The organism is Nitratireductor alexandrii, from assembly GCF_004000215.1.
GTDB lineage: Bacteria > Pseudomonadota > Alphaproteobacteria > Rhizobiales > Rhizobiaceae > Mangrovimarina > Mangrovimarina alexandrii.
Genome location: NZ_RBVY01000004.1, coordinates 219,970 through 547,451, shown reverse-complemented (window position 1 = coordinate 547,451; position 327,482 = coordinate 219,970). Strand labels below are relative to the sequence as shown.

Genomic DNA, 327,482 nt, shown 5'->3' with positions numbered 1-327,482 from the left:
CGGCAATCCCGCCGCACCCCGCCAAACAAGGACACTATCCATGAACGGACAAAATATCCGAATTCGCCTCAAAGCGTTCGACCACCGTGTGCTCGACGCCTCGACCCGGGAGATCGTGTCGACGGCCAAGCGTACCGGGGCGAATGTGCGCGGGCCGGTTCCGCTGCCGACGCGGATCGAGAAGTTCACCGTGAACCGCTCGCCGCATATCGACAAGAAGAGCCGCGAACAGTTCGAGATGCGCACGCATAAGCGTCTGCTCGACATCGTGGATCCGACGCCGCAGACGGTCGATGCGCTGATGAAGCTCGACCTGGCCGCCGGCGTCGACGTTGAGATCAAGCTCTAACGAGCTGAGAAGAGGCGCGGTGGGGCGCTCGAGCCCCGCCCGGGAACTCTTGAGAAGGAAATCGAACCGATGCGTTCAGGTGTTATCGCACAGAAGGTGGGGATGACGCGCATCTACAACGAAGCGGGCGAACACGTGCCCGTGACGGTTCTGCGGATGGAGAACTGTCAGGTTGTTGCGCAGCGCACCCAGGAAAAGAACGGCTACACGGCTGTCCAGCTCGGCGTAGGGCTTGCCCGCGTCAAGAACACGACCAAGGCGCTGCGGGGCCATTTCGCCACCGCGTCCGTCGAGCCCAAGTCGAAGCTGGCCGAATTCCGCGTATCCCCGGAATGCCTGCTCGACGTGGGCGCCGAGATCACGGCCGACCATTTCGTCGCGGGGCAGAAGGTGGACGTGACCGGCACCTCGATCGGCAAGGGGTTCCAGGGCGTGATGAAGCGTCACAATTTCGGTGGCGGTCGCGCGACCCACGGTAACTCGATCTCGCACCGCACGCACGGCTCGACCGGCCAGAACCAGAACCCCGGCAAGGTGTTCAAGGGCAAGAAAATGGCCGGCCACATGGGCCAGACGCGGGTCACCACCCAGAACGTGGAAGTGGTGTCGACCGATGTCGACCGCGGCCTGATTTTGGTGCGCGGCGCGGTTCCCGGTTCCAAGGGCGCCTGGATCCTGGTGCGCGACGCCGTCAAGGCTTCGCTGCCGGACAATGCGCCGAAGCCGGCCGCGTTCCGGGCTGCTGCCGCGAACGATGCCGGCGCAAGTCAAGCCGCCGCTCAGGAAGGTGCCGAGTGATGGATATCAAGATCACAACGCTGGCCGGCAAGGACGCGGGCAAGGCGTCGCTGTCGGACAAGATTTTCGGGCTCGACCCGCGTGAGGACCTGTTGCAGCGCGTCGTGCGCTGGCAGCTGGCCAAGAAGCAGCAGGGCACCCACAAGACCAAGGGGCGCTCGGAGATTTCGCGCACCGGTGCCAAGATGTACCGGCAGAAGGGGACGGGCCGCGCCCGTCACTCGTCGGCGCGGGTTCCGCAGTTCCGCGGCGGCGGCCGGGCCCACGGGCCGGTGGTGCGCAGCCATGAGCACGAACTGCCCAAGAAGGTGCGCGCGCTCGGCCTGAAACACGCCCTGTCGGCGAAGGCCAAGGCGTCGAACCTGATCGTGATCGACGATCTGGCGCTGCCCGAGGCCAAGACCAAGGCCTTGGTCGCCAGCTTCCAGAAGCTCGGTCTCGACAACGCGCTGATGATCGGCGGCGCGGAGATCGACGCCAACTTCAAGCAGGCGGCGGCGAACATCCCCAATATCGACGTGCTGCCCATCCAGGGCATCAATGTGTACGACATTTTGCGCCGCGGTACGCTGGTTCTGTCGAAATCGGCCATCGAGGCGCTCGAGGAGCGTTTCAAATGACGGATCTGCGCCATTACGACGTGATCGTCAGCCCGGTGATCACCGAAAAGTCGACCATGGCCTCGGAAGTCAACCAGGTGGTCTTCAAGGTCGCCCGCAAGGCGTCGAAGCCGGAGATCAAGGCTGCCGTGGAGGCGCTGTTCGGCGTCAAGGTCATGGCCGTCAACACGCTCGTTCGCAAGGGCAAGGTGAAGCGGTTCCGCGGCACTATCGGCCAGCAGAGCGATGTCAAGAAAGCCGTCGTGACGCTGGCCGAGGGCCAGTCGATCGATATCGCGACGGGTCTTTGAGAGGCTTGAGGTAGGGTTATGGCACTCAAGAAGTACAATCCGATCACGCCGAGTCAGCGTCAGCTGATCATCGTCGATCGCTCCGGCCTCTACAAAGGCAAGCCGGTCAAGGGCCTGACGCAGGGTCTGACGAAATCCGGCGGCCGCAACAATGCCGGCCGGGTGACGGCGCGCTTCATCGGCGGCGGCCACAAGCGGACCTATCGCGTGGTCGACTTCAAGCGGCGCAAGGTCGACGTGTCGGCGACGGTCGAGCGGCTGGAATACGATCCGAACCGTTCGGCGTTCATCGCGCTGGTGCGCTACGACGACGGCGAGTTGTCCTACATTCTGGCGCCGCAGCGCCTGGCGGTCGGCGACAAGGTGATCGCCGGCGCGTCGGTGGACGTGAAGCCGGGCAATGCGATGCCGCTGTCGGCGATGCCGATCGGCTCGATCGTGCACAATGTCGAGCTGAAGCCCGGCAAGGGTGGCCAGGTGGCGCGGTCGGCGGGCGCTTATGTGCAGCTGGTCGGTCGCGACCAGGGCATGGCGATCCTGCGACTGAATTCCGGCGAGCAGCGCCTGGTGCACGGTTCGTGCATGGCCACGATCGGCGCGGTCTCCAATCCCGACCACGCCAATATCAATGACGGCAAGGCCGGTCGCACGCGCTGGCGCGGCAAGCGTCCGCACAATCGCGGCGTGACCATGAACCCGGTCGACCATCCGCACGGCGGCGGCGAAGGCCGCACGTCGGGCGGTCGCCATCCGGTGTCGCCTTGGGGCAAGCCCACCAAGGGCAAGCGCACGCGCTCCAACAAGTCGACCGACAAGTTCATCATGCGCTCGCGTCATGCGCGCAAGTCATAAGAGGTAACGCGAAGTGACCCGCTCAGTCTGGAAAGGCCCTTTCATCGACGGCTACATGCTGAAGAAGGCCGAGAAGGTGCGCGAGAGCGGCCGCAACGAGGTGATCAAGATCTGGAGCCGTCGCTCCACCGTTCTGCCTCAGTTCGTCGGCCTGACCTTTGGCGTTTACAACGGCCAGAAGCACGTGCCGGTTTCCGTGTCGGAAGACATGGTCGGGCATAAATTCGGTGAATTCGCGCCGACCCGGACCTATTACGGCCACGGGGCGGACAAGAAGGCGAAGAGGAAATAACCATGGGCAAGGCCAAAGCTCCGCGCCGGCTTGCTGACAACGAGGCGCGCGCCGTGTTGCGCACGATCCGCGTCAGCCCTCAGAAGCTCAACCTGGTGGCCGCGATGATCCGCGGCAAGAAGGTGGCGAGCGCGCTCGCGGATCTCGAATTCTCGCGCAAGCGCATCGCCGGCACGGTCAGAAAGACACTGGAATCCGCGATCGCAAATGCGGAAAACAACCACGATCTCGATGTTGATTCGCTGGTCGTGGCGGAAGCCTTCGTTGGCAAGTCGATCACCATGAAGCGGTTTCATGCGCGCGGCCGTGGTCGCGCCAGCCGCATCGAGAAGCCATTCTCGAACCTGACGATCGTGGTTCGCGAAGTAGAAGACAACGTGGAGGCCGCCTGATGGGCCAGAAAGTCAATCCGGTCGGGCTTCGTCTCGGCATCAACCGGACCTGGGACTCGCGCTGGTACGCCAATACCGGCGAATACGGCAAGCTGCTGCACGAGGACATCAAGATCCGTAAATATCTGATGTCCGAACTCAAGCAGGCCGCGATTTCCAAGGTGGTGATCGAGCGTCCGCACAAGAAGTGCCGCGTGACGATCCATGCCGCGCGCCCGGGCCTGATCATCGGCAAGAAGGGCGCCGACATCGAGAAGCTGCGTCGCAAGCTGACCGAGATGACCCAGTCGGAGACGCATCTCAATATCGTCGAGGTGCGCAAGCCCGAGATCGACGCGACGCTGATCGCGCAGTCGATCGCCCAGCAGCTCGAGCGCCGTGTCGCGTTCCGGCGCGCCATGAAGCGCGCGGTGCAGTCGGCCATGCGGTTGGGCGCGGAAGGCATCCGCATCAACTGTTCCGGCCGTCTCGGCGGGGCCGAGATCGCCCGTATGGAATGGTATCGCGAGGGCCGCGTGCCGCTGCATACGCTGCGCGCCGACGTCGACTACGGGACCGCCGAGGCGCAGACCGCCTACGGCATCTGCGGCGTCAAGGTGTGGGTGTTCAAGGGCGAGATCCTCGAGCACGACCCGATGGCGTCCGAACGCCGCGTGGCCGAGAGCGAGAATCAGGGCGGCGGTGGCCGTCGTCGCGAAAACGCCTGATCGGTTGCCGCGGGCAAAACGGAATTTGGAGTAGAAAACGATGCTGCAGCCGAAGCGCACGAAGTTCCGCAAGCAGTTCAAGGGTCGGATCCATGGCGCGGCCAAGGGCGGCACCAATCTCGATTTCGGGTCCTTCGGCCTGAAGGCACTCGAGCCGGAGCGCGTGACCGCGCGCCAGATCGAGGCCGCACGCCGCGCGATCACCCGCGAGATGAAGCGCCAGGGCCGGGTGTGGATCCGTATCTTCCCTGACGTGCCGGTGACGTCGAAGCCGACCGAAGTCCGCATGGGCAAGGGCAAGGGCTCGGTGGATTACTGGGTCTGCCGGGTCAAGCCAGGCCGGATCATGTTCGAGCTCGACGGCGTCAACGAGACGATCGCGCGCGAGGCGCTGCGGCTCGGCGCTGCCAAGCTCCCCGTCAAGACGCGCTTCGTGCAGCGCATCGTCGAATAGAAAGGGCTGACAGATGAAAGCCTCGGATATCAGGGCCAAGACCCTCGACCAGCTTACCGACGATCTCGCCGGCCTGAAGAAGGAGCAGTTCAACCTGCGCTTCCAGCAGGCCACCGGTCAGATCGAGAAGACCGCGCGCGTCAAGCAGGTCCGTCGGGACATTGCGCGTATCAAGACCATCGTCGCCGAGAAGTCGGCGGACAAGAAGGCGTAAGGACAAACACATGCCAAAGCGCATCCTGCAGGGCACGGTCGTGTCTGACAAGAACGACAAGACCGTCGTCGTCAAGGTCGAGCGTCGCTTCACCCATCCGGTGATGAAGAAGACCGTGCGTACGTCGAAGAACTACAAGGCGCATGACGAGGCCAACAGCTTGAAGGTCGGCGATACCGTGCTCATCCAGGAATCGCGGCCGATTTCGAAGGACAAGCGCTGGGTCGTGGTGACGACCGAAGCGCAGGCCGAATAGCAACGATCAAGGAAGCCGGGGAGGGCGTTGGCCTGTCCCCCTGAACAAGAAGAAGGCGGCCAGTCATGATTCAGATGCAAACAAACCTCGACGTCGCGGATAATTCCGGCGCCCGTCGTGTCATGTGCATCAAGGTGCTGGGCGGCTCGAAGCGGAAATACGCTTCCGTCGGCGACATCATCGTGGTGTCGGTCAAGGAAGCCATCCCGCGCGGCCGCGTGAAGAAGGGCGATGTGATGAGGGCGGTCGTGGTTCGCACGGCCAAGGATATCCGTCGTCCGGACGGCAGCGTCATTCGTTTCGACAAGAATGCCGCCGTCTTGGTGGATAACAAGAAAGAGCCGATCGGCACGCGTATCTTCGGACCGGTGCCGCGCGAACTGCGCGCGAAGAGCCACATGAAGATCATCTCGCTCGCGCCGGAAGTGCTTTAAGGAGCCGGACTGATGCAGAAGATCCGTAAGGGCGACAAAGTCGTCGTGCTCGCCGGCAAGGACAAGGGCCGCACCGGTGAAGTTTTGAAGGTCATGCCGAAGGACGACAAGGCGGTCGTGCGCGGCATCAACGTTGTACGCCGCCACCAGCGGCAGACGCAGACCCAGGAAGGCGGCATCGTCGCGATCGACGCGCCGATCCACCTGTCCAACCTCGCGCTGGCCGATCCCAAGGACGGCAAGCCGACCCGCGTCGGCTTCGAGGTCAAGGACGGCAAGAAGGTGCGCGTCGCCAAGCGCTCGGGAGTAACGATCGATGTCTGAGAAGGCTTACGAACCCCGCCTGAAGACGCTCTACAGGGAGACGATCCGCAAGGCGCTTCGCGACCAGTTCAGCTACGCCAACGAGATGCAGGTTCCACGTCTCGACAAGGTCGTCATCAATATGGGTGTCGGCGAGGCCACGGCGGATTCCAAGAAGCCGACCACGGCGGCGGAAGACCTGGCGCTGATCGCCGGCCAGAAGGCGGTCGTGACCCGCGCCCGCAACTCGATCGCCGGCTTCAAGGTTCGCGAGGGCATGCCGATCGGCGCCAAGGTGACGCTGCGCAAGGATCGCATGTACGACTTCATCGATCGTCTGGTGACGATCGCGCTGCCGCGCGTGCGTGACTTCCGCGGGCTGAATGCGAAGAGCTTCGATGGCCGCGGCAATTTCGCCATGGGCATCAAGGAACATATCGTGTTTCCCGAGATCAATTACGACAAGGTCGATCAGATCTGGGGAATGGACATCATCGTTTGTACGACTGCCCCGACCGACGACGAGGCTCGGGCCTTGCTGAAGGCCCTGAACTTCCCGTTCAGGCAGTAACGGCAGCGAGAAAGGACAATCTGAAATGGCAAAGACCAGCTCAGTCGAAAAGAACAAGCGCCGCCGCCAGCTCGTTGCGCGCCATGCCGCCAAGCGCGCCGCGCTCAAGGCGATCGTGATGGACCGCAGCCTGCCGATGGAAGACCGCTTCCGCGCCCAGCTCAAGCTTGCCGCGATGCCGCGCAACTCCTCGAAGGTGCGTATCCGCAACCGCTGCGAGGTGACCGGTCGCCCGCGTGCCTATTATCGCAAGCTGAACATGTCTCGTGTGGCGCTGCGCGAACTGGGCTCGCTGGGAATGATCCCGGGCCTTGTGAAGTCGAGCTGGTAAGGAGGGCGTGCGATGTCCATGAGTGATCCTCTCGGCGATATGCTGACCCGCATCCGCAACGCCTATGGCCGCAAGAAGAACACGGTATCGACGCCGGCGTCCAAGCTGCGTGCCCGCGTTCTGGAAGTGATGAAGTCGGAAGGTTATATCCGCGACTACAGCCAGACGGATTTCGACAACGGCAAGTCGGAAATCGAGATCGAACTGAAATATTTCGACGGCGTGCCGGTGATCCGCGAGATCGCCCGCGTGTCGAAGCCCGGTCGGCGCGTCTACGTATCGGCCAAGTCGATCCCGCAGGTTTCCAACGGCCTCGGCATCTCGATCCTGTCCACGCCCAAGGGCGTGATGGCGGACCACGAGGCGCGCGAGAACAATGTCGGTGGCGAGGTCCTGTGCCAGATCTTCTGATCGGGCTGGGAAACGGAACAGGAAGACGAGGACGGGAAAATGTCTCGTATTGGTAAGAAACCCGTGCCGGTGCCCGAGGGCGTCACGGCCAGCGTCGACGGCCAGACCGTCAGGGCCAAGGGCCCGAAGGGCGAGCTCACCTTCGTCGTCAATGACGAAGTTCTGGTCAAGCTCGACGATGACGGCATCAAGGTCGACCCGCGCGACCAGTCCAAGGACGCGCGCTCCAAGTGGGGCATGTCGCGCACGATGATCGGCAACATTCTCGACGGCGTGAAGAGCGGCTTTGAAAAGCGGCTCGAGATCACTGGCGTCGGTTATCGCGCCGCGATGCAGGGCAAGAAGCTACAGCTTTCGCTGGGCTTCAGCCACGAGGTCGTCTACGAGGCTCCGGAAGGCATCGAGATCGCGGTGCCGAAGCCGACCGAAATCGTGGTCAGCGGCATCGACAATCAGAAGGTCGGCCAGGTCGCCGCGGAAATCCGCAAATATCGCGGCCCCGAACCCTACAAGGGCAAGGGCGTGCGTTATGCCGACGAGCGCATCGTGCGCAAAGAAGGCAAGAAGAAGTAAGGAAAGCAGGCCATGGCTTCGAAGCATCCCGCTCAGCGCCGCGCCGCCCGCGTTCGCCGTCAGTTGAAGGCGGTGTCGGGCGATCGCCTTCGGCTTTCGGTTCACCGGTCGTCGAAGAATATCTACGCCCAGATCATCGACGATCAGAAGGGCCATACCGTCGCCGCCGCGTCGACGCTCGAGAAGGACCTCAAGGGGTCGCTCAAGACCGGTGCGGACGCGGACGCGGCAGCCGCCGTCGGCAAGTTGCTTGCCGAACGCGCCGTCAAGGCCGGCGTCAAGGACGTGGTTTTCGACCGCGGCGCCTATCTCTATCACGGCCGCGTCAAGGCGCTGGCCGAGGCAGCCCGCGAGGGCGGCCTGAGCTTCTAATCGCCGCCCGCACGGCCTTGTGACGCCGTGCGGGTTCTCAACACCAACCGTGCTTCCGGAAAAGAACAAGGAACAGGATAATGGCACAGGATCGCAGGGACGGTCGCAATCGTGACCGCGACGAGCGCGACAGCGAATTTGTCGACAAGCTCGTTCACATCAACCGCGTCGCCAAGGTCGTCAAGGGCGGCCGGCGGTTCGGCTTCGCCGCACTTGTCGTCGTGGGCGACCAGAAGGGCCGCGTCGGCTTCGGTCACGGCAAGGCGCGCGAAGTGCCGGAGGCGATCCGCAAGGCGACCGAGAGCGCCAAGCGCGAGATGATCTTCGTGCCGTTGCGTTCGGGCCGTACGCTGCATCACGATGTGGCCGGCCGCCACGGCGCCGGCAAAGTGCTTCTGCGCGCCGCCAAGGCCGGTACCGGCATCATCGCCGGCGGTCCGATGCGCGCCGTGTTCGAGACGCTCGGCGTGCACGATGTGGTCGCCAAGTCGATGGGAACGTCCAATCCCTACAACATGGTGCGCGCCACGTTCGACGCTCTCAAGCAGCAGATGCACCCCAAGGACATCGCCGCCCAGCGCGGCATCAAATATTCGTCGCTTCAGGCGCGCCGCGGCTCCGCCGCCGCCGAAGAATAGGCCGTCGATCGGCTGACTGAGGAGCAGGACAATGGCTGAGAAAAAGAGCGGCAAGACCGTTACGGTCGAGCAGACCGGCAGTCCCATCCGTCGCCCGGGCGTGCAACGCGCGACGCTGATCGGGTTGGGACTCAACAAGATGCATCGCCGGCGCACGCTGGAGGACACGCCTTCCGTGCGCGGCATGATCGCGAAAGTGCAACATCTCGTCCGCGTCGTGGACGAGGCCTGAGCGACGCTGGAGTATCGACATGAAACTCAACGAACTGAGTGACAAGGACGGCGCGACCCATTCGCGCAAGCGTGTCGGGCGCGGCATCGGCTCCGGTCTGGGCAAGACCGGCGGTCGTGGCGTTAAGGGCCAGAAATCGCGTTCGGGCGTGTCCATCAACGGCTTCGAGGGCGGCCAGATGCCGATTTACCGGCGTCTGCCCAAGCGCGGCTTCAAGGTTCCTTTCCCGAAGGAATTCAACGTCGTGTCGCTGGCCCGCATCCAGACCGCGATCGATGCCAAAAAGCTCGACGCCAAGGAGACGGTGACGGCTGAGGCGCTCGTCAAGGCCGGCGTGATTCGCCGCGTCAAGGACGGTGTGCGCCTGGTTTCGGACGGCGAGCTGAAAGCCAAGCTGACCTTCGACATTGCCGGCGCCTCGAAGGCTGCCGTGGAAAAGGTCGAAAAGGCAGGCGGTTCCGTCAAAGTGCCGGAAAAGCCCGCCGCGGAATAGACCGGCACCCGGTGCGACCGATAGCGGCGGCCCAAGGCCGCCGCTTGCATCTTGGCTGGCCGGAGCCTATCTCGGGGCTTCGGCGACGCGCGCCGTTCGGAACGAACGGACCAGCGGCGTGACGAAGCGGAGAATTTTCCATGGCATCTGCTGCTGAGCAACTAGCATCCAATCTCAATTTCGCCGCCTTCGCCAAGGCGGAGGATCTCAAAAAGAGAATCTGGTTCACGCTCGGCGCGCTGCTTGTCTACCGGCTCGGCACCTATATCCCCATTCCCGGCATCAATCCGGAAGCCTTCGCCCAGGCGTTCGAACAGCAGTCGGGCGGCGTGCTCGGCATGTTCAACATGTTTGCCGGCGGCGCGGTCGAGCGTATGGCGATCTTCGCGCTCGGCATCATGCCCTACATCTCCGCCTCCATCATCATGCAGTTGATGACGTCGGTGATCCCGACGCTGGAACAGCTCAAGAAGGAAGGCGAGCAGGGCCGCAAGGTCATCAACCAGTATACGCGCTACGGCACGGTGCTGCTCGCAACCGTCCAAGCCTACGGCATCACGGTCGGATTGGAGAGCGGGACCAACATCGTCGCCGATCCGGGCTGGTTCTTCCGGATTTCGGCCGTCATCACGCTTGTCGGCGGCACCATGTTCCTGATGTGGCTGGGCGAGCAGATCACCGCGCGCGGTATCGGCAACGGCATTTCGCTGATCATCTTTGCCGGCATTGTCGCCGGCCTGCCTTCCGCGCTCGGCGGCACGCTGGAACTCGGCCGCACCGGGGCCCTGTCGACCGGCATCATCCTGGCGATTATCGTGCTGGCGATCGCGCTCATCGCGCTGATCGTGTTTTTCGAACGCGCCCAGCGCCGGCTGCTGATCCAATATCCGAAGCGCCAGGTCGGCAACCGCATGTTCCAGGGCGACACCTCGCACCTGCCGCTCAAGCTCAACACGGCCGGCGTCATTCCGCCGATCTTCGCCTCCTCGCTGCTTCTGCTGCCGGCGACGCTCGCGGGCTTTTCCGACACGTCGACCTTGCCGGGCTGGGCCAATTCGATACTGGCCACGCTGGGTCACGGTCAGCCGCTCTACATGATCCTGTACGCGGCGATGATCGCCTTCTTCGCCTTCTTCTACACCGCGATCGTGTTCAATCCGAAGGACACGGCCGACCAGCTGAAGAAGCATTCCGGCTTCATTCCCGGCTATCGCCCGGGCGAGCGGACGGCCGAATATATCGATTACGTGCTCACGCGCATCACCGTGGTCGGCGCGATCTATCTCGTTCTGGTCTGTTTGGTGCCCGAGTTCCTGATTTCGGCCACCGGCGTTCCCTTCTACCTTGGTGGTACTTCCCTCCTGATCGTGGTCAGCGTAACACTCGATACCGTTTCGCAGGTCCAGGGACATCTGATCGCGCATCAGTATGAGGGGCTGATCAAGAAATCGAAGCTTCGCGGAGGAAAGAGGGGTCGATGAGGCTGATACTGCTCGGTCCGCCGGGAGCGGGGAAGGGGACGCAGGCGCAAAGGCTGGTCGAAAAACACGGTATTCCGCAGCTGTCGACGGGCGACATGTTGCGGGCCGCCGTCAAGGCCGAAACCGATGTCGGGCTCCGGGCCAAGGCGGTCATGGACGCAGGCGAACTGGTTTCGGACGCGATCGTCAACGCCATCGTTGGCGAAAGGATCGACCAGCCGGACTGCGCGCGTGGTTTCATCCTCGACGGATATCCACGCACGCTGGCCCAGGCCGACGCGGTCGAAGCGATGCTGTGTGAACGTGGCCTGGGTCTCGATGCGGTGATCGAACTCGTCGTCGACGACAAGGCCTTGGTCGGACGCATCGTCAAGCGGGCCGAGGAGGCCCAGGCAGCCGGGCAGCCGCCGCGCAAGGACGACAACCCGGAAGTGTTCGACGAGCGTCTGCGCGAATATTACAAGAAGACGGCGCCATTGATCGGCTATTACCATGCCAAGGGCAAGCTGGTCGGGGTCGACGGCATGGCCTCGATCGACGCGGTCACCGAGGCGGTCGAGGCCGTTCTCCAGGAAATCGCGCCGGTACGCTGAATGACCGGTTGACGGGACGGGCTGCTTGGACTATAGCGGCGCGTCTCCCATCAGACAGACAGTCGGCTGGGCCGGTTCGGCTCGGCTTTGTCGTTGCATCTGAAGGGAACCTTCGCAAGGGCCGGGCTCCACCGGACGCGAAGCGGTTTTGGATAAGCGCCGGCATGGCCGGCCCACATGGAGATACAGATGGCTCGTATAGCCGGCGTCAACATTCCGACCAACAAGCGCGTCGTCATCGCGCTGCAGTACATTCACGGCATTGGCCCGAAGTTCGCGGCCGAGATCGTCGCCAAGGCGAATATCCCCGCCGACCGCCGGGTGAGCCAGCTGACCGATGCCGAAATCATGCATATCCGCGAATCGATCGATCGCGACTATCAGGTCGAGGGCGATCTGCGTCGCGAAGTGTCGATGAACATCAAGCGTCTGATGGATCTGGGCTGCTATCGCGGTCTGCGCCATCGCCGGTCGCTGCCGGTTCGCGGTCAGCGCACCCATACCAATGCGCGCACCCGCAAGGGGCCGGCCAAGGCGATCGCCGGCAAGAAGAAGTAAGAGCGGGCAGGCGGAGGCCGTCGGGCCGGTTGATCCGGTCCGGGGGTGAGACCCGCCACTCCGTCAAGGTGTAGCCGCTGGCATTACGGCGGCGTCGATATCGAACGAAAGGAATAATATGGCCAAGGAAGCCGCGCGTGTTCGCCGCCGCGAGCGCAAGAATATTTCGTCGGGCGTGGCGCATGTCAGCTCGACCTTCAACAACACCATGATCACCATCACCGACGCGCAGGGCAATACCATCGCCTGGTCGTCGGCCGGTGCCCAGGGCTTCAAGGGATCGCGCAAATCGACCCCGTTCGCGGCGCAGATCGCGGCCGAGGATTGCGCGCGCAAGGCCCAGGAACACGGCATGCGCCAGCTCGACGTCGAAGTGAGCGGACCGGGGTCGGGCCGCGAATCGGCGCTGCGCGCGCTGCAGGCGGCCGGCTTCACGATCTCCTCGATCCGCGACGTCACGGCGATCCCGCACAATGGTTGCCGCCCGCGCAAGAAGCGCCGGGTCTGACGCAGGTCGATACCACGCCGCACGAGCGCCGGGTGCGCTCCCCCGCGGTTTCCAGCTCGCCCGCCACGATTGGATGGTGGCGGGGTACCGGAAGGACAAACACATGATCCAGAAGAACTGGCAGGAACTGATCAAGCCCAACAAGATCGAGTTCTCGTCCAAGAGCAAGACGGTGACGACACTCGTCGCCGAACCGCTGGAACGCGGTTTCGGGCTGACGCTCGGCAATGCGCTTCGTCGCGTGCTGTTGTCGTCGTTGCGCGGTGCAGCAGTCACCGCCGTCCAGATCGACGGCGTCCTGCACGAATTCTCCTCCATCGCCGGTGTGCGCGAGGACGTTACCGACATCATCCTCAACATCAAGGAAATCGCGATCCGCATGGAGAGCGACGGTCCCAAGCGCATGGTCGTGCGCAAGCAGGGGCCGGGTGTCGTGGTGGCCGGCGACATTCAGACGGTCGGCGACATCGAGGTGCTCAACCCCGATCACGCCATCTGCACGCTCGACGAGGGTGCGGAAATCCGCATGGAGTTCACCGTCGACACCGGCAAAGGTTACGTGCCGGCCGAGCGCAACCGTGCCGAGGACGCGCCGATCGGGTTGATCCCCGTCGACAGCCTGTACTCGCCGGTCAAGAAAGTGTCCTACAAGGTGGAAAACACCCGCGAGGGCCAGGTTCTCGACTATGACAAGCTGTCGATGACGCTGGAGACCGACGGGTCGATCACCGGCGAGGACGCGGTGGCGTTTGCCGCGCGCATCCTGCAGGACCAGCTCGGCCTGTTCGTCAATTTCGAGGAGCCGCAGAAGGAGGTCGCCCAGGAACAGGTGACCGAACTGGCCTTCAACCCGGCTCTGTTGAAGAAGGTCGACGAACTGGAATTGTCGGTGCGTTCGGCCAATTGCCTGAAGAACGACAACATCGTCTATATCGGCGACCTTATCCAGAAGACGGAAGCCGAGATGCTGCGCACGCCGAATTTCGGGCGCAAATCCTTGAACGAGATCAAGGAAGTCCTGGCCGCCATGGGCCTTCATCTGGGCATGGAAGTGCCGGACTGGCCGCCGGACAATATCGAAGATCTCGCCAAGCGCTACGAAGATCAGTATTGAGAGCCGGCTGGTCCGGACAGTTTGGATTTGAAGGAGAAGGCTCATGCGACACGGACGTTCCGGCCGCCGGCTGAACCGCACCGCAAGCCACCGCAAGGCCCTGTTCACCAACATGGCCGCATCGCTCATCGAGCATGAGCAGATCACCACCACCTTGCCGAAGGCCAAGGAGCTGCGTCCGATCGTGGAAAAGCTCGTCACGCTCGGCAAGCGCGGCGATCTGCACGCACGCCGGCAGGCGATCTCGCGCGTGGGCAGCGACAAGCTGGTTCAGCGTCTGTTCGACACCATCGCGCCGCGCTACGCCGAGCGCAATGGCGGCTATCTGCGCATCATGAAGGCGGGTTTCCGCCACGGTGACAACGCGCCGATGGCGGTGATCGAGTTCGTCGACCGCGACGTTTCGGCCAAGGGCGCTGCCGATCGCGCCCGCGTCGAGGCCGAGGACAAGGTCGAGGAGACCGAGGCCGCGTAAGCGACCCAAGGTCAGTATCGGAAGAGCTGGAAGGGGCCGGACGGCCCCTTCTTTGCGTGCGCGGCATTTTTTCAGGCACGCAAGAGCCAGCCGCATCACCGCGATCGGGCCGCGGGCGACGCCGCCTGGTCGACCGGGACAACGGCTGCGCACAAACATGCCCGATGCGGCCGTTACGGCCTTGGGCCGCCTTCCAATTTGCACAATCGGGGTGACAATGGGACGAGTGCCGCCTTGGAGGATTCGTTGATGCGCAAATTGCTGGCCGTCGCGCTGGTCTCGTTGGCAATCGCAGCCCTGATGCCGCTCGGCACCGCGGTGCCTTTGCATGCGCAGGAAGATGCCGGCGGGCTGCGCGGCCTTTTGAACGAACTCCTGCCTGGCCGGAACGGGCAGGACGACACCCAACCCGCAGAAACCGGGGCCACGCAGAGCGGTCCCGAGCGCAGGGTGCCGTTTGCCCGCAAGGACATTCAATTGTCGTTCGCGCCGCTGGTGCGCGAGACCGCGCCGGCCGTCGTCAATGTCTATGCCAAGCAAGTGGTGGCGGCGCGTTCGCCCTTTGCCGGCGACCCGTTTTTCGAACAGTTTTTCGGCCGGCGCATGCCGCCCCGGGTGCAGTCCTCGCTCGGCTCGGGCGTGATCGTCGATCCCTCGGGCCTGATCGTGACCAATTATCACGTCATCGGCGAGGCGGACGACATCAAGGTGGCGCTGTCGGATGGGCGCGAATATGAAAGCGCGATCCTGCTCAAGGATGAATCGCTCGACCTTGCGGTTCTGAAGATCGAGGCTGATGCGGATTTCCCGACCATCGCCATCGGCGATTCCGATGCGCTGGAGGTCGGCGATCTGGTGTTGGCGATCGGCAACCCGTTCGGCGTTGGCCAAACGACGACCAGCGGCATCGTGTCGGCGCTGGCGCGCAACCATATCGGCATCGTCGATTTCGGCTTTTTCATCCAGACGGACGCCGCGATCAATCCGGGCAACTCGGGCGGCGCGCTGATCGACATGGCCGGCCGCCTGGTCGGCATCAATACCGCGATCTACAGCCGTACCGGCGGTTCGATCGGCATCGGTTTCGCCATTCCCTCAAACATGGTGCGCGCCGTCGTGGAAGCCGCTCGGCAGGGCGAGGACCATTTCGAACGGCCGTTCGTGGGGGCGCAGTTCGAGCCCGTCACCGCGCAGATCGCCGAGGCGCTCGGCATGGAGCGACCGGCCGGCGCGCTGGTGGCGGCGGTCGACGCCGAGGGCCCCGCGGCGACCGCGGGGCTCAAGCCCGGCGACGTGGTGCTGGCGCTCAACGGCGCGTCGATCGAGCATGTCGACGCGCTTGGCTACCGTCTGGCCACGCAGCCAATGGGCAGCGCGGTCGCGTTCGACATACTGAGCCAGGGGGCCAGGCGCCAGATCTCGGTGACGCTGGCGCGGGCGCCCGAAGGCAGGGGCGGCGGTCCTGTCGAAATCGACGGCGAGAGCCCGTTTGCCGGCGCCAGGGTGGCCACGCTGTCGCCACGTCTCGCCCAGCGCCTGCGCCTGCCGGCGCGCACGACGGGCGTGGCGATGGTCGAGGTGCCGCGCGGATCGCCTGCGGCCGGGTTCGGGTTCAGGCCGCGCGACATCGTGCGCGAGGTCAACGGTGTGCCGATCGACACGGTCGAGGCTCTCGTCTCCGCGGCGTCTGAAAACACGCGCTGGTGGCGCTTCACCGTCGAACGCGACGGCCAGTTGCTGCGCCAGATGCTGCGTTACTGACGGGTGGTGCGTACCGCATGGGGGATCTGTTCCAGGCCGACGAGGCACCGAAACGCGAGCCGGCCCGCCCGCTCGCTGACCGGCTGCGGCCGCAGAAACTTGCCGATGTCGTCGGTCAGGAGCACCTGACCGGTCCGGACGGCGCGCTGACGCGGTTGATCCGCTCGGGCTCGCTGGGGTCGATGATCTTCTGGGGGCCGCCCGGAACCGGCAAGACCACCGTGGCGCGCCTGCTTGCGGGCGAGACCGGTCTCGCCTTCGAGCAGATATCGGCGATCTTTTCCGGCGTCGCCGATCTCAAGAAGGTGTTCGAGGCGGCGCGGCTGCGGCGTGCCAATGGTCATCAGACCTTGTTGTTCGTCGACGAAATCCACCGCTTCAACCGCGCCCAGCAGGATTCCTTCCTGCCGGTGATGGAGGACGGCACGGTGATCCTCGTTGGCGCGACGACGGAAAACCCGTCCTTCGAACTCAACGCCGCGTTGTTGTCGCGGGCAAGGGTTCTGGTTTTCAAGGCGCTCGACGCCCAGGCTCTGGAGCTTCTTCTGACACGAGCCGAGGAGACCGAGGGACGACCGTTGCCGCTCGATGAGGAGGCGCGCGCCGTGCTGACGCGGATGGCCGACGGCGATGGCCGTGCGGTGCTGACGCTTGCCGAGGAGATCTGGCGCGCGGCGGGCACGGACGAGGTGTTCGACGCGACTGCCTTGCAGGAGATCGTCCAGCGCCGCGCTCCGATCTACGACAAAGGCCAGGACGGGCATTACAATCTGATTTCCGCCCTGCATAAATCGGTGCGCGGCTCCGATCCCGACGCCTCCCTTTATTATCTCGCGCGCATGTTCGATGCCGGCGAGGACCCGCTTTATATCGGCCGGCGGCTGGTGCGTATGGCAAGCGAGGATATCGGCCTGGCCGACCCCCAAGCGCTCGTCGTCGCCAATGCCGCAAAGGACGCCTATGATTATCTCGGTTCGCCCGAGGGCGAACTGGCCTTGGCCGAGGCCTGCGTCTATCTGGCCACCGCGCCGAAATCGAACGCCGTCTATACCGCCTTCAAGGCGGCGATGCGCGACGCCAGGCAGCACGGCTCGCTGATGCCGCCCAAGCATATCTTGAACGCGCCGACCAAGCTGATGAAGGCGGAGAGCTATGGCGGCGGCTATCTCTACGACCATGACCAGGACGACGCGTTCTCCGGCCAGGACTATTTTCCCGAACGTATGGGGCGCCAGACCTATTACGACCCGCCCGAGCGCGGCTTCGAGCGCGATATCCGCAAACGGCTCGACTACTGGGCCAAGCTGCGTCGGGACCGTTCGGGCGGATGAACGGACGCGACGCCGACACCGCCGGATCCGGTCGCCGCGGCGACAAGATCGGCGATGTCGACCTCGTGCTGATCGATTCCATCACCCAGATCGTGCCCGAGGACGCCGGCAAGGTGGTGGTGACCGGCTCGCATGGCGGCGTCAGCGCGGCCCGCTTCGCGGCGGCGGTCGCAGCCAGGCTCTACGTCTTCAACGATGCCGGCATCGGCAAGCAGCGGGCCGGCATTGCCGGGCTCGACCGGCTGGCGCGCGCAGGTATTGCCGCCTGCGCGGTCGCCCACGATACGGCGCGCATCGGCGAGGCAGACGATAGTCTGGCCGGCGGCGTCGTCTCGGCCGTCAATCGGCCGGCCGCCGCGCTCGGTCTGCAAGTCGGCGCTCGGCTGCGCGACCAGCTGGCGGCGCTCCGTCGGTAAGGGGCTTGCGGGCCGCTTGACCGGGATCAAGGACCGAAGCCGCGAAGGCTGCGAATATGACGCGGTTTTCGGAGAACGTGCCTTGGCCTACCGAACGTTGATCACCGCCCTGCCTGTCGTCGGCGCGCTGGCGCTGCCTGCGGCGGCCCAATCCACCGATCCGGCGTGGCTGGACGAGATCACGCGTGCCATCGCCGCCGAAAAGCAGTGCGAAGTCGCCTATTTCATTGCCGCGCGCGAATACGAGCTCGGTGGCCGGCAGGTCTTCGAGGCGCGTGTCCAGTGCGTCGACGGCCGTCAGTTCGATGCCTCGCGCACCGGGCCTGACACCGACTTCACCTTCGAGGCTTGCGCGGTGCGGGTCTGCTGACCCTTTCGAGACAAGGAAAGGAACAGTCGCATGCATGTCATCGTCATTTACGGAACCGTCGAGGGCCATACGCGCAAGATCGCGCGCACCGTCTCGGCGACGATCCAGAGCCTCGGTCATCAGGTCACCGTGTTCGATGCCGGCGATCTTGGCGACGCCGATCTTGATCTTGCCGATGCGGTCATCGTCTGCGCGCCGGTCCATATGGGGCAGTTTCCAAGCGCGATCGCGCATTGGCTGAGCGCACACGATACCGCGCTCGCCGGTCTGCCCGGGGCCTTCATTTCGGTCTCGCTTGCCTCCGCGTCGCCGTTTCCGGAGGAACATGCCGAGATTCAGAAGATCACCCAGACGTTTTTCGATCAGACCGGCTGGCATCCGGGGCTGGTGCACCAGGCGGCCGGTGCGCTGCGCTATCCGCGCTACGATTTCCTCAAGCGGCTGTTGATGAAACATATCGCCTATCGCGAGGGCGGGCCCACCGACGTGACCAAGGATCACGAATTCACCAACTGGAACGCGCTCGCCGCCTTCGTGACCGGTTTCATCGAGCACTGCGCCGACGGTCGGGCCGCCGCCAAGCGGCAGGCGGGCTGAGAACGCCGGAGGCGGGGCGTCAGGCGCCCCGCACCGGAGGTCTGGCGGTGCAACAGGTCGTGCGGCCCGATTGACTCCGGGCCGGCGATGGCCAAGGTGTGGCCGCATGAAGGATATCGCCATCATCGCGGCCGGCGGCGCCATCGGCGCGTCGTTGCGCCATTTGACCGGGTTGTTGTTTCTGCGCCTGCTGGGGCCCGGCTTTCCCTGGGCAACGCTGAGCGTCAACATAGTCGGCGGTTTCGCGATGGGGCTGTTCGTCGAACTGCTCGCCCGCCGCGTCGGCGCGCCGCCGGAACTGCGCCTGTTCGTGGCCACCGGGCTTTTGGGTGGCTTCACCACCTTTTCGGCGTTTTCGCTCGAGGTGGCGCTTTTGTGGGAGCGTGGCGCCGTCGGCCTGGCCGCATTCTACATGGCCGCCAGCGTGATTGGCGCGGTGGGGGCTCTGTTTTGCGGATTGTGGCTCGCAAGAGCTCTTGCCGGATGATAAGTGCGCGGCTTGAAACGGACATGACCGGCGACAGGCGATGGCGGGCGTAGAGCAGATCACGGTGGAGAGCGGCGAGGCCGGCATGCGGCTCGACCGCTGGTTCAAGGCGCATTTTCCCGGCCTCGGCTTCGGGCAGTTGCAAAAGCTGCTGCGTTCGGGCCAGATCCGCGTCGATGGCGGCCGCGCGAAATCGGACACGCGCGTGGAGCCGGGGCAGGTGGTGCGGGTTCCCCCGCTTGCCGTCGACCGCAAGGGGGAGGCGCCCTTGACGCAGCGCACCATGCGCGACCGCAGCGACGCCGACCTGCTGTCGAAAATGCTTCTCTACGAGGATCCGCAGGTGTTCGTCTTCGACAAGCCGTCCGGCCTGGCGGTGCAGGGCGGCTCGGGCGTGTCGCGCCATCTCGACCAGATGCTGGAGGCCTGGCGCAACAAGAAGGGCGAAAAGCCCAGGCTGGTGCATCGCCTCGATCGCGACACGTCGGGCGCGCTGGTGGTGGCGCGCACGCGCCAGGCCGCGATGCGGCTGGCCGAGGCCTTTCGCGGGCGCGACGCCAAAAAGACCTATTGGGCGCTGGTCAAGGGCGTGCCGCGCAAGCGCGAGGACCGGGTATCGTCCTGGCTTGTCAAGGAACAGACACCGGATGGCGACCGCATGCGGGTTGCCCGGCATGGCGAGGCGGGAGCCGATCACGCGATCTCCCACTACCGGGTCATCGAGCAGGCGGGTATGGCGCTGTCATGGCTGCAGATGGAACCGTTTACGGGTCGAACCCATCAGTTGCGCGTCCATGCCGCCGCGATCGGCTGCCCGATCATCGGCGATCCGAAATATTTCGAGGCCGACCAGAACTGGGAAATGCCGGGCGGTATCCAGAACCGGCTGCACCTGCATGCGCGCCGGATCGTGATCCCGCATCCGCGCGGTGGCACGATCGACGTAACCGCGCCGCTGCCGCCGCACATGGTGCAGAGCTTCAACCTGCTTGGTTTCGACGAAAACGAGGCGCCGGAGCGATGAGCGGCACCGCGCAGCCCGTCGAACGGTACGGCGCGATCGATGGCTTCGCGGCCGCATTGATGGTCGTGCTCACCTTTTCGTGGGGGCTGAACGGGGTTGCCGCCAAGTTGGCGGGGGTTGGCTACAGCCCGGTCTTGCTGACGATCCTGCGCTCGGCGATCGGGGCCGCCTGCGTTTACGGCTGGTGTCGTTGGCGCGGCGTGGCGTTGTTCGAACGCGACGGCACGATGTGGCCGGGCATTTTGGCGGGGCTGCTTTTCGGCGGCGAGTTCGTGCTTTTGTTCTGGGGGCTGGACTATACCAGCGTCGCCCGCAGCGCGCTGATGCTCAACACCATGCCGTTCTGGGTGCTGGTCGGCGCGCATTTCCTGCTCGGCGAACGCATGTCGATCATGAAACTGGTTGGCACGGTGCTGGCTTTCGGCGGGGTCGCGCTGGTCTTTTCCGACAAGCTCAGCCTGCCCGGTCCGACCGCGATCCGTGGCGACATCATGTGCCTGGTGGCCGGCGCGTTATGGGGGGCGACGGTGCTGGTGATCCGCAAAAGTAGGCTGGCGACGGCGAGCCCCGAAAAAGTGCTGCTTTACCAGCTTGTCGTGTCGGCGGTGCTGGCGTTACCGCTGCTGGCGGTCTCCGGTCCCGCCCTGCGCGAGGTCACGGCGCTGGCCAGCGCGGCGATGCTGTTCCAGGCGATCTACGTCGTTGCGTTCACCTATCTGGTCTTCTTCTGGCTGGTGCGGCGCTATCCGGCGGGCGGGTTGACCAGTTTTGCCTTCCTGACGCCGGCTTTTGGCGTCATGTTGGGCGGGCTGCTGCTCGACGAGCCGCTGTCGGCGCGCATCGTGGCCGCGCTTGCGCTGATCGCGGTCGGCATCGTGCTTGCCAACCGGCCGCCGCGGGGCTGAACCGCCGCCATTCTTCCCTTTCTGCCGATGGACAACCTCATGCGCGACATACTCAACGATCTGAACGACCAACGTGGGCTGGCCGGCCCCGATCCGATGAAGCGGGCGCAGGAAAAGATGCGCCAGCCCTTGCCGAAACGCTTCTACAAGCAGGCCACCGCTTCGGTCGGCGAGAGTGGCCATGAGGTGCGGCTCGACGGCAAGCCGGTACGCACGCCGGGTCGGGCGCTGCTTGCGCTGCCCAATGCGGCGGCGGCCGAACTGGTGGCCGGCGAATTTGCCGCCCAGGGCGAGATCATCGACCCGATGACGATGCCGGTGACGCGTATCGCCAATACGGTGATCGACGGCGTGGCGCACGATACGCAGGCGGTGCTCGAGGATATTCTGCGTTTCGCCGCCTCGGATCTGGTGTGTTACCGCGCCGACACCCCGGAACGGCTGGCCGCGTTGCAGGCCGAGGCCTGGGACCCGGTGCTCGACTGGGCGCTGACGCGGCTGGGCGCGCGTTTCGTGCTTGCCGAGGGGGTGATGCATGTCGAGCAGCCGCGCGAGTCGATCGCCGCGGTCGGCGTCCATCTGCGCGCACGCAGCGACCCCTTCCGGCTCGCCTGCCTGCACGTGATGACCACGCTGACCGGATCGGCGCTGATCGCCCTCGCGCTGGAGGACGGTGCTGTCGATCTCGATCGGGCCTGGGCAAGCGCGCATGTCGACGAGGACTGGAACATCGCCCAGTGGGGCGAGGATGCCGAGGCGGCGCGCAAGCGCACGATGCGCTTTGCCGACATCGTTGCCGCCCACGCGCTTATGGCGACACTCGACTGAACGGGCGGCGACGCCCTTCTTCAGCCGCCGCCGCCGCCGAACATGCGGTAGAGCGCCTGCGCGATTTCCCCTTCCAGCGGGAAAGACAGCATGCCCATGACCGAATAGCCCAAAAGCCACGGCATCAGGTAGAAGCGGATCATGTAGAAGAACCAGGCGACGAACACCGGCACCAGCGGATCAAGCAGAAAAGACGGCGTGATCGGGCGGAACAGGCGCAAGATCGGGTTGGTCGCCCGCACGAAGAATTTCATGAAAAAGAAATCGGAATCCTCGGGCAAAAAGACGCTCATCGCCGCCCGCCCGATCAGCGTCCACATGACGATGCCGAGCAGGTAGTCGATCACGATCACCCAGAGGGGAAAGGCCGCGAATGTGTGGTCCATGCCGGGAGGGTCCGTTGCGCGAAAACGCGGGGACGGGATTGACGCCCGTCCCCGCGCGCAGTGTGCTCCAAGTCAATGCTTGGCCGCAAGAATGGCCGGTCCGGTCGGCACCCGGGTTTCGTCCACCATGCGTTGGGTTTCCTCGTCCGGCGCCGGCGTCAGCAAGGTGACGACGACCATGGCGACGAGGCTGGTCGCCATGCCGACGATGCCGAAACGCAGATGGTCGAGCCCCATCCACGGCGTGCCGCCGGTATAGACGTAGTAGAGATAGGCCGAGCCGGCGGTGAAGCCGAAGACCATACCTGCGATCGCGCCGGCCGTGTTGGCCCGTTTCCACCATACGCCGAGCGCCAGTGGGAAAAACAGGCCCGAGGCCGCGAAGCAGAACGCCCAGGCCACGGCTCCCAGAATGCCGGTCAACTGCAGCGAGGCGATCAAGGCCGCCGCGGCGCCGATGACGAGCAGGAGCACGCGTGCCACGATCAGCCGGACGGCGGTGTCCGCTTTCGGGTCGATGATCTTGTAGTAAAGATCGTGGCTGAGCGCGTTGGCGATCGCCAGAAGCAGGCCGTCGGCGGTCGACATCGCGGCTGCCATGCCGCCGGCCGCGACGAGGCCGGAAATGACATAGGGCAGGCCGGCAATTTCCGGAGTCGCCAAGACGACGATGTCGGGTCGCATGAAGAACTCGTTCAATTGCAGGATGCCGTCGCCGTTCTGATCGACGACGGCCAGGAAGCCGACATCGGACCAGTTCTGGATCCAGGCCAGGTTCTGCACCTCCTCGATCGACTTGCCGATGATCGCGGTCGGCAGGCTGGGATCGAGCAATTGCAGCTTTGTCAGCGTGGCGAGGGCCGGTGCGGTGAAGTAGAGCAGAAAGATGAACAGCAGCGACCAGGCCACCGACTTGCGCGCCGCCCGCACGGACGGCGTCGTGAAGTAACGCATGAGGATGTGCGGCAGCGACGCGGTACCGGCCATCATGCACAAGGCCAGCGTGACGAATTTCCACTGCGCCAGATCGCCGACCGGTCCGGTATGGGGCGTGGTCAGCACCGACAGGCCAGGTATGGCCTCAGCCGGCGGATTGAGACCGTATTGCGCTTCGAACTGGGCCATGCCGGCCGCCGCCTCGCCATAGGTGAAGTGCGGAATGATGCCGAAACCCTGCGCGTTCGACATCCAGATCACCGGCACCAGATAGGCGATGATGAGCACGATGTATTGCGCCACCTGCGTCCAGGTCACGGCGCGCATGCCGCCGAGCATGGAGCACAGGAGAATACCGAGCAGGCCGAACCACACGCCGTAGGAGAACGGGATGTGCAGGGCGCGCGCGGCGATCGTGCCGGTGGCGTTGATCTGTGCCGTGACATAGGTGAACGACGCCACCACGAGCACCACGACCGCGCAGAAGCGGGCGAGATTGCCGCCGTAGCGCGTGCCGACGAAGTCGGGCACGGTGTAGCAGCCGAATTTGCGCAGATAAGGCGCCATCAGCGAGTTGACGAGCACGTAGCCGCCGGTCCAGCCGACGATGAAGGCCATATAGCCGTAGCCGCCGAAATAGACGCCGCCGGCCAGCGCCACGAAGGACGCGCCCGACATCCAGTCGGCCGCCGTGGCCATGCCGTTATAGACCGCCGGAACCTGACGGCCTGCGACGTAATAGGCGTCGACTTCCATCGTGCGCGACAGCCAGCCGATCAGCGCGTAGATGGCGATGGTGAAGGCGACGAACAGGATGCCGATCGTGTCGGCGCCAACGCCCATTTGCTCGAGGATCGCCATCAGGATGATGAAGGCGATGAAGCCGCCGGTGTAGATCCCGTAGACGCGCCCGATATTGTCGAGAAAAGCCCCTTTGATCATGGCCATGATACGTCTCCTAGTCGTCGGCAACGCCGAATTCTTCGTCGATCTGGTCCTGGCGCCAGTTCTGGAAGAAGATGAGAACAACGAAGGCGATCAGCGAGCCTTGGGCGATCATGTAGTAGCCAAGTGGAAAGCCCAGGAAGGTGACGCTGTTGAGCGAGCTGACGAACCAGGGGATCACCAGTGAGAAGAAAAACCAGAGCACGAGAACGACGATCGTCAGGCTTCTGGTTTTCGACCAATAGCGATCCCGGGCTTCGTCGCTCAATTGAGCGTGTTCGCCGGACATGGTTATTTCCCTCCCTACATTGTGCTGGAAGCATTTGCCGCCAGCGGCCACATCACCGATTCCTGGTAGGGAATCGCACTGATGATCGGACAGGATCATCTATCGGCCCGACAATGGGAATTGAGACATTGGTCGTATCAAGAGGTTGCAAGGGGTGGTTTTGTTGAGCGCTAAACTAGTATCCGGCCTGGCGCTTCTGCGCCAATTCGCGTCACGCCTGACGGTGCGGCGCGACACGGCGCCGATCGACAGCGTCGAGGCGCTGTACGGCTTCGTCAGCACGCGCGCCGCCTTCGTCGCGCAGAAGAAGCTCTACGGCTATCTCAAGGCGCGTATGGGCACGCGTTATCCGTCGATGTTCGAGGATGAGGCGTTCGTGGCCTCGGTCAATATCGCCAAGATGCACGTGTTTGCCGCGGCGCTTTCCGATCTCGCCGTGCATGCGGTTGCACGCGTCGGCGCGGGATCGGCCTTGGACGATGCGTGCAGGCACGGCCTGGCCCAGCGCTGCTTTCGCGCCGGCCTGGCCGACAACGCCGCCGAAATGCGCGACGAAGCGACCCTGGCCGCATGGCTGACGGCATTCGATGCACGGCTCGAGGGCGTACAGTGGGCGAACCTGGTGGCCGGCGGCGATGCGTTTAGCGAAAGCCCCAGGGCGCTGCTGCACTGGGCGCCGATCGCCGACCGGCTCAAGCGCTACGATGCCGAGATCGTCGAAAATTCGATCCGGTTCGCCTGGATCGAGATCCGGCGCGACCTGGCACGGCGTCTCGACGCCCGCGCCGTTGCGGCGGACGCCGCGCTAGAGAGTGGTTAGAAACCCTTCCGCCTCGGCTTCGGCGCGGCCCAATTCGAGATTGACGCTGTTCTGTGAGCCGTAGAGAAAGCCGATGTCGCGGTCGAGCTGGCTGATCTGTGCGCGGATCGCCGCGTCTTTGGCGGGATCCTTGCCGAGCGAGGCCGTCAGTTCGCGGCGTTCGTTTTCCTTGCGGGAAATGTCGCTCTGGATGCTGTCGCGCCGGGCACGCGCCTCGTGGACACGTTTTCCGAGCTGATAGCCCTGTGTGAACAGCCCGTCCAGTTGTGGCGGGCAGACATTGGCGTAGCTCTTGCCCTCGGACCCCACCCGGACGGCGTTTTGCGGCGTGCAGTAGCGGATCAGGCCGGCTTCGCGCCCTGCCAGCCAGGCCGACTGGTCGGGTTCGATGCCGATGCGCTGGCAGGCCTTGGCGTGTTTGAGAATGTAGTCGGTGGTGCGGCCGGCTGCCCCGTCGGTCTCACCGACGATGCGCCAGTCGGCGACGGCGCATTCCTCTTTGCTCATCGTCTGACACGAGGCGACGACAATCGCCAGCACGCCCAAGACCGATCCGCTCACCGCCAAGCGCGCTGTCGCCCTCATGTCCGTCCCCCTCGCGGATGTTCAAGACGCCCAGTTAGAGAGTTTGTGCCCATGCCGACAATGCGCCGCCCCGTTTTATGTCGTGTTTCCACAACGCAGAAAGCCCCGCGGCGTGGCCGCGGGGCTTTCGCGATGTCGGCAATCGCGCTGTTCGGGCCGATCAGACCGAATAATACATATCGAACTCGACCGGATGCGGCGTCATCTCGTAGCGCAGCACCTCGTGCATCTTGAGTTCGATATAGGCGTCGATCTGGTCGTCGTCGAACACGCCGCCGGCCTTCAGGAAGGCGCGGTCCTTGTCGAGGCTGGCAAGCGCCTCGCGCAGCGACGTGGCGACCGTCGGCACGCGCTTCAATTCCTTCGGCGGCAGATCGTAGAGATCCTTGTCCATGGCCTGGCCGGGATGGATCTTGTTCTTGATGCCGTCGAGCCCGGCCATCAGCATGGCAGCGAAGGACAGGTAGGGGTTGGCGGCCGGATCGGGGAACCGGACCTCGACGCGCTTTGCCTTCGGCGAGGTGCTGAAGGGGATTCGGCAAGAGGCGGAGCGGTTGCGGGCCGAATAGGCCAAGAGCACCGGTGCCTCGAAGCCGGGAACCAGGCGCTTGTAGGAGTTGGTCGAGGGGTTGGCGAAGGCGTTGATCGCCTTGGCGTGCTTGATGATGCCGCCAATGTAGAACAGGCAGCTTTCGGACAGGCCGGCATATTCGTTGCCGGCGAAGGTCGGCTTGCCGTCCTTCCAGATCGACTGGTGCACATGCATGCCCGAGCCGTTGTCGCCATAGACGGGCTTGGGCATGAAGGTTGCGGTCTTGCCATAGGCGTTGGCGACCTGGTGAATGACGTATTTATAGATCTGCAACTTGTCGGCGTTGCGGGTCAGCGTGTCGAACTTGATGCCGAGCTCGTGCTGGGCGGCGCCGACCTCGTGGTGGTGCTTTTCGACCACGACGCCCATTTCGGCCATCACGGTCAGCATTTCCGAGCGCATGTCCTGCAGCGAATCGACCGGCGGCACCGGGAAATAGCCGCCCTTGACGCGCGGGCGGTGGCCGAGATTGCCGGTTTCGTAATGGGTGTCGTCGTTGGACGGCAGTTCGGTCGAATCGAGCACGAAACCGGTATTGTAGGGGTCGGCCTTGTACTTGACGTCGTCGAAGACGAAGAACTCGGCTTCCGGGCCGACATAGCAGGTGTCGCCGACGCCCTCGGACTTCAGATAGGCTTCCGCCTTCTTGGCCGTGGTGCGCGGATCGCGATTATAGGCCTCGCCCGACACAGGATCGAGGATGTCGCACAGAAGCACCATCGTGGACTGGGCGAAGAAGGGGTCCATATGGGCGGTTTCGGTGTCCGGCATCAGCACCATGTCGGATTCGTTGATCGCCTTCCAGCCGCCGATGGAGGAGCCGTCGAACATGACGCCGTCGGCGAACATGTCCTCGTCGACCGCCGCCACGTCCATCGTGACGTGCTGCATCTTGCCCTTGGGGTCGCTGAAGCGCAGATCGACGAACTTCACGTCGTTGTCCTTGATCTGCTTAAGGATTTCATTGGCTGTCGTCATGGTCTCTCTTTCCCTGTCTGACGTGTGACATGCCTTGCGGGCAATTTGTGATGAGCGGTCGGCGTTCTTTCGCAAACGGAGACAGCGCCCGATTTCTTGTCAAAGCCGCTTTGCCTGAAAAATCGGCCTGAACCCGGTGCGGCCGCTCTAGATCGCCTCGACGCCGGTTTCGCCGGTGCGGATGCGCACGACTTCCTCGACGCTGGAGACGAAAATCTTGCCGTCTCCGATCCGTCCGGTCTGCGCGGCCTTGCGAATCGCCTCGATCGCCGCCTCGACCGCATCGTCGGACAGCACGATCTCGACCTTCACCTTCGGCAGGAAGTCGACGACGTATTCGGCGCCGCGATAGAGCTCGGTATGGCCTTTCTGGCGTCCGAAACCCTTGGCTTCGGTGACGGTGATGCCTTGCAGGCCCACGTCCTGAAGCGCTTCCTTCACCTCGTCGAGTTTGAACGGCTTGATGATCGCCTCGATCTTTTTCATCTAGGTTTCGGCCTCCGCTGGCATCGATGTCGGGTGATTTTCCCGCGCTGCGACCTCATAAGCATGAACCGTGCCAGTTCGGTTCATGGCCGAGAGGCAGACCTCGCCATCGTCCCGGTCGCCCAAAATCGGGGATTTGCGCGGCTCGGGTACCGGTTTGGCGAGGCACAGGGCGGCGGGCTGTGCGCGGGCATCATGCGGCGTGATTAATTCGTGTGCAACCGGCACAAAAAAACGGCAGACGATGCCGTGGCGGGGGCACGCTCCGCCGGATAATGTGGCCGCGAACAGGGAGGTGCGCGGTGAGCGACGAATTGCTGACACCGGGCCAGATGGCCGAAGCAGACCGCCTGGCGATCGAAGGCGGACCGCTCGACGGCTACGGGCTTATGCTCAATGCCGGGCGCGCGGTGGCCGCCGCGGTGCTGGCGCGTTTTCCGCAGGCCCGCCATGCCCATATTCTGTGCGGGCCCGGCAATAATGGCGGCGACGGGCTGGTGGCGGCGCGGTTTCTGCGCGCGGCGGGAATGGCGGTCTCTGCCTATCTCGGGCCGCCGCCGCGCGAGGGCGGCGATGCGGCGCGCGCACTTGCCGATTTTTGCGATACGGTGCGGCCGCTGGAGGCGTTTTGCGCCACGTCGGACGATGTCGTCGTGGACGCGCTGTTCGGCGCCGGCCTCGCCCGGCCGCTCGATGGCATTTTTGCCGCGCTGGTCGACAGGGTGCGGCAGTCGGAGGCGCCGGTGGTGGCCGTAGATCTGCCTTCGGGCGTATCCGGGCAAAGCGGAGCCGTGCTGGGTGCGGCGGTGGCCGCGCGGCACACCGTCACCTTTTTCCGGCGCAAGCCCGGCCATCTGCTTTTTCCCGGTCGCGGGCTCTGCGGTACCGTCGAACTCGTCGATATCGGCATTCCGCGCCGGGTGCTGGCCGAGATCGGCGTCGACCTGTTCGAAAACACGCCGCGCCTGTGGCTGGACGCCTTGCCGGTCCCGGATCCGCAGCGGCACAAATACAGGCGCGGCCATGCCGGCGTCTTTTCCGGTGGCCCGTCGGCAACCGGTGCGGCCAGGCTTGCGGCGATGGCGGCGGCACGATCGGGCGCCGGTGCGGTCACGCTTCTGTCGCCGGCCTCGGCCCTGCAGGTCAATGCCGCGCATCTGACGTCGATCATGCTGCGGCGCGCCGACGATCCCGACGATGTCGCCGCCTTCATCGCCGCACGCAAATTGTCGGCGCTAGCGATCGGGCCAGCCTTCGGGGTCGGCGAAAAATGCCGCGTTTTCGTGGCCATGGCGGCAGGACTGCGACGCGAAAGCGGGCTGGGCCTTGTTCTCGACGCGGATGCGCTGACCTCGTTTGAGGACGAACCGGAAACGCTGTTTGCCGGTTTGCATACCGACGGCGGCGGGCAGGCGGGGCCCGTGGTGCTGACGCCTCACGAAGGCGAGTTCGCCCGCCTGTTTCCCGATCTCGGCGCGGATGGCGGCCTTTCGAAGGTGGAGCGCGCCCGCCGGGCGGCCGCGCGCGCCGGCGCGACCGTGGTGCTGAAGGGGGCCGACAGCGTGATCGCCGCGCGGGGCGGGCGGGCGGCAATCAGCGTGCATGCCAGTCCCTATCTCGCCACCGCCGGGTCCGGCGACGTGCTGACCGGCCTGATTGCGGGCCTGCTTGCCCAGGGCGTGCCCGGGTTCGAGGCCGCGGCGGCGGCCGTGTGGCTGCATGGCGACGCCGGCCTGCGCCTGGGAGCGGGGCTGGTGGCCGAGGATCTGCCGGGCACGATCCCCGCCGTGCTGGCAGGCTTGTCGGCGGCCGATGACAGCGTTTCGTGAGGGGCGGCGAGCCGCTCCCCAAACGCGCAAATCATTGACGCCCCTTCGCCTTCGACCGTTGCGCCGCTGCGCGATATGGGCGCCGCCGTCAGCGGCCGGCCCGGTAAAAGACCGTCGGTTCGATGCCGGCCTCGCGCGCGATCGCATAGGCGAGATAGCTCGCGTCGGGATCGTCGCCCATGCCGAGCGAGCCCTGGGGCATGCCGGGCACGGCTATGCCGGCGATTTCCGGCTTTTCGGTCAGGAGTTTGTCCACGGCTTCCAGCGGCACGTGACCTTCGATAAAATAGCCGTCGATGGCGGCGGTGTGGCAGGCCTGCATCGTGTCGGGCACCCCGGCCTGTTTCTTGACCTGATCGAGATCCTCGACGTCGTGCATCCTTATTTCAAAGCCGGCTTTTTCGACCGCGTCGGCCCAGGCCTGGCAACAGCCGCACCAAGGGGATTTCCATACGGTGATGGTGCCGCGCTCGGCCGCGACGGCCGCGTGCGACGTCAGGGCCAGAACAAGCGTCGAAGCAAACATGAAGGTTCGGGGCAGGGGCAAAGGCGGTCTCCTCGAATGGGGCGGTTGGCGCATACCGGGTCGGTGGCGTGCGACGATGACATGAATCCTGAGGCTTCCGGTAGCTGGAAGGTCAACCCCGGTCTTGTGTGGGATGGCGCCAAACCAGCGGCCTGACGCGCGCGTGGTGGGTCCAATGCCATACTGGACTTTGCCTGCCGGCCCGCCCATGATCCGATTTTGGGCCAAACAGCGGGAGGCAGGATGCTGAGGGTAGAGAAGGTCGCGATCGCGTCGATCTACGTGCCGACCGCGCGGCGCAAGACCCTGCATCCCGATACGGTGCGCCATCTTGCCGAGGATATTCTGGAAAACGGCATGAAAGTGCCGATCCAGGTCCGCCACGACGGCAAGCGCCACGTGCTGGTCGAGGGGCTGCACCGGTTGGAAGCGGCGAAATGGCTCGGCGAAATCGAGATCGACGCTTATTTCGTCCAGGCGCGCAAGCACTGACGCACCGCCGGTGATGCCGTCAACTGCACGATGGGGCGAAAACCGGGAGGCGGGATGACGATGAACGGCACCGCACGCATGGAGCAGCGGGAGGTCGAGGGGCTTGCCGAGCGGATCTGCGTCGCGCTGGAGACCGGCCGGCAGATCGCGCCGGTGTCGGAAACCCGGCCCGACCTGGAACTTGAGGACGCCTATCGCGTCTCGGGCGCGATCGCGGCACGGCGGGCAAGGCGCGGGGAACGCATTGCCGGCTGGAAGATCGGTTTCACCAACCGCACGATCTGGTCCGAATATGGCATCTTCGCCCCGATCTGGGGCCCGGTCTATGACTGCACGCTCGGTCCGGCCGGGACGCCGAGGGCGCCAACCGAGGCCGCGGCGATGACCATGCCCGAACCGCGCATCGAACCCGAGATCGTTTTTCGGCTGAAAAGCGGGCCGCGCAAGGGCATGGATGAGGCAGTGCTGTTTTCGTGCATCGAGGCGGTCGGGCACGGTTTCGAGATCGTGCAGTCGGTCTTTCCCGGCTGGCGGTTTCGCCCGGCCGATACGGTCGCGGCCTGCGCGCTGCACGGGCGTCTCCTTGTTGGGCCGATGCTGCCGGTCAGTGCGCGGCCGGTCGGCGAATGGCTGCAAGGACTGCGCGATTTCACCCTCTCCCTGATGCGCGACGGCGAGGTGGTGGAGCGTGGCGAGGGCGAAAACGTGCTTGGCGGGCCGGTCTCGGCGCTCAGGCATTTTGTCGAGGGTTTTGACCCGCAGCCGTTTGGCCGCAAGCTTGAGGCCGGTGACGTGGTCGCGACCGGCACGGTCACGCGCGCTGTGCCGATCGCCGCCGGCCAGCATTGGAGCACCTCCGTACTCGGCCTGCCGATCGCCGGTCTCGGCGTGACGATCGCCTGAGCGTTAAGCAATGTGACGGCGATGTCTTTGCCCGGCCACCGGTTCGTCACCAATCGGACATTGGGCCGTCACCTTGGCCGCCTAGACGATGGGCGCGGGCTTGAAGATTCGGAGACGGACATGCTGCAGGACGAAGCTACACTCGATGAATTGCTGAACGATCCGATCATCCTGATGATGATGAGAAGCGACGGCGTCTCGCCCGGCGAGATCAGGCGCCTGGCCGACAAGGTGCATATGCGCGCCCACAAGTCCGGCCGGACCGCGCGGACCTTTGCCGACGGGGCTGTCAGCGCGGTGGGTGCGGGCCCGCTGCGGCTTTGCGCCTGAGGCGCGGCCGCGGCCTTGTCGGCAATCCGCTTCGCGTCGAGGCGCGGACATGGTAAAAATTCGATTCAAACTTTCTTGGTTTTTTTGAACGAGGATCGACGCTGGTTTGGTCAAACGGCGCGCGATGCGCCGTCACCCTGTTTTGTCCCGCGTACAGGTCTCCATGCGTTCGCCCGCCATCGCCGCCCTTGTTTTCGTTTGTCTCGCGCTTGCCGCCTGCACGACCGGTCCCGGCCTCGACGCCTTGAACAGCGTCGGCCCGTCGCCGGAAACGACGAGTTCCATCGTCAGGCCGTCGGCCGTCGTGCCGGAAGGCGATGGCGACGGACTGGTCGTCGAGCAGGGTGATGTCGGCGTGACGGCGCTTGCCGAGCCCGACATCGTCACCGCGGCGGCGGCCGAGAAGGTGGCCCTGATCGCGCCAGCCAAACCGGCCAGCCGGCCCACGCCCCCGGCCGCCGGCCGCAAGGTGATGCGCCAGCGTTTCGGCGACGCCCATCCGATCAATTTCGGCAAGGTCACGCCCGACGACCATGCCGTGCACGGTGTCGACGTATCGCGCTGGCAGGGCGATATCGACTGGGTCAAGCTGCGCGGGCAGGGGGCCAATTTCGCCTGGATCAAGGCCACGGATGGCGGTGACCATCTCGATCCGCTGTTCAAGAAGAATTGGCGTGCGGCCAAGGCCGCCGGCATCCCGCGCGGGGCATACCATTTTTTCTATTGGTGCCGTTCCGCCTCCTCGCAGGCCGATTGGTTCATCCGCAACGTGCCGAAGGAAAAGGGCGCGTTGCCGCCGGTCCTGGACGTGGAGTGGAACCATCTGTCGGCCTGCAAGAAGCGCCCGTCCCGAGAAATCGTGCTCGAAAAAATGCGGGTCTTTCTCGATCGGCTCGAGAAACATTACGGCCAGCGGCCGGTGATCTATACCGCACCCGATTTTTACGCCGACAATTTGAAGGGTGCTTTCCCCGACCACCCGTTCTGGCTGCGCTCAGTAGCGGCCCATCCCTCAAAGGTCTATCCGGGCCGCAAATGGCTGTTTTGGCAGTATTCGGGCTCGGGCCTGTCGCAGGGTGTCGACGGCCGCATCGACCTGAACGTGTTTCGCGGCGATGCCGGCGAATGGCGCAAATGGCTGGGGCGCGCGGCCGGATAGGCCCGGCCGGCGTATCCCGCACGGGTTTTGCCGGTCTTCATTCGAGCGTGCGCGCAACGCTACCCCATGTGGTAAAGCGGCGTCAGGCGAACACAATATTGTGTGGACCAACGGTTGTTTATGGCGTTCGGTGAACGATCGACCTATCTCAGCCGCAGACCTTGCAACCAATTCCAGGAGCCAACGCATGTCGGACACCACCGCCTACACCCCGCCGAAAGTCTGGACGTGGGACAAGGAAAACGGCGGCACGTTCGCCTCGATCAACAGGCCGATCGCCGGTGCGACGCACGACAAGGACTTGCCGGTCGGCAAGCACCCGCTGCAGCTCTATTCGCTGGCCACGCCCAACGGCGTGAAAGTAACGATCATGCTCGAGGAACTTTTGGCGCTCGGCCACGCCGGCGCGGAATACGACGCCTGGCTGATTCGCATCGGCGAAGGCGACCAATTCGGCTCGGGTTTCGTGGAGGTCAATCCGAACTCCAAAATTCCCGCGCTGATGGATCGCAGCGGCGCGGAGCCGGTGCGGGTGTTCGAATCCGGCTCGATCCTGTTTTACCTAGCCGAAAAGTTCGGCGCGTTCCTGCCGAGCGCGCAGCCGGCGCGCACCGAATGTCTGAACTGGCTGTTCTGGCAGATGGGCTCGGCGCCGTATCTCGGCGGCGGTTTCGGCCATTTTTTCGCCTACGCGCCGGAAAAATGGGAGTACCCGATCAATCGCTTCGCCATGGAGGTCAAGCGCCAGCTCGACGTGCTTGACCGGCGGCTGGCGGAGGCCGACTATCTGGCCGGCGACACCTACACGATTGCCGACATGGCGGTCTGGCCCTGGTATGGCGGGCTGGTGAAGGGCTGGAACTACGGTGCGGGCGAGTTTCTGGCGGTGCACGAATACAAGAACGTCATCCGCTGGGCCGACCAGATCCATGCGCGCGAGGCGGTCAAGCGCGGGCGCATGGTCAACCGCACGTCCGGCGACCCGGCCGGACAGCTGCACGAGCGGCACGACGCGTCCGATTTCGACACGATGACGCAGGACAAGCAAGCCGCCGAATAGCCGCTTTGCCGGCGGGCCGGGGTGCCTCGATCGCGCCGCCCGGCGCCGTTTTCATGCGGGCGGCTATCTTCTCCACATGACGGTCGTGGCAATGCGCGCGCCGTTAGCCGGCGTCGCGCGGGCGCCGACATGGTATGGCGGCGGACGCTGCGTCGCGTCTTCTCCTCGTCCTCCTTGGCTTCACCGGGGCGCTTGGCCCGGGCCGCAAGTCGGGGACCGGTCATAGCGGGCCGGTCTGCAACCAGAGCCGGTTCTCGACGCACCGGCGCCGTGTCACCTTCGGAAAATAAACAAAATGAAATTTCAAGTTTGCGCATTTGGGATATACAACCCGAAATGTATTGTCTGCAATTTCTGATCGTGAATAGTGGTGTGTGCACCTATAAATTATGCTGTCATGCACACGTCCAGAAAACCCGATGAGCGCGACAAGCAGATGGGACGGGTTCTCGCGCACCATCGCAAGGCCGCAGGCCAGTCCCAGGCCGAACTTGCGCGGCAGCTTGGCCTGTCCGGACAGCAGGTCGGAAAATATGAACGCGGGGAAAGCCGGATACCGGCCGGCCGATTCGAGGAGGCGATGGCGATTCTCGGAGCCCAAGAGGCCGCGCCGGACGGTTTTGGCGAGGAAGGGCGACCTTATAGAGTGTCGGACAACGCCAGGGCCGACGTGCTGAGGTTGCTCGACCGGCTTCGTTCCGATCTCGAGACGTGCATCGAACAGGTAAAACGGCTTTGACCCGGCCGGCTGCGCGGGCTTCGCTCGCGGGGCGCGCCGATGGGACAGCGTTGCCGCCCGTCGCCGGTCCCGTGTCGCGACGGGACGGTTGAAGGCGACCAGGGACACCCGCGCTTCAACCGCCGCTCCCTCAGGCATGCCATTTCAGGGCTTGCTCCGACGGTCTTTACCCGACCGGCCACGCCCGATTAGGCGCACCACCCCGGCTGCCGGCCATTCCAGCGCCGGGCAAGGCCTTCGGCGACCAGAATGTCGCCGAGCGAGCGGCCGTCACGGTAGACGGTACGTAGGAGCCGGCCGTAGCGGTCGCGATTTCGGCCGCCGGCGCGGCGCAATTCCACCGGCCCGGCATTCATCAATTGATGCAGACGCCGTTTGGCCTGTTCGCTGAGTATGCCTTCGCGCCGGCAGGCCGGCTCGCCGATCTCCGGCGTGTCGATATCGGCGATGCGCACTTTTTCGCCGGCGATCCAGAAGGTGTCGCCGTCGACGATGCAGTCGACCCGTGCACCGGAGCCGCAGATCGGGAAATGGCGGCGGATGGCGGTCGCCCTTTCTTCCGGCGGCTGCCACAGCGCGACCAGGCTGTCGAGCGGGTCGCGGGTGACTTTGTGTAACGCGGGCAGGGCGCCGCTTGCGCTGACGCCAAACGCAACGATTGCCGCGAGTGCGACAAGGCCGTTGAAGTGGCCGAGCATGCGCCTGATGCCGCCGCGCCGGCGGCTCGGCCGTGACGGGCGATGCCGCGCTCTGCGCGTTTTTTTCCGCCAGGGAACAATCTGCGCCATCCGTTCGCACTCCGCTTTTGGGCGGAGTTTGGGATGCGGTGTGCTACCGGCGGGTTAAGGAAGGAAGGCGGCAACCTTTCCGTTCCTGCGCCGTCCCGCGAGACGGCTGCGTTCAGGCATCGCTTGCAGGGTCTCTGCGACGCCGCTTCGCGGCGGCTCCGCCCAGGGACGACGAAGGTGGAAGGGAGTGCGGCAAATCGCCAGCGACGCACGCGCTGGCGCGATCTGACAGCCTCGGCTTCCGAATCAAATCGGCCCGGTCTCGCGACCGGGCCGATTTGCTTTCTCTGTCACCGATTCCGGTCGTGGTGCGTCACGAACACCCGGACGTCGACCCGCAGGTGTCGCATTTTTCGCAGGTGCCGTTGCGGACCATGGTGAAATTCTGGCATTCCGAGCACATATTGCCGGTATAGCCCTGCATGATCGCCTTCTGGCGCCGTTCGGCGGTGAGCGCCTTGGCTTCGCCCGCCTGCTTGTGCGCGGCGTCGGAAAAAGCCACGCCGCCCGCGGCCTCTTCCTGCGCACTTTCTTCGATCGCGACCTCGTCGGCGAGTTCCTTGGCGCGCTCCTCATAGTCGCGCTTGAAGGCGGTCGCCTGGTTCTGCAGTTCCGATACGGCCGGCTTGAGTGCCGCCGCCGTGGCGGCCGAGGCGATGGCACGCACATTGGTGCCCTGGGCGGTGGGCTGACGCATCGGCCTGTCGCCGCCGCCGGCCTGGCCCTTGGGTTCGCCCGAGCCCGACACCACCTGGAAGGCGGCGCCGCGGGTCAGCCCTTTGGACACTGGCAGCGACCGGCCCTCGGAAATACCCTTGCCGAGCGAGGTGTTGGAAAAGTCCGACGTGTCGACATGGGCAAGGTCGTGGCGGCCGATATAGGACACCGCCAGTTCCCGGAACACGTAGTCGAGGATCGAGGTGGCGTTCTTGATGGCGTCGTTGCCCTGGACCATGCCGGCCGGCTCGAACTTGGTGAAGGTGAAGGCCTCGACATACTCTTCGAGCGGCACGCCATATTGCAGGCCGAGCGAGATGGCGATGGCGAAATTGTTCATCATCGCCCGGAAGGCGGCGCCCTCCTTGTGCATGTCGATGAAGATCTCGCCGAGCCGGCCGTCGTCGAACTCGCCAGTCCTGAGATAGACCTTATGGCCGCCGATCACCGCCTTCTGGGTGTAGCCCTTGCGCCGGTTGGGCAGTTTTTCACGCTCGCGCACCACTTTCTCGACAATGCGCTCGACGATCTTTTCGGTGACGGCGGCAGCGCGCGCGGCGGCCGGATGCGCCACCAGGGTCTCGATCGCGTCGTCCTCGTCGTCCTCTTCTTCGGCGATCAGCGAGGCATTGAGCGGCTGCGACAGTTTGGAGCCGTCGCGGTAGAGCGCGTTGGCCTTGAGTGCCAGCTTCCATGACAGCATGTAGGCGGCCTTGCAGTCGTCCACCGTCGCGTCGTTGGGCATGTTGATCGTCTTGGAGATCGCGCCCGAGATGAACGGCTGGGCGGCCGCCATCATGCGGATATGGCTTTCCACCGAAAGGTAGCGCTTGCCGACCTTGCCGCACGGATTGGCGCAGTCGAACACCGGCAGGTGCTCGTCCTTGAGATGCGGCGCGCCCTCCAGCGTCATCGCTCCGCAGACATGGATGTTGGCGGCTTCGATCTCCTTCTTGGAAAAGCCGAGCGCCGGCAGCATCTCGAAGGAGAAGTCGTCGAGCTGCGCGTCGGTGAGGCCGAGCCCCTCCTTGCAGAAGGTTTCGCCGAGCGTCCACTTGTTGAACACGAACTTGATGTCGAAGGCGCTCTTGAGCGCGGCATTGAGCGTGGCGATCTGCTCGTCGCCGAAGCCCTTGGCCTTGAGCGTGCCGGGATTGACGCCGGGCGCCTGGTTCAGATTGCCGTGGCCGACCGCATAGGCCTCGATCTCGGCGATCTGCGCCTCGGAATAGCCGAGCGTGCGCAGCGCCTCCGGCACGGCGCGGTTGATGATCTTGAAATAGCCGCCGCCGGCCAGCTTCTTGAACTTCACCAGGGCGAAATCGGGCTCGATGCCGGTGGTGTCGCAATCCATGACGAGACCGATCGTGCCGGTCGGCGCGATCACGGTTGCCTGGGCGTTGCGGTAGCCGTGCTTTTCGCCGAGCTCGAGCGCGCGGTCCCACGCAGCGCGGGCATGCTCCATCAGCGCCGGGTCGGGGCAGTCCTCGGCGACCAGCGGCACCGGGTTGACGGCGAGCTTTTCATAGCCGTCGGCCTCGCCATGCGCTGCGCGGCGATGGTTGCGCATCACGCGCAGCATGGTGTCGGCATTGCGTTCGTAGTCGGGAAAGGCGCCGAGCTCGGCCGCCATCTCGGCCGAGGTGGCATAGGCCACACCGGTCATGATCGCCGTCAGCGCGCCGCAGATGGCGCGGCCTTCCTTGGAATCGTAGGGAATGCCCGAGGTCATCAGCAACCCGCCAATATTGGCGTAGCCGAGGCCGAGCGTGCGGTACTGGTAGGAAAGCCGCGCAATCTCCTTCGACGGGAACTGCGCCATCATCACCGAGATCTCGAGCACCATGGTCCACAGCCGGACCGAATGCTCGTAGGCGGCGATGTCGAACACGCCGTCCTTGCCGCGATAGGCGAGTAGGTTGAGCGAGGCCAGATTGCAGGCCGTGTCGTCGAGGAACATATATTCCGAACACGGGTTCGACGCGCGGATCGGACCGGCCGCCAGCGAGGTGTGCCAGTCGTTCATGGTGGTGTTGAAATGCAGGCCCGGATCGGCCGAGGCCCAGGCGGCGTGGCCGATCTTTTCCCACAGCTCGCCGGCCTTGACGGTGCGGGCGACCTTGCCGTCGGTGCGGCGGATCAGGTCCCAGTCTCCGTCAGCCTCGACCGCACGCAGGAAGTCGTCCTTGAGCGAGACCGAATTGTTGGAATTCTGCCCCGATACCGTCAGGTAGGCTTCCGAATCCCAGTCCGTGTCGTAGGTCGCGAAATCGAGCGCGGTGTAGCCCTGGCGCGCGAACTGGATGACGCGGCGGATATAGTTTTCCGGCACGGCGCTTTTCTTGGCCGCGCGCACCTCGCGCTTGAGCGCGGGGTTCTTGGCCGGGTCGAAGCAGTCGCCATTGTCGGCTTCGCAGTTCACGCAGGCCTTCATGATGGCATCGAGATGTTTTTTGACGATCTTGGAGCCGGTGACGAGCGAGGCGACTTTCTGCTCCTCCTTCACCTTCCAGTCGATATAGGCCTCGATGTCGGGATGGTCGACGTCGACAACCACCATCTTGGCCGCGCGTCGGGTTGTGCCGCCCGACTTGATCGCGCCAGCGGCGCGGTCGCCGATCTTCAGGAAGCTCATCAGGCCCGACGACTTGCCGCCGCCCGACAGGCTTTCGCCTTCCGAGCGCAGTTGCGAGAAGTTGGAGCCGGTGCCGGAGCCGTATTTGAACAGGCGCGCCTCGCGCACCCACAGATCCATGATGCCGCCCTCGTTGACGAGGTCGTCGCGGACCGACTGGATGAAGCAGGCATGCGGCTGGGGATGCTCGTAGGCGGATTTCGACCGGGTCAGCTTGCCGGTGAAGGGATCGACGTAATGATGGCCCTGGCCGGGGCCGTCGATGCCGTAGGCCCAGTAGAGGCCGGTGTTGAACCATTGCGGCGAGTTGGGCGCCACGCGCTGGGTGGCGAGCATGTAGCACAGCTCGTCCATGAAGGTCCGGGCGTCGTCCTCGTTGTCGAAATAGCCGCCCTTCCAGCCCCAGTAGGTCCAAGTGCCGGCAAGACGGGTGAAGACCTGGCGCGCGTCGGTCTCGGAGCCGTAGCGCTCGTCTTCGGGCAGCTCGGCCAAGGCCGCCTCGTCGGCGACCGAGCGCCACAGGAAGGACGGCACGTCGTTTTCCTCGACCCGCTTCAGCCGGGCGGGCACTCCGGCCTTGCGGAAATATTTTTGGGCCAGGATGTCGGCCGCGACCTGGCTGAACTGCGTCGGCACGTCGATGTCGGCGAGCCTGAAGACGACCGAGCCGTCCGGGTTCTTGATCTCGCTCGTGGCCTTGCGAAATTCGATCTCCGCGTAGGCCGAGAGGCTCTGCTTTGTGAAACGACGCTCGATGCGCATCTTGGTCCCTCTAGTCCCTAAATATAGCGCCTTTGTCCACAAGCGTCATGCGCTCGTCCAAAAGGCACAGGTCCGCCTTTCCCGTACGCCCTGTCTTGCGCGCCCGGGTCTCCTTTTGCCGATCCTTGTCCAAGGCCGAGAAGGTGTTCGAAAAGCACCTTCGTGATGGCTCGCAAGGCCGGCGGGTTCCTCGTACTGCCGCTGATCGCGATTCCCCGTCCCAGGGGATTTATACGCTATCTAGTGCCGAGGTTGGGCGCAAACACTAAATATAGTGTTAACAAACAATTTTTGCCACCCCAGCCCGTCGCTTTCAGGTCCCCCTCGGCACGGTTTTTTCACAGCGTCCACCAGCCCCAAGACCGGGCGGACAGCGGCTCAAACGCACAAAAATCTGGAAAAAGACCGGGCTCGGAACTCTCCGGCCGCGCTCTCAACAAGAGCACATGGCCAATAAAAAGCGACTCGTCCCGCAGCGTCAAGGGTTCGTTCTTGGAAGTTTTATGACCGCAACATCTTGTGTGTCGCAAATGTGGATAGTGGGGATGGCGGGCCTGTCCCGGTGGCGCTTCCAGGAACGCAGCAATTCCGGCCTTCAGGCCGGAAGGCGTCAGGACAGGAAGGCCAGCCCGTGGAAAATCAGCGCCGCGATCAGCGCGGTGGAGGGCACGGTGACCACCCAGGCGGTGACGATGGTGGAGAAATGGGCCCGGCGCACGAGCTTGCGCCTTTTGGCTTCCTCACGCGAAAACGTCTGTGGTCCGATGTCGGCCTCGTCCTCGTCGTCGTCGAAAACCAGAGGACCGTCGTCGGTCGCCCGCAGTCGACGTTCTGCGCGCAGGCGTACGCCTTTGCGTTCCAGATAGGCGCGCCGGCGCGACGAGTTCTGCGTATACCATTCCCGGAAAAACCCGACCCCGAACACGGCGCCGACCGCGATGTGGGTGGAACTGACTGGCAGGCCGAACCAGGAGGCGACGATGACGGTGATCGCGGCCGAAAGCGCGACGCAGAATGCACGCATCGGATTGAGCTTGGTGATCTGCTCGCCGACCATGCGCACAAGCTTGGGGCCGAACAGAAGCAGGCCGAGCGAAATGCCGAACGCGCCGATCAGCATCACCCAAAACGGTATCGAAACCTTGGCCGTCAGCGCGCCGCCGCCGGCCGCCTGGACGATCGCGGCGAGCGGTCCGACGGCGTTGGCGACGTCGTTGGCGCCGTGCGCGAAGGACAGCAACGCCGCCGAGATGATCAATGGCAGCGCGAACAGCCGGCGCAGGGACTGGTTGCGGTTTTCCATGCCGCGCGACTGGCGCGCCACGCCGACATGGGCCAGGCCCCAGGCGAACAGGAAGGTTCCGACCCCGATCAGCGCGATATGGGTGACGGGCAGGTGGACGATCTTCTTCAGCCCCTTTGTGGCAAGGTAGGCGGAGAACGCGCCGGCCATAATGCCGATCAACACCGGCACCCAGAGGCGCGCGGCGGCGATCTTGTCGTCCTGGTAGATGATGCGCGATTTCACGAAGGCCAGAAACAGCGCCGCGATCACGCCGCCGAGCAGAGGCGAGATCACCCAGCTCGCCGCGATACCGCCCATCACCGGCCAGTTGACGGCGGCGAAGCCGGCCGAGGCGATGCCGGCGCCCATCACGCCGCCGACGACGGAATGGGTGGTCGACACCGGTGCGCCGATTGCGGTCGCCAGGTTGACCCAGACGGCCGAGGCGAGCAGGGCCGCCATCATGGCGCTGACGAAAACGCCCGGACCGGCGACTGCGCCGGTGTCGATAATGCCCTTGGAGATGGTGTCGACGACATCGCCGCCGGCGATCAGAGCCCCGGCGGTTTCGCAAAGCGCGGCCATGACCAGAGCGCCGCCCATCGTGAGCGCGCGCGCGCCGACGGCCGGGGCGACATTGTTGGCGACATCGTTGGCGCCGATATTGAGCGCCATATAGGCGCCGATCGCGGCGGCGGCGATGATGGCGATGGCGCCCGGTTCGCCGGCCACGAAGACGGCGACGGCGATGGCGACGAACGCCATGAAGAAGAGCGCGAGTCCGGGCGCGGCCAAGCCGCGGGCGAGAAAGCTGGTCGCTTCCTCTACCTGGGCAAGCTTTTCCAGATCCTTGTCGAGCGTCGCCTTGCGCGCCGTCTCGCTGGCCTCGGTCATCGCGATCCCGCTCCCATCTCGGCCCCTGCGGTAGAGGAGGCGGCGTGCGGGCTCAAGGCCGCATCACGGCAGTTGATGAAAGGCATGATGAATAGTCGTGGAAAACCGTCGCTGCCCTGATCGGCGCGCCGTTCAGGTCGGAATCGCGAAATCGCCGATCAGCTCCGCGAGATCCCGCTCGCGTACCCGCAGCGCGGCTTCGCCGACGGGAAACCACTTGCGCAGACGCTGGCCCTTTTCCGGCCAGTCCTTGTCGATCCGCTCGACCTTCAGGGGAAAGACGAGAACCTCGCAGCGGGCCTCAAGGCCGGTTTTCAGGTTTTTGCCGTAGAGATAGTGCCCGATATCCTCCGAGCAGATCGCGCCGTGCAGGCCGGCTTCCTCGGTCGCCTCGCGGGCGGCCGATTCGTGCAGCAGCTCGCCTTTTTCCGGCCAGCCCTTCGGCAACACCCAGCGGCCGGTATCGCGGCTGGTGATCAGCATCACCTCAAGCCCGCGCCCGGTCTGGCGCCAGGGCAGCGCGGCGACCTGAACGCGCGGCGGCACGCCGCCAAGCAGGCGCCGAACCCTGTCGACCGAATGTTGCCATGAGCGCTGACTGATCAGCATGGGTGGACCGAACCTCCGCGTAACGAATCGCCAGCTTAGCCGATGGCATGAAACATGCCAGTCGGCGATGAATATTCCATGTCGCCTGGCTGGTGGCTTGCATGTCGATAAGCCGACTATGCAAATCAAATACGGCTTTATCGTGAAAATTCAAGACCCTGACCAGTCGGTCGCGAGATCTTTTGCGCCGTTTGCTTGCCGCTGCCTACGTCGCGTGGCGCGCTGGTCTCAGTTGCGGTCGTCTTCGGAAATCGGACGCTGATAGGTGAAGCCCATGTCCCAGGGGAAATAGATCCAGGTGTCCTGGGACACTTCGGTGACGAAGCTGTCGACCAGCGGGCGGCCCTTCGGCTTGGCGTAAACGGTGGCGAAATGGGCCTTTGGCATCATCGCCCGCACCACGGCGGCGGTCTTGCCGGTGTCGGTCAGGTCATCGACGATCAGCACATCGGCGCCGTCGTTTTCCAACAGCACCGGGCTCACCTCCTTCAGCACCTTCAGTTCACCCTGGGCAGCATAGTCGTGATAGGAGGCGATCGATACCGTCTCGATGACCCGAATGCCGAGTTCGCGCGCGATGATTGCCGCCGGTACCAGACCGCCGCGGGTGATGCACACGATCGCCTTCCACGTGCCGCCATTGCCGGTAAGCCGCCAGGCGAGGGCACGCGCATCGCGGTGGAACTGATCCCAGGAGACGGGAAAGGCTTTTTCTGGGAGCGACATCGCGACCGTCTCTTTTTCAGCATCTCGATGCGGCAGAGCCTTATGCGCAGTTGGAGCAAAAAGGCAAGCGTTGCTTGGCCGGGGTATGTGGCGGCGCGTCAGTCGCGGCCGGGCCGGGCATCGCGCGAAAACAGATAGATGACGAAAGCCACGCCGAGTGTCACGGCATAAAAGGCAAACAGGGCAACATAGGCGGTGGCCGGTCTTTCCGGGCTCGCCGCCGCGCTGACGACACCGCCGCTGGCGAATTGCATCAGGCCGACGCCGCCGATTGCGAAAAAGTTCATCAGCGTCACGCCGCGCCCGGTCAGGTGGCCGGGAAAGAAGGCCCGCGCATGCGCCATCAGCATGCCGTAACTCGCACCGGCGATGCCGACCACCACCAGCGCCGCGGCTGCGGTGACGATCGAGGCGGCCGGAAACAGCATCAGGAAGACGAGTGCGGCAAGACAGATCGCGTTGCCGGCGACCACGACCCATTTGCGGGTGCGAAACACGGTGTCGAGCGGCCCGTAGACAAACGAGCCGGCCACCATGCCGAGTGCCATGAACAGCGTGACGTTGCCGATCATCAAGGCGTCGGCGCCGTGCATGTCGGTCAGGAACGGGCCGGCCCACAATCCGCGAATGCCGATCGGCGGTGCGTAATTGATGGCCATCAGCGGAATGATCGGCCACAACACTTTCAGCCGCATCAATTCGAAATAGCCCGAAAAGCCGCTCGAGGTGCCGGCAGAATCCCGATCCGGCGGCGGATCGCGCACGACCAGATGCAGCGCGACGGCGACCGCGAGCGTGATGACGCCGAGCCCGACCATCACCGCACGCCAGCCGAACAGCTCGGCCGAGGCGGCGAGCGGCGCCGCGCCCAGCACGTTTCCGAGCGTGCCGATGCCGACGAACCACGATGTCAGCACGGCAAAGCGCATCGGCGAATAGGTCTTAGCGAAGATGAAAAGCGGCGCCATCAGCACCGGCGAGCAGCCGATGCCGATCAGCGTCATGGCTAGGACGATCATCCAGGGCGCGTTGGCCAGGGAAAACAGCACGGCGCCGCCGCCGGCGCCGACAGCCAGCAGAACCGAGGCCGTGCGGCGCGGTCCGAAGCGGTCGAGCGAGACGCCGACGATGAACTGCATCAGCGCGAAGGCGATGAACCAGGCGCCGGAGGCGAGCGACAGTTCCGCCTTGCTGGCGCCGAGTTCTCCGGCCAGCGCCGGCGTCAGAACGGCGAGGAAGGAGCGATAGAACTGCGATAGAATATAAGCGAAGGCGAATGCGACGATGCCGGCCATCTTGTCCCGCGTGTGCTGGAGCTCACGGCGCGATCCGTCGCGCCATGGCCAGCCACGGCCGGCCCTGACGCACAGCTTACAAAATCGGGACGGCCCCGCACAATTGCCGCGGGGCCGTCAAATATTGGACCAGTGTCGCTCAGGCCGCCTTGGCGAAGCGGGCGCGTTGCGGCCGGCGGCGGCGGCGCTGCGGCCGAGGCTTGGCGGCGGCGCCGGCGTCCTGGGCACCGGCGGGCCGGGGCTTTTTCTTGCCGTCGTGGCCGTGGGCCGGCTTGGCGGGTTTTGCCCGCGGGCGGTTCCTCTCGGCCTCGTCGACGCCCCGTGCCGAGCGGGGCTGCGGGGCGGGATCGGGTTCGCCGGTATGGTCGGCCATCACTTCGAGGCGGGTGCGCGTGATCCTTTCGACGGCGCGCAGCTTGGCGCGTTCATCGGGCGCGCACAACGTGATGGCCGTGCCGTCGGCTCCGTTGCGGCCGGTGCGGCCGATCCGGTGCACATAGGTCTCGGCCTCGTCCGGCAGATCGTAATTGACCACGTGGGTAATGCCGGGCACGTCGATGCCGCGCGCGGCGATGTCGGTGGCCACGAGCACGCGCACGTCACCGGCGCGGAAGCCGTTGAGCGCCTTCTGGCGCGCGTTCTGCGACTTGTTGCCGTGAATCACGGCGGCCGAAATGCCGTCCTGCTCGAGCTGGCGCGTCACTTTGTCGGCGCCGTGCTTGGTGCGGGAAAACACGATCACGGTTTTCATCGCCGGGTCGGCGAGCAGCCCCGCCAGCACGACGCGTTTTTGCTTGGTGCGGGCAAGCACCAGGTGCTGGCCGATTTCGGCCACGGTCGTCGATTGCGGGGCGACCGACACCGAAACCGGATCCTTGAGCAGCTCCATGGCGAGCTTTTCGATTTCGGCCGGCATGGTCGCTGAAAACAGCGCGACCTGGCGCTTGGGATGGGTCGCGCGCGCCAGGCGCCGCACATCGTTGATGAAGCCCATGTCGAGCATGCGGTCGGCCTCGTCCAGCACCAGCCAGCGGGTCTCGGAGAGCCGGACGTCGCCGGCGCGCACCAGGTCGGTCAGCCGGCCGGGCGTCGCGACGAGCACGTCGACGCCGTCGCGCAGCCTTTTGGTCTGGCTGTTGCGTGACACGCCGCCGAGCACCAGTGCGGTGGTGATATGGGCGCCGCGCGAAAACAGCCGGAAGGCTTCCTCGATCTGGACGGCAAGCTCGCGCGTCGGCGCCAGCACCAGCGCGTGCGCGGTCTTGGGCTGCCGGCGTGCGCCAAGCGCCATGATCGCCGACAGAACCGGCAGTGCGAAGGCGGCCGTCTTGCCCGAGCCGGTCTGGGCGATGCCGAGCACGTCGCGACCCTCAAGCATATGCGGGATGGCCTGGGTCTGGATCGGCTTGGGGTCTGAGAACCCGGCCTTGACCAGCGCTTTCAAAAGCGCGCCGGCGATGCCGAGATCGGCGAAGCCGCTTTGCGGGTTCGCGGTGTTGATATGCGTCAAAATTCTTCTCTTTCGGCAGTTTGGCACTGCGTCTCGCGCGGCAGGGCGCAACCTGCCGGTACAATGATGTCAAAAACGACGAGGCGGCGGGCCCGAGGGCGCGCGCGGCTGCGCTGTCGTTCCGCGCGAGAATGCCGCGCGGGTGATCGTTCACACCTGCCAATGAGGGGAGGGGGAACCAGACGCAGCAAAGGCCAGTTCAGGCGGGCCGGTCGATGCCGGCCCTTGCGTCTGGTCGCCATATGGGGGAGTTCGGTCGGGAAAGCAAACGAATTCTCGCCGGCCGGCTTACGCTTCCTTGGCCGCCGCGCGTGCCAGACCGGCCAGTCTGGCGACCGTGTTCCAGTTGCGCGCGGTGTTGGAAACCTTGATGCCCCTGTCGAATTTGTCCGCCAGTTTCGAACGCCCGAAGCCGTGCGGGGTATGCAGATAGGCGACCCGGTCGACGACAACGATGCCTTCGCCGTCGACGGCGTGAGCGCGCAAGGCCGTCACGTCGGCGTCGTCGGGCTTTGCGGCCAGGATGGCGGCGTGTAGGACTTTTCCCGTCTCGGCCGCCTCGGGGAAGGGGTTGTGCGCGATCAGCCGTTCCCATTCGGCCAGCGAGCGCAAATAGATGTCCTTTTCGAAGCCGAATTCGCGCGCGCAAAGTTTGGCGATCGCCGCGTGCGCATCTTCGCGCGGCCGGTCGCTCGCCACTATGGCATTGCCGCTGTTGATATAGGTCGCGACCCGGTGAAAGCCGGCCTGCGAGAGCTTTTCGCGCAATGGCTTGACCGGCAGTTGCGTCTTGCCGCCGACGCCGCGGAACAGGGCGATCCAGACTGTGTCGCTCATATGATGAAACCCGCCAGCACCTCGTTGTCGGTAATGTCCTGATAGGACCAGCCGGCCTGGTCGAAGCGTTTTTGCAGCGCAGCGAAGTTCCTTTTCTGCCTGGTCTCGATGCCGATCAGTACCGAGCCGAAATTGCGTGCCGATTTTTTCAGATATTCGAACCGCACGATGTCGTCTTCGGGGCCGAGCAGGTCGAGGAAATCGCGCAGCGCGCCCGGACGCTGGGGGAAGCGGAAGACAAAATATTTCTTCAGTCCCTCGAATCGCAGCGCGCGCTCCTTGACGTCGGGCAGGCGCTCGAAGTCGAAATTGCCGCCCGAGACGACCGCGACCACGGTCTTGCCCTTCAGATCCTGGTGCGAAAAATCCTTCAGCGCATCGATGGCGAGCGCGCCGGCCGGCTCCAGCACCACGCCCTCGACATTGAGCATTTCGACCATGGTGGCACAGAGCCGGTTTTCAGGAACGAGATGCACGTCCGCGGCGGCGAAACCCTTTAAGTGGCGCAGCGGCTCGCGCCCGATCTCGGCGACGGCCGCGCCGTCGACGAAATTGTCGACCTGGGCAAGTTTTGTGCGGCGTCCGGCTTCGAGGCTTCGCCGCAGGCTGGGAGCGCCGTCCGGCTCGGCGAAGACGAAACGCGTCGCCCAGCCGCTTGCGGCGCCGTATCGCGTCACGCCGGCGGCAAGCCCGCCGCCGCCGACCGGCAGGATCATCATGTCGGGCGCTCCGGCCGGCATCTGGTGCGCGATTTCATGCGCAACGCTCGCCTGACCCTCGATGATGTCGACATGATCGAAGGGCGGCACCATCAGCGCTCCGGTCTCGTCGGCGTGGGCCAGTGCCGCGGCTAGGCATTCGTCGAAAAAGTCGCCGGTCAGGCGAATGTCGACGAAATCGCCGCCAAACGTCGCCGTCTTGTCGATCTTCTGGCGCGGCGTGGTGACCGGCATGAAAATCACGCCGGTCTTGCGCATCTGGCGGCAGACATGGGCGAAGCCCTGGGCGTGATTGCCGGCCGACGCGCACACGAAGGACTGCGGCGCGTCGGGGCGCGCCAGCGCCTTGCGGAAGAAATTGTAGGCGCCGCGGATCTTGTAGGACCGCACCGGGGTCAGGTCTTCGCGCTTCAGGAAGACGCGCGCGCCCGTCTTGCGCGACAGGTGCTCGTTTTCCTGCAGCGGCGTTTCGGCAAACAGCGTGCGCAGGGCCTCCGCGGCCTTGTCCACGCGGGTCGCGAAACCGGCGAGCCCAGACTTGTCGACCACGATCCCTTCCACCTCCCGGTTGCACCTTCGCGCCCTATTGCATAAAAGGCCGCGTCCCGCCACTGTCGGCGCGCCAAGATGGCGGGGCCGGGAGGAGTCCGGCAGCCGCTCAGATCGGGGTTTGCTTTTCGTGCAGAGCTTCGCCTTCCGCGCCGCGATCCACATAGCCGCGATTTTTGGGATCTACCTGTCGCTGGCGATGCTGATCCCCGCTTTCGTCGACCTCTATCAGGGCAATCCGGACTGGCGGGTGTTCGCGCTGTCGGCGTTCTTCACCGGCGGGCTCTCGCTTGCCGTCGCGCTCGCCACCCAAGGCCGGCCGCCGCCGGTCTCCTCGCGTTTCGGCTTTCTGATGGTCAATCTGCTTTGGGCGACGACGGCGATGGTCGGCGCGGTGCCGTTCCTGGCCTCGTCGCTGGAGATGTCGCTTGCTGACGCCGTATTCGAATCGGTCTCGGCGACGACCACCACCGGCAGCACCGTGCTGAGCGGTCTCGACTTCCTGCCGCCGGGCCTGCTGTTGTGGCGCTCGATTCTGCAATGGATGGGCGGGCTCGGCGTGATCGCGCTCGGCCTGTTCATCCTGCCGTTCCTCAATGTCGGCGGCGTGTCCTATTTCAAGATCGAATCGACCGATATCGAGGACCGCCCGTTCGAGCGGCTGTCGACCTTCACCATCAGTCTGATCAGCATCTATTCGGCGCTGACGCTGGCCTGCGGCATCGCCTATGCGGCCGCCGGCATGAGCGGCTTCGACGCGCTCAACCACGCGCTGACGACCATCTCCACGGCAGGCTTCTCTACCCATGACGCCTCGTTCGGCTATTTCGCCCACAACTCGGCGATCCTGTGGATCGCGATCGTGTTCATGTTCATCGGCGCTCTGCCGTTCTCGATCCTGATCCTGTTCATGGTACGTGGACGGCTCGACGCGTTGCGCGACCCGCAGATCCGCGTGTTCGCCGGCTACGTGGTGTTTTTCGCGGTGGCGACCGCCATCTATACGCGCATCACCACCGGGGCGCCGTTTTTCGAGACCCTGACGCACACCACCTTCAACTTCATGTCGCTGATCACCACCACCGGCTACTCGACGCACGATTACACGTCGTGGGGGCCGTTCGTGGTCGCCTGCGCCTTCGTTGCCACCTTTCTCGGCGGCTGTTCCGGCTCGACCTGTGGCGGCATCAAGGCCTATCGCTTCATCATCCTGTTCGAACTGATGGCCAACGGCCTGCGCCGTTTCGTCTATCCGAGTTCGGTCCAGACGGTGCGCTACGGCGACCGGCCGGTCGACGACGACATGCAGCGCGCGGTGGTGTTGTTCATTTCTTCGTTTTTCGTGCTGTGGGCGATCGCCACCGTGCTGTTGTCGGCCACCGGCCTCGACCTGATCACCGCCATGACCGGGGCGCTGACCGCGCTCACCAATGTCGGTCCAGGCCTCGGCGACTATATCGGACCGTCGGGCAATTTCGCACCGCTGCCGGATGTGGCGAAATGGATATTGTCGCTCGCCATGATGCTCGGGCGTCTGGAAATCCTGGCCGTCCTGGTGATCTTCACGCCGGTGTTTTGGGCTCGCTGAGCGGCCGGCTGCCACCTCAGGCATCTGCGATTCCGGACAAAACCGTGACAGCGCGCAAGACAATGTGTTCGCCGGCGCCGCATTCTTGCCGTCATGACGGGTAGACGCCGTCGGGTCAATCTGCTTATCGAAGGGCACAGGCATGGAGGTCTGATCCTGTCGCGCGCGACGAAATTCCTGAAATTTCTGGCTTTGGGCATGCTGGTCGCCTCGCTCGCGGGCTGCGCCAACAAGGGCGCGCATCTGCTGGTGGGGAGCGAAACCGTGTCGGCGACCACGGCCGAGATCGTCGGCGAACACCGCCTGTTCGTGGCCACCACCCGCCGGCGCTCGACCGAGCCGCGCGAGGTCTTTGACGGCGAGCGCTCGCTGGCGCTGAACTTTGCCGTGACCGACGTGACGGTGCCGGCGATCCACAAGACCGGCGCGCTGGAGCGGCCGAAGAACAGCACCCGCGACCCGGCCAAATATTTCACCGCAACCGGGGTCGGCGGCTACGAGGACGAGGCGGCCTTCCAGGCCGGGCTCGCCAAGGCGATCGCCGCGCGTGGGGGCAGGGCGCTGGTCTTCATCCACGGTTACAACACCCGTTTCGACGAGGCCGTCTACCGGCTGACGCAGATCGTGCACGATGCCGGCTATGACGGCGCGCCGGTGCTTTTCACCTGGGCCTCGCGCGGGCGCACCGTCGATTATGTCTACGATCGCGATTCGGCCACCACCGCGCGCGACGGGCTGGAGCGCACGCTGCGGCTGGTGCGTCGCGCGGGTGCGCAACGCATCGACATCATCGCCCATTCGATGGGCAACTGGCTGACGCTGGAGGCCTTGCGCCAACTCGCCATTTCCGGGGATCGCGATGTCGGCGGCAAGCTCGGCGACGTCGTTCTGGCCTCGCCGGATGTCGATGTCGACGTGTTCAAGAGCCAGATGAAGCGTTACGGCAAACCGGACAAGCCGTTTTTCGTGATGCTGTCGCAAAACGACCGAGCGCTGAACCTGTCCGGCCTGATCGCCGGCAATCGGCCCAGGCTCGGCGAATATTCCGATGCCGACGACATCGCCAGTTACGGCATCGTCGTCGTCAATGTCACCGACGTCGAGGCGGGCGACCGGCTCAACCACACCAAGTTCGCTGACAACCCTGTGCTGGTGAAGCTGATCGGTGACCGACTGAAGGCCGGCGACACGTTCGTGCAGCGCCGCACCGACCTTGCCGGCAATATTGAGAACCTTGCCAAGGGGCTCGGCCAAACCGCGGTTTCGGCGGCCAGCATCGTCATCACCACGCCGGCCGAGGTTCTTTCGACGGTCGGGGTGGAGTGATGCCGCAGGCTATGCGCGGTGCAGCCCACGTGCTTGCCGTGCCGGATGCCCGGGTCACCGCCCGCTGGTGGGTCGAGGTGATGGGGTTCGAGATCGTTGGCGAACCCGACGGTTGGGTGTTCGTGCGCTCGGGAAAGGTCACGATCATGCTTGGAAGCTGCCCGGACGCTATCCATCCGCGCGATCTGGGCGATCATCAATATTTCGGCTATCTCGAGGTGACCGACGTCGATGCCTGGTTCGAGGCGGTGTCGGGCTGCGGCGCCGACATTTTGTTTCCGCCCGCCGACCGGCCCTGGGGCATGCGCGAATTCGCCGTGCGCAGCCCCGACGGCCACCGTTTCATGATCGCCGCCGCTTTCGGCTGATCAAACGAACAGATCCACCTTCTGGAACCTGGTCACGTCGATGATGCCGAGATCGGAAATTCTCAGTTCCGGAATGACGACCAGCGCCAGCAGCGAGTGCTGCATATAGGCGTTGTTGAGCGAGCAGCCCATGTCGCGCATCGCCGCCGACAGTTTTTCGGCCTTGGCGGCGACGATCTCGGCGCGCTCGTCCGACATCAGCCCGGCGATCGGCATTTCCACCAGGGCCAGCTCCTTGCCCTTCGAGACCATCACCACCCCGCCGCCGACTTGGCCGAGCCGGTTGGCCGCGCGCGCCATGTCGTCCTTGTTGGTGCCGACGACGATCATGTGATGCGAATCATGCGCGACGGTGGAGGCCATCGCGCAGTCCTCGGTATAGCCGAAGCCAGACACGAAGCCGTTGACGACGGCGCCGCTGCCCTTGTGCCGTTCGACCAGAGCGATCTGGCAGACATCGTTGCGCCGGTCCATGGCCACGATGCCGTCCTCGACTGGAAGATCGGCTTCCAGCGCCCTGGTCGGCGCCTGGTTCTCGATCACGCCTATCACGCGGGCGCGCACTTCGGCGCTGTTGTCGGGGGCGGGGATGTCGAAATCGGCCGCGGCGAGCGTCTTGCCGAGCCGGACCGTGTCGCGCGCGTTTGCCGGATAGGGGTAGGGCGGGATCTCGACTTCGAGCCGGCCGGCCTTGGCCAGCCTGACGCCGCGCGCGAACACCTCGTCGATCTCGAGCGTGGCGAGATCGGAGACGATCAGCAGGTCGGCGAGCCGGCCGGGCGCGATCGAACCGAGCTCGCGTTCGAGCCGAAAATGCTGGGCGGTGTTGATGGTCGCCATCTGGATCGCCGTCACCGGCTTCAGGCCCTGGGCGATCGCATGGCGTACGACGCGGTCCATGTGGCCCTCGTTGACCAGCGTGCCGGAATGGCTGTCGTCGGTGCACAAGATGAAATTGCGTGGGTCGAGCCCCTTTTCTGTCACCGCCTTGATCTGTTCGGCGACGTCGTACCAGGCCGAACCCAGCCTCAGCATTGCCTTCATGCCCTGGCGCACGCGGGCGATGGCGTCCTCGGCGCGTGTGCCTTCGTGGTCGTCTTCCGGCCCGCCGGCGACATAGCCGTGAAAGGCGCGTCCGAGGTCGGGCGAGGCGTAGTGGCCGCCGACCGTGCGCCCTGCGGCCACCGTGGCGGCGATCTCGCCGGTCATGGTGGGGTCGTTGGCCGCGACGCCGGGAAAATTCATCACCTCGCCGAGCCCGATGATGTTTTCCCATCCCATCGCTTCGGCGATCTCGGTGGGACCGAGTTGCGCGCCGGCGTTTTCCAGGCCCGGTGCCGAGGGCACGCAGGAGGGCATCTGCACAAAGACGTTGATCGCCTGGGCCGCCGCCTCGTCGTGCATCAGCCTGACCCCGTCGAGCCCCAGCACGTTGGCGATCTCGTGCGGGTCGACGAACATCGATGTGGTGCCGTGCGGAATGACGGCGCGGCAGAATTCGGTCACCGTCACCATGCCGCTTTCGACATGCATATGCGCGTCGCACAGGCCCGGTACCAGATAGCGTCCGGCCGCGTCGACGACCTTGGTGCCTTCGCCGATGGCGTGGCTGGCGTCGGGACCGCAATAAGCGAAGCGGCCGGCCACGATCGCCAGGTCGGTGGCCGGGATTACCTCGCCGGAATGCACGTTGACCCAGCGCCCGTTGCGGATCACCAGATCGGCAGCGCGCCGGCCCATGGCGACGTCGACCAGGAGTGGCGCGACCTCGGTCCAGGGATGCGGCTTGCGGTTTGCGGGCAAGATCGGTGCGGCCATGATCGGGTCTCCTTATCGGCGCACTGTGCCAAGAGCGGCGCGCGAGCGCCAGTCGCAAGCGGGCGAAAACGCGAAAAGAAACGGGCAGGCCGCGTCGTCGGAACGCCTCGGTCGCGTGGGGGCTGACCGGCAGCGTGGAACCGGTGCTCGGCCGCTCGCGTTCTTCCGTCAAAGGAAAGGATGTTTCGATGCGCACGCGCACTTACATGGCGGGCATGATCGGCCTGATGGTCAATGCGGTATTGTTCGGGGTCGGCGCGGTCACGGTGCTGTCGGTGCCGGCGTTGCGGGCCTGGGCGCCTTATCTGATCCCGGCCGTAGTTGTTGTCAGTCTCGCGCTGACGCCGATCATCGCCTGGCGGATGGCGCCGATGTTGCGTTTGCGACACGCCGGGCGGGCGAAAGAAACTGCAGATACGCGCTGAGGCCGCGGCCTTGAGGAAAAAACGGCCAGTCCCGTTGGGACCGGCCGTTTTTCGTGGTTTGCCGTGCGATGTCAGCCCGATTTCACCAGCTTGATGATCACCAGGAGAATGACCGCGCCGATGGTGGCGTGGATGATGGCGGCGAGGATGCCGCCGCCAAGCGAGATGCCGATCGCGGGAAACAGGAACCCGGCGATGAAGGCGCCGACAATACCCACGACGATGTTTCCAAGCAGGCCGAAGCCGAAACCCTTGACGATCAGCCCGGCAAGCCAGCCGGCGATCGCACCGATGATGATGAAAACGATCAGACTTTCGATGCCCATATTCAGTTCCCTCCAATGGCCGTGCGATGGAAGCAGAAAGCAGGCCGCATGTCGATCACCCGCATGCACTCCAATGCGGTTCCCGCGGTCGCGCACCGCTTTTCCGGCCGGTCCGCACCTCGCCGGCGCTCGTGTCTTCTACACTTTCGCGTGCCGGAACCCGATGGCGTGTTCGGACATCGTCCAGGCAGGTCAATATGGGAAAGGACGATGCATACCAGTGTTCGGGAAGCGCGATGGCTGATTGGCCCGGTATTCGCGCTGGCCGGGTTTATGGCCGTCCTCGGCATGGTTGCCGGCTGAAACTCGTCAGGACTTGGCAGGTTTCTAAAGGAGCGATGTTGCGATGGAAAAAGATCCGCGCGACGCACGACGATCGTCACATCGGGCGGCGGTGGAGCCGGCTGGTTTATCGCCGGCGCCTGGTGGTGGCGCTTCTGGTCGTCGTCATTCTGTTTGCCGGCGGATTTTTCGATGGATCGAAGACGGCCAGCATCGAAGTGCCCGACAAGGTGATGGTTGATGTGTCCGACGTTGAGGCGCGGGCGCCGGCCGACGATGGGGCCGGATCGGAACAATAAACGACAGATACGGTAAGGAATTGAGCCCGGTCACCCGTTCTGCTAGCAGGAATGGCCACGCGGACGTGGTGGAATCGGTAGACACAAGGGACTTGAAGAAATCTGAGTGCATCGGGGGAAACCCCGGCTGTAGAACTGCTCAAATTCGGGGAACCCTGTCAGATGGCGATCCCGAGCCAAGCCCGGCGGCCTTGATGGTTCGGGAAGGTGTAGAGACTAGACGGGCAGCACCTAAGGCCGTGGCTAGGGTGAAGGTATAGTCCAGACCACAAACGCCCCTGCGGGGCGGCGGCGAAAGCCGTAGCTGGTACGAAAATCCCTCGGCTTCGGCCATGCGGGTTCGAGTCCCGCCGTCCGCACCATCCGGCCGGGAAAGTTTCCCGGCGTCAACTGCTTGAAAAACGACTTCAGCTTGCCCGAGCCGGGCGCTTTGCCGGATGCGGGCGATGGTCGCGCCTTGGTTCGGCGCGGTCTTCAGCGGGCAATGACGGCTTCGAGCCGAATTTGACAATTGCTGCGCAGGAAACGAATGTCGACAAAAGAAAGGTCACGCTAGAGGCTGGTCGACAAGGTGATTGTTCAAGCGTGTATAAACGGAGCCCACCCTGAGGCTTACCACCCATCTCTGCCCCTTACACACGAAGCAATGGTAGCTGACGCAGCAGAATGCATTGCGGCAGGCGCGGGCGAATTGCACATCCACCCTCGCGACTCGGACGGTAAAGAGAGTCTGGCCCATGTGGATGAGCTTGTTCGTGGCATCCGAAGCGTCTGCCCAGGCACGCTGGTAGGGGTATCGACAGGCGCATGGATCGAAAATGACATTACGCTCACCAGACACCGTATCAACGAATGGTCATCGCTGCCGGATTACGCTTCGGTGAACTTGTCGGAACCGGACGCACCAGCCATTTTTTCGCTCCTTGAAGCAAAGGGTGTTGGTATCGAAGCTGGGATAGCCACAGTTGAGGACGCGGAGCGTTTTGTATCTTTGCGACAACGAGACAAGGTCTTTCGTGTGTTGTTTGAAATCGAACAACAAGACCTCCGACAGGCGCGGGCGACGCTAGCAGGCATCCAAACTGTTTTGAATGAGGCCGGTGTTCAGCGGCCCATTCTATTACATGGATTTGATGCTACGGTATGGCATTTCGTACGTGAGGCTCGGGTGAAGCGATGGTCTACCCGTATTGGCCTCGAGGATGGTTGCAGGTTGGAAGACCAGTCTGTCGCATCGTCGAACGCACAACTCGTTGCTAAGGCTATCGCCCTCTTTCAAGAGCAGAGCGTTGCATAGCAGACCGTCGCGCAGCCTCAGCGGAATGACGTTCCGTTCTCACCGCCGACATTCCAGGTGACGAGGCCTGAGCGGGTTTCCGCCGGAGCGTCTCCCGATCGAAGCCTTGCTGTGCGGTGAAGCACCAGCGCTGCTTAAACACATCCGGCAAGGGTTTCGGCAGCCCTGGCGGCGCGTCGCGAGGGGTACGCGAGGCCGGCCCGTCTCGCCTTCCTTCGCCTCAGGCGAGCTCGATCACAACCGGCACGTGATCGGACGGTTTTTCCCAGGCGCGGACATGTTTTTCCACCGAGGCGCTGGCCAGCCGGTCGGCGGCCTCCGGAGATAGCATCACATGGTCGATGCGGATGCCGTTGTTCTTCTGCCACGCGCCGGCCTGATAGTCCCAGAACGTGTAGAGCACGTTGTCGCTGACGGCGCGGACCGCGTCCGTGTAGCCCAGATGGCACAGACGGCGGAAAGCGCCGCGGCTTTCGGGCTGGAACAGAGCATCGTCCACCCAGGCGCCGGGGTTCTTGGCGTCTTCGGGTTGCGGGATGACGTTGTAGTCGCCGGCCAGCACCAGCGGCTCCTCCAGGTCCAGCCGCTCGCGGGCCCATCTTTCCAGCCGCTCCATCCAGCCGAGCTTGTAGGGAAACTTTTCCGAACCGAGCGGATTGCCGTTCGGCAGATAGAGCGACACCACGCGCACCACGCCCGTACCGGTCGAAAACACCCCCTCGATGAACCGCGCCTGCTGGTCGTCATCGTCGCCGGGCAGGCCACGATTGACCTCGTCAAAGCGCAGCTTGGACAGGATCGCTACACCGTTGAAGCCTTTCTGGCCATGGGTTTCGACGTGGTAGCCGAGCGCTTCGATGTCGGCGCGCGGAAACAGCTCGTCGACCGATTTGATCTCCTGGAGACAGGCGATGTCGGGCTGGCTGTCCTTGAGCCAGACGAGCAGATTGTCGATGCGCGCCTTGACGCCGTTGATGTTCCAGGTTGCGATTTTCATGGATAAAGTGCCGATCTTTCAAATTTTACTTGATGGTCAGCGACGCCATTGTCGGAAATTGTCGTTCATTGCCCGAAAAACCATCTCAAAACAAAGGGGCGTTGAGAAGAGGGGACAACGACCATGACTGACACAACGACCACCGACCCGGCAAGTGCCGCGGGGCTCAGGCAACGACTTCGCGATCCCGACTACACGCCGCCGATCACACAGGCCGTGCCACTCGGCATCCAGCACGTGCTGGCCATGTTCGTCTCGAACGTGACGCCGGCGATCATCGTGGCCGGGGCGGCGGGCTTCGGCTTCGGATCCAATTCGCCCGACTTTCCGAACCTGATCTACATGATCCAGATGTCGATGCTGTTTGCCGGTATCGCTACCTTGTTCCAGACGATCGGCATGGGGCCGGTCGGTGGGCGCCTGCCGATCGTACAGGGCACGAGCTTCGCCTTCCTGCCGGTGATGATACCGATCGTGGCCAGCGGCGGCGTCGCGGCGATGGGCGCGCTGATGGGCGGCGTCTTGATCGGCGGCATTTTCCACTTCTTTCTCGGCACCTTCATCGGCCGGCTGCGTTTCGCGCTGCCGCCGCTTGTCACCGGCCTGATCGTGCTGATGATCGGGCTCGCCCTGATCAAGGTCGGTATCCAGTACGCGGCCGGCGGCGTGCCGCTGATCGGCAAACCCGAATATGGCAGCCTGGCCAATTGGAGCGTCGCCCTGGTGGTAGTCGTGGTGACGCTGCTCTTGAAATTTTTCGCCAAGGGCATGTGGTCGATCGCGGCGGTGCTGCTCGGCCTGATCGCCGGTTACGTCGTGGCGCTGATGATGGGCATGGTCAATTTCAACAATGTCGGCACGGCCGGCTGGGTCGCCGTGCCGGTGCCGTTCAAATGGGGTTTTGAACTGTCGGCCGCGGCCATCATCGGCATGTGCTTCATGGCTGTGATCTCGGCCATCGAGACGGTCGGCGACGTGTCGGGCATCACCAAGGGCGGTGCCGGCCGCGAGGCGACCGACCGCGAGATCTCCGGCGCCACCTATGCCGATGGGCTGGGAACGGCAATCGCGGGCATTTTCGGCGGCCTGCCCAACACGTCCTTCAGCCAGAATGTCGGCCTGATCTCGATGACCGGGGTGATGAGCCGTCACGTCGTTACCTACGGCGCGATCTTCCTGATCCTGTGCGGCTTGATCCCCAAGGTCGGGGCGGTGATTTCCACCATTCCCATCACCGTGCTCGGCGGCGGCGTGATCGTCATGTTCGGCATGGTGGCCGCGGCCGGCATCAACATGCTGTCCGACGTCACCTGGAACCGGCGCAACATGGTGATCTTCGCCGTGTCGCTGTCGGTCGGGCTCGGCCTTCAGCTCGAGCCGGGAGCGCTCCAGCATCTGCCCAAGACCGCGCAGATCCTGTTGACCTCGGGCCTGCTGCCGTCGGCGTTCCTGGCGGTTGTGCTCAATCTCGTATTGCCGGAAGAACTCGACTGACGGCGAAGGATACGAGCCCGGCCGCGTGATGCGTTCGCGGCCGGTTCGCGGGGCGCAAAGCCTTATCGCGGGCGAGGGTTCAGATTGAGAAGCTGGTTCCGCAGCCGCAGGAAGCGACGGCATTGGGGTTTTTGATCTGGAAGGACTGGCCCATCAAATCGTCGACGAAGTCGATCACCGAGCCGCCGAGATAGACCAGCGAAATCTCGTCGATCAACACCGTCGCGCCATCCTTCTCGATGGCCACGTCGTCGTCGTTGCGCGCCTCGACCAGGTCGAACGTGTAGGAAAAGCCCGAGCAGCCGCCGCCTTCGACCGCGACCCGCAGGGCCGTCTTGCCCGGTTCGCCGGCCATGATCTTGGCGATCCGCTTCGCCGCGGCGTCGGTCAGTTCGACGCCCTTCTTGCCTGTTAATGCGTCCGCGCCCATGGCGTCACCTTGTGTTCGCACTCCCTCCATAGGTATGAAGCGCCATACCGCAAGTCAACCGGCGCTTCATGTCCGATCACGCATCACAATTTTCACATATCGGCTTTGGCTACAGGCCGCGGGCGGCCTATGCCTGCGACCCGGACGCGACGCGCGGCCGGTTTTACCCCGAACAGGAAAGCCGTACCCGCACGCCCTTCCAGCGCGATCGCGACCGCATCATCCATTCGACCGCTTTTCGCCGGCTGAAACATAAGACCCAGGTCTTCATCGCCCACGAGGCCGATCACTATCGCACGCGGCTGACCCATTCGATCGAGGTCGCCCAGATTGCGCGCGGCCTAGCGCGCGCCTTGTTCCTCGACGAGGATCTCGCCGAGGCGGTCGCGCTGGTGCACGATTTCGGCCATACCCCGTTCGGCCATACCGGCGAGGACGCGCTCAACGCCGTGATGGGGTTCGCCGGCGGCTTCGACCACAACGCCCAGTCGCTGCGCGTCGTCACCCGGCTGGAAAGCCGCTATGCGGATTTCGACGGCCTCAATCTGAGCTGGGAGACGCTGGAAGGGCTGGTCAAGCACAACGGTCCGCTGACCGACGCCGAGGGCAAGGGGCTCGACGGTCCGCTGCCGCGCACGATCGCGGATTTCGACGTGCTGTTTCCGCTCGATCTCGCCTCGCACGCCTCGCTGGAGGCGCAAGCAGCCGCGATCGCCGACGACATCGCCTATGACGCACACGACATCGACGACGGCCTGCGCTCGGGGCTGCTGACGCTCGACATGCTGGAGGAGGTTCCTTTCGCGGCCGCCATCCTGGCGGAGGTGCGCGCTCTTTATCCAGGGCTCGACCCGGTGCGCACGGGCCACGAACTGATGCGCCGCCAGATTACGCGCATGGTCGAGGATGTCATCGTGACCGCCCGCGACCGGCTCGCCGCGCTGAAACCGGCAAGTAGCGGCGACGTGCGCGCGGCAGGCGATACGATCGTCCGCTTTTCGGCGGCGATGCGCGACGACGAGAAGGCGCTGAAGGCGTTTTTATACGCCAATCTCTACCGTCATCCCGACGTGATGGCTGTGCGCGCCGATGCCGAGCGCATCGTGCGCGACCTGTTTGGCGCCTACCTCGCCGACCCGGCCGCGATGCCGGAGGGCTGGCGCGGGATTCTTGAGCGCGCCGACGAGGCGGTCAAAGCCCGCCATGTCGCCGATTTCCTGGCCGGCATGACCGATACCTACGCGATCAAGGAGCATCGGCGTCTGTTTGACCATACGCCCGAGATCGGATAGGGCCTCGCGCAGCCCAAGCCGGCCCCGTTTTTACCCGGACGTTGACCCATGAACATTTTTGCCGATTTCCGCGATCGGATCACGAAGGCGATCGCTTCGCTCGACCTTCAGCCCGTTTCGGGCGGTCCCCTGGACTATTCGCGCCTGACGGTCGAGCCGCCACGTGACGCCGCGCACGGCGATATCGCCACGAATGCGGCGATGGTGCTGTCGAAAGCGGTCGGCGAGAATCCGCGCGCGCTCGCAGGGCGGATCGCCCAACGGCTCGCTGCCGATCCCGAGGTCGCCGCCGTCGACGTGGCGGGGCCCGGCTTCATCAACCTGACGCTCGGCCACGGATTCTGGCAGGCGCGGCTGCGCGAAATGCTGGCCGCCGGCCGCGATTACGGCCGCTCGACCGTCGGGGCGGGGCGCAAGGTCAATGTCGAATATGTTTCGGCCAATCCGACCGGGCCGATGCATGTCGGCCATTGCCGCGGCGCCGTCGTCGGCGACACGCTGGCCAATCTGATGGGTTTTGCCGGCTTCGAGGTTACCAAGGAATATTACATCAACGACGCTGGCGCGCAGATCGACGTTCTGGCCCGCTCGGCGCTGCTGCGCTACCGCGAGGCGCTCGGCGAGAAGATCGGCGAGATTCCCGCGGGTCTCTATCCGGGCGACTATCTCAAGCCGGTCGGCAAGGCGCTGGCCGACGAATACGGCCAGTCTCTGCTCGGCATGGCCGAGGACAAGGCGCTCGGCCTGGTCAAGGAGCGCACCATCGACGCGATGATGGACATGATCCGCGACGATCTCGCCGCGCTCAACGTGTGTCACGACGTGTTCTTTTCCGAACGCGGCCTGCATGCCGACGGCGCGCGCGCCATTCGCACCGCGATCGCCGATCTGACGATGAAGGGCCATGTCTACAAGGGCAAGCTGCCGCCACCGAAGGGGCAGAAGCCGGAGGATTGGGAAGACCGCGAACAGACCCTGTTCCGCTCGACCGAGGTCGGCGACGATATCGACCGTCCGCTGGTCAAGTCGGACGGGGCGTTCACCTATTTCGCCGCCGACGTCGCCTATATGAAGGACAAATACGCCCGCGGCTTCGAAGAACTGATCTTCGTGCTCGGCGCCGATCACGGCGGCTACGTCAAGCGGCTCGAGGCGCTGGCGCGCGCGATTTCTGGCGGCGACATCAAGCTGACGGTGCTTTTGTGCCAGCTGGTCAAGCTTTACCGGGGCGGGGAGCCGGTGCGCATGTCCAAGCGCGCGGGCGAATTCGTGACGCTGCGCGAGGTGGTCGACGAGGTCGGACGCGACGCGATCCGCTTCATGATGCTTTATCGCAAGAGCGACGCGCCGCTTGATTTCGACTTTGCCAAGGTGACGGAGCAGACCAAGGACAATCCCGTCTTCTACGTCCAGTACGCCTCCGCGCGCTCGCATTCGGTGTTCCGGCAGGCGGCCGAGCAAATCGGCGCGGACGGGCTCGACCGGCAGAGCCTGTCGCGGGCTTCGGAACGGCTGACCGACGACGCCGAGATCGCGCTGGTCAGAAAGGTGGCCGAATATCCGCGCATGATCGAAGCCGCGGCGCTCGCACACGAGCCGCACCGGATCGCATTTTACCTCTATGACCTCGCCAGCCAGTTCCATGCCTTGTGGAACCGCGGCACCGACAATGAAGACTTACGGTTTATTAAGGTTAATGACCCAGTCTTGACCCAGGCTAGACTGGGATTGGTGCAGGTGGTCTCTGATGTCTTGACGTCGGGACTGGGTCTGTTGGGAGCCGACGCGCCGGAAGAAATGCGCTAGGCGACACGGTAAAACCTGTCACCTTTTGCCCACAATGGGCTGGTAACGGCCAGAAACTCGCGGCGTTTTCGGCGCCCGGGCGAGTGTGAGTGCGGAAATGGGTATGGCAGACCTCAAGCAGTTGAAGGTGAAGCGCGACGATGACTTCGCCGAAAACGATCCCCTGGCGGAACTGACCCGGATCATGGGCGGTATGCCGGAAACGTCCGGCGCGAGCGATGCCGACGATTTCGGCATCGATCTCGAACGCGAATTGATGGGGGAGTTGGAACAGGACCTTGATCCGCCCGCCCGGCATCCACGCCAGCCGGAAGAGCCGGCGGCCGACGCGCAATCCCTTCCCGAACTCGGTCAGGCCTTCGAGGACGAGCTGGCAGCGGAGTTTTCGGCTTCGCTGGAGACATTCGGCGGCGATACGGGCGCATCCGACAATGAAGGCCAGCAGGCCCAAGACGAAGGGGCAAGGGCGCCTTCCTATCTGGACGCTGGCCCCGCAGCGGCGGCTGCCGCGCCGCCGCCTGTCGATTTCGGCCAGGCCGACGACGCGGCCGCGTTCGTGGATTTGAATTTTTCGCGGGCCGATCCGCAACCGGCGACCGATCCGGTTCACGACGGCGGCGAAGGGGCCGGTTTTTCGACCGCGCCGCGGCACGAGACTGCCGAGCCAGTTGGCATGGCGGCGCCGGCGGATGCGTGGGAGCCCGCGGAGCGCGCCGACCAGGCCGCGGCTGCCGACGAACCGGTTTTCGATCCATTCGCAGAACTTGCAGCGATGGCGTCGCCGCCGGCACCGGAACCGGTGCGGGGTGTCGAAACGCTGCCGCAGGCGCGCGAAGAGGGGCAGGGCCCGGCTATCGAAGCGCGCGACCATGCGGTCGCGACACCGGCTGCGCCCGATCCATTCATGCAGGCCGATTTCCGGGATGACGCCCCCGAAACCGAAACCAGCCCGTTTTATGCTGACGAGCGTGCGAGCGCCTCGGTCGCCGACGATTTCCAGGACGATGTTCTGGCGCATATGGACCAGGGCTTCGAGCCGGCCGCGCCGCACCCCGACGAGGGCGATCGGCCTTTCGTGTTCGACCGAGCAACCCCGGTCGCGCCGCAGCCGGTGCAACCGGAGGCCACGCAGGTCGCCATGCCGGACGACGACGTGTCCGCGCCTATCGACGACGCGCCGGCCGCGCCCGACGAGCAGGCGGGTGCCCAGCTCGTCACCGGCGAGGAAGCGTGGAGGCAGGCGCAGTTCGAGCGGAGCGAGCCGGATATGGCCGGCTGGACCGAAACCCAGCCTGTCGAGGCGGCGACGCCGGTCGGCTTCGACGCGCCGGCACAGCAGGCTGAGGCGCCGCCGACCGCGCCTATCGCCGCGGAGAGTGCCGCAATCGGCGCCGGTGCGGCAGCGGCTGCCCTGGGTGGGGCGCGCGCCGGTTTCGCCCGCGCTGCCGAGGCGCCCGCGATCGAGACGGTCGACGTGCCGGAAGCCGGTGTCGAGATCGCCGACGAAACCGGCATCCCGGAATTCGTGCAGGAAGAGGAGCCCCGGCTCGACCTCGCCGACGAGCTCGACATGGAGTTCGCCTCGGCTTTCGACGAGTTGAATCGCGACAGTTCCGGCGCCTCCCAGCCGCAGGGCTGGCCGCGCGCCACCGACGCGGCGTCGCTTGCCGCCGAGCGGCGGGTTTCGCAGGAAGCCGCGCCGGAGGATTTCGCGCTCGGGCTCGACGAGGCAGACCTCGCCCTCGACGATACGTTCGATTTCGCAGCCCCCGAGCAGGGCGACGACGGTGCAGCCTGGCAGCCTCACGGTTTCGACGAAGCGGCCGGCCAGGAACAGGCCATGGCGGCCGGGTGGCCGGACGAGGCCTTTCAGCAGTTGCATGCGCCCGACGATGGCGAGCTTGCCGCCGCCTTTCACGGGGCGGCTCCGCACGCGGAGGCGGCCGACGAGGCACAGCCTTCAGGCCGTCGCGGGCTGATGATTGCGGCGCTGGTTGCCGGCGTTGCCGTCGTCGGGGGCATATCGGCCTTCGCGCTGTCGTTCGGATCTGGCGACCCCGAAGCCGCGCCTGCAATGGTCAAGGCCGATCCGTCGCCGGTCAAGGTGCGACCGGAAACGCCTGGCGGCGTGACCGTGCCGAACGAGGACAAGATCGTCTATGAACGGGTCGCCGGTGGCGACGAGCCGGCCGCGCCGACACAGGAAAAACTGCTGTCGGCCGCCGAAGAGCCGGTCGATCTCGCCGTGCGCGATGTCACCCCGGGCGCGCCCGACGCGGCGGGTGCGGCAGCGGGCAAGTCCGAAGACAGGGTCGCGCCCGAGACGTCCAACCTGCCGGGCGTCGCCGGCGAAGAGCCGGCGCTGGTCGCACCGCGCAGGGTACGCACCATGATTGTCAAGCCGGACGGCACGCTGGTGCCGCGCGAGGAACCGCTCGAGGTCGCGACGGCGGCGGAGGTCGAACCCGCGCCGGCGCCTCTCGAGCCCGCCGCCCCCGCGCCCGAACCGGTTGCCGCGACGCCTGCACCGGAACCGGTCGCCGCGGACGCGCCGGATGCCCGGAACGGCGCTGCGGATGTCGGCGGTGCCGGAACGTCCGACGAGGTTGCCGCACCGGCCCAGGCCGAGGCAGACAACGCGCCGGTTCGCGTGGTCGAAACCACCACGATCCGGCAATCCGGCACACAGAAGGTTCCCGATCGCGGTCCGGTCGCGCCGACCCGCCCGTCCGACCAGCCGGTGGAGATCGTCGGCAACACCGCGCAGGCCAATCGCCAGACCGAGGTCGCGGCCCTCGACACCAGGGCGCCGAAGCCGGGCGAATGGTCGATGCAGATCGCCTCGCAGCCCTCGCCGGAAGGCGCCCAGAAAAGCTATGCCAATCTGTCGGCGCGTTACGGCTCGATCCTGAACGGGCGCGGCGTCAATATCGTCAAGGCCGACATCGCCGGCAAGGGCACGTTCTGGCGGGTGCGGATCCCGGCGGGAAGCCGCGCCGAGGCGACCAGGCTGTGCGAGCAGTACAAGGCCGCCGGCGGAAGCTGTTTCGTCGCCAAATAATGCCGGCCGTCGGGCCGATGACCACTCTGCATCGAAACGTCGGGCCGCTGCGAAGCGGCCCGAACCGTTTCCGGATGAGGCTCGGCTGTGGTCAGTGCGCGGCAAGCCAAGACGGGCTAATCTGTCGCAATGAGCGAATCAAAAGCAATGATCCTCGGCTGTGTCGGGGCCGAACTCACCGCTGAGGAAGAGGCCTTCTTTCGCCGGGAAAAACCCTGGGGCTTCATTCTTTTTGCCCGCAACGTCGCCGACACGCCGCAGGTGCTGCGCCTGGTTTCCGACCTGCGCGAGAGCGTCGGCCGGCCGGATGCGCCGGTCTTCGTCGACCAGGAGGGCGGCCGGGTGCAGCGGCTGCGCCCGCCGCTGGCGCCCGACTATCCCTCGGCCGGCGCGCTTGGCGCGATCCATGCCGCCGACCCGGCGGCTGGGCTGCGCGCGGCCTGGCTGATGTCGCGCCTGCACGCTTTCGACCTCGCCCGTCACGGTATCGACGCCGACTGCCTGCCGGTGCTCGACGTGCCGGTGGATGGCGCCGACGATGTCATCGGCAAGCGCGCCTATGCCGGCGACCCGGCCGTGGTCGCGGCGATGGGGCGCGCGGCGGCCGATGGGCTTTTGGCCGGCGGCGTGCTGCCGGTGATGAAACACATGCCCGGACACGGACGAGCGCGCTGCGACAGCCACAAGGCGCTTCCGGTGGTCGAAGCCTCGCTGGACGTCCTGCGCGCGGTCGATTTCGCACCGTTCGCCGCACTCGCCGACCTGCCGATGGCGATGACGGCGCACATTGTCTACCAGGAGATCGACCCCGACAATCCCGCCACCACCTCTGCGCGCGTGATCGGCGACATTATCCGTGGCGAGATCGGTTTCGACGGTTTGTTGATGAGCGACGACGTCTCCATGAAGGCGCTTTCTGGGGATTTCTCGCAAAAAGCCCGGGCGATTCTTGCGGCCGGCTGCGATGTGGTTCTTCACTGCAACGGCGTCATGGACGAGATGGCGGCGGTCGCGGCCGCGACCCCCGCGCTCGCCGGTCGGGCGCTGGAGCGGGCGCGGCGGGCCCTCGATTTGCGGGCGGGCGCGTCGAGCGAGAGCGAAATGCTGGCCAGGGCGGAATTCGACGCGTTGGCCCGGTCGGTGGCGTAAGCCCCGGCCTTTGAACAGGGTAAGGATTTGGGAGCGATCCAGAAGAATTCAGGCCAGGACAAGGCGCCGATGGAGCGCCTGTGGACGGAAAGCGAGGAGCGGCGCGATCCGGCCGCGCCGGCGCTCGTCGTCGACGTCGCCGGTTTCGAGGGACCGCTCGACCTGCTCCTGCACCTGGCGCGTACCCAGAAGGTGGATCTTGCCCGCATCTCGATCCTGGCGCTTGCCGAGCAATATCTGGCTTTCGTCGACGAGGCTCGCAAGCTGCGCCTCGAGATTGCCGCCGACTATCTGGTGATGGCCGCCTGGCTCGCCTTTTTGAAGTCGAAGCTGCTGATCCCCAAGCAGGACAGCGACGAGGGCGAAAGCGGCGAGGAACTGGCCGCGATCCTGCAATTCCGCCTCAAGCGGCTGGAGGCGATGCGCGATGCCGCCGCGCGCCTGGTGAACCGCAACCGGCTCGGTCGCGACGTGATGGCCCGCGGCATGCCCGAAGCGGTGATCCTGGAACGCCGGACCGAATATAGCGCCTCGCTCTACGATCTGCTGACCGCCTATGCCGGACAGCGCCAGCGTCAGGCGGTCACCAATGTGCGGATCGCCAAGCGCACGGTGTGGTCGCTCCAGGACGCGCGCGCGGTGCTGTCGCGCCTGGTCGGCAGGATCAAGGACTGGACCGCGCTCGACCGGTTCCTGATCGAGTATCTGACCGTACCGGAAGAGCGCGCCACCGCGCTCGCCAGCTCGTTTGCCGCCTCGCTCGAAATGGTGCGCGAAGGCGCGATCGAAATTCGCCAGACCGAGCCGTTCGCGCCGCTTTTCATGCGCGCCCGGCCGCCGGAACACGTGCCCAGCGAGGGAAGCCATGTCTGAAAGCAGCCGGGCGAACGCGCTGTCCATGCCGGACGACGGGAATGCCCTCGACGCCGATCCGCTGAACGACAACCCGGCCGAGCGGCTGCACCTGGTGGAGGCCATGCGCATGGCCGAGGCGATCGTGTTCGCGTCGGCCGAGCCGGTCAGCGAAAAGGCGCTGGCCATGCGCATGCCCGAAGGCGTCGACATTTCCGCGATCATGGCGTCGCTGCAGAAGTTTTACGAAAAGCGCGGCGTCAACCTGGTCAGGATCGAGGAGTCCTGGGCATTCCGCACCGCGGGCGATCTGTCCTTCCTGATGAGCCGCGACGCCGTGCAGCAGAAGAAATTGTCGCGTGCGGCACTCGAGGTGCTGGCCATCATCGCCTATCACCAGCCGGTGACGCGCGCCGAGATCGAGGAAATCCGCGGCGTCGAAACCTCCAAGGGCACGCTGGACACGCTGATGGAAACCGGCTGGGTGAAAATGCGCGGCCGGCGGCGCACGCCCGGCCGCCCGGTCACCTATGGCACCACCTTGACCTTTCTCGACCATTTCGGGCTCGGCGAGCTGCGCGACCTGCCGGGCATCGACGAATTGAAGGGCGCGGGCCTGTTGTCGGCGCGCATGCCGGCCAATTTCTCCGTGCCGCTGCCGCCGACCGATCCCGACGAGCTTACCGAGGACGAAGAGCCGCTGACCGACATCGACCTGGAGGAGCTCGGCCTGTTGACACCCCGCGGCGGGGATGATTGACGGAGGCGCCGCGTGTCGTCGCGGCGCATATCCGTGACAGGCGAAATGGCGCAGGCAGAAAAGACAAGGCGGAAGCCGGGTGAACGGGCAGGGCGCCTTCCCGCCGGTGTGTCCTTTGCCGCGCGCCTGTCCTTCGACAATGTGTGGCATTCCTTCGACAATCGGAACGAAACGCTGCGCGGCGTCTCGCTGAGCGCCGAACCGGGCGAGGTGCTTTGTTTGCTCGGTCCCTCCGGCTCGGGCAAGACGACGCTTCTGAGGATCGCCGCCGGCATCGAGACGCAGACGCGCGGGCGTGTGCTGCTCAACGATCGCGAAATTTCCGGACCGTCGGTGTTCGTGCCGCCGGAGCGGCGCTCGATCGGCCTGGTGTTCCAGGATTTCGCCCTGTTTCCGCATCTGTCGATCCTCGACAATGTGCGCTTCGGCCTGACCGCGCTGTCGTCGGGAGAAGCCAGGCGCGAGGCGATGGCAGCGCTGGTGCGCGTCGGCTTGGAGCATCATGCCCAGTCCTTCCCGCATATTCTCTCCGGCGGCGAACAGCAGCGCGTGGCGCTTGCGAGGGCGCTTGCGCCACGCCCGGCGGTGCTGTTGCTGGACGAGCCGTTCTCCGGGCTCGATTCGCGCCTGAAGGACACCGTGCGCGCCGAAACGCTGGCGATCCTGCGCGAGAGCCGGGCGACGGCGATCGTGGTCACCCACGACGCCGAGGAGGCGATGCGCATGAGCGATCGAATCGCGCTCTTGAAAAACGGGCGGCTGGTGCAGATGGGGCCGGCGCAGGCCCTGTTCGAAAAACCGGCCGACCTGTTCGTCGCCGGTTTCTTTTCCGAGCTCAACCTGTTCGAGGCCAGGGCGGGCGCGGGCCGGGTCGATACGCCGCTCGGCCAGTTCGCGGCACCCGGCATCGGCGATGGCGCGCCCGTCACCGTTGCCGTGCGGCTCTCCGGCATAGAGCCGTGCGAAAAGGATGGCGGGACGGCGGCAAGAGTGATATCCCGGCGCTTCCTGGGCGAGGCGGAGGCGCTGGAACTTGCGGTTCCGGGCGCCGAAACCTCGATTCGGGCACGCATTCGATGCGGCGTTTTGCCTGCCGGTGCACGCGATATCTGGCTTACGGTGCGAAAGTCTGATGTGCTTGTGTTTGAAAGCGGGACCGAAAACGCCTAAATCTGGGAACGAAACGCGTTCATAAAAGGGTTTGTAATGGGAACCTTCTCGATCTGGCACTGGCTTATCGTGCTCGTGGTCGTGCTGCTGCTGTTCGGGCGCGGCAAGATTCCAGAGTTGATGGGCGACATGGCCAAGGGAATCAAAAGCTTCAAGAAAGGCATGTCGGACGAGGACGAGGCGGCCAACGCCAAGACCGTCGAGCACCGCGACGACGAAAGCGCGCCCGCCTCCTCGACCAAGGAAAAGGCAACCAAGTCCTGACGGGGCGCGAGCCCCGGTCGCAGGCTGCCGGAAGCTGAGCCATGTTCGACATCGGTTGGCCGGAAATGCTCGTGGTCGCGGTCGTTCTGATCGTGATCGTGGGGCCGAAGGACTTGCCGCGCATGCTGCGCGCGTTCGGGCGCACGACGTCCAAGATGCGCTCGATGGCGGGCGATTTCCGCAAGCAGTTCGACGAGGCGCTGAAGGAGGCCGAGCTTGACGACGTCAAGTCGACCCTCGACAGCGCGCGCAAGCTCAATCCAACCTCGGAAATCAAGAAAGCGCTCAATCCGATGGAAAAGGCGGCCGCGGATGTGCGCGCCGGCCTCGACGATATGATGAAGCCGAAACCGGCCAAGACCGCGGCGCCCGACGCCGAAGCGGCGCCGGCCGAGCCGGCTAAGGCCGGGCCGACGGCGATGCCGGGGGCCGCAGCGGCAAAACCGGCGGCGACCGTGCCTGGCAAGAGGAAGACCGCGGCCAAATCCACTGCCGCAACCGGCGCCGCGGCCAAGGCCAAGCCGGCCGGCAAGGCTGCCGCGTCGCCGGCGAAGAAAACGGCTGCGGGCGCGCGCGCCAAGCCGGCTGCCAAGACCTCCAAACCCAGACCGGCAACGCGCAAGGCGCCGGCCAAGAAGACCGGGGCATCCTCGTGAACGTCCACGACGACGACATCGACAAATCGTCGGCCCCGCTGATGGATCATTTGATCGAGCTGCGTACGCGGCTGATGTGGTCGATCGGCGGTTTTTTCGTCGCCTTCCTGGTCTGCTTCTTTTTTGCCAAGGACATTTTCAACCTGCTGGTGATCCCGTTTCAGTGGGCGACCGCCTGGGCCGGTCTCGACGCCGACAAGGTCGACCTGATCTACACCGCGCCGCAGGAGTTCTTTTTCACCCAGATCAAGCTCGCCATGTTCGGCGGGCTGGTGATCGCCTTTCCGGTGATCGCCGGCCAGATCTACAAATTCGTCGCGCCCGGCCTCTACCGCAACGAGCGTCGCGCGTTCCTGCCGTTTCTGATCGCTTCGCCGATCCTGTTCCTGATCGGCGGCGCGCTGGTCTATTTCTTCTTCACGCCGATGGTGATGTGGTTCTTCCTGTCGATGCAGCAGGTGTCGCCCGATCAGGAAATCCAGATCTCGCTGTTGCCGAAAGTGTCGGAATATCTCAGCCTGATCATGACGCTGATCTTTTCCTTCGGCCTGGTGTTCCAGCTTCCGGTCGTCACCACGCTGATGACGCGGGTCGAGCTTTTGAGTTCGGCGGGGCTGGCCGACAAGCGCAAATACGCCATCGTCATCGCCTTTATCGTCGCCGCGGTGCTGACCCCGCCCGATCCCGTCAGCCAGCTCGGCCTCGCCCTGCCGACGATCCTTCTCTACGAGGTCTCGATCTGGCTGGCGCGCATGGTCGAGAAGAAGCGCGCGGAAGAGCGCGCAGCCCGGGACGAGGCGCAAACGGATGGTGACGAACCCGATCCAGCCCAAGCGGAGCCCGCGGCTTCCGAAGCCGGCGACGAGGACGCGAGGCGTCCCTCGTAAGGCGCTCGCGGTGCGGCGCGGCCTTGCGCCATTCCGATTTGCGGTTTAGGCCGTTCGGCGGTCTTGCGCGCGTTGTGCGGCGCGTGGCGGACATTCATATGCCGTTTCGGCAACACCAACCGTATGGGAACCGATTTTCGCCATGCTCGACATAAGATGGATTCGCGACAACCCCGAGGCCCTGGCCGAAGCGCTTGAAAAGCGCGGCTGGTCGTCGGCGGATGCGCGCGCCGAGGTCGACGCCGTGGTGGCCGCGGACGAGGCGCGGCGCGCCCATCTGACCGAGTTGCAGGCCAAGCAGGAACGCCGCAACGCCGCCTCCAAGGAGATCGGCAAGGCGATGGCGCAAAAGGACCTGGCGCTGGCCGAAAAGCTCAAGGCCGAGGTCGCCGATATCAAGCGTTTCGTTCAGGACGGCGAGGCAGAGGAGCGCACGCTCGACAAGGCGCTGTTCGACCGGCTGGCGGCGCTGCCCAACCTGCCGCACGACGACGTGCCCGTCGGCGCCGACGAGGCCGACAATGTCGAGATCCGCCGCGTCGGCGAGCCGAAACGCGCCAATGCGGCGAAGGAGCATTTCGAGATCGGCGAGGCGCTCGGCCTGATGGATTTCGAGACGGCGGCGAAATTGTCGGGCTCGCGTTTCACCGTGCTCAAGGGTCAGCTTGCCCGGCTCGAGCGCGCGCTCGGCCAGTTCATGCTCGACCTGCACACCACCGAGCACGGCTATCTGGAGGTCCAGCCGCCGCTTCTGGTACGCGACGGGCCGATGTTCGGCACCGGGCAATTGCCGAAATTCACCGACGATCTTTTCCAGACCTCGCGAGAAGCAACGAATCAAGAACAGATCGTTAGGGCAATACTCAATATTGATAGTAGCCCGTTGGAAGTGGAGGCGGAGAAAAAGAGCGAAGATACGCGGTCGGTAGTTGAGAAAATCGTTGAAGCGTTAGTGGCTGAGAAGGGGCGCGCGAGTTCCGCTCCTGAGCGCCAGTCTCTCTGGCTTATCCCCACCGCCGAGGTCCCGCTCACCAACCTGGTGCGCGAGGAAATCCTCGACGCCAAATCGCTGCCGCTGCGCTTCACCGCGCTGACGCCGTGTTTCCGCTCCGAGGCCGGCTCGGCCGGCAAGGACACGCGCGGCATGCTGCGCCAGCACCAGTTCTACAAGGTCGAGCTGGTCTCGATCACCGACGAAACGTCCTCACTCGATGAGCACGAGCGCATGACGGGCTGCGCGGAAGAGGTGCTCAAACGCCTTGACCTGCCTTACCGCACGGTGGTGCTGTGTTCGGGCGACATGGGGTTCGGGGCCAGAAAGACCTACGACATCGAGGTCTGGCTGCCGGGCCAGAACGCGTATCGTGAGATTTCGTCCTGTTCGGTGTGCGGCGACTTTCAGGCCCGGCGCATGGAGGCCCGCTACCGGCCGGAGGGCGAGAAGCAGACCCGCTTCGTGCACACGCTCAACGGCTCGGGCACGGCGGTCGGTCGCGCGCTGATCGCGGTGATGGAAAACTACCAGAACGCCGACGGCTCGGTCACCATTCCTGAAGTTTTGCGTCCCTATATGGGCGGTCTGGAAAGGATCGGCTGAGTATGCGCATTCTTCTGACCAACGATGACGGCATCCACGCCGAGGGACTGCAGGTGCTGGAGCGGATCGCGCGCACCCTGTCCGACGATGTGTGGGTGGTGGCGCCGGAAACCGACCAGTCGGGTTTCGCCCATTCGCTTTCCCTGTCCGAGCCGCTGAGGATGCGCAAGCTCGACGAGCGCCATTTCGCCCTGCGCGGCACACCGACCGATTGTGTCATCATGGGTGTGCGCAAGGTCATGCCCGAGCCGCCGGACCTGGTGCTGTCGGGCGTCAATTCGGGCGGCAACGTCGCCGACGACGTCACTTATTCGGGCACGGTGGCCGGCGCCATGGAGGGGACGCTGGTCGGCGTGCGCTCGATCGCGCTGTCGCAGGCCTACAGTTTTCGCGACGACGACCGCTTCGTGCCGTGGCACGTCGCGGAGACGCTGGCGCCGGCACTGCTGAAGAAGCTGATCGCCATGGACCTGCCGGCAGGCGCGTTCCTCAACGTGAATTTCCCCAATTGCGAGCCCGAGCAGGTGCGGGGCACGAAAGTGACCGCGCAGGGCAAGCTTTTGCACGGCCTGTGGATCGACGAGCGTCGCGACGGGCGTAATTTTCCCTATTACTGGCTGCGTTTCGGCCGCCAGCCCTCGGAAGTGCGCGAGGGCACCGATCTTGCCGCCATGCGCGACAATTTCGTCTCCGTCACACCGCTTCAGCTCGACCTGACCGCGCACGAACTCAAAGACAGGGTGGCGAAGGGGCTCGCATGACCCGTGCCGGCGACGATCGCGAGGGTTTCGCCGCCTTCCTGCTGCGCGCCCGCGCCAAGGGCGTCGACGACAAGCGGCTGATCGCCGCGATCGAGGCGGTGCCGCGGCGCGGTTTCGTGTCCGGCCAGTGGCAGTCCGTCGTGTGGTGCGACCGGATGATCCCGATCGAATGCGGGGAAACGCTGGAAGGGATCGACCTGCAGGCCCAGATCGTGCATGCGCTCGGTCTGGAGCCGAAGCACCGCGTTCTGGAGATCGGCACCGGGTCGGGCTACACGGCCGCGCTGATGGCGCAGCTTGCCGGCCGCGTCGTCACCGTCGATCACTACAAGACGCTGGTCGACCAGGCCCGTCACCGCCTCGACGCGCTCGGTATCGCCAATGTGGTCGTGCGCCAGGCCGATGCGGCCAACGGGCTCGCCGGCGAAGGGGCGTTCGACCGCATCGTGTGTTGGGCCGCGTTCTCGGCCCTGCCGCGCAATTTCGTCGATCAATTGTCGACGAACGGGCTGATGATCGCACCGATCGGGCCGGGCGAGGGCGAGCAGGCGCTGGTCCATCTGCAAAAGGTGGGGAGCCGTTTCGACCGGAGCGATATCGGCGTCGTGCGTTTCCAGCCCTTGCTCGAAGGCGTGGCCGCGGCGATCTGAAGCCGGCCTTTTCACGCAATTCGCGAAATCGCGCCGCGCGTCGCGCCATCTTAACGCGGCAGTAAGATTAACGCGCTTTAATTTTGGGTGAGTGACGTTCCGTAACCGGTGTTCGCGAGTATTGCGATGCGTATCAAAGTCTTGGGCATAGCCGGGCGCGATTTCGCCCGCATGACGGCCATTCTGGCCGCCGGCAGCTTTCTGGCCGGCTGCAGTTCCGGCGCGATGCGTTTCGATGAAGAGATTTTCACCGCGTCCACGGCCAATCAGCGCGCCATTCTCGGCAACGTGATCGATCAGCCCTTTCCCGGCGATGTGAGCCCACGGCCGGCCCCGGTCGACCAGACCTATACCGGCTCGGTCAATCGGCGCGCCGTCGAACCCGTCGAAGTCCGCACCGGGAGCGTTCAGCGCCAGACGCTGCCGGCGCCCGTCCGCCAGCCAATGCCGGCACGGCCGGTCGAGGTGGCGCGGGCCGAGCCGGTTGCTCCTGAGCCGGTGGCCCCGGCCGCGCCGCGCCAGGTTGTTGCCGCGGCTCCCGCCCCGGCGCCGGCCGGCGCTGATGCGGATGGCGAGGGCTGGACGCGGGCCGGCGGAACCCAGGTGACGGTCCGCGAAGGCGAAACGCTCTACAATCTCTCGCGTCGCTTCGGCGTGCCGGTCAAGGCGATCATGAAGGTCAACGACATGGAGTCGGCCGGGGAATTGTCTGCGGGCCAAAAGGTAGTGATCCCGACTTATGTCTATTCGCGCAAGGCGCCGATTTCGGCGCCCGACGCCAATCCCAACGTGATGGAGGCGAAGTCCTCGCGCGGTTCACGCTACGACGTCCCGGCCGACAAGGTGCCGCTGCCGAGCCGTTCGCCGGACCGCAGCGTGGCAATCCTGCCGCAGACGCCGAAGCCCAAGCAGCGCGTCGCTTCCGCCGAGACCAGCGACGTCGCCACGCAAAAGGCATCCGCCACGCCTTCGCCCGCCAAGGACGGGACCTACACGGTCGTGGCCGGCGATACGCTTTATGGCATCGCGCGCCAGCGCGGCACCACCGCCGCTGCGATCAAGCAGGCCAACGGCCTGAGTGACGGCCATTTGCGCATCGGACAGAAGTTGCGCATTCCCGCGTCCGGCCAGGTGCTCGTGCGGGCGGACGAGCCCGTCGACCCGATCAAGACCGCCGGCACGGGCGAAAAACGCGCATCCGATGCAACGAAAAGCCCGGTAACGGCCTACACGCCGCCGGAAGCCGACAAGACCGCGCGCGGTTCCTCCGACAAGGCGATCGCCGAAACCGTCACCAAAAGCGCAGCCGTCGCGCCGGAAGCGACCGGCGTGGAGCGCATGCGCTGGCCGGTGCGCGGCCGGGTCATCGCCGGCTACGGCCGCAAGACCGGCTCCAAGCCGAATGACGGCATCGACATCGCCGTGCCGGAAGGCACGCCGGTCAAGGCGGCCGAGAACGGCGTCGTGATCTATGCGGGCGACGGGCTGAAGGAATTCGGCAATACGGTTCTGGTGCGTCACGAGGACGGCTTGGTTACCGTTTACGGCCATGCCAGCCAGTTGAAGGTGGCGCGCGGCGACAAGGTGCGGCGCGGCCAGGAGATCGCACGCTCGGGCATGAGCGGTTCGGCTGACCTGCCGAAACTCCATTTCGAGGTGCGCAAGGATTCCGTGCCGGTCGATCCGACCGGTTATCTCGAATAGGGCGCCCTAAACAGTAGGCAGCGGGTCATCGCCTCCAGTCGGGCCCGCCAGCTTCGCCCGTCCCGCAAGGGGCGGGCGATTTCGTTGTGCGCAGCCGCTCAGCCCAGCCTGCGGCCGAGCCGTCCGGCCAGATCCTGGACGAACTGCCAGGCGACGCGGCCCGAGCGCGAACCGCGCGTGGTCGCCCATTCCAGCGCCTGCGCGCGCAGGGTCTCGGCGTCGATCGCCAAGCCGTAGTGGGAGACGTAGCCGTCGACCATGGCGAGATAGTCGTCCTGGGAGCATTTGTGGAAACCGAGCCACAGGCCGAACCGGTCCGACAGCGAGACTTTTTCCTCCACCGCCTCGGACGGGTTGATGGCGGTGGAGCGCTCGTTTTCGATCATGTCGCGCGGCAGGAGATGCCGGCGGTTCGAGGTGGCGTAGAAGATGACGTTGTCGGGCCGGCCCTCCACACCGCCCTCCAGAGCCGCCTTCAGCGACTTATAGGAGGTGTCGTCGTGGTCGAAGGACAGATCGTCGCAAAACAGGATGAAGCGATGCGCGACGCCCTTGAGCAGGGCCAGCAGGGCGGGCAGCGTGTCGATGTCCTCGCGGTGGATTTCGATCAGGCGCAGCCGGGCCGCGTGGCTCGCGTTGACGGCGGCGTGCGCCGCCTTGACCAGAGACGACTTGCCCATGCCGCGCGCGCCCCACAAAAGCACGTTGTTGGCCGGGTAGCCGTCGGCGAAACGCTGCGTGTTGTCGACCAGGATGTCGCGCACACGGTCGACGCCCTTGATCAGATCGATCTCCACCCGGTTGACCCGCTCCACCGGGGTGAGCATGCCGGTTTCGGCTTCCCACACGAAGCAGTCGGCGGCGTCGAAATCGGGCGCTGCCGGCGGCGGCGGGGCCAGGCGCGACACCGCCGCGATCAGCCGGTCGAGTTTTTCACCAAGGGTTTCGCTGCGGGCTTCTGTCATTTCCGTCCGTCCTGAATTATGTCTGCGCGCTCTACCACGCGCGTGCCGCCGGCAAAAGCGGGCCGAAACCCGGTCCATCCGGTTGCAATGAAGGCGCGAGAGACTATATTCCGCCCACCTTCGGCCGGGGCCTTTTGCGCACGGCGGCGTTCTCAGGAGAATTCTATGTTCGTAACACCGGCTTATGCGCAAACAGGGGCTGCTGGCGGCTCCGACATGCTGATCAGCATCCTGCCGTTCGTGCTGATCTTCGTGATCATGTATTTTCTCATCATTCGGCCGCAGCGCCAGACGATGAAAAAACGCCAGGAAATGCTGGCGGCGATCCGCAGGGGCGATTCGGTGATCACCGGCGGCGGTCTGGTCGGCAAGGTCACCAAGGTCATCAACGACCACGAATTGGAAATCGATCTCGGCGGCGGCATGAAGGTGACGGCGATGCGCGCCACGATCGCGGAAGTGCGGGTCAAGGGCGAGCCGGTCGCCAACCAGAACGCCAAAAAATAACCCAGAACAGGGTGAAATGATCTCGTTTTCGCCCCGACGGACAGGCTGATGCTGTATTTCACCCGCTGGAAGACGACTCTGATCTGGCTGGCCGTTCTGGCCGGGATCGTGTTCGCCGCGCCCAACCTTTTTTCCCAGGCGACTGTTGCCAGTCTGCCGGACTGGTTGCCGAAGCGCCAGATGACGCTCGGCCTCGACCTGCAGGGCGGCTCGCACATCCTGTTGCAGATCGAAAGGCGGGACCTGATCGAGGAGCGCCTCGAATCGACCCGCGACGACGTGCGCCGCCTGCTGCGCGACGCCCGCATCGGCTATACTGGGCTTTCCGGTTCGAGCCGCACCGTCCAGGTGCGCGTGCGCGACGCCGGCGATGTCGAGCGCGCCAAGGAGGCACTGGCGCAGTTGACCGAGCCGGTCTCTGCCGGCCTGTTCGCCGGCGGCACGGTGACCGAACTCGCGCTCGAAGAGCCGGAGCCGGGCCTGCTGCGCTTCACGCTGACCGATGAGGGCATCACCTATCGCCTCGCTTCCGCGCTGTCGCAGTCGATCGAAGTCGTCGGCCGGCGCGTCAACGAACTCGGCACCACCGAACCGATCATCCAGAGACAGGGCGACGACCGAATCCTGGTTCAGGTGCCCGGGCTGCAGGACCCGCAGCGCCTGAAGGACATTCTCGGCCAGACCGCGAAGCTGACCTTCCAGATGGTCGACACCTCGGTGCCGGTGCAGGAGGCGATCGAAAGCCGCCCGCCGCCGGGCACGACGGTGCTTTATTCCACCGACGATCCGCCGGTGCCCTATCTGATCGAAAACCGCGTCATCGTGTCGGGCGAAAACCTGGTCGACGCGCAGGCGACGTTCGACCAGCGCACCAACGAGCCGGTCGTTTCGTTCCGCTTCGACACCAAGGGCGCGACCCGGTTCGGCCAGGCGACCCAGGAAAATGTCGGTCGGCTGTTTGCCATCGTGCTCGACGAGCAGGTGATCTCGGCGCCGCAGATCCGCGAGCCGATCCTCGGCGGCACGGGCCAGATCTCGGGCAATTTCGACGTTCAGAGCGCCAACGACCTGGCGGTGCTGCTGCGCGCCGGCGCGCTGCCGGCAACCCTGACCATCATCGAGGAGCGCACGGTCGGGCCGGGGCTCGGCCAGGATTCCATCGACGCGGGCAAGCTTGCCGGCCTGATCGGCGCCGTGCTGGTAGTGGTGTTCATGATCGCCGCCTACGGCACGCTCGGCGTGCTGGCCAATCTGGCGCTGCTGGCCAATATCGGGATGATCGTGGCGATCCTGTCGGTGCTCGGGGCCACGTTGACCTTGCCCGGCATCGCCGGCATCGTGCTGACCATGGGCATGGCGGTCGATTCCAACGTGCTGATCTATGAGCGTATCCGCGAGGAACGGCGCAACGGGCGCTCGCTGATTCAGGCGATCGATACCGGTTTCTCACGCGCCTTCGCCACCATCGTCGATGCCAACGTGACGACGCTGATCGCGGCCGTCGTGCTGTTTTATCTGGGCAGCGGGCCGGTGCGCGGTTTTGCCGTGACCCTGGCGATCGGCATCGTGACGACGGTCTTCACCGCCTTTACCTTCAGCCGCTGGATGCTGGCCGAATGGGTCCGCCGCCGCCGGCCGAAGGAGCTGCCGCGCTCGTTCGTGTCGCTGATCCGGCCCGGCACGAAAATCGCATTCATGAGCTTCCGGCGCATCACCTTCGCGTTTTCCGCCTTTTTGTCGGTGGCTTCCGTCGTGCTGTTCATCGGCGTGGGCATGAATTACGGCATCGACTTCAAGGGCGGATCGCTGATCGAGGTGCAGACGCGCGACGGTCAGGCCGCCGATATCGGCGAAATCCGCGGCCGGCTCTCCGATCTTAATATCGGGGATATCCAGGTCCAGCAGTTCGGTACCGAAACCGATGTGCTGATCCGCGTCGCCTCGCAGGAGGCCGGCGACAACGCCGAACAGAGCGTCGTGGTCAAGGTTCGCGGCGAGCTCGAGCAGGACTACGATATCCGCCGTGTGGAAACCGTCGGACCGACGGTCTCGTCCGAACTCGCGATGCAGGGCACGATCGGCGTTCTGGCGGCCTTCGCCCTGATCATGGTCTATATCTGGCTGCGCTTCGAATGGCAGTTCGCGGTCGGAGCGATCATCGCCACCGTGCATGATATCGTCATCACGGTCGGCTTTTTCGTGATTTCCGGCATCGAGTTCAATCAGTCCTCGATCGCGGCCATTTTGACCATTGTCGGCTATTCGCTGAACGACACGGTGGTCGTCTATGACCGGGTGCGCGAGGAGTTGCGGCGTTACAAGAAGATGCCCTTGCCGCAATTGCTCAACAACGCCATCAACCTGACCTTGTCGCGCACCTTGATGACATCGGTCACCACCTTGCTCGCCTTGACGGCGCTGTTCCTGTTCGGCGGCGAGGTGATCCGTTCGTTCACGGCCGCAATGCTGTTCGGCGTGGTGTTCGGCACCTATTCGTCGATCTTCATCGCCGCGCCGATCCTGATCCTGTTCAAGCTTCGGCCGGGCGCGCTTTCGGCCAGCAAGGACGAGGCGAAGGAGGACGATCAGGACGCGCCGGCCGAAACGTCGAAAGCCTGAGGCGGCCATGGCCGGCGGTATCATCATGCGCGAGGCCCATTTTCCGGGCCGGGCGCCGATCGACGCCTACGGCAATGGCGGTTTCCGGTTTGCCGAGATGTCGCATCGCGGCTCCATCCTGTGCGTGCCGTCGGGCATTCACGGCTGGCAGCCGGCCGATGCGACTGCGCTCGGCGAAACCGATTTCGGCCGTGTCTTCGACGAGGCAGCCGAGATCGAACTTTTGCTGGTCGGAACCGGCACGGCGCTGAAGCCGCTGCCCAAGGCGGTGCGCGAGGCCGTCCGCGCGGCCGGGTTGACGGTGGAGGCGATGTCGACGGGAGCGGCCGTGCGCACCTACAACGTGCTTCTGGCCGAGGATCGGGCCGTGGCGGCGGCCCTGGTCGCCGTGTCCTGAAATGGCGGCCGATGCGCATGTGCGCGAGATCGTGCGCGCCGGCGATCCCGACCGTTATCTGGCGACCCTTTACGCGCCCGAAGACAAGCGGCCGGCACTGTTTGCGCTTTATGCCTTTCACGTCGAGACGGCCAGGGTGCGGGATCTGGTTCGCGAACCGCTGCCCGGCGAAATCCGGCTGCAATGGTGGCGCGATGCGATCGCCGCCGGCCAGCCGACCGGCAGTCCCGTCGCCGACGCGCTGATTGCGGCGATCGACGCCTATCGCCTGCCGGTAGCCGCGTTCGAGGCCATGCTGGAGGCGCGTGTCTTCGACCTCTACGACGATCCGATGCCCGACAGGACGACGCTGGAAGGTTATTGCGGGGAAACTGGCGCGGCGCTGATCCAGCTTGCCGCGCTGGTGCTCGACGCCGAGACGGCCGCCGGCCAGGCCGACTTGGCCGGCCATGCCGGGTGCGCGCAGACCATGACCGGCCTGTTGCAGGACCTGTCGCGGCACCGCGCGCGCGGCCAATGCTACGTGCCGGCCGATCTGCTCGCCGCCGTGGGGACGGATCGTGAGGCTTTTCTCAGCAACGACGACGATGACGGGGTAGGGCGGGCTGTTGCGGCCATGCTGGCGCTGGCCCGTGATCATTTCGGTGCTTTTTTGCGCGACGCGCCGAGCCTGCCGGCCAGCCTGCGTCCGGCATTCCTGCCACTGGCCGTAATCGAGGCAAGCCTCGACCGAATCGAGAGCAAAGGCGTCGACGCGCCCGCGCCCTCGGCGCTGCGCAGGCACTGGCTGATCTTGCGCCGCGCGACCGGCGGCTGGTGACGACTCTCTTTTACGTTTACGTCAAAAATGCTACAGCGTGCCGGGCGCAAGGAGCGCCGACGGGAGAGAGCCGGCATGAGCCTGACGGTCCTGGTCGCCATCGTCGTGATCGGCATAGCGGCCGTCCTCGTCGCGGTGCATGCGAGCGGGGGAACGCGTGCGGCCGAACTGGCGAACGCGGATCGGGCGCGCCGGCGGTTTGCCGAGGATTTTCCCAATGAGACGATTGCCGAGGTGCTTCTGACGACACCGCCCACGGCGGCGTTTCTGCTGCTCGACGGCACCCGCACGGGGATCGTCCAGGCGGTGGGAATGCACTTTCTGACCCGTATCGTGCGGCCGCCCGACCTGGCCGCGGTCGACGCCGACGGCGCCACGCTTTGCCTGAAAACCAGGGATTTCACCTGGGCGGGCGGATGTTTCCGGTTCGCAAGCGCCGGGGAGGTGCAGCGCCTGTCGCAACGGCTTTCGCCGGCCAACCGCAACGAGCAACGAAAGAGCGCCTGATGGACGGCTACGATTTTCCAAAAGTCACGGAACTGGCGATCCCGTTTTTCGTCGCCGCGATCCTGCTGGAGCTGTGGCTGGTGCGCTCGGGTCGCGCCAGGGGGGCGTTCGAGACCCGTGACACCTTTACCAGTCTGATGATGGGCACGGGCAATGTGGTGGCCGGCATATTGCTCGGTTTCGTCGCCTATTGGGCGCTGTCCTGGGTTTGGCAGTTCCGCCTGTTCGATCTCGGCCTGCATTGGTGGGTGTTCGTCGTCGCCTTCCTGCTCGATGACCTGCGCTATTACTGGTATCATCGCATCGCCCATCGCTGCCGGTGGGTATGGGCCGAGCACGTCAACCACCATTCCAGCCAGCACTATAATTTGTCGACCGCGCTCAGGCAGTCGTGGACGGGCACGTTCACCGGCATGTTCGTGTTGCAGGCGCCGATCGTGCTGCTGGGCGTCCATCCGGCGGTGATCGCCTTCGTCTTCGGCTTCAATCTGGTCTGGCAGTTCTGGATCCATACCGAGACGATCGGCAAGATGTGGGGCTGGTTCGAGGCGATTTTCAACACGCCGTCGCATCACCGCGTCCACCACGCCACCAATCCGCGCTATCTCGATGCCAACTATGCCGGCACGCTGATCATATGGGACCGCATGTTCGGTACCTTCGTGGAGGAGTTGGAAGAGGAGCGGCCACGATACGGCATCGTCAAGAACCTGGGTACCTTCAACCCGTTCAAGGTCGCCTTCCACGAATGGATCGGCATGTTCAAGGACGCCGCCGCGCCCGGTCTGACGCTGCGACAGCGTCTGGGCTACCTGTTCATGCCGCCGGGCTGGAGCCATGACGGTTCGCGCGAGACCTCGCAAAGCCTGAAAGCCGATTTCGTGCGCCGCAATCCGGCCGAAGCGGGCAAGCCGGGCCTGCCAACGGCGGACGGTGCCGGCCTGGCGTCGACCAAGTAGGCGCAAGGCGCGCAATCGGCCGCTGCCGGCCGGCGATTGATCCACGCCGAGATCTAACTGTCCATAACTCGGTAGCGCGATGGACATCGCGGTTCGAGCGTCGTAGGGGCGTGCCCGCTGGGAGGGAAATACGGCGCGCCTGCGTGCCAAACGGAAAGGTCGTTCTATGGCTGCCATGCCGCTTCCCCCGCGCTGGGCCTCCTGGCCCGTTCTTCTTCTTTGCCTCGTCATGCTTGCCGGCGGCGGCTATCTCCTGATCGGCGGAGTTCAGCTCATCTCGCTCGGCGGCTCCTGGTACTTCGCCGTCGCCGGCGCGGGCTTGCTGTTGTCGGCCTGGTTTCTGGCCCGCAGCCACGTTCTGGGCCTGCACATTTTCGTCGTGGTGTTCGTCGGTACGGTGATCTGGGCGATCTGGGAGGTCGGCTTCCAGTTCTGGCCGCTGGTCTCGCGCCTGGTCGCGCCGGCGGTGCTGGGCGTGTTGATCTTCCTGGCCGCGCCGTTGCTGAAGCGTGGCAGCGGTCGACCGGCGCGTCTGCCGGCCTTTGCCATGGCTGCGCTCTTGGTTGTGGCGCTTGCTGCAACCGGTTACCGCGCGTTCCAGCCCGTGCCCTACGTCGCAGCCAGCGGGGCGCCGGAAACGCTGGCCGAGACGGCCGAAGTCGCGCAAAGCTGGCAGCATTACGGGCGCACGCCGGCCGGCACGCGTTATGCGCCGTCCGCTCAAATCACGCCCGAAAATGTCGGCCAGCTCGAGGTGGCCTGGGAATTCCGCCACGGCGACGTGCCCATCAACGAGACCGGCACGGGTGCCGAAGACCAGAACACGCCGCTTCAGGTCGGCGACACCGTTTATGTGTGCACGGTGCGCAACGTGGTCCACGCGCTGGACGCCGATACCGGCGAGAAGCGCTGGAGCTTCGACCCCGAAGCGTCTTCGCCGCTGTGGCAGCGGTGCCGCAGCGTCGGCTATTACGAATCGACCGGTCGCATCTCCGCCGGGCTGCAGGCGGTTCGCGCCTCCGAAGCGGAAGCAGCACAGGCAGCGGTGGCTGCGGCCGTCGAGGACGATGGCGCGCAAGGTGAGGCGCTCGTCCCGGCCGAGCCCGAACAGACGCGTCCCGCCGAGCAGGCGGGCATCTGTCAGCGCCGCATCGTCTTGACCACGATCGATGCCCGCCTGATCCAGCTCGATGCCGATACTGGCGCGCCGTGCCCGCAATTCGGTGAAAACGGCACGGTCAACCTGACGGTCGGCATGGGCGAGGTACGCCCCGGCTTCTATTTCCAGACGTCGGCGCCGACGGTGGCGCAGGGCATCATCATTATCGGCGGCTGGGTCGTCGACAATGTCGCCATCGGTCTTCCTTCGGGCGTCGTACGCGGTTTCGACGCTGAGACGGGCGAACTCGTCTGGGCCTGGGACCTCGGCAATCCGGACATCACACGCTTCCCCCCGGAAGGCGGAACCTATACGCGCGGCACGCCGAATGTGTGGAGCACGCCGGCCTTCGATCCGGAGCTCGGTCTGGTCTACCTGCCGACCGGCAACGCGACTCCGGATTTCTTCGGCGCGCATCGTTCACAGCGGGCGGAGGAATACACCGCCGCCGTCGTCGCGCTCGACATCCAGACGGGACGCGAACGCTGGCACTTCCGCACCGTCAACCACGATCTGTGGGACTATGACGTGCCTTCGCAACCCGCCCTCTACGATATTCCGGACGGGCAGGGCGGCACGCACGCGGCGTTGATCCAAACGACCAAGCGCGGCCAGATCTTCGTGCTCGACCGCGCAACCGGCGAACCGGTCTTCGCGGTCGAGGACCGCGCGGTGCCGCAGGGGGCGGTCGAAGGGGATTGGACGGCCGCGACGCAACCCTATTCGGTGGGCATGCCCAGCATCGGCGCCGACCCGCTGACGGAAGCGCGGATGTGGGGCACCACGCCGTTCGATCAGCTTTATTGCCGCATCGAGTTTCGCAAGATGCGCTATGAGGGCGAATTCACTCCGCCGGGGCTGGAGCCGACGCTGCAATGGCCGGGTTTCTTCGGCGGTATGAATTGGGGCAGTTCGTCGATCCACGAGCCGACCGGCTATCTGGTGTTCAACGATACGCGCTCGCCGCACCGCATCCAGCTCGTTGCCCGCGGTGAGGCCGACAAGGCGGACGCGCGCAACTCCCATGAAGGGCTCTCGGGTCAGCTCGGCACGCCCTATGGCGCGGCCAAGGTGACCTTCATGTCACCGCTCGGCATTCCGTGTCAGGAGCCGCCTTACGGCACGCTGACGGCGATCGATCTGAAAAGCCAGACCATCGCCTGGCAGGTGCCGCTCGGCACGGTCGAGGACAACGGTCCCCTCGGCATCAAGATGCATGTGCCGATGCCGACCGGGATGCCGACGGTGGGCGGCCCGGTGACGACGGCTTCGGGCCTGGTCTTCTATGCCGGCACGCTTGACCACAATATCCGCGCCTTCGACCTGGCGACCGGCAAGGAAGTGTGGAAGCACCGGCTGCCGGTGGGCGCGCAGACGACCCCGCTGGTCTACACATCTCCCGAGACGGGCCGGCAATATGTCGTGGTGTCGGCGGGCGGCGCGCGCACCTCGCCCGAGCGCGGCGACTACGTGATCGCCTTCGCGCTGCCGGAGCCGGCGGCCGAGTAGGACGGGGACCGCGGCGGCGCAGGAACGAATGCGCCGCCGGCCTGCCAGCGGGACCTCCGCCGACCGGCCGGTCGCGGCTTTCAGGCTTCGCTTTGCAACAGATCGGCAAACTGGGCTTCGCGCTTGGCCATCTTCGCCTGCACCGCCGCCATCAGGTCCTGCGGCCGCAACATGCCGGCGTTCCAGGTCGCGATATAGTCGAGGCCGTCGGCGACCGAGTGGTCGCGTGCATAGGCGAGGTTGCGCTTGATGCCGGTGATCGCCAGCGGCGACTTGCGCGCGATCGCGTGCGCCAACTCGAGGGCGCCCGCAACCAGCGTCTCGCGCTCGTCATATACCGTGGAGACCAGACCGAACCCTTTCGCCTCCTCGGCGGAGAACCGGCGCCCGGTATAGGCGAGTTCGGCCGCCACGGACGGCGCGATCAGCTTGGGCAGTCTTTGCAGCGTGCCGACATCGGCGGCCATGCCGATATGGATTTCCTCGACGGCGAAGGCGGCATCGGCGGCGGCGAGCCGCATGTCGCAGGCGGTGATCAGGTCGACGCCTGCGCCAACGCAGGCGCCGTGCACGGCTGCGATCACCGGAAATCGCGCCCGTTCCAGCGCGGTGAAGGCGTCCTGCAGCGTCAGGATCAGATCGCGCATGGCCAGCGCCGCCCGTCCCGGTTCGGCCTCGAACAGTTTTGCGATGTCGGCGAAGGCGGCAAGATCCATGCCGCCGGTGAAATTTTTGCCCGCGCCCGAGATCACCGCGCAGCGCACGGTCTGGTCGCGGCCGAGGGCGGCGATCAGGCGCGGCAGGTCGGTCCAGAAATCGGAGCTCATGGCATTGGCCCGGTCGGGTCGGTTCATCACCAGATGAACGACGGCGCCATGGCGCTCGACGTGGAAGAAGGTGCTTTCGAACGCGGTCATGGCGGCGAGTCCCCGGTTGCGTCGGACACGGCTGCCGACTGGGCCCGACTATTCCGCGGCTTCGGCGCGCGGCGCAAGCCCCAGCCAGGCCCGGCAGTCGGCGAGCGCGCGGCCGGTCAAAGCCTTCTTGCGGGCGATCGCCTTTTCCTTGCCACGAAAGCGCCGGCCCTCCGGCTTTTCGATCGCGCCGGGCTCGAGCGGCTCAAACAGGCCGAAATTGACGTTCATGGGCTGGAAGGAGCGTTTGCCCGGCTCGTCGTCGGAGACGATGTGGCCGCCGGTGATGTGGGAAAGCAAGGCGCCGAAGGCGGTGGTAACGGGCGGCGGCGGTGCGGCGCGGCCGAGCCGCTCGGCGGCGGCGAAGCGTCCGGCAAGCAGACCCATCGCGGCGCTTTCGACATATCCCTCGCACCCGGTGATCTGGCCGGCAAAGCGCAGGCCTGGTCGCGATTTCAGTTGCAGCGCGCCGTCGAGCAGGACGGGTGAGTTGATATAGGTGTTGCGGTGCACGCCGCCGAGCCGGGCGAATTCGGCCCGTTCAAGCCCGGGGATCATGTGCAACACGCGCGCCTGCTCGCCATATTTCAGCTTCGTCTGAAAGCCGACCATGTTGTAGAGCGTGCCCAGCGCGTTGTCCTGGCGCAGCTGCACGACGGCGTAGGGCTTGATGTCGGGGGCGTGGGCGTTGGTCAGGCCCATCGGCTTCATCGGTCCGTGGCGCAGCGTCTCCGGCCCGCGCTCGGCCATCACCTCGACCGGCAGGCAGCCGTCGAAATAAGGCGTGCCTTCCCACTGCTTGAACTCGGTCTTGTCGCTGTCAATAAGCGCCTGGACGAAGGCCGCGTACTGGGCCTTGTCCATCGGGCAGTTGATGTAGTCCTTGCCGGTGCCGCCTGGACCGACCTTGTCGTAGCGCGACTGGAACCAGCAAATATCCATGTTGATCGTATCGAAATGCACGATAGGGGCGATCGCGTCGAAAAAAGCCAGTGCGTCGGCGCCGGTTTCGGCGCGAATGGCCTCGGCCAGCGACGGCGCGGTCAGCGGGCCTGTGGCGATGATCGCCTGGTCCCAGTCCGCCGGCGGCAGGCCGCGGACTTCCTCGCGCACCACCGTGATCAGTTCGTGCGTCTCGACTTTCTCCGTCACGGCGGCAGAAAAGCCTTCGCGGTCGACGGCCAGCGCGCCGCCGGCCGGAACCTGGTGGGCGTCGCCGCAGGCCATGATCAGCGAGCCGGCAAGCCGCATCTCCGCATGCAGCAGGCCGACCGCGTTGGTTTCGGCATCGTCGGAGCGGAAGGAATTCGAGCAGACCAGTTCGGCGAGCCCGTCGGTCTTATGGGCGTCGGTGCCGCGCACGCCGCGCATTTCGTGAAGGATGACGGGAACGCCGGCCTCGGCGATCTGCCAGGCGGCTTCGCTGCCGGCAAGACCGCCGCCGATGACGTGGATGGGTTTTGTGTTCATGGGGTCGAGATAGTCCCCGCGCGGGCCGAATGCAATCGGCCGGTGGGCGGTTGCACGGCACGGCGTTTTTCGATTTGCCGGGCCGCGCGTCGTTTTCTATGATCGCACGATGGTGGGTGGCGGGTCATTCGGGCGAATCATCGTGGGCTTCGGGCTGGTTGCCGCGGCCGGCTGCACGTCGGTATCGAGCAACTATACCGGCGAGATCACCAAGACCACAACCAAGCGGCTTTATGTCTGCCACGGCTATAATTGTTCCTACAAGACCAGGCTGACCCTGACCGCCCGCGATGGCGAAACCTTCGGCGGCATGTTCGCTTATGCCGAAACGGCGGCGGACGAACGCGGCGCGATCTCCAAGGCGGTGCAATATTTTGAGGATCGTGCTGGCGGCGTGATCGGCGTGCGCGACGCTGCCAAATCCAATCTCGCCGGCTCCCGGGTCAAGGGCCAGATGGATTGCATCGACGAATCGACCAATACCCGCTCGCTGCTGCTTTATCTGCAGGAACGGGGTCTCCTGAAGCACCATACGGTGGAGTGGAATCGCTCGCGGGGCCTGTTCGTCGACGGCCGCTATCCGCATTCCACGGCGATGATCCGCGAGCGCGGCGGCACGCTGTGGGCGGTCGATAGCTGGTACGAGCCGATGGGCGGCGCGCCCGACATCATGCTTTACAGCGAATGGCGCTCGCGCGGGGTGATGGGTGCGCGCTGAGCGGGTGTTCGCGCCCGAAATCGGATATGGATGATCGTGGCAGAATGGTCGTTGGAGACCGGGGCATGGCTTGCGCTGCCCGCAAAAAAACAACACCCGCCGGGGGAGGAGGTCCGGCGGGTGTCGTTTTGGCGGCCGGCATCCGGGAGGAGGTGAATGCCGGCCTTATCCGACAGGACCTGGGAGGAGGATGGTCCTGGCGAAATTCGTGTTCTGTGTTAGATCGAGCGGCGGGCGACGAAGGGGATATCGCCGCGGCTGATGCCCAGATCGTTGAGTTCGCGGTTCGAAAGGCGGCTCAGCTCGTTGACGGTTTCCCGGTAGCGGCGCCAGTTGCGATAATTGCGGATCAGGTTCATGGTCGTTCTCTTTCGTAAATCTTCGTTTCGGCTGTTCTCGTTGACAATTGGAAGATAGGGGCGTTCGGGGCCGATTTGAAGCGCATATATTGCATAGCAGCAATGCATTTTGTGCGGCGCAACATCAGCGGATCGTCACATAAACGCCGCACTCCGCTTTGCCTCGTGTCGAGGCGCGGGCGCGGTCGTATGGTGCAGCGCGGCAATTCCGGTAAAACCGGCTTCTATCCGCGCTCGCCAAAACCGCTAGGATAGAGCGATTCCGGACGGTACACAGCGAGCGACCATGGCTTCCTATGCGACACGATTGAAAACCGATATCGAGCGCTGGCGGGCTGCGGGGCTGGTCGACGCGACGACGGCGCGCCGGCTGCTCGAGGATGTCGAAAACACCGGTCGCAGAGGCATTTCGTTCGGCGCCATCGTGGCGATGCTGGCCGCGCTGTTGCTCGGCGCTGCAATTCTGATCTTCGTGGCGGCGAATTGGCAGGCGCTGCCGCGGCTTGCCCGGGTCGGCATGCTGTTTGCGGTGATTCTCTCCGGCTATCTCGGCGGGGCGGGGCTGCGCGCGCGCGGCCAGAACGGGGCCGGCGAGGCTGCCTATATGGTGGCCGCCGCCGCCTTCGGCGCCTCGATCGCGCTGATCGGCCAGATGTATCACCTGTCGGGCGACGAGGCGGCCGCGCTGCTCACCTGGTGCCTGGGCGTGGGGCTGGCCGCGATCCTGCTGCGGTCGCCCGCCCTGACGGCGGCTGCGGTCGCCTTGTCCGTCGCCTGGTTGTGGACGGATAGCTGGGATTTTTGGCGCCAGTCCCCCTTGCCTTGGCAATGGCTGGTGCTGGCGGCCGGCTTGTGGGCGGTGTCGTTGTGGACCGCCAGCCGTGCGGCCAGGCATTTGCTGTTGCTCGCTTTCGTCGGTTATGTCTGCTTGATCTATCTGCATGGCGAACGCCTGGCGGTTCCGGTCGCGCTTGCCGTGGCATCGGCCTTGTTTCTGGCGGTGAGCGCCGCGCGCGAGGCGGCCAGTGAGCGGATCCTGCGTTTGGGCGGCGGCGCGCCCGTGCACGGGCTGATCGGCTTTGCCGTGGCGATGATGCTCATCCAGGCGGAAATCGTCGACGATCCGGTCTTCATGCTGGCGGCGCTGGTGACGTTTGGCGGCTGCGTGGCCGCCTTGATGCTGGCTGGCCGCGACAGCCGCGCCCTGCGCTGGTGCGCCTATGCGCTGTTCACGCTCGAATTGGGCGTGGTCTATGTCGCCACTGTCGGAACCATGCTCGGCACGGCCGGTTTCCTGCTCGCGGCCGGACTGATCCTGGCGGCGATGGCCGCCGTCATCATTCGCCTCGAAAAAAGACTGCTCGCGCCCGCGACCGGTCGGGGAGCGCCCTCATGAAAGCCAGGACCGGGCTTTTCTTCGCTGCCGCCCTTGCCGCGGCGCTGCTGCAGATCGGCTTTTTGGCATGGATGATCCAGGCCCGCGCCGATATTTTGCGCCATGGCTGGGAGGTGCGCCTCAAGGTCGAGCCGGTCGATCCGCGCGATCTGCTGCGCGGTGACTATGTGCGGCTCGGGTATGGCATCTCCGTCCTGCCCAAAACGCTGTTTTCGACGCCGCCCGCGGGGACGCTGGCCGAGGGCGCGATCGTTCTGGTCGATGTCCAGGCCGACGAAAAAGGGCTTTTCCAGCCGGTGGCGATGCATTTACCGCAGGGGGCTCCGCCGCCGGACGAAAAAAGCGTGCGCCTGCGCGGCGCGCTCCGATCCGGCCTGTCGCCGGCGACCGACCGGGTCAGGCTGCGCTACGGCATCGAGCGTTTCTATCTGCCGGAAGGCGAGGGCAGGGCGATCGAGGCCGACATGCGCAAGCGCAGCTTTTATGTGATCGCCGCCGTCAGCGCCGCCGGGCAGGCGCAGATCAAGGCGTTTCAGGACGGCGACACCACGCTCTATCAAGAGCCGCTTTATTAGCCGCGCAGCCATTCGAATCGGTAGGCTGAAGCCGACCGCTTGAAAAAACCTAGCATGACGGAAAAAAAGCCGCATTTTTGCGGCCTTTTTCCTTTGAAGCCACAAAGGCTGATGATATAGAACGCCGCGCTTTCGGGGGTCAAAAAGCCTCCGGAGCGGGTGTGGTGGAACTGGTAGACACGCAGGATTTAGGTTCCTGTGGCGCAAGCCGTGGGGGTTCAAGTCCCTCCACCCGCACCACGAAGCCACTCCCGGCAAGAGAATCCGGCTCACGAAACGGCAGGCGCCGGATCGCCGGCATTCGCGAAGACAAAGGTTTGATGATGCAGGTAACCGAAACGCTGAATGAAGGGCTGAAGCGGGAAATCCAGGTGGTGGTTCCCGCCAAGGACCTGGAAGCCCGGCTGATGGAGCGGCTCGAGGACGCCAAGGGCAAGGTGCGCATCAACGGCTTCCGGCCGGGCAAGGTGCCGATGCAGCACATGCGCAAGATGTACGGCAAGGCGGTGATGGCGGAGGTCGTCAACGACATTCTGTCGAATTCCACCGGCTCGATCATCTCCGAACGTGGCGAGAAGGCCGCCATGCAGCCCGAAGTCACGATGACCGAGGACGAGAAGGAAGCCGAGAAGGTGCTGGCCGGCGAGGCCGATTTCAGCTTCCAGATCGCCTACGAGGTGATTCCACCGATCGAGATCCAGGCCGTCGACACCATCAAGGTGACGCGCGAGGTCTACGACGTCGAAGACGCCGAGATCGAGGAGCAGATGCTGCGGATCGCCGAATCGGCACGCAGCTTCACGCCGAAGAAGGGCAAGGCCGAAGACGGCGACCGGGTCACGCTGGATTATGTCGGCAAGATCGACGGCGAACCCTTCGAGGGCGGCGCGGACGACGGCGCCAATCTGGTGATCGGCTCCAAGCAGTTCATTCCCGGCTTCGAGGAACAGTTGGTCGGCGCCAAGGCGGGCGATGAAAAGACCATCACCGTCACGTTCCCGGCCGAGTACCAGGCGGCGCATCTGGCCGGCAAGGAAGCGACGTTCGATGTCAAGATTTCCGAAGTCTCCAAGCCGGAGGCGTTGGAACTCAACGACGAACTGGCCAAGAATCTCGGGCTCGATTCGATCGACAAGCTGCGCGAAATCGTCAAGGGTCAAATCGAAAGCCAGTACGGCGCGCTGACCCGTCAGAAGGTCAAGCGCCAGCTTCTCGACGCGCTCGACGGAGCCTATTCGTTCGAGGCGCCGTCCAAGTTGGTCGAGGCGGAATTCCAGAATATCTGGAACCAGGTGACGAACGATCTCGAAAAGGCCGGCCGCGGCTTCGAGGACGAGGACACGACCGAGGACGAGGCGCGTGCGGAATATCAGCGTCTCGCCGAGCGTCGCGTGCGGCTCGGCCTGGTGCTGGCCGAAATCGGCGAGCAGGCCGGCGTCCAGATCACGGACGAGGAGATGCAGCGCGCCCTGATCGAGACCGTGCGCCATTATCCCGGCCAGGAAAAGGAAATCTACGACTATTACCGCAGCAATCCGCAGGCGCTTGCCACGCTGCGCGCGCCGCTGTTCGAGGAGAAGGTCGTCGACCATCTGCTCGGCCAGGTCGAGGTGACCGACAAGAAGGTTTCCAAGGAAGAGCTGCTGGCCGACGACGAGGACGAGACGGCCGAAAAGCCGGCCAAGAAGGCGCCGGCGAAGAAAAAGGCCGCACCGAAGAAAAAGGCCGCGGCCAAGGACGCAGAAGAGAGCGCCGACTAGAAGACGGCCTCCCTTTCAACCGAGTCATGTGAAAACGGCCGCCCGATCCGGGCGGCCGTTTTGCGTTTCGCGCTGTGCGGCTGCGGTCAGCAGCGGTCGCGGATCGCGATTATCGATTTGTTCAGACCGAACGCTTTCTCGTGCACGATCGCGGCATCGGGAAACAGCCCCGCCATCTCACGCGTCGACAGGAGCCGATGATGGTGGATGATGTCGCGCGCCTCCTCCAGCGAGCCGATGCGCTGGAAAAAGCCGAGTGCGAAGCGCGTCAGCAGGGCGGCGCGGACGCGTTTGGGAAGGTACTGGAAGCCTGGGAAGCGGAAATGCGGCTCGTAGGCAAACCAGTAGTTCGGCGTCTGGACGTAATAGCGCGGCGCCAGGCGGCGCGCATTGGCGGCGAACGCCTCCATGTTCGACCAGTCGCCGACATGCTCGATCACCGAATTGGAGTGAACAAGGTCGAACTGCCGGCCGTCAAACAGCGCCGGATCCGAGGCGCTCTCGGCGACGAAACTGAACAAGGAAGGGTCCTCGACCTGCTGGTCTTCGGTATTGACCATGGTGAAGGACAGCCGGCCGCGATTTTCGCGGATGAAATCGGCGCCGATCTTCCAATAGGTCTCCGTCCCGCCCAGATCGAGGATCTCGGCGCGGCCGCGTTCGGCGATGATCGCCTCGATCAGGCGGCGGATATGGACGAAGCGGCGGGCCCGGAACCCGAATTCCAGGCTGTTCGAATTCTCGTACGGATTGGCCCGGCGCGGGCCGAGCATGTCGAGACCGCCGCTGTCGGCTGTCTGGCGAATAAGCATGATAAACTCCCACGGTCACCCGCTGAGAGTGTTAAACGAAAGTTAATCGACTTGCTTAACAATTGACAAATTTGGTTAATTGCCTTTTCGAGATGGGATTCTCGAAAAACCTTATTTATTTAAAATATTATTCAAATTTGAATGAATATATATTGAAAAATTACATAAATTTTAGATCAATTGCAGACCCTTCAGGCTGGCGTGGCCGTTCTTGCCGACGATAATGTGATCGTGGACGGCGATGCCGAGCGGTTTGGCCGACTCGACGACCATCCGCGTCATCTCAATGTCGGCGCGCGAGGGCGTGGGATCGCCTGAGGGGTGGTTGTGGACCAGGATCAGGGCCGTCGCCGACAATTCGAGCGCACGCTTGACGACCTCGCGCGGATAGACCGGCGTGTGATCGATCGTTCCCTGCTGTTGGACCTCGTCGGCGATCAGCGCGTTCTTCTTGTCGAGAAACAGGATGCGGAACTGTTCGCGCGGTTCGAACGCCATCGCGGCGCGGCAATAGTCGATAACGTCGCTCCAGGAGGTCAGGACCTGGCGTCCGCGAATGCGACCCTTGAGCATCCGTTCGGCCGCGGCGGCGACCAGTTTCAGGTCGAAGGCAACCGCCGGGCCGACGCCCTGCACCTCGCGCAGCAGGTGTTCCGGTGCGCCCAATACTTCGGCGAACGATCCGAAGCGGGCGATCAGCGTCTTGGCAACCGGCTTGGTGTCGGCGCGCGGAATCGAGCGAAACAGAAGCAATTCAAGAAGCTCGTATTCGGCGAGCGCGGCCTGGCCTCCGTCGCGCAACCGCTCGCGCAGCCGCTCGCGATGGCCCGAATAATGCGGCTTGCCGGCGCGGGGCACGGGGTTTTCGGCAAAAAAGCCGCGTTCGTCGTCATCCTCCGGCGCCATCCACCCTCCCGCTTGCAGGACGCACATTCCATGACCCACCCGGCGGCAAGCCTAGACCGTTTCGTGGCCGGAGGGAATCGCCGTGCGGAATGGGGCGGAACGCTGCGTTTTCAGTCGCGCAGGCCCGGCCGGTCGAGCTCGGCCGGCGACAGGGTGAAAATCTCGCAGCCGGTTTCGGTGACGCCGATACTGTGCTCGTACTGCGCCGACAGCGAGCGGTCGCGCGTGACCGCCGTCCAGCCGTCCGACAGCACTTTGACATGCGGCCGACCGAGATTGATCATCGGCTCGACGGTGAAGATCATGCCCGGTTTCAGCTCCACCCCTTCGTTCGGGCTGCCGTAGTGCAGGATGTTGGGCGCGTCGTGAAACAGAAGGCCGACGCCGTGGCCGCAAAAATCGCGCACTACCGAACAGCGCTCGCCTTCGGCATAGGTTTGGATTGCCGCGCCGATCGCGCCGGTGCGTGCGCCCGGCCGGATCGCCGCGATGCCGCGCATCAGGCTTTCATGGGTCACCTCCAACAGCCTTTCGGCCGCCCGCTTGATCTGCCCGACCGGGTACATGCGCGAGGAATCGCCGTGCCAGCCGTCGAGGATGTAGGTGACGTCGATATTGACGATGTCGCCCTCGCGCAAAGGCTTGCGGTCGGGAATGCCGTGGCAGACCACGTGGTTGATCGAGGTGCAGGACGATTTGGTGTAGCCGCGATAGTTGAGCGTCGCCGGGATGGCCTCGTGGTCCATGCCGAATTCGAAGATGAAGCGATCGAGCGTTTCGGTGGTGACGCCGGGTTCGACCATCGGAACAAGCTCGTCGAGGCAGCGCGCGGTCAACTGGCAGGCGCGGCGCATGCCTTCGAAGCCGGTCTCGTCGTAGAGGCGAATCTGACCGGTGTTTTTGAGTGGCGCGGTTGCCGCGTCCTGATAGGTGACCATGGGCTCGTCTTTCGGGCGTGCGTTGGCAACGGGAGCGGGCGCGGCCGTCGGTGGCGGCACCTTCATACGCAGATTTGGCATCGAAGCGCGCCGGCATCAAGCCCGCAGCGCTGCCATTGCCGCGAAGGGCGCATGCCTGGGTCGACCGGCATGGCCAAAAGCCCCGCCTCGATGGGGCGGGTCGCGCTGCATTCAATGGGATCACTGGAAAGATTGGCACGCCCAACGGGACTCGAACCCGTGTTTCCGCCGTGAAAGGGCGGCGTCCTAGACCGCTAGACGATGGGCGCGCGGGGAACGTGCGGCCTTATAGTCAGCTTCCTGTTGGGCGACAACCCGCAAAACAGATCGGGCGGAAGATTTTTTGCCGGGCTGCATAAATCACACGCCAATGCCTGTCGTCGCGCTGCAGCGATCGCGAAAACCGGCGAGTGGGAAGGCGGGAACGGCGGGGCTCAGCGCCGGCGACGACAGCGCCAGTTCCAGTCCCGCTCGGGACCGACATCGATATGCACCGATTTGGTGTGGCAATAGGTGCCGACACCGCCGCGACCGGGCATGGCGCGGACAAAGCGGGCCAGTTGCGCCTTGGATACGCCCGGCACCTGCACATCGGCGGCCGCGCAATACATGTGCAAGGAGTTGCGCGCGCCGCGCGCGCGTCGATTGCGCGCCGGGCTGCGATAGCCGGAGGTGACGATAAGCTTCTTGCCGAAATGCTGCTCGACCCGGCGCAGCACGCGCACGAGCGACGGTTTGAGGCAACCGACATCGACCCTGTCGGTCTGCTTGATCAAGCCGTTGGGGGCAAGACGGGCCAGACCCGCCGCCGAGGCCACGCGTACCGGCTCGCCGGCCTCGTGCACGTCGATGTCGTCGTCTTCGTCGAGCCCGGATTTTCTGGTGATCTCGAACAGCGCCGATTGGCGCACGCCGGGCAGGGCATCTCCGGAACCGGTCGGCGAGACCGGATCGATGATCGGCTTGGCCGGTCCGGTCGAGGCAAGCGCGACCACCGGCTCGCGGCGCGGCGTGGTTCTTGCGGCAGGCCGCTCGGCCGTGTCGGCCGAGCGCACGTCGTTGGAAAACAGGCTTGCCAGAAAACCGCGCTTTTGAACCGGCGCGGGCGCGGGCCCGGGGCCGCTCTCGATGAAGGCGGTGGGTTCGGGGGCGACGGGCTGCGTTGCGTCGTCGGTCGATGCGGCGGTTTCTTCGGCGGCGTTCGCCGGCGCGGGCAGGGGAGGTGTTGCGGTTTCTGGCTTGTCGGCCGGTATGGCGGCGGCAACGGTCGTTTCGGGCGTTGCGATGCGATTCTGGCGCGGCGCGCGGCCGCGCTCGGTCTCGGCGGTTCGTGGCGCGGGACTGTTGAACAGGCTGGCGAAGAAACCGCGTTTTTTCGGCGGTTCGGCCGGCGGTGCCGGGGCGGGTTGCAATGTCGCGGCGGCGGTTGCCCCGCCCGACTCGTCGCCGGTCTCGACCGCTCGGTCCTGTCCGTTAGGCGTTGCGGCAAGGGCCTCGGCGCTCTCCTCGCCGGGCATCGGCGCGCCCGTGCCGGGCTTGTCGGCGGGCAGGTAGGCGACCTCGGTGGGTAGCACCGTGTCGCCTTCTTCTATCACGGAAGGCGGGGGCGCTTCGTCGATCGTGGCGAGATCGCTCTCTTCGATCGCGTCCAGAACGACCGGGCCGGTCGTGGTGCCGCTGGTGCCGTTAAAGGACGGGGAGGCGACATCGAACATCGATCCGCCGGTCGTGCAGGCGCTGAGCAGAACCGACAACGCCGCTGTCGCGAGTATGCGGCGGTTCCTGCTGCCAACGAGCGCTTGCGTTGTTTTCAACGGATTCCCCTCTTACCGTTCCCAATTCGGAACGCAGCCCTTCCAACCCCGTGCCCACCGGAGCCGGACAATCGCGGAATCGATCATTCGAGCCCTAACGAAGTCACGCTCAAAGTGCAATCCCGGCCGCCACCCCGCGCTAGGAGTGAAATGCGGCAGCACCGTGTTGCACAGGCGGTTGCGCGGCGTTTGCGCCGTCGCGCGCCATCACAGACCATTACCGTTCGTTACCCGACTTGTACCGTTCTACTGCCCACCTGCCGCGCTTCGCTATACCCTGACGGTGACGTAGTCGCCGGGCGCGTCGCCCAAAATCGGCACTTTTTCGTCTTCAGGCCGCCGCGCGGACACGCGTTTGCGATCCTGTTTTTCGATCCATTTTTGCCAGTGCGGCCACCAGGAGCCGGGATTTTCCTTGGCCGACTTGACCCAGTCGTCGAAGGCGCCCAGCGGTGGCCCGCCGGTCCAGTGCTGGTATTTGTTCGATTGCGGCGGGTTGACGACGCCGGCGATATGGCCCGAGCCCGCCATCACGAACTCCACGTCGCCGCCGAAGAACTGGCAGCCGACGAAGACCGAGCGGGCCGGCGCGATATGATCCTCGCGCGCGGCCAGATTGTAGACGGGGATGGTGACGTCCTTCAGCGACAGCGTCTCGCCGCCGAGCACCATCCGCCCGCGCGACAGATTGTTCTCCATGTAGCAGTTGCGCAGATAGAAGGAGTGGTTGGCGGCGGCCATGCGCGTGGAATCGGAGTTCCAGTACAAGAGGTCGAACGGCATCGGCTCCTTGCCGCGCATGTAATTGTTGACGACGTAGGGCCAGATCAGGTCGCCGGCGCGCAGCATGTTGAAGGCGGTGGCCATCTTGGTGCCGTCGAGATAGCCCTTTTCGTTCATGGCCCGTTCGAGCGCGGCGACCTGGTCCTCGTCGACGAACACTTTCAGGTCGCCGGCATGGGTGAAATCGACCTGGGTGGTGAAGAAGGTGACGGAGCCGATGCGCCGGTCGCCACGCTTGGCCATCAGGGCGAGGGCGGCGGCCAGCAGCGTGCCACCGACGCAATAGCCGATCGCGTTGACGGTGCGCTCGCCGGTCGCTTTCTCGATCGTGTCGAGGCAAAAGCCGATGCCTTCCTCGATATAGGCGTCCCAGCCCTTCCTGCCGTGGCGCCCGTCGGGATTGACCCAGGAAATCACGAACACGGTGTGGCCCTGTTCGACGGCCCAGCGGATGAAGGATTTTTCCGGGTTCAGGTCGAGAATGTAGAATTTGTTGATCCACGGCGGGCAGATCATCAGCGGCCGTTTCAGCGCCTTGGGGGTGGTCGGCTCGTACTGGATGATTTCGGCCAGCTCGCTACGCGCGACGACCTTGCCCGGGCTGGTGGCGATGTTTTTGCCGACCGCGAATTTGGAGTAGTCGGCCTGGCGCAGTTTTAGATCGCCCTTGCCGGCGGCGATGTCCTCGGCCAGCATTTTCATGCCGCGCACCAGGTTTTCGCCGTTGGTGGCCACCGTCTCGCGGAACAGTTCGGGATTGGTGAGGATGAAGTTCGACGGCGAGATCGCCTGGGTGATCTGGCGGACGTAGAAATTGGCCTTATGGCGGGTGTGTTCGTCCAGGCCGTCGGCATGTTCGACAAGCTCGCCCGCCCAGCGCGAGGTCACCAGATAGGCTTGTTTGAGGAAATCGAAAAACGCATTGCGGCCCCATTCGGGATCCTGGAATCGCTTGTCGCCGCGCTCGGGCTCGACGCCGCCTTCGCCGCGCTGCTCGCCCGACATCCTGCCGACCGCGTTCGACCACACGTTCATGTAGCCGGCGAACAGCTTGGTCTGGGCCTCGAGCGCGCGCGCGGGGTCCGACAGCCAGTATTCGGATAGTTTGGAAAAGGTCTTGACCATGTCGGCCATCGGCTCGGCGACGCTGTCGCGCACCTCGCCACGTTCGCGCGGCGTCACCCAGGCCGAGGCCGCCTTGCCGGCCTGCTCGATCATGTGGGCGAGATTGCGGGCGAACTGCTCCGGATCCTTGACGATATATTGTTCGACCGACGAGGCGCTGGCGTCCGTATTGGTCTTGTCGTCCTGGCTGGCCATTGCGGCGCTGCTCCTCCCGGGCCTTTTGTTGACACAATATCATGTGACGGCCATAGCGGTCCATTGAACCGGCGGCCGGGATTTGCCTAGCCGACGTTCGGGAACGCAATATGTCGAAACCATCTCGATCGTTTCTTTCCCGTGCCGTTTTGCGCGGACTGATCGTCGCAGCGCCTGTTGCGGTGGCGGCCTGTGCTGGCGTTCCGATCGAGGACGCAGTTCCGGCCGGCGCGCTCGACAACGGCCCGACCGCCCCCATCGACGGTGTGTCGCCGCCGGCGTTGCGCAATACCGGCCGTTATCCGAATCTGAATGTGCCGCGCCAGGGCGCGGTCAACCAGCTCAGCCCCGGGGAGGCCAGCGCCAAGAAGGGCGAGGTGCGCCGCTCGGCCAGCGGTCAGGCCGAGGTCGCCCAGCAACCGGGTATCGCGCCGTCCGAACTGGAAAGGTTGCGCAAGCTCGGCGAGACGCACGGCGAGGAGACGCTCAAGAAGATCGAGGGCGAGTGACGCTATCGACCGACTGCCGGATTGGGTGTATACGCGCGCCCAGATCGCTCCATTCCCGTCGAGACCGTCATGGAAGAGTTTCACAAAACCCGCCGGCTGCCGCCTTACGTGTTCGAACAGGTTAACCGCCTGAAGGCCAGCGCGCGGTCCAGGGGCGCCGACATCGTCGATCTCGGCATGGGCAATCCCGATTTGCCGACCCCCAAGTCGATCGTCGACAAATTATGTGACGTGGTCCGCGATCCGCGTACCCACCGCTACTCCGCTTCGCGCGGCATCCCCGGATTGCGGCGTGCGCAGGCCGCCTATTACGCCCGTCGTTTCGGCGTCAAGCTCGATCCCGAAAGCCAGGTCGTCGCCACGCTCGGCTCCAAGGAGGGGTTCGCCAACATGGCCCAGGCGATCACCGCGCCGGGCGACGTGGTGTTGTGCCCCAACCCGACCTATCCAATCCATGCTTTTGGCTTCATCATGTCGGGCGGCGTCATCCGTTCGATCCCCGCCGAGCCGGATTCAGGTTTCATTCCGGCGCTGGAACGCGCGGTCAAGCATTCGATCCCGCGGCCGCTGGCGCTGATCCTCAACTATCCGTCCAATCCGACGGCCTATGTCGCCACGCTCGATTTCTACAAGGATGTGGTCGCGTTTGCCAAACGGCACGACCTCATCATCCTGTCCGATCTCGCCTATGCCGAGATCTATTTCGACGACAATCCGCCGCCCTCGGTGCTGCAGGTGCCGGGCGCCATCGACGTCACGGTCGAATTCACCTCGATGTCGAAGACCTTTTCCATGCCGGGCTGGCGCATGGGGTTCGCGGTCGGCAATGACCGGCTGATCGCCGCGCTGTCGCGGGTCAAATCCTATCTCGACTATGGCGCGTTCACGCCGATCCAGGTGGCGGCCGCCGCGGCGCTCAACAGCGACGGGTCGGATATCGAGGAGGTGCGCGAGACCTATCGCCGCCGTCGCGACGTGCTGGTCGAATCGTTCGACCGTGCCGGCTGGACCGTACCGGCGCCGGCGGCGACCATGTTCGCCTGGGCACCGATCCCCGAGCCGTTCCGTGAGGCCGGTTCTTTGGAGTTTTCCAAACTGCTGGTGGAAAAAGCTGACGTCGCGGTGGCGCCGGGCATCGGTTTCGGCGAACATGGCGACGATTTCGTGCGCATCGCCTTGGTCGAGAACGAACATCGCATCCGCCAGGCGGCGCGTTCCATCAAGCGTTTTCTTGCCGGCAGCGTCCGGCCGGACGGCGAGACCAATGTGGTCGCGCTCGGCGCGCGCCGCTGAACCAGCACATGATTTTTTGAACGAAAGGGGCTGACGGCCATGGGCGAAGCATTGCGTGTCGGAATTGCCGGTCTTGGCACGGTCGGCGCCTCCGTCGTGCGCGTGCTGACCGACAAGGCCGCCGAACTGACGCGCCAATGCGGGCGCGAGGTCGCCGTGGTTGCGGTGTCGGCGCGCGATCGCCACAAGGATCGCGGCATCGCGCTTGCCGATGCGGCATGGTTCGACGATCCGGTCGCGCTCGCCAAAAAGGCCGAGATCGACGTTTTCGTCGAACTGATCGGCGGCGAGACGGGCATCGCCAAGGACTGTGTCGAAGCCGCGCTTGCGGCCGGCCGCCATGTCGTGACCGCCAACAAGGCGCTGTTGGCGGCCAGCGGCGTCGGGTTGGCCGAAAAGGCGGAAAAACGCGGTGTCCTTCTCAATTACGAGGCGGCGGTGGCCGGCGGCATCCCGGTCATCAAGACCATGCGCGAGGCGATGGCCGGCAACACGATCAGCCGTGTCTTCGGCATCCTCAACGGCACCTGCAACTATATTTTGACGCGCATGGAAGAGGAGGGGCTGTCGTTCGCCGACTGCCTGGCCGACGCTCAGCGCCTCGGTTATGCGGAAGCCGATCCGACTTTCGACATCGAGGGCCACGACACGGCCCACAAGCTGTCGCTTTTGACCAGCCTTGCCTTCGGCACCCGCATTTCGGCCGGCGACATCTATATGGAAGGCATTTCCAACATCACCCAGGCCGATATCCGCGCGGCCGGTGAGTTGGGCTACCGGATCAAGCTGTTGGGCGTTGCCCAGCGCACCGAAAGCGGCATCGAGCAGCGCGTGCACCCGACCATGGTGCCGACGGCCTCGGTGATCGCCCAGGTCGACGGTGTCACCAACGCGGTGGCGATCGAGACCGACATTTTGGGCGAATTGCTTTTGTCGGGGCCGGGTGCCGGCGGCAACGCCACCGCGTCGGCCGTGGTCGGCGACATCGCCGACATCGCCAAGGCGAGCCCCGGCTTCCAGCACGGGCCGGTCTTCGGCCGGCCGGCGCGCGAACTCGCGCCCTATAAGCGCGCCCGCATGCGCGCCCATGCCGGCGGCTACTTCATCCGGTTGACGGTGATCGATCGCGCAGGCGCCTTCGCTGCGATCGCCAAGCGCATGGCCGCCAACGATATTTCGCTGGAATCGATCGTCCAGCACGCCAACGGCGAAAACGGCGCCGACCACAAGACGGTGATCCTGGTCACGCACGAGACCACCGAGGCTGCGGTGCGCAAGGCCGTCGAGGGCATCACCCGGGACGGCCATGTCGTCGACACGCCACAGGTGATCCGCATCGAGCGCGCCGAGTAGGCCGTGGCGGTGCTTTTTAATCGATTGTTATGATTGGCGATTAGGGGAAAGCCCTCAGCCGTCCCTTGCCGTCGCCGAGCCCGTTTGACAAAAGAGGCGACCGACTATCCGCCCCGGCTCGCCGGCGCCCCGTTTCAGGATACAAAAATGGCCAAACTCGCTTCCGACGGTCTCGATCGCATCCTTACCCTCGAGCTGGTCCGTGTGACCGAGCGCGCCGCCGTGGCGGCGGCCAGGCTGCGCGGGCGCGGCGACGAGAAGGCTGCCGACCAGGTGGCCGTGGATGCGATGCGCTCGGAACTCAACCGTCTGCCGATTACCGGTACCGTGGTGATCGGCGAAGGCGAGCGCGACGAGGCGCCGATGCTTTATATCGGCGAGGAAGTGGGCACCAAGGACGGGCCGGAGGTCGACATCGCGCTCGACCCGCTCGAAGGCACGACGATCTGCGCCAAGAACCTGCCGAACTCGCTCGCCGTCATCGCTATCGCCGAAAAGGGCAGCCTGCTTTACGCACCGGACGTCTACATGGACAAGATCGCGATCGGGCCCGGCTATCCGGCCGGCATCATCGACATCGACGCGCCGGCGGCCGAAAATCTCGACAGGCTCGCCAAGGCCAAGGGTGTGCCGGTCGGCGAGATCACCGCCTGCATCCTCGACCGTCCGCGCCATGCCCGGCTGATCGAGGAGGTGCGCGCCACCGGGGCCGCGATCCGCCTGATCGGCGACGGGGACGTGGCCGGCGTCATCCACACCACCGATCCCGACGAGACCGGCATCGACATCTATATCGGTATCGGCGGGGCGCCGGAGGGTGTGCTCGCGGCGGCGGCGTTGCGCTGCATCGGCGGCCAGATGCAGGGGCGCCTGCAGCTTAACACCGAGGACAAGATCGCGCGCGCCAGGAAAATGGGTATCGACGATCCCGACAAGATCTACCAGATGGACGAGATGGCGCGCGGCGACGTGTTGTTCGCGGCCACTGGCGTGACCGACGGTAATCTGTTGGCCGGCGTCAAGTTCGCCCGCGATTTCGTGCAGACCCACACGATCGTGATGCGCTCGTCCTCGCGCACCGTGCGCGAAATCAAGGCCAAGCACCAGGATCTGGACAAGTTTTGACGCCGCGCTCGGCCGCACGACGCGCCTGTCACGACCCCAAAACGGGACGATGGCATGAGTGAGGCGCGGCTGTTCCTCGACGTCAGGACCTCGGCGACCGGACAGGCCTGGATCCACCGCCTGTCGGCGCGTGGCGAGAACGACGCGCTCCAGATCGCCCAGACCCACGGCCTGCCCGACATCATCGCCCGCGTCCTGGCCGGGCGCGGCATCGATGCGGCAGGGACCGAACGGTTTCTCGACCCGACGATCCGCGATCTGCTGCCCGATCCGGCCTCGCTGACCGATATGGACAAGGCCGCGGCGCGGCTGGCCGCCGCCGTCCTGAAGCGCGAGCGCGTGGCGATCTTCGGCGATTACGACGTCGACGGTGCCGCTTCCTCGGCGCTGATGAAGCGCTTTCTGCGCCATTTCGGCATCGACGCGGAAATCTATATTCCCGACCGGATCTTCGAAGGGTACGGGCCCAATCCCGACGCCATGCGCGACCTCGTCGCGCGCGGCGCCACGCTGATCGTCACCGTCGATTGCGGCACCAACAGCGCGTCCTCGGTCACCGCCGCCAACGCCGCCGGCGCCGACGTCGTCGTGCTCGACCACCACCAGGTCGGCGGCGCGCTGCCCGACGCGCTCGCCGTCGTCAATCCCAATCGCGAGGACGATTTGTCGGGGCAGGGGCATCTATGCGCCGCCGGGGTCACTTTTCTAGCTCTGGTGCAGACCGTCAAGCACCTGCGCGCCAGCGGCAAATCCGGCGCCTTGCCCGACCTGTTGGAGTTGCTCGACCTGGTCGCGCTTGCGACCGTGTGCGATGTCGTGCCGCTCGTTGGCGTCAACCGCGCCTTCGTGGTCAAGGGACTGGTCGCGGCCCGGCACCAGAACAACCCCGGCCTGGCGGCGCTGCAGCGCGTGGCGCGTATCGGCGAGCCGACCAACACGTTTCATCTCGGCTTTCTGATCGGCCCGCGCATCAATGCCGGCGGGCGCATCGGCGACGCGGCGCTGGGCGCGCGGCTTTTGGCCGAGACCGACCCGGTCGCCGCGCGCGCGATCGCCGAGCAACTCGACCGGCTCAACCAGGAGCGTCAGGCGATGGAACGCACGATGCTGGAAGAGGCGCGCGCGGAGGCCGAGGCCGAACTCGCAAACGGGCGGGGCCCGGCGGTGTTCCTAACCCAGAGCACGACATGGCACCCGGGCATTGTGGGGCTGATCGCGTCGCGGCTGAAGGAGCAATTGCGCCGGCCGGTCTTCGCGGTCGCCTTCAACGCCAATGGCGAGGGCACGGGCTCGGGCCGCTCGATCGCCGGCTTCGATCTCGGGCGGCTGGTGCGCGAAGCTGCCGAACGCGGGTTGATCGTCAAGGGCGGCGGACACGCCATGGCTGCCGGCATCACGGTGGAACGCGCCAAACTGGGCGCCTTGCGGGCGTTTTTCGAGGGGCAGGCGGCCGAGGCCGTGTTTCGCCTGCGTGAGGAGCAGGCCTTGAAGATCGACGCAGCACTCGCCGCCGACGGCGCCACGCTCGAGCTTCTCGACCTGCTCGAACGCGCCGGGCCCTTTGGCACCGGCCATCCACAGCCCGTCTTTGTCCTGCCGCGACACCAGATATCGGACGTGCGCCCGGTCGGGCAGGGCCATTTGCGAATCGCGCTGCGCTCCGGCGCCGGCGGCCGACTGCAGGCGATGGCTTTTCGCAGCGCCGACACCGATCTCGGCCGTTTTCTCATGGCCAGTCGCGGCCGGCTGATCCATGCGGCGGGATCGCTGTCGGCCAATTACTGGAACGGCACCAAATCGGTGCAGTTCCGACTGAGCGACGCTGCGGCCGCCGATTGAGCGTCTGTCGGCAGCGGCCTGCCGGTCAGGCCAGCACGGTCTGCAGGCGCTTGAGTTCGTTGATGTTGGCAAGGGTGGCGTCGTAACCGAGGCGGATCGCCTCGTCGGCGCGGTGGAACTCGGTCAGCCCGATCTGACCGAGCTTGGGCTGCAAGGACAAATCGGGCGGATCGCCGGCCAGTCGCGCCCGCGAAATCCGATCCTGGATGATGTTGAAGGCTTCCACCATCACCCCGGTGATACCGAGACGGGTCTCGGCGTCGCGGGGGTTGTGGCCGGTGACGTCGGCGGCGCGTTTCGGCTTTTCGACCACCAGTTCGCCGGCGCTGTGCTTGATGACGGCGGCGCGGCCGAACAGGTCGTAGTGCAGATTGACCGCCACCACCAGCGGCTGCTCGTAGGCGCGGCATACCGAAACCGGCACCGGGTTGACCAGTGCGCCGTCGACCAGCACGCGATTGTTGGCGCTGACCGGCTCGAACACGCCCGGCAGCGCGTAGGAGGCGCGCATGGCGGTGATCAAATTGCCGCTCGACAGCCAGATTTCGTGGCCGGTGCGGATTTCGGCCGCGACGCAGACGAAGGGTTTTTCCAGATCCTCGAACGTAACCCCGCGCATATGCTGCTGCATGCGCGCCGTCAGCCGCATGCCGCCGAACAGGCCGCTGCCGCCCAGATGCAGGTCGAGCAGCCCGAAGATGCGGCGCTTGGTCAGGCTGCGGGCGAATTCTTCCAACTCGTCCAGCTTGCCGGCCAGATAGCAGCCGCCGACCAGGGCGCCGATCGAGGTGCCGGCGATCATGTTGATCCTGATGCCGGCCTCGTCGAGCGCACGCAGCACCCCGATATGGGCCCAGCCGCGCGCCGCGCCGCCGCCGAGCGCCAGTGCGATTCCGGTCTTGGGCTGGGGCAGTGGGCCGGGCGCATCGGTCTCCGGGGGCGGCGCGCGGTCGTCCCTGGTTTCCTGTTTCGTGCGAAGGGATGCCCATTCGAGCATCGTCATCTCCCTTGCGTCCCTGTCTCCACCTTACCCGCAATGGGTATCAAAACCATGAATCCGGCGTTCATGGTCCGTTTATGACCGGTTCGCGTCTTTGTAGACGGCGGCGGCATCGAATTTCGGCGCCGCGTCGTCCTTGGCAAGGCGCGCGGCACCGTCGGCTGCGACGACGGTCCGGTAGAAGCAGGAACGCCGTCCCGTGTGGCAGGTTGCGTCGTGACCGGCCACGCGCACGCGCAGCCAGACCGCGTCCTGGTCGCAATCGGTGCGCATTTCGATGACGTGCTGGAGATTGCCGGAGGTTTCGCCCTTTTTCCAAAGGCTGCCGCGCGAGCGCGACCAGTAATGCGCGATCCCGGTTTGCAGCGTCATGGCAAGCGCTTCGGCGTTCATATGCGCCAGCATCAGCACCATGCCGTCCTCGGCATCGGTGACCACGGCCGTCACCAGCCCGCTGGCGTCGAAACGCGGCGTGAAGGCCGCGCCTTCCTCCAGTTCGCTCTTGGAAGTCGGCGGGGCGGGAAAATCGGATCGGGTCATGCCGGGTCCTGTGTTGAGCCATGCGTCTTTGACATAAAGCCGCTCGCGCCGTGCGATACCGGCGGGCGGCCGGGCCCGTCTCGCGACGAAGGACTGCGGACCGCCGGCGGCCGGCGCAAGGTCAGGCTTTCGCGCCGGCCCGCAACAGGGTGAAGAAACGCGCCTGTTCTTCGGGCCCGTCCTTGAAGACGCCGGTGAAGGTGGAGGTCAGCGTGGTTGCGCCCTGCTTGCGGATGCCGCGCATGGCCATGCACATATGCTCGGCCTCCACGATGACGGCGACGCCGCGCGGATTGAGCACGTCCTGGATGGTGGAGGCGATCTGCGCCGTCATCGCCTCCTGCGTCTGCAGGCGCTGGGCGAAGATGTCGACCACGCGGGCGAGCTTGGACAGGCCGACGACCCGGCCGTCCGGCAGATAGCCGATATGCGCCTTGCCGATGATCGGCACCATGTGGTGCTCGCAATGGGAATGGAAATAGATGTCGCGCTCGATGACCATATCGTCGAACCCGGCGACTTCCTCGAAGGTGCGGCCGAGCTCGTCGGCCGGATCGCGCTCGTAGCCGGAAAACATTTCGCGATAGGCTTTTGCGACGCGCTGGGGCGTGTCGAGCAGGCCCTCGCGGCCCGGATCTTCGCCGATCCAGCGCAACAGCGTGCGCACGGCCTCTTCGGCCTCGGTCTGGCTGGGCCTGTCGGCCTGGGTAACGACAGCGGTGGATGTAGCGAATGGTTTCACGATTGCGTCCATGAAAAGCGTCTCCCGTAGTTCCCCTCTACGGGGGAACGAGTTGAACGGACCACGGCCTTTTCAGGGATTGCGGGAACGAAATTCCGAAACTGCCCGAAAATGGCGTCGTGTTTTCCGTTGCGCCAAAACCGTACGTCTTGCTGCAACGGCAACCCAGGCATTATATATGAGCGGATACAACAATTGAAAGGCGGCAGACGGAAACGGATTGTCGCAATTTCAACGGGCGTGCGAAAATCATGATCAACGACGTCTACAACGCGAAAATTCTCGGGTTCGCCGGCAATATTCCGCGCATCGGGCGGCTTGACGATGCCGACGCCAGCGCCAAGGCGCATTCCAAGCTGTGTGGCTCCACCGTTGTCGTGGACCTGAAGATGAAGGACGGCGTCGTCACCGACTTCGCCCACGAGGTCAAGGCGTGTGCGCTCGGCCAGGCCTCGTCGTCGATCATGGCCAGCCATGTCGTCGGCGCCTCGGCGGAGGAGTTGCGGGCCGTGCGCGAAACCATGCGCACAATGCTGAAGGAAGACGGCGCACCGCCGCAGGGCCGGTTCGAGGACCTGAAATATCTGGAGCCGGTGCGCGACTACAAGGCCCGCCACGCCTCCACGCTCTTGACCTTCGATGCGGTTGTCGACGCGATCGGCCAGATCGAGAAAAAGCAGGCCGGGCAGGCGGCCTGACCGGCGTGGATCCGACCGGCCCTTGGCAACGCCGCATCCGCGGCCGGCATCGCTGCGCTAATTCAATGAGCCGGACATGACCGCTCGCTCGCGCAATTTTTCCGGAGATTGGCCGAAGACGCCAGGACGGCTGTTCGGGACAGGCTTCGTGCGGCTCTACCAGCTCACCCTGTCGGGTTTCATCGGCAATTCGTGCCGGCATTTTCCGACCTGTTCGGAATATGCCTATGAGGCGATCGCCCGCCACGGGCTGTGGTCGGGCGGCTGGATGGCTCTGTTTCGAGTCGCGCGCTGCGGCCCGGGCGGCACGCACGGCATCGACAACGTGCCCGAGGCGCTCGACGCCCGGCTGCGCTGGTATATGCCGTGGCGCTATTGGCGTGTGGGGCGGCGCTCGCATGCCGCGTGAGAGCAAAGGCGGTGCGCGACGCCTGTCCGGCGTCGCCGCACGGGGGGCGGTCGGCCCACAGATTGGGGCATAACCGCACATAAGGCGATATCCAGCGCTTGTTCCCGGGCGCGGGCACTGGCAGTTTGCGAATCGCATCGTTCCGAATACGCAGAGGGAGGCCGCACATGGCTCACAAGTTCGAGATCTATAAGGACAAGAAGGGCGAGTTCCGGGTCCGTTTCAAATATAACAGCGAGATCATGTTCTCGACCGAAGGCTACACCTCGAAGTCGAGCGCCCAGAACGCGATCGATTCCATCAAGAAGAACGGACCGGACGCGCCGGTCGAAGACAACAGCTGACGGAGCGGCGGGCGCGTCCAGCTCCGCCTAAGCCTCGCAAATCCAGTCCGCGCCCGGCGTCTCCGCCTCGCGCGGGCTTTACGTGCGCGGGTACGGTGCCTATGTAGCGTGCCGACCGGCGTGCGCGTGTTGCCGTGCGCGCCTGCCAATCAAGACGATACCACCCGCGTTCGTGTGCGGGACTGGATAGGAGAAGACGATGTCGCAGATTTCCCTAAAATTTCCCGATGGATCGGTGCGCGAGCATGACGCGGCGACGACCGGCGCGCAGCTTGCCGAATCGATTTCGAAATCGCTGGCCAAGAAGGCGGTCGCCTATGCGCTCGACGGCACGGTGCGCGACCTCGCCGATCCGGTCGGCGCCTCCGGCGCGGTCGAGATCATCACCCGCGACGATCCGCGCGCGCTCGAACTGATCCGCCACGACGCCGCCCATGTGCTGGCCGAGGCGGTGCAGGAATTGTGGCCCGGGACCCAGGTCACCATCGGGCCGGTGATCGAAAACGGGTTCTATTACGATTTCGCGCGCAACGAGCCGTTCACGCCGGAGGATTTTCCCGCCATCGAGAAAAAGATGCGCGAGATCATCGGCCGCAACATGCCGTTCACCAAGCAGGTCTGGGATCGCGACAAGGCCAGGCAGGTGTTTCGCGACAAGGGCGAGACCTACAAGGTCGAGTTGATCGATGCGATCCCGGAAGACCAGGACCTGAAGATCTATTTCCAGGGCGACTGGTTCGACCTGTGCCGGGGCCCGCATATGGCCTCGACCGGGCAGATCGGCAACGCCTTCAAGCTGATGAAGGTGGCGGGCGCCTATTGGCGCGGCGATGCCAACAATCCCATGCTGACGCGCATCTACGGCACGGCCTGGGCCGATCAGAAACAGCTCGACGCCTATATGCACATGCTCGCGGAAGCCGAGAAACGCGACCACCGACGCCTCGGCCGCGAAATGGACCTGTTCCATTTCCAGGAAGAGGGACCGGGCGTCGTCTTCTGGCATTCCAAGGGCTGGCGGATGTTCCAGAACCTGGTCGCCTATATGCGCCGGCGCCTCGACCAGGAAGGCTACGAGGAGGTTAACGCCCCGCAGGTGCTCGACAAGGGCCTGTGGGAGACGTCCGGCCACTGGGGCTGGTATCGCGAGAACATGTTCAAGGTGCAGGTCGCCGGCGATGACGCCGAGGACGATCGGGTGTTCGCGTTGAAGCCGATGAACTGCCCCGGCCACGTGCAGATCTTCAAGCACGGCCTGAAATCCTATCGCGACCTGCCGATCCGGCTGGCCGAGTTCGGCAATGTCCACCGCTACGAGCCGTCCGGGGCCCTGCACGGTCTGATGCGCGTGCGCGGCTTCACCCAGGACGACGCGCATATCTTCTGCACCGAGGACCAGCTCGCGGCCGAATGTCTGAAGATCAACGACCTGATCCTGTCGACCTATGCCGATTTCGGCTTCGAGGAGATCACGGTGTTTTTCTCCACCCGGCCGGAAAAGCGCGTCGGTTCCGATGCGCTCTGGGACCATGCCGAGGAGATCATGGGCCGTGTGCTGACCCAGATCCAGCAGTCGGACGACCGCATCAAGACCGCGATCAATCCCGGCGACGGCGCGTTTTACGGTCCGAAATTCGACTATGTGCTGAAGGACGCGATCGGCCGCGAATGGCAGTGCGGCACCACCCAGGTCGACTTCAACCTGCCGGAGCGGTTCGGCGCCTTCTATATCGGCGCGGATTCGGAAAAGAAGCAGCCGGTGATGGTGCATCGTGCCATCTGCGGGTCGATGGAGCGGTTCCTGGGCATTCTGATCGAAAACTATGCCGGCCACTTTCCGCTCTGGTTCGCACCGCTGCAGGTCGTGGTCGCCACCATCACCTCGGACGCCGACGAGTACGCCCAGGATGTGGCGCGCACGCTGAAGGATCGGGGACTGATCGTGGAAACCGATCTGCGCAACGAAAAGATCAATTACAAGGTGCGCGAACATTCCCTGACCAAGGTGCCGGTGCTTTTGGTATGCGGCCGGCGCGAGGCGGAAGAAGGCACGGTCAATCTGCGCCGGCTCGGGTCGCGCGATCAGCAGTCGCTGGCGCTCGCCGACGCGGTTGCCATGCTTGCCGAGGAGGCGACGCCGCCCGATTTGCGCCGCCGGCGCGCCAAGGCGGCCTGAGCGGCCTGTCGACTGAGAGGAAGCGCGCGGCGATGGTGCCGCGCGGCTCAGGCTGAGGCGGGCGTTTTGCCGTTGTCCAATTCGGGGTTGGCGTGCCGCGGCGGTCTATTGTCGGCGTCCGCCAGCAGCCAGGCGATCACCCGTGGCCACAAGGAAGCGTTTTTCTGGCGGAAAAAACCGAGATGGCCGAGCCGGGCCGCTCCCGCATCGGCAGGGTGAACGTCGAGCGCCGTCCAGCGGGCGGCGGAAAATTCTCCGATCAGCGCGGCGGTGGCGCGTTCGGTCGACCAGCGGTCGTCGCTGGCGCGCACCGACAGCAGCGGATACCCAATCGATTTGAAGCCGGCATGGGCGGCGAGCCTCGGATCGTCGAACAGGAAGCCGGGCCGGCGGCACCAGCGCGCCCAGTCGCGAAAGACCGGGCCCGGCAGCGTTTCACCGATTCCCAGCCAGGCCGGCGCGACGCCGAGCAGCCGGCTTATCGGCACGCCGATCAGGTTCATCGCCAGCAACAGTCTCAGCCTCTCGTCGGTGAGGCCGAGATAACCGCTCGCCGAGGCGACCATGGCGTAGCGCGAAAATTCCGTCCGAAGCCGGCACAGGCCCAGCATCGTGCCGCCGATCGACTGGCCGATGCCGACCAGCGGGCGGCCGGGGAAAAGACGTTTGAGGAGCAGGGCGGCACCGACCATGTCGTTGACGCCCCAGTCGGCCATCGCGACGCTGCCGCGCCAGTCGTCCGGCAGGCGCGAGCCGCCGACGCCGCGATAGTCGTAGGTCAGCACCGCGGCCGCTCCGGCTGCGATGGCGGCCTCGGCAAAATGGCCGTAATGCTGCCGGCGGACCGCTGCCGCACTCGACACAAGAACGGCGGGGCCGGTCTTGGCGCTGTTTGTGTATAGCGTGCCGCGCAGGGGAAATCCGTCCTCGGCCTGGAAAAGCACGGTGGCGACGTCTACCCCGCCGTCCGGAGCGGGACGGGACGGGAGGAGAGGCGCCGGGTCGCGCGGAAGCGCCTTGGGAAATGCCGCGATCATAGCCTTCGGTAAGCGGCGCCGGTTGCCCTGTCGGTAGGCTATTTCACATAAAGGCCATACAAATCGGTCGCGTGGCGCGTTTCTCGCTGCCGGGCTTGCGGCGCCGGTGCGCAGCGCCTATCCCCGAACCATGACGCGGAAGAGTTTGTCGAGCGATGACGGGAGGGCGCGCGACGGCGCGCTGATTGCCTATTTCGGCTACGGATCGCTGGTCAACCGTGCCACCCACCGCACGGCGATCGTCGACGCGATGCCGGCGCGGCTTGCGGGATGGCGTCGGTTCTGGCGCGCACGGCCGGATATGCCGGGCTTTCCCGCCGCGCTGTTGACGGTGCGGCCGCAGGCGGACGCAGCCTGCGACGGGCTGCTCGTCGTCGACAGGGCCGAAAACCTCGCCGCCGTCGACGCGCGCGAGGCGCGCTATCGCCGTGTGCCGTTGTCGCCCGCCGCGCTCGACCTGGCCGGCGTCCTGCCGCGCGATTGCCCGGTCTATGTTTACGAGGCCGTGCCCGACCTGCCGCTTCATCCCGAGCCGCCGAAAATCTTGCGCTCCTATCTCGACGCCGTCATGCAGGGATTTTTGGTCGAGCATGGTGAGGACGGCCTTCGGCGTCTGGTCGCGGAAACGGAGGGGTTCGATACGCCGATCCACGAGGATCGCCATGCGCCGGTCTATCCGCGCGCCGTCGCCTTGAGCGCGGCCGAAGAGGATTTGTTCGACCGTCTCAAGGCCCGGCGATAATAGGCGCCGGCCCGTTCGGCCGCGGTCCAAACCGGAGCGGATGGGGTGGAAGAGCCCGAAACCTTCCGGTATAGGGCTGCATCTCCTAGAATGGAGCCTACGGACCATGGGTCCGCCGTGACGATTGGGTGCTGCAATGACGAACAAATGGTCGCCGAACTCCTGGCGCGAAAAACCGATCAGCCAGGTTCCGGCCTATCCGGATGCCGCCAGCCTGGCCGAAACCGAGCAGCAATTGTCGACTTATCCGCCGCTGGTTTTTGCAGGCGAGGCGCGCAAGCTGAAAAAACAGCTCGCCGCGGTGGCCGACGGCCAGGCTTTTCTGCTCCAGGGCGGGGATTGCGCGGAGAGTTTCGCCGAGCACGGCGCCGACAATATTCGCGACTTTTTCCGCGTCTTCCTGCAGATGGCGGTGGTGCTGACCTTTGCCGGCTCGCAACCGGTGGTCAAGGTCGGGCGGATCGCCGGCCAGTTCGCCAAGCCGCGCTCGTCCGACAACGAGACCAAGGGGGATGTGACGCTGCCGAGCTATCGCGGCGACATCATCAACGGCATCGAGTTCGACGAAAAGTCGCGTGTGCCCGATCCGGCGCGCCAGAAAATGGCCTACCGCCAGTCGGCGGCGACGCTCAACCTGCTGCGCGCCTTCGCCCAGGGCGGTTTCGCCAGCCTGGAAAACACCCACAAATGGATGCTCGGCTTCGTGTCCGACAGCCCGCAGGGGGAACGCTACCAGGCGCTCGCCGACAGGATTACCGAGACGGTCGACTTCATGCGCGCCGTCGGCATCACGTCGGAAACCAATTTCGCCTTGCGCGAGACGGATTTTTTCACCAGCCACGAAGCCCTGCTTCTGGGCTACGAGGAGGCGCTGACCCGCGTCGATTCCACCTCGGGCGATTGGTACGCGACCTCCGGCCACATGATCTGGATCGGCGATCGGACCCGTCAGCCCGATCACGCCCATGTGGAGTATTGCCGGGGCATCAAGAACCCGCTTGGCCTGAAATGCGGCCCGTCGATGACGCCGGATGGGCTGATCGAGCTGATCGACCTGCTCAATCCGAACAACGAGCCCGGCCGGCTGACGCTGATTTCGCGCTTCGGCGCCGAGAAGGTGGGCGATCATCTGCCCAAGCTGATCCGGGCGGTGGAGAAGGAAGGCCGCAAGGTGGTGTGGTCGTGCGATCCGATGCACGGCAACACGATCACCCTGAACAGCTACAAGACCAGGCCGTTCGACCGGGTGCTGAAGGAAGTGGAGGCTTTCTTCGAGGTCCACCGCGCCGAAGGCACTCATCCCGGCGGCATCCATGTCGAGATGACGGGCAAGAACGTGACCGAATGCACCGGCGGCGCGCGGGCGATCTCGGCGGAGGACCTGCACGACCGTTACCACACCCATTGCGACCCGCGGCTCAACGCCGATCAGGCGATCGAGCTCGCTTTCCTGGTCTCCGAACTGTTGAAAAAGGGCCGCGGCGGACTGTCTGACCGCCAGGTGGTCAACCTTTGACGCGTTTGACGCGGGCGGGAACCGTGTCCCGGCCGCGTCTTGGTTGAAACGGGCGTCCGGGCGCGCGGGATAGATCGACGGTAGCGATCCGGGTTTATCGAGGCACGGGACGGTTTGGTGGAGCGCAGCGCGACAGGCGGGCCGGCGCAAATCCGGGCGGAGCCCCTCGCAAGCCGATGGGCCGGCCGGGCATGGGGATGGGCGCTGGCGCATCCCTATCTGGCGATCAGCGCGCTCGTTCTGCTCCAGACGGTGCCTGCGCTTTGGGCACGCGAGCTGTGGTGGCTGGACGAGCTGCGCCACGCGGCTGTGTTGAGCGAATTGCTCGATCACGGCCATTGGCTGGCGCTGTTTCTCAACGGCGAATTTTATCCGGACAAGCCGGCCGGCTATTTCTGGCTGCTGGCTGCGCTGAGCCTGGGTGCCGGCACCCAGGCGCCGTGGATCCATTTTCTCGCCGTTGCGATCGGCGCGGTGATGATGGCCAACGCCACGGTCTGGCTGGCGCGGATCGTGGCGCCCGATGATCGCAGGCTGGCGCTCGTCGCCGGGATCGTGCTTGTGACCGGACTGTTCTTCGTCGAGCGCATGCACTACCCGCGCATGGACCCGCATTTCGGCGCGTTCATCGCCTGGAGCCTAGGTGCGTTTTTTATCGCGCTGTCGTGCCCGCTGGCTATTGGCTGGACGGTGGCGGCGTTCGTCTTTGCGGCCTGTGCGGTGCTGGTCAAAGGGCCGGTCGGCTTCGTGTTTCCGCTTTTGACGGCGCTCGCCTGGCTCGTGTGGCGGGGGCGACCGTCGCGCCTGTTCCGTGTCGATGTCGCATGCGGCCTCGCCGTTTTCGCTGCCATACTGGGGCTCTACGGCTTCGGGCTTTATCGCGCGCAGGGGGCTGCCTATCTGCAGGCGCTGGCCGGCGATGTCGGCACGCGGACGATGGCCGACGCCTTCAGGCTCTATTTCCACCTGCCGCATTACGTGTTTATGCTCGCCTATCGCTGGTTGCCGTGGACCCTGCTGCTGCTCGTGCTGCCGTGGACGGGGCTGCTGTCGGCCTTGCGGCCCGCCCGCCTCGGCGCCGCCCGCACGGCCGGCGACGGCGGCTATGCCTTTCTGGTGTTGTCGGTCGTCGCCCCGCTGCTCGTCCTCACCTTCCTGCGTTACGTGAGCATGAATTTCCTGCTCTGCTTTTATCCTGCGCTCGCGGTGCTGACCGGCCGCGTGGTGCTCGATCTGGGCCCGCGGCGGGCGGCGTGGTTCCGCTCGACCGTCGCCGGCCTGTTTGTGCTCGGCGTACCGGTGATGATCGTGATCGCCTGGCGCAACTATTACGACTTCTTCATCGTCGGCAATCTGGTCGCGGCCCTTGTTTTGGCGCCGTTCGCGTTCGGCCTGTGGCGGTGGCGCATGGCCGATTGGGATCGATGGCTGCCGATGTTGGCACTGACGGTGGCGACGGTGTCGCTGCCGCATTTCCTGCTCACCCTGCCGGCCCTCGACATCCGCAAGAGCACGCGCCCGGCCTGCGAGGCCGCCAGGCCCTATCTGGAGGCGGGGTGGAGCCCGCTTGTGCTGCGGCCGGGGCGCTGGAGCGGCGTGTTCCAGTATTATTGCGGACGCCGCATTCCCGAGATCGTCGGCTGGGACGCGCTCTTGGACGAGATCGCCGGCCGCGACAAGGTGGTGGTGCTGATGCAGGAGGGGGCTTGGGCGCAGCTCGAGCCCAATCCGGGCGGTTTTCGCCTCATCGGCCCGCCGGGAGCGCGCTTCGTTGCCGTCGCCTGCGAGGGCTGCCGGCGCTGATCGGCATAAGCCGGCCGATTTCGGCAAATGCAGATGAACGGTTTTTTCTGGACCGTTTCGTCATAGTGAACGCTTAGTCGCCCTCGGGTGGATTGCGTGGGCGGCGGGTTCGTCCCTATATCGGTCGGCATGAGCGCAAATCCCAGCCTTTTCATCTCGCATGGCGGCCCCAACATCGTGACCGACGACACGCCGGCGCGCGATTTTCTCAAGGGTCTGTCCAATCTTGTCGGACGCCCGAAGGCGATCGTGATCGTGTCGGCCCATTTCGAGACCGGCGGCGTCTCGGTGGTGACCGACCCGAACCCTGGCATGATCTACGATTTCGGCGGCTTTGCGCCGGAACTCTATCAAATGGTCTATCCGGCGCCGGGCAGTCCGGAGCTCGCGCAGCGCGTGGCCGCGCTGTTGGACAAGGCCGGCCTGGCGCCCGGCCGCGTGCCCGAGCGCGGCTACGATCACGGCACCTGGACACCGCTTTTTTTGGCCTATCCGCAGGCCGACATTCCCGTCGTCCAGGTTTCGGTCGATCCGGATCGTGATGCGCGTTGGCATTACGCTGTCGGGCGGGCGCTGGCGCCGCTGGCCGGGGAAGGGGTGCTGATGATCGGTTCCGGCCACATCACCCATAATCTGCGCGCCATCTTTCCGGTCATGCGCGGCGGTGCGCCCGTTGACAAGGCTATGGTCGACAAGGTGGAGGCTTTTACCGGCTGGTTTGCCGAAAAACTCGGCGCCGGCGACATCGAGGCGGTGCTCGACTGGAAGGCCGAGGCACCCTATCCGGCCGAAAACCATCCCAGCGACGAGCATTTGATGCCGCTGTTCTTCGCGCTCGGCGCCGCCGGGGCTGAGGCTGCGGGCAGGCGCGTGCACGCTTCGCGGCAGTTCGGCTTTTTCGCCTTCGACGCTTATCTTTTCGGGCCGCAGGCATTCGAGACCCCGTAGGACGACCGCAAAAAAGCGTGGTAGTGGCGTGCGAAACAGGCGGGCCGACGGGACGATGCGATGAATGAACGTCAGATATCCGATCTTCTGGAGCGAACCGGGCTTCCAGACGATCTGCGCTTTCTGGTGGAGAAATATCCGCGCTCCGACTGGGCCGCGCACCGCAATATTGGCGGCATGGCGCAATTCTGGCTGCAGCGTCACGCGATGTTCCGCGAACTCGGCGGCCTGTTGACGACGGGCATCGCCGACTATCGCGAGGGCGGGCGCACGGCTCCCGATTTCGCGCAATGGTTCGCGCCGCGCCTCAACTATTTCCTCGGCCATCTCGACGGGCACCACAACATCGAGGACCAGCATTATTTTCCGGTCTTCGCGCGGGCGGAAAGGCGGCTGGCGCGGGGCTTCGAGATTCTCGACCGCGACCACCACGCCATCCACGACGCCCTCGAACGCAACGCGGCGACGGCGAACGAGTTTTTGCGCGCATTGCACGAAAACGAAGACCGGAGGCGTTTCGCCGCCGATGCCTATGCCGACGCCAATCAGCGCCTCGTTGCCATGCTGACGCGGCATCTCGACGACGAGGAGGATTTGATCATTCCGCTGATCCTGGATCGTGGCGAGGTGGCTCTCGGCGTGGCCTGAGCCTTGTCAGCAGCGGTGGCGCTGCGTCCCGCAGAGAGCTTGCGCGTCCCGGCCTGGTGCCGCATTTTCTTTTCGCGTCGCGGATTGGACTGGGCCTGACATGGCCGCGATGCGCGGGAGGACCGTATGAAGACCATCGCCCAAATCCGCGATCGCGCGGCCGATCGCAAGGGCGGCGAAGCCGTTCTGGCGACGTTGCTGCCGATGGTGCCCGAGAATGCCGCCGTGGCGGCTATCCCCGACGACCGCGTGCTTTCGACCATGGCCAACCGGGTGTTTTGCGCCGGCTTCGTGTGGCGTGTGATCGAGCAGAAATGGCCCGGTTTCGAGGAGGCGTTTCTGGGTTTCGATCCCCGACGGCTTCTGTTCCAGCCGGATGAGTTCTGGCACGACCTGGCCGGCGACGCGCGCATCGTTCGCAACCCGCAAAAGATCAGATCGGTGCGCGACAACGCCGCCTTCGTCGACAGGATTTCACGCGAACATGGCGGGTTCGGCCGCTTCCTGGCCGACTGGCCGGCCGATGACCAGGTCGGATTGATGGCTTTCCTGGCCAAGAACGGCAGCCGGCTCGGCGGCAATACCGGACAATATCTGCTGCGCTGGCTCGGCTGGGACTGCTTTATCGTCTCGCGCGACATGGCGGCCGCATTGCGCGATGCCGGGCTCGACATCGCCGAAAGCCCGAGCTCGAAAAAAGACCTCGCCGCCATCCAGGCACAACTCAATGCCTGGCGGGCCGAAACCGGCCTGCCTTACGTCCATCTGTCGCGCATCCTGGCCATGTCGATCGGCGAGAACCATTCGGCTGAGGCGCTGCGCGAGTATATGGGCGAATAGGCCGGGCGCGCGGCCATTGCCGCATCGGCGCGGCCGCGCTACAGGCAGTGGCATGAGCATGCCTTCGACACTTCGTATCGCCATCGCGCAACTCAACCCGATCGTCGGCGACATCGCCGGCAATCTCGACAAGGCGCGGGCAGCACGCGCCGACGCAGCGCGCCATGGTGCCGAACTGGTGCTGTTCACCGAATTGTTCATCGCCGGCTATCCGCCCGAGGATCTGGTTCTAAAACCGGCCTTCGTGGCGGCCTGCGAGCGCGCCGCGCTCGAACTCGCCGCCGAGACCGCCGATGGCGGGCCGGGCATCGTGCTCGGCACGCCGCTCGCGCGCCCGTCGGGCCTGCACAATGCCGTCATCGTCGCCGACGGCGGCAAGCTGCTTGCCGAGCGCTACAAGCTCGACCTGCCCAATTACGGCGAATTTGACGAAAAACGGGTTTTCCAGCCGGGTCCGTCTATGCCGGGTCCGGTCGATTTTCGCGGCGTGCGCATCGGCGTGCCGGTTTGCGAGGATATTTGGGGCGATCTCGGCGTGTGTGAGACGCTCGCCGAAAGCGGAGCCGAGCTTCTGCTGGTGCCCAACGGCTCGCCCTATTATCGCGGCAAGATCGACGTGCGCCAGCAGGTGGTGATCAAACAGGTGATAGAAAGCGGCCTGCCGATTTTGTACGCCAACCAGCTCGGCGGCCAGGACGAACTGGTCTTCGACGGCGCGTCCTTCGCCATTGGCGCCGACAAGTCGCTGGCTTTCCAGATGAGCCAGTTCGAGGAAGCGGTTTCGGTCTCGACCTGGAAACGCGGGCCGGACGGCTGGGGCTGTGACGGCGGGCCGGTGTCGCAGATCCCCGATGCCGAGGAGGCCGACTACCGCGCCTGCATGCTGGGCCTGCGCGACTACGTCAACAAGAACGGTTTCAAGAATGTCGTCCTGGGGCTTTCCGGCGGGATCGATTCGGCGATTTGCGCGGCGCTTGCCGTCGATGCGCTCGGCGAGGACCGGGTGAGGGCGGTGATGATGCCCTACACCTACACCACCGCAGATTCGCTCAAGGACGCTGAGGATTGCGCCCGCGCGCTCGGCTGCCGCTACGACACGGTGCCGATTTTCGAGCCCGTCCAAGGTTTTTCGCATGCCCTGACGCAGCTCTTCGAGGGCACGGAAGACGGTATCACCGAGGAAAACCTGCAGAGTCGGACGCGCGGCACCATTTTGATGGCGATCTCCAACAAGTTCGGCTCGATGGTGATCACGACCGGCAACAAGTCGGAAATGTCGGTCGGCTACGCCACGCTTTACGGCGACATGAATGGCGGCTTCAATCCGATCAAGGACCTTTACAAGATGCAGGTCTACGCCCTGTCGCGCTGGCGCAATGCCCACACCCCGCCGGGCGCGCTCGGGCCCACCGGCGCGGTGATCCCGCAAAACATCATCGACAAGGCGCCGTCGGCCGAATTGAAGCCCGACCAGACCGACCAGGATTCGCTGCCGCCCTATCCGGTGCTCGACGATATTTTGGAATGTCTGGTGGAAAACGAGATGGGCGTCGACGCCATCGTCGCGCGCGGCCACGACCGCCAGACGGTGCACCGGATCGAACATCTGCTCTACATTGCCGAGTACAAGCGTCGCCAGGCCGCGCCGGGCGTCAAGATCACCCGCAAGAACTTTGGCCGCGACCGGCGCTATCCGATCACCAACCGATTCAGGGATCGGTCGTAAGCATCTATTTTTAAAACGTGGCTGTGTTCCCGCCTCCGCCAGGTCTCGTCTGAAATCCTCCGCCGTTGAGGGGCACGGCCTGCCGTCGCCAGCCGAGCGGCGTTCGCTTTTGCGTTGGACCAGTGCTCCTGAAACCTATCAAAGCGCTGCCGGCGATCCTATAGAGATAGCCTTTGTCTCGCGTTGCGGTTCTGCGCTTTCCTGCGCTGAGTTTTGGCACGGTGCGGTCGCCCATGATGTTCTTCGTCTTCCTGCGGGACAATGCCCGCTGGCTCGCCGGCGGATTTCTGCTGACCTTCTTTTCCTCTTTCGGCCAGACCTTCTTCATCTCGCTGTCGGCCGGCCAGATCCGCGCCGAATACGGGCTTAGCCATGGCGGGTTCGGCACGCTCTACATGGTCGCCACGCTCGCCAGCGCGCTGACGCTGCCCAGGCTCGGCCAGATCGTCGACCGGTACTCGGCGCAAAAGGTGGCACTGATCATCGTGCCGCTGCTTGCCGCCGCGGCGTTGCTGATGGCGGTTTCGAGCCAGATCGCCGTGCTGGCCGTGTCGATCTACATGCTGCGCCTGTTCGGCCAGGGCATGATGACCCACAACGCCTTCACCGCCATGGCGCGCTGGTTTTCGGCCCAGCGCGGGCGCGCGGTCTCGGTCATCACGCTCGGCCACAATGTCGGCGAGGCGGTGTTTCCGCTGCTGTTCGTGCTGGTCGCCGGGCTGGTGGGCTGGCGCGGCTCTTGGGTCGTGGCGGCGCTGGTGCTGGTTCTCGTGGCGCTGCCGGCGGTCGGTGCGCTGATTGCCGTCGAGCGCGCGCCGCGCGCCAGCGATCCCGTCGCCAGAAAGGTCGATGCGCCTGATTGGACGCGCGGCGAGGTCGTTCGCGACCCGGTGTTTTACCTGCTGTTGATGGGGGTGATGGCGCCGGGTTTCATCGGCACGACGATCTTTTTCCATCAGGTTTATCTGGTCGAGCTGCGCGGCTGGTCGCTGGAGGCCTTCGCCACCTCCTTCATCTTCATGGCCACGATGACGGTCACCTTCGCGCTTGTGTCGGGGCAGTTGATCGACCGGTTTTCCGCCGTCGCCATCCTGCCGGGATTTTTGGTGCCGCTGGGGGCCGCCTGTCTCGTGCTCGGCCTGTTGGAGGGCCAGTGGAGCGCGTTTGCCTTCATGGGCCTGCTCGGCATTTCCTACGGCTTTTCCTCCACGCTGTTCGGCGCCTTGTGGCCGGAGGTCTACGGGCTCAAACATCTCGGTTCGATCCGCGCGTTGACGGTCGCTATCATGGTGTTTGCGACCGCGATGGGGCCGGGATTGACCGGGTTCCTGATCGACCGGGGCGTGTCCTATCCCGCGCAGATCGTCACGATGGGCCTCTATTGCTTCGTGACATCATTTTTGATGGCCTATGTTGCGGCAAGGGTACGGGTGCGCGCCTTGAAAGCGGCGGACCTTTCGGCTACGCCGCGCGCATGACAGTCACAGTCCGTTTCGCGCCGTCGCCCACCGGCAATATCCATATCGGCAATGCGCGCACGGCGCTGTTCAACTGGTTGTTCGCGCGCAAGAATGGCGGCCGGTTCGTGCAGCGCTTCGACGATACCGATCAGGCACGCTCGAAACAGGAATTCGCCGACCAGATCCTCTACGACCTGCACTGGCTGGGCATCTTTCCCGACAAGGTGGAATACCAGTCGCGACGCTTCGAGCGCTATCAGGCCGCCGTCGAGAAGCTCAAGGCGGCGGGTCTGCTCTACCCGTGCTACGAAACGCCCGACGAGTTGGAACTCAAGCGCAAGATTCGTCTGTCGCGCAAGCTGCCGCCGATCTATGGCCGCGAGGCGCTGGCGCTGGGCGCGGAGGAGCGCGCCGCGCTCGAAGCAGAAGGCCGCACGCCGCATTGGCGCTTCCTGCTGCCCAACTACCAGCGCGATCCCTCCGAGACCCGGCGCACCGACATCTCGTGGACCGACATCGTGCGCGGCGAGGAAACGGTCGATCTGGCCTCGCTGTCCGATCCGGTGCTGATACGCGCCGACGGCACCTATCTCTACACGCTGCCGTCGGTGGTCGACGATATCGAGATGGGGATCACCCACGTCATTCGCGGCGACGATCACGTCACCAATACCGGTGTGCAGATCGCGCTGTTCAAGGCGCTGGGCGCGGACGCACCCGCCTTCGGCCATCACAATTTGCTGACGGCGGCAAGCGGCGAGGGGCTTTCCAAACGCAGCGGCGCGCTGTCGATCGCCAGCCTGCGCGATGACGGCATCGAGCCGATGGCGATCGCTTCGCTCGCGGTTCTGACCGGTACGTCGGAAAACATCGAGCCGGTGCCGTCGATGGGCGACCTGGCGGAAAAGTTCGACCCCGCCGCCGCCTCGCGTTCGGCGGCCAAGTTCGATCCCGCCGACCTTGTCCATCTCAACCGGGCGCTGCTTCAGACGATGCCGTTTACCGCCGTGCGCGACCGGTTGGTCGCCTTCGGCGTCGGCGGCGAGCAGGCCGAGGCGTTCTGGCTGGCGGTGCGCGGCAATCTGGACCGGCTCAGCGACGCCGCGCGCTGGTGGGAGGTGGTGTCGAAGGACTATCGCCCCGATGTGCCTTTCGCCGAAGCCGACGCGGCCTTTCTTGCCGAAGCGTTCGGGCTCTTGCCCGAGGAGCCCTGGAACGGCGAGACCTGGAAGGCGTGGACGGGTGCGGTCAAGGAGAAGACCGGGCGCAAGGGCAAGGCCCTGTTCCGGCCGCTGCGGCTTGCCCTTACCGGGCTTGAGTCCGGGCCGGAGCTGTCAGATCTATTGCCGCTTCTGGGTCGGGAAGAAACACTGGCCCGACGACCCTGACCTTGCGGTCGTCGTCGTCGGCGTCCTCGCGCGGCGAGGAGAGCGCCGGTTCGGCCGGCCTCAGCACCGTCTTGATCATCTCCTCGTCGAGGCTGCCCGCCTGGTTGGCCAGCGTTTCGGGATCGGCGGCCGGATCGGGCCGCCGCTGCGGGATCGGCAAGACCGGTTCGGCGGCAGGGGGCGCGTCTTCGTCGGAGGCTTCCGTTTCGCCGGCGATGATGGAAAAGCCGCGCGCCGGGTTGCAGCCGCAGCTTGCCGGCCGCTCGTAGTCGGGCCGCCGGTACAAGAAGGCGGCCGGCAGCTCGCTATAAGGCGTGCCGGCCAGCGATACCATCTGGTCGGTCTCCTGATCGGGGACGCGATGCAGGTAGAGTGCGACGTCGGTACCCGGACACATCGCCTTGCAGGCTGCCTCGTCGCGGTCGAGCGCGCTTGCCGGAGTCGAAAACGACACCGGAAAATAATAGCCGTCGCATGTGCGCACGCACAGGGTGCGGAATTGACCGGCAACGTTCGGTGCGATGTCGATCGGGCCGTCGCGATTGATGACGGCACGCACCCGCTTGCCGTCGTCGAGCGGAAGGCGGCGACGGGGCCTTTCCCGATCGGCGTCGGCCGGTTCGCCGAAAAGTTTTTCGAACAGCGGGCGGCCGCGCTGGTCCCGGCGCGCGTCGCGCGTCGCCACGGCCCGGCTGCGGCAGTCATTGGCTTCGATCGAGGCCATGAGCCGCCGCCGTTCGCCCCTGTTGTCGCCGCCGCGAGACAGGCCGGCATGTTTGCGTTCCAGCGCGGCGAGATTGTTGTGCATGCGCTTGAGCGTGTTGTCGAGCGACTGGCACACATTGCCGGCGTCGCGGCGGAAAAAACCGCCGGAGCAGCCGGCGCGACGCTGCTGGCGCTCGGCCTTGTCGATCTGGCCCCTCTGGTCGCGGATCGCCTTTGCGTAACGCCGCGTGGCAGGCGAGGCGACGCTGCGCGTCTGCCCGAGGCTGGCCAGGCGCGCTTCAAGATCGCGGCACAGCCGCGAGGCGGCATCGGCCGGACCGGAGGTCAGCACGCCGGTCGCCAGCGCCACAAGCAACGCGGCGCGACGTGCCGCGCCAAGCCAACTGCCCGTCATCGATGGTTGCGTTTTTGCCATGTCGGTCCCGGCTCGCCGTCGCGAACCTCGCAAGCCTAGCCGCAACGGGTTAACCCGGTCTTTAGCATATTCATGGCCGACGGCCTCAGGCTTCGGTCGCCTGCGAGGCCTCGACTACAGAAAGCGCGGTCATGTTGACCACGCCGCGTGAGGTCACCGACGGCGTCAGGATATGGGCCGGGCGCGCCGCGCCGAGCAGGATCGGGCCGACGTGCAGCGCGTCGGTCAACTGCTTGATCGTGGTCAGCGCGATGTTGGCGGCGTCGAGGTCGGGAAAGACCAAAAGATTGGCCTCGCCCTTCAGCCTGGAATGCGGATAGACGCGCTGGCGCAGCATCTCCGAAAGCGCCGAATCGCCGTGCATCTCGCCGTCGGCTTCCAGCTCTGGCGCCAGTTCGGCGATCAGGCCTGCCGCCTTGCGCATCTTTAGCGTACTGGCCGTGTCGCGCGAGCCGAAATTCGACAAGGACAGCAAGGCCGCCTTGGGCTCGATGCCAAAACGGCGGATTTCGGCCGCCGCCAGCACGGTCATCTCGGCGATCTCCTCCGCGCTCGGCTCGACGCTGACATAGGTGTCGGTGAAAAAGGTGACGCCGCGTTGCATGATCAGCATCGACAGCGCCGACAGGTCGCGCACGCCCGGCTTGTGGCCGACGATCAGGCCGACATTGCGCAGATGGCGCTCAAAACGGCCTTCCAGGCCGCAGATCATCGCATCGGCTTCGCCGCGGATCAGCGCCAGCGCCGCGATCACGGTGTTGTTGGTGCGCACCATGGTGCGCGCCGCCTCCTGGGTGACGCCACGCCGGCCCGCGACGCGGATCAGAAGATCGACATAGTCGCGGTAGCGCGGATCGTCCTCGGGATTGACCAGGTCGAAATCGGCGCCCGGCCGGATTCTCAGCCCGTAGCGCCGCAGACGGACCTCGATCACGTGCGGGCGCCCGATCAGGATCGGCTGGGCGATGCCTTCCTCCACCACCACCTGGGCGGCGCGCAACACGCGCTCGTCCTCGCCGTCGGCATAGATGACACGTTTGGCGGCGGCCCGGCGCGCGGCCGAAAACACCGGCTTCATGACCAGGCCCGAGCGGAACACGAACCGGTTCAGCCGGTCGATATAGGCATCCATGTCGGAAATCGGTCGCCCGGCGACCCCGCTCTCGCAGGCCGCCTTGGCGACGGCGGGCGCGATCCTGAGGATCAGGCGCGGATCGAACGGCGAGGGGATCAGGAATTCGGGGCCGAAGGTCGGCGTTTCGCCGGAATAGGCGCGGGCGGCGACGTCGGACGGTTCCTCACGGGCCAGGGCCGCGATCGCCTGGACCGCGGCCATCTTCATATCCTCGTTGATGGCGGTTGCGCCGACATCGAGCGCCCCGCGAAAAATGTAAGGAAAACATAGTACGTTGTTGACCTGGTTGGGAAAATCCGACCGCCCCGTGCAGATCATGGCGTCGGGACGCGCTTTACGCGCCACCTCCGGCATGATCTCCGGCACCGGATTGGCGAGCGCCAGGATCAGTGGGCGCTCGGCCATTTCCGCCAGCAACTCGGGTTTCAGCACGCCGGCCGCCGACAGGCCCAGAAAGACGTCGGCGCCGCCGATCACGTCGGCGAGCGCGCGTGCATCGGTCTCCTTGAGATATGGTTCCTTCCAGCGGTCCATTTCCTCGGTGCGGCCCTTGTAGGCGACGCCGTGGCGGTCGGTGATCCAGATGTTTTCGGGCCTGGCGCCGAGCGAGACCAGCAGGTTAAGGCAGGCGATCGCGGCCGCGCCTGCGCCCGAGGTGACGATCTTGACGGCGGCAATGTCCTTTTCGGCCAGTTCGAGTGCGTTCAGCACCGCCGCGGCGACGATGATTGCGGTGCCGTGCTGGTCGTCGTGAAAGACGGGAATGGCCATGCGCTGCTTGAGCCGTTCCTCGACCTCGAAACATTCCGGCGCCTTGATGTCCTCGAGATTGATGCCGCCGAACGTGGGTTCGAGCGCGGCGATGGTCTCGACCATGCGTTCGATGCCGGGCGCGTCGATCTCGATGTCGAACACGTCGATGCCGGCGAATTTTTTGAACAGAACCGCCTTGCCTTCCATCACCGGTTTGGAGGCGAGCGGGCCGATATTGCCGAGCCCGAGCACGGCGGTGCCGTTGGAGACGACGCCGACCAGATTGGCGCGCGCGGTGTAGTCTGCCGCGCTCGCCGGGTCGTCGTGGATGGCAAGGCAGGGAACGGCCACGCCCGGCGAGTAGGCCAGCGCCAGGTCGCGCTGATTGCCGAGCGGTTTGGTCGCCTGGATTTCGAGTTTGCCGGGCGCGGGATAGCGATGGAAGAACAGCGCCGCCTCGTCGAACTCGCTGCGCTCGGTCTTGTCCTGTTTGTGGGTCATGTCGTGATTGTCCAATGCCTGAACGGCCAAACTAGCACGCCGCATCCCGTCATGGGGAGCGGTCGGCTTGAAGCTGTTTCGCGTCCGGCAGCGCCTGCGGCCGAGCGCGGTTTCGATCGCGGTAGCCGGATCCTTGCGACCGGCCCGGCGCCGAGGTGCGCGGCGGGCGCGCAGGCCGACCGCGGATCAGCGTGCCACCACCGTCTGGCGCTGTTCGCCGAGACCGTCGATGCCCAGATGCATCGTGTCGCCGTCGCGCAGGAACACAGGCGGCTTGAAACCGAGGCCGACGCCCGGCGGCGTGCCGGTGGTGATGACGTCGCCCGGTTCCAGCACCATGAACTCCGACAGGTAGGCAATGATTTCGGCCACCGAAAAGATCATCGTTGCCGTGTTGCCGGTCTGGCGCCGCTGGCCATTGACGTCGAGGAACATGCCGAGAGCCTGCGGGTCGGCGATCTCGTCGGCCGTGACCAGAAACGGACCCAGCGGCCCGAAGGTCGGCGCGCTCTTGCCCTTGATCCACTGCCCGCCGCGCTCGGCCTGATAGGCGCGTTCCGACACGTCGTTGCACAGGGCGTAACCGAAGACATGCGACAGCGCTTCGTGCTTGCCGACATAGTCGCAGCGCTTGCCGATCACCACTGCAAGCTCGACCTCCCAATCGAGCTTCTGCGCCCCGCGCGGGATCAGCACGTCGTCATTGGGCCCTGACAGCGAACTCGGCGCCTTGGAAAATACGATCGGTTCCGTGGGGATCGGCGCGCCGGTCTCCGCGGCATGGTCGGCATAGTTGAGGCCGATCGCGATGAAATGACCGACACGGTTAAGCGGCGCGCCGAGGCGTGCGCCCGCCGGTGCGGCCGGGCGCGAGGACAGGTCGGCTGCGGCGAGTTTTTCGACAAGCGCCGGCGAGAGCGACTCGGGTCCGTAGTCGGGCACCACGCCGGACATGTCGCGGATCGTCCCGTCGGTGTCCAGCAGTCCGGGTCGTTCGTTGCCTCTTTCGCCAAAACGCACCAGTTTCAATGGTTTATTCCTTGTTTTTCGAAAATGGATTCAAACAGCGTTCAAAACGCGCTTGGATAAAGCCCGCCGTCGAGGATCAGATTCTGGCCGGTGATGTAACCGGCATGGGTCGAACATAAAAACGCGCAGGCCTGGCCGAATTCCTCCGTCGTGCCGAAGCGGCCGGCAGGAATGTCGGCGGCGACCTTCCTGGCCTGGTCCTCCACGCTCATGCCGGATTTCTCGGCTGCAAACACCAGCGTGTTGCGGATGCGGTCGGTGTCGAACTTGCCCGGCAGGATATTGTTGATGGTTACGTTGCGCCCGGCGACCGTGCGGGCGATGCCGGCGAGAAAGGCGGTCAGCCCGGCGCGCGCGCCCGACGACAGGTCGAGCCCGGGAATCGGCTGATAGACCGACAGCGAGGTGATGTTGACGATGCGCCCGAACCCGCGATCTGCCATTCCGTCGATGACGGAGCGGATCAGTTCGATCGGCGTCACCATGTTCTGCGTCACGCCGTCAAGCAGGGCCTCGCGATCGAGTTGGCGGAAATCGCGCAAAGGCGGGCCGCCATTGTTGTTGACGAGAATGTCCGGCGCCGGGCAGGCGGCCAGCAGCGCCTCCTGGACGTCCGCCTTCGACACGTCGCCGGCAATTTCGCTCACCGCGACCTTGTAGCGTGCGCGCAGCGCCGCTGCGGTCTCGGCGAGCGCGTCGGCGTCGCGGCCGTTGACGACCAGCGTGCAGCCGGCTTCGGCCAGGGCGCTCGCGCAACCGAGCCCGAGGCCCCGGCTCGACGCGCAGACGATCGCCGACTTGCCCCGAATTCCCAGATCCATCTGTGCTTCCTCTCGTTTGTCGGCCGCACAGTAGTGTCAGAACGCTCTTGAGAAAACTCCCCCAAAAGCCGCAGCGCCCGCGCCGCCGGCGTCACATGGCTGTGACATGAATCGTGTTTTGGAAGGCCGGCAACAAGAGGTGGGCGTTTCATGGCCGGTGAACAGATCCGCACCTTCCGGACGCTTTTCGTCTCGGACATCCATCTGGGCTCGAAACCGGCCAAAGCCGAGCTGCTGATCGACTTTTTGCGCCATCACGATGCCGCAACGATCTATCTGGTCGGCGACATCGTCGACGGTTGGCGCCTGCGGCGTTCGTGGCATTGGCCCCAGGCCCACAACGACGTGGTGCAAAAACTGCTGCGTAAGGCGCGCAAGGGCACGAAGATCGTCTACATTGCCGGCAATCACGACGAATTCCTGCGGGCCTTTCAAGGCGTGCATTTCGGCGGCATCGTGGTGGCGGACCGTGCCGTCCACCAGGCCGCTGACGGGCGTCGCTTTCTCGTCATTCATGGCGACCAGTTCGACACCATCGTCCACAATGCGCGCTGGCTCGCCTATCTCGGCGACAAGGCCTACGACGTCGCCATCCTGGTCAACCGCGCCGTCGGCGTCTTCCGGCGGCTGTTCGGCATGCCTTATTGGTCGTTCTCGTCCTGGGCCAAGGTGCGCGTGAAGCAGGCGGTCAACTTCATCGGCGCCTTCCAGGAGGTGGTGACGCAGGAAGCCCGTCGCTCCGGCGTCGAGGGCGTGGTATGCGGACACATCCACCACGCGACCATCACCCGGATGGGTGATATCGACTACATCAACACCGGCGACTGGGTCGAAAGCTGCACGGCGGTGGGCGAGAACGAGGACGGCTCGTTCGAGATCATCACCTGGACGCAGGCGCGCGGCGCCACACAGGACAGGCCCGAAACGGTCGTGCCGTTCAAGGGCAAAAAAGCGGCCGAGGCCGCTTGAAGACGGGCCAGGGAGGCGCGCGTCCGCGTCCCTGCTGATCACCCCCACAAGGCCGGTTCGGGGGGCGAAACCAGCGAGCCGGAATAGGTCAGGCCGGGCGAGCGGTCGCGCGCCAGGAGCAGGGGGCCGTCGAGGTCGACATAGTCTGCGTCCTGGGCAAGCAGCACCGCCGGCGCCATCGCCAGCGAGCTTCCCACCATGCAGCCCACCATGACGCCGAAGCCGCGCTTGCGCGCCTGATCGCGCAGGTCGAGCGCGGCCGTCAGGCCGCCGGTCTTGTCGAGCTTGATGTTGACGGCGTCGTAAAGGCCGGCGAGCGCGTCCAGACTGTCGGCGGTATGGACGCTTTCGTCGGCGCAGATCGGCACCGGATGGGGAATCTCGCGCAGGATCTCGTCCTGGCCGGCCGGCAGCGGCTGCTCCACCAGGGCGATGTGGAACTGCGCGGCGGCGAGCAGGTGGTCGCGGATATTGTCGTTCGTCCAACCCTCGTTGGCGTCGAGAATGATGCGGCTGTTGGGAGCCACGCTGGCCACGGCATGGATGCGCGCATAGTCGTCCTCGGTGCCGACCTTGACCTTCAAAAGCGGCCGATGGGAGGCCTGGCGGGCCTGGGCGGCCATGTCCTCCGGCGATCCGAGCGAGATCGTGTAGGCCGTCACCACCGGACGGGGCAGGATGCGGCACACGGCATGATGGGCGCGTTGGCTGGCCATTTTCGCTTCCAGGTCCCATAGGGCGCAATCGACCGCGTTGCGCGCCGCGCCTGCAGGAAGCGCGGATTGCAGATCCTCGCGGCTCAGCCCGTTTTCGATGTCGCCGGCGATTTGCTCGAGTGTCGCCTGCACGCTCTGCGCGCTTTCGTCGTAGCGCGAATAGGGCACGCATTCGCCGCGCCCGACATAACCGGCTTCGCCGATCGAACAGGTGATCACCTCGGCTTCGGTCTTGGTGCCGCGCGAGATGGTAAAGCCGCCGGCGATCGGAAAGCGTTCGACATCGACGCGAAATGAACGGGCCATGGCAGTTATGCTCCTGTTTCGACGGGCCGAACTTGTTGCCAAATCGGCATGGCCTCCGTCGAGGCCATGGTCTAAGAATCGCGGTCATGTTGACCAAAGAGCGCAACGATGCAAGTGCGGCCGGGCCTGGCGACAGCGGCGCGGTTCCGTCTATCGATACCCAGGCGCGCCAGGGCGTGCTGCACGTCGCCCTGGCCGGACCGTGGACCACGCACACGGTCGGGCTCGTCGATGCCGAGATGCGCCGTCTGGCGGCGCGCGAGGGGGTGAGCGATCTGCAGATCGACCTCACGGACGTTTCGCGGCTCGATACCGCCGGGGCCTGGGTCATCAAGCGGCTCGCCGCGGTGCAGGAACAGGCTGGCGCCCGGATCGAGATCACCGGGGAGGGCGAAACCGACAGCGTGCTTTTAGCGGCCGTCGAAGACGCGATTCGTCAGGAGATCCCGACCGACGCCGAAGGCGGGCGCTGGGGCGTTCTGGCGGCGCTCGAGGGAATCGGCCGGCTGGTCTACGCCTTCCGCGACGAGTTCTTGCTCGGCATGCATATTCTCGGCGCCACCATCTCGGGCGCTCAGATGAAGCGGGGTCGCGGCCACGGCGTCAATCCGGCCGCGATCGTGCATCAGATCGACAGGATGGGGGTCGGCGCGATTCCGGTCATCTTGTTGATGTCGGCGATCGTCGGCGCGATCGTCGCCCAGCAGGGCGCATTTCAGCTTCGCTATTTCGGGGCCGAGATTTTCGTCGTCGACCTGGTCGGCATCCTGGTTTTGCGCGAGATGGGCGTGTTGTTGACCGCGATCATGATCGCCGGCCGGTCCGGCAGCGCGATCACGGCCGAGATCGGCTCGATGAAGATGCGCGAGGAAATCGACGCGCTGACCGTGATCGGGCTCAATCCCGTCGGCGTGCTGGTCTTTCCGCGCCTGGTCGCGCTGTTGATCGCCCTGCCATGCCTGACGATCGCGGCCAATTTCGCAGCCGTCGGCGGGGCGATGGCGGTGAGCTACTATTATTCGGGCATCGCGCCGAGCGCCTTCATCGACCGCATGCGAAGCGCCATCGACCTGTCGACGATTTTTGCCGGCCTCATAAAAGCGCCGTTCATGGCGCTTATCATCGGCGTGATCGCTTCGGTGGAAGGCATCAAGGTCGGCGGCAGCGCGGAATCGCTCGGCAGCCACGTCACCGCCGCGGTCGTGAAGGCGATCTTCGTCGTGATCGTCGTCGACGGCATTTTCGCCATGTTCTACGCGGCGATCGGGTTTTGACGCCATGAGCGGACTGGAGACGGAACACGCGGTGCAAAAGCACGCCAACGACACGGACAAAGCCCCGGCGGAGCGGGAAATCGTGCTTTCGGCGCGCGGTATCACCGTCGCCTTCGGCGAGCAGGTCGTTCTGGAAGACCTGTCGCTTGATGTCTATCGCGGCGAAATCCTGGGTTTTGTCGGCGCGTCGGGATCGGGCAAATCGGTGCTGTTGCGCACCATTTTGGGTCTCAACAGGAAACAGGCGGGCACGATCACCCTGTTCGATGTCGATCTCGACAGGGCGAGCGAGGCCGAACGGCTGCGCCTCGATATGCGCGTTGGCATGCTGTTCCAGCACGGCGCGCTGTTCTCGGCGCTGACCGTGCTTGAAAACATCCAGGTGCCGATGCGCGAATATCTCGACCTGCCCAAGCCGCTCATGAACGAGTTGGCGCGCCTGAAGATTGAGCTTGTCGGCCTGCCGGCGACGGCGGCGAACAAATTTCCTTCACAATTGTCGGGCGGCATGATCAAGCGCGCCGCGTTGGCGCGCGCCTTGGCGCTGGATCCCGACATCGTCTTTCTCGACGAGCCGACCTCCGGCCTCGACCCGATCGGGGCCGCGGAATTCGACGAACTGGTCGCCAAGCTGCGCGACACGATGGGCCTGACCGTCTACATGGTCACACACGACCTTGACAGCCTGTTTTCGGTCTGCGACCGCGTTGCGGTGCTGGGGAAGCGTCGGGTGCTGGTGGAAGGTACCGTCAGCAAGATGCTGACCGTCGAGGACCCGTGGGTCAAATCCTATTTCCGCGGCAAGCGGGCGCGCCAGATCGACCCGGCAACCTATGGAAGCGGCTTGGCCGCGGGAATGATGCGCTGATGGAAACGAGAGCCAATTACGTCGCCGTCGGCATTTTCACCTTGGTGCTGGTGTTGGCCGGATTCGGGCTGGTCTATTGGAAATCTGGGTTCGGCGAGGGTGGCGAGACCGCGCAATTGCGCATCCGCATTCCCGGCTCTGCATCCGGGCTCGGCCGCGGCAGCGCGGTGCTGTTCAACGGCGTCAAGGTGGGCGACGTGCGTCGGGTCTTCATCGATGTGAAGAACCCCGATGTCGTGGTCGCCGATACTCAGATCGACCGTCTGACGCCGATCACCCGTTCCACGCGCGCCGATATCGGTCTGGCGGGCCTGACCGGCCAGGCCAATATCGAACTCAAGGGCGGCGATTTGTCCGAACCCAATCTGCTCGAACAGGCCGAAGCGGAGGACCGCATCGCCGAACTGACGGCCAATCCCTCGGCGGTGACCAATCTTTTGCAGACCGCGCAGGACATTTTTTCGCGCACCAACTCCGTGCTCGACGCGCTTGAGGGTTTCGTTACGGAAGTGCGCGCGCCGCTGACCGAAACGATCGGCAATGCCAAGACCTTCTCTGAGGCCCTGTCGCGCAACGCGGACGGCGTCGACGGTTTCCTGGCCAGCGTATCGGACTTGTCGCAGACGATCGACAAGGTGTCCGGCCGGCTGGATTCCACGCTCGCCTCGGCCGAGGAACTGCTCGACGCGGTCGACCGCGACAAGGTCGGCACCATCGTCGCCAATGTCGAAAACTTCACCAAGCGGCTGGATACGGCGAGCGCCGACCTCGACGGTATCATGAAGAACGTCGATGCCAGCGCGCGTTCGGTACGTGAATTGTCGGAAAATGCCGGCAAGTCGCTGGCCAGGGTCGACGGCATTCTCGAGGACGTGAAGGGCGGGGTCGACACGGCCGTGGCCTCGATCGACCGGATCGCCGACAGCGCGACGACCGGCATCGACAGCGCGGTCGCCTCGATCGGCAAGGTCGGGGACGGGGCTTCCGAAACGCTGGCCAGGGTCGACAAGGTGCTTGACGGCGTCGATCCCGAAAAAGTCCGCTCGGCGCTGGCCAATATCGAGGGCGCGACGGTGGATGCGCGCAAGGCGGCCGCGGACGTCTCCGCGCTTGCCGACCGGTTCAGCCAGCGTGGCGACGACGTCGACCAGATCATCGTCAATGCGCGCGAAATCTCGGAGCGGCTCAACCAGGCTTCGACGCGTGTCGACGGTGTGCTGGCCAAGGTCGATTCGCTGCTCGGCTCGGAAAATACCGAAGGCGTGATCGCCGAAGCCGGCCAGACGGTGAAGGAATTCCGCAAGGTCGCCGAAACGCTCAACGCGCGTATCGGCACGATCACCGACGGTTTGGCCCGGTTCTCCGGCCAGGGGCTGCGCGACGTCGAAGCGCTGATCCGTGACAGCCGACGGTCCATCAACCGCATCGAGCAGGCGATCACCGCGCTGGAGCGCAATCCGCAGCGCATTCTGACCGGGGGAGAAGGCGGCGTGCGCCAGTATGACGGGCGCGTGCGCCGTTGACATCCGCCCCAGAGCGCATCAAGAACAAGGGCACAAAAGCGAGGCAGCAGGGACCTGCCGTGTAATGTCGGGCGGGAGCAAGTGTTTGAGGCGCGGTCGCAGTTCGGTTGGCGTATGGGTGGTTGCCGCGTTTCTCACCGGGTGCGCTGCTTTGCCGGGCGGATCGCCCGCACCGCTCGACACCTATGAATTGAGCGCGCCGGCGATCGATCCTGCCGGCCGGCGCCAGGCGCGCACCCAGATTCTGATTGCCGAACCATCGGCGTTGAAACCGCTCGACGGTGAGAACATCGTCGTCAAGCCGGGGCCGGGATCGGTGGAGTTCCTCAAGGGCGCGCAATGGAGCGACCGCCTGCCCAAGGTCGTACAGGCGCGACTGGCCGAGACATTCCAGCGTTCGGGGCGTTTCGGCGGCGTCGGCAAACCCGGCGAAGGGTTGGCGATCGACTATCAGATCATCGTTGAAATCCGCGCCTTCGACATCGTGGTTGGCGGCGGCCAGCGCGCGCGGGCGGAACTGTTCGTGCGCATCTTGAACGACCGCAATGGCGTGGTGCGTGCGGCACGCGGCTTTTCTGCCGAGGTGCCGGTCGCCGGCAGTGGCAATGACGGCTTCGCCGCCGCGCTCGACGCCGCTTTCGGCAGCGTCGCCACCGATATCGTCGATTGGACGGTGTCCTCGATCTGACCCATGTGCCGCCGGCGATTGCGGCTCCTTCGGTCCGTTGCGGCGATACAAACGGGTTTGAAGCGGCGCTTGCGTACACGCAGAAATCGCACACTCTCGGGAACCGGCCTAAACCGGAGGCGCTTTCAGCCGAGGTCGCGCGCCTTCTTCGCCGCCGCCGCCAAGCCGCGGGCGATGTTTTCGGCAAGCGACGAGGCGCGCATGGCCTCCAGCCCCGCCGCGGTCGTGCCGGCATAGGCGAGCATCGCACGCACATGCGCGCCCGGCGCTTCCGGGCTCTCGGACAGGACGACACCGCTCGCCTTGAAGAGCTGGCGTACCGCGCGCTCGGCGATCTCCGGCGCGATGCCCTGGTCTCGCGCGTGGCCGATCATGCAGTCGGCGAGATAGGCGACGAAACCGGGGACCGGGCCGGTGAGGGCGGTGAAGTGGTCGATCTGGCCTTCTTCGGCGATCTCGTCGGTAAGCCCGCATGCCGTAAACAGCCGCTGCACCGCCGCCTTTTCGGCTTTTGAGACCGTGTCGGTGGCAAACCAGGGCGAATAGGCCAGCCCACGCGCCGCGACCGGGCTCGACATGGCCCGCACGATCTTGGCCGCACCGGTGTGACGCGCGATCCGTCGCGCGGTGATGCCGGCCATCACCGATACGGTCAGCTGGTCGCGTATGGTGACGGAAAGCGCGGAAAACAGCGCCGGCGGCAGGGACAGCACTATCAGATCGCTCACGTCGACCAGCGCCTGCGCGTCGGTCGTGACCGTGATGCCGGCCGTGCGGGCGAAATCGGGCGTTTTGCCCGACCGGTTGGCGATGCGGATCGTTTTCGCAGCGGTGCCGGTCCGCAAAAGCGCCTGGCAGATCGCGCCGCCGAGCGCGCCGCTGCCGCCGATAATGCCGATCGTTGCGTCGGTGTGCATGGGCTGTGGCCTCTTCTGCGTAGCTGGCAGAAGTCGCGGCCGGACGCTGATTGTGCGCCCGGCCGGGTGCGGTCTTACCGCAGCCGCCCGCTCGCATGGGCGAGCATGGTGTAGACCTTGCCGGTATCGGAGGTCAGGTAGGTCTCGGTCACCATGTTGTCGCGGTCATTGCGCGAGACGTCCTGCAGCAGTTTTTCGAAATCCTCGCAATAGCGGTCGACCGCAGCGCGGAATTCGCCGTCGACCTGATATTTGCGGCGAATCTCGTCAAAGGTCTGCTGGCCTTTCAGCGTGTAGAGCCGGCGCGTGAAGACGTTGCGCTCGCCGCGCCGATAACGCTGCCACAGCTCCACCGAGGCCTCGTGATCGATGGCGCGGGCGATGTCGACCGACAGCGAGTTGAGCGATTCGACTACGTGCAGCGCCGAGCGCGGCGCGGCGCGCGAGGCGGGCGCAGGCACTTCCTCTTCCTGCGAGGCGCGGCGCAGCAGGTTCTTCACCCAGCCGCCTTCCTGTGCCAGATCGGCGTCGTTGCGCTCGGCGGTATCGGCCTCGGCCGGGTTGATACTGCCGCGCAGGGCCGGCTCGTCAGCGCTGGCGCGTGCGCGCGGCTGTGGGGCCGGGGCAGGCTGGGGCTTGCGCGCGGGCTGCGGTGCGGCCTCGACGGGACGCGGTGCGGGCGCCGGTGCCGGGTCGGGCAAGTTGGCGGGGTCCGACACGTCGTACATGCGTCCCGACTTGGCAACGATATCGGCCAGTTCCTTGAGCGCGGCGATCTGTTCGGACACCGCACGCCGGATCGCGCCGGTCGATTCCTTCGCCTCCTCGGGCATTTCGAGCACCCCGCGCTTGAGTTCGGAGCGGGTTTCCTCCAGCTCCGCGCGGATGGCGCCGGCGGTGCTGCGGATTTCCTGCGTGGCGTCGGCAAAGCGCGCGGTCGCCGCGTCGATCACTTCCGAGATCGCGTTGCGGATCTGGTCGGTGGTCGCGATCGTGCGGCCCTCGGCCTTTTCGATGGCGTTTCCGACGACGTTCTCGAACGAACGCATCAGACCCTCGATGTCCTCCGACTTCTTGACCAGGCCGACGGCCAGTTCCTCGAGCGCCTTCTGGCGATCCTCCAGGGTGGAAGTGAGGTTGGACTGGGCCGAGCCGATCAGGTCCTGCGCCTGTGCCAGCAACTTGCTGTGATCGTCGAAGCGGCTGGCGATCCCGGCAATCTCGTTGAGGGTCTGCGAGGACAATTCCGACAGGCGGCCGACATTGGTGTCGATCATGCGCGCCGAACTGGCGAAGGTCTGGGCCGCCTTTTCCGTCGACGCGGCGAAGTTCTGCGTCGCGCCGGTCAGGCGTTCGTCGACCGCGCCGAGATTGCTGGTGGCGCCCTCGATCAAGTCACCAAGCCGACCGTTGGACTGCGACAGGCGATCGAGCAGTTCGTTGACCTTTCCGGCCAGCGTCTCGCGCGCGCCTTCCATGGCCGACAGCGATTCGGCGGTGCGGCTGGCGATGGCGTTGACCAGCGCGGCGTTTTCGCTGCGCAGGCGCTCGGTCGCCTTTTGGGTGGCTGTCTCCAGGCTTTTCTGCAGTTCGCCGCCCGAATCCTCGAAGCTCTTGATCAGCGGCCGCGCCTTTTCGTCGATAATGCGGGCGATATCCGTAGAACGGCTGGCCAGCAGGTCGTTGAGCTCGCGGGTGCGCTCGTCGAGCGTCTTGGCGGCTTCCTCCGTGCGCTGGCCGATATGCTGGTTCACCGCCGAGAAGGTTTCCGCGATCACGTTGGCGCGCGACACCAGCTGGGTCTCGGTCTTGGACACCTGCTCGACCAGCTTTTCGCCGATCCGCTCGGCGCTGCCGGCAAGCCGGTCCTCGGCATTCTGGATCTGGCCGCCGACCTTGCTGACGATCGAATCGGCGCCGTCGCCGAGCCGCTTCTCGACATCGGAAAGCGTCGCGGCGATCTGGTCGGCGCGCTTGGCGAGTTCGCCCGAGGTCTCTTGGGTGCGCTGGACGATGCGCTCGTCGGCCTCCTGGAAGGCGCGCACGATGCCGCCCGAGCGCTCGAGCAGTGTCCTGGCGGAGCTTTCGGCGCGCGCGGCCAGCTTTTCGTCGGCCTGTTCAAACACGCGCGAGATCGCCTCGGCGCGTTCGGTCAATGTCTTCGACGTCTCGCCGGCACGTGCTGCCAGCTTGTCGTCGGCCGCGTCGAAGGCGCTCGACAGGGCAATGGCGCGCTGCGACAGTTTTTCGCCGGTTGCCGCGACGCGCTGGTCGAGATTGCGTCCGGCCTCGTCGAAGGCCTGGGTGACGTCCTCGGCCCGGCCGAGCAGCGTCGTCGCGGTCTGCTCGACCCGCTTGGCGATGCGCTCGTCGGCATCCTCGAAGGCCTTGCCGGCGCCGTCCGAAAGCGCGGCGGTGATCTCGAGAACCTTGTCGCGCAGAGATCCGGCCACGACCATGGCGGTGTTTTCGATCGTGGCGCGGACATTTTCCACGCCGACGTCGAGGGCGCGCTGCATGGTGCCCGTGCGCTCCTCGATCACGCCGGTCTGGCGGCGGAAGGTCTCCTCGATCTTTTCGACGTCGCCGGCGAGCGCATGGGTGATTTCTCCACGGCTGCGCGACAGAAGATCGACATGGGCCTGGACCGCGGCGTCGACCATCGAGCGGGTCTCGGAAAGTTTTTCCAGATCCTGCTCCAGGGCGCGCGCCATGATGTTGCGGCCTTCGGCCAGCTTGCCGACATGCGCCGTCACCGAGGAATCGATGTTGCGATTGGCCTCGGCGAGCTTGTTGAGGTCCTCGTCGAGCGCGCGCGACAATTCGTGGCGGCGGCCGGCGAGGTTTTCGAGGTGTTCGTTGACCACGGAATCGATCAGCGCACGCGTGTCGGAAAGTTTCGACAGGTCGTCCTCGAGCGCCTGGGTCAGCACATTGCGGCCGTCGGCGAGACGGGCGACGTGGTCGGCGATCGCCTGGTCGATCATGCCGCGGGTCTCCGACAGTCGCACCAGGTCGGCCTCGATGGAAGCGGCGACCTGGTCGCGGCCCTCCGACAGCCGGGTCAGCTGTTCGCTGACCATCGCCTCGATGTTCGACCGGGTCGATTCGATCTGCTGCATGTCGGCATCGAGCGCCTGCGACAGGATATTGCGGCCCTCGGCGAGCTTGCCGACATGGGCGGTGACCACGCCGTCGATCTCGGAGCGGGCGTCGGTCAGGCGGGAAAGGTCCTCGTCGAGCGCCTGGCGGAACAGCTTGCGGCGTTCCGACAGCGTGCCGAGATGCTTCATGACGACGCCGTCGATCTCCGCCCGCGTCTCGGAGAGTTTTTGCAGATCCGCGTCGAGCGCGCCGGATATCGTGCTGCGGCCCTCGGCCAGCTTGTCGAGATGGGCTGCGACCGCCTGCTCGACATGGGCGATGTCGCGCTGGACCGTGTCGGTGATCGCGTTGCGGTGCTCGGCCAGCCTGTCGATCTGGGTCTGGACCACCGATTCGATGCCGGACAGGTCGTCCTGCAGCGCCTGGGTGAGGGCGCCGCGGCCCTCGACCAGCCTGTCGACATGTTGCGAAACCACCGAATCGATTTCGGCGCGCGTGTCGGCCAGCCGGCCGAGATCGTCATCAAGCGCCTGACGGAACAGTTTGCGGCCTTCGGCGAGTTTGCCGATATGGCTGACGACCACGCCGTCGATCTCGGCGCGGGCCTCGGTGAGCTGCAGCAGATCGGCCTCTAGCGCCTGGGTCAGCCGCTCGCGGCCGTCGTTCAGCCGTTCGAGCTGACCCGTGACCAGGGCGCCCATCCGCTCGGCCTCGCCTTCGAAGGCCTGCGTCAGCACGGTGCGGTTTTCCGACAGCCTGTCGATCTGGGAGGCAACCACGCCTTCCACGCGGGCGATATCCTCGTCGAGCGCGCGGGTGATCTCGCTGCGGCCTTGCTGGATCTGTTCCAGATGACCGGACACGACACCGTCGATCTCCGCGCGCGCCTGGGACAGGTGCTGGAGATCGTCGTCGAGCGCCTGGCGGAAGAAGGTGCGGTTTTCCGACAGCTTGTCGATCTGGGTGGCGACCGTCTGCTCGACGCGGGCGATATCCTCGTCGAGCGCGCGGGTGATCTCGGCGCGACCCTGCTGGAGCTTTTCCAGATGGCCGGAGACGACACCGTCGATTTCGGTGCGGGTCTGCGACAGGTGGGACAGATCGTCGTCGAGCGCCTGGCGGAACAGCTTGCGGCCTTCGGCGATCTTGCCGATATGACCGGCGACCACGCCGTCGATCTCGGTGCGGGCCTCGGCCAGGTGCTGCAGGTCGGAATCGAGCGCGGCGGTGAGTTGCGTGCGGCCTTCGGCCAGCTTGTCGACATAGCCGGACACGACATCGTCGATGCTCGTGCGCTCGCTCTGCAGGCGTTGCAGATCCGCCTCCAGCAGTTCCGACATGCGGTTGCGGCCGGCCTCCAGCTTCTCGCCGAAGGCGGCGGCGCGATCGTCGAGCATGGTCGCGGTCGACTGAACGACCTCGGACATCTGGCTGCCGATGCGCGCCTTGCCCTCGTCGACGGCGGTCGAGATTTCGTCGCGGCCGGTGCGGAAGGCGTCGGCGAGCTCGCGCGAGCGCTCGGCCAGGGTTTCGTTGATCTGACGTGCGCGCGCCTCGAGCGCGGCGTTCAGCTTTTCGGCGCCGGTGTCGACGGCCTGGGCCCTGGTCTCGAATTCGCTGATCAGCGACTGGCCGCGCTCGGCCAGCGTGCGCTCGATCTCCTGCAGGCGCCCGTCGAACTCGCGCGTCAGGGTTTCGGTGGATGCGCCCAGCAGCGAAACCATGCCGCTGGTGCGCTCGTCGAGCAGGTCCGACAGCGAGCGCGCCGCCGTCTCGGTCTTTTCGGTCAACGACACGATCCGCTCGTCAAGCAGGCTCGCGAACGCCTCGCCGGACACCGAGATGCGGCTGGCGATGGTTTCGACGCGCTCGTCGATCGCGCCCTGCAGCGTGTCGCCGCGCTCGCCGATCTGCGCGAGTAGCGTCTCGCCGGCGTTGGCGATGGTGGAATTGAGTGTGCCGGAGGCGTTGGAAACCGTGTCCTGGATCAGGTCGCTGGCGCTGTTGAGCTCGTCGCGGATCAGTTCGTGCGCGCCGGCGATCGAGGCCCGCACCCGCTCGGCATGGCTGATGACGGCTTCGCGTTCCGTTCCAAGACCGTCCACCAATAGCCTGATACGCCTTTCGTTTTCGGAATAGGCGTTCTCGAGTTCATTGACCTCCGTATGAACCAGCGTTTCCAGCTCGACCGCGCGCGCCAGGGTGCGCTCGATCCCTTCGCCCATCGCCTGAACCTCGCGCCGCACGGCCTGGCTGACCGTCATGATGCGTTCCTGAGACAGGGCCTCGGGGTCGACCAGGCGGAAGGCGACTTCGGTCATCGATTGGGCGGCCAGGCGCATTTCCTGGGCGCGGCGCACCATCGCCGCGAAGGCCCAGAACAGCAGCACCGGAACGACGATGCCGGCGGCGATCGCGATGGCGCCGGGCGTGGCCAGCAATTGGTCGAAACTGCGCACCTGCCAGATAGCGGGGGCGAACAGATAGTGCCCGAGCGCCAGCCCGGCCGCGATCCACAGCACCGACAGCGTCGCAGCCATCCAGTACACGGTACCCGACGGCCGCCGGTTGAGGGTGGCCAGCATGCTGGTGTAGTTTTTCTGGCGGTCGTCATTGGCCGGCGAAAAGGACGGGCGCGCCGCGTTCGCGGCGGTTTCGGGCGTGGCGGGACGCAGATCGGCTCGGGATTTTTGTGCAGCCGCGGGCACGGCTTCCGCCTCGGCCTTGGCAGCAGGGGCCGGCTTTTCCTCGGGTTTCGGCGCGGTGTCGGCCTTCGCGGGCTTTTCGTCGCCGCGGCCTTCCCGCGCCAGTTCCTCGGCGGCGGCCGAAATCTGGGCCTCCAGCTCGGCCATCGAAGCCGAAAGATCGATTTCCTGGTCGTTCAGGTCGAATTCGAGAGAGTCGGCGAGATCCTTTTCGACATCGCTTTCAAGCTTCTTGGTCGTCGTTGTTTTACGCGCCATGCCGCTGGTACCCTGTTATTCAACGTGCGGATCCGCCTCGCGTCCGCACGCTACGCCCCGTATACGCCACACAATTCTGCTGGGCGTATCGTAGTGTCACACAGGGGTAAAGAAAACACGCATTTGTGCGCATACCTAAAAGTTTAAACATAGGGTTAACGCGCCTTCACGGTTTTGGCCCAAAATCGGTCACAAAGCGGCAGTTTCGATTAACCCGTTATCCACGCCCGTGAATTAGGGTTTGGGGTGTTGGGACAGAACGGGTGAAGAGTATGGCGTATCCGAGCGTAGAGGTTGTGCCGTTTGCGATGCCGGGCGGCGAGACATGCGTTCCCTCGCGGCGCCGGCCGGTCGATCTGGTGCATCTGGCCAGGCAGACGATGGGCGACAGGGCGCTCGAGCAGGACGTGTTGTCGATGTTCGTCCAGCAGGCCCAGAGCGTGCGCGAGCAGATCGGCCGCTCCGACGCCGCGCAGCGTCGGTTTCTCGCGCATGGCCTGAAAGGCTCGGCGCGCGGCGTCGGCGCCTTCATCGTGGCCGAGCTGGCCGACGCGCTGGAGACCGATCCGGAGGACAAGCGCGCCGTCGACAGGCTTGCCAGGGCGATCGAGGACGTGCGCGATTTCGTCGCTGCGATCAGTCGCTGAGCCGCGTTGCCGCCGCCCGGCCGGCGGGAATAGGCAGGGTCGAGCCACGATGCGAGCACGGCGTGGTTGACACATGCGGTCAAGCGGTTAAGTCGGCAGGTCACTTCCTGTCGGGATCGCCTGCATGACCAAGATCACCTATATCGCGCATGACGGAACGCAGTTCGTTGTCGACGCCGAAGACGGTTCGACCGTGATGGAAAATGCCATCAAGAACGCAGTTCCAGGCATCGAGGCCGAGTGCGGGGGCGCCTGCGCCTGCGCCACCTGCCACGTCTATGTCGACGAGGCCTGGACCGAAACGGTCGGCGAGCCCGAGGCGATGGAAGAAGACATGCTCGACTTCGCCTACGACGTGCGCCCGAATTCGCGGCTGTCGTGCCAGATCACGGTGCGGTCCGAACTCGACGGGCTGGTCGTGACGGTGCCGGAACGTCAGGCCTGAGCATCGGCACTTTTCCCGCTTTCGCTCGCATTGCCTCCGCCGTCGCGCGAGCTTTGGCCCGTGCGGAAAAATGAGTTCGCCCCGCAGCGGGAACGGCTTTCCTCGCGGGCCGAACGGCTTTAGCGTGCCGTCGATCCCAGCGGCCGGAGCGCGAGACCAATTATGACCACAAAAACCGACGTTCTCATCATCGGCGCGGGGCCCGTCGGCCTGTTCGCCGTGTTCGAGCTGGGTCTGCTCGACATGAAGTGCCATCTGATCGACATTCTCGACCGTCCGGGCGGCCAGTGCGCCGAGCTCTATCCCGAAAAGCCGATCTACGACATTCCCGCCTGGCCGGTCATTTCGGCCCAGGAACTGGTCGACAAATTGATGGAGCAGATCGCGCCTTTCAAGCCCGGCTTCACCTTCAACCGCATGGTCACCGGCCTGGAACGACTGGAAGAGGGCGGTTTTCGCGTCACCACCGACGAAAACGAGATTTTCGAGGCCAAGGTCGTGGTCATCGCGGCCGGAGGCGGATCGTTTCAGCCCAAGCGCCCGCCGATTCCCGGCATCGAGGCGTTTGAGGGCAAGAGCGTGTTTTATTCCGTGCGGCGGATGGAGGAGTTTCGCGGCCACGACCTGCTGATCGTCGGGGGCGGCGATTCGGCGCTCGACTGGACGCTCAACCTGCAACCGGTCGCCAAATCGCTGACTTTGGTGCATCGGCGTCCGGAATTCCGCGCCGCGCCGGACAGCGTCAACAAGATGTATGCGCTGCAGGAGACGAAGGCGCTCGATTTTCAGGTCGGCCAGGTCAAGGAACTGATCGGCGAGGGCGGCCTGTTGAAGGCCGCCGTGATCAAGGGGCCGGACGGCGATGTCGAGATCGCCTGCACGCGCATGCTGCCGTTCTTCGGCCTGACGATGAAACTGGGGCCGATCGCCGATTGGGGGCTCAATCTGCACGAGAACCTGATCCCGGTCGACACCGAGAAGTTCGAAACCTCCGAGCCCGGCATTTTCGCCATCGGCGACATCAACTGGTATCCGGGCAAGCTCAAGCTGATCCTGTCGGGTTTCCACGAGGCGGCGCTGATGACGCAGGCCGCCAAGCGCATCTGCAACCCCGGCGAACGCGTGGTCTTCCAGTACACGACCTCGTCGACAAGCCTGCAGAAAAAGCTCGGCGTGACCTGAGTCCCAGGGCGCCGGCTCAGGACTGCGGCGGCCTATTTCGATCGCCGGCGCTTTTCCATTTGCTGCAGGCGATAGGTCAGAAGTCGCATCATCCGGTCCTCGAAGGTCTTGCCCTCGACACGGTCGAATCGTTCCTGGGCCTCGTCGTGCTTTTGCATGACATAGGCAGTCACGCGGTCGACCTTCTCCTTGAGCGCGGCGCAGTCGCGGCGACGGTCGATGCGCCGCAGCCGCTGTTCGAGCTCGCGCGCGTGTCGCTTGGCGATCTGGACGTGGAATTCCTCGTGCCGCTTGATGTCGGCCGACAGCGTGTCCCAGATCAGCCGGGTGTCGCCGTCGGCGCGCCGCCGCTGGACCCAGCGCGGCAGGATGATGCGGGCCGTGACCGAGACGCTGACCTTGTCGACCGCGCACCAACGATCGGTGCTGGCATGGGTCAGCTTGGTGGAAAACTTCATCCGCGTGGCGCCGGGATGGCGTTGGCCGGTGCTTTGGACCTGGGGGCCGCGCTTGGACAGTTCGCTATCGATCTCCTCGAGCGTGCGCCCGCCGATCGAAAAATAGCTGTAGCTGCGCGACACGGTCTGGGCCGCCGCCGCGGTCGTGCCGGCAAGCAGTATCGTCAGGACGAAGACGGACCTTCTCATCGCGGCCGATCCCGGTTAAGGCCAAGGCACGACCATGCGCCAGACCGGCAGGCGGCGCAACTAAAAAGCCGGTGTGCCGCAGGCATTGCCGGGACCGGAGAGCAAGGACGATGACCGAGGACGCGATAACGACGGAACCGGTTTTTTGGCCGCTCGCCCACGGCCGCGGCCTCACGCTCGGCCCCAAGGCGGTGGTCATGGGCATCGTCAACGTCACGCCGGACAGTTTTTCCGACGGCGGGCTGTTCGCCAACCGCGATGCGGCGCTCGAGGCGGCGCTGGCGATGGAGGCGCAAGGGGCCGCGATCGTGGATATTGGCGGGGAATCGACCAGGCCGGGTGCCGGTGCGGTCGATGCCGAAGCGGAGCAAGCGCGCGTTCTGCCTGTGATCGAGGCTCTGGCGCGCCGCTCCGATGTGTTGATTTCAATCGACACCTATCGTGCGGAAACGGCGCGCAAGGCGATCGCAGCCGGCGCGCATATCGTCAACGATATCTGGGCCTTGCAACGCGATCCTGACATGGCGGCCGCAATCGTTGAGACCGGAGCCGGCGCGGTGCTGATGCATAACAGCCGCGATCGCGCGCTCGAAGCCGACGTCATCGACGACCAGCGTGTCTTCCTGCAGCGCTCGCTTGCCCTCGCGCGTTCGGCCGGGCTCGGCGCGGAGCGCATCGTGCTCGATCCCGGTTTCGGCTTCGGCAAGGAAACGGCGGCGGTCAATCTGGAGCTTGCCGCGCGTTTCGGCGAACTGCACGCGCTCGGGCGGCCTTTGCTCGCCGGCACGTCGCGCAAGCGTTTCATTGGCCACGTCACCGGTCGCGAACCCGGCGCGCGGGGGGCGGGAACGGCTGCGACCAGCGTTTTTCTGCGCATGAAGGGCGCGGCGGTTTTTCGGGTGCACGACGTCGCAATCAATGTGGATGCGCTGAAGATGGCGGATGCTATGCTGGCCGCCCGCCCGCAACGCTGAGAGCGCCGACATGTATGTCATCCGGCTGAAAAATTGCGCTTTTTTCGCGCGCCACGGCGTACATGACGCCGAGGAGATGCTGGGGCAGCGCTTTTATGTCGACGCCGCCCTGACCGTCGACCCGCAAAAGCCGCTCGACGAGGACGATATCGGCGCCACGGTCGATTACGGCGAAGCGTTTCAGGTGATCGAGGCGATCGTGACCGGAAAACGCCGCTTCCTGATCGAGGCGCTGGCGCGCGATGTCGCCCGCCAGCTTTGCGCGCGCTTTCCGCAGATCAAGCAGGCCGAAATCACCGTCAGGAAGCCCAACGCGCCGGTGCCGGGCGTGCTCGACCATGTGGAGGTGACGCTTGTCTGGCCGCAATGAGGTCCGCGCCTTTCTCGGGCTGGGCGGCAATATTGGCGACCCGCTGACGGCGATGGCGGCGGCGCTGCGTATCGTCGACGCGGATATGTCGACACGGGTGGTGGCGGTTTCCTCGGTCTATCGTACGCCGCCCTGGGGCGTGGTGACGCAACCGGATTTTCTCAATTGCGTGGCCGAACTTCGCACCACGCTTTCCCCGCGCGCCCTGCTTGAACTGTGTCTGGGGGCCGAGCGGGAATTGAAACGCGTGCGCACCATACCCGGCGGTCCGCGGGTGATCGATGTCGACGTGCTCTGCCATGGCGCCACGACGCTTTGCGAAGACGGGCTCGAACTCCCGCATCCGCGCATGCTGCAACGCGCCTTCGTGTTGATTCCTTTACGGGAAATCGCGCCGGACCTGACCGTCGAGGGGCTCGGCCTCGACCATTATCTCACCCGGGCGGATACCTCCGGCATCAGTGTCGCCGAAGCAGGCGATGCCTGGTGGAAAGGCTGAAAACGCTTCCTGGACGACGGCTTGTTGCGGAGTGGTGCCGGCCGGCGACAACACGCCGGAACCCGGTTTTCTCGACTGAAGGACCCGGTTTACCCGATCGACCCTATCTGCGCGACACGGCTCCGACCGCGGTGGCGTCGACCCGCTTCAGATTCATGCCGATGACCGGCACGAGTTCCTTGTTCACGCGCACCGACACGGTGACGTTCATGGCGTCGTCGCCCTTCATCCGGGCCAGCATGGCGCCGTTGAGCTTGTCGCGGTTGAGCGACATCACGGCGCGCGAGCCATTGACGTTGCCGCCGACTATGTCGAGGCCCTTGCCGCTGGCACCGTCGAGAAACGTGCCCCGATAGCCTTTGCCGTGGCGCACGATCGAAGCCGACATTTTTTGCGAAAACACGCCCACCCGGCAACTTCCGCCGAGCGTCATCCCGACCTTGCCGGAATGGGCGGTGCCGGTGAGGGTGCAGGTGAATTTCGTGCCTTTGTATTTGCCGGCAACGATCTCGCCGGGGCCGACCCATTCGCCGCGCACCGACTGGAAGAACGTATGATCGCGATCCGCGGCAAGCGCCGTGGCTTGGGAAAGAAACAATGCCGCGGCTGCCGACGGCAAGAGTGTGCGAAGAACACGATTCATCTGGCTACCCGGTCACCGGAATACTGGACGCGACAGCCGATCCTTGCCCCAGAATGGTTAATGCTTTGTCTAGGCCGCGCGCCTTTGTCGCAGAATGCGCAACTCGCGGCCATCTTTCAAGCACCGATTTGGCAGCGTGTCATGACGACGGCGGCTGGTTTTGCGCCTTATCGCCGACCAGCCGGGTCAGCGCGGACAGAAAATCGCCAAGGCCGGGGCGCTTTTGCGCGCGGAAGGGCAGGGGCCTGGCCGCCTCCATCGCCGCGATGCCGATCCTGACCGTCATCATGCCGTTGACCACGCCTTCGCCGAGCTTGGCCGACAGGCGCGCGGCTAGGCCGTGGCCCACAAGCTGCTGGACGAGACTGTCGCCGGCGGCGATCGAACCGGTCACGGCGAGATGGGCAAGCACGGAGCGGGTCAGGCGCAAGAAACCGAGCGTGCCCGGTCGCCCGCCGTAGAGATCGGCGATCCGGCGTACCAGCCGGGCGGTTTCGTAAAGCACGTAGGCAAGGTCGACCAGCGCCCGCGGGCTGACGGCGGTGACCAGCGACACGCGCTTTCCTGCGTCAAGCACCAGTTGGCGCGCGCGCCCGTCGAGCGGGCCCAGCAATTCGGTCTCGGCCAGCGCGATCAGGTCCGGCGCGTCGATGACGTCGTCGCGCAATGCCTCGAGCGCGGTGCGGCCAGCGGCGGTTTCGGGCTTGGCGGCAAGAAAGCCGGAAAGGTCGTCGGTCAGATCGCGTGCCGCCTTGGCGTCGGCGCGCGCCACGACGTCGTCGGCGCGTCTGCGCATGCGCTCGACCGAGGCCAGCCGCATCAAGGCCAGAACTTCGCGCATCAGGATCGCGACGAGCGCGGCGCCGGCGAGCGCGGTCAGGCCGATCGCCGTCCAGCCGAGCCAGTCGGCGCGGGCGAACAGCTCGCGCACCAGGCGGTCGACCCATAGGCCGACGGCGAGCGATATCAGGATGCCGGTGGCGCCTAAAAACAGCGCGGCGAGGCGTGAGCGACGCGGGGCGGGCGGCAGCGGCCGCAGCTCGGCATCGGCGCCATCTTCGAAATAGTCGTTTTCGTCCGGCTTGACGGCGACCAGATCGTCGCCGCGCACGGCGCGCGGCCGGCGCGGTTTTCGGTCTGCGGGCGCGTCGGCCGTCTTGGTCGCCGTGGCCGGCTTGGAGGGGGCCTCGTGCGCCGGCAGGCGGAAGGCGGCGGGTGTGCGCTTTGTGTTCATGCCAGCCGGTCTCCGAGCAGGAATTGCAGGGCCCGGTCGAGCCGGATATGCGGCAGGACCAGCGACAGACCGTCGGCGGATCGCTCCAGGCGCGGGGGGCGGAAACGCACGAAGCGCAACGCCTCGACCGGTGTCGTGTCGGCCGCCGCGTCGAACAACGGGCCGATATCGTCCGGCAGGTCGCCGGGAAAGACCGCGGTTTCGCTCTCGCCGTCGAATGTTTCCTTGCCGATGGTCTCGCCGGCCAGCGGCGTGCCGATGATCACCGGCAAATCCTCGCGTCCCTGCCGGACCGTGCCTTCGCGGGTCGCTCGCAAGGCGGCCATGGCGACGGCGTCGATCTCGGCACCGGTCAGCCGCGCCCTGGCCACGGCCCGGTCGGCGAGCCGGCGTACGATCGCCTGCAGCCGGTCGTGGTTTTCGTGGTGCAGGTGGTCCGCCTTGGTGGCGGCGACCAGGATACGGTCGATACGGCGCGTCAGCAGGTCGGTGACGAGATTGCCGCGCCCCGGCCGGAAGCAGGACAGGATGTCGGTCAGCGCGCGCTCGAGGTCGGCGAGCGCGGCCGGTCCGGCATTGAGCGCCTGCAGCGCGTCGACCAGCACGATCTGCCGGTCGAGCCGGGTGATGTGCTCGCGAAAGAACGGTTTGACGACATGGGTCTTGTAGGCCTCGAACCGGCGCTCCATCATCGCGTAGAGCGAGCCGGGGCGGGTGCGGCCGGTCTTTTCCTGCGGCAGCGGCGCGAAGGTGAGCGCCGGCGAGCCGTCGAGGTCGCCGGGCATCAGCAGGCGGCCGGGCGGCAGGGTGGAGAGCGCGCGGCTGTCTTCTTTGCAGGCTCTCAGATAGGCGGCGAAACGGTCGGCCAGCGCCTTGGCCGTCATCTCGTCGGCATCGGCATTCGGATCGACCGCGTTCGCCGCGGCCAGCCAGTCGGCGGCGAGATCGGCGCGCACCGGCAGCGTGGCCAGTTCGCGCGATTCGCGGCAGAAAGCGGCGTAATTCTTGCCGAGCAGCGGCAGGTCGAGCAGCCATTCGCCGGGATAGTCGACAATATCGACCGACAATTGGCCGCGCGAGAACATGCGTCCCCAGGCCGAGGCCGATTCATAAGCGATCGTTAGGCGCAGTTCCGAGATCGCGCGGGTCGATTCGGGCCAGCGGCGCTCCTTCACCAGGGCGTCGATATGCTCCTCGTACTGGAAGCGCGGCACGGCGTCGTCGGGCTGTTCCTCCAGAAAGGCACGCGCGATGCGCCCGGTTTTCTGCGCTTCGAACAGCGGCAGTCTCCCGCCATGGATCAGATTGTGCACCAGCGAGGAAATGAAGACCGTCTTGCCGGCTCGCGACAGGCCGGTCACGCCGAGCCTGATATTCGGGGAAACGATGCCGGCGGCGCGGCTGGCGAGCGTGTCGAGCGCGATCAGCGCCTCGTCTGCATAGGTTGTCAGGGACGCCAAATCGCCTCCGTGCGGTTGCGCTCAAACCTCATCGATATAGGCAGCGCGGCTGCGAATTGGAATGGAGCGGCGGCCCGGCGCGCGCTCATGCCCGCTCGGGCGTCAGGAAGGCGTCGAGCCGCGCGTCGGCGGCCGATGCCTCGAACAGCGGCTTGGCGAAGGAAAACACTGCCAGCCCGGCAGTCGGAAAGCCGCGAGCCAGGCGCTGGCGGGCCTCCTCGTCGCCGTGCCGGGCGAAGGCGAAGGCCAGTTCCTCGATCATCGGATTGTGGCCGATGATCAAAAGCGCGTCGGCGTCGCCATTGTTGCGCATGATGGTCAGATAGGCGCCGGGATCCGACCCGTAGAGGGAGCCCGACATCAGCGCCTGGCCGGGCTTGTACCCAAGCGCCGTGGCCACGCCCTGCCAGGTCTCGAGCGCCCGGCGTGCCGGCGAGCATACGACGACGCTCGGCACGTGACCGCCCGCGCGCATCGCCGCGCCGATCGCGACGGCCTGGTCACGGCCGTCCTCGGTCAGGGCGCGGTCGTAATCGCGCCCGCCCGGTTCGGCCCAGGCCGCTTTGGCGTGGCGCAGCAGAAAGAGGCGGCTCATCGTGGTCTCCCCGTCCGGCGCCACACGCACCGTATCCGATCCCGTTCCTAAGGCATCCGCCATGGCCGGCGCAATATCGCCGCGTGCGCCGATACCGTGTCCTCCCGGCGCCGGCAGGCTGTAATCGGCTCTGACAAAGACGTGATTTCTCCGACCTTTGTGCTTGTGCCGTCAAATTCGCCCGAATATATAAGCGCCGGTTCATTGTGCGGGGTGACTCGAATGAGTGGAACCAAAGAACAGAACTACGTCCCTTCCGAGGACGAGCCGTTCATGAACGAGCGGCAAAAGACCTATTTCAGGACCAAGCTGATCTCCTGGAAGAACGATATTCTGCGGGAAGCACGCGAGACGCTGGAATCGCTGCAGCAGGAAAACGCCAACCATCCCGATCTCGCCGACCGCGCGTCGTCGGAAACCGACCGGGCGATCGAATTGCGCGCTCGCGACCGCCAGCGCAAACTGATCTCCAAGATCGACGCGGCCCTGCAGCGCATCGATGACGGCACCTACGGCTATTGCGAGGAAACCGGCGAACCGATCTCGCTCAAGCGTCTCGACGCGCGGCCGATCGCGACCTTGTCGATCGAGGCGCAGGAGCGGCACGAGCGGCGCGAAAAAGTCTATCGCGACGATTGAACCGGCCTTCAGGCGGCAGGATGGAATGAGGCGGCTGACGAGGCCGTCTTTTTTCATGTTCGTTTGACGGTCTGCCGGGCGGGCTTCGAGCGGCCGGCCGCGGCGCGCGCTCGCCGTTTGCGAACTCTATTTGTCGTCGCGTGAAAGCTCGCCGAGCAGTTTTGACATTTCGTCGTCGAGCGAGCCGTCCTTGGCCCGTGCTTTCGGCGCGTCCGCGCTCAGCGACTGGTTGAGTTCGCGCAGCAGCGCGTCGTCAAGGTCGCTGTCGTCGTGCGGGGCCGGTGCCGGTTTGGGCGCCGGCGCCGCAACGGGCGCGGCCGGTGCCGGCGTTGCGGGGCGAACCGGCGCCGGCTGGGGCCTGGGAGCGGCGGCAGGCTCCGGCTGGCGCCAGGCGGGAGCCTGCTTGGCGGCCGGCGCTGCGGGCGGCGGGGATGCAGGTCGGGCAGGCGGCGGTGCTGCGGGGCGCGCCGGGGGAGCGGGGCGTTCCGGGCTCCGCAAGCTTGAAAACGGCCGGGTCGGGGCCGCGTCTGCCTTGCTCGGCGCCGGCTGCGGTTGCTGCGGCGGGGCCTGGCGCGCCGGCGCTTCGGCCTCGTCGGTGATCGACCGCGAGGCCTTGTGGATCATGCGGATATCCTGTTCGACGACGATGTCGCTCGTGCCGCCGATCAGGATGAGGTGTTCCACGTCGTCGCGCCGCACCAGCACCAGGCGGCGGCGCGTGTCGATCGCGGTGGCGTCCATGACGGCGAGCCTGGCTTTGCGGTTGCGCCCGCCGGCGATGAAGGTTCCCGCCGTTATGCCGCGCAGAAGGCGCAGGGCGATCAGCACGATGACGATGATGACGAGGGCCAACAGGACCCATCCGACCAGCGGCGCGTATTGAGGTCCGATCATCCCTTCCAGCCATGCCGTCATTGCCGCTTCCTTTCCCCGCGTTTTGGTGGCGAACACTAAAACGTTTCATGTGTAAATGGAAACGTCTCGGGCGCCGTTTGCGGCAGATATCGGCCGCCGGCGGGGGGGCCGGCACGCGGCAGTCCAACTTCGGCGCCGCGCGCAACGCCGCGCCCGCATTGCAGACGGGCAAAGCCGCCCTGCGAGGCCGGAATTTGCCGGCAAGCGGGCGGACGGGCTTTCGCCTGCGCGCAGAATGTGATTCATACCGGTCGGGTTCAATCGACAGGAATCGGGCAGGACGGAGCGGCAATGGCAGGAGAAGGCCGGGGGAAGGGCTATCCCGACCCGATCGTCGACCAGAATGCGCGCCCGGGCACCATTGCCCGTCTGGTCGTCTTCATCGTTGTCCTGATTTGCGCCGCCTTCTTGTTCGTGCTCATGCGCGACCGTTTCGGCGATCCGTTTCTGCTCGGCATGCTCGGCGTGCTGGCGATGATCGGCATCGGCTATCTGTTCGCCACCGCGATCGGCTTCGTGCAGATCGCGCCGCGCTCCAGCGGCGACGAACTGGCCAAGGCCTATGTCGATTCCATGCCGCAAGGGCTTATCGTCAGCGACCTGAAGGGGCGGGTCTGCTACGCCAACCGCGCCTATGCCGATCTGACCGGCGCCAGTTCGGCCGCCGACGTGCGTTCTGTGGAGGGGTTGCTGTCCGACAATCCCGATGCCGCGCCGGTGGTGGAACGCATCGCCTCGGCGCTGCGCGACGGGCAGAGCGGCGAGGGCGAGTTCCGCATGTCGCAGTCGATAAGGCCGGGCTCGGAGCCGGGTGCGCGCTGGTATCGCGCCAGGGCGCGCAGCTTTGCCGCGCCGACCCAGCGCCAGCCTTTGTTGTCCTGGCAGATCGAGGATATTTCTGCCGAGCGTGCCGAACAGGAACGCTTCTTTCTCGACCTCCAGCAGGCGATCGACCATCTCGACCACGCCCCCGCCGGGTTCTTTTCCACCGACGCTGACGACCGCGTGACCTATGTCAACGCCACGCTTGCCGAATGGCTGGGCATCGACCTGGCCAGTTTCACGCCCGGATCCGTCACCTTGCCGGAAATCGTCGCCGGCGACGGCATGGCGCTGATCCGCTCGGTGAAGGCGGAGCCGGGCTCGGTGCGTAATGCCGTCATCGATCTCGATTTGTTGACGGGCGGCGGCGAGGCGCTGCCGGTGCGTTTCATGCACAAGACCATGGCCAGTCGCGACGGCGTGCCCGGCGCGAGCCGCACCATCGTGCTCAATCGCGCGAAGGGCGAGGACGCGACCGCCGATTTGCGCGCCTCGGAGGTGCGCTTCACGCGTTTCTTCAACTCCACCCCGATGGCGATCGCCGGCGTCGACGGCAAGGGCCGCATCCTGCGCACCAACGCGCCCTTCCTGTCGTTGTTCGGATCGGTCGTCGACCGCGCCTCGGTCGAACGCAAGCTGCGTCTGGAAACCGTCATCCACGAGCGCGACCGTTCGGCCTTTGCCGCCGCGCTGGAAAAGGCCAAGCTGCGCCAGGCCGATATCGCCCCCATCGACACCGTTCTGCCCGGCGACGACGAGCGCCACATGCGCTTTTACGTCAACGCCGTGGCCGATGCGGGCGAGGATGCGGAGGAGGCGGCGATCGTCTACGCCGTGGAGACCACCGAGCAGAAGGCGCTCGAGGCGCAGATGGCCCAGGGCCAGAAAATGCAGGCGGTCGGTCAGCTCGCCGGCGGTATCGCGCATGATTTCAACAACGTGCTGACGGCCATCATCATGGCCTCGGATCTGCTGCTGACCAATCACCGCCCGTCGGACCCGTCTTTTCCCGACATCATGAACATCAAGCAGAACGCCAACCGCGCCGCCTCGCTGGTGCGGCAGCTTTTGGCGTTTTCGCGGCGCCAGACGCTGCGGCCGGAAGTGCTGAGCCTGACCGACGTGTTGGCCGATTTGCGCATGCTGTTGGCACGGCTGATCGGCAACGAGATCAAGCTCAAGATAGAGCATGGCCGCGACCTGTGGCCGGTGCGCGTCGATCTCGGCCAGTTCGAACAGGTGATCGTCAATCTCACCGTCAACGCCCGCGACGCCATGCCCGACGGCGGCGAACTGACGGTGCGCACCCGCAATTGCGCGGTCGAGGACTGCGCGGGGCTGCCCTATCGCGAGCTCGCGCCGGCGGACTATGTGCTCGTCGAGGTCGAGGACACCGGCACCGGTATTCCCGCCGACGCGCTGAAGAAGATTTTCGAGCCGTTCTTCACCACCAAGGAGGTCGGCAAGGGCACCGGGCTCGGCCTGTCGATGGTCTACGGCATCATCAAGCAGACCGGCGGTTTCATCTTCTGCGATTCGCAGGAGGGAGACGGCACGACGTTCCGCATCTTCCTGCCGCGCCATGTCGAGGTCAGCGCGGATGGCACGGCCGAGGCAGCCGCGGCCGAAAAGACGGCGGACGCCCCGGCCGCGGCCGTCCCGCAAAAGGACCTTTCCGGAACGGCAACGGTGCTGTTGGTGGAGGACGAGGACGCCGTGCGCATGGGCGGCATGCGCGCGCTCACCTCGCGCGGCTACACCGTGCACGAGGCGACCTCGGGCCTCGAGGCGCTGGAGATCTTCAAGGAACTGGACGGCAAGGTCGACATCGTCGTGTCCGACGTGGTGATGCCGGAAATGGACGGGCCGACGCTGCTTGGCGAACTGCTCAAGCTGCAGCCCGACATCCGTTTCATCTTCGTTTCCGGCTATGCCGAGGACGCGTTTGCCAAGAACCTGCCCGAGGAAGCCAAGTTCGGCTTTTTGCCGAAACCGTTTTCGCTCAAGCAGTTGGCGACCGTGGTCAAGGAGATGCTGGAAAACGGCGAGTGAGGCCGGCTATCCGGTACGCGCCGCGGCGATGCGCGCGGCCAGCCGGGCGTTATTCTCCACCAGCGCGATATTGGTGGCCAGGCTGCGTCCGTCGGTCAGTTTCAGGATGCGTTCGAGCAGGAACGGGGTGACGGCCTTGCCCGACACCCTTTCGGCTTCGGCGGCCTCTTGGGCGGCGGCGATGAACCCCGCCATCTCGTCTGCCGGGATCTCGTGTTCGGCCGGAACCGGATTGGCGACCAGCATGCCGCCGCCGAGCCCGAGCGCGCCGCGGGTCTTAAAAAACCGCGCGATCGCCTCCGGCGTGTCGAGCCGCAGCGGTGCGGGATGCGGCGAGCGGCGCGACCAGAAGGCCGGCATCGTGTCGCTGCCATAGGCGACCACCGGCACGCTGCGGCTTTCCAGCACTTCCAGCGTCTTGTCGATGTCGAGGATCGCCTTGGCGCCGGCCGAGACCACGATGACCGGTGTGCGGGCGAGCTCGTCGAGATCGGCGGAGATGTCGAAGCTGGTCTCGGCGCCCTTGTGCACGCCGCCGATGCCGCCGGTGGCGAACACCGTGATGCCGGCCAGGGCCGCGCCGATCATGGTGGCGGCGACCGTGGTGCCGCCGGTCCGGCGCTGGCTCACGGCAAAGGCGAGGTCGGCGCGCGACAGCTTCATCGCCTCGCCGGTCCTGGCGAGCGTGGTGCGCTCCTGCGGCGTGAGGCCGATCTTGAGCCGCCCGTCGATGACGGCGATCGTGGCCGGCACCGCGCCCTCGGCTTCGATGATGGCTTCGACATTGGCCGCCATCTCGTCGTTCTGCGGATAGGGCATGCCGTGGGTGATGATGGTGCTTTCGAGCGCGACCACCGGCTTGCGGGCGGCGAGCGCGTCCGCCACCGGTTGGGCGATGTCGACGAGGGCCTGGGCGCTATGCGGGATCATGGGCAAACCGTTCTGTCTTGCGGGAGGGGAAGGAAAGCGGGCGCCGGCACGCGCGCCAGCGTCTGTGCGAAGGTTTGGTCGTCGTGATCGGCAATCGCAGCGGCACTTTCCAGGCACAGCACGGCCGCGGCAACGCCCCGGCGCAAGGCCTCGGCGAACGGAAGTTTCGCCGTCAGGCTCTCGACCATCGTGCCGGCAAGGGCGTCGCCGGCGCCGGTGACGTCGGCAATCCGGCGCGGCGGCGGCGGCGTCAGGCGGTAGAACGCCTCGTCGTCGAAGGCGATGAGTTCGCCGCCGCCGGCCGTCACCACCGCGCGTGCAAGGCCGGCCGCGCGCAGGGCCGCGACCAGCGCCTGCGGCGGCGCGGTCGCCGCCGTCGCCGTCAGCGCCGCCGCCTCGCGCCGGTTCATGAACAGGCCGGCCAGCCGGTCGGCGACCGGGGCCAGGCGGCCGACCTTGGCCGGCGAGATCGCGATCGCGTAAAGCGGGCTGGCGCCGGCAAGGCCGGCGAGCCGGTCGAGCGCGGCGGTCGAAAGGTTGGCGTCGCACAAAACCGCGTCGGCGTCCGCCACGGCCGCGCGTGCGCCCGAGCGGCGTAATTGCCTGTCGAAGGCGGCGTCGTAAAGCGCCATGTCGGCGAGCGCGGCGACCACGTCGCCGTCGGCGTCGAGGATCGCGGTGTAGCTGGCCGTCGTGCGGTCGAGATAGACGGCCGACAGATCCGCGATGCCGGCAGCCGCGATCGCGGCCGCCACGGCTTCGCCGGCCGCATCCCCGCCGCGCGCCGACATCAGCGCGACACGGGCGCCGCGGCCGGCCATGACGCGTGCGGCGTTGAAGACGCCGCCGCCGACCTCCTCGCGCATCGTGCCGGGATTGGAGGCGCCGGGCACGAACGGGCCTGCGACCCGGCCGCGCCGGTCGATATGGGCGCCGCCGACGGCAAGGATTGTGCGGGAAGCTGAAGGCATCGTGGCGCCGGACTGGGAAGAAAAGACGGGCCGGCGCGCGGCCGGCGTGGCGACATTACCGGCCGGGATTTGCGCTGGCAACGGGGCCGGCCGAATCGGCCCCGCCGACCCTCGGACGGGGCCGCAAAACCGTGGGAGAGGGAATACATCCGCTGTGGTGCGGATGTATCCCCTTGAAACATGTAGGGAGAATCTCTATATTCGGAGCATGAGCAAGAAACCCAAAGCCCCGACACTCAAAGATTTCCTCGCACAGTTCCCCGACGATGATTCGTGCCTCGATCATCTGATGGCTACCCGCTACGGAAAGCGCCACGAATGCGCCAAGTGCGGCAGGCTCGCCAACTTCCATCGCGTGAGGTCGCGCCGCTGCTACGAATGCGATTTCTGCGGCTATCAGGTCTATCCGACTGCAGGGACGCCGTTCGAAAACACCCGCACATCCCTGCGGGACTGGTTCCACGTCATGTTCATGTTCACGACTTCCCGCAACGGCGTGTCCGCCAAGGAAGTCCAGCGCACCATCGGCGTGACGTACAAGACAGCTTGGCGCATGTGCAACCTGATCCGCCAGTACATGGGCTATGTCGATGGCGACAACAGCCTCGGCGGCAAGGGCGGCGGCATTGTCGAGGCCGACAAGGCGTTTATCGGCGGCAAGGACAAGCGCGGCCATGACGACAAGGCCATCGTGATCGGCATCACCGAGCGCGGCGGCGAAACGGTCACCCGCGTCATTCCCTCACGCCGTGAAAAGGACGTGCTCCCCGCCATCGCGAAATGGGTCCGGCAAGGTTCGCGCATCGCTACCGACGAGGCCAAGGCGTTCAGGAACCTTGGCGAGTACGGCTATCGCCACGGCACCGTCAATCACTCCGAAGGCCAGTACGTCTCGGGTCAGGTCCATACCAACACCATCGAAGCGTTCTGGGCGAACGTGAAACGGTCTATCGAGGGGACTTACGTTTCGGTGTCGAAGAAGTGGCTCCAAACTTACCTTTGGGAGTTCGAGTTCCGCCAGAACCTTCGGAAGCACCCGCATCTGATGCTCGACCTGCTTTTGCGGTCTTTCCCCCGTCCTGCGCCAAAGGCGGACGCGTAAGCATCGCCTTTAGGAGGCCATCAAAGCGATCTGACAGCCTATCCATTCTCCAACCCCAGAGATTGCAGCCTGTATCCCATCGCTTCCGCCGAGACTTGGAAGCGCTTAGCCATTTCGGACACATCGCCATGCGTATCTTCGTAGCAGGCGCGGACGAGGCGCGCGGGCATCAGTAGCTTTGCAGCTATACGATTTGCCTCAGTCTCATGCTCCGGCAAAATCTGGCGATTGTTGAATCGCCCAATATCGAGGCTTCGATATGCCTTTGTATCATCGACGCCGGAACCGATAAGGTTCCGATGTAGAAGATAATGCGCCAACTCGTGTGCCATCGTAAAACGACGGCGATAGTAGTGGTCGTCCTTATTGACAGAAATCTTAAAAGTGCCGTCGTCGAGACGCTCGATTTGTCCTGCGATCCTTGGATGTAGCTCGGCCTTGCGTTCCAGCTCTACGCCGAGGGCCTCTATCAACGTCTCAATCCTGACCGGCGCGTCCGCAGTGTAGCGCTCTATTAGCTCACTCGCCTTAGCCATCTGTCTTTTCCTCTTCGCGCCCATCTTCGTCGATGGTCGCAGCAATCTCGCTAAAGAAATCTCGCTCACTATCGGTTCCAAACGCGCCCGAAAGGAGATTTGCATTCGCACGTATTGCTTCGACTAATACATGCGGGTTCTGAGCAAGATGATCCCGCACGATATTTGGCAGCAACTCGCGCACCTCATCCTTGGCGCGCTGGTCTACAACCCCACGGTAGAACCAGAATCCTAATATCGTTGCCACAACAATCGCCAGGCTCAGAAGCCCAATCATAAGGGACAGCACGTCAAGCCGCCCGACCTGCGCAGCCAAGTGAATAGCATCGGTGGCGTTTGCGGCTTGGTCAGTCACCCGGCAATCGACCGACTGCTTGACCCAAACCAACGCCGGGTCCGGGCATTGAGGTAACGGAATATACGTTCCGCCTTTCCACAATCACCATTCCTCCCGACTCATATGGTGTTCGTCGAGCACATTATCCACATTTGTTCACAGGGGGAATGACGAAACCATCTAGGCGTGAGTCGTGATAGCAAACGACTCAAGGTAGTGTCTCTGGTTTCACCGGAGAAACACCCATGACTATCAATCTTAAGGAATCCGGCCCGAAAGGTACAGTACGTCCTTTTACCCCGACACTCGAAATCGGCGACACCAAGCTGACAATCGAGCAACGGCAGACTGAAGCTCTCGAACATATTGCCGTATCGCTGTCGGCAATCGACAACAATATCGAAGTGCTAGTCTACCGACTAAACACGCTCTTGAAGTCCACCGGGAAGCTCTAACCGCCTCAGTGGCCGTCAACGTCGCTGGCGAGAACCCGCCCGCCTCAGAAGCGGTGCAGGTGGCAGGTGGCAACTCCGCCATCTCGGAAGTAGTGAGGCGCGCGAATCGTTCGTGTCTCATTGCCACCTATCTTCCCTACATGTCTGAACGGGATACATCCGCTGTGGTGGAATCCCGAACGAAAAAAGAACATAATCCTCAAAGCTTTGATTTTAAATAAAATCTACAAACTTGCATAAATGGAACAAAACGGGTACAAATCAATCAGGAATAAGAAGCGACCGGGCTTCATTGACGATCGAAGGGTAATGTATCATGGCTCAGAACTCATTGCGGCTGGTTGAGGACAATTCGGTGGATAAATCCAAGGCTCTGGATGCGGCGCTTTCGCAGATCGAGCGCGCGTTCGGCAAAGGCTCGATCATGCGGCTGGGCCGCAACGAGCAGGTGGTCGAGATCGAGACGGTGTCGACCGGCTCGCTCGGACTCGATATCGCGCTCGGCGTCGGCGGCCTGCCCAAGGGCCGCATCATCGAGATTTACGGACCGGAAAGCTCGGGCAAGACGACGCTGGCGCTGCACACGGTGGCCGAGGCGCAGCGCAAAGGCGGCATTTGCGCCTTCGTCGACGCCGAGCACGCGCTCGATCCGGTCTATGCCCGCAAGCTCGGCGTCGACCTGGAAAATCTTCTGATTTCGCAGCCCGACACCGGCGAGCAGGCGCTGGAGATCTGCGACACGCTGGTGCGCTCGGGCGCGATCGATGTGCTGGTGGTCGATTCGGTCGCCGCCCTGACGCCGCGCGCCGAGATCGAGGGCGAGATGGGCGATTCGCTGCCGGGCCTGCAGGCGCGGCTGATGAGTCAGGCGCTGCGCAAGCTGACCGCCTCGATCTCGCGCTCCAACACCATGGTCGTGTTCATCAACCAGATCCGCATGAAGATCGGCGTCATGTTCGGCTCGCCCGAAACCACAACCGGCGGCAATGCACTGAAATTCTACGCCTCGGTCCGGCTCGACATTCGCCGCATCGGCGCGGTCAAGGATCGCGACGAGGTCACCGGCAACCAGACCCGGGTCAAGGTGGTGAAAAACAAGCTCGCGCCGCCCTTCAAGCAGGTCGAGTTCGACATCATGTACGGCGAGGGCGTGTCGAAGACCGGCGAACTGATCGATCTCGGGGTGAAGTCGGGCATCGTGGAGAAGTCCGGCGCCTGGTTCTCCTACAATTCGCAGCGGCTCGGCCAGGGCCGCGAAAACGCCAAGCAGTTTTTGCGCGACAATCCCGAAACGGCCGACGAGATCGAGCTGGCTTTGCGCCAGAATGCCGGTCTGATCGCGGAGAAATTCCTCGACGAGGGCCGCCCCGAGGACGAGGGCGGCGACGCCGCGGAAATGTAGTTTTTCCGGGGTCCGAGCGACCCCGGCCGTTCGTGACGACAGGCCGCCCGGGCTCAGGCAGGGGCGGCCTTTTTCTGGCCTGCGCGTGGGATGGCGGGCGGCCGGGTATCTGGCCGCCCATTGCGCGCCGGGGAGGGCGTGCGGCAAGGCCGGCTGCAAAACGGTTTCTGGACAGCCATCCGGGCGGGCGATAAGAAGCCGGTTCGCAAATTCCGGGTTTTCCGGCGGCTTTCAAGAAGGCACATCCATGAGCGGCGTCAACGCGATACGGTCGGCTTTTCTCGACTTCTTCAAAAAGAACGGACACGAGATCGTGGCGTCCGGGCCGCTGGTGCCGCGCAACGACCCGACGCTGATGTTTACCAATGCCGGCATGGTCCAGTTCAAGAACGTCTTTACCGGCGTCGAGCAGCGGCCCTACAGCCGCGCGGTGACGGCGCAGAAATGCGTGCGCGCCGGCGGCAAGCACAACGATCTCGACAATGTCGGCTATACCGCGCGCCATCACACGTTTTTCGAGATGCTCGGCAATTTCTCGTTCGGCGACTATTTCAAGGATGTCGCCATCGAACTCGCCTGGACGCTGATCACCAAGGAATTCGGGCTCGCCAAGGACCGGCTCCTGGTCACCGTCTACCACACCGACGACCAGGCCTTCGACCTGTGGAAGAAGATCGCCGGCCTGCCGGACGAGCGCATCATCCGCATCCCCACCAGCGACAATTTCTGGGCGATGGGCGATACCGGTCCGTGCGGTCCGTGTTCGGAGATTTTTTTCGACCACGGCGAGGCGATCCCCGGCGGTCCGCCCGGCAGCCCCGACGAGGACGGCGACCGTTTCATCGAGATCTGGAACCTGGTCTTCATGCAGTTCGAGCAGGTGGCGGCGGACGAGCGCGTCGACTTGCCGCGTCCGTCGATCGACACCGGCATGGGGCTGGAGCGGGTGGCCGCCGTGCTGCAGGGCAAGCACGACAATTACGACATCGACCTGTTCAGGGCCTTGATCGCGGCCGCCGTCGAGGCGACCGGGGTGCCGGCCGAGGGCAAGGCGCGGGCCAGCCATCGCGTGATCGCCGATCATCTGCGCGCGGCGAGCTTTCTGATCGCCGACGGCGTGCTGCCGTCGAACGAGGGTCGCGGCTACGTGTTGCGCCGCATCATGCGCCGCGCCATGCGCCATGCCCAGCTTCTGGGCGCGGCCGATCCGCTGATGTGGAAGCTCGTGCCGGCGCTCAGCCGCGAGATGGGCCAGGCCTATCCCGAGCTGGTGCGCGGCGAGGCGCTGATTACCGAAACGCTCAGGCTGGAGGAAACCCGGTTTCGCAAGACGCTGGCGCGCGGCCTGACGCTGCTGTCGGAGGCGACCGACAGTTTTGGCGAGGGCGACCGGCTCGACGGCGAAACCGCGTTCAAGCTCTACGACACCTATGGATTTCCGCTCGATCTGACCCAGGACGCGTTGCGCCAGCGCGGCATTTCGGTCGATCTCGACGGCTTCAACGCGGCCATGGAGCGCCAGAAGGCGGAGGCGCGCGCCTCGTGGTCCGGTTCCGGCGAGGCGGCGACCGAAACGGTCTGGTTTCAGATCAAGGAGGAGGTCGGGGCGAGCGAGTTTCTGGGCTATGCCAGCGAGGGCGCCGAGGGCGTGGTCCAGGCGCTGGTGCGCGACGGCGCCCGCGTCGAGGCGGCTGCGGCCGGCGACGAGATCGCCGTGGTCGTCAACCAGACGCCGTTTTACGGCGAATCCGGCGGCCAGCTCGGCGATACCGGCCGGATTGCCGGCGAGGGGTTCGAGGTCGAAATTACCGACACGCAAAAGAAGGTCGACGGGCTGATCGTGCATTTCGGCCGGGTCGCGCGCGGCACCGTCGCGCCGGGCGCTATCGTGCATCTCAATGTCGACCACGCCCGCCGCGCGCAGCTCCGGGCCAATCATTCCGCCACCCATCTCATCCACGAGGCGCTGCGCGAGGTGCTGGGCACGCATGTGGCGCAAAAGGGATCGCTGGTGGCGCCGGAGCGGTTGCGTTTCGACTTTTCGCATCCCAAGCCGATTTCGCCCGACGAGATCGAGCGCATCGAGCGCATGGCCAATGAAATCGTCGTGCAGAACGCGCCGGTGACCACGCGGCTGATGGCGGTCGACGACGCGATCGCCGAGGGCGCGATGGCGCTGTTCGGCGAAAAATACGGCGACGAGGTCCGCGTGGTGTCGATGGGCACCGCGCTCCAAGGCGACAAAGCCGGAAAAACCTATTCGGTGGAATTGTGCGGCGGCACCCATGTCGCGGCGACCGGCGATATCGGGCTGGTGCGCGTCGTGTCGGAGGGCGCGGTCGCCGCCGGCGTGCGCCGCATCGAGGCGCTGACCGGCGAGGCGGCCAGGCACCATCTCGATACCCAGGAACGCCGGCTGAAGGCGGTGGCGGCGGCGCTGAAAGTGGCCCCGGCCGATGTCGAGGCCCGGGTGGACAGCCTGCTCGACGAGCGCCGCCGGCTCGAGCGCGAATTGGCCGAGGCGCGCAAGAAACTCGCGCTCGGCGGCGGCGGTCAGGCCGAAAGCGAAACCGAAAGCGTCGCCGGAACCGGGTTCATCGGCCGTGTGGTGGAGGGCGTTTCGCCGAAGGAGCTGAAGCCGCTGGCCGACGAGGGCAAGACCGCGCTCGGCTCGGGCGTGGTGGTTTTCGTCGGCACGGGCGAGGACGGCAAGGCGAGCGTGGTGGTCGGCGTCACCGAAGACCAGACGTCGCGCTTCAGCGCCGTCGATCTGGTGCGCGTCGCCTCGGCCGCGCTCGGCGGCAAGGGCGGCGGCGGCCGGCCGGACATGGCCCAGGCCGGCGGGCCCGACGGCGCAAAGGCGCAGGCGGCGATCGAGGCGGTCAAGGCGGCGATGGCCGGCTGATCCAGGCCTCTGCCGGGCAACCTGCAGGCGATCGGGCGTTACGAGGGGGCGGCGCCTCCTTGCAACCGGAAGGCTGTCGGCGGTCAAAAACTTTCAGCCTGTCGGTTCGGTGGCCCGAAAGGCCGGCCTGGCCGTCAGGCCACGCCACCAGCGACCCAGCGCGGGATAATCGGCCAGCAGCGCGGCGCCCTCCGGTGCCAGGGTGAAATAGGCCAGGATCGGCGCTGCGTGCAGATCGGCCAGGCTCGGCGCATCGCCGGTGAGAAAGGCGTGGCCGTCCTGAAGCCGCGTCAGGGTCGACAAGCAGGTGCGCGCCGTTTCCAGCGAGGCCGCGATCAGCGCCTCGTCGGGCATTTTTCCTTGTTGGGGTTTTGAAACCCGCTCGACGTAAACACCCCATACCAGGGCGCGATAGGCGTAGGCGTCGAGCAGGCCGATGATCTGGTTCATCACCGCTCGCCGGGCGGCATCCTGCGGCTGGAGTGGCGGCCCGGAAAACGCCTCGTCGACATAGCGGGTGATCGCCGCGGTCTCGAACAGGCGCAGATCGCCATGCTCGAAGGCGGGAATGCGCCGGAACGGGTGGTGGGCCAGATACCAGTCGGCCACGCCGCCGTCGGCGAAAATGTCGACCGGCACCAGCTCGTGGTCGACGCCTTTTTCGAGAAGGGCAAGCCGCGCTATGCGCACATAGACGCTGTAGTCGGCGCCAAACAGGCGCGGCTTGCCGGCCAAGGGTTAGGCCATGGCCTTTTGCAGGTTCTCGTCGATCTTGTCGAGGAAGCCGGTGGTCGACAGCCAGGGCTGGTCGGGGCCGATCAGCAGCGCCAGGTCCTTGGTCATGAAGCCGGCTTCGACCGTCTGCACGCAGACCTTTTCCAGCGTCGCGGCGAAATCGGCCAGTTTGGCGTTGTCGTCGAGCTTGGCGCGATGGGCGAGCCCGCGCGTCCAGGCGAAGATCGAGGCGATCGAGTTGGTCGAAGTCTCCTCGCCCTTCTGGTGCTGGCGATAGTGGCGGGTGACCGTGCCGTGCGCGGCTTCCGCCTCGACCGTTTGGCCGTCCGGCGTCATCAGCACCGAGGTCATCAGGCCGAGCGAGCCAAAACCCTGCGCCACGGTGTCGGACTGCACGTCGCCGTCATAGTTCTTGCACGCCCACACATAACCGCCCGACCATTTCAGATTGGCGGCGACCATGTCGTCGATCAGCCGGTGCTCGTACCAGATCTTGGCATCCTTGAACTTTTGCTCGAACTCCGCCTCGTAGACCTCCTGGAACAGATCCTTGAAACGTCCGTCATAGACTTTCAAAATTGTGTTCTTGGTCGAAAGATAGACCGGGTAGCCGCGCTGCAGGCCGTAATTGAGCGAGGCACGGGCGAAATCGCGGATCGAATCGTCGAGATTGTACATCGCCATGGCGATGCCGGAGGAGGGCGCGTCGAAGACCTCGTGCTCGATCACCTCGCCGTCGTCGCCGACGAACTTGATCGTCAGCTTGCCCTTGCTGGGGAACTTGAAATCGGTGGCGCGGTACTGGTCGCCGAACGCGTGACGGCCGACGATGACCGGCTTGGTCCAGCCCGGCACCAGGCGCGGCACGTTCTTGGCGATGATCGGCTCGCGGAAGATGACGCCGCCGAGAATGTTGCGGATCGTGCCGTTGGGCGAGCGATACATGCGCTTGAGGTCGAATTCTTCCACGCGCGCCTCATCGGGCGTGATGGTGGCGCATTTGACGCCGACGCCGTATTGCTTGATCGCATTGGCCGCGTCGACCGTCACCTGGTCGTCGGTGGCGTCGCGATGCTCGATCCCGAGATCGAAATATTTCAGATCGATGTCGAGATAGGGGTGGATCAGCTTTTCCTTGATGAACTGCCAGATGATGCGGGTCATCTCGTCGCCGTCGAGTTCGACGACGGGGTTGTCCACCTTGATCTTCGCCATGGAAAGTCCTCGTTTTCTGGGATCGGCGGCCGGTCGGCCGCCCGTATCGGAAAGGGGTCGCGGCCCCTATATCAAAGCGCCTGCGCCCGCGCAAACGCGCCAAAGTCTAACTTGCCATTGCCTGCACGCGCGGCCACCCTGCGTTGGTCCGTCAAGCGGAGGCCAGGGTGGGTCAGACACGGTTTTTCGAGTTCGACGCCGGCGATATCCGGCTGCATTGCGCCGAAATGGGCGTGCGCGGCCGGCCGCTGATCGTTTGCCTGCACGGCTTTCCCGAATATTGGGCTGCCTGGCGCGACGTGATGGGCGAACTGGCGGCGCATTATCATCTCGTCGCCCCCGACCAGCGCGGTTTCAACCTGTCGTCCAAGCCCGAAGGCGTGGAGGCTTACCGGGTGCGCAACATGGTGGCCGATCTCGACCGGCTGGCCGCCGCGCTGTCGCCGACGCGGCGATTCGTGCTTGCCGGCCACGATTGGGGGGCGTCGGTCGCCTATGCCTACGCCTTTTTTCGGCCCGAGCGGCTCAGCCATCTGGTGATCGCCAACGGCGTTCATCCGGCAGCCTTCCAGCGGGCGATCTTCGAGGATGACGGTCAGCGCGCGGCAAGCCAGTATATCAACACCTTGCGCGCGCCCGGCGCGGAGGCGCGGATGGCGGCCGACAATTATCGCCGCACCTTGAAGATGATCGCCGGCTTTTCCACCACGCACTGGATGACGCCGGCTGAGGAACGCGGCTATATCGCCGCCTGGTCGCAGCCGGGCGCGATGACGGCGATGCTCAACTGGTATCGGGCCTCGCCGATCATCGTGCCGGAACCGGGCGCGCCGGCGCCCGACAGCCCGATCCTGTCCCTGCCCGACGAGGCGATGCGGGTCGGCATGCCGCATCTGGTGCTCTGGGGCGAGGCGGACGAGGCGTTGAGACCGGCCTGCCTCGACGGGCTGGCCCGTTACGCCGAGGCCGCCACAATCCGGCGCGCGGCGGATTGCGGCCACTGGATCCTGCACGAAAGGCCCGGCTGGGTGGCCGGCGCGATCGCGGAATTTCTGGCGGCGGACGCCGCCTGAGCCCGGCCGCGGCCGGATGCGGCTATTTTTTCGACTTGGGCGGCAGCGCGCCGACAAAACGCGTCGCGATCGCGATCCACTCGCCGATTGCCCGGTCGTCGGCAAGCCCGGCCTGCGACACGATGACAAAGCCGCGCATCGGGCGCCCGGTGAAATCCATCGGCCGGGCGCCGGGCCGCGACAGGGCATCGGCCTCCTGCGCGGAACCGACCCGGAACATGGCGTCGCCGCCCTTCATCGTTCCGCACAGCATGTGGCCGTTCAAGGTGAAGCAGATGCCGCCGAACATGCGGATCTCGCCGGTATTGGGATCGTCGGCGATCAGGGCGCGCACCCGCTCGGCGAGGACCGTTGTCATGACAGGCCTCCTCGAAACGCTTCTCTTTGCCGGACGAATATGGCAGGGACGCTGCGCGCGCGCAATTTGACCGATTTTTCTGATCCACGAACGGGGCCCGGGACGATGGCCGACGACAATCGCGACAGGCCGCTGATCGCCGAGGGGCCGGCCGTCATCCTGGTCGAGCCGCAGCTCGGCGAGAATATCGGCATGGTGGCTCGCGCCATGGCCAATTTCGGCCTGGCGGAGCTGCGGCTGGTCAACCCGCGCGACGGATGGCCGAGCGAGAAGGCGCGGGCGGCGGCGAGCCGGGCCGACCACGTCATCGAGCGCACCACGGTTCATGCCACCACCGAGGATGCGATTGCCGATCTCGGCTTCGTCTACGCCACCACGGCCAGGGCACGCGACGGGTTCAAGCCGGTGCGCGCGCCGGTGGAGGCCGCGCGGGTCCTGCGAACGCGCTTTCGTGCCGGCCAGCGGACCGGCATCTTGTTCGGCCGCGAGAAATTCGGACTGTCGAACGAGGAAGTGTCGCTGGCCGACGAGATCGTCACCTTTCCGGTCAACCCGGCCTTTTCGTCGCTCAACATCGCCCAGGCGGTGCTGCTGATGTCGTATGAATGGATGAAGTCGGGCCTGGCCAGGGAGGCGCAGACCGCGTTTTCAGGCCCGCAGATGGAGCCGGCGCAAAAACGCACCCTGCACAGTTTCCTCGATCATCTGGAAGAGGCGCTGGCGGCGCGCGGCTATTTCCGGCCGGCGGAAAAGCGGCCCAAAATGGTATCGAACCTGCGTTCCGTCCTGACCCGGCCCGCCTTCACCGATGCCGAAATCAAGCTGTTGCGCGGCGTCATCTCCTCGCTTGAAAGATATTCGCCGACCGAGCCGCGCGGCGCCGGCGCGCCGGCGCGCCGGACACGCGGGGCGAGGAGCGAGGGCGAGGATGGCTGAACGGCCGGTTCTGGTCTTCGATTCCGGCATTGGCGGGCTAACGGTGCTGCGCGAGGCGCGTGTGCTGATGCCCGACCGGCGTTTCGTCTATATCGCCGACGACGCGGCGTTTCCCTACGGAAATTGGGAGGAACGGGCGCTGAAAACCCATATTATCGGCTTGTTCGGCCGACTTTTGGCCAGATTCGACCCCGAAATTTCGGTTATTGCCTGCAATACCGCCTCAACGCTGGCGATCGAGGCCCTGCGCAAAGCCTATCCCGGACGCCGCTTCGTCGGCACCGTGCCGGCGATCAAGCCGGCGGCGGAGCGCACGCGCTCGGGCCTGGTTTCGGTGCTGGCCACGCCCGGTACGGTCAAGCGCCAATATACCCGCGACCTGATCACCCAATGGGCCTCGCGATGCCACGTCCGGCTCGTCGGCAGCGTCGGGCTCGCGGCGCTGGCCGAAACCTATCTGCGGCAGGGTTTTGTCGACGAGGAGGCCGTGCGGGCCGAAATCGCGCCCTGTTTCGTGGACATGGACGGGCGGCGCACCGACATCGTCGTGCTCGCCTGCACGCATTACCCGTTTCTGGCAAACCGCATGCGCAAGACCGCGCCCTGGCCGGTCGACTGGATCGACCCGGCCGAGGCGATCGCCCGGCGCGCCGTTTCGCTGCTGGGCCCCGGCGAGGGCAACGGGGTCCCGGCCGGGCCTGACCCTGCCGTCTTTACCGCCGCCAAACCGGACCCGGCGATCCGCCGGCTGATCCAGGGTTTCGGACTGGCGCTGATCTAAGGCGTTTCCGGCCGCTTCGGGAACCGGGCGGGCGATGCGGGCATTGTCCTTGCGCAAGCAGAAGGAGACATACCATGCCGGCGACATCGAAGGCACAGCAGAAGGCGGCGGGGGCCGCACTGGCCGCCAAGCGCGGCGACATGGCGCCCGACGAACTGGTCGGCGCGTCGAAGGAGATGTTCGAGACGATGAGCGAAGCCGAGCTGGAAGACCTCGCCTCGACAGCCCGCAAGGGCCTTCCGGACAAGAAAGGCGACTGAACGCGTCGCCTTCGGCCCGACCGGGCCTGGCATGATCAAATCAATGCCACATTCTGTGTCGATAGTGATTATCGGTTCGGACCGTTCGACGGATCGGACCGTGATCGTCTCGCAACCAGATGCGAGCAAATGCCAGACTGGCGGGGGCGCACGATGATCGCCGCGTAAGCGGAGCGAATCTCGCGTGGAGGCCGGAGAGTGACGCGTTACACTTTGAACGACACCGACAGGGGCGGGCCTATCGCGCCGTCTCCCTTTGACGAACCGATTACCGTTTTCCAGTCCCAGCCCGTGTTTGGCGGGCAAAAAGGGCTTGCGCTGCCGGCGCTGTTTGCCACCGTTTTGATCGGGGCCGGGCTTGCCGTCGGCATTATCGCGATGTCGGGCGAGCCGACATCGGCCGATACGGGCGCCTATCCCGGAAAATTGGCGCTGGCCGATGTGAAGCCGGCGCCGCCACAAGAAACCGCCGTCGACGCGGACGCCGGGACGACCGCCGCGATCGCGCCCGACGAGGGCAGCGCGCAGACGCCGCCGGTCGTCAGTGCCCGGGCCGCGCCCGACGAAGAACCGCTTTCCAAGGACAATCCGCGCTGGGCCGCCGCAACCGGCGGTGTTGCCGCCAAGGCTGCGATCGCCGCGCTGGCCGGCGATGACGCGCGCGCGGACGAGGTGTCCGCGCCCGACGCGCTCGCCTATCTGCCGGGTGCCGCCAAGCCGGCCTTGACGATCGAGCCGGAGCCACGCGACCAGCCGCCGGGCGAGACGCAGGAGAAAAACCCGGCTGAGGCGAGCGAAGTGTCCGAGCCGCGCGCGTCTGCATCGGCCGCCACGCCGGCGGCGCAGTCTATCGGCCGCATCACCACCGCCGTCAATATGCGTCGCGGCCCCGCCAACGGTGCCGGGATCATTTCCGTGATCCCCAAAGGCGCCAAGGTGGGCATCGTCGCGTGCAAGGCCTGGTGCCAGGTCGTGCATGACGGACGCACGGGCTATATCTTCAAGCGCTTCGTGCGCCAGCAGGCCGGAGCGGCGGCGAAGAAGAACGACGCGACCGCCGAGTCGGCGGCGACGCAGACCTCCGAGCTGGCGACACTCAAATCGGTTCATCGCGGCGGGCGTTGACTTTCTGCCGCCGATCTCCTAGCTAGCCGCAGCACCGGGTCGCGAGAGCCGGTGTTTTCCATGACGTGTCCCGTGGGTGTCTTGGCTCCAGCGTGCGCAAGACCCCTGTCAGGTTCCGAAAACGGGACCAGAGGAGGGCGCGTTTCCTTGGCCCGCAACGCAGGCGTTGCGGGCATGACGTTGTGAAAGGAAATGCGATGAGCAAACGCGAATCGTCCAAATACAAACTCGACCGCCGTCTCGGCGAAAATATCTGGGGCCGCCCGAAATCGCCGGTCAACCGCCGCGAATACGGACCCGGCCAGCATGGCCAGCGCCGCAAGGGCAAGCTGTCGGATTTCGGCGTCCAGCTGCGCGCCAAGCAGAAGCTCAAGGGCCATTACGGCGATATCTCCGAAAAGCAGTTCCGCCGCATCTATGACGAGGCCAACCGCCGCAAGGGCGACACCTCGGAAAACCTGATCGGCCTTCTGGAGTCGCGGCTCGACGCGGTGGTCTACCGGGCCAAGTTCGTGCCGACGATCTTCGCCTCGCGCCAGTTCATCAACCACGGCCACGTCAAGGTGAACGGCCGGCGGGTCAACATCCCGTCCTATCGTTGCCGTCCCGGCGACGTGATCGAGGTGCGCGAGAAGTCGCGCGAGCTCGTCATGGTGCTGGAAGCCGTGCAGCTCGCCGAGCGCGACGTGCCGGATTATGTCGAGGCCGACCATTCGAAGATGAAGGCGACCTTCACCCGCGTTCCCCAGCTCGCCGACGTGCCCTACGCGGTGCAGATGGAACCCAATCTGGTGGTCGAGTTCTACTCGCGCTGATTTTTGTCAGCACCCGGATTTGAAAAGGCCGCCGCTCTGGCGGCCTTTTCTTTGGGCGGCGGGTCGGATAGTCAAAACCGCATGCACACGAGCGGGAGAGGGATTTGGAGCGGCCGATGAGTGTGAGCGCGCACATGCCCGACGCCGGCGGCGAAGGCTGCCACCCGTTGTTTCACGAGGCGCCGTCCTCGGTCGAGTTCAATAAGCTGCGCAAGCGGTTGTTGCGGCACATGCGTCAGGCGATCGAGGATTTCGCCATGGCGCGTGCCGGCGAACGTTGGCTGGTCGCCCTGTCGGGCGGCAAGGATTCCTACGGGCTGTTGGCGCTGCTGCTCGATCTGAAATGGCGCGGCCTGCTGCCGGTCGAACTCCTGGCCTGCAATCTCGATCAGGGCCAGCCGAATTTTCCCAAACACGTCCTGCCGGACTATCTGGCCTCGATCGGCGTCGCCCATCGCATCGAATATCAGGACACCTATTCCGTCGTTACCGACAAGATCGGTGAAAACAGCACCTATTGTTCCTTGTGCTCGCGCCTGCGGCGCGGCCATCTCTATCGGATCGCGCGCGAGGAAGGCTGCCAGGCGCTGGTGCTCGGGCACCATCGCGAGGATATTTTGGAAACGTTCTTGATGAACTTCTTCCATGGCGGCCGGCTGGCGGCGATGCCGCCCAAGCTCGTCAACGACGAGGGCGACCTGTTCGTCCTGCGGCCGCTCAGCTATTGCGCGGAGGCCGACCTGGCCCGCTTCGCCGATGCGATGGCTTTTCCGATCATTCCCTGCGATCTGTGCGGCAGCCAGGACGGGCTGCAGCGCAACGCGATGAAGGCGATGCTGGACGATATCGAACGGCGCATGCCCGGGCGCAAGGATACGATGATCCGCGCGCTCACCCATGTGCGCCCGTCGCATCTTCTCGACCGCAGCCTGTTCGACTTCGCCGGACTGGATATTGTTCGGCAACCGGCCGACCCAGAACCCGGCCTGGCGCTCACACAGGCGGGTTGAGGGTGCGGAACAGCCGGCCGCGCTCGGCGATCAGCACCATGATTAGCGCCAAAAGGGCGGCGAAGAAATAACCGCCCGAAAGCGGCGTCACCGTGCCGTCGAAGGCCTGACCGATCGCCGCGCCGGCGAGGCCGCCGCCGAGCGTCTGCACGAAGCCTTGCGTGGACGATGCGGTCCCGGCGACATGCCCGAGCTCTTCCAGCGCCAATGCGTTGAAATTCGACATGATCCACGAAAACTGGACCATGGCCGCGGCGAACAGCAGCAAAAACAGCCAGAACGGCAGCGGGCCGATCAGCGACAGCCCGAAGGCGAGGCCGGTCGCGGCGAGGAAGCCGAGCAGCGCGCCATGGGCGAGGCGGCGCATGCCGAAGCGGCCGACGAGGCGCGAGTTCATGAAGGACGAGACCGCCATCAACCCGGCCACGACCGCGAAATAGACCGGAAACATCGCGCCGACATCGTAGAGGCCGACATAGATCTGCTGGGCGGAATTGATGAAGCCGAACAGTGCCCCCAGAATCCCGGTCACGGCGATCGAATAGCAGACCGAAAGCCGGTTGGTGACGACGATGCGGAAACCCTCGATGATCGAACTGGCGGTGAAGGGGCGCCGATATTGCGGCTTGAGGGTTTCGGGCAGCCGAAGCCAGATCCATGCCGTGATGATCAGCGCCATCAGCGCCATCAGCAGAAAGATCGCCCGCCATTCCGAGAACAGCATGATCAGTTGACCGGCGCCGGGGGCCAGAACCGGCACGATCATGAAGACCATGAAAACCAGCGACATGACCTCCGCCATCGCGCGCCCGCCGAAGGAATCGCGCACGATCGAGACCGCGATGACGCGCGTGGCCGCCGCGCCCAGGCCCTGGATGAAACGCAAAAGCAGAAGCACGGAAAAATTCGGCGTGAAGGCGCAGGCAAAACCCGCCGCGACATAGATCACAAGTCCGACCAGCAACGGCACGCGGCGGCCGAAGCGATCGGAGACGGGACCGAAGACGAGTTGCGTGAGCCCGAAACCGGTAATGTAGGCGGTGATCACATATTGGCGCGCATTCTCGTCGGCCACGCCGAGACTGGCGCCGATCTGTTGCAGGCCCGGCAGCATGATGTCGATGGCCAGCGCGTTGATCGCCATCAGGGCGGCGGCCATGGCGATGAATTCCCAGCGCGGGATGGCGAGCGCGTAGCCCGGCTCTTTGCTCGTTTGCTGGTCCATGACCTTTGGTCCTGTCGAGAGGCGGAAATGAAAATGCGCCGGAGGGCCGGCGCATGAAACATGGCTGGGGCGACCGTCCGGCGGGTCCGGACGGCCATCACTGGACGATGGGATCAGGCGGCGCCCTTCACCGCGACGCCTTTTTCGCCGAAGAAGGACTGAAGCTCGCCGGCCTGGAACATTTCGCGGATGATGTCGCAGCCGCCGACGAATTCGCCCTTGACGTAGAGCTGCGGGATCGTCGGCCAGTTGGAGAATTCCTTGATCCCCTGGCGCAGCTCGTCGGAGGTCAGCACGTTGACGCCCTTATAGTCGACGCCGAGATAGTCGAGGATCTGCACGACCTGGCCGGAAAAGCCGCACTGGGGAAACCCCGGCGTGCCCTTCATGAACACGACGACGTCGTTGGCTTTCACTTCGTTGCTGATGAATTCGTTGATGGCGGTCATTGCTTGTCCTTTCTCACCCGGGTTCAAGGCCCGGCGAAATCACTTGCTTTGCCCTATCTATTGCACAAAACCGTCCTTCGCAATCGCACTGCCGTCAGGAGCGCTTGCGCCGGTGTGCTCAGTCCGGGGCGCTGGTCTGCAGGGCGAGCGCATGCAAAACGCCGCCCATCTTGCCCTTCAGCGCCTCGTAGACCATCTGGTGCTGCTGAACCCGGCTTCTGCCGCGGAAACTCTCCGCCACCACCTCGGCCGCGTAGTGATCGCCGTCACCGGCCAGATCGCGGATCGTCACCTCGGCGTCGGGGATCGCCTCCAGGATCATGCGTCGGATTTCGTTCGCATCCATGGCCATGGCAAGATCCTCAGTCGGCACCGTTCATGAAACGTGGGAACCACGATTCGTGGGCTGTCTTCAATTGCTGTACGGATATGGCACGCGTGCCGCCCAGTTTCAATTCATCGCCGCCGGTCACGCCGATGGCGACCCCGGAAACCTGCGCCTTGGCGATGCGCTCGGCAAAGAAACGCTCGGTCTCGGCGGCCGGTATCGTCATCAGATAACGGCCCTGGTCCTCGCCGAACAGGGCGGGCAGGACGGCGATGCCGTCGGGAAGATCGATGCGCGCGCCGATGCCCGACGCGATCGCCATCTCCGCCAATCCGAGCGCCAGGCCGCCGTCGGAGAGGTCGTGCACCGCCGTGGCGAGCCCGTCGGCGATCAGGCCGCGCACGAAGGCGCCGACCCGCCTTTCGTGGGCAAGGTCGACCGGCGGCGGCGGGCCGTCGACGCGGCCGCAGACGTCGCGCAGGAAAACCGACTGGCCGAGATGCGTGCCCCATTTTTCCGGCGCGCCGATCAGTACGATGGTGTCGCCTTCGCCGGCAAAGGCGATGCGGGCCATTTTCCGCCAGTCGCGGATCAGGCCGACGCCGCCGATCGTCGGCGTTGGCAGGATCGCCTGGCCGTTGGTCTCGTTGTAAAGCGAGACATTGCCCGAGACGATCGGAAAAGCCAGCTCGCGGCAGGCCTCGCCGACGCCCTGAACGGCGCGCACGAACTGGCCCATGATGTCGGGACGCTCGGGATTGCCGAAATTCAGATTGTCGGTCGCCGCCAGCGGCTCGGCGCCGACGGCGGTCAGGTTGCGCCAGCATTCGGCCACCGCCTGCTTGCCGCCTTCGAACGGGTCGGCCTCGCAATAGCGCGGCGTGACATCGCAGGAAAAGGCAAGCGCCTTGTGCGCGCTGCCTTCGACGCGCACCACGCCGGCGTCGCCGCCCGGCAGTTGCAGCGAATTGCCCTGGATTAGCGTGTCGTATTGCTCCCACACCCAGCGCCGGCTCGACTGGTCGGGCGAGGCCAGCAGGGCCAGCAGCGCCTCGGCGACGTCGGCGTCTGGCACCGAATCCGCCGGCAGCGGCTTCGGCGCGGCGGGCGCCGTCCACGGCCGGTCATATTCGGGCGCCTCGTCGCCGAGTTCCTTGATCGGCAGGTCGGCGACCTCCTCGCCCTGGTGCAGGACGCGGAAGCGCAGATCGTCGGTGGTGGTGCCGACGATCGCGAAATCGAGCCCCCATTTGCGGAAGATCGCCTCGGCCTCTTCTTCCTTTTCCGGCCTCAGCACCATAAGCATGCGCTCCTGGCTTTCCGAAAGCATCATCTCGTAGGCTGACATGGCGTCCTCGCGCACGGGCACGCGGTCGAGATCGAGCCGGATGCCGAGATCGCCCTTGGCGCCCATCTCGACGGCCGAACAGGTCAGCCCGGCCGCGCCCATGTCCTGGATGGCGATGACCGCGCCGGAGGCCATCAGCTCCAGGCAGGCTTCCAACAGGCATTTTTCGGTGAACGGATCGCCGACCTGGACCGTGGGGCGCTTTTCCTCGATCGCGTCGTCGAACTCGGCCGAGGCCATGGTGGCGCCGCCGACACCGTCGCGGCCGGTCTTGGCGCCGAGATAGACCACCGGCAGACCGACGCCCTCGGCCTTGGAGTAGAAAATCGCGTCCGATCTGGCCAAGCCGGCGGCGAAGGCGTTGACCAGGCAATTGCCGTTGTAGCGGGCGTCGAACTCGACCTCGCCGCCGACCGTGGGCACGCCGAAGGAATTGCCGTAGCCGCCGACGCCGGCCACCACGCCGGCGACCAGATGGCGCGTCTTGGGATGGTCGGGAGCGCCGAAGCGCAGCGCGTTCATCGCCGCCACCGGCCGCGCGCCCATGGTGAAGACATCGCGCAGAATGCCGCCGACCCCGGTCGCTGCCCCCTGATAGGGCTCGATATAGGAGGGATGGTTGTGGCTCTCCATCTTGAAGACGACGCAGTCGCCGTCGCCGATGTCGACCACGCCGGCGTTCTCGCCCGGTCCCTGGATGACGCGCGGTCCGTCGGTCGGCAGGGTGCGCAGCCATTTTTTGGAGGATTTGTACGAGCAATGCTCGTTCCACATCGCCGAGAAGATGCCGAGCTCGGTGAAGCTCGGTTCGCGGCCGATCAGATCGAGGATGCGCTGATATTCGTCCGGTTTGAGGCCGTGGGCGGCCACGAGCTCGGGCGTGATGGGGATGGTGTTGGGGATGGTCATGAAACGTGTTTCGCAAAGCCGTTTGGTCAGGCTCCCTTAGCGCAAGCGCGTCGGGCATGACACAGCAAAAAGCGAAAAATCCGCCCGGCGGGCCGGGCCTTCCACGGTTCAGCCGAAACTGTCGTAACCGGCCACGCCGCCTTCCAGGAGTTGGCGCAGGATCCGGAAACCGGCACCGACCGCCTCTCGGCTGGGGGGAACCGAAAAGCCGACCCGGACACGGTGATGAACCGTGTCGGTGCGGGCGGGCTTGTATTCGTCCTCGTCGTCGATCAGCACGCCGTCATTGGCCGCCGCCTTCTTGAAGGTTCCCGAATGCCACGGCTCGGGCAGTTTCAGCCACAAAAACGGCGCGCGCGGATGGGAAATGAAGTCGAAGCCGTCCAGGATCGAGCGGGCCAGCCTTTCGCGGGCCTCGATTTCTGTGCGCACGCGCGCGCGGATCGCGTCGGCCTCGCCCGACAACACCAGTTGCGCGGCGAGTTCGGCGAGCAGATAGGGCTTGCCCCCGGTCAGCATCTTGTAGGCCATCTGGACGCGCGGGGCGAAATGCGGCGGGCAGGCGACCCAGCCGCCGCGAATGCCGGCGGCGACCGTCTTCGACAGTGAACCGATGTGAAACGTCCGCTCCGGGGCCAGCGTGACCAGCGGGGTCGGCGGATTTTCCAGCAGTGCGCCGTAGATCGCGTCCTCGATCAGCCAGACATTGTGCTTGCGGGCGATGTCGACGATGGCGCGTTTGCGCGCCTCGCTCAAGGTCGACAGGGTCGGATTCTGCAACGCCGACATCAAGAAGGCGAGCTTGGGATGCTGTTGGGCGCAGAGCCGTTCGAACTCTTCCGGAACCGGTCCGTCGGCATCGGCCGGGATCGCCACGGGGCGGCGGCCGATCAGGTTGGCGCTGCGCGCGATCGAGGAATAGGTCAGGTGCTCGAAGACGATCCGGTCGCCCGGCGCCGTCACCGAGGCGATCACGGCAAGGATGCCAGCGTGCCCGCCGAGCGCGGGCACGATCGTGTCTTCGGCCGGGCGCCAGCCGGCATGGGCGAGCCAGCGGCTTCCCGCTTCCAGCCAAGCCGGGCAGGGCGCGCGCACATAGTCGAGATTTTCGGCAAAACGCTCCCGTCCCAGCCGCGCGACCAGTTCGCCGATGGCGCGGTCTTGGCCGATATCGGGGGCCGCGGTCGAATCCATGCGGGTCATGCCCGGTGCCGGAAGCGCGCGGGTGCCGCCGAAAAATTCGCTGATCGCGGCGGGGGCGCCCGTCTCGGCGGACCGGCCAAGCACGAAGGTGCCGCGGCCGACCTCGCCGGAAACCAAACCGCGTTCGCGCACCAGCGCGTAGGCCCGGCCGACCGTGCCGACGGTGACGCCGATGTCAAAGGCGAGATTGCGTTGCGGCGGCAGCTTGGCTCCGGCGGGCAGGGCGCCGGAGGCGATGTCGTTCTCGATCCGGTCGGCCAGGCGCACATAAAGCGGCGCCGCACCGTGATCGAGCTCGGGGAGCCAATTTGTCATGGTATCAATATTAATATTGTCATCCAGATTGAGTCAATTCAGAAAAGCGCCTCGGGAGGCTTTGACAGCAAACCCTGAGGAGACACCAATGAAGGGTGCAATTGATACAATTAATGTGGATAGTCTGCATTGGATCGGCGCGGTTCGGCGTTACCGTGCGGATTACGTCCGGCGTATCACCGTCCGCCTGGTGTCGGTGTGGTTGCGTCTCGATCGGCTGGCCGAGCGCCAGCGCAGTCGCCGCGCACTGCGCGAGCTTACCCCGGAGCAATTGCGCGATATCGGGCTGAGCGAGCAGGAAGCCCGGCGCGAAGCCCACCGCTACTTCTGGAACTGAGCTTTGTCGTTCGGGCGCGTGTGGCCATGCGTCGCGCCGGTTAGTGCATGCGGCCTTTCCGAGCCGTTCTGCACGTCAGGCGCAGGCTTGGGAACCGGCCGTCCAGCGGCGCAGATCGGCGGCGGCGCGGTTGCCGAGCTTGTCGTCCATCAACGGCCCGAAAGCGTCGACCTTGGCCGGGTCGCCTTCGGCCTGGACGACCAGCAACGGACGCGCCTCGGGGTTGCGCGCCGGCACCAGCAGGATGCGCGGGCGCCCGGAAAAGGAGTTCAACTCGTCGGCCATGCGATAGGGCTTGAAGGCCGGGTCGCGGCTGGCGAACCAGCAGGCCTGCACGGCCGCGGCGATATGTTCCATCGTCCTGAGGGCGGCCGACTTGCCGGGCGTCGACAGCGAACCGGGACCCGCCGGCCCCGCCTGGCAGGCGGCAGCGGCAAGCGCCAGGCCAAGGGCGCTCAGGCGCAGCGCGGATAGCGCGGCCTGGCTTGCTCGATCCGCACGGTCCTGTCTCATGGCGTCTCAATCCCAAATTGTCGAAGAGCGGGTGCTGCGACACCCCCGAATCCGGCTGCTTGTGCCGGCGACCATGCACCAAAGCCGCCGGCCGTGAAAGCGGATGCGGCCCGGCTTGGAGCATCATCTTGACAGCGTCCCGCCTCACCGGGTTAAGAGCTTTGGTTGAAAGGGGACGTGTGGGCGATGGCTCATAGCGTGGTCTGCGTCATCGGTGCCGGGCCCTGTGGCCTGACGACGGTCAAGAATCTGGTTCAGGCCGGCGTCACCGACATCATATGCCATGAAGCGCAGCGCGAGCCGGGCGGTCTGTGGGCCTACAGCGCCGATCCGCAGCGCGCCAGCGTCTATGACGCCGCGCACACGATCTCGTCCAAGCATCTGTCGCAGTTCCGCGATTTTCCGATGCCCGAGGCCTATCCCGACTTTCCCTCTCATCGCCAGGTGCTTGCCTATATGCGCGCCTACGCCGACCGTTTCGGCCTGGACCGTCATATACGCTTCGGCTCGCGGGTGACGCGAGCGCGGCGCGGCGTGGATGGGGGCTGGGTGATCGAAGGCGAAAACGAGGCCGGCCCGTTCCGCGATACCGCCGACCATCTGATCGTGTGTTCGGGGCATCACCGCGCGGCGGCGCTGCCGCAGAACACCGAAGGGTTTAACGGACACCGCATTCATTCGGCCGCGTTTCGTACCACGGACGCCTATCGGGGCAAGCGGGTGCTGGTGGTGGGGGGCGGAAACTCTGCCTGCGACATCGCCGCCGCGCTGGGACGTGTGGCCGACCATGTCAGCCTGAGCATGCGCAGCCCGCAATACATCATTCCGAAGCTGATGTTCGGCCGGCCGGTGGACACGCAATATGCCAAGTTGCAGCGCCTGCCGGCCTTTGTGCGGCGGCTGTTCGTTTCGCTCGGCCTGCGCCTTACCGTCGGTCCCTATCGCAAATACGGTCTGGCCGAACCGCAGGCTTCGCCGGTCGGCATGCATCCCACGCTCAATAGCGACATTCTCGAGCAGTTCCGCCATGGCCGGGTGAAGCCGCGACCGGACGTGACCGGCGCGCAGGGGCAGACCGTGCGCTTTGCCGACGGCAGCGCGGCGCGGTTCGACGCCATTGTTCATGCGACCGGCTACCGGATCGACTTTCCGTTCTTCGAGGACGGGTTTTGCGACTGGGCGGACGCGCTCGAGCTGCCGCTTTATCTGAAAATCCTGCCGCAGGATGTCGACGCTCTCTATTTCGTCGGCCTGATCCAGCCGATCGGCTGCATCTGGGCGCTGGCCGACCGCCAGGCCGAACTGGTCGCCGAAAAGATCGCCGGTCGCTGGAGCCCGCCTGCCGATCTCGCCGGCCGCATCCGCGAGGAGAACGCCCGCGACCGGCGACGCTTCGTGCGCAGCCGCCGCCACGCCATCGAGGTCGACTTTCACGAATATAAGCGGGAGATCGGCAGGGCTATCGGCCGAGCGCGCCCGCGCCTCCAGGCTGGGCATCGCGTCGCGGGGTCTTGAGCCGGGAGCGCGGCGTTGCGGCCGGCTGACGCGCGACCCGCAGGACGGCGCGCAGGATCTCGGCCTGGATCTTCCGGTTGGCCGTCATGGTCCAGTGTCCCGCCGTCAGGCCGGCGATATCGGTCCGGTCGCGAATGTCGATATTGACGACGCGTGCGGCCACGCCGTCGGTGTCGAGTTCGGAACCGATGGCGTTTGCCGACAGGTAATAGTTGATGTAGCGGCGCACGTCGGGCGAGATCGGTCCGTCGCGGGTCGGGTCGACGGTGATGACGAGATCGACCTTGATGCCGTCCTGTGCCAGCAGCGCGGCGAGTTGGAGAACGGCGTTGCCGCCAAAGGAGTGGCCGACCAGGATGACCGGCAGGCCGGGGGTCTCCTTGCGGCTGCGCACGATGTCGTCGCGCATGGCCGGGCCGCTCAGGTGACTGTAGGTCTCGGCATTGATGCCGCGCGCATCGAGGCTGGCTTCCAGCGCATCGAGACCGGTGGAGAAGATGCCCATGAAACCGCGCACGAAATAGACCTGCGTGGCATCGCGCGCCTGCGCCCGTGCGCCCTGCGCACCGGCCATCAGCGCGATGGCGATCAGAACCAACCCGGCGAACAGCACCGCAAGGCGCACCATAACGCCGCCGCAGCCGGGCGCTCCGCCCATGAGGCGGTCCGTCGGGCTGGCTTGCGGGGTCATGGTCGGTATCGTTCCGGTCTCCGGTTTGCGCGCCGTCGCTTGCCGGCTTCAGGCAGCCTCGCGCCGCAGCGCGCTTTCGAACAGGGCGCGGCCGTCGGTGCCGCCATGAGCGGCCTCGATCAGGTTTTCGGGATGCGGCATCAGGCCGAGCACGTTGCCGGCCTGGTTGACGATGCCGGCGATGTCGTTCAGCGAGCCGTTGGGATTGGTGCCTTCGGCATAGCGGAACGCGACGCGGCCTTCGCCTTCCAGGCGCGCCAGCGTTTCAGCGTCGGCGAAATAATTGCCGTCGTGATGGGCGACGGGACAGCGGATGATCTGGCCGGGTTGGTAGCCGCGCGTGAAAACGGTGTCGGCGTTCGTGACCTCGAGCCTGACCTCGCGGCAAACGAAGCGGAGCGAGGCATTGCGCATCAGCGCGCCGGGAAGCAGGCCGGCCTCGAGCAGGATCTGGAACCCGTTGCACACGCCGATGACGCGCACGCCCTGTTCGGCTTTTTCGGCGACCGCACGGATGACCGGCATGCGGGCCGCGATCGCGCCGCAGCGCAGATAGTCGCCATAAGAAAACCCGCCCGGAATGACGATCAGGTCGACATCGGGAATATCGGTGTCGGTCTGCCACACGGTTGCGGGCGGCGTGCCGCCGATCTTGGTCAGGGCCGCGATCATGTCGCGGTCGCGGTTGAGGCCTGGAAGCAGGACGACGGCGGATTTCATCGTTCTTTCTCCGCGGCGCCGGGCAATAGCGCCGGGGGCGGCGCGGCTTGGCGCATATCCTTGTCGAGCCACAGCGCCGAGCCCATCACGCGATTTCCACCGCGTAGTTCTCGATCACGGTGTTGGCCAGCAGCTTTTCGCACATCGCCTTGAGATCGGCCTCGGCCTTCGCCCTGTCGGCGCTGTTCAGCTCGAGATCGAACACCTTGCCCTGGCGCACATGGCCGACATCAGCGAAACCGAGCGTGCCGAGCGCTCCTTCGATGGCCTTGCCTTGCGGGTCGAGCACACCGTTCTTGAGCGTTACGGTGACGCGGGCCTTTATCATCGTCGATCTGTCTCCGGTGCCCGCCGGCGCGGTCATGCGACCACGACGGCGGAAATGTCTGTCAGTGCTTGACCAAAGTCGGGCCGCTCGGGCGCACCGTCTCGTTTTCGTTCATGATACCGAGCCGGCGGGCGACCTCCTGATAGGCCTCGACAAGGCCGCCCATGTCGCGGCGGAACCGGTCCTTGTCGAGCTTCTCCTGGGTGCCGATGTCCCACAGCCGGCACGAATCGGGCGAAATCTCGTCGGCGACGATGACACGCATCATGTCGCCCTCCCACAGCCGGCCGCATTCCATCTTGAAGTCGACGAGCTGGATTCCGACTCCCAGAAATAGACCCGATAGGAAGTCGTTGACGCGGATCGCCAGCGCCATGATGTCGTCGATTTCCTGCGGACTGGCCCAGCCGAACGCGGTGACGTGCTCTTCCGAGACCATCGGGTCGTCGAGCGCGTCGGCCTTGTAGTAGAACTCGATGATCGAGCGCGGCAGCACCGTGCCCTCCTCGAGGCCGAGACGCTTGGCCAGCGAACCGGCGGCGATGTTGCGCACCACGATCTCGAGCGGGATGATCTCCACTTCCTTGATCAACTGCTCGCGCATGTTGAGACGCCGGATGAAATGGGTCGGGATGCCGATCCGGTTCAGATGGGTGAAGATGTGTTCGGAAATGCGATTGTTGAGAACGCCTTTGCCGTCAACAATGTCGTGTTTCTTCTTGTTGAAGGCGGTGGCGTCGTCCTTGAAGAACTGGACGAGCGTGCCCGGCTCCGGTCCTTCATAAAGGATCTTTGCCTTGCCTTCATAAATGCGGCGGCGACGATTCATGGAAATGGCTCGGGTCCTTGAATGGATAAGCGCGAACCGGTCGGGATGCAGCCAACCGGCCGCCTTGTCGGTTTATCGTCCGCGTGCTCTAGCGCAACTGCCCCTTCTACTCAATCGGCAAATGGCGCGGATCAACCGGTTTCACGGCGCACCGGTACGCGGTTTGGCGGTTGATCGGGGCGAAAGCCTTTGATTTCACGGGCCAGTCGCCCTATGGAGAACCGAGATTCAATCCCCCGACCGGAGGACCGTAAATGGCCAGCATGAAAGATCGCGAGGACGCGTTCGAAAAGAAATTCGTCCATGACGAAGAACTGAAATTCAAGGCGATGGCGCGTCGCAACAAACTGCTGGGTCTGTGGGCGGCCGAGAAACTCGGCAAGACCGGTTCCGACGCCGACGCCTATGCCGTGGAAGTCGTCAATGCCGACTTCGAGGAGGCCGGCGACGAGGACGTGTTCCGCAAGGTGCGCAAGGATTTCGACGCGGCCGGCGTCGAGCAGTCGGACCATCAGATCCGCCGCACGATGGAGGAATTGCTGGCCGTCGCCATCGAGCAGGTCAAGCAAGGCTGATTTTTTGGCGTGAAGCCGCCGCACAGGCCGTCCGCGGCGCGCGGGCGGCCCGTACGGTGCGCTGAAAAGCCGGGGGGAAAGCATGTCGACGAGCCTTGCTGAACGCCTCGCAGGGGGCGAAAAACTGTTTACGGCCTGGTCGTCGGTTCCCGACGCCCTGACCGTGGAAATCGTTGCCGGGCAGGGGTTCGATGCCGTCACGCTCGATATGCAGCATGGCGGCCATCACGAAGACAGCGTCGTGCGCTCGATCGCGCCGGTGCTGGCGGCAGGCCGGCACGCGATCGTGCGTATCCCGGTTGGACGCTTCGACATGGCCAGCCGTGCGCTCGACTTCGGCGCGGAGGCGGTCATCGCGCCGATGGTCAATTCCGTCGAGGACGCCCGTCGCTTTGCCGAGGCGATGAACTATCCGCCGGTGGGGCGGCGCTCCTGGGGCCCGACCTTCGCCATGCCGCGTCGCGGTCCGGCTGGCGCGCAGGACTGGCTGCGCTCGCAGAACCGCGCCACCACCGCCTTCGCCATGATCGAGACCCGCGAGGCGCTGGCCGCGCTCGACGACATTCTCGCCGTGCCGGGCATTGACGGCGTGTTCGTCGGTCCGTCCGATTTTTCCATCGCCTGGAGCGAAGGCGCGGCGATCGATCCCGGCCTCGATGCGATGATGGAGGCGATCGCCGACATTGCGGCGCGCGCGGCGCGGGCCGGCAAGATGGCAGGCATCTACGTGGTCGATCCGGCGCTGTGCGGGCGCTTTGCGGCGATGGGCTACGGCCTGTTCGCGCTCGGCAGCGAGCATGTCTATATGGCGCTGGGCATCGAGACGTTGCTGGGCGCGGCCCGCCAGTCGATGCGCTGACTGGACCGGCCGTTCGTAGAACCGTTTACCCATAGCCTTTTTTGGCTACTGTCATTGACTGAAAAGTCTTTTTACTTCCGCTTTGCCTCGGAAGCACCTAAATCGTCGATCACCGAAGGTGGGAAAAAACGCGGGGACTTGATCGCCTATGTGTGGAATCGTTGGAATCGTCGGCCGCGCGCCGGTCGCGCCGCTTATCGTGGATGCGCTCAAACGCCTTGAATATCGCGGATACGATTCGGCTGGCGTCGCCACGATCCAGGACGGCCACCTCGACCGACGCCGCGCCGAGGGCAAGCTGGTCAATCTCGAACAGCGCATCGCCGAAAGTCCGCTCGACGGCACGATCGGCATCGGCCATACGCGCTGGGCCACGCATGGCGTGCCCAACGAAACCAACGCCCACCCGCATTTTTCCAACGATGTCGCCATCGTCCATAACGGAATCATCGAGAATTTCGCCGAAATCCGGGCGGAATTGCAGGCCGACGGCTACAATTTTGCTTCGCAGACCGATACCGAGGTGGTCGCGCATCTGATCTCGCGTGAGATGGGCCGCGGGGCGGCGCCCGTCGACGCGGCCTTTGCCGCGTTGAAGCGCCTGGAAGGTGCCTTCGCGCTCGCCATCCTGTTTCGCGGCGACGAGGACCTGATCGTGGGTGCGCGCAGTGGTCCGCCGCTGGCGATAGGCCACGGCGACGGCGAGATGTATCTGGGCTCCGACGCGATCGCGCTCGCCCCCTTCACCAATATCGTGACCTATCTGGAAGATGGCGACTGGGTCGTGCTGCGCCGCGGCGGGATGGAAATCTACGACATGAACGGCCAGCGCATCGAGCGGGCGCAACAGCAATCGATCGGCACGCGCTTCCTGGTCGACAAGGGCAATCACCGCCATTTCATGGAAAAGGAAATCCACGAGCAGCCCGAGGTGATCTCGCACACGCTGGCGCATTATGTCGATTTTTCCGACCATACGACGCGCGCCGATCCGCTGCCGTTCGATTTCGCCACGCTCGACCGGATCGCTATCTCGGCCTGTGGCACGGCCTATCTTGCCGGTCTGATCGGCAAATATTGGTTCGAGCGCCTGGCGCGCCTGCCGGTCGACATCGATATCGCCTCGGAATTCCGCTATCGGGAAATGCCGGTGGTGAGGAACAGCGCGGCGTTTTTCGTCTCCCAGTCGGGCGAGACCGCCGACACGCTGGCCTCGCTGCGCTATTGCCGCAAGGAAGGCATTCCCATCGGCGCGATCGTCAACGTGGCCGAATCGACCATGGCGCGCGAATCCGACTGTGTCTTTCCCACGCTCGCCGGCCCGGAAATCGGTGTCGCCTCGACCAAGGCCTTCACCTGCCAGCTCTCGGTGCTCGCCTCGCTCGCCCTGCGTGCGGCCAAGGAACGCGGCACGATTTCGGCGGATGAGGAAAAAGCACTGGTGCGCGCGCTGTCGGAAACGCCACGGATCGCCAGCCAGGTGCTGAAGCTCGACCGGCAGATCGAAAAGGTCGCGCGCGAGCTCTCGCACTACAAGCACGCGCTTTATCTCGGCCGCGACACCAACTATCCGCTCGCCATGGAAGGCGCGCTGAAGCTCAAGGAAATCTCCTATATCCACGCCGAAGGCTATGCGGCGGGCGAATTGAAGCACGGGCCGATCGCACTGATCGACGAGAACATGCCGGTGATCGTGATCGCGCCTCACGACCACATCTTCGACAAGACCGTGTCCAACATGCAGGAGGTCGCCGCGCGTGGCGGCAAGATCATCCTGATCACCGATGCCGAGGGGGCGGCCAGGGCCGGCATCGAGACGCTGGAAACGATCGTCATGCCCGACGTGCCGGAAATGATCGCGCCGATCGTCTACGCGCTGCCGATCCAGATGCTGGCCTATTTCACCGCCGTCTTCATGGGCACGGACGTCGATCAGCCGCGCAATCTGGCGAAATCGGTGACGGTGGAATAATCTACGCCGACGGCGTGCGGGCAAAAGCCGCTGCGCTCTGACGGTTCGCGCGGCCGCGCGGCCGCGATTTCATAATTTGGTCGTGTTGCCCTATGTATCGTGCATCGTTTGACCAAGAGCGTTCCTGGAGCCGATGTCCGACACAACCAAGCATCGCGGCATGACCCGCCTGCGCAACTATTTCCTGACCGGGTTCGTCGTGTGCGCGCCGCTGGCGATCACCGCCTATCTGTCGTGGTCGCTGATCGGCTGGGTCGATTCCTGGGTCAAGCCCTATATTCCCGGGCGCTACAATCCCGACAGCTATCTGCCGTTCGCCGTTCCCGGCTTCGGCCTGATCGTGGCCATCATCCTGATCACGCTGATCGGCTTCCTGACCGCGAATTTCATCGGCCGCACCATCGTGTCCTACGGCGAGTACCTTCTTGGGCGCATGCCGCTCGTGCGCTCGATCTATCGCGGCCTGAAGCAGATCTTCGAGACGGTGCTGTCGCATCAGTCGGACGTGTTCAAGAAGGTCGGCCTGATCGAATATCCGCGCCGCGGTGCCTGGGCGATCGTCTTCATCTCCAGCGAGCGCGAATCGGAGGTCAACCATCTGCTCGAGCCGCATGCCGGGCGCACCATCGCCGTGTTCCTGCCGTCGACGCCCAATCCGACGACCGGGTTTTTGATGTATGTCCCAAAGACCGAGCTGATCGAATTGTCGATGTCGGTCGAAGAGGCGGCGAAGCTGGTGATCTCGGCCGGGCTGGTCACGCCCGAATACCAGAAGATGACCCAGCAATTGGCCGATGACGCGCTCGCCGGCGAGCCGAAACGTCCGGCGGCCGAGTAGCGGCCTAACCGGCCCGCAGCAGCCGGATCGCGTCGTCGCGGCCGAACAGGTAAAGCAGCAGCCTGAGCGCCTCGCCGCGCGTCGATGTCAGCTGCGGGTCGCGTTCCAGAACCAGCCGCGCGTCGTTGCGCGCGGTTTCCAGGAGATCGGCATGCGCTTCCACGCGAGCGACCTGGAAACCGGGCGTGCCGGACTGGCGCGTGCCCAAAAGCTCGCCTTCGCCGCGCAGTTTCAGATCCTCCTCCGCGATCAGGAAGCCGTCCTCGCTGTCGCGCATGACCGACAGCCGCCGGCCGGCCGTTTCGCCGAGCGGGCCCTTGTAGAGCAGCACGCAGGTCGACGGCTTGTCGCCGCGCCCGACCCGGCCGCGCAACTGGTGAAGCTGGGCCAGCCCGAAACGCTCGGCGTGCTCGATCACCATGATGGTGGCGTCGGGGACGTCGACCCCGACCTCGATCACGGTGGTGGCGACCAGCAGGCGCGTCTCGCCGGCCTTGAAGGCGCGCATCGCCTCGTCTTTCTCGGCTCCTTTCATGCGGCCGTGGACGAGACCGAGCGCGGCGCCGAAGCGCGGCTGCAAGGTGGCGAAGCGCTCTTGCGCGGACATTAAGTCAACGTCCTCGGATTCCTCGACCAGCGGACAGATCCAGTAGATTTTCTGGCCTTCGGCGAGTGCGTTATCCAGCCGGCCAAGCAGATCCTGCAGTCGTTCGCTCGGCAGCGTGACGGTGGTGATCGGCCGGCGCCCGGCCGGCTTTTCGGTCAGTCTCGACACGTCCATGTCGCCGAAGGCGGTCAACACCAGCGTGCGCGGGATCGGGGTTGCCGTCATCACCAGCATGTCGGGCGCCGCGCCCTTGGCCGTCAGCGCCAGCCGTTGATGCACGCCGAAGCGGTGCTGCTCGTCGATCACCGCCAGCACCAGTTCGCGGTAGCTGACCTCCTCCTGGAACAGCGCGTGGGTGCCGACCACCAGATCGACCGTACCGTCCGCGATCGCGTCGAGCACTCTCTGGCGTTCGCGGCCTTTGTCGCGTCCGGTCAGGATGGCGGCGCGCAGGCCGGCCTTTTCCGCGATCGGTGCGATGGTGGCGAAATGCTGCCGCGCCAGGATTTCAGTCGGCGCCATCAGCACCGACTGCCCGCCCGTCTCGGCCGCGCGTGCCATGGCAAGCAGCGCTACCACCGTTTTGCCGGCGCCGACATCGCCCTGCAGGAGCCTGAGCATGCGTTCGGGACGGGCAAGGTCGGCGGCGATCTCGGCGAACGCCTCGTCCTGCGAGCGCGTCAGGGCATAGGGCAGGGCGGCCAGCACCGCCGAGACCAGCCGGCCGTCGCCGGCGAGCGGGCGACCGGACAGGCGGCGGATTTTTGCCCGCACCAGCGCAAGCGAAAGCTGGTTGGCGAGAAATTCGTCATAGGCAAGTCGCCGCCGGGACGGATTGTCGAGCGCCACGTCGACCGGGTCGGCGGGGTGGTGCAGGCGCCGCAGCGCGGCGGCGAAGGCGGGAAAGCTCTGCCGGCGCATCAATTCCTGGTCGAGCCATTCCGGCAGATCGGGACATTTGTCCAGCGCCTGCTCGACAACGCGGCGCAGCAAGCGCGGCGACAGGCCGGCTGTCAGCGGATAGACCGGCTCGACCAGCGGCAGGCTGGCGGCCTCGGAGGCGGCCACGATATGGTCGGGATGGACCATTGACGGGCGGCCGTTGAACCATTCCATGCGGCCGCTGACGACGACCTGTTCGCCGACCGGCAGCATCTGTTCGAGCCAGTTCTGGCGTGCGTGGAAGAAGGTCAGCGCGATTTCGCCGGTCTCGTCGCTGGCAAAGACCCGGTAGGGCACGTTTTTGCGGCCGCGCGGGGCAGGCTGGTGGCGGTCGACGCGAAGGTCGAGGGTGACGATCGCTCCCTCGGGTGCGGCCGCGATGCCTGGCCGGTTGCGGCGGTCGATCAGCGTGTGCGGCAAAACGAAAATCAGGTCGCCGACCCGCAGCTCGCGCCCGACGAGGTCGGCCGGCACGATCTTTTCCAAAAGGCCGGCGATTTTGGCCCCGACCCCGTCGAGCGTGGTGGCGGAGGCAAACAGGGGATCGAGCAGGGACGGTCGCATGCGGCAACAATATGGGGGCGCCGGCCGTGCGCAAGGCTGACACCGGCATTGTTCCACGATATATGCGCCCGCGAAGGGAATTGCAGGCGATGAGCGGATCGAAGAGAAGCACCGGACCACTCCACATCCGCCGGCGCAAGGCACGGTTTCGCGCCTGGCACCGCGGCATGCGCGAGATGGACCTTTTGCTGGGGACCTATGCCGATGCGCGGCTGGACGCGCTGCCGGCGGCGGATCTCGATCTGTTCGAGGATCTGCTCGAAGTGCCCGATGCGGAGCTGTTCAAATGGCTCACCGGCGAGGTGCCGGTTCCTTCCGCCCACGATACCGACTTGTTTCGCAGGATCCAGGCGTTTTGCCGGGTCATGCCGTTTGGATAACACGGACACCATGACGTTGCTTCCCACATTCGGCCTGAAGCCGGACTATGCCGGCAAGGTGACCGTCGCCGGCGTCGCCGACGGTTTCGAGGCCTTCGTGCTTTCGCGCATCGTCTCGGAAGCGGCGTCCGACCGGCCGCTTCTGTTCATCGCCCGCGACGGCCAGCGCCTGCCCGCGATCCGCGACGCGCTCGCCTTCGCCGCGCCCGACCTGCCGGTGCTGGAGCTGCCGGCCTGGGACTGCCTGCCCTATGACCGGGTGTCGCCGGGCGCGGACGCGGCCGCGCGCCGTCTCGATGCGCTCGCGGCGATGATCGCGCTGAAGAAGGCGCCGCACCGGGCGGTGATCCTGGCCACCGTCAATGCGGTCCTGCAACGCATTCCGCCGGCCGAGATGCTGGAGGCGCAGCTTTTTTCGGCCAGGCCCGGCAATCAGGTCGACATGCAGGCGCTGATCGAACGGCTGCAGACCAGCGGCTTCGAGCGCGTCGGCACGGTGCGCGACGTGGCCGAATACGCGGTGCGCGGCGGCATCGTCGATCTCTACGCCCCCGGCGCGCCCGAGCCGCTCAGGCTCGATTTCTTCGGCGACACGCTGGAATCGGTTCGCGCTTTCGATCCCGCCACGCAACGCACAACCAGCCAGCGGGCCGAGATGGTCTTGCAGCCGGCGAGCGAGGTTACGCTGACGCCGGAGGCGATCAGCCGCTTTCGCCGCACCTATATCGAGGCTTTCGGCGCGCCTTCGCGCGACGACGCGCTTTATGCCGCGATCAGCGAAGGCAGGCGTTTCGCCGGCATGGAGCACTGGCTGGCCTATTTCTACGACCGGCTGGAAACGGTGTTCGATTACGTGCCCGCGGGGCCGGTGGTGTTCGACGCGCTCGCCCATGACGCGCTTGCCGAGCGCCGCGGCGTGATCGACGACCACTACGAGGCCCGTCGCAGCCAGTCCGCCGGCGGCGGGCTCGCCGATTCGACCCCTTACAAACCCGCGCCGCCGGATTTGCTCTATCTGACGGCCGAGGAGGTTGCGGCGGCGGGGGCCGAACGCCTGGTCTGCGACCTGACCCCGTTCGACACGCCCGAATCGGCCGGCCGCCGGATCGTCAACGCCCATTCCAAGGCCGGGCGGAGTTTTGCCGCCGAACGCGCCGATCCCTCGGCCAATGTGTTCGATCACGCGGTTCGCCATATAGCCGGTCTCAGGAGCGCCGGCCGGCGCGTGCTGGTCGCCGGCTGGACGGAAGGCTCGCTCGACCGGCTCGGTCAGATCCTGGCCGAGCACGGGCTCGGCGGTCTGACCCGGGTCAAGAACCTTGCCGAGGCCGACCGGCTGGCGGTCGGCGAGGCGGGAGCGGCGGTGCTGCCGATCGAGACCGGGTTCGAGGCCGAGGGGTTTGCGCTGGTCTGCGAACAGGACATTCTCGGCGATCGGCTGGTGCGTCGCTCGAAACGCAAGCGCAATGCCGATTTCATCACCGAATTGTCGGCGATCTCGTCGGGCGACATCGTCGTGCACGCCGATCACGGTATCGGCCGTTTTGTCGGTTTGAAGACGATCGAAGCGGCGGGGGCGCCGCACGACTGCCTGGAAATCCACTATGCCGGCGACGGCCGGCTGTTTCTGCCGGTCGAGAATATCGATCTCCTGTCGCGCTACGGCTCGGACGCGGCCGACACGCCGCTCGACCGTCTGGGCGGCGGCAACTGGCAGGCGCGCAAGGCCAAGCTGAAGAAGAAATTGCTGGAGATGGCCGGCCAGTTGATCCGGATCGCTGCCGAGCGCGAGATGCGCGGCGCGCCGGCGGTCCGCCCGCCCGACGGGCTTTACGGCGAGTTCGCCGCCCGTTTCCCCTACGAGGAGACCGAGGACCAGCAAAACGCCATCGACGCGGTGATGGACGACCTCGCCGCCGGACGGCCGATGGACCGGCTGGTGTGCGGCGATGTCGGTTTCGGCAAGACCGAGGTCGCGCTGCGCGCCGCGTTCCTGGCGGCCATGGAAGGGTTCCAGGTCGCCGTGGTGGTGCCGACCACGCTTTTGGCGCGACAGCACTTCAAGACGTTTTCGGAACGATTCAGCGGTCTGCCGATCCGGCTGCGCCAGGCCTCGCGCCTGGTCGGCGCCAAGGAGCTTGCCGAGACCAAGAAGGGGTTGGCAGACGGCACGGTCGATATCGTGGTGGGCACCCATGCGCTGCTCGGCGCGTCGGTGCATTTCAAGCATCTCGGCCTGTTGATCATCGACGAGGAACAGCATTTCGGCGTCAAGCACAAGGAGCGGCTCAAGGACCTGAAATCCGACGTGCATGTGCTGACCCTGTCGGCAACCCCGATCCCGCGCACGCTGCAGCTCGCGCTGACGGGGGTGCGCGAACTGTCGCTGATCGCCACGCCGCCGGTCGACCGGATGGCGGTGCGCACCTTCATCTCGCCCTTCGATCCGCTTGTGGTGCGCGAGACGCTGCTGCGCGAGCGCTATCGCGGCGGGCAGAGTTTTTATGTCGTGCCGCGGATCAGCGATCTCGCCGAAATCGCTGATTTCCTGCGCGAATCGGTGCCGGAACTGAAGGTGGCGACCGCGCATGGCCAATTGCCTCCCGGCCAGCTCGACGACATCATGAACGCGTTTTACGACGGCAAGTACGACGTGCTGTTGTCGACCACGATCGTGGAATCGGGCCTCGATATTCCGACCGCCAACACGCTGATCGTGCACCGGGCCGACATGTTCGGACTGGCCCAGCTCTACCAGCTGCGCGGCCGGGTCGGCCGCTCCAAGGTACGCGCCTACGCGCTGCTGACCCTGCCGGCCAACCGCACGCTGACGGCCAATGCCGACCGGCGGCTGAAAGTGCTGCAGTCGCTCGACACGCTGGGCGCGGGGTTCCAGCTCGCCAGCCACGATCTCGACATTCGCGGCGCCGGCAATCTTTTGGGCGAGGAGCAGTCGGGCCACATCAAGGAGGTCGGCTTCGAGCTCTATCAGCAGATGCTGGAGGAGGCGGTGGCCGAACTGCGCGGCGCTGGCGAGACGGTCGACACCGGCTGGTCGCCGCAGATCACGGTCGGCACCGCGGTGATGATCCCCGAAGACTACGTGCCCGATCTGCAGCTTCGTCTGGCGCTCTACCGGCGGCTGGCCGAACTGGAAACGACCGAGGAGATCGACGCGTTCGGGGCCGAGCTGATCGACCGGTTCGGGCCGCTGCCGGTCGAGGTGCAGCATTTGTTGAAGATCGTCTACATCAAGGCGCTGTGCCGGCGTGCCAACGTGGCCAAGCTCGATGCCGGGCCGAAGGGCGTGGTCGTGCAGTTCCGCGACAACGAATTCGCCGATCCGGCCGGGCTGGTGCGGTTCATCGCCGAGCAGGGATCGCTGGCCAAAATCCGCTCCGACCATTCCGTGGTTTTGTCGCGCGACTGGCCGACGGCCGAAAAGCGGCTGGCGGGTGCGGCCGTGGTGATGACGCAGTTGTCGCGGCTGGCCGACAAGGCGGCCGCCTGAGCGCCGAACCGGACGCGGGTGTGCTTATGACGCGGCTTCCAGCTCGCCGCGCGCCTTCATCGCCGCCACCTGGCGGATCGCGTCGGCCAGCGTGGCCGGATCCTGCGCGCCCATGACGGCGTATTTGTTCTCAATCAGGAAGCAGGGCACGCCGCGAATCCCCATGTTCTGGGCGGTGTCGATCTCGCTGCGCACCGCGTCGCGGTCGGCGTCGGTGGCAAGCAGGGTCTCGGCAAGCGCGGCGTCCATGCCGGCCTCGGTTGCCGCCTCGATCAGAACGGTGCGCTCGCCGATATCCTTGCCGTCCTCGAAATAGGCTTTGAACAGCAGGCCGACCAGCCGGGTCTGGGCCTCGGCGCCGACCGTCTGGGCCCAACGGATCAGTCTGTGGGCGTCGAGCGTGTTGGGAGAGACGGCGATCGCGCCGAGGTCGAAAGCGATGCCTTCGTCGGCGCCGGCGGCCTTGACCGCGTCATGGGCCTCGGCCAGCTTTTCGCGGCTGCCGAACTTGGCCAGCATATAGGCCTTGCGGTCGTGGCCTTCGGCGGGAATGGTCGGGTCGAGCTGATAGGGACGCCAGCGCAGTTCGACCTCAATGTCGCCGACCGCTTGCAAAGCCCGCTCGAGCCGTTTCTTTCCGATATAGCACCAGGGGCACACGACGTCGGAGACGACGTCGACCTGGACCGTTTGGGGTTCGCTCATGACGGTCTCCTGTTTGCCCTTATTTTGGGGCGCTCCACCAGCTTTGCAACTGGTAGCCATAGAGCGGTGCGGTGTCGGGATGGCGGATCCGTTTCCAACGCGCCACCCATTTGTCGTTCCGATGGTAGAGCGGCACGACGTAAAACCCGCTCAAAAGCACCCGGTCATAGGCGCGGACGGCGTCGATGAAGGCGTCGCGCTCGCGCGCGTTGAGCAGGGCGTCGATCATGGCGTCGATGGCGGGATCGGCGGCGCCGGCGAAATTCCATGACCCCTGCGCGTCGCGCGAGGCCGAGCCCCAGCGGCCGATCTGCTCGACGCCGGGCGACAGCGAGGAGGGGTAGCGGTGCAGGATGACGTCATAGTCATGGGTCAAGAGCCGCTGCTGGTATTGCGCGGCGTCGACGGAGCGCAGCTCCGCTTTGATGCCCAGCCGGGCGAGCGTGCGCTGCCAGGCAAGCGCCAGTTCCTGGCCGCCCTTGGCCTTGAGCATGATCTCGAAGGTGACCGGCGCCCCGTCGGGGGTCACCAGCGTGCCGTCGCGCATTGCGTAGCCGGCCGCCTTGAGCGCGTCGAAGCCGCGGCGCAGGAAGGCGCGGTCGCGCCCGCTTCCGTCCGATACCGGCGGCGCCCAGTTGCCCGCCATGATCTCGGGGCGAACGGCGTCGGGGAAGGGGGCGAGCAGCGCCTTTTCGGCATCGGTAGCGGGGGTGCCGCTGGACGACAGTTCGGAACCGTCGAAATAGCTTTTGGTGCGTTTGTAGGCGCCGGAAAACAGATTGCGGTTGGCCCATTCGAAATCGAACAGTCCGGCCAGCGCCGCCCTCAGCTTTTGATCGGCGAAGACATCGCGGCGCGTGTTCATGACGAACCCGTACATGCCCGACGGCAGGCCGCTGTCGAAACTGTCCTTGACGATGTCGCCTTCCGTCACGGCGGGAAAGTCGTACTCGCCGGTCCAGCGGTTGGAGTTGTTTTCGACGTGGACGTCGATCAGCCCCTTCTTGAAGGCCTCGAACAGCGCGTTGTCGTCGCGGAAATAATTGATGCGGATCTGGTCGTAATTGTCGAAGCCGCGCTTGGAGGGAATGTCCCTGGCCCAGTAGTCGGGGTTGCGGTCGAGCACCAGCAATTCGCCCGGTCTGACCGTTCCCATCGTGTAGGGGCCTGAGCCGATCATCGGTTTCAGCGTCGATTTGTCGAAAGTGTCAGCGTCGGTGGCGTGTTCGGGCAGGACCGGCATCAGGCCGATGATCAGCGGCAGCTCGCGGTCGCCTTCGCCGAAGACGAAACGCACCGTGCGCTCGTCGCGCTTCTCCATTGTCGCGATCTTGTCGACGGTGCGCTTATAGCGCGGAAAACCCTTGTCGCGCAGCAGCTTGAAGGTGAAGATGACGTCGTCGGCCGTTACCGGCTCGCCGTCTGAAAACCGCGCCCGCGCGTCGAGCCTGAATTCCACGAAGGTGCGCTCGGCGTCGGTCTCGACCGATTCGGCGATCAGCGGGTAAAGCGTGAACGGTTCGTCGTAGGAGCGCTGCATCAGGCTTTCGAAGACGTTGTAGCCGAATTCCAGGTCGAGCGTGCCGCGTGCCGCCGAGCCCTGGATGATGAATGGGTTGAGGCTGTCGAACGAGCCCTGCACCGCATAGTTGACCGTGCCGCCCTTGGGCGCGTCCGGATCGACGTAGGAAAAATGCTGGAAATCGGCCGGCAGGGCGGGATCGCCGTGCATGGCGATGGCATGGCGCGGTTCTGCGACGGCGGGCAGAACGGCGGCGGCGAGGCCGGCGGCGAGGCCGATCGACAGATGGAAAAGACGTTTCATGGCGTTCCGGCGTGATGACAAGGGATCGATTCGCGTCGACCCTAGCATGTCCGCCTTCCATGTCCGTATCGCGGCAAATCACCACGAAAAGGGTGCGAATGACTGGATTCGCGGACGGCGGCGGTGTAACACGGCGCAGAAATGCGCAATGGCCGTCCGGGGCGCAAAGCCATCCTGTCGCCGCATTTGGCGAACAGGTAGCGCGGGACGAGCCGGAACCGGAACACTCGAAAGGATCACGACAGAATGAAGATGAACCGCACCAGCGCGAGACGCACGGCAGTGCTGGCGGTCGCGGCGGCGGGTTTCCTCGCTGCCAACGCCATCCCGGCCTTCGCCCAGCAGGCGCAGCAGCAGCCGCAGATTCCGCGCGGCTGGTTCAAGGCCTGCTCCAAGCAGGAAGACGTCGATATCTGCAATGTGCAGAACATCGTTCTGGCCGATTCCGGCCAGCTCATCACCGGTGTCAGCCTGATCGAGATCAAGGGCAAGGTGAACCGCAACGTATTTCAGGTGACGGTGCCGACCGGCCGCCTGATGGCGCCGGGCGTGGGCCTTCAGGTCGACGGCGGCAAGGCGCAGAAGGTCAACTACGCGGTCTGCTTGCCGGATCGCTGCGTGGCCGAGGTGCCGCTGACCGACTCGATCGTCGCTTCCTTCAAGAAAGGCGGCGAACTCACGCTGACTTCGGTGAATTTCCAGAACAAGCCGAACCCGATCAAGGTATCGCTGCAGGGCTTCACCGACGCTTTCGACGGGCCGCCGCTGCAGCAGTCCGATATCGAAGAGCGGCAGAAGAAGCTGCAGGACTTCGTGTCCAAGAACAACGAGGATTTCGCCAAGAAGCTCAAGGAAGAGCAGGAAAAGGCGAAGGCCAGCGAATAGGCCGGCTTAGCGAACAGGCCGCTTTGACGGCGGCGACGGAAAAAGCGGGGCCTGACCCCGCTTTTTTCATGCCCGCCTTTTTCATGCTTGTTCGGGAGTGTTTTGTTGGATGCCGGCCGATCTGCGGCCGTCCGGCTCAGTGCAGCGCGGCCGCTTTCGGCTCGTAGCGCCCGTCCGGAGTCTTGTCGAACAGTTCACCGATCTGGGGATGGCGTACAGGCTCGCCCGACGTGTCGGGCACCAGGTTTTGCTCCGATACGTAGGCGATGTATTCGGTTTCTTCGTTTTCGGCCAGCAGATGGTAGAAGGGCTGGTCTTTCGACGGCCGGATATCCTCCGGGATCGCCTGGTACCACTCCTCGGTGTTGTCGAATTCGGGATCGACGTCGAAGATCACGCCCCGGAACGGAAAAATCCGGTGGCTGACCACCTGGCCGATCTGAAATTTCGCTTTTTTTACGTCAGTCATCAAAAATACCGCCCTGGCCCCTATTTGGCGCAGCAACGGCGTCAGTTCAATAGCGCGGCGGGTTGACGCGGCGGCGAGGAGCCATTAGCGGCCAAGGCTTGTGACCGGACCGCGCGCTGATGGCAGACATACTCGGCCTCGTTCTTCCCTTCTTCGGCCTGATCTTCCTCGGCTATTTCGTCGCCCGCGTCGTAAGCCAGCCACTCGACGCGCTCGGCTGGATGAACATTTTCATCATCTATGTCGCGCTGCCGGCTCTGTTCTTCCAGCTTTTGAGCCGCACGCCGATCGAAAAACTCACCGAGTGGAGCTTCATCTTCGCGGCGGTGTTTTCCACCTATGTCGTGTTCGCGCTGATGTTCGTGGTGTCGGTGATCGTGTCGCGCGGCGAGATCGCGGCAAGCACGGTCAAGGGCCTGGCCGCCGCCTACGGCAATATCGGCTATATGGGGCCGGGCATCGCGCTGCTGGCCTTCGGCGAGCAGGCGGCTGTTCCCGTCGCGCTGATCTTCTGTTTCGAAAACATCATGCATTTCGCCATCACGCCGATGATGATGGCGCTTGCCGGCGACGATCGTCGCCGTCCCGGCGCGGTGGCGCTCGATGTCGTGCGCCGGATCGCGCTGCATCCCTTCATCATCGCCACGGCGGTCGGGGTGGCGGCGGCGGCACTCTCCTTCGCGCCGCCGGCGCCGGTGGCGCGGTTGCTGGAGATGCTGGCGCGCGCGGCCGCGCCTTGCGCGCTGTTTGCCATGGGCGTCACGCTCGCCCTGCGACCGCTGAAACGGGTGCCGCGCGAGCTCGCCCCGATCGCCGTCCTGAAACTCGTCCTGCACCCGCTGGTGTGCTACCTGGTCTTGAGCGCCGTCGGCGATTTCGACCCGGTCTGGGTGTGGACGGCGGTGCTGCTTGCCGGCCTGCCGACGGCCACCAACGTGTTCGTCATCGCCCAGCAATACGGGGTCTGGGTCGAGCGGGCCTCGGCCAGCGTCTTGATCACCACCATCCTGTCCGTCGCCACCGTGACCGGGCTTCTTTATCTGGTCAAATCCGGCCTGCTGCCGCCGGACCTGTTTCCGGGCGGCTGAAAGAGCCGCGAAAAGCCGCTGCCCGGCTCCATGCCCTCGCGCATGAAGAAGGCGCGCAGCGGCGCGATCGCCGACAGCAGGCCGAGGCCGGCCGTGCGTGCGATCTGGGCGGGCAGGAACGCCGACAGCAACGAGGCGTTGAGCGCGTTGACCGCCGCCGTGCGCGCGGCGATGTCGGGCCGGCGCCGGGCCGAATAGCGCGCCAGCGCCTGGCGGGAACCGGGATCGCCGGCGTGCGCGCCGGCCACCGCGATCAGGTCGCGCACGTCGCGAATGCCCAGATTGAGCCCCTGGGCGCCGATCGGCGGAAACACATGTGCGGCTTCGCCCACCAGCGCGATGCGGTTGTCGGCGAAGCGCGCGGGCAGGGCGGCCGAGAGCGGGTAGACCTGGCGGCCCGGCTCGACGGTGACGCGGCCGAGCATCGACTGCATCTTGTCCTCGATCAGGGCGGCAATCTCGGCGTCGGGAAGCGCCGAGAGCCGCTCAGCTTCTTGCGGGCGTACCACCCATACCAGGCTCGAGCGGCGGCCGGGCAGGGGAACCTGGGTGAAGGGCCCGGTTTCGGTGTGGAACTCGGTCGACGTGAACGCATGGTCGCGGCCGTGGGCAAAATTCAGCACCAGCGCGGCCTGTTGATAGCGATGCCGCAGAGCGCGGATACCGGCCGCCTGGCGCGCCGCGGAATTGCGGCCGTCGGCGGCGACGGCAAGCCGGGCTTCGAGGCTGGCGCCATTGTCGAGCAGGGCGGTGATGGTGTCCGGCCCGGGGCGCCACGTGTCGACCAGCGCGTCGATCCAATCAATGCCGTCCTCGGCCGCGACCGCCGCCGTCAATTCGAGGTTGAGCACGGTGTTGGGGATGTTGTAGCCGAACGCCTCCTCGCCGATCTCGGAGGCGCGGAAGGTGACGGGACGACCTCGCACCAGGCGCCCGGTGGCGTCGACAATGCGCATCGTCTTCAGCGGCGCCGCGTCCTCGCGCAGCCGCTCGCCGGCGCCCAGCCCGCCGAGAAAGTCCAGCGACGGCACCATCAGCGCGGTCGTGCGCCGGTCGTCCTCGCGCGCAGGCGGTCCCACGAGCTGCACGCCGAAGCCGGCCCGCGCCAGCGCCAGCGCGGCGATCAGCCCGACCGGACCGGTGCCGGCGACGAGGATCGGTGTCGAGCTTTGCCTGTCCATGGCCGGGACTCCTTGGTTTCCGCCGCGTCGGCGCCGCGGCGACGGCATGCGTCTGGTGCGACGTCGACCCATCCTATATGGCAGAGCCGCGCCTGCGATCAATCGGACCGAATGCCCCAGGGAGCGCTGTTTTGCCGGACCGCACCGACGATTTCTCCCATCTCGACGGCGCCGGCCGCGCCGTCGCGGCGCTGGCCGGCCGGCCGAGGGCGGCCGTCTATGCCGCGCTGGTGCTGCTGATCGCCACCTCCTGGGCCGTGCTCGGCATGATGGCGATCGAACTGGCGCGGGTCTCCGCGCCGGATGCGGTCGGTCCGGGGGCGGCTTTGCTGGGCTGGCTGCCGCGCGTCGAGTGGCCAGCCGGTCTTGCCTGGTTCGTGCAATTATGCGCCCAGCCAGTGGAGGCGGGCGCCGGGCGGGCGGGACGGTTTTTCGCGCTGGCGGCGATGTGGTTTTTGATGTCGCTCGCGATGATGCTGCCGTCGGCCGCGCCGATGATGCGCACCTATTGCGAGATCGCCGACACGGCACGCGCGGGGACGAAGCCGGTGGTCCATCCCATCGTGTTGCTTGCCGGCTATCTCGCCGTTTGGCTGGTGGCCTGCCTGGCGTTCGCGGGCTTGACCGCAATCGTGTCGTTCCTGTCGCCGCAGGCCGGGCTCGCGCCCGCGCGCGGTGCCGCCGGGGCCGGCGCGCTGGCGATCGCGGGATTTTACCAGTTCTCCGGCCTCAAGGATGCCTGTCTCACCCGTTGCCGCGATCCCTTCTCCACGCTGTTTGCGCGTTGGAGCGACCGGCCGGCAGCGATCTTTCGCCTCGGCCTCGCCCAGGGCGTGTGGTGCCTCGGCTGCTGCTGGGCGCTGATGCTGGTGATGTTTGCCGTCGGCATCATGAACCCGTTCTGGATGGCGTTGCTGGCGGTTTTCGCGCTTGTTGAAAAACAGGCGACAGGCCGGAAATTCCAGCATGTTTCGGGTGCGATACTGCTTGTCTGGGCGGGAGCCCTGCTTGTAGTGTCGATGGAAAGCGGAGTATGACGGCAAGGCCGATGGCGGATCGAAGCTGGACCTTGAAAGGCGAACTGGTGCTGTCGTGCAACTGCACGGTGTTTTGTCCGTGCGTGCTGTCGCTCGGCTATCATCCGCCGACGGAAGGCTATTGCCAGACCTGGGCCGGTTTCCGAATCGACGCCGGCCATTTCGGCGATGTCGACCTGTCGGGTCTCAATCTCGGCCTGGTGATGGAGATTCCCGGCTATATGAGCCGCGGCAACTGGACGGCGGGGCTGTTCGTCGACGAGCGCGCCTCGATCTACGCGCAAAAGGCGTTCGGCAAGATCTTTTCCGGCAAAGCCGGTGGCACGACGGCGCTGCTGTCGATCCTGGTCGGCAATTTCCTCGGTATTGAGCGCGCGCCGATCAGCTACGCCATCGAGAACAAGACGCGCCTCTTCCAGATTCCCGACATTATCGACGGGGCGGTCACGCCGATCCGCGGCAAGGATCGCGACACCGACACCGTCATCTCCAATTCCGAATATTGGATCGCGCCCGAGATCACCGTCGCCCGCTCGGACAAGAGCCGTATGCGCGCCTTTGGCCGCAACTGGAATTTCGTCGGCCGCTCGGCCGAAGTGTGCAAGCTCGATTGGCGCGGCCCGTGAAGAAAAAGAAGATTACCTGGCCGCAAGCGCGTGCCTTTTCCGTCCACCTGTTGACGGCGTCGGGCTCGTTCTTGGCCTTCTTGTCGCTGGTGGCGGCCAGCGAGCAGCGCTGGACGGCCATGTTCTGGTGGCTCGGCCTGGCGCTTTTGGTCGACGGCATTGACGGGCCGATCGCCCGCAAGCTTCAGGTCAAGGAGATCTTGCCGACCTGGTCCGGCGACATGCTCGACAACATCATCGACTATGTCACCTACGTGCTGATCCCGGCCTTCGCGCTTTACCAGCGCGGTTTCATGGGCGAGGGCCTGTCCTTCCTGTCGGCGGCAATCATCGTGGTTTCGAGCGCGATTTATTACGCCGATACCGGCATCAAGACCAAGGAGAACTTCTTCAAGGGATTTCCGGTGGTCTGGAACATGATCGTGTTCACGCTGTTCGTGACCGAGCCGGGCGAATGGGTTTCCTTCGCGGTCGTGGTGATTTCCGGCGTCCTGACCTTCGTGCCGATGAATTTCCTTCACCCCGTGCGGGTGAAGCGGCTGCGGCAGATCAATCTGCCGGTGTTCCTGGCCTGGTGTTTTTTCGGCGCCGTGGCGCTTCTGCAGGCCATGCAGGCCCAGTTCTGGGTCCAGGCCGGCATCGCGGCCACCGGCATCTATCTGTTCTTCGTCGGCGGCGTCATGCAGCTTTTTCCAAAACTCGGCGCAAGGGAAATCGAAAATGCCTAAAGCGATCGTGGTCCACGCCCATGGCGGGCCGGAGGTCTTGTCCTACGAGGATGTTGCCGCGGCCGAACCCGGCAAGGGCGAGGTGCGGGTGCGCAACCATGCCGTGGGCCTGAACTTCATCGACGTTTATTTTCGCACCGGGCTTTATCCCGCACCGAACGGTCTGCCGTTCACGCCGGGCAACGAGGGGGCGGGCGAAGTCGTCGCCGTCGGCGCGGGCGTGGAGGATTTGCGGCCGGGCGACCGGGTTGCCTATGCCGGTACGCTGGGCGCCTATGCCGAGGAGCGCCTGATCGCGGCCGACCGGCTGGTCAGGACGCCGGAGGCGATCTCCGACGAGCAGGCGGCTGCGATGATGCTGAAGGGCATGACGGCGGAATATCTGTTGTGCCGGACCTTCAAGGTGAAGCCGGGCGACACCATTCTTTATCACGCCGCGGCAGGCGGCGTCGGCCTGATCGTCGGCCAGTGGGCCAAGCATCTGGGCGCGACGGTGATCGGCACGGCGAGCACGCCGGAAAAGATCGCGCTGGCGCGCGCGCACGGCTACGACCACGTCATCGACTATACCAGGGAGGATTTCGTCGAGCGGGTGAGGGAAATCACCGGCGGGCGCATGTGCGACGTGGTCTATGATTCGGTCGGCAAGGACACGTTTCCCGCCTCGCTCGATTGCCTGCGGCCGATGGGCATGTTCGTCAGTTTCGGCCAGTCGTCGGGCCCGATTCCCCCGTTTAACCTCGCGATACTTTCACAAAAGGGATCATTGTTTGCGACCCGGCCGACCTTGTTCACCTACGTCGCCGAGCGCGCGAACCTTGAATCGGCGGCAGCCAACCTGTTTTCGGTCGTGGCCAGCGGTGCGGTAAAAATCGAGATCAATCAACGCTATGCCCTGGAAGACGCGGCCAAGGCGCATGCCGACCTTGAAGGTCGCAAGACGACGGGCACAAGTATTCTGCTGCCGTGATTTTGGATTGCGCTTGAATTGTTGAAGCACTTTCAAGGCGCAAAACACTTTGCGTGAGGCGAAAGGCGCGCCTACGATCGAAGCCGGGAACAAAAGAACACATTAAGGGGAATTCTTGTGACGGGTGATCACGCTCGGCTGGGCGAAGCCCTTCTCGACGTCCGCGGTCTCACCAAGATATTCGGGACCCTGCGCGCTTGCGACGGCGTCGACCTGACGATCTCGAAAGGTGAAATCCACGCGCTTCTCGGCGAAAACGGTGCCGGCAAATCGACGCTGGTGAAAATGCTGTTCGGCTCGCTGGAACCGAATGCGGGCGAGATCCTGTGGCGGGGAAAGCCGGTGCGCATCACCAGCCCGAACGCCGCGCGCCAACTCGGCATCGGCATGGTCTTCCAGCATTTTTCGCTGTTCGAGGCGCTGACGGCGGCCGAAAACATCGCTCTGTCGCTGGCCTCCGACACGCCGATTTCCACCATCGCGGCCAAGGCCCAGGCGCTGTCGCACAGCTATGGTCTGCCGCTCGATCCCTATGCGCTGGTGGGCGATCTGTCTGTGGGCGAGCGCCAGCGCATCGAAATCATTCGCTGCCTGCTGCAGACGCCGGACCTGATCATCCTCGACGAGCCGACCTCGGTGCTGACGCCGCAGGAGGCCGACCGGCTGTTCGAGACCCTGGAGCGGCTGCGCGGCGAGGGCAAGTCGATCCTCTATATCTCCCACCGTCTGGAGGAAGTGAAACGCATGTGCGACCGCGCCACCGTGCTGCGGCACGGCAAGGTGGTCGGCCATTGCGATCCGCAACAGGAGACGGCCGCCTCGCTGGCGCGGATGATGGTGGGCTCGGAGGTTCACGAGATCGTCCGCGAGCCGGCCAAGGGCGCCGAAGCGGCCGCCGTCCTGCTTGAGGTCGACCATCTCGACCGGGCGCCGGCGACACCGTTTTCGATCCCGTTGCGCGACGTCTCGCTGTCGGTGCGGGCGGGTGAGGTGATCGGCATCGCCGGCGTGGCCGGCAACGGCCAGGGCGAGTTCTTCGAGGCGATCTCCGGCGAGGCGACCCAGGCGCGCGCTGACACGGTGAGCATCCGCGGCGAAAATGTCGGCCTGATGGGCATCTCCGGGCGCAGGCTGACGGGGGCCGCTTTCGTGCCCGAGGAGCGACTCGGCCACGGCGCGGCGCCGGCGATGACCTTGTCGGAAAACCTGCTTCTGTCCCGGCACGCCACCGACGACAAAGCCTTTCTGGGCAGCGCCGGCACGGTGCTGACCGGTGCGCTGGCGACGGCGGCGCGGCGCATCAACGAGATGATGGACGTGCGCAAGAGCGCCGAGGACCCGGCCGCTTCGGCGCTGTCGGGCGGCAACCTGCAAAAATTCATCATCGGGCGCGAGCTCGACCGCAAGCCGGCGGTGATGATCGTCAACCAGCCGACCTGGGGTGTGGATGCGGGGGCGGCGGCGCATATCCGCCAGGCCTTGATCGAATTGGCGCGGGCCGGTTCGGCGGTGCTGGTCATCAGCCAGGATCTCGATGAGCTGTTCGAGATTTCCGATGCGATCGCGGTCATGCATAACGGCGAATTGTCCAAGCCGATCCCGATCGCGGACGCGACGTTCGAAAAGATCGGCCTTTTGATGGGTGGCGCGGAGCCCGGTCACGTGCCGCACGAGCAGCGGATGGAGGTGGCGTGATGCGGGTCGAACTCGTCAAGCGACCGCAGCAATCGGTGCTGTTTTCGGCGCTGTCGCCGTTCATCGCCTTCGCCTTGATGGTGATCGCAGGCGCGATCATCTTCCTGGCGCTCGGCAAGAACCCGGTCACCGGGCTTTATGCCTATTTCGTCCAGCCGCTCACCGAGATCTGGTCGCTGCATGAACTGGCCATCAAGGCGGCGCCGCTGATCCTGATCGCGGTCGGGCTGTGCGTGTGCTTTTTGTCCAACAACTGGAACATCGGCGCGGAAGGCCAGTTCACCATCGGCGCGATCACCGGCGCGGCGCTGCCGCTCTATTTTCCCGACATGCACAACGTGGCCGTGCTGCCGCTGATGCTGGCGTTCGGCGCCGCCGGCGGCGCGCTCTACGCCGCGATCCCGGCCCTGTTGAAGGCGCGTTTCAACACCAACGAGATCCTGACCTCGCTGATGCTGGTCTATGTCGCCCAGCTCGTCCTGGACTGGCTGGTCAGGGGTCCCTGGCGCGATCCGGCCGCGATGAGCTTTCCCCAGGCGCCGGCCTTCCATTCCTGGGCGGTGCTGCCCGAATTGCTGCCGGCCTCGGGCCGCGCCAATTGGGGGATCGTGTTCGCGCTCGTTGCCGCGTTCGCGGTCTGGTTCATGCTGGCGCGCACACTGAAGGGGTTCGAGGTCAAGGTGGTCGGCCAGAGCCCGCGCGCCGGGGCCTTCGGCGGGTTCTCGACCGCCCGCACCATTGTCTTCGCCTTTCTGGTGTCGGGCGCGCTCGCCGGTCTCGCCGGCATCACCGAGGTCTCCGGGGCGATCGGCCGTCTGCAGCCGCAAATATCGCCCGGCTACGGTTTTGCCGCGATCATCGTCGCCTTTCTGGGACGGTTGAACCCGCTTGGCATCGTCGCGGCCGGGTTCGTGCTGGCCTTGTCTTATCTCGGCGGCGAGGCGGCGCAGATCGAAATCGGCGTGACCGACAAGACGGTGCGCGCCTTCCAGGGCATGTTGTTGTTCTTCGTGCTCGCCTGCGACACGCTGATCCACTATCGGGTCCGCCTCGTTCGCCCCGCGCCGGCGACGGCCGCAAAACCGCTCGCTACGGAGGCCGCTCATGGGCATCACTGAAGCCATTTTGCTGACGATCGCCACGGCGGCCACGCCGCTGCTATTGGCTGCGATCGGTGAACTCGTCGTGGAGCGCTCTGGCGTCCTCAACCTGGGGGTGGAGGGCATGATGCTGATGGGGGCGGTCGCCGGCTTCGGCATGGCGCTCACCACCGGCCAGCCTTGGCTGGGCATCCTGGCCGGGGCGCTCGCCGGCACGCTGTTTTCGCTGCTGTTCGGCTTTCTGGCGCTCACCCTGGTCACCAACCAGGTGGCGACCGGGCTGGCCCTGACCCTGCTGGGCATCGGCCTGTCGGGCATGATCGGCGAGGCCTTTGTCGGCCAGCCGGGCGTGAAGCTCGGCGCGCTCGACATTCCGGTTCTGTCGGATCTGCCGCTGGTCGGCCGGCTCCTGTTCGGCCAGGATCCGATGTTCTACATCTCGCTGCTTCTGACCGGCGGGGTGATGTGGTTCCTGTTCCGCACCCGCGCCGGACTGACCCTGCGCTCGGTCGGCGACAGCCATTCCTCCGCGCACGCGCTCGGCATCAAGGTGGTGGCGATCCGCTATCTGGCGGTCATGTTCGGCGGCGCCTGCGCGGGGCTCGCCGGGGCGCAGCTTTCGCTGGTCTATACAACGCAATGGATCGAGAACATGACCGCCGGACGCGGCTGGATCGCACTGGCGCTGGTGGTGTTCGCCTCCTGGCGACCGTGGCGGGTGCTTGCCGGCGCCTATCTGTTCGGCGCCATAACCATCGCCCAGCTCCATATTCAGGCGACCAATCTGAGCGACCTGGCCTCCTGGCCGGCCCCGCTCTACTGGCTGGCCGAACTGGTCAAGTCGATCCCGTCGCAGTTTTTGTCCGCGTTGCCCTATCTGGCCACGGTGGTCGTGCTCGTCCTAATCTCGCGCAACAGGCGATTGACGATGATGAACACACCGGCTTCATTGGGCAGACCCTTCGTGCCGGACCGCTGACACCCGAAAACGGCAACTAGGCGGAAACGTCCTCCAGAGGACTCAACAGAGAGGTATCCAGTGATGAGAAGAGTACTGCTTGCACTGACGGCTTCGGCGGCGATGCTCGTCGCCACCGGCGCCATGGCCCAGGACAAGACCAAGGCCTGTTTCATCTATGTCGGTCCGATCGGCGATTTCGGTTGGTCGTATCAGCATCATCAGGGCGTGCTCGAGATGCAGGAGAATCTCGGCGGCGAGGACAAGGTCGAGATCGCCTATCTGGAAAGCGTGCCGGAGGGCGCCGATGCCGAACGCGCCATCGAGCGTTTCGCGCGGTCCGGCTGCGACATCGTCTTCACCACCTCGTTCGGCTACATGGACGCCACCAACAAGGTGGCGGCCAAGTTTCCGGACGTGAAGTTCGAGCACGCCACGGGCTTCAAGCGCGAGCATCCCAATGTCGCGACCTACAATTCCAAGTTCCACGAGGGTCGCTACGTCCAGGGCGTGATCGCCGCCAGCCTGTCCAAGGAAGGTGTGGCCGGTTACATCGCCTCCTTCCCGATCCCGGAAGTGGTGATGGGCATCAACGCCTTCGTGCTCGGCGCGCAGTCGGTCAATCCCGACTTCAAGGTCAAGGTGGTGTGGGCCAATACCTGGTTCGATCCGGGCAAGGAGGCCGACGCGGCCAAGGTACTGATCGACCAGGGTGTCGACATCATCACCCAGCACACCGATTCCACCGCGCCGATGCAGGTCGCCGCAGAGCGCGGCATCAAGGCCTTCGGTCAGGCGTCGGACATGATCAAGTTCGGCCCCGAGACGCAGCTGACCTCGATCATCGACGACTGGGCGCCCTATTACATCGAGCGCGTCAAGGCGGTGATGGACGGCACCTGGGAGCAGCACGACGTCTGGCACGGCATGGCCGAGGGCCATGTCGTCATGGCTCCCTACGCCAACATGCCCGATGAGGTGAAAAAGGCGGCCGAGGAGACCGAGGCCAAGATCAAATCCGGCGAATTCGACCCGTTCACCGGGCCGATCATGAAGCAGGACGGCAGCGAATGGCTGAAGGAGGGCGAAGTTGCCGAGGAAGGCGTGCTTCTGGGCATGAATTTCTACGTCAAGGGCGTTGACGACAAGCTGCCGCAGTAAGATCGGCCTTGCCGACGCATTCGAAAGGGGCGCCCGCAGGGTGCCCCTTTTTCGTTCGACCGACATATGGCTCCTGAGACGCGGCTGTCGGGAACGCCGTGACAGGCGGGCGGCCCGGTGCAATGCAAGGGCGCGCCCCGTGTTCGGGACGGGGCTGGATTTGCCGCCTGCGCTGACGTACCAATTTTGCATGAGGCTGGTGGCGACCTGGATCCTGGCGTTGATGTTCGCGGTGGCGACCGTGCCGCCGCATGGCCCGGTTTCGGCGACCGGCATCGGCGATGACGGCGTCGCGGCCGAGACCGCGGGGCTGGACTGTTGTGACGCCGCAAGCGGCGATACGATCGATGCCGCCGGTCATTGCGCACTCGACTGCAAGGGGCTTTTCGACGCCACCGGCGCGGTGGCGCCGGTGCGGGGGGACAGATTTCTGCCTGGGCGCGGCGCTGACGTGCCTCGCCAACTGGCACGGCGGCGCGATCGACCTCCGATCTGAATGGACCGCAACGACGTCCGAGCGGCGTCAGGTTCATCATCGATCGAGGTTGTTTCATGTTTTCAAGACGCAGTTTCCTGCTCGGCGCGTGCGCCGGCCTGTTCGTTCCGGTTTCGTCCGCTTGGGGGCATCCGAACGCAAACAAGATATCGCTGGAGCCGCGGTTCGCGCCGCAAACGGTTTCCTTCTCCGGTTACGCGCCCGGCACGATCGTGGTCGATCCGCGCAATTATTATCTCTACCTGCAACTGCCCGGCGGGCGCGCGCGCCGCTATGGCGTCGGTGTCGGCCGGGCCGGACTCGCCTTTCGCGGCGAAGCGACGGTCGGGCGCAAGGCGGAATGGCCCCGCTGGACCCCGACCAAGAACATGATCCGCCGCGAACCGGGCAAATATGCGCGTTTCGCCGGTGGGGTGCCGGGCGGACCCGGCAATCCGCTCGGCGCGCGGGCGCTTTATCTCTATCGCGGCCAGCGCGACACGCTTTATCGCATCCACGGCACCAACCAGCCCGGCTCGATCGGCCGTTCGGTGTCGAACGGCTGCATCCGCATGATCAACGCGCACGTGATTGATCTCTATCAGCGCGTGCCGGTCGGCGCGCGGGTGGTGGTGCGGTAAGGTCGGGTCACGCGCCGGACGGCCCGATCTCGGGGCGCCGGCGCGGGACGAGATCTGTGGCCGCAGTCGGTTTCGCCGCGATCAGTCCGCCGCCGAAAAATGCGCCATCTGGTCGGCATGCGCCCTGACAAAGGCCGGGCGCGTCGTGGCGCGCGCGACATAGGCGCGGCAGGCCGGATGGTTTTCCAGCCTGTCGAACCGGTCGACGAGGCGCAGCACGTCGGCCATGGCGATGTCGGCGACGGAAAAATCTCCGGCCAGCCATTCGCGAGCCGCCAGGACCGGCTCCACGTGCTGGAGGCGCGATTCGAGAAATTCGTCCAGCCGTTTCCAGCCCGGCGTGTCGCCGGTCAAGCCGGAAAATACGAATATCGACCAGGGCAGGCTCGCCGCCTCGACGGAATTGAGCGCGGCGAACAGCCATTTTATCGCTTCGTTGCGACCGTGCGGGTCGGTCGGCAACACTCTCTCGCTGCGCATGCCCAGGTGATGCAGGATCGCGCCGCTCTCGAAGATCGACAGATCTCCGTCGGTCAGCCACGGCACCTGGCCGAAGGGCTGGTGGTCAAAATGCGCGGGCTTGCGCTCGCGAAACGGCGTGCTGTCGACGCGATAGGGCAGGCCAGCTTCCTCCAAAGCCCAGCGCAAGCGCAGGTCGCGTACATATCCGCGCGGCGTTTCGGGAACCCAATCGAAGGTGGTCAGGACCAGGTCGGCCATTCGGCAACTCCATTCTCGGGCGTGGGAGGCGACGCCGCAAACGGCGCCGTCATGGCGGGGCGGGCCGGTTTCCGGTCCGATGACGACGCTGGCCGGCGCCGGTTTCGCGTTTTCAATGCCGCGTCGGATACTCTGCGCCGCCTGGTCCGCGTCTTTGTCGCTTCCGCGCGGCGTTGCGATTGCGGCGGCGACGAAGCCCGGTCGACGGTTTGATATGAGTTGATATCAACGTGTAAGCGACCGTGTGTCAACCGGTCCCGTCGTTGAAACCTTCGATGCGCGGCCCGTGGCGGTCAAGGGGCAGGCGGGCGCGCCTCAAGTCCTTCCCGTCTCACGAGGACCGGCTCTAGCCGCGCGTGCGCGATTTTTGTGGATCGTGAAGGGGCAGGGCAATGACCGTCGCGCTGGCCTCCACCCCGTCGCCGCGAAGAGTAAGCCTCCCGCCTGTGGCAATGTCGGGCGTGACATGGGCGAGCGCGAGCGACTGGCCGAGACGGCGCGACCAGCAGGGGCTGTTGACGACGCCGACCGGGCGCTCGTCCTGATAGAGTTGTGCGCCGCCCGGTGCGGCCTCGGCCATGTCGACGCGCAGGCCGACATTGCGAAGCGCCTCTCTGCCTTCGGCCGCAAACAGGGCGGATCGGCCGCGAAAAGCCGGTTTCTTGCGGCTGACGGTAAAGCCCAGGCCGACCTCCCATGGGGTGTGGGTGTCGTTCATGTCGTAGCCGTAAAACAGCAATCCGGCCTCGATCCGCAAAATGTCGAGCGCGCTGAAGGAACACGGCATCGCGCCGGCCGCCGCCAGCCCGTCCCAGACCGCGCCGGCATCGGCTTCGTCGACGAACAGCTCGTAACCGCGCTCGCCGGAATAGCCGGTGCGCGAAATGCGGATGGAGCATCCGAACAGCTCGCAGGCGCGGTGATGGAAATAAGCCAAGGAGGCGATGTCGTCGGCCCCGGCCGCTTGCAGCAGCGTTGCCGAAAGCGGTCCCTGCACCGAGATGTTGTGCAGCGCGTCGGTGAAGACGGCCGTCACGTCGCGCCCTTTCGCGGAGGCGTCCAGCAGCGCCGACGTGTCGCCAGAGCCGTGCACGATCATCCACTCGTCCTCGCCGAGATTGTAGACGATCGCGTCGTCGGCCATCGTGCCCTTTTCCGTCAGCACCGACAGATAGGCTGCCTGGCCCGGCGCCAACCTGGTCAGGTCGCGTGTCGTCAGGTGATTGAGGCTCGCCATCGCGTCGGGGCCGCGCACCAAAATCTTCTTCAGCGGCGACATGTCGAACATGCCGACCTTTTCGCGCACCGCGTCGTGCTCGTCGTTGGGATCGGTCGCGTAACTCCACGCGGTGCCCATGCCGTTCCAGTCCTCCAGACCGGAGCCGAGCGCTCTGTGGCGGTCGGCGAGGGCGGAGGTGCGGCTCAGGGGATCGGTCATTGCGGGTCACTCCTCAATACCAGGCATCGGGCATTTCAGCCTTGCGGCGTGTGACGAAATCGGCCAGCGCTTCGGCGGCGCCGGGATCCATGGGCGGGGCCTCGTAGGCGGCGAGCATGTCTTTCCAGCGCCGGTTCGCGCGCTGCGCCAGGTCCGGTCGTCCGGCCTCGACCCAGGTTTCGTAAGGCCCGGCTTCGGGAATATCGGGCTGGTGGTTGGCGGTTCGGAAGTGGCGCAGCGTGTGGCTTGTCGACAGAAAATTCTGTCCGGGCCCGGTCTCGCGATAGGCGTCGCGCCCCATCGCCTCGGCGTCGGTGGCAAAGCCCCGGATCAGCCGCAGCATCGCGCCGCACTGATCGAGATCCATCACGAACTTTTCGTAGGACATGGTCAGCCCGCCCTCGAGCCAGCCCGCCGCATGCCAGACCATGTTGGCGCCGGAGAGCACGGTGGCCCACATCGCGCTGGCGCTGTCGGCCATGGCCTGGCCGTCGGGTGCGTTGGCGGCCGTGATCTGGCCGCCGCCCGAGCGCACCGGCACGCCGAGGCGGCGGCCGAGCTGGCCGAGGGCCAGCGTGGCGAGGCCGGCTTCCGGGCTGCCGAAGGTCAGCGCGCCGGACTTCAGGTTCATCGTCGAGTGAAAACTGCCGAGAACGCACGAGCAGCCGGGGCGCACAAGCTGGGCGAGCGCGATGCCCGCCATGCCTTCCGCAAGCGTCTGGGCAGCCACCGCCGCCGGGCTGACAGGCCCCATGGCGCCGCCGAAAATCGCCGGCGACACCGCCACGCTCTGGCCGGCTGCCGCATAGGCGCGCAGCGCCCCGGACATGGTATCGTCAAAGACCAGCGGCGAATTGACGTTGATATTGGCCTGGATGACGGCGTTCTGCGCCATGAACTCCGCGCCGAACGCGATTCTGGCCATGGCGATGGAATCGGCGGCCCTTTCGGGCGCGGTGACACTGCCCATGAACGGCTTGGTCGAAAGCGTCAGATGCGCCGCGACCATGTCGAGGTGACGCTTGTTGACCGGAATGTCCGTCGGTTCGCAGACCGTGCCGCCGGAATGGTGCAGATAAGGCGACATGAAGGTCAGTCTGACGAAGTTGCGAAAGTCTTCGAGCTCGGCGTAACGGCGTCCGCGGTCGAGGTCGCTGACGAATGGCGAGCCGTAGCCGGGCATGAACACCAGATGGTCGCCGCCCAGCACCAGGCTGTTTTTCGGGTCGCGCCCGGTGAGAGTGAAGATGCGCGGCGCCGTGGCGCACAGGGCGCGCGTGTGGCCGGGATCGAAACGCACCCGGGCATCGTTCACCGTGGCGCCGGCCCGGCGAAACAGCGTCAGCGCCTCCTCGTCGCCGCGAAACTCGATGCCGATTTCCGACAGGATCCAGTCCGCCTGTTCCTCGATGGCGGCAAGCGCGTCGTCGTCGAGCAACGCGTAGGCCGGAATGCGCCGCAGCGCGGCACCGCATTCCAACACGGCCTCGCCGCCGTTTCTTGGTTGCCGCCGGGTGCGGCGGTCGGCCCGCGGTGCGGCGTGGGGAGTGGCGATCGCGTCTGCTGCCATGGTGTTTGCGCCCTGATCGGTCGGGCTGCAGAGTTGACCGCAACGTGCCGTCGCGCAAACCAGTTCTTTTCACCGACCGTCTAATGAAGTTAAACTCGTTCCATGCGGTTCAGGCACTACGACGCGCTGCGCACCTTCGTCACGGTGGCGATCGAAGGCTCTTTTACATCCGCTGCCGCCGATCTGGGTCTGACCAAGGGCGCGGTCAGCCATCAATTGCGCACGCTGGAAGATCAGCTCGGGTTTAAAGTCTTTGAACGTATGCCGCGTGGCGTCATGCTCACGGAAAAGGGGGAGGCGTTGTTCGACGTGGCGCGCGTGGCCTTCGGCGCCATCGACCGGCAGATAGATGGCCTGCGCGCCGACGGACGTCGCTCGGTGACGCTCGGCCTGTCGACCTATCTGGCGTCGCGATGGCTGTCGTCCAGGCTGATGGATTTCCTGCACACCCATCCGGCGATCCGCCTGCGTCTCCAGCCGACGATCGACCTCCACCATCTCCAGCGCGACGGGATCGACATTGCCATTCGCTGGGGCAGGGGGGAATGGACCGACATGGCCAGCGAGCGCCTGTTTTCGTGTCCCGCCTTCCCGGCGGTGGCGCCAAAGGTTCTGGACGCGCTCGGCGCCGACGAGCCGGCGCGCGTGCTGACGCGGTTGCCGCTTCTGCACGACCGCGACGACAGCCGCGCCTGGCGGGACTGGTTTGCGGTTGCCGGGCTTTCGCTTGACGACAGGGCGACGACGTTGACGATACGCGATCCGAACGTGCGTGTTCAGGCCGTCATCGACGGCCAGGGCATCGCCCTGTTCGATCGCTTCGTCGAGGCCGAATTGGCCGCGGGACTGTTGCAGCGCCTGTCGCCGCACATGCTCGAGGAGTACGGATATTATCTGGCTTTTCCGCCCGGCAGCCTCGCCAATCCGGATGTCGCCTCATTGGCCGGCTGGTTGCGGGAGGCCGCCAAACAGGGTTCGCCGACCTGAGCCGAACCGGCGTTCCGGCCCGCGGCCGGCGGTTCGGAAGGGAGGAACCGACGTCCCGCCGCTGCTCCGGGAAGAGAACCCCGATCGTATGTGCTAGGCCGCAGTGCCCGGTCGGGACGCGATGAAGCGCTCCAGCTTGCCCAGCGTCTGCAGGCCAAGTTCGATGGCGCCGAAGCCTTTTGCTTGCTGAAATTCCGCCTCGGTGGAGAACACCATGCCGAGGGTCACCGCGGTCGCCCCGTCCTGGTCTTCGAACGCGACCCAGGCGTCGGCGTGTTTCGGCCCGTTCTCGCCCCACAACAGTGTGTAGCCGATCCTTTCCTCCGGTCGCACCTCGCCATAACGATGATGGTTGGGAAAAACCGTTCCATCCGGCGCGATCATGTCAAAAACCCAGTCGCCGCCGGTTCGCAGATCGATCCTCCGCGTGCGGCAGGAAAACCCGTCCGGACCCCACCATTGCGGCAGCGCATCGGGGTGCATCCAGCTGTTCCAGACGACGGCTCGCGGCGCCTCGATCGTGCGCTGCAGCACCATGGTGCGCCCGGCCACGCCGTCGAGATTGGCAAGGGCCGCATCGAAACCCTGCCGGTACCCCGCTTCGATATCCTCTGCGAGGGCGGAAAGCTGCACGGTCACGACCACACGGCTGCCCTCGTCGGTGCCGGAAAAATCGGCCGTCACCAAAGCCACCGATTGCGTCACGCCGCGTGAGGAGATCACCTCGTAGTTCACGCTGCGCACCGCCGGCTCCAGATCCAGCCAGCCGCATTCACAGCGTATGTCGGGCTCGCCCGCGACCTTGCACAGCGAAACTTCGCGTCCGCCCACCCGGGTGTCGGCTTCCAGGAATTCCACGGTGACGGCGGACGTGGGGGCGGCCCGGATCGCCCGCGCCGCCGGGGCCGTCCAGGCCTGCCACAGCACGGACAAGGGCGCGGCCACGTCCCGCTCGAAAGTGAGTGTCGCGAAGCGGCCCGGCAGGGGATCGCGCGCTGGGATCATGCTGTGAGGGTTCGGTTTCGATGTCATTGCGTACGGTCCTTCATTGCCTTGATCGCAAATGCCTCCAGCCGGTCGAGCCGGGCTTCCCACATGGCCCGCTGCTGGTCGAGCCAGGAGCGAACCGGGTCGAGCGCTTCCGGCACGATGGCGCAGGTGCGTATCCGCCCGTCCTTGGCGGTGGTGATCAGTCCGGCCTCCTCGAGCACCGAAATGTGCCGCATCACCGTGGGCAGGCGCAGGCCCGTGGGCTCGGACAAATCCGTGACCCGGGCGGGCCCTTCGGCCAGTCGGGTCAGGATCGATCGACGGGTCGGATCGCTCAGCGCATGGAAGAGCAGCGAGAGTTCCTGATGATGCTTAGCCATGATGCTAACTATCATCGATTGCTTCGGCGCACAACGAACACTTTGTCGATTAGCTAAGTTTTTTCATGGCGACGGGCTGGAACCTCGCTGCCGGCCGTGGTGCAGGCCGGCCAACCGGGCAGAGGCCCTGGGCTCACCGGCTCTCGTGGAGCGCCTGCCAGCGTCCGGGTGTCATGCCGAACGCCCGCAGGAAGTGCCGCGTCATGTGGCTCTGGTCGCTGAACCCGGCGCCAAGCGCCGCATCGGCCAGGCTTTCGCCCGCAAGGATCCGCCGTTTCGCCACATCGAGCCGCCGCATCAGACCATAGCGCATCGGGCTTATGCCGTAGCACCGGCGGAACTGCCGCGCGATCGCAAAGCGGCTGAGACCGTATGTGGCCTCAAGTTCCGACATCGAGACGGCGCGGCGGGGCGTGTCGTCGAGTTGCGCCTTGATGCGACGCAGCGTCTCGTGGGCGATGGGCGTCCGGCGCCGCGGCCGGCCGGCGAGGCGCTCCAGAGCGGCGGTGAGATCGGCGAGCGCGCTGACAAGGGCGATGTCCGATGGTGCATCGGCCCGCGCCTCGATCAGGGCGCCGATCGCCTCGATCAGCCCGGCATCGGTCAGGACGGGGCTGGCGACGAAGGGCAGCGGGCCCAGCCCGCTGGCCTCCGCGACAAGCCGGGGCGCGATGTGGAGCGCGCGATAGCCATAGCCGTCCNCGGCGCCGGGGCCGGTCATGGCGCACGATCGTTCAAGACAGGGGGAAGCGCGGCGGCGATCATGGCCCGATGATGGAGGATTTGCCGCATCTTGCAAACGCGCTCGGCCTGCTCTGGCTCGCCGCTTTCCCGCTGATGGGCAGCCCGGGCCCGGCGACGCTCAGCCTCGCCGGGATCGGCACCGCCTACGGCTTCCGGCCGGGCCTGCCCTATCTCGCCGGCATCGTCGCCGGCACGACCGGCGTGCTCTTGATGATCGCAACGGGCGTCACCGCGCTGATCCTGGCCCGGCCGGAGCTCGTGATGGTGCTGACCGGGATCGCGGCGGCCTATATCGTCTATCTCGCCTGGAGGATTGCGACGGCCCCTGTTGGAAAGATGGCCCTCGATGGCGCCAGCGCACCCGCCTTCGTGCCGGGCTTTCTGCTGGCGATCGCCAATCCGAAGGCCTTTGCCGCCATCGGCGCGGTCTATGCCAGCCAGACGCTGGTTCCGGGCCATCTCGGCGCGGATACGGGCGCAAAGCTCGTCGCGCTCGCCCTCGTCATCGTCATCGTGAACACCGCCTGGCTGGCCTTCGGCGCGGGCTTTTCGCGGCTGTTGCGCCATCCGAGGATCGGCCGCGCGGCCAATATCGCGTTTGCGGCGATGCTGCTCGCCTCGGTCGGGCTGGCGCTGGTCGCCGCTTGAGGATAGCCGCTTCCATCAGGCCCGGGACGGGACGAATGCGCGGCCGCGCCGGACAGTCTTGCTTACACTTCGGCGGGTTGGCTGGCGTGGCCGATCGCATAGGCGCAGCGGCGGGCGCCGTTGAGCACGTGCTCGGTGCGCTCTACCGTGGCGCCGGGGCCGAGAACGGCGCGGAAGATCGCCAGTTCCGATCGGCACAGGCCCTGACAGGCGGCGGCCGCCGCGCAGATCGGGCAATGGTTTTCGACCAGCACGAAGCCGCCATCGTCCGCCCGTTGCCAGTCGGCCATGTAGCCCTCGGCGCTGCGCAACGCGGCGAGTTTCGCCACGCGCGCTTGAAGCGTCGCGCAGCCGGCCATCGCCGCTTCGTACTTGGAAAGCGTCTGCGCCTCGCGATGGGCGATCAGCCGCTCGAGCCCGTCGGCACCGAACACGGCCCTGGTCGAGGCCAGCATATCTAGCGTCAGGTCCGAATGGCGGTCCGGGAAGCGTCGATGGCCGTGTTCCGTCAACGCCCAGTAGCGCAGGGGGCGGCCGCGTCCGTGCCGGCGATCCTCCGGCGCGACAAGGCCGGCCTCGGCCAGTTTGGCGAACCATTGCTGTGCGCCGGCCGGCGTCATGGCGAGCGCCGCCCCGGCATCCCGGGCGGTCACCGGACCCCGACTCTTGATCAGATAGAGCAGTTGTTCGTCGGTCGGCCTTGACATCGGTCTCTTTTTAGAAAGTAATCACTTTATATAATATCGACCGAAAGGCCGCCGTCAATGGCCGAACACGCCTCCCACAGCCGCGTCACCTGGTCCGAGGTCCTGACGCGCGACCATGCGCCGGCGCTGGCGCTGGTGTGCCTCGGCGTCTGGCTGCACGCCGCCGACGGGCTGATCGTGGCGACCATGCTGCCGGCGATCGTCGCCGAGATCGGCGGCGGGGCGCTGGTCGCCTGGTCGGTGGCGCTTTACGAGATCGGCTCCATCGTTGCCGGCGCCACCGGCGGTTTCCTGGTCCTGCGCTCCGGGCTGCGCCTGCCGATGACGCTTGCCGGCCTCCTGTTCGCCATCGGCTGCCTTGTCAGCGCGTTTGCGCCGACCATGCCGGCGCTGCTCGCCGGCCGTCTCCTGCAAGGGCTCGGCGGCGGCGGTTTGATGGCGCTGTCCTTCGTCGCTGTCTCCATCCTGTTCCCCAAGCGGCTGATGGCGCGGGCCATGGCGGCGATCTCGGCGCTGTGGGGCGTATCGTCCTTTCTCGGTCCCCTGATCGGCGGACTGTTCGTCGAATATGCCAGTTGGCGGGCCGGGTTCGTCTTTTTCGCCGCGCAGGCGCTGGCGCTTGCGCTGTGGATCGGACTGGTGGCCAGGCTCGGGGCACGGCCGCCGGCGGCGGAGCTGTCGAATAATGTGCCACTGCTCCGGCTTGCCGTTCTGGCAGCCGGCGTGGTCGCCGTTGCCTATGCCGGCATCGATATCGATCCGGTGGCGACGCCGGCCTTCATCGCCGCCGGCACGGCTTTGCTGATCGTCTTTCTCGTCCTCGACGGGCGCGCCGGACCCGACCGGCTGCTGCCGTCGGTGCCGTTCGGTCTCGGAACGGCTCATGCCAGCGCGCTCACCATGGTGCTGGCGATGTCGGCGGCGACCATCGCGATTACCGCCTACGGCCCTTTGCTGGTCGTCGCCATCCATGGGGCGTCGGCGATCGTCGCCGGCTATCTGGTTGCCTGTTCGGCGGTCGGCTGGACGGTGTTCGCGATCCTCGTGTCGGGTGCCGATCCGCGCCACGACCCCAAATACATAACCGTGGGCATGGCGATGGTGGTGGCGAGCATCGCCGGGTTCGCGCTCGCCGTGCCGGCCGGCCCGGTCTGGTTGATCGCGCTCGTCGCGATCCTTGAGGGCGGCGGATTCGGTATCGCCTGGACCTTCGTCCTGCGCCGGGTGACGACGCTTTCCGACCCCGCCGAGACCGAACGCATCTCCGGTGCGATCCCCACGGTGCAGCGACTCGGCTATGCGCTCGGCGCGGCCTATATCGGCATCATCGCCAATGCGACCGGCTTCGCGCAGGCGGACACGGCTGAAGCGTTCCTGCCGCCGGCCCGCTGGGTGTTTTTTGGCAGCCTGCCGCTGGCGCTGGTCGGCCTGGTGGCGATGATCCGGTTCGTCTCGCCCGCCATCGCCGATGCGCGGCACCGTCAGGGTAAAAAGGCCCTGTCGTGACGGCCCGCCCCGATAGACCGCTCAATCGCACTGCGCTTCGGCCTCTTGGCCGGCAAGGGTCGGCTCGGCGGGCCGGAAGGCGATGGCGCCGATCAACGTCGCCGTAAGATAGATGCCTGCGACGAGGGCGTAAAAACCGGCTGCGCCCAGCAATGTCGTCGTCCCGCCGGCGAGCGCGGGAGCGATCGTCGAGGCGATGGCATAGACGGCGGCGAAGGCGATCGTGGCTGCCGTCAGCGCCTCGCCGGCGAACCGGTCGCCGATCAGCGCGAGCCCCGCCGTGTAGAGCCCGTAATTGGCGCCGCCCCAGGTCAGCATCAACGCGGCGACGGGCCAGAAGCCGAGTGGTCCGCCGATTGCGATGGCAAGCGTGCAGGCAAGCGACAGCGCGCCGCAGACAAGCACGCTGCGGCGCCGGCCGATACGGTCGAGCGCGAAGCCGACGACCGGCTGTCCGACCAGAAGGCCGACATGGAAAACGGTGACGAACAGCGCCCCCTGTTGCAGCGAAAATCCCTGACCGAGCGTGATCACCGGCAAAAGGCTGATCGCCACCGCGTCGATTGACGAGCCGATGAAGACGAAGGCGAAAGCGGACGGATAGCCGATGACCGCCGGCAGGATGCCGCGCGCCGAAGCGGGCCGGACCGCCATATCGACCGGTTGCCGCGCGCGGGCGAACGGCAGTGCCGCGAGCGCGGTGATGAGGGCGCAGGCGGCCAGGATCGGCAGCGGCCGGTCGGGCAGGGCGGCGACGACCGCCGGACCGAGCACGAAGCCAACCGCCACGGCCGTGCTGTAAAGCCCCATGACCCGGCCGCGACGTGCCGGGTCGGCAAAGGTATTGAGCGCGGCTTCGGCGACGATGAACATCAGATTGGCGCCGATCCCGAGCACCATGCGGGCGAAAAAGACGGTCCAGAAATCCCGGACAAAGGCGAGCACCACGAGTGCGGCCGTCATCACGCCCACGCCGACCATCGCGGTCGTGCCGGCGCCGACGCGGCGGGCCACCGGCGGCATGACAAGAACCCCCGCGACCAGGCCGAGGCCCGTGGCGGACGCATTGAGGCCGTTGAGGGCGTCCGAAACCTGACCGGACAAGACGACGCCGAGCAGCGGATAGGTCGTGCCCATGGCCAGCCCGTAGATCAGCACGCCGAAAACAAGGGCGGCGATGATGCTGGTGGCTTCGATCCTGGATGACGTCATGTCCGCGGCGCTCCGATTGTGTGCATGCACACAAGAGAAAGCAGGGATAAAGCTCAAGCGATGGATTCTTGCTCCAGCGTACGTTTTTGTTACGCTGGGGCATGCGCAAACTTCCCAATCTCAACGCCCTGCGCGCCTTCGATGCCGCCGCCCGCCAGGGCAGTTTCGCCCGCGCCGCCGACGAGCTCGGCGTCAGCCATGCCGCCGTCAGCCGACAGGTGCGCAACCTGGAGAGTGAACTGGGCGTCGCCCTGTTCGAGCGCCATGCCCGCCATGTCGTGCTGACCGGCGAGGGCAGCCTGCTTGCCCGCACCGTGGCCGATTCGCTGTCGGCGCTGGAGATCGACACCGGGCGTCTGCGCCGCCGCGTCGGTCGTCGCACGGTGGTGCTCGATATCGAGTCCGATCTTGCCACACGCTGGCTGATGCCGCTGCTGACGGAGGCGGCGCTGGTCGAACTCAACGTTCATCTCGACATCCGCGTGCGGCCCGACCCGCCGCGCGCGGTGCTTGGCGACGCCGATCTGGCGCTGACCTGGGGGCCGACGCAGTGCACGGGCTTTCGCACCGAGCCGTTTCTGGATTTCGACGGCTTTCCGGTCGCCGCGCCGGCGCTGATCGAAAAAGGCCCGGCGCTCGACGATCCGGCCTTCTTCCTGGTGCATCGGCTGATCCACGAGCGCGGCATCTTCTGGTGGCGGCGCTGTTTCGAGGCACTCGGCCTGTCGCTCGACGACGCGGCCGGACACCTTTACTTCAACCGCTCGCACCTGTGCGTCGACGCGGCGATGCGCGGCATCGGGATTGCCATCGGCGACGATGTGATCTGCGACGAGGCGCTTCGATCTGGTACGCTCGTGCGCCTGCCCGAACCGGTGATGGCCAGCCGCGAGCGCTATTTCATGCTGGTGCCCGACACGCGGCATCTTTCGCAGCCGGTGCGCCGTGTGCGCGATTGGCTGATCGCGCAGGCGGGCCGGCACGAACGGCGCTAAGATTTCGCCCTGTGGGCAGGGCCTCAGCGCGATGCGCGCGTCAGCAGGACCATGGCGGCAACGAGCAGGGCCGCGCCTAAGAGACCGAGGGCGCCGAGGCGCTCGTCGAACATGAGCCAGGCCAGCAGCGTCGCCGTCAGCGGCTCGGTCAGCGCGGCGATGCTGGCGACTGTTGCGCCGGCACGCTTCATGCCGGCAAAGAAGACGATATAGGCAAACCCGGTCGGCACCAGCCCGATATAGAGCAGCAGCCACATTCCGTCTGTCGAGACCGACGCGGGTATAGTGAGCAGGGCGACGGGCAGCAGCATCAGCGCGCCGGCGCCAAGGCCGATGCCGATCAGCGTGAACGGATGGTGGCGCGGCGCCAGCACGCGGCTGAACAGGGTGAAGACGGCGAAGCTCGCCGCCGAGCCGAGCGCCCAGGCGGTACCGGCCAGGACGGCGGCTTGCGTCACCCCGACGTCGGACGGCACGCCGACGAGCATGGCGGTGCCGGCGATGCCGATGGCCAGCGCACCGATGATCGGCGCGGTCAGACGCTCGCCCAGAAAACCGCCGGCGAGCAGCGCCACCATCAAGGGCGCGGTGCAGATCGTTACCAGCGTCGCGATGGCGACCCCGGTCGTGGCGACGGCGGTGAAGTAAAAAAGCTGGTAGAGCGCCATCGAGACGCCGATCATCAGGATGGCGCCCAGTTCGCGGCCGGCGAAGGCGAAGGTGCGCCGCCCCACGGTGGCCAGCGACAGAATCAGCAGCAGCGGCGCGGCAAGCGCGAGACGTACGAAGCCGACGAAGACCGGCGAAATCTCGGCCGTGCCGTAAAGAAGCTTCGAGGCGACGCCGACCGTGCCCCAAAGCGCGGCCGCTATGGCAACCAGCAACACGCTGCCCAATGCAGGGACCGACGGTGCGTTCATCGGCGCCGCCTGCGGTGCTGATGCCAGGCGTCGGTGCTCTTTGCGTTCGCCATTCACGTTCCTTTGCCGGGCTTGCCGGATTGCGGCGTTCGATTTTCGAAAGCCGCCGCGAGCGTATCGCGCGCTCGGACGATATGGGCCGTCAGGACCGCGCGGGCGCTGGCCTCGTCGCGGGCGCGGCAGGCCTCCAGCAGTTCCCGGTGTTCGGCGTCGGACGGGCCCTGATGGTCCATCGTGCCGATGGCGAGCCGCAGATAGCGGTCGGCGAGCGCGTTCAGGCTCTCGATATGGGCGAGCAGACGCGGCCGGCCGCAGGGCGCATGCAGCGTTCGGTGGAATTCGGCATTGAGGTCGCCGAACCGGTCGAGCGGCGCCGCCTCGATGTCGCGCTGGATCCCGGCGGCGCGGTCGATCTGCGCGTTGGTCAGGTGGGGCAGGGCCAGCCCGAGCGCCAGCGGCTCGGCGCTGGCACGCATGTCGAAGATGTCGAGAAGATCGTCCCTGCTCAGCCGCGCGACGATGGCCGAGCGGTTCGGCGGCACATCGACCAGCCCCTGCGCTTCCAGAAGGCGCAAGGCCTCGCGTACGGGCATGCGGCTGACGCCGAACCTTTCGGCGAGCGCGTCCTGACCGAGCCGCGCGCCGCCCTCGATCGCGCCCGAGACGATCTCGTCGCGCAGCCTTGCCGCGATCTCGCCGGCCTGTGCGCCGCGCTGCTGTCCGTCCCTCATGGCGTGCTCCGCCCTTCGACCCGCCTCGGTACACATAATCCACAGTTGACTTAATATCCAGATCATAAAATTGTATCCAACATTACGAAAATGGACGCGAAGGAGCGCCATGCGCCTGTCCCTCATCGTCTCGGCCCTTGTCGCCGTCATCGTCGGTTTCGGCGGTTCGGTCGCCATCGTCATCGCCGCCGCCGAGGCGGTCGGCGCGTCGCCCGCAGCCACCTCGTCCTGGCTCGCGGCGGTCTGTCTGGCGAAGGCGATCGCGTCGGGTTATCTCAGCGCGCGCCACCGAATGCCGATCGTGCTGGCCTGGTCGACCCCGGGTGCGGCGCTGGTCGCCACCTCGTCGGGCATCGGCTTCGCCGAGGCCGTGGGCGCCTTTGCAGCCTGCGCAATTCTGATCCTGCTGACAGCGCTGGTCCGCCCGCTGGGCGATCTGGTGCGCCGCATCCCGACCTCGCTCGCGACCGCCGTCTTGGCGGGCGTGCTGTTCGACTTCGTTCTTGGCGCGGTGACCCGGTCGGCCACGCTGCCGCTGATCGGCGTGCCGATGATCGCGATCTTCGTGACGGTCCGGCTGTGGTCGCCGAGCTGGGCGGTGATCGGCGCGCTTGTCGCCGGCTTCGGCACGGCGCTCGCCTTCGATCTGAACGATCCGCTGCCGGCGCCGGTGCTGTCGGAGTTCGTCTGGACCACGCCGCGCTTCGATGCCGCGGCGCTGATCGGGCTGGCGCTTCCGCTCTACATCGTCACCATGGCCTCGCAGAACCTGCCGGGCTTCGCGGTACTGCGCGCCGACGGCTACGATCCGCCCGTCCGGTCGATCCTGGGCGTCACCGGGCTGGCCTCGCTTGTGAGCGCTCCGTTCGGCGCCCACACCACCTCGCTTGCCGCCATCACCGCCTCGATCTGCACAGGGCCCGACGCCCATCCCGATCCCGCCCGCCGCTGGCTGGGCGGGCTCGTCTATGCCGGCGGTTACATCGTGCTGGCGGCCGTTGCCGCGTCGGTGGTCGCGCTCTTCGCCGCGTTTCCGGCCGAACTGATCCTGATCCTTGCCGGCCTTGCCCTGACGGGGCCGTTCATCGGCGCGCTGTCGGCGGCCGTCTCGACCACCGACGACGCCTTTGCCGCCATCGTCACCTTCGTCGTGACGGCATCGGGACTGACGCTGCTGGGCATCGGCGCCGCCTTCTGGGGGTTGATGGCGGGCCTTGCGCTGGAAGGCGCAAGGCGGATCGCACGAAGGGAGCCGGCACGTCCAAGAAAGGCCGCCGGCTAGGCGCGCTGGACCGCGTCGCGCAGGACGGGCTGAACCGCGTGCGGCGGCCCCGGTCAACCGTGCTGTGCGATGACGCTCAGAAAGGCCGGGCCGTAGCGGTCGAGCTTGGCTTCGCCGACGCCGGGCACGCTCGCCATTTCCGTGCGCGACGACGGCTTTGCGGCCGCGAGCTCGATCAGCGTCTTGTCGTGGAAGATCACATAGGGCGGCACGTTTTGCGTACGCGCGATCTCCATGCGCTTTTTCCGCAGCGCCTCGAACAGCGCCTGGTCGGCTTCGGAGATCGCCGGCCGGGCGGCACCACCAACAGCGCCGCGGCGCCGCGCGCGCGGCGGGGCGGGCACGCGCAGCATCAGCGTGGGCTTGTCGCGCAGAAAATCGCGGCCGGCCGGGGCGATCGACAGGCCGCCGTGACCGGCAAGGTCGACGTCGACCAGGCGCAAGGCGATCAGCTGGCGCAGGACCGCCCGCCATGTGCGCTTGTCGTGTTCGGTGCCGATCCCGAAGGTGGAGATGCGGTCGTGGCCGAACTGGGCGATGCGGTCGCTCTCCGTCCCCAGCAGCACGTCGACGACATAGGCCTGCCCGAACCGTTCGCCGGTGCGGTAGATGCACGACAGCGCCTTCTGCGCGGCGATGGTGCCGTCGAACAGCTTTGGCGGCTCGGCGCAGGTGTCGCAATTGCCGCACGGCGCGCCCGTGTCGCCGAAATAGGCCAGAAGCGCCTGTCGGCGGCAGCCGGCGGTTTCCGTCAGGCCGAGCAGCGCGTCCAGCTTGCCGCGCTCGACGCGCTTGCGTGGTTCGGGCGCGTCCGAGCCTTCGATGAAGCGGCTGCGCAGCGCGATGTCGTCGGACCCGTAGAGCATCAGCGCCTCGGCGGGCAGGCCGTCGCGGCCGGCGCGGCCGGTCTCCTGATAATAGGCCTCGATACTGCCCGGCAGGTCGATATGCGCGACGAAACGCACGTCCGGCTTGTCGATGCCCATGCCGAAGGCGATGGTGGCGACCATGATCACCGCCTCGCCGTGCTGAAAGCGCGCCTGGTTTGCCTCGCGCGCCGCCTTGTCCATGCCGGCGTGATAGGCGAGCGCGTCATGGCCCTGGTCCCTGAGCCAGGCGGCGGTCTCGTCGGTCTTGCGCTTGGACAGGCAGTAGACGATGCCGCTCTCGCCGGCGTGGCGCTTGAGAAAATCCTTCAGCTGCGCGCGCGGATTGTCCTTCTCCTCGATGGCGTAGCGGATATTGGGCCGGTCGAAGCCGGCGATGAAGGCGTTGGCCTCGGCGATGTCGAGATGGGCGAGGATCTCCGCGCGCGTCGGTTCGTCGGCCGTCGCCGTCAGCGCCATGCGCGGCGTGCCCGGAAACTGACGCACCAGCGCGTCGAGTTGACGGTAGGCGGGGCGGAAATCGTGCCCCCATTGCGACAGGCAATGCGCTTCGTCGATGGCAATCAGCGACAGGCACGTGTCTTCGAGACGCTGGAGGATTTCCGGCCGCAGCAGCGTCTCGGGCGCGACATAGAGCAGGTCCACCGCGCCGTCGCGAATGTCGCGCCACAGCGCGCTGCGCGCGTCGGCCGGCAGGTCCGAATTGAGCGCCGCCGCGCGCACGCCGGCCTGCCGTAGCGCGGCGACCTGGTCGGCCATCAGCGCCAGCAGTGGCGACACGATAAGGCCCATGCCAGGCCGCGCGATGGCCGGGATCTGGTAGCACAGCGACTTTCCGCCGCCTGTCGGCATCAGCACGAAGGCGTTTCCGCCGGCGATGACATGCTCGACGATGCGCGCCTGCAGGCCTCGGAAGGCGTCGTAACCGTAGACGGATTTGAGGATCGAAAGGGCGTCGGCGGTCATGGTCTTCAAGTCAGGGAATCAGCAGGCGCCCTTCATAGCAGCTTTGGCCGGCATTGCAGGTTCGGCGCAGCGAGAAAGGGGCCAGGCGCGGTCGCGGCCGCTCCCTTGCGAGCGCGCGTTGTGAGGCATTGCGCTCAGCCACCAGCCGAATGCTTGGTGGGAACGGGAACATGCCGCATAGCAACGGCCGCGATCAGGCTCCAGACGACCAGACGCAGGCTCATCGCGCCGATCGTCCGGGTCTCGAACGCACCGCCCTGAAACACATAAAGGCCGAACAGCGCGAACACTATGCCGATAGCTGCCGCCAGGGCCACGGCCAGCAGGGGCGCCCATCGTCGTTTCATGGCGATGCCGACACCGGCAAGGACATAGGCGAAACCCGACAGAAAATTGAACCACAGCACGAACGGCACCACGTTGCCCGCAGCTTCCTGTGCGGCCGTGCCGCCGAACAGCACCCAACCGCCCGAAACGATCGTCAAGGCGCCGAACGCCACCGCAACGCCCGCCGCGATCCTGATTGGCCATTTTCCCGACGACTGCGCCTTCACGTCTCTTTTTCCTTTTGGGATTCCAGAATCCCGTCGCGCAGATGGAACAGCCGGTCGAACCGGTCATAGATTTTCTCGTCGTGGGTGACGGCGACGATGCAGGCGTCGTGTTCGGCGGCCAGCTTGCGCATCAGATCCATGACGATCCCCGCACGTTTGCTATCGAGCGCGGCGGTCGGCTCGTCCGCCAGGATGATTCGCGGCCTGTTGGCGAGGGCGCGGGCGATGGCCACGCGCTGGGCTTCGCCGCCCGACAGAAGCGCCGGCATGGCCGCGGCGCGGTGGCCGACCTCCAGATAGTCGAGCAGTTCGGCAGCACGTGCCTGTGCCACGGCCGCCGGTTCTCCTGCGAGTGTCAACACCAGGGCGACGTTGTCGCGCGCGTTGAGGAACGGCAGCAGATTGTGGAACTGGAAGATGAAGCCGATCTTGTCGAGCCGCAGCCGGCGCAGGTCGCCGCGCAGCCAGTGGTCGTTGAAGACCAATTCGCCATCCAGCGTCACCCGGCCTTCGGTGGGGGCGATGATGCAGCCGATAACGTTCAGCAGCGTGGTCTTGCCCGACCCCGAGGGGCCGAGCAACGCCACCACCTCGCCCTGACGCACGGTCAGGTCGATGTTGCGCAGCGCATCGACGCGCGTCGCGCCCGCGCCGAAATGTTTGGAGACGCCGGCGATCTCGACCAGGGGCTCGCGAAGCGGGTCCATGGCTCAGCCACCGATCGCCGTTGCGGGATCGACCTTCAGCGCCGCCCGCACGCCAAGACCGCTGGCCGCGATGCAGACCACGACGATGATGCCTGCCAGCGCTGCCGCGTTCACCGGCTCCAGCACCACGCGGCGGGGAAAATAGTCCTTGATGAGCAGGATCAGGATCAGGCCGAAGCTCCACCCGATCATCCCGAGCGCCAGGGATTGCTGCACGATCAGGCCGATAATGGTGCGATCCGGGGCGCCGATCAGCTTCAGCGTGGCGATCTGCTTCAGTTTTTCCATCGTCATCGTATAGATGATCAGGGCGATCACCACCGCCGAGACTGTCAGCAGGATGCCGAGGAACAGGCCGATCTGCCGCTTGGCGCGATCCACGACCGAACCGATCAGGATCTGTTCCTGTTGTGCCTGCGTCAGGGCGCCCAGATGTTTCCACTGTCTCACCGTCTGTGCCACGTCTTGCGGATCGGCGGTCGGCTCGATCCGGGCGATCACCGCCGCCACGGTATCGGTGCTTTCCAGCAGCCCGGCGCCGCGCGCGGTCTGAACCCGCTGGGCCGGCGGGGCCAGTTGCGACTGCAGGGTCTGTGCGTCGGACAGGGCGATGAAGGCTGCCGGGTCGCCGGCGGAGTTCATCACATCCTCGACCAGGCCGACCACCGCAAAACTGTCCCGTCCGAGGCGGATCCGGTCACCGATACTGAGGCCGGTCTTGCGGTCGGCAACCAGTTCGAAATGGGTCTGGGTGATGCCGCGCCCGCGGGCGATCGTCTGCGGCCCGCCAGGGCGGCCGGGCTCGAAGCCGATGACGTAGAGGCGCAGCGTGTCGCCGGCATGGTCGGCCTCGACCGTCTGGTAGGTGATGCTGCCCGCCTCGGCAACGCCGTGCAGGCGGGCGACCGCGTCGCGGGTGCTGCCGGGGATTTTCGAGGCTTCCGCGAACGGCCCTTGTGTTCCGGCTTCGACGACCCACAGATCGGCCTGCGGCGCCTTCACGATGTTCAGCGCGTCGGCCACCAGCCCGTTATAGATGCCGATCATCGCCAGCACGACCGCCATCAGCAGGCTGAGGCCGAGGCAGGTCAGCAGGAAACGAAACAGATTGTGGCGCACATCCCGGTAGGCGAGGTTCATGGCGCGTCCCCCGTGACGCGGGCCATCCGCCCCTCCGACAAACCCTTAAGAGGAGCCGCGACGACCTTGGCGCCTTCCGGCAGGCCTGAGACGATTTCAGCTTTTGCGTTCTCGGTCCGGTGGCCGAAGATCATTTCGGTCTCCGCCAGCCGTCCGTCCCGCACGATCCACACGCGGCCTCGATGGCCGTCGAAACCGCTGATGGCGACCTCGGGCACCAGCAACGCCTCGGGCAGGGTCGCGACGGTGATCGCGACCTCGGCCTGCTCGCCCAGAAAAATTTCGGCCGGGCAGCGGTCGCAGGTGATCCACACCCGCCGTTCCTCGTTCACGCGGTCGCTTTCGATGCCGATCCGCGCGACCGTGCCGGTGAAGACCTCGTGCGGCAGCGACCGCAAGCGCACCTCCGCCGGCTGGCCGACGGCGATCGAACCGGCGCGCGCCTCGTCGATATAGGCCAGCGTCCAGACGGTGCCGGGGTCCATCAGCGTGAAGATCGGTTCGCCGGCGCGCACCACCGTGCCCGCCTCGGCATGCCGCGTAACGACGACCGCATCGAACGGCGCGCGCAGCACGTGATGATCAAGCAGCGTCCGTTCATAAAGCAGCGCGGCCTCGGCGTCGGCACGCTGCGCCTGCGCGACCTTTACCTCGCTTTCGGCGACGGCCAGATCGGCGGCGGCCACATCGACGTCGCGCTGTGCCTCTTCGGCGGACTGCGCCGAGATCGCGCTGCGTTCGGCCAGCGCCTGTCGGCGATTGTTGGTGGATCTGCGCTGGGCAAGCACGGCCCGCGCCCGCACCACATTCGCCGCCGCCTTGCTCGATGTGGCGCCGGCGGCCTCCACCGCGGCCTCGGCGCGCACGACGCGCGCCTGCTGCTCGGCGGTGTGCAGCCGGGCCAGGATCTGTCCCCGGCCGACCGCGTCGCCGCTGTCGACGGCAAGCTCGGTCAGGGCCGCGCCGACCTCGAATCCGATCCGCGAGACGATGCGCGCCTCGACCGAGCCGAGGCCATAGACCCGCACCGCCACGTCGCGCTCGACTGCGGCGACGGGAACGGCGAGGGGACGTTCGGTGAGAAACAGATATCCGGCGGCACCGATCGCGGCGGCCCCGGCCAGGGCCAGCAACCAGAAAAATCCACGTCGTTTCATGGTGCGTGCTCCTGCGATGCCGTGAGGCGAAACAATGTCAGCTGGGCATCGAGCAGCCGCGCCCCCTCGGCCTCCAGCGCGAACAGGCGATTGCCGAGCGCCCAGCGGATCGCCAGTCCCTGCACCAGCGAGATCAGCAGGACCGCGCCGTCATTGGGGTCCACGTCGCCGCGGATCAGGCCCGCCTCGCGCGCCGCGGTCAGCTCGGCCCTAAGCAGGGCCTGAAAGCGCATCATCAGCGAGCGGAAACGGTCGCGCAGCGCGGCGTTTTCGCTCTGCAGCTCGCGCGAGTGCAAAATGGCCGGGATCGCAGGATGGCTCTCGATCTGCCGCAATTGGGTCCGCACCAGCAGGGCAAGCCGGTCCAGCGGCGCGGCGCTCTCGGCAAGCGCGGCCCGCCATGCCCGGCTCATCGTCGCGTCGATCGCTTCGGCGACGGCCTGCCACAATGCCTGTTTGGTCGCGAAATGCCGGAACACCCCGGGCTGCGTCAGCCCGACGGCATCGGCGACGGCCTGCGTCGTCAACCGGTCGGGCCCCAGCTCGTCGGCCAGGCGCAGCATGGTGGCGACAATCTCGGCCTTGCGGGCGGCGGCAGTCTTTCGGACCATTTTGAGGCCCCTAATGAGTGACTGCTCACTAACTAATAAAAATGCCGCGCGCGTTCAAGGTCTGGGGGTCCGATGTCTGCGGGGCGTAGACACACGGGATAATGGCAGGGCGTGGGGGATAGCGATGAGAACCATGTCTACTCGATAGCCCCCACGCCTCTCCAAGCAGGCCTATTCCCGACTGGCGTGCAGCCCGACCAACCGGGACAGCAACATCACTGTGTAGAGCGTGCCGCCAATGGCTTCGAAGGCGACGAAGGATTGGGCATAGAAGCCGACCGGCGTGATGTCGCCATAGCCCAGCGTGGTCAGCGTGACGTAGCTGAAATAGACCATCTGTTGCCAGTCGACCGCCGCGCCGGAACTGGCCACGAAGGATCCCGGCACACACCATTCGATGAGGGCCAGCACGGCGGCGAAGCCCGATCCGATCACGAGGTAGAGCGAGGTCGCGGAGATCAGCACATCGGTCATCACAGTCCTGGCCCCGAAAGTGTAGCGCGCCAGCACCGCGACCATGCCGAGATGATAGGCAATGGAGGTCAGATAAACGGCAAGGGCCGCCCCATTCGAGGGGGCGTAGGAGTTCAGAAGACCCGCCAGGAACACGGCAATCCCCGCGCTTCCGGCGAAGACACGCAAGATATGGTTATCCGTGAGCGCCCAGGTCGCCACCACGAAGATTGCGGCGTAGAAGCCATAGAACAGAGCCGGCCAAATTCCCCCCGCTGCCGACAGCGGGTAGGTTAGGTTGTGGACCAGGATCGCGGCCAGAAAGCCGGCATTGGCGGTAACTTTGTTGCGCGCAGTGGGCAGTGTCAGCATCTCAGGCCGCCTTCCGGTGGCCGAGTGCCGCCATGGCCACCATGATCGACAGGACGCCCGCACCGAGCCACAACCCGTTCAGGTTGATGCTCAAAGCCAGCCAGCCCCAGGCCGCAACGGCCGCCACGGCCAGAAGGTAGGATGCGCGCAAGCGCTCCGCAGTCACGCGATGAAAAATCGTGCAGCCGAGAAGGAAAAGCGACGGCCCGGCGAAGGCGATGATCGCGGTCTCGGCATGGATCGCATCGTGGGGATGGGCCACGATCATCTCAATGGCGACGGCGGTCACGATGGCGCCGCAGACCGCGACCCCATGGGCGTAGGCCAGGCCTGCGCGGGCGAGACTGGTGTGATCCGTCTCATGTTCGAACCGATGCTCGCCCGGTTCTGAGAGGTCGACGAAGTAGATCCACCACAGTGTCACGATCAGCAGGAAGCCGATCAGTGCGGCGACGCCCGTGTCCAGATGGATCTCGTGGCTGACCAGATAGCCGCCCAGCAGGAGAATGGATTCCCCAAGCGCGATGATGAAGATCAACTGGTTGCGCTCGAACAGATGTAGCCCTTTCAGCGGCCAGCTCGACATCGGGGTCGAGCCCTTGCCGGGCAGCCAGTATCCCAGATAAGGCGCGGCATAGTCGATCAGCACGGCGAGGATCCAGAGCTCCAGACGCGCGGGCGCGATGAAGGCCCCCAATATCCAGAAGATGCCGGAGATCGCGCTCCATGCGCCAAGCTGGGCATAGTTCCGCCCCATGACCTGACCGCGAAACACAATGGCCATATAGCCCGCCCGGATCAGCGCCATCGCCACATAGGCGACGGCGAACAGCGCCGCGCGTTCGCTGAAAGCCTGCGGCGCCGCCACCGCCATCAAAAGCGCACAGCCCATCAGGACGATCATCAAACCGCGCCCGCTGGGATGATCCGGGTTGACCCAGTTTGCCGCCCATGCCGTGTAGTTCCAGGCCCACCAGACGGCGGCAAAGAGCGTCACATATTCCAAGGCACCAAGCCAACTCGCATGTTCGAGGAGGTAATGGGAGAGTTGGATGATGGTGAAAACATAAACGAGATCAAAGAACAGCTCCATCGTCGTGACGCGAGGCGTTTCTTTGGGGCCGAGGTCACGCAAGGCGCGTGTCGGGACAAGGCGGTGCAATAGGTTGGACATGAATGCTGCCTGTTGAATCTTCTCGATTATCCCCGAAACCCGCCTGCATTCAAATACTGGCTTTCTTCGGGGGTCGGTGTGCGCTTGAAGATCGATTGTCTATGGGGAAAACGCCCGAAACGCGCGATGATGTCACGATGGCGCCTGGCCCGGTGAAGTCCCGAGGGCAGATAGCGGCGATGCAGCGCGACCGATTGCTCCTGATCCTCCAGCGCCTCGGAATGCGCGAAAGGCAAAAGCATGAAAAGGCGGAGGTCTGGCGGTAATCGGCCGATAAAACCCTGCCGCCGGGCATGACGCGCCACCGACAGGGCCTGCGGGTCGGCGCGATACATTTCCCTGGTGCCCCGGAACGCATTGCGTGGGTATTGATCGAGCAGGATCAGCAGCGCCAGGCAGCCCTCGGGCGTAGCCTGCCATGATGCAAGACCGCCCGCCATCGCCGCATCATGCAGATGTGCGAAGCGTGCACGAAAAATGGCATCAAACGCGGGCGATTGGGAGAACCAGTTCTCCGTAGCGCCTCGCCACCAGGCGATCACTTCTGAGATCGGGGCGACTGTCATGCCAACCGCCGTGCAAGAAACCAGGCGAGCAGGCACGGAACGCCGAAGATGATGGCGAAGATGGGCAGTTCTTCGGCCACGCTGTATCCGGCATGGGCCACACCGACCCAGAGATTAATCGCCGCGGCCACCGCCCAAAGCACCGCATAGACAGGAAGAGCTTGGCGCAGGGGCAGGCCACGCCAGAAGGCAATGCCATAGACGGCTGCCATCAGGGCAATCCCACCAAGGATCATGAGAAGAGTGTGCATATGAAACCTCCGGATCGGAAGAGGCGGTGGGGCCGGTGCCCCGCCGCGTCCATCGCGATTACTTGGTCGTGTAACCACCATTAACGAGGATCGTCTGGCCGGTCATCCACCATCCGCCGGAAACCATGAAGGTGATCCAGGGCGCGATATCTTCGATGTCGGTCAGACCGGTCTTCGAGAAGGGTGACAGCGCGGCGGCGTTCTTGTGATACTCGACCGCCTCCTTTTCCTCCGCCGGGTAGAAGAAGGAGGTATCCATCGGACCCGGCCCGATTGCGGTCACAGAGATGCCGCGCGCACCCAGTTCCTTCGAGGCGGCACGCGTGAAGTGTTCGACCGGCGCTTTCAGACCCTCATAAGCGGCGTAGAAGGGCGTGTAGGCCCCCAACAGCGAAGTCACGATGGTGCAGATCTTACCGTTGTCATTGAGGTGCGTTCCGGCTTCTTTCAGGAAGAAGAAGGCGGATTTGACGTTGACCGCGCAGGATTGGTCGAACATCTCTTCGGTCACCTCGGCCATCGGCTTCTTCACCACCATGCCGACGGTGTTGATCGCGATGTCGGGACGCCCCACCGCCGCGACGGTATCGGCGAACAGTTTCTCCATCGCCGCTGCCGAGGTCAGATCGGCCTGAAAGGCCACCGCTTCAGCGCCTGCGGATTTGATCGCCGCAACGGTTTCTTCGGCAGCCGCCTTGGTGGCGTCGCTGTTGTAGTGGATGGCGACGGCCGCCGCGCCGGATTTGGCGAATTCGCGCGCCAGCAACCCTCCCAGGTTTTTCGCGCCGCCGGCGATCAGAACCGTTTTCCCTTCAATGCTGTTTCTCGACATGCCATTTCCTTTCCGCTTTGCGTACGCCGTTTGAAACGACGGCTTGCGGAGAAGATGGCATGTTCATTGATCTGGATAATCGGGCTTATCTTGACATCATTCGACAGAAATTACGAATAATAAGCATGGATCGCATTCAACAGATGCAGGTGTTCATTCAAGTCGTGGAAAGCGGGAATTTCACTCGCGCGGCCGAAGCCCTTGGCATTCCGCGCTCGACCGTGTCCACCACGGTACAAATCCTGGAGGACAGACTCGGCGTCCAGCTTCTTCAACGCACCACCCGGGTGGTGCGGCCGACGCAGGAAGGACTGCAATTCGCCGACACCGCCCGCGATCTGGTGGATGCGGTTGCCCGGGCCGAAGGGCAATTCCGACTGCGGCCCGATGACATCTCGGGGCGTCTGCGCATCGATATGCCCAGCCGGATTGCTCGGCGACTGGTCATCCCGCATTTGCAGGGTTTTCGGGCTCGCTATCCAGGGGTTACGCTGGAGATCAGCGCCACCGACCGGATGATCGATCTGGTCTCGGAAGGGATCGACGCCGTGGTGCGCCTGGCCGTTCTGGAGGACAGCGAGCTGATCTGCCGCAAGATCGGCGACGTGCCAATGCTGACCTGCGCCGGGGCGGACTATCTGGCGCGGTATGGTACGCCGCAGACCCCTGCCGACCTCGCGGATCATCATCTTGTCAATTATGCACTGCGCATGCCCGCTGTCTCATCGGAATGGGATGGTCTCGAGGGCGGATGTGAGATCGCCATCGCCATGCAAAGCCACCTTTGTGTCGACAACGCGGAAAGCTACGTTGCCGGTGCGCTGCACGGGCACGGGCTGATCCAGGTTCCCGTCTATGACGTCGCCGACGACATCGCAGCGGGTCGGCTGGTCGAGGTATTGCCCGAGTACCGCCCCTCTGCTGTGCCGATTTCGATCCTCTATGCGCGCAGGCGTCATCTCGCCCCCAGGCTCAGGGCGTTCATGGATTGGCTCGAGGAGTTGCTGCAGGCAGAAGGGGTCGTCGCCAACGCGTGAAACGACCAGGGTCCGTCCCGAGGGCTCCGGACCGAGCTCATCCGAACCTTTGCTCAAAGGCCCCCGTGCTGATCTGCTGCCGGGTTCGCCGCCGAAACCTGCCAGATCGGCATCAGCCAAATCCGGTCGTTCCCAAGCTACAGTGGCGTGTGGTCGGCGGCCACTCCGACAAGACTATCCTACTTGGCTGGGCGTGCGCGAACCACCCTTAGCGGCCAAATCCGCTATCCAATTGAGATTTAGGGAGATAGATGGGAAATCTGTGCGCCAATCGGCGGTGAATGGCGGCGATTTGGGCAGACATTTCGACCTACAGGGTTCGCAAGGCCAAGGGCCGTCCGAGCTGATGCGAGGCCCCCGACTGGAGCGAAGCCCGAAGCGCGACAGCGCGAGATCAGATAATGGCGGAGGGAGTGGGATTCGAACCCACGGTGACATCGCTGCCACGCCGGTTTTCAAGACCGGTGCCTTAAACCGCTCGGCCATCCCTCCGGCCTCGGCCCGTTAATGCGCGATGCCGGCCTGGTTTGCAAGATTGGCGGTTTCGGCGCCGACCGTGCGGCGGCGCGCGCGGGCAGGGCGGACGGGCGGTGCGCCGCCAAACCGGTTGGCGCGCTACCGGCGGCGGCGAACAGCGCCCGCCCATATGTCGAAAAATGGGTCGGCGCGGTCACAAAATCGCCCCGTTCTCGCCACAAGGGGTTAAGAGCACGCTAAGCAGTTTTTTGGTACTGGTGGCGCTGTCGGTCGCGAGAGGGTTGTCCGATCGGTGTCGATCACGTACCGCAAGGGTGTTGCCGCGGTTTCGAATGACGGTTTCTGGGGACGGTTTTTCCATGTCATTGCACTTGCGCCGGCGTCTGCCGGCGTCCATCGCCCTGATCGGTGCGGCCGCGTTCGTGGCCTCGTGCGCCGGCGATCCCACGCCGAAGGCCTCGGTCGCCAGCGCCGGGTCGAAGGAATATTTTTCCGAAGCCGAATACGGTGTGAAGGCCAGCCCGAAAGTGTCGACCAAGCGCTCGGGGCTGAAGCGCGGCGGCGGCCGCGACCAGACCGGCAAGCCCTACAAGGTCAAGGGCAAGTGGTATTATCCCAAGGAAGATCCTGACTACGTCAAGGTCGGCGCGGCCTCCTGGTACGGCTCGGCCTTCCACGGCCGGCTCACCGCCAATGGCGAAGTCTACGACATGACCCATCTCACGGCCGCGCACCCGACCATGCCGCTGCCGAGCTATGCCCGCGTCACCAATTTGAAGAACGGCAGTTCCGTCGTCGTGCGCGTCAACGATCGCGGCCCGTTCGCGCGCGGCCGGGTCATCGATCTGTCGAAACGGGCGGCCGAGATGCTCGACTACACCCATTCGGGCGTGGCCAAGGTCAAGGTCGAATATGTCGGCCGCGCGCCCCTGCACGGCCAGGACGATCAATATTTGATGGCCTCCTACCGTCCTGGCGGCCAGGACGGCGGTCCGCAGGAAATCTCGCCCGGCGTGATGATCGCCATGAACGGTCCGACGCCGTCGGCGCCGGTCTCTGCCCTCGATGCGGCGACGCGGGCCGGCCCGTTGCGCGCCACGGTCGTCGACGGCGATCCGCTGCTGCCCGCGCTCGGTCCGTCCGTGCCGGAGCGCCCCTTGCCCGGCGGGCTCGCCGCCCCGGTGGCGGTCGCGGCCCTGTCTTATGCCGACCGGCGCGTGGCGCGTGCCGCCGGCGCGTTCGACACGCTGCTGGCCGGACAGGGGTCCGCGCCGGTCGCGCCCGCCGCGCGCAGCGGCAAGGCCGACCGGCTGGAGCGCCCGCAGGCCGGCGGCGCCTATATCGCGGTCGGCACGTTCGCCAGCCGCGAGGAGGCGCAGAGCGTGATCGCCGCGCTCGCCGCCCATGGCCGGCCCGAACTGATCGAGGACCGCAGCCAGGGCGCGCCCTGGTACACGGTCAATCTGCGCCCGGACGGCCGCGCCGGGCTCGACGCCATGCTGCGCCTGGCCTGGGCGGCGGGCGCGGAGCAGGCGCTGACGGTGCGCGACTGACGTTCGTCCGTTTGCCGATCGGCCCTTCCGGCCGGCGGCGCCCCGATCGGGGGGCTTGCGGTCGCGGGGCGCTTGCCGGCGCCAACCAAAACTCCATTCCAGCCGACCGCTTCCATTTGGCGATGAACGGTTCTAGGTTCGCCCGGGGCTTTCGGACGGTGCCCGCGCGCGCTTGACGCGGTACGGGGCGCGGCGCCGCGAGGACACGGGGTGTTGGCGTGACATATACGAAATTCCGGGCGGTCGTGACCGCCTTGATCGGCGTTTTGGCCGTGGCGATGGCGTTGTCGCCGCCCGCCTGGGCACAGCTTTTCGAAACCCGCGCCCAGTCCGCCTTCATGATCGACGCCGAGACCGGCACGATTTTGTTGTCCAAGGACCCCGATGCGCTGATCCCGCCGGCCTCGCTCGCCAAGCTGATGACCATGGAGGTGGTGTTCAACGCCGTCAAATCGGGGCGGCTGTCGCTCGACGACGAATTCCTGGTCTCCGAAAACGCCTGGAGGACGGGTGGCGCGCCGTCGGGCACCTCGACCATGTTCGCCGAGCTCAAATCCTCGATCCGGCTGGAAGATCTGATCCAGGGCGTCATCGTCCAGTCGGCGAACGATGGCTGCATCATCATCGCCGAGGGCATGGCCGGCTCGGAGGAGAATTTCGCCCAGCTGATGACCGAGCGGGCGCGCGCGATCGGGCTGGAGAAATCGGTGTTCAAGAACTCGACCGGCCTGCCGGCCGACGGCCAGGTGGTCACCGTGCGCGAACTGGCCCGGCTGGCGCTGCATATCTGGCGCGAATATCCGCAGTTTTATCGCTATTACGCGCAGCCCGACTTCACCTGGAACAACATCAAGCAGTCGAACCGCAATCCGCTGTTGAAGATGGATATCGGCGCCGACGGGCTGAAGACCGGCTACACCGAGGAATCGGGCTACGGCATCGTCGGCTCGGCCAAGCGCGGCAATCGGCGCCTGTTCGTCGCGCTCAGCGGCATGTCGAGCGCCAGCGTGCGCGCCGAGGAGGCGCGCAAGGTGCTGGACTGGGGCATGCGGGCGTTCGAAAAGCGCGAGATTTTCGGCGCCGGCGAGGTGGTCGGCGAGGCAAAGCTGTTCGGCGGCGCCAAGACCGGGGTGGCGCTCAAGGCCGACGGGCCGGTCTCGATCTTCATCCCGATCACCAATCGCGACCGCCTGATCGCGCGCATCGTCTACGAGGGGCCGGTCACCGCGCCGGTGTCGGCGGGCACGCCAGTCGGCGCGCTGAAAGTGTGGGTCGGCGAGACGCTCAGCCAGGAAACGCCGCTTTTCGCCGCCGAGGATGTCGATGTCGGGCCTCTGCACCGGCGCGCGCTCGACGCGATCGAGGAATTGCTGATCGGCTGGTTGCGCTGACGCGCCGGTCGCCGGCGTCGGCCCGTGGCATCGAAATCGCCGCGGCCGCTTTCATCTTGGCGGCTTTTCGGGCAAACCGGAACGATGCCGGGGCGCGGTCCCGTCGATCCGCGCCGCCGGCCGGTGGCGTCAAACGGTCGAAGATGAGATGAACCTGTCGCACAAACAGCTCGTCATCGTCACGCCGGTCTACGAAGACCGCGACGCGGCGGCGCGCCTGTTCGGCGAACTCTCGGCCCGCTTCGGTGCGGCGCTGTTCGTGATCGCCGTCGACGACGGCTCGGTCCGCCAGCCGCTCGACGTCGAAAGCCTGCGCGCGGCCGGGCTCGACGGGGTGGTTCTCAGGCTGCGGCGCAATGTCGGCCACCAGCAGGCAATCGCGATCGGGCTCGGCTACGCGGCCGATCATATCGGCCCCCAGCACGAGGTGGTGGTGATGGATTCCGACGGCGAGGACATGCCCGAGACCATCCCGCGCCTGCTCGACCGGCTGCGTGGCGGCGACGTCGACGTCGTGGTCGCGCAACGCGAAAAGCGGGTCGAAACGATCTGGTTCAAGGCGTTTTACGCCATCTACAAGCGGTTTTTCGGCCTGATGACGGGCCGCGCGATCTCGTTCGGCAATTTCATGGCGCTGAAGGCGCATGCTGTCCGCCGCCTGGTTTCCATGCAGGAATTGTCGGTCCATGTCGCCGGCACGGTGCTCGCGTCCAAGCTGCGCACGGGCTTGTGCGCGCTGCCGCGCGGGCCGCGTTATGCCGGGCATTCAAAGATGAATTTCGTCGGCCTGACGCTGCATGGTTTCAAGGGGCTGATGGTGTTTGCCGAGGACGTGCTGGTGCGCGTCGGCATCGCCTGCACGCTGACGGCGGCGCTGTCTGTCGTTGGCGCCATCGTGGCGGTGGGGCTCAAGCTCGCCGGCTTTTCCACGCCGGGCTGGTTTTCGGTCGCCCTCGGCATCCTGGTACTGATCTTCCTGCAGACCGGCGCGCTGGCGCTGATGACGCTGATGCTGACCGGCGTCGTGCGCGGCGGCACCATCGCCAGTTCGATCGCCTATCTGGCCTTTGTCGACGAGATCTTCGAAACCGGTCAAAAGGTCGAAACGCCGTGAGCGCGCGTTTTCGCGAAGTGCTGCGTTACGTCGTCAACGGGCTCGCGGCGACGCTCGTGCATTACGGTGCGCTAAGCTTCAACCTGGCCGTGCTGGACATCCCTTCGGCGGGGCTCGCCAATTTTCTCGCCGCCATCGTCGGCATTACCGCCTCTTTCCTCGGCAGCCGCTATTTCGTGTTCCGCAAGACCGAGGAGCCCATTCTGCGCCAGATGGTCAAATTTGGCGGGCTCTATGGTGCGATCGCGCTGCTGCACGGCCTCGTGCTTCTGGTGTGGACCGACTTTCTCGGTCACGATTTCCGCATCGGTTTCGTGATCGCGACCGCGATGCAGGTCAGCCTCAGCTATGCCGGCAACCGTTTTCTGGTGTTCGTGCGATGAAACTCGCCTATGCGGTCCTGCTGAGCCTCGTCTATGTGGTTCTGCTGCTTGGCTTTTACGCCGTCCATGTCCGTTTCCTGCCCGTCGATGTGGTGCTTTACAGCGCCGTGCAGGACGCGCTCGCCGCGCTGACGGTGCTGGTTGCGCTGGTCGTGGCGCTGCGGCGTTTTTTGCCCTTCACCGGCTTTGAGGCCCTGCTTCTCGTGGTTGTGTGGTTTTTGGGCGGTTACGCGTTCGCGATCTCGGTGCCGACCGTGCTCGACCGGTCGCTGTCCTTCTACATCCTGGAAAAGCTCGAGCAGCGCGGCGGCGGTATTCGCCGCGACGCGATCGGGCAGGTTTTTACCGAGGAATATCTGCCGGAATACCGGCTGGTCGACGTGCGCCTGACCGAGCAGCTCGAATCCGGCACCGTGGTGATCGAGGGCGGATGCGTGAAGCTGACCGCCCATGGCAAGAGGCTGGCCGCGGCCAGCCGGTTTTTCCGCAGCCATCTTCTGCCGCGCAAGCGGCTTCTGGCGGGCGCCTATACCGATGCGCTGATCGATCCGTTCAAGAACAGCCCCAAAGGCAGGATCGGCTACGAGTGCGGATAGGCGGCCGGCGCACCGGCTTTACCGCGCGGAGAGGCAGGCGGCGTCCAACAGCAACTGGCGCGGGCTCCGCGCGACCGCGCAGCGCGTCTCAAGCGGCTTGAAGAACGGTGTCTTGCCCGCCTCCAGAAACCGCAGCGCCGGCGCCACCGCCGGCACGCTCTCCTGCCAGCGGCGCAGCCGGTCGCGCTGGTGCCTTTCGCCCCGGTCGACGAGCACATAGTCGATGCCGCTGTCGCGCGCGAAGGCTGTGAAGGCGTCGGGCGTGACCTGATAAAGGGCAAGCACGGTCTGGGTAATGCGCCGATAAAGCAGGTCGTGATAGGTTTTTTTGTAGGGGATCATCAATTCGTACGCGGCGTAGACGCCGCGCGAGGAAAAGGCCGGCACGAGATCGAGCTCGCGCGAAAATCCGCCCACCAGCGTGTCCTTTGGCGTCTGGCGCAGATAGGCATGGATGGCGGGCGCCTTGGAAAAAAACATCGCACTGGTTGCCACCATCGCGACCGCCACGATCAGGCCCGGCGTGAACACGAGCGCCCGCGCCGCCTTCGACCAGCCATGACGCTGGAGCCGCCGTGCGCCGCCGATGACGGCGGCGGCCGCGAAAGGCAGGACGACGAGCACGAAGGCGGTCTTGACGGCGTTGTGGCCGTAACGGCTCGGCTCGTGCAGCCTGAATAGCAGCAGCAGGGCGAGACTGTGCAGGATGAGGCCGGCGGCGAGAACGGCCAGCGCGACGCCGGCCAGGCGCGGCGGCGGCTCCGGCAGGCCGAGCCGGCGCATCGGCCGCGCCGCGCGGCCGTTGGCGATCGCCCAGGCGAGGCCGAAAAAAAGCGCGAGCAGCAGGCCGGCGACGAGGCCCCGCCAGGGCGGGGCCAGCGTGCGAAAACAGAAGGTGGCGTAACCGTTGCGATTGCACCACAGGCCGAGCGCGCCGTCCGCCTCGAAAAAGGCGAGCCGCCCGCCGGGCGAGAAGATCGCGGCCTGCCGGGCTTGCTCGAGCGAAAAGGTCGGGCCGAGGGTTGCCAGTTCGCGCATGAACACCAGCCCGCCCGCAAGGGCGGCGATGCCACCGGCCGCAAGCGTGACCAGCGTCCTGCGATCGGTCGCAACGAAGGGAAAACCCGGTTTCAGACAAAGCAACGCCATCGCCAGGCCGCTGACGGCCACGGTGGCGGGATAGAGGCCGGTTCCGACGAACAGCGCCGCGGCGGTCAAGACCGGACGGCGGCGCAGAAAGGTCAGCAGCGACAGCGCGATGATGATCACGCCGAAGGTTTTCGGCAGCCCCACCGCCGCGGTCGGGCCGCCGAGCACGAGCGGGGCGATGGCGCCGACCAGGGCCGCGCCGCGCCGCGAGGGCCACAATTCGTAGGTCAGCAGATAGACCGAAAGCGAAAACAGCGCCCCGAGCGCGGCCATCATGACCAGCAGATGGACAAGCAGCGCGTCGGCGCCCAGCAGGGTGAACGGTCGGTAGAGCGCTTCATAGGCCCATGGCGTCAGCGTCCTGAACTGATCGGCGATCGCGTCGCCGGCAAACAATGACGGGTCGGCCTGCTGGCGCAGCCAGATCACGAAATGGCGGGCATCGTCCTGAACGATCAGCGGCCAGCGCGCGGCGCTCGCCGCCGCGATCGCCAGCCACACCAGCGCCCATCCCGACATCGCCAGCAGCGCGCCCGAAAGCGGGGTGCAGTCCGCGGGTGGCGCCAGCCGGTCATGCTGGGGCCGGGAGCGGTCCGGTTCGGCGCCCGGGGTGTTCAACGGCAATCCACCCTTCCAGATCGTCTCACGGGGCCGCTATGACACAGCCGCCCCGGGCGGACAATATTGGGTCCGCTCCGCTCGGGCGGCGATCGACGCGCATGCATGGATTTTGCCGGCGCGTGGCAGTAAGAAGGCGGCCGACAGCCGAAGAAAGGGCGGATCGGCCGTGCAGCGCGGATTGTTCATCACCTTCGAGGGCGGCGAGGGCGCCGGCAAATCGAGCCAGATCCGCATCCTGGCCGATACGCTGCGCGCACAGGGCTACGACGTGCTCGTCACGCGCGAACCCGGCGGCTCGCCGGGGGCCGAGGCGATCCGCCACGTGCTTTTGTCGGGAGGGGCGGAGCCGTTCGGACCGGCCATGGAGGCGATCCTGTTCGCCGCCGCGCGGTCGGATCATGTCGAGCAGGTGATCCGCCCAGCGCTCGAGCGCGGCACGATGGTGTTGTGCGACCGGTTCATGGATTCCTCGCGCGTCTACCAAGGCGTCACCGGCGAACTCGATCCCGGTTTCATGGCCGCGCTGGAACGCGTCACCGTCAACGAGACGATTCCCGACCTGACGCTGATTCTCGACATCGATCCGGTCGAGGGGCTCGATCGGGCCAATGCGCGCCGCGGGGAAGGGGAGGCCGACCGCTACGAAAAGGAAACGCTGGACATTCACCGGCGGCGGCGCGATGCATTTCGCGACATCGCCCGCAACGATCCCGAGCGCTGCAGGGTGGTCGACGCGTCCGCAAGCGAGGAGGAGGTCGCCGCGACCATTGCCGGTCACGTCGCCGATCTGCTCGAACGACACGAGATGGTGGCAGCCGAAAAATGAGCTTCGAACGCAGCGCCGTGCTCCAGCACGACACGCTCGACGACATTCCAGAGCCGGCGGAAAACCCGGCCCTGTTCGGTCACGAGGACATGGCCGCCCGCTTCGCCGCGGCGTATCGGGCCGGCAAGCTGCACCACGCGCTGGTGCTGGCCGGACCGCGCGGGATCGGCAAGGCGACGCTGGCGTTTCATCTCGCCTATCATCTGCTGCGTTATGCCGAGGCCGCCGATGCGCCCGACACCCTGGCCGCGCCGGATCCCGAAACGACGCTGTTCAAGCTGATCGCCAATGGCGGGCATCCCTCGATCCTGCATCTGACCCGCCCGGTCAACGAGCGCACCAAGGCATTCCGCACCGCGGTTACGGTGGAGGAGATCCGCAAGGTGCAGCGTTTCCTGTCCTTCACCGCCCACGACGGCGGCTATCGGGTGGTGATCATCGACCCGGCCGACGATATGAACCAGAACGCGGCCAACGCTCTGTTGAAGAACCTGGAAGAGCCGCCGGCGCGCACCCAGTTCATCCTGATTTCGCACGCTGCCGGGGGGCTCCTGCCGACCATCCGCTCGCGGTGCCAGATCGTGCGGTTGCAGCCGCTGGCCGAAAGCGCCTTCGGCCGTGCGCTGACGGGTCTCGGCATCGCGCCGCAGGACGCGGACGCGGCCAGGGCGCTCATGGAACGCGCCGGTGGCAGCGTGCGCGAGGCGATCCTGCTGACCCAATATGGCGGATTGGAAATCGCCGCGGCGATCGAGGAGATCGCCACCGGCGCAAGGTTCGACGTGGCCAAGACGTGGCGGCTTGCCGATGCGGCCGCCGCGCGCGACCAGACGATGGCCTTTTCGCTTTTCAACCGTCACGTTCTCGACCATGCCGCCGCGCTCGCGGTCGAGGCCGCCCGAACCGGCGCGCTGGCGCGGGCGGATGCGCTGTCGCAATTCTGGCAGGACGCCAACCGCGCCATTGTCGAGGCGGAGACCTACAATCTCGACAAGCGCCAGCATGTCGCCGGGCTGATGCGGGCCATGCACGCCGCACTCGGCGGCTGATCCGCCCAGCGGGCGGTCGCGCGGCCGATTGCAGGATGGCCATGACAGCCGCAATGCGCTATCCCACCGCCGTCACTTTCTTCGGACAGACTTTTCCATGGCCAACGACAATTTCTACCTGACAACGCCGATCTTCTACCCGAACGGCAAGCCGCATATCGGCCACGCCTATACGGTGATCGCCACCGACGCGCTGGCGCGTTTTCACCGGCTTGACGGCAAGGACGTGTTTTTCCTGACCGGTACCGACGAGCACGGGCTGAAAATGCAGCAGACGGCCGAAAAGGAAGGCGTTTCGGCGCAGGCGCTGGCCGACCGCAACTCGGATATTTTCCGCACCATGATCGCGGCGCTCGGCGGCTCCAACGACGATTTCATCCGCACCACGGAGGCACGCCACAAACAGGCCAGCCAGGCGATATGGCGGCGCATGGCCGACAATGGCGACATCTATCTCGACCGCTATACCGGCTGGTATTCGGTGCGCCAGGAGGCCTATTTCGACGAGAGCGAGACGACCGTCGGCGAGGACGGCGTGCGCCGCGAGCCGCTCGGCTCGCCGGTCGAGTGGAACGAGGAGGAAACCTATTTCTTCCGGCTGTCGGCCTACCAGGAACGGCTGCTTGCCCATTACGAGGCCAATCCCGACTTCATCGGCCCGGCCGAGCGCCGCAACGAGGTGATCAGCTTCGTCAAGTCGGGCCTGCGCGACCTGTCGGTGTCGCGCTCGACCTTCTCCTGGGGGGTGCCGGTGCCGGGCGACGAAAAACACGTCATGTATGTGTGGGTCGACGCGCTGACCAACTACATCACCGCCTGCGGCTTTCCCGACGAGAACGCATCGAAATGGCGCTACTGGCCGGCCGATGTGCACATTATCGGCAAGGACATCGTGCGTTTCCATGCCGTCTACTGGCCGGCCTTCCTGATGTCGGCGGGGATCGAATTGCCGAAGCGGGTCTATGCGCACGGCTTCTTGTTCAACAAGGGCGAGAAGATGTCCAAATCGGTCGGCAATGTCGTCGATCCGTTCGCGCTGATCGAGCATTACGGCCTCGACCAGGTGCGCTATTTCTTCCTGCGCGAGGTGCCGTTCGGTCAGGACGGCAGCTACAGCCACGACGCCATCGTCAATCGCTCGAATGCCGATCTGGCCAACGATCTCGGCAATCTGGCGCAGCGCTCGCTGTCGATGATCGCCAAGAATTGCGCGGGCAGGGTGCCCGACAAGGCCGCGCTGACGGAAGCGGATCAGGCGATCCTTGATCAGTGCGACGGCGCGCTCGTTGCCGCCCGCAAGGCGATTGCCGACCAGGCGATCCACAGCGCGCTCGCCTCGATCTTCGGCGTGGTGTCGGAGGCCAACCGCTATTTCGCCGGCCAGGAGCCCTGGGCGCTGAAAAAGACCGACCCGGAGCGCATGCAGACCGTGCTTTACGTGACGGCCGAGACGGTGCGCCGGGTGGCGATTCTGTGCCAGCCCTTCGTGCCGGATGCTGCGACCAAACTGCTCGACCTTCTGGCGGTCGACCCCGCGCACAGGCGCTTCGCCGATCTCGAGCGGGCGCTGGCGCCGGGCGATCCGCTGCCGCCGCCGGCGCCGGTGTTTCCGCGTTATGTCGAACAGGACCGCGCGGCGGCCGGCTGACAACGGAAACATCATGCTGGTCGACAGTCACTGCCATCTCGATTTTCCCGATTTCGCGCCTGAACGCGACCAGGTGGTCGCGCGCGCCCATGCGGCGGGCATCGGCCTGATGGTCACCATCTCGACGCGGGTCCGGCGTTTCGCCGAGGTCCTGGCGATCGCCGAGGCCTATGACAGCGTCTATTGCTCGGTCGGCACGCATCCGCACAATGCCGGCGAGGAGACGGACGTCGCCACCGAAGAATTGGTGCAATTGGCATCCCATCCCAAGGTGGTGGCGATCGGCGAGGCCGGGCTCGACTATTTTTACGACAAGGCGCCGCGCGCGGCCCAGGCCGTCGGTCTGCGCCGGCATATCGCCGCCGCCCGCCGGACCGGCCTGCCGCTGGTCATCCACGCCCGCGACGCCGATGCCGATATGGCCGCGATCCTGGAGGAGGAGACGGGCAAGGGGGCGTTCCCGTTCGTCTTGCACTGCTTTTCGTCCGGCAGGCAGCTTGCCGAAACCGGGATCGGGCTTGGCGGCTACGTGTCGTTTTCCGGCATTGTGGCGTTTCGCAAATCCGACGACTTGCGCGCGATCGCCGCCGATCTGCCGCACGACCGGATTTTGGTGGAAACCGACGCGCCCTATCTGGCGCCGCCGCCGCATCGCGGCAAGCGCAACGAGCCGGCCTTCGTCGCCCACACCGCGGCTGTGCTGGCCGACACGCTCGGCCTGACGCCCGACGACCTCGCCACCAGGACGACGGAGAATTTTTTCCGCTTGTTTTCCAAAGTCCCGCGTCCGCCCGGCCCGCGTTCATGAGCGCGGCGCCAGACCGTCTGCGGCTGACGATCCTCGGTTGCGGTTCCTCGCCTGGCACGCCGCGCATCACCGGCGACTGGGGCCGGTGCGATCCGGGCAATCCGCGCAACCGGCGCCTGCGCGCCGCCGCGCTGGTCGAGCGCATCCGCCCCGACGGCGCCACAACGCGCGTGGCGATCGACACGGGGCCGGATTTTCGCGAGCAGATGGTGCGCGCCAGCGTGCGCCGGCTTGACGCGGTGCTTTATACCCATGCGCATGCCGACCACATTCACGGGGTCGACGATCTGCGCGGCTTCGTGCTCGAACAGCGCCGGCTGATGGATATTTATGCCGACCGCCAGACGCTGGCGCGGCTGCGCGCAGCCTTCGGTTATTGTTTCGAGACGCCGGCCGGCAGTTCCTATCCGCCGATCCTGAACGCGCACGAGATCGACCATGACGACGCCGTGACGATCACGGGAGAGGGCGGTGCTCTGACCTTCACGCCGCTGCCGCAGATCCATGGCGAGATCGTCTCGCTCGGCTTTCGCGTCGGCGACGTCGCCTATTGCCCGGACGTAAGCGACTTTCCGCCCGACACGGTCGATCGGCTGTTCGATCTCGATCTGCTGGTCATCGACGCGTTGCAATACCGACCGCATCCCTCGCATCTGTCGCTGGAGGAGGCGCTCGGCTGGATCGGGCGCCTGGCCCCCAAAAAGGCGGTGCTGACCCATATGCATGTGCCGCTCGACTATGAGACGGTATTGAACGAAACGCCTGATCACGTCGTGCCGGGGCACGATGGGCTCGTACTTGAATTTTCGATTTAAAACCATTGAATTTCAAGGAAAAATCGGTGAGCAAGAGCATTGAGCGCGTGCGCGCGGCGGCGGCGTCCGCCGGCCTGTCGATCGAGGTTCGGCGTATGGGCGAATCGACCCGCACCGCCGAGGAAGCGGCCGCGCAATGCGGCGTCGGCGTCGCGCAGATCGTCAAATCGCTGATTTTCCAGGGTGCGCATAGCCAAAAACTGTTTTTATTCCTGGTGTCCGGCGTCAACCGGCTCGATCAGTCCAAGGCGGCCGCGCTGGCCGGCGAGGAACTGGCGCGCGCCGATCCGCGGCTGGTGCGCGAACGCACCGGCTTCGCCATTGGCGGCGTGGCGCCGCTCGGCCATCTGGAGCCGGTTGCGGCCTTCGCCGATCGGGCCTTGTGCGATTTCGACATTGTCTGGGCGGCGGCCGGCGCGCACGACGCGGTGTTTTCCTGCGCGCCCGGCGCGTTGCTGGCGGCGGCGGGCGCGACGGTCGGCGACATCGCAGCCTGACGTCGACGGGTGACCGGCTCGTCCGGCTTTGCTATCATTATCCTATGTCTGGGGGGAACGCAGCGCGGCCGCGGCCGAGCGAAGACCGCGACAGGCAGGCCGAGGCGAGCCTTGTCGGGCAGTTGCGCGCCCGGGCCCTGGCAGTTGTCGAGGCCATCGAGGCCGACCGGAAGACCTTCGCCGGCATGCCGGATTTGCCGGCGCGGCGCATCCACACCTTGTTTGCCGGGCTCTATCTGCGCACGACGCAGCGCTGGATGCGGTTTCTCGGCACGCGGCGCGATCCCGAATTCGCCTATCTGACGATCATTCGCTTCTACGAGATTTATCGCGCCGCAATGCATACGCCGCTGCAAGAGCCGGTGGCCGGTCCCTGGCGGCGCTACCATGGCCTTGCCGGCGGGTTGACGATGGCCGCCCCGATTTCGTCCCATCTGCTTTTGGTCTCGCGCGGTGTGCGTGCGCATACGCGGTACGACCTTGGCGTCGCCATTGCGCGGGCCACGCACGACTATGCAAGGCTCTATGGCCGGGCGCCGGATATTGAGCGCTACAAGGAGACGATTGTCGGCCTGCAAACCGGAGCCGCGTTTCAGCACGCCGGGCTCGATTATATCGACGATCACCGGCGCCAGCAGACGGGATGGCGGCGTTTCGTGCTTGCGGTTTTCCACGCCGGCCTGCGCGGCTTGTCATGGCTGTGGATGCCGATCTTCCAGCATTGGCGGCGCGCGGCCTGGGCCGACGCCAGGCGGGCGGTCGAGCCGCCGGCGCCACCGAACGGCGACATGGCCGGCTACTGGACATTCAAGCGGTTTGGGTCCGGATAAAAAGTTCCATAATATATCTTATGCGACTTTCCCATGTAGCGGGGTGGGTTCAAGTTTGAAGTGCGACTTGCGAGAGATAACAATGGTTTATCTCACGCGAGGAACAACGGATGAAACGCACCTACTCCCAAATTGGCGTGGATGAACGCCGTAAGATCGCCCGCTGGCGAATGTCTTGACTATTTTGAATCGGTCGACGGACTGCCTCTGTCGTCGTAGCGCTGCCGTGTAGAATCTGCCCCACAGCGCATCTCTCCAAGATTGAGAAAACAATGCACCATCAAAGCATGGGAAAGCACACCTAGTGCGCCTGACCGAACAGGCCCTGCATATACACGAAAAAGTTGTTCTTGCATTTTTATACAATTTATGTGAGCATTCAATATAGCGTAATTTTGGAAGAGAAATCGAATGGTATTCGAATAAACAACTCAAAATTACACATATATACATATTTATCTATATTGTTTTCAATTAAATTCTGTTACTTCAATTAACGCATATATTAAATTGTACACCCTGTGTTTCGCCAGTTATGGCTAAATAGAGAGGATAAATTATTATGAATACAGCTTCATCCGATCAATTTAACGAGTATGCGAGTATATATGAAGATATGTCGCAATGGCCTTTCCGTAAATACATAGAAATACCAAGTGTATTTCAGGAAATCGGCGACGTTGATGGTCTGTCTATCCTGGATTTCGGGTGCGGCACTGGGATGTATGCCCGCTGGCTGAAACAGCGCGGTGCGGGCCAGGTCGTGGGGTACGACCTGACCGAAGGCATGCTGAACTACGCGCGGCGCCGGGCAGAAAAGGAGGACCTCGACATCTCCTTCGTCTCTCATCTAGGCCCTGAGCTGATCGGCCAGTTCGATCTGGTGCTTGGAGTCTACGTGCTGCCGTATGCAACGACCAGACCTGAGCTCCAGGCCATGTGCGCAGACATGGTCCGCTTGATGCGTCCCGGCGGGCGCTTGCTGACACTGCCAATACATCCCGTCTACGATCCGCATCCCAACTATTACGAACCCTACGGGTTCAGGCTGATCGCCGAAGATCCTGAGAATCCATATGCCGATGGCGAGCGTGTAAAGCTCGAACTCTGCAAGAATGGGGAACAAGGCGGCGTCTTCGCATGGTATTGGTCCGCCACTTCCCTAGAGCGGGCATTGGAGCAAGCCGGCCTTCGGTCGCTGAAGTGGCGGGAATTGAGTGCTTCGGCGTATCCAGATGCGAACCAAGCTCCCAAGGAGCTGCACGCCTATCTCCAAAGGCCACATTCGATAATCATCGAGGGTGTACGGGGTTAAAACGATGGTCGTTCCGTTGAGGGATGATGCGCGTGCGTTTTGTTCGGGTGTTTCGGAAAAGCTATGCGAACTGGACGAGCATGAATGGGATGCGCTCGTCAGTGACGAGAACTTCTACAACAGCTATCGCTGGCTGAGGGCACTGGAGCACGCATTGGGCGAAACGGATGTGCTTACCGTCCGTGGGCCAGCCGGGCTTGTTGCCGCATGTACGCTTTGGAACGGTGGCCAATCGCCTGGGCTGTTCTACTTGCCAAGCTTCGTGGCGGATATTCCGGGACCGTGGCAGCAGAAGTTCCTCTGGCTGGGCGGTCGGCGCAACACGCACAACGGAGTTTCCTGCATTGAAGGTCGGCGGAGATTCGAAGCTCAGGCAGAACTGGGACGCTGCGCATCAGACTATGCACGGGATCGCGGTTATGCAGGCTTCGTGATGCCGTATATGCCCTATTCGGCAGCGCTGAAATTCGCAGATGCCATAGGTGGAACGGTCATCCTGCATTCCGCCGAAGCTTCGTTGGAAGTGCCTGAAACGGGCCTCTCCGGTGTGATGGCGCGCTGGCGGAAACATGCTCGCGTTCAGAGCAAGTCGGAAATTGCGACGTTCCGGCGACTGGGAAGCAGGGTCGAATGGGCTGCGGCCGTGGAACTCGACGACTCGTTGGCCGCTGATCTCATCACGCAGAACCGATCGCGATACGGCGGCGTGTCGGATCACGAGTGGATGCAAAAAATCCTCGCCGGGCAGAGAACAGCTGGCGTTTCTCATTTCGTTAATGCTGCAATTTCGAAGCGCAACGACGACATCACCGCGCTGACGATCTTCTACAGCTTTGGGACGGCGCTTCACGCTCGTTACTTCGGAGCCAACTACAATCTCGATCTCAACGACTTCAGATATTTCGTCCTGAGCTTCTACGAACCTCTCGACTATGCGGCGGCGAACGGCTTCACGAAATTGCGGCTTTCAACCTCCGCTCTACGCGCAAAAGTAAAGCGTGGGGCTAAAATCGAGCCTCAAGCTCTCGTCGCCAAATGCGTGGACGGGCAGCCCATCTGCCAGCACAGTGCCAACCAGCACAATCTCCGAACGCTTAGACAGTATCAGGATGAGTTTGCAGGTCATCTCTGCCGAGATTGGGAACTTGTCGAATCCAATCCAAATCTAACAAGCTAGGGAAACCACCGACATGCTGCACCTCGTATATATCCTGCGTCCCACGGCCCACGCTCGCTCGAACCAGAAGGCATTTTGGGCCTGGGTGAACGAGCGAGAGGATTGGTTCTATTGTGGACTCGATATGGCGACCGACCCTCGCTGGTATGTCCGCACCATCGGCCCGGAAGTGCACTCCATCGAGCACTTCATATCATTCGAGGACGAGGCTGCCTGGGGAGCGTATCGGAAAGAGGTTTCGAGACGATCATCCGACCCTGCTTGGGAAAGGCGCCGCATCGAGCAAGACCTTTGGTGGGAGATCATTGAAGGCCGCCTCCTCAATGACGCGCCGGTAAGGAAAGAATCTCGGGGAGGCGGAAATGGCTAAGCTTGGTTCCGCGCCCGAAAGGGTTGAACTGCTGCTTCAGACTGCCAGGTTTGTAACACTCGCGACAGCCGATACGGTCGGAGTTCCCTGGGCATCAACCGTCAATTATGTACTGCTCCAAAACCAGGATATCCGGCTGATATGGTATTCGATGAGAGATGCACAGCATTCGCGCAACATCGAAGGAAGACCGCTCATCTCCGGATCGATCTTTCGAATGGATTTGTCGCCTGAGCAGTCGCCGGTGGGTCTGGATGGCATCCAGTTTACCGGACACTGCGGTGCAATTTCCGACGAACGAGCGGCAGATATTCATGCCAAATACTACCTGTTCAATTTTCCGGAGGAGGCGACCCGCAAGCAATGGATGATTCCACTTGAGCAGTTCATCGGAACCGGTCCGCGCCGCTTTTACGAACTGGTCATAGGCAAGCTGTGGCTGCTCGATCTTGAGCGTTGGCTCTTGGACAGAGAAGATCGCCGCTTCGAGGTCGTTGACTTGAGCACCTTGTCACCGGCGCGCCAACGCATGGATGGACGAGCATGAGCGATGTGCTCAGAAGTCTTCACGGAGGCGTGGTTGTTTCCTGCCAGGCCCTGCTGGGAGAGCCGCTGTTCGGCCAGATGTTTTTTATGGCCAAGGCTGCAGCCGAGGGTGGGGCGGCTGGCATACTCATGAATGGGTATGAAGACATCGCCCAAGCCAAAGCGGCGGTGCACATCCCCGTTATTGGCGTGATGACACAAGCCTATCCGGACGCGGAGGTGGAACTCACGCCGACAATCGAGGAGGTCGCTTCCGCCATGCGGGCTGGTGCTGACCTGGTTGCATGTGACGCAACCTGGCGCCGCCGACCCAACGGAGAGGCAATCGACGAGTTCTACCGGAAGTGCAGAGAGCGTTTCCCAAATAGGTTGTTGGTGGCCGAGGTGGCCACCGTTGACGAGGCGGTACTTGCTCGACGGCTGGGCTTCAATTGCGTATCCAGTGCAGCTTACGGCTACACGCCCGAAACCCACGGACGCAAACTCTACGACGACGATTTCGCAGCATTTCGTGAAATTCGTGGGGCTGTAACAGACTGTCCCGTGATCGGAGAAGGCGGCGTGGTTTCTCCCAGCCATGCGGCAAGATTATTGGAGCTCGGCGCAGATTTTGTGGTCGTTGGGAGCTCGATCACGCGCCCACAGACAATTACCGAGCGCTTCGCGAGCGCGATGAAGCAAGCAAAGTGCGACAGACAGCTATTGGCCAGAATATCATCGACATAGCCCGTGACAGGATCGAATGGGGCTTCGGCAGAAGTCGTCCAGGTAACCAAGCAAATAGACGATATGGTCCTGAGCGGAACAGGTGCTCATTGAGGCACTCGTCCCTCGCCACTGGCCGCCGGCCGGGTGCGAGACCGGCGGAGATTACCTTCGTCATCCCGGCAAGCGCCGGCGCGCGGCTTTTATGGCGCGCAATCGGCCATCGCGGCAAGCCGCGGGCCGACACGCCGCTAGCGCATGACGTGCACGGAACAGGCCGCGTGGCGCACGACACGAGCCGCCGTCGAGCCGATCAGATAGTCCTGCAGGCCGGGCTTGTGCGAGGCGATGACGATCACGTCGGCCTTTTTCTCTTTGGCCACGGCCAGAATGCCTGAAGCCGGCTGGCCGACCCTGACATCGATCTCGACCCCCTCGCCTTGTTCGGCCGCCATCGCCTCAAGGGTCTTGCGGGCCTCCTCGCGCGTCTTTTCCATAATCCCGCCGGGCAGTTCGGCGGCGACGAAGGTGGGAATGTCCTCCACGACGTTCACCAGCACGATGCGCGCGCCGTCATTGGCCATCTTCCTGGCCGCGGCGATCATGGTCGGCGCCTTGTCGCTGTCGGCGAGGTCGACCGGAACGAGGATCGTATCATACATGTATCGTCTCCGTTTGCGCTGCTGTTTCACATCATGCGGCACCGTGGCGGTTTCACCTTGCGATAGATCAAGACATGCCTTGCGTCCCGGAGCTTTGTCGCTTTGGCCATCTTGTTGCCCATATGATATAGTGGCCTGTGCCGGGTTTTATGGGTGGTAATGGCAATGCGACGATGCGTTAAGGCGCTCGGCATGATCGCGGCCGCAACTGTGTTTCTGCCTGTCGCGATGGCGACCGCGGCGGAGCGGGTCGCGTTGATCATCGGCAACAACGCCTATGAGAACATGACGGCGCTCAACAATCCAGTGGGCGACGCCACGCGTCTTGCCGGGACGTTGATGAGCAACGGTTTCGACGTGATGAGTTGCGACGGCCAGAAGCCGGGCTGTTTCGATCTCGATCGCGGTGCGCTTCAGGATGCGCTCGAGGATTTCGAATATATGGCCGACGGTGCCTCCGTGGCGCTGGTGTTTTATGCCGGCCACGGCATGCAGACGGCCGAGGGCAACGTGCTCGCGCCGACCGACATGGAACTGTCCTGCGGCACCTGGAAGGCGCGGCGCGAAGTGCTTCTGGACGACGTCTTGGAAGCAATGGAGGGGGCGGACCAGAAAATCGTCATTCTGGACGCCTGCCGCAACGATCCGTTCAAGGCACAGCAATGCGTCGATCGCGGCGCGCGTCCCCTCTCCTTCGACAGTTTCGCGGTGCCCGACAGCGCCTCGCGCTTCCTGCTGATCACGTCGACGCGGGCCGGCCAGCTCGCCCAGGACGGCGTGCCCGGTGCGCATTCGCCGTTTGCCGAAGCTTTGTTCCACTGGATGGAAAACGAGCCGACCGCGCCGTTCGCCCAGATGCTCGACCGGGTCTCCAAGCGGGTGATCGAACGGACCACGGCGGCGAATTTCACCCAGATTCCGGAAATCCTGATTCGCGGCGGGGCCCCAGAAGCCTGCCTGGCGGGTGATGCGTGCAGCAGCGATCCCCAGGCCGTGGCGCTGCGCGTCGAAGTCGAGAAGCTGCGCCAGGAAAACGCGCGCAACCAGGAACTGGCCGAAATCGGCGCGGCCTATGTCCGCAGCGCCGGCCTCGACGGCCAGCAGGACCTTACCCAGGAGGAGCGCCAGCGCATCCTCGATGGTATTTCCAAGGCCGGCAAGGCGCTGATCGAGCGGAACGACAACCGCGCCGAGCGTGCGCTCGCCCTGTTGCGCGAGGGCAATGAGACGGCGGCGGAGGAATTGTTCACCGAGGTTCTGGAAACCAAGGCGACCCAGGCGCGCGCCGCGGCCGAGATCGAAACCGCACAGCGGGTGGAAGCCGCCGAGGCGGCGCGCCATATCGCCTCGCTGGCCTGGCCCAAGGATGTCGGCAAGGCGGCGCGCTATTTCGGCCAGGCGGCCGAGCTCCAGCCCGAAGATATCCAGACCTGGATGAACTTCGCCTATACGTCGCGCGATTCCGGCTCGACGGCGCAGGCCTTGCGCGCCTTCCGCGAAGCCAGCACGCGGGCACGCGACGACGGCCAGATCAGCAACCGGATCTGGGCGGCCTTCGGCCAGGGCGACATCACCAAGGCGCAGGGCCGCCTCGACCGGGCGCTCGATTTCTACAAGGCCGCCGCGGCGATCTCGCAGGACTATGTCGACAAGAACCCGGACGACCCGCATGCGATCCGCAACCATTCGGTCGCCTATGAACGGATCGGCAATGTTCTGTTGAACATGGGCGACCTTGGCGGGGCCCTGGAAGCGTTTGAACGGCGTCTTGACGCCGCCGTGCAGATCGCCGATCTCGAGCCCGGCAACACGCTGTTCCAGCGCGATCTGGGCGTGGCGTGGGGCAAGGTCGGCGACGTGTTGAAAAAACAGGGCAATTTGGCCAGTGCGCTCGCCGCCTACAATGCCGGCGCCAAGCCGGTCAATCGGCTGGCGGCGAGCAACGCCAACAACACCGAGTGGCAAAGCGACCTCGCCTATTCCGCAACGCGGATCGGCTCGGTGCTGTTTGCCCAGGGATATTCGGTCGAGGCGCTGGAAGCGTTCGGCCGGGCGCTGTCGATCCGCGAGGACCTGGCCGCCGGCGATCCGAACAACATGAACTGGCGCTTCGACGTCAACGGCTCGCTGTGGAACGTCGCCGATGTCGAGGTCAGCATGGGCCGGCTTTCCAGCGCGATAGAAAAGCTGGAGCGCTCGCGCGATATCCTGCTGGAAATGGTCGCCAGCGATCCCGACAACGCGGTCTGGCGGCGCGACTATTCGGTGGTGTTCAACCGAATCGGCGACATTCGGGTCTCGCAGGGCAATCTGGCGGCGGCGCTGCGGGCGTTCTCGACTGCCGAGAAGATCATTTCCTCGCTGTCGCGCGCCTACCCGGACAATCTTGTGTGGAAACGCGACTGGTCGCTGTCGCACGAAAGGATCGGCGACGTGCTGGTTGCCCAGGGCAATCTGGCCGGCGCCCTCAATGCCTATAGCCAGCGTGCGGAAATGGCGCGCGAGCTCGCCGAAAAAGATCCGCTCAACGTCACGTGGAAACGCGACCTGTCGACCGCGCATGAGCGGATCGGCCGCATTCGCGCGGCCACCGGCGATCTCGAGGGCGCGCTGGAGGCGCACAAGGCGAGCCTGGTGATTCGCGAGGAACTGGTCGAAAAGGATCCGCAGAACGCCGGCTGGCGCTTCGACCTCTATGCCGGGCTGTGGTACGTCGCCGACGCCGAGATCTATCTCGGGCGTCTCTCCCCTGCCCGCGAAAAGCTGGAACGCGCGCACGCCATCATCAAGGAGCTGGCCGACTCGAACGACCGCAACGCGATTTGGCAGCGCGACGTGACCGTGGCGCTCGGCCGGCTCGCCGACATCATGCTGCAGCAGGGAAAATATGACGAGGCGCTTGAGACGCTGAACGACAGCCGCAAGACGACGGTCGGATTGATCGATACCGATCCGCAAAACACCATCTGGCTGCGCGACTTGGCGATTGCCGACGAGAAGATCGGCGATGCGCAGTTCTCGCTGGGTGATCTCGACGCGTCGCTGGAAAGCTATCGCAAGCGCATGGAGGTGGCCGAGCGCCTGGTGGCCATGGACGAGCAGAACCGGGCCTGGCTGCGGGATCTGTCGCTGTCGCATGAAAAGATCGGCAAGGTGCTGATAGCGCAGAAGAAAATGGACCAGGCGCTGGCCCATCAGCGCGACAGCCTGGAAATCCGGCAAAAGCTGGCCGCGTCCGATCCGCTTAACGTGACCTGGAAACGCGACGTTGCGATCGCGCACGAAAAGATCGGCGACGTCTATTACGAACAAGAGAAATATGCCGACGCCATGGCCGAATATCAGGCCCGCGCGGCCATCATCGAGGAACTCGCCAGTTCAGACCCGGCCAATCCCGACTGGCAGCGCGACGTGGCGGTCAGCCACGCGAAATTCTCGCTGATCTACCGGGCCGAAAGCGAACCGTCCAAGGCGATCGAGCATTTGCGCGAAGGCCACCGCATCATGTCCGAACTGGTGAAAAAACACCCGGACTGGTCGGTGTGGCAGAACGACGTCGCCTGGTTCGCGGGCCAGATCGAGGCCCTGCAGAACTGATCCCGCCGGCCGCCGGCCGCGCTTGCTTGGTTGCGGGCGCGGCGGTGCCCTGCCCGTGTGTGTCCGCGAGTGCGCACGCCGGGCGGCGGCTTGTGGCCGCCCGGCGTGCCGCGGCCTCAGTCCTTGAGGATGAAGGTCACTTTCATGTTGACCCGATAGGCGGCGATCTTGCCGTCCTCCACGGTGACCTTCTGTTCCTGGATCCAGGCGCCGGTGACGTGTTTCAGCGTCTTGACCGCGCGCGCGATGCCCTTTTCGACGGCGTCGTCGAAGCTCTTTTCGGACGATGCGGTGATTTCGGTGACGCGTGCGACTGACATGGATGCCTCCTTGAATGAACCGGGGCGAGTCTAGAGTATCGGACGGGGTGGCGGAACCGGGTTTCGCCAAAATCGGCTTTGCCGACAAAACCTTAGAGTTCGTGCGACGGGTCCGTTTTGAAACCGGCGCGCGTGAGGGTCAGCCCTTGGCGATCCGGTCGAGCGCGATCAGCTGCTCCAGCAGTGCCGGCATGTCCTTCAGCGGCACCATGTTCGGCCCGTCCGACGAGGTCGAGTTGTCGGGGTCCTGGTGGGTTTCGATGAACACCCCCGCCACGCCGACGGCAACCGCCGCGCGCGCCAGCGTCGCCACGAAACGCCGCTCGCCGCCGGAGGTGGCGCCCTGCCCGCCCGGCTGCTGGACCGAATGGGTGGCATCGAAAATCACCGGAGCGCCGGTCTCGGCCATGATCGGCAGGGCGCGCATGTCGGAGACCAGCGTGTTGTAGCCGAAGGATGCCCCGCGCTCGGTCACCAGCACGTTGGGATTGCCCGAGCCCGTGACCTTGGAGACGACGTTCTTCATGTCCCAGGGGGCGAGAAACTGGCCTTTCTTGACGTTGACGATCTTACCGGTTTGCGCGGCCGCGACCAGGAGATCGGTCTGACGGCACAAGAAGGCCGGGATTTGCAGCACGTCCACCACCTCGGCCACCGGCGCGCACTGTTCGGCGGTGTGGACATCGGTCAGAACCGCGATGCCGAGTTCCGAGCGCAGGTCGGCGAAGATCGGCAGGGCGGCGTCGAGGCCCGCGCCCCGCGTGCTGGTCAGCGCGGTCCGGTTGGCCTTGTCGAAGCTGGTCTTGTAGACGAAGCCGAGCCCGAGCCCGGCGGTCAGTTCCTTGAGTGCGCCGGCCATGTCGAAGGCGTGTTGCCGGCTTTCGAGCTGGCAGGGACCGGCAATCAGCGCCAGCGGCGCGTCGTTGGCGAAGACGGCGCCGCTGTCGAGGGTGATTCTTCGATTGGGCGTCATGATGCTGTTCCGGTCTCGGTGGAGCCGGCTTCGCGCGGCCCGGCTTCAAAAAGAATGTCGGCGCCCTGCCCAGCCGCGCGTGGCACAAACAGGCCGGCGCCGACGAGGCGATTGGCGATGCCGCGACTTGTCAGAAGCGCGCGGACGACGTCGATGGCGTCGACCGCCACGCGTATCAGCGCAAAACCGGCACGTCCGCAGTCGGGCTCCGCGCCGAAGCGTCGGCGATAGGCGTCCGGCCGCATCACGTCGATCGCGGCGTTCGACAGTACCAGCGCGGCCGCCTCCGCGTCAGGCTCCGTGCCGTTGCCGACCTTGGCGATCCTGGCGATCGCATCGCGGACCGAGACCGTGTCGTCGGCGACCACGACCGCGCCGGCCAGGCCGCGAGCGCCGTTTTCATGGGCTTCCAGCGCCGTGCGGTCGACGGCCGGGACGCCGATACGCTGACAGGCGAAGAAGAACGGCTCGGCGAGCCCGGCGATGGTGGCGAAGGCGAGCCTGAAACTCGCCTCGCCCGCCTTGCCGTCGGCGTCGAGGAAGGGGCGGGTGAAGAAAAGCGGTTTTCCCGGCGACATGCCGCCCGAGACGTAGCGCGCGTGGTCGGCCTCGGCATCCGCCGTGGCGAACACGATGGCGGAAAAACCCTCCTGGCCGCGTGCGCGCCGAAAGGCCTCGTCGCGGGCCACGAACACATTGCCGTCGGCGATCGCGGCGATGCACCGGTCCCGATCGCCGATGGCGAGCGGCTCCAGAAAACAACCATCCGAAAAATAGACGCAGCGGTTCACCGTGCCAAACGGATGGGTGCCTTGCGGCGCGACGGTGAAGCCCAGGGCGCAGAGGCGGGCGCTGGCGGTCTCCAGATCGGCCGTCGGCAGCACCAGGTGATCGAGCGATAGCGCGGATGAGGGAGCGGACATAGCGCCCATCTGCCTCAACTGGGCGCGCGGTGCAAGTCGGTCCCGGCCGGCTTGCCGCGTCTGGCGACTGCGTCCGCACGATCTCCGGCAACGACCGCATTCGTTCCCTCAGCGCATGGACGGGCTCCAGATTTGCCGGCGTCGCGGTTGCAATCGCATGTGATGTGAATAGCCTTGGGAAAGCCTGGCGTGGCATGGTCCGCCGGGATTGGGGAAGAAGATGGGCGTGGGTATATGGTCGGATCGTGGGGTGAATGGCGCAAGGCCGTGGCGTGGCAGCCGGGTCGCGGTGGGTACAAGGACGCAAAAATCCTGACCGCACTTGGCAGGGGCGTTTTCAGCCTGTGCCTGGTGCTGCTGGTTACGGCCTGTTCGACGTCGGAAACGCTGCGCACGGCGGTGCCGAGCTCGACCTCCTCCTCGTCGCCGAAATATGCCGCGATCGTGGTCGATGCGCAGGACGGGCGCGTGCTTTTCGCGCGCAATGCCGATTCCGCCCGCTACCCGGCCTCGCTGACCAAGATGATGACGCTTTATCTCTTGTTCGAGGCGATGGAACAGGGCCGCGTGAGCCGCGACACGCCGATCCCGGTCTCGGCCTATGCCGCCAGCCGGCCGCCCTCCAAGCTCGGCCTCAAGGCCGGTCAGCCGGTGCCGGCCGACATCGCGATAAGGGCGCTGGCGACCAAATCGGCCAATGACGTCGCCACCGCGGTGGCGGAGTTTCTGGGCGGAACCGAGGAGCGTTTCGCTGCGATGATGACGGCCAAGGCGCGCCAGCTCGGCATGGTCGGCACGGTGTTCCGCAACGCGTCCGGCCTGCCGGATTCGCGCCAGCGCACCACCGCGCGCGACATGGCCAAGCTCGGCATGTCACTCAGGAGGCGTTTCCCCGCCTATTATCCCTATTTCTCGCTGACCAGCTTCGCCTATCGCGGCAAGACCATCCGCGGCCACAACAAGGTTTTGGAAACGGTGCGCGGCGCCGACGGCATCAAGACCGGTTATACGCGCGCCTCGGGCTTTAACCTGGCGACATCTGTCGACCGGGACGGCCGGCGTGTCGTCGCCGTGGTGATGGGCGAAAAGACCGCGCGCGCGCGCAACGCCCACATGGCCGAGTTGATCGAGGCCTATCTGCCGAAAGCACGCTCGCGGCGCGGCCAGGGCCGCATCGCAATCGCGCGCCCGTAATCGGGATTGGCTCCAGAGCCGGACTGCTTTTCACGGAACCTCGGATCGGCTTCTTTGTCCCAACGCGTTTGCGAACGGCGAACCGGCCGCCGCTTGGCCCGGAACGGGCCTAAGCCGAGGCCTGTTCGGCGGCCGCCTTTTTCTTGCCGGCGCGCCCGAAGGCCCAGGCGAGCGCCACCGCGATCACGATCAGCACCAGCGAGAGCAATGGCCGGTACCAGAACCAGGCGATCGCGATCGTCGCGAAGCCGATCAGCACGGCGAGCACGAACGCCACTGCCGAGGTGCCCATGCGCACCAGATTGCCGAGAAAGGGAATCACGTCCGCGATCACGCCGAGCGGGCGCATGATCAGGGAAAAGCCGACCATCAGCAGGACCAGGCCGCCGATCCGCAGCACCCAGGTCAGGACCGTGTTGCCGGTGACGGCGTCGGCGAACATTTGCTCCGGAGCGACCGTGCCGGTTTCGACCATCAACAGCCGGTCGCCGGCCTGGGTCTGGTATGGCGAAAAGCCCGATCCGCTCTGGCGCGCGACGAGACTGACGGCGCCGAGCGGCACCAGCCGATAACCGACGCGGTAGTCGCCGATTTGCGGTGCGGCGGGGTCTTCGCCCAGATAGAGGCGGCCATCGGCGATCGACAGCGGCTCGCTGCCGGTGAAGGCGCGCGTGATCGAGGGCATCAGGCCGGGCGTGATCGGCACGTCCTGGCCGCCACCGATGCGGCCCAAGACCTGGGCGTCGAGATCGAAGGCGCCGAGCTTGGCGGCGGCAATCTGAAAATCCTCGCTGCGATAGCGCATGGCTGGGTTCTGGTGGCCCTCGGGCTTCTTGAAGCCGCCCGAATCGATGGCTTGCGCTGACCAGCCGCGCTCGTACGTGTAGGTGGTGACGGTCTCTTCGCCGCCGCCGAGTTCCTTTTTCGTCTCCGAACTGGCGTTCTGCCGCCATTGATACATCTCGACGCTGCGTTCGAGGCGGATGCCGGCTCCGCTGATGCCGAAGGCGAGATCGGCCGGTTCCTCCTCGGCCGTCACGCGGCCGGTGACGTGAACCAGCCTGCCCTCGTTGGCCGGCGAAACCGTGCCGGCCTCGACCGATAGGACGATACCGGCGCCCTCGGCCAGCGAACGGGCGGTCTGGACCGCCCTGCCCTCGTTCCAGAACAGGCCGACGATCATGGCGAGGATCAACAGCAGGCCGAAGACGACACCGCCGATCGAATTGCCGATACGCCCGAACCACGAGGTTCGCGTCACTTCCCGATAGCTGTCGCTCACGGCTTCATTCCCCCACACCGCGATTTCTCGCCCCACACCATTGTGCCGCGAATGCCGCGCCGGGGCAAACCGGACGATGTCGGATGAAGCCGCGTCCGGACCGGGCTAGACCAGCCGGCTTTGCTCCACCGCGGCGCCGATGAAGGAGGCAAACAGCGGATGCGGCTCCAGCGGGCGCGACTTGAGCTCGGGATGGTACTGCACGCCGATGAACCAGGGATGGTCGGGATATTCGACCGTTTCGGGCAAGACGCCGTCCGGGGACATGCCCGAGAACACGAGCCCGTGCGCCTCCAGCCGTTCGCGATAGTCGATATTGACCTCGTAGCGATGGCGGTGGCGCTCGGAAATCTCGGTGTCGCCGTAGATCCCGGCGATCCGGGTTCCGGCCGAAAGCGTGGCTTTATAGGCGCCCAGCCGCATCGTGCCGCCGAGGTCGCCGGCCGACTGGCGCTTTTCGAGCAGATTGCCCTTCAGCCATTCGGTCATCAGCCCGACCACCGGTTCGCTGGTCGGACCGAATTCGCTCGACGATGCCTCGTCGATGCCGGCGAGCGAGCGCGCGGCCTCGATGCAAGCCATCTGCATGCCGAAGCAAATGCCGAAATAGGGGACCTTGCGCTCGCGGGCGAATTTCGCCGCAAGGATCTTGCCTTCCGCGCCGCGTTCGCCGAAGCCGCCCGGCACCAGGATGCCGTGAACCTTCTCCAGGAACGGCGCGGGATCTTCGCGCTCGAAGACCTCGCTCTCGATCCAGTCGAGCTTGACGCGCACCTTGTTGGCCATGCCGCCATGCGACAAGGCCTCGGTCAGCGACTTGTAGGCGTCCTTCAGGCCGGTATATTTGCCCACGATCGCGATCGTGACCTCGCCCTCGGGATTGTGGATCAGTTCCGACACGTCCTGCCACGGCTTCATGCGCGGTTTCGGCGCCGGGTCGATGCCGAACGCGGCCAGAACCTCGCTGTCGAGTCCTTCGTGGTGATAGGCCATCGGCACGTCGTAAATATGCTTGACGTCGAGCGCCTGGATCACGGCGGTTTCGCGCACGTTGCAAAACAGCGACAGCTTGCGGCGCTCTTCCTTCGGGATCTGGCGGTCGGCGCGCACCAGCAGGATATCGGGCGCAATGCCGATCGAGCGCAGCTCCTTGACCGAGTGCTGGGTCGGTTTGGTCTTCAGCTCGCCGGCGGCCGGAATCCACGGCATCAGCGTCAGGTGAATATAGATCGCCCCGCCGCGCGGAAGGTCGTTGCCGAGCTGGCGGATCGCCTCCAGAAACGGCATCGCCTCGATATCGCCGACCGTGCCGCCGATCTCGCAAATGACGAAATCGTAGTCGTCATTTCCCTCCAGCACGAAATTCTTGATCTCGTCGGTGACGTGCGGGATCACCTGCACAGTCGCGCCGAGATAGTCGCCGCGCCGTTCCTTCTCGATGATGTTCTTGTAGATGCGGCCGGTGGTGATGTTGTCCTGCTGGTTGGCCGAGCGCCCGGTGAAGCGTTCGTAGTGGCCCAGATCGAGATCGGTCTCCGCCCCGTCATCGGTCACGAACACCTCGCCGTGCTGGTAAGGCGACATCGTGCCGGGATCGACGTTCAGATAGGGATCGAGCTTGCGGATGCGCACGCGGTAACCGCGTGCCTGCAGAAGGGCTCCCAGAGCCGCCGCGGCGATGCCTTTTCCGAGGGAAGAAACCACGCCGCCAGTGATGAATACATATCGCGCCATGGGAGTCAGGGCTTAACGTTCGGATTGCGATTCCGCCAGCGGAAAAAGCGCCTTGTCCCGATTTTCCTCAGCCCGTTCGCGCCAAAAGGCCCCGCTGCGGCGGAGCCTTTTGGGAAATTCCAATCAAGTCTCTGATTCTAAAGAACGACGACCTGTGCACCGATCCCGACCCGGCGGTACAGATCCATCACATGGTCGTTGATCATGCGGAAACAGCCGTTTGAGGAATTGGTGCCCACGGTCTGCGGCTGGTTGGTGCCGTGGATACGCACATGGGTATCCTTCTTGCCGTCATAGAGATAAAGCGCGCGCGCGCCGAGCGGGTTGTTGGGGCCGCCGGGCATGCCGTCCTTGTATTGGCCGTATTTCTTGGGCTCGCGTTTCTGCATGGCCTGGGTGGGGATCCAGCGCGGCCATTCCTGTTTGTCGCCGATCGTGGCCCTGCCCTTGAATTCCAGTCCCTCGCGCCCGACCGCGATCGCATAGCGGCGCGCGGTGCTGCCCGATTCGACCAGATAGAGATAGCGTTTCGACGTATCGATGACGATTGTGCCGCGTTTGTAACCAGAATATGCGACGATTTGCGGCTCGAAATCGGATTTTACCTTGAATTTGCGGCCGTTCTGCTGCTTTTCCAGCACCGCGTCGAGGGCCCGGGTCTGCGGCAACAGGCTGCTGTCGTCACCGAACAGCGAACCGAACAGCTTGCCCTTGCCGTCGCCGTGACTGCGCAATTCGCCGTTGTTGCCGGTCTTCGCCACTTCCGAGGCCGAGGCGGTCCGGGCGTCGTTCCTGTCGGCCTTGCGCTGCTTGGCGACGAGATTTTTTTGGCTGGTCGACGCCGCGCGCTGGCGCGGCTTGGCCGGTTGCACCGGCTTTTCCAGCTTCTCCCACTGTTCCGGACGGAAATTGGATTCCGCACTGGCGCTGCCGACAACGGCAAGACCCAGCAACGCGCCGCATGCTGCCACAAGAAAACGTTTCGCGATCATGATTCGACCCCGTTGGCGATCCGTACCGATCATCGCGCGGCTCCGCGACATGCGGATCGCCCGATGTTTCGATCATAACGCCAAGCCGGGTGGACGCTCAAGCGCGCGCCTGTCGAACACCGAGCGGGGTTTTCAACGGGATTTCACGACTGGGACCGGCGGGCGTCGTGCGGCTTGGCGCGCGTCGCCCGCTATCACGGCGTCTCTCGGGCCTATTCGGCGTCGGGGACCGCCGGTGCGGCGGGTTGGGCCGTGCCGGCATCGGCCGGCGGGGCGGGCGCGTCATCGCCGCCGAGCTGGTCGAGGACGCCGGCGCCGCTGCCGTTGCCGCCATCCTGCTCGCCCGACTGTGGCGGCAGGCGGTCGAGAATGTCGATCGGCTGTTCTGTGTAACGGGCCAGCACGGTCAGTGCCAGGGACGTCGCGAAGAAGGCGGCCGCCAGGATGCCGGTCGCCCTGGTCAGCGCATTCGCCGCCCCGCGCGCGGTCATGAAGCCGGAGCCGCCGCCGATTCCCAGACCGCCGCCCTCCGAGCGCTGCATGAGGACGAGCCCCACCAGCGCGAGCACGACCATCAGGTGAATGACGATAAGGACGGTTTCCATGAATCAGTTCCGCAGGTTTTGAGCCAGGTCGCCCCGGGGACGCGGCTCCTTACACGCCTTTTGCGGCCATTCCAAGCCTTTCGGGCCTAATGGCTCTGTCTGCCATATGGACCCTGGCGCCGCGGCGTTCAACGATCGGCCCCGCAGAATGCCGGCCGGGCGTTCAAAACGATTGATAGGCTTCCGCGATCGCCAGGAAGTCGGAGGCCTTGAGGCTTGCTCCGCCGACCAGCGCCCCGTCGACATTGTCGATCGACAGCAGTTCGGCCGCGTTGGCCGGCTTGACCGAGCCGCCGTAAAGAAGGCGCATGCGCGCGGCGTCCGCGCCGATATGGTCGGCAAGCTGGCGACGAATATGGGCGTGGGCCTCGGCGATGTCGGCAACGGATGGCGTCAGCCCGGTGCCGATCGCCCAGACCGGCTCGTAGGCCACGACCGTGTTCGACGGCTTGGCGCCCTCCGGCACCGAATTGACGATCTGCCGCGACAAGACGTCGAGGGTCTGGCCCGCCTCGCGCTCGGCTCGGGTTTCGCCGATGCACACGATCGCGACCAGGCCGGCGAGCCAGGCGGCTTCGGTTTTGTCGGCGACTTGCGAATCGGTTTCGCCATGGTCGGTGCGGCGCTCGGAATGGCCGACAATGACATGCGAGGCGCCGGCGTCCTTGAGCATTTCGGCGGCGATGTCGCCGGTGTGGGCGCCGCTCGCCTTGGCGTGGCAGTCCTGGCCGCCGACAGTCACCGGCGTGCGCGACACGATTTCGTGAGCGCGCGACAGCAGGGTCGCCGGCACGCAGACCAGGGCCTCAACGTCGGCGTCCAGCCCGTGCAGGAACCCGTTGCCGATCGCCCGCAATTCGCCGAGCGCGGCGCCGCTGCCGTGCATCTTCCAATTGCCTGCCACGAGCGGGCGGATTCCATCGGTCATGGGCGCTTATCCTTCACACGTCACCAAACGAGCGGTTTCCCTAGCAAATTGCGGCCATAAAGCAATCGACACTGGTGGCGAAGGGCGTTATTTGCTTCGCCTCAGGAAGGCGCCGCCTCGGCGGTGCGACGAATTCTGGAAAAGTCATGCTCGATTCTCTGCGAAAAGCCGCCGGCACCTGGATTGCGAAGCTCCTGCTTCTGCTGCTCGTTCTGAGTTTCGCGGTCTGGGGCATTTCCGGCCAGATCGCCGGCGGACCGTCCTCCACGGTGGTCACCGCCGGCGAGACCACCGTGTCGGCGCTCGACTACCGGCTTGCCTACGACCGACAGCTTTCCGTGCTGTCGCAGCGTTTCGGCTCGCGCATCACGCGCGAACAGGCGATCGCGCTCGGTGTCGACGCCCAGGTGCTGGCCCAGCTCGTGGCGGGTGCGGTGCTCGACGAACAGGCGCGCGAGATGGGGCTCGGCCTCTCCCAGGACCGGCTGGCGCTGCTGACGGCCGAGGATCCGGCTTTTCGCGGTCCCGACGGGACTTTTGACCGACGCCAGTTCGAATTCGTGCTGCAGCAGATCGGCATGCGGCCGGAGGATTATATCCGCAATCGCGAGCAGGTCGCCATCCGCCAGCAGATCGTGGAGGCGGTTTCCGACGGCATGAGCGTGCCCGACACGTTCTTGAAGGCGGTGGCGCTCTATCAGGGCGAGGATCGCACCGTCGACATGATCGTGCTGCCCCCTGCCCTGGTCGAGCCGATCGAGGATCCGTCCGACGACGTGCTGGCGGCCTGGTTCGAGGACAACAAGATCCGCTACGAGGCGCCGGAATACCGCAAGCTCACCTATGTGAAGCTGGAGCCGGAAGACATCGCCGACCCGCGCGCGATCGCCGACGACCAGGTGCGCCAAGACTACGAGACCAACATCGCCTCCTACACCACGCCGGAACGGCGCACCATCGAGCAGGTAGTGTTCGCCAATACCGAGGCCGCGCAGATCGCGCTCGACCGGATTCGCGGCGGCGCCACCTTCGAGGAGACGGTGGCGGCGGAAGGCAAATCGATGCTCGACGTGCAGCTCGGAACGCTGGAAAAGTCGCGTGTCGCCGATCCGGCGGTCGCGGAGGCGGCTTTCGGACTTGCCGAAAACGAAATCAGCGGCATCGTCGAAGGCGCGTTCGGGCCGGTGATCCTGCGAGTGACCGAGATCGAGGAGGAAAAGGTCCAGCCCTTCGAGGAGGTCGCCGACAAGATCCGCATGGAACTGGCGCTCGCCGAAGCCGGAGACGTTTTGTTCGACGTTCACGACGGCTACGAGGATGCGCGCGCTTCGGGTGCGACCATGGCCGAAGCGGCCGAAAAGCTTGGCCTGAAAATGGTGACGGTCGAGGCCGTCGACCGTACGGGCCGGACGCCGGACGGTACGGTTGTCAACGATCTGCCGCAGTCGCGCGACATGCTGCGCGAGGCGTTCGAGACCGAGGCCGGCGTGGAGAACCCGCCGCTTTCGCTGGGGGCGAGCGGGTTCGTGTTCTACGAGGTCGACACGATCACGCCGCGCCGCGAGCGTTCTCTGGACGAGGTGCGCGACGAGGTGGTGGCCGACTGGCGCGCGGCCGAACGCGACGACCGGCTCTCCACCCGGGCCAAGGAACTGGAAAAGCGCGTCGCGGACGGTGCCTCTCTCGACGAGATCGCCGGCGAGCTTGCGCTGGAAAAGCAGACCAAGCGCGGGTTGCGTCGCGGCGCCGAAGACGCCGATTTCGGCGCTGCAGGTGTCGCCGCGGTCTACGGCGTCGCCCCCGGCGGGGTCGGGACGGTCGCCGCGCCGACCGGCGATGCGCAGATCCTTTTCAAGGTTGTGGAAGTCTTCGAGCCGGCCGGCGCCAGCGCCGAATCGGTGCCGCCGGAAAACCGCGAGAACTTCCGCACCGGCCTTGCCGACGACCTGCTCGACCAGTTGGTGACCAAGCTGCGCGACGAGTACGGGGTCACGGTCAACCAGGCCGCGATCCAGCAGGCTCTAAGTTTTTGAGCGCCGGCGATGAGTGACTTCAAGACCTATATCGCCAAGGTCGCCGGCGGGGCGGCCCTGACCTTCGAGGAAGCGCGCGCGGCTTTCGACATCGTCATGTCGGGCGACGCCACGCCGGCCCAGATGGGCGGTTTCTTGATGGCGATGAGGGTGCGTGGGGAAACCGTTCCGGAAATTTCCGGTGCGGTCGCCACGATGCGTGCAAAAATGCTTCCCGTTTCGGCGCCGGATGATGCGATCGACATCGTCGGCACAGGCGGCGACGCCTCCGGCTCCTATAACATCTCCACATGCGCGGCGCTGGTGGTGGCTGCGGCCGGGGTGCCGGTCGCCAAGCATGGCAATCGCGCGCTGTCTTCGCGTTCGGGCGCGGCCGACACGCTGGCCGCGCTCGGCATCGATATCGATATCGGGGCGGCCGAGATCGCTGCCTGTATTCGCGAGGCCGGCATTGGTTTCATGTTCGCGCCGAAACACCATGCCGCGATGAAGCATGTCGGCCCGGCGCGGGTGGAGCTGGGCACGCGCACGATCTTCAATCTGTTGGGACCGCTGTCCAACCCGGCCGGGGTAAAGCGCCAGATGGTCGGCGTGTTTTCGCCGCAATGGGTCGAGCCGGTGGCCGAGGTGCTCAAGGCGCTCGGCTCGCAGGCGGCCTGGGTGGTGCATGGCAACGGGCTCGACGAAATCACCACGGCCGGCGAGACCAAGGTTGCCGCGCTCAAGGACGGGGCGATCTCGACCTTCACTGTCGCGCCGGAAGATGTCGGACTGGCGCGGGTCGATTTCAAGCAGCTGAAGGGCGGCGACGCCGAGCACAACGCCATGGCGTTGCGTCTGGTGCTCGACGGCGAAAAGACGGCCTATCGCGACATCGTGCTTATCAACGCGGCCGCCGCGCTGGTCGTGGCCGGCATCGCCGATACGCTGCGTGACGGTGTGGCGCGCGCAGCCGAGGCGATCGACAGCGGCAAGGCGCGGCAGACATTGGAGCGGCTTGTGGCGGTCTCGAACCGCGCGGCCGGCTGACGGCGATGGTCGACATTCTCAAAAAGATCGAGGCCTATAAGCGCGAGGAGATCGCCCGCGCCAAGGCAGCCTTGCCGCCGGCGGAGATCGTCGCCAGGGCGCGCGATGCCGAACCGCCGCGCGGTTTTGTCGCCGCGCTGGGGCGCAAGCACGCCGAGGGCGGTTTCGCGCTGATCGCCGAGATCAAGAAGGCAAGTCCCTCGCGCGGTCTGATCCGGCCGGATTTCGACCCGCCGGCGCTGGCGCGCGCCTATGAAAAGGGCGGCGCGGCCTGCCTGTCGGTGCTCACCGACACCCCCTCCTTCCAGGGCGCGCCGGCATTTCTCACGCAAGCGCGCGCGGCGACCGGCCTGCCCGCCCTGCGCAAGGATTTTCTGTTCGAACCCTACCAGGTGCACGAGGCGCGCGCCTGGGGCGCCGATGCGATCCTGATCATCATGGCCAGTGTCAGCGACGACGAGGCGGCTGCGCTGGAGGAAACCGCGTTGTTGCACGGCATGGACGTGCTGGTGGAGGTGCACGACGAGGCGGAGACCGAGCGCGCTCTGAAACTCGCCTCGCCGCTGATCGGCATCAACAATCGCGACCTGAGAAGTTTTTCCGTCAGTCTCGAGACCTCGGAGCGGCTGGCCGGGCTGGTGCCGGACGACCGCATGCTCGTCGGCGAGAGCGGTATTTTTTCCCATGCCGACTGCATGCGTCTCGCCGCCTGCGGCATCCGCACCTTCCTGGTCGGGGAAAGCCTGATGCGCCAGGACGACGTGGCGGCGGCGACGCGGGCGCTGTTGACCGGCGCGCCGCAGCCAGGGCCTGCTCCGGCGACGGGAGACGCGGCGCTATGAGCGCGCCCGGTCCCCTCACCCATATCGGTGCCTCGGGCGAGGCGCATATGGTCGATGTCGGCGACAAGGCCGAGACCGAGCGGCTGGCGGTCGCCGAAGGCCGGGTCGCCATGCAGGCCTCGACGCTGGCCACGATCCGAGCCGGCGATGCCAAGAAGGGCGACGTGCTCGGCACGGCGCGGATCGCCGGCATCATGGCGGCCAAGCGCGCGCATGAGCTGATCCCGCTCTGCCATGCGCTGCTTCTGTCCAAGGTGACGGTCGAGATCGAGCCCGACGAAGGGCTGCCGGGTCTCGTCGTGCGCGCGACGGCCAAACTCACCGGCCGCACCGGTGTGGAGATGGAGGCGCTGACGGCGGTGTCGGTCGCCTGCCTGACAATCTACGACATGGCCAAGGCGATCGATCGCGGCATGACCATCACCGGCATCCGCCTCATCGAGAAGACCGGCGGCAAGTCTGGCGCCTGGCGCGCCGGCGGCGAAGGCTGAGCCATGGCTCTGATGCCGGTCGATGACGCGCTGGCCCGGCTGCTTGCCGGAGCCGGGCGGCTCGAGGCCGAAACGTTGCCGATCGCCGACTGCGCCGGTCGCGTGCTTGCCGCGCCGCTCGCTGCGCTGCGCACCCAGCCGCCCTTCGACGCTTCGGCCATGGACGGCTACGCGGTTCGTGCCGCCGACGTCGCGAACCCGCCGGCACGCCTGCGGGTGATCGGCCAGGCACCGGCGGGCGAGCCGTTCGCGGGCACGCTCGGCCCCGGCGAGGCGGTGCGCATCTTCACCGGCGGCGTGGTGCCCGACGGCGCCGACACCGTTCTGATCCAGGAAAACACCCGCCCCGCCGCCGACGGCGAGGTGGAAGCGGTCGAGCCGGTGGCGCCGGGCAAGAACATTCGTCGCAAGGGGCTCGATTTCGAGGCCGGCGCGCCTTTGCTGGACGACGGACGGCTGCTCGACGCGGCGGCGCTGTCGCTGGCCGCCTCGGCCAACCATGCAAGGCTTGCCGTGGTCAAGCGGCCGCTGGTGGCGATCCTGGCCACGGGCGACGAATTGCTGCCGCCCGGCAGCACGGTCGGGCCGGGTCAGATCATCGCCTCCAACCTCTACGGCGTGGCCGCGCTGGCGCGCACCGGCGGCGCCGACGTGCTCGATCTGGGCATTGCGCCCGACCGCGAGGCGGCGATCGCCCAGGCGCTGGAACGGGCGCTCCGGGCCGGTGCCGACATCGTCGTCACCATCGGCGGCGCTTCGGTCGGCGATCACGACCTGGTGCAGAAATCGCTGCTCGCGCACGGGGCGAAGATCGATTTCTGGAAAATCGCCATGCGGCCCGGCAAGCCGCTTATGGCCGGCCAGCTTGGCGGCCGGCACGTGCTCGGCCTGCCGGGCAATCCGGTGGCGAGCCTGATCTGTTCGCTGGTCTTCCTGGTGCCGCTGATATCGAGCCTCGCCGGCAGGCCGGTCGAAAATCTCTACCGCGACGGCGTACTCGGGTCGGCATTGCCCAAAAACGACCTGCGCCAGGATTTCCTGCGCGCCGACATCCGCAAGGACGGCGACAGGCTGATAGCCAGCGCGGCGTCGGTTCAGGATTCGTCGATGCTCAGGGTGCTGGCGGCGGCCGGCGCGCTGATCGTGCGCGAACCGTTCGCGCCGGCCGCCGCCGCCGGCGATCCGTGCCGGCTGCTGATGCTGCGCTGAGGCGTGGCTGCCTATCCGGTCTGGCGCAGATGTTTTTTATAGGCGAGCGAGTTCATGTCGCGCACGTCGATGCTGATGCTGTCGACATCGGCAAACCGCGCCGACAGCTTGTCGCGCAGCAGCACGGCAAGCGCCTCCTTTTGCGCGTCGGTGCGTCCTTCCAGCAGCGACACGGTGACGTGGATGAAACTCTCTATCCCGCCGGCGAAGCGGAAGCGTCGATAGGAGAGCGCCCTCGCCTTGATGTCGTTCGGGTTCATCACGCCCGATTGCGCGCCGGCCTCGTGGCACAGCTCGATCGCCCGGTCGATCGCGTCGTCGCGATCGAGATCGGCCGAATGTTCGATGACGAAATGCGGCATGGTCGGGCGGTCCTTTTGCGATAGCGAGCGTCAGAACAGCGAAAAATACTCGCGCTGCTCCCACTCCGACACGGTCATCAGATAGCGGTCCCACTCGGCCCGTTTGATGTGGGCGAGATAGTCGACGAAATCAGCGCCGATGGCATCGCGGTAGAAACCGGCCTTTTCGAACGCCTCGATCGCCGCAATCAGGCTTTTGGGCAGCGCGGTCGCGGTGTTGTCGTAGGGTTTTTCGACCGCCGGCGGCGCCACGAGCTTGCGCTCGATGCCGTCGAGCCCGCCGAGGATCTGCGAGGCGAAGTAGAAATAGGGATTGGCGGCCGGCTCGGCGATGCGGTTTTCCACCCGGCTCGCCCGGTCTCCCGGCGCCATCAGCGCGCGGATCATCGCGCCCTTGTTGTCGCGACCCCACTGGATGCGGTCGGGCGCGAGCTGATAGGCTTGGTAGCGCTTGTAGCCATTGACCGTCGGCGTGGTCAAAAGGCAGCTCTCGGCCGCATGGTCGAGCAGGCCGGCGATCCAGCCGTCGGCGGCCGTCGACAGGCTGCCGTCGGGGTTCGGCACGAACAGATTTTTGCCCGAGCCGGTATCGACCACGGACTGATGCAGGTGCCAGCCGCTGGCCATGCCGTTGTCGACCTTGGGCCGGCACATGAAGGTTGCGTGCAGTCCCTGGCGCGCGCAGACCTGCTTGACCGTCGAGCGGAACAGCATCATGGCGTCGGCGTGATCCATCGGACCGGCGGGCTCGAAAGTGAACTCGCACTGGCTGGGACCGAACTCGGCCTCCATCGAGCGCACCGGCAGGCCGAGCGCCTGGCAGGCGCGGCGCAACTCGTCCATCACGGTCTCGAGCGCGTCGTAGCGCGCCTCGGTCAGATATTGGTAGCCGTGCGACAGCAGGCTGGTCTCCGGCGGCGTCGCCGGCATGCCGCCGTCGCCGTGGTTGAGCCGCGGCTGGTCGATCTTGAAGACATAGAACTCGACCTCCAGCCCGCACACCATCGCCATGCCGGCTTTGGCGAGCCGGTCGACGGCGTTGCGCAATATCGTGCGCGAGCCGAACGGGAAGGCGGTGCCGTCCTTGAAATAGACGTCGCACAGGATCCAGCCCGAATGCGGCGACCAGGGCAGGACGCGGAAGGTCGCCGGATCGGGAACCAGCATCACGTCGCCCGCCCCCGTCAGCGCGCCGACGCCGTGGCCGGCCTCTTCCTCCCACACCGAAAACACGGTGCGGTGGGAGGTGTCCTTCAGCAATAGGGTCGAGGTGATCGCCATGCCCTCGCGGAACGCCGATTTCAGCGCCGAGGCCACCACGGTCTTGCCGCGCAGCACGCCGTGCTGGTCGGCAAAGACCAAGCGCACGGTTTCCAGCCCGCGCGCCTCCAGCGAGCCGAGGATCTCGTTTGCCCGGCGCAGCGCGTCGTCGCCGAGAAGGCCATGCCGGCCGGTGAAACCGCCGCCCAGACCGGCGGCATCAGATGTCGACATGCGTTTTCCCCCTCGACAAGGCGTCGCGACCGCGCCGGGCCTTTCGGCTCACAGAGCCGCGTTCCAGGAACAGCCGGCGCGCCGGGCACTGTCGCTGCGGGTCCAGCTCTCCTCCCAGCCCTCGGTCTGGGCGATCGCGTCGATCGAGATCGGCCCGCGAATGGCCTCGGTGCCTGCCGGATCGCCGCGCATCGGCAGCGCCTCGATCTGGCCGTTCTTGACGTTGTCGATCGCGGCGCGCAGCATGCGCCGGTATTTCATGATGCCGACATCGGTGCGGCCGAGATGTTCCTCGGTGCGGTCCTGGATACGCCCCATCGATTCCACCGCCCACTGGTCGTGCACGTTGATGTCGAGCCCCATGCCCGTATAGGTCACGTCGCGCTGCTCGTCGGGATTGTAGCCGTAATTGTTGGTCCGGTTCTTCTTCGGCGCATAGTCGGGCAGACGGTGCTCCTTGAGGCGCTGTTCGCGCATCAGCGTCTTGTCGACGGGTCGACCGAAACTGGTGAACATCGAATACCAGTAGCAGGTCTCGTCGTCGACCGGCACGTGCCACTGGGTAATCGTCATCTCGTTCGACATGGGAATGCAGATCGCCTCGGGGAAGATCTGGTTGGTCACGCGCACATGGGTGCGCCCGTCCTCCATGTGGCGCAGCGAGATCAGCCGCATGCCGTAATCGGTTTCCTCGACCTTGATGTCGGGGCGCGGATATTCGCGCAGCAGCCGGGTCATGGGAATGTCGGTCTCGCCGGCCTTGTCGCGGAACTGCTTGCCGTAGGAATCGGCCGGATCCTCGTCCTGCAGGAACCGGTGCAGGAAGGAGGCGTGGGCGGGATCGATGCCGACTTCCATGGCCTGCAGCCAATTGCACTCCCAAAGCCCCTTGAAGGCGAAGACGTGGGTGTCCGGCGCGGCGAAACAGTCCAGCGCCGGGAACGGCGGCGGATCGCCGGGCCCCATATAGGCGAACACGATGCCGTTCTTTTCCACCACCGGGTAGGAGCGGATGCGGATATTCTTGTGCATCTGGCTGCCCTCGGGCTCGCCGGGCTGTTCGATGCACTGGCCCGAACGGTCGAAGTTCCAGCCGTGGAAGGCGCAGCGCAGGCCGCCGTCCTCGAGCCGGCCGTAAAGCATGTCGGCGCCGCGATGCGGGCAGTGGCGGTCGATCAGGCCGAGCTTGCCCTCGAGGTCGCGGAACAGGACGAGATCCTCGCCCAGAAGCCGCACCGGTACCACCGGGCGCGCTGTCATCAACTCGTCGGAAAGCGCGGCCGGCTGCCAATAAAGCCGCAGCACGGAGCCCGCGCCGGTCCCTCGTCCGACCCGGGTCAAGAGATCGTTTTGTTCCTGACTCATCATGGCGCAGTCTCCTCCTGGGAATTGTCGATCCGATTAAGCGTCGGTGCGCGCGACCGCCTTGGCAAGGGCGGTCGTGGTGTCGCGCGCCTGGTCGACGGCAAGCGGCGTGCCGGCCGCGATCAGTTTGCGGGCGGCCATGTGGTCGGCGGCCCGGTTGACCGAATGCGCGGCGATGAGCCTGTCGCCGTCGAGCTCCAGCAGCGTGAAGGCGCCGTCACCGGGATTGCCGCGCATCAGCCGCGTCGTACCCGGACGGCTCAGCCCGGCCATCTGGACCTTGAGGTCGTACTGATCGGTCCAGAACCAGGGCACGGGCGCGGCCGGTGCCGCCGCGCCGCAGATGCCGGCCGCCACCATCCTGGCCTGATCGACGGCGTTCTGGACCGATTCCAGCCGCAACCGCGCGCCGGCGTGCGGATTGTGCGCCGCCGCCACGTCGCCGATGGCGTAGATATGGGGATCGCTGGTGCGGCCCTCGTCGTCGACATGCAGGCCGCCGGCATCGATCTTGAGCCCGGCCTGACGGGCCAGGTCGACATTCGCCTCGCCGCCGACGCCGACCACGATCAGGTCGGCGTCGACGCGCTCGCCGTCGGCAAGCATGACCGCCTGCGCCCTGCCCCGCGCGCCCTTGAAGGCGGCGACCGCGGCGCCGAAGCGAAAGGCGACGCCCTTGTCGCGATGATAGTCGCGCAGGAAATCCGAAAGGACGGGCGGCAGGGCGCGGGCGAGGAGCCGGTCCTGCGCCTCGATGACGGTGGTTTTCTTGCCGGCCTTGGCGGCTGTGGATGCGATTTCGAGACCGATGAAACCGCCGCCGACGATCGCCAGCGAACCGGCTTGTTCGAGCGCGGGGCGGATACGGCGCGCGTCGTCGAGCGAGCGCAGGGTGACGATGCCGTCGAGTTCCGCCCCGTCCACGCCGAGCCGGCGTGCGCGCGACCCCGTCGCCAGGATCAGCGTATCGTATCCGTAACGCGCATTGCCGGTCTCGATCTCGCGTTTGGTCGCGTCGAGCCGCAGCGCGGGCTCGCCGCGGTGCAGATCGATGTCGGAGTCCCGGTAAAAGGCTTCGCCGCGCAGCAGGATCTGGTCCTCGGTCTTTTCGCCGGCCAGGAACGCCTTGGACAGCGGCGGGCGGTGATAGGGCAGCGCGTCCTCGGCCGAAAACAGACGGATCGCACCGTCCCAGCCGCCCTGGCGCAACGCGGCCGCCGCCTGCACGCCGCCATGCGAGGCGCCGACAATGATCGCTGTTTTGCTCAAACCTGCGCCTCCGGGAGGATGAAGACGGCGCCATCGAGTTCGCGGCTGAGCTTGATCTGGCACGACAGGCGGCTTGCCGGCCGCCGTTCGGCCGCCGCCATGTCGAGCATGTCGTCCTCGTCGAGCTGTTGTTCGGGCAGGCTGTCGGGCGCGACGAGGTCGCAATAGACGTGGCAGGTCGCGCACACGCACGCGCCGCCGCATTCGGCCTCGATGCCGCCGACATTGTTCATGATCGCCGCTTCCATCACGCTGGTTCCGGCCGGCGCCGAAACCTCGATCCTGCGATCGCCGTCGACCGATTGAAAAACGATCTTTACCTTTTCGTCCATGCGGCCAATGTCCAGCTTGAGCCCGGCACCCTGTCCGAGCATGCCGTCTGGCGGTCGGATCGGGCGAGGAAGATGTGGATAGTTCGATTAACGAACATTTCGTCTTTTATCGATCACATATTTGTAAGAGTATCGGATCGGGCTGTCAAGCAAGCCGGCAGTCCAAGCCTGCCGCCTCACGGGGTGTTTTTCGCGATCTGTGGCGCGACACCAAGATGCGGAATTCCAACCTGAAAGGTATCCTGCAATGAATTCAAATTCTTCGCTTAATTTCCTTCTGCCCAAGACGATCAGCGCGCCGTTCGCCGCCTACAGCCATGGCGTCGAGGTCGCGGCCGGCAGCCGTTTGATCTTCTGTTCGGGACAGTTGGGAATCGGACCGGACGGGCAGGTTCCGGCCGACACGCAGGCCCAGGCCGAATTGTGTTTTGCCAATATCGGCGCGATTCTGGCCGAGGGCGGCATGGAGCTTTCCGACATCATCCGCATCAATGCCTACGTGACCGGCCGCGAGCACATGAAACCCTATATGGCGGTCCGCGACCGGCTGTTTTCCAATCCCGCCCCGGCCTCGACGCTGATGATCGTTTCGGGTTTCACGCGCGAGGAATTCACCGTCGAGATCGAGGCCGTGGCCGCGCGCCGGTCATGATGAACGCGTGAAAACGATAATTTGGAGCCGGCCTGCGATTGCACGAAAAGTAGACCGGCTCCAGCGAACCGGCCCTTGGGCCCGCGCCGATGGCAAAAAGCCGGCGCGGGCTTTTTCGGTGCCGGGCGCGACGGCATTCCGCTTCAATATGGCAGGCGGCGCAGACCCGATTCGGTCAGGATTTCGTCGAGCCCGACATCGTGCGGCTCGGTCGGCACGCGGTCTGCCTGCTGGCAGTCGAAAGCGACGCCGATCAGGCGCGGCGACAGGCCGCGCGTCCGCAGGGCCGCGATCGCCCGGTCGTAGAACCCGCCGCCATAACCGATGCGGCCGCCATACCGGTCGAAGGCCGACAGCGGCATCAGGATGATGTCGGGGTCGAGCGTTTCGGCCTGGTTGCCGGGGCCGACCGTGCCGAGCGCCATCTCCACCAGGGGCGCGCCCGGCGTCCAGCGCCGAAACAGGATCGTGTGGGCGTCGACGATCGCTGGCAGGCATAATTGCGCGCCCTGCCCGGCCAGCCGCGCCAACAGGGGGCGGATGTCGAGCTCGGAACGGATCGGATGAAAGCCGGCGACCACGGTCCCCGGATCGAGCGCGATCGCCGGACCGTCGGCGCTGCCCAGCCGGGCGGAGATGTCGGCGCGCCAGCTTGGCGCCAGCGCGTCCCGCCGGGCAAGGCAGGTCTGGCGGATCGTTTTCTTGAGGGCGATGTCGGCGTTGTGGTCTGTCTGCATGGAGAGCCTTCGATGCGTCAGTGAGCCGTTCGCGTGGCTTGTGCCGCCGGCCGGCGCCGTGCGCGCGCGGCTTCCACGACGTTGCGGAACAGGCAGGCGGTGGTGACCGGGCCGACCCCGTCCGGCACGTGCGAGACGAGACCGGCATGGCCGTCGACGGCGGCGAGATCGACGTCGCCGCGCAGACCGTCCGGCGTGGCGGTCACGGCGACGTCAAGCACGGCCGCGCCCGCTTTGAGATGGCCGGCGCCGATCAGCCCCGGTACGCCGGCCGCGCTCACCACCAGATCGGCCTGGCGCGTGTGGGCGGCGAGGTCGCGCGTGGCGACGTGGCACAGCGTGACGGTTGCCTCGGCGTCGAGAAGCAACGTGGCGAGCGGGCGCCCGACGATGCGCGAGGCGCCGACGATCGTCACGTCGAGGCCGCGCAGCGCGCCGAAAATCTCCTGCGCGCACAAAAGGCACGCCATCGCGGTCGCCGGCGGCCGCGCCGGCAGGCCGGCGGCAAGCCGACCGGCGCTGAGGGGATGCAGGCCGTCGACGTCCTTTTCTTGTCCCAGCCGCAGCGCGGACTCGACCGGATCGCAGCCCGGCGGCAGCGGCAAAAGCATCGCCGCGGCGTCGATGTCTGGGTCGGCGGCGATGGCGTCGATCTGTGCGTGAATGGCACTGGGCGTGCCGGCATAGGCGGCGATGCGCATGGCGATGCCGGCCTGCGCGGCGGTGGCCGCCTGCCGGTCGCTGTAGGCGCGCGCGCCGGCATTTTCGCGGTCCGCCAGCACCAGGCAAACGGGCGGTGTCTTCAAGCCGGCGGCCAGCGCCCGGCTTTCCGCGTTCAGGCGCGCGGCGAGGTCGAGGCCCTTGAAAAGGCGTGTGCGGCGATCGGACATATCAGGCCGCCCACGCCGGAGGAGCGCTCCTCATGGCGGCCGCGCTCAGAACGTGGCGCCGATATCGGCGGCGCAGCGCTTGAGCTTGTTGACCAGGTCCGGCTCGATCTCGGCCTCCGTATAGGTGCCGCTCGGAAAGATGATCGACACTGCGCCGATGATGCGGAAATTGGAGCCGAAGACCGGTACGGCCAGCGAACTGACGCCTTCGACATATTCGCTTTCGGCGAACGAGAACCGCCTTTGCTTGACGGCGGTCAAAAGTTCCAGAAACCGGTCGTGATTGGTCTCGGTCTTTTCCGTATAGGCCTTGAACTGCTCGGAAGAGATGATCTCCTCCTTCTTGGCGTCGTCCAGGAAGGCCAGGATCGCCCGGCCGACGGCGGTCGGCAAGAGCGGTGCGCGGCTGCCCACGGTCACCATGTTCAAGGTGAATTTGCTCGGCACGAAAGAATGCGCGACATAGACCGCGTCCTGGTCGTCGAGCATGGCGAAGGAGACCGATTCGCCGATATCGTGCGAGGCTTGCCGCAAGATCGGCTGGATGAGCTGCGAGATGCCCCGGCCCTCGATGAAGCCTTGCGCGAGTCGCAGGATGCGCGGCGTCAGTTCGTAGCGTCCGCGGTCGTAGGAGACGTAGCCGAGCTGTTCGAGCGTGCGCACCAGCCGCCGGGTCACGGCCCGGTTGAGGTTCACCTTCTTGGCGATCTCGGTCATCGACAAGGATCGGTCCTTGCCCTCGAAGGCCAGCACCACCGACAGGCCCTTGGCGAAGGTGAGCGATATTTCCTTGTCGTTCTCGTTCAGCACCGAGCGCCTCTCGACCTGTCCTGCGGCGAATGCGCGGAATTGCGAATCCCAGCCGTCGCCTTATCGGCTTTTTTTGCCCAAAGGCAAACCGGTCCGGAAAGCGTCCACCGCGTGCGGCGGCCATCACGCGCCCTCCGCCGCGCCGTAACCGGCGCCGCCGCAGCTTTCTACGATCAGCCGGTCGCCCTTGTCGAGCGTCACCGCCGAGCGCGACGAGAGCGCTTCCTGCTTTCCGTCGGCGCGCACGATCCGCGCCCGCGCGTGCGCCGGCGCGCTGCCGCCCCGCAAGCCCTCGGGCACGCGGCGGAAGCGCTCGCCGCGCAGCGACACGGCGACCGCGTCTGCCAGTGCCTCGTAGACGCGGCAAATGCCGTCGCCGCCGCGATAGCGGCCGGCGCCGCCCGAGCCCTGGCGGATCTGCGCGCGGACGAGCCGCACGGGGATCATGCCCTCCAGCGCCTCGGCGGGCATGTTCATGGCGTTGCCGACATCGGTCGAGATGCCGGGCGCGCCATCGTCGTGCGGTCCGCCGCCGGCCCCGCCGGCGATGATCTCGGTGACCAGGAAGGGTGTGCCGTCGCCGTTGCGGCCGGAAAAGGCGAGCACGTAGGACATGCCCGAATTGGCCGCCGGCATCCGGTCGGGTGCGGCCTGGGCGACGGCCTGCAGCACGGCTGAGGTGGTGGCGCGCACCACCCCCATGCGCGCGTTGACGGCGGCGGGCGGGCGGGCGTTGATGATGCAGCCCTCCGGCAGGGTCAGGCGGATGGCGCGCAGCACGCCGCCATTGCGCAGCAGCGCCGGACCGGCGAGGCTGAGCAGGGCGTAGAACACGGCCGCCAGCGGCCCGGAGCGCACGCAATTGATCGGCGCGGCCACTTGCGGCGTGGTGCCGGTGAAGTCGACGTCGAAATGCCCGTCGGCGCATGTCAGCCTGGCGTGCACGTCGATCTCCGGCAGGCCCGGCGTCGGGTCGAGACCGTCGAGGCCGAAAAACGGCCCCGGCGGCAGGGCGTCGATCACCGCCCTGATTTGTGCTTCGGCCCGGTCGCGACAGGCGGCCGTTGCGGCCAGAAAACCGTCCGTGCCCAGTTCGCTTGCCAGCGTGCCCAGCGCCTCGGCGGCGCGGTTGGCGGCCGCGATCTGCGCGCCGATATCGCCGAGCACCGTTGCCCGCGCGCGCGAATTGGCCTCGATCAGCCGCCTGATCGCCGGGTCGACGGCGCCGCCCTGCCCCAGCCGCATCGGCGGTAGGCGCAAGCCTTCCTGGAAGATTTCCACCGCGTCGGGCGGAACCGAGCCGGCGCGGATGCCGCCCACGTCCTGATGGTGCAGGATGGTTGCGGCGAGGCCGATCAGCGTCGGGCCGGCGAAAACCGGCATCACCACGGTGATGTCGGGCAAATGGGTGCCGCCGCTATAGGGGTCGTTCATGACATAGAGCTCGCCAGGCCGCATTGTGTCGGCCGGATAGTGCGCCAGGATCGCCTCGACCGAGCCCTGCAGCGCGCCGAGCAGCAGCGGAATAGCATCCGACAGCGCCAGCAATTCGCCGTCGGCGGCCATCAGCGCGGCGGCCGCGTCGTTGCCCTCGCGCACCACCGGCGACACGGCGCAGCGAAACAGCGTGTCCTGCATCGCCTGGGCGATTCCGTCGAGGCGCATCTGCAGGATCGGCAGGCGGGAATCATCCATGGTGCGGGCTCCGCGTCAGGAGAAAATGCGTGTTGCACGCGCGCGCGATGGACCAGCCGTCGCGCACCACCATGTCGCCGCAGGGCGTGGCGACGACGCCGGACCGTGTCTTGCCCGTCTGCGCCGCGCCGCCGCTCAGTGCTGGCAGCGTCGTCGAGGCGGTGTGTTCGAGCCTGGCGCTCAATGAAAACACGTATCCCTCGCCGGGACAGGCGACGCCGTAGCGCGCGCGGTAATGCGTGTCGATCGCGGTGCGGATCGCCGCCACGGTGGGCGGCCGGTTCCCGAGCCGGAGCGAAAAGCCGTGCATGTGCCCGTTTGCGGCGGCGCGGATCGCATAGAGCGCGGCCGGCGCATCTTTCGGCGCGGTCTTATCCTGCGCGGCGAGCGTCTCGGCCAGGGCGCGCGCGGTTCTTGCCAGTGACGCGTCGGACAGGTCTGGCACCGGCGCGGCGATGCGGGTCTCGGCCGACAGCGCCGGCGCGCTCAACAGCAGCCCGAGCGCGCCGGCGGCCGCCGGCGCTGCCGGCACGATCACCGTCGCCATGCCGAGCTTTTCGGCGATGCCGCAGGCCAGGACGCCGCCGAGCCCGCCCATCGCCACCAGCGCGGCCCCGGCGGGATCGACATTGCGGCGCACGGCATGGCGGATGATACGTGCCGCGATCTCGGTTTCGGCCTGGTCGATGACGGTCCTGGCGGCGGCCTGCGGCAGACCGGGGGCGTCGGCGCGCGCGGCGAAGAAATACGCCGCCACCGCGTCGCTGAGGGCGGCCGTGGCGCCCTGCCCGGTCTCGAAACGGCTGTCGCCGCCCATGATCATGCTTTCCATATCCACCATTTTCTGGCGCAGCGGCACGCCGCAAAACGGCGCCTCGTCGACCAGGGCCGGGCCCTGCGCGTCGGTTAGGGCGAAATCGGTGCTGGTGGACCCGATATCGAGCGCGATCGCCGGATTTTTGCCCTCGCCGCGCGCGGTCGCGGCCGCAAGCCGGATCGCCGCTGCCGGACCGTTGCCGAGCAGTGAGGAGACTCGCCGCCGCGCCTGATCCTGGGCCACGAGGGCGCCGCCGGCATCGGCGAAGCGGATCGCGCCGGCAAAGCCGCGTGCCTGAAGACCGTCGGCGAGGCCGGTCATCAGCGCCGTCTCGCCGGGCCGCAGCCAGGCCTCGACGCAGGTCGAGACCATGCGCTCATATTCGCGCGGCTGTGGGTCGATCTCGTGCGACAAAACGATGTCGGCCGCCGGCAGCTCTGCGGCCAGGACGTCGCGGCAGCGGCGTTCGTGACCCGGCGCGACATGGGCAAACAGCAGGCAGACGGCGATGCTGGCGATACCGCACTCGCGAAAATGCGCGGCCGTCCGGGCCAGACCGTCCGGATCGAGCGCCTCGACCTCCCCGCCGTCGGCGGCGATGCGTCCGTCGATCTCCACAATGTCGTCGCGCGCCACCAGGAAGGTCGGCCCGGCGGAGCGGGCGACCGGATCGTAAAGGTCGACGCGGTTCTGGCGCGCGAGCGCCAAAGTGTCGGCGAAACCGCGGGTGACGATCAGGCCGATCCGGGGACCGGTGCGCGCCATCAGCGCGTTGACCGCTCCGGTCGATCCGATCCGTATCTGCGAAAGATCGCGTACGGCGATGTTCCGCCGGGCCAGCACGGCGTCGATCGCCTGCAACAGGGCTGCGGCCGGTTCGTGCGTGCCGATCGGATGTTTTTGGGCATGCAAGGTCCCGTCGACCGACAGCGCGATATCGACGAAGCGCGCCCCGATATCGGCGGTCAGGACGCTCATTGCACCGGCCCCTCGAGATCGATGACGACCGGCTTTGGCAGCGCGAAGAATTCCGTGTCGTTGCCGGTCTTGGTGCGCCACAACAGCGAGGCGAACGGCGTCTGGCGTTCGATGGCGACGATGCCGTGATGCCAGATGCCGGGCTTGTAGATCACCGCCTGGCCCGGGCCGCCGACAAAGGCGCGCGCGTGGGCGTCAGGATGCATCGGCCACACCACCACCAGATAGCGCGCCTCGGCGAGCGGCACGAAAAGCTGGGCAGAATGCGGATGGCGCTCGGCCTGGACCGCGTCGAGCCGCGCGCCGTGCGGGGCCACGTCGTAAAAGTCGAGCGCCAGGTCGACGGCGTCGGCGTCGCGATCCAGGAAATCGGGATTTTGCGACAGCCGCACCGCGCCGTCGCGAATCCTCTTTACCGACCCCAATCCCGGCTGCAGAACCCGACCGAACGGGGCGAATGTTGCGGGAGTCAACAAGACGGGACTGATCAATAGCGGACTCCTGATTGTTTTGGTCGATAATAGAACAAATGTTCTAATATCATAAATCGTGACCTGGCGCTCGATGTCAAGCTGGGCGCGGCGCCCGTCGTCGGTACCATAGGTGAATGGGGGAAGACGTCACCGGGTGGTGATTTTTGGCTTGACGCTTTTTGTCCGTTCTGTACTATTTGCGAACATAAGTTCGATAATCGAGAGTTTGATGCCTTTCAACTTTTGGGCGGACCTGAACCACACGGCGTTTCGCGACGCGGCGCTTGCCGATGCGGTCGCGATCGTGCCGGTCGGCGCAATCGAGCAGCACGGCCCTCACCTGCCGCTGTCGACGGATGCCGTTCTGGCCGAGGAGATGGCGCGCGAAACCGCGTCGCGGGTCGGCGGCGCGCAGGCGCTGGTGCTGCCGGTGGTCGCCTACGGCAAGTCGGACGAACATCTGGGTTATGAAGGCACCGTCAGTCTCGACGCCGAAACGCTGATCGCAGTCCTGACCCAGATCGGCCGCAGCATCGCGCGCGCCGGCCTCAGGCGCATCGTGTTCCTCAACGCCCATGGCGGCAACGTGCCGGTGCTGCAGATCGTCATCCGGCGCCTGCGGGTTGAACTGGGCCTGTTCTGCGTCGCCGCCGGCTGGGTCAGCATGGGCTTTCCCGAGGGTGTCGTCTCGCCGCGCGAGGCCCAGGAAGGCATTCACGGCGGGCTGGTCGAAACCGCGGCCATGCTTCATTTCCGGCCCGCGCTGGTGGATATGAGCAAGGCGCGCCATTTCGTGCCCGCCTCGGCCGAGGTCGCCGCCTCCAACGAGGTGCTGCGACTGATGGGGCCGGTCTCGGCCGGCTGGTCGATCGAGGATCTGCATGCCGACGGGGCGGCCGGCGACGCCGCCGCCGCGACGCCGGAGATCGGCGCGCGTATCGTCGAGCACGCAGCCGGGCGTTATGCGCGCCTGATCGAGGAAGTCGCCCGTCACGATTTGCCGCGCATGACGGGTCCGGCGTGAGCGCCGCCTCGGTCCCGCCAGCCGGTGCGTTCGCCCTTGTGAACGCGCGTGTGCCGGTCGCGGTCTGCGACGGTCTCGCCCTGCGCGATGCCGATCCGGCCTCGGGTCTGGCCACGACCGACCTTTATATACGCGACGGCAGGTTTGCGGCAGCGCCGGAGAGGCAAGAACATGTCTCGATCGACGCGGCCGGCACGTTGGTGCTGCCGGGCTTCGTCGACATGCATGTCCATCTCGACAAGGCCTATACGGTGCATCGCACCGGCCTGCCCGAAGGCGGCCTGCTCGACGCCGTGTGTCTGTCGGTCGCCGACGCGCCGAACCGGACCGAAGATGATCTGCGCGCGCGCATGCGCCGCTCCCTGGAGCGCGCTTACGCCAATGGCACGGTCGCCCTGCGCACGCATCTCGATACGCCCGACTTGCCGCAGGAAAGCCCGGCCTGGCGGGTCTTCGTTGCCCTGCGCGAGGAATTCCGCGACCGGCTCGAGCTTCAGGCGGTGGCGCTGATGGCGCTGGAACGGGTCGACGCGCCGGGTTTTTCCGAGCGCTGCGCGCAGATTGCGCGTCTCGGCGGCGTGCTGGGCATGTTCGTTCCGCCGGCGATGGCGGACGCCGAGCGTCTCGGGCGGCTGTTCGACCAGGCCGGCAAACACGGTCTCGACGTCGATTTCCATGTCGACGAAACGCTCGACGTGCGGGCCGACGGCCTGGCGACGATCGCCGAGGCGGTGCTGGCGAGCGGCTTTTCGCGCCGCGTGGTCGTCGGCCATTGCTGCAGCCTGTCCGCGCAACCGCACGATGTCGCCGCCGCGACACTCGATCGCGTCGCCCTGGCGGGGCTGCATGTCGTTGCCCTGCCCGCCACCAATCTGTTCTTGCAGGACCGCGACGCCGGCCGCACGCCGCGCCGGCGCGGCCTGACGCTGGTCAAGGAAATGCGCGCCCGCGGCATTGCGGTTTCCTTCGCCTCCGACAATGTCTGCGACCCGTTTTATCCCTATGGCGATTTCGACATGTTCGAGATCATGCGCGAAACCGTGCGCCTCGCGCATCTGGAAGCTGAAATCGGCGCCTGGGCCGACGCTTTCGCGCGGCGTCCGGCCGAGACGCTGGGACTGGCCCCCCATGGCCGGCTGGCGCCGGGTCAGCCGGCGGACTTCGTCCAGTTCGCGGCACGGGACTGGATCGATCTTTTTTGCCGTTCGCGCCTTGCGCGCTGCGTTGTTCGCAACGGCAGGCCGATTGACGGGACGCTCCCGCAGCGGCCGGACACCATGACCGCACAGGAGACGATATGAGCGGGGATTTGAAGGGCTGTCTCGAGGCGCTGTCCGGACTTGACCTCGACGTCAATCCGGCCACCGTCCAGCAGAAGAGCCGGGACCTTTACTGGTACAGCCCGATCCTGAAACGTCAGCTCGGCGCCGTCACCGCCGATTTCGTGGTCGCGCCGCGCGACGAGGAGGAGGTCATGCGCGTGCTCGCCACCTGCTGGAAACACGATGTGCCGGTCACCGTGCGCGGTGCGGGCACGGGCAATTACGGCCAGGCGATGCCGCTGTTCGGCGGCGCGGTGCTGCACACCAAGCATCTCGATCGGATCGTCAGGGTCGGGAGCGACCACATGGTCGCCCAGCCGGGCGTGGTGATCGAGCACCTGGAAAAGACCGCCCGCGAAAGCGGTAAGGAAATCAGGCTGTTTCCCTCCACTGCGGGCACGGCCACCATCGGCGGCTTCATCGCCGGCGGCTCGAGCGGCGTCGGCGCCATCCGTTGGGGCGGTCTGCGCAACCCGGCCAATCTGCGCCGGCTTCGTCTGGTGACGATGGAGGAGACGCCGCGGGTCATCGAGCTGGCCGGCGAGGACATATCCAAGGCCGCCCATGCCTACGGCGTCAACGGCGTCCTCACCGAGGTCGAGATCCCGATCGATCCCGCTTCCGATTGGGTCGACGTGCTGATCGGCGTCGACGGGTTCGACAAGGCGACCGCGCTCGCCATCGCGCTCGGCGAGGACGAGTCGATTTCCAAGCGGATGTTGTCGACCTTCGAGGCGCCGATCCCCGAACTCTATTTCCGCCGCCACGGCCCGTTTCTGGTCGACGGCGAGGCTGCGATCGCCATGATCGTGTCGCGCGACACCCTACCCGCGCTGGAGGCCCGTCTGTCGCCTCTCGACCACGCTCATCTGCGCTTCCGCGCCGACACGGCCAAACCGTCAGGCAAGCTGCCGGCGGTCTATGAGCTGGCCTGGAACCACACCACGCTGCGCGCGCTGCGCATCGATCCGTCGATCACCTATCTGCAGATGATGCTGCCGCGCGAAGGACTCACCGAGAGCTTCGCTGCCGTGCGCGACACGTTCGGCGACGAGTTGATGATGCATTGCGAATTCACCCGCTTCGACGGCGTCGTCACGCCGGTCGGCCTGCCGCTGGTGCGCTTCACCTCCGAGGAGCGGCTGGAAGAGATCATCATGACGATCGAGGGCAAGCTCGGCCTGCCGGTCTTCAACCCGCATCGCGTGACGCTCGAGGAAGGCGGCATGAAAAGGACCGATGTCGGCCAGCTCGAGTTCAAGAAGCAGACCGACCCGAAGGGGCTGATGAACCCCGGCAAGATGATCGCCTGGACGGAACCGGACTGGACGCCGGTCGCGGGCAAGACCTTCCTTTTCGCCAAGTAGAAACCGGCAGCCGGAACGATGAACGTACACGTAGTCTATGCACATCCGCTTGAAGACAGCCTGTCGGCGACGCTGCACAAAACCGTGGTGGAAAGCCTGCAGGAGGCCGGGCACCAGGTCGACGACCTCGATCTTTACCGCGAGGGGTTCGATCCGGTGCTGTCGGCCGACGACCGGCGCAACTATCACGACGTCGAGATCAACCGCCAGCGCATCGATCCCTATGTCGAGCGCCTGCGGCGCGCCGATTCGCTGGTATTGTGCCATCCGGTGTGGAATTTCGGCTGGCCGGCGATTTTGAAGGGTTATTTTGACCGCGTCTTCCTGCCCGACGTCTCCTTCGTGCTCAAGGACGGCAAGATCGGACCGGGCCTGACCAATATCCGCAAGCTGACCACGGTTACGACCTACGGCTCCAAACGCTGGCGCGCCGCGGTTCTGGGCGATCCGCCGCGCAAGAACGCCACCCGTTTCCTCAGGGTGATCTGCAATCCGCGCGTGAAAGTGCGCTACCACGCCCTTTACGACATCAACAATATCTCGGCAGAACGCGCCGCGGGCTTCGTGGAGAGGGTCCGGCTCGAAATGTTGAAACACTAGCGGCGCGAGGCATGATGAACCAAGCCAAGGCCGACACGCCCGGCCACGTCACCGTCGTCGGCGCAGGCATCGTGGGCGCCTGTTGCGCGGCCTATCTGCAGCGCGAGGGTTACGCGGTGACGGTCGTCGACCGTGTCGAGCCCGGCATGGCGACCTCGTTCGGCAATGCGGGCTCGATCAGCCCCAGCGCGGTGCTGCCGGTCGCCATGCCCGGCATGCTCCGCAAAATTCCCGGCTGGCTTCTCGATCCGCTGGGGCCGCTGACCGTGCGCTGGTCCTATCTGCCGTGGATCGCGCCGTGGCTGCTGCGCTTCCTGCGCCACGCCAGCCGCGACGAGGTGGCCCGCGTGGCGACCGCGATGCGCGCCTTGATGGAACCGGTCTTCGACGATTATGAGCGTCTTTTGCCGCAGGGTGAGTTCCGCACTCTGATCCGTCGCAATGGCTGTCTTTATGTTTACGAAAACCAGGCCGAACTCGATGCGGCGCGGTGGACCCTCGACTTGCGGCGCAATTTGGGCGCGGCGATGGACCTGATCGGCGAAGACGACATTCGCCAGCTTGAGCCAGCGTTGGCGCGGCGGTTCCGGATCGGCATTTTCGCGCCCGACAACGGCTCGACCGTCGACCCGAGCCTGCTGGTCAACGCGGTGATGGCCCAGGTGTTCGCCAATGGCGGCGAATTCGTGCGCGCCGAGGTCAAGGACATCGAGATGGCGCCGGAGGGCCCGACCGCGCTCGTCACCGACCAGGGCCGCCAGCCGCTCGACAGGCTGGTTCTGGCGGCCGGGGCCTGGTCTGCGGGTTTGGCGCGCAAGCTCGGCGCCGTTGTGCCGCTGGAGACCCAGCGCGGCTACCACGTCACCTTTCCCCAGGCCGGTATCGAGGTGAACCGCACGGTGATGTGGAACAAGCGCAGCGTGTTCGTCAATCCGATGCGGCCCGGCCTGCGGATCGCCGGCACGGTCGAGCTGGCCGGGCTGAAGGCGAAGCCGAACTATGCGCGCGCCGACCGGCTGGCCGACATCGCCGGCGAATTGTTTCCCGACCTCGACCGCAGCAAGCCGTCGCGCTGGATGGGCCACAGGCCCTGCCTGCCCGACAGCCTGCCGGTCATCGATCGCTCGCCGCGTTATCCGGGCGTGGTCTTTGCCTTCGGACACCAGCATGTCGGCATGTGTTCGGGTGCCTCGACGGGACGGCTTGTCGCCGATCTGATGGTCGGCCGTGCGTCCTCGATCGATCGATCGCCGTTTTCCGTACAACGCTTCGCCAGGCGGCTGGCCGCATGACCAGTCGGTGACCATAGATTCCAGGGAGGAACACCCATGACGGCACAAGCCTTGACAATGCCGCCCGAAAACGACCCTGCAGATACGTCCAACGCCCGCTCCGAGACGGGGACGGCCGACGCGCCCCTCTCCTTCAATCATGTGTCGATGCAGTTTCCCGACGGCACCGAGGCGCTCGACAATGTGTCGCTGGCGCTCAAGCCGGGCGAATTCGTGTCGATCGTCGGGCCATCGGGGTGCGGCAAGTCGACCTTGCTCAAGATCGCGTCCGGCCTGGTCAAACACACTGCCGGCACCGTCGATGTCGACCGCAACCATCTCGGATATACGTTCCAGGACGCCACGCTGTTGCCGTGGCGCAAGGTGATGCCGAATGTCGAGCTTTTGATGGAGCTGCGCGGCTTCCCGGCCGCCGAACGGCGGCGCATCGCCAAGGAACAAATCGATCTGGTCGGCCTGACCGGCTTTGAAAACCATTATCCCAAAAGACTGTCCGGCGGCATGAAGATGCGCGCCTCGCTCGCCCGCTCGCTGGCGCTCAACCCGAGCGTGTTCATGTTCGACGAGCCGTTCGGCGCCCTCGACGAGATCACCCGCGAGCGGCTGAACGACGAGTTGATCGCGCTGTTCATGCGCCAGGGTTTTACGGGGTTGTTCATCACCCACTCCATCCCCGAGGCCGTCTATCTGTCCAACCGGGTCGTCGTCATGTCGCGCCGGCCGGGGCGGATCCTCGACGTGTTCGACGTTCCCTTCGACTATCCGCGCACGCCGGAACTGCGCTACGCACCGGAATTTTCCGAACTGTGCGGCGACCTGTCCGTATCGCTGCGCGCGGCCATCGAGAATTGAGAGGCAGACATGACCACAGCCCCCGTAGCCAAGCCTCGGACCTATCGCGCCGTACCGCTGCCGCCGCCGGCCAACATGCTGCAGCGCTTTTTCACCACCATCATGCCGCCGATCCTTCTCGGCATCCTCTTGGTGCTGCTCTACTGGTGGACCAGAGCCCAGCTTGAACCGCACCGGCAGTTTCTGATGCCGGACGCCTGGTCGTTGTGGACCAACGCCTTTGCCCTGCCGGAGGTGCGCGCCGAGCTTGTCGACCGCGCGCTCGTCACCATCACCATCGCGGTGGTGGGCATGTGCATCTCGATCCCGATCGGCATCGTGCTCGGCATCATCATGTTCCGCTTCCACGTCATGGAACGCGCCTTCTTTCCCTATCTGGTGGCGTTGCAGTCGATTCCGATCCTGGCCATCATTCCGCTGATCCAGAGCGCGCTGGGTTTCGGTTTCATGCCGAAAGTGCTGATCGTGGCGCTGTTCACGTTCTTCGCCATCCCCACGACCCTGCTGCTCGGCCTCAAGAGCGTCGATCGCGGCGTCATCGACCTGTTCAAGCTGCAGGGCGCGGGCTGGCCGGTGATCCTGCGCAAGGCCGGCTTTCCGTCGGCAGCGCCGGCGCTGTTTGCCGGGTTGCGCATCTCGGCCGGACTGGCCGTGATCGGCGCGATCGTGTCGGAAATCTTCTTCCTGGCCGGCCGCGGCGGTCTCGGCCAGATGCTGATCAACGCCAAGATCGATTTCAAATACGAACAGATGTATGCCGCGCTGATCGCCTCCTCCGCCCTGTCGATCAGCGTCTATCTGTTCTTCGCCTGGCTCGGTAACAAGCTGTTTTCGGAATGGCATGAATCCGGCGCGGCACCGACCTGACCACGAAAGGCGCAAGCCTTGAACCACTTCGCAACCGAAAATGGGAGACTTCGGATGAAATACAGATTAGCAACCGCCCTCGCCTCGGGCCTGTTCGCCGGCGCGCTCGGCACCGCAGCCGCCCAGGAGCCCGGCGCCTTCGCCAAGGAAAACTACACCACGCCGCTGGCCGATGTGTGCCCCGACCCGCTGATCATCCAGAAGGACTGGCTGGCGCAGGCCGAGCACGGCGGCTTCTACCAGATGATCGGCGCTGCCGGCGAGATGTCGGCGGGCAAATATGTCGGGCCACTCGGCTCCACCGGCATCGACCTGATGATCCTCGAAGGCGGCGGCGGCATCGGCCTCGGCGACGGCGAGACCGCCTATTCGGCGCTGCATCTGGGCAATTCGAGAGCCGGCGTCACGCCGCATCTCGGCTACCAGGAACTGGACAATTCCTTCCTGTTTTCCAAACGCTTTCCGACTGTTGGCGTGTTCGCGCCGCTGGACAACGCCCCGCAGGGCCTGTTCTGGGACAAGGGCACCTATCCGGACGGCTTCCGCTCGCTGGACGACCTGAAGGAATTCGCCGAGTCGGGCAAGGGCATGATCTATGTCTCGACCATCCAGCGCACCTTCGGCCTTTATCTCGTCCAGTCGGGCGTGTCGCGCGACGTGTTCGTGGAAGGCTATCGCGGCGACGGCGAGAACTTCGTCACCAATAACGGCACCTGGCTGAACCAGGGGTTTGTCACCAGCGAGCCCTACAGCTTCTCGACCGGCAACAATTGGGGCAAGCCGATCGACGCGGTGACGGTGGGCGAACTCGGCTATCGCAACTATACCGGCATGCTGTCGGTGGCGACGCCGCGCCTGGACGAGCTCGCGCCCTGCCTGGAGAAGGTGGTGCCGATCATGCAGCAGGCCTGGATCGACTACGTCAACAATCCCGACGAGGTGAACAAGCTGATCTCGGACTTCAACGAGGCCGGCCACGCCACCAGCTGGTGGAAGACCCCGATGGGCAAGATGGAATACGCCTCCAAGACGCTCAAGGAACGCGGCATTGTCGGCAATGGCGTCAACGACACGCTGGGCGATTTCGACATGGAACGCGTCGCCGAGATGCACGCCATCGTAAAACCCTGGCTCGACGAACGGTCCAACCCGGACGTCAAGCCGGAAGACGTTGTCACCAACCGCTTCATCGATCCGGCGATCGGCCTGAAGTGATGCCGGCTTCCCGCGCCTGCCTGCTGGACGGAGAGGCGCTCGCCGCCCGGCTCCGGCGCGAGATCGCAACCGCCGCCGCGGACCTCAGGGTCCGCGGCGTCACGCCGAAACTGGTCATCGTGATCGTCGGCGACCGCGCCGACAGTGCCGCCTATGTCGCGCGCAAGAGCGCGGACTGCGCCGAAACCGGAATTGCCGCCGACATTGTGCGCCTGCCGGCGCAGACGACCCAGGCGCGCCTGCTCGACGTCGTCGCGGAGCTCAACCGCGACCCCGCCGTGCACGGTTTCATGGTGCAGCTTCCCCTGCCCGCCCCTCTCGACGAGACGGCGGTTCTCGACGCCATCGACCCGGCCAAGGATGTCGACGGCTGCCATCCGGTCAATCTCGGACGCCTGCTCGCCGGAACGCCCGACATCGTGCCGTGCACGCCCGCCGGCGTGCTGGCGCTGCTGCGCCATCACGAGATCGCCATCGCCGGCCGCGCGGTCGCCATTATCGGCCGTGGCATGCTGGTCGGCCGGCCGCTTTCCATGCTGTTGTCGCTGAAGGGGATCGACGCGACCGTCACCCTGCTGCATTCCCGATCGCGCGATCTGGCCGCAACGGTGCACCGCGCCGATATCGTGGTTTCCGCGGCCGGGACAATCGGATTGGTGGACAAGACCATGGTCAAGCCGGGCGCGGCCGTCATCGGCGTGGGCATCTCTTCCGACGCGGATGGCCGCACCGTTTCCGACATCGACGATGCGGTGGCGCAGGTCGCCGGCTTCGTGACGCCGCGCCATGGCTCGGTCGGTGCGCTGACGCGTGCCATGCTTCTCAAAAACCTGGTCGCGATCGCCGCCCGCGCGGCGTGATCGCATCGCGTTGCGGCGGACCGCGCTCAGGCGCGCGCGTCGTCCTTGCCGTCTCTCCCGGTGCTCTGTCCGGCCGGCTGCGGCGCGCGGTCGGCGCAGCATTCCTTCATCAGGAACGCGGCGAGTTCCTCGATGGCGTCGAGGTTCGGCCGGCAGGTGGTGGTGCGCCCCTGGCGCTCCTGGCTGATCAGACCGGCATTGAGCAGGATGCGGATATGGTGCGCCAGGGTCGAGGCCGGAATCTCGAGCCGCTTTTGCAGTTCTCCGATCAAAAGACCGTCCGGCCCGGCGCGCACCAGCGCCAGAAGCACGACGATGCGCGCGGGTGCCCCCACGGCATCAAAACCCTTTGCGGCGTCCTGTGCGGACAACATCGAGATCGTTCCCCCGGTTTGCCGCGATAAAACTAGTCGGATGGAGGGGTGTCAAGCCGGCCGCCGCTGCCGGCGGTTGACCGTCTGGCCCTTTTGAAAGGGCGGCGCAGGTCGGGGATCAGGCAAAAACCTGCCACAGCGCCTGGAAGGCATAGGCCGAGACGAGCGATCCCGCCACCGCCAGCGCCACGAACAGGCCCAGCGTCGAGGCGCGCAGCACCGGCACGACCGCCAGCACGCCCCAGATGCTGACCGCACTGCCGGCGACCAGAAAGCCGAGCGCGGCGCCGGCGGACATGCCGAGGTCGAGCAGGCCGCGCACCAGCGGCAGGGCGGCGTAGCCGTCGAGATATAAGGGCGCGCCGAGCGTTACGGCGAGTGGGATGGCATAGGGTGAGTCGGCCCCGGCATAGGCGCTCAAAAGCTCGGGCGGCACCAGGTCGCGCAGCAGATATTCCGCCGCGAAGGCGAGCGATAGGCACAACAGGACGAGCTTCGTCATCCAGGCGAGCTCGCGCGCGAAAGTCCGCATGCGGACCCGATCGCGCCATACCGCCGGGCGAAACCCGCCGGCTTCCGGCGCGCAACCGGGATTTCGTCCGCCCCGCGGATGCGCCCGCAGCGGCACCTGCACCATGCGCGTTTTGTGCAAGAGCGCCGTTGCCAGACCGGCGAAAATCCCGATCGCGAAGGCGGCGAGCGTCTTGCCGATGGCAAAGCCGGGGCCGAGCACGGCCCAGGTCGCGGTGAACAGCGACGGATCGGTTACCGGCGAGGACAGCCAGAACGCCATGATCGGCGCCAGCGGCACGCCCGACACCAACAGTCCGGTCATCAGGGGCAGCACGGTGACCCCGCATACCGGAGTGACGGCGCCGATCGCGGCGGCCGTGACGATCACGCTCGACGGCCGGCCCTTGAACAGGTTGGCCGTTACCGCCCCCGCGCCGCTGGCCGCCACCCAGGCCGACAGCACGATGCCGAGGGCGACCATCGGGCTGACCTTGACCAGGCTGACGAGCGCGAACAGCGCCGCGCCTTGCGCCTTTTGCGGCCACAACGCCGTCGCGGCGAGGCCGGCGGCGATCGCCACGAGCGTAAGGATGAACCGGCGATCGGCATGCGACAGGACGCTGTTCAAGACATCTCTCCTCGAACACGACCCATACGGGAAAAGCTTTTATTGATAAATCGAATAGGATAAATATCAGCCATGATCGAAACAGATAGCTTGGGCGACCCGCTCGACAGCGCGCTGCTGCGCGTGTTTCTCGCCGTCGCCAGGGCGGGCAGCTTGAGTGCCGGCGCGGCGCAGCTCCTGCGCACGCAATCGGCCGTCAGCCTGCAGGTGCAGAAACTGGAAAGAGCGCTCGGGCAGCGCGTGTTCGAAAGACATGGCCGCGGGGTGATGCTGACGCCGGCCGGCGAGCAATTGCTGCCGGTCGCCCGTCATGTCGTCGACGTGCTCGATCAGGCCGCCGCACGATTGCGCGGCGCGCCGGTCGTCGAAGAAATCCGCCTCGGCGTCCCGGAGGAATATAGCGACACGATCCTGCCGGCGATCCTGGCCGGCTTCGCCGAAGACCAGCCGGCGGCACGTCTGTTCGTACGCTGCATGTCGAGCATGGATTTTCCGCGCGCGCTCGCGCATGGCGAACTCGATCTCGCTCTGCACTCGCCTCAGGAGATCGCCGCAACTGACCGGGTCGTTCATTCCGAGCGGGCGGTGTGGGCCGGATCCCGGTTCCGGGACCTGGAAAGCCTGCGTCCGCTGCCGGTGGCCTTGTTCGACCGAACCTGCTGGTGGCGCGAACGTTGCCTCGATCTGTTGCGGCATTGCGACCTCGACTACCGGATCGTGCTGACCAGCGAGAGCGTTGCCGGGGTTCGCGCCGCGATCGCCGCCGGCATCGCCGTCGGCGTCCTGCCGCACAGCACGCTGTCGGGCCAGGCCGGGTTGCGCATGCTCGCCGACGACGTGCTGCCGCCGCTGGGCGAGACCCATCTGGTATTGAGTGCAGCCCCCGGGCGGACCGGGCCGCTGGCGGCGAGACTGGCAACGGTCATCGCGAACGTTTTTGCCGCCGCCGCGACATAGCGCGCGCCACGATTGGTGCCACGGCGCGCGCCACGTCCTCCAGCCGCCCCGGTCTGGTCAGGGCAATTGGCAGGCCGAGCGGGTTTCGCTGAAACAGCAGCCCAGATATTCCTCGGTCGTCGTCTTGCCGCCGGCGCTCTCGGCTCCGGTCAGGCTCTTGAAACCGTCGACCACGACGTCGAGATTCGGGTTGAAGAACAGCGCCACCGAATAACGATACTGGTCCGAATCGTTGATGACCCGGTGGACCGTGCTGGCAAAACGTCCGCCGGACCATTGCTCCATGATGTCGCCGACATTGCAGATCAGCGCGTTTTCGATCGGATCGACGGCGATCCAGTCTCCCGCGCTGTTGCGTGCCGCCAGTCCGCCGAGCGCATCCTGAGCCAATATGGTCAGGCAGCCGCAATCGGTGTGGGCGCCGGCGCCGAAGGCGCGGCTGTCCTTGGGACCGCCCGGCTGCGGCGGGTAGCTCAGGAGGCGCATACGCGATTCGGAGTGCTCGATCTCGCGGTCGAACGTGTCTTCCTCCATGTCGAGCGCCAGCGCGAAGGCGCGGCACAAATCGCGGCCGAGCGCGACGCTGTGTTCGTAATAGCGCTCCAGGGCGGGACGGAAACCGGCCGGTTCGTCGGGCCATTGGTTGAGGCCGCGCAAGCCGCCCCTGCGCGCTTCTTCCTGCGCGAGCGTCCCCTCGAAGCCGATGTCGAAACCTTCCTTCAGGTCACGTGTGTGAAGCGGATCGACATTCTCGCCGCCCATCGGGAAATAGCCGCGATGGTTGCTGGTGTTTGCGCTGGAAACCGCGTTCTTGCGCGCGCCGGGCTGGGTGAAGAAGCCGCGTGCTGCGGCGAACACGGCCGCCACGTCCTCGGCGGGTATGCCATGGTTGACCAGGTAGAAGAACCCGACATCGTTCAGCGCTTTGCCGATCTCGGCGGCGACGCGCTTCTTGTCGGCGTCCGTGCCGTTCCGGAAGCCTTGGAAGTCGACGAGCGGAATTTCGGTGAAGGGGATCGACTTGGCGGGCGGCACAGCGCGGGCGGCTTCGCCGGCCGGCAGGGCGTCGGTTTGGTTGGAAGAAGTCGTTGCTGTCATCTCCTGGTCCTCCCTGGGGTGAGGTCGTTGGCGGTTGCCTTGCAAAGCCCGCCTGGTCGGCGGATCGGCGCGCGCCATCGACGACCGCATCGGCTGCGGCCGGGCATCGGTATCGGTTGCTATGTCACTATAAAACTAACTTTATAGTTGTATTGACGCCCTGTCAAGCGCCAGACGCGAGGTGGCGGCACAGGCCGGCGGCGGAAGCGTGAGGATGAAGCGGAGACCGAGTGTGCGCGACCCGAACGATGGGGTCCGGGCTTCGTTCGCGGCAAATTCGCCTATAAATTGTATCAAATAAATATCATTGACTCTTGGTTGTATGTAAATTCTAATAAACTAGTTATGTGGCGATCCTTCGGCGGCTGGTTCAGTCGTTTCTCGACCTGCCGCCTCATCTTGGGACTTCCCGGTCGTCATGCGGGTTCCGTCGATATGTCGGCGGGCGATGTACCGTTTGTTTTTGTTGGTGAATTTGATGACAGTCGCGTCCACCACTACCTCCGCCCGTACCCGGTCGCCGTTTTTCGAGCCCCGTCTGCCGGGATCGAAATCCCTCACCAATCGCGCGCTCGCGCTGGCTGCGGCGCGGTCCGGCACCACCAGCGTGACCGGTGCGCTGCATGCCGACGACACGGTACGCTTCGCCGATTGCATCGACCGGTTCGGTGGGCTGTCGGTTCAGGCCGACACGGCCCGGGCCGCCTTCCGGGTCGAAAATGCGTGCGCCGGCGGCAGGCCTGGCGCGCCGGGCGGACCGCTCGATATCGGCGCGGCGGGCACGCCGGCTCGCTTCTTGCTGTCGATGGCCGCGGATGCGGATGGCGAGACGACCATTACCGGAACGCGGCGGCTGTGCGAACGGCCGATGGCGAGCGGCATCGAGGCGCTGCGGGCGCTCGGCCGCCGGGTCGATGAAACCGGCAATCCGGGGTGCCTTCCCGTGCGCATTGTCGGCGGCAGGCCGACCGGCGCGCATTGGCGGGTCGACGGCTCGGTCTCGTCTCAATTCACCAGCTCCATGCTGCTGTCGGCCGCGCGCCAGGAACCTGCGGACGGCCCGGTTCACGTGGAGGCGACCGGGAATCTCGTCTCCCGTCCCTATGTCGACATGACCGTGGCGGCCATGCGGACGGCCGGCGTCGACGTCGCGCCGGTCGGGCCGCAGATCTGGCGCGTACAGCCCGGACAGCCGGCCGTGGCCTCGATCGCGGTCGAGCCCGACGCCTCCGCGATGTCCTATTTCCTCGGCGCGGCCGCCATTCTCGGCGGCACGGTGCGGGTTTCGGGCTTGGGTACGGCGTCCGCGCAAGGCGATGTCGGCCTTGTCCGCGTGCTGGAGGAGATGGGGTGCGCGGTTGCGGCGACGCCGGGCGAGATCGAGTTGCGCGGACCCGAAGGCGCGTTGCGCGGCATCGAGGTCGACCTGGAGACCATGCCCGACATGGTGCTCACGCTCGCCGTGGTTGCCGCGTTCGCAAAGGGCAGGACGAAAATCGTCAACATCGCCAATTTGCGCCTGAAGGAGTGCGACAGGCTTCATGCGGCCGCCGAGGAGCTTCGCCGCATCGGCATTCCGGCGCGGGAAGGCCCTGACTGGCTGGAGATCGCGCCGGACGGAACCGGGCCCCGGCCCGCCTCGGTGCACACCTATGACGATCATCGCGTCGCCATGGCGTTCTCGCTGGCCGCGCTTGCGTGCCCGGGCATCACGATCGAGGACCCGGCCTGCGTTGCAAAATCCTTTCCCGACTATTGGCGCGAATATGCGCGTCTGGCCAAAGTTTACGGTGTCGGTCTCTAGCTGGTGTGTGTTGCCGGGAGGAAACGATGCAAACCTCATCCACGCGTTACCGCGACGAATACGACACGGCGCTGGTCGCGCAATGGGACGCCCTGCTCGGCTGGGCCGACCGGCGCGCCGCCGAAGGCAGCTTTCTTGTCGACGTCTTGAGCGCGAGGCGGGCCCGCTCGGTGCTCGATGCGGCCACCGGCACCGGTTTTCATGCCGTTCTGCTGTCGCAGGCCGGGTTCGCCGTCACCGCGATCGACGGGGCTGCGGAGATGGTCGAACAGGCCAGGCGCAACATCGCCACCATGGCCGCACGGGCGGTGCCCTGCGCGCTTGGCGACTGGCTCGATCACGAAAGCCTGCCCGCCGGTCCCTTCGACGCGGTGATCTGCATGGGCAATTCGATCGCGCATCTGTTTTCGCGTGCCGATTTGGAGCGCGCGCTGTGCAATTTTCGGCGGCTGCTTGGCGACGGGGGCACGCTGGTGCTCGATCATCGCAATTATGACGCGCTGCTTGCCGGGCGGATATCCGCACAGGATCGCACCTATTGCTGCACCGGTCTCAAGGCTTCGGTCGATCTTGCCGTGGTCGAGCCCGATGTTGTCGACATCACCTACCGGACGGCCGGCCATGCGCCGGCCACCATTCGAACGCGCGCCTGGGCGACCGGCGAGGTCGGCGCGGCGATCCGGGCGAGCGGCTTCTGCGCGCCCGTCCTTTATGGCCCGCGCGGGGTCGGTTTCGACCCGGACGGGTCGGAATTCGTCATCCATGTCGCCACGGCGGCGGACCGATGACCGCTCGTGCCAAAGCCGGTCTGGTCATCCTGGACGGCGCCGGCCTCGCCGCGCCTTCGCCCGGCAATGTCGTCGACCGCGCCTGCATGCCGGTTCTGTTCGACCTGTTCGATCGCTACGGCATGGTTCCGCTCAGGGCCAGCGGCGATGCCGTGGGGCTGTTCGACGGCCAGGCGGGCAATTCCGAAGTCGGGCATCTCACCCTCGGCATGGGCCGCACCGTGGTCTCCTCGCTGGTTGCGATCGACCGTGCCTACCGGTCGGGCGCCTGGAAAAAAAGCCCCGTCTGGCGAGCCTTGCGCGACGAGACGGCCCAAAATGGCCGGATCCACGTTCTCGGCCTTGTCTCCGACGCCGGCGTTCACGGCCATTGGCGCACCATCGTCCAGGCGGCTGACCTGGCCGGACGCGGCGGATTTTCCACCGTCGTGGTGCACCCGGTGCTCGACGGGGTCGATGCGATGCGCGGCTCGGGGCCCGCATTGCTCGACACGTTGCGGCAGGCGCTGGCGGCGCGGGTTCCGGCGGCGCGGCTCGGGGTCGTGATCGGACGGAGCTGGTTCGCCGACCGGTCCGGAAACCGCGCCCTGGCGCGGCATCTGGTCGATGCGCTTACGAGCGCCGACGCGCTGCCGCGCTTCGATCGCCGGCATCTCGACGGTTTTTGCTGGGACAACAGCGAGCGCGACTTCCCCGCTCACCGGGTCGATGCCGACATCCAGCTCACGCCGGGCGAGGCCGTGCTGGTCACAAGCCATCGCGCCGATCGCGCCGTGCAGACGGTCGAAGCGCTTGCCGCGCGCTGCCGTGTCGCCACGCTGACCACCATCACGCAACACGTGCCGGCCGCGCACGTCTTCTTTCCGACCCGCAGCCTTTCGGGCGGTCTGGCGCAGGCCCTGCAGGCGCGCGGCATCGCGCTGACGCGGATCGCGGAAAACTGCAAATTTCCGCATGTCACCTATTTCTTCAACGGTTTCCGGCAATCGCTCGGGGAACGCCAGGTGGCGATCCCCGACACGCCGGGCGGTCCCGAACAAAACCCGCGCATGCGGGTGGACGAGACGGTGGACGCCTGCCGCGAGGTGATGACGAGCGATCGCGAGACCGGTTTTGTCGTCAATATTCCAAATCTCGATCAGGTCGGGCATTCCGGCGACGTGGGCCTGTGCCGGCAGGCGGCGGCCGCCGTCGACCGGGCCCTTGCCGCCATCGTGGCCCAGTCCCGTGACACCGGCTGGACGCTGGCGGTCACCGCCGATCACGGCAACGCCGAACGACTTTTGGACGATCGGGGCCGCGGCTTCGGTTCCCACACCGCAAACCCGGTCCCCTTCACCATCGTTGCGGCCGATGGCGGGCGGGCCGACTGGGCGCTCGAGACGGGCGGGCTCGACAACGTCGCAGCGACCATGGCCGCGCTTTTGGGCGTCGATCCGGCCGGGATTGGCGACGCGCCATCGCTGATTTGCAGACAACGGAGCCTGGCATGATCATAACGCTGCGCATCGACCCGCACGAACGTGCCGCCGCCGCGATCGGCCTGCTGGTGCCGGAGCCGCCCGACACGGTGCACCAGACCCTGGTCGGATTCTGTGCCCCCTGCCCCTTGCCCTACCGGATCGTCCGCGAAAGCCGGAGCGGCCAGCGCGCCTATCTGTTCGAGGGCGAGTTCGGCGCGAGCCTCGAATTTTCCTTCCATTTCGCGGCCGGGACAGGGACGGTCAAAACCGACGAATTTGCCGATTTCGACAATGCCTATACGAGGCTTGCCGGCGATCTGTCCGAATTTCTCGCCCTCGAGCGACCCGCATGCGCGGCAGGCCATGGCGACGACGACATTGTCGCGGCGGTGGCGCGCCGGTTCAGCTATGGCGGGCCGAATCCCGATCTGGCGCGCCCGGCGGCGTTTTGCGGCGTGCGATCCGGCAACTGCATCGATATCAACACCGCCCTGCTTGCCTGCCTGCGGGCTGCCGGGCGCCGCGCGGCCTATTTCGCGGGGTTTCATTTCGGCCGCAACCGGGGCGGCTGCCGCGCCGACGGCATGCATTGCTGGATCGCCACCGAGGCGGCGGGACGCCGGTGCGATTGGGATGTCGCGCATTGCCTGATTGCCGGCCTGGCACGACCGGTGGCCGGCTTGAACCCCCTGGGCGGGGTCCGGGCCGCGTTTTCCCATGGGCGCGGACTGGTTTTCGAGACCGCGACGACCCGTTTGCCGGCGATCAGCCATTTCGCCCGCCCGCGCTGGCTTCTGGCCGACGGCAGCCTGCCCGAGGCGGCCACCAGCGCGGTGCTGACACAGCCCATGCGGGCTGACGCCGAGATCCGGCACGCGGCACGGCCGCCGCAAACGGCAAGCTGGGCAACGAGGAGCGTATGATGTCGGCCAGAAAGACTGTGATCGCCGCCTTCTCCCTTGCGCTGACGTTCGCCGGCCTGGGTGTATCCCATACCCAGGAGGAGGTGCGCATCGTCGTTACCGGCTCGAGCACGATCGCGCCGTTGATGATGGATATCGCCCAGCGCTACGAGGCCGCGCATCCGGGCGTGCAGGTCGATGTCCAGACCGGCGGCTCTTCCAGGGGCCTGTCGGACGTCCGGCGCAAGCTCGCCGATATCGGCATGGTGTCGCGGGCGCTCGGCGCGGATGAAAACGACGTCGCGGCCACGCGGATCGCATGGGACGGCGTGGCGCTGATCGTTCATGCGCAAAATCCGCTCGAACGGCTTTCCGACGACCAGGTGCGGGCGATCTACACCGGCCAGGCGACGCGCTGGGAGGCGTTCGGTTCCTGGGACGGGCCGATCACCGTGGTCAGCAAGGCCGAAGGCCGCTCGACCTTGGGAATCTTCCTCGACTATCTCGATCTCGATATTCGCGACATCCGCGCCCATACCATCATCGGCGACAACGAGCAGGCGGTGAAAGTGGTGGCCGGCAACCCAAGGGCGGTGGGCTACATCTCGATCGGCGCGGCCGAATATCACGCAAGCGCCATGACCCCGATACGCGCGATCGCGCTCGGGGCCGTCGCTCCAACTTCCGCCAATGTCGCAAACGGGTCGTACCCGGTCAGACGAGAGCTGAACCTGGTCACGTATCCCGACCCCGCGGCGCCGGTCGAAGCGTTTTTGCGGTTTGCCTCCGGACAACAGGTGCATGACCTCATCTCAGACCATTATTTCTCGCCCGCCTCGGATTAGGCTGTTTCGCGGCCCGCTCGCGCTGAAAGACGCCGTCTTCGTCGTCGTCTTGTGGGCTTCGGGCGTTCTGGCGATCGGAGCGATGGCCGGCGTCTTGATCGTGCTGGCGATCGGCTCCGCGCCCGCGCTGACCGAGGCGGGACTGGGCGCCTTCGTGGCCGATGGCGACTGGTATCCGACCGCCGGCGAATACGGCCTGGTGGCGATGGTCGCGGCCACGCTCGCGGTTTCGGCCGGCGCGCTTGCCGTCGCCGGCCCGCTGGGAATCCTGTGCGCGGTCTATATCCGCTATTACGCCGGCGATGTCGCCGGTGCCGCCTTTCGCGTGGTGCTGATGACCCTGGCGGCCATTCCCTCGGTCGTCTACGGCCTGTGGGGCATGACTGTGCTGGTGCCGCACATCGCCGCCTGGCAGCCGCCCGGCACGTCGCTCCTGGCCGGCGTGATCGTCTTGTCGATCATGGTGCTGCCGACCGTGGCCGTTCTGGCGGAGGCGGGCCTGCGCCAATTGCCGGCCTCGCTCTATCTGGGCAGCCTGGCGCTCGGATGCGCCCGTCACGCGGCGATCAAGCGCATCGTGCTGTCGTCGGCCAAGGGGGCGGTGGCGGCCGCCTGCATGCTCGGGCTCGCCCGCGCGCTGGGCGAAACGATGGCCGTGCTGATGGTGGTCGGAAACGCGGTCGCGATGCCAGACAGTCCGTTTGCGTCCGTGCGCACGCTGCCGGCCAATATCGCGCTCGAAATGGCCTACGCCATCGACGTCCACCGCTCGGCCCTGTTCGTTTCGGGCCTGTTCTTGATGGCCATGGTCGGGCTGCTGCTCGTCTTGCGCCGCTGCTGGGGCGGGGCCGATGCACCGCAATCTTAGACCCTTCGTCAACGACCTTGTGGTGCGCGCGGCGGTGGCGGCGGTGGTGCTCGTCCTGGCTGCAATCGTTATGCATGTGGTCACGCGCGGTGCTGCGCTGGTGTCGTGGGACTTCCTCACCACCGCGCCGCGCGCGGCCGGGCGCGCCGGCGGCATCGCGCCGGTGCTTGTGTCGACGGCGGCGGTGACGGGGGTGGCGCTGGCGGCCGCCTTGCCTCTTGCGGTCGGGGCGGCGGTGTTTCTGGTCGAGGCGGTAGGCCCGCACACCGTGGCCGCGCGCCTGACGCGGGGCTGCCTGGGCGTGCTGGCCGCCGTTCCCTCGATCGTCTTCGGTCTGGCCGGCAACATGATCTTCTGCGACTGGCTCGGCTTCGGCTTTTCCATTCTGGCCGGCGGGCTGACGCTCGCCCTGATGATCCTGCCGATCGCGGCCTGCGTGGCCGAAACCACCTTGCGCATGCACGGCGAAGACCGCAGGGCCGGCTACGCGCTCGGCCTGCCGCAGCGGCGGATCGTCTGGTCGATCATGCTGCCGGCCGCCGCACCGGGCATTTTCGCCGGGCTGGGGCTCGGTTTCGGGCGCGCGGTCGCCGAAAGCGCCGCCCTGATCTTCACCAGCGGCTACGTGGTGCGCATGCCGGATTCGGTTTTCGATTCGGGACGGACCCTGGCGGTCCATATTCTCGACCTGGCGATGAACGTTCCCGGTGGCGACGGCAATGCGTTCGCGACCGCCACCGTGCTCTTGGCGTCGGTCGCCGCCGTCGTCGCCCTGTTCACGGCTTTGGACGGCAAGCAAGGCAGGGATTTCGTATGAACGTGCAAGCCACAGGAACCCGAAAGCTCGACTTGTCGCCGGGCCGCGCCGAGGCGAGCCATATCCGCGTCGAAAACGTCACGGTCGCCTATGGCGCCATCAAGGCCCTGTCGGATGTCAGCCTGTCGATCCCGCCAGGGCGCATCACCGCGCTGATCGGCCCGTCGGGCTGCGGCAAAACCAGCCTGCTGACCTGCGTCAACCGGCTGATCGACCTGATCCCGGGTGCGAACGCGTCCGGCCGTATCCTTGTTCGCGATACCGACGTGCTGGCGCGGGGCGCCGATCTCCTGCGGTTGCGCAAGCGGGTCGGCATGGTATTTCAAAAACCCAACCCGTTTCCGTTCTCCATCCGTCGCAATTTCGATATCGTGTTGAGTGAATTCGGCGTGCGCCGGCGGGCGGACCGGGACGCGCGCATCGACGAATGCCTGCGTGCCGTCGGCCTGCACGCGGAAATCGGCCACCGGCTCGACATGTCCGCCTGCGCGCTGTCCGGCGGCCAGCAGCAGCGTTTGTGCATTGCCAGGGCGCTGGCCACGCGGCCCGAAATCCTGCTTCTGGACGAACCGTGCAGCGCGCTTGACCCGATGTCGACGATGACGATCGAGCGTCTGCTGCTCAAACTCAAGGACAGCGTCACGCTGGTGATCGTCACGCATAATCTGTCTCAGGCACGACGGATCGCCGATCAGTGCGCGCTGTTTTGGACACGGCGCGGAACCGGCTACCTGCTCGAGCACGGCACGATGGCGGATTTGTCGGAGCGGCCGCAAAACCAGGTCACCGACGATTATCTAAACGGCCGGTTGGCGTAGGCCGGGCGCAAAACCCGCCGAGAGGCCGGCGCTCGAAACGGGGACGCCGCGTTTCAACATCCGCGGCCTTCCCTTGTCGCGGGTATCGGTGCCTGCCCGAAGACCGGGCGCGGCATGCCGTCGGCGGCGTTGCCGGCATCGTTTTCGTCTTTCGGCGCTCGGACACTTGCGGAACAAGGTGAGAACAGATACAATTTGTTCTGGTTTTGTTTGTCGATGATTCCACTGGGGCCGCCATGTTAACCCGAAAACAACACGAGCTGCTGCTTTTCATCCATCAACGGCTGAAGGAAACCGGCATTCCGCCCTCCTTCGACGAAATGAAGGAAGCGCTCGATCTCGCCTCCAAATCGGGCATTCATCGGCTGATCACGGCGCTGGAGGAGCGCGGTTTCATCCGCCGGTTGCCCAATCGCGCCCGTGCGCTGGAAGTGCTGCGCCTGCCCGAATCGATCTCTCCGGGGCTCGGGCGGCCGCGCAGCTTTTCGCCGAGCGTCATCGAGGGCAGTCTCGGCAAGCCCAAACCCAAGCCGGCCCCGCCCGTGTCGGCCAATGACGACGCTGGCGGCGGCGTGTCGGTGCCGGTCATGGGGCGGATCGCCGCCGGCGTGCCGATCGACGCCATCCAGCATCAAACGCATGCGATCGCCGTGCCGCCCGACATGCTGTCGGCCGGCGAGCACTACGCGCTCGAGGTGCGCGGCGATTCCATGATCGATGCCGGCATTCTCGACGGCGACACCGTCATCATCCGCAGCGCGGCGACCGCTAATCCCGGCGACATCGTCGTGGCGTTGGTGGAAGACGCCGAGGCGACCCTGAAACGGTTTCGGCGCAAGGGCGCCTCGATCGCGCTCGAAGCTGCCAACCCGGCCTACGAAACTCGCATCTACGGCCCCGACCAGGTCAAAGTCCAAGGGCGGCTGGTCGGCCTGATCCGCCGCTACTGACGTTTCCCGGTGTCGGTCGCGCCGGCGACCCAGGTCGGGCCGGTGTCGGCGGGGGTTGGACGCGGCGGAGTTTTCAAACAGCCGGATCCCGTGCCTGCCGGACTTTTTGGGCCGGTTTCGGCACATATGTAGTCTGGCCGCGGCTCGATCGGGCGCCGCTTTGTCGGCCGCCGATCTCGCCGCCACGGCGGATGGCTCAGCTTTTGTCGCCTTTCCCGCTTTTGCCGTTCTTGTTGTTCCTGCTTTTCTCGCCGCGCTTGTAAGGCGCGAGACCGCGGGCCTCGCGCGAGAATTTGCGGTGCGCGAACCATGGCCGTTCGTTCCGCGGCAGGGCGAAGCGCGCTTCGGCGCGCAACGGCCCCCCGCTCGCGCCGGCGCTTTCGGTTCCAACTTGCTTGAAGCGCACTTCGAGACTGCCGCGGCGGGCAAGGTCGCGCGCGGTCACGACAAGAATGTCTTTCGCCCGGCACGGATTGGCGGCGGTCGCGTCCGCGATCACGATCACGCTCGCCACGCCGCAAAACGGCGCGGCCGCGGCCCGGGTCTTGGCGTGCACCACCACGGCGCCGCCGGCATGGACGGCCTCGCAGGCCGCGGCGTCGCAGACGAAGCGCGTCTCCGCCTCGGGCTTGCCGTCGGCGCGGTCGCGCGGCTTGACGTAACCCGTGGCTGCCAGCGCCTTTTGCCAGATGCCGATGGTAAAACCGTTCGGTCGCGGGCGATTGACGGCGAATAGGCCGTCATCGCGCATCAAGGCGGCCAGCCGGGCGTCCTCGGAAACCAGCAGGTCGGGCGGCGTGCGCATGCCGAAGGCCAGCGTTGCGGCCAGCGCCAGCGGCAGCGCCAGCCAGCGCAGGCCGGAGGTCGCGATGGTCGCGACGAGAAGCGCGGCGGTGAACAGGATAAGCGCCAGCGGCGGCATCGCCCCAACAGCGTCGATCGGGCTGTGATCGGCAACCCAGCGCGCCACCGCCACCATGATCGCGATCCCCTGCCCCATCACCGTCAGCGGCGGACCTTCCAGCCCCACCGGCATCAACACGCCGGCGGCGACGGCCGGCGGCATGATCAGCGTCGACACGACCGGCATGGCGGCGAGATTGGCAACCAGCCCGAGCGGGGCGACACGGTGGAAATGCCAGATCGCGTAGACCGTGGTCGCGCCGCCGGCGATCAGCGAGGTTGCCGCGATCCCCGTGGCGAAATAAGCCAGGCGGCGCCCGGCCGCGTTCAGCCCGCCCCGTGGCGGGGCGCGGCCGGCGCCCGTCCTTGCCGAAACCCGGTTCGACCAGGCCGTATAGGCCGCGATCAGCGCCGCCGTGGCGGCGAACGACATCTGGAAACTCGGCCCGACCACCTCGTGCGGGGCCAGCGCGGCGATGATCAGCGCCGCGATTGCCAGATTGCGCATGGTGATTGCGGCGCGGTCGAACAGCAGCGCCACCAGCATCACCGCGATCATGATGAACGAGCGCTGGGCGGCGACCGCGGCGCCGGAAATCGCCAGATAATAGGCGGCCGCGGCAAGCGCCAGCGCGGCGGCGTATTTTTTGACCGGCCGGCGCGAGGAAAAGCCCGGCGCGAGCGCGAACAGCGCCCGCAGCGCCAGCATCACCGTGCCGGCGACGAGGGCCATGTGCAGGCCGGATATCGACAGGATGTGTGCGAGGCCGGCCCGGCGCAGCGCCTCGTCGACCTCCTCGGGAATGCCGGCGCGGGTGCCGGCGATCAGCGCGGCGGCGATCTCGCCTTCCGCGCCCGCGACATGGCGCCTGATCCGCCCGGCGATCGCCTGGCGCATATTGGCCAGCCCGGCGGCAAGGCGCGGGGCGATATCGCGCGCGCCGGCGGACATTTGCCTGTCCGGCATGCCGAGAAAGAACCCGGTCGCGCCGATGCCGGCCATGTAGCTTTCGAAGGCGAAATCGTAGCCATAGGGGCGAACCGGGCCGGAGGGCGGGAAAAGCCGCACGACCCCCTCGATGCGCTCGCCGGCGGCGATGCCGGGATCGGCGCGCGCCGTGACGCGAACGCGATCGGGCGCGTAACGCAGCAGCGGCCGCCGCGTCGTCTCCACGTCGATCGTGTAGCGCGTGCGCCCGCTCGCCTGGTGCTCGACCCTGACCACGCGCCCGGTCAGCACGGTCGAGACGGCCGAGCCCAGCATGGCGGTGTCGGCGCGCACGGTTTCGATCTTGCCGGCACCCGCGCCGGCCGCTGCAAACGCGAACGCCGCGCATAGCCGTGCCGCGACCCTGTGCCGGGCGACAAGAAACCGGGCCGCCGCCGGCCCGACAAGCGCGGCCGCAAGCAGCGGCCAGCCCGGCTCGAAGGGCAGTGCGAAATAGAGCGCTGCCCCGGCGCAGAACAGCACCGGAACCAGGAGAAAGGGCGTGCCGCGCGCTTCTTCCAGCGCCAATGCCGCGGCAAAGGCGCGGCCGGCGGACACCAGGGCGCCCGATATGGATGCCGGCCGGGCGCGATCGGACTGCCGGCTGGCCGGCACGTGCGCGCCCGCGGCGGCCGGCGCGGCCGCCCTTTCCAGGCGCTGTGTCTCCATCGTGCTCATCGGGCCGTCGCCTCACGATGCGGCCGGCGCTTGCGCGGGCGGACACCTATGCTACATGAACGCCGATCAAAATCACCCATGCGCCGCCCGTTCGGCGCGGCGGCAGCCCAAGAATCTCCTGGACAGTGCCATGACCAAGACCGTCGTTACGCGTTTTGCGCCCTCGCCCACCGGCTATCTGCACATTGGCGGCGCCCGCACCGCCTTGTTCAACTGGCTTTATGCCAGGCATACGGGCGGGCAGATGCTGTTGCGCATCGAGGACACGGACCGCGAACGCTCGACCGAGGCGGCCACGGCGGCGATCCTCGACGGGCTTTCCTGGCTCGGCCTCGACTGGCACGGCGAGCCCGTCTCCCAGGCCGCGCGCGCCGACAGACACCGCGAGATCGCCGAAGAGCTCGTGCGGCGCGGCGAGGCCTATTATTGCTATGCCAGCCAGGCCGAGCTGGAGGCGATGCGCGAAACCGCCCGCGCCGAGGGCCGGCCGCCGCGCTATGACGGGCGCTGGCGCGACCGCGATCCCGCCGAGGCCCCGGCCGGAATCGACCCGGTGGTGCGCATCAAGGCGCCGCAAACCGGCGAAACCGTGGTCGCCGACCGGGTGCAAGGCGACGTCCGCTTTCCCAACAAGGATCTCGACGATTTCGTCATCCTGCGCTCGGACAAGAGCCCGACCTATATGTTGGCCGTCGTCGTCGACGACCACGACATGGGGGTGACCCACATCATTCGCGGCGACGATCATCTGACCAATGCGGCGCGCCAGACCATCATCTACCGGGCGATGGGCTGGGAGGTGCCGGTAATGGCCCATATCCCGCTGATCCACGGGCCGGACGGGGCAAAACTGTCGAAACGGCACGGTGCGCTCGGGGTCGAGGCCTATCGCGCCATGGGTTATCTGCCGGCGGGGCTGCGCAACTATCTGGCCCGGCTCGGCTGGAGCCACGGCGACGACGAGATCATGTCTACCCAGGACATGATCGGCTGGTTCGAGATCGAGGACGTCAACAAAGGCGCGGCCCGGTTCGATTTCAAGAAGCTGGAAGCGGTGAACGGCCATCATCTGCGGTCGATGGCCGACGCGGATCTGCTCGACCTGCTGCTCGCCACCCTGCCCCATCTGGAAGGCGGCCCGGCGGTGGCCGAGCGGCTCGACGCGGCGAAAAAAACAATGCTGCTGGCCGCCCTGCCCGGCTTGAAGGAGCGTGCCAAGACCCTGGTCGAGCTGCTTGAGAACGCAACCTATCTGTTCGCCGAACGCCCGCTGTCCTTCGACGACAAGGCTGCCGCCCTGCTCGACGCAGCGGCGCGCCAGACGTTGGCCGGTGCCAGGACGGCGCTGGAAAATGTCGGCCAGGACTGGAGCGCGGAGACGGCGGAAGCCGCGATCCGCGACTTCGCCGCCGAGGCCGGGCTGAAGCTTGGTGCGGTCGCCCAGCCGCTGCGCGCCGCGCTTACCGGGCGTACGGTCTCGCCGGGCGTATTCGACGTGCTGGCGGTGCTCGGACGCGACGAGAGCCTGGCCCGTATCGGCGACGCCATCGGCTGATCGCGATTTGCGCAACCGTGTCTCCAAAGGGTATTGTGGGTACGGAAGAGCCGGTCGCGCCGGCTCTTTTGCACCGCAGCATCACCCTTTCGGCCTGCTTGGCACGAAACGGGAAATAGGATAGCTAAAGCGCACTTTTGACGCCGCGAAAATTCGTCGCGGCGGTTCCCGTTTGGCTAGCCATTTTAGACGAAGGAGTTCTCCATGACAGATTCCACCGCGAAGCTCGAATATGGCGGCAACAGTATGGATTTGAACGTCAGGCCAGGTTCCGTCGGCCCGAGCGTGGTGGATATCGCGTCACTTTACAGGGATACCGGGATGTTCACCTACGACCCCGGTTTCACCTCCACGGCAAGCTGCGAATCGAAGATCACCTATATTGACGGCGACGAGGGCATTTTGCTGCATCGCGGCTATCCGATCGAGCAGCTGGCCGAGCACGGCGATTTTCTCGAGGTCTGCTATCTGCTGCTTTACGGCGAGTTGCCGACCAAGGCGCAGAAGCTGGATTTCGACTATCGCGTGACGCGTCACACCATGCTGCACGAGCAGATGTCGCGCTTCTTCACCGGTTTTCGCCGCGACGCCCACCCGATGGCGGTGATGTGCGGCGTGGTCGGCGCGCTGTCGGCCTTTTATCACGATTCCACCGACATCGCCGATCCGCACCAGCGCATGGTTGCTTCCATGCGCATGATCGCCAAGATGCCGACCATCGCCGCCATGGCCTATAAATACCATATCGGCCAGCCCTTCATGTATCCCAAGAACGAGCTGAGCTACGCGGCCAATTTCCTGCATATGTGCTTTTCGGTGCCGTGCGAGGAATACAAGGTCAATCCGGTTCTGGCGCGCGCCATGGACCGCATTTTCATCCTGCATGCCGACCACGAGCAGAACGCCTCCACCTCGACCGTGCGCCTGGCCGGTTCGTCGGGCGCCAATCCGTTTGCCTGCATCGCCGCCGGCATCGCCTGTCTTTGGGGGCCGGCCCATGGCGGCGCCAACGAGGCCGCGCTCAACATGCTGGCCGAGATCGGGACGCCGGAGCGGATTCCCGAATTCATCGACCGCGCCAAGGACAAGGACGACCCGTTCCGGCTGATGGGTTTCGGCCACCGCGTCTACAAGAACTACGATCCGCGCGCCAAGATCATGCAGAAGACCACGCACGAGGTGCTGGCCGAACTGGGCATCAAGGACGACCCGCTGTTGGAAGTGGCGATGGAGCTGGAAAAGATCGCCCTGACGGACGAGTATTTCATCGAAAAGAAGCTCTATCCGAACATCGACTTCTATTCCGGCATCACGCTCAAGGCGATGGGCTTTCCGACCACCATGTTCACCGTGCTGTTCGCGCTGGCCCGCACCGTCGGCTGGATCGCGCAGTGGAAGGAGATGATCGAGGACCCGCATCAGAAGATCGGGCGTCCCCGCCAGCTCTATACCGGCGAAAAGTCGCGCGACTACGTGGCGATCGCCAAGCGCTGAAGCGGTTTCGCGCCAGCCGCAAGACCGGTCCCGCTCCAAACGGCGCCTCAGGGCGCCGTTTTTCGTTGGTTCAGCAGGGTCTTGACCGTTTCGGCCGCAAGCTCGCCGGCCGGCCGCTCGGTTGCCATCGCGCGTGCGATCTCGGCGAAGCCGGCGCGCTGGGCCGTGCGCTGCGGCGTGTCGGCGACCAGGCGCTCGAGCTGGCGGGCCAGCAGGTCGGGGCTGACGAACGCGTCGTAATATTCCGGCACGACGGGGTAGTCGGCCACCAGGTTCGGCAGCGATCCGCTCCATGTCGTCAGGAACGAGTAGGCGAACTTGAACAACAAATCGGCCTTGTAGCACGACACCAGCGGCACGCCGGCAAGGGCAAGTTCCAGCGACACCGTGCCGGAGGCGGCAAGCGCGGCGTGGGCCTGGCCGAAAGCGTCGTATTTGCACTGCGTCGTGGTGACGATGTTGGGCACGCTTGCCCAGTCGCGCGTCGTTGTCGCGAGCGTTTCTTGCAGATGCGGCAATGTCGGTATCGTCACGTCGAGCTTCAGCCCGCGCTGCTGCATGAGCGCGACGGTCTTGCCGAACGGCTCGGTCAGCCGCCGCAGCTCCGAACGACGCGAGCCGGGCAGCACCAGCAGCTTGACCGCCTCCCCCGCCATGGCCGGTTTCTTGGCGCGCTGGTGGGCGGCGGCGGCCTTGATGGCGGGATCGTGCACCAGGCGGTGGCCGACATAGGTGGCTGGCGGGCCGCCCAGCCGGCGCAACACGTCGACCTCGAACGGCAGCACGCACAGAACGTGGTCGACGAAGGCGGCCATCCGAGCCGCGCGTCCGGGGCGCCAGGCCCAGACGCTCGGGCATACATAGTGCACGATCGGGATGTCGGGCGCGCGCTTGCGCAGCGACTTCGCCACCCGCAGGCTGAAATCGGGGCTGTCGATGGTGATCAGCACGTCCGGCCTGATCTCGGCAAGCGCCCGTGCCGTGGTGGCGATGCGGCGGGCCAGTTGCGGCAGCCGGGCCACCACCGCCGTAAAGCCCATCAGCGCGATCTCCTCGGGATCGAACAGCGAGCGCAGTCCGAGCCCGGCGAGATGTTGGCCGCCGACGCCGACGAGCTGCGGCGCATGTCCGAAGGCGTCGGCCAGCGTACGCACCAGATCGGCGCCGAGAAGGTCGCCGGATTCTTCGCCTGCGATCACCGCGATGCGAAGCGGTGCGGCGGCGCTCATGGCGCGCGCCCGTCGACCCCGGTCACGAAAAGCCCGAGCCGGTCCGCGGCCTCGATCACCTTGCGCTGGTCGAGAATGATGGAATGCCCGGCCTCGACAGCGATGCCGACCAGGCCGGCCGCGTGTGCGCCTTCGACGCTTTTGGGGCCGATCGTGGGCAGGTCGGCGCGCAACTCCTGACCCGGCTTGGCGCATTTGACCAGCACGCCGCGGCTGCTGGTCGCGATGCGGCCATGGGAACGCAGCCGGGCGACCCGGGCCAGGAGCCCGTCGGTGCCCTCGATGCCTTCGAGCGCGACCACGCGCCCGCCGATGGCGATCGCGGCCTGGCCGATGTCGAGCGCGCCGATCGCCTGCGCGGCGGCCAGGCCGGCCGCGATGTCGCGCCGATCCTTGGCCGTCGGCCGCGCGCGCGTCAGCGTCGCCGTCGTCGCCACCAGGTCGGGAAGGATTTCGTGCGCGCCCATCACCGTGAAGCCGCGCGCTTCCAGGAACCCGACAATGCCGCGCAAGATGCCGTCGTCGCCGCGCCCTAGCGTGGCGGCGACGCGCGGCAACATCGCGATCAGGTCGAACGTCCATTTCAGGCGCGATAGGGCCGGACGGCGCTCGATGGCGCCGGCGAGCACGACATGGCTTGCCCCGGCCTTTTTCAGCACTCGGGCAAGACGGCCGAATTCCTCGAGTTCGATGACCTCATGCTCGAAGCGCCACAGTTCCGAGCCCGGCAGCACTTCGCCGCCGGCAATCACCACGAACGGGTTTTGCCCGCGCTCGGCCAGGCCGACGGCGAGATCGGCCGGCAAACGGCCGCCGCCGGCGACGATTGCCACACGCCGTGGGCGGGCGCCGGTTTCGGCGGCCTCAGGCGTGCTCATCGTCAGCGGCCGCATCGCTTTCCCCCCGCGGTGGTACGCAGAAATAGCGTTTGTCGCGATCGGTCATGAAGGCGACGATCTGCATCACCGCCTCGACGTCGGAAAACTCGGTCCTGACGATATCGAGATTTTCCGTCAGCGGGCGCTGCGGATCGAAAATCCGTCGATAGGCCTCGCGCATGCGCAAAATCTCGGCGCGCGGCATGCCGGAGCGGCGCATGCCGACAATGTTGAAGCCACGCAGCTTGGCCCGGTTGCCGGCCACCATGCCGTAGGGGATGACGTCGCCGACAATCGCCGAGCAGCCGGCCGCGAAGGCCCGGGTGCCGATCCTGACATGCTGGTGGACCGCCGTCAGCCCGCCGACGATGACATGATCGCCGATCTCGCAGAACCCGCCGAGCGTCGAGCCGTGGGTCAGGGTGACGTTGTTGCCGATGATGCAGTCATGCGCGACATGGGAATAGGACAGGAAATAGCCGTTGTCGCCGATGACGGTCGCCTGGCGCCCGCCGTCGGTGCCCACATGCATGGTCACCGCCTCGCGAATGGTGCAGTTGCGCCCGATCGACAGGCTGGTGCGTCCGCCCTTGTGTTTGGTGTCCTGCGGCTGTCCGCCGAGCGCGGCATGCGGATAGACTTTCGTGCCGGCGCCGATCGTGGTGGCGCCGGTCACTGAAATATGGCTGAGCAGCTCGACGCCGGCCTCCAGCACCACTTCGGGACCGACATGGCAGAACGGACCGATGCGCACGTCGGGCGCCAGGTTCGCGCCCGGCTCGACGACCGCGCTGGGGTGAATCAGATCTTCGGACCGCTTTTGCATGAGGCCGCGTATTCAGCCGTTCTGTTTGGGCGTCATCATGGCGGATATCTCCGCCTCGGCCACCTTGGTTCCAGCGACGGTCGCCACGCAGGCGAATTTGAATATCGCTCCGCGCTGCTTGAGCTTGCGCACGGCGATGCGCAACTGGTCGCCTGGGATCACCGGACGGCGGAATTTCGCGCCGTCGATGGTCATGAAATAGACCAGGTTGGGCGTGTGCTTGCCGGAGTTGCGCACGCAGATGGCGCCGGCGGTCTGCGCCATCGCCTCAACGATCAACACGCCCGGCATGACCGGCATTTCGGGAAAATGTCCCTGGAAATGCGGCTCATTGACGGTGACGTTCTTGATGCCGACGGCCGAATCGTCGCCGTCGACCTCTTCGATCCGGTCGACCAGCAAAAACGGATAGCGATGCGGCAGATGGCGCAACAATGCCTGGATGTCCAGCGTGTCGAGAACTGGATTGGCCTGGGTGTCAGACATCCCGGTTTCCCTTTCGTGCCTTGTTGCCGGCCAGTTTGCGTATCATGTTCACCTCGCGAAACCAGTCCTTGGCGGGCTGGGCGGGCAGTCCCGCCCATTTCTGCCCGGCCGGAATGTCATGCATCACGCCGCTGGCCGCCGCAATATGGACGCCGTCGCCGATCTTGAGGTGATCGGCAATGCCGACACGACCGCCCAGCATGACGAAATCTCCGATCACGACCGAACCCGAGACGCCGACATGGGCGGCGATGGCGCAATGCCTGCCGATGCGGACATTGTGGCCAAGCTGCACCAGATTGTCGATCTTGGTTCCTTCGCCGATCAGCGTATCGCTGAGCGCGCCGCGGTCGATGGTCGTGTTGGCGCCGATCTCGACATCGTCCTGGATCACCACGCGGCCGAGTTGCGGCATCTTTTTCAGGCCGCGCGGCGATGGCATGAAACGAAACCCGTCTTGGCCGATCCGCGCGCCGGCATGGATGATCACCCTGTCGCCGATCAGGCTGGCGACAATGCTGGCCGAGGCGCCGACATATCCGTCGCGGCCGATCTGGCATCCCGGGCCGATCATCGCGCCCGGAGCCACGATGGTGCCACGCCCGATCGCAGCGCCCGCTCCGATCACCGCGCCGGCTTCCACGATGGCGCCGGGCTCGATGAGCGCGTCGGCCGCGATATGGGCGGCCGGCGACAGGCCGGTTTCGCCGGTGACGGGCTGCGGCGACGCGGCTGTCGGACACACAATGCCGGCAATGTCGGCAAAGGCCAGGGCCGGCGCCGATGTCGTCAGGGCGGCGATGCCGGCGGGAACACGGGAAACGAGTTCGACCGGGCACAACACGGCGGCGGCCGTCAGCGTGTCGAGCAGCCTGGCATGGCGGCCCTTTTCGACATAGACCAGCGCGCCGGCGCCGCCGTCTTCGGCGGCGGCCAGACTGCTGATCTCGTTGCCGGCAAGCGTGTCGTCGGCCAGCACGGCCCCGGCCAACGTGGCGATCTCGCCGGCCGTATAGCGGCGCGACGGCACGTAGAACTGCGGATCAGCCATTCTGGATCCGAACCCTCGGTCGCGCGGGCCCGGTCCTCCCGGGCTCGCGGTCGCGGATTTCCACCCTAGAAGCGGGTGGAAACGCCGAAGTTGATATTCTGGACCTCGTCGGTCGGCTCCTTGACGATCGGGAACGCGTAGTCGAGGCGGATCGGGCCGAAAGGCGACGACCACAGAATACTGGCGCCGACCGATGCCCGCCACTTCATGCCCGTCGTCGACGGATCGGCGTCGAGCAGCGTGTTGCCGTAGAGCGTGGCCGCGTCCACGAACAGCGCGCCCTTCAGGCCGAAGCCGTACGGCACCAGCGGCAGCGGGAACTGCGCCTCGGCGGAGGCGTGGAAATAAGTCGTGCCGCCGAGATGATCGGTGGGCGAGGTCAGCGATGCCGGTCCGATACCGCTGCCCTCGAAACCGCGAATGATGCGGTCGCTGTTCTGGAAATGGTCGAACAGGCGCAGGGTCTGGCCGGTCGGGATGATATGACCGGCGCCGGCGACCAGCACGCCGACCACGTCCTGCTCGTCGAGCAGCGTGTGGTAATAGGTGCCGCGTCCGGTCAGCTTGACATACTGGGCGTCGCCGCCGAGGCCGGCAACCTCGACCGAGAAGGTCGAGTAGATGCCCTCGCGCGGGTTCTTCATGTCGTCGATAGTGTTGTAGAGCAGCGTGCCCGAGACCGCCGACTTCACCCAAGGGCTCTGGCCGACGGCGGTCACGATCGCCGGGGAGATCACGCAGCCCGGATCGGGAATGCCGTCGGGCGGGGCAACGCCGGTTCCGTTGGTGATGCTGTCGCACGCGCCGGTGAGGCCGTACTCCTCGACCGAATAGGAATAGGCGACCTGTCCGGTGAGCGCCTCGGTGATCGGCAGGCCGAAGCGCACCGTCGCACCCGTCAGCTCGGACGTGTAGTTGTCGAAGGATCGCGTCTGCCGGTAAATGTCGAAGCCGGCCGAGATCCGACGGCCCAGGAAATAGGGCTCGGTGAACGACAGGCCGTAATCGCGCGAGCCGTTGCCGCCGCCGACCGACACTTTGATGAATTGTCCGCGACCGAGGAAGTTCTTCTCCGAGATCGATCCCTCGATGTTGACGCCCTCGCGCCCGCGCGCCGAATCGCCGGTGGAATAACCCGCGCCGACCGAAAACTCGCCGGTCGACTTCTCGACCACGTCGACGACCAGATAGACCTGGTCCGGCTGTGATCCCGGCACGGTGGAGATATTGACGGCGGTGAAATAGTCGAGCCGTTCCAGGCGCCGCTTGGCGCGCTGCACCAGGACCTGGTTGAAGGCGTCGCCCTCGCTGATGTCGAACTCGCGCCGGATCACATAGTCGCGCGTGCGGTCATTGCCGCGGATCTCGATGCGCTCGATATAGGTGCGCGGACCCTGGTCGATCGAATAGACGACCGAGATGGTGCGGGTTTCGAAATCGCGATTGCCGCGCGGGGTCACCTGGGTGAAGGCGTAGCCCATGCCCACGGCGCGCTCGGTCAGCGCGATGATCGTGTCTTCCACGTCCTTGGCAGAATAGACATTGCCGCGGCGGGTTTCCAAAAGCGAATCGAACGCGCCGGTGTCGATGCCGTCGAGCGTGGTCTCGATGGAGACGTCGCCGAACGTGTAGCGGTCGCCTTCCTCGATCGTGATGTTGACGTTGTACTCGTTGGCGGTCTCGTCGAGCTCGGCCGAGGCGGAGATCACACGGAAATCGGCATAACCGCGATTGTAGTAGAAGCGGCGCAGCGCCTCCTCGTCGGCCCGCAGCCGGTTTTCGTCATAAACGTCGTCGCGGAACAGGAAGGACAGGATGTTGGACTTCTTGGTCGAGATCACGTCGCGCAGGCGCCTGTCGCTGTAGGCGTTGTTGCCGACGAAATTCACCGCCGCGATCTTGGTGCGGCCGCCTTCGGTGATCTCGTAGACCACGTTGACGCGGTTTTCGCCGAGATCGATCGTGCGCGCGGTGACGATGGCGTCCTCGCGGCCGATCTGCGCATAGGCCTGGCGAATGGTCTCCACGTCGGCTTCCATGGCCGCGTTGGAGAATGAGCCGCGCGCCCGCAGCTGCACGGCGCGTGCAAGGTCGGCGTCCTTGAGTTTGCGATTGCCCTGGAAGATGACCTGGTTGACGATTGCGTATTCGTCGACTTCCACCACCAGCGTCGAGCCGCGGAAATTGATGCGCACGTCGGCGAACAGGCCGGTGCCGAACAGCCGCTTGACCGCCTCGTCGATGTCGGCGCCGGAATAGTTCTGGCCCTGGCGGATGTTCAGGTAGCTGCGGATGGTTTCGTTGTCGACGCGGCGGTTGCCGCGAATGTCCACCGACCGGACCACGGCCGCTTCGGCGACCACGACACTGGCCATCTGAATTGCCAAAGAGCCGGACACAATCATGCCGGCCGAAAGAGCGGCCGCCGACGCGGCGCTCAAAAATTTCCTAGTTGCCTTCATCGGGCTAAATTACCTTGTTCTCGTAGTCCCCACGGCGAGAAACCGGATATCTGATCGTGCCTGATACCCTATTACCCGGAAATTCCATACACGCAAGGCTTCTGGTTAATTTGCATTTACTAATCCGCCCTGCGTGGCTTTCACGTCACGCAATTTGACGGAAATGGTAAATGGCTAGTCAATCCAATACGCTGTCGCCCGCCGTTCTCGTACCTCAGCACCCGAATATGTCGTTCCAGAAAACGAATCCCATGAACACCAGTACCAGCAGCAGACCGACCCGGTAAACCGCCTCCGTCACGCGCTCCGACACCGGCCGCCCGGTCGCTGCCTCAACGGCATAAAACACGAGGTGGCCGCCGTCCAGCGGTGGGATCGGCAAAAGGTTTAGCACACCGATGCCGACGGACAGAAGCGCGACGAGTTGTATCAACCATTCGAAGCCCTTGCTTGCCGCCTTGCCCGCCATGTCGGCGATGCGCACGGGGCCGCCGAGCTGGCACCGGTCTTCACGCCCTGCCACAAACCGTTTCAGAAATTGACCGGTGCGTACGATGATATAGCCGGTTTCGGTGACCGCTTCGCCGACGGCTTCCAGCGGGCCGTACTCCACCGCGCGCGGCTGTCCGGCCTCCGCAGAGCTGACGACCCCGATGATTCCGACCTTGATCGTGTTCCCGAGCGCGTCGGTCTGTTCGGTGCTTTCCGGCGTCGCGCGTAGCAACACCTCCTCGCCCTCGCGCAGCATAACGAAAGTCAATTCGTCGCCGGCGCGACCGGAGACGAGCCGCTGCACGTCGGCGAAGGTCTCGACCTTGCTGCCGTCGACGGAGACGAAGCGGTCGCCCGGCAAGAAGCCGGCCGCGTCGGCCGGGCTCTCGGCGCGGACTTCCGACACCACCGGTTCGGAGACGAAACGGCCATAGGCGGCAAACATCACCGCAAACACCACGATCGTCAGCAGGAAATTGAACAGCGGGCCGGCCACCACCGTCGCCGCGCGTTTCCACACCGGCTGAAGGTGGAAGGCGCGCGCGCGATCGGTTTCGCTAAGCGTCTCCATCTCCTCGGTGTCGGGCTGGCTGGTGGCGCTCATGTCGCCGACGAACTTGACGTAGCCGCCGAGCGGAACGGCGGAGAGTTTCCAGCGCGTGCCGTGCCTGTCGGTGAAGCCGATCAGTTCCGGACCGAAGCCGATCGAAAAGGCGTTGACGCCGATGCCGCACAGCCGGCCGATGAGATAGTGTCCCATCTCGTGCACGAACACGACCACCGTCAGCACGAACAGAAACGGCACGATGGTCCCGATCAGAAGACCGTTCGTGCCGATGATCGAATCCAGCATGCCGCCCACTTCCATCTCTTTATTATCCCATCCATGCGTTGGGCTGTGTGTGCGGCAAGGCCGCGCCGCCGCTCAGCCGGATGCGAAGGCGGCCAGGGGATCGTTCGGTCCCGAAGCGGCCACGCCGATCAGGTAAAGGGCAATCACGGCGGCGACAAGACCGTCGACGCGATCCATGACGCCGCCATGGCCCGGAATGAGGTTGGAGGAATCCTTTGCGCCGAACCGGCGCTTGAGCCAGGATTCGAACAGGTCGCCGATCTGCGAGAGCGCGCTCAACAGCACGATCGACAGGATCGCGAGCCAGCCGACACGCAGCCCCGCCGCCATCGCCACGCCGAGCCCCGCGACCACCGCGAACAACACGCCGCCGAACGCCCCGCTCCAGGTCTTGCCGGGCGAGATCGTCGGCGCGAGTTTCGGCCCGCCCGCGATTCGGCCGACGACATAGGCGAAAATGTCGGTCGCCCACACCACCGCGAACAAGAACAGCACCGCAACCAGGCCTGCGGGCGCGTCGCCGCGCAGGGCACTCGCTGCGATCACCGGCAAAAGCGCATAGGCGACGCCGCCGGCGCCCCAAGCGCCCTGCCCCGCGACCAGGCCCGAGACCAGCGCCAGCCCGATGCCGGCGGCCAGCGCGACAAGCACCGTGGCAGGCGGCAGGCCGGCAAGCACCATGACGAGCAGGATGCAGGCCACCGCGCAGAGCAGCGCGAAATGCGCCCGGTGGCGGCGCTGGCCGCTCAACAGGCACCATTCGACGAAAATGGCGCCGCCGACGGCCACGGCAAGCACACGAAAGGCCAGGCCGCCGAGATAGGTCAGGCCGAGCGCGACGCCGGCCAGCACGAGGGCCGAGAACAGCCGCAGGTAAAAATTGCTCATCGCGGTGCCCGGCGCCCGCTCGGCAACACGCCCGGTCGGGCGCTCACGAGGCCACGTCCCTGGCGGCGACGCCGCCAAAGCGCCGGTCCCGGTTTTCGAAGATCTCGATGGCGGCGAGCAGGTCGTCGCGGGTGAAGTCGGGCCAGTGGCCCGGCAGGTAGACCAATTCGGCATAGGCGGCCTGCCAGAGCAGGAAATTCGACAGGCGCTGATCGCCGCCGGTGCGGATGATCAGGTCGGGATCGGGGATGCCGGCCGTGTCGAGATAGGCGGCGAACGTGTCTTCCGTGATCTGCTCGGCGGTGATCTCGCCGCTCGCGGCCATGCGGGCGATCTTGGCTGCGGCACGGGCGATCTCGTCGCGCGCGCCGTAATTGAAGGCGATCACCAGGTTCATCGCGGCATTGTCGCGGGTCAGCGCCTCGGCTTCCTCGAGCAGCGCCTTGATGTCGGGTTTCAGGCCCTTGCGGTTGCCGATCACGCGCACCTTGACGCCGTTTTGGTGCAGTTCGGCCAGGTCGCGCCGGATGAAGAGCTTCAACAGCCCCATCAAATCGTTGACCTCGGAGGCCGGGCGCGACCAGTTCTCGGAGGAAAACGCATAGACCGTCAGCCAGCCGATCCCGGCTTCCCCGGCCGCGCGCACGGTCTTGCGCAGCACCTCCACGCCGGCGCGGTGGCCGGCGGTGCGCGGCATGCCGCGCGCCTTGGCCCAGCGGCCGTTGCCGTCCATGATGATCGCGATATGGGCCGGTTTGGTCATCGTCGCCTTCCAGATCAGCAAGCAGCCCCGTTTGCCCGATCACACATGCATGATCTCGGCTTCCTTCTCGTCAAGCACGCTGTCGATCGAGGCGATCGTGTCGTCGGTCAGCTTTTGCACCTGATCGGAGCGCGACCGCACCTCGTCCTGCCCAAGCTCGCCGTCCTTTTCCATCTTCTTGAGCCCTTCCATGCCGTCGCGCCGCACATGGCGGGCGGCGACGCGGGCGTTCTCGGCATATTGGTGGGCGATCTTGACCAGTTCCTTGCGCCGTTCCTCGTTGAGTTCGGGAAGCGGGATGCGCAGCGTCGTGCCGTCCACGATCGGGTTGAAGCCGAGATTGGATTCGCGGATCGCGCGGTCGACGGCGCCGACCAGGGTCTTGTCCCAGACCGAGATCTGGATCATGCGCGGTTCCGGCACGGTCACGGTGCCCACCTGGCTGATCGGCATCGGCGAGCCGTAGGCCGTCACCATGACCGGGTCGAGCAGATTCGCCGATGCGCGTCCGGTCCGCAGGCTGGCCAGATCGTGCTTGAAGGCGTTTACCGCCCCCTCCATGCGTCGTTGCAAGTCCTTGAAGTCATAAACGCTGCTCATTGTCTGGCTCCGTCTTCCGGTGGCATTCGCGGGCCGTGTCTCACTCGTCGGAAACGACGGTGCAGCGGCCTTTTCCCTTGAGAATCGCTCCGAAGCCGCCTTTTTCGTGTATCGAATAGACGATTATCGGAATGTTGTTTTCGCGCGCAAGCGCAATCGCCGCGGTATCCATCACCGCCAGCCCCTTTTGCAACACCTCGCGATGGGTGATGTGCTCGTAGCGGTGTGCGTCGGGGTGCTTTTTCGGGTCGGCCGAATAGACGCCGTCGACTTGCGTGCCCTTGAACAGCGCGTCGGCGCCGATCTCGGCTGCGCGCAGGGCCGCGGCCGAATCGGTGGTGAAGAAGGGATTGCCGGTGCCGCCGGCGAAGATCACCACCTTGCCGGCGTTCATGTAGGCGGTGGCCTTGCGCTGGGAAAAGCTCTCGCACAATTCGGGCATGGCGATCGCCGACAGCACCACCGCGTCGACCCCGATCTTGACCAGCGAGGTGCGCATGGCGAGCGAGTTGATGACGGTGGCCAGCATGCCCATATGGTCGCCGGTCACCCGGTCGCCGCCGGCCGAGGCCACGGCCACGCCGCGGAAAATATTGCCGCCGCCGATGACCAGCCCGACCTCGACGCCCAGTTTTCGCGCCTCGGCGATGTCGGCGGCGATCTGGTCGGCGACCGAAACGTCGATGCCAAAACCCTGCTTGCCCATCAACGCCTCGCCGGATGCTTTGAGCAAGACACGGCGGTAGGGCGGATTGGCGGGCATCACACACTCTTTATCGTTCGGGAAACCGTTGCGCGGCTTGCGATACACGAAGGGCGCCGCGTTGTCACGCGACGCCCTGATAGTGCTTGCGGTGCTAAGATAGAGTTATTTTTTGACCGCCGCGGCGACTTCGGCGGCGAAATCGCTTTCTTCGCGCTCGATGCCCTCGCCGAGCGCGAAACGCACGAAGCCGGTCAGCTTGGCGGGCGCGCCGATCGCGGCCTCGGCTTCCTTCAGCGCCTGTTCAACGGTCAGGTCGGGATTGATGACGAAGGCCTGCTTCACCAGCACCACTTCCTCGTAGAACTTGCGCAGCCGGCCTTCCACCATCTTGTCGATGATGTTGTCGGGCTTGCCGGAGGCGCGGGCCTGGTCGGCGAAGATCTCGCGTTCCCGGGCGACCGCGGCGGGATCGAGCTCCTCCGTGGTCAGCGCCATCGGATTGGTGGCGGCGACATGCATGGCGACCTGGCGCGCAAAGGCGCGCGCGGCCTCGGCGTCGCCGGCGGTCTCGATGCCGACGAGCACGCCGAGCTTGCCGAGATTGTCGCCGACCGCGTTGTGGACATAGGTCGCCACCGCCCCCTGCCCCACGGCCAGCTTGGCCGAGCGGCGCAGGCTCATATTCTCGCCGATGGTCGCGATCGCGTCGCGCACCTGGTCGACCACCGCCTTGCCGGTGCCGGGATAGGCGACCTGGGCGACGGCTTCGGTCGATCCGTCGGTCGACAGCGCGACGGTGGCGATGTTGCGGACCAGATCCTGGAAGGCCTCGTTGCGGGCGACGAAATCGGTCTCGGAATTGACCTCCACGACGATGCCGGCCGTGCCGTCGGCGGCGACGCCGATCAGGCCCTCGGCGGCCGTGCGGCCGGCCTTCTTGTCGGCCTTGGCGACGCCCTTCTTGCGCAGATAGTCGACTGCGGCTTCCATATCGCCGCCGGTCTCCGTCAGTGCGCTCTTGCAGTCCATCATGCCCGCGCCGGTCATCTCGCGGAGCTCTTTCACCTGTGCAGCCGAAATGCTCATCTCTACCTCTCGTACCAAGTCGGGTCAGACGCCGTTCGGCGGTCTCGTGCAACCGTTGCGCACGCCCGGACAATGCCCTTGTTCGCGGCCGGCACGCAGCTCACCGTGCCGGTCCGCCTCGCAGATTAGTGCGACGGATTTATTACGCGTCCTTGCCGGCTTCGCCATCCGTGCCGGCGGCGGCTTCGGGCGCCGGCTCAGCCTCAAGCGCGGGCTCGACCGGCGTTTCCTCGGCCGCGCCGACATCGACGCCGAGCGCGCCCTGCTGACGCGCGATGCCGTCGATCGCCGCCTTGGCGACCAGGTCGCAATAAAGCGCGATGGCGCGGGCGGCGTCGTCATTGCCCGGGATCGGATAGTCGACGATGTCGGGGTCGCAATTCGAATCGACGACCGCCACGACCGGAATGCCCAGGCGCTTGGCCTCCTGGATGGCGATCGCTTCCTTGTTGGTGTCGATCACGAACATCAGGTCGGGCGTCGAGCCCATGTCGCGGATGCCGCCGAGCGCCTTGTTGAGCTTCTCGCGTTCGCGCTCCAGGTTGAGGCGCTCCTTCTTGGTGAAGCCCTGGGCGTCGCCGGCCAGCAGCTCGTCGAGCTTGCGCAGGCGCTGGATCGAATGGGAAATCGTCTTCCAGTTGGTCAGCATGCCGCCCAGCCAGCGTGCATTGACGAAATACTGCGCCGAACGCTGCGCCGAATCGGCGATGATCTCGGAGGCTTGGCGCTTGGTGCCGACCATCAGCACGCGGCCGCCGGCGGCCACCGTGTCGGAGATCACCTTGAGCGCCTGGTGCAGCAGCGGAACGGTCTGCGACAGGTCGATGACGTGGACATTGTTGCGCGAGCCGAAAATGTAAGGCGCCATTTTCGGGTTCCAGCGGTGGGTCTGGTGGCCGAAATGAACACCAGCTTCCAGGAGCTGACGCATACTGAAGTCGGGCAGTGCCATAGGTTTTTCCTTTCCGGTTTGCCTCCACGGGTGAACGACGACACCGCGTTCGCGATGGCGCCACCGGCGGCGACGACCGGATTTGTCCCGGCGCGTTACCAATCCCCGTGTGTGGAATGAGCGCGCAAATAGGCGATTTCGCCCGCCATTGCAAGTCTCGCGCCCGGTTGCGTGCCTGCGCGGGCGCCGGCCGGCTATTTTTGTCGGCCCGTCCTCGCCCTTTGCCCTGGCGGCGCGGGGCGCGCAGCCTGCTCGCCGGCTTGGTCGCGGCGCTTGCCGTTCTTGACCCGGACCCGGCGGAACACGGCGACGATCTCCTCGCGGCCGCAGGCGACGGCCCCCAGCGCCAGCGCGCGGCTGCGCTCGAGCCCGGTAATGTCGTAATGGGGCGCCGAGGTCTTGGGCGGCCCCTGATAGGACTGGCGGGTGATGCCGAGCTTGGCGGCGAAGCCGTGCAATTCCTCGGGCGTGTCGGCCAGCAGATGGCACCATCTGCGGCCGGCGAAGCGCCACAGCGGGCGGTCTACATAGACGGCCACCGCGCCGCCGTCAGTTCTCGCAGCCTGCCGGCTGGTCGAACAGCGCCAGATCGACCAGCTTTCCGGTCATGGAAAAATCGCCGTAGTCCATCACCAGGTCGCGGGTGATTCCGTTGGGATGCAGCTTGAAGTCGATCCGGTAGTCGGGCAGTTCCTCGCCCTTGGACAGATCGAAATAGGCGATCGACACCGGCCAGTAGCGCGCCGGCTCGATCGCGCCGGCGGCCGGAAATTCGCCGTCCTGCGGATCGGTGGCGCTCGGCTGGCCGATGATGACGGTGGTCGTCATGATGCGGTCGGCATCCTCGGACCCGTCATAGAGATTTGTTTCGTAAAAGGTTTCCCCTTCTTCGGCCTTCGCGATCAGCTCTTCCAGATGGCGCGTGGGAAACTGCGTCGCCTCCAGCGTGACGGTGTTGGGCTCGGGCTTGTCGATCTCCACCACGGTGGCGCCGTCCTGCAGCCGGGCGCGGCCTTTGACCTCGCGGTCGAGCGCCCGGTCGACATAGGCCTTGGTGACGAAGTCGAAACTGTCGCCACCCGGTCCCTCGTAGGTCGAGGTCTGCTGGTCGGTCATGCGCGCGGCGTCGGCGGTCTCGATCTGGGTGACGAAGCGGAAATTGACCGTATAGCCCTCGCAGGCCGATCCGTTGAACTCGTAGACCATGCGCCCGCGCGCGGCCGTGATGCCGGAACGGTCGGAGGCTTCCTCGAGCGCGATGTCGTAGACGGCGCGGTGCGGCGCCAGGCCCGGCTGGGCCAGGGCCGGCGCGGCGAGAAGCCCGCACAAGGTACTGGTGGCAAAAGCGCGGATGACGCGCATGGTAGTCTCCCTGACCTCCGCCGCGGCGGAGCTTGCATGACGGTCGGTGGCGGTTAAGCCGTCATTGAGCTGATTCCTGGGCACAGTATTAAATATGGCTTGGCGGAAGCCAGAGCAAATTACACTGTGGCCGCACCGGCACGATGCAGACGCCGGCGCGAACAGCCACGAGAGAGGGGAGCCGCACGATCATGACAGCCGAACAGCGCCTGGCCGAACTGGGCCACGACCTGCCGGCCGCGGCGGCCGCGGCCGGCAACTATCTGCCTTTCGTGCGGACCGGCACGCTCTTGATGACCTCCGGACAATTGCCGCTCAAGGACGGCAAGCTGGTCGCAACCGGGTTGCTCGGTCGCGAGCTGACGCGGGAACAGGGCCAGGACGCCGCGCGCCAAAGCGCCTTGAACCTGCTCGCCCAGGCCAAGGCGGCCGCCGGCGATCTGGAAAACATCGTCCGCCTGGTCAAGATCACCGTCTTCGTCGCCTCGACGCCGGACTTCACCGAACAGCATCTGGTCGCCAACGGTGCCTCCGACCTGCTGGCCGACGTGCTGGGCGAGCGCGGCCGGCATGCGCGCGCCGCCGTCGGCACTGCGGTCCTGCCGCTCAACGCGCCGGTCGAGATCGAGGCGATGTTCGAACTTGGTTGACCCGGCCAGGCACGACCTGTCGTGGCTGACCGCGCGCCCGATAGCGCATCGCGGCCTGCACGACCTCAACCGGCGTTGCTGGGAAAACACCTTGCCCGCCTTCGAGGCGGCCTGCGCCAAGGGGTACGCGATCGAATGCGACGTCAGGCTTGCCGCCGACGGGGTCGCGGTGGTCTTTCACGATGCCGAACTGGAGCGCCTCACCGGCCGGCCGGGGCTTGTGCAAGACCATACGGCCGCCGAACTGGGCGCCATGCGCGTCGGGGAAACCGACGCCTGCGTGCCCTCGCTTTCCCAGGCGCTCGCCTGCGTCGCCGGCCGGGTGCCGCTGGTGATCGAGCTGAAAGGGGCCGAGGGCGCCGATGCGGGGCTGGTGCGCGCCGTGGGCCGCGATCTCGCCGCCTATTCCGGCCGGGCGGCGATCATGTCCTTCGACCCCTGGCTGGTGCGGCGCTTTTCGACCGACGCGCCGGGCGTTCCCGCCGGGTTGACCGCCATGGGCACGCAGACGGAGGAACTGGAAAAGCACTTTTCCATGCTCGCCCACGACATCGATTTCGTGTCCTACGGGGTTTCCGATCTGCCCAACCCGTTCGTCGCCTTCGTGCGCGACCGGCTCGCCATGCCGGTCATCATCTGGACGGTGCGCACCCCGGACGACATCGCCCGCACCGTCGCCTTTGCCGACCAGATGACGTTCGAGGGCTTCGAGCCGATCCCCGATCCCGCCTGAGACAGGCCGCCGGGTTTTGCCTTGCAAGCCGGACCGGGCGCCATATCTTGGCATGATGGTGACAGACCCCGCATGCAATGGCTCTCCCGAAGCGGACGATTTCGTCCTTCGCGTCGTGCCCTCGTTCAGCCAGTTCGGCGAGAGCGAGTGGCGGAGCCTTGCCGGCACCTGCAGCAGTGATGACACGACGCCCTACAATCCCTTTGTTTCGCACGGGTTTCTAAGTTCGCTGGAAGAGGCGGGCTGCGCCGTGAGGGAGACCGGATGGCAGCCCCAGCACCTGCGGCTCGAAGGACCGGGCGGCGCCCTCCTCGGCGCCATCCCGTGTTTCTTGAAGTCGCACAGCCAGGGCGAATATGTCTTCGACCACGGCTGGGCCGACGCGTTCGAACGCGCCGGCGGCGCCTATTATCCCAAACTCCAGGTCTCGGTGCCGTTCACGCCTGCCACCGGCCCGCGCCTGCTTGCCCGGCGCGGCGACGATCCCGCCGCGGTGCACGGCGCGCTCGCGACCGGGTTGAAGACGCTAACCGAGCGGCTCGGCGTGTCGTCTGCCCATGTCACCTTCGCGCCGGCGGCCGAAGCCGACGCCCTCGAACAGGCCGGGTTCCTGCGCCGCACCGACCAGCAGTTTCATTTCCGCAACGACGGTTACGGCTCCTTCGACGATTTTCTCGCCTCGCTCGCCTCGCGCAAGCGCAAGGCGATCCGCAAGGAACGCCGCGACGCGCTCGAGCCCGGAATCGCGATCGAGTGGCTGAGCGGCCGCGACCTGACGGAAGCGGTCTGGGACGATTTTTTTCGCTTCTACATCGACACTGGCGGGCGCAAATGGGGGCGGCCCTATCTGACCCGCCGCTTCTTTTCGCTGATCGGCGAGCGTATGGCGAACGACATTTTGCTGATCATGGCGCGGCGCGACGGACGCTATATCGCCGGCGCGATCAATTTCATCGGCGGCGACACGCTGTTCGGCCGGCACTGGGGCTGCGTCGAGGACCACCCGTTCCTGCATTTCGAGGTCTGTTATTACCAGGCGATCGCGTATGCCATTGAACGCGGGCTGAAAGTGGTGGAGGCCGGCGCGCAGGGACCGCACAAGCTGGCGCGCGGCTACGTGCCGGTGACCACCCATTCCGCGCACTTCATCGCCCATCCGGGGCTCAGGCGCGCGGTTGCCGACTATCTCGACCACGAGCGCGCCGATGTCGCC

General features: G+C 65.7%; 320 protein-coding genes, 3 tRNA genes and 4 pseudogenes (1 of these 327 running past the window's edge). 195 read left to right on the top strand and 132 right to left on the bottom strand.

Going from position 1 to position 327,482, the window contains the following annotated elements; genetic code table 11:
* The first annotated feature begins 40 nt into the window (after positions 1 to 40).
* The 36 genes from rpsJ (at position 41) to EP380_RS12045 (ending at position 22,030) form a co-directional block, all read left to right on the top strand.
* On the top strand, positions 41 to 349 hold the full coding sequence (rpsJ, locus tag EP380_RS12220) for a 30S ribosomal protein S10 (RefSeq protein ID WP_007009511.1): 309 nt from the start codon (positions 41 to 43) through the stop codon (positions 347 to 349).
* Positions 350 to 418: 69 nt separating this feature from the next.
* Complete coding sequence (rplC, locus tag EP380_RS12215) at positions 419 to 1,147, top strand: 50S ribosomal protein L3 (RefSeq protein WP_106569139.1); 729 nt, start codon at positions 419 to 421, stop codon at positions 1,145 to 1,147.
* Entirely contained in the window at positions 1,147 to 1,767 is a 621-nt protein-coding gene (gene rplD / locus EP380_RS12210; protein ID WP_127598798.1) for a 50S ribosomal protein L4, read from the top strand. The genes rplC and rplD overlap by 1 nt, the downstream gene beginning before the upstream one ends.
* Positions 1,764 to 2,057 (top strand): 50S ribosomal protein L23, encoded by a 294-nt coding sequence (locus EP380_RS12205; RefSeq protein WP_106569141.1) that lies wholly within the window; start codon positions 1,764 to 1,766, stop codon positions 2,055 to 2,057. The genes rplD and EP380_RS12205 overlap by 4 nt, the downstream gene beginning before the upstream one ends.
* Before the next feature lie 18 nt (positions 2,058 to 2,075).
* Positions 2,076 to 2,909: a 50S ribosomal protein L2 gene (rplB, locus tag EP380_RS12200; protein ID WP_106569142.1), complete on the top strand. Its 834-nt coding sequence runs from the start codon at positions 2,076 to 2,078 to the stop codon at positions 2,907 to 2,909.
* 13 nt (positions 2,910 to 2,922) lie between these two features.
* Entirely contained in the window at positions 2,923 to 3,201 is a 279-nt protein-coding gene (gene rpsS / locus EP380_RS12195) for a 30S ribosomal protein S19 (RefSeq protein ID WP_106569143.1), read from the top strand.
* Between the two features lie 2 nt (positions 3,202 to 3,203).
* A complete protein-coding gene (gene rplV / locus EP380_RS12190) occupies positions 3,204 to 3,593 on the top strand; it encodes a 50S ribosomal protein L22 (RefSeq protein ID WP_106569144.1) in 390 nt (129 codons plus the stop codon).
* Positions 3,593 to 4,300, top strand: coding sequence for a 30S ribosomal protein S3 (gene rpsC, locus EP380_RS12185; RefSeq protein ID WP_106569145.1), 708 nt, complete (start codon positions 3,593 to 3,595; stop codon positions 4,298 to 4,300). Before rplV ends, rpsC begins: the two co-directional genes overlap by 1 nt.
* A gap of 40 nt (positions 4,301 to 4,340) precedes the next feature.
* Positions 4,341 to 4,754 carry a 50S ribosomal protein L16 gene (gene rplP / locus EP380_RS12180; protein WP_106569146.1) on the top strand — a complete coding sequence of 138 codons (414 nt, stop codon included), beginning with the start codon at positions 4,341 to 4,343 and terminating at the stop codon, positions 4,752 to 4,754.
* 13 nt (positions 4,755 to 4,767) lie between these two features.
* Positions 4,768 to 4,968, top strand: a complete 201-nt coding sequence (gene rpmC, locus EP380_RS12175) for a 50S ribosomal protein L29 (protein ID WP_106569147.1) — start codon at positions 4,768 to 4,770, stop codon at positions 4,966 to 4,968.
* A 10-nt stretch (positions 4,969 to 4,978) separates the two neighbouring features.
* Positions 4,979 to 5,224: a 30S ribosomal protein S17 gene (gene rpsQ, locus EP380_RS12170; RefSeq protein WP_106569148.1), complete on the top strand. Its 246-nt coding sequence runs from the start codon at positions 4,979 to 4,981 to the stop codon at positions 5,222 to 5,224.
* A 65-nt stretch (positions 5,225 to 5,289) separates the two neighbouring features.
* Complete coding sequence (gene rplN / locus EP380_RS12165; RefSeq protein ID WP_106569149.1) at positions 5,290 to 5,658, top strand: 50S ribosomal protein L14; 369 nt, start codon at positions 5,290 to 5,292, stop codon at positions 5,656 to 5,658.
* 12 nt (positions 5,659 to 5,670) lie between these two features.
* Positions 5,671 to 5,982 carry a 50S ribosomal protein L24 gene (gene rplX / locus EP380_RS12160; RefSeq protein WP_106569150.1) on the top strand — a complete coding sequence of 104 codons (312 nt, stop codon included), beginning with the start codon at positions 5,671 to 5,673 and terminating at the stop codon, positions 5,980 to 5,982.
* On the top strand, positions 5,975 to 6,532 hold the full coding sequence (gene rplE / locus EP380_RS12155) for a 50S ribosomal protein L5 (protein WP_106569151.1): 558 nt from the start codon (positions 5,975 to 5,977) through the stop codon (positions 6,530 to 6,532). The genes rplX and rplE overlap by 8 nt, the downstream gene beginning before the upstream one ends.
* 25 nt (positions 6,533 to 6,557) lie before the next feature.
* On the top strand, positions 6,558 to 6,863 hold the full coding sequence (gene rpsN / locus EP380_RS12150; RefSeq protein WP_106569152.1) for a 30S ribosomal protein S14: 306 nt from the start codon (positions 6,558 to 6,560) through the stop codon (positions 6,861 to 6,863).
* 12 nt (positions 6,864 to 6,875) lie between these two features.
* Complete coding sequence (gene rpsH / locus EP380_RS12145) at positions 6,876 to 7,274, top strand: 30S ribosomal protein S8 (protein ID WP_106569153.1); 399 nt, start codon at positions 6,876 to 6,878, stop codon at positions 7,272 to 7,274.
* A gap of 39 nt (positions 7,275 to 7,313) precedes the next feature.
* A complete protein-coding gene (gene rplF, locus EP380_RS12140; protein ID WP_127598797.1) occupies positions 7,314 to 7,847 on the top strand; it encodes a 50S ribosomal protein L6 in 534 nt (177 codons plus the stop codon).
* Positions 7,848 to 7,859: 12 nt separating this feature from the next.
* Positions 7,860 to 8,219, top strand: coding sequence for a 50S ribosomal protein L18 (gene rplR, locus EP380_RS12135; protein WP_106569155.1), 360 nt, complete (start codon positions 7,860 to 7,862; stop codon positions 8,217 to 8,219).
* A gap of 80 nt (positions 8,220 to 8,299) precedes the next feature.
* Positions 8,300 to 8,857 carry a 30S ribosomal protein S5 gene (rpsE, locus tag EP380_RS12130; protein WP_106569156.1) on the top strand — a complete coding sequence of 186 codons (558 nt, stop codon included), beginning with the start codon at positions 8,300 to 8,302 and terminating at the stop codon, positions 8,855 to 8,857.
* 31 nt (positions 8,858 to 8,888) lie between these two features.
* A complete protein-coding gene (rpmD, locus tag EP380_RS12125) occupies positions 8,889 to 9,089 on the top strand; it encodes a 50S ribosomal protein L30 (protein WP_106569157.1) in 201 nt (66 codons plus the stop codon).
* Between the two features lie 19 nt (positions 9,090 to 9,108).
* A complete protein-coding gene (gene rplO, locus EP380_RS12120) occupies positions 9,109 to 9,582 on the top strand; it encodes a 50S ribosomal protein L15 (RefSeq protein ID WP_106569158.1) in 474 nt (157 codons plus the stop codon).
* 140 nt (positions 9,583 to 9,722) lie between these two features.
* A complete protein-coding gene (secY, locus tag EP380_RS12115) occupies positions 9,723 to 11,063 on the top strand; it encodes a preprotein translocase subunit SecY (protein ID WP_106569159.1) in 1,341 nt (446 codons plus the stop codon).
* Positions 11,060 to 11,656, top strand: a complete 597-nt coding sequence (locus EP380_RS12110; protein ID WP_106569160.1) for an adenylate kinase — start codon at positions 11,060 to 11,062, stop codon at positions 11,654 to 11,656. Before secY ends, EP380_RS12110 begins: the two co-directional genes overlap by 4 nt.
* Positions 11,657 to 11,845: 189 nt before the next feature.
* Positions 11,846 to 12,214, top strand: a complete 369-nt coding sequence (gene rpsM, locus EP380_RS12105; RefSeq protein ID WP_106569161.1) for a 30S ribosomal protein S13 — start codon at positions 11,846 to 11,848, stop codon at positions 12,212 to 12,214.
* A 118-nt stretch (positions 12,215 to 12,332) separates the two neighbouring features.
* The gene (gene rpsK / locus EP380_RS12100; RefSeq protein ID WP_106569162.1) at positions 12,333 to 12,722 is read left to right on the top strand and encodes a 30S ribosomal protein S11; all 390 of its coding nucleotides are present in this window, start codon (positions 12,333 to 12,335) and stop codon (positions 12,720 to 12,722) included.
* 103 nt (positions 12,723 to 12,825) lie between these two features.
* On the top strand, positions 12,826 to 13,836 hold the full coding sequence (locus tag EP380_RS12095; RefSeq protein ID WP_106569163.1) for a DNA-directed RNA polymerase subunit alpha: 1,011 nt from the start codon (positions 12,826 to 12,828) through the stop codon (positions 13,834 to 13,836).
* Positions 13,837 to 13,879: 43 nt separating this feature from the next.
* Positions 13,880 to 14,311, top strand: coding sequence for a 50S ribosomal protein L17 (rplQ, locus tag EP380_RS12090; protein ID WP_106569164.1), 432 nt, complete (start codon positions 13,880 to 13,882; stop codon positions 14,309 to 14,311).
* A gap of 249 nt (positions 14,312 to 14,560) precedes the next feature.
* On the top strand, positions 14,561 to 16,072 hold the full coding sequence (locus EP380_RS12085) for a DegQ family serine endoprotease (RefSeq protein ID WP_106569909.1): 1,512 nt from the start codon (positions 14,561 to 14,563) through the stop codon (positions 16,070 to 16,072).
* 17 nt (positions 16,073 to 16,089) lie between these two features.
* Positions 16,090 to 17,403 carry a replication-associated recombination protein A gene (locus tag EP380_RS12080; RefSeq protein WP_106569165.1) on the top strand — a complete coding sequence of 438 codons (1,314 nt, stop codon included), beginning with the start codon at positions 16,090 to 16,092 and terminating at the stop codon, positions 17,401 to 17,403.
* Complete coding sequence (locus EP380_RS12075) at positions 17,400 to 17,819, top strand: hypothetical protein (protein WP_199190384.1); 420 nt, start codon at positions 17,400 to 17,402, stop codon at positions 17,817 to 17,819. Before EP380_RS12080 ends, EP380_RS12075 begins: the two co-directional genes overlap by 4 nt.
* 97 nt (positions 17,820 to 17,916) lie before the next feature.
* Positions 17,917 to 18,189, top strand: coding sequence for a hypothetical protein (locus tag EP380_RS12070; protein ID WP_238719837.1), 273 nt, complete (start codon positions 17,917 to 17,919; stop codon positions 18,187 to 18,189).
* 30 nt (positions 18,190 to 18,219) lie between these two features.
* Entirely contained in the window at positions 18,220 to 18,786 is a 567-nt protein-coding gene (locus EP380_RS12065; protein WP_106569167.1) for a flavodoxin domain-containing protein, read from the top strand.
* A 106-nt stretch (positions 18,787 to 18,892) separates the two neighbouring features.
* The gene (crcB, locus tag EP380_RS12060; RefSeq protein WP_127598796.1) at positions 18,893 to 19,273 is read left to right on the top strand and encodes a fluoride efflux transporter CrcB; all 381 of its coding nucleotides are present in this window, start codon (positions 18,893 to 18,895) and stop codon (positions 19,271 to 19,273) included.
* Between the two features lie 40 nt (positions 19,274 to 19,313).
* Positions 19,314 to 20,297 (top strand): RluA family pseudouridine synthase, encoded by a 984-nt coding sequence (locus EP380_RS12055; RefSeq protein WP_127598795.1) that lies wholly within the window; start codon positions 19,314 to 19,316, stop codon positions 20,295 to 20,297.
* Complete coding sequence (locus tag EP380_RS12050) at positions 20,294 to 21,202, top strand: DMT family transporter (protein WP_127598794.1); 909 nt, start codon at positions 20,294 to 20,296, stop codon at positions 21,200 to 21,202. The genes EP380_RS12055 and EP380_RS12050 overlap by 4 nt, the downstream gene beginning before the upstream one ends.
* A gap of 39 nt (positions 21,203 to 21,241) precedes the next feature.
* Positions 21,242 to 22,030 carry an ATP12 family chaperone protein gene (locus EP380_RS12045; RefSeq protein WP_106569171.1) on the top strand — a complete coding sequence of 263 codons (789 nt, stop codon included), beginning with the start codon at positions 21,242 to 21,244 and terminating at the stop codon, positions 22,028 to 22,030.
* Between the two features lie 20 nt (positions 22,031 to 22,050).
* Here EP380_RS12045 and EP380_RS12040 read toward each other — a convergent pair whose 3' ends face one another.
* From EP380_RS12040 to EP380_RS12030, 3 genes are all read right to left on the bottom strand, one after another.
* A complete protein-coding gene (locus EP380_RS12040; protein ID WP_127598793.1) occupies positions 22,051 to 22,416 on the bottom strand; it encodes a YggT family protein in 366 nt (121 codons plus the stop codon).
* A gap of 72 nt (positions 22,417 to 22,488) precedes the next feature.
* The gene (locus EP380_RS12035) at positions 22,489 to 24,300 is read right to left on the bottom strand and encodes a sodium:solute symporter family protein (RefSeq protein ID WP_106569173.1); all 1,812 of its coding nucleotides are present in this window, start codon (positions 24,298 to 24,300) and stop codon (positions 22,489 to 22,491) included.
* Positions 24,301 to 24,310: 10 nt separating this feature from the next.
* Positions 24,311 to 24,586, bottom strand: coding sequence for a DUF4212 domain-containing protein (locus EP380_RS12030; RefSeq protein WP_106569174.1), 276 nt, complete (start codon positions 24,584 to 24,586; stop codon positions 24,311 to 24,313).
* Positions 24,587 to 24,749: 163 nt separating this feature from the next.
* On the opposite strand from EP380_RS12030, the gene EP380_RS12025 reads away from it, so the two are divergent.
* Positions 24,750 to 25,406, top strand: a complete 657-nt coding sequence (locus tag EP380_RS12025; protein WP_106569911.1) for a hypothetical protein — start codon at positions 24,750 to 24,752, stop codon at positions 25,404 to 25,406.
* Here EP380_RS12025 and EP380_RS12020 read toward each other — a convergent pair.
* The 3 genes from EP380_RS12020 to EP380_RS12010 all read right to left on the bottom strand — a co-directional run bounded on the left by EP380_RS12020 (position 25,392) and on the right by EP380_RS12010 (position 28,047).
* On the bottom strand, positions 25,392 to 25,991 hold the full coding sequence (locus EP380_RS12020; RefSeq protein ID WP_106569175.1) for a DUF2799 domain-containing protein: 600 nt from the start codon (positions 25,989 to 25,991) through the stop codon (positions 25,392 to 25,394). The genes EP380_RS12025 and EP380_RS12020 overlap by 15 nt on opposite strands.
* A 160-nt stretch (positions 25,992 to 26,151) precedes the next feature.
* Positions 26,152 to 27,561: a type I glutamate--ammonia ligase gene (glnA, locus tag EP380_RS12015; RefSeq protein WP_106569176.1), complete on the bottom strand. Its 1,410-nt coding sequence runs from the start codon at positions 27,559 to 27,561 to the stop codon at positions 26,152 to 26,154.
* Positions 27,562 to 27,708: 147 nt separating this feature from the next.
* Positions 27,709 to 28,047, bottom strand: coding sequence for a P-II family nitrogen regulator (locus EP380_RS12010; protein ID WP_106569177.1), 339 nt, complete (start codon positions 28,045 to 28,047; stop codon positions 27,709 to 27,711).
* Between the two features lie 302 nt (positions 28,048 to 28,349).
* Between EP380_RS12010 and EP380_RS12005 the strand changes: the two genes are divergently transcribed.
* The gene (locus EP380_RS12005; RefSeq protein WP_127598792.1) at positions 28,350 to 29,876 is read left to right on the top strand and encodes an NAD(P)H-hydrate dehydratase; all 1,527 of its coding nucleotides are present in this window, start codon (positions 28,350 to 28,352) and stop codon (positions 29,874 to 29,876) included.
* 88 nt (positions 29,877 to 29,964) lie between these two features.
* Here EP380_RS12005 and EP380_RS12000 read toward each other — a convergent pair whose 3' ends face one another.
* A complete protein-coding gene (locus tag EP380_RS12000) occupies positions 29,965 to 30,402 on the bottom strand; it encodes a DUF411 domain-containing protein (protein ID WP_106569179.1) in 438 nt (145 codons plus the stop codon).
* A gap of 243 nt (positions 30,403 to 30,645) precedes the next feature.
* Here EP380_RS12000 and EP380_RS11995 point away from each other — a divergent pair, with 243 nt between their 5' ends.
* The 6 genes from EP380_RS11995 (at position 30,646) to EP380_RS11970 (ending at position 35,085) form a co-directional block, all read left to right on the top strand.
* The gene (locus EP380_RS11995; RefSeq protein WP_106569180.1) at positions 30,646 to 30,894 is read left to right on the top strand and encodes a ParB N-terminal domain-containing protein; all 249 of its coding nucleotides are present in this window, start codon (positions 30,646 to 30,648) and stop codon (positions 30,892 to 30,894) included.
* 60 nt (positions 30,895 to 30,954) lie between these two features.
* The gene (locus EP380_RS11990; protein WP_127598791.1) at positions 30,955 to 31,797 is read left to right on the top strand and encodes a 2-keto-4-pentenoate hydratase; all 843 of its coding nucleotides are present in this window, start codon (positions 30,955 to 30,957) and stop codon (positions 31,795 to 31,797) included.
* A gap of 120 nt (positions 31,798 to 31,917) precedes the next feature.
* The gene (locus EP380_RS11985) at positions 31,918 to 32,127 is read left to right on the top strand and encodes a hypothetical protein (RefSeq protein WP_106569181.1); all 210 of its coding nucleotides are present in this window, start codon (positions 31,918 to 31,920) and stop codon (positions 32,125 to 32,127) included.
* 163 nt (positions 32,128 to 32,290) lie between these two features.
* Positions 32,291 to 33,286: a glycoside hydrolase family 25 protein gene (locus tag EP380_RS11980; protein WP_106569913.1), complete on the top strand. Its 996-nt coding sequence runs from the start codon at positions 32,291 to 32,293 to the stop codon at positions 33,284 to 33,286.
* Positions 33,287 to 33,473: 187 nt separating this feature from the next.
* Positions 33,474 to 34,346, top strand: a complete 873-nt coding sequence (gene yghU, locus EP380_RS11975; protein WP_106569182.1) for a glutathione-dependent disulfide-bond oxidoreductase — start codon at positions 33,474 to 33,476, stop codon at positions 34,344 to 34,346.
* Positions 34,347 to 34,743: 397 nt separating this feature from the next.
* Positions 34,744 to 35,085 (top strand): helix-turn-helix domain-containing protein, encoded by a 342-nt coding sequence (locus EP380_RS11970; RefSeq protein WP_106569183.1) that lies wholly within the window; start codon positions 34,744 to 34,746, stop codon positions 35,083 to 35,085.
* Positions 35,086 to 35,273: 188 nt separating this feature from the next.
* Here the strand turns inward: EP380_RS11970 and EP380_RS11965 are convergent, their stop codons facing one another.
* The 9 genes from EP380_RS11965 to ilvA all read right to left on the bottom strand — a co-directional run bounded on the left by EP380_RS11965 (position 35,274) and on the right by ilvA (position 48,411).
* Complete coding sequence (locus EP380_RS11965) at positions 35,274 to 35,783, bottom strand: thermonuclease family protein (RefSeq protein ID WP_127598790.1); 510 nt, start codon at positions 35,781 to 35,783, stop codon at positions 35,274 to 35,276.
* Positions 35,784 to 36,186: 403 nt separating this feature from the next.
* Entirely contained in the window at positions 36,187 to 39,987 is a 3,801-nt protein-coding gene (locus EP380_RS11960; protein ID WP_127598789.1) for a vitamin B12-dependent ribonucleotide reductase, read from the bottom strand.
* A 610-nt stretch (positions 39,988 to 40,597) separates the two neighbouring features.
* On the bottom strand, positions 40,598 to 42,166 hold the full coding sequence (locus EP380_RS11955) for an inorganic phosphate transporter (protein WP_106569185.1): 1,569 nt from the start codon (positions 42,164 to 42,166) through the stop codon (positions 40,598 to 40,600).
* Positions 42,167 to 42,298: 132 nt separating this feature from the next.
* Positions 42,299 to 42,775, bottom strand: a complete 477-nt coding sequence (locus tag EP380_RS11950; protein WP_106569186.1) for an NUDIX hydrolase — start codon at positions 42,773 to 42,775, stop codon at positions 42,299 to 42,301.
* A 228-nt stretch (positions 42,776 to 43,003) separates the two neighbouring features.
* Positions 43,004 to 43,501 carry a xanthine phosphoribosyltransferase gene (gene gpt, locus EP380_RS11945; protein WP_106569187.1) on the bottom strand — a complete coding sequence of 166 codons (498 nt, stop codon included), beginning with the start codon at positions 43,499 to 43,501 and terminating at the stop codon, positions 43,004 to 43,006.
* Positions 43,502 to 43,599: 98 nt separating this feature from the next.
* On the bottom strand, positions 43,600 to 44,796 hold the full coding sequence (locus EP380_RS11940) for an MFS transporter (protein ID WP_106569188.1): 1,197 nt from the start codon (positions 44,794 to 44,796) through the stop codon (positions 43,600 to 43,602).
* Between the two features lie 139 nt (positions 44,797 to 44,935).
* On the bottom strand, positions 44,936 to 46,306 hold the full coding sequence (locus EP380_RS11935) for a DEAD/DEAH box helicase (RefSeq protein WP_127598788.1): 1,371 nt from the start codon (positions 46,304 to 46,306) through the stop codon (positions 44,936 to 44,938).
* Positions 46,307 to 46,594: 288 nt separating this feature from the next.
* Entirely contained in the window at positions 46,595 to 47,143 is a 549-nt protein-coding gene (locus EP380_RS11930; RefSeq protein WP_127598787.1) for a DUF1697 domain-containing protein, read from the bottom strand.
* On the bottom strand, positions 47,140 to 48,411 hold the full coding sequence (gene ilvA, locus EP380_RS11925; RefSeq protein WP_238719836.1) for a threonine ammonia-lyase IlvA: 1,272 nt from the start codon (positions 48,409 to 48,411) through the stop codon (positions 47,140 to 47,142). The genes EP380_RS11930 and ilvA overlap by 4 nt, the downstream gene beginning before the upstream one ends.
* A gap of 130 nt (positions 48,412 to 48,541) precedes the next feature.
* Here ilvA and EP380_RS11920 point away from each other — a divergent pair, with 130 nt between their 5' ends.
* The 3 genes from EP380_RS11920 to EP380_RS11910 all read left to right on the top strand — a co-directional run bounded on the left by EP380_RS11920 (position 48,542) and on the right by EP380_RS11910 (position 51,693).
* Positions 48,542 to 49,999 carry a TrkH family potassium uptake protein gene (locus EP380_RS11920; RefSeq protein ID WP_106569192.1) on the top strand — a complete coding sequence of 486 codons (1,458 nt, stop codon included), beginning with the start codon at positions 48,542 to 48,544 and terminating at the stop codon, positions 49,997 to 49,999.
* 198 nt (positions 50,000 to 50,197) lie between these two features.
* Positions 50,198 to 51,325, top strand: a complete 1,128-nt coding sequence (locus EP380_RS11915; protein WP_127598828.1) for an alpha/beta hydrolase — start codon at positions 50,198 to 50,200, stop codon at positions 51,323 to 51,325.
* Between the two features lie 11 nt (positions 51,326 to 51,336).
* Positions 51,337 to 51,693 (top strand): VOC family protein, encoded by a 357-nt coding sequence (locus tag EP380_RS11910; protein WP_238719835.1) that lies wholly within the window; start codon positions 51,337 to 51,339, stop codon positions 51,691 to 51,693.
* Here the strand turns inward: EP380_RS11910 and ade are convergent, their stop codons facing one another.
* A complete protein-coding gene (ade, locus tag EP380_RS11905; protein ID WP_106569194.1) occupies positions 51,694 to 53,511 on the bottom strand; it encodes an adenine deaminase in 1,818 nt (605 codons plus the stop codon). It abuts the gene before it with no gap.
* Positions 53,512 to 53,699: 188 nt separating this feature from the next.
* Here ade and EP380_RS11900 point away from each other — a divergent pair, with 188 nt between their 5' ends.
* Positions 53,700 to 53,936: a hypothetical protein gene (locus tag EP380_RS11900; protein WP_127598784.1), complete on the top strand. Its 237-nt coding sequence runs from the start codon at positions 53,700 to 53,702 to the stop codon at positions 53,934 to 53,936.
* A 71-nt stretch (positions 53,937 to 54,007) separates the two neighbouring features.
* Here EP380_RS11900 and EP380_RS11895 read toward each other — a convergent pair whose 3' ends face one another.
* Positions 54,008 to 54,262, bottom strand: coding sequence for a GlsB/YeaQ/YmgE family stress response membrane protein (locus EP380_RS11895; RefSeq protein ID WP_106569196.1), 255 nt, complete (start codon positions 54,260 to 54,262; stop codon positions 54,008 to 54,010).
* Positions 54,263 to 54,498: 236 nt separating this feature from the next.
* Here EP380_RS11895 and EP380_RS11890 point away from each other — a divergent pair, with 236 nt between their 5' ends.
* Both EP380_RS11890 and EP380_RS11885 read left to right on the top strand, forming a co-directional pair.
* Positions 54,499 to 54,843: a hypothetical protein gene (locus EP380_RS11890; RefSeq protein ID WP_127598783.1), complete on the top strand. Its 345-nt coding sequence runs from the start codon at positions 54,499 to 54,501 to the stop codon at positions 54,841 to 54,843.
* A gap of 571 nt (positions 54,844 to 55,414) precedes the next feature.
* The gene (locus EP380_RS11885; protein WP_127598782.1) at positions 55,415 to 56,140 is read left to right on the top strand and encodes a 3-keto-5-aminohexanoate cleavage protein; all 726 of its coding nucleotides are present in this window, start codon (positions 55,415 to 55,417) and stop codon (positions 56,138 to 56,140) included.
* 220 nt (positions 56,141 to 56,360) lie between these two features.
* On the opposite strand, the gene xth is transcribed toward EP380_RS11885, so the two are convergent.
* Complete coding sequence (gene xth / locus EP380_RS11880; RefSeq protein WP_127598781.1) at positions 56,361 to 57,137, bottom strand: exodeoxyribonuclease III; 777 nt, start codon at positions 57,135 to 57,137, stop codon at positions 56,361 to 56,363.
* Between the two features lie 123 nt (positions 57,138 to 57,260).
* Between xth and EP380_RS11875 the strand changes: the two genes are divergently transcribed.
* Complete coding sequence (locus EP380_RS11875; protein WP_127598780.1) at positions 57,261 to 58,631, top strand: uracil-xanthine permease family protein; 1,371 nt, start codon at positions 57,261 to 57,263, stop codon at positions 58,629 to 58,631.
* Between the two features lie 79 nt (positions 58,632 to 58,710).
* On the opposite strand, the gene erpA is transcribed toward EP380_RS11875, so the two are convergent.
* Positions 58,711 to 59,061, bottom strand: coding sequence for an iron-sulfur cluster insertion protein ErpA (gene erpA / locus EP380_RS11870; RefSeq protein ID WP_106569200.1), 351 nt, complete (start codon positions 59,059 to 59,061; stop codon positions 58,711 to 58,713).
* A gap of 68 nt (positions 59,062 to 59,129) precedes the next feature.
* Here erpA and EP380_RS11865 point away from each other — a divergent pair, with 68 nt between their 5' ends.
* The 15 genes and pseudogenes from EP380_RS11865 (at position 59,130) to EP380_RS11800 (ending at position 75,670) form a co-directional block, all read left to right on the top strand.
* Entirely contained in the window at positions 59,130 to 60,353 is a 1,224-nt protein-coding gene (locus EP380_RS11865; RefSeq protein ID WP_127598779.1) for a deoxyguanosinetriphosphate triphosphohydrolase, read from the top strand.
* A gap of 48 nt (positions 60,354 to 60,401) precedes the next feature.
* Positions 60,402 to 62,159: an arginine--tRNA ligase gene (gene argS, locus EP380_RS11860; RefSeq protein WP_106569202.1), complete on the top strand. Its 1,758-nt coding sequence runs from the start codon at positions 60,402 to 60,404 to the stop codon at positions 62,157 to 62,159.
* A 103-nt stretch (positions 62,160 to 62,262) separates the two neighbouring features.
* Positions 62,263 to 65,220: an SPOR domain-containing protein gene (locus EP380_RS11855; RefSeq protein ID WP_127598778.1), complete on the top strand. Its 2,958-nt coding sequence runs from the start codon at positions 62,263 to 62,265 to the stop codon at positions 65,218 to 65,220.
* Between the two features lie 129 nt (positions 65,221 to 65,349).
* Complete coding sequence (gene nagZ / locus EP380_RS11850) at positions 65,350 to 66,369, top strand: beta-N-acetylhexosaminidase (RefSeq protein WP_127598777.1); 1,020 nt, start codon at positions 65,350 to 65,352, stop codon at positions 66,367 to 66,369.
* A gap of 69 nt (positions 66,370 to 66,438) precedes the next feature.
* Positions 66,439 to 67,242 (top strand): segregation and condensation protein A, encoded by an 804-nt coding sequence (locus EP380_RS11845; protein WP_106569205.1) that lies wholly within the window; start codon positions 66,439 to 66,441, stop codon positions 67,240 to 67,242.
* A 25-nt stretch (positions 67,243 to 67,267) separates the two neighbouring features.
* The gene (gene scpB / locus EP380_RS11840) at positions 67,268 to 67,981 is read left to right on the top strand and encodes an SMC-Scp complex subunit ScpB (protein ID WP_238719842.1); all 714 of its coding nucleotides are present in this window, start codon (positions 67,268 to 67,270) and stop codon (positions 67,979 to 67,981) included.
* A gap of 45 nt (positions 67,982 to 68,026) precedes the next feature.
* Positions 68,027 to 69,151: an ABC transporter ATP-binding protein gene (locus tag EP380_RS11835; RefSeq protein WP_106569207.1), complete on the top strand. Its 1,125-nt coding sequence runs from the start codon at positions 68,027 to 68,029 to the stop codon at positions 69,149 to 69,151.
* 36 nt (positions 69,152 to 69,187) lie between these two features.
* On the top strand, positions 69,188 to 69,415 hold the full coding sequence (locus tag EP380_RS11830; protein ID WP_106569208.1) for a twin-arginine translocase TatA/TatE family subunit: 228 nt from the start codon (positions 69,188 to 69,190) through the stop codon (positions 69,413 to 69,415).
* Positions 69,416 to 69,456: 41 nt separating this feature from the next.
* Complete coding sequence (gene tatB / locus EP380_RS11825; protein ID WP_106569209.1) at positions 69,457 to 70,071, top strand: Sec-independent protein translocase protein TatB; 615 nt, start codon at positions 69,457 to 69,459, stop codon at positions 70,069 to 70,071.
* A 41-nt stretch (positions 70,072 to 70,112) separates the two neighbouring features.
* Positions 70,113 to 70,958: a twin-arginine translocase subunit TatC gene (tatC, locus tag EP380_RS11820; RefSeq protein ID WP_420845859.1), complete on the top strand. Its 846-nt coding sequence runs from the start codon at positions 70,113 to 70,115 to the stop codon at positions 70,956 to 70,958.
* Between the two features lie 142 nt (positions 70,959 to 71,100).
* Positions 71,101 to 71,781 (top strand): annotated as a pseudogene (locus tag EP380_RS23935) (serine--tRNA ligase); the annotation flags it as partial.
* Between the two features lie 174 nt (positions 71,782 to 71,955).
* Positions 71,956 to 72,555, top strand: a pseudogene (gene serS / locus EP380_RS23930) (serine--tRNA ligase); the annotation flags it as partial.
* Positions 72,556 to 72,557: 2 nt separating this feature from the next.
* Positions 72,558 to 73,316: a 5'/3'-nucleotidase SurE gene (surE, locus tag EP380_RS11810; protein ID WP_106569212.1), complete on the top strand. Its 759-nt coding sequence runs from the start codon at positions 72,558 to 72,560 to the stop codon at positions 73,314 to 73,316.
* Positions 73,313 to 73,966, top strand: coding sequence for a protein-L-isoaspartate(D-aspartate) O-methyltransferase (locus tag EP380_RS11805; protein WP_106569213.1), 654 nt, complete (start codon positions 73,313 to 73,315; stop codon positions 73,964 to 73,966). The genes surE and EP380_RS11805 overlap by 4 nt, the downstream gene beginning before the upstream one ends.
* 126 nt (positions 73,967 to 74,092) lie before the next feature.
* A complete protein-coding gene (locus tag EP380_RS11800) occupies positions 74,093 to 75,670 on the top strand; it encodes a peptidoglycan DD-metalloendopeptidase family protein (RefSeq protein ID WP_127598773.1) in 1,578 nt (525 codons plus the stop codon).
* 98 nt (positions 75,671 to 75,768) lie between these two features.
* On the opposite strand, the gene EP380_RS11795 is transcribed toward EP380_RS11800, so the two are convergent.
* A complete protein-coding gene (locus EP380_RS11795; RefSeq protein WP_127598772.1) occupies positions 75,769 to 76,635 on the bottom strand; it encodes an ATP-binding protein in 867 nt (288 codons plus the stop codon).
* A gap of 165 nt (positions 76,636 to 76,800) precedes the next feature.
* On the opposite strand from EP380_RS11795, the gene yajC reads away from it, so the two are divergent.
* The 7 genes from yajC (at position 76,801) to EP380_RS11760 (ending at position 85,112) form a co-directional block, all read left to right on the top strand.
* Positions 76,801 to 77,142 carry a preprotein translocase subunit YajC gene (gene yajC, locus EP380_RS11790; RefSeq protein WP_106569216.1) on the top strand — a complete coding sequence of 114 codons (342 nt, stop codon included), beginning with the start codon at positions 76,801 to 76,803 and terminating at the stop codon, positions 77,140 to 77,142.
* A 48-nt stretch (positions 77,143 to 77,190) separates the two neighbouring features.
* The gene (secDF, locus tag EP380_RS11785) at positions 77,191 to 79,761 is read left to right on the top strand and encodes a protein translocase subunit SecDF (protein WP_127598771.1); all 2,571 of its coding nucleotides are present in this window, start codon (positions 77,191 to 77,193) and stop codon (positions 79,759 to 79,761) included.
* Between the two features lie 7 nt (positions 79,762 to 79,768).
* Positions 79,769 to 80,158, top strand: coding sequence for an Mth938-like domain-containing protein (locus EP380_RS11780; protein ID WP_127598770.1), 390 nt, complete (start codon positions 79,769 to 79,771; stop codon positions 80,156 to 80,158).
* 1 nt (position 80,159) lies between these two features.
* Complete coding sequence (locus EP380_RS11775; protein WP_127598769.1) at positions 80,160 to 80,978, top strand: phytoene/squalene synthase family protein; 819 nt, start codon at positions 80,160 to 80,162, stop codon at positions 80,976 to 80,978.
* A gap of 75 nt (positions 80,979 to 81,053) precedes the next feature.
* Positions 81,054 to 81,485, top strand: a complete 432-nt coding sequence (locus EP380_RS11770; protein WP_127598768.1) for a hypothetical protein — start codon at positions 81,054 to 81,056, stop codon at positions 81,483 to 81,485.
* Entirely contained in the window at positions 81,485 to 82,444 is a 960-nt protein-coding gene (locus EP380_RS11765; RefSeq protein WP_238719834.1) for a sterol desaturase family protein, read from the top strand. Before EP380_RS11770 ends, EP380_RS11765 begins: the two co-directional genes overlap by 1 nt.
* A gap of 166 nt (positions 82,445 to 82,610) precedes the next feature.
* Entirely contained in the window at positions 82,611 to 85,112 is a 2,502-nt protein-coding gene (locus EP380_RS11760) for a membrane-bound PQQ-dependent dehydrogenase, glucose/quinate/shikimate family (protein WP_238719833.1), read from the top strand.
* Positions 85,113 to 85,192: 80 nt separating this feature from the next.
* On the opposite strand, the gene EP380_RS11755 is transcribed toward EP380_RS11760, so the two are convergent.
* Together EP380_RS11755 and trmFO are read right to left on the bottom strand one after the other, a co-directional pair.
* Positions 85,193 to 86,029, bottom strand: coding sequence for a crotonase/enoyl-CoA hydratase family protein (locus tag EP380_RS11755; protein ID WP_106569221.1), 837 nt, complete (start codon positions 86,027 to 86,029; stop codon positions 85,193 to 85,195).
* A 48-nt stretch (positions 86,030 to 86,077) separates the two neighbouring features.
* Positions 86,078 to 87,496, bottom strand: coding sequence for a methylenetetrahydrofolate--tRNA-(uracil(54)-C(5))-methyltransferase (FADH(2)-oxidizing) TrmFO (gene trmFO / locus EP380_RS11750; protein WP_127598767.1), 1,419 nt, complete (start codon positions 87,494 to 87,496; stop codon positions 86,078 to 86,080).
* 142 nt (positions 87,497 to 87,638) lie between these two features.
* Here trmFO and EP380_RS11745 point away from each other — a divergent pair, with 142 nt between their 5' ends.
* A complete protein-coding gene (locus EP380_RS11745) occupies positions 87,639 to 88,214 on the top strand; it encodes a hypothetical protein (protein WP_238719832.1) in 576 nt (191 codons plus the stop codon).
* Between the two features lie 218 nt (positions 88,215 to 88,432).
* Here EP380_RS11745 and EP380_RS11740 read toward each other — a convergent pair whose 3' ends face one another.
* Positions 88,433 to 88,573: a DUF1127 domain-containing protein gene (locus EP380_RS11740; protein WP_106569223.1), complete on the bottom strand. Its 141-nt coding sequence runs from the start codon at positions 88,571 to 88,573 to the stop codon at positions 88,433 to 88,435.
* A gap of 286 nt (positions 88,574 to 88,859) precedes the next feature.
* Between EP380_RS11740 and EP380_RS11735 the strand changes: the two genes are divergently transcribed.
* From EP380_RS11735 to tig, 4 genes are all read left to right on the top strand, one after another.
* Positions 88,860 to 89,969, top strand: a complete 1,110-nt coding sequence (locus EP380_RS11735) for a DUF2157 domain-containing protein (RefSeq protein ID WP_127598766.1) — start codon at positions 88,860 to 88,862, stop codon at positions 89,967 to 89,969.
* Positions 89,966 to 90,544, top strand: a complete 579-nt coding sequence (locus EP380_RS11730) for a GDYXXLXY domain-containing protein (RefSeq protein ID WP_127598765.1) — start codon at positions 89,966 to 89,968, stop codon at positions 90,542 to 90,544. Before EP380_RS11735 ends, EP380_RS11730 begins: the two co-directional genes overlap by 4 nt.
* 155 nt (positions 90,545 to 90,699) lie before the next feature.
* Positions 90,700 to 90,784, top strand: a tRNA-Leu gene (locus EP380_RS11725).
* An 83-nt stretch (positions 90,785 to 90,867) separates the two neighbouring features.
* Positions 90,868 to 92,304, top strand: coding sequence for a trigger factor (gene tig, locus EP380_RS11720; protein WP_127598825.1), 1,437 nt, complete (start codon positions 90,868 to 90,870; stop codon positions 92,302 to 92,304).
* Between the two features lie 86 nt (positions 92,305 to 92,390).
* Here tig and EP380_RS11715 read toward each other — a convergent pair whose 3' ends face one another.
* The 6 genes from EP380_RS11715 to EP380_RS11690 form a co-directional block, all read right to left on the bottom strand.
* Positions 92,391 to 93,116, bottom strand: coding sequence for a methyltransferase domain-containing protein (locus tag EP380_RS11715; RefSeq protein WP_127598764.1), 726 nt, complete (start codon positions 93,114 to 93,116; stop codon positions 92,391 to 92,393).
* A 171-nt stretch (positions 93,117 to 93,287) separates the two neighbouring features.
* Positions 93,288 to 94,022 (bottom strand): RadC family protein, encoded by a 735-nt coding sequence (radC, locus tag EP380_RS11710; protein WP_127598763.1) that lies wholly within the window; start codon positions 94,020 to 94,022, stop codon positions 93,288 to 93,290.
* Positions 94,023 to 94,132: 110 nt separating this feature from the next.
* Positions 94,133 to 94,960 (bottom strand): type I methionyl aminopeptidase, encoded by an 828-nt coding sequence (gene map, locus EP380_RS11705; protein WP_127598824.1) that lies wholly within the window; start codon positions 94,958 to 94,960, stop codon positions 94,133 to 94,135.
* A gap of 214 nt (positions 94,961 to 95,174) precedes the next feature.
* Positions 95,175 to 95,250: transfer RNA gene (locus EP380_RS11700), tRNA-Glu, on the bottom strand.
* 165 nt (positions 95,251 to 95,415) lie between these two features.
* Positions 95,416 to 96,735 carry a D-Ala-D-Ala carboxypeptidase family metallohydrolase gene (locus EP380_RS11695; protein ID WP_238719831.1) on the bottom strand — a complete coding sequence of 440 codons (1,320 nt, stop codon included), beginning with the start codon at positions 96,733 to 96,735 and terminating at the stop codon, positions 95,416 to 95,418.
* Positions 96,736 to 97,065: 330 nt separating this feature from the next.
* Positions 97,066 to 98,898, bottom strand: coding sequence for a PHA/PHB synthase family protein (locus EP380_RS11690; RefSeq protein ID WP_127598762.1), 1,833 nt, complete (start codon positions 98,896 to 98,898; stop codon positions 97,066 to 97,068).
* Between the two features lie 110 nt (positions 98,899 to 99,008).
* Between EP380_RS11690 and EP380_RS11685 the strand changes: the two genes are divergently transcribed.
* The 5 genes from EP380_RS11685 (at position 99,009) to recJ (ending at position 105,017) form a co-directional block, all read left to right on the top strand.
* Positions 99,009 to 99,407 carry a hypothetical protein gene (locus tag EP380_RS11685; RefSeq protein WP_127598761.1) on the top strand — a complete coding sequence of 133 codons (399 nt, stop codon included), beginning with the start codon at positions 99,009 to 99,011 and terminating at the stop codon, positions 99,405 to 99,407.
* A 69-nt stretch (positions 99,408 to 99,476) separates the two neighbouring features.
* Complete coding sequence (locus EP380_RS11680) at positions 99,477 to 100,700, top strand: LL-diaminopimelate aminotransferase (protein ID WP_106569231.1); 1,224 nt, start codon at positions 99,477 to 99,479, stop codon at positions 100,698 to 100,700.
* Between the two features lie 39 nt (positions 100,701 to 100,739).
* On the top strand, positions 100,740 to 102,053 hold the full coding sequence (locus EP380_RS11675; protein WP_106569232.1) for a homoserine dehydrogenase: 1,314 nt from the start codon (positions 100,740 to 100,742) through the stop codon (positions 102,051 to 102,053).
* Between the two features lie 147 nt (positions 102,054 to 102,200).
* On the top strand, positions 102,201 to 103,178 hold the full coding sequence (gene glpX, locus EP380_RS11670; protein WP_106569921.1) for a class II fructose-bisphosphatase: 978 nt from the start codon (positions 102,201 to 102,203) through the stop codon (positions 103,176 to 103,178).
* A 54-nt stretch (positions 103,179 to 103,232) separates the two neighbouring features.
* Complete coding sequence (gene recJ / locus EP380_RS11665; protein WP_127598760.1) at positions 103,233 to 105,017, top strand: single-stranded-DNA-specific exonuclease RecJ; 1,785 nt, start codon at positions 103,233 to 103,235, stop codon at positions 105,015 to 105,017.
* 25 nt (positions 105,018 to 105,042) lie between these two features.
* Here the strand turns inward: recJ and EP380_RS11660 are convergent, their stop codons facing one another.
* The 3 genes from EP380_RS11660 to folE all read right to left on the bottom strand — a co-directional run bounded on the left by EP380_RS11660 (position 105,043) and on the right by folE (position 107,311).
* Positions 105,043 to 106,014, bottom strand: coding sequence for a patatin family protein (locus tag EP380_RS11660; protein WP_106569922.1), 972 nt, complete (start codon positions 106,012 to 106,014; stop codon positions 105,043 to 105,045).
* 78 nt (positions 106,015 to 106,092) lie between these two features.
* Positions 106,093 to 106,557 carry a phosphoribosyl-AMP cyclohydrolase gene (gene hisI / locus EP380_RS11655; protein ID WP_106569234.1) on the bottom strand — a complete coding sequence of 155 codons (465 nt, stop codon included), beginning with the start codon at positions 106,555 to 106,557 and terminating at the stop codon, positions 106,093 to 106,095.
* Positions 106,558 to 106,678: 121 nt separating this feature from the next.
* Positions 106,679 to 107,311 (bottom strand): GTP cyclohydrolase I FolE, encoded by a 633-nt coding sequence (gene folE / locus EP380_RS11650; RefSeq protein ID WP_106569235.1) that lies wholly within the window; start codon positions 107,309 to 107,311, stop codon positions 106,679 to 106,681.
* A gap of 239 nt (positions 107,312 to 107,550) precedes the next feature.
* On the opposite strand from folE, the gene EP380_RS11645 reads away from it, so the two are divergent.
* From EP380_RS11645 to thrS, 4 genes are all read left to right on the top strand, one after another.
* Positions 107,551 to 107,997, top strand: coding sequence for an iron-sulfur cluster assembly scaffold protein (locus EP380_RS11645; protein WP_106569236.1), 447 nt, complete (start codon positions 107,551 to 107,553; stop codon positions 107,995 to 107,997).
* A 76-nt stretch (positions 107,998 to 108,073) separates the two neighbouring features.
* Positions 108,074 to 108,406 (top strand): membrane protein insertion efficiency factor YidD, encoded by a 333-nt coding sequence (gene yidD, locus EP380_RS11640; protein WP_106569237.1) that lies wholly within the window; start codon positions 108,074 to 108,076, stop codon positions 108,404 to 108,406.
* A gap of 167 nt (positions 108,407 to 108,573) precedes the next feature.
* Entirely contained in the window at positions 108,574 to 108,750 is a 177-nt protein-coding gene (locus EP380_RS11635; protein ID WP_106569238.1) for a YegP family protein, read from the top strand.
* A 199-nt stretch (positions 108,751 to 108,949) separates the two neighbouring features.
* Positions 108,950 to 110,926 (top strand): threonine--tRNA ligase, encoded by a 1,977-nt coding sequence (gene thrS / locus EP380_RS11630; protein WP_127598759.1) that lies wholly within the window; start codon positions 108,950 to 108,952, stop codon positions 110,924 to 110,926.
* 47 nt (positions 110,927 to 110,973) lie between these two features.
* Here the strand turns inward: thrS and EP380_RS11625 are convergent, their stop codons facing one another.
* Entirely contained in the window at positions 110,974 to 111,963 is a 990-nt protein-coding gene (locus tag EP380_RS11625) for an alpha/beta hydrolase family protein (protein WP_127598758.1), read from the bottom strand.
* Between the two features lie 130 nt (positions 111,964 to 112,093).
* Between EP380_RS11625 and EP380_RS11620 the strand changes: the two genes are divergently transcribed.
* The 9 genes from EP380_RS11620 (at position 112,094) to gltX (EP380_RS11580) (ending at position 123,034) form a co-directional block, all read left to right on the top strand.
* A complete protein-coding gene (locus tag EP380_RS11620) occupies positions 112,094 to 112,705 on the top strand; it encodes a gamma-glutamylcyclotransferase family protein (RefSeq protein WP_238719830.1) in 612 nt (203 codons plus the stop codon).
* Positions 112,706 to 112,841: 136 nt separating this feature from the next.
* The gene (locus EP380_RS11615) at positions 112,842 to 114,221 is read left to right on the top strand and encodes a class II 3-deoxy-7-phosphoheptulonate synthase (RefSeq protein ID WP_127598757.1); all 1,380 of its coding nucleotides are present in this window, start codon (positions 112,842 to 112,844) and stop codon (positions 114,219 to 114,221) included.
* A 117-nt stretch (positions 114,222 to 114,338) separates the two neighbouring features.
* Positions 114,339 to 116,024, top strand: a complete 1,686-nt coding sequence (locus EP380_RS11610) for an ArnT family glycosyltransferase (RefSeq protein WP_164749835.1) — start codon at positions 114,339 to 114,341, stop codon at positions 116,022 to 116,024.
* Positions 116,025 to 116,153: 129 nt separating this feature from the next.
* A complete protein-coding gene (locus EP380_RS11605; RefSeq protein WP_127598755.1) occupies positions 116,154 to 116,972 on the top strand; it encodes a DODA-type extradiol aromatic ring-opening family dioxygenase in 819 nt (272 codons plus the stop codon).
* Positions 116,973 to 117,032: 60 nt separating this feature from the next.
* Positions 117,033 to 117,620, top strand: coding sequence for a hemerythrin domain-containing protein (locus tag EP380_RS11600; protein WP_127598754.1), 588 nt, complete (start codon positions 117,033 to 117,035; stop codon positions 117,618 to 117,620).
* A gap of 126 nt (positions 117,621 to 117,746) precedes the next feature.
* Complete coding sequence (locus tag EP380_RS11595) at positions 117,747 to 118,460, top strand: DNA-3-methyladenine glycosylase I (protein WP_127598753.1); 714 nt, start codon at positions 117,747 to 117,749, stop codon at positions 118,458 to 118,460.
* Between the two features lie 52 nt (positions 118,461 to 118,512).
* Complete coding sequence (locus EP380_RS11590; protein WP_127598752.1) at positions 118,513 to 120,186, top strand: NAD+ synthase; 1,674 nt, start codon at positions 118,513 to 118,515, stop codon at positions 120,184 to 120,186.
* Between the two features lie 233 nt (positions 120,187 to 120,419).
* The gene (locus tag EP380_RS11585) at positions 120,420 to 121,664 is read left to right on the top strand and encodes an MFS transporter (protein WP_127598751.1); all 1,245 of its coding nucleotides are present in this window, start codon (positions 120,420 to 120,422) and stop codon (positions 121,662 to 121,664) included.
* On the top strand, positions 121,661 to 123,034 hold the full coding sequence (gene gltX / locus EP380_RS11580; RefSeq protein WP_127598750.1) for a glutamate--tRNA ligase: 1,374 nt from the start codon (positions 121,661 to 121,663) through the stop codon (positions 123,032 to 123,034). Before EP380_RS11585 ends, gltX (EP380_RS11580) begins: the two co-directional genes overlap by 4 nt.
* Here gltX (EP380_RS11580) and EP380_RS11575 read toward each other — a convergent pair.
* The 4 genes from EP380_RS11575 to EP380_RS11560 all read right to left on the bottom strand — a co-directional run bounded on the left by EP380_RS11575 (position 122,952) and on the right by EP380_RS11560 (position 128,414).
* Positions 122,952 to 124,154, bottom strand: coding sequence for a DUF2865 domain-containing protein (locus tag EP380_RS11575; protein ID WP_164749834.1), 1,203 nt, complete (start codon positions 124,152 to 124,154; stop codon positions 122,952 to 122,954). The genes gltX (EP380_RS11580) and EP380_RS11575 overlap by 83 nt on opposite strands.
* 106 nt (positions 124,155 to 124,260) lie before the next feature.
* Entirely contained in the window at positions 124,261 to 126,564 is a 2,304-nt protein-coding gene (locus EP380_RS11570; RefSeq protein WP_127598747.1) for an NADP-dependent malic enzyme, read from the bottom strand.
* A 186-nt stretch (positions 126,565 to 126,750) separates the two neighbouring features.
* Entirely contained in the window at positions 126,751 to 127,593 is an 843-nt protein-coding gene (locus EP380_RS11565; protein WP_127598745.1) for a fumarylacetoacetate hydrolase family protein, read from the bottom strand.
* A 41-nt stretch (positions 127,594 to 127,634) separates the two neighbouring features.
* Complete coding sequence (locus EP380_RS11560; protein WP_106569252.1) at positions 127,635 to 128,414, bottom strand: SDR family oxidoreductase; 780 nt, start codon at positions 128,412 to 128,414, stop codon at positions 127,635 to 127,637.
* Between the two features lie 150 nt (positions 128,415 to 128,564).
* Here EP380_RS11560 and EP380_RS11555 point away from each other — a divergent pair, with 150 nt between their 5' ends.
* Complete coding sequence (locus EP380_RS11555; RefSeq protein ID WP_106569253.1) at positions 128,565 to 129,383, top strand: UDP-2,3-diacylglucosamine diphosphatase; 819 nt, start codon at positions 128,565 to 128,567, stop codon at positions 129,381 to 129,383.
* A gap of 38 nt (positions 129,384 to 129,421) precedes the next feature.
* On the opposite strand, the gene dgcA is transcribed toward EP380_RS11555, so the two are convergent.
* On the bottom strand, positions 129,422 to 130,405 hold the full coding sequence (dgcA, locus tag EP380_RS11550) for an N-acetyl-D-Glu racemase DgcA (RefSeq protein ID WP_106569254.1): 984 nt from the start codon (positions 130,403 to 130,405) through the stop codon (positions 129,422 to 129,424).
* An 86-nt stretch (positions 130,406 to 130,491) separates the two neighbouring features.
* On the opposite strand from dgcA, the gene EP380_RS11545 reads away from it, so the two are divergent.
* The 4 genes from EP380_RS11545 to EP380_RS11530 all read left to right on the top strand — a co-directional run bounded on the left by EP380_RS11545 (position 130,492) and on the right by EP380_RS11530 (position 134,758).
* A complete protein-coding gene (locus EP380_RS11545; RefSeq protein WP_106569255.1) occupies positions 130,492 to 131,679 on the top strand; it encodes an ABC transporter permease in 1,188 nt (395 codons plus the stop codon).
* Between the two features lie 4 nt (positions 131,680 to 131,683).
* The gene (locus tag EP380_RS11540) at positions 131,684 to 132,547 is read left to right on the top strand and encodes an ABC transporter ATP-binding protein (RefSeq protein WP_106569256.1); all 864 of its coding nucleotides are present in this window, start codon (positions 131,684 to 131,686) and stop codon (positions 132,545 to 132,547) included.
* A complete protein-coding gene (locus tag EP380_RS11535; protein ID WP_127598743.1) occupies positions 132,547 to 134,070 on the top strand; it encodes an MlaD family protein in 1,524 nt (507 codons plus the stop codon). The genes EP380_RS11540 and EP380_RS11535 overlap by 1 nt, the downstream gene beginning before the upstream one ends.
* A gap of 151 nt (positions 134,071 to 134,221) precedes the next feature.
* Positions 134,222 to 134,758, top strand: a complete 537-nt coding sequence (locus EP380_RS11530; protein ID WP_420845856.1) for an ABC-type transport auxiliary lipoprotein family protein — start codon at positions 134,222 to 134,224, stop codon at positions 134,756 to 134,758.
* Positions 134,759 to 134,883: 125 nt separating this feature from the next.
* Here the strand turns inward: EP380_RS11530 and EP380_RS11525 are convergent, their stop codons facing one another.
* Together EP380_RS11525 and EP380_RS11520 are read right to left on the bottom strand one after the other, a co-directional pair.
* Positions 134,884 to 135,675: a pyrroline-5-carboxylate reductase family protein gene (locus tag EP380_RS11525; RefSeq protein WP_127598741.1), complete on the bottom strand. Its 792-nt coding sequence runs from the start codon at positions 135,673 to 135,675 to the stop codon at positions 134,884 to 134,886.
* Positions 135,676 to 135,749: 74 nt separating this feature from the next.
* Positions 135,750 to 141,743, bottom strand: a complete 5,994-nt coding sequence (locus tag EP380_RS11520; RefSeq protein WP_127598739.1) for an apolipoprotein A-IV repeat region-like domain-containing protein — start codon at positions 141,741 to 141,743, stop codon at positions 135,750 to 135,752.
* Positions 141,744 to 142,015: 272 nt separating this feature from the next.
* Between EP380_RS11520 and EP380_RS11515 the strand changes: the two genes are divergently transcribed.
* From EP380_RS11515 to EP380_RS11505, 3 genes are all read left to right on the top strand, one after another.
* Complete coding sequence (locus tag EP380_RS11515; RefSeq protein ID WP_127598823.1) at positions 142,016 to 142,390, top strand: Hpt domain-containing protein; 375 nt, start codon at positions 142,016 to 142,018, stop codon at positions 142,388 to 142,390.
* 124 nt (positions 142,391 to 142,514) lie between these two features.
* Positions 142,515 to 142,835, top strand: a complete 321-nt coding sequence (locus tag EP380_RS11510) for a 2Fe-2S iron-sulfur cluster-binding protein (protein WP_106569262.1) — start codon at positions 142,515 to 142,517, stop codon at positions 142,833 to 142,835.
* Between the two features lie 162 nt (positions 142,836 to 142,997).
* Positions 142,998 to 144,017, top strand: a complete 1,020-nt coding sequence (locus tag EP380_RS11505) for an NAD(P)/FAD-dependent oxidoreductase (RefSeq protein WP_127598738.1) — start codon at positions 142,998 to 143,000, stop codon at positions 144,015 to 144,017.
* 32 nt (positions 144,018 to 144,049) lie between these two features.
* Here EP380_RS11505 and EP380_RS11500 read toward each other — a convergent pair whose 3' ends face one another.
* The gene (locus EP380_RS11500; protein WP_106569264.1) at positions 144,050 to 144,664 is read right to left on the bottom strand and encodes a DUF922 domain-containing Zn-dependent protease; all 615 of its coding nucleotides are present in this window, start codon (positions 144,662 to 144,664) and stop codon (positions 144,050 to 144,052) included.
* 110 nt (positions 144,665 to 144,774) lie between these two features.
* Here EP380_RS11500 and folP point away from each other — a divergent pair, with 110 nt between their 5' ends.
* Genes folP through folK form a run of 3 tightly spaced genes read left to right on the top strand, consistent with a single transcriptional unit; the run spans position 144,775 to position 146,507 of the window.
* Positions 144,775 to 145,638 (top strand): dihydropteroate synthase, encoded by an 864-nt coding sequence (gene folP, locus EP380_RS11495; RefSeq protein WP_127598735.1) that lies wholly within the window; start codon positions 144,775 to 144,777, stop codon positions 145,636 to 145,638.
* A 10-nt stretch (positions 145,639 to 145,648) separates the two neighbouring features.
* Positions 145,649 to 146,008 carry a dihydroneopterin aldolase gene (gene folB / locus EP380_RS11490; RefSeq protein ID WP_127598733.1) on the top strand — a complete coding sequence of 120 codons (360 nt, stop codon included), beginning with the start codon at positions 145,649 to 145,651 and terminating at the stop codon, positions 146,006 to 146,008.
* Positions 145,992 to 146,507 (top strand): 2-amino-4-hydroxy-6-hydroxymethyldihydropteridine diphosphokinase, encoded by a 516-nt coding sequence (gene folK / locus EP380_RS11485; RefSeq protein WP_127598732.1) that lies wholly within the window; start codon positions 145,992 to 145,994, stop codon positions 146,505 to 146,507. Before folB ends, folK begins: the two co-directional genes overlap by 17 nt.
* Positions 146,508 to 146,610: 103 nt before the next feature.
* Here the strand turns inward: folK and EP380_RS11480 are convergent, their stop codons facing one another.
* The 4 genes from EP380_RS11480 to EP380_RS11465 all read right to left on the bottom strand — a co-directional run bounded on the left by EP380_RS11480 (position 146,611) and on the right by EP380_RS11465 (position 150,439).
* The gene (locus EP380_RS11480; protein ID WP_106569268.1) at positions 146,611 to 147,150 is read right to left on the bottom strand and encodes a hypothetical protein; all 540 of its coding nucleotides are present in this window, start codon (positions 147,148 to 147,150) and stop codon (positions 146,611 to 146,613) included.
* Positions 147,151 to 147,289: 139 nt separating this feature from the next.
* The gene (locus EP380_RS11475; protein ID WP_127598730.1) at positions 147,290 to 148,384 is read right to left on the bottom strand and encodes a YcjF family protein; all 1,095 of its coding nucleotides are present in this window, start codon (positions 148,382 to 148,384) and stop codon (positions 147,290 to 147,292) included.
* Complete coding sequence (locus EP380_RS11470; protein ID WP_127598727.1) at positions 148,381 to 149,844, bottom strand: YcjX family GTP-binding protein; 1,464 nt, start codon at positions 149,842 to 149,844, stop codon at positions 148,381 to 148,383. The genes EP380_RS11475 and EP380_RS11470 overlap by 4 nt, the downstream gene beginning before the upstream one ends.
* Before the next feature lie 85 nt (positions 149,845 to 149,929).
* Positions 149,930 to 150,439, bottom strand: coding sequence for a SixA phosphatase family protein (locus EP380_RS11465; protein WP_158264277.1), 510 nt, complete (start codon positions 150,437 to 150,439; stop codon positions 149,930 to 149,932).
* A gap of 222 nt (positions 150,440 to 150,661) precedes the next feature.
* Here EP380_RS11465 and dksA point away from each other — a divergent pair, with 222 nt between their 5' ends.
* Complete coding sequence (gene dksA / locus EP380_RS11460; protein WP_106569272.1) at positions 150,662 to 151,078, top strand: RNA polymerase-binding protein DksA; 417 nt, start codon at positions 150,662 to 150,664, stop codon at positions 151,076 to 151,078.
* 126 nt (positions 151,079 to 151,204) lie between these two features.
* On the opposite strand, the gene EP380_RS11455 is transcribed toward dksA, so the two are convergent.
* Complete coding sequence (locus tag EP380_RS11455; RefSeq protein ID WP_127598725.1) at positions 151,205 to 151,993, bottom strand: flagellar biosynthetic protein FliO; 789 nt, start codon at positions 151,991 to 151,993, stop codon at positions 151,205 to 151,207.
* 291 nt (positions 151,994 to 152,284) lie between these two features.
* On the opposite strand from EP380_RS11455, the gene cckA reads away from it, so the two are divergent.
* The gene (gene cckA / locus EP380_RS11450; protein ID WP_127598723.1) at positions 152,285 to 154,867 is read left to right on the top strand and encodes a cell cycle histidine kinase CckA; all 2,583 of its coding nucleotides are present in this window, start codon (positions 152,285 to 152,287) and stop codon (positions 154,865 to 154,867) included.
* 6 nt (positions 154,868 to 154,873) lie between these two features.
* On the opposite strand, the gene EP380_RS11445 is transcribed toward cckA, so the two are convergent.
* Positions 154,874 to 155,797, bottom strand: a complete 924-nt coding sequence (locus EP380_RS11445; protein WP_127598721.1) for a pseudouridine-5'-phosphate glycosidase — start codon at positions 155,795 to 155,797, stop codon at positions 154,874 to 154,876.
* On the bottom strand, positions 155,794 to 156,768 hold the full coding sequence (locus EP380_RS11440) for a PfkB family carbohydrate kinase (RefSeq protein ID WP_127598718.1): 975 nt from the start codon (positions 156,766 to 156,768) through the stop codon (positions 155,794 to 155,796). Before EP380_RS11440 ends, EP380_RS11445 begins: the two co-directional genes overlap by 4 nt.
* A gap of 208 nt (positions 156,769 to 156,976) precedes the next feature.
* On the opposite strand from EP380_RS11440, the gene EP380_RS11435 reads away from it, so the two are divergent.
* Positions 156,977 to 157,870 (top strand): IS1595 family transposase, encoded by an 894-nt coding sequence (locus tag EP380_RS11435; RefSeq protein ID WP_127598716.1) that lies wholly within the window; start codon positions 156,977 to 156,979, stop codon positions 157,868 to 157,870.
* A gap of 38 nt (positions 157,871 to 157,908) precedes the next feature.
* Here the strand turns inward: EP380_RS11435 and EP380_RS11430 are convergent, their stop codons facing one another.
* The gene (locus EP380_RS11430; protein WP_164749833.1) at positions 157,909 to 158,406 is read right to left on the bottom strand and encodes an ImmA/IrrE family metallo-endopeptidase; all 498 of its coding nucleotides are present in this window, start codon (positions 158,404 to 158,406) and stop codon (positions 157,909 to 157,911) included.
* Entirely contained in the window at positions 158,399 to 158,845 is a 447-nt protein-coding gene (locus EP380_RS11425) for a hypothetical protein (RefSeq protein ID WP_127598712.1), read from the bottom strand. Before EP380_RS11425 ends, EP380_RS11430 begins: the two co-directional genes overlap by 8 nt.
* 143 nt (positions 158,846 to 158,988) lie before the next feature.
* On the opposite strand from EP380_RS11425, the gene EP380_RS11420 reads away from it, so the two are divergent.
* From EP380_RS11420 to alaS, 3 genes are all read left to right on the top strand, one after another.
* A complete protein-coding gene (locus tag EP380_RS11420) occupies positions 158,989 to 159,198 on the top strand; it encodes a hypothetical protein (RefSeq protein WP_127598710.1) in 210 nt (69 codons plus the stop codon).
* Between the two features lie 316 nt (positions 159,199 to 159,514).
* Positions 159,515 to 160,600, top strand: coding sequence for a recombinase RecA (gene recA, locus EP380_RS11415; RefSeq protein ID WP_106569277.1), 1,086 nt, complete (start codon positions 159,515 to 159,517; stop codon positions 160,598 to 160,600).
* A gap of 247 nt (positions 160,601 to 160,847) precedes the next feature.
* The gene (gene alaS / locus EP380_RS11410) at positions 160,848 to 163,505 is read left to right on the top strand and encodes an alanine--tRNA ligase (protein ID WP_127598708.1); all 2,658 of its coding nucleotides are present in this window, start codon (positions 160,848 to 160,850) and stop codon (positions 163,503 to 163,505) included.
* Positions 163,506 to 163,598: 93 nt separating this feature from the next.
* Here alaS and EP380_RS11405 read toward each other — a convergent pair whose 3' ends face one another.
* Together EP380_RS11405 and EP380_RS11400 are read right to left on the bottom strand one after the other, a co-directional pair.
* Positions 163,599 to 164,240, bottom strand: a complete 642-nt coding sequence (locus EP380_RS11405; RefSeq protein WP_127598706.1) for a glutathione S-transferase family protein — start codon at positions 164,238 to 164,240, stop codon at positions 163,599 to 163,601.
* Between the two features lie 3 nt (positions 164,241 to 164,243).
* Positions 164,244 to 165,455, bottom strand: coding sequence for an NADP-dependent isocitrate dehydrogenase (locus EP380_RS11400; protein WP_106569280.1), 1,212 nt, complete (start codon positions 165,453 to 165,455; stop codon positions 164,244 to 164,246).
* A gap of 167 nt (positions 165,456 to 165,622) precedes the next feature.
* Here EP380_RS11400 and EP380_RS11395 point away from each other — a divergent pair, with 167 nt between their 5' ends.
* Positions 165,623 to 166,528, top strand: a complete 906-nt coding sequence (locus EP380_RS11395) for an alpha/beta fold hydrolase (protein WP_127598704.1) — start codon at positions 165,623 to 165,625, stop codon at positions 166,526 to 166,528.
* Positions 166,529 to 166,550: 22 nt separating this feature from the next.
* On the opposite strand, the gene EP380_RS11390 is transcribed toward EP380_RS11395, so the two are convergent.
* Positions 166,551 to 166,886: a TfoX/Sxy family protein gene (locus EP380_RS11390; protein ID WP_127598702.1), complete on the bottom strand. Its 336-nt coding sequence runs from the start codon at positions 166,884 to 166,886 to the stop codon at positions 166,551 to 166,553.
* A gap of 105 nt (positions 166,887 to 166,991) precedes the next feature.
* On the opposite strand from EP380_RS11390, the gene EP380_RS11385 reads away from it, so the two are divergent.
* The 6 genes from EP380_RS11385 (at position 166,992) to ttcA (ending at position 171,813) form a co-directional block, all read left to right on the top strand.
* Entirely contained in the window at positions 166,992 to 167,822 is an 831-nt protein-coding gene (locus EP380_RS11385; RefSeq protein WP_127598700.1) for an RNA methyltransferase, read from the top strand.
* Positions 167,815 to 168,603, top strand: coding sequence for a glutamate racemase (gene murI / locus EP380_RS11380; RefSeq protein ID WP_127598698.1), 789 nt, complete (start codon positions 167,815 to 167,817; stop codon positions 168,601 to 168,603). Before EP380_RS11385 ends, murI begins: the two co-directional genes overlap by 8 nt.
* Before the next feature lie 74 nt (positions 168,604 to 168,677).
* Entirely contained in the window at positions 168,678 to 168,863 is a 186-nt protein-coding gene (locus tag EP380_RS11375; protein WP_106569284.1) for a DUF3008 family protein, read from the top strand.
* Positions 168,864 to 169,061: 198 nt separating this feature from the next.
* Entirely contained in the window at positions 169,062 to 169,988 is a 927-nt protein-coding gene (locus EP380_RS11370) for an SH3 domain-containing protein (RefSeq protein WP_127598697.1), read from the top strand.
* A gap of 197 nt (positions 169,989 to 170,185) precedes the next feature.
* Positions 170,186 to 170,803: a 30S ribosomal protein S4 gene (gene rpsD, locus EP380_RS11365; RefSeq protein ID WP_106569286.1), complete on the top strand. Its 618-nt coding sequence runs from the start codon at positions 170,186 to 170,188 to the stop codon at positions 170,801 to 170,803.
* Positions 170,804 to 170,919: 116 nt separating this feature from the next.
* Entirely contained in the window at positions 170,920 to 171,813 is an 894-nt protein-coding gene (gene ttcA / locus EP380_RS11360; RefSeq protein WP_127598695.1) for a tRNA 2-thiocytidine(32) synthetase TtcA, read from the top strand.
* Here ttcA and EP380_RS11355 read toward each other — a convergent pair.
* The 5 genes from EP380_RS11355 to EP380_RS11335 form a co-directional block, all read right to left on the bottom strand.
* Positions 171,797 to 173,038, bottom strand: coding sequence for a multidrug effflux MFS transporter (locus EP380_RS11355; RefSeq protein WP_106569288.1), 1,242 nt, complete (start codon positions 173,036 to 173,038; stop codon positions 171,797 to 171,799). The genes ttcA and EP380_RS11355 overlap by 17 nt on opposite strands.
* A gap of 113 nt (positions 173,039 to 173,151) precedes the next feature.
* A complete protein-coding gene (grxD, locus tag EP380_RS11350; RefSeq protein WP_106569289.1) occupies positions 173,152 to 173,487 on the bottom strand; it encodes a Grx4 family monothiol glutaredoxin in 336 nt (111 codons plus the stop codon).
* A 118-nt stretch (positions 173,488 to 173,605) separates the two neighbouring features.
* The gene (locus EP380_RS11345; protein ID WP_106569290.1) at positions 173,606 to 173,839 is read right to left on the bottom strand and encodes a BolA/IbaG family iron-sulfur metabolism protein; all 234 of its coding nucleotides are present in this window, start codon (positions 173,837 to 173,839) and stop codon (positions 173,606 to 173,608) included.
* Positions 173,840 to 173,849: 10 nt separating this feature from the next.
* Complete coding sequence (gene purL / locus EP380_RS11340; protein WP_127598693.1) at positions 173,850 to 176,072, bottom strand: phosphoribosylformylglycinamidine synthase subunit PurL; 2,223 nt, start codon at positions 176,070 to 176,072, stop codon at positions 173,850 to 173,852.
* Between the two features lie 108 nt (positions 176,073 to 176,180).
* Positions 176,181 to 177,590, bottom strand: coding sequence for an aminotransferase-like domain-containing protein (locus tag EP380_RS11335; protein ID WP_106569292.1), 1,410 nt, complete (start codon positions 177,588 to 177,590; stop codon positions 176,181 to 176,183).
* An 88-nt stretch (positions 177,591 to 177,678) separates the two neighbouring features.
* Here EP380_RS11335 and EP380_RS11330 point away from each other — a divergent pair, with 88 nt between their 5' ends.
* The gene (locus tag EP380_RS11330; RefSeq protein WP_127598691.1) at positions 177,679 to 177,927 is read left to right on the top strand and encodes a DUF1127 domain-containing protein; all 249 of its coding nucleotides are present in this window, start codon (positions 177,679 to 177,681) and stop codon (positions 177,925 to 177,927) included.
* A 75-nt stretch (positions 177,928 to 178,002) separates the two neighbouring features.
* Here EP380_RS11330 and EP380_RS11325 read toward each other — a convergent pair whose 3' ends face one another.
* A complete protein-coding gene (locus EP380_RS11325; protein WP_127598689.1) occupies positions 178,003 to 178,440 on the bottom strand; it encodes a hypothetical protein in 438 nt (145 codons plus the stop codon).
* A gap of 186 nt (positions 178,441 to 178,626) precedes the next feature.
* Between EP380_RS11325 and EP380_RS11320 the strand changes: the two genes are divergently transcribed.
* Positions 178,627 to 179,955 carry a flavin-containing monooxygenase gene (locus EP380_RS11320; RefSeq protein ID WP_127598687.1) on the top strand — a complete coding sequence of 443 codons (1,329 nt, stop codon included), beginning with the start codon at positions 178,627 to 178,629 and terminating at the stop codon, positions 179,953 to 179,955.
* On the opposite strand, the gene EP380_RS11315 is transcribed toward EP380_RS11320, so the two are convergent.
* The 4 genes from EP380_RS11315 to purC all read right to left on the bottom strand — a co-directional run bounded on the left by EP380_RS11315 (position 179,900) and on the right by purC (position 182,523).
* On the bottom strand, positions 179,900 to 180,646 hold the full coding sequence (locus tag EP380_RS11315; protein WP_127598685.1) for a hypothetical protein: 747 nt from the start codon (positions 180,644 to 180,646) through the stop codon (positions 179,900 to 179,902). The two genes, EP380_RS11320 and EP380_RS11315, sit on opposite strands and share 56 nt — an antisense overlap.
* A 48-nt stretch (positions 180,647 to 180,694) precedes the next feature.
* Complete coding sequence (gene purQ / locus EP380_RS11310; protein ID WP_127598683.1) at positions 180,695 to 181,366, bottom strand: phosphoribosylformylglycinamidine synthase subunit PurQ; 672 nt, start codon at positions 181,364 to 181,366, stop codon at positions 180,695 to 180,697.
* A gap of 85 nt (positions 181,367 to 181,451) precedes the next feature.
* Positions 181,452 to 181,694, bottom strand: coding sequence for a phosphoribosylformylglycinamidine synthase subunit PurS (purS, locus tag EP380_RS11305; RefSeq protein WP_127598681.1), 243 nt, complete (start codon positions 181,692 to 181,694; stop codon positions 181,452 to 181,454).
* A gap of 61 nt (positions 181,695 to 181,755) precedes the next feature.
* Positions 181,756 to 182,523, bottom strand: coding sequence for a phosphoribosylaminoimidazolesuccinocarboxamide synthase (gene purC / locus EP380_RS11300; protein ID WP_106569299.1), 768 nt, complete (start codon positions 182,521 to 182,523; stop codon positions 181,756 to 181,758).
* A gap of 254 nt (positions 182,524 to 182,777) precedes the next feature.
* Between purC and EP380_RS11295 the strand changes: the two genes are divergently transcribed.
* The 4 genes from EP380_RS11295 (at position 182,778) to EP380_RS11280 (ending at position 186,767) form a co-directional block, all read left to right on the top strand.
* Positions 182,778 to 183,098: a DUF1476 domain-containing protein gene (locus EP380_RS11295; protein ID WP_127598679.1), complete on the top strand. Its 321-nt coding sequence runs from the start codon at positions 182,778 to 182,780 to the stop codon at positions 183,096 to 183,098.
* Positions 183,099 to 183,180: 82 nt separating this feature from the next.
* Positions 183,181 to 183,957, top strand: a complete 777-nt coding sequence (locus EP380_RS11290; RefSeq protein WP_106569301.1) for an HpcH/HpaI aldolase family protein — start codon at positions 183,181 to 183,183, stop codon at positions 183,955 to 183,957.
* 148 nt (positions 183,958 to 184,105) lie between these two features.
* Positions 184,106 to 185,929, top strand: a complete 1,824-nt coding sequence (glmS, locus tag EP380_RS11285; protein WP_127598677.1) for a glutamine--fructose-6-phosphate transaminase (isomerizing) — start codon at positions 184,106 to 184,108, stop codon at positions 185,927 to 185,929.
* 133 nt (positions 185,930 to 186,062) lie between these two features.
* Complete coding sequence (locus tag EP380_RS11280; RefSeq protein WP_164749832.1) at positions 186,063 to 186,767, top strand: DUF502 domain-containing protein; 705 nt, start codon at positions 186,063 to 186,065, stop codon at positions 186,765 to 186,767.
* A gap of 4 nt (positions 186,768 to 186,771) precedes the next feature.
* Here the strand turns inward: EP380_RS11280 and recG are convergent, their stop codons facing one another.
* Positions 186,772 to 188,880 carry an ATP-dependent DNA helicase RecG gene (recG, locus tag EP380_RS11275; RefSeq protein WP_127598675.1) on the bottom strand — a complete coding sequence of 703 codons (2,109 nt, stop codon included), beginning with the start codon at positions 188,878 to 188,880 and terminating at the stop codon, positions 186,772 to 186,774.
* Positions 188,881 to 188,969: 89 nt separating this feature from the next.
* Here recG and EP380_RS11270 point away from each other — a divergent pair, with 89 nt between their 5' ends.
* Both EP380_RS11270 and mfd read left to right on the top strand, forming a co-directional pair.
* Positions 188,970 to 189,260 carry an FAD assembly factor SdhE gene (locus EP380_RS11270; RefSeq protein ID WP_106569927.1) on the top strand — a complete coding sequence of 97 codons (291 nt, stop codon included), beginning with the start codon at positions 188,970 to 188,972 and terminating at the stop codon, positions 189,258 to 189,260.
* Between the two features lie 10 nt (positions 189,261 to 189,270).
* Positions 189,271 to 192,771, top strand: coding sequence for a transcription-repair coupling factor (mfd, locus tag EP380_RS11265; protein ID WP_106569304.1), 3,501 nt, complete (start codon positions 189,271 to 189,273; stop codon positions 192,769 to 192,771).
* A 24-nt stretch (positions 192,772 to 192,795) separates the two neighbouring features.
* Here the strand turns inward: mfd and EP380_RS11260 are convergent, their stop codons facing one another.
* Positions 192,796 to 193,476: a DsbA family oxidoreductase gene (locus tag EP380_RS11260; protein ID WP_127598673.1), complete on the bottom strand. Its 681-nt coding sequence runs from the start codon at positions 193,474 to 193,476 to the stop codon at positions 192,796 to 192,798.
* A gap of 19 nt (positions 193,477 to 193,495) precedes the next feature.
* Entirely contained in the window at positions 193,496 to 195,301 is a 1,806-nt protein-coding gene (locus EP380_RS11255; RefSeq protein WP_127598671.1) for an extracellular solute-binding protein, read from the bottom strand.
* Between the two features lie 246 nt (positions 195,302 to 195,547).
* Here EP380_RS11255 and EP380_RS11250 point away from each other — a divergent pair, with 246 nt between their 5' ends.
* Complete coding sequence (locus EP380_RS11250; RefSeq protein ID WP_106569307.1) at positions 195,548 to 196,186, top strand: invasion associated locus B family protein; 639 nt, start codon at positions 195,548 to 195,550, stop codon at positions 196,184 to 196,186.
* A gap of 136 nt (positions 196,187 to 196,322) precedes the next feature.
* On the opposite strand, the gene hspQ is transcribed toward EP380_RS11250, so the two are convergent.
* Positions 196,323 to 196,655 (bottom strand): heat shock protein HspQ, encoded by a 333-nt coding sequence (gene hspQ, locus EP380_RS11245; RefSeq protein ID WP_106569308.1) that lies wholly within the window; start codon positions 196,653 to 196,655, stop codon positions 196,323 to 196,325.
* Positions 196,656 to 196,774: 119 nt separating this feature from the next.
* Between hspQ and EP380_RS11240 the strand changes: the two genes are divergently transcribed.
* On the top strand, positions 196,775 to 197,743 hold the full coding sequence (locus EP380_RS11240; RefSeq protein WP_106569309.1) for an AEC family transporter: 969 nt from the start codon (positions 196,775 to 196,777) through the stop codon (positions 197,741 to 197,743).
* Here the strand turns inward: EP380_RS11240 and EP380_RS11235 are convergent.
* A complete protein-coding gene (locus tag EP380_RS11235; protein WP_127598669.1) occupies positions 197,692 to 198,924 on the bottom strand; it encodes a UbiH/UbiF family hydroxylase in 1,233 nt (410 codons plus the stop codon). The genes EP380_RS11240 and EP380_RS11235 overlap by 52 nt on opposite strands.
* Positions 198,925 to 199,055: 131 nt before the next feature.
* Between EP380_RS11235 and EP380_RS11230 the strand changes: the two genes are divergently transcribed.
* The 10 genes from EP380_RS11230 (at position 199,056) to EP380_RS11185 (ending at position 208,315) form a co-directional block, all read left to right on the top strand.
* Complete coding sequence (locus EP380_RS11230; RefSeq protein WP_238719829.1) at positions 199,056 to 199,961, top strand: DUF2182 domain-containing protein; 906 nt, start codon at positions 199,056 to 199,058, stop codon at positions 199,959 to 199,961.
* A gap of 11 nt (positions 199,962 to 199,972) precedes the next feature.
* Positions 199,973 to 200,587: a DUF1326 domain-containing protein gene (locus tag EP380_RS11225; RefSeq protein ID WP_127598822.1), complete on the top strand. Its 615-nt coding sequence runs from the start codon at positions 199,973 to 199,975 to the stop codon at positions 200,585 to 200,587.
* Complete coding sequence (gene pcsA, locus EP380_RS11220) at positions 200,584 to 201,315, top strand: phosphatidylcholine synthase (protein ID WP_164749831.1); 732 nt, start codon at positions 200,584 to 200,586, stop codon at positions 201,313 to 201,315. The genes EP380_RS11225 and pcsA overlap by 4 nt, the downstream gene beginning before the upstream one ends.
* Positions 201,308 to 202,285, top strand: coding sequence for a quinone oxidoreductase family protein (locus EP380_RS11215; RefSeq protein ID WP_127598665.1), 978 nt, complete (start codon positions 201,308 to 201,310; stop codon positions 202,283 to 202,285). Before pcsA ends, EP380_RS11215 begins: the two co-directional genes overlap by 8 nt.
* Positions 202,286 to 202,402: 117 nt before the next feature.
* Positions 202,403 to 203,980 (top strand): ABC transporter ATP-binding protein, encoded by a 1,578-nt coding sequence (locus EP380_RS11210; protein ID WP_164749830.1) that lies wholly within the window; start codon positions 202,403 to 202,405, stop codon positions 203,978 to 203,980.
* A complete protein-coding gene (locus tag EP380_RS11205; protein WP_106569313.1) occupies positions 203,980 to 205,098 on the top strand; it encodes an ABC transporter permease in 1,119 nt (372 codons plus the stop codon). Before EP380_RS11210 ends, EP380_RS11205 begins: the two co-directional genes overlap by 1 nt.
* Positions 205,085 to 206,059, top strand: a complete 975-nt coding sequence (locus EP380_RS11200) for an ABC transporter permease (protein WP_127598663.1) — start codon at positions 205,085 to 205,087, stop codon at positions 206,057 to 206,059. The genes EP380_RS11205 and EP380_RS11200 overlap by 14 nt, the downstream gene beginning before the upstream one ends.
* 63 nt (positions 206,060 to 206,122) lie before the next feature.
* Positions 206,123 to 207,199 carry a BMP family ABC transporter substrate-binding protein gene (locus tag EP380_RS11195; protein ID WP_106569931.1) on the top strand — a complete coding sequence of 359 codons (1,077 nt, stop codon included), beginning with the start codon at positions 206,123 to 206,125 and terminating at the stop codon, positions 207,197 to 207,199.
* 199 nt (positions 207,200 to 207,398) lie between these two features.
* Positions 207,399 to 207,695: a hypothetical protein gene (locus EP380_RS11190; RefSeq protein ID WP_127598661.1), complete on the top strand. Its 297-nt coding sequence runs from the start codon at positions 207,399 to 207,401 to the stop codon at positions 207,693 to 207,695.
* Between the two features lie 56 nt (positions 207,696 to 207,751).
* Positions 207,752 to 208,315: a L,D-transpeptidase gene (locus EP380_RS11185; RefSeq protein ID WP_127598659.1), complete on the top strand. Its 564-nt coding sequence runs from the start codon at positions 207,752 to 207,754 to the stop codon at positions 208,313 to 208,315.
* Positions 208,316 to 208,396: 81 nt separating this feature from the next.
* Here EP380_RS11185 and EP380_RS11180 read toward each other — a convergent pair whose 3' ends face one another.
* From EP380_RS11180 to EP380_RS11170, 3 genes are all read right to left on the bottom strand, one after another.
* Entirely contained in the window at positions 208,397 to 209,035 is a 639-nt protein-coding gene (locus EP380_RS11180; protein WP_127598657.1) for a glutathione S-transferase family protein, read from the bottom strand.
* A 346-nt stretch (positions 209,036 to 209,381) separates the two neighbouring features.
* Positions 209,382 to 210,473: an aminomethyl transferase family protein gene (locus EP380_RS11175; RefSeq protein ID WP_127598655.1), complete on the bottom strand. Its 1,092-nt coding sequence runs from the start codon at positions 210,471 to 210,473 to the stop codon at positions 209,382 to 209,384.
* A gap of 13 nt (positions 210,474 to 210,486) precedes the next feature.
* On the bottom strand, positions 210,487 to 212,043 hold the full coding sequence (locus EP380_RS11170) for a trimethylamine methyltransferase family protein (protein ID WP_127598653.1): 1,557 nt from the start codon (positions 212,041 to 212,043) through the stop codon (positions 210,487 to 210,489).
* Positions 212,044 to 212,145: 102 nt separating this feature from the next.
* On the opposite strand from EP380_RS11170, the gene EP380_RS11165 reads away from it, so the two are divergent.
* Positions 212,146 to 213,030 carry a LysR substrate-binding domain-containing protein gene (locus EP380_RS11165; RefSeq protein ID WP_127598651.1) on the top strand — a complete coding sequence of 295 codons (885 nt, stop codon included), beginning with the start codon at positions 212,146 to 212,148 and terminating at the stop codon, positions 213,028 to 213,030.
* Between the two features lie 93 nt (positions 213,031 to 213,123).
* Here EP380_RS11165 and EP380_RS11160 read toward each other — a convergent pair whose 3' ends face one another.
* The 3 genes from EP380_RS11160 to EP380_RS24090 all read right to left on the bottom strand — a co-directional run bounded on the left by EP380_RS11160 (position 213,124) and on the right by EP380_RS24090 (position 214,794).
* Positions 213,124 to 214,062: an SRPBCC family protein gene (locus EP380_RS11160; RefSeq protein ID WP_127598649.1), complete on the bottom strand. Its 939-nt coding sequence runs from the start codon at positions 214,060 to 214,062 to the stop codon at positions 213,124 to 213,126.
* Positions 214,059 to 214,400, bottom strand: a complete 342-nt coding sequence (locus tag EP380_RS11155; protein WP_199190387.1) for an ArsR/SmtB family transcription factor — start codon at positions 214,398 to 214,400, stop codon at positions 214,059 to 214,061. The genes EP380_RS11160 and EP380_RS11155 overlap by 4 nt, the downstream gene beginning before the upstream one ends.
* Positions 214,401 to 214,533: 133 nt before the next feature.
* Entirely contained in the window at positions 214,534 to 214,794 is a 261-nt protein-coding gene (locus tag EP380_RS24090) for a helix-turn-helix domain-containing protein (protein WP_476739142.1), read from the bottom strand.
* A gap of 377 nt (positions 214,795 to 215,171) precedes the next feature.
* Here EP380_RS24090 and EP380_RS11145 point away from each other — a divergent pair, with 377 nt between their 5' ends.
* Complete coding sequence (locus EP380_RS11145) at positions 215,172 to 215,792, top strand: LysE family translocator (protein ID WP_238719828.1); 621 nt, start codon at positions 215,172 to 215,174, stop codon at positions 215,790 to 215,792.
* A 62-nt stretch (positions 215,793 to 215,854) separates the two neighbouring features.
* On the opposite strand, the gene EP380_RS11140 is transcribed toward EP380_RS11145, so the two are convergent.
* Positions 215,855 to 216,499 (bottom strand): helix-turn-helix transcriptional regulator, encoded by a 645-nt coding sequence (locus tag EP380_RS11140; RefSeq protein WP_127598645.1) that lies wholly within the window; start codon positions 216,497 to 216,499, stop codon positions 215,855 to 215,857.
* 57 nt (positions 216,500 to 216,556) lie between these two features.
* Between EP380_RS11140 and EP380_RS11135 the strand changes: the two genes are divergently transcribed.
* The gene (locus EP380_RS11135) at positions 216,557 to 218,005 is read left to right on the top strand and encodes an MFS transporter (protein WP_127598643.1); all 1,449 of its coding nucleotides are present in this window, start codon (positions 216,557 to 216,559) and stop codon (positions 218,003 to 218,005) included.
* 21 nt (positions 218,006 to 218,026) lie between these two features.
* On the opposite strand, the gene EP380_RS11130 is transcribed toward EP380_RS11135, so the two are convergent.
* Complete coding sequence (locus tag EP380_RS11130) at positions 218,027 to 219,217, bottom strand: MFS transporter (protein WP_127598641.1); 1,191 nt, start codon at positions 219,215 to 219,217, stop codon at positions 218,027 to 218,029.
* 101 nt (positions 219,218 to 219,318) lie between these two features.
* Between EP380_RS11130 and EP380_RS11125 the strand changes: the two genes are divergently transcribed.
* Positions 219,319 to 220,212 (top strand): LysR family transcriptional regulator, encoded by an 894-nt coding sequence (locus EP380_RS11125; protein ID WP_127598639.1) that lies wholly within the window; start codon positions 219,319 to 219,321, stop codon positions 220,210 to 220,212.
* 23 nt (positions 220,213 to 220,235) lie between these two features.
* On the opposite strand, the gene EP380_RS11120 is transcribed toward EP380_RS11125, so the two are convergent.
* Both EP380_RS11120 and EP380_RS11115 read right to left on the bottom strand, forming a co-directional pair.
* On the bottom strand, positions 220,236 to 221,132 hold the full coding sequence (locus tag EP380_RS11120) for a DMT family transporter (protein ID WP_127598637.1): 897 nt from the start codon (positions 221,130 to 221,132) through the stop codon (positions 220,236 to 220,238).
* A 53-nt stretch (positions 221,133 to 221,185) separates the two neighbouring features.
* Entirely contained in the window at positions 221,186 to 221,863 is a 678-nt protein-coding gene (locus tag EP380_RS11115; protein ID WP_127598635.1) for a GntR family transcriptional regulator, read from the bottom strand.
* A gap of 70 nt (positions 221,864 to 221,933) precedes the next feature.
* On the opposite strand from EP380_RS11115, the gene EP380_RS11110 reads away from it, so the two are divergent.
* The gene (locus tag EP380_RS11110; RefSeq protein ID WP_275068998.1) at positions 221,934 to 223,145 is read left to right on the top strand and encodes a benzoate/H(+) symporter BenE family transporter; all 1,212 of its coding nucleotides are present in this window, start codon (positions 221,934 to 221,936) and stop codon (positions 223,143 to 223,145) included.
* Positions 223,146 to 223,198: 53 nt separating this feature from the next.
* Here EP380_RS11110 and recQ read toward each other — a convergent pair whose 3' ends face one another.
* From recQ to EP380_RS11055, 11 genes are all read right to left on the bottom strand, one after another.
* On the bottom strand, positions 223,199 to 224,998 hold the full coding sequence (gene recQ / locus EP380_RS11105) for a DNA helicase RecQ (RefSeq protein ID WP_127598631.1): 1,800 nt from the start codon (positions 224,996 to 224,998) through the stop codon (positions 223,199 to 223,201).
* 134 nt (positions 224,999 to 225,132) lie between these two features.
* Positions 225,133 to 225,552, bottom strand: a complete 420-nt coding sequence (locus EP380_RS11100) for a hypothetical protein (RefSeq protein WP_127598629.1) — start codon at positions 225,550 to 225,552, stop codon at positions 225,133 to 225,135.
* Positions 225,549 to 226,259: an ABC transporter ATP-binding protein gene (locus tag EP380_RS11095; RefSeq protein ID WP_127598627.1), complete on the bottom strand. Its 711-nt coding sequence runs from the start codon at positions 226,257 to 226,259 to the stop codon at positions 225,549 to 225,551. Before EP380_RS11095 ends, EP380_RS11100 begins: the two co-directional genes overlap by 4 nt.
* Positions 226,260 to 226,262: 3 nt before the next feature.
* The gene (locus EP380_RS11090) at positions 226,263 to 227,399 is read right to left on the bottom strand and encodes an ABC transporter permease (protein ID WP_127598625.1); all 1,137 of its coding nucleotides are present in this window, start codon (positions 227,397 to 227,399) and stop codon (positions 226,263 to 226,265) included.
* The gene (locus EP380_RS11085; protein WP_127598623.1) at positions 227,396 to 228,556 is read right to left on the bottom strand and encodes an efflux RND transporter periplasmic adaptor subunit; all 1,161 of its coding nucleotides are present in this window, start codon (positions 228,554 to 228,556) and stop codon (positions 227,396 to 227,398) included. The genes EP380_RS11090 and EP380_RS11085 overlap by 4 nt, the downstream gene beginning before the upstream one ends.
* Complete coding sequence (locus EP380_RS11080; protein WP_238719827.1) at positions 228,553 to 229,119, bottom strand: TetR/AcrR family transcriptional regulator; 567 nt, start codon at positions 229,117 to 229,119, stop codon at positions 228,553 to 228,555. The genes EP380_RS11085 and EP380_RS11080 overlap by 4 nt, the downstream gene beginning before the upstream one ends.
* 219 nt (positions 229,120 to 229,338) lie before the next feature.
* A complete protein-coding gene (locus EP380_RS11075; protein ID WP_127598619.1) occupies positions 229,339 to 229,992 on the bottom strand; it encodes a potassium channel family protein in 654 nt (217 codons plus the stop codon).
* Between the two features lies 1 nt (position 229,993).
* Positions 229,994 to 231,166: a low temperature requirement protein A gene (locus EP380_RS11070; protein ID WP_127598617.1), complete on the bottom strand. Its 1,173-nt coding sequence runs from the start codon at positions 231,164 to 231,166 to the stop codon at positions 229,994 to 229,996.
* Positions 231,167 to 231,192: 26 nt separating this feature from the next.
* On the bottom strand, positions 231,193 to 231,732 hold the full coding sequence (locus EP380_RS11065; protein ID WP_127598615.1) for a DUF924 family protein: 540 nt from the start codon (positions 231,730 to 231,732) through the stop codon (positions 231,193 to 231,195).
* Positions 231,729 to 231,983 (bottom strand): hypothetical protein, encoded by a 255-nt coding sequence (locus EP380_RS11060; protein ID WP_127598613.1) that lies wholly within the window; start codon positions 231,981 to 231,983, stop codon positions 231,729 to 231,731. The genes EP380_RS11065 and EP380_RS11060 overlap by 4 nt, the downstream gene beginning before the upstream one ends.
* 58 nt (positions 231,984 to 232,041) lie before the next feature.
* Positions 232,042 to 232,815, bottom strand: coding sequence for an SDR family oxidoreductase (locus EP380_RS11055; RefSeq protein WP_127598611.1), 774 nt, complete (start codon positions 232,813 to 232,815; stop codon positions 232,042 to 232,044).
* Positions 232,816 to 232,874: 59 nt separating this feature from the next.
* Between EP380_RS11055 and EP380_RS11050 the strand changes: the two genes are divergently transcribed.
* Entirely contained in the window at positions 232,875 to 233,852 is a 978-nt protein-coding gene (locus EP380_RS11050) for a LysR family transcriptional regulator (protein ID WP_238719826.1), read from the top strand.
* Between the two features lie 402 nt (positions 233,853 to 234,254).
* Here EP380_RS11050 and EP380_RS11045 read toward each other — a convergent pair.
* Positions 234,255 to 234,344: transfer RNA gene (locus EP380_RS11045), tRNA-Ser, on the bottom strand.
* A 344-nt stretch (positions 234,345 to 234,688) separates the two neighbouring features.
* Here EP380_RS11045 and EP380_RS11040 point away from each other — a divergent pair.
* From EP380_RS11040 to EP380_RS11020, 5 genes are all read left to right on the top strand, one after another.
* Positions 234,689 to 235,882, top strand: coding sequence for a septal ring lytic transglycosylase RlpA family protein (locus tag EP380_RS11040; protein ID WP_127598609.1), 1,194 nt, complete (start codon positions 234,689 to 234,691; stop codon positions 235,880 to 235,882).
* A 278-nt stretch (positions 235,883 to 236,160) separates the two neighbouring features.
* Complete coding sequence (locus EP380_RS11035) at positions 236,161 to 237,273, top strand: D-alanyl-D-alanine carboxypeptidase family protein (protein ID WP_106569935.1); 1,113 nt, start codon at positions 236,161 to 236,163, stop codon at positions 237,271 to 237,273.
* A 148-nt stretch (positions 237,274 to 237,421) separates the two neighbouring features.
* A complete protein-coding gene (locus EP380_RS11030; protein ID WP_106569344.1) occupies positions 237,422 to 238,387 on the top strand; it encodes a glycosyltransferase in 966 nt (321 codons plus the stop codon).
* Entirely contained in the window at positions 238,384 to 238,770 is a 387-nt protein-coding gene (locus tag EP380_RS11025) for a GtrA family protein (protein ID WP_106569345.1), read from the top strand. The genes EP380_RS11030 and EP380_RS11025 overlap by 4 nt, the downstream gene beginning before the upstream one ends.
* Positions 238,767 to 239,366 carry a hypothetical protein gene (locus EP380_RS11020; RefSeq protein WP_127598607.1) on the top strand — a complete coding sequence of 200 codons (600 nt, stop codon included), beginning with the start codon at positions 238,767 to 238,769 and terminating at the stop codon, positions 239,364 to 239,366. The genes EP380_RS11025 and EP380_RS11020 overlap by 4 nt, the downstream gene beginning before the upstream one ends.
* 18 nt (positions 239,367 to 239,384) lie before the next feature.
* On the opposite strand, the gene EP380_RS11015 is transcribed toward EP380_RS11020, so the two are convergent.
* Positions 239,385 to 241,139, bottom strand: coding sequence for a hypothetical protein (locus EP380_RS11015; RefSeq protein WP_127598605.1), 1,755 nt, complete (start codon positions 241,137 to 241,139; stop codon positions 239,385 to 239,387).
* Positions 241,140 to 241,302: 163 nt separating this feature from the next.
* On the opposite strand from EP380_RS11015, the gene tmk reads away from it, so the two are divergent.
* The 7 genes from tmk (at position 241,303) to EP380_RS10980 (ending at position 247,609) form a co-directional block, all read left to right on the top strand.
* Positions 241,303 to 241,962 carry a dTMP kinase gene (gene tmk / locus EP380_RS11010; RefSeq protein ID WP_106569348.1) on the top strand — a complete coding sequence of 220 codons (660 nt, stop codon included), beginning with the start codon at positions 241,303 to 241,305 and terminating at the stop codon, positions 241,960 to 241,962.
* The gene (locus tag EP380_RS11005) at positions 241,959 to 243,011 is read left to right on the top strand and encodes a DNA polymerase III subunit delta' (protein ID WP_127598603.1); all 1,053 of its coding nucleotides are present in this window, start codon (positions 241,959 to 241,961) and stop codon (positions 243,009 to 243,011) included. The genes tmk and EP380_RS11005 overlap by 4 nt, the downstream gene beginning before the upstream one ends.
* A 97-nt stretch (positions 243,012 to 243,108) precedes the next feature.
* Positions 243,109 to 244,659: a methionine--tRNA ligase gene (metG, locus tag EP380_RS11000; RefSeq protein WP_127598601.1), complete on the top strand. Its 1,551-nt coding sequence runs from the start codon at positions 243,109 to 243,111 to the stop codon at positions 244,657 to 244,659.
* A gap of 13 nt (positions 244,660 to 244,672) precedes the next feature.
* Positions 244,673 to 245,467: a TatD family hydrolase gene (locus tag EP380_RS10995; protein ID WP_127598599.1), complete on the top strand. Its 795-nt coding sequence runs from the start codon at positions 244,673 to 244,675 to the stop codon at positions 245,465 to 245,467.
* On the top strand, positions 245,464 to 246,282 hold the full coding sequence (locus EP380_RS10990; protein WP_106569351.1) for an MBL fold metallo-hydrolase: 819 nt from the start codon (positions 245,464 to 245,466) through the stop codon (positions 246,280 to 246,282). Before EP380_RS10995 ends, EP380_RS10990 begins: the two co-directional genes overlap by 4 nt.
* 26 nt (positions 246,283 to 246,308) lie before the next feature.
* On the top strand, positions 246,309 to 246,779 hold the full coding sequence (locus tag EP380_RS10985) for a YbaK/EbsC family protein (protein ID WP_106569937.1): 471 nt from the start codon (positions 246,309 to 246,311) through the stop codon (positions 246,777 to 246,779).
* Positions 246,780 to 246,823: 44 nt separating this feature from the next.
* Positions 246,824 to 247,609 carry a DUF5995 family protein gene (locus EP380_RS10980; RefSeq protein WP_127598597.1) on the top strand — a complete coding sequence of 262 codons (786 nt, stop codon included), beginning with the start codon at positions 246,824 to 246,826 and terminating at the stop codon, positions 247,607 to 247,609.
* Positions 247,610 to 247,754: 145 nt separating this feature from the next.
* Here the strand turns inward: EP380_RS10980 and EP380_RS23990 are convergent.
* A pseudogene (locus tag EP380_RS23990) lies at positions 247,755 to 247,853 on the bottom strand (IS481 family transposase); the annotation flags it as partial.
* Positions 247,854 to 248,171: 318 nt separating this feature from the next.
* Here EP380_RS23990 and EP380_RS10970 point away from each other — a divergent pair.
* The 5 genes from EP380_RS10970 to EP380_RS10950 are packed head-to-tail and all read left to right on the top strand — an operon-like array spanning position 248,172 to position 251,743.
* Complete coding sequence (locus tag EP380_RS10970) at positions 248,172 to 248,924, top strand: class I SAM-dependent methyltransferase (RefSeq protein ID WP_127598595.1); 753 nt, start codon at positions 248,172 to 248,174, stop codon at positions 248,922 to 248,924.
* Positions 248,925 to 248,928: 4 nt separating this feature from the next.
* Positions 248,929 to 250,101 carry a hypothetical protein gene (locus tag EP380_RS10965; protein ID WP_127598593.1) on the top strand — a complete coding sequence of 391 codons (1,173 nt, stop codon included), beginning with the start codon at positions 248,929 to 248,931 and terminating at the stop codon, positions 250,099 to 250,101.
* Between the two features lie 13 nt (positions 250,102 to 250,114).
* On the top strand, positions 250,115 to 250,471 hold the full coding sequence (locus EP380_RS10960) for a hypothetical protein (RefSeq protein WP_127598591.1): 357 nt from the start codon (positions 250,115 to 250,117) through the stop codon (positions 250,469 to 250,471).
* Entirely contained in the window at positions 250,464 to 251,018 is a 555-nt protein-coding gene (locus tag EP380_RS10955; RefSeq protein WP_127598589.1) for a pyridoxamine 5'-phosphate oxidase family protein, read from the top strand. Before EP380_RS10960 ends, EP380_RS10955 begins: the two co-directional genes overlap by 8 nt.
* A complete protein-coding gene (locus EP380_RS10950; RefSeq protein ID WP_127598587.1) occupies positions 251,015 to 251,743 on the top strand; it encodes a putative N-acetylmannosamine-6-phosphate 2-epimerase in 729 nt (242 codons plus the stop codon). The genes EP380_RS10955 and EP380_RS10950 overlap by 4 nt, the downstream gene beginning before the upstream one ends.
* Before the next feature lie 230 nt (positions 251,744 to 251,973).
* Here the strand turns inward: EP380_RS10950 and EP380_RS10945 are convergent, their stop codons facing one another.
* The gene (locus tag EP380_RS10945) at positions 251,974 to 252,384 is read right to left on the bottom strand and encodes a universal stress protein (RefSeq protein ID WP_106569353.1); all 411 of its coding nucleotides are present in this window, start codon (positions 252,382 to 252,384) and stop codon (positions 251,974 to 251,976) included.
* Positions 252,385 to 252,549: 165 nt separating this feature from the next.
* Here EP380_RS10945 and EP380_RS10940 point away from each other — a divergent pair, with 165 nt between their 5' ends.
* On the top strand, positions 252,550 to 255,981 hold the full coding sequence (locus EP380_RS10940) for a caspase family protein (RefSeq protein WP_164749829.1): 3,432 nt from the start codon (positions 252,550 to 252,552) through the stop codon (positions 255,979 to 255,981).
* Positions 255,982 to 256,097: 116 nt separating this feature from the next.
* Here the strand turns inward: EP380_RS10940 and EP380_RS10935 are convergent, their stop codons facing one another.
* The 3 genes from EP380_RS10935 to EP380_RS10925 form a co-directional block, all read right to left on the bottom strand.
* Positions 256,098 to 256,301, bottom strand: coding sequence for a dodecin family protein (locus EP380_RS10935; RefSeq protein ID WP_106569355.1), 204 nt, complete (start codon positions 256,299 to 256,301; stop codon positions 256,098 to 256,100).
* 139 nt (positions 256,302 to 256,440) lie between these two features.
* Complete coding sequence (kdsA, locus tag EP380_RS10930; RefSeq protein WP_106569356.1) at positions 256,441 to 257,274, bottom strand: 3-deoxy-8-phosphooctulonate synthase; 834 nt, start codon at positions 257,272 to 257,274, stop codon at positions 256,441 to 256,443.
* Positions 257,271 to 258,197 (bottom strand): VOC family protein, encoded by a 927-nt coding sequence (locus tag EP380_RS10925; RefSeq protein WP_164749828.1) that lies wholly within the window; start codon positions 258,195 to 258,197, stop codon positions 257,271 to 257,273. Before EP380_RS10925 ends, kdsA begins: the two co-directional genes overlap by 4 nt.
* 309 nt (positions 258,198 to 258,506) lie before the next feature.
* Here EP380_RS10925 and EP380_RS10920 point away from each other — a divergent pair.
* Positions 258,507 to 259,385 (top strand): annotated as a pseudogene (locus tag EP380_RS10920) (D-alanyl-D-alanine carboxypeptidase family protein); the annotation flags it as partial.
* Positions 259,386 to 259,500: 115 nt separating this feature from the next.
* Here EP380_RS10920 and EP380_RS10915 read toward each other — a convergent pair.
* The 5 genes from EP380_RS10915 to tpiA form a co-directional block, all read right to left on the bottom strand.
* A complete protein-coding gene (locus tag EP380_RS10915) occupies positions 259,501 to 260,673 on the bottom strand; it encodes a TMEM43 family protein (RefSeq protein ID WP_238719825.1) in 1,173 nt (390 codons plus the stop codon).
* Positions 260,674 to 260,778: 105 nt separating this feature from the next.
* Complete coding sequence (locus EP380_RS10910; protein WP_106569359.1) at positions 260,779 to 262,407, bottom strand: CTP synthase; 1,629 nt, start codon at positions 262,405 to 262,407, stop codon at positions 260,779 to 260,781.
* A 137-nt stretch (positions 262,408 to 262,544) separates the two neighbouring features.
* Entirely contained in the window at positions 262,545 to 263,399 is an 855-nt protein-coding gene (locus tag EP380_RS10905) for a L,D-transpeptidase (RefSeq protein WP_338036299.1), read from the bottom strand.
* A gap of 212 nt (positions 263,400 to 263,611) precedes the next feature.
* A complete protein-coding gene (gene secG / locus EP380_RS10900) occupies positions 263,612 to 264,004 on the bottom strand; it encodes a preprotein translocase subunit SecG (protein WP_106569361.1) in 393 nt (130 codons plus the stop codon).
* A gap of 163 nt (positions 264,005 to 264,167) precedes the next feature.
* Positions 264,168 to 264,932 (bottom strand): triose-phosphate isomerase, encoded by a 765-nt coding sequence (gene tpiA / locus EP380_RS10895; RefSeq protein ID WP_127598579.1) that lies wholly within the window; start codon positions 264,930 to 264,932, stop codon positions 264,168 to 264,170.
* A gap of 146 nt (positions 264,933 to 265,078) precedes the next feature.
* Here tpiA and EP380_RS10890 point away from each other — a divergent pair, with 146 nt between their 5' ends.
* The 5 genes from EP380_RS10890 to EP380_RS10870 are packed head-to-tail and all read left to right on the top strand — an operon-like array spanning position 265,079 to position 270,536.
* Positions 265,079 to 266,965 (top strand): SurA N-terminal domain-containing protein, encoded by a 1,887-nt coding sequence (locus tag EP380_RS10890; protein WP_127598577.1) that lies wholly within the window; start codon positions 265,079 to 265,081, stop codon positions 266,963 to 266,965.
* Positions 266,966 to 266,974: 9 nt separating this feature from the next.
* A complete protein-coding gene (gene trpD, locus EP380_RS10885; RefSeq protein ID WP_127598575.1) occupies positions 266,975 to 267,994 on the top strand; it encodes an anthranilate phosphoribosyltransferase in 1,020 nt (339 codons plus the stop codon).
* A gap of 5 nt (positions 267,995 to 267,999) precedes the next feature.
* On the top strand, positions 268,000 to 268,836 hold the full coding sequence (gene trpC / locus EP380_RS10880; RefSeq protein ID WP_106569365.1) for an indole-3-glycerol phosphate synthase TrpC: 837 nt from the start codon (positions 268,000 to 268,002) through the stop codon (positions 268,834 to 268,836).
* The gene (gene moaC / locus EP380_RS10875; RefSeq protein ID WP_127598573.1) at positions 268,833 to 269,327 is read left to right on the top strand and encodes a cyclic pyranopterin monophosphate synthase MoaC; all 495 of its coding nucleotides are present in this window, start codon (positions 268,833 to 268,835) and stop codon (positions 269,325 to 269,327) included. The genes trpC and moaC overlap by 4 nt, the downstream gene beginning before the upstream one ends.
* A 3-nt stretch (positions 269,328 to 269,330) precedes the next feature.
* Entirely contained in the window at positions 269,331 to 270,536 is a 1,206-nt protein-coding gene (locus EP380_RS10870) for a molybdopterin molybdotransferase MoeA (RefSeq protein WP_127598571.1), read from the top strand.
* A gap of 11 nt (positions 270,537 to 270,547) precedes the next feature.
* On the opposite strand, the gene EP380_RS10865 is transcribed toward EP380_RS10870, so the two are convergent.
* From EP380_RS10865 to EP380_RS10845, 5 genes are read right to left on the bottom strand one after another with little or no spacing between them, the layout of a single operon-like run.
* On the bottom strand, positions 270,548 to 270,898 hold the full coding sequence (locus EP380_RS10865) for a 5-carboxymethyl-2-hydroxymuconate Delta-isomerase (protein ID WP_127598569.1): 351 nt from the start codon (positions 270,896 to 270,898) through the stop codon (positions 270,548 to 270,550).
* A gap of 30 nt (positions 270,899 to 270,928) precedes the next feature.
* Positions 270,929 to 272,392, bottom strand: a complete 1,464-nt coding sequence (locus EP380_RS10860; RefSeq protein ID WP_127598567.1) for a glutamine synthetase family protein — start codon at positions 272,390 to 272,392, stop codon at positions 270,929 to 270,931.
* Positions 272,393 to 272,440: 48 nt separating this feature from the next.
* Positions 272,441 to 273,760 (bottom strand): aromatic ring-hydroxylating dioxygenase subunit alpha, encoded by a 1,320-nt coding sequence (locus EP380_RS10855; RefSeq protein WP_106569370.1) that lies wholly within the window; start codon positions 273,758 to 273,760, stop codon positions 272,441 to 272,443.
* A 33-nt stretch (positions 273,761 to 273,793) separates the two neighbouring features.
* Positions 273,794 to 275,026 (bottom strand): NAD(P)/FAD-dependent oxidoreductase, encoded by a 1,233-nt coding sequence (locus tag EP380_RS10850; RefSeq protein WP_164749827.1) that lies wholly within the window; start codon positions 275,024 to 275,026, stop codon positions 273,794 to 273,796.
* Positions 275,023 to 275,358, bottom strand: coding sequence for a 2Fe-2S iron-sulfur cluster-binding protein (locus EP380_RS10845; RefSeq protein WP_127598563.1), 336 nt, complete (start codon positions 275,356 to 275,358; stop codon positions 275,023 to 275,025). Before EP380_RS10845 ends, EP380_RS10850 begins: the two co-directional genes overlap by 4 nt.
* Positions 275,359 to 275,605: 247 nt before the next feature.
* Here EP380_RS10845 and EP380_RS10840 point away from each other — a divergent pair, with 247 nt between their 5' ends.
* On the top strand, positions 275,606 to 276,010 hold the full coding sequence (locus EP380_RS10840) for a RidA family protein (RefSeq protein WP_127598561.1): 405 nt from the start codon (positions 275,606 to 275,608) through the stop codon (positions 276,008 to 276,010).
* Between the two features lie 143 nt (positions 276,011 to 276,153).
* Here the strand turns inward: EP380_RS10840 and EP380_RS10835 are convergent, their stop codons facing one another.
* From EP380_RS10835 to EP380_RS10810, 6 genes are all read right to left on the bottom strand, one after another.
* Entirely contained in the window at positions 276,154 to 276,747 is a 594-nt protein-coding gene (locus EP380_RS10835; RefSeq protein WP_127598559.1) for a 5-formyltetrahydrofolate cyclo-ligase, read from the bottom strand.
* 17 nt (positions 276,748 to 276,764) lie between these two features.
* The gene (locus tag EP380_RS10830) at positions 276,765 to 277,637 is read right to left on the bottom strand and encodes a bifunctional 5,10-methylenetetrahydrofolate dehydrogenase/5,10-methenyltetrahydrofolate cyclohydrolase (protein WP_127598557.1); all 873 of its coding nucleotides are present in this window, start codon (positions 277,635 to 277,637) and stop codon (positions 276,765 to 276,767) included.
* A gap of 45 nt (positions 277,638 to 277,682) precedes the next feature.
* The gene (locus EP380_RS10825) at positions 277,683 to 278,447 is read right to left on the bottom strand and encodes an IclR family transcriptional regulator (protein ID WP_106569375.1); all 765 of its coding nucleotides are present in this window, start codon (positions 278,445 to 278,447) and stop codon (positions 277,683 to 277,685) included.
* 123 nt (positions 278,448 to 278,570) lie between these two features.
* Complete coding sequence (locus tag EP380_RS10820; RefSeq protein ID WP_127598555.1) at positions 278,571 to 280,142, bottom strand: hydantoinase B/oxoprolinase family protein; 1,572 nt, start codon at positions 280,140 to 280,142, stop codon at positions 278,571 to 278,573.
* On the bottom strand, positions 280,135 to 281,937 hold the full coding sequence (locus EP380_RS10815; RefSeq protein ID WP_127598553.1) for a hydantoinase/oxoprolinase N-terminal domain-containing protein: 1,803 nt from the start codon (positions 281,935 to 281,937) through the stop codon (positions 280,135 to 280,137). The genes EP380_RS10820 and EP380_RS10815 overlap by 8 nt, the downstream gene beginning before the upstream one ends.
* Complete coding sequence (locus EP380_RS10810; protein WP_127598550.1) at positions 281,934 to 282,428, bottom strand: ureidoglycolate lyase; 495 nt, start codon at positions 282,426 to 282,428, stop codon at positions 281,934 to 281,936. The genes EP380_RS10815 and EP380_RS10810 overlap by 4 nt, the downstream gene beginning before the upstream one ends.
* 211 nt (positions 282,429 to 282,639) lie before the next feature.
* Here EP380_RS10810 and EP380_RS10805 point away from each other — a divergent pair, with 211 nt between their 5' ends.
* Genes EP380_RS10805 through EP380_RS10765 form a run of 9 tightly spaced genes read left to right on the top strand, consistent with a single transcriptional unit; the run spans position 282,640 to position 291,809 of the window.
* Positions 282,640 to 283,434, top strand: a complete 795-nt coding sequence (locus EP380_RS10805; protein WP_127598548.1) for a creatininase family protein — start codon at positions 282,640 to 282,642, stop codon at positions 283,432 to 283,434.
* Positions 283,431 to 284,735, top strand: a complete 1,305-nt coding sequence (locus EP380_RS10800; RefSeq protein WP_127598546.1) for a cytosine deaminase — start codon at positions 283,431 to 283,433, stop codon at positions 284,733 to 284,735. Before EP380_RS10805 ends, EP380_RS10800 begins: the two co-directional genes overlap by 4 nt.
* Positions 284,732 to 286,123, top strand: coding sequence for an FAD-binding oxidoreductase (locus EP380_RS10795; RefSeq protein ID WP_127598544.1), 1,392 nt, complete (start codon positions 284,732 to 284,734; stop codon positions 286,121 to 286,123). Before EP380_RS10800 ends, EP380_RS10795 begins: the two co-directional genes overlap by 4 nt.
* A gap of 18 nt (positions 286,124 to 286,141) precedes the next feature.
* Entirely contained in the window at positions 286,142 to 286,723 is a 582-nt protein-coding gene (locus EP380_RS10790; RefSeq protein WP_106569382.1) for an NAD(P)H-dependent oxidoreductase, read from the top strand.
* Between the two features lie 11 nt (positions 286,724 to 286,734).
* The gene (locus EP380_RS10785; RefSeq protein WP_238719824.1) at positions 286,735 to 288,015 is read left to right on the top strand and encodes an NAD(P)/FAD-dependent oxidoreductase; all 1,281 of its coding nucleotides are present in this window, start codon (positions 286,735 to 286,737) and stop codon (positions 288,013 to 288,015) included.
* 36 nt (positions 288,016 to 288,051) lie between these two features.
* Positions 288,052 to 288,867, top strand: a complete 816-nt coding sequence (locus EP380_RS10780; RefSeq protein ID WP_199190388.1) for an ABC transporter ATP-binding protein — start codon at positions 288,052 to 288,054, stop codon at positions 288,865 to 288,867.
* Positions 288,868 to 288,876: 9 nt separating this feature from the next.
* A complete protein-coding gene (locus EP380_RS10775) occupies positions 288,877 to 289,734 on the top strand; it encodes an ABC transporter permease (protein ID WP_106569383.1) in 858 nt (285 codons plus the stop codon).
* Positions 289,735 to 289,788: 54 nt separating this feature from the next.
* Complete coding sequence (locus tag EP380_RS10770; protein ID WP_127598542.1) at positions 289,789 to 290,949, top strand: hypothetical protein; 1,161 nt, start codon at positions 289,789 to 289,791, stop codon at positions 290,947 to 290,949.
* On the top strand, positions 290,949 to 291,809 hold the full coding sequence (locus EP380_RS10765; RefSeq protein ID WP_127598540.1) for a bifunctional 5,10-methylenetetrahydrofolate dehydrogenase/5,10-methenyltetrahydrofolate cyclohydrolase: 861 nt from the start codon (positions 290,949 to 290,951) through the stop codon (positions 291,807 to 291,809). Before EP380_RS10770 ends, EP380_RS10765 begins: the two co-directional genes overlap by 1 nt.
* A 26-nt stretch (positions 291,810 to 291,835) precedes the next feature.
* Here EP380_RS10765 and EP380_RS10760 read toward each other — a convergent pair whose 3' ends face one another.
* Positions 291,836 to 292,183, bottom strand: coding sequence for an ArsR/SmtB family transcription factor (locus EP380_RS10760; protein WP_127598538.1), 348 nt, complete (start codon positions 292,181 to 292,183; stop codon positions 291,836 to 291,838).
* Between the two features lie 118 nt (positions 292,184 to 292,301).
* Positions 292,302 to 293,324, bottom strand: coding sequence for a permease (locus EP380_RS10755; RefSeq protein WP_238719823.1), 1,023 nt, complete (start codon positions 293,322 to 293,324; stop codon positions 292,302 to 292,304).
* A gap of 72 nt (positions 293,325 to 293,396) precedes the next feature.
* Here EP380_RS10755 and EP380_RS10750 point away from each other — a divergent pair, with 72 nt between their 5' ends.
* Positions 293,397 to 294,281 carry a LysR family transcriptional regulator gene (locus EP380_RS10750; protein ID WP_106569387.1) on the top strand — a complete coding sequence of 295 codons (885 nt, stop codon included), beginning with the start codon at positions 293,397 to 293,399 and terminating at the stop codon, positions 294,279 to 294,281.
* A 57-nt stretch (positions 294,282 to 294,338) separates the two neighbouring features.
* On the opposite strand, the gene EP380_RS10745 is transcribed toward EP380_RS10750, so the two are convergent.
* Complete coding sequence (locus EP380_RS10745) at positions 294,339 to 295,379, bottom strand: isopenicillin N synthase family dioxygenase (protein ID WP_164749826.1); 1,041 nt, start codon at positions 295,377 to 295,379, stop codon at positions 294,339 to 294,341.
* 478 nt (positions 295,380 to 295,857) lie between these two features.
* On the opposite strand from EP380_RS10745, the gene aroA reads away from it, so the two are divergent.
* The 9 genes from aroA to lexA all read left to right on the top strand — a co-directional run bounded on the left by aroA (position 295,858) and on the right by lexA (position 304,634).
* Entirely contained in the window at positions 295,858 to 297,183 is a 1,326-nt protein-coding gene (gene aroA / locus EP380_RS10740) for a 3-phosphoshikimate 1-carboxyvinyltransferase (RefSeq protein ID WP_164749825.1), read from the top strand.
* 26 nt (positions 297,184 to 297,209) lie between these two features.
* Entirely contained in the window at positions 297,210 to 297,971 is a 762-nt protein-coding gene (locus tag EP380_RS10735) for a class I SAM-dependent methyltransferase (RefSeq protein ID WP_127598532.1), read from the top strand.
* Positions 297,968 to 299,464 carry an alkaline phosphatase family protein gene (locus EP380_RS10730; RefSeq protein ID WP_127598530.1) on the top strand — a complete coding sequence of 499 codons (1,497 nt, stop codon included), beginning with the start codon at positions 297,968 to 297,970 and terminating at the stop codon, positions 299,462 to 299,464. Before EP380_RS10735 ends, EP380_RS10730 begins: the two co-directional genes overlap by 4 nt.
* Positions 299,461 to 300,357, top strand: coding sequence for a transglutaminase domain-containing protein (locus tag EP380_RS10725; RefSeq protein WP_127598528.1), 897 nt, complete (start codon positions 299,461 to 299,463; stop codon positions 300,355 to 300,357). Before EP380_RS10730 ends, EP380_RS10725 begins: the two co-directional genes overlap by 4 nt.
* Complete coding sequence (locus EP380_RS10720) at positions 300,354 to 301,181, top strand: phosphate ABC transporter substrate-binding protein (protein WP_127598526.1); 828 nt, start codon at positions 300,354 to 300,356, stop codon at positions 301,179 to 301,181. The genes EP380_RS10725 and EP380_RS10720 overlap by 4 nt, the downstream gene beginning before the upstream one ends.
* Positions 301,138 to 302,049, top strand: a complete 912-nt coding sequence (gene pstC / locus EP380_RS10715; protein WP_127598524.1) for a phosphate ABC transporter permease subunit PstC — start codon at positions 301,138 to 301,140, stop codon at positions 302,047 to 302,049. Before EP380_RS10720 ends, pstC begins: the two co-directional genes overlap by 44 nt.
* Positions 302,033 to 302,866, top strand: a complete 834-nt coding sequence (locus tag EP380_RS10710) for a PstA family ABC transporter permease (RefSeq protein ID WP_127598522.1) — start codon at positions 302,033 to 302,035, stop codon at positions 302,864 to 302,866. The genes pstC and EP380_RS10710 overlap by 17 nt, the downstream gene beginning before the upstream one ends.
* Positions 302,863 to 303,684, top strand: coding sequence for a phosphate ABC transporter ATP-binding protein (locus tag EP380_RS10705; protein WP_106569396.1), 822 nt, complete (start codon positions 302,863 to 302,865; stop codon positions 303,682 to 303,684). Before EP380_RS10710 ends, EP380_RS10705 begins: the two co-directional genes overlap by 4 nt.
* Positions 303,685 to 303,920: 236 nt before the next feature.
* A complete protein-coding gene (lexA, locus tag EP380_RS10700) occupies positions 303,921 to 304,634 on the top strand; it encodes a transcriptional repressor LexA (protein WP_106569944.1) in 714 nt (237 codons plus the stop codon).
* A 196-nt stretch (positions 304,635 to 304,830) separates the two neighbouring features.
* On the opposite strand, the gene EP380_RS10695 is transcribed toward lexA, so the two are convergent.
* On the bottom strand, positions 304,831 to 307,203 hold the full coding sequence (locus EP380_RS10695; protein WP_127598520.1) for a ComEC/Rec2 family competence protein: 2,373 nt from the start codon (positions 307,201 to 307,203) through the stop codon (positions 304,831 to 304,833).
* A 130-nt stretch (positions 307,204 to 307,333) separates the two neighbouring features.
* On the opposite strand from EP380_RS10695, the gene gltX (EP380_RS10690) reads away from it, so the two are divergent.
* Both gltX (EP380_RS10690) and gltA read left to right on the top strand, forming a co-directional pair.
* Entirely contained in the window at positions 307,334 to 308,758 is a 1,425-nt protein-coding gene (gltX, locus tag EP380_RS10690) for a glutamate--tRNA ligase (protein ID WP_127598518.1), read from the top strand.
* A gap of 204 nt (positions 308,759 to 308,962) precedes the next feature.
* Positions 308,963 to 310,252 carry a citrate synthase gene (gene gltA / locus EP380_RS10685; RefSeq protein WP_106569398.1) on the top strand — a complete coding sequence of 430 codons (1,290 nt, stop codon included), beginning with the start codon at positions 308,963 to 308,965 and terminating at the stop codon, positions 310,250 to 310,252.
* Positions 310,253 to 310,299: 47 nt separating this feature from the next.
* Here gltA and lpxB read toward each other — a convergent pair whose 3' ends face one another.
* The 15 genes from lpxB to EP380_RS10610 all read right to left on the bottom strand — a co-directional run bounded on the left by lpxB (position 310,300) and on the right by EP380_RS10610 (position 324,886).
* On the bottom strand, positions 310,300 to 311,481 hold the full coding sequence (gene lpxB, locus EP380_RS10680; RefSeq protein WP_127598516.1) for a lipid-A-disaccharide synthase: 1,182 nt from the start codon (positions 311,479 to 311,481) through the stop codon (positions 310,300 to 310,302).
* A complete protein-coding gene (locus EP380_RS10675; RefSeq protein WP_127598514.1) occupies positions 311,478 to 312,359 on the bottom strand; it encodes an LpxI family protein in 882 nt (293 codons plus the stop codon). Before EP380_RS10675 ends, lpxB begins: the two co-directional genes overlap by 4 nt.
* Positions 312,346 to 313,185: an acyl-ACP--UDP-N-acetylglucosamine O-acyltransferase gene (gene lpxA, locus EP380_RS10670; protein WP_106569400.1), complete on the bottom strand. Its 840-nt coding sequence runs from the start codon at positions 313,183 to 313,185 to the stop codon at positions 312,346 to 312,348. Before lpxA ends, EP380_RS10675 begins: the two co-directional genes overlap by 14 nt.
* A gap of 12 nt (positions 313,186 to 313,197) precedes the next feature.
* On the bottom strand, positions 313,198 to 313,671 hold the full coding sequence (gene fabZ / locus EP380_RS10665) for a 3-hydroxyacyl-ACP dehydratase FabZ (protein WP_127598512.1): 474 nt from the start codon (positions 313,669 to 313,671) through the stop codon (positions 313,198 to 313,200).
* Positions 313,664 to 314,722, bottom strand: a complete 1,059-nt coding sequence (gene lpxD, locus EP380_RS10660) for a UDP-3-O-(3-hydroxymyristoyl)glucosamine N-acyltransferase (protein ID WP_106569402.1) — start codon at positions 314,720 to 314,722, stop codon at positions 313,664 to 313,666. The genes fabZ and lpxD overlap by 8 nt, the downstream gene beginning before the upstream one ends.
* 65 nt (positions 314,723 to 314,787) lie before the next feature.
* Positions 314,788 to 317,184 (bottom strand): outer membrane protein assembly factor BamA, encoded by a 2,397-nt coding sequence (gene bamA / locus EP380_RS10655; protein ID WP_106569403.1) that lies wholly within the window; start codon positions 317,182 to 317,184, stop codon positions 314,788 to 314,790.
* Positions 317,185 to 317,398: 214 nt separating this feature from the next.
* A complete protein-coding gene (rseP, locus tag EP380_RS10650) occupies positions 317,399 to 318,529 on the bottom strand; it encodes an RIP metalloprotease RseP (protein WP_420845855.1) in 1,131 nt (376 codons plus the stop codon).
* A 72-nt stretch (positions 318,530 to 318,601) separates the two neighbouring features.
* Positions 318,602 to 319,417, bottom strand: a complete 816-nt coding sequence (locus EP380_RS10645; protein ID WP_127598508.1) for a phosphatidate cytidylyltransferase — start codon at positions 319,415 to 319,417, stop codon at positions 318,602 to 318,604.
* 43 nt (positions 319,418 to 319,460) lie between these two features.
* A complete protein-coding gene (locus EP380_RS10640; protein WP_106569947.1) occupies positions 319,461 to 320,180 on the bottom strand; it encodes an isoprenyl transferase in 720 nt (239 codons plus the stop codon).
* 39 nt (positions 320,181 to 320,219) lie between these two features.
* Positions 320,220 to 320,780, bottom strand: a complete 561-nt coding sequence (gene frr / locus EP380_RS10635) for a ribosome recycling factor (protein WP_106569406.1) — start codon at positions 320,778 to 320,780, stop codon at positions 320,220 to 320,222.
* Between the two features lie 40 nt (positions 320,781 to 320,820).
* Entirely contained in the window at positions 320,821 to 321,543 is a 723-nt protein-coding gene (gene pyrH / locus EP380_RS10630) for a UMP kinase (protein ID WP_127598506.1), read from the bottom strand.
* A gap of 105 nt (positions 321,544 to 321,648) precedes the next feature.
* Entirely contained in the window at positions 321,649 to 322,572 is a 924-nt protein-coding gene (gene tsf, locus EP380_RS10625; RefSeq protein ID WP_127598504.1) for a translation elongation factor Ts, read from the bottom strand.
* 142 nt (positions 322,573 to 322,714) lie between these two features.
* The gene (gene rpsB, locus EP380_RS10620; protein WP_127598502.1) at positions 322,715 to 323,524 is read right to left on the bottom strand and encodes a 30S ribosomal protein S2; all 810 of its coding nucleotides are present in this window, start codon (positions 323,522 to 323,524) and stop codon (positions 322,715 to 322,717) included.
* Between the two features lie 194 nt (positions 323,525 to 323,718).
* A complete protein-coding gene (locus EP380_RS10615) occupies positions 323,719 to 324,063 on the bottom strand; it encodes a DUF4031 domain-containing protein (protein ID WP_127598499.1) in 345 nt (114 codons plus the stop codon).
* Between the two features lie 10 nt (positions 324,064 to 324,073).
* Positions 324,074 to 324,886, bottom strand: coding sequence for a cell envelope integrity EipB family protein (locus EP380_RS10610; RefSeq protein ID WP_106569410.1), 813 nt, complete (start codon positions 324,884 to 324,886; stop codon positions 324,074 to 324,076).
* Positions 324,887 to 325,077: 191 nt separating this feature from the next.
* Between EP380_RS10610 and EP380_RS10605 the strand changes: the two genes are divergently transcribed.
* The 3 genes in view from EP380_RS10605 to EP380_RS10595 are tightly spaced (at most 52 nt apart) and all read left to right on the top strand, a layout consistent with a single transcriptional unit that may run on beyond the window.
* A complete protein-coding gene (locus EP380_RS10605; protein ID WP_127598497.1) occupies positions 325,078 to 325,536 on the top strand; it encodes a RidA family protein in 459 nt (152 codons plus the stop codon).
* Positions 325,529 to 326,269, top strand: a complete 741-nt coding sequence (locus EP380_RS10600; RefSeq protein ID WP_238719822.1) for a glycerophosphodiester phosphodiesterase — start codon at positions 325,529 to 325,531, stop codon at positions 326,267 to 326,269. Before EP380_RS10605 ends, EP380_RS10600 begins: the two co-directional genes overlap by 8 nt.
* Positions 326,270 to 326,321: 52 nt before the next feature.
* Positions 326,322 to 327,482, top strand: partial view of a GNAT family N-acetyltransferase gene (locus tag EP380_RS10595; protein ID WP_420845854.1) — the 5' portion only. Its footprint extends 48 nt past the window's final position; only the first 1,161 of its 1,209 coding nucleotides appear in the window; its start codon is at positions 326,322 to 326,324; its stop codon lies beyond the right edge, outside the window.

Coding starts and splice junctions, on each gene's coding strand:
- rpsJ (WP_007009511.1), top strand. CDS start 41: ATGAACGGACAAAATATCCGAATTCGCCTCAAAGCGTTCGACCACCGT.
- rplC (WP_106569139.1), top strand. CDS start 419: ATGCGTTCAGGTGTTATCGCACAGAAGGTGGGGATGACGCGCATCTAC.
- rplD (WP_127598798.1), top strand. CDS start 1,147: ATGGATATCAAGATCACAACGCTGGCCGGCAAGGACGCGGGCAAGGCG.
- EP380_RS12205 (WP_106569141.1), top strand. CDS start 1,764: ATGACGGATCTGCGCCATTACGACGTGATCGTCAGCCCGGTGATCACC.
- rplB (WP_106569142.1), top strand. CDS start 2,076: ATGGCACTCAAGAAGTACAATCCGATCACGCCGAGTCAGCGTCAGCTG.
- rplV (WP_106569144.1), top strand. CDS start 3,204: ATGGGCAAGGCCAAAGCTCCGCGCCGGCTTGCTGACAACGAGGCGCGC.
- rpsC (WP_106569145.1), top strand. CDS start 3,593: ATGGGCCAGAAAGTCAATCCGGTCGGGCTTCGTCTCGGCATCAACCGG.
- rplP (WP_106569146.1), top strand. CDS start 4,341: ATGCTGCAGCCGAAGCGCACGAAGTTCCGCAAGCAGTTCAAGGGTCGG.
- rpmC (WP_106569147.1), top strand. CDS start 4,768: ATGAAAGCCTCGGATATCAGGGCCAAGACCCTCGACCAGCTTACCGAC.
- rpsQ (WP_106569148.1), top strand. CDS start 4,979: ATGCCAAAGCGCATCCTGCAGGGCACGGTCGTGTCTGACAAGAACGAC.
- rplN (WP_106569149.1), top strand. CDS start 5,290: ATGATTCAGATGCAAACAAACCTCGACGTCGCGGATAATTCCGGCGCC.
- rplX (WP_106569150.1), top strand. CDS start 5,671: ATGCAGAAGATCCGTAAGGGCGACAAAGTCGTCGTGCTCGCCGGCAAG.
- rplE (WP_106569151.1), top strand. CDS start 5,975: ATGTCTGAGAAGGCTTACGAACCCCGCCTGAAGACGCTCTACAGGGAG.
- rpsN (WP_106569152.1), top strand. CDS start 6,558: ATGGCAAAGACCAGCTCAGTCGAAAAGAACAAGCGCCGCCGCCAGCTC.
- rpsH (WP_106569153.1), top strand. CDS start 6,876: ATGTCCATGAGTGATCCTCTCGGCGATATGCTGACCCGCATCCGCAAC.
- rplF (WP_127598797.1), top strand. CDS start 7,314: ATGTCTCGTATTGGTAAGAAACCCGTGCCGGTGCCCGAGGGCGTCACG.
- rplR (WP_106569155.1), top strand. CDS start 7,860: ATGGCTTCGAAGCATCCCGCTCAGCGCCGCGCCGCCCGCGTTCGCCGT.
- rpsE (WP_106569156.1), top strand. CDS start 8,300: ATGGCACAGGATCGCAGGGACGGTCGCAATCGTGACCGCGACGAGCGC.
- rpmD (WP_106569157.1), top strand. CDS start 8,889: ATGGCTGAGAAAAAGAGCGGCAAGACCGTTACGGTCGAGCAGACCGGC.
- rplO (WP_106569158.1), top strand. CDS start 9,109: ATGAAACTCAACGAACTGAGTGACAAGGACGGCGCGACCCATTCGCGC.
- secY (WP_106569159.1), top strand. CDS start 9,723: ATGGCATCTGCTGCTGAGCAACTAGCATCCAATCTCAATTTCGCCGCC.
- EP380_RS12110 (WP_106569160.1), top strand. CDS start 11,060: ATGAGGCTGATACTGCTCGGTCCGCCGGGAGCGGGGAAGGGGACGCAG.
- rpsM (WP_106569161.1), top strand. CDS start 11,846: ATGGCTCGTATAGCCGGCGTCAACATTCCGACCAACAAGCGCGTCGTC.
- rpsK (WP_106569162.1), top strand. CDS start 12,333: ATGGCCAAGGAAGCCGCGCGTGTTCGCCGCCGCGAGCGCAAGAATATT.
- EP380_RS12095 (WP_106569163.1), top strand. CDS start 12,826: ATGATCCAGAAGAACTGGCAGGAACTGATCAAGCCCAACAAGATCGAG.
- rplQ (WP_106569164.1), top strand. CDS start 13,880: ATGCGACACGGACGTTCCGGCCGCCGGCTGAACCGCACCGCAAGCCAC.
- EP380_RS12085 (WP_106569909.1), top strand. CDS start 14,561: ATGCGCAAATTGCTGGCCGTCGCGCTGGTCTCGTTGGCAATCGCAGCC.
- EP380_RS12080 (WP_106569165.1), top strand. CDS start 16,090: ATGGGGGATCTGTTCCAGGCCGACGAGGCACCGAAACGCGAGCCGGCC.
- EP380_RS12075 (WP_199190384.1), top strand. CDS start 17,400: ATGAACGGACGCGACGCCGACACCGCCGGATCCGGTCGCCGCGGCGAC.
- EP380_RS12065 (WP_106569167.1), top strand. CDS start 18,220: ATGCATGTCATCGTCATTTACGGAACCGTCGAGGGCCATACGCGCAAG.
- crcB (WP_127598796.1), top strand. CDS start 18,893: ATGAAGGATATCGCCATCATCGCGGCCGGCGGCGCCATCGGCGCGTCG.
- EP380_RS12055 (WP_127598795.1), top strand. CDS start 19,314: ATGGCGGGCGTAGAGCAGATCACGGTGGAGAGCGGCGAGGCCGGCATG.
- EP380_RS12050 (WP_127598794.1), top strand. CDS start 20,294: ATGAGCGGCACCGCGCAGCCCGTCGAACGGTACGGCGCGATCGATGGC.
- EP380_RS12045 (WP_106569171.1), top strand. CDS start 21,242: ATGCGCGACATACTCAACGATCTGAACGACCAACGTGGGCTGGCCGGC.
- EP380_RS12040 (WP_127598793.1), bottom strand. CDS start 22,416: ATGGACCACACATTCGCGGCCTTTCCCCTCTGGGTGATCGTGATCGAC.
- EP380_RS12035 (WP_106569173.1), bottom strand. CDS start 24,300: ATGGCCATGATCAAAGGGGCTTTTCTCGACAATATCGGGCGCGTCTAC.
- EP380_RS12030 (WP_106569174.1), bottom strand. CDS start 24,586: ATGTCCGGCGAACACGCTCAATTGAGCGACGAAGCCCGGGATCGCTAT.
- EP380_RS12020 (WP_106569175.1), bottom strand. CDS start 25,991: ATGAGGGCGACAGCGCGCTTGGCGGTGAGCGGATCGGTCTTGGGCGTG.
- glnA (WP_106569176.1), bottom strand. CDS start 27,561: ATGACGACAGCCAATGAAATCCTTAAGCAGATCAAGGACAACGACGTG.
- EP380_RS12010 (WP_106569177.1), bottom strand. CDS start 28,047: ATGAAAAAGATCGAGGCGATCATCAAGCCGTTCAAACTCGACGAGGTG.
- EP380_RS12000 (WP_106569179.1), bottom strand. CDS start 30,402: ATGTTTGCTTCGACGCTTGTTCTGGCCCTGACGTCGCACGCGGCCGTC.
- EP380_RS11995 (WP_106569180.1), top strand. CDS start 30,646: ATGCTGAGGGTAGAGAAGGTCGCGATCGCGTCGATCTACGTGCCGACC.
- EP380_RS11990 (WP_127598791.1), top strand. CDS start 30,955: ATGAACGGCACCGCACGCATGGAGCAGCGGGAGGTCGAGGGGCTTGCC.
- EP380_RS11985 (WP_106569181.1), top strand. CDS start 31,918: ATGCTGCAGGACGAAGCTACACTCGATGAATTGCTGAACGATCCGATC.
- EP380_RS11980 (WP_106569913.1), top strand. CDS start 32,291: ATGCGTTCGCCCGCCATCGCCGCCCTTGTTTTCGTTTGTCTCGCGCTT.
- yghU (WP_106569182.1), top strand. CDS start 33,474: ATGTCGGACACCACCGCCTACACCCCGCCGAAAGTCTGGACGTGGGAC.
- EP380_RS11970 (WP_106569183.1), top strand. CDS start 34,744: ATGCACACGTCCAGAAAACCCGATGAGCGCGACAAGCAGATGGGACGG.
- EP380_RS11965 (WP_127598790.1), bottom strand. CDS start 35,783: ATGCTCGGCCACTTCAACGGCCTTGTCGCACTCGCGGCAATCGTTGCG.
- EP380_RS11960 (WP_127598789.1), bottom strand. CDS start 39,987: ATGCGCATCGAGCGTCGTTTCACAAAGCAGAGCCTCTCGGCCTACGCG.
- EP380_RS11955 (WP_106569185.1), bottom strand. CDS start 42,166: ATGACCGAGGCCAGCGAGACGGCGCGCAAGGCGACGCTCGACAAGGAT.
- EP380_RS11950 (WP_106569186.1), bottom strand. CDS start 42,775: ATGCTGATCAGTCAGCGCTCATGGCAACATTCGGTCGACAGGGTTCGG.
- gpt (WP_106569187.1), bottom strand. CDS start 43,501: ATGTCGCTCCCAGAAAAAGCCTTTCCCGTCTCCTGGGATCAGTTCCAC.
- EP380_RS11940 (WP_106569188.1), bottom strand. CDS start 44,796: ATGGCCGGCATCGTCGCATTCGCCTTCGCTTATATTCTATCGCAGTTC.
- EP380_RS11930 (WP_127598787.1), bottom strand. CDS start 47,143: ATGAGCGACACAGTCTGGATCGCCCTGTTCCGCGGCGTCGGCGGCAAG.
- EP380_RS11915 (WP_127598828.1), top strand. CDS start 50,198: ATGCTGGTCGCCTCGCTCGCGGGCTGCGCCAACAAGGGCGCGCATCTG.
- EP380_RS11910 (WP_238719835.1), top strand. CDS start 51,337: ATGCGCGGTGCAGCCCACGTGCTTGCCGTGCCGGATGCCCGGGTCACC.
- ade (WP_106569194.1), bottom strand. CDS start 53,511: ATGGCCGCACCGATCTTGCCCGCAAACCGCAAGCCGCATCCCTGGACC.
- EP380_RS11900 (WP_127598784.1), top strand. CDS start 53,700: ATGCGCACGCGCACTTACATGGCGGGCATGATCGGCCTGATGGTCAAT.
- EP380_RS11895 (WP_106569196.1), bottom strand. CDS start 54,262: ATGGGCATCGAAAGTCTGATCGTTTTCATCATCATCGGTGCGATCGCC.
- EP380_RS11890 (WP_127598783.1), top strand. CDS start 54,499: ATGGCTGATTGGCCCGGTATTCGCGCTGGCCGGGTTTATGGCCGTCCT.
- xth (WP_127598781.1), bottom strand. CDS start 57,137: ATGAAAATCGCAACCTGGAACATCAACGGCGTCAAGGCGCGCATCGAC.
- EP380_RS11875 (WP_127598780.1), top strand. CDS start 57,261: ATGACTGACACAACGACCACCGACCCGGCAAGTGCCGCGGGGCTCAGG.
- erpA (WP_106569200.1), bottom strand. CDS start 59,061: ATGGGCGCGGACGCATTAACAGGCAAGAAGGGCGTCGAACTGACCGAC.
- EP380_RS11865 (WP_127598779.1), top strand. CDS start 59,130: ATGTCCGATCACGCATCACAATTTTCACATATCGGCTTTGGCTACAGG.
- argS (WP_106569202.1), top strand. CDS start 60,402: ATGAACATTTTTGCCGATTTCCGCGATCGGATCACGAAGGCGATCGCT.
- EP380_RS11855 (WP_127598778.1), top strand. CDS start 62,263: ATGGCAGACCTCAAGCAGTTGAAGGTGAAGCGCGACGATGACTTCGCC.
- nagZ (WP_127598777.1), top strand. CDS start 65,350: ATGAGCGAATCAAAAGCAATGATCCTCGGCTGTGTCGGGGCCGAACTC.
- EP380_RS11845 (WP_106569205.1), top strand. CDS start 66,439: ATGGAGCGCCTGTGGACGGAAAGCGAGGAGCGGCGCGATCCGGCCGCG.
- scpB (WP_238719842.1), top strand. CDS start 67,268: ATGCCGGACGACGGGAATGCCCTCGACGCCGATCCGCTGAACGACAAC.
- EP380_RS11835 (WP_106569207.1), top strand. CDS start 68,027: ATGGCGCAGGCAGAAAAGACAAGGCGGAAGCCGGGTGAACGGGCAGGG.
- EP380_RS11830 (WP_106569208.1), top strand. CDS start 69,188: ATGGGAACCTTCTCGATCTGGCACTGGCTTATCGTGCTCGTGGTCGTG.
- tatB (WP_106569209.1), top strand. CDS start 69,457: ATGTTCGACATCGGTTGGCCGGAAATGCTCGTGGTCGCGGTCGTTCTG.
- tatC (WP_420845859.1), top strand. CDS start 70,113: ATGGATCATTTGATCGAGCTGCGTACGCGGCTGATGTGGTCGATCGGC.
- surE (WP_106569212.1), top strand. CDS start 72,558: ATGCGCATTCTTCTGACCAACGATGACGGCATCCACGCCGAGGGACTG.
- EP380_RS11805 (WP_106569213.1), top strand. CDS start 73,313: ATGACCCGTGCCGGCGACGATCGCGAGGGTTTCGCCGCCTTCCTGCTG.
- EP380_RS11800 (WP_127598773.1), top strand. CDS start 74,093: ATGCGTATCAAAGTCTTGGGCATAGCCGGGCGCGATTTCGCCCGCATG.
- EP380_RS11795 (WP_127598772.1), bottom strand. CDS start 76,635: ATGACAGAAGCCCGCAGCGAAACCCTTGGTGAAAAACTCGACCGGCTG.
- yajC (WP_106569216.1), top strand. CDS start 76,801: ATGTTCGTAACACCGGCTTATGCGCAAACAGGGGCTGCTGGCGGCTCC.
- secDF (WP_127598771.1), top strand. CDS start 77,191: ATGCTGTATTTCACCCGCTGGAAGACGACTCTGATCTGGCTGGCCGTT.
- EP380_RS11780 (WP_127598770.1), top strand. CDS start 79,769: ATGGCCGGCGGTATCATCATGCGCGAGGCCCATTTTCCGGGCCGGGCG.
- EP380_RS11775 (WP_127598769.1), top strand. CDS start 80,160: ATGGCGGCCGATGCGCATGTGCGCGAGATCGTGCGCGCCGGCGATCCC.
- EP380_RS11770 (WP_127598768.1), top strand. CDS start 81,054: ATGAGCCTGACGGTCCTGGTCGCCATCGTCGTGATCGGCATAGCGGCC.
- EP380_RS11765 (WP_238719834.1), top strand. CDS start 81,485: ATGGACGGCTACGATTTTCCAAAAGTCACGGAACTGGCGATCCCGTTT.
- EP380_RS11760 (WP_238719833.1), top strand. CDS start 82,611: ATGGCTGCCATGCCGCTTCCCCCGCGCTGGGCCTCCTGGCCCGTTCTT.
- EP380_RS11755 (WP_106569221.1), bottom strand. CDS start 86,029: ATGACCGCGTTCGAAAGCACCTTCTTCCACGTCGAGCGCCATGGCGCC.
- trmFO (WP_127598767.1), bottom strand. CDS start 87,496: ATGAACACAAAACCCATCCACGTCATCGGCGGCGGTCTTGCCGGCAGC.
- EP380_RS11740 (WP_106569223.1), bottom strand. CDS start 88,573: ATGAACCTGATCCGCAATTATCGCAACTGGCGCCGCTACCGGGAAACC.
- EP380_RS11735 (WP_127598766.1), top strand. CDS start 88,860: ATGGCTTCCTATGCGACACGATTGAAAACCGATATCGAGCGCTGGCGG.
- EP380_RS11730 (WP_127598765.1), top strand. CDS start 89,966: ATGAAAGCCAGGACCGGGCTTTTCTTCGCTGCCGCCCTTGCCGCGGCG.
- tig (WP_127598825.1), top strand. CDS start 90,868: ATGCAGGTAACCGAAACGCTGAATGAAGGGCTGAAGCGGGAAATCCAG.
- EP380_RS11715 (WP_127598764.1), bottom strand. CDS start 93,116: ATGCTTATTCGCCAGACAGCCGACAGCGGCGGTCTCGACATGCTCGGC.
- radC (WP_127598763.1), bottom strand. CDS start 94,022: ATGGCGCCGGAGGATGACGACGAACGCGGCTTTTTTGCCGAAAACCCC.
- map (WP_127598824.1), bottom strand. CDS start 94,960: ATGGTCACCTATCAGGACGCGGCAACCGCGCCACTCAAAAACACCGGT.
- EP380_RS11690 (WP_127598762.1), bottom strand. CDS start 98,898: ATGGCCAGCCAGGACGACAAGACCAATACGGACGCCAGCGCCTCGTCG.
- EP380_RS11685 (WP_127598761.1), top strand. CDS start 99,009: ATGTCGAAACCATCTCGATCGTTTCTTTCCCGTGCCGTTTTGCGCGGA.
- EP380_RS11680 (WP_106569231.1), top strand. CDS start 99,477: ATGGAAGAGTTTCACAAAACCCGCCGGCTGCCGCCTTACGTGTTCGAA.
- EP380_RS11675 (WP_106569232.1), top strand. CDS start 100,740: ATGGGCGAAGCATTGCGTGTCGGAATTGCCGGTCTTGGCACGGTCGGC.
- glpX (WP_106569921.1), top strand. CDS start 102,201: ATGGCCAAACTCGCTTCCGACGGTCTCGATCGCATCCTTACCCTCGAG.
- recJ (WP_127598760.1), top strand. CDS start 103,233: ATGAGTGAGGCGCGGCTGTTCCTCGACGTCAGGACCTCGGCGACCGGA.
- EP380_RS11660 (WP_106569922.1), bottom strand. CDS start 106,014: ATGCTCGAATGGGCATCCCTTCGCACGAAACAGGAAACCAGGGACGAC.
- hisI (WP_106569234.1), bottom strand. CDS start 106,557: ATGACCCGATCCGATTTTCCCGCCCCGCCGACTTCCAAGAGCGAACTG.
- folE (WP_106569235.1), bottom strand. CDS start 107,311: ATGGACGCAATCGTGAAACCATTCGCTACATCCACCGCTGTCGTTACC.
- EP380_RS11645 (WP_106569236.1), top strand. CDS start 107,551: ATGATCAACGACGTCTACAACGCGAAAATTCTCGGGTTCGCCGGCAAT.
- yidD (WP_106569237.1), top strand. CDS start 108,074: ATGACCGCTCGCTCGCGCAATTTTTCCGGAGATTGGCCGAAGACGCCA.
- EP380_RS11635 (WP_106569238.1), top strand. CDS start 108,574: ATGGCTCACAAGTTCGAGATCTATAAGGACAAGAAGGGCGAGTTCCGG.
- thrS (WP_127598759.1), top strand. CDS start 108,950: ATGTCGCAGATTTCCCTAAAATTTCCCGATGGATCGGTGCGCGAGCAT.
- EP380_RS11625 (WP_127598758.1), bottom strand. CDS start 111,963: ATGATCGCGGCATTTCCCAAGGCGCTTCCGCGCGACCCGGCGCCTCTC.
- EP380_RS11620 (WP_238719830.1), top strand. CDS start 112,094: ATGACGCGGAAGAGTTTGTCGAGCGATGACGGGAGGGCGCGCGACGGC.
- EP380_RS11615 (WP_127598757.1), top strand. CDS start 112,842: ATGACGAACAAATGGTCGCCGAACTCCTGGCGCGAAAAACCGATCAGC.
- EP380_RS11605 (WP_127598755.1), top strand. CDS start 116,154: ATGAGCGCAAATCCCAGCCTTTTCATCTCGCATGGCGGCCCCAACATC.
- EP380_RS11600 (WP_127598754.1), top strand. CDS start 117,033: ATGAATGAACGTCAGATATCCGATCTTCTGGAGCGAACCGGGCTTCCA.
- EP380_RS11595 (WP_127598753.1), top strand. CDS start 117,747: ATGAAGACCATCGCCCAAATCCGCGATCGCGCGGCCGATCGCAAGGGC.
- EP380_RS11590 (WP_127598752.1), top strand. CDS start 118,513: ATGAGCATGCCTTCGACACTTCGTATCGCCATCGCGCAACTCAACCCG.
- EP380_RS11585 (WP_127598751.1), top strand. CDS start 120,420: ATGATGTTCTTCGTCTTCCTGCGGGACAATGCCCGCTGGCTCGCCGGC.
- gltX (WP_127598750.1), top strand. CDS start 121,661: ATGACAGTCACAGTCCGTTTCGCGCCGTCGCCCACCGGCAATATCCAT.
- EP380_RS11575 (WP_164749834.1), bottom strand. CDS start 124,154: ATGACGGGCAGTTGGCTTGGCGCGGCACGTCGCGCCGCGTTGCTTGTG.
- EP380_RS11570 (WP_127598747.1), bottom strand. CDS start 126,564: ATGACCCACAAACAGGACAAGACCGAGCGCAGCGAGTTCGACGAGGCG.
- EP380_RS11560 (WP_106569252.1), bottom strand. CDS start 128,414: ATGGATCTGGGAATTCGGGGCAAGTCGGCGATCGTCTGCGCGTCGAGC.
- EP380_RS11555 (WP_106569253.1), top strand. CDS start 128,565: ATGGCCGGTGAACAGATCCGCACCTTCCGGACGCTTTTCGTCTCGGAC.
- dgcA (WP_106569254.1), bottom strand. CDS start 130,405: ATGGCCCGTTCATTTCGCGTCGATGTCGAACGCTTTCCGATCGCCGGC.
- EP380_RS11545 (WP_106569255.1), top strand. CDS start 130,492: ATGTTGACCAAAGAGCGCAACGATGCAAGTGCGGCCGGGCCTGGCGAC.
- EP380_RS11540 (WP_106569256.1), top strand. CDS start 131,684: ATGAGCGGACTGGAGACGGAACACGCGGTGCAAAAGCACGCCAACGAC.
- EP380_RS11535 (WP_127598743.1), top strand. CDS start 132,547: ATGGAAACGAGAGCCAATTACGTCGCCGTCGGCATTTTCACCTTGGTG.
- EP380_RS11525 (WP_127598741.1), bottom strand. CDS start 135,675: ATGCACACCGACGCAACGATCGGCATTATCGGCGGCAGCGGCGCGCTC.
- EP380_RS11520 (WP_127598739.1), bottom strand. CDS start 141,743: ATGGCGCGTAAAACAACGACGACCAAGAAGCTTGAAAGCGATGTCGAA.
- EP380_RS11515 (WP_127598823.1), top strand. CDS start 142,016: ATGGCGTATCCGAGCGTAGAGGTTGTGCCGTTTGCGATGCCGGGCGGC.
- EP380_RS11510 (WP_106569262.1), top strand. CDS start 142,515: ATGACCAAGATCACCTATATCGCGCATGACGGAACGCAGTTCGTTGTC.
- EP380_RS11505 (WP_127598738.1), top strand. CDS start 142,998: ATGACCACAAAAACCGACGTTCTCATCATCGGCGCGGGGCCCGTCGGC.
- EP380_RS11500 (WP_106569264.1), bottom strand. CDS start 144,664: ATGAGAAGGTCCGTCTTCGTCCTGACGATACTGCTTGCCGGCACGACC.
- folP (WP_127598735.1), top strand. CDS start 144,775: ATGACCGAGGACGCGATAACGACGGAACCGGTTTTTTGGCCGCTCGCC.
- folB (WP_127598733.1), top strand. CDS start 145,649: ATGTATGTCATCCGGCTGAAAAATTGCGCTTTTTTCGCGCGCCACGGC.
- EP380_RS11480 (WP_106569268.1), bottom strand. CDS start 147,150: ATGAATCGTGTTCTTCGCACACTCTTGCCGTCGGCAGCCGCGGCATTG.
- EP380_RS11475 (WP_127598730.1), bottom strand. CDS start 148,384: ATGAACACAAAGCGCACACCCGCCGCCTTCCGCCTGCCGGCGCACGAG.
- EP380_RS11465 (WP_158264277.1), bottom strand. CDS start 150,439: ATGAGCCGCCTCTTTCTGCTGCGCCACGCCAAAGCGGCCTGGGCCGAA.
- dksA (WP_106569272.1), top strand. CDS start 150,662: ATGAGTGGAACCAAAGAACAGAACTACGTCCCTTCCGAGGACGAGCCG.
- EP380_RS11455 (WP_127598725.1), bottom strand. CDS start 151,993: ATGACGGCATGGCTGGAAGGGATGATCGGACCTCAATACGCGCCGCTG.
- cckA (WP_127598723.1), top strand. CDS start 152,285: ATGGCAGGAGAAGGCCGGGGGAAGGGCTATCCCGACCCGATCGTCGAC.
- EP380_RS11445 (WP_127598721.1), bottom strand. CDS start 155,797: ATGATCCCGCATAGCGCCCAGGCCCTCGTCGACATCGCCCAACCGGTG.
- EP380_RS11440 (WP_127598718.1), bottom strand. CDS start 156,768: ATGCCTTCAGCTTCCCGCACAATCCTTGCCGTCGGCGGCGCCCATATC.
- EP380_RS11435 (WP_127598716.1), top strand. CDS start 156,977: ATGAGCAAGAAACCCAAAGCCCCGACACTCAAAGATTTCCTCGCACAG.
- EP380_RS11430 (WP_164749833.1), bottom strand. CDS start 158,406: ATGGCTAAGGCGAGTGAGCTAATAGAGCGCTACACTGCGGACGCGCCG.
- EP380_RS11420 (WP_127598710.1), top strand. CDS start 158,989: ATGACTATCAATCTTAAGGAATCCGGCCCGAAAGGTACAGTACGTCCT.
- recA (WP_106569277.1), top strand. CDS start 159,515: ATGGCTCAGAACTCATTGCGGCTGGTTGAGGACAATTCGGTGGATAAA.
- alaS (WP_127598708.1), top strand. CDS start 160,848: ATGAGCGGCGTCAACGCGATACGGTCGGCTTTTCTCGACTTCTTCAAA.
- EP380_RS11400 (WP_106569280.1), bottom strand. CDS start 165,455: ATGGCGAAGATCAAGGTGGACAACCCCGTCGTCGAACTCGACGGCGAC.
- EP380_RS11390 (WP_127598702.1), bottom strand. CDS start 166,886: ATGACAACGGTCCTCGCCGAGCGGGTGCGCGCCCTGATCGCCGACGAT.
- EP380_RS11385 (WP_127598700.1), top strand. CDS start 166,992: ATGGCCGACGACAATCGCGACAGGCCGCTGATCGCCGAGGGGCCGGCC.
- murI (WP_127598698.1), top strand. CDS start 167,815: ATGGCTGAACGGCCGGTTCTGGTCTTCGATTCCGGCATTGGCGGGCTA.
- EP380_RS11375 (WP_106569284.1), top strand. CDS start 168,678: ATGCCGGCGACATCGAAGGCACAGCAGAAGGCGGCGGGGGCCGCACTG.
- rpsD (WP_106569286.1), top strand. CDS start 170,186: ATGAGCAAACGCGAATCGTCCAAATACAAACTCGACCGCCGTCTCGGC.
- ttcA (WP_127598695.1), top strand. CDS start 170,920: ATGAGTGTGAGCGCGCACATGCCCGACGCCGGCGGCGAAGGCTGCCAC.
- EP380_RS11355 (WP_106569288.1), bottom strand. CDS start 173,038: ATGGACCAGCAAACGAGCAAAGAGCCGGGCTACGCGCTCGCCATCCCG.
- grxD (WP_106569289.1), bottom strand. CDS start 173,487: ATGACCGCCATCAACGAATTCATCAGCAACGAAGTGAAAGCCAACGAC.
- EP380_RS11345 (WP_106569290.1), bottom strand. CDS start 173,839: ATGGCCATGGATGCGAACGAAATCCGACGCATGATCCTGGAGGCGATC.
- purL (WP_127598693.1), bottom strand. CDS start 176,072: ATGACCATCCCCAACACCATCCCCATCACGCCCGAGCTCGTGGCCGCC.
- EP380_RS11335 (WP_106569292.1), bottom strand. CDS start 177,590: ATGACAAATTGGCTCCCCGAGCTCGATCACGGTGCGGCGCCGCTTTAT.
- EP380_RS11330 (WP_127598691.1), top strand. CDS start 177,679: ATGAAGGGTGCAATTGATACAATTAATGTGGATAGTCTGCATTGGATC.
- EP380_RS11325 (WP_127598689.1), bottom strand. CDS start 178,440: ATGAGACAGGACCGTGCGGATCGAGCAAGCCAGGCCGCGCTATCCGCG.
- EP380_RS11320 (WP_127598687.1), top strand. CDS start 178,627: ATGGCTCATAGCGTGGTCTGCGTCATCGGTGCCGGGCCCTGTGGCCTG.
- EP380_RS11315 (WP_127598685.1), bottom strand. CDS start 180,646: ATGACCCCGCAAGCCAGCCCGACGGACCGCCTCATGGGCGGAGCGCCC.
- purQ (WP_127598683.1), bottom strand. CDS start 181,366: ATGAAATCCGCCGTCGTCCTGCTTCCAGGCCTCAACCGCGACCGCGAC.
- purS (WP_127598681.1), bottom strand. CDS start 181,694: ATGATAAAGGCCCGCGTCACCGTAACGCTCAAGAACGGTGTGCTCGAC.
- purC (WP_106569299.1), bottom strand. CDS start 182,523: ATGAATCGTCGCCGCCGCATTTATGAAGGCAAGGCAAAGATCCTTTAT.
- EP380_RS11295 (WP_127598679.1), top strand. CDS start 182,778: ATGGCCAGCATGAAAGATCGCGAGGACGCGTTCGAAAAGAAATTCGTC.
- EP380_RS11290 (WP_106569301.1), top strand. CDS start 183,181: ATGTCGACGAGCCTTGCTGAACGCCTCGCAGGGGGCGAAAAACTGTTT.
- glmS (WP_127598677.1), top strand. CDS start 184,106: ATGTGTGGAATCGTTGGAATCGTCGGCCGCGCGCCGGTCGCGCCGCTT.
- EP380_RS11280 (WP_164749832.1), top strand. CDS start 186,063: ATGTCCGACACAACCAAGCATCGCGGCATGACCCGCCTGCGCAACTAT.
- recG (WP_127598675.1), bottom strand. CDS start 188,880: ATGCGACCGTCCCTGCTCGATCCCCTGTTTGCCTCCGCCACCACGCTC.
- EP380_RS11270 (WP_106569927.1), top strand. CDS start 188,970: ATGAGCGGATCGAAGAGAAGCACCGGACCACTCCACATCCGCCGGCGC.
- mfd (WP_106569304.1), top strand. CDS start 189,271: ATGACGTTGCTTCCCACATTCGGCCTGAAGCCGGACTATGCCGGCAAG.
- EP380_RS11260 (WP_127598673.1), bottom strand. CDS start 193,476: ATGAGCGAACCCCAAACGGTCCAGGTCGACGTCGTCTCCGACGTCGTG.
- EP380_RS11255 (WP_127598671.1), bottom strand. CDS start 195,301: ATGAAACGTCTTTTCCATCTGTCGATCGGCCTCGCCGCCGGCCTCGCC.
- EP380_RS11250 (WP_106569307.1), top strand. CDS start 195,548: ATGAAGATGAACCGCACCAGCGCGAGACGCACGGCAGTGCTGGCGGTC.
- hspQ (WP_106569308.1), bottom strand. CDS start 196,655: ATGACTGACGTAAAAAAAGCGAAATTTCAGATCGGCCAGGTGGTCAGC.
- EP380_RS11240 (WP_106569309.1), top strand. CDS start 196,775: ATGGCAGACATACTCGGCCTCGTTCTTCCCTTCTTCGGCCTGATCTTC.
- EP380_RS11235 (WP_127598669.1), bottom strand. CDS start 198,924: ATGGACAGGCAAAGCTCGACACCGATCCTCGTCGCCGGCACCGGTCCG.
- EP380_RS11225 (WP_127598822.1), top strand. CDS start 199,973: ATGGCGGATCGAAGCTGGACCTTGAAAGGCGAACTGGTGCTGTCGTGC.
- EP380_RS11215 (WP_127598665.1), top strand. CDS start 201,308: ATGCCTAAAGCGATCGTGGTCCACGCCCATGGCGGGCCGGAGGTCTTG.
- EP380_RS11205 (WP_106569313.1), top strand. CDS start 203,980: ATGCGGGTCGAACTCGTCAAGCGACCGCAGCAATCGGTGCTGTTTTCG.
- EP380_RS11200 (WP_127598663.1), top strand. CDS start 205,085: ATGGGCATCACTGAAGCCATTTTGCTGACGATCGCCACGGCGGCCACG.
- EP380_RS11195 (WP_106569931.1), top strand. CDS start 206,123: ATGAGAAGAGTACTGCTTGCACTGACGGCTTCGGCGGCGATGCTCGTC.
- EP380_RS11185 (WP_127598659.1), top strand. CDS start 207,752: ATGTTTTCAAGACGCAGTTTCCTGCTCGGCGCGTGCGCCGGCCTGTTC.
- EP380_RS11180 (WP_127598657.1), bottom strand. CDS start 209,035: ATGGCCGACCTGGTCCTGACCACCTTCGATTGGGTTCCCGAAACGCCG.
- EP380_RS11175 (WP_127598655.1), bottom strand. CDS start 210,473: ATGACCGATCCCCTGAGCCGCACCTCCGCCCTCGCCGACCGCCACAGA.
- EP380_RS11170 (WP_127598653.1), bottom strand. CDS start 212,043: ATGGCAGCAGACGCGATCGCCACTCCCCACGCCGCACCGCGGGCCGAC.
- EP380_RS11165 (WP_127598651.1), top strand. CDS start 212,146: ATGCGGTTCAGGCACTACGACGCGCTGCGCACCTTCGTCACGGTGGCG.
- EP380_RS11160 (WP_127598649.1), bottom strand. CDS start 214,062: ATGACATCGAAACCGAACCCTCACAGCATGATCCCAGCGCGCGATCCC.
- EP380_RS11155 (WP_199190387.1), bottom strand. CDS start 214,400: ATGGCTAAGCATCATCAGGAACTCTCGCTGCTCTTCCATGCGCTGAGC.
- EP380_RS24090 (WP_476739142.1), bottom strand. CDS start 214,794: ATGTCGGAACTTGAGGCCACATACGGTCTCAGCCGCTTTGCGATCGCG.
- EP380_RS11145 (WP_238719828.1), top strand. CDS start 215,172: ATGATGGAGGATTTGCCGCATCTTGCAAACGCGCTCGGCCTGCTCTGG.
- EP380_RS11140 (WP_127598645.1), bottom strand. CDS start 216,499: ATGTCAAGGCCGACCGACGAACAACTGCTCTATCTGATCAAGAGTCGG.
- EP380_RS11135 (WP_127598643.1), top strand. CDS start 216,557: ATGGCCGAACACGCCTCCCACAGCCGCGTCACCTGGTCCGAGGTCCTG.
- EP380_RS11130 (WP_127598641.1), bottom strand. CDS start 219,217: ATGACGTCATCCAGGATCGAAGCCACCAGCATCATCGCCGCCCTTGTT.
- EP380_RS11125 (WP_127598639.1), top strand. CDS start 219,319: ATGCGCAAACTTCCCAATCTCAACGCCCTGCGCGCCTTCGATGCCGCC.
- EP380_RS11120 (WP_127598637.1), bottom strand. CDS start 221,132: ATGAACGCACCGTCGGTCCCTGCATTGGGCAGCGTGTTGCTGGTTGCC.
- EP380_RS11115 (WP_127598635.1), bottom strand. CDS start 221,863: ATGAGGGACGGACAGCAGCGCGGCGCACAGGCCGGCGAGATCGCGGCA.
- recQ (WP_127598631.1), bottom strand. CDS start 224,998: ATGACCGCCGACGCCCTTTCGATCCTCAAATCCGTCTACGGTTACGAC.
- EP380_RS11095 (WP_127598627.1), bottom strand. CDS start 226,259: ATGGACCCGCTTCGCGAGCCCCTGGTCGAGATCGCCGGCGTCTCCAAA.
- EP380_RS11090 (WP_127598625.1), bottom strand. CDS start 227,399: ATGAACCTCGCCTACCGGGATGTGCGCCACAATCTGTTTCGTTTCCTG.
- EP380_RS11085 (WP_127598623.1), bottom strand. CDS start 228,556: ATGAAACGACGTGGATTTTTCTGGTTGCTGGCCCTGGCCGGGGCCGCC.
- EP380_RS11080 (WP_238719827.1), bottom strand. CDS start 229,119: ATGCTGCGCCTGGCCGACGAGCTGGGGCCCGACCGGTTGACGACGCAG.
- EP380_RS11075 (WP_127598619.1), bottom strand. CDS start 229,992: ATGCTGACACTGCCCACTGCGCGCAACAAAGTTACCGCCAATGCCGGC.
- EP380_RS11070 (WP_127598617.1), bottom strand. CDS start 231,166: ATGTCCAACCTATTGCACCGCCTTGTCCCGACACGCGCCTTGCGTGAC.
- EP380_RS11065 (WP_127598615.1), bottom strand. CDS start 231,732: ATGACAGTCGCCCCGATCTCAGAAGTGATCGCCTGGTGGCGAGGCGCT.
- EP380_RS11060 (WP_127598613.1), bottom strand. CDS start 231,983: ATGCACACTCTTCTCATGATCCTTGGTGGGATTGCCCTGATGGCAGCC.
- EP380_RS11055 (WP_127598611.1), bottom strand. CDS start 232,815: ATGTCGAGAAACAGCATTGAAGGGAAAACGGTTCTGATCGCCGGCGGC.
- EP380_RS11050 (WP_238719826.1), top strand. CDS start 232,875: ATGTTCATTGATCTGGATAATCGGGCTTATCTTGACATCATTCGACAG.
- EP380_RS11040 (WP_127598609.1), top strand. CDS start 234,689: ATGTCATTGCACTTGCGCCGGCGTCTGCCGGCGTCCATCGCCCTGATC.
- EP380_RS11035 (WP_106569935.1), top strand. CDS start 236,161: ATGGCGTTGTCGCCGCCCGCCTGGGCACAGCTTTTCGAAACCCGCGCC.
- EP380_RS11030 (WP_106569344.1), top strand. CDS start 237,422: ATGAACCTGTCGCACAAACAGCTCGTCATCGTCACGCCGGTCTACGAA.
- EP380_RS11020 (WP_127598607.1), top strand. CDS start 238,767: ATGAAACTCGCCTATGCGGTCCTGCTGAGCCTCGTCTATGTGGTTCTG.
- EP380_RS11005 (WP_127598603.1), top strand. CDS start 241,959: ATGAGCTTCGAACGCAGCGCCGTGCTCCAGCACGACACGCTCGACGAC.
- metG (WP_127598601.1), top strand. CDS start 243,109: ATGGCCAACGACAATTTCTACCTGACAACGCCGATCTTCTACCCGAAC.
- EP380_RS10995 (WP_127598599.1), top strand. CDS start 244,673: ATGCTGGTCGACAGTCACTGCCATCTCGATTTTCCCGATTTCGCGCCT.
- EP380_RS10990 (WP_106569351.1), top strand. CDS start 245,464: ATGAGCGCGGCGCCAGACCGTCTGCGGCTGACGATCCTCGGTTGCGGT.
- EP380_RS10980 (WP_127598597.1), top strand. CDS start 246,824: ATGTCTGGGGGGAACGCAGCGCGGCCGCGGCCGAGCGAAGACCGCGAC.
- EP380_RS10970 (WP_127598595.1), top strand. CDS start 248,172: ATGAATACAGCTTCATCCGATCAATTTAACGAGTATGCGAGTATATAT.
- EP380_RS10965 (WP_127598593.1), top strand. CDS start 248,929: ATGGTCGTTCCGTTGAGGGATGATGCGCGTGCGTTTTGTTCGGGTGTT.
- EP380_RS10960 (WP_127598591.1), top strand. CDS start 250,115: ATGCTGCACCTCGTATATATCCTGCGTCCCACGGCCCACGCTCGCTCG.
- EP380_RS10955 (WP_127598589.1), top strand. CDS start 250,464: ATGGCTAAGCTTGGTTCCGCGCCCGAAAGGGTTGAACTGCTGCTTCAG.
- EP380_RS10950 (WP_127598587.1), top strand. CDS start 251,015: ATGAGCGATGTGCTCAGAAGTCTTCACGGAGGCGTGGTTGTTTCCTGC.
- EP380_RS10945 (WP_106569353.1), bottom strand. CDS start 252,384: ATGTATGATACGATCCTCGTTCCGGTCGACCTCGCCGACAGCGACAAG.
- EP380_RS10940 (WP_164749829.1), top strand. CDS start 252,550: ATGCGACGATGCGTTAAGGCGCTCGGCATGATCGCGGCCGCAACTGTG.
- EP380_RS10935 (WP_106569355.1), bottom strand. CDS start 256,301: ATGTCAGTCGCACGCGTCACCGAAATCACCGCATCGTCCGAAAAGAGC.
- kdsA (WP_106569356.1), bottom strand. CDS start 257,274: ATGACGCCCAATCGAAGAATCACCCTCGACAGCGGCGCCGTCTTCGCC.
- EP380_RS10925 (WP_164749828.1), bottom strand. CDS start 258,197: ATGTCCGCTCCCTCATCCGCGCTATCGCTCGATCACCTGGTGCTGCCG.
- EP380_RS10910 (WP_106569359.1), bottom strand. CDS start 262,407: ATGGCGCGATATGTATTCATCACTGGCGGCGTGGTTTCTTCCCTCGGA.
- EP380_RS10905 (WP_338036299.1), bottom strand. CDS start 263,399: ATGATCGCGAAACGTTTTCTTGTGGCAGCATGCGGCGCGTTGCTGGGT.
- secG (WP_106569361.1), bottom strand. CDS start 264,004: ATGGAAACCGTCCTTATCGTCATTCACCTGATGGTCGTGCTCGCGCTG.
- tpiA (WP_127598579.1), bottom strand. CDS start 264,932: ATGACCGATGGAATCCGCCCGCTCGTGGCAGGCAATTGGAAGATGCAC.
- EP380_RS10890 (WP_127598577.1), top strand. CDS start 265,079: ATGCTCGATTCTCTGCGAAAAGCCGCCGGCACCTGGATTGCGAAGCTC.
- trpD (WP_127598575.1), top strand. CDS start 266,975: ATGAGTGACTTCAAGACCTATATCGCCAAGGTCGCCGGCGGGGCGGCC.
- trpC (WP_106569365.1), top strand. CDS start 268,000: ATGGTCGACATTCTCAAAAAGATCGAGGCCTATAAGCGCGAGGAGATC.
- moaC (WP_127598573.1), top strand. CDS start 268,833: ATGAGCGCGCCCGGTCCCCTCACCCATATCGGTGCCTCGGGCGAGGCG.
- EP380_RS10870 (WP_127598571.1), top strand. CDS start 269,331: ATGGCTCTGATGCCGGTCGATGACGCGCTGGCCCGGCTGCTTGCCGGA.
- EP380_RS10865 (WP_127598569.1), bottom strand. CDS start 270,898: ATGCCGCATTTCGTCATCGAACATTCGGCCGATCTCGATCGCGACGAC.
- EP380_RS10860 (WP_127598567.1), bottom strand. CDS start 272,392: ATGTCGACATCTGATGCCGCCGGTCTGGGCGGCGGTTTCACCGGCCGG.
- EP380_RS10855 (WP_106569370.1), bottom strand. CDS start 273,760: ATGATGAGTCAGGAACAAAACGATCTCTTGACCCGGGTCGGACGAGGG.
- EP380_RS10845 (WP_127598563.1), bottom strand. CDS start 275,358: ATGGACGAAAAGGTAAAGATCGTTTTTCAATCGGTCGACGGCGATCGC.
- EP380_RS10840 (WP_127598561.1), top strand. CDS start 275,606: ATGAATTCAAATTCTTCGCTTAATTTCCTTCTGCCCAAGACGATCAGC.
- EP380_RS10835 (WP_127598559.1), bottom strand. CDS start 276,747: ATGCAGACAGACCACAACGCCGACATCGCCCTCAAGAAAACGATCCGC.
- EP380_RS10830 (WP_127598557.1), bottom strand. CDS start 277,637: ATGTCCGATCGCCGCACACGCCTTTTCAAGGGCCTCGACCTCGCCGCG.
- EP380_RS10820 (WP_127598555.1), bottom strand. CDS start 280,142: ATGGATGATTCCCGCCTGCCGATCCTGCAGATGCGCCTCGACGGAATC.
- EP380_RS10815 (WP_127598553.1), bottom strand. CDS start 281,937: ATGAGCGTCCTGACCGCCGATATCGGGGCGCGCTTCGTCGATATCGCG.
- EP380_RS10805 (WP_127598548.1), top strand. CDS start 282,640: ATGCCTTTCAACTTTTGGGCGGACCTGAACCACACGGCGTTTCGCGAC.
- EP380_RS10795 (WP_127598544.1), top strand. CDS start 284,732: ATGAGCGGGGATTTGAAGGGCTGTCTCGAGGCGCTGTCCGGACTTGAC.
- EP380_RS10790 (WP_106569382.1), top strand. CDS start 286,142: ATGAACGTACACGTAGTCTATGCACATCCGCTTGAAGACAGCCTGTCG.
- EP380_RS10785 (WP_238719824.1), top strand. CDS start 286,735: ATGATGAACCAAGCCAAGGCCGACACGCCCGGCCACGTCACCGTCGTC.
- EP380_RS10780 (WP_199190388.1), top strand. CDS start 288,052: ATGACGGCACAAGCCTTGACAATGCCGCCCGAAAACGACCCTGCAGAT.
- EP380_RS10775 (WP_106569383.1), top strand. CDS start 288,877: ATGACCACAGCCCCCGTAGCCAAGCCTCGGACCTATCGCGCCGTACCG.
- EP380_RS10770 (WP_127598542.1), top strand. CDS start 289,789: ATGAAATACAGATTAGCAACCGCCCTCGCCTCGGGCCTGTTCGCCGGC.
- EP380_RS10765 (WP_127598540.1), top strand. CDS start 290,949: ATGCCGGCTTCCCGCGCCTGCCTGCTGGACGGAGAGGCGCTCGCCGCC.
- EP380_RS10760 (WP_127598538.1), bottom strand. CDS start 292,183: ATGTTGTCCGCACAGGACGCCGCAAAGGGTTTTGATGCCGTGGGGGCA.
- EP380_RS10750 (WP_106569387.1), top strand. CDS start 293,397: ATGATCGAAACAGATAGCTTGGGCGACCCGCTCGACAGCGCGCTGCTG.
- EP380_RS10745 (WP_164749826.1), bottom strand. CDS start 295,379: ATGACAGCAACGACTTCTTCCAACCAAACCGACGCCCTGCCGGCCGGC.
- aroA (WP_164749825.1), top strand. CDS start 295,858: ATGACAGTCGCGTCCACCACTACCTCCGCCCGTACCCGGTCGCCGTTT.
- EP380_RS10735 (WP_127598532.1), top strand. CDS start 297,210: ATGCAAACCTCATCCACGCGTTACCGCGACGAATACGACACGGCGCTG.
- EP380_RS10730 (WP_127598530.1), top strand. CDS start 297,968: ATGACCGCTCGTGCCAAAGCCGGTCTGGTCATCCTGGACGGCGCCGGC.
- EP380_RS10725 (WP_127598528.1), top strand. CDS start 299,461: ATGATCATAACGCTGCGCATCGACCCGCACGAACGTGCCGCCGCCGCG.
- EP380_RS10720 (WP_127598526.1), top strand. CDS start 300,354: ATGATGTCGGCCAGAAAGACTGTGATCGCCGCCTTCTCCCTTGCGCTG.
- pstC (WP_127598524.1), top strand. CDS start 301,138: ATGACCTCATCTCAGACCATTATTTCTCGCCCGCCTCGGATTAGGCTG.
- EP380_RS10710 (WP_127598522.1), top strand. CDS start 302,033: ATGCACCGCAATCTTAGACCCTTCGTCAACGACCTTGTGGTGCGCGCG.
- EP380_RS10705 (WP_106569396.1), top strand. CDS start 302,863: ATGAACGTGCAAGCCACAGGAACCCGAAAGCTCGACTTGTCGCCGGGC.
- lexA (WP_106569944.1), top strand. CDS start 303,921: ATGTTAACCCGAAAACAACACGAGCTGCTGCTTTTCATCCATCAACGG.
- EP380_RS10695 (WP_127598520.1), bottom strand. CDS start 307,203: ATGAGCACGATGGAGACACAGCGCCTGGAAAGGGCGGCCGCGCCGGCC.
- gltX (WP_127598518.1), top strand. CDS start 307,334: ATGACCAAGACCGTCGTTACGCGTTTTGCGCCCTCGCCCACCGGCTAT.
- gltA (WP_106569398.1), top strand. CDS start 308,963: ATGACAGATTCCACCGCGAAGCTCGAATATGGCGGCAACAGTATGGAT.
- lpxB (WP_127598516.1), bottom strand. CDS start 311,481: ATGAGCGCCGCCGCACCGCTTCGCATCGCGGTGATCGCAGGCGAAGAA.
- EP380_RS10675 (WP_127598514.1), bottom strand. CDS start 312,359: ATGAGCACGCCTGAGGCCGCCGAAACCGGCGCCCGCCCACGGCGTGTG.
- lpxA (WP_106569400.1), bottom strand. CDS start 313,185: ATGCAAAAGCGGTCCGAAGATCTGATTCACCCCAGCGCGGTCGTCGAG.
- fabZ (WP_127598512.1), bottom strand. CDS start 313,671: ATGTCTGACACCCAGGCCAATCCAGTTCTCGACACGCTGGACATCCAG.
- lpxD (WP_106569402.1), bottom strand. CDS start 314,722: ATGGCTGATCCGCAGTTCTACGTGCCGTCGCGCCGCTATACGGCCGGC.
- bamA (WP_106569403.1), bottom strand. CDS start 317,184: ATGAAGGCAACTAGGAAATTTTTGAGCGCCGCGTCGGCGGCCGCTCTT.
- rseP (WP_420845855.1), bottom strand. CDS start 318,529: ATGCTGGATTCGATCATCGGCACGAACGGTCTTCTGATCGGGACCATC.
- EP380_RS10645 (WP_127598508.1), bottom strand. CDS start 319,417: ATGAGCAATTTTTACCTGCGGCTGTTCTCGGCCCTCGTGCTGGCCGGC.
- EP380_RS10640 (WP_106569947.1), bottom strand. CDS start 320,180: ATGACCAAACCGGCCCATATCGCGATCATCATGGACGGCAACGGCCGC.
- frr (WP_106569406.1), bottom strand. CDS start 320,780: ATGAGCAGCGTTTATGACTTCAAGGACTTGCAACGACGCATGGAGGGG.
- pyrH (WP_127598506.1), bottom strand. CDS start 321,543: ATGCCCGCCAATCCGCCCTACCGCCGTGTCTTGCTCAAAGCATCCGGC.
- tsf (WP_127598504.1), bottom strand. CDS start 322,572: ATGAGCATTTCGGCTGCACAGGTGAAAGAGCTCCGCGAGATGACCGGC.
- rpsB (WP_127598502.1), bottom strand. CDS start 323,524: ATGGCACTGCCCGACTTCAGTATGCGTCAGCTCCTGGAAGCTGGTGTT.
- EP380_RS10610 (WP_106569410.1), bottom strand. CDS start 324,886: ATGCGCGTCATCCGCGCTTTTGCCACCAGTACCTTGTGCGGGCTTCTC.
- EP380_RS10605 (WP_127598497.1), top strand. CDS start 325,078: ATGACAGCCGAACAGCGCCTGGCCGAACTGGGCCACGACCTGCCGGCC.